Genomic DNA, 461373 nt, shown 5'->3' with positions numbered 1-461373 from the left:
TCACTGTAAGACAGGAATTAGAAATATTGATAAATATAAAAAGGAAAAGCAAGATATTAAAATTGGAGGGTTGGTTAATAATATTGATTTTTCTAAAATTCCTAGAAGACTAAATCATAAAATTGATACATTTATCCGATATGCAATGATAGCTTCAAATGAAGCTATTCAAAATGGGGATTTACAATTAGAAAATGAGAATCCGTATAAAATTGGAGTATTTGTCGGAAATAACTCAGGGGGATGGGATATCTCGGAAAAAGGTTTTAGTGAGTTATACCAAAAAGGTGCAGAATATGTTAATCCTTGGCAAGCAACGGCATGGTTTCCCGCAGCTCCACAAGGGTTTATTTCAATTAAAAACCAAGTCAAAGGATACTCTAAAAGTTTTGTAGCCGGTAAATGTAGTGGCTCATTCGCGTTAAAATTTGCCTTTGAATCATTAGTTAACGGGTTCGATGATGTTGTGCTATGTGGTGGTACAGAAGCGCCAATTACAAAATTAGCCACAAGTTGTTATTCACAACTAGGTACATTTTATTTGGGTAAAAAATATAAGACTGTACATCCGTTTGATCGAAATACACAAGGACAAATTCTTGGAGAGGGTAGTGCATTTGCTATCTTAGAAACTGAAAAACACGCAATTGCGAGAAAAGCCCAAATCTTAGGAGAGTTAGTTGATATAAACTGTACTAAAGATAATTCAATTAATGGGATGGAATACGATTATTGCATTTTTTCACTTTTGGAGAGAAATAACTTATCGATTAAAGATGTAAGTTTATTCTTACCTGAAGGTTCTGGAGATAAAGTTTCAGACCAAATTGAAGCGAATTTTATAAAGCGTCTTTCCCCGCAAACAATTGTTACAGTTCCTAAAATGTTATATGGCGGATTATATGGTGCATCCACTATGACAGACTTAATAAATGGGTTACTATTTTTTTCTAAGAATAGGGTAGTCGGAATCGATTATGATTATAAAACCATAAATAACGTTAGCTTATTAAAACATACAATTAATTTCAATGGAAACTATATTTTGATTGTAAATAGGTCACGTGAAGGCGTAAATACAGCGGTATTAGTAAAAAGAGTTGGAGGAAAATAAGATGAAAGTGTATGAATTTTTAAAGTGTTATTTGCAAGATATGGGATTTGAAGAAAACGAAATTGAAGAAAGTAAAACAGTCGGAGATTTAGCTTTGGATTCAACTGAAAAAGTTGATTTGGCATTAGCTATAAAAGATAATTTTGGGAAAAACGTTAATTTAGATGATGATTCACTAACATTAAACGAATTGGTTCGCGTAATTGAGGAGGATTAACAATGACTAAAGAGATTGAAGAATACTATAAAAAAGTATATTCAGAAAAAAAGGTTTCAGAGCAGGAGTGGATTGCCGGAACAGCTAATCCGGAATTAGTAAATTTAGTTTATACTAATAAAATTAAACCGAATTCTAGGGTATTAGAAATTGGTTGTGGTATTGGGTCTGAATCTGTTTTTTTAGCGGTGAGAGGAATGAATGTAACTGCCTTAGATATATCAGAAAGTGCAATTTCGAAGGCGAGAGAGTTAGCTAATGTCTATGATACTAAAGTAAATTGGAAAGTGGGTAATATATTAACAGATGATAATTTAAATGAAAAGTTTGATGTTATTACAGATCAAGGATGTTTTCATCATTTATCTGATGAAGAAAGAGTACGATATGAAGAAAAAGTTGTTAAATTATTAAAGCCTAAAGGGATGTTCATTCTTCGATGTTTTTCAGATAAGATTCCTGGAGGTCCACAACCTAGACGCATTTCTAGTGATGAATTAATTGATACATTCCATAAAGATTTTAAACTTGAACGATTAGAACATGTTTTATCGTTTTCTACACAAAAAAGGAAATTTCCGTTAGGATGGTTTTCTTTATGGCGTGAAAGATGATGATACAAGGAATAGGTTTAGACATACAAAATATAGGTCGAATCGAGAGAATAATATCTAACCATAGGGCAAGTGTAGTTGATTTTATTTATACAAAGCAAGAATGGAATTTAATTAATTCATACAAGAATGGGATGGAAATAGCAACAGTACTTTTTTCATTAAAAGAGTCTGTGTCAAAATCATTAGGAACGGGAATAAGGGGATTTAAATTTTCGGATATTGAAATATTAGTGAAAGAAAATAAATTAGAAATTAAATTTAGTAATAATATCGGGTATTTAATAGATTCTAAGATGAGATGGTTTGTAACAATTGTTGTTATACCTTCCGTAGTTATAACTAATGTGGTAATGGAGAAATAACGTTGAACTTCTTTATAAAAAAATGTCTTTTTAATAAAGATAGAAAAAGAACAGCAATTATTGATGAACATGATCAATATTCTTATCAGGATGTAGTGGAACACATAAATTATGTAGTAGCTAAGTTCAAATCGATGAAAATTTCTAAACAAGATACAGTAGCTATTATTGCAGAAGATTCTCCGATGTATATTTTTACATTTTGGGCATGTATCCTAAGCCACGTAAAAGTAATGGTGGTAAATATTAAGACAAATGAAAAAGACTTAAGAGAAATATTTGATTTGAAACGTCCCAAAAAGATAATTACAGATAATATAGAAAGGTATGAAAAGTATACTATTCCACTAATCGATATTGCTCGGTTAGAAGGGAAAAAGGCGAAAGAAGATTACTGCTCATTTGATAGTGAAGAAACTGCCTTTTATTTATTTACATCTGGTAGCACGGGAATGCCTAAGTTTGTTCCTCATAGTATTCGTGATATGGAATATTGTGCTAAAGCATTTCAAAAGACAGAGGTAGGTTTTTTACCATCTGATAAAGTGTTTTCAGTATCTAAAATTCCGTTTGCATTTGGATTTGGAAATATAATGTATTTACCTTTCTATGCCAATAGTACAGTAATTATGGGAGAAAAAAACGGCATATTTAGTATAATCAATATAGTTAAAGAGTTGCATCCTTCTGTAATTTTGGCAGTTCCTTCAGTCTATGGAAGTTTATTAAAACTAATGGAAGAAAGGCCTAACGATATTAAATTTAGAGAATCAATTGCTTGTGGTGAAACTTTACCTTCTCAAATTGCTAAGGATTGGGAAAAAAGATTTCGTATACCACTGTTAGAGGGTATGGGTACAACTGAATTTTTATATACTTTTTTTACCAACACCTTTTCGAATAATAAAATTGGGAGTGTAGGAAAAGTAATAAAAGGGTATAAGGCAAAAATATTAAATGAAAACTTAAATGAAGTTTCAGATGGTACAGTTGGAAGACTTTTTGTTGAAGGAAAAAGCCTTACTACTGGTTATTTAGGATCGAACTCTTCTGAAATAAAAGAAGAAGGAATGTTTACAGGCGACTACTTCTATAAGGATGACGAAGATTTCTTTTGGTATTGCGGAAGAAGTAATGATTTATTTAAAGTTAAGGGAATGTGGATTAAAGCAGAAACAGTAGAAAATGAGCTTTTAAAGTTACCCTTTATAAAAGAGGCTGTAGTTTTTCGGTCAGAGGATAAGTTAAATATTTCATCTGTTTGTGCAAGTGTTGTGGTGAATAGCTCACAGAAGATATCAAGATCATTAATAAATTCATTTATGAGAAAAAATCTTGAACCTTATATGATACCTCAACATTATTACGAACTAGAAAAAATTCCTAAAGGGGCCACTGGAAAAATAGATAGAAGGGAGGTTAATAAATATCATGGAAAGGAAATTAGTTAAGAAGATACAAGATAGAGATATTAGTACACCATACGGCAGAGTGATTAGTATTTTAAAAAATTCCAATTTAACTGTGGGAATATCCACATTGGATGTGGGCAAATCTCAACGTTTAGTACATGAATACAGTAATGAGGAGATTTATGTATTAAGTGGAAGTTTTGAATTATATTGTGACAATAATTTGATAACTTTGAATGAGAATGATCATATTTTTATTTCCAGGAATATACCTTATACAATAAAAAATATATCTGATCAGAGAGTGAAAGTGATTTATATTGCATACCCGTTAGCACCATCTAAACAATCAGGCCACACATATTTGGGGGAAGAAAATGAAAGAAATGATTAAATTTAGTCCAGAAATTACAAAGATATTTTTCGAGTTAACGAAAGAAATCACGACGGAAAGTCCTTTTTCAAATAAGCAAAAAGAATTAATTCTAATAGGAATATTTACATCAAATCAAGGCTTTAATGGATTAAAACATCACATCAAAAAGGCAATTGAGCAAGGGGCATCACAAGAAGAAGTTTTATATTCTATATTATTGGCATTGCCAGTGGTAGGAATTACGGTGACAAATAAAGCGTTTAAAATTGCATACTCTATTACAAAGGATTTTATCAATGAATAAAAGTTATAAAATTATAGATTTGAGCTTGCCTGTTATGAAAAATAGTTCTGAACCGATTTCGTTTGAACATATTAAACTTAATGGTAAAAATGGAGTAGAATATATATCTCAAAAGTCAGGTATAAGTAAAGAGGCATTTCCAGATAACCAATTTATTACAATGGATGAGTATCATATCAAAACGCATATGGGAACGCATATAGATTCTCCTAGTCATTATGGCGCTTCGGAGGTTTCAGGGAATGTAAACTATAAAACAGTAAGTGATTTGCCATTGGAATGGTTTTTTGGAGAGGCTGTAAAGCTAGATTTTAGTTCATTCCCACGAAAAAAAAATATAATGTTGTCAGACTTTGTTAACCAAGAGAAAAAACAGAAGTTAAAAATTACTCCGGGCACTATTGTTTTGTTAAGAACAGGGATGGATAGATATTTTGGAAAAAAAGAATACTTTACAGATGGACCAGGTGTTTCAAAAGAAGTTATAGAGTATCTAGTTGAAGAAAAAAAGGTGAAAGTTATAGGAATTGATAGTTATGGTGTAGATAGGTCATTTCCTGTTATGATCGATGAATATAAGAAAACTGGTAATATCGATGTTCTTTGGCCGGCTCATATGATTGGAAGAAAGCATGAATATGTTCAAGTTGAAAGGCTATGTAATTTGAAATTAATACCGGATTCTAATTTCTTTGTAAGTCTTTTCCCAATTAAATTACAAAATGCTGATGCAAGTTGGATTCGAGCTGTTGCAATAGTTAAGGAGAATAAATGATGAAAACCAAATGTGAAATAAATGTAGATCTAGATATGAACGATTTATTTACAATTACTAATAATGTAGAGAATTGGCCAAGATTATTTTCCAATTATTCAAAGGTAGATGTTTTAGATAAATCGAAGAATTATGTGAAGTTCAGATTATATTATAGAGAGAATGATGGATCTATCGTTTCATGGATTTCAGAAAGAACGTGGGAGGCGACAGACAAGGAGATTCGAGTAACAGCAAAAAGATTAGATCCAGTTTTGCCATATAAATATATGAATTTAATTTGGGAGTATCGACATCTAGGAAAAAATAAGACCAAAATGATTTGGAAACAAGAATTTGAAATAAGTGATTTATTACCGAAAGATAAGAAAGATAGGCTTATTAAACATTTAATAAATTCTTCTCAAAATGAAATTAGGTTGGTTAAAAACAATGCAGTCAAAATATTTGGTAAGTAAAGATTTTTCTTTTTATGCTAGTGTTAAAAGTACAACTTCAAAAAATGCAATTTTTTTAATTCATGGTTTAGCCGAAAGCCCGTTATCATGGAAAGGACTATCTGATAACCTAGATCTAAATTCTTTCATATTGTTTAGAAGTTTATACGATGAAGTGAATGATTATAACTGTAGGTCTGTTTCAGACGAAATTAGATATATGGAATATGTGATTAAAAACATCTGTAAAAAATATAATATCGATAAAGTTATAATAGCGGGTCATTCTTTAGGGGCGTATATTACAAATAAAATTGAAATGAAAGATGTAGACATTGTAGGAAAGGTTCTTATTTCACCGTTTTACAAATTGCATTTAAATTTAGAAAGATTTGATATCAAAAATGGGATAGAAAAAGGTTTTTATAACGAGACGGATTCCCAAAAAATATTGGAATTTAAAGAAGAACTATTTAGATTTAGTGATGATATTATTAAGCAAGATTTTCTACTTTGTCAGGATTTATCTGAAAACAATAATGACGAATTAATACCAAAATTGGTAATTAGGCCAATGGATGATAAAACAGTATCAAAAAGACAGATCACGTCGTTAATAAAAAATAACAATAATATTCGGTTGTGTTGTATAGAAAAAGCTGGACATAACGTTTTTTTTGAACGGCCATTTCAAACATCACAAGTAATAACTTCTTTTATTGATCGGATTTTACTTAAATAACCTAAAAAGATTCAGTTTTATTTAAGATGCTTTCGAGGCTTGAACATTCTTTTCCCGAGATGGTTTGAATAAATACTCTTACTAGTTTTTGTTGTAATTTACTTGTATTAAGAATAACTTTTCTTCAAAATTAGTTGATTTTATGTAGTGGTGTTTTCTATCTATTTGATTATTCTTTTCTCCAACGTGCCTTTTTTGAATCATAATTTGATAATTCTACCTAAAATGGGCAAATTTTTGATAAACACGATTGAGGCAATCCGGCGGAAGCCGATTAGCCAGAAGGTGGAAGAGACCCTGACGTTGATTGGGTTTGGGTTTTTGATGGTGCTGATGTTCCTGGTAACGTGGAACGATTTGCGCCGGTACTTCTTTTAGTTAAATAAAGTGTAACGAAAAAAGGTTGGGACAATAACGAAGTCCCAACCTTTTTGTGTTGCATGTGTTCTTATTACCACGCCTTGCATGCCGCCTGCATGAACGTAACCGCATCACCCACGTAGCGGTAGTCCGCGTAATCAAAGATTGGTGCGTGGGGGTCGGTGTTGACTGCCACGATGGTGCCGGTATTCTTAACACCCGCTAGAAACTGGGATGACCCCGAGACACCGAGGGTGATTAGCAGGCGCGGGTGCACGGTTTGCCCCGTTAAACCAATCTGGGCCTGAACGCCAAAGCCCGGAAGGAGGGACACCGGCCGGGTGGTCATAACGGCCGCGTTCAGCTGGTGGGCCAGTTGCTTAGCGAGCCGGATTCCTTCAGACGTTGCCGCGCCCCGTCCTAATGCAATAATGCGTGCGGCGTCCTTTGGTTGGTGCGGGGACGTCGGTGCAGTCGCCGTTGTTTCGCCGGTCAACTGACTCAGCGGCACGGGAAACGGGGTAACCGTGACCGTGGTCGGCGTTGGGGCCGGTGTGGTGGCAGTAGGGAACACGCCCGGCCGAATACTTGCCATGGCCGGGGAAGTGGTGGTCATGATGGTGCAGGCCACGTTGTCCCCGTACGCTGGTTTGGTCTGGACAAGCTGGCCGTCCCTGAACTCAAGGTCCGTACAGTCCGCACTTAATCCGGTGTGGAGGAGCCCCTGAACGTACGGGGCAACGCTGCGGCCAAGCGGGGTGGCGCTAAAGAGGGCAAACGCGGGGTTAACCTCCCGGATGTGGGCGGCTAACACGGCGGCCTGTTGGGCAACGGTGGCGTTGTCCGGTATTGGAATAAGCGTAGCGTGAGCGATTCCTGTGCCCTGAAGCTGCCGTTGGAGGGTGGAATGGTCCTCAGTCGCACCAAGGATTGCCATGTTCAGGGTCACCCCGGCCCACTTCTGGGTGTGGGCGGCTAATTCCAGCACGCCCGGGGCGAAGTGGCCGTTATGATATTCACCATAAAGCCATCCTGTTGTCATTTGATTACCTCCCGTGATTGTTGAATAAGGGTGCTTAGCTGGTCCACGGCAGTCGGGGCATCATTCGCCAGGGCAGTTGCCGTGCGTTTAGTAGGGTGCACCGGCGTCAGCGCAGTAACCGTGGTTGCGGACCCCTTTTGTCCAACCGTTGCTGGGGCACACCCAATCGTAGCGGCGTCCCATGTTTGGAGCTGGTGAGCCGGGTCAACCGCTGCTGCCTGAGCGACTGTCATGGCTGCGGGGGCAAACGTTGCCGCCGGTCCCACCGTCAGGACCGCCTGGGTAGTTAAAGAAAACGTTGTTGCGGTGGTACCGAGTTGGCTGGTAACCATCGCCGGTTCGTCCGGAACAATGCGCGTAATGTTGGGAAGAAGTTCCCAGCCTAACTGGGCGGCGATGTTTCCGCCCACCTGACCGGTATCCGCATCGGTGGACTGGGTACCGGTAATCACCAACCGGACCCCATTACAGTGCCGGATGGCGGCGGTGAGGGCGGTCGCGGTTGCTAGCGTATCCGCCCCCGCAAACGCCTTGTCAGTTAGTAAAACTGCGCGGGTGGCCCCCATGGCCAGGGTTGTCCGCAAGAGGTGCTCGTTATTGGGAGCGCCCATGCACAGTGCGATGATGTCCTCATCCGGCGTGGTGCGCAGCATCTTCGCTGCGGCTAACGCGTACCTATCGGCCGGGTCAAGGTGGGTTGCCGTTGTGGTCCGTTCAAGGCGGTGGGTTTGTGGGTCAATGGCGACGTGGTCACTGACCGGCACTCCCTTTACGCATACAATAATACTCATGTTTTAGGACCTCCTTAATTAACGTTGACGGTGCATCGCGGCAAACGTCACTGTTGCTGCCCGGCGGTCGTCAAGCACCGTCAGGGTTTGCAGCAACTGACTGCCAGCGACCCAGCTAGTCCACTGGTTCTGGTTGCGGATCCCAAACGCCTTGAACGTCGCTGCCATCCGGGTGGTGATGATTCGTTGGTTCGTTCCCGCCGTAATCATGGCAACGGCCAAGGCCTCGTCCTGATCATCATCCTGGTCCGCTGTTGTCAGCGTCAGTGAGTTCAGGAAAGCGGCGTGACGGGATGTGCTGGCCGCCATGGCGGTTAACCGGGCAATCTGGTGCTGCATGGCGGGTTGCATGGCAAGGTTTCCGTTTTGTTGGGGAACGTTTTTTCCGTATTCGACCAGGTACCCCGTCATTGCCTGCTGGAGGGCGGCCGTAATGGTGACCAGCATCCGTTCAAATTCCCGCTGGTTTTGGGGGGCGGCGTCATCCAGTGCAGCCTGAAGCATTGGGGCTGTCACTTGGGGATTGAGGCCCAGCTCCCAGTGCGCTGCGAGGTGGATGCTCCACCGGGGAACCACCGGAGCGGTCCGTTCAAGCAGGGCCGTTTTTACCGCGGCCGGTGGCTGGGCGAGAAACCCGCGTTCTTTTGCTCCCTCCCAGAGGGAAGCTGACTCAGGGAGCGTTGGCGTTGCCGTCAGGTAATCGTCAACGAACTGGGTGATCAGCGGGTTGATTAAGTCGCTTGCAATCATTCTAATTCCTCCTCGTTTATCTTGGTAAATCAATTATCCCATGATTCTTTGGTGACGGAAAATATCTTGCCTGGTAATTCCGGGGTGGCTGGAGGAAGGCGGTAAAATTTGGTATCATAGGAAGCGATTATTGATACGCGGAAGCGGAAGGGGATAGTTATGAAACAATCACGGATGTTAATTCCGACACTTAAAGAAACACCGAAAAAGGCTGAGGCGGTCAGTCACCAGCTCATGTTACGGGCGGGCTACATCAAGCAGATTTCTGCGGGGATGTACGCATACCTGCCCCTCGCTTTTCGGGTAATGGAAAAGATCCAGACCATCATCCGGCAGGAGATGGAGCGGATTGATGCCGTGGAGATGCTGGTCCCCGCCGTTGTTCCCGCTGAACTGTGGGAGGAATCGGGCCGGTACGCAACGTACGGGCCGGAATTGTTTAAGTTTAAGAACCGGCACGAACGGGATTTCATTCTCGGTCCAACCCACGAAGAAACGATGACGACCATCATGCGCGACAGCATCAAGTCGTACAAGAAGTTGCCGTTATCGGTTTACCAGATTCAAATGAAGTATCGGGATGAAGACCGGCCGCGGTACGGGTTACTGCGGGGCCGCGAATTTCTGATGCTTGACGGGTACTCGTTCCACATTGATGACGATAGTTTGGACGACACGTTCCGCGCAATGGACCAGGCCTACCACAACATTTTTGACCGGTGTGGGCTTGATTACCGGGAAATTATTGCGGACTCCGGCGCCATGGGCGGAAAGACCTCTAAGGAATTCATGGCAATCGCCCCAATTGGCGAGGACACGGTGGTGTACTCCGACCAGAGCGACTATGCGGCTAACCTGGAAATGGCTAAGAACCTGCGGGTTGCGAAGAAATCCCACGAGTCAGCCCGGGAGTTAGCCAAGGTGGCAACGCCGGGCAAGAAGACAATTGATGACGTGGCTGAGTTCCTCGGCGAAGAACCAGCTGACTTGGTGAAGACGATGCTGTACATTGTTGACGGGGAACCGGTGATTACCCTGCTGCGGGGGGATGACCAGTTAAACGAAACGAAGTTCACCAACCTCCTTGGAGCCAACGACTTACGGCCCGCAACGCCAGAAGAGGCCCAGCAGTACATGAACGGCGCCTCGTTTGGTTCACTGGGTCCGGTGGGCGTTGATGAGCACATTAAGATCTACGCCGACCAGGACGTTGAGGGCATGATGAACATCAGCGTTGGGGCCAACGAGGATGGCTTCCACTACCAGAACGCCAACATTGGCCGCGACTTTACCGTTGAACAGTTTGCCGACCTGCGGAATGTTGAGGAGGGCGAGTTATCGCCGGACGGGCAGGGAACGCTGCAGTTCACCCGCGGAATTGAAATCGGCCACATCTTCAAGTTGGGGACGCGTTACTCAGAAAGCATGCACGCAACGGTCTTAGACCAGAACGGGCGCGACGTTCCGCTGAAGATGGGGTGCTACGGGATCGGGGTTTCCCGGCTGTTATCCGCCATCATCGAACAGAATAATGATGAACACGGGATTATTTGGCCGCGCCAGATTGCGCCGTTTGATGTTCACGTTGTTCCGGTCAACATTAAGAACGACGAACAGCGGGCGCTCGCCGAAAAGATTACGGCAGAACTTGAAGACCACGGTTACAGCGTCCTGCTTGATGACCGGAAAGAACGGGCGGGCGTTAAGTTCGCTGATTCCGACTTAATCGGGCTCCCAGTCCGGATCACCGTGGGGAAGAAGGCGGCTGATGGCATCGTCGAAGTGAAACTCCGGCGGGCCGCTGAGCCGATTGAAGTAAAGGTTGCGGAGCTCCAAAACTCGCTGGCAATCCTGTTGAAGCAGGCTGAATAGGAATTTAGGATAAACGGTAAGTCTCGGGGTAGGGCCTGTTTTGGTCAGCCCGGGACTTTATGTTTCTGAAGGAGGCAACGTGAATGGCGCTTGATAAGCACGCTCTTTTTGAAAAATTATGTACGCAGGCTGAGTGGAATGCGACGGAGGATCCTACGGGCGCGCTGACGGCCGCAACGGTTAACCAGGTAATCGTCCACGAACATTCCAAGCGGTGGGAAATTGTTTTGGGGGTTCAGCGCGTCATCCCGTTTAAGGTGTTTCTGCGCTTTCACCAGCAGGTTAACGCGGCGTTTCAGGGAATTGCGGATGTTACGCTGCGCATCGAACCCGGTGACCCGGCAGTGACGGAACAGGAAGTGCAAGACTACTGGCCGTTTGTGGTGGCGCACAGTGCTGCCAACGAGCAGGTAGTCAACCAGGTGTGCGGGCATGCGCCCAAGCTGACGGGGAAAACGCTGAGTCTACAGGTGGCCGGGGATAATCAGGCGGCGCTGCTGAGTGCCGCCACGTTGCAGGGCCTTGCAGCTGGATACCAGCAGGTGGGCTTCCCTAAGTACACGATTAAGCCGGTGGTTGTCGCTGGTGAACAGCCAAATCATACCAAGTACCAGGAAAAACGCGCGCAAAGTGACGCGGAGCTTACCAAGAAGGCCATGGCTGCCATTCAGCAGCAAAGCCAGCAGCGCGCTGCCAAGAAGAAAAAGAAGGCGGTGCCGAAAGCCGAAGGGCCAGTCCTGTTAGGACGGAAAATTAAGGATGACATGCCCGTAACGCAGATGGTCGCAATCACCGAAGAGGAGCGTTCCGTTGTTGTTCAGGGGTACGTCTTTAACGCTGAGGTGCGGGACCTGCGTTCCGGGCGGAAGATTATCACGCTCGAAGTGACGGATTACAGTTCATCGTTTGTCATCAAAAAGTTCTCCAATAGTGAGGAGGACGAGGCCCAGTTTGCTAACCTGACGGCCGGCAAGTGGATCAAGGTCCGGGGAAGCGTGCAGGAAGATTCTTACCTGCGTGACCTGGTCATCATGGCCCGTGATATTAACGAGGTTCACCACGAAGAACGGCAGGACACGGCGGAGGGTGATAAGCGCGCGGAGCTGCACCTTCACACGACGATGAGTACGATGGACGCCACCAACTCTATTTCTGATTACGTGGCTCATGCCGCTAAGTGGGGGCACAAGGCGATTGCGGTGACTGATCATGGTGACCTGCAGGCCTTTCCCGAAGCCCACTCTGCCGGGCAAAAGCACGGGGTGAAGGTGCTGTATGGACTGGAAGCCAACGTGGTTGACGGCGGCCAAAACATTGCGTACAACGACGCCCGCGTGAACCTCAAGGATGCCACCTACGTTGTTTTTGATACCGAAACGACGGGGTTATCAGCCCAGTACGATAAGGTGATTGAACTGGCGGCTGTTAAGATGAAGGGTGGCACGGTGATTGACCGGTTTGAAGAATTTATCGATCCGGGTCATCCGCTGTCGCAAACAACGATTAACCTGACAAGCATTACCGATGACATGGTGCGTGGCTCCAAGTCGGAGGGCGAGGTTTTTCGGATGTTTAAGGACTTCTGTGCGGGCTGCGTGATTGTCGGGCATAATGCTACGTTTGACGTGGACTTTATGAACACGGGGTACGCCCGCCACGACCTTGGTCCGATTACCGAACCGTGGATTGATACGCTGCCGCTGGCCCGGTTCCTGTACCCGGAAATGAATGGGTTCCGGCTGAACACGCTGGCGCGGAAACTGAACGTGACCCTGGAGCACCACCACCGGGCGATTTACGATGCGGAAGCTACGGGTTACATTTACTACGCGATGCTGAAGGACGCGGAGGAGCAGTACCAGATTACGTTCCACGATCAGCTCAATGATCATGTGGGTGAAAACGAGGCGTACAAGCACGAGCACCCGTTCCACGTCATTATCATTGCCCAAACGCAGGCCGGAATGAAGAACCTCTTCAAGCTGGCTTCGGCGTCAATGACCGAGTACTTCTACCGCGTGCCGCGGGTGCCGCGCGCACTCTTAGAAAAGTACCGGGAGGGTTTGCTGGTGGGGTCAGCATGTGCGGACGGCGAAGTCTTTACCGCAATGATGCAAAAGGGGTACGCGGTTGCCCGGGAAAAGGCAAAGTTTTACGACTACCTTGAGGTGCAACCAAAGCCCGTGTATGCGCCATTGATTGAGCAGGAGTTGGTCAAGGACGACGCCCGTCTTGAAGAAATTATCGCTAACATGGTAAAGCTGGGCCATGAGTTAGATAAACCCGTGGTCGCAACCGGGGACGTGCACTTTATGAACAAGGAGGACGCCATTTACCGGCGGATTCTAATTCATTCCCAGGGCGGGGCCAACCCGCTAAACCGCCTCAAGGACTGGCCGGACCTGCATTTCCGGACGACGGATGAGATGCTGGATGATTTTGCCTTTCTGGGGGATGAGACGGCGCACGAAATCGTCGTCGCCGCGCCGCAACAGGTTGTTGCCATGGTTGATGATGACGTTTCCCCGGTAACGGATAAGACCTACCCGCCGAAAATGCCGGGGGCCGAAGACGATATTAAACGAATGACGATGGACCGGGCGCACGAGCTGTACGGGGAAGAATTACCGAAAATCATTGCTGACCGGCTTGACCGGGAGCTAGATAGTATTATCGGAAACGGGTTTGCCGTGCACTACCTGATTGCCCAAAAACTGGTGGCGAAGTCCAATAAGGACGGCTACCTGGTCGGATCCCGGGGGTCCGTTGGTTCTAGTTTAGTGGCGACGATGGCGGGAATCACTGAGGTTAACCCGTTACCGCCGCACTACCGTTGCCCGAAGTGCCAGTGGACTGAGTTTTATACCAAGGGAGAATACGGTTCCGGGTACGACCTGGAAGACCGTGATTGTCCGGAATGCGGGACGCCCCTGGTGAAGGACGGCCAGGATATTCCGTTTGAAACCTTCCTGGGCTTTAAGGGAGATAAGGTGCCTGATATCGACCTGAACTTCTCCGGGGACTACCAGCCGATTGCGCACAACTACATGAAGGTCCTCTTCGGGGCGGATAACGTGTACCGGGCCGGAACGATTGGGACGGTAGCTGATAAGACGGCCTACGGGTTCGTGAAGGCGTACGAACGGGATACCGAACAAAACCTGCGGGGGGCTGAGGTGGACCGCCTTGCCAAGGGAGCAACCGGGGTCAAACGGACGACCGGACAGCACCCGGCCGGGATCCTGATTGTGCCGGCGGATAAGGAAATCTACGACTTTACACCGATTCAGTACCCGGCGGATGACCAGAACGCTTCGTGGGAAACGACCCACTTTGATTTCCATTCCATCCACGACACGCTCTTAAAGATGGATATTCTGGGGCACGATGACCCGACGATGATTCGGATGCTGCAGGATTTGTCGGGGGTTGACCCGCAGTCAATTCCGACCGACGATCCGGGCGTGATGCAGCTGTTCCAGGGAACGGAAGTCTTAGGCGTCACCCCAGAACAGATTCACTCCAAGACGGGGACGCTGGGCATTCCTGAATTTGGGACCCGTTTTGTTCGCGGAATGCTGGAGGAAACGAAGCCGAAGACGTTTGCGGAACTGCTGAAGATTTCTGGCCTTTCCCACGGAACCGACGTGTGGTTAGGCAATGCCGAAGACCTAATCAAAAACGGGGTAATTACCATGCCGGAGGTTATCGGGTGTCGGGATGACATCATGATGGACCTGATTCATTGGGGCGTGCCAAACGACGTGGCGTTTAACACGATGGAACACGTGCGGAAGGGGCGCGGCATTCCGGAAGAATGGCAAAAGATTATCCGGGATGCCGGGGTCAAGGAATGGTACCTGGAAGCCTGCTTGAAGATTAAGTACATGTTCCCGAAGGCCCACGCCGCCGCCTACGTCCTGATGGCGCTGCGGATTGCCTACTTCAAGGTTTACTTCCCGCTGGTGTACTACTGCGCCTACTTCTCCGTGCGGGCACGCGACTTTGACATTGTCGCGATGGCCCGGGGAAAGGACGCCGTCAAGGAGCGGATGCAGGCCATTGAAGAGCAGGGCAACGACGCTCCGGCCAAGGATAAGACGCTGCTGGTTGTTCTTGAACTCGCAAACGAAATGCTTGAGCGCGGCTTTAAGTTCCAAATGGTTGATCTGGAACGGTCCGCCGTTTCGGAGTGGTTAATTGACGGCGATACGTTGATTGCGCCGTTCTCGGCAATCCCGGGATTGGGAGAAAACGCCGCCAAGCAAATCGTGGCGGCGCGGGAAGAAAAGCCGTTCCTGTCAAAGGAAGACCTGATGAAACGGGGCCACGTTTCGCAAACGATTATTGACTTTATGACGGAAAACCACGTTTTGGATCAGTTGCCGGACGAAAACCAGCTGAGTTTGTTTGATAATATGTTTTAACAAGGTGCGAAGCCGTTAGTAAGGTGCGGAGCCGGACCACCGGGCAAATAAATTAAGGCGCGACGTAGAGCGGCAAAGCCGGTCAAGGAGGGGCTTATTATTTGCGCATGGGTGGTCCGAGCGAAGCCTGATTAGAGAAAGGTGCGAAGCCACGCTCTTATCTCCATAACGGTAATCAGACGAAGGGCTGACGTAGTCGAACCACTACGCCAGCCCTTTTTACTGTCCTTTCGCCCCTTTCCGCGGCATAATAGAGGGGAGTTTATAACGAGGAGGAACTAGCGATGTTAGGAGCAACGTTACTTGGAACGGGCGGAAGCATCCCGCTCCCTGACCGGTATTTATCATCGGCCGTCTTAAACTACAAGGGCCGGGAGATTTTAATGGATGCCGGTGAGGGAACCGGGGTGTCCATGCGGGCCGCACGAACGGGCTTTAAGAACCTGGATGTAATTTGCATTACCCACCTTCACGGGGACCACGTGATTGGGTTGCAGGGAATTCTGGGAACGACAAGTAATACTGGGCGGACCGAACCAATTACGATTATCGGGCCGAAGGGAATCAAGGATGTGATGAAGGGCTTCCGGGTGATCATGCCGTGGTTAGCCTACGACATTAACATCATCGAGGACCCGGAACCGGGGAAGCCGATTGTGATTAATAACAAATACATTCACGGCGACCTCAGCATTACGCCGCTTCCCGTTAAGCACACACGGCCGTGCTTTGCTTACCGGGTTGACATCAAACGGGCCCCGAAGTTTGATCCGCAGCGGGCGCGGGAAAATGAAGTCCCGCAACAGCTGTGGGGAAAGCTCCAGAAGAGCGGCGCGCCAGTTGAACTTGACGGCCAAACGTACACCCCGGAGATGGTTTTAGGGGCGCCGCGGAAAGGGCTGCGGTTCGTGTGGATTACCGATACCCGGCCGGTTCCGGAACTGCCGGAATTCATGAAGGATGCCGACATGATCTTCAGTTGTGCCAACTTTGGTGCCAACGAGGATGAGGACAAGGCCAAGAAGAAGCTCCACATGACCTTCGCGGACGCGGCCACCAACGCTAAGAACGCCCACGCTAAGGAGCTTGTTTTGACGCACTTCTCCCAGGCAATGCGTCATCCGGAACAGTATAAGGAAAACGCAACGAGCATTTTCCCGAATACCATCATTGGGAAGGACCACATGCACTTCGACCTGAACTTTGACCAGGATTTCGCGGAACCATCGATTATCGAAACCCGGGTTGAAGGGGAAGACGAGGAGTAGTTAAAACATAAATGATTTAACCCCGTTGTTCTTAAAAGGACAGCGGGGTTTTTGTTTTGCAAAAGTGATGGTATGGATAAAAAATTTAAATGAGAAAATGTTGCCTAAAGGATTGCATTTTTGAAAGTACCGTGTAAAATGTGATTAAAATATGATTAGTATTCATATTAAATTCTTATTGAAGGAGTGATGACAAAATGCACAGTGCGGGACAAGCAGTTGATTTTCAATGGGGTGGCCGGCAAAAGCGGAACGTTATTCTGTATCTCTGGATTTATGGCCTTTTGGGTGCGGTAACGGGAATTACGAATAACGCAATGATGTCGTATTATCAGATTGTTGCTCCTAAGTTGGTGACCGGGTATAACCTTTACGGTGCGATTGGCTCCATTTTGTTAACCGGAGTAATCATGTTAATCCACCGGTGGGGATTTAAGAAAATCTTGCTAATTGCCCCGCCAATTACGGTGATTACGTTGGTTGTCTCGATTATGACAACGAATGTTTCGTTAATCATCATTATGAGCATTATTTCTGGAGTTTCGATTGGAATTTATGATTTTCTGTACCCAATTATGTTTGCGGTGTACATTCCGCGGGAACGGCAAACACGGTGGATGACCTACGTGATGATTGATAATTTGTTGTGGCAATCCGTTCTTACCTTCCTAGGAGGGAAGGCCGTTGTATACTTCTTCGGTAAACTTCAGGGAATTTCTTATTCTCAAGCGTCGGTACTTTCGGCCCATCAAGAAACCATGCACGGGACGATGTTAGCTCACTATACAACGGCTTATAAGGACGTGATTTTGATTGCCGTTGTCTTAGCGGCGTTAGCGTTCCTGTTTGCCCTCGCAATTAAGGATCGGCCGGTTGACTACCGGATGACGGCTAGTGCGCAGGCGGCACAGAAAACAAAGTGGAACCTTCAAAATTACCGGGCGCTTGCAAACAAGACAGTTTTTATGTGGCTTTTATACATGGTTCTGGTCGGGTTCGGCGCATCGATTGTAGTTCCATACATTCCAATTTACCTGAATAATTACCTGCACATTGCGCGGGGGATAACGGCAACCATTAATACGATTCAAACGGCAGCAATGTTTGTGGGGTATATGGCGGCGCCGTTCTTAGAACGGAAGTTGGGGACGATTGTTTCTATCGTTGCAACGATGCTGATGTGTACACCTTTAATGATTATTATGGCAAACGGCCGGTTATTGGGATCTGGAATGATGTTGGCTGTCATTGTTTGTATCGTATTGTTCCTACGGTCGGGCATTGCGAACGCTGCTATGCCGGTTCAGCAAACCCTTCAGATGGCGATGGTGGATAAGGACCACCGGCCGGCATTTAGTGCCATTCTTTCACTGGTGAGTGCCATAACGGGGATTTTATCCGGGTTGTTTTGTACGTTTGTTCTCTTTACTTCACTGGAAGGGTACGCCGTTGCGTACTACATTGCAGGCGGATTGTACTTAATTGGTTCAATTTTTATTCTAATTGTGCTCAAGAAAAAATATAACGACTTGACGCGGCCGGTAACTCAACAGGCAACAACCCAAGAAGAGATTGTTGAGAACCAGTCCGTAGTGACGGATGATTAACTGTTATAAGGAATGGGACGGGATCCGAACAATGGTCTCGTTTCTTTTTGCCTGTTTCCTAATAAGTGATTGCTTTTCGGTGATAAAAGAGTACAATAAAATTAAAAGTTGATGAGCAAAAAACGAGTATTTTATAAAGGAATGATGATTATGAACGCTCTCTCAGCGGATAGTGAAGCCGCCTGGTCCGGCCGGGCAAAGCGGAACGTTTGGCTCTACGTTTGGATTTACGGGTTACTTGGAGCCGTCACGGGGATTACGAACTACGCAATGATGTCGTACTACCAGATTGTGGCGCCCCAATTAGTGAAGGGGTTTAACCTGTATAGTTCAATTGGAACGTTAATTCTCTCATTGTTAATTGCCTTGATTCACCGGACAGGGTTTAAGAAGATCATGCTGATTGCACCGCCGATTACGGTTGCAGCGTTGGTAATTACCGTGATTACAAATAACGTTCCCCTAATCATTATCATGTGCATTGCCTCGACCATTACGATTGGAATTTACGACTACCTGTACCCAATCATGTTTGCGGTGTACATTCCACGGAAAAAGCAAACCAAGTGGATGACCTACATATTAGTCGATAACCTGGTATGTCAGACGGTCCTGACGTTCCTTGGTGGAAAGCTGGTTGTGTACTTCTTCGCACTGCTGCAACACGTTTCTTACGGGAAGGCTTCAGCTTTATCGGCACATCAGGAAGCGATGCACGGTGCAATGCTGGCAAACTACACGATGGCGTACCGGTGGGTAATTGTGATTGCGGCTGTTCTTGCAGGGTTAGCGTTTATTTTTGCACTGTTCTTCCGCGAAAAGCCGAGTGACTACCGTGAAACGTCAATTGAACGGGAACGGGACGAAGCGGCTCAGCGGCCAAGCAACTTCAAGCAGTTAATGACCAAGACGGTTCTGATTTGGGTATTATACCTGGTGCTCGTGCGGTTTGGGGCGCTGTTAGTTACGCCGTACTTCCCAATTTATCTGAACAACTACCTGCACATGCCACGGGGCGTGGCCGCAACGGTCAACACGTTCCAGAACGCCGCCATGTTCCTGGGATACCTTGTAGCGCCGTTCCTAGAGAAGAAACTGGGGTCAATTGTTTCGATGGCGGCAGCGGGGATTACCGTTGCGCCGATGATGATTTTGATGGCGAACGGACGTGCTTTAGGAACAGGGACAGTTGCCGTAATTATCGTTGGGGTGGTTCTGTTCTTACGGTCAGGAATTGCGAACGCAACGGCACCAATTCAGCAGTCACTGCAAATGGCGATGGTGTCAAAGGACCTGCGACCAGCCTTTAGTTCGGTCATTTCGCTGGTTAACGCCTTGATGGGGGTTGTTTCCGGATTGTTCTGTACATTCTTCCTCTTCAAGTCATTATCCGGATACGCAACCGCGTACTACATCGCAGGGGCACTGTACGTCGTTGCAGGAGTCTTCATCCTGATTTTCTTCAAGAAGAAGTACAACCGGATTATGGATGTGGTGCCAACGCAGGCTGAAAGTGATGCGGTGGTTGCCGAAAAGGAAAACGGCGAGGAATAATCAGGTAAAGCCGTAAAGATAAGTATCACAAATAAGGGCGTTCTTTTATGAGGGACGCTCTTATTTTTATTACGTAATTGTAATGCGAATGTTGACAGCGATTATAAAAAGTACGTAAAATTAAATTGATTGTTCATTATGTAACAATCCGTCTTACTACTTATTCAGGAGATGATTACAGTGACGGTTGATAAAACGATGCAGGGGCTACTGGACGAAACGGTAACAACTTTTGTTCAGAACGAGATTGCTCCGTACGACATACAGATTGACCGTAAACGGGGATTGCCTGATGGGTTATTTGACCGGATGGCTGACCTTGGTTTCTTAAATGCAATTCTACCGCGTGAATATGGTGGGGCGGAGCTTCCAATGACAAGTGCGGCGCGGTTGATTAACCAACTAGCAGTGGGAAATGCGAGCGTTGCGGTAATGGTGGAGGGCCAGTACAAGACACTGTTTCAGCTGATGAAATACGGTGACGAAGAAATCCAGCGTGAATACCTACCGCGTGCCCAGCATGAAATCCTGGCCTTTTCCAATACCGAACCCAGTGGTGGCTCTAATCCGAGTGGCAATCAGACATGGGCAAAGCAACGGGCTGACGGCAAGTGGGTGATTAACGGGGACAAGGTTATGATTACGAACGGAACGTTGGCCCGCAACTACATTATCACCACCAAGACCGGAGAGGATGAATTTACCTGTTTTATGGTCGATGACCGGATGCCGGGATTTAGCTACGGTGAAGTGGAAAACTTTATTGGTCTCCGGGGGATTCCGTGTGGCGAGATTGTGCTCCAGGACGTTGTTGTTGACGAGCATCATATGATTGGTAAACGGGGACAGGGCCTTGTTGTCTTTAACCAGGCCCACGCCGATGCCCGGGTTCTGATGAGCGCCGTGTTGACGGGGATTATGGAGCATGAATTGGCCATTGCAAAGGAATACGCCAATCAGCGGCGTGCTGGACAGATTTTGCTCCGCGATATGCAGGTAACCCAGGAAAAGATTGCGCGGGTTGCAATGAGTAAGGAAATGACGAGGTTGGCTTACGAACATGCTGCTAGAATGCGGGACGCAGGCGAGCCAACGGACGAGATTGCCGCAATGATTAAGTGTTTTGGGAGTCAAGTTGCGGTTAAGGCGGGCGATGAAGTCCTGCAGCTTCTTGGGGGTTACGGGTACAGCGCTGATTACCCGGTTGAACACCTAATCCGGGACGCCCGGGCAATGGAAATTGCTGAAGGAACGGTTGAGAAGATGCACACTGAAATTAGTACCGCAGAATTTGCAAAGGAGGGGTAAGGGATGCGCGTAATTGTTTGCATTAAACAGATCTTAAAGGTGGGCCGTGTTCACCTTGATGATCACAATAACCTGATGCGGGCTGGGGTTCCCGGGATGATGAATCCAGCTGATAAGCAGGCATTGGAATTGGCGTTAACAATTAAGAATCAGCATCCCGATACCGAAATTGTTGCGCTGAGCATGGGACCCGCTGATTTTAACCAGTCCCTGCACCAGGCCATGGCTCTCGGAGCAGACCGCGCAGTGTTGTTGAGTTCCCGGGCGTTTGGGGGCGCAGATACACTGGCAACTGCGAAGACACTGGTTGCGGGAATTCAGAAACTTGGCGGGGCGGATTTAATCCTCTTCGGATCACAGGCCCAGGACGCTGATACCGGGCAGGTTGGACCGTTAGTCGCAACCAAGTTAAACCTGCCACAGGTGACCTACATGACGGATGGAACGGTGGATCAAGCGCGCCACTTAGTTGCACACCGGTTAGTTGAACAGGCTCAGGAGGAGGTTACGGTGGCTCTTCCCGCTGTCGGAACGGTTTCCGCTCCGGATACTGCGGATGAGTACCACTATCCTAGTTTACATGCCATTCGGGTAAGCATGGATACCCCGGTAACTGTTTGGGATGAAACTGACTTAGAACTTGCCCCTCAGGAAGTTGGGTTGAAGGGATCCCCAACCGTTGTTAAGCGGGTCTTTAGTCCTAAGCAGGTGGAGCGAAAGCATGTCCAGTTACCGGCAGCCCCGCAGCAGGCCGTTAACAGTCTATTAGAGCAGCTTCCAGTGGGAATCGACTTAATGGAAGGAGGGACCCACAATGAGTAAGCAATGTGATAAAACGTGGGTGGTAGTGGAACACCGCGGTGTGGTAATCGAACCGGGAAGCGTTCAACTGCTTAGCAAGGCTAAAACAATTAGTCCGGTGCCGGTGGTTGCGGTGGTCTTAACGACGGCGGCTGATCGGGATAAGCTAGTGGCACAACTCCGCCCGTTTGGTGCCGATCAGATTATGGTCGTTACGGACGACAGTTTGAATGAAAAAATGACCCAGGAAACCGCAGCCGCAACCCTCACTCAAATGATGGTCCAACTTGGCCGGCCAATTGCGTTGCTATTTAGTGCGACGACGTGGGGAAGATCAGTTGCCCCACGCGTTCAGGGAAACGTTGACGCGGGACTAACGGCTGATTGTGTTGATTTGCGGTTTGATAACCAGACACTGATAGGAATTAAACCCTCGTATGGTGACCGGATTATGTGCGAAATTACCAGCGACAGTGTTCTTCCTCAGATGGTAACGGTGCGGCCGAACGTGTTTCAAGCTGTCCAGGAGGGAGAACCGACTCCTGAGGATGCCATTGAGCAATTAGCGGTTACGGTCAAGCCTGATAACCAGGTTGTTCTCAACCAACGGCAAGAAAATCCACTAACAGATGCGGACAATTCGTTGGCCGCAACGGACATTATCCTTGCGCTGGGACGGGGAGCAAACGATCCGGTAACCATTCAGCTTGCTGAGAAGGTAGCGCAGAAGATGGGGGCAAAAATTGGGGTTACCCGGCCGCTTGTGGGCGACCACTTTACCCAGGAGCAGCAGATTGGTCAAAGTGGGACGACGGTTGCCCCAAAGTTGATTATTAATTTAGGAATTTCGGGAGCTGCCCAGTATACGACGGGAATGAGTGGCGCAGGAACGATTGTCGCAGTCAACGTTGATCCTGATGCCCCAATTAAGGAAATTGCTGATTACTACTATCCGGGTGAAGCGCAGGCCTTTTTGCAGGCGTTGGATGAAGCAATCAATTAAGCACATGAAGAAGGTCAAAATTTGCGGCCTTCTTTTGTTTTTGGCTGATTTTGAAAGCGTTTTATTATAAAATGAAATTGAAAGGAGCGGTAGACATGAAAAAAATTATTAATGATCCAGCAAACGTTGTCCCGGAAATGGTCCGGGGGATGGTGGGAGCGTATCCCCAGTACATTAAACAGATTCCGGAAATGATGGCCGTTGTTCGGAGTGATGAACAGTCGATGGCCGGAAAGGTTGGCATCGTAAGTGGGGGTGGCAGCGGTCACGAACCCGCCCATGCCGGTTACGTGGGGAAAGGGATGCTGAGCGCGGCAGTAGCGGGACAGGTTTTCACGTCCCCGACTCCTGATCAAATTTACGCAGCTATCAAAGCGGCCAATCACGGGAAGGGCGTGTTCCTGGTAATTAAGAACTACTCCGGGGATGTCATGAACTTTGAGATGGCGCAGGATATGGCGGCAATGGATGATATTCCGGTTAAGTCCATTGTTATTGATGATGATATCGCCGTTGAAAATAGCCTATACACCCAGGGGCGGCGGGGCGTTGCCGGAACGGTCCTGATGCATAAGATCCTGGGAGCGGCGGCAGATCAGGGCGCCAGCCTCGATGAAATCGAACAGCTTGCCAAGCAGGTTCTTCCGCACATCAATACCATTGCGGTGGCCTTATCCGCAGCAACCGTTCCTGAAGTCGGGAAACCGGGGTTTGAACTTGCCGACGACGAGATTGAGTACGGGGTTGGGATTCACAGTGAACCAGGATACCGGCGCGAAAAGATTAAACCATCCAAGGAACTGGTCGCTGAACTGCTGGGTAAAATTGATGCCAGCTTGCACCTTGATGCGCAGAAGGATTATGCGGTCCTCGTTAACGGGATGGGCGCCACTCCGCTGATGGAGCAATACATTTTTAGTAACGACCTGCTGGCGCAGTTAGCGGACAAGGGAATTAAGCCAGCGTTTATGAAGGTGGGAAATTATATGACGTCAATTGACATGGCAGGGATTTCTTTAACCATCATGGAAGTTGCAGATAAGCAGTGGCTGGATTACCTCAATTATCCGGTTGCAACGATTGCATGGTAGGAGGCTCATTATGGAATTAACGGTTGAAAAGTATGTTCAGTGGATGACGAATTTTGCCCAACTCATTACGACGCATAAACAAGAACTGAATGACCTTGATGATGCGATTGGGGATGGCGACCATGGGAGTAACATGGTGCGGGGAATGGATGCCGTAACGGCTGCGCTTGAACCGGTGCCAGCTACCCTCACTGATGCCTTAAAGAAAACGGCCATGGCGCTAATTAGTAAGGTCGGTGGGGCTTCGGGCCCGTTGTACGGGACGGCCTTTTTGGAAATGGCGAAAAAGAGTGCGGCAACAAGTGATGTGGGCGAGCTGCTTGCTGCTGCGGCTACCGGGGTAATGAAGCGGGGCGGTGCCCAGCCTGGCGATAAAACGATGGTTGACGTCTGGCATGTGGTCGTTCCCCAGATTCAGGATGACACCCTTACGGAAGAAGCCATCCAAACGGCGGTTGACCACACCCGCGATCTTGTTGCGCACAAGGGGCGGGCTTCCTACCTCGGCGAGCGCGCGAAGGGCCACCTTGATCCTGGCGCTGTTTCAACTGGTTACTTGTTTACTTCCTTATTAAACGTGGGGGTGGAATAATGCTTGGAATTACCGTTGTGTCCCACGTGCCGGAAATTGCCGCGGGCGTCGTTCAGTTACTCAAGCAGGTTGCTGGTGATACCCCCATCACGTTTGCCGGGGGAACAGATGATAACCGGATCGGTACCAGCATGGAAAAAATTACTACCGCTTTTACGGATAATAAGGCGGATACAATTCTGGCTTTTTATGACCTGGGCAGTGCTAAGATGAACCTGGAGATGGCCAGTGAACTCACTGATAAGGAAGTTCATATTTATAATGTGCCGTTGATTGAAGGGGCGTACGTGGCGGCGTCGCTTGTTCCGACGGGAGCGACGCGAACCCAGATTGAGGAGCAGTTGGCCCCGTTAACGGTGAAGGAATAAGGGATTAAAGGAACTCAAGTTTACGCTTGGTGGGCTGCTATTAGTAATTACCGGAGCCATCATGATTGGCATTACGAAGTTTTAATTGATAAAAAACGAAAATGAAAGGTGAGGAGTGCAATGCTCCTCCCTTTTTAGAAGGTACTATTAAATGGTAATTTTAGTAGAATAATTATAAAATGAAGCTAATTAGTTCGGTGAAAGGGTGATGAGGAGATGAACCGCGGTAAACATGTGGGCTGGGCTGCGCTCATTCTAGTTCTGTTAATTAGCGGGTGGGGAGGAGTGCATTTAGTACACGCGTCCCAAACACGAACGCAATCTTCGCAAGTGGTGACGTTGTTTGTGCACGGCTACGGGAGTAGTGCGCATGCGGAACAGCACATGGTGAAGGCGGCTGAACGCGCCGGGGTGACCCGGACGGTGGTGCGCGCCGATGTTAGCACCCGGGGGAAAGTCCACTTGTCACGAAAGTTTAGTAAGCAGGCGAAGAATCCAATCGTGGAAGTTCAGTTTGCCGCTAACCGGGAGCCACAGTCGACCAAAAACGCAGCGTGGCTTCATCAGGTAATTGTCCAGCTTCAGCGGGAAGACCACGTGCAACGGATTAACTTCGTGGGGCATTCCAAGGGCAACGTTGATATTATGACCTACCTATTGCGGTATGGGAGTGATCCGAATTTGCCCCGGGTAGAAAAACAGGTGGCGATTGCCGGACCGTTTAACGGGGTACTCCGGATGACCGGAAGTAATTCACCGTTAACCAAGGCGGGCGTACCGACCCAGCCAACCGCGACGTACCAGCGAATTGCACAACTCCGACGGACGTATCCGCAGGGAATCCGGGTGCTGAACATTTACGGCAACGTTAACGGGACAAATGCGGACGGGACGGTTGGAAATAATTCATCCCGCGCAATGCGGTCCCTCACGGTCCGGGCTAAATCATACCGGGCGGTCATGATTTCGGGATGGAAGGCCCAGCACAGTCGGTTGCACGCCAATCACCAGGTTGACCAGTTACTGATTCATTTTCTGTGGCAAAATAGGATTAAGGAGGTGCGGTGATGCCAGAATTAACGGTAATTATGCCCGTTTATAACGTGGCGGCGTACCTTAAGCACACCTTAACAAGCTTGCAGCGGCAAACGATGCCTGAGTTTAAGGTCATCATTGTAAATGACGGTTCAACGGATGAGACTGCCGCAATTGCCCAGGCAGTGTGTGCGCGTGATTCGCGTTTTACGCTGGTAACCACCCCGCATAAGTCGGCTGCGCATGCCAAAAACGTGGGTGTTCAGCGGGCGACGACACCGTACATTACGTTTGTTGATGGGGATGACGTCCTTGACCTGACGGCGTTTGCGGGGTTCGTCCCGCTTTTAAAACAAGCACCGGATTTAATTATCAGTGATATTGCGTTTGACGGCCCGGGTAACCAAAAACGCCAATCGCACTTAAACCTGCCACCGAAGATGAACAGGGCGGCATTCATTGCTGCTTTTCCGCAACTGTACGCGGCTGACGGAATGTTTTATAACTGCAACAAGGTTTACCGCCGGGCGTTGTTCCAGCCCCTCACTTTTCAGGATTTACCGGTAGGTGAGGATACGGTCCTGAATTACCAGTATTTCTACCAGTGCTCGTTGGTCCTCACCAGTTCACGTGTATACTACCACTACCAACAGCGGGTTGGCTCGGCAGTGAACCACTATGATGGTCGCCGGCTGGCCGTACGGGCGACGGAAACAGCGGCACTGTGCCGGTTATTGAAGCGGTGGCACAGTCCGGCAACCGCTTCGTTAATTACTGCGGACTGGTTAAAAACGCTGACACTGTGTCGGAAAAACATATATTTTTCCCGGCCAGACGGGACCCGGCTCACCCAACCGGAACGGCTTACCAAGCTACGGCGAATCTTGACGGAGTGCCTGCAGCATATTGATGAGCAGCAGTGTTCGGCTTCCCAACAACAGCAGATCGAGCAGTACCGGCAATTACTGCAGGATCCAGAAGCATTTCGTCAAGCGGACCAGCAGTGGTTAAACGAAAATAATGACATTATGTTTTAAAAAAGAAGGAGGTCGTGACCTTAGTCGCAACCTCCTTTGGTTTATTTAATTGTCAAAAGCAACGTGCTCAATTTGGCTAGGGCGGATAATCCGCTTAACCTTTTTTCCGGGGACGGTCAGAACCAACGCATCAGTAGTGTTTAGCCAATTAAGAATACCGTGGAGTGGTGCCTCACCGGTTGTGAGGGTCACAGTAACGGGTGTTTGTCCGTCAACCAACTGGCTAAGTGGCGTGGTTTCAGTGGTAACCTGACGCTGAACCGCCGCTTCCGGCGAAAAGAAGTATTCGAACTGCGAGTTTAACTGGTGTAAAAAGGTCGCAATCGACTTACGCGTTAACATGAACTTGTCCCCCTTCTTAACAAGATGATGACTTTATTATACAAACGAGCGTTCGAAATCGCAACAGAAAATTACGATTAAGTTACAAAACATTGACAGTTTGTAACCTAACCCTTGTCAGAATGGGGCGTTCCGCCGTATGATGGTTACAATAAGTTTGATTAAGGGTGAGAAGAGGAAGTATGGCGAAAAGAGGAATGTTGATCGTTCTGTCCGGGCCGTCGGGTGTCGGCAAGGGGACGGTTCGGAAGCGGATTTTCGAACAGGACGATAATAAGTTTGATTATTCTGTTTCAATGACTACCCGGAAGATGCGGCCGGGAGAAGTCAACGGAAAGGACTACTACTTCGTTTCGAAGGAGGAGTTCGAGCAGGAAATCGCAAACGGAGGCATGCTGGAGTATGCCCAGTACGTCGACAACTACTACGGTACGCCGTTGAAGTACGTTAACGAAAAGCTCGACAGTGGCAAGGACGTTTTCCTGGAGATCGAGGTTAAGGGCGCAATGCAGGTGCGGGAGAAGTGTCCGGATGGGCTCTTTATTTTCCTGACACCGCCGGATTTAATGGAACTCCGGCAGCGGATTATTAATCGGGGCACCGATGACATGGCGACGATTGATAAGCGCATGGAAAAAGCTAAAGGCGAAATTGAAATGATGCAGAATTACGACTACGCCGTTGTGAACGATGAAGTTGATAAGGCTGCGGAAAAGATTAAGACCATTATTCGGGCAGAACGGTGGCGTGTAAAGCGCTTCTTACCCGACTACAAGAAACACCTAGGAGATGAACTTAAATGATTTTATACCCATCAGTTGATAAGTTATTAGAAAAAGTTGATTCCCGGTACTCACTGGTGATGCTGGCTGCCAAGCGGGCGCACGAGCTTGATTTGGGTGCTTTACCGCTGTTAAGCAAGTACAATTCAAGTAAAAACGTTGGGCGGGCCCTGGAAGAAATTGCGGCTGGGAAGCTGAAGATTAAGGGTGCCGACCAAGAAAAGTAGGGACTGATGAACCGGGCGACCGGTTCTTTTTTTTACCCGCAAATCTTGCTAAAATGAAAGCATAATTAACGTATTTATTTAGGGAGGGAAGTAGCATGACAAAGCACATTGTAGTCGCGGTCACCGGCGGAATTGCGGCGTACAAGGCAGCCACCGTGGTGCGCGATTTGATGAAGGCTGGTTGGGACGTGCGGGTAATGATGACTGCCCAGGCCACCAAGTTCGTTACGCCCTTAACGTTTGCTACGCTGACGGATCATGCGGTAGCGACCACTCTGGGGCCGGCTGATCAGCCCCTCGTACACGTCGAATTAGCGCGGTGGGCGGATGCAATGGTAGTCGTTCCGGCAACGGCCAATGTTCTCAGTAAGGCTGCTTGGGGAATCGCCGATGATTTAGTGACGACCACCCTGTGTGCGGCGGCGTGCCCGCGCCTCTTCATCCCCGCAATGAATGATCAGATGTACGCCAACCCGGCAGTCCAGCGCAACATTACCCAGTTACGGGCAGACGGCGCGCGCGTGATGGAACCCGCAACGGGGCTGCTTGCTGAGGGGTATGCCGGAAAGGGCCGGCTTCCCGCTCCTGCAGAAATTAGCGCGTGGATTCACCGGCAACTGGTGCATGGCACAGCGCTTGCTGGCAAGCACGTTCTGGTAACCGCCGGCCCGACCCGGGAGTACCTTGATCCGGTGCGCTATCTTACCAACCCTTCAAGTGGGCGGATGGGATATGCGCTCGCAGCGGCTGCGCGTGATCAGGGCGCTGTGGTGACGTTGGTCAGTGGTCCGACGGCGCTTGATCCCGTTCCGGGAGTAACGTTGGTTGCGGTGCAAACAAGTGCGGAGATGGCGCAGGCCGTTTTTGACCGCCAGGAACAGGCGGACGTGATTATTGCGGCAGCGGCGGTTGCAGACTACGGCGTGGAGCATCCTGCCCCCGAAAAAATCAAAAAGAGTGGTGCTGATTTGACCCTCCACCTGCACCAAACGAAGGATATCATCGCAACGGTGGCCAAAAACAAGCGCCCGGATCAGTACGTGGTGGGCTTTGCGGCGGAGACCACAGCGGTGGCAGAGCATGCCCGCACCAAACTCCAGAAGAAACAGCTGGATATGGTGGTGGCAAACGATGTGAGCGAACAGGAAATCGGGTTTGGCAGCCGCGAGAACGCGGTGACCATTTTCACGCCTGACAAGGCTCCCCAGGAGGTTACACGGGCCTCAAAGCACGCCATTGCAACCACCATTATTCAGGCCATTGCGCGCCATCTAGGGCAGGTGAGTGATCATCAGTAAGTACGTTGGGGTAATTGTTGACGTTGCGACCCAGCAAACGAACCGTCCGTATACGTACCGGGTACCGGAAGAACTGACAACGGTGGTTGCACCGGGAATGCGGGTGGAGGTCCCGTTTGGCCGCCGGCAAGTTCAGGGGTTCGTCGTGGAAACAACGGATCAAGCACCGGAAGGGGTCAAACTCCGTTCCCTGACACGCCTGGTTGACGTCAATCCCGTGCTGGGGGAAGAACAGCTCCAGCTTGCCGATTGGCTGGTAGGGCAGACCTTTGCCTTTAAGATTAGCTGTCTTCAGGCCATGTTGCCGGCTGCCATGCGCGCTCAGTATCAGAAAACAGTTGTGCTCGTTGCACCAGAAAAGGTCCCGGCGGACGTGTGCCCCCTCTTTGGGGAGAAAGGGGAAATTGCGTTTGATGACGACCGGCTTACTCCGGCCGTAATGCGAACAATCGCCGAATTACAGCGGAGTGGGGCGGTTAAAATCGTTTATCACGTGACCGAACGTGGGCGCAAGAAGACCGTTCCGCAGGTTGTACCGTGTAAAACAGCCGCGGAGTACCGCGAGTTGGCCACCCACGTCCGGACGAACGCTGTCCGGCAACGGGAGTTACTCGACCGGTTAGCCCAACTCGATGCGCCGGTTCTGCAGGCGGACTTTTTGCGGGGGACACACTTAACAGTGGCGCACCTCCGGACTGCCGAAAAGCAGGGGTGGCTCACCCGCAAACAGGTCGAGCAGTACCGTGATCCGTTCAATGCTCCGGTAAAGAAAACGCAGGCGCCGCCCCTGATGCCGGATCAGGAAAAGGCCGTTACGGCCATCACCGCTGCGGAGAAAGCCAAGACCCCGACGCCGTTTTTGCTCGAAGGGGTAACGGGGAGCGGAAAGACGGAGGTTTACCTCCAAACAATTGCCGCTGCCCTTAAGTATCAGCGCACCGCATTGATGCTTGTTCCGGAAATTGCGCTGACCCCGCAGATGGTTAACCGGGTGCGGGGCCGGTTTGGCCACCAGGTGGCGGTGTTACACAGCGGATTATCGGTGGGCGAAAAGTATGACGAGTGGCGCCGCATTGCCCGTGGCGAGGCCCAGGTTGTGGTTGGCGCACGGTCGGCTGTCTTTGCTCCGCTAAAAAACATCGGCATCATCATCATTGATGAGGAACATGAAGGAAGCTATAAGCAGGATAGTATGCCGCGGTACCATGCCCGGGACGTTGCTTTATGGCGGGCACGGTACCACCAGTGTCCCGTTGTCCTTGGAAGTGCCACGCCGGCGCTGGAATCCCGGGCCCGGGCGCAAAAGGGCGTGTACCAGTGGCTGCGGTTACCGCACCGGATTAACGGTCAGGACTTACCCCGCGTGCAGCTCGTTGACATGCGGCGCGTGATGGGGAAAACGCAGGTGGCGGACTTTTCGCCGCAGCTAGTGACGGCCCTCCGGGAACGGTTGAACCGCAACGAACAGGTGGTACTTATGCTCAACCGGCGGGGGTATGCCGCGTTTGCGATGTGCCGGGAGTGTGGGTTCGTAGTACAGTGCCCCAACTGTGACATTTCGCTAACGTTTCACCGTGACCGTCAACGCATGCAGTGCCATTACTGCGGTCACGAGCAGCCGGTCCCCCAAAAGTGTCCACAGTGCGGGAGCCGTTATATTGGCTTTTACGGAACGGGGACGCAAAAGGTTGCCGAAGAACTTCACCAGTTGGTGCCAGCGGCCCGGGTTTTACGGATGGACGTTGATACGACCCGGCGGAAAGGCGCCCATGAACGAATCCTCGAACAGTTTGGTAACCATGATGCGGACGTTCTTTTGGGAACACAAATGATTGCCAAGGGGCTTGATTTTCCCAACGTTACCCTGGTAGGCGTCCTGAACGCAGATACGGGGCTGAGTTTGCCTGATTTTCGCGCGAGTGAACGAACGTTTCAGCTATTGACCCAGGTCAGTGGCCGCGCCGGACGAGCAGATAAGGCCGGGGAAGTCATTATCCAAACGTTTAACCCGGACCACTACGCAATTCAACTGGCGGGTAAGCAGGATTATGAGGGCTTTTTTGTGCGGGAAATGCAGGTGCGGCATCAAAATGATTATCCACCGTACTTCTACACGATCCAGCTGACGGCAAGCGGGCCGAAGGAAGCACAGGTCCTGCGGGTTCTCGCAAAAGTTCGGGGGGAGTTAACCCGCCTTTTGTCACCGCAAGCCCGCCTGCTCGGACCGACCCCACAGATGGTGACGCGGGTAAATAACCGGTATTATTACCAATTGATCATTAAGTACAAACAAGAACCCCAGTTGCAGGCATACCTTCAGAAGCTTGCCTTACGGACCCAACGGCTTAGTCGGCAGCAGATTCAGCTGACCATCGACCGGGATCCACAGGGGTTTTAGGGGAAGGAGTTCGGAATGACATCAGTAGTATTTATGGGAACGCCGCAGTTTGCCGCTCCGATTTTGACGGCGGTGATTGATGCGGGTTATGACCTTTTAGCGGTTGTTACCCAGCCAGACCGGCGGGTCGGACGGAAGCGACAGTTGACCGCTTCCCCCGTTAAGCAGGTTGCCCTTGAGCACAACATCAAGGTGCTTCAGCCCGAAAAACTCAGTGGCAGTGCGGCCATGGAAGAGATAATTGCTATGCAGCCTGACTTCATTATTACCGCGGCGTACGGACAATTTTTACCAGAAAAGCTGTTGCAATCCGCGCAGGTGGCGGCCATTAACGTGCACGGATCACTCCTCCCGCGGTACCGTGGAGGGGCGCCGGTGCAGTACGCCATCATGAACGGGGACCAGCAAACGGGGGTCACCATCATGTACATGGTAAAGGCCATGGATGCGGGTGACATAATTGCCCAGGAGCCGATTCCAATTGGCCCCAATGATGATACCGGGACGATTTTCGCACGGATGAGTGATGTGGGGGCAACGCTTTTACTGCAGACGCTTCCCCGCTTGATTAAGGGGCAGGTTACCCCGGTTCCGCAGGATGAATCCCAGGTGGTCTTTTCCCCGACAATTAAGCCGGAACAGGAGCAGCTGACCCTTGATATGACTGCCTCCCAGGTTGATTGGCACGTGCGGGCACTCCGGCCACAGCCCGGAGCGTACTTTGCGCACATGAACGAGAAACGCACGAAGTTTTGGCAGGTGACGCCCCTCAGCGAGCCAACAACCGCGCCAAGTGGAACCGTCACCGTGCGGACTAAGCACCGGCTCGTGCTTGCGGCCGCTGAAGGGACCCAGTACGAAGTGAACGAGTTGCAACCGGCAGGGAAGCCCCGGATGGAGATTACGGCTTACCTGAATGGCGGCGGTCAGCAGATTAAGGAAGGAATGCAGGTAATTACCGATGCAGATTAATGAAACGCCGCGCTACCTGGTAGTTGATATGCTTGACCGGGTTATGCGGCAACACGCCTATTCAAACCTCACTTTAAACCAGGTTCTCAGCCACCATGCGCTGACTAGGCGGGACCAGCGGCTTTTAACGCAGCTGTTTAACGGGGTGTTACAGCACCGGTTAACGCTAGAATATTGGCTGGCCCCGTTTATTCGGGAAAAACAGCTGACCCCCTGGGTTCATGAACTTTTGTTAAGTGCCCTGTACCAGATGCACTACCTTGATCGGATTCCCGACCGGGCGGTGTTTAGTGAAACAATTGAAATTGCCAAACAGCGCGGCCACGCTGGGATTCGGCGGTTTGTAACCGGTGTTCTCCACGCCATTCAGCGTCAGGGAGTCCGCCCAATTAGTGCCATTACTGACCCGGAAAAACGGTTAAGCGTAACGGCAAGTGTCCCGCAGTGGTTGGTCCGCCAGCTGGTGGCAGAGCGCGGTTTTCCCCGGACAGAGCGGATGCTGGCAACCATTAATGACCCCCCGGTGCAGAGTGTGCGGCTGGTTCATCCGGATGACCGTGAAAGGGTGATTCGTGACCTGCAACAGGCGAACTTAACGGTCACGCCGAGTCCCATTGCCCCAGATGGGCTGCGGGTAACGGGCGGGTTTGTCCCCGCAACCGCGGCTTTTCAGCGGGGCTTAATTACGGTTCAGGATGAAAGTGCCCAGCTTGCGGTGGATGCCCTCGCGGTGCAACCAGCAGACCAGGTGTTAGACGCGTGCGCGGCCCCGGGCGGAAAAACAACCCAGATTGCCGGAAAGCTTACCACCGGCCAGGTAATGGCGCTTGACCTGCACGCTCATAAGGTCAAGTTAATTAAGCAAAATGCCACCCGGTGCGGGTTAGCCGCCCGGGTCACCGCCCGGCAGCTCGATGCCCGCCAGACAACGGCGACCTTTGCGTCCGGTTATTTTGACCGGATTTTGGTGGATGCGCCGTGTTCAGGAATTGGGCTTCTTCGTCGGAAACCCGAAATTCGGTACATGAAAACAGCGGCTGACTCAGAACAATTGCACGCAATCCAGGGGGCGATTCTTGACGCCGTTGCCCCGACGCTGCGGGTGGGGGGCCGGTTGGTGTACAGTACCTGTACCATTTTGCAGCAGGAAAACGAGGGGACGGTGACGGCTTTTCTCGCCCGGCATCCCGAATATGCCCTTGAGCGCGTGCAAACAACCAAGAACGTTAAGGAACAGCGGGAAACGGATGTGCTCACAATTTATCCGGATGACTTCATGACGGACGGGTTCTTCATTGCAACCCTCCGGCGCATTAAGTAGGAGGTGGTTCTAGTGGATGTTGACTACGAAACGATTATCGGCAAGGTCCGGCAGCATAACGAGGATGCCGTCCAGGTGGTTACCAACCAGGGCGGCGTGGGCGCAGCAATTGTTGCTGACGGGCTGGGCGGCCACCAGGGCGGTGAAATTGCGTCCAAGATGGCGGTTTCCAGCCTCGGGTTTCAGTTTCAGCAAACAACCCTGACCACCCCGAATGCCATTGAACCGTGGCTTCAGCAGGCAATTCCCCAGGAAAACAGCGCCATTATTGAACGGTCGCAGGAGTACCCCGACCTTGCAGGAATGGGGACGACCCTGGTGTGTGCCTTTATTTTCCCGCGCGAATTTGTGGTTGCCCATGTTGGGGATAGCCGGGCGTATGTTTTTCGGGGGGGCCGCTTACAGCAGCTCACCACGGATCATTCCCTGGTAAATGAGTTATTGGCAGCGGGTGAGCTGAAGCCGGAAGACGTGCCGGCGTTTCCCCACAAAAATGTCATTACCCGGACCCTGGGAATTTCAGAACAGGTGAAGGCGGACGTGGCGACATTCCCGTTTCTTCCTGACGACCAGCTGCTTCTGTGCACGGATGGCCTGTACAAGCTCGTAGATCAGTCAGCAATGGAACAGCTACTAACAACGGCCCCCACAGTGACGGCGGCGGTTCACCGGTTGGTCGAAGCGGCCAATGCTGCGGGTGGAACGGACAACATTACGGCCCTTGTGGTTAAGAACGAAGGAGGCGAGTAGGATGAAGGTTGGCTACATTTTAAACGAACGGTATCAAATTAACGCCCTCATTGGTGAAGGCGGCATGGCAAACGTTTACCGGGCGCGGGATTTAATTCTCAACCGGGACGTGAGCGTGAAACTGCTGCGGTTGGATCTCCGGGATAATCCGGATGCAATGCGACGGTTTCAGCGGGAAGCGTACGCCTTAACCGAACTTACGAACCCCCACATTGTGACCATTTATGATTACGGGGAAGAAGGTGGCATGCAGTACCTGGTGACCGAATACGTTGCGGGAACTGACTTACGGACGTACATTAAACAGCACTTCCCGTTCCGGTACACCGAGGTGGTCCGGATTATGGACCAGATTCTGGACGCAATGGCTGCGGCCCACGCGCACAACATTATTCACCGTGACTTGAAGCCGCAAAATATTTTGATTGATAACCAAGGAAACGTGAAGGTGACTGACTTTGGGATTGCGCTGGCTGATTCCATGACGCGGACTAACGCCATGGTGGGATCGGTTCACTATATTTCCCCGGAACAGGCCCGGGGCGGGGCGGTCACGGCCCAGTCTGATATTTACTCTTTGGGAATCATCCTGTTTGTGCTATTAACCAACACGTTGCCGTATAACGGGGATACGCCCGTTGCAATTGCCTTAAAGCATAGCAAGGAGGCCATGCCGTCCGTGCGGAAGTATGACGTGGGAATTCCCCAGTCGCTGGAAAACGTGGTTCTCCACGCCACGGCGAAAAAACGGACGGACCGCTACCAAACGGTGACGGCAATGAAAAAGGACCTTGATTCTGCCCTGTCATTTGAGCGGCAGGGGGAAGTCCGGTGGGAACCCCGCTCCTACGTGGACGAAGAGACAAAGGTTCTTCCAACGCTCAAGGCGGCAACGCCGGCAACACCTTCGGAAGAAGCGCCAGCCAGCATACCAACAGCCCAGCCTGCTTCGGCAACCGAAAAACCAGCGTCGGCTTCCCATAAGGCGGACCACCGGCGCCGGCACCCCCACCGGTGGCGGTGGGTCATGGCAGGAGTTGGGATTATTCTACTTGGCATCTTAGGTGGGGGCGCGGCGTGGGCGCTCATCCCCCAGCAAGTCCCGGCAGTTGCCGGCATGACGGTGGCGACAGCCCGAACGGCGTTACAGGAAAAACATCTCCGTGTTGCCGGGGTGACAAAGCAGTATAACGCCCACTACTTAGCTGGTCAGGTCATTACGACCACGCCTGGTCAGGGGAAGAAGGTGCACCGGAACGAGGCGGTGAAGTTGATCGTTTCCCGCGGGGCGGATCGCAAACGCTTCGGTGATTATCAGGGCCAGTCGTTTACCCAGGTGAAACGCCGGTTGGAGCACCAGGGGATGACGGTTCTCCGGCAAAACGTGTACGTTCCGGGGATGGCAGCCGGCCAAATTGTGGACCAGAGTATTGCCGCCGGGGAGCGCGTTGTTCCCCAGCAGACAACGGTAACGTTAACTGTAAATACCGGCCAGCAACTGTTTCACGTAAAAAACGTCACGGGCTGGTCACTTAAACACTTGAAGCAGTATGCAACGGAAGAGAGTTTACGGCTGGTGATTATTAATAAGCCCACCAGCAACTACCCGAATAATACGGTGATTAGTCAACAACCGGCTCCCCGGGTGTACGTGCGCCACGGGGCCGCACTCCGGGTGGTGGTTGCGGTTAAGCCGGGAAGCACAACCCGGACAACAACGGAAGTCCCAATTAGCAATCCTGGGACTCTAAGGAGGAACTAAATGGAAGGACAGGTGCGGCAATCGTTAAGTGGCTATTACGACGTGGAAAGTGATGGGCACGTATACCGAACCAGGGCGCGGGGAAAGTTGCGGCAAAAACGCCTGGCTCCCCTGGTAGGGGATCGGGTTGAGTTTAAGGTTGATGAGGGGGCCGAGTACGGTTACCTTTTGCGGGTGTTTCCCCGGAAGAACGAACTGGTCCGGCCACCAGTTGCCAATATTGATTGCGCTGTTGTGGTCACTGCGGCAGTGGAACCCGCCTTCAACCAGAACCTCCTGGACCGGCAGCTCATCATGCTGGCAGCCCAGCGGATTACGCCGGTGCTGTACTTTTCAAAGGGAGATTTGACGACCCCTGAGCAGCGAAAACAGCTTGCGGAGAAGGTCGCATATTACCAGCAGTTTTACCGGTGCTTTTTCCCCGAAAAAATGGATGACCAGGAAACGTTAGCGACACTCCGGACGGCCCTTACCAACCAGGTCGCGGTTGTGATGGGGCAAACCGGAGCGGGAAAGTCGACGCTCCTTAACCAGTTAGCCCCCGAATTAGGCTTGGAAACGGGGGTCGTCTCCAAGGCGCTTTCCCGTGGAAAACACACGACGCGACGGGTAACGCTGCTTCCCGTTGGGGCTGCGCTAATTGCTGATACGCCGGGGTTCTCATCGTTTGAACTGCGAAACCTCACCCGGGAAGACGTCCCAGGACTGTTTCCAGAATTTGCCAGCAGGCAGGCAGGGTGTAAGTTCCGGGGGTGTTTGCACCTCAACGAACCCCACTGTGCCGTAAAGGCGGCCGTTGATGAGGGGCAAATCGACCAGCAGCGGTATGCCGATTACGTACAGTTTCAGGACTGGTTGGCTCACCAGCGGCCCCAGTACGGGAAAAAATAGGAGGGTGCATGATGCAGCAGGTAAACGTGTTAGTCGGGGGACCGGGCGAGTTTCTCCCGGAGGATGTCTTTACCCGTGTCGGGCAGTGGCTTGGTGTTGACGGTGGTGCCGTAACCCTTGCGCAGCACCACCGGAAGATGATTGCTGCCATTGGTGATTTTGATACCGCCGGCCGGATGGGGTGGGCGGTTGAGCAGGTCAGCTTGTGGGCTAACCTGCTGGTGCAGGCCCCACCAGAAAAGGATGATACCGATACCGAGTTAGCGTTGCGGTGGCTGGCGACCACCATGCCTGAGGCAGCCATTACGGTGTACGGGGCCACGGGAGGACGGCTGGATCATTTGTTGGCCAACATCCTTTTTCCCTTACGGCCTGAATTCCGGCAACTGGCTTCCCACGTAACGCTGCGGGACCGGCAAAATGTGGTCCGCTTTTATCTTCCGGGAACGCATAAACTGGTACCGGAAGACCAGGCCCGCTATTTAGCGGTGATTCCCCTGATGCCCGTTACGGGATTAACCCTACGTGGATTAAAGTACCCGTTGACGGAGGCGCACTTTTCCACCGCCCGCGCCCTTGTTAGTAACGAGTTTAGCGCCCCAACAGCTCAGTTGAGTTTCACTCAGGGTGTGGTGGGTGTAATTCAAAGCAGGGACCTTTCAAATCATGGATAAAGAAAAAGCATGCATCCCAATTAATCGCAGGGATGCATGCTTTTGCATAATAAAAAAGACTCCTAAGGGAGAGGAGCCTTTCACTAACTATACGCGCTTAACCTTACCTGACTTAAGCGCCCGGGCTGAAACGTAAACCTTCTTCGGCTTACCATCAACCATGATGCGGACCTTCTGCAGGTTCGGCTTCCAGCTCCGGTTTGATGAGTTCAAAGCGTGAGAACGCTTCTTTCCGAAGGTGGTCTTCCGGCCAGTGATGTAATCTTTTGCCATCGTTAACCCTCCCTTAGCACTAGATTGCAAGTAAAACTTGCTCATTCAGTTAATAAAGTTATCATAGGATCCCAGCGATTGCAAGGAAAAGTGTAAAGTAAATTTGCTTGGCAGGATTTATTTCTGGTGCATGGGATGGAGCGTAACTTTTAATCTGGCGGGGGCTGTGCTATCATCGTACTATGATTATTTGACCATTGAAGGAGGCTGGGTGCTCATGGCAGTTAAGATTCAAAACCAGTTTGGGAGCATTGATATTGATAACAACGTAATTGCATCCGTTGTTGGCGGTGCGGCCACTGAGGTTTTTGGCATTGTTGGGATGGCCAGCAAAAACCAGATTCGGGATAACTTAAATGAGATCCTGAAGCGGGATAACTTTGCCAAGGGAGTCGTTGTCCGGCAGGATGGCGATAAGATTGCTGTGGACGTCTACATCATTGTGGGGTACGGCACAAAGATTTCTGAGGTGTGCCGGAACGTCCAGAATAAGGTCAAGTATAACCTGGAATCCATGCTCGGAATTACTGCTGATGCGGTGAACGTAATTGTGCAGGGCGTCCGCGTAATCGACGCCGAAACTGAGCGTAGGTAGGAGGATATGGTCTTGAAGGTTTCCGAAATAACTGAAACTGAATTTCGTAAGATGGTCGCGGTTAGTACCCGGCGGCTGAATGAAAATGCTGATTTTATCAATAAGTTAAACGTCTTTCCCGTTCCGGATGGCGATACGGGCACAAACACCAGCATGTCCCTGGCAAGCGGGGCCAAGTACGTTGCGGAATCGGCAGCAACGAGTGTTGGTGAACTAACGACGGCCCTAGCAAAGGGACTGTTAATGGGCGCCCGGGGAAATTCCGGGGTAATTTTGTCCCAAATTTTCCGCGGCTTTGACCGGTCAGTTGGAAAAAAAGAAGCGCTCACGGCGCAGGACTTAGCCGATGCGATTACGAGTGGGGCTGAGACCGCTTATAAGGCAGTCATGAAGCCCACTGAAGGGACCATTTTAACGGTGGCCCGGAAGGCGGCGGAGGCTGCGCGGCATACCGTTAAGCAAACAGACGATGCGGCACAGGTCATGCAGGCGGCTGCCGATGGCGCGGCTGAGGCATTAGCGACCACCCCTGATTTACTTCCTGTTTTGAAGGAAGTGGGGGTCGTTGATTCTGGTGGTCAGGCGTTGACGTTTGTTTACCAGGCGTTTGCGGATGCCCTAACCGGAAACGTGGCGGCTGATGAGACCCACCAGCCAACCCCAGGTGAAATGGAAGGCATGGTGAGCGCTAAGCACCAGGAGGCTGCCCAAACCCAGCTTAACCCGGAAGACATCAAATACGGTTACTGTACCGAAATCATGGTGCGGTTGGGAGCCGGGAAGCTCGTTGATAAGCAGTTTGACTACGATGAGTTCCGGGGTTACCTGAATAAGCTCGGTGATTCACTGCTGGTAATTGCTGATGACGAGGTTGTTAAGGTCCACGTTCATACGGAACACCCGGGGAAAGTGTTATCCTACGGCCAGCATTTCGGGGCCTTAATTAAGGTGAAGGTAGATAACATGCGCCTTCAGCACGAAACCATCCTGGAAGAAAACGGGGTGGACGATCAGCCAACACCGCAGAAAAACGAAGTTGCGGGTGACTATGGCATCATTGCGATTGCTTCCGGGGACGGAATTGCGAAGATGTTTACCGGATTAGGGGTAACCAACGTTCTCAGCGGCGGACAGACAATGAACCCAAGTACGGCTGATATTGCCGCTGCAATTAAGGCAACTGGGGCTGATAAGGTCATCGTTTTACCGAATAACAAGAACATCTTTATGGCAGCGGAACAGGCCGCCGAGGTGGTTGACGCTGATGTTGCCGTTGTTCCAACCAAGACGATTGCGCAGGGGATGACAGCGTTACTCGACTTTAACAAGGACCTTTCCCTCGCGGAGAATGCGGAAAACATGGCCGCTAATCTTGATGACGTCAAGTCCGGCCAGGTGACGGTTGCTGTGCGGGACACAACGATTGACGGGCGGACAATCCGGAAGGGCGACTACATGGGAATTGTCGACGGTACCATCGTCGTAACAAATGCCGACCAGAAGAAAGCAGCCGTGGAAATGGTTGGACACATGTTGGACGAAGACAGCGAAATTGTAACGATTATTTACGGGAAAGATGGCAATGAGCAGGAAGCACAAGCGATTAAAGCGGCCGTCTTAACCCTGGATGATGAACTTGAAGTTGAAATCCATGCGGGGGATCAACCGGTTTACCCGTACCTGATTTCAGTTGAGTAAAAACTCCTCCGGGTGATTGGTCCGTGTGGCCGGTCACCCTTTTTGTGGTTTAGTGGAGGTGAATGGTATGGACGAACTTGCCCAGCCCGTGACTGTCTTAACAGGGGTCGGGCCTAAAAAGCAGCAGGCCCTCAATAAACTAGGGATTAATACAATTGAGGACTTGTTGGTTGATTACCCGTTCCGGTACGATGATTTCACCACAAAAAAGGTTGATGAAATTGCGGATGAGGAAAAGGTAACCCTCAAGGGCGTGGTCGGTTCCGAACCGGTGCTAACCCGGTTTGGGCGGCGAAAAAGCCGGTTAAATTTCCGGTTGGTACTTGACTCGGCGGTGATTATGGTGACGTTTTTCAACCAGCCATACCTCAAAAAACAACTCACGCTAGGAGCAGAAGTAGGGGTCTACGGAAAATACAACGCGGCCCGGCAACGGTTGACTGGCATGAAGCTGATTAACCTGCAAAAGATTAAGGACCGTGGCTTTCAGGGCGTTTACCGGGCTTCCAATGAAATCAAAGCCAATACTATCGAGCAGCTTGTCCGGCAGGCCTACGACCGCTTTCATCCCTCTATCCGCGATGTGGTCCCGGTAAGCCTGCGCCAAAAGTATCGCCTCGAGCCACGGGAACAGATGATCCATGACATGCATTTTCCGGCAAACATGCAGGCGGCCAAACAGGCGCGGCGGTCGGCCATCTTTGAGGAGTTCTTCCGGTTTCAAGCGGAACTCCAGTATGTCCGCCGGCGCAACCAGCACGAAGCCGGGTTAGCGATTAAGTACGATGTTACGAAACTACGGGACTTTATTCACCGGTTACCCTTTGAGTTGACGACCGCCCAAAAACGGGTGGTAAACGAGATTTGTGCGGACATGCTGCGGCCGGTGCACATGAACCGGCTTCTGCAGGGGGACGTGGGGTCCGGAAAAACGGTTGTTGCTGCAATTGCGATGGATGCCGTGGTTAGTGCGGGGTTTCAGGCGGCGTTAATGGCGCCTACTGAAATTCTGGCCGAACAGCACGCTGCCAAACTAGCGCAGCTATTTGAACCCCTGGGAATTACCGTGGGGTTACTTACTGGGAGTTCCGCGTCCCGGGCAGTCCAGCGGCGGGAGTTGCTGACACACCTGGCCAACGGGGACATCGACATCATTGTGGGGACCCACGCATTAATCCAGGATCCCGTTGAGTTTCACAACCTCGGGTTAATCGTGACCGATGAACAGCACCGCTTTGGGGTGAACCAACGCCGCGCCCTGCGGTTGAAGGGGGAGAATCCCGACGTGCTGGCAATGACCGCCACGCCGATTCCCCGAACCCTTGCGATTACGTCCTACGGTGAAATGGACGTTTCCGTTATTGACGAACTTCCGGCCGGCCGAAAGCCAATTAAGACCACCTGGTTACGGAAAACCCAGTTAAATGACGGTTTAGGGTTTATCGAAACCCGCCTTAAAGCCGGGGAGCAGGCCTACGTTATCTCCCCCCTCATTGAGGAGAGTGACGCGGTCGAACTTCAGAACGCCACGGCCGTTTATGAACGGTTGACGGAACGGTTTGCGAACTACCGGGTGGGCTTACTGCACGGGCAAATGAGTGCCGACGAGAAGAATGCGGTCATGCAGGCGTTCAAGGACCACCAGATTGACGTGTTGGTTTCCACAACGGTAATCGAAGTTGGGGTGGATGTCCCTAACGCCACGACCATGATGATTCTTGATGCTGATCACTTCGGGTTAGCCCAGCTTCACCAGTTACGCGGCCGGGTCGGACGGGGTGCTGCCCAGTCGTACTGTTTACTGGTGGCCGATCCCAAAACGGATTACGGGAAAAAACGGCTTGAGACAATGACCCAGACGACCGATGGGTTTGTGATTGCCCAACGGGACCTGGAACTCCGGGGGCCTGGCGAAGTAATGGGCGAACGCCAATCAGGGTTGCCCGCATTTAAGGTTGGTGATCCGGTCCAGGACCTCACCATCCTTGAAGTTGCCCAGCAGGCCGCCCATGCGGTAGTGTTTGCGGCGGACTTTCCAACCAATCCGGAATACGCAGCGTTGCGTGATTACCTGAAAGGCCGGATTTTACGGGCAGGGAATTTTGATTAGTACCAATTTAGGGTAAAATAGAAAAGAAGTAATTTAAGTATCGTGAAAGGAAGAGAAGCCATGATTAAATTAGCAGTTGATGCGATGGGCGGTGACAACGCACCGGCAAGTGTTGTTGCGGGGGTTGAACGGGCCCGGGACGAGTTTAACGACGTTGAATTTATTCTGTTTGGGGACGAAGCTAAGGTCCGGGCGGTCTTAAAGAATGACGAACGGATTACGCTGAAGCAGGCGGATGAAGTCATTACCATGAACGATGAACCGGTTAAAGCGGTGCGGAAAAAGAAGACGTCCTCAATGGTGATGGCCGCCAACGCAGTTAAGGAGGGCGAAGCGGACGCTTTGTTCTCATGTGGAAATACGGGAGCCCTCTTAGCTTCTGGACTTCTGATTGTTGGCCGGATTCGGGGAATCGTGCGGCCGGGATTGCTGTCAACGCTACCGGTCATTTCACTGAAAGGTGGATCCTTTAACCTACTGGATAGTGGGGCTAACGCTGATAGTAAACCAGAACAGCTGTACCAGTACGCCCTTCTTGGAAAGTACTACGCTGAAACCGTCCGGGGCATTAAGAACCCGCGGATTGGTTTGCTGAATAACGGGGAAGAACCGCATAAGGGAAGCAAACTGACGGTGGCAGCCCACCAATTAATCGCCGCTGATTCAAGCATTAATTTTGTTGGGAACGTTGAGTCCCGGGCAATCGTTAACGGAGTATGCGACGTCGTGGTTGCAGACGGGTTTACCGGGAACGCCGTTCTTAAGTCAATGGAAGGGACCGCTTCGGCCTGCATGCACCTGTTAAAGGACGCCGTTCTTGACGGGGGCATCGCCGGTAAGCTGGGCGCCTTATTGATGGGTAAGAGCCTGAACAAGGTAAAGGCTATGATGGACCAGTCCCAGTACGGCGGCGCTGTGCTTCTGGGAGTTAAGGCGCCGGTTGTTAAGGCGCACGGTTCAAGTGATGCCCGGGCGGTTTACGCCACGATTAAGCAGATCCGGGACATGATTAACGGTGAAATGTTACCGCGGTTTAACCGGTTCTTTGCTGCGCAGCGGGCTGCCCAAAAGGAACAGGAAGAAGCCGCTGACCACGCCGAATAAGGGGGAATGAGACCGTGATTATTGGACTTGAACATCACCTGGCCACCACCTTTGGCATTCATTTTCATAATCCTGCGCTGCTAGATGAAGCCTTTACCCAGGCGTCATACGTCAACGAGCACCCCAAAGAGCACCTCAAATACTACGAACGAATTGAGTTCTTAGGGGATGCCGTTATGCAGCTGTGTGTGTCGGAATACCTGTTTAAACGCTACCCGACAATGCCGGAAGGGAAGCTGTCCCGGTTGCGGGCTGCCATGGTATGTGAAGACAGTTTTAGCAAGTTTGCTAAGGAATGCCACTTTGACGAGTATATTCGGCTGGGAAAGGGTGAAGAGAAGGCGAACGCCCGGCAGCGGCCATCGCTTCTCTGTGACATTTTTGAATCATTTATCGGGGCGCTCTACCTTGATCAGGGTAAGGACGCCGTTGTGCGGTTTATCAGTCGGGTGGTCTTTCCCAAGCTTGACATGGGGTGGTTTGACCACTTACTTGACCATAAGACCGAGCTGCAAGAACGCTTGCAAGAAAACGGTGACTGTCACATTGAGTACCGCTTGGAGGCAGCTAGCGGACCGGATAACGACCGTCAGTACACAATGACTGTGTGGGCAGACGGGCACCAGATTGGGGAAGGAACGGGTCATTCCAAGAAGGCTGCCGAACAAGCAGCTGCAGCGCAAGCATTGCGTGGAATGGCTGACGGACGGAGTGAAGAACGTTAATGAAACTGAAATCACTGACGCTAACCGGCTTTAAGTCGTTTGCGGACAAAACAGTAATTGACTTTCAACCCGGAGTGACCGGAATTGTGGGGCCGAACGGGAGCGGAAAGAGTAACATCACCGAGGCAATTCGGTGGGGCTTAGGTGAACAGTCCGCTAAGAGCCTGCGGGGTGGAAAGATGGCGGACGTCATCTTTGCCGGAACGAGTGCCCGCTCTCCGCTCAACCGGGCTGAGGTCGTTTTAACTTTCGATAACAGCGACCACCTGTTGCCACAACAACCGGCGACCGTTGAGGTTATCCGGCGGTTGTATCGGGACGGGACTAGTGAGTTCTGGCTAAACGGCCGGCAGGTGCGGCTACGGGACATCGTGGATCTCTTTTTGGATACGGGCCTGGGGAAGGAATCGTTTTCGATCATTTCACAGGGGCGCGTCGAAAAAATTTTCAATAGTAAACCAGAAGAACGCCGGGTAATCGTTGAGGAATTAGCCGGTGTTTTGAAGTATAAACAAGAAAAGAAGCGGGCCCAGCAGGAGTTGGCCGGAACCAAAGAACACCTGGAACGGGTCGTTGACATTATTACCGAATTAAAGGCGCAACGGGAGCCGCTCAAGGAGCAGGCTAGCATTGCCCGCGACTACCAGCACCAAAAAAAGCAGTATGACTACCTGTACCAGAGTAAACTGGTGGTCGAACTTGAGGAAAATAAACGGCGGCGTGCTCAGTTGGCGGCCGATGTTGAGCAGGCGCGTGCGCTGGCAGCCAAGACCGGTAATGACCGGCGGAAACGGCAGCAGGCTGCTGCAGAAGTGCGGGCAACCCTGCAGGAAAAGGAACGGGCAGTAGATCAACTGCAAGAAAACGTTGTGCACCTCACCCAGCAGCACGAGCACCTTGTGAGTGAACAGCGGGTGCAGCAACGGGATGCGACTTTCCAGCAGGAGCGCTTAGCAGCCGGGCAAAAGGAATTAGCCCGGTTAACGGCGGAAAAAGAGCAGCAGGAAATGCAGGTTAACCAACTTCAGCAGGTTATTAAGCAACTCCAGCAGGAATACGCTGTGGCAACAAAGCGGGTAGCCGCCCTTGCACCAGCAGCCCAGGCTGATGATCAACTGACTGATGCATTGCAACAAGCCCAGGCCCGGGTGACCGCGCTAACAACCGCCCAGTCCGTTGCGCGGGCCCGGATTGCGGACTTACAAACCCGCCAGCGGCAGGAGACTGACCACCCGGACGTCCAGGACGCTGCTGCCCAGCAGCACCTTGAAGAGGCGCAAGAGCACCTGGCAGCAGCTCAGCAAGCTGTGCACCAGACTACGGAACAGTTAAAGAAGCTAGCAGCTCAACGCCAGGAACAGAATGACCAGTTTCAGGCCGTGGTTGATAAGGAACGACAGCTGCGCCGGCAGGCCCAACAAGCCGACCGAATTTACCAGCAAGCTCTCACCCGGATGGAAACCCTCAAGGGAATGGCTGCCAACTATAACGGTTATTACCAGGGAGTGCAGGCAGTGATGAAGGCCCACCTTGACGGGGTGGTTGGGACGGTTGCCGACGTAGTAACCGTGCCATCCCAGTATGCCGTGGCCATCGAAACGGTCCTCGGTGGGCAGTTACAAAACATCGTTGCTTCTGACCAGACCGCTGCGCACCAAGCAATTGAGTATCTTCGGGCGCACCGGGCGGGCCGGGCAACGTTTTTGCCGCGCCAATCAGTAACCCCCCGTCAGTTAGCCCTTGACCAACGTGCCCGGGCTGCGCAAATTGACGGTTTTCAGGGCGTGGCTGCCGAACTGGTTACTAGTTCCCCCGAGAATGCCCGGGTAGTAGCCCACCTTTTAGGCGCAACGGTTGTGGCTGCTGACTTAGCGGCGGCCACCCGGATTAGTAACGCCTTAAACCGGCGGGTGCGGGTGGTAACGCTTGCCGGCGATTTGATTAGTGCGGGCGGGGCCATGACCGGGGGCGCAACGCGGCACAAACGGCCGGGAATTTTAGCCCAAAAGCAACGCCAGGACGAACTGGCAGCGCAGGTCAAAACAATGGAAATGCGGCTGCAGGCCCTCAACCAGACAATTGAAAAAACGCATGCCCAAGCAGAAACACTGCGCCAGCAGAATGCCGCGGTGAACCAGGATATTGACCACCTGCGGGCAACCCTCGCAACGCAAAACCAGGCGGTCACCACTGCTGAAGGGGCGGTGAATCGGTGGCAGCAGTCCGTTACCGCTGAAAATAAGCACCAGCAGACGGCAGCAGCCACTGCCCGCCAGATTAGGCAATTAGAAGCAGAATTAGCAACCACCACCGCAGCCGTGCACGATGCGACCCAGCAGGTGGAGAACTTGACCGCCAAGCAACGGGAAAATGCGGCTGCTCAGCAAAAGCAGTCCGCCGAATACACGGCCGCCACAACAACGGTGACGGCAAAGCAGGCGGCGTTAAAGGCCCAGCAAGCGCGCCTGGCGGATGCTGAACAACGGGTAAAGGCTACGACCACCCGGATTCGCGAACAAAAAGAAGAACTTGCTAGGATTAACCATCCTGGCTCATCTGATGCGACAGCATCCCTCAAACAGGAGGTTGCCGCGGTCCATGAGCGGCTCGTTGCCGCCATGGAGCAAGTGGCCGAAGCCAAGGAAGCCCGGCAAAAGCTTCACGATCAGGTGACGGCAATTGAACAGCAACTTACCCGGGCCCAGGAATTGGCTGCGGATGCCCGTGATGAGTTGCACCGCCGCCAAACGGCTCTTACAGCGTGCGAAGAACTCATGGATCACCACCTTGAGGCCCTGCGTACCAAATATGGGGTGACGTATGAGGCAGCGGCAGCAGCCAAACATGAAACCGACATTGCGGTTATCAACCGGCAACTCCCGCTCCTTAAACGGGGAATTGATGAATTAGGAACGGTTAACCTGGGAGCCATTGATGAGTTTGACCGGGTTGACCAGCGGTACCAGTTTCTGACCCACCAGCAGGCTGATTTACAGGCAGCGTGTGATCAATTAACTGCCACCATTAACGAAATGGACGGCGAAGTGGTAACTAAGTTTAAAGCGGCGTTTGACCAACTCCGGGGTGCATTCCAGCAGATTTTCCCCCAGGTCTTTGGCGGGGGCCGGGCCGACCTCGAACTGACAGCGCCGGATGATTTACTGGAAACGGGGATTGAGATTACCGCCCAACCACCGGGAAAGAAGCAGCAAAACATGCGCCTTCTTTCAGGCGGTGAACGGGCACTGACGGCAATTGCCCTGCTCTTCGCAACGTTACGGGTCCGGCCGGTGCCGTTTGTGATCCTGGACGAAGCGGAAGCCGCCCTTGATGACGCCAACGTAGCCCGGTACGCGCAGTTTTTACGGCGGTTTGATACCGACACGCAGTTTATCGTAATTACCCACCGGAAGGGGACCATGATGAACGCCAGCGTCCTGTACGGGGTAACGATGCAGGAGGCTGGGGTGTCAAAGATGGTTTCCATTGCCGTTGATGACGCGGTGAATTCAAATCAGGAATAAAGTTTGGTAGAATACTACTCAGGAAAACGCACGAACGGGGAGGATTTTCATGGGACTATTTGACCGCCTAAAACGGGCATTTCGGGGAACCCCGAAGGAAACTGATAAGCAAAAAGAACAGGAAAAACAGCATCTTTCCGCCGCGGAACCGGCACAGGAAACCTCGACTGAAGGGCAATCTGCACAGGGTACCCCGGCAACGACCAAAGCACCAGTTGAGCCAGCGGATGCGCCGGTAGCCGCCCAGGGAACGGATGAATCATCAAGTGAAACGCAGGTTGCGCCAGCGGACACGGCAGTAACGGATGAAGCACCGGCAAACAAGGTGCAGCCGGACCAGGAGCAACCAGCATCCCAGCCAACTGATAAGCAAGAAAGCGCTGAACAGCATGAACCAGTTGAAAACAAGGAAATCGCTACCGGCTCAAGTCGGGATGAGAAAGCACTGTCTCAGCCTGCTACTGCTGATGAACGGGTGACCGCAGAGCCGGCCCAGCAGACGACGACTGAGCCTGAACAGCCCACCACAGAAGAAGCTGGGACAGCTGAAACGGAAGATGAAGTTTCCGAGGAGCCAGGGCCAGTCCCTGAACAAGCCCCAGCGGCAGCAGAGTCCGAGGAAGAGGCGCACTACGACCGGGGGTTAGCCAAGACCCGCCACGGTTTTGGGGCGAAGTTAAGACAACTCCTTGCTAATTTTCACCGGGTAGACGAGGACTTTTTTGATGACCTGGAAGAAACCCTGATTGAGGCCGATGTTGGGTACGAAATGGCCCTGAAAATTAGTGATGCCCTGCGGGACGAAGTTAAGTTTCGGAACGCCAAGAGCAAGGAAGATGTTTCAAATGCCGTAATTGAACGGATGGTTGAGATCTATGACGCAGAGGGGAAGGACGAGGATAACACGCTGCACTTTGCGGCGGCAGGCCCGACAATCTACCTCTTTGTGGGGGTCAACGGGGTTGGCAAAACGACCACCATCGGGAAGTTAGCCCACCGCTTTAAGGACCAAGGCAAAAAGGTGTTGCTTGCGGCCGGGGACACGTTCCGGGCTGGCGCCATTGAGCAGTTGGTGGCGTGGGGCGACCGGGTAGGCGTGCCCGTTGTCCAGAAACCGGCGGGGAGCGACCCAGCGGCGGTGGTGTTTGACGCCGTGAGAAAGGCCAAGGACGAGCACTACGATATCCTGTTGATTGATACGGCCGGGCGGCTTCAAAACAAGGTTAACCTGATGAAGGAACTGGAAAAGATTGGGCGCATCATTAAACGCGAGGTCCCGGAGGCGCCCCACGAAACCTTACTGGCGCTGGATGCCACGACCGGCCAAAACGCCCTGACCCAGGCTAAGCAGTTCCGGGAAGTTACGCCCCTCACGGGAATCATTCTCACGAAGCTGGATGGTACGGCCCGCGGGGGAATCGTCCTAGCAATCCGGAACGAACTGCACCTGCCCGTTAAACTAGTGGGCCTTGGTGAGCAAATGGATGATCTGCGGGACTTTAACCCCGAGGAGTTTGTTTACGGTCTGTTTAAGGGGCTTGTAACCGCCAAGATTATTGAGGATGATTAGATGGCAATCGAAAAAACCAACCGGATAAACGCGCTGCTTGACTTTTACGAGCCCCTCTTAACCGCCAAGCAGGCCGAATACATCGACCTGTACTACCGCGACGATTATTCGTTGGGGGAGATTGCTGCGAACTACTCCGTTTCGCGGCAGGCGGTTTATGATAACATTCGCCGGACCGAGAAACTCCTTGAAAACTACGAGGAGCGGTTACACCTGTACCAGCACTTTGCGAACCAAAGTGCTCAAACCGACCGGCTCCGGCAGTACGTGGCGGCTAATTATCCGGACGATTCCCAGCTTAAGCAGTTAATTGACCAATTAGAACAAATGGAAGAAGCGTAGGTGAACCACATGGCATTTGAAGGATTAACGGAACGAATTCAAAACGCGTTCAAGAAGCTCCGGAAGGGGAAAATTACCGAAAACGACGTCAAGGAGGTTATGCGGGAAGTCCGCATGGCCCTGCTAGAAGCCGACGTCAACTTTAAGGTTGTCAAGGACTTCATCAAGAGTGTCCGGGAACGGGCAGTTGGAACTGAAGTACTCGAAAGTTTACGGCCGGACCAGCAAATCATCAAGATTGTCAACGAAGAACTGGTTAAGGTAATGGGCGAAGAAGCCGTTCCGCTGAACAAGGCCCCAAAGATTCCAACAATTATCATGATGGTTGGGCTTCAGGGGGCCGGGAAAACGACCACGGCCGGTAAATTAGCCCTGAAGTTAAAAAACGAGCGGCACGCCCGTCCACTGATGATTGCGGCTGATGTTTATCGGCCAGCCGCCATTGACCAGCTGCAAGTCATCGGGAAACAGATTGACGTCCCGGTCTTTTCACTGGGAACCGAAGTTGACCCGGTTGAGATTGTCCGGCAGGGGTTGGCCGTCGCCAAGGAAAACAAGAACGACTACGTTTTCATCGATACGGCCGGCCGCTTGCAGATTGACGAAAAGCTAATGCACGAGCTGCAGCAAATTGCCCAGTTAGCCCATCCGAACGAAGTGTTACTAACGGTTGACGCAATGACCGGGCAAAATGCGGTGGAGGTTGCCCAGGGCTTCAACGACCAGCTCGACCTTACCGGGGTTGTTCTTACCAAACTTGACGGCGATACCCGGGGTGGGGCGGCCCTGTCAATCCGGGCCGTCACCGGCAAACCAATTAAGTTTGTTGGGCAAGGGGAAAAGATGACCGACCTGGACGTCTTCTACCCGGACCGGATGGCTTCCCGCATCCTTGGCATGGGGGATATGCTGACGCTGATTGAAAAGGCGCAGCGGGAGTACGACGAGGATCAGGCCGCGCAGCTTGAAGAAAAGATGCGCGCTAACACGTTTGACTTTAACGACTTTCTTGACCAGGTCGAACAGGTCCAAAAGATGGGCTCGATGGACGACCTTGTCAAGATGATTCCGGGAATGGCGAATAACCCAGCCCTTAAAAACATGCAGTTTGACCCGAAGGACATTGAGCACGAAAAGGCGATTGTGTATTCCATGACGCCAGCTGAACGGCAGGATCCGGACCTGTTAACCCCGAGTCGGCGGCGGCGGTTAGCGCGGGGAGCCGGCCGGCCAATCCAGGAAGTTAACCGGATGATTAAGCAGTTCAAGCAGATGCGCGAGATGATGAACAAGGTCTCAAACGGGAACTTTGCGGGAATGGAAAACCTCTTCGGGAACGGGATGACCGGTAAGCTGGCTAAGATGTCAATGAACCGGATGGTCCGTAAGACGAAGAAGAATAAGCTCAAGAAGATTAAGAAGGCGAACCGCAAGGCCAACCGGAAAAACAAGAAAAAGAAGAAAAAGCGGAAATAAATATCGCCTGTCAAGAATTTATCCTTTACAGGCATTCGAATTCTTGGTATATTATTACCCGTTGAGTAATTAAGCAGGAGGTGGACAGAATGTCAGTTAAGATCCGTTTAAAGCGGATGGGTTCCAAGAAGCGGCCGTTCTACCGGATTGTCGTTGCTGATTCCCGGTCACCACGTGATGGGCGGTTCATTGAATCAGTTGGGACGTACAGCCCGTTAACCGAGCCGGAAACGGTTACCCTGAAGGAAGACCAGATTATGAGCTGGTTAAACAACGGTGCTCAGCCGTCTGCAACGGTTAAGAACATCCTTTCCCGGCAAGGGATCATGAAGAAGTTCCACGAAGCTAAGTTTTCAAAGAAGTAGGGTAGAGAATAATGACGGTTGAAGACGTGAAGACATTGGTGGTAACGCTCGTTAAGCCGCTGGTTACCCAGCCGGATGATGTCGGCGTAACCCTTGATGATCAACCCGATTTTCTTAACCTGAACTTAGCGGTTGCACCCGTTGATATTGGGCGGGTGATTGGAAAACACGGGCGGATTGCACAGGCAATTCGGACAATTATTTACAGTATTCGCTTATCCGGTTCAAAGCGGGTACGCTTGAATATTGTTGATGATTAATAAAAGGTTCCTGACCATGTGGTGGGAACCTTTTATCGTACGGAGGAAACCATAAATGGAAGCTTATTACCAGGTTGGACAAATTGTAAATACCCACGGAACCCGCGGAGAGGTCCGGGTGCTGGCGACAACCGATTTCCCGGAAGAACGGTTTGCCCCGGGAGCAACCCTCACCGTCTTTGTTCCGGGACAGGTTCCCCGGCAATTAACGGTTACCGGGCACCGGAAGCACAAGCAATTCGATCTCCTGACGTTTGCGGAAATCACTGACATGAACCTCGCCGAACAGCTTAAGGGCGGCGATCTCAAGGTAACCGCCGCCCAACAGGATGACCTTGCGGAGGGCAATTACTATTATCGCGACATTGTGGGGCTTCAGGTTGAAACCCAGGAAGGGCGCGTACTGGGGAAGATTACGGAAATCATGACGCCTGGGGCTAATGACGTGTGGGTTGTTAAACGCGACGGGCAGGACGACCTTCTTTTACCCGCCATCAAGGACGTTGTTAAACGCGTTGACCTTGAAAACCACCGGGTGATTATTGATTTACTGGAGGGGCTTGAATAATGCGGATTGATATTCTGAGTTTGTTTCCCGAAATGTTTACCGGGCCCCTCACCGAATCAATTGTTGGCAAGGCGGTTGAGAAGGGGATTCTGGACATTGAAGTTACTAATTTCCGGGACTATACAACCGACCGGCAAAACCATGTCGACGATTATTCCTACGGTGGCGGTGCGGGGATGTTGCTGCAGGCGCAGCCAATTTTTGATGCGCTTGATGCGGTCCAACAAAAAGCGCTAACTCCCGGGAAGGTCATCCTTCTGGACCCAGCTGGACGCCGGTTTGACCAGCACGTTGCCGAAGAATTAGCCCATGAACAGCACCTCACCTTTATTTGCGGGCATTACGAGGGCTACGATGAACGGATTCGCACCCGCGTGACGGACGAAATCTCACTGGGGGATTACGTCCTGACTGGGGGGGAGCTCGGTGCCATGGTGATGATTGATGCCACGGTGCGGCTTCTTCCCGATGTTTTGGGAAACGATTCGTCTGCCATGGACGATTCCTTCTCGACCGGACTTTTGGAGTATCCCCAGTACACCCGCCCAGCCGATTTTCGCGGGTTAAAGGTGCCGGACGTTCTGCTTAGTGGCGACCACCAGCGGATTGCCCGCTGGCGGACGAAGGAAGCTTTGCGGCGCACCCTTGAGCGACGGCCCGATTTACTGGAAAACTATGCGCTTTCCTCGGAGGAACGTCATCTTTTACGGGAAATCAAGGAAGAAATGAATTGTCAGGACGAGTAGGACGTGGTATATTAGTTACTGGCTATTGCCACACATTAACGGCATTCCGCTGTCGGCGAATTGGACAAGAATGACGGTGAAAGGAAGATTTTTTATGAATCCATTAATCAAGAAGATTACGGAGTCACAGTTACGTGATGACATCCCAGATTTCCGTGCAGGGGACACGGTGCGGGTTTACGCCCGGATCGTTGAAGGTTCTCGTGAACGGATCCAGGTCTTTGAAGGGGTTGTTATCAAGCGGCACGGTGAAGGCATCAGCGAAACGTACACCGTCCGGAAGATGAGTAGTGGAATCGGGGTTGAACGGACGTTCCCGGTTCACTCACCACGGGTTGACAAGATTGAAGTTGTTCGCCGTGGTCGTGTTCGGCGGGCTAAGCTGTACTACCTGCGTGAACTTCACGGAAAGGCTGCCCGGATTCCAGAACGGCGCCGGAAGTAAGAATAACGATCATGCTACAAAAGAGCTCTTGGCTAGTAATAGTCAGGAGTTTTTTTATAGCGCTATAGTTCGTAAATTACTAACGATATTAACAAAACAGGCTATTATGTTCACGTTATCCCCAACTATTTCATTGAATATAGGGTCTTTATTAAGTGTCATGAAGGCGATTGAATTACTCCCAGGATTATTATTTTGGAGGCATTAATGACAACTGCAATTGAACTGTCACACGTTACCAAGACGTACCCACGCAAACGCCGTTCCCAACATTTCTAGCAAACCCTCATCCATCCCCAATACGAACGGCATGAAGCGCTCCATGACATGAGTTTTACGGTTCCCACTGGGCAAATTATGGGGTATATCGAGCTAAACGGGGCGGGGAAGTCAACCACAATTAAGTTGATGACGGGTATTTTGCAGCCCGATAGTGGGAGTTGCCGCGTTCTTGGAGCCGAACCCCTTGCTTAACCGCGAGCGGTTTGCATTAACTAGGTATTCATCGACTGGTTGTTAATAGTACGAACACAAGGAATAATGGTTTTTATTTGGGAAGAGAGGGCGTATGATTATCGCAGGAAGTTTAAGCGTGGAGGATGGAAAGCGATGACAACAAACGCAAAACTCTTACAGGATACCTGTCTGCTGGCCGGGAAAATCATGATTTCCAGTGGTTCGGAAACGTACCGCGTTGAGGATACCGTCCAACACATCGCCCGAAGTGCTGGGGTAGACGATGAGATTGTGTTTACCTTACCCACCGGAATCTTTGTGAGCAACCAGCATAACCAGGCCATGCAGCAACGGGCCATCTTTGACCGCGTGACTAACCTACGGAAGGTGCACGAAGTCAACCGGCTTTCCCGGCAGTTTGCGGCCCACCGGCTGACCCTCGAAGAGCTTCATTCACGTCTGGAAGAGGTCGACCACGAGGTGCACCGGTATCCGCTAATCTTTCAGCTCCTTGCGGTGGCCGTAATCAGTGCCATGATGATTCCCATCTGCATTCCGGGATACCATGTTAGTACGATGCTGTGCGCAGCGGTAGCGGGTTGTACCGGATACGTGGTTAATTCGACGGTCGACCGGGTGTTACGGATTAGCTTCTTTAGCCAACTGCTCGCAACGTTTGTGATTGGGTTGATTGCGCAGGAAGCACTGGCTCTTCACCTGGTTCCAAGTGCTGGGAACGTTGTAATTGGGGCAGTGATGGCGTTGGTTCCGGGGGTTGCCATTACCAACGCGTTCCGTGATTTACTGGCGGGCCATCTGCTGACAAGCGTTGCGCATGGGCTTGAGGCCCTGTTCTGTGCGGCGGCATTGGGCACGGGCATTGCCCTGGCTTTCCGATTTTTCTAGGAGGTGGTTGCGATGAATAGCAGTTTATGGCTCCAGTTAGTTGCTAGTTTTCTTAGTTGTTGGGGCTTTGGCGTGTGTTTGAACGTTCCTAAAAACGCGTTTATTGCGACGGGGCTTACCGGAATGGCGGGGTGGATGGGATACCTGGCATACTACTGCCACGCCGGTCATAGTGCGGTTGGGGCAAGCCTGGTTGCCACCATCATCATCGGGATCGTTGCGTTGGTTTTTGCCCACCGGCTTCAGATGCCCGTGACCATCTTCACCATTCCGGCACTAATGCCCCTGGTGCCCGGAGAAATTGCCTTAGAAGCACTGCGGGCGCTCATCGCGGGGCGGATCCTGCAAGCACAGGTATTATTTGTGCACATGCTGATGATTGCGGGAGCCATTGCGGTGGGCTTCATGATTGCGGAAATCTTTGCCCAGTACTATTCCAAGGTAGTTCATTGGCGGAAAAAGTAGTTCGTTGATTTTAAAATGAAAATCTAGGCGGCGTTCCTTCTAGTGGGGCGGCGCTTTTTAAATCCTGACCAGTTATCGGGGAAACTACACCACTTATCGCCTGCTGGGTCCATTGAGTTACAAACCATGCGATACTAACGGTGACGAGGAGGTGAAGTCGGTTACTATTAAGAAAAGATTTTTAGAAAGGAACTAGAAAAATGAAGGTTGTTTTTCAACAAGTCCCGGCACTTCGGGAACCCCGGGTAGCGGGATGAACACGTTGCCCAAACCATGCGGGCCGTTTCCCGGGTTGTGGCCGCTGCGCCGCGCTGGTGGCCTGCACGTGGTACACGGTGAACTTTGTGGTGATGTACGTTATTGCGTGGGGAATCGCTCTGCTGGTTAACCATCACGTAGTCACACTGGTAAACAGGAAATTGCAGGAGCGCCGGTAAATTGCACCGTCAGCAGCAATAAAACTAATGGGTTACTTCGAGGAGAGGTAACCCATTTTTATATTTCTAGCTGTCTTCCAATATCATTTTACGGTAAATGATGTTGAAAATATGGTAATGATGTTGATTATTCGGTATCATTTAAGAAGAAATGATACTGAAAGGAGTAGCTGATGAAAGAATTTGACTATCTCAAGTTGAATAATTTAGTAATTACCCCCAAAATGAACGCCCAACTAAATCACCTTTACGAGTTGCGGGGATACGTGGCAAACTATCATCCCCACATGAAGGAGACGTTTGATCGGTTGGTGGCAGTCGCTAAAATTCAGAGTACCGATACCTCTAATCGGATTGAAGGCATTGCAACAACTGCTCCCCGGTTAAGGGCAATTATGGCGGATAAAACCCGGCCGGCTAACCGGAGTGAGGCAGAAATTGCCGGTTACCGGGACGTTCTTGCGTTAATTCACGAGAATGCGGAATTCATTGAAATTAATGCAGCTAATATTTTGACACTTCATAAACGGTTGCTAGGATATACGGGTGCCGAATGGCGGGGGCATTTTAAGGATAGTGATAATCAAATCATCACTACGTATCCTGACGGCACCAGGGAAGTTCGGTTTACTCCGTCGCAAGCAGTAGTAACGCCGCAATTAATTACCCAGCTGTGCGCAACGTATAATGAAGCCCTCACGCAAACTGATTTTTCACCCTTGATCTTAACAGCAGCGTTTATTTTTGATTTCGTTTCGATCCACCCGTTTCGGGATGGAAACGGCCGGATGTCACGGCTACTAATGTTACTTGCGCTTTACCGCACGCACTTCACCGTTGGAAAGTATATTAGCTTAGAAAAACTGCTCGCCGAAACAAAGGACGAATACTACGCCGCGCTTTACCAAAGCTCCCAGCAGTGGCACGAAAACCAGAACGACTATGCGCCCTTTGTTAGTTATTTCCTTGGCATCCTCATTCAGGCGTACCAGCAGTTAATTGACCGCGTTGGCAATAGCCATCAGGATAAGTTACCGGTAACGCAGCTGGTTCTCCAGGTGATGCACCAGCAACTTAAACCCTTCACTCTCCGGGAAATTGATAATCTTATTCCCCAGTACAGTACGGTGACTATTCGACGGGCGGTTCATCAGTTATTAACTGCCGGAAAACTGCGGATGATGGGGCGGGGCCGCGCAACGAGGTATATGGTCGGTTCTAGTGATGATAACTTCTCTAATTGATGATAGAATAAAATAGTTAATTAGATAGAGAGGATGATTTGATGCAACAGCGCACCACGGCCAACGACTCGTGGCTTTTATGGATTGTAATGGAGATTTTGGCAATTGGGATGACGGCTATTTCAGCAGTGGCCATGAATGAGTCCTTCCTGATTTCCATTATCGGGGTTGTTTTCTTTGGACTGGGAGCGGTGCTTTTTCCGTTTATGGGAATTGTTCTTTGCCTAAGGCGACCGATTGTAATGATTGATGAAACTGCCCGCGAAATCGTCATTAACACGTTTATCCCGTTTCATAAAAACGGCCCGATTCGTCTCCGGTTTAACGAGTTAGCCCGGTTATCGCTCACCAACATGATGGGAATTTCCTTCCTGTCCGTGGAAACTAAGCAACCCAAGGAGTTAATTTTAAACACGACTCCGCGGAAAGATAACCAGTACGGTTTATATTATCTGCGACTTCGGGACTACAAGGCCCTCCAAGCGGCCGTAAAACGGGTGCAGGTACAGATCAAAGCACAAGACGATGCAGCTGAATAGCTAAGAAAAGGGGTTGGGACCTTCGTCTCAACCTCTTTCTTACGCCATCAAAGCAGCAACTTCCGCTTGAAGGGCGGTAATATTTAAACTCTTCGTTGGGTTTTCTGACGTACACCACGCAACCAGCACGCCTGCTAATCCCGTAAGAAGAAAGGCCTGCCGGGTTGCGGATTGGGAACCCAGCCACGGAAGGGCGAGGGCGCATGCCGTCATGTTAGCCAGAAACATTCCCTGTAAGTGGTGCTGGACTAATATCGTTAACTCGTCCCGGTAATCGTTCCAGTAGAGGAAAAAGGCGCTGCTAAACGCTTCCCAATCCGTGGGCGCTGCCGCTTGCATGGCCGCTTCAAAGTCCTTCAGCCAGTCAGCAATCGCCTGATTAAGAACGTCATCCTTTGACTTAAACTTCCGGTAAAACGTCTTACGGGAAAGCTCCGCGGTCGTATAAATTTGCTCAACGGTAATTGTCGTGTAATCCTGGTGTTTCATTAACTGAAACAGGGCGTCAATGAGCCACTGGCGGGTGGTACGGGTAATCCGGCTTGCCATAATAAAAACCTCATCTTTCTTTTGAGTACACTAAATAGAATATTTTGATACACTTGTATCATTATGTAACAGGACGCTAATAATTACAAGTATTGTCAAGTGAGGGGTTGGTAAGGAACTATTAGAACCCGCGCAGTTTGACAGGTACCGGTAAAATCAGTACCATATTAGAGTTACGCTAATTAATTGTAAGTAAGGGGTGAGTGCTTAAATGAAACACCGTCAGTTGCCAGAGTGGCAACATAACCTTCATGTTTTGTGGTTGAACAACTTTATTATTGGCATGGGTTTCCAGCTGATTATGCCCTTTATGGCCCTGTACATTCGCCAGCTGGGGAACTTTACGCGCTTCCAGTTAAACATGTGGAGTGGGCTGGTCTTTGCGGCGACGTTCCTTGTTGGGATCTCCGACGCAGCGCTTCTCCCGCAGGTCCAAACCCTGCTCACAAAGTACTCGCCGGCACAATTCTCCGGGCGGATTTTCAGCTTCAATCAGGCCGCGCAGTTTATGGGAAACATCTTCGGGCCAATGATCGGGTCGACGATTTCAGGCACCTTTGGTTATGCGGGCGTCTTCGTTTCCACGGCACTGTTAATCCTGGTTAACCTGGGATGGGTGCGGCGGAGTACGCGGCCACTCTGGCACAGGGAAACACCTGCTGTGAAGTAGTAGGGGATAAAAATAGGGATGCGGTTCTATGGACCACACCCCATATTTTTTGTTCAAATGAGCTGGTGATTACCGGCGAGTAACCTTCATGTTTGTAACGTTCCCGTGAATGGTGCCCGTTGCGTTTAACTTATCAATGGACATCTTAATCTCCATGCTTGACTTTCCTTCAAGTCCCTTCTGGAGACTTCCCTTCATATCAGAGAACGTGAAATCAACCGTCTTTCCCTTGTACTTTAAGCCGTCGCCTTCAAGATCCTTAAGATCTGGGTTTTCTTCCTTTAATTTGCTGAGGCTAAAGTGAAGAATAAGCTTGTCATTTCCTTTAAATTCGTAGGTTCCAAGGGCGTCCTTTCCCTTAATGTAGCTGGCAACGGACTTCTTTGAAGGAACCTTTGCGTCCTTCAGGTCGTAGAACTTCCCGTTTTTAGCAAGAACAAACCCTGTTTTCCCGTTCATGAAGGAAGTCTTGTCGGTCTCCTTTTGGCCGAGCATGTGCATTGTCATCTTTGAATCCTTTTGCTTGAAGGTAACGTAACTATTCGGCATGTAGTCCTTCATTGTGTGAGTGAAGTGGTAGTAGTAACCGCCACCGCACAGCGCCAGCACAACCACAATCACAGCACCGATGATTGTCGGGATAAGCCACTTCTTTGGCTTTTTGTTAGCTGTAGCTTCAGGCGTTGCCGTTTGTTCCGTCTGCTTTTGTTCATCATTCTCCATCTGAACAATTCCTCCCAATAAATAAAGATTATCTTAAATAAGACTTAAAGAAGTTTACCATAAATCCTTCAAAATTGAAAGGAATATCCCACAAAAATGTTTTTATCCAAGGTCATCCTGGGCCATATTATGGGCAAGGTAGCCCTCCGCACACGCCTGAATAGCTGAAATACAATCATCTAACATCGTAGCGATGCGACCACCGTTCTTTTGATTCTGATCGAGCCGCCGGGCGGTGCTTGATTTATGCACGTCCAAATAACCAAAGTTGGACACGGCAATTGAGCCGTACAGCTGGGCAATTCCGTTAATCGCTAACATTTCGTCCACGCCAAAGTAGGAGTTGTCCTCCGCAATAATGGTTTGTAATGGTTCCGGTAGTTTATGCTCGTTTGCTAGGTTGTCCAGGGTGAGGGCAACCAGCAGGGCGTTCAGAACTTCACGCTTCTTTAGGACCTTGCCCACCGCCATCTGCGCTTCATCAATCGTAATGTCCGGGTTAAATTGAACCTGGTGATCGTAGGCGTGCTGGGCAATCATTGCGAGCGAAATGTCGCGCTTCGCAAACTCCTGGTCAACGTACTCCCATATTTCCCGGTCAGGATAAATTTTAGTTGTCATTTTAATTACCTCACTTTCATCGTAGTCTTTTATTCTACTTAGTTCTTAGGAGGAAAGCAATCATTTCGCAAACGAATTTTGTTTAGTAAACATTACACAATGTTGCCTTGATTTTTTAGTAACGTTTAGTATAATAAAAGCGTAAAGAAAGCGTTTACTTACCAATAGGAGGGGTCATCATGAGTAAGATGATTACGTTTGATGAGGAACAGCGGGTTTTCCACCTGCATAACGACAAGATTTCATACCTGTTTCAGATTGAAAAGGGCGATTTACTAAGCCACCTGTACTACGGCCAGCGGATTCAGGCCTACCACGGCCAGCGCCAATACCCGTACGCAGACCGGGGCTTCTCGGGGAACCTCCCAGGATCCCTTGACCGGACGTACTCGCCGGACTCGCTCCTTCAGGAGTACACCCCCAACGGAATCGGCGACTACCGAATTCCGGCGGTGATTATCCGACAGGAAAATGGTTCACGGGCAACGCGCTTTAAGTACTCCGACTACCGAATTGAAGCGGGAAAGCCAGCACTTAAGGGACTGCCGAGCACGTACGTCGAGGACGGCGACGAAGTCGAAACCCTCGTGGTGACCCTTACGGATGACGTTGCCCACCTGGAGCTCGAACTCCGGTACTCCATCTTTATGGAGCGGGCGGTAATTGCCCGGTCAACCCGGATTATTAACCACGCTGAGGCCCCAGTTTACCTGGAAAAAGCAGCGTCATTACAGTTAGACTTTGCCCCACGGGACTTTGAGGTCATCAGTTTGCCAGGAGCCCACGCCCGGGAACGGCAGATGGAGCGGACGCCGCTGAGCCGGGGCGTGCACTCATACGAAAGTCGGCGGGGAACTACCAGTCACCAGATGAGTAACTTCATTGCCCTGATCGACCCGACCACGACGGAAAATACGGGGGACGCGTACGGGATTTCCCTAATTTACTCGGGGAATCACGCCATGCAGGTTGAACGCGACCAGATTCAGCAGACCCGGGTGGTCGCTGGAATCAACGACTACAACTTCACGTGGAAGTTAAACCCTGAGGACGACTTCCAGACTCCCGAAGCGCTGGTAGCGTACTCGCCAAACGGGCTGAACGGAATGAGTAACACCCTCCAGCACATTGCGCGGGAGCGGATTGCCCGCGGGAAGTGGCGCGACCTTGAGCGGCCAATCCTGGTTAACAACTGGGAAGCAACGTTCATGGACTTTAATGAAGAACGGTTGACCCCAATCGTTGACGATGCTAAGAAGCTCGGAATTGAGATGTTCGTGCTGGATGACGGCTGGTTCGGGCACCGGGACGACGATAACAGTTCTTTAGGTGACTGGTTCGTCGACCAAAAGAAGTTCCCGCACGGCATTAAGCACTTCGTGGATTACGTCCACGCACAGGGGTTGAAGTTTGGGCTGTGGTTCGAGCCAGAAATGATTTCGTTTGATTCTAAGCTGTACGAAGATCACCCGGACTACCTGATGCAGGTTCCGGGCCGGCAGCCATCACCTTCGCGGAACCAGTACATCCTGGACATTACGCGGCCAGAAGTACGGGATAACATCGTTGCTCAGGTGGAAAAGATTCTTCGCGAAAACGACGTGGACTACGTGAAGTGGGACATGAACCGGCACCTGGCTGATGTTTACTCGCTCGGGTTGGCATCTGACCAGGAAGGGGAGGTTTACCACCGCTTTGTCCTGGGACTGTACGACATGTTAGAGCGGATTACGACGGATCTACCGGATATCCTGTTTGAAGGTTGTTCCGGTGGTGGTGGCCGGATCGACTACGGAATGCTGGCATACATGCCGCAATCCTGGACGAGTGACTGTACTGACGCATACGAACGGGAGAAGATTCAGTACGCAACGTCCCTATTCTACCCGAACAGTGGCTTTACGGCGCACGTTTCGGTTATTCCAAACCAGCAAACGGGGCGGAGCGTTTCCTTTGCAACGCGGGGCGCCGTAGCCATGAGCGCGACGTTTGGTTACGAGTTGGACCTGACAAAGTTGACGGCCGAAGAACAGGAACAGGTCAAGCAACAGGTCGCCGAGTACAAGGCAATTCGGCCACTTGTTCAATTTGGAGACTTCTACCGCCTGCGGAGCCCGTACACAACAAACGGGTGCGGCTGGATGTTTGTTTCCCCGGATAAGCGGGAAGTGGTTGTCGACACGTTCCATACCCAGTCCAGCGGGCAGCCGTGTGCCCACGTTACCAAGCTGGTTGGCCTCGACCCGCAGAAGCAGTACGAGGATCTGGCAACCCATACGGTATACGGTGGCGATGAGTTGATGCGGATGGGGCTGTATGATCCCCTCGTGCACGAGGACTACACCGCTAAGGCCTACCACTTTAAGGCCAGGGATTAGTAGGTAACGCGTTACCAAGATTAAAAACCAGGACAGTTAAAATTGATGTGCACCCCAAATCTTGGACAGGGTAAATCCAAGATTTGGGGTGTTTTTTATGCGTTTTTAATTTGTCGGTACGGAAGTGCTTTCATTATTAATGAATTACGGGGCAATAACTGGTATACTCACGATAAAGCATTGTTGAAAAAAATAGGTTATACGCCGGCGTACGAGAAAAGGAACTGGAAAATGGCACGAATTTTTGTTGTTGAGGACGATTTAGCAATTACAACCCCGTTAATTGCCATGCTAAAAAAGTGGCAACACACGGTGGCAACGGTCCAGTCGTGGGATAACGTGACCGCCGAAGCCGTTGCGTTTAACCTGGCACTAATTACAATGGACATCACGCTCCCAACGTATGATGGTTTTTATTGGACCACCCAACTTCACCAGGCATTGCCAACCGTCCCCATTATCTTTCTAACAGCAGCAACCACCGCTGAGGCGGGGAGCAGGGCCATTGCTGCCGGCGCAAGCGACTTCATCGAAAAGCCGCTGACCATTGACTACCTGCTCGCCAAGATTAACCTGCTTCTTCAGAACCCAGCGACTAATGAAGTTATTCGGGGAGCCTACACCTTTAACCCGGTTACTAATCAGCTAACGTGCGGCGCCACTTCAATTCGCGTAACGCCCACGGAGGGAATAATTCTGCGGCTCCTGCTCACGGTAGCGCCCGAACCCGTCATGCGGTCAACGCTGGTAAGTGCGCTGTGGAGTGCTGACGTTTTCATTAACGACGATGCGCTGACGACAAACGTTAGTCGGCTCCGGAAAAAAGTTGCGGTTCTCGGCGGGACACGCGCGCCGATTGAGACTGTCCGGGGGGTGGGCTACCGGTGGAACGACTAAAACATCTTATCGGGCAGACCGTTACCGCGCTGTTGCCAATTATTCTTGGGTACGGGGCAGTACTAGGTGTTCTTATAATTCTTACGAAACTGGTTCCTGGAACCCGCCAAATTGCCATCCTGTTTTTCCAGTTTTCCTGGCCAGTGGTTATTGCGTGGGGTGGTGTCCGAGTAGTCCGCCTATCCCAGGTTCGTTCCCGGTTACGGCGGCATGATTATGATTTTGCGGCTCCCTTGTCCGCTCAGCCTTATCTTCAAGAATTAAGACGGTTAAGGCGGGAAAAGCGCGCCCTTGAATTAGAAATCGGGAAGTTGACGGATCAACGTCACGAATACCTTGAATTGTGGGCTCATGAACTTAAAACCCCGCTCACAGCGCTTAAATTAGAGGCCCGCCAGTGTCCGCCACAGCAACGCCAACGGCTAACAACCCAGCTAACGGCGGTTGACCACCAGGTTGAAATGCTGCTTACGGCGGAACGGTTACGCCTTATTCATAACGACCTTGGTTTTACCGAGGTAAACCTCCGAAAATCAATTACCGGGACGGTCCGCCGGTTAGCGCCGGTTCTTACCGGAAAAGATATTGCAGTCAGGCTGGACATTTCCCCGACAATCACGGTCCTCACGGATCCCACCTGGTGGACGTTTGTGGTCCGGCAGTTACTCCTTAACGCGGCCCAGTATAGCTCACCGGGGAAGACCATTACGGTTAGTGTTCAGCACCAAGCGGTTTTGATTAGTGACCAGGGATACGGCATTCCCGCAGCTGACCAGCCGCAGATTTTCAAGGAAGGGTTTACCGGTCACAATGGCCGTGCCCATAATCCCAACGCAACCGGAATGGGCCTGTACCTCGTTCACCAGGTATGCGCCGTTTTAGGAATTAAGGTGACGGTCTCATCGGTTGTTAACCAGGGAACGACCGTCCACCTTACGTTTGCGTCAAACAAACTAAACAATAACAAATTGTAAGGCTACTGGTAGTTTTGTAAGGAAACGGGCCAGTAGTTCTTTATATACTGGGATTATCAAGAATAAGGAGGACTTAGAAGTGGCTTTTCTAGAACTAACCCACGTTAAGGAGACGTTTGGCCGGGGGATGAACCAGGTTCACGCCCTGCGGGATATTAACCTGACCGTTGAGCGGGGGTCGTTTGTGGCCATCATGGGGGAATCCGGGGCGGGAAAATCGACCCTGCTTAACATCATCGCCACCCTCACGCCAGCAACTGCGGGAACGGTGACGCTTGCTGGAAATGACATTACGACCCTAAACGAAGCGGCCCGGGCGAAATTTCGCCGGCAGCACATTGGCTTTATTTTTCAGCACTTTAACCTGTTGCCTGAATTAAATAACAGGGATAACATTCTTTTACCCGTGATTCTTGCGGACAAGACGGATAGACACTCCGCGGAGCAGGTTGATGAGTTGGCCGAATCACTGGGGATTGCTGCGCTCCTATCACGGTATCCGGGCGAAATCTCGGGCGGGCAGCAACAACGAGTGGCAGTGGCCCGGGCGCTCATTACGCACCCTGACCTTATTTTGGCGGACGAACCAACGGGCGCCCTTGATTCGCAAACAACTCAAACGCTGTTAGCCACGTTACAGGGCGTTCACGCTCACCAGCAAACCATCGTAATGGTCACCCACAGTGCTGAGGCTGCAAGTTACGCCGAACGAACCCTCTTCATTAAGGATGGGGTAGTGTTTAATGACGTTTACCGCGGGGATCAACCACGAACGGCGTACGCCGCATCGTTAATCCAAACCCAGTTAGCCCTCAGCACCGCGCAGGAAGGGGGAATGAGCTAATGATTGCCCTTAAACTTGCATTTCGGGGAATGCGCGCCAACCGCCGAATTTACGTTCCGAATTTAATCGCAACGGCACTGCTCGTAGCGGTTAACTACATCATCCTTGCGGTGACCGCTAACCAAAGCATTCACCACCTGCTTTTCGGCAAGCAACTCGTTACCCTGCTTCACCTGACATTTGAACTGACGATAATTATCACGGTTGCTTTTTTGGTGTACGTTAGCTCCACGACAGCGCGCAGTGAGGCCCACGAGTTCCGGGTATACACGCTTCTCGGGTTGGCCCCGCTTAACAAACGGCTGATCATCGTAATTCGGCAAACATGCGTTACGGTGGGGGCACTGGGACTAGGACTTTTACTGGGACTTAACTTTGAACGCTTTGTTTTCATGGCGCTCGCCCGCATCCTCGGGATTCCGCACTTTCACGCGCCGTTCTTGGGTGGTCCGCTAGTAAAGTGTGGGGTAATCTTCATCATTATTTCCGGCGGGTTAATTCTGTTCCGCCTGTTTTATCATCCATCCGGTAAATCAAAGGGACAACCAACGAACCGGCTGCCGTGGCTTGGGGGAATTGCCGGCATTTTGGCAACCGCGACGGGATACTACTTGTCGATGACCAGTAAACCAGGGATGGACACCATCCCCACGTTTATGCTGATTAACGTTCTGGTAATCGCGGGCATGTATGGGTGTTTCATTGCGGGAAGCATTCTCGTGTTAAACCTGTTGCAGCATAACCGGCGACTGTACTATCACCGCCGGCGGTTCATTATCATTTCCGGGCTCCGCCAACGCATGCGCCAAAACGGGGCAAGCCTTGCGGGAATCTGTGTTATGGTCACCAGCGTTCTGCTTTCCATGATTGCGGTCGTTAGTTTAATGGCGGGGGAGCACAGCTTAATTCGGTTGTGGAACCCCGAAGATGTCATTACGGCAACGGCTAAACCGTTTTCCCCAGCACAACGGCAAATAATCAGGCAAACTGCACACCGCCACCACTTAGCGGTGACGGATTACCAGCAAAGCGTCATGACTGCACCAATTATGGGAAACTTAACGAAGAACGGGCAGTTTACCCCAACGAAGCCGCGGTATCAGGTGGCCTTCGTTCCGGTGGACGAGTATAACCGGGTGACCCATACTCATTACCAGCTTCGGGATAACCAAGCGCTCGTTTACTGTCCTGATAACCAGTTACACCTCACCGCACTCACCGTTAACCAACACCACTTTACGGTGACGCACCGGTTAAAAAGGTACCCGCTGTTTTACGACTACCAGCACGCAATTTACCAACCAGTATTTGTAATTTTAAGTAGCCGTAAGCAGTGTGCCCAGACGAGCCGCACCCCGTGGTTGTACACAACGTTCTTTAACACGGACGGGAAAAAACGCGATAAGGTGCGGTTTGCGGATGACCTGCAGGCACGGTTGCACCTTACAAACGAAGAATACACCGCCAAGTACCAGCAGGGACCGCTCCTAGCAACCCTGTTTGGGGGCGCGCTTTTCATCGGGATCATCGTCAGCATCGTCTTCATCACCGTGACGGTCATGCTGATTTACTATAAGCAACTTGCTGAGGGGCTGCAGGACCGGGCCCGGTTCCAAACGCTCTTTCAGCTGGGGCTGAGCGCAAGGGAAACGCAACGAATTGTGCGGACCCAGGTGCTAACGGTTTTCCTTCTGCCACTTGCTGGCGCACTCCTGAACACGTGCTTTGCTTTTCCGGCAATGCGCAGCATGTTAAAGTTGTTTTCGATTTATAACGGAAAAATGATTCTTCTTGTTAGCCTGATAACCGCCGGATTGATTGGAATTGGGTATGCGCTCATCTACCTCTTAACGGCACGGAACTACTACGCAATCATTCACGATCACCGGATTAACGGGACGAGTGATTGGTGAAAGCAGGTGCTCCGTGGACGGATAATAATTATCATTTTTATAAAAAGCATAGTTATTTATTAAAACCCCGGGAATTCCCGCTTTTTAGTGGCCCTTCTGGAACAGCCATGGTATCTTATCATCACAGTCAGTTACCCTTAGGTCTGAATAAGGAGGATGCCATGACAAATCAGGCGACAACTACAGCGTTGAACCAAGTTATTGCCGACATCAGCCAGCTGCGGGTTAACGTGCAGCAATACCACTGGTACATGCGCGGCGAGCAGTTTTTTAAACTTCATCCGTTGATGGATGACTACCTTGCCCAGTTGGGAACCCACCTTGATGAAGTAGCGGAACGGCTTATTATCATCGGCGGGGCGCCACTGTCAACAACCCATGAATTTACGGCGCATACTAAGCTTCCTGATGATAAACTGACGTGGGGGCAAGAACCACTTACGCAGATGGTTGCCGGCTTAGTCCGGCAATTCAAGGTTTTGCGCGATGATTACGCGGCGGCGATTGCCGTGACGGAGGACGCGCACGACCTGACCACCCAGGATATGCTGATTGAGTTTAAGGGTGAGTGTGAGAAAAACATCTGGATGCTTAACGCGTACCTGGGTAAGGACGCAACGGCATAGAATGATAGTAACCTTATGAATAGAGGAGGGTGGGGGAGACTTCCCCCACTTTTTAGTGGCTTCAAGTTATAAAAAGTTATAAAATGAAACTGGAGTTATAAAAAGTTATAAAAAAGAATGAGGAGGGGACCGCGATGAATCCGTTTAACCCTAACTTCGGTCGGATGCCGCAACTTTTTCTGGACCGCGATCAAATTGTTCAGGACTATGTCACTGAAATCAATGAAGGGTTTGACACCCCAGTTCAAACAACCGTAATCTACGGCGTTCGGGGGGCGGGGAAAACAGCGCTTCTCACTGACATCTGCAACCAATTGCAGCAAAATGATTGGCTGGTTATTAACCTCATTGGAAACGACGACATTCTAGCTTCCCTTGTTTCTCAGCTTTACCATGCGGTTACCCCGCCACTTCAAAGGGCGTTTAACCATCTTCAGGGGATGCAAATTGTTCATATTGGGGTGTCATTTACCCAGGAAACGACGGGGACAACCGCCGAGTATCAGACCCTTTTGATGACCATGTTGCGGAAGGTTGCTGACCATCATATGCGTGTAATGCTTGTGATTGATGAAGTGAAGTCCACCCAATCAATGCGGACGTTTGCAAGCTTATACCAATTGCTCATTCGTGAAAATCTCCCTGTCGCCCTCATCATGACTGGACTCCCCGAAAACATCTCCGAGTTGCAGAATAACAGTGTTTTAACGTTTCTTCTGCGGAGCCACCGGATTGAACTGCAGCCCCTTAACCCGACGGTAATGATTCAGTCGTTTGCCCAAAAATTTAAGGAGGGAAAACGGCAGGTGAACATGACAGTGCTAAACAGCATTACAGCGTTGACTCGCGGGTATGCGTATGCCTTCCAGTTAATCGGCTACCTTATTTGGAAACATACCCAACCGGGGGATGTGATTGATGAGCAGTTAATTGAAGAGCTGCTTCCCGAATATCAACTAGGATTAAGCCGCAACGCATATACTAAAATCTACCAAGATCTTTCGGAGCACGACCGCCTGTTTATCCGGGCAATGGCAGCCGAACCAACGGCAAAGGTTAAGATGAAACAAATCCAGGAGCGTACGCACAAACCAGCTAATTATCTGTCGAATTACCGGCAACGACTCCTTGCTAGTCAAATAATTCGAAGTGCAGGGTACGGTTATGTTGCGTTTACACTGCCACAATTCAAGGAGTTCGTGCAGTGGTACGGGGCGTATGATGATGCGGGGTTTTAATGTTATTACTTTAGATATTTTGTGTGTCGCAATTAATTAGTAAACCTGGTATACTCACAGTACAAATAAGGAGGCGATTGAATGGAACGACTCATTTGGATTATTTTCACGGGAGCAGTTATCGGGTTAGCTGCTGAATTATTAGTCAGAAGTTCCCGGCGTTTACGGGGAAAGCTTCTCCTGTGGTGCGGCCTCATTGGAGCTGTGATTGGCGACGTCTTTTTAGGAGAATGGGGAATCCAATACGGGGCGCTCTATCTGTTGCCGGCAATTGTCGGGGCCTTTACGTTTGTGGTAATCGGACTTATTCTGCGGAGCATCTTTATCGAACCAAACGATCCGCGAAATTAGTTTATTTTAAAATATTCGAATAATAGTTTTACGAGGTGGTAATCCTAGTGGTTACAGCCTCTTTTTTATGCTGACACCTTTTTTCGCGCCAATTCCCCTTATTCCAAGTAAAAATGAGTATAATAGAACGCGGTTTATAAACTATCGAAAGGAAGGTTCACATGGGTTCGCATCGTTTTAATGGCCGGTTAGTCTTCTTTTTTATTCTCGGCCTTATTCTGAATGCCGGGGGAAACGCCCTCACAGTCGCCCTTAACTTAGGAAGCCCGGTATGGACCGCAACATGTGTCAACGTCGCCCGCGCCCTGCACGTTTCATTGGGCCTTATTATGGTTTACTGGGGGGCAGCGCTGATAATTGCAACTATTTTGATTACCCGTAAAATTCAAGGCTGGCGCACGGTTAAAAACGTGGTTTTCATGGTCTTATTTGCTGCACTCGTTAACTGGCTGAGTAAGTGGTTTGAGCAAACACCCCTGATGACCCTTCCCATAATTGTGCGGGTTCTCTTGGACTTTGGTGGAATCGGCCTGATTGCTGCTGGTGTTTCGCTGTATCAGCGCGTTAACTGGATGTTGCACCCGTGTGACGACCTAATGCAGATTGTGCGCTTTAGGTTTTTTGGAGGAAGCGCCAACCGGGCAATGCTCGCCGTTTATCTTCCAGCAGTTCTTATTACGGTCCTATGTGTCTGGGACACGCATCATCTGTGGGCGGTTAATATTGGAACCATCTTTGCGCTTGTTTTTCAGGGCTGGTTAATTGGCGTTGCCGACCGGCGGTTATTCCGTCAATTAAAGCATCGTGGTTTTGATGATTAGTAACACAACTTTCCATCTTAATGACCGAACGCAACCGCTCAGCGCGTCTCTCAGCACCCGTTGGTTTTGACTAGTTATGTGTAAAAAGGACATGGACTGTTAAAAAAACATGACTGGTTGGCGGCTTAATAATAATGACATTGAAATCCCGTGAAACCGGCACATTGCGGGATAAAAGTCCCCTGACTGAACTTGACGACTTCTGTCATTAAAACTATAATTTTAATAACAGGTCATTCGGAACAGTCCGAACTCCCCCATAACCAAGACATCGCTTTAAGGAGGATTTTAACCATGGATCACGACCGATACTTACCGCTAATCAAAAAGGAATTGCAACACTTACCAGATTACGTCCGGGATTTTTACCTGCAAACGAATCATTCGGTCACGACGATTTACCAGTACCTGACTGAATTCCGGCGGTTCTTTAACTGGCTACGGGAAGCTGGAATTACGGATGCAACCGAAAACGCCGCCGTTGCCGTTGAAACGTTAGCCAAGCTGCGGCGGACGGATATCATGCTATACATTGATTATTTGAAACATTCAACCAACAAGCAAGGCCGACCAAATTCACCAACGTCGATTAACCGGTCAATTAACGCGCTGCGGTCGCTCTTTAAGTTTTTAACGGTGACGGCCGATACGGTTGACGGGAAACCGTACTTTACCCAAAACGTCATGCTCAAGGTGGATTCCCTGAACGCGACCGAAACCCTGAACTACCGGGCGCACAACCTGGAAACGCACATGTACACCGGCGAACGAAAATATGAATTCATCGAGTACATGCAAAACCAGTACGAGAAGGACTGTGATCCGCGCGCTAAGGCGGCGTTTAAGAAGAACAAGGAACGCGACATTTGTATTGCTGCGCTCATTCTTGGGACCGGCGTCCGGGTGTCGGAAGCGGCCAACATTAACGTGGCGGACCTGCACCTGACGGACGGCATGCTCGACGTCATCCGTAAAGGTGGGATGCGGGATGCCGTCCCGATTGCGCCGTGGGTCATGCCGTACATCCAGGACTACGTGGCAATTCGGAAGGATCGCTACAACCCACCAAAAGACCAGCACGCCTTCTTCCTGACGCAGTACCACGGTACGGTGCGGCGGATTACGTACAACTCAATTGAAAAGCTGATTAAAAAGTACTCAACTGCGTTTGGCCACCCGCTTACCCCCCACAAGCTGCGGCACACCCTCGCTTCTGAGCTTTACGGCATCACCAAGGATCAGGTGCTTGTATCCCAGCAGCTCGGGCAAAAAGGAACCTCAGCAACGGACCTGTACACCCACGTTAACCAGGAAGCGCAGAAGGATGCGTTGAAACAGTTAAAATAAACAAAAGGATCACCCGTAATCGTCTAGATGACGTTCAGGTGGTCCTTGTATTATTTAAAGTAAATGGTCGGCTACTAAACACTCAGCGATTTGCACCGTGTTCCAGGCCGCGCCCTTCAATAAATTATCTGCAACAATCCACATGTTAAAGCATCCGGGATTCTCGCTATCAGGCCGAATCCGCCCAACGTACGTTTCCCGGTGTCCTTCCGCGGTTAGTGGTTGCGGGTAGACCTGGTTACTTGGATCATCCAGCACGACAACTCCTGGTGCCTTGCTTAATACTCGCCGGAGATCGGCTGCCGTAACCGTGGGGTTGCCCGTATCAATATAAACGGATTCCCCGTGACCGATTGCGACCGGAACCCGCACGCAAGTGGCCGTAACCTTAATGGCCGGGTCGTTCATCTCCCCGCACATAATCTTTTTAGTTTCGTGAATCATTTTCCACTCCTCGTGCGAGTAGCCGTCGTCTTCGAACACGTCAATCTGCGGCAAAAGATTAAACGCTAACGGGTAGTGCTGAGCATCCCCCTTAGTGGGGAAAATATTGGCGGTCATTGGTTGCTGATCAAGGTGTTGTTGCGTTTCGGCATATAACTCGTTTAATGCCTGCTGACCCGCTCCTGATGCCGCTTGATAGGTAGAAACAATCACCTGCTTTAATCCAAAAGCCTGCTGAAGTGGCGCTAAAGCAACCACCATTTGGATGGTTGAGCAGTTGGGATTAGCGATAATGCCGTGGTGCTTCTTTAAGCTCGCCCGGTTAACCTCCGGAACAACCAGCGGAACCGTGGGAGCCATCCGAAAGGCACTTGTATTATCCACACAAACTGCCCCTTGCTTAACAGCTGCTGGTAGTAAAGCCTTCGAAACTGCTCCCCCAGCGGATGCTAAAACAAGGTCAACCCCCGCAAAGCTATCCGGGGTAGCTTCTTCGACGGTAACCGGGGTGTTGCTCACCATTAACTGCTTCCCTGCAGACCGGGATGATGCCAGTAACTTAACGTGGTTAACCGGGATTGTCGCTTGTTCTAATTGTTCAATAATGCGGTTACCCACCGCCCCAGTTGCCCCTAAAATTGCAACGTTATAACTCCGTGTCATTAATAAAACCCCTTTTCTAATTTAAATACTCATTTCGTCCTATAAAATCCTTTAACCGCCCCATCGCCTTTTTTATCTGGGAAAGTTGGGTGGCATACGATAACCTGACGTATCCTTCTCCCCCGGGACCAAAAATTTGCCCCGGAATGCACCCGACGCCTGCCTGATATGCTAGTTTCAGGGCAAATTTCCGATCATCCGTACCGTATCGTTCAGGAACACGCATAAACAGGTAGAACGCTCCCCGCGGTTGGATGTATGAAATGCCCATTGCTGTTAGCGCCGCTGTAAGAAACTGCTGTCGTTTGTAATACCGGGAGCGGGCCCCCTTCACCGCCCGTTCATCCCGGTACGCCTGAACAGCCGCGTACTGGGCGGGATTTGACGGCGCGGTGACAAGGTACGAGTGCAACTTGGCAATTTCCCGCATTAAATCCTGCGGACCGACAACCGCCCCAACACGGTAGCCGGTCATCGCGTGTGACTTTGACAAGCCAGTTACCACAATAGTCCGTTCCGGAATAAACCGCGCTAATGAAACGTGCGAATGGTTATACGTCAGTTGCCCGTAAATTTCATCGGCAATGGCAATTAGGTGGTGCGCCCTAATCACCTGAGCAAGTGCCCGCATTTCCTGAGCCGAGTACGTTATTCCGGTTGGATTGTGCGGATAATTAAGGATAATTGCCCGTACATTTGGGTGTTGCCTGAGTTCTTCATCCAGACGCAGTGCAGTTAATTTAAACCGTTCAGGGGCAGTATTAACTGAAACGGGCTGAGCCCCAACAAACTTCAACATGGGAATATATAATGGGTATGCTGGAGTGGGCACGATTACCTGGTCCCCCGGGTTAAACGCCGCCATAATCGCGGCGGCCAATCCCTCAGTCGACCCAACGGTTGTAATAATCTCGGTCGCCGGATCATAATCAACTTGTTGCGTTTTGACCATAAATGCCGCAACTGCTTGGCGTAACGAAAGAATGCCTGCAGCCGCGGAATAATGGGAATGATTCCGCCAAATGCTCATGGTTGCTGCCACCTTAACGCTCAGGGGCGTCTTCAAATCCGGCTCCCCCACCGTCAACTTAATCAGGTGGGGAATTGAGGCAATCTGATTATTAAAGGCCCGAATCCCCGCGGGTTGAAGGTTAGCCAACACCCAGTTGGTTTGGGATGAAACGTCCTTACCTAATAAAACCATTCTCCTTCCCCCCTATAATAGGTTTTCTAGCCCAACAACCATGTGATCGAGGGCAGTGACCTTCTGAAGGGCAATGCGCACTCCAGCCATGAAAGACTCCCGGTCAAAGGAATCCTGCCGAATCGTCAATGCTTCTCCCGGAGCACCAAACAACACCTGCTCGTGGGCCACGTACCCTGGCAACCTAACCGCATGGACCGGGACGCCATCATATGATGCACCCCGCGCTGCCAGGTTCTCCGCCTGCACATTGAGGTGTTGCTTCCGGGCAGCAGCAATCGCTCTGGCCGTTGCAATCGCAGTACCGGACGGCGCATCCCGCTTGTCGGCATGGTGCATCTCCACTACCTCCGCGTCGGGAAAATACTGCGCCGCAATCGCTGCAAACTTCATTAGTAAAACGGCGGAAAGCCCGAAGTTTGGCGCAATAATTCCTCCCCGGTGTAACTGTGCAGCCCGGGTAATTAATTGCTGGCGGGCTGCTTCCGGCATTCCGGTCGTTCCTACCACCGGATACATTCCGTGATTCAGTGCAAACGACACGTTTTCAGTAACCGCCCCTGGAACGGTAAAATCAATCCAAATAGTTGCGTCCGTTTGGATTTCGGTTAATCGGGTAAACACGCGAACGCTCCCAGCTAAACTGTAGTCTGCAGGATTTTCACTGGTAGCAGTCGGGGAATAAACCGCGCTGACTTCAAAATTCGGCATTCGGTCAATCAGGTTGAGGACCTTTTCCCCCATTGCGCCGGTAAACCCGGCAACAAGCACCTTAGTTGTTTTCATTGTGAGGACCTCCTAGGTTGAGTGGTAACGGATGAGTGAACGCATCTTCTGATAAACCCAACGCTTCCGCCAACTGTGCTTGTTCCGCAGCTTTCAGCGGAACTAACGGTAACCGGACATTTGTTGTCGTACTGTTTTGCGCTGCTAATACCGTTTTGACCGGCGTGGGTGACGGAAACATAAACAGTGCCTCCATTCGTGGAGTCAGCCAGCGTTGAAGCTGCCCGGCCCGGGAAATGTTGCCGGCCATTAGTTCGTCATACATCGCACGCATTTGTTCGCCGTAAACATGAGCAGCCACCGAAATAATTCCGTTGGCGCCGATTGTGCGGGCAGAAAGCGCCTGAACATCCTCGCCGCTATATACCAAAAAATCGCTGGGGGTCTGGTCAACAATTTGTTCAAGTTTTTCTAACGAAGAACACTGCTTAATTCCAACAATCCCGGCAACGTTCGCTAACCGGGCAACCGTTGCGGGCTCCATTTCAACCCCGGTTCGTCCAGGAATGTTGTAAATCATTATTGGTAGTTCGCTAACCTGAGCAACGGCCGTAAAGTGGGCAACCATGCCCGCCTGGCTCGGCTTGTTGTAGTAGGGAACAACCACTAGCGCGGCATCAATGCCCGGAATGGCCGCCACTTCCCTGGTAAACGCAACGGTTTGGGCTGTATTATTGCTGCCGGTTCCCGCAATCACAACACCGCGGCCACCAACCATTTGTGCAAACCGTTGGTATAACGTCATTTTTTCGTCGTGGGTTAGCGTTGGCCCCTCACCGGTAGTCCCCCCGATGACAAACCCGCGGGTCCCCGTTGCCAGCAGGCGGTTAGTTAGTTTTTCCAGGGCGGCGTAATCAATTTTACCTTCCGTAGTAAACGGTGTAATAATCGCGGTAATGATATCCGCCGCTTTAAACCGTACTTTTAACTGTGTATTCATTCTAATCGTCCTCCATTCTTGCATTTAAAAAGTTCACCATTGCGCTTACCCCCGCACTTAACGCCGCTTCGTTCGGTGTGAACGTCGCGGAGTGAAGCGCAGCGTCCGTTCCCACTCCCAGCCAAAACATCGTCCCCGGGAACTTACTGAGCAGGAATCCGAAATCCTCCCCCGTCATTGCGGGCGGGGTCGGAATAAAGTTAATTTTAGGATTTTCCTTCATATAATTAATGAACCGGCCAGTCAACTGATTGTTATTAATAACGGGCAGGTATCCTCCCTGACGCATCGCTAGATCTGCCGTACAGTCAAAACTGGTTGCAATTCCGGCGCTAATGGCCTGTAACCGCCGCTTAATCTGAAGAATTGTTTCCTGTGTTAAACCCCGAATCGTCCCCGCAACGTGTGCTGTTCCAGCAATCACGTTCCGGATTGTGCCAGCAGTGGCGCTACCAATCGTTACCACGCCACTCTTAAGCGGATCAATATTCCGCGCAACAATGGTCTGGGCTTGCATAATAAACGCCGCCATTGCAACCGCCATGTCATTTGCCCGGTGGGGAAAGGCTGCGTGCCCCTGCTTCCCGTGAAGCGTTAGGTCAAACTCGGTTGTGCCGGCAAAGAGCGTCCCGCGACGGCAACCGATCGCACCAGCTGGCAGTTCTGGATTAACGTGCAGTCCGTAAAATTCAGTTGGCCGCCACTTTCCCGTAAACACGTCCAGGTCAAACGCCCGCTTCCCACCGAAATCCTGTTCCTCTGCCGGCTGGAAAAAGAACACCAGGTCGTCTTGCGGTTGATGTTCGCTAAAGTAACTCAGGATTCCCAGGGCCACCGTCATGTGAAAATCATGTCCGCATGCGTGCATTCTGCCGGGAAACCGCGAAGCAAATGGCAACCCAGTTTCTTCGGTTACAGGAAGAGCATCGATATCCGCCCGGTAACCGATAATCCGGTGCGGCTCCTTACCTTGCACCCGCACCAGCAGGGCCGTTGGCAGTGCGGGAATTTCCCGTATTGTAAGGTACTGGTGGTTAAACGACTGAATCACCCTGAGCAGTAGTTCGTGCGTTTTTGTTTCATGAAGTGCCAGTTCCGGAATTTGGTGGAACTGACGCCGAATTCGAATCAAATCATTACCCGTAAGTTCCATCGATCTATCCCCTATCCCCTTAATCCATCTTCAAGCGCCGTCTTGTGCGCCGTTTTAGCATCTTTCCTTTTAATCACCCGGGCGGGAACTCCCGCAACCACGGTGTTAGGAGCCACGTCGTGCGTGACTACCGCCCCCGCAGCAATCACTGAATCGTGGCCAACCCGCACACCCTCCAACACCACGGCATTGGCCCCGACCATGACGTTATCTTCAATAACTACTGGCTGGGCACTTGCTGGTTCAATTACCCCGGCTAAAACGCTTCCCGCACCAATATGGCAGTGGCGGCCAACCTGGGCTCGGCCCCCCAGCACTACGCCCATATCAATCATTGTCTCCTCCCCGATTACGGCTCCAATATTAATAATGGCGCCCATCATAATTACCGCCCGGTCTCCGATTTCGACCTGGTCGCGGATAATTACGCCAGGTTCGATTCGGGCATTCGTGTCAATATAATCCAGTAGCGGAACCGCGCTGTTACGGGCAATCAATTCCACGTGGGTTGTTTCAATCACCTTGGTATGCGCCGTAATGAAGGGCTTAATCCTTCCCCAATCGCCGATCAGAATAGCCATGGTGGGCGTATGAAAAGCGGCGATTTCCGGAGGAAATGGAACGGCCGTAAACTTTCCCTGAAGATAAACCCGCACAGGGGTTGTCTTCGGAGCATTCCCAATGTAGTCAATCATTTCCTGCGTACTCATTTGTTTCATCATTCATTACTCCCTTCGTACGATAAATCATTAGTTACGAGCTGCGCATAACTTTCGCGCTGAATTACTAGTTGCGCCCGGCCACGCTGCGCAAAAACAACTGCTGGCCGACAATTCCGGTTGTAGTTGGATGCCATTGAATACCCGTACGCCCCGGTAACGGGGACCGCGACAATATCACCGGCGGCCACCGGCGCAATCCGTAAGTCATCAACTAAAACATCTCCCGATTCGCAGTACTTGCCAACCAGACGAACATGTTGAGTCGCCGGCGCGGTGGGGCAAGCGGCATTTACCGCCGTGTAGCGGGCATTGTATAAGGCAGGGCGAATGTTATCCCCCATTCCCCCGTCGATGGCAACGTACGGCAACCTTCCGGGAACATGTTTTTCGCTCCCCACGGTATATAACGTTGTCCCGGCAGGCCCTACGAGCGCGCGTCCCGGTTCAACCCATAGCGCGGGGAGCGGTAAGTGCGCCTGGTCAAAGGCCCGCTTTACGGTAGTGGTTATTGTTGTAAGCATCGTTTTAAGCGGAACGGGATGATCATCTTCTGTGTACTGAACCCCGAACCCGCCGCCAATATTAAGAATTGCAGGAATGACTGCGAAGTTGCGTTTCCACTGCGTAATGAGGACACATAACCGATTAACCGCCGCTACGAAGCCATCCGGTACGAAAATCTGCGAACCGATATGGGCATGAACGCCAATAAAGTTCATGCGGGAACAGGCTAAAACCCGTTGCAGTGCGGTAGTGGCTTGCCCTGAAGCAAGGTCAAACCCAAACTTACTATCGGTCTGACCGGTCGTAATGTACCGGTGAGTATGGGCTTCCACCCCGGGCGTCACCCGCAGCATCACGTTAACCGTGGCGTTGTTGCCAGTTAGAACCTGCTTTAACAAGTTAATTTCATGGAAATTGTCAATAATGATTGACCCAACATGGCTGGCCACTGCGAATTCCAGCTCTGCTTTCGTTTTATTGTTCCCGTGAAAACTAATGCGTTCCGGCGGGAAATGGGCTTGCAGTGCGGTATAGAGTTCGCCTCCTGATACCACATCAACGTGACACCCTAAACGGGCCATTAACTGGTAAATTGCGATACACGAGAACGCCTTACTTGCGTAACAAACCGCGTGTGCAAGGCCAGAAGCCGTCAGTGTTTGCGTGAATTGAGAAACAGCCGCTTTAATCTGATCAACGTCGTATACGATTAACGGCGTCTCGTATTTGCGAGTAAGTGCCAGGGCATCACATCCCCCAAGCATCAGGTGGCCAGATGGCGTTGTTGTGAATTGATTTGGAAATGGCATCTTAATTCCCCCATACGTTCAAGTACAGGGCGCTAAAAAATCCCCCGTGTGTGCGCCACACAGGGGAATCTACGTAACCTATTAGTCAAAATTAGTGTAGAAATCCGGTGTCGATAGCGCCCCGCAAGCTTTTATTTTCTTGCGACAGTCTGAAGCCTCTTAAACTTCAACCCAGCAAACCAGAAATATTTCCCTTCCTGGCGCTTCGGCGACCGCTCCTTTCACTTGGGATCATTGTTCGGAAATAAACTAACCCAAGATACTAATATTGGTCGCGCCTCTTCGACTTGGCTTTAATTTACACTGTCACCAACCAAATGTCAATCACTAATCTGATTTTAATTTCAATTAATTTATTTCTTCCTTAAATGCCACAATTAATTACCAATTTACCTGTATTTTAGGTGTTGACAGTGGGAAATCGGTTATTAAAATAAAACGTAATCTTTCACAGAATTCTTATTTGGAGGGGAAATTACATGAAAGTAGTTAAGTTTGGGGGAAGCTCCCTCGCAGATGGGCCCCACGTTGAACGGGCAATCGCAATCATCAAAGAAGATCCAGAACGCCGAATAATCGTTACGTCTGCTCCCGGAAAACGTTCAGCTGATGATGTTAAGGTGACCGATTTATTAATTGCGTATGCAACCGCAGTCCTTCATCGTGATGATTATGCCGAAATTCGGGAAAAAATTATTCGGCGATACTTTGAAATTGCGGCGTTCTTTGATTTACCGCAAAAGGCGCTGCAATTTATCCCACAAACAATTACTTCCCTGGCGGAAACCGCCTTCCCCAATGCAGACTACCTAATGGCCGCCTTTAAGGCCACCGGGGAACGGCTGAACGCCTTTCTGCTTGCCGCCCTCCTTAACCACCAGGGAATCACTGCGCAGTTTATTGATCCAAAAGAAGCAGGGATTATTGTTAGTGATCAGCTTGGGCCTAATAACGCAACGGTTCTACCTCAAACCTACAGTCACCTTGCGCGGTTCTGGGAAAGCCGTGAAGTTTTGGTAATTCCTGGCTTTTACGGCTACACCCCTAATGGCGAAGTTGCGACATTTTCCCGCGGCGGGTCGGATATTACTGGCGCCATTATCGCCCGGGGAGTTGCAGCTGAATGCTACGAAAATTTTACGGATGTCGATGCGATTTATGCGGCTAATCCCACGGTTGTTTCTCATCCGCGACCAATTAAAGAGATGACGTACCGGGAAATGCGTGAACTGGCGTATGCGGGATTTTCCGTGTTTCACGACGAGGCACTCATCCCAGCAATTGCGGGGAAGATTCCGGTGATCGTAAAAAACACCAATGCGCCCCAGCGTCCGGGAACCCGCATTATTCCCGCTACGAACTTTAAGCCGCAGACGACGATTACGGGGGTTGCCTGCGCCCGCAATTTTAGTGCGCTCTACCTGCATAAGTACCTACTAAATAAGGAGGTTGGCGTTACCCTCAAGATCTTAAAAATTTTATCGGCGCACGGCATTTCGTACGAGCACATGCCGTCTGGGATCGACGACCTCACGATTATTACGCGTACTAGCCAGCTAACCCCCGCTCTCCGGCAGCAAATTGCTCTTGACATCCAAGCCGCAGTGCAACCCGATCACCTTGAATGGATTGACGACTACGCCATTATCATGGTTGTCGGCGAGGGAATGCACGACCGCATCGGAACAACGAATGGCGTGACCACGGCGCTCGCCCAAGCCAACGTTGCCATTCACATGATTAACCAGGGAGCATCCCGAATTTCTATCATGGTGGGAGTTCGCGCAAGTGACGCTGACCGGGGAACTGCCGCGATTTACAATTACTTTGAAAAGGAGGACGCTTAAAATGAAAATCTTTCGTGTGCACGGTTCGGAAAACCGCTTTGCCCTTATCCCCGCACCGCTTTCGCTCCAGTTACCCGTGGCTGAAAGCCAGTTTCCGGCCTACCTGCGGCAAAGAATTCCCGTTCTCCGGAATATTGACGGCGTATTATTAGTTTGCCCCACGACGCACTCCGGGTGTCAGGGGCGGATGGCGATTATCAATAGCGATGGCACTCACGCTAAAATGTGTGGGAACGGGTTACGCGCGGTCGCCCGGTACTTAGCCTCCACGGCTTCCAGCCCGACCTTTAAGGTTGCGACCGACGAAGCAGCGCTTACCGTGCGGGTTCACACGGATCTCGCCCCTGGGGTACCGGCGATTGGCGTTGAGATTTCACCCGTCCGTTTTCAACCAGCGGCGTTGCCCATGACTAATTTAGGGGGCGCTCCGGTGATAAATGCCGCCATTCCTGCCCTTGATCCCCACCTCCGTTTTACGGCAGTTGCCGTCCCTAACCCCCACCTGATTAGCTTCGTCCCATCCGTTCGGGAAGCCCAAGCAACACTTGAAAAGTTGGGGAAGACGCTCAACGCTCCCAACCCGTATTTCCCGGATGGGGTCAACGTTAGTTTTGCTGAAGTTCGCAACGACCAGACGTTATTTGTGCAGACCTATGAACGCGGCGTGGGTTTTACCAACGCCTGCGGTACCGGAATGGCGGCAACCAGCCTCAGCTACGTTACTGTTCACCACCCGGAGCTGGTTGAACAGCCCCTCACCATTTTCAATCCTGGCGGGATGGTGCAAACCATTGTTCACCAAGAAAAAACCGGGCGGCAATGGATCGAGTTAATCGGTAACGCAACCGTTACCCATGAAATCACCGTTAACGCAGATTTTGCCCCGCTTTCAGTCGTTGAAACCAATGAGGAGCATGCTTATCAACAGTGGGTCCACCAGCTCTCTCAGGCGTAAGCCAACCGAAAACATTTTTTAAGCATAGTTAATCCCCGAAGAACGGATTTTCCGTAAACTTCGGGGATTAGTTTGTTAATGTTGCCGTTTCCAGTAGCACCATGCACCAATAACTGAGACAAGCATCCCTACCGCTGCTAACAGGGCAAAGTTCCACTGAAGGGCTGGCATTACCTGCCCAAAGAGGAAGTTTGCAACGGGGGTAGTAACGGCACTCGAAATGAACAACAGGGAAAAGACCCGGCCCACGACTTCCGACGCTGCGTGGGTTTGAATCATCGTGTATGCGTTAACGTTATACTGGGTTTGCGCGAACCCACTTAAAAAGACCGCCACAACGATTACCGGGTAATTCCGCCCCACAAAGATCAGGAACAACGCCCCCGCGTTAAGAAGCGCATTCCAGAAAAAGGCGGTTGCTTTTGTAGCGGAACGGTGCGGCGGACGGACTGCTAAAACAATCCCGCCAGCGACCCCACCAATGGCCAAGGCAGCGGTGGTTATCCCGTATAACCGCCCGTTTCCGTTTAGCAGAACCTTTACCATGTACGGGAGCCCAATCGCAAAAGCCGTATCAAAAAAGTTAATTGGTGGCGTTAAGATTAACAGGGTTAAAATAAGCCTGTCCGCCAGCACTGCCCGAACGCCCTCCTGTAAATCACGGATGATCCTAAGCGGCTTGTCATCGGGAGCGGTAAAGTGGTAGCCCACAACTGCCGTTAATCCGGTTGACAATAAAAACGATCCCCCGTCAATTAGCAAGAACGTAGTCAGTGAGGCCCCCAGTGAAACGAAAACGCCCCCGACCAGCGGCCCGCCAACCCGGACCACGTTGGCAAGAACGTTTTGCCCGGTGTTGAATGTGGCAATCCGTTTCTTGGGGATAATATGGGCAACAATTGCCTTTGAGGCCGGAGTGTAACACGCAACGCCGGCTTCAAGGACTGCTAACACAGCAATTAGCAGTCCCGCTCCCCGGGTAATCGAATGGAGAAACGGCACGCATCCCCAACACGCGGCCGCACTAACCAAGTCGCACATGATCATAATGTGCTTTTCGTTAAACCGGTCCGCCAGTGAGCCGGCAACCACGTTCACTACCAGGTAAACAAATGCGATGATCCCGTTCACTATCCCTAAAAGGCGCGTGTTATGGGTGGCCACCACTAAAAACCAGTTGGTGGCGTAGATTAGTAGCACGTCCCCCATAAACGAGATACCGTAGCCCGTCAGCATGGCCGTAATATTTTTTCGGGTTTGACTTATCAAAAGTTATCACCTTCAGTCGATTATTCTTTATTTTAATCAGTTTCTCATCTAAAAGCAATAATTATTTGGCTTTTTCTAATCACAATATGAGGACGTTTGCGAAATTATTGGTGGTTTAGTTTAGCCGCCAACCGGTCCCCCACAAACTGCACCACCAGAACCAATACTAGAACCAACACGGTTGCAACCAGCGTAACGTCGTTGTTAAAGCGGTCATACCCATACGTGATGGCGGTATTTCCTAGCTCCCCTGCACCAATTGCCCCGGCCATCGTCGTCAACCCGATTAAACTGATAAGGGTCACCGTCGAAACGCGCACTAGCTCGGCCCGCGCTTCCCACAAATAAACATCAATAATAATGTCCCAGTTAGTCGCTCCCAGGGACTGGGCTGCCTCCACCTTTCCCTGGTCAACCCCTTCAAGGGCACCTGAACCTGGCGGGCATAAAAGGGGAAAACAGCAATCGAGAGCGGCACCATTGCCGCAATCATCCCGATTTGCGTTCCAACAATTAGCTGGGTAACCGGCGCAATCACCGCGAGGAGGATGATAAACGGCAGTGAACGGAAGAACGACACGGTTTATCAAAGAAACTAAACCAACCCCGGTGAGGGAGAATGCCGTCTGGGGCGGTTAATACTAGCCCTAAACCAAACAACAACCCCAATAATCCCCCGATGATTCCAGGAATAACCGTCGTCTGCAAAAGCGCGGTTGCCCACCCCATAAAGCCCCACCAATAAGGAGAACGATAATCCCAACAACAGTAATTAATCCCGTGTAATTTCTTTTCTTCATAAGCTCTCTCCCTTTCCATAAATCCACTAACGCCTTTTACCCGAAATAAACAAAAAAATAGCGTCCTTACAAACAAGGGCGTTATTTTCGTGGTACCACTTTTATTCGCTATCCCTCACAGAAGTAACCTTACCGAGTCACGCCGACAATCATGCCAGAAAGACCCCGCACTGCTAACGGGTGCACCACCGTCACCGATTAATCAACACATTCGCCGGCGCCATTCAAAGCCCATCTTCATTAACCGCCATTCATTATTTCACACCATCCAGGAACTCTCTGGGAACGTAAGCTAGTTACTCTGCTTTTCCTGATGTTTATCTCTTTAATTGCTTTTATTATAATTGAATTGTCATTATTGTCAACGCTAATTTCATTTATTTTTCATTTTTATCCAATGAAGGCTGGTTTGACAGAAACAATATAAAACCATGCCAGGTCCACAAGCTCGCCTGACATGGTTACTAATTATTTTACTTACTCCACGTTGCGAGGTAGTCCAGAATTGTCCGCATCGTTTGCGGATTCTCCGCTGGAATCCCGTGCGCCAGAATTTCAGCTGGCGTTTGTTGAAGGACGGAATCCTTATCATACGCCGCATCATTAACGACGATTTCACGGAGGTTATCCGCCAAGGGTTCAAAGTGGAACTGAAATCCCACAACGGAATGGTGCTTAAACACAAACGCCTGGTTAGCAACCCGCTCACCCTGATAAAGTAGTTCCGCCTCATCCGGGACGGTAAACATGTCCTGGTGCCAGTGGAGCACTTCCGCCGTGGCCGGTAATCCCGGAATCAGGGTGCTGACCCGCCGAACCGGCGCCCATCCAACTTCCTTAACCGGCGCAGCGCTTACTAAATAACCACACGCCTTCGCAATCTGTTGTGCTCCTAAGCATACTCCAAGAACCGGAATATTGCGGACGATTGCCTCCCGAATCAAATCCCGTTCAGCGGCTAACCAGTCAAAATCGTCATTGGGACTCATGGGGCCCCCTAAAATAACCAACATATCCGTATCTTCAAGTGCCGGTAACCGGCCAAACTCTGCCGGATGGTACACCGTCATGGTGTGCTGGTGTTCGTGACACCACGTCGCAATCACACCTGGTCCTTCGTTTACTGCATGCTGTAAAACATTTACTCGCATTCTAATCACCCCTCGTTTTAAACTTATCTTAGCACGCTAATATCCCAGGTAGAATAACGAATCCTGGTTTTGAGTTGCGTTAAGGTAGTCCTCAAAGTTTGGCAGAACAAACCGGACATGCCCGTTGGTTGAAGGTTGAATAATTCCCCGCTCAATCATGCGCCGCCGATACTGTGCAACGTACACGTTACTCCTTTTCATCAGGACAGCCGCCTCACCAAGACTACGATTCTGGCGAACTGCATACAAGTATGCCCGATCCTGTTCAGAGAGGTCACTGAAAATTTTTTGGTACGCCTTTTCAAACAACTCTTGTTGGTACCGGCGCATTACGCTTGCCACCGCATTCTTCGGGGAAGCCTGCTGTTCATTCAACGCTTTATATACAAGGTAGCCTAAAAGTTGAAAAGCATACGAATATCCGGCCGTCATCTGAACCATCCGGGTAATTTCACCATGTGGTAACTGGGGAAGGGCCTCTTCGTACGCCCGCGCCATTTCAAGCTGATTCAACTGGCCCAGCATAATTTTTTCTGAGCGGAGTAAAAACGTTAGCCGGTTATCATTTTGAAGGCTAAGAATAAGATCAGGAACTCCTGTCATTACCACAAAAATCGGGTATTCTTTGCGCTTAAAGGCATTAAACAGCTGAATGAAGTTCCGCATCGGCTTATCGTTTGTCACCTCATCAATTGTAATTAACACGCGTTTTCCCTGAGCCTTGACTTGCTGAAAAAGATGATCAAGCTGGTGATCAACGGTTGCCGCTTCCTCGTCCCGGGTGACGCCCACCGGACCAAGAGTAACTCCCGTAACATGGCCCACCACCCGCTTAAGTGGTGATGCCAACTGCTCTTTAATTTGCTGTGCCAAACTTGTCAGTATTCCTTCCCTGTTTATCAAATCGGCCCAAATAAAAGCGTGGTGCGTTTGAATTTGCTTAACGAGTTGCATCATAAATGCGGTCTTCCCAGCCCCCCGAACACCAGTAATTAGAAAAGAGCGCCCAAAATCGGAAGTCGTAATCACTCTGACCAATTCCTCAACGGTCATGTCCTGTTTATCCGGGAGGAAAAAATGGGGAACATCGCCAAATGTTGGGTTAAACGGATTATGCATCAAAATTCTCCTTTTAAATTCTTTTAAATCATCGTTTTGCTTTTAAATCCTTTTAAATGTTCGATTTCATTTTAAATTCTTTTAAATCAGAGGTCAACCCTTACCAATCACCTTCCGCAATGTCATTTAATCTCCCACAAAGAAAACGAATTCACTATTCTTTTAATAGTATCTGCGGTATAATGAGGGTAATTTTATAGAAAGATTGAGGGGACCTACATGGCTGAAATTACACACCTATACGAGAAATTCCACCCGGAACATTACGACCTCAAGATTACCGTTGACCGGGAACACAAAACAATTGACGGAACGTCCACCATTACGGGGGAAGCGTTAACGCCAGAAATTGCCGTTAACCAAAAGTTCATGACGATTAAGAGCGTTCAGGCAAACGACCAGGATGTGCCTTTTACCTTTGACGACGACTCAGAAGCCATCCACATTACCCTTCCAACAAGCGGAAAGGTAACCCTGGCAATCGCCTACCAAGCGCCCCTCACGGACACGATGATGGGAATTTACCCGTCATACTACGAAGTGGATGGCGAACGGAAGCAATTAATCGGAACGCAGTTTGAAACGACGTTCGCCCGCCAGGCCTTCCCGTGCGTTGACGAACCGGAAGCTAAGGCGACGTTTGACCTGGCCATCAAGTTTGATGAGCATCCTGGGGAAACAATCATCGCTAACATGCCAGAAACCAAGTGCGAAGACGGCTTCCACTACTTTGATACGACCGTTCGGATGTCCACGTACCTGGTTGCCTTTGCCTTCGGGGAAATGCAAAGCAAGATGACCACCACCAAGAGTGGCGTCAAGGTTGGCGTGTTTGCTACCAAGGCGCACCAACCAAAGGAACTCGACTTTGCGCTGGACATCGCTAAGCGCGGCATTGAATTCTATGAGGACTTCTACCAAACGCCATACCCACTGCCGCACTCATGGCAGCTGGCCCTGCCAGACTTCTCAGCCGGAGCCATGGAAAACTGGGGATTGATTACGTACCGGGAAGCAACCTTGATGCTCAATCCGGACAACACTTCCCTTGCCCGGAAGCAGTACGTTGCAACGGTGATTACCCACGAATTAGCCCACCAGTGGTTCGGGGACCTCGTTACGATGAAGTGGTGGGACGACCTGTGGTTAAACGAAAGTTTTGCTAACATGATGGAATACGTTTCAGTGGACGCCCTCGAGCCTGACTGGCATATCTGGGAACTATTCCAGACGTCCGAAGCTCCCCTGGCCCTTCAGCGGGATGCAACTGACGGTGTGCAGCCAATCCACGTCCACGTTCAGGATCCGGCCGAAATCGATGCCATCTTTGATGGTGCCATTGTGTACGCCAAGGGTTCCCGGATGCTGGTCATGGTGCGGGCCCTGATTGGGGACGACGCAATGCGGAAAGGGCTGAAGAACTACTTTGAGGCCCACAAGTACCACAATGCTACCGGAGATGATCTGTGGCAGGCACTGGGGGACGCTGCCGGCATGGATATCGGAAGCATCATGAAGTCCTGGTTGAACCAGCCAGGGTTCCCGGTGGTTACTGCGAAGGTTGAAGACGGCAACCTGGTTCTTGACCAGCAGCAGTTCTTTATCGGTGACGGCAAGGAAGCTGGCCGGACATGGCAGATTCCACTCAACAGTAACTACGCTGCTGCCCCAACAATTATGAAGGACAAACGCATTGTTCTGGGGAACTACCAGGAACTCCGGGAAAAGGAAGGTGTTCCGTTCCGGTTAAACGCGGACAACAACTCACACTTTATTGTGAAGTACGATCAACGGCTACTGGACGACATTCTGGCTCATAAGGATGAACTTGACCACATTACTCAGCGGCAGATTCTCCAGGATCTGCGACTCCTGGCAGAAGGCCGGCAGATTTCATATGCTGAGCTTGTGCCACTGCTGAACAAATTTGCGGACAGCACTTCATCCATTGTTAATGACGCCCTCTACGCAATTGCGGACAAGCTGGACCAGTTTGTTACTCCGGAAACGGACGAAGAAAAGAACTACCAGTTCTTACTTAACAAACTGAGTGCCCACCAGGTTCAGCGGCTTGGCTGGCACCCAGCAACGACCGAATCAAAGGATGACCAGATGACCCGGCCGTACGTTTTAAAGGCTGCCTTGGCTGCTAATAACCAGGATGCTATTACAGCTGCGCACGAGCTCTTTACCGCCAACCTCGAAAACCTTGAAGGGGTGAACGCCGACATCCGGCCGTTAATCCTCAAGAGTGAGGTTCAGCACTACGGTAACGAGGAACTGTTTAACGCCCTGCTCAACCAGTACGTGACGACCTCTGATCCAAACTACAAGACGGACATCTGCAACGCCCTTACAGCAACAAAGGATCACACCTTCATGACTGAGCTGTTAACGAAGTTTGAGGAAGCTGCGGTAATCAAGCCACAGGACCTGCGTTTCTGGTACAACGGGCTGTTAACCAACCCTGCCGGTGAACAAGCAGCCTGGGACTGGCTTCGAGCTGAATGGGACTGGCTGGAAAAAACGGTTGGTGGCGACATGGAATTCAGTCGGTTCATCACGGTAACGGCCAACGCCTTCCATACCGAAGAACGGCTGGATGAATTTAAGGGCTTCTTTGAACCGAAGATTAACACCCCAGGATTAACCCGGGAAATCACGATGGACATCCGGATCATCGAAAGCCACGTTGCTCTGGTTGCCAGTGAACGGCAAGCCGTTAATAAGGCAATTGCAGCAGAATAGCCTGATTAGTAAGGTGTAGGGTCGCTACGCCTAGTAATATAAATACAACCCCGTCCATGAAACAACGAAAGTTCCATGGACGGGGTTTTTATACTAATTAATATCAAAAATATCCTTGACCTGCGTCAATAGCCGGTTTAGCACCGCTGGTGAAACGGAATTAACAACTTCCCCCCGCCGCGCCTCATAGTCAAAATTCTGTAACTGCCATAACACGACGTATCCCCTAACACCGTCGCGTTTTGAACCGTTAATCAATAACGGTAAATAGCGGGCGTTTTCGCTGCGGTTTGTCGTTGTTACCGGCATCCCCACAAACATGTGGGTTGCCGAATTATAAGCGGTACTACTAACTACAACATAGTGCCGGCGAATGTTTCCGGAACGCGGATTGTGACCACCCATTTCGTGTCCAGCATGGGGTTCCGCATCCACCACAACCACATCGCCCTGTTTGGGGAAAATCATTAGTCCTGAAGCTCGCGTCCGACAGGCTTAACGGGCTGAAGTGCTGGATCCTCGGCCACATCCTTTTGATAGTCGTAATCTTGCCATTCCGCGGTTGCAAAAATGTTCGTGTGCTTCTCTACCGGCGCAAAAACAATCTTGTCCCCTTCATTTGAAACCTGATATTCATCTGATGAAACCTTGATCCCCACTGGGACCGTTAACGTAGTTGAATTCCCAACGGTTCTGACCTTTACAACCATCAATATCATCTCCTTCGTATACACCAAGTATATACTGTTGCCATTCGTTTGACAATTTTCTCCGGAAATTCTTATGAGCAGAACATTATCAACCCTGTTCCATCAAGAAACTAACTTTTAATTAGTTACCTGCCCGTGTATAATAGCCTTGATTAATCACCAGAAAGGAGGTTTCACTATGGTTTTAACCCTTAAGCTGGGAATCATCTTAGCCCTCGTAACGTTTGTCTCCGCCCTTGTTCAGAGTACGAGTGGGTTTGGTTTCGGCATTCTTAGCATGGCCATCCTGCCGTTCTTCTTTCCCTACCGGAAATGTACGGTCATCGTTGTGGCAACCGTGCTCATCCTCCAGCTGTACACGATCATTTCGATGCGGAAGCACCTCAAGTGGAAAATGGTCCTCTACCCGGCAGTTGCTTCTTTAATCTGCGGGTTTATCGGTGTCCACATGATGGTCCGCCTAAGCTCCCGCACTATGGGTTTCATTCTGGGATTCTTCATGTGGGTCCTCGCCCTATACTTAATTTTTGGCGCCAAGTACGTCCACCTGAAGCGTAATCCGCTGGTGGGATCCGCAGCCGGCGCCCTGGGTGGTTTCATGGACGGCATGTTTGCCATCGGGGGGCCGCCAATGGTCGCCTACTTTGACTCCGTGATGGATGATCCCCTGGAATACCAGGTTACCCTGCAACTGTACTTTGCGATTACGACGGTTAACGTTTTGATTAACAACATTGCGTGCGGAAACTTTACCGCCCAGATGACCGGTCCGCTGTGCATCACCATCGTTGCGTGCGTGATTGGGACCACCATCGGGATGCGGATTATGCACCACGTTTCAATGAAGTTCGTCCGGCGGATGGCCTACATCGTCATGTTAGCCGCCGGAACCTACCACCTTTTACAGGGGTTCGGGATCATTACGATTCACTAATTACTAAATAAAACGGGGTGATGAAACCAATCGAATCTGACCAACCACTTTGGCGGCTAGTTTGCACTTCACCCGTTATTATGAAATAAGGAGGTTGCGCCCTACAGCACAACCTCCTTTTACTCTTCTAAATTCTCTGTCCAGGTTTCCCTACGCATTCTGCGGGGTCTGATGTAAAATTTCCCGCACACTCCGCCGGACCCAGAAGAAGTTAACGGCCACCAGTCCAGCCGTCGACAGGAAGACGGCGCCGTACCCGCAAAGTCCGGAAACCGTTGATCCTAACAGCGAACCAACAATGTTTCCCGCAAACTGCGCGGACTGGTTATAACTGAAAATCCGGCCGGAGTACCGGGAATTTGAATACTTCGCCAGCATTGTTTGTACCTGTGGCAGTAAGGCGGCGTCCGAAATCCCTACCAAGAAGCGCAGGATTCCCAGCTCCCACACGTTGTGGACGAAGGCCTGCGGAATAAACACAATGAAAGCAAAGATGAAGCCAGCCAATAATATTTTGTGCGTTCCAATCCGATCACCCCACGCCCCAAAGGTCTTTGCCACTAAAAGGGTCGAGATTCCGGGAAGGGCCGCAATAATCCCACTGACAAGGGCCACTCGTCCCTGCCCGTGCATCAGTTGGCGGATGTACAGGCTAATCACCGGTGAAATTGAGTTATTCGCCGCCTGGATAATTAAGGTGGTGACGATCATTCCCACAATAATCCGCGGGTGTTTTAGGCTGTGGAAGAGCTCCCTGGTTGAGAGCATTTCCCTGGCGGAAAGCGGCGTAAAGTGTTTTTCCCACACAAAAAGTAACGTAAAACCACACACGAAGTACAGGGACAGTCCCGTAAGGATAAAGGTAAGTCGGTACCCAAACGCGTTGGCGATTACCCCACCAAAGAACGGGCCAATTAACATTCCTGCCGTCGTCCCGGTTGATAGCAAACTAAGCGCTTGACCACTCCGTTCTCCCGGTACACTGGCAGCAATCAAGGCTGAGGTGTTACTAATATAGCCTGAAAAGAACCCCTGTAACAGCCGACAAAGTGCTAACTCATAAACGTTTGTGACCAGTCCCATGAGGGTGACCATGGTAGCCATTCCGGCGGATGACAGTAACAGTACCTTTTTGCGCCCGTGCTGGTCCGCAAACTTTCCCCAGATCGGCGCCATCCACGAGGAAACACAGTAGGCCGCGCAGAATACGACCCCGCTCCACATGTTTAGCTGGAACCGGTTGAAGGACCCGAGCGTACGGATATAAAGCGGGAAAAAGGGCATAAATAACTGGAACCCCATCGCAACAATAAAGTTCCCGATCCACAAAATATACAAGTTATGCCGCCATTCCGGAACGGCTTTTTGCCCCGTCATGTTAATCCACTTCCTATTTATAAGTTACATCTTCAATACCGATTATTATCGTCTTTTCACCATAAAAAAACAATCCCCATCCCGTGGTACAATGGAGACCGAAAACCTGATGACATTTAAAGAAGAGATGAAAATTAATGGTACACTGGATCCTTACACTTTGCTGGTTGGTGCTTGCAGGAATTGCTGCGGGAACCATTAGTTCAGCTGCGGGGTTAGCCTCGTTGGTTTCATACCCGGCCCTACTCCTAATGGGCATGACGCCGGTCGCTGCCAACGTCACCAACAGCTTAGCGCTCGTGACGTCGGGCTTTAGCGCCGTCCTCTCGTCCCGCCACGAATTAAAGGGCCAGGAACGGCGTCTCCTAATCCTTTTGCCAATGACAATTGTGGGCGCGATTTTGGGAGCGTTACTACTATTTGCCCTTCCGGCGACGGTTTTCAAAATGGTCGTCCCGTTTTTTATCGGCCTTGCCGGGATCATCATGCTGTTCCCGCCGCGCATTCACCAAAAAGAACAGCACACAACACTTTTTCGCCGGCTAGGAGCCTGGGGACTCGCCTTCCTCGTGTGCGTTTACACGGGTTACTTCGGGGCTGGCGGCGGCGTTGTGATGCTTTTGGCCCTCTTTGCGATCATTCCGGGAAACTTTACCCAGGTTAACGCGGTTAAAAACGCCGTGCTTGTCGTCGCAAACTTATTAACGGCGATTGTTTATCTTTTTAAAACAACAATTGCCTGGCAGTTTGTAATTCCCATGGCATGCGGCTTTTTTATCGGCGGCTACTTAGGCCCTGTTCTTGTGCGGCACGTTCCCGATAAGGTGATGCACCTCATTGTGGGGGGTGGAGCCATCATCCTGGCGGTTGTCCTTTTTTGCCGGTACTGCTTGTAGGTTTACGGTTTGATGTAGGCAAACCCAGCTTCCTGTTTGCGGGCAAGCTCAACGACTCCACTTGCCACGATCGTCATGGCCTGAGGAAGTTGGGCGGGATCAACGTTAAACCGGTGCAGTGAATTCTGGCACACCGCAACGGTCACCACCGGCCTGGCTGCAAGGTGGGCGACCGCATCATTTTGGGAAACCAATGCTTGCACCGCTGGCCCGTTCACTAACAGCTCAACAGTTGCTGCTGGAATTTCATCTAATAGATTCTCAATGTTCCGCACTGCCCCAGAGAGCCGCGCAGAATCATCCACATGAAATAAAACTTGCATTCTGTTCACCTCCCCTTTATTCTAACAGCATTCAGTTAAGGGAGTGACCAGAACGCCCCACATAAAAATTCAACTTTACACGGAGGAATAGTATGTTTAATCGTCTTTTTAATGGCCCCCACGGTGACCGGAACAAACACTACGTTTGGTGGCAACTTGGCTTATTTGGCGGCCTCTTTTTGGCCCTAACGTTTACCAACCAGCGCATCTTTCTGTGTGCCCTGATTGGGGCGTTAATCGGTGCGTTTTTCGCCCAGTGGCTGGGAGCGCTTGTCGGGTTAGGACTGGGATTTTTCATTGGAAGTAGTGCCCTCCTGAGCCTCATTGGGCTAGGCGGCGGAATGTTTTATATCCTCCGACACTACCAACACCGGCTTACTCCTGGTGAAGACGGCCAGTGGATGCGCACCTTATTAGCCATTCTAATTGCCCTAGCGTGCCTCTTATACGTCGCCAATCCCGCCAACAGTAACCAGCAAATCGAAACGCACCCGTTCCATACGACCGTAAACAGTCACGTCCGGTAAGCAGTGAGGAGCACAAATGAAACAGTGGACAGATAATATTTACCAAATTACGTTTCCGGCGCCCCGGCCCCATGCCCGGGCGGCAAACAGCTTTTTACTCTCCCACGAACGTCTCCTCATTGACGCGGGCTTTGCGGGGGCAGCAAACTACACCCGGTTGACGGCCGCGTTGGCGCAACTTAACCTGCAGGTCACTGATCTTCAGGGAATTGTGATCACCCACCACCACCCGGACCACGTGGGCCTTCTCGAAGCTCTTCCACCCACAATTCCGGTATACGCTGCTCCAGGGCTCTCCTTTTACGGCACCCCGGCATATCAACGGGCAATTGACCACCTGAAACTTCCTGCCGCGGTTCCCCCAGCAGCGCGTCACAACGTTCAGCAACGCCTGGAAACCCGGCTGGTGCCAGCACTTAGCAAACGAACCATCCGTCCCCTCACCGCACTCACACAGTTTGGGTTGCACGCCCGCACCGTCGCCGGACATAGCGCTCAAGACACGATTATTACTGATGACCACGGTCACTGGTTTACCGGTGACCTCCTCCTTGCCGGGATTGTTTTCAATTCACTGCTCGACATTGATCCGCTTAGCCAGAGCGTTGTTCCCCACCTCCGCGCCCAGTACCGGCAATTTTTACGGCAGGTGGAGACGCTTTTCCCGGCAGATGCCACTCTTTACCCCGGTCACGGAACCCCGTTTACCATGGAAGAAGCCGCCCGAATTGCCCGCCAAAACCAACGTTTTATGGCCCGGATTGCCGCACAAAAGGCCGCCCTTCCCGGCGATACGTCATATGAGGACGTGGTGCAGGCGACCCTTCACCAGTTGCACGTCCCCGCCTACTTTTACGTCTCGGCACTATATTAAACAACGAAACGAGCATGGTAAGGAAAACCACCCGCCCGCATTCACTATCGCGGGTTGTCGCCCCTTTGCCGTGCTCGTTTCGGTTAATTTGTCACATAATTGTCTAAAGGCGGCATCCTCTTGCCACCTCCTTTTTCATCCCTTAGTCCGTAAATAACTCCCGGTACTGGTCCAGGGGAAGGACGTGCTGTAACTGCAGGTCCATCCCCACCGTTCTCTTACCGTTTAGCACCTCTTCCCGGATGCTGGTTGGCACAACTTTCACCTCTCCCAGAAAGGTAAACGCCTTGCAACCATCATCGCGCTTCGCAAACAACAACATCTGCACCTGCTGGTGTCCCGCACTGACTCCTGCCAGCAGTTCCCGCACTTCAGGTGATTTCAGTGTCCGCGGACTCCGGGTATACCACCGTAAACGGTCGCCCGAGCGCAGGTCGTTTTTGTACCGGGCACTCCGCTGGCCGGTAGTCTTCTTCACCGTAATAAAGATGGGACACACCCCATCAACAACGCGGTACCCGTAAAGCGGGGCGCTAATATCCTTCGGCCAGTTGAGTAACCGGCACACGTCCTTTCGGGTATACCCTTTTCCGCGAGTAAACGCGGTCCGCGAATCCAGTTCTTGTGTTAACTGCAGTCCCGTAGTAACCGCGTCGGTAACTAACAGGTTGAACCAAGCGTGTTCCCGCAAGGCGATTACCATGGGCTGCGACCAGGTATACCCGGTTGCCGTTAGGGTTACCACAGCCTGATTACCGTACTGCTTCTTGCGTGTCGTTTTGCCCGCCGCGACGTCAAAGAAATCAAGGCTGAGGACGGCCATCACCGAGGCCAGCGTAGCGGAAGTGCTCGGTGCATGATACTGCTTAAGCGCCGCCTTATACGCTGCTTGAGTCACCTTCCCGTTCTTTTCAAGCAATAACTTCAGTAAAACCAATTCGTGGGGACGCAGCCCGTTGACTAATTCCTGGGTGATAAACGTGAGGACCTGGTCCTCCCACCCGGTTAACGGCCGGTCGTCCTTCACCCGCGCAAGGAACTGGTTGTAGTTTTTTACCCGCGCCTGGTGGGTAAACGCCCGCGGGCTTACCGTTTCCGCGGCAGCAAAGTCGTACATTAAAGGAATCCGCCCGCACCGCTGCTTGAGCGTTCGGTACGCCTGCTTGAGGTGCACCAGTGCATCGACCTTGGTTTGCTCCAGGCTCCGTAAGATCCGCTCCCGGGCAATCCGGGTAAAGTTAATGGTGGTAATGCCCATGGTTGGGGGCGCGACCACGGTGTCCCGGACAGCGGGATTGGCGGCCGGGGCGTGTCCCGTTAGCGCAACTGGAATCATGTAGTTGTTCTTATAGTTGCCGATAAAATCAAGCACGAGGACGCTCGTTTTCCCGGCAGCCCGCCGCAGGCCCCGTCCGAGCTGCTGGGTAAAGACAACCGGCGACTGGGTGCTCCGGAGCATGACCACCTGGTTGACGCACGGAATGTCAATTCCCTCGTTGAACAAATCAACGGTCATGATGTACTCAATCCGGCCAACCTCAAGGTCCCGGACCGCCTTTGCCCGCTTAGTTGGTCCGTCAATATTGGTCAGGGCAACTGCCGGGTGCCCCGCTGCCGTAAACTGGGCAGCAATTTCTTGGGCCTCAGCTTGCCGGCTACAAAACACCAATCCATGAACCGGCCCATGCGTCCCGTAATAGGCCAACTGCTGTAGGACGTACTGGACCCGCTCCGGCGCCGCCAACCGTTTCAACGGGGTTTGTTCGTCAATCACCTGATCATGATACGTATAGTCTGCCACCCCAACGTAATCAAACGGACAGACCAGGTGGTTATCAATTGCGGTCCGCAGCCTGATTTCATAGGCCACGTGATAGTCAAACAGCGCATACACATCCGCGTCGTCCATCCGTTCCGGAGTTGCCGTCATCCCCAACCAGAACTTAGGGGTAAAGAAAGCCATCACCCGCTGATAGCTCGGCGCCGGAGCCCGGTGCGCTTCATCGATGAGGATGAAATCAAACGTCGTGGGCGTAAAGTGCCGTTGCGTTTGTTCTTGCGCCACCGTTTGCACCGTTGCAAAGAGGTACTGGGCGTCCCAGTCGTGCCGGTGACCACTCAAAATTCCAAAGGCACTTGCAGGGCCACCAATCACCCGGTGAAAACTTTCCCGCGCCTTAAGCGCAATTTCTTCCCGGTGCACGATGAACAGGAACCGCCGCGGCCGGAACGCCTGAACGGCAAACGCTCCCAGGTACGTCTTGCCGGTCCCGGTCGCCGACACCACGAGCGCTCGGCGTTCGCCCCGTTTCCAGGACGCCTTCAGGGTGGCCAGGGCTTCTTGCTGCATCTTATTCGGCGTAACCTTCTGGGCGGAAGTTGGGTGTACCGCAGTGGTCACCGGTGGATGATAGGTGGCAGCGTACTCCTCGAGCCACTCCGGGGTAATGGGATGAGCGTGTTTCCATTCCGTTTCAAAGGCCGTCGTAAACTCCTGAAAAACCGTTCCGCGGGCGGTTCCCACTACCCGAAGCGTTAGCTCCCGGTTCGTGAGGAGTGCTTGCTTAGTAAAGTTAGCACTTCCCGTAAAGAGCACCTCTTCCCCCGTTGTGCGGGTGAAGGAGTAACCCTTTGCGTGGAATCCCCGACTGGTTGCCACCCGGGCGGTTACTCCCGGTAGTTTATTGAGCTCATAAAACGCTGCGGGGGGATTAAACCCCGCGTAGGTTCCCGTAATAATCTGGCCCGTCACTCCTGCTGGCCGGTCCGCCAAAACTGCCTTCAAGGGAACCAGCATTGCCGGGGTGACAAACGCAATCATCCACCGGAAACGGGTACAGTGTTCCAGTTCAAACCGGAGATAGTTCCATAATTCTTCCCCCGGTTGGTTAGTAATCACCCGGGGACCCCACACCCCGGTGGTTTCTCCTGATGCGCCGCTAAACCCGGCGAGAAGTGCTGCTGTTAACCCCTGATCCACTACTTTGTCCGCTCCCTTCGTTATTCTGGTCTTATTATACCCAGAACCCTCCTATCAGGCGACCAGTTGCTCCGGGTCGCGTCGCCCTTCCCTTCTGGTATATACTAGAAACGGAAAGAAGGAATTACGGTGGAAATTACCTATAGTAAAAAAGGTTGCAAGAAAGTCTTTAAAACGTATAAGCACCAGGTTGCAACCATCCAAAAGGCCGTTGCCGCCCAGCTTACCCAGCAATTTGCAACGAATTTCGCCAAAACCAAACTCGCAACCCGGATTCCCGTCGCGGGGACCAAGTGTTACGAATGCCGGGTTAACCCTCCTCAGTTACCAGCGATGCGGGTCGCCTTCACCCGGCACGGTGCCGACGCAACCGTGGAGTACCTAACAACTAACATCACGAAGGCAGACTTTACCCAGGAGCTAGAACAGTTTTTAGGGGGCAAATAAAATGAAACTGATTGAACTGAAACAGGCACAAAAAACAGCCCTTACCAACCTCAAAAAACGCCGGAAACAGGAACTGGGATTTTACACGTTTAAAAAGGACCGGTCCGTACGCATTAAGTTGATTGATGACGGCGGCGCCGAACTGATTGAACACGGGTACGCCGAGGAACGCACCCAGCTTGACGGGCAAAACGCCAAGCGGGCCCTGAAACGGGCGTTCAGCCGGGAATTTCCCCGGAGTCATAAGGTGTACGTTCAGGAACACTGATTAACCTAGGTAGCGTAAACAGCCCACCAAAGAAATAAGCGCGGTGATTGGATACCCATCCGCCTGAAGCAATCCCCTTCAAGCGATGCGGCTCTTCACCACGCTTATTTTTTCGCCTAATTTTCCTCATCTTGAATAAAGACGTACCGGGTTGGACTTGAAAATTCCGAGCGGTACCGGTAGCCCCGGGTTTGAAACTGCTGGGCATCTTCGGGATGGGTGACATTATTTTCTGCAAGGTAGCGGACCATCTCACCGCGGGCCATCTTCGCCAACGTTCCCCGCTGGACCACCCGCCCGTCAATTAATTTACCAAAAACACAGTCAATCAGCTGTTCGTCCGGTTGCAGGTACCGCCGCACCGTCCGGGCAAACATCGCCGAAGCAACGTTTAACACAACTTTTCCGTTCCGAAACGCCGCATCGTGCAACTTAGCTCCCCAAAAATCCGGGAGGTTACGGCTGCCATTTACGTGAATCTTGGCCTTCAGCTCTAACCGGTACGGGGCGACCCCGTCAAACGGACGGAGTGCGCCGTAAAAGCCCGACAGGATCGTTATGTGGTCTTGCAGGTAGGCGAGCCCGTGATCAGTAAACAAGTCGGGCGCCATGTACTGGTACGCGAGTCCCTGAAAGGCCATAATTGCCGGCGTAAGGTTATGCTCCAGGTCCATGGTTTGAAGGGCATGGTAGCTTGCCTTAGTAATCCGGTCACTTGCATGCCACATCACTGCCAGTTCGTCATAACTCATTGCCCGTAAATAATCCCGGATGATCCGCGCATCATCCAGGTACAGGGGCCGGGTCACGTCCTGAAAGTCATCCGTATCCCGCATCATCTTCTTGGCGGGCGAAATAATAATTCCAAGTTGTTCCATGTTTATTCCACCCCCGCAACGAGGTCCGCGACGACCTGGTCGTTAACCTTCATCTGCGCATCGTCTCCCAGCAAAAAGATTGGCGTGCGCTGATCGTCCATGAAAAACGGTAGGTTAAGGTTAATGCCATGGGCATGGACGGAATGGAACCCGTTAGCGTACTGGTACGCGAACGACCCGTGCGGCACCACCAGCCGCTCCACTGCCCGGAACGACCGGGCATGCTTTCCTGGTCCCTGCTCAACCGCTAACCAGTTGCGGTGCTGCTTATCCCGGCGGAGCGTCCGCTGGTTCATTACGGGCGTTGCAGCCTGAACCAGGGCATCCGTGAGGCTTGCGATTACGGGAGTGAATGCTTCCTTCTGTTCTTCCCCAACAAACCGCCGCACATCCCGGACAAGCTGCAGCCGGGCTGTCAGCACAAACCGGTCAAAGAGTGCCTGCTGTGCGTCCTCAGTCGGTTGCGCCTTAATCCAGCGGACACTTACCCACTGCTCATTTAGGGTCCGGAAAAGGACACGCGCCGCCTGGTTGCGCCCTTCTTTTCGCAACCAGCGGTAGGCATCCAGGGTTGCTTGGGCTTGGGTCATAAAGGCTGCCCCCGTCCCCTGCGAAATTCGGTCCGGGTGCGCGCTTTCGGGCCACTGCGGCACGGGCTGCGCCTTAAATTGTTCCATCAACTGGTGGTGCAGCTGCTGGAACTGCCGCCGTTCCCTATTGGTAGGATGACCCACCTTAAAAATAGCAGCCACAGTGGCGTCCAGCAGGCCGGCCACCAGCAACGATGTTCCGGTCACATCGTCAGTGAGCACTGCCGGCAAGTAGTACCCGTGAGTAAATAAGGAATTTATTCCGTAAAACACTAGGTGGCAGTAATTGTGCTGATCGGCCAGCACATACCGGGCAACGTCCGCAATGCTACTAATTTTAGGCCCATGGCCCCATACTTCCGGGTCCGTCCGGTACCACGTTTTCCTGCGATCATCGCGCCCAAACGACGCTAAATCACAGTACTGCACCCGCTGTTCGACCGTATTGAACGCCGTCCGTTCATCATCAATTTGTTGGGCTAACCAGCTGGCAAGACTCATATGGTGCTGGCCCCAACACTGCCCGTCCTGAGCAGCAAACGCCGAAGCCAGTGGTTCCCGGTCCATAAACGAATCGGGCTGGGAACAGATTGCCCTTGTCCACAGGTACTGCCGTAGCCGGCTTGAATGGTAAAAGAGTTGCGCCCGGGCAACGCTTTCCCCGTAGTCGTGCAGGATAAATAATAAGAAAACGTCCCGCTCGTAGATGGGCCGTGAAATCACCCGGGCAGCCGCCAGCATGTGGCGGTTAACCAATGCCCGGTAATCATCCGCTAACGTACAGGTCAACCGCACCATCTGCCGCACCGTCTTAGTCGCGGTCTGATCGGAGAGCCGGACCACCTGGTTTTCCGCCGTTAACAGGGCGGTTAGTTGTTTAATTAGGGCCAGCGCATTTGCTGTCATTAAGCCCACCTTCCTTAGTCACTTTCTCTCCCCATCTTACCAAAAAGTACTGGGAATTAGCACGAAAAGGAGGTTATCACGTCAGATAACCTCCTCCGTTATGGTAATGGTCTGTGGGAGACCCACAGATGGGGGATGAAAGTATGCGTTGTTCGGGCAAAACGCTTTTACCCCGCATCGGGGTCGTGGAGAAATTTCACTTTTTACCCGCGCACATTTTCATTCTTAGTATAGAAACGCCCCCCTTTGGCTTCAAATAATATGCTCACGCGATCCTGGCAGCCAGTTTGCCAAACATCACATGTTTATTAAAAAGAGAACATTTTTACTTATAATTAATTGATAATTGGTCGGTTAACTAACAAACGGTTATGGTACACTTAACAACGGTGCATTTTTCATTATTAGGTCACCAAAGGAGGAATTATCACAATGGATGATTTATCTAAGGCCAATAAAAAATCATACATAAGTTGGCCGGTTCTCGCCCTAATGGACTTCGTGACGGTCATTGGTTTTGACGATTTAATTTATAACTTCCAAAACCAGGGACTAAGCGTCATTACGTCGTGGATCATTATGCTCTTTTTCTACGTTATTCCGTATTCTTTAATGGTCGGCCACCTTGGGTCGGCGTTTAGCAACGAAGGGGGCGGTTTAAGTTCATGGGTCCGGGGAACCAGCGGCGAATTTCTCGGCTACTTCACCGCCTGGACGTACTGGGCCGCCTCAATTCCCTACGTGGTTGATACGGCAAACTCCATCGTCGTTGGGTTAGGCTGGGCCTTTAACGGCAACGACCACCTCGAACACGCCCTTTCCAACAGCATGTTTGCCCTCTTAAGCCTGATTGTTTTCGTGGTATTCATCGTCATTCAGTCGCGGTTTAAGCATTCCATGGAAATTCTCAGTACCATCGGGGGGATTGCCATGTTTGGGATGACCGTACTGTTTGTTATCATGACGATTACGGCCATTGCGATGGGCGGCCACATTGCCACCCAACCGATGAACCTGCACGCCATCTTACCGAAGTTTAACTTCAAGTACTTTGCGACGGTCGGCATGCTGATTTATGCCATGAACGGGGCCGAACTAGTTGCGCCGTTTGTGACCCGGATGAAAAAACCAAAGACGGATTTCCCGAAGGCAATGATCATGTTGGCAGTCATGACCGCCTTCTTAACCATCTTCGGGTCCTTCTCCCTGGGAGTCTTCTTTAACGCCCACCACCTGCCAAACGACCTTAAAATGAACGGGTCGTACTACGCCTTCCAGGCCCTCGGACGGCACTATCACATGGGGAACTTCTTCATGTACTGCTTCGCGTGGACCGAGGTCTTTTACCTGGCCGCCCTGCTAGCGGTATTACTTGATGCCATGACCCGGATGTTGATTTCGGATACCGGGACTAAGTACATGCCGAAGTTTTTACGGAAGACAAACGCCGCGGGACTCCCAATCAACGGGTACATCCTTACGTGCGTTCTAAGTGCGTTCATCATTGGTTTGGGAATCTTCTTGCCTGACATGAACGACATCTTCAACTGGCTGCTGAACTTAAACGGGATCGTCTCCCCAGGAGTGACCTGCTGGATCTTCTTCGCCTTCATCATGGTGCGGCTCAAGCAGGACCAGTTCCCGTCCACCTACGTTTACATTAAGAACCGGAAGTTTGCGTTGGTTGTTGGGTGGTGGATGCTGATTGTCACGGCAATTGCCACCATCCTTGGAATTGCCCCACAGGACGTCACCACGTTCTCCAGCACCTGGTGGTATGAACTGGTCATCAACATCATTGCCATTGTCGTCCTCGTCGGTCTGGGAATTATCCTGCCGTACATCACCCGGCGGGAACGGCGCAGCACAACCGGCGTGGCCTTTACCAAACCGCAGTGGATTAGCATGGTCGCCATTTTGCTTGTCGCCCTCATTAGTGCCTTTTACCTGGGTGGAACCCACCTCACCAGTCGGTGGTGGCTAATTGGGATTATCGCCGTACTCACGGCGGTGTTACTGATCATTATCGGCAAGCCGGAACATGACCGACAAAACTCATAAGGACGCTTGTCTTTTATTGGGGAAGTCGCTATAATGGTTGGGTTGTTATTAATTAGGTTATATTCGTCGTTCCGTTTCGGGACGGCGTTTTCTTTTACATCACATTACCTGGAAAAAACAAGGGGGCTGCGCATTCTAGCACAGCCTCCATTATTTTTCATAGAACTGACTTAACCCGCTCTTTAAGCGTGCCGGTGACGCCAGCGCTGAACGGCAGTATCACCGACGTACAGGAGAATCCCCGCTGCCAGTAACAACGCCCCAAAGACAATTACCCGCCATTGCAGGTTAACCAGGATATACCCGCACACAATCAGGGCTAAGACCGGGACGGTGATCCCCCCATGAAGGTGGAATCCAGTGTGGACTGGTTCCTTATGCTGGTGTTGCCGCCACTTTACGCGCAGCATTACCAGCGCGGTGGAGAAGTACTGCACCAGCGACACAATTACCGCACACGGAACCAGGAACAGGTAGTTTCCACTCAGGAAAAGGAGTGCACACACGCCCGCCGTCAGGAGAATTGCCACCCACGGCGCCCCGTTCTTCGTCTTAATGCCAAAGAACGCCGGCAAAAGCTTGTGCTCGTTTGCCAGGGAGGATGCCACAAACGGGGTGCTGTATGACAGGGAAATCGCTACTCCTAGAATCGACCCGATTGTTCCAACCGTAATAATCAGCTTCCCCCAGAACCCAAACCGGGTGGCAAACGCCAGGGCTAACGGGGCGGAACTCGTCGCAATCCGCCGGCCCAGCATTCCAATTACCACAACAAAGACCACCACGTAGAGGGTAACGACCGCCGTAATCACCGCCAAGAGTTCCCGGGGCAGGTTCTTTTGGGGATTCCGCATTTCTGCCGCCGCCACCGGCAGGAACGCAAACCCGGTGTACATGTAAAAGACGTTACTGTACGCGTTGTTGTACGACGCAAACGAGTGCGCTGGACTGTGCAGGAGGTGCGCCCCATGGATAAACCAGATTCCACCAATAATAAACAGGATTAAGACGGCCAACTTTAACAGGGTGGCCGTATCATTGGCTGCGTTTGACACCCGCTGGCCTAAAATTCCAATCACCGAAATCGCAAGGATAACCAGAATCCCAGTTATCCGGTAAGTACCTGAATGGTGGAGCTGGGGAAAGAATACCTGCAGGGCCGTCAAAAACGCCGCAATTTCGGTTGCAATCGTCATCACGCCCTGAAGCCAGGTAAATAACCCCACTTCAAAGCCGGCAAACTGGCCAAACTCGTTGTAAGCGTACAGCCACCCCGCGCCGTTTCCGCTGGTACGGCTTGCCAAACCCGCGTAGCACAGTGCCAGCAACAGCGCGGAAATTCCCGAAAGAATTAGAATCGGAATAATCATGATCCCCGCTTTAGCATACAAGCTTCCTGGCAGCAAAAACGCCGCGGAGCCAATCATACTGTCGACTCCCAGGAGAAACACTGAAAACGGACTCATCTTGTGCTCTGCCTTTGTCATTTAAATCGCCCTCTTAAAATTAAATTGTTTCTTTGCTTAAAAACACGTAGAATGGACAAATGAGAATTATGTAAACGGAGGAATAACGGATGCAAAACCACCTGATTGCCTTAGATTTAGATGGAACCACCCTTACAAGTGCGGGTACGGTGACACCCTACACCAGACGGGTGCTCCAGGCAGCCAGTAATGCCGGTCACATCGTCGCAATTGTCAGTGGTCGCCCATACCGCATGTGCACGACAATTTACGATGAACTTGGCCTGACCAGCCCAATGATTAACTTCAACGGCGCCCTCGGCAGTATTCCCCACCAGCACTGGGAGGGTGAATACACCGAAACAATTGACCCGCAAATCGCCTTAGCCATTGAGGAGGCAAAGGAAGAACTCAACCTCAAGATTGTTTCCATTGAGAGCAAGTTCCGCTGCCTGGTCGACCGGCTTAATTACGAGGTCGATGAGTTCTTCCCCCTGGCAACGCGCCCGGACCAGTTGCTACGGGCGGAAAACATCCAAAACGATCCGCTTTCAATCATGCTGATTACTGATAACCAGAAAACCAAGGACGCAACGGTCGCCGCGCTTGAAACCCGGTTCGGGAATCAGATTCACGTGGGTGTTTGGGGCGGCCCGCGGCCAATCCTCGAACTCTCCCGCCGCGGCGTCAGCAAAACAACCGGCATTAAACACCTCATGGCAACGTACCACATTCCGCGTGGGGCGGTCGTTGCTTTCGGCGACGAACACAACGACACCGAAATGCTCAGCTTTGCCGGCCACGGAGTCGCGATGCACAACGCAACGCCGCAGATTAAGGCGGTGGCAGACGCCATCACTCCCCAGGATAACGACCACGACGGGATGGCGCACTACCTAGCAGATTACCTGCACCTTACCGTTTAGGAAGGAAACCTCCTTCCAGTAAATAATTATACTCTTATTCCGTAAAATTATCGGAAAAGGATAAATAAAATAGACTATGATTTTTCCGTCACAGTCTATTTTATAACCTAAATCCTACTTTTCTTCGTCGCTCTTCATCACACCCGCAACCGAATACCGGTCGTGCTGCATTTCGTTAAGCACGATGTGGATGTGTTCAGCCGGTGCGCCCGTGTTCTTCGAAATCGCAGCGGTAACGTCCTTTACCAGGCTCCGCAGTTGCTCCTCTGAACGGCCAGCTAATAAATCAATATGGACTAATGGCATGTTAACCCCTCCTTACCGCCATTTATCACCCTTATTTTACCGGGCCGCCCTAGCGAATTCAAGCGCATCCCAGCCCCAGTGTGATACAATCGGGGTAACTTTAATCTACCTGGGAGGGATTCGCATGCCCCGGAAAGAAGACTACTTTTCATCATGCACGAGTATTTTAGTTGGTAAAAACGCCATGGCGGCGGGGACCCCGATTATTGGACGCAACGAAGACGCCAACACCGCGTGGCCCAAGCACATGGTGGTTCACGCTCACCAGGAGGCCCCTACGCCCCAGCAATTTAAGTCGCCGGATAACGGCTTTACCATTGATTTACCGACTACCCGGTTAAAGTACACGGCAACCCCCGAATGGACGCCAAAGTACGGTGTCTTTGAGGAAGACGGGATTAACGAAGAAAACGTTGCGATGAGCGCGACCGAAAGTGCCTACGCTAACGAACGGGTGCTGGCCTACGATCCGCTCAACACCACTACGGGGATTGGGGAAGAAGCCATGGTCACGGTAGTGCTGCCGTACATTCATTCAGCCCGGGAAGGCGTTACCCGGCTAGGAAAAATTGTTACGGAGCACGGGGCGGCGGAAACAAACGGTGTCTTGTTTGCCGATGAGAACGAAGTGTGGTACATGGAAATTGCGACGGGCCATTACTGGGTCGCCCAGCGGATTCCGGACGACGCCTATGCGGTCGTTGCCAACCAGCTAGCAATCCAAGAAGTTGATTTAACCGATCCGACAAACTTTATGGCGGCACCGGGAATCGCTGATTTTGTCAATGAGCACCACCTCAACCCGAACCCGACCACCTTTAATTTCCGCAATATTTTTGGCACCCACACTGCCAGCGACGAAACGTACAGCACACCCCGGGTGTGGGTTGGTCATCAATTACTTTCCCCTAAGCAAGCGGAAGCGGAAACGGAAACCCCAACGAGTGAGGAACTGCCGTTTATCATGCGGCCGGACCACCTGTTGCAACGGGAAGATTTAATGACGCTCCTTGCCAACCACTACCAGCAAACCCCCTACGATTTACTGGGGAAAGATGCTGAGAATAAACACCGCTTCCGGCCAATTAGCCTGGCTAAAACGCAGGAATCCCACCTGCTGGAAATTCGGCCCACAATGCCAAAGGAAATGCGGGGCCTTCACTGGTTAGCCATGGGAGTGACCGCCCAAAGCGTGTTTGTTCCCACCTACGCGGGCGCAACCGACGTTCACGCTGCTTACAAGGTCGGCAAACACGAATACAGTCCTGACTCGGCGTACTGGACCTACAAACTGGCGGGCGTGCTCGTTGACGCCCACTACCCGGTTTTAGGCGACAAACTGCACAAGGTGCAGCAGGAACTGACGACTGCATACCGACGGATGATTGCAACAACCGATGAACAGTTGCTGGCAGTTTCGCCGGCACTCCGAACGGAACTGATGACTACCGCATCAATTAAGATGCAGGCAATGGGGTTAGATAAGATGAACGCCCTCATTAGCGCCCTCGTGACGGAAGCAACCGCCCTGTCACCACTTAACTTTAAGACGGACGCTAACCTGTAGCCAGGCCGCCAGAAACAAAGCAGCTATCGTATTAAACCAATAAGGAGGCTGGGATTGTAGTCCCAGCCTCCTTATTTCTTAGAAATACGGTAATTTTATTCAACCGCCGTGATCTTAACCGTCATTTCACCGCCCGGCGTTGTCAGCGTAACTTCTTCGTTCAGTTTGTGACCAATCAACCCCTTGGCAATCGGTGATTCGTTTGAAATTTTGCCGTTAAACGGATCTGCTTCTGCCGCCCCAACAATCTTGTAGGTTTCCGGTTCTTCGTCCGGTAATTCCTGGAACGTGACGGTCTTCCCCACAGCCACTTCGTTCTTATCGATGCTTTCGCTGTCAATAATTACGGCATGGTGCAGCATGTTTTCCAGTTCTTTAATCCGGCTTTCGTTGAAGGACTGCTCGTCCTTCGCTGCCTCGTATTCGGAGTTTTCCGAAAGATCCCCGAATGACCGGGCAATCTTAATGCGCTTAACAATTTCCGGCCGCCGGTTTGTAATCAGGTCGTTTAATTCATCCTCAATCTTTTTCTTTCCTTCAAAGGTCATTGGAAATGACTTTTCATCTGCCATGAATGTTTTCCTCCTGTCCAGTTAGTGCACTGTCGATTATACCACGCTAAACCTGTTCGCGGTTTTTGCGGATAACATCGCGAATCTTTGTTACCAGCAGGTCGATGGCCACGTGGTTTTGGCCCCCTTCCGGCACGATAATATCAGCGTACCGCTTCGTCGGCTCGATGAACTGGTGGTACATCGGCTTAACGGTTGCCATGTACTGGTTAATAATTGAATCAAGGGAGCGACCCCGTTCTTCCATGTCCCGCTGAATCCGGCGAATAATCCGAATATCATCGTCAGTATCAACGAAGATCTTGATGTCCATCAAATCCCGTAACCGCGGGTCATTGAGCACCAGAATTCCCTCAACGATGATGACTTCCTTCGGTTCCTGAATGATGGTTTCCTTACTCCGGGTATGGTTGACGTAGTCGTACACCGGCTTTTCAATCGTTTCCCAGTTCCGCAGTTGCTTTAACTGCTTAATAAAGAGGTCAGTATCAAAGGCATCCGGATGGTCGTAGTTCGTTTTCACCCGTTCTTCAAAGGGCTTATCATCCTGATTCTTGTAGTACGAATCCTCCTGAATCATCAGGATTGAGTGCCCGTTCAGCTGGTGAAAAATTGCCTCACTAACGGTTGTTTTGCCACTTCCGGAGCCGCCAGTCACCCCGATAATAACAGGCCGGCGCCGTGTTTCTTTTTCTGTCATCGCTTCACTTACTCCTTAGTTGTTATCACTATCTACCTTATTGACGTTCTGCTGGTGCGCGCTGTAGGTCCGCGTAAAGTAAACCTTTCCGGTCTTCATGTTGGCCACAAAGTACAGGTAGCCCTGGTCACGGTCCTTGGGGTGTAAGACGGCCTGCACGGCAATGATGCTTGGGTTGTTAACCGGTCCAGGACCGACTCCCGTATGCTGGTACAGGTTGTACGGGGAGTTCACCTGCAAGTCCTTGTAGCTGATGTTCTTATGGTGCTTATTTAAGGCGTACTGGATTGAAACGTCCGACTGAATCTTCATGTTCTTATCCAACCGGTTCTCAAAAACCCCCGCGATCTTTGCCTGAACATCTGCGCTCCCGCCTTCACCCTGAACCAGGGCAGCAAGGGCTAAGGTTTCCTGCACAGTCCATCCCCGGTGCTTAATCTCGTCGTAGTACGGGTTCATTTCCTGGTTTTCCTTAGCAACCATCTGTTCAACCAGCTGCTTTAGCGTCGTGTGCTTTCCTGCATAGTACGTTGCCGGGTACAAGTAACCCTCAAGCCGGTAGCGCACGTGCTTGGCGCTCATTGCTGAACCAAGCAGTTGCGGATACTTCTTTGCAAGGGACTTGATGAAGGCCTTATTTTGCATCAGGTTCAAGAAGTCCTGCTTCGAATAGTGCGTACGGGCTTGAATGACGTTTCCAATTTCGTCAATCGTGGCTCCTTCCCGAACAAGCACGCGGCCGGCAAGCGGATGGCTGTTCCCGCCCCGCTCAAGGCTTTTAGCAATCTGGTTAAGCGTCATTGCGGGAGTAAACTCATAGTAGCCCGCCTTGAAGTTTCCCATATTATGCTTCCGGGTGTACCGGTTAAAGACAAACCCACTCTTAATGACGTGCTTCTTCTCAAGTAACGCCCCAATCTGTTTTGGTGAACTTCCCACGGGGACCTTCACCTCAATCTGCTGGTGCGAATTTGGATTGAGCGGTTGCTCAGCACTCCGAATATAGTGCATCCCAAAGACAACAACTAAAAGAACCAGGACGACAATGCCCCCAACGGTTCCCCAAACGACTTTCCGGCCGTCCTTCTTCATCCGCTGGTGTTGGTGCCGCCGGGTTACCCGTTCGGTATTCCGGTTTTGATTAGCCACAATACCCCTCCTAACAAACTTTATCCTTGCCATTATACAATAGATTTGCCTGAATACCACGCTGAATTCCAGCAAACGCCCCAAAAAACGAGCAATAAAGCAAAAAGAGGAGGTCATCTGACACCTCGTCAAATGACCAGTCCTCTTCTAAAGCATGTTCATTATTCGCTTAAAAGGCCTTTTCCAACGGTGGAACCACCTGCTTCTTCCGGGAGACAACCCCCGGCAAATCCATCTTCCCATCCGTAATCTTCTTACCAAAGGCCTTTTCAACGACGTCCTGTGGTTCACCAACCACCATCAGCCGCGTATCAGAGTTAAGAATGTCCGTTACCATCAGTAAGAACAGGTCGTAACCTTCCGCTGCATTTTGCTTTTCGATGGCAGCCCGGAAAGCATCTTCGCGCTTGAAGACGTCGTTTAAATCAACCGTGTTAATCTGGTCGATCCGGATGGTCTTGCCACCCATGCTAAATGACTTCGCGTCGGCACTAATCAACTGTTCCTCACTCTTGTCATCGAGGTTTGTCCCGGCCTTTAACATTGCCAGTCCGTATTCCTCATAGTCGACCCCCGCAATGGCAGCCAATTCCTTTACCGCCTGCCGGTCTTCATCGGTTGTTGTTGGGGACTTCAGTAACAGCGTATCGGAGATAATTCCGGAAAGCATTAAGCCCGCAATGTTCTTTGGCACGTCAATCCCGTGCTGCTTGTATTCTTTGTAGATAATCGTACTGCAACAGCCAAGCGGTTCTGCGTGGAAGTACAGTGGCCCCTGCGTTTCAAAGTTGGCGATCCGGTGGTGGTCAACCACGTGCGTGACCGTCACGTCTGCCAGGTCATCAACACTCTGCTGGGCCTCGTTGTGGTCAACCAGCATAACCGCGTCAACCTCCGGCGCAGCCTTAGTGATTACCCGCAGGGCTGGTTCGTTAAAGTAGTCCAATACAAACTTGGTCTCATCGTTGGGTTCGCCAAGCGCAACGGCTTCAACGTCGCCCCCAAGCTTGTTTTGTAAGTATGCGTATTCCTTAGCGCATGCAATCGTGTCGGTATCTGGGTTCTTGTGTCCAAAAACTAATTCTTTCATGCCACTGTCTCCTCTTAATTATTCTTCCTTAAAACTACCGCGCCTGGTGAATTGCTGTCAAGCGTTCGGTGTAATCCTTCTCATCAAGGTACTCCTTGAACTTATCCATAAAAAACGCAATCCGCGGAATTGAGCCCTTATCCTTGCGATAGATACAGTCCATGTCAAAGTGAATGGCCGGCGTAAAGCGCTGCACCGTTAAGGGGTTTTCTTGGTCGTGCGCTAACAAGAACGACTTTGGCAGCACCGTGCTAACGCGGTTACTAATCGCAAACCGAAAAATCTGGGATGGTCGGGTAAAGGACGCAACGTAGTTTGGCTCGGTTGCCATCCGCTGTTCGGATGCCGTATTAATCACCTGATGAATATAGTAGTTTCCTGGGTATGAAACCCAATCCATCGTGGTTGCCGTTGCCAACTTGATTGACGCCGCCGTTGCGTGCGGATCCGCGTTTAAAAACATCAACTCATCGGTAATAATCCGCCATTTCTCGTATGCCCGCCAGTCCTTAATCCGGTTATCTGGCAAGTAAAGAATGGCAATGTCTAGGGTATTGTCATCCAAGCCCGCCCAGATTTCCTTCCGCGACATCATGTAACACTGAATCCGAACGTCCGGGTGTTCGTGGGCATACCGCGTTACAAAGTCCGTAATCACGGTATCCTCAATTGAGGACAAAATTCCAACGTTGATTACCCCGTACGTCGCCGAACTAATCTGCTGGATTTCATTTTGTGCCCGGTTCAGGATATCCTTTACCTGCCTGGTTGCATCCAGCATTGTATATCCAGCATCGGATAAGTGAAGTGTTTTTCCCGTCGAATAAAATAGCGGTGCGCCAATCGCCTTTTCCAGCCGCTTAATTTGCTGGGTAAGAGCAGGTTGGGAAATTCCAAGAATTTTCGCCGCCCGGGTATAGCTCATGGTTTCCACTAATTGCAAAAAATACGACAGTGCTTTTGCTGAAAAAATATTCTTCTTCCTCTTCATCGTTGTCCTCACTATTCGTACTTAACGCAGTAACGTTATCTCCCGGTGGTTTCCCACCAACCGTAGATTAACATTATATTAAGGCCCCCGCTGGTAATCAAGTTAAATTTATCCGGTTGCTTAGCTTACTTAAACCGGGCGCCCCACGCCTGCGGGTCCTGCCGCCAATCAGCAAGAACGGCCCGATCTTCAGCGGTAACGTAGTTTTCTTCAACCGCAGCATCTAACAATTCAGTGTAGTTGGTAATGGTTGTATACGGAATCCCAGCTTCTTGGAAGTTAGCGTCCAACTGTGGCAGCTGGTAACTAAAGATTCCGGCCACCCCGATGACCTGAGCACCTTCGTTTTGAGCAGCCGTAACCGCCTTAAGGACACTGCCTCCAGTTGACAGTAAGTCATCAACTACCACTGTCTTTGCTCCGTTTGGCAGGACCCCTTCAACCTGCCGGCCCTGCCCGTGGTCCTTTGGTTTAGAACGAACATAAACGAGCGGGAGGTTTAATTCCGCCGCAACCCACGCCGCGTGGGGAATCCCTGCCGTTGCGGTCCCGGCAATTACCTCGGCATCCGGGTAACGGTCCTTAATCTGCGCAGCAATCCCCTGCGCAATCCGGGTCCGGATTTCCGGGTAACTAATCGTTAACCGGTTATCACAGTAAATCGGGCTCTTTAACCCACTCGCCCACGTAAACGGTTTGGCCGGTGACAATTCAACGGCCTTAATTGACAAAAGGTCCTTTGCAATTTGTTTCATTCGTTATTCCTCCCATAGCTTCTTTACTAACCGGTATGCGGCGACCGGATCATCCGCCTGAGTAATTGCCCGGCCGACCACGATTGCACTCGACTGGTTGGCCGCCGCCTGATCAGGGGTCATGACCCGCTTCTGGTCACCAACGGCACCGCCTGCTAGTCGAATTCCCGGGGTTACCCGCATAAAGTCTGGTGCGGTAGCCGCCGCAATCGCTGCGGCTTCGTGGGCGGAGCATACGACGCCGTCCATGCCGGCCTGCTGGGCAACACGCGCATAGTTAAGTACGCTCTCTTGCAAACTAGCTTGAATCAACTGCTCGCGGTGCATCTGCTCCTCGCTCGTTGACGTCAACTGGGTGATTGCGAGCACCTGAGGAATCCGCTGCCCGGCAGCTCCATCCAGCAGCCCTTCCTTGGCCGCGGCCATCATCTCCTGACCCCCCGCAGCGTGCACGGTCGTCAGTTGCACTCCGAGTTTACCCAGCACCCGGGCGGCCGCGTGGACGGTATGGGGAATATCATGAAGCTTCAGGTCAAGAAAGACATCATGCCCGCGGGCAATGACTTCACGGACAAAATCCTGCCCTTCACCGTAGTACATTTCCATCCCAATTTTTACGAAAAGGTGTTCGTCCTGGGGAAAGCGGTCCAAAAAACGGACTGCGTGTTCCCGGTCAGGAAAATCCAGTGCAATAATTGGCCGGTTAATCTTCATTCGTAAATTTCCTCCTTACATCAGCATACAACTGGGTGAGGCTCTCAATGTGAAGCTCATCCATTAAGGCCGGCAGTGCCGCCGCAATGTGTTCAATGGCATGGGCGTCTTCAAAGTGAGCGCTCCCGACAGCAACGGCACTTGCACCCGCCATCATCATTTCAATCACGTCTTCAGCCGTCGCAACGCCGCCCATCCCGATGATTGGCAGGGTTGTTGCGTGGGCGACCTGATAAATCATCCGCACCGCAACCGGTTTGACCGGCTGACCGGAGTATCCGCCCGTGACGTTGGCGACAACGGGTTGCCCCGTATGCACGTCAATGTGCATTCCCAGTAGCGTGTTAATTAGGCTTAACCCGTCAGCCCCTCCGCATTCGGCGGCAAGGGCAATTGCCACGATATCCGTGACGTTCGGGGTCAGTTTAACGTAAACGGGAAGTGCCCCCACCCGGTCCTTCACGGCGCGGGTAATGGCTTCAACCTGTACAGGATCCGTTCCAAACAACATTCCTTCATCCTTGACATTCGGGCACGAAACGTTGATTTCCAAAGCATTCACCGGCGCAGCCGCCAATTTCGCAGCCACCATGGCGTATTCTTCCACCGATCCCCCCGAAACACTCGCAATAATTGGTAATTCCGGGTACTTTTGCCGGACTGCGGGAATCTTCTCATTAGCGACTGCATCTACGCCGGGTCCCGCTAACCCAACGGCGTTTAGCACACCGTTCTCCAGAACCGCAATCCGGGGTTCGGGATTTCCCACCCGGGGTCGGGGCGTTGCGGTCTTAATAACCATCGCCCCGAACTTGTTAAGGTCGACCTGCTGGGCTAAGGGGGTGTCCCCAAAGCCAAACGTTCCGCTTGCAGGCATCAGCGGGTTTTTCAGTGCTAGTCCCGGAAGTTTAACGGCTAACCGGTTAGTCGTTTCCATCAATCCTTCACCTCATCTTATAGTGCGTCCGTCGCAAACGACCGGTTCTCAAGCGCCTTTAGGAGGGCGTCCGCCGTGTTCAGCGACGTTACCAGCGGAATATTATGCTCGATCGCCGTTTGCCGGATTACGAACCCGTCGGAGGCAACGTCCTGGTCATCACCCATCGTGTTAATGACCAGCTGAACGGCATTCCGCTGGAGCATGCTCAAAATACCCTGGTGCTCCTGGTCGTCCTCACCAATCTTGTTGACCTGGGTAACGTGGAGCCCGTTATTCTCAAGGAAGTGGGCCGTCCCCTTCGTCGCAAAAATCCGGTAACCAATCCGGCTAAAGCGCTTAGCCAGTGGCAGCACGGCTTCCTTGTCCCGTTCGTCAATGGTTAACAGCACGCGGCCAGCTTCTGGCAGTTCCATCTTGGCCCCAACAAAGGCCTTGTAGAGGGCCTTCTCAAACGTCTTGTCGCTTCCCATAACTTCTCCAGTAGACTTCATCTCCGGCCCGAGGTAACTGTCAACGTCGGCCAGTTTACTGAACGAGAAGACCGGCGCCTTGACGTTTACGCGGTCGCTTTCCGGGAAGAGACCGGACTCGTATCCCAGATCTTTCAGTGTGGCGCCAAGAATAACCTTTGTCGCCACCTGTGTCATTTTGATCCCCGTGATCTTACTTAAGAACGGCACTGTCCGGCTGGCCCGCGGGTTGACTTCCAGGACGTACACTTGGTTGTTGTGCACGATAAACTGGATGTTCATAATCCCGATACACTTGAGGGCCACGGCCAGTTTCTTAGTGGCCGCAACGATCTGGTCCTTGATGTCCTGACTAAACGTTTGCGGCGGGTACACGGCCATCGAGTCACCGGAGTGAACGCCGGCATGCTCGATGTGTTCCATGATTCCTGGCAGCAGCACGTCGGTCCCATCACAGATGGCGTCCACTTCACACTCACGACCTTCCAGGTAGGCGTCAATCAAAATCGGGTGGCCAATTGCCGCCGTGGCGTTATCTTTCAGGTAGGCCAGAAGTTCCTCTTCGTCGTTTACGATGGCCATGGCCTTCCCGCCCAGAACATAACTCGGCCGCACCAGAACCGGGTAACCGATTTCCCGGGCACACTTGAGAACGGCCTCCTGGGTCGTCGCCGTCTTCCCAACCGGCTGCTTCAAACCAAGATCGTTAATCACTTCATCAAACAGCTCACGGTCTTCCGCCCGGTCAAGGTCCTTCACCGTAGTCCCGAGAACCTTAACCCCGTGGGCCTCCAGCCCAGCCGCAAGGTTAATGGCGGTTTGGCCCCCGAACTGAACAATCACGCCCTTTGGTTGTTCGAGGTCAACGACATTGAGAACGTCTTCTAGCGTGAGGGGTTCGAAGTACAGTTTGTCTGAAACGGAGAAGTCGGTGGACACCGTTTCTGGGTTAGAGTTCATAATAATGGCTTCGTACCCGGCATCTTGGATGGCCTTTACGGCGTGGACGGTGGCATAGTCAAACTCAACCCCCTGCCCAATCCGGATTGGACCAGACCCAATTACCATCACGGATTCCTTCTTTGAACGAATGCTTTCGTTTTCCTGGTCGTAAGCACTGTAGAAGTACGGTGTGTGGGATTCAAATTCAGCCGCACACGTATCCACCATCTTGTAAACCGGCATAATTTGGTTATCAATCCGGAGCTTGCGGACATCATCTTCTTCAACGTCCCACAACCGCGCAATCGTGTAATCGCTGAAGCCGTAGTACTTTGCCCGCCGTAAAACATCGACGTCGCGCCGGTTGGCCGCTAACTCCTGCTCCAACTCGGTAATGTGCTTAACGATATCCAAGAAGTACGGGCTAATCTTAGTAAACTCGTGAACCTCTTCTAAGGTGTAACCCCGCCGAAAAGCCTCTGCCAGGTAGAACAGCCGGTCATCCTGCGGGTGGACCAGTTTGGCTTCTAATTGATCATCCGTGGCTTCCTGCGCAGCCTGTGAAATCAAGTCTTTTTCGTCAATTTCCAGCGACCGGACAGCCTTTTGGAGCGCTTCTTCAACGTTCCGGCCAATCGCCATTACTTCCCCCGTCGCCTTCATCTGCGTCCCGAGGTTCCGGTCCGCCTTAGTGAACTTATCAAACGGCCACCGCGGAATCTTGGCCACCACGTAGTCGAGGGCTGGTTCAAATTCAGCGTAGGTCGTCCCCGTTACCGGATTAATGATTTCATCAAGCGTCAGCCCGACCGCAATCTTCGCCGCCATCTTGGCAATCGGGTACCCCGTTGCCTTGGAAGCCAGGGCCGATGACCGCGATACCCGCGGGTTGACTTCAATCACGCTGTAGTTAAAGCTGTTCGGGTCAATGGCCAGCTGAACGTTACAACCCCCCTCAATCTTGAGGGCCCGAATCAACTTGAGGGCGCAGTCCCGTAGCATTTGGTATTCGCGGTCCGTTAGCGTTTGCGTTGGCGCCATTACGATTGAGTCTCCGGTGTGAATCCCGACCGGATCGAAGTTTTCCATCGAGCAAACCACCATTGCGTTGTTGGCGGAGTCGCGCATTACTTCAAACTCAATTTCCTTGTATCCCTTAATACTCTTTTCAATCAAACACTGGGTCGCTGGCGAGAGGTCCAACCCGTTGGCAACGATTTCCTCGAGTTCTTCCTTGGTGTCACACATTCCACCACCGGTGCCCCCCATAGTGAAGGCCGGCCGGACAATCACCGGGTACCCAATTTCAGCGGCAAAGTCCGTGGCTTCTTCCACGGTATTAACCGTCTTAGAAGGCGGGACTGGTTCGTCTAAGTCCTTCATCAACTGCTTAAAGCGTTCCCGATCCTCCGCCTGGTCAATCGCATCCAGCTTAGTCCCAAGCAGTTCAATTCCGAGTTCGTCCAGAATCCCTGAATCGTGCAGGGCCACGGCCAGGTTTAACCCAATCTGTCCCCCGATTGTTGGTAAGAGGGCATCCGGGTATTCCTGCCGAAGAATCCGCGAAACGGAATCAACCGTGAGGGGTTCGATGTACACCTTATCGGCGATTTCCGTGTCGGTCATAATCGTGGCCGGGTTGGAATTAACCAAAACTACCTCGTACCCCTCTTCCCGTAATGCCATGCAGGCCTGGGTTCCGGAGTAGTCAAATTCAGCAGCCTGGCCGATAATAATTGGGCCGGAGCCGATTACCATGATCTTGTGAATATCTGTTCGCTTAGGCATTACGGTGCGCTTCCTTTCGTTCGTCAATGAGTTGCATAAAGTCGTCAAACAGGTCAACCGCATCGTGCGGGCCTGGGGCTGCGTCCGGGTGGAACTGGACGGAGAAGGCCGGGTACTTCCGGTGCCGGAGTCCTTCAACGGTGTGGTCGTTGATTTCCTGGTGCGTAATGATCAGTTCGTCCGGGTCAACCGAATCCGGATCAACTGCATACCCGTGGTTCTGAGAGGTAAACATGATCCGGCCCGTTGCGATTTCCCGTACCGGATGGTTAAAGCCCCGGTGACCGAACTTCATCTTGAAGGTCTTCGCCCCATTAGCCAGCGCAAAGACCTGGTGTCCCATACAAATTCCCATCAGCGGAATGTGCTTTTCAACCTCCCGAACCATGGCAGCGGCTGCCGGAATATCCTCCGGGTCACCAGGACCGTTTGACAGCAAGACCCCGTCCGGATTAAGCCGTAAAATCTCCTCGGCAGTGGCGGTTGCGGGCAGCACAATCGTGTTGCACCCGCGCTTGCCCAGTTCGCGTAACATACTGTGCTTGAGGCCGTAGTCTACCAGGACCACGTTGCGCTTGCTTCCCGGGTTCGGGTACGGTTTGCTGGTCGTGACCTGTTCAATGATGCCAGCATTAATCACCGTGGCCTTCAGCTGATCTAAGGTGTGCTTATCCGGCGCAACGTTTGTAATCCGGCCCTTCATCGTTCCGTGGGAGCGGATAATCTTGGTCAGCATCCGCGTATCAATGCCCTTAATCCCCGGAATATCCATCTGCTTTAAGAAGTGGTCGAAGGTGTCCTGCTTTCGCCAGCTACTAGAAACGCGGGCTAACTCCCGGCAAACCACCCCACAACAGCTGGGTTCAATTGATTCGTAGTCATCCAGGTTGACACCGTAATTTCCAATCAAAGGGTTCGTAAACGTCAGAATCTGGTTGGCGTACGACTGGTCCGTGACGGATTCCTGGTATCCCGTCATCCCGGTATTAAACACAACTTCACCGGTACATTCACCGGCCGCCCCAAAGGCTTCGCCGGTAAAGACGGTGCCATCTTCAAGTACTAAGTAACGCTTCACGGTTTAGTCCTCCTTTTGCTCGTAAACAACCTGACCGGCAACCATGGTTAAAACGGTGGTCCCGTATACCCGGTGACCGGTAAACGGCGTGTTGGTTCCCTTGGAGTAGTATTCCCCTGCGCTCAACACGTGCGGGTGTTCCAGGTCAAAAATGGCGATGTCCGCCGGTTGCCCTGGCATCAACGTCCCCGCCTGATCCAAGTGGAACAGTTCTGCTGGCCGGCGACTCAGCCAATTCAGCAACTGCGCCAGTGTAAAGACACCCGTCCGGACATAGCGCGTATACAGTGTGCTAAACGCCGTCTCACTTCCGGTAATTCCAAACGCAGCGTGCCGTAAGTCACCCGTTTTTTCTTCCTTACTATGCGGAGCGTGGTCGGTAGCAATCATGTCAATTGTTCCGTCTAACAAGCCATCGATAACGGCCTGCCGGTCAGCTTCACTCCGCAGCGGCGGGTTCATCTTGAAGTTGGGATTGTCTGCCGTTACGTCGTCTTCCGTAAGCAGCATGTGATGTGGCGCCGCCTCACACGTCACGGGAATACCCTGCTGCTTAGCCCACCGGACCAGTGCCACGCTTTCCTTCGTTGAAACGTGGCAGATGTGGTAGTGAACACCCGTTGCCTGCGCTAGTAATAGGTCGCGGGCAACCTGGGAAGATTCGGCCACTCCTGGAATCCCGGGAAGACCGAGTTTAGCAGCGCGGTCTCCGGCGTTCATCACCCCGTCAAGTTTGAGGGATTCGTCCTCAACGTGCGCTGCCAACGGTAGTCCCGTTGCAGCGATGCCTTCCATGGCCGTCATCATTGCCCCAGCCGTTTGAATTCCGGAACCATCGTTACTAAACCCGATCGCGCCCGCATCCTTCAACGCCTGATAGTCAACCGGTTCCTCACTCGTCCGGTTCTTGGTAATCGTGGCGTACTGGTAAATGTGAACAACCCCGTCCTGGGCATTGAGCTTTTCCATGTTCCGTAATTTCTCCGGTGTATCCGGAGCGGGGTCGACGTTGGGCATCGCACACACGGTCGTAAATCCACCGTGGGCAGCTGCCTGACTCCCCGTTTTAATGGTTTCCTTGTACGTTTGTCCTGGTTCCCGGTAGTGGACGTGAACGTCAACAAGTCCCGGCGCAACCAGCTTACCGGCCGCGTTAATGGTGCGGTCCACCTTTTCCCCTAAAGCGTCCAAATCCCGGCCGATGGCACGAATCCGGCCATCACTTACAAGAATATCCTGCTGGGTAATCTGATTATTATGAAAAACATTGCCGTCCTTAATTAAGATGTTCATTATTCTAGTCCCCCTAACTGCCGGCCCCGTAAGACCGCTTCAAGCATCGCCATCCGGGCAAAGACCCCGTTTTGCATCTGGTTCACAAAGCGTGATTTCGGCGCTTCAACCAGCGCACTTGTAAATTCCACGTCCCGGTTAATCGGACCCGGATGCATGATGATCGTCTGGTCCTTCATCCGGTCATACCGCTCCTGGTTAATCCCGTACTGTTTGTGGTAGGCAGCCGCATCAAACTGGTCATCCTCCCCGGCGGTATGCCGTTCGTGCTGGACCCGCAGGAGCATCACAACGTCAACCATGTCCACAAGGTCGTCAACGTCACAGTATTCGCCGTACGCCTTAAACTCATCACTAAACCAGTTTTCCGGTCCGGCAAAGTACAGCGTTGCACCGAGCGTCTTCAACATCTGCATGTCACTGCGGGCCACCCGGGAATTGGTCAGGTCACCGATAATGGCCACCTTCAACCCGTCGAAATGACCGAACTGCTCGTAAATTGTCAGCATGTCCAGCATGCACTGGGATGGGTGTTGCCCACTTCCGTCACCGGCGTTCAGGATCCCAACGTTCAGGTGCTGATCAGGGCGAAGATTAATCAGCTGGTTGTAGTATTCATTTTCGGAGTGCCGGATGACTGCCAGGTTGCACCCCACTGCTCCTAAGGTGAGCAGGGTATCGTACAACGTCTCCCCCTTTTTCATCGAACTAGCCTGCGGGAAAAACGGAATCGTTTGAATTCCGAGCCGCCGTTCCGCCATTTCAAAACTAGAACGGGTCCGCGTGGAGTTTTCAAAGAACATGTTGACCGCGTATACCGGCTGCCGCAGGTAAAAATCAGCGGTTCCGCGCTTAAAAGCCTGAGCCCGGTGGATAATTTTCATTACCTGATCAACTGTCAGGTCCTTAACGGATACAAAATGTGGTAAACGAACAAATTCGTCAGTCATTTCTGACTCCTTTCTGCCTTCTCGGCTTCCATCCCCGCAAAAATAAAAACCCGGACCGTTTTCCGCCGGTCCGGGCAAAAGAGAGTTTTCGCAAAGAAAACCCAACCGTTTTGCCCTCACGGGGGTCAATTAAATGGTTGAATTAAATCACTTATTTTCAATTGTAACGGCGTCATGGTCATCAACCTCAGTGACGGCCACCTTAACGTCTTCGTCCTGCGCCGTCGGGATGTTTTTCCCGACAAAGTCAGCGCGCAGCGGTAATTCCCGGTGTCCCCGGTCAATTAAGACCGCAAGTGAAATACGGGCAGGACGGCCCTGGTCCATTAGGGCATCTAACGCCGCCCGGATTGTCCGCCCGGTAAACAGCACGTCATCAACCAGAACAACGTTTTGCCCAGTCAGGTCAAGGTCATCGGCCTCCGCTGCGGCTTGCCGCTTAATCGATGATGGCTGATCATCCCGGTACTGGGACACATCCAGTTCCTTAACCGGAACAACCGCGCCTTCAAGCTGTTTTAACCGCGCCGCAATCCGGCGAGCAAGGAAAATCCCCCGGGTCTTAATCCCAACAAGCACTAAGCCCGAAACCCCCTTGTTTTTTTCGATGATCTCGTAGGTCATCCGGGTCAACGCCCGCTTCATCGCCATCGCATCTAAGACTTGTTTGGTCATAAAGCTTCCTCCTGTTCACAAAAAGAACCACTTAGCCGTACAGTAAGGCTAAGTGGTTCTTCCGGCCATAGTAGCCGAACCGTACCCCCTTATTAGCCTCACGGGACTAAATTAAAAGGACAATTGTTATTCTTAATTTACTGAATCCGTCCCCGTTTGTCAAGCCGAGCAAGCGTTTTTTCAAACACCGGCGGAAGCGGGGCCGTAAAAATAAGCTGTTTGCCCGTTACCGGATGAGTAAAGCCCAACTTTCCCGCATGAAGAAACTGGCCGTTGCCCGCCAGCGTTTTCCGGGGGCCATATAGGGGGTCACCCGCCAACGGATGCCCGATGGATTTCATGTGAACCCGAATCTGGTGCGTCCGGCCAGTTTCAAGCTGGCACTTGATTAGCGTGTAATCGCCATACCGGTGCACCACCGTAAAGTGTGTTACCGCCGGGCGTCCGCCAGGAACAACCGCCTGTTGTTTCCGGTTCTTCGGGTTCCGGCCAAGTGGGGCGTTGATTGTCCCGTGGTCCTCCCGGATGTTGCCGTGAACAAGCGCCGTGTATTCGCGGATGTTGGTTTTAGCTTTGAGTTGGGCGGCCAAGGCCCGGTGCGCGCGGTCGGTTTTAGCCACCATCAATAGCCCGGACGTATCCTTATCAATCCGGTGAACAATTCCCGGCCGGTACGTCCCGTTAATGGTTGAAAGTGGGCAATGGTATAACAGAGCGTTGACCAACGTATGGTCGGGGTGGCCCGGTGCGGGATGAACCACCATTCCCTGCGGTTTATTCACCACCAGCACATCGTCGTCCTCATACACAATATCAAGCGGAATGTCCTCCGGCTGCAAATCCAGGTGCACTGGCGCAGGTTCCGTCACCTGAATCAGGTCGCCCTGCCGAACCTGATCCTTAGCGCGGGGAACGTTTCCGTTAACCGTGACCGCACCGGACTTAATCAACCGGTGAAACTGCGACCGGGAATACTGCGGAAACAGCTGGGGCAATACCTTATCAATCCGGCCCTGTTGGGTTGTAATCGTCGCCGTTAGCATGGGTCTACAGGGCATCGTCCTGCATCACGGTCAGCAGAACGATGATTACGCCAAACGTCAGGGCAATGTCAGCAATGTTAAAGATGGGAAACTGGATAAACTTAAACTTAAACATATCGACCACGTAGCCCACCACGAGCCGGTCGATGAAGTTCCCCAGCGTTCCCCCAATCATCAGGGAAATTCCCAAAGCATACCCCCAGTTATGCCACAGGTCACGGAAGAAGTAGATCATGATTGATAACGCGATCACGGTAAAAATCAGGAAGAAAATGCGGTGCCCGAGAAGAAGGCTCCACGCTGCCCCGTAGTTTTGAACGTGCGTCACTGATAAGATGTGCGGAACCAACGTGTAACTAACGTTTACCGGGATCTGGGTCCGCACAAAAAACTTAACGAGCTGGTCTAGTAATACGACCGCAAAAATAATTAACAAGTACATTGGCATAACTGATCACTCCGTGTCTAGCTATTCTTAATAGCCTAAAATAACCGTTCAATATCCTTTTTATTGTACTCTTTTTGCCTATAAGCGCCAACTATTAGCAAAACAAAGAGCCGGATGAGGAATCGCAAGCGATTCATCGTCCGACTTTTCACGTACACGTAAAATCAACGTTTTACAGAGTTCCGCAACATTCAAAGGAGAGTACAGGATTTGAACCTGCGCGCCGGTACTACCGGTTCGCCGGATTTCGAGTCCGGTGCATTACCACTCTGCCAACTCTCCATAACGTCATTTATTATAAAATGTTCGTGAGAAAGTTGCAACAATCATTTGGTTGGTGGTTATTTGTAATTACCTAGACAGAATTCCAAAAAAGACCGAGAAACTAGTTTTTCCCCAATTTCCTTTAATATTTACTTTGACGAACACCTAAAACGACGCATTAATCATCGTCATTATCGTCCTGATCAGCCGGCTGCTGCGAAGAACTACTCTGGGCCGCGGCCTGCTTGGCTAAACTCTGACTCTGCTGCTACTAACATACATGATTTCGTAAATCGATACGGGATGTTCCCCGTTGAATATAAAATTGAGCATGGTTGTCTACAAAAATAATACACTGTATAGTCTAGTTATACAGGAAGGAATATATCTAACATGGAGGTGGCTACTATGCTCACAGGAACAACACGTAAAATAGGCAATTCAGTTGTTGTTTCTATTCCCAGTGAATTCAAAGTACCTGTAGGACAACAGTATATCTTTCATCAAAGTCCCGATGGTTTCATTACAATGGTGCCTAAGGTAAAGAACCCATACACTTCAGATGATCCGTTCGTTCCTGCAGACGACAATAATAGTTTTGAACGAGCATCCATGGAGGAACAAGCGCATAACTAAAAATTACCGTCAGAGCGATATTGTTTGGATCAACTTTTCACCATCACTTGGTGAAGAAATGCGAAGGCCGCACCCCGCTGTTATTATTTTTTCTAACTAGTTACAATCGCAAGACCAACTATATTGTGGTATGTCCGATTACATCGTACGGTAATAATTTTCGTGGTTATCTCCCGCTAACTGATTATGACGTTCATGGACGAATCAACACTACTCAGTTACACAGCTATTCATTAAAACGATTAACCTCAGTTGAACCGGTTGATCATTTACGAATGACCGATTTATTGATGGTTATGCAAATGCTGCATTTCATCTTTAAGATCGAGGAATAAACGTTTGACAGAAGAATGTCAGCAGAAAGGAGTCTTCCCTTTAGATATTGTTACGTACCCGATTATCGTTGAAGAATTTCATGACGACGGTCACTACTACGTTGCTACATCACCAAACATTAAAGGTATGGTCACGCAGGGAAACACAATGTTGGAACTGGCGCAAAACGCACAGGACGCCATTGCCGGGTGGATCAACGCCCAGCACCCCTACCCGCCAGTCCAGGATCCCAGCAACTGGCAGCTAACCGCCCACCAGCAAATCATGTGGATTATGATGGACATGGATGCATGGTGCAAAACGATTGCAAAGAACAACACGCCCCAAGCAATGGATGACGCCGTAAAAGCGATGATTAACACCATCGGAAAAGAAAATGTCCGTGATGCAACAACCGACGAAGAGCTGGCTAAATTCATTGCAGAAGGAGAAGACTAGGAAAAATAAGTATAAACTTGTCCCTATCCAGAGAACTTTTTGCATTTTTACAACAACGTGCTAGAATAAACTCCAACTGGAACACCGAAACACTTAGAAAGGAGTAACGACAATGGATGCATTTAATAACTTTATCAATCAGTTTCCTGAATATAACCCTGCTGATCTCGCTGCCCTTTCTACAAATCCCAGCGAGAATCGTGATACCGAAAAACTCGAAAAAGAAAGCCTTAAAGAAGTTCTGAACAATCCCGCCGTGCAAGGAGCACTCAAGCTACTTGCTGATAAATAACGCGGGTTATTCGAATCGTTTTAAAGCGTCTCTTCTTCGGAAAGGGGCGCTTTTATAAACTATCGTTCTTTCTCTGTGTCCACCGTCACCGCAATAACCTGATCGCCAGAACTAGCGGTGATTTGTCCCCACGGCTTCTTCGGCTCAGAAATTGGACTGTGTGTATCCTCCTGCACCAACAAGTAACCTGCGAGGGCATCGTGCGCTTCCTTCTGCGCATCTGTCATATTCTCACCGTACGTGGCAATGCCTAATTCTGGGAAAGTAACCTCAACCTGACCTTCGGCGTTAGGGTGGAAAACAGCGTAGTACGTGTATTTCATTGCAAATTTCCCTCCTCGTAATACGGATTACTCTTTACTCAAGGAAAAAATCATCTAACTCATAAGTAGTTACAGGATGAACATAAAGCCTATACTTAGCTACTAAATCAACTAATTGCTCCCCATCAATTAACGTAATCACATGCGTCCCCCGTCGCGCCGCTTCGACTGCACTCCGTGTAAACGAAGAAGTGGTTATAAAAATTCCGTACTCTGCCCGGAATTTGTCCATTGCCCCACGGAACTTATCAATCTCAGGAGAAGAAACAGAGTTATTCTTTCCCCATTTCTTGGCTTGTAAAGCAACCCTTGTTGTCCTTAAATCATCACTTGTTAAATAACCATAGCCGTCAATTCCGCCATCCCCAACTGGTGACATTCCTAATTTTTCATCAATCTCAATATTCAGTTGTTGCATCAACGCCCGACAAAAAAGTTCAAATTTCTGTGGGGATAAATTATTTAAAGCATTTAACAGACGTAACCGCCACGATTCCTCCTCTGATGAATTTTCTTCAAACTCATCACTTGAATTATGTTTTTCCTTTTTATCCCAATATGGTCGTGAAACTTCGTAAACTTTCTCAGCAAACCCATTCTTTTCGCCTTGAAAAGTACGCCCTTTTTCCGCAAGCTGAATAAAACCGCGCTGAGGCCGTGTAATATATCCAGCAAGCTCAAGATTCTTGAGTGCAAAATTAAACGGAAAATTAAATGGACAGTATAGATTCCCCTTCTTGGAAACCTTTCTCTCATTCAAAACATCTTCATCAATTGAATCCGTTCGTATTACAACTGCCCGACGTAATGCTTGAGTCGAGGATTTGCCACCTAACTGTTGGAGTACTTTAACAATAGGATACATTAAAAATGCTTCCTGGTCGCTTCGCCTCATTTCGGAAAAATTAATCATTGCTTATCTCCTTGATTACCTTCAATTTAAACCAACTACCATACCTAGTATCATCAATTAAAATCGTTTTTTCAATTCAATCATTCAAGATTACACAAGATATCTTACACTCTCCTTCTACGCTTGGGAGCAGCGTAAGTTAGGAAAGGTAATTGAAAGAAAGACACAAAAGAGAGAATCTAGTGATTTACCTTACATCGAATATGCAGACATTATTCCAAATATAGGAAGATTAAATAAAGATATTTTTTCTAGAAAAAATACTAAACAAGGTATATATTTTCAAAAAAATGATATTCTTTTTGGAAAATTACGTCCATATTTAAATAATTGGTTAAAACCTCAATTTAAAGGGATAGCTGTTGGCGATTTTTGGGTTTTTAATGGTATTAAACTGAATAATGATTTTCTATATTATTATATTCAAACCAAGAAATTTAGTGATGTAGCTAATGCAACTACTGGGACCAAAATGCCTAGATCTGATTGGAAATTAGTATCTAACTTGAAAATTAAATTTCCAAGTTTTGAAGAACAACAAAATATCGGAAAGTTACTTTATTCTTTAGAAAAGCTAATCACTTTATATGAACGAAAATTTAAGCTACTTTCACAAGTAAAAAAGTATTTTTTAAACAATCTATTTACAAAAAAAGAATATCCTAACTTGAGATTCAAAGGATATGAAGATACATGGTTGAAAAGTAAATTTTCTAAATTCCTTAGTATTCCAGAGAAAGTAAAAGTGACTATTGATTCCCCTTCAAGAATTTTGACTGTAAAGTTAAATTTAGGTGGCGTTCAAAAAGGAGCTAATAGAACTACTTTAAAACTAAATTCAACAACCTACTATTTAAGAAAAGCGGGTCAATTAATATATGGAAAGCAAAATTTATTTAATGGTTCTCTAGCAATTATTCCTTCACAATTTGAAGGATATGTTACTTCCGGAGATGTTCCTAGCTTGAATATAAATAACATTAACAAGCAATTTTTATATTATTATATTGCTCGTAGATCCTTTTATAAGAAGACAGAGGCTTATTCTTCAGGAACAGGATCAAAACGGATACATGAAAAAACTTTTTTAAGTTTCAATATTGTTTATCCAGAAAATTTAAAAGAACAAGAAAAGATAAGTAGGCTTATTAGTTCAATTAATAGCAATATTAAATTGTATTGCAGCAAGAAGAATAAATTGACGGCAATCAAAAAGAAGCTCCTAAACACCATGTTCATCTAACAACCTAACCTCCTCATAATAAAAATTGGCTTTTGCCAAAAATTTATTATGGGAGGTTTTTCTTATGCCAAGAAGAACAAAATCACAATACTTACATGAATACTTTAAGTCATGGGTAAAACTTTATAAGGTCGGTGCGATTCGCGATGTAACCCTTCAAAAATATTGGGTAACCTATCGTAAAATCAAAGGACTTGCGCCTACTTTGATGATGAAAGATTTAAATCGTCAAACATATCAAAAACTGCTTAATGACTATGCTGTTAATCATGAACGCCAAACAGTAATGGATTTTCATCATCAGGTTAAAGCTGCAATCTTAGATGCTTATGATGATGGAATTATCAAACATGATCCTACCCGACGTGCAATCATTAAGGGGAAAGATCCAAAGAAAAAGAAAACCAAATTTTTAAGTGAATTTGAATTGAAATTGCTAATCAAAGAGCTTGATTTAGGAGATAAACCATCAATTGATTGGTTGGTTCTGCTGATTGCAAAAACAGGTCTTCGATTTGCCGAAGCCCTTGGCGTAACTCCAAATGACTTTGATTTTGAAGAACAAAACTTATCAGTAACTAAGACTTGGAATTACAAGGATAAGAACGGTGGGTTTCAACCAACTAAAAATAAATCTTCAGTCCGAAAAATTCAACTGGACTGGAAATTATGTATGCAATTTAGTGGTTTGATTAGAAACCTACCTGCGGATAAGCCAATTTTTGTAACTAAAAGAATATACAATTCAACAGTCAACTTCTTTCTTGAAAAGAAATGCAAACATGCGGGAATTCCTGTAATTTCAGTTCATGGATTGCGGCACACGCATGCTTCACTTCTTTTGTATGCCGGAGTTTCAACTGCAAGTGTTGCTAAGCGATTAGGTCATGCAGATATGACAACTACTCAAAGCACATACATTCACATCATTGAGGAGCTTGAAAATCAAGATAACGATAAAATTATGCGTCATTTAGCTGCATTGTAAAAAATAACACCTCGCCATTTTGACGAGGTGTTTGTTAGATGAACATGGTGTTTAGAAGAGTCTTTTTAATTTCAGTAAGGTGTTGTTGTTTGTTTTCATATAAGGTGAGAAGATTATTTAATATATTAAATAATTTTTCAATCTTCTCTTGTTCATTTTCCTCAGGCATTTTAATTTTTTGATTACCAATAATTGAACTGTTTAAATTTATTTGCGCTCCAGGTTGTCCATATTTTAACCATATATTTTGATTCTTATTAAACCATTCGAACATAAAATCTAAATTAAATTTATAATCCAAAAACGCTACGAAACCATCATGGATTGCCGTTGGAATATAGTTTATACAAGGCTTACCAACGGTTGCAGCAATACTAATTATTAAATGAGGACTGGAAATTAAAACTGTCTTTTCTTCGCCAATAGAAGACAAATGCTGATCTATTTGAAAAACTTGTCCGTTTTGAGAAGTAACATCTGAAATTCTTAACCATCCATATTTTCCATTTTCATCAAACCACTTAGGATCAGAAATAGGACGAGGGCTCGCACCTCTCTTAATATTTCCTAATTCCTTTAACTTTCGCTGCTCCCACGCATCAGTGAATCCTTTAAATCTCAGGTTAGGATATTCTTTTTCTGCAAATAAATTGTCTAAAAAATACTTTTTTATCTGTGAAAGTAGTTTAAGTTTTCGTTCATATAAGGCGAGAAGATTTGAAACAAGATTTAGAATAATACCTACTTTATTTTGCTCAGTATTAGTAGGAACTAAAATACTTTGCTTAAAAAAATCAGAATAGACAAGTTCATTCATCATTGTTCCACGCTTGGTAGAATGAATAAGTATATTTCTCATCACTTTTTCTGAATGTATATAATATTTCCAAAAAAATATATTTATTTTATCAATTGGTCTTATCGCAGCGAATCTAGGAGAAATAATACCGTCGTCCAAATCATTTAGTACAAATCTTCCAAATTTAAATTTTTTATTGGAATGTCCTTCAAAAGCAACATCACCTTTTCTTAATACTTTATATCCATCTAATTTCTTTGCACCATTGCCTTGGGGATTATATTTCATTGTGGCAATAGATATAGTTTTAGAATCATTAAATTCAAGATTTTTATTTCTTTCATTTAGTTTTTCAAATATATTTCCTAACTTACGCTGCTCCCAATCATCAGTAAATCCCTTAAAACGAAGGATTGGCGTCTTTCTTTGCCCTTCTTTATCGGCTTTTGTCATTATTTAAACGCCTCCTTAATCGCCTCAATGATGTCTTTTGACTCATCAGTTACTTGCAATTCGTCAACCATTGATAAGAACTCACTTTCAGTTTCTTTAATCTTTTTGTTAATATCTTGAAGTTCTTGAGACACTTTCTTAATATCAACGGGAGGTTCTTCTTCAAACGTATCTACATAACGTGGAATGTTGAGGTTAAAGTCATTTTCCTGAATTTCATCAAAATCTGCATCATGAGCATACTTCTCAGCATCCTTTCGCTCAGAATACGTTTTGACAATCTTATCGATATTTTCGTCTGTTAAGATGTTTTGGTTCTTACCCTTTTCAAATTCTTTTGAAGCGTCAATGAAGAAAATATCCTTATTCGTCCGGTTCTTCTTAAAGACTAAGACAACCGTTGGAATTGATGTTCCATAGAATAAGTTAGCTGGCAACCCAATAACCGCATCCAAAACATTATCTTGCTCAATCATGTACTTCCGGATTACACCTTCTGCTGCTCCCCGGAATAAAACCCCATGAGGCAATACGACTGCCATTGTTCCATCATCTTTTAAGTGATAAAGCATGTGTTCGACAAAGGCAAAATCCGCCTTTGACTTTGGTGATGTCTTTCCGTACTTCTTAAAACGCGGATCGTCTAATTTATCAGTTGTATCCCATTTAGCAGAATATGGTGGGTTAGCAACTACTGCATCTGCCTTTAAATCAGGTAACATATCATGTTCTAACGTGTCGCCTAATCTAAAATCAAAGTTACGATAATTGATTCCGTGCATGATCATGTTCATTCGTGCCAAGTTGTATGTCGTACGGTTTAATTCTTGACCGAAAAAATTCCCAACGTGTTCCTTTCCAACGGCATTCCCAACTTGAAGCAATAATGATCCTGACCCCATTGTTGGGTCGTAAACTTTAGGTAATTCATTCTTCCCAAGAGTAACAATTCGAGCTAACAACTTTGAAACTTGTTGCGGAGTATAGAATTCACCCGCTTTTTTACCAGCGTTAGCAGCGAATTGGCCAATTAAGTATTCGTAGGCATCCCCTAAAACATCAATTTCAAGATCTTCTTGTTCAAACGGAATATCAGAAAGTTGAAGCAAAATCTTTGAGACAAGATTTCCGCGATCTGCAACGGTTAATCCTAAACTTGGTGATTGTAGGTTCAAATCCGCAAATAAACCTACAAAGTCTCCTTCTGATTCCGCACCAACCGTTGAATTTTCAACCGCATTAATTGCCTTTTGAAGCTCTTCAATATCAAATTCACCAGCATTGATTTTCTTAATAAAGTTCGAGAAAAGATATTCGGGTTCAATCAAATATCCAATATCCTTAATTAATGCGTCCTTTAATTCACCTTGAAATTCTTCATCTTCCCAAGCTTCTTCGTATGAGATCCCATCATTTTTCAAAAGTTTATTTACGTAATTTTCAACTTTATTTGAAAGGAAACGATAAAAGATGAATCCTAAAATATAGTTTTTAAATTCGCTTGGATCCATATTTCCCCGAAGGTCATTCGCGATTGCCCATAACCGCTTTTGAATTTCGGCTTGTTGTTGCTTTTGAATATCATGTATTTCTTCCGTCATTTATTGAGTATCCTCTCTAATCTACTTTAAATTTTAAATCGTATACTTTTTACTTGTTTCCTTAACAAAATTAATCGTCCTCCTTACGACTTTTCGGCTCTGTAAAAAGCCATATCCTAAGTCGTTTAATTCAGTCGTTAATTTTTCTGAATCGATTCCGCCACTACGCTTGTACTCGTTAAACATTTCGTCAATCTGGCTCTCGGATAATTTTGTCTCCTTAGAGAAACCATCAACCGCTTTTTCGCGTTCTTTAGCAAGAAACTCATTTAACGAATTGCCAATATTATCATTCGGTCCCAAAATTGGAATAACATCTTCAAGGAACTTCCGGATTAAAGCTGCTTTCAAGCGTAAACCATCCGTATTAGCAGTGTTTTCCATCGCTTTTTTTATCACTTCAACATCTTTGGCTTGTTGCTCTTTTGAAGTTAAGTCAATTGACTGAATAAGATTCAAAATATAGCGAACATCAATTTGATCCACAGCTAACAAAGAAAGTTCAAAGTCGATATCATCGATAATTGATTCTTTATCCCCTTGTTCCCTTTTAAACTCATCTTTTACATCGAGATACTTGCCTTGGAAGCGTTGGAACGTCCCTTCATCAATTACATCGCTAATCTTATTCCAATCAAACTCTTCATAAAACCGCAGTTGATTTTGCTTTCGAAAGACATCCCGTGCTAATTCAATAAACTTCTTGACTGCTTCGTCGCCCTGATCATATAAGCCATCAACATCTTCAGGTTTAGCAACATAGTTCTTCAATGCTAATACCGCCTGCTTAAATCGTTCCAAAACATTTTCGTAAGGTTCAACTAAGAAACTGCCCATATCTCCTGCTGAGAATAATTGAACAGCATTATCCGTTGCCTTCTTCAGATTACGATATGAAATAATGTTTCCGAAAGGTTTAGTATCTTTTTCAACCCGGTTAGTCCGTGAATATGCTTGAACCAAACCATGCCACTGAAGCTTCTTATCAACGTAAAGCATTGAAAGACGCTTTGAGTCAAATCCAGTTAAGAACATGTTAACAACGATCAAAATATCAATATTTTGTTTTGGGGTGTCTTTTTGGTGGTTAACCATCCGATTAGTAACATCGGCAAAATAATCATCAAAATTACTCGTATCAAAATTCGTACCAAATAGTCCATTATAATCTTTAATTACGTTGTCTAAACCATGACGTGAAGTTGAATTTTCAGAATTTTGATTGGCTTCATTTGAGTCTTCGTTTGCTTGCCACGTAAAGATTGTCGTCACGTTAATTGGATCATCCATCTTATCAATATATTCTTTAAATAATGCATAATACTTCAGCGCCATTTCAGTACTCGAAACCGTGAAAATTGCATTATACATTCCATTTCCAGAAAGCTTTCGATGATTCAATAAAATGTGTTCGACAACTCTCCGCATCCGCTCTTCGGTCTCAAAGACTTCTTGGGTGTCAATACCTTCAACCTTTTCATCTCCATAATCAATACCCTTATCCTTAAACGTCGCTATATATTGGACATTAAAAGGCAAAACATTCTTATCTCGAATTGCATCTTTGATTAGATACTTATGCAAACATTCGTCATAAAGATTTTCAGTCGTCCGTTTATTCTGACCCATATTTTCTTCAAAAATCGGGGTCCCCGTAAATCCGAAGTGTTGTGCATTTTTAAACCACTTGTTAACCGCGATCCGCATTTCTCCAAACTGTGTACGGTGACATTCATCTTCAATAAAGACCACATGTTTGTCATGGAATTGCTCAAGTTCCCGACTGTGTTGTTCGTTTTTGATTGCATTGCTCATTTTTTGAATCGTCGTAACAATTAATTTACTATCATTTGAGTTCAACTGCTTAACTAATTTAAATGAGCTATCCGTCATATCAATCTGGTTAGCGTCTGATAAATATGAGTTAAAGTTCTTGATACTTTGGGTATCTAAATCACGCCGATCGATCATAAAGATAACCTTTTCAATGCTTTCCTGTTGTGACATTAATTGGGCAGCCTTAAATGAAGTGATTGTCTTTCCTGAACCAGTCGTATGCCAAACAAACCCGTTCTTTTCTGGGTGATTAAGGGCCTGTTCAAGAATGGCTTCAGTTGCATAAACCTGATATGGCCGCATAACTAACATGCTTTTGTGGGCATTATCAAAGATTGTGTAACGTGCAATCATGCTATGTAAACGCTGCGGATTCAAAAATGACGCTGAAAACTCATCAATCTCATTAATCCATTTATTCTTTTCATTAGTCCAAACAAACATAAAATTCGAGTTAAAATTTCCCACTTCCTGATTTGAGAAGTAACGGGTGTCAACTCCATTTGAAATCACAAAAAGTTGGACATACTTAAATAAATTATTCTTCATCGCCTCTTCACGATAGCGAATAATTTGGTTAAAAGCCTGACTCAATTCAACATTACGCCGCTTCAATTCAATTTGAACTAGCGGTAATCCATTAATTAACAGCGTGACGTCGTATCGATTTTTATATCTCGATTCGTTTTTAATCTGATGAGCAACTTCGAAATCATTATTTTGATAATTTTTAGCGTCAAAAAACGTCAAGTAAACATTTTCACCATTATCACGAGTAATATTGATTTTCCCATAAGGTTGCAATTCAGAGCCACGCAATAGTTTTCCAGTCTCAAAAATAGAACGTGTCCCAATCATTTCATTCTTAACCCGCTCAAATTCCTTATTCGAAAGTTTTTGATCCTTTAGGTTATCTGCGTTAATCTGGTTTAATTTTTGCCGAAAGTGATCTTCTAATGAATCAATATCATCAATTTTAACCTGTTCATAGCCTAACCCAACTAACTGTTGAATCAAATTCTCCTCAAGTTGTGCCTCTGATTCGTAATCCATATTCTCAACCCCGATATAATCGCTTACTATAAACGAAAAGACTTAACTGTTGTCATTGTATCAGAGTTAATAGAGTCAATGAAATACGAAATATTTTATGATTATGGAGTTTGTTATAAAAAATCCTGAAGAAATAGTTCGCATAATTCAGATCTACCATTGGTCTTGTCGATATGAAATATCGAGCCACGTTAACGACGAATAATAACCTTTGAAATTATGATCAACTCATTTACTGAATTATGTTAATTGAGAGTGCTAAAATACAAAAAACGCCGCCTAAAAATAGGCGACGCATTCTCTTCATCAACAGAACAGGACTTGACAAAAAACCGTTTATTTATCAATGAAAAGGTTCTTCCGCTCTTGTTTTAGCCGATATGCTAAATCGTAAAAATCTAATTCCTTTTTTAGTTTATAAAGACATGGAGCAACAAAAAGAGCCATCAAAAATATGAATATAAGTGTTATTAGCGAGTGTTTAGTTATTTGAGTACCTAAACACGCTATAGTCGCGACTATAGCTTCCAACATAAGAACATTAAATCTCCATTTCATACAAACTAATCTAAAATATTGATTTGATGAATCCACATTATTTTTGTTGCTACAACCACAAATTAAATTAAAAAATAAGGATAAGAATGCTGCACAATAAAAAATGTTCATCAATGAAATAGGATTAAATAACCCAGTAGTAATATACCCAATAGCTCCATCGTAACTTGTTACAGGTTTACCATCTAATATGGATATAAGAATAGCGAATGCAACAATAGACAACAACATATTCTTTATAGTTTTAACTAAGCCGATAGAACCCTCACCGCATACAAAATATTCTGGTTTACATATGAGAAAAAAGTCAACAAAACAAAGAAGAAAAATGCTACTCCTACTATATTCCTATTGAAAAAGCGCCAATAGTCAAACAAAACGAACAACGTCAATATGCCTTGGATAATAAATAGCTTATTAATATATTTCTTTTCGCTTTTCATAAGATTACTTCTTTTGAACAATTAAAACCTACACCGGCATCACATGAATCATAATCAAACCGATTACCATCGATACCAGCAACGTAAAGATTCCCGGCACAATAAAGCCGTACTTGGTGGTGCCGCCCGTTTCGTCGATGTCCGCCGCAAACAGCATCGGTGGCTGGGCCGGAATGACGAACACGAAGTTCAGCGCCTGGACCGTTGCCAGCAAGAACAGCGGCGTGATTCCGAGGCTCAGCGCAATCGGGAAGATGACTGCGACCGTGGCCGACTGCGACATGATGAGCATCGATGCCAACATAATCAGCGGCACCACAATCCACGTGTTGTGCGTGACGATTGAGCCGACCAGCTGCTTTAACAGCACCAGGTTGTGCGGATTATCAAAGAGCGTGGAGCCCAACCAGCCTGGTCCAAGGACTGCAAGCAAGCCGCCGAACGCGGAGGACCCGATCTTTGTAGCGAAGACCTTGCCCGGGTTAATCTTGCAGAAGGCCATGTTGATGCCCGCCGTAGCAAACAGCAGCAACATTACCATCAGGTCGTTTGGGACGGCCGTCATCTTGCCGTGCAGGAGCATCCGCGGGGCAATCTCCGGGAAGATCCCAAACAGTAAGACGAGCGCGATTCCCAGAATGAACACCAGCGTTGCCAGCTTGGTCGTCACAGAGAAGTGCTGCTCCCCTTGTTCGGCATCCTTAGCCTGGTACTGCCGCATGAACTTCTTATCGCTTGTCTTGAACTTCTTAAGCGTCATGAACGTGCTCAGTAACAGCGTTGTTAATATGGCCGTTGGGAGCACGATCAGTAAGTATTTCCGCATCGTAATCGCGTGGTTGGCGAACAACGACAGCATGTACGCCACCGCCGCTGCGGCCGGGGAACACAGCAGTGCCGTATTGGCCGTTAGCGCCGTCGCCTTCAAAGGCCGCTCTGGCCGAATGCCAGCCTTTACCGCCGTGTCCGCAATAATTGGTTCCAGTGACAGGGCGATGTTGGACGTCCCCACCCCGAACACGAACAGGAACGTGACGAGCGGAGCCACGTATGTAATCAACTTCGGGTACTTCCGGATTACCCGTGCTGCCAGTGATACGAGGTAATCAATCCCACCGGCGAGCTCCAGTACCCCACCAGCGATCCCGATGGCGAGGATAATGTAGACCGCCGCCAGCGGAACCTTACCTGGTGCCAGGTGAAACAGGAAGACCATTACTAATTCACCGAGTAAGGCGAAGACCCCACAACCGACGGCGCCGCCAACCTTTAACCCGATTACCAGCAGCAGAACCATGATAAAGACCTGCAGCAAAAAGACAACCATTGTTCAAATTCACTCCTATGGGTTAAGCTAAGCAACCCGTTTTTATTTGCACGGAAAATTATACCGCTAAATTCGCCGGGTGACGATCATTTTTGTGAAGCTTTTTCACATGAACGGGCAGCGCGCATTATTTTATCCGAATGTTCGGGCAATGACACCCACCTCCCTCCAAGAATATTTGCCAATGAGAGGTATTTCCCTATTCACCCTAATCTTTCTGCATACCACCCGTTTTCATTTTTGTTGACAAGCAACAAAAATCATTGTATGCTTGCCACAACGCAGATAATTAATTGGAGGAGTTTAATATGACTAAGTTACTTGTTGTTAAGGCCCACCCCCACGTGGAGCCGAGTTTATCATTGAGCGTCGGGGATGCCTTTATTGAAGCCTACCGGGAAAGTCACCCAGATGATGACGTCGTTATTCGCGACCTGTACGACACAACCGTTCCGCCACTCAACGACACCACAATGAGTGCCTGGAAGCACCAGAAGGCCGGACAGGAATTAACCGCTGAGGAAGCCACCCTCCTCTCCCGCCACAATGAATGGCTTGCCGAATTCATGGCGGCTGATAAGTACGTCTTCATCAACCCGATGTACAACCTTTTCCTGCCAGCTGAGTTAAAGCAGTACATTGACGTGATGGCCGTTCCGCACAAGACGTTTAAGTACACGGACCACGGTCCCGTCGGCTTGATTGGCGACCGCAAAGTAGTCCACATTCAAGCAGCTGGGAGCGTATACCACGGACCAGAAGCAAACCCCATGATGACTAAATTAGACTTTGGGGACGCTTACCTCCGGGGAATCTTCATGCTCTTTGGCGTGAAGGATTTCCAGAGCATCTTTGTCGAGGGGGCTGACCAGGACCCAACCAAGCGCGAAGCAATCATTACGGCAGCAAAGGAACAGGCAGCTCAGCTTGCCCGGAAGTTTTAACCATGGCAAATCAAATTGACCGGTTATCGCTGCTGATTGCCCAACTACGGCACACCCCGCATAACGAGCAGTCCACCGCTAAAAAGTGGATGCAAGCCCACGTCACGGATGATGCCCTTAAAGCCCTCATCCCCAAAATTTCGGTGGTGGCCTACCACTTACTGGATGCCCTGCTCCACCACGGGGAAATGCCGGGGAGTGCCATTGCAACCGAATTGGGAGTAACCCGCGGAGCCGTGACCCGCGCGGCCCGCACGCTCAAACAGCTTGCGTTAATCACGGGAACTAAGCACCCTGATAACCAAAAAAACATTTACTACCAGTTGACGGCATCCGGAAGGCAGCTCGCTGCGCTGCACAATACGATGCGGGAGGAACTCTACCAGCAGTTAGCGGATCACATTCAGGCAACGTATACCCCGGACGAAATTAAACTCATTATCCGCTTTCTGGCTGACATTAAGGACAGTAACCTTTAATGCAAACATAGAGGCCGTGACAAAAATCACAGCCTCTATTGTTGTCTCTATTTCATTAGGTAGTTTTTCCTAGCGGACCCGCAACCGCAACAGTGTTCCTAAAATCATCCGGGCGTTTTCCTGGAGCCAGGCAAGCGTTAACGTCCCTCCTGCCAGCGCCCCCGCAATGCTGTCGTAGTCGTCCGGCGTTCCGGGCATAATCAGGTTTGTTCCGGCAGCCACACACGCCGCGGCGTTCGCAGCCGGATGCTGGTGTACCTGACCATCACTAGCCGTACTAAACCAGTCGGTCATCACCATGCCGTCAAAGCCCCATTCGGCCCGCAAAACGGTGGTGACTAGACTGGATGAGGCGGCCGCATGCTGGCCGTTAACGAGGTTATAGGCCGTCATTACCGCTGCGGGTTTCCCCGCTTTAACGGCAACCTCAAACCCCCGCAGGTAAATCTCCCGGAGCGTCCGTTCACTCATGTTGCTGCTGGAGTACATCCGGTTCGTTTCTTGGTTATTCGCCACAAAGTGCTTAAGGGTAACCCCACAGCCCGGATGATCCTGCACACCCGCAGTAATCCCGGCCGCAATCAACCCGCTCAACAGCGGATCCTCCGAATAGTACTCGAAGTTGCGGCCATCCAGTGGCGACCGCTGGATGTTTAAAGCGGGCGCCAGCCATAAATGAACCCCAAGCCGGGTCATTTCATCCCCAACAATATCGCCGTACTGCCGGGCAATTGCCGGGTTCCACGTTTGCGCCACTGCTGTTCCGATTGGCAAAGCGGTCGTCCACTGGTAATACTTTTTCCCCCGACTGGCCGAATGGTGCCGGTGGTCGCCACCAAACGATGGGGTCACCGCCTGGGCATTGCCCTTATTATCAAGCGTATACACCGTGCTCAAACGGAGACCGGCCGGGCCATCCGCCATTACCAACGACGGCACTCCACTGCCACGAAGCTGACTGGTCGTTTGTCCAGCGGCCCCCGCAACCGTTGTCGCTGCGTTCCCCACAAAACCGCTTCCGGCTGGCGAATCATCGTAATTTCCTACTGCTAACTGGCACAGCTGGTCGGCCGATAACCCCGCAATAAAGTCGTCGAGGGTGTGGTTTCCCACCACCACGTCCTCCCAGAACGATTGGGGGGCTGCGGGAAGCTCTTCGGGAGCGACCGGTGGTTCTACCGTTCTGGTCGTAAAGTCCTCCGCCCGCAGGTAGTATTTAGGCAGCCGAATATCATCATGGCGCATGTCGTACTCAAAGGTTTGGTCGGTAACCGTTGCCTGGTGCGCACTACTCAGTGGATGGAGCTGTTCGAGCACCACCATCCGGTCCAGGTAGATGCGGGCGACCGGGTTTGCCGCCGCTGAATTGCCCACGGCCAAAACGTACGGGCCGTTCACCAGCACCTTGGCTGCGCGGGCGCTATCGTACATTGCCAACCGCTCAATCGGCAGGAACAGCGTCACGATGGTCACTTCCCCCGGCGCTAGTTCCGGGGTTTTCATGAAGCCAATGAGGTCTTCGGCCGCCATCTTGTACTCCGTTTCTGGTTTGGTAACGTACGCCTGGATAACCTCTTTTCCGGGGTAAATGCCAATGTTTTTTACGGTCGCCTCCACGGTAATCCCGGCGGGCGCAACGTCCGTTACACGAGCATTAATTTCAAAGTCGGTATAACTTCTTCCATACCCGAACTGGTAGGCCGCTTCTTCCGGGTGCGCCGCAAAGTACCGGTACCCAACGTTAATCCCCTCGGTGTAGTCCGTGTTATCCTGTTCACCAAAATGCTTAACCGGATAGTTCTCCAACGGCGCCCACGTCATTGTCAATTTCCCTGACGGATAACTCTTTCCTAAAAGAACGTCCACTAACGCCGTTCCCGTTGCCATCCCCAACTGACTTGCAAGCAAAATCGTGTGGACATATCCCTGAATCGGGGTCAAATCAACGAACCCCCCAACGTTTAACACCAGGACAAACCGCCGGCTCTGCGCGCTCAGGGTGATAATGTCCCGCACCTCTTCCGGAGTCAGCTGAATGTCCCCCGCAACGTTTTGCCGGTCGTTTGCCTCCCCTGAATTCCGGGTTAAAACGTACACGGTCAAGTCCGCCTCTTCCGGGTAATCCAGCGGAATGTCGTAGTCCTGCGGGGTCGGCATCAACCGCAGCATCACCCCTAAATCGTGCGGTGCCTTCTTTAACGCTGCCTGTTTTTCCGTGCGGAAGGCCGCCTGCCGTTTCCGGTAAACGCGATCATACCGGTCCAACCACTTCTTTGTCAGAACCGTTAGCCCGACCTGCTCACACGCCTCTTCAACGTTCAAAAAATGCCGGACATTCACGTCACCCGAACCGGCACCACCCTTCACGGGATGCCGAACCCCCGCACCGTACAGGGCAATCTTCTTCATAAACTTGACCGGAAGCGTCCCGTCGTGTTCCAACAGCACCATGCTTTCCGGGGCTGCTTGGCGGATCATCGCCGCGTGTTCCCGTTCGTAGTCCTGTTCAACTATGGTCTCGTACCGTTCCATTCCTATTCCCCCGCATTACTCGTAGTTGTACCCAAAGTAAATCTTAAACAGTTTATATCCCAGGGTTTCCATGTGGACAAACGACACGTTAGTGGTAAAAAGCATGAGCGTTTTGTGGTGACGGTAATCGCAATAAAACGTGCAGTCATACCCGTTATTTGCGCCATCTGCGTGAATCAACCCCGGATGGTTGTACACCCCGTCAAAGTACCACGGGCCTCCCTCAATTGCGACCCTCTTGGTAATCATCTTTAAGGGCACCAGCTTGTTGTGTGTCAGGGCCTGAATAAACTGCCAGTAACCCCGGGGCGTACAGTATAATTCCCCCGCTCCAGGGGCTCCTGCCATGGTGCGCTGCAGCCGATTAAAGTTGGCCACCTGGTCAAACCCGTTTAAGCCCGTCGTTGACACGGGAATCGTCGTAACCCGGTGCACGTGGTTATAAAAGGCAAACTGGGTAGATGATAGCCCCGCCCGTTTCAGAACGTTCCGGGTTAAATACTGCTGGTATGGCGTTTTACTAACCTGACTAATAATGCCAGAAAGTAAGCCGTACTCGGCGTTTGAATAGTGCCAAAAGTGGTGCCCGGTAGAATGCAAGTTCCGGAGGGTGAACGCTAACTGCTGATTCTGCGTCGGGAGGACCGCTGCCGGAGCAGGCAGCCGGTCACGAATCCCCGAACTATGGGTGATTAACTGCTGCACCGTAATCTGGTGGGCATACCGCACGTGGGGATAATACCGGCTTAACCGGTCATTGAGGGTAAGTTTGTTTTGCCGAATAAGCTGGGCCAGGGACACCCCCGTCATTACCTTCTGTAAAGAAGCGATCGGGAATAACCGGTCAGCCGTGGCCGCATTCCGCCCCGTCGTGGTTTGAATAACCTTGGGCGCCTGGCCGCGCCCGTTTACAATAACGATTGCCTGCGCATGGCTCTGCTTAAGGGCTCGCCGGATTGACCGAACCTGCGTAGCCGTGGTCTGGGCCTGAATGGCGTTGCTACTCGTCACGATTAACCCAAGGACGAGTAACCCGCCCAGTATCCGTAATCCCCAGTGTCGCCGTGTATGCTGCATTTCATCACCCCGCTACTTTTGATCCGTCCAGTGGTACATCGGAATGGCCGGCTTGGCATGCTTGCCCTGCTTCTTGGCCGGCTGATTTGCTACCTGGTGTGCCCGGCGCTCAGCCCGGTCGCGCTCAACGGCAGCAGGCGTCGTGAGGTTGCGCTTCTCCCAGGCAATCAAAATCCGGTCAATGTATTTCAGGTTGTATACCTGACTCAGGACCGCTTCCTTTAAGGCCAACTCCACCATTGCTGGTGAATAGTGGTCGTTTGTCAGCCACCCGTCAATCATTTCCCCCTCAATCGGCGACAGGGTCCGCCCAAATTCCTTTTCAATCATAGCAAATAAGTCTGCCTTAGTTTGGGTATGGGTAGCCTTGTTTACGGCCTGTTCCTTGTGGGCAAGTAACGTGCTTAACTTCGCGTACAGTGGCGTCATGTCGTACCGCTGCTGACTCCGCCCATCCGCTGCCGGCGCCTCGTCAACCTGGAGAAGCTTCTTTTGAAGGAGCTGGTGCATCAACTCGTACACACGGGAAGATGGTTTGCCCATAATCGTGGCCACCGCATCAATCGACGGAAAATCGTCCCCCTCCTGGTGGTAGCTTAACAACTGGAGAATCAAGACCAGCTCCTCTTCCGTCAGTCCCACTTCATGGTAATGCCGCAAAAGGAGGTTTGAAACACTCATCGTGCCGGCCTGCATGTATTTGACAAAGTTCTGCGTCATCCTGCGCCTCCTGAACGGAACGGGGAGGTCGTGACCAACGTCGCAACCTCCCTCATTCCAATTAATCACGTTCTTAGTTAATTTTACGGGTAAATCCGGTTGAGCATCCGCGGGAACGGAATTGATTCCCGGATGTGACTTTCACCGGTAATCCACGTAATCATCCGCTCTAAGCCGAGCCCAAACCCAGAGTGCGGCACACTCCCGTACCGCCGTAGGTCAAGGTACCACTGGTAATCATCCATGTTTAAGCCCGCCTGCTTAATCTGTTCTTCCAGGTAGTGAACGTCCGTGGCCCGCTCAGACCCCCCGATGATTTCACCGTAACCTTCCGGTGCCAACAGGTCCGCACAAATGACCACGTCATCGCGGGTCGGGTGCGGCTTCATGTAAAACGGCTTGATGGCCTTCGGGTAGTTCAGCACAAAAACCGGCTTGTTGAAGTGCTCTGCCAGGTAGGTTTCTTCCGGTGAACCGAAGTCCACGCCCCACTCTAAGCCGTCAAACTCACCTGATTCCTGCAGTAACTTAATGGCATCGTCGTAGGTGACCCGCGGGTACGGTAACTCGGTGTACCGGCGAAGAACATCCTTGTCCCGCCCAAGAATGGTTAGTGGGTAGTCACAGTGATCAAGCACACTCTGGACCAGGAAGGCAATGTAGCGTTCCTGTAACTCCAGGCTTTCTTCCTGGTGCATAAAGGCCATTTCTGGTTCAACCATCCAGAATTCAATTAGGTGCCGCCGGGTCTTTGATTTCTCGGCCCGGAAAACAGGGCCAAAGGTAAAGACTTTACCGTAAGCCATTGCCCCTGCTTCGGCGTACAGCTGCCCGGACTGGGACAGGTAGGCGTCCCGCCCAAAGTACTCCGTGTGGAACAAATCAGTCGTTCCTTCCGGCGCACTCCCCGTCAGAATTGGGGAGTCCAGCTTCGTAAAGCCTTCCTTGTTAAAGAACTCGTACGTTGCCCGGATAATTTCGTTCCGAATCTTCATGATGGCAAACTGCTTCTGGGACCGCAGCCACAGGTGACGGTGATCCATCAAAAAGTCCGTCCCGTGCTCCTTGGGCGTAATCGGGTAATCCTCACTTTCACCGACAACCTCAATGTCATCGACCGCAATTTCGTAACCAAAGTGGGACCGCTCATCAGCGTGAATTGTCCCCGTAACGTACAGGCTCGTTTCCTGCTTCAAGCCCTTGGCCAGTGCAAACACTTCGGGTGAAACGTTATTCTTCAGCACAACCCCCTGGAAGTATGCTGAACCATCCCGCAACTGCAGGAAGGCAATCTTTCCGCTTGACCGCTTATTAGTTAGCCATGCCCCGATTCGAACCTGTTCATCAACGTGGTCCTTGGCATCAATAATACTAATTGTTTGCACGTAAACTCCTCCATTCTCCGGTTGCTGGCTTGCACCTGCAACCATGTTACTTGTTCCTTAAATTATAGCGTAGACTAGGCACCTTGTCAGTAGCTAAATGCCCTTGTTTTGCTGAATAACCTTTCCCGTCTTAAAGCTTAACAGGACGTAGCACTGCTCGTTCTGTTTATTAAGGTAGGCCACTTCCCACGCTGGTTTGCCCGCGTGCATTCCCAACGTTGTCGCCTGCACCTTCCGCACAGTGTCGTTATTCCGGGCAACCTGGGCAGCCTGCTGAGCAGAAATTCCCGCCCGCTGGGAATAAACGTTCACACTCGCCCCGTTCTTCGGGATAATGACGTACACGTTTTGCCCCTTGTCATTCTGGCCGGCAATGGTGAAGTACGTCTGGTTACGGTTATACCAGTAAAAATGGCTCACCTTATCAACGTGCACGTACTTTTCAGCCATCTGGGTGGCCTCATGCCGCGCCTGAAAATAAGGAAACTGGGCTTTAACAAGGAGCCCAATCCCAGTCAGGCAAACCGCAATGGCCAAGACAACCACCCCGGTGACTAACCGGCGCCAAATAATGTGGTTCTTCCGCGTTAGGTTTCGTTTCATTTTCGTCGTTCCAATCGTTCAAATTCCCTTCGATTATAGCACGCCGTCCGAGCGCCCACCAACCTCATTTTGCTGAGTGTTGCGCATAAAATGATGCCAGTTGGTCGGTAAGTTGCCGCACCGAACACGTTTTAACGGGGAGCGAATCCGGCCAAGCCTTCACGAAGGCCTTCCCGTACCGCTGCGTAACAATCCGACTATCCAGGACAACCAGCGCCCCAATATCGGCCGGTGTCCGGATCAGCCGCCCCAACCCCTGGTTCATCCGCTGTACCGCACGGGGCAGGGATAACGTGACAAACGGGTTATGATGGTTGGCTTGCTCCCGGGCATACCGCACCTGGTTTAACAGGGTGGTCGGTGATTCAAACGGGAGCTGGGCAATAATCAACAGCTCAAGCTGGTCCTTCGGGAGATCAACGCCCTCCCAGAACGTCCCGGTTCCCAGCAGGATCGCCCCTTCGTTTTTCGCCAGTACGAAGCGTTTCTTAAGTTTGGCAACGGTGCCCGTTACGCCCTGCGCCATCACCGGCCGCTCGCTGGTAATCCCCACGACCCCAAGCTGGGCGTACACCGCTTCGATTACGGCCAGTGAGTTAAAGAGAATCAGGGTTTGCCGGTGTTCCTGCCGTAAAACCGGCGCCAGGCTCGCCACCAGTTGCTTGGCATACTCCGCCCGGCCGACATCCCGGACAGCCGGCATATCCTTCACCAGGAACGCAGCCGCCTGGTGGGCGTAATCAAACGGCGCCTTGTAGTGGTAGAACGTCACGGCACCCGGCAGGTCATACGTCTCCTTAGTTTGTTCGCGGTTGCGGAGCGTCAGGTTTGCTCCTATCAGGAGAACCTGCTGGAAAAAGCGGTAGACTTGCTCATTCAGGTAGCCCGTCGTTGACGCAATCCCGACCACGAGCCGCAGGTGGGCGTTCGGATTATCGGCCGCCTGTTGAAGCGAAACCATCGCGGTCGCCTGCAGGTCTTCCAGGTACGTAAGGTCAAACACCCGCCACGGAAGAAGCGCCGTAATCAGGGCGCCCCCGGTTTCAAAAAGCGTATTCAAAAACTGTTGTTCTTCGGGCGTAAACTGGTGCTGCTGGTCAACCACGTTTAACCGGTGGCGTAGCCGGGCCAACCCCGTGTGCACCCGCACCGCCGCTTTGGTAATTTTACTAATCGGCCCAAGGTGCCCCTTTACAAACCCGGTAAAGCGCCCAAAGTTTAGGGTCATTGCCGGGAGTTGCGTGCCGTCATCCCGCAGGGTGAAGTTATCAAGCAGGGCCTCCCGGATTTCTGGCACCTGATGGTCAATCACCCGCACGTCCGCCCGTAAGGCCACGTATTCCGCCCGGCTAATTCCGTTTTCCCCGATAAAATCACGCAGGGCTAACGACTCGTGCGATTCCATCAGGGTCAGGGCGGTGTCCGCCGCAATCTTGATTGCATCAAAGTCCAGCTGGACCGCCGGCTGATTCAGTACCGTATCAGGAAGGTGTTGGGCTTCATCCACGATTAAACGCCGGTCCATCGCGGCAAACTCCGCCGCGTGCTGAACAAGGTACGCGTGGTTGGTGATAATCACCGGAACGTGCTGTTGTTCCTCAGTCTGGCGCACGAGGAAGTCCTCGTTATAGAACGGATCATCCGCCGATAGGCTATCAATTCCGTGGTGGCGGATCTGAGCAAACAGCGGATCCTGCTGCTGCGTTAGGTGCAGCTCGTCAAGGTCCCCGGTCGTTGTTTCACTCAGCCACACCAAAATCTTCATTTGAAGAAGCTGGCTGTGCTCGGAAACGGGCTGACGCAATGTCCGGGCAAACCGGGCAATGTCAATGTAGTGGCTATTTCCCTTCAGCAGCATTACCGGAAGGGGTTGTTCTGTTAGCCGCGCCACCACCGGAAGAGCTTCCTGAAGTAGTTGTCCCTGTAAGGTTGTCGTGGCGGTGCTAATCACAAACTTGGCCCCGGTACTGGCAGCGTACGTCACCGGCAACAGGTACCCCAACGTCTTTCCGACTCCAGTGGGCGCCTCAAAAAGAGCCGTTGTGTCCTGCGTTAACGTCCGAAAAACATCGTTCATCATCCGCGCCTGTTCGTGCCGGTAGTCAAGCTCCCCCTTGAACAAACGCTCCTTCTTCCGTTTTGTTTTGGGGTACTCCAGTGCCGTTAATGCGGCCGGTTGCGGGTGCCGCCGTAAAATTAAGCCTCCCACCGCCTTTTGGTTCCGATGGGGCCTAGTTCCCGCATGCTGCTGATAGTGGGCAGCGGCGGTAAAGCACCGCCCGGTTTCATAAAGCAAACACCGACTCAGGGCCGCTAACCGTTGTACGACGCCCCGGTCAAGGGAGCGCAGCCGCCGTTGCAGTTTAATGAACAGCCGGGCAGTTACGGCCGCATCGCTATCAGCCTGGTGGGGATGCCGGTGCGTAATTCCGAGTGCCCGGGTCAGGTCGCTTAGCCGGTACGACGGCTGGGTCGGAAACAGAATCTGTGCTAGCTGAACCGTATCAATTCCCGACAACGTGAGTGGCGGGTACCCGACACGTTCAAACTCCTGACTCAGGAAGCGGTAGTCAAACTGGATGTTGTGGGCCACGAAGGTTGTCCCCGCCAGTAACTCATAAATCGTCCCCGCAACGTCATCAAACAATGGGGCGTTGTCCAGGTCCCGCTGCTTGAGGTGGGTTAACCGCAGCACCTCCTGGTCAACCCGCTGTTCGGGATTGACTAGCGTGGTAAACGCCCCCGCCAGCCGGTTACCCTTCACAAAGGTACAGCTAAACTGAATAATCCGGTGGTGCCCGTTAAGCTTTGTTCCTGTTGTTTCTAAGTCCACGACCGCGTACGTCGTCATTCCAGCCACTTCCAGTTAAAAGTTCATCTAAATCCGATAATTATTCTGGTGATGATTATACCATGCTCCTTCCCGATTCAGGGAATGGAGGAAAATGTTGTCGTTCCCCGACGGCTCGGGTATAATTTATCTGTATGTCGCTAATTGCGACCAATCAGGAACGTTTAATGAAAGGAAGGGGTACGGTGACACCACAGACGGGCACAAGCAACGCGAAAATTATCCTCGCGGGTGAACACGCAGTTGTGTACGGGGAACCAGCAATTGCCCTTCCCCTGACAACCGTTCAGGCAAAGGCCACCTTCCGGCCACAGACAGGACAAACCACCATTCACAGCTCGTACTACGATGGTCCGGTGGCAACGATGCCCCCGGCAATGAATGGGATTCGCACCCTCCTGGACCAGCTAATGGAAGCGGAAAATTACCGGGACGGGTATGACCTTACCATTGAAAGTGCCCTCCCCGCTGAACGGGGAATGGGCTCGTCCGCTGCCGTTGCGGTCGCCATTGTGCGGGCGGCTTTCCGGTTCTTTGACCGGCCCCTTAACCACCAGCAGCTCCTTACCTGGGCTGCGGTGGCCGAAAAGATTACCCATAAGAATCCGAGCGGACTGGATGCGGCGACCACTGCTAGCACCAACCCGGTGTGGTTAATTCGGGGACATGCTCCCCACCCGCTTCCAATTAACGTCAATGCTACACTACTCATTTGCGATAGTGGTATTAAGGGAAAAACCAGTGCTGCCATCATGCGGGTCAAGGACCACCTTACGAACGATCCCCACACGACCCACCAGCACATCCATGCGATTGGCGCCATCGTGCGAAAAATGAAGGATGCCCTGGCAGCCAACGCCGTCCCGAAACTGGGCCAGCTGATGAACGCCAACCAGGCTGAACTACGCGCACTGGGGGTTAGCACCCCGCAACTTGATAAACTAATCACCCTCGCCCGCCAAAACGGCGCCCTGGGAAGTAAGTTGACTGGCGGCGGGTGTGGCGGCTGTTTCATTAACCTTGTCCCGGATCCGGCGACCGCCCAGCGCCTGGCTACGGTACTTACCGCACACGGCGTTACGGCAACGTGGATTGAACCACTCACCCTCACACAAAAGGAGAATGAAGAATGAAAACGCCCCGGGTAACTGCACGGGCCCACACAAACATCGCCCTTGTAAAGTACTGGGGGAAACGGGACGAAGACCTCATCATCCCGATGAACGGTTCCCTGTCCCTCACCCTCGATGAATTTTATACGGAGACAACCGTCCAGTTTGATTCAAAGCAACAAACGGACCACCTGATTCTTGACGGGGTTACCCAACCAACAACGCGGGTCACCCCCTTCCTTGATATTATCCGGAATCAGGCTGGGATAACGGCGGGAGCAGTGGTAACCTCAACGAATCACGTGCCGACCGCAGCGGGGTTAGCATCATCCGCCTCCGCCTACGCCGCCCTCGCTGCTGCTGCCAGCAAAGCAGCCGGATTAACCTTAAACCGGCAAGATCTTTCGCGGCTAGCACGACGGGGCTCTGGGTCTGCGACGCGGTCAGTTTTTGGCGGCTTTGTCGAATGGCAGGCGGGGACTAACGATGCAACATCGTATGCCGTGCCAATTGACGAGCATCCAACGTGGCCTATCCGCATGGTTACCGTGGTGGTTGACCGGGCTGAAAAAAAGATTGGCTCCCGCGCGGGCATGCAAACCGTGGTCAAGACGTCCCCGTTCTACCAGGAATGGGTGAAAAAAGCGCAGGCAGACCTTGCCGCCATTAAGTCGGCTATTGCCGCACATGATATTCAGCAAACGGGCGCAATTGCCGAAAGCAACGCCATGGCAATGCACGCCCTGAACCTGACGGCCACGCCCCACTTTACATACTTCACGGCGGGCAGCTTGACGGCCATGCACTGCGTGGAGGAACTCCGGGCCAAGGGCATTCCGTGCTACTACACGATGGATGCCGGTCCCAACGTGAAGGTCCTGTGCGAGGAACAACACGTTGCTGCTATTTTGACGGCCCTGCAGGCTCATTTTGATAAAAACGACCTCCTTGTCGCCCATCCGGGACCAGGAGTACAAATTATTCGTGAGAATTAACTATTGGGAGGAGGAACGCCCATGATTACGGCAACTGCGCCGGGAAAACTTTATATTGCCGGTGAATATGCGGTGGTAACGCCAGGTTACCCCGCTATTTTGGTAGCCGTTGATCGCACCGTCACCGTCACGCTGACCCCGCCACAAGCAACGACTGGTACCATCACTTCCGACCAGAACAAACGTGCGCGGGTCACCTGGCAAACTACTCCCAACGGAACAATAACCACAACGCCGGCGGCCCACCCGTTTCCGTACGTCACCGCGGCCCTCGAAATGGTGCTGCGGCTTGCGCAAGAGCGGGGACTGGAAATCCGGCCGGCAAACCTCCACGTGACGAGCACCCTGGACGATGCCGCAGGAAAAAAGTACGGTCTTGGATCATCCGCAGCCGTTACCGTCGCGACCGTTAAGGCGGCGGCCCGCTACTACCACCTTGCGCTCACTAAAACCGCGCTGTTTAAGCTGGCAGCCGTCGCGGCCTACCGGGTTCAGGGCAACGGCTCCCTCGGCGACGTTGCTGCCAGTACCTTCGGCAGCTGGCTTGCCTACCAGACGTGCGACCGGGAATGGTTAATGAAAACGGCCAACCGCGTTTCGGTTAGCCAGTTAATTACGATGGAGTGGCCCCAGCTTAAAATCACGCCTTTGACACCCCCTCCTGCCCTCCAACTCCTCGTTGGCTGGACGGGAACCCCGGCATCGACCGCCAACCTCGTTGCCCAGATGGACCACCACCGGGTAAAGGCGGCGTACCAGCAGTTCCTAACTGCCAGCCGCCAGTGCGTTAATGCGATGATTCGGGCTTTTCAGTCGGGTGACTTACCAGCCATCCAGCACCAGTTAGCGGTGAACCGCACCCTGTTAACTAAACTAGCAGCGGTCAGCGGGATTAACATCGAAACCCCTACCCTCACCCGGTTGGTTGAAATTGCTTGCCGGTTGGGTGCACAGGCCAAGTCGTCGGGGGCTGGCGGCGGGGACTGTGGTATCGCCCTTGCCGACCGCCACGCCCCGGAGACTTCCCGGATTGCTGCGGCATGGCAAGCAACTGGCATCACCCCACTTGCACTACACGTTTACGCCGAGGAGGAGCACCAATGAACCAGCAGGAACACCGCAAAAACGAACACGTGAGCCTCGCTACCAAGCAGTTTCAGGAGGAGACGGCCACCACAACCCGCCTTGCGGAGGTGCGGTTAGTTCCCCAGACCATGCCGGAAATTGGCCTGGACGATGTTGATTTGACCACGACCATTGCGGGACAACCGACCACTGCCCCGTTCTTCATCAACGCAATGACCGGCGGGACACCGGAAACCGGTAAACTAAACCAGCAACTCGCCACTGCCGCTAAGGAAACGGGGATTGCCATGGCAACCGGTTCGGAAAGCGTCGCCCTGCGAAGTGCGGCCGCCCAGCCATCGTTTGCGATTGTGCGCCAAACAAATCCGGGCGGTGTCGTTCTCGGCAACATCAGCGCGACCACTTCCCCGGAGACTGCCCAGAAAGCCGTGGATCTTATTAAGGCCAATGCCCTGGAAATCCACGTAAATGCCGCCCAGGAACTTACCATGCCGGAGGGCGAAACGGATTTCCGGTGGCGGAAAAACATTACGGCCATTGCCCAGCGGGTGAACGTCCCCGTCATCGTCAAGGAAGTCGGCCAGGGCATTGATCCGCGGACACTGCGCATCCTAAACACACTTCCGGTTGCGGGCGTTGATTTAGGCGGCCGCGGTGGGACCAACTTCATTACCATCGAAAACGGACGACGGTCCCACCACGACATGGCCTACCTGGAAGACTGGGGACTGACCACCGCAGAAAGTCTCCTGGTTGCCCGGGAGTTTGCTTCTGGGTTGACCGTTACTGCCACTGGCGGAATCCGGACACCCTTCGACGTTGCGAAGTGCCTGGCCCTCGGCGCGGACAACGTTGGGATTGCTGGCTTCTTCCTGCACGTTCTTATCAAGCACGACCTCACCACCCTGATTCAGACCATCGAGTGGTTTAAGGACCAGCTCAAACGGATTATGGTCCTGTGCGGATGCAAGACAATCGCGGAACTCCAACAGGCGCCGTACTTACTGAGTCCGGCACTGCAACAAACAGTGGAACAACTACTAACAATTAAGTAAGCAAAAAGGTTGGGATTTTACGATCCCAACCTTTTGTAGTCTTTCAATCCAACTATAAATCCTTAAACAAAAAACAGGACGACGGTTCTCCGTCATCCTGTTTACACCACTATTCTACTTATTCACCGTAAACCGGAGGGCCTTCGGGAAGAAGTTCTTCACCGTTCGGCTCACAACCTTGCCAAAAGCGAATGGTTTGCCTTCACACGTCAACAGCGTCCACCCGGCAGGATGCTCCTCATCCAGCGCCAGCACCTGGCCACTGACATAGGCTGCCCACTGATCCGCAGGAACCTCAAGGGTGTGGGCCACTTCCTCCGGACGAATTGCTAGGGCTAACGCGTAGCTTGGCTCAAAGCGGTTCTTCTTAAACGTTCCCAACAGCAGGCCCGGTCGCTGGTACGTTAATCCGCTCAGAACCGGCCACTCGTGCCGGTACAAGTACAGGTACGTTCCGGACACGTACAGGTCAGCGGGAGTAACATTAAAGTCCGGCAGTGTCTCCTGCTGAAATGCCGTCCATAGCCGGAGTTGCTCCTTATTCGGCTGGCCGGAAACCTTGCGCCCCTTCTTTTTCTTCACTCGCCGGGGGCGCTTGGCAACAACCGGTTCAACCGGGCGCGGATCCTGGAGTTTGGCTACAAACTGTCCTTCTCCCGCAAAATGGTGGGTCATCATCCGCACGGTTCCGGTCAGCGCTGCTTCACCACCCGCAAAATCCGGCCGGCCCGCGTCCATTCCCGGATAACGCTTCAACGGTACCACCGTCAGGCCGTATTCATGCATCAGCCACGCAACCACCTGCTCGTCTTCCTCCGGCGCAAAGGTGCACGTTGAATACACGAGCTGGCCGCCCGGGCGTAGGAGTGTCATGGCCGAGCGTAAAATTTCGTGCTGCCGCCGGGCACATTCTGCCGGATAGTCGGCGTGCCAGTACCTTACCGCTGCGGGATCCTTCCGAAACATTCCCTCCCCGGAACACGGGGCGTCAACAACAATTTTATCGAAGTATCCTGGTAACTCCTTCGCCAGGTGGTCCGGCCGTTCATTCAGCACCACCACGTTCCGGGCACCGGTCCGTTCCACGTTTTCCGCCAACACGCGTGCCCGCTTGGCGTTAATTTCGTTACTGACCAGGACTCCCTGGTTGGCCATCATCCCAGCCAACTGGGTTGTCTTGCCCCCCGGAGCAGCACATAAGTCCAGCACCCGCTCACCGGGCTGCGGAGTCGTTGCCGCCGCCACGTACATTGCGCTTGGATCCTGACTATATACGTAGCCGGCCTGGTGTTCCAGGGTGTGGCCGTGCACCTGCCCCGCATACCCGTCAGTAACGTGGTCCAACGGATGCGCTAATGAAACCGCCACGTCCTTGTAATCAGGTTTTAGCGAGTTTAACCGAAAGCCCTTCACCGGCGGGGTGTCAAAGCTTGCAAAGAGGGCGTCCGCCTCGTTTTCCCCGAGTAACCGGCGGTACTTTTCCTTAAAGGCAACTGGTAAATCCATTCCATTCCTCCACTACATCCGCTGCCGGTCCAGCACAAGTGCTCCCAAGGACCGGAAGAAGACCAGGTTAATGCAGTACACCAGGACAATGAAGATCAAAATTCCCGTGTACGTGGTAAACGTGTAGCTCATCGTTCCAATCAACGTTCCGACCAGCGTTCCAATCCCTGAAACCAGAGCAAAGCGGTTGGTTTCATGGAACAATAACCGCGAATGGCTTTCCTTGAGAGCCGTTTTCAGCGTAAGCATCTGCTGCTCGGACCGGAAAATCCGCACAAAGGTGGCGCCAAAGTACGCTACCAGGACTAACATTAACCCCAACAACTGGGCCCAGTGCTGTCCAATCCACGTCGGGCCCGCAACCGTTAGCCGCTTAGAAACAATTGTCCGCACCTTCGTCGCATGCAGGGCCGTTTTCAGGTTGTGCGGATCCAGCTTCTTGCGCCCATCCAAAACAATCCGGTAGTTGCCCGCCTTCATCTTACCGACTGCCCGCTGGGATTCAGAGATAAAAATCTGGTTATCCAACCGGGAATGGTACTTATCCCCCATCACCCCGATAACCGGCATGTACTGGCCGTTAATAAACAGGTACGACTGGTCCTTCGGCGTATACAGCTTCTTCGCTACGTTTTTGCCGACCACGGCCACGCTCACTTCCGACTGCATGTCATTGGGAGAAAAGAACTGGCCGGAAATCATCGGCGGCACGGCGTAGTGCCCCTTCCCGTAGAAGTACGTCACGTTCTTGTGCTGCTTATCCTGGCAGTGAACCTGCACGCTCTTAATGGCGTCATCATCATCTAGCCACTTATTAAACTGCTTCAAGGTCGTCTGCGGCGCCACCGTCACTTCGTACGCATTCTGCGAAAGGTTATGGTTATTTAGCCGAATAATCAAATCCCGTTCCTGAATCTTGTAAAAACAAAAGACCGCCAGGAAAGCAAAAACGGCAAAATACACAATTGAAAGAAAATTCTTTTTAAACACGTCTGTCTCCTCCGCCTACTTTGTTAGGGACGCCGCCACCTGCTTGGCAATTGTTACCGTTGCCTCATACGGTACTTCGTGGCCCACATCCGGCGTTGTTTCCACGGTCACGTTCTTGCCGGCCGAAGTCCGTTGCACCTGTTTGATAAAGTCGAGCGTTGGCTGGGGCGGCACGGTCTCGTCCGCCAGCCCGTGCCAAAAGTGAACGGGCCGGCCCGCTAACCGCTCCGGGTGCTGGGAAAGATCCATTTTTTCAAGCGCCGCCACCTGCGCATTCACGTACTTCTGCGGAACCTGATCCATCCCAGGAACGTGGGCAAGCAGGTAGTGCAGGAACTCCACCGCACGCGGCGTCCCCATGAAGCACCCGGCCGTGGTAATCCAATCGTAGGTTGCTAACAACGCACAGGTCGTAATCCCTCCCATTGACAGGCCGCTCACCGCAATTCGATCATTCTGAATGAGTCCGGCATCCCGGTAAAAGGCAACGACCTGCGGAAACTCCTTGACGGACTGCATGATAATCTGCCAAAACTCCGCCTCGTGAGCGCGGGTTCCCTTTTCATCGGCCCGTTCTCCGTGATAAAGAGCATCGGGCATCACTACCCGCACCCCCTGCCGGGCAAATTCATACCCCTGCGTCAGGTTGTTTTCCTTCCGGCCAGTCCAGCCGTGATAAAACACCACGAGTGGCAGGGCCTTATCCTGTTCATTTGTCCTAGTAAGTTCTAGAACCGGGATTTTCCCGATCCGGCGCCGTTTGATTTCAATCATGGCCGTCGCTTCCTTTGTCATTATTTTTCTCATTGTTAAGCGTACTCCCATTATAGCATTTTCCGGTTTTATCCAGAAAAACGAACGGTTAAGCAAAAACACCACCGCAGTTTCGCTGCGATGGTGTTTTTAATCATCCGGTCCCTTTTAGTAAGTCGTCACCTCAGAAGCCGTCATGTTTGCTTCCGTCAGCTGCGCCGACTTAATCGTAAAGTCGTTTTCGGTGTTGTAGTAGTACGTCTTCGTTGCCTGGGAGTAGCAGCCGGTGTAAACCGTGTACTCGTCCTTGCCGTTCTGGTTCGTAACGGATCCGCGCACCATGGCCACGTTCTTGAGGATGTTGAAGAACTTTGCCACGTTTGCTTTTTCACCAGAAACCGTCGGGTAGTTTGCGTTCAGGTATGCGACCTTAACAAACCGGGAAGCCGGTAAGCTATCGCCCGGTAAGCCGTAACTCCCGGTTCCCACACCCCACGAAGCGATGGCCTGCTTACTCCACGTGCCATCAGCAGCGTCGTTCGGCGTTAAGCCAGCGTAGTTCATCAGGTTCTTAACGTGCCACTCAAAGTCCGGGCTGTTCGTTAAAACCCCAACCTGGTTGTCGTAAACTTGCAATCCCTTATCAGCAGACATTTCCACCGTAATTGCCGCCCTAGCATCACTGATTAACCAGTGCAGCGGAGCAACCGGCATCTGCGGGGCAAACGGCTTATTGACCAGGTTAACGTCCTTTAGTGCATCCTTGACTGCCGCCACCGAATCAAATTCATCGCACACCCACAGCATGAGTTCGTACGGCGTCAGGTTAAGCTTGCCGTCCACCGGTTCGTCACTGAAGTGGGCCAGTTTCGGGAAGTTTAACCCGGCAATGCACAACCCGTCTTCGTTGCAGGCGTCAAAGTACATCGGGTACTTCCCAGCCATAATTCCCATTCCGATGATGGCCCGTTGGGATTGCCGGTCATCCCGGAACTTATACGGTAACGCGTAGTTCCGCGGCGTTACCAGCACCTTTTCACCGTATGATGATTCGACGTCCAGGTTCCGGCCGTAAAACAAGTTTCCCTGATCATCAGTAAAGCGTAATCCTGTACACATAGTAAGTCCTCCTTTAACGGAAAAACCACGTTGGTCTTTCTCCCCGTGGTTTTTCCAATTATTCTATTCCTCTGACTGTGTCTGGGCAGCAATAACCTTCTTCTGTATTGCCTTAATCCGAATAACCGCAATGATTAACAGGATAAAGCCAATCACAACGCAGGCCATCATGACGTACCATGCCATCTTGAAGTTGGCGATGTCCTTGATTGCCCCGAAGAGCGGTGCTCCAATGGCAAACCCGATGGCGTACGCTAACCCAACAAGTCCAAGCATCACTCCCTGTTCCTTCTTCCCAAAGAGGTCCTTGGACATGAAGGCTGGACCGGACATGTAACTGAAGACGGCCAGGCCACAGAAGATGGCATAGGCAAACCCACACAACCGACCAATTCCGGAGTTGTACGGCTGGAAGGCCACGATAATCATCATGGCAATCGAAATGACGTACATTACCCCGGCAAACGTCATGGCCTTGGCAGTCCCGAGTTTGTCAAACAGCACACCCCCGCAGACGTTTCCGATTAAACAGCCGACCCCGTACAGGGAACCAACTAACCCAACCGTGGTAAACGGTAACTGCGTCTTTAGGAAGGCCGCGTAGTCTTCGTTTAATGATGCTAATCCTAATCCAATAATCAGGAAACCGATGCTGAAGACCCAGAACCACTTCATCTTCAGGACTTCCTTCATGGTCCATCCTTCGAAATCGTTGGCTTCCTTCTGGGCAGCGGCGGCCTTCGCCTCGTTTGCTTCGGCAGCAGTCTCAACAATTTCGTTCTGACGAGGCGTCCGGATAAACAGTGTAATGATAAACCCGACGATTAACAGCGTTGCCGCAAAGATAAAGAATGGCTTTTGCGGCGTGCCAAAGAACTTCAGGACCTTCGCCGTAATCGGCTGCAGGAAGATGTTTCCGATTGAACCCCCACAAAAGGCAATCCCAAGGGCCGTTCCCCGTCCCTTGTTCGGGAACCAGTGGTTAATAACCCACGGAACACCCTGGCCAGAGAAGAACGTTGACCCGGCCATGCAGACGATGGCAGCAGCATAAAATTCTGGTAACTTTGAACTCAACCCGAAACACAGGTATGCAAGGGCGGAAAGAACAATCCCAATAAAGTACATTACCTTAAAGTTGAACTTTGCCAACCCCTTCCCGATAAACGGGGAAGCAATGGAAGCGGCAACCGCCCCAAACGTAAAGATCAACGTGTATGACGCCAGCGTAAAGTGGAACGTCTTAACCACGTACGGTACGAATAATGGCTGAATATTCTGCGCAATTCCGTACGGCACAGCCTGGGTGAACATACAAAGGAACACCATGAAGTACTTGAAGCCGTTGCTAACTGGCTTTTGCTCCAAAGTTGTATCCATAATCATCACTCTCTCTTACTAATAATAGTCATGGATTATTACAAGGCCTTTTCAATCCACCCTTAGCGTATAATGCTGCTCCCTAACTGTACAAAATAAACGCCTCCTTCCCAGTAATCTTACGGTTACCGCAACCATCTTTGCGCTTTCGTAATTATCATGACATTTCCTTAACTATTTTCATTCACTGGACATTTACCGACTCCGCCTTGAGTCTTACCCTAATTAACGCTAAACTGAAAACGGTTAAATATAACGAAGGAGTTTATGATGGTTATTTTGAATTTTATGATTATTGCCCTGATTACGTTTGCTGCCGCCCTCGTCCAGTGTACGAGTGGGTTTGGTTTTGGCATGGTCTTTATGGCGGTAATTCCCGCCATTGGGCTGATTGATTACAAGGAATGCGCCGTGATTTCCATTATTGCCAGCATGGTGCTGCAATTTTTTGCGATTATTCGGCTGTGGCGCCACATTAACTGGAAACAGGTGCTGCTCCCAGTGATTCCCGCCTTTATTTGCGGTGCCATCGGCGTTCACGTCATGGTGGGCCTTCCCCAGCACACAATTGATCTGATTTTGGGAATTTTCCTGTGGGTCTTGGCGGCGTACATGATTTTTATTGCCCCCCGAATTGTCCTTCCCCGCAACGCCGCAACGGGCCTGACAGCCGGTGCGGTCAGTGGGATTATGGGCGGTCTCTTCGCCATCAGTGGGGCGCCGATTGCCGCCTACTACGACGCTGTGGTTGATGAACCGCTCGAGTATCAGGGAACCATCCAGACGTTCTTCTTTATCACGTCCATCAACCTGATTGTTAACGACTTTTTGAACGGAAACCTCACGGTCGCAATGGGAACCCCAACCATCATCGCGATTATCGCGTGCCTTTTAGGAACATGGGTGGGATTAAAAATCATGCAGCGGCTTTCCATGACCGGGGTGCGGCGAATCACTTACTGCGTGATGTTAGTTGCGGGATTGTACTACCTTGCAAAGGGCTGGCTTTAATTAATTCTTTCCAAGAAAAGCCGGACGTTCTTCGCTTTTACAATGCGACGAACGTTTTTTATTGCCTATTTTGTGCGATTTGTTCGTATATAACGAACATTAAGCTTGCATCGTTCGCCAAACGGTTCTATAATCATAACCGAACAAATGATATGGAGGTTTCATTATTTATGGATAATAATGCGAACAGTTCTGCTACTTGGCGAACAATCGACCGGATATTCCACCTTACCGATAACAAAACGACGGTTAAGCGGGAAGTTCTTGCCGGGATCACAACGTTCGTCTCGATGGCATACATTCTCTTCGTTAACCCGAGCATTCTTGGCCAGGCAGGCATGAACAAGGGTGCCGTGTTTACGGCAACCGCCCTTTCTGCCATTATTGGCTGCCTTTTAATGGGGGTTCTTGCAAACTACCCGATTGCCATTGCTCCGGGATTAGGTGACAACGCCTTCTTCACCTTCTCCGTGGTTTTAGCAATGGGGATTCCGTGGCAAAAGGCCATGGCCGGCGTCTTCGTGGCGTCAATCATCTTCGTGGTTCTTTCCCTCATGAAAATCCGGGAATTCGTCATTGACGCCATTCCGCGGGACCTCAAATTAGCGATGGCCGCCGGAATCGGAATTTTCATCGCGTTTATTGGCCTGCAGGAAGGTGGCCTGGTGGGCGCTGACAAATCTAACCTCGTCAGCCTTGGATCACTGACCCACCCAGCGGTATGGTTAACCATCTTCGGCATTTTCGTTATTGGGATTCTGATGGCCCGTAAGGTTCCGGGATCAATCTTCATCGGAATGGTTCTGACCACCATCGTGGGACTCTTTACCGGGTTAATTAAGGCCCCGCACCACTTCATTTCAATGGCACCGAGCCTGAAGCCAACCTTTGGCGTAGGGGTAACCCATATCGGCGCCCTGATAACTGATCCCCAGCTATGGGCCGTCGTGATTGTCTTCTTACTGGTGGCCTTCTTTGATACCGCTGGAACGTTAATCGGGCTTGCCCAGCAGGCCGGGATTATGAAGGGCGACAAGATGCCGCGGATGAACCGGGCCCTGATGGCCGACTCCGTTTCAATGTTAGCCGGCTCAATTATGGGGACCACCCCGACGTCCGCTTACGTTGAATCTTCTGCCGGGATTGCCGTCGGTGGGAAGACCGGGTTAACGACCGTTGTTGTTGCCATCCTCTTCGTTGTCAGCATGCTGTTCTCGCCACTTTTGACAATGATTACGGATAACGTAACGGCGCCAGCCCTTATCATTGTTGGGGTGCTCATGGCCTCATCACTGCGGGAAATCAACTGGGATAAGTTTGAAGTTGCCTTCCCGTCCTTCTTGACGTTAATCGGAATTCCGCTGACGTACAACATTTCATACGGGATTGCCTTTGGGTTCTTAACATACCCAGTCATGATGACGGCTGCCGGAAAGATGAAGCAGGTGCGGCCAATCGTCTGGATCCTGATGGTGACGTTCATTGTACTTCTCACTATCATGAACGTTCTTCCGCACTAACGAGTTTAAAAAACGAGCGCAAAGTAAATGAGCTGCGACTTAACCGTCACAGCTCATTTGTTTTTTCAAATTTATTCCCGGGTTAACTGCTGGCGCCGGGCAATTATAACCAGCGCAACTAACAGCCCCAGAATTAACGCTGCCACCGAAATAAAGAGAACCGCGTAATTTCCGTGGTCAACCAGCACGCCCCCATACAAAGGCCCGACAGACCGGCCCACTGACATTGCAATGCTTGGTAGGCCCTGATACTTCCCCCGCTGACTGGCTGGGGTAAGTTGATCAATCCACGCTGGAACGGCTGGCAAACTCAACATATCGCCGACAGTTGCGATAATAAACGCCAAAAGAATCATCCAGAAGTTGTGGGCCCCCACGAGCATTAAAAACGAGACCCCGAAGAGAAGAACCCCGCTCTCAATCTGGTGGTCAATCCGGATTCGCGCCCCCAACACGTTGACGAGTGGCTGACAGCAAATAATCATTAGCCCGTTAAAGGTCCACAAGAAACTGTAAAATACAAAGGGAATCCCAAGGTGCGTCATGTGCGCTGGCATAATGCTTTCCCAGAGCGCATAACCAAGGTAAACACTTGCCAGGCACGCACATGCGACCAACACGACAGATTGGTTCCGCCGATGCTGCGGCGCTGATAACTTCACGCCCCGCTGGTGCCGGGGACGCCGTTGCCGCCGTAAAATAATCGGTCCCCGAAAAGCCACGATACATACCAGCAATAGCAAACCATACGCCCCGGTCGCCACCGCAAATACAAGCGGCGCACTAATCGGTAACAAAACGCCCACTAGGAGGGTTCCAAAAACAATTCCCAGGTTAACCGCAATGTACAGGGTGTTAAACGCGGCCCGCGCTCCCTGCCGGGCGGTTGCTGCAGCGTAGGCATTCACCACCGTTGCGATGATCCCATCAGCAAACGCGTTAACAATTAGTAAAACCGCAAACCACGGCCACGAGTGGTCCCAGATCAAAACTGCCGTTGAAAGCACCGCCAAAATCGCCGCTCCAATTAGAGTCGGGTACGGCTTCCAGTGGTCAAACAGCCGCCCTCCTAACAGGTTACCGGCAACCATCGCAATCGAAACAAGTAACAGGACAATTCCCGCTACCGTAAGCGACCGGTGGAGGTATTCGTTAATGTAGATTGTGATTAACGGCCATAAAAAGGCAGCCCCGAGCTGATCAAGCAGCGTTGCCATAAAGACCGCCCGGAATGATAACTGATGATGATCGTGATCCTGATCTGATGTATCCATTTTTAATCCTCCTAAAACTAATCCTTCCTAATGCGCCTGTTGATCGTAACCCCGCTCGTGATTAATCCGAGCTAACAATTCCTGGTCGTGCGTATGAACGCGGCCCTCAAAGAGTTGTTCCCGGTAAAGGTCGGCGTATGGCACCGCGCACTTTTCAGCCCGTTGTGCCTCAGCCTCATGGTCATAATCAACCCGGCGAAAATCAACGGCCGGCCTGCCCTGCTCATCAACCGTTAAGATAACGTACTGTGCACGTAAATCCCGCTGTAACCGCGGCCAGGCATCAAAGGGTTCACCGACCGACCCCGGATTCACTACAAGTTGTTCGTGATTTGTATAACGGAGGGTGGCGTGATGAACGTGCGCGTACACTGCCATGTCAGCCTGGTCGTCCGGAACGAGTTCGTCAAAATTATCCTGCGGGGCAGTGGGATACAACTTTTGCCCAAAATTATGGTACGGCAGGTTGTGGCTAATATTAACGGTTAACCCGTTAACTTTCTTGGTGGTTGCGAGTGGCCACCCCGCAATTGTATCCAAAATTGCGGGGGTTAACCGGGCCGCCGTATAGTGCGCTAAGACGCTAAAAAAACGCCGGCTCGGTTTATCAATGACGAGCTGATCGCGGGCGCCATTGACCAACAAGTCATCCCAGTTTCCTCGCACCATTACCGTCGGGTGCATAGCCATCACCTGCGCCCACATTTTCTGAGCGCCAGGTCCGGGCATAAACAAGTCCCCCACAAACCAGTACTCGTCGACTCGCTGTGTTTGACTGTCCGCATACATTGCCTGGAAAGCCCCAACGTTACCGTGAACGTCGGAAAACACCGCAATTCGTGTCATTACACCCGTTCCCCCTTAAAAAATTCGTTACTCTTATTATACCAGATTTCGTGAATTCATCAGGCAACCAGCGCCTTTATAAAAAACAACGCCTCACCCCTTGGTAAGTCGTTGTACTAAATTCCTGTTTGTTCTTTATCTTAAGCGCGTAAGTGGTGAATCACCCGGTAAAGGATTATCCCAAACAGCGGAACGGTAATCATCATCGCAATTCCCGTGGCCACGCTGGCTGGCACGGCCGCAACCCCCATTGCCAGGGCAGTATTAAAGTGACTCCCCACCATTAGGGCTTCGATTACGTACCGAAGATAACCACTAATCATCTTAGTGATTCCCGTGGTAATTCCCAAAACAATTAACCGGGAACCCTTCATTGAACGTCCCAGGGCATTAAACGTAAGCGTTGCAACGCCGCCAACCATTAAGACCTCCATCACGGTGAGGTACGCGTGAGCCGCGTACCCGTTGAGGAAATCGAACAATACCAGCCCAATTAAGCCGGCGATTATCCCGTACTTAAATCCCAGGAAAATCATTCCGATAACGACAAAAGTAAACCCTAAATCAATAAAAGGATGTCCCACCGGCGAAGGAATATGAATTTGCATCATCGCCAAAACATAATCAATCGCCGCAAACACCGCCGCAAGCGTAATGTTCCGAACCTGATTAGTACTCCTGAGCATCGTTAAGTGCCTCCCTTTTCATATTTTCTTTCTACATGTTGCTACCACGTGTAGCATACCACGATTTACCGAAAGTCCGCTACGGAGATCACTTAATTTCACCAATAGTTCACAAAAAATACTTTCCAACACTACTCCCGGCAAGTTGAGCTGCCAAATCATCGCGGAAAACAACGCCAGCCCGTTCCTCGTACGCTAACCGTAACCGGTCCTGGTTAGTGTATAACAGGACTTCATCCGCCACCTGCTGGACTGTTTGGAGGTTAGCAATTCCCCGGGTAAACCGGGCCTCAACGTCTACCTGGCTGCCCCCAAAGCCACCCTGTTGAAACCTTGCGGTAACCCGCTGTAAGGCCGTGGTCGCATCCGGAACCAAGACGCCGATTAACCGCACTGTCATTTTATACTTATGGGCCTGCGCAACAAGGCGAAGGGCCGTCCGCGCCGTTCCGCCGAGGGGCGTTTCCCAGGTGACTGCCTGGTGGGCCGCCAGTTGTTCCCCCACCGCACGCCGGGCTGCCATGACCGCGGTCATCCGGTCATTCCCCCGCCGCCAGTTACCATGCGCGTGCCGTAAATAATCATCTGCATCAACAATCACGTCACCCGCAAACAATTGCGCCTGCCGTTGTCGCAGCGTCGTTTTGCCCGCACCATTCACGCCTGCTAAAACCGTTAACCGCACATTCTTCATTCGTTCCTCCAAATAGCAAACAAGCAGTTCCCCGAAGGTCACTGCTCGTTTAAAGCTCTAATTACTGCGCCTCATGCGCAAGCCGCTGCACGTCCCGCGCAATCATTAACTCTTCGTTGGTCTTAACCCGCAGAGCCGTAACCGCTGAATCCGGCGTTGAAATCACGCAATCGCCGTTCGGGTGCTCGTTGGCGGCAGAATCAAGTTTAATACCCATGTAAGCCAACCGGTCAAGCACCAGTTTCCGGATTGGGGCTGAATTTTCCCCGATACCGGCGGTGAAGATAATCGCATCCACCCCGCCCATTTCGGCAACGTACTGGCCAATGTAGCGCACAATGTTCCGCACGAAAATGTCCAGGGCAAGCTGGGCCCGGTCGTTTCCGGCCGCAGCCTGTGCAAGAATATCACGCATATCCGATGAAATTCCGGAAATTCCCTTTAATCCAGCTTCGTGGTTCAGGAGGGTCACCATTTCGTTTCCGGTGGTAATCCCCAGCTTGTCCATGACAAACCCAACCAACGATGGGTCAACATCTCCGGAACGAGTTCCCATCGTCAGCCCAGCCAAGGGGGTAAAGCCCATTGACGTATCAAACGACTGCCCGTTTTGAACGGCACAAATGGATGAACCGTTTCCTAGGTGGCAACTAATCAGCTTTAACTGCTCGTACGGCTTTTCTAAGATTTCCGCCGCCCGCTGGGTAACGTACCGGTGGCTCGTTCCGTGGGCTCCGTACCGCCGCACACCCCATTTTTCGTACCACTCGTACGGTACGCTATAAATGTAGTTCTCTGGTGGCAGGGTCTGGTGGAATGACGTATCAAACACCGCAACGGAAACTGCATGCGGAAGCAATTCCCTAAAGGCCTGAATTCCCGCCCCGTTTGCCGGATTATGCAACGGTGCGTATTCGGCCAGTGCCTTAATCTGCGCCACGTCGTCATCGCCAACAATTACCGATTGCTTATACGCTTCCCCACCAGCAACAACCCGGTGGCCGACCCCGGTAATTTCTTCGGGGTCCGTTACAATTGATAACTGCCGAAGGAGCTTCATCAACAGACCCACCGCCGCCTTATGGTCCGGCACCGGCGTTTCCTCTGTGTACTTTTCACCAGCCTGATTCTTAATCGTCACCCGCGAACCGTCAATCCCAATCCGCTCAATCTGCCCCGCTGCTAATTCTTCTTCGGCGGGCATTGCAAAGAGTTTGAATTTCAGACTTGAACTCCCCGAATTAATTGCCATAATCTTCTCCACGCTAAGTCCTCCTTTTTTGTAACCGTTATCATCACGATACTATGGTATCGCAAAAAACGTTCGCTGAAAACCCACCTTTAGCTTCCACGGGCAATCAGCTTTGCTTCCTGAATATTGGATTGCCGAACAACGATGCTGGCAACCGTATAAAGATCCAGGAAGAAACACAGTTCCGTAAAGGAACCACTAAAAATCATCACCACCGCAATTACAAAAAGCACCTGACTTAACAGAATCCACTTCCGGCGATCATGGCGCAGCTGACTAATAGCAACTTGTTGGCCCGCTGTTAACTCAACGGGGCCCCGCTGACCAAGCTGTTGACGCCAGCTGATTAATTGCCGGTTGAGGCGAAAACTAATTACCCCTAAAACCAGCAATGCCACCACAACAATGGCTGTTCCCATGCAATCCTCCCCTTTAATAAAGCAAGGGTCGTGACTCCTCATCACGACCATCGCTTAACTAATTACATCAAATTAGCCGGTTCTCGTCCTTCTAATGAACGATAATCACATCACAGTTGGCCAACCGGATAACGTAGTCCGTCACCGCTCCGACTAAAACGCGTTCCACGGCATTTAACCCAGTCGGTCCCATTACAATCAAGTCCGTGTTATGGTCCGCCGGAAATTCCTTTGAAATCACCGACCGGGGAGAACCATACCGAATATGTGGCTCAATATCCTCAAAGCCCGCTTCCTTAACCTTTTTGACTAGTCCATTAACGTAGTCCTCAGCATCCTGAAATGTCTGGTAAACAACATCGCCACTAGTATCCACGACCCCACCAAAGTTAACCGTAAACTGCTTTAAATCAATGACGTTCAAAATATCAAGGTGGGCGTTATTCCGCCGGGCAATCTCGACAGCCCGCTTCAATGAATTCTCAGCCGTAGCTGACCCATCGACCGGAACAAGAATGTTCTTGTACTCTTGCATTCTGCTCACTTCCCAATCTTTTTTATGGTTTGATTATATCATAAACACCGCCCAGACTTCCTATTATATTAACGGGAAACTGCTTCTTAAAGCACTCTTTACGTTTCTGGCCATTAAAGACAAAACTGAAAATTGTTCTTGCATTCCAGACAAAATCATGTATACTAATACAGTAAGCTTTTGAGCGATGCCACTGTGGCGGAATTGGCAGACGCGCAGCGTTCAGGTCGCTGTTCGGGTTACCCGAGTACAGGTTCGACTCCTGCCAGTGGCATATTAACGTATTGATATATCAACGTTTATGACGGTTTTGACCGTTATTTGGCTCTATAATATTCAGCACTGATGGAGAAAAATCCACCAGTGCTGTTTTTGCTATCATGGTTTATAAAAAAAGAGATGAAAAAAGGTAGCTCGCTTGGAGCTACCCCACTAAAACCACGGACAGTTTTATCAGAGATTTAGTTGGAATTAAAGACCTAACGCTCAAATTTGATCCACGTTTTTCTAACCCAACGGCGCCAACCGCAGATGGAACCTTGATTATTCATCTAATGCAAACCTATCCCATGACTTGTCCCCTTTGTGGGCGGCCAATGTTGAAAAACGGGTTTCAGACGGTCGATATTAAGGGCTATCCGCAGTGTGGGACGCCGGCGATTCTGCGCATTCGTAAACAAAAATATCTTTGTCGTCCTGATTCGCTATGCCCGCGTACGGTGACTAAGATTGCTGCTGTGATGGGAATTAATCATCGTTACCGCATCGCCAATGCAGTTCGGTATCGCGTCGTTCAAGAATTCCATACCAACCAGTCATGCGGCGCAATCGCGCAGCGTTTATCGATTTCAACGACCACGGTTCTTAGAGTCTTACGCTTAACGCAATCAGATCTGCAGGTTAACCATAATTGGTTACCCCGGGCGATTGCCCCGGATGATTTTAAGGGCGGACCATGGAGTGCCAATGAAATGAGTATGATCTTAGTTAATCCTGAAAATGGTCGCTTGTTAGACGTGCTTCGCTCCCGCAAAAATGATTATTTAACGCATTACTTTAATCAATATCCGTTAGCCGTCCGGCAGCGAGTTCAGGCGGTTGTCGTTGATTTATATGATCCGTACCGGCCACTAATTAAACAATTATTTCCGCACGCCGTTGTGATTGCGGATTGCTTCCATATTGTGGGCGAATGTAACCGCGCTCTCCAAAATGTTCGTCGCCAAGTAATTAAAGCCCGTGGGGCGAAAAGCCATGTTGGGCGGGCGTTAAAACGTTATTGGAAACTGTTGAGTCAAGATTAAACTAAGGTTGATTACCAACACTTCCGGCGCCGCCGGAACTTCCGTTACGCCGCTTTGACTGATAGTGAAGTAATCAATCGGTTATTAAAAATGGATCCAACGCTGGCCGCTACCTACGCTTATTATCAGGAACTTTTATTCTGCGTGCATCATCGTGATGCTGAGCGTTTTAACCAGCTGATTGCGGTGCCACTTCAGCGCCTTCCGGAGGCATTAAAACGGGTTCAGCGTACCTTTCGCAAACATGCCGCTGAGATTATCGCTAGCTTTAAGTGTCAGCTTTCAAACGGCCCGGTTGAAGGCATTAACAATAAAATCAAAGTGATTAAACTGGTTGCGTATGGTTACCGGAACTTTGATCATTTCCGGAGCCGGATCCTCTTATCCTGTCGGAACGAATACATTGATTTTGACCACCTGAATACACAAAAAATAGCGGCTCTACACTAAATCCTGTTGATATGGTTAAATGTTAAACTATATCAACAGGATTTTTGAGTACTATGACCAATAAAAAAGAGCCATAGTACCCAAAATCCACCAATACCCAAACAAAGGACTTGATACTATGAACTCCATTAACGATTATATCCACTTTGCGCTCGATATTGAAGACAATAATATTGTTTTTACTGGTTATAAAACAGAACTACGACATAGCCGACGAGTGAAAGTCTATTATGGCACCCTTAAAGCGACAGCTAAACGTTGTTCATCATGTGGCTTTTCAACGCTCGTTCACAACGGAAGTGCTCGCGTGTCAATGCCATACCTGACGGTGGACGCTTCGCGGCCAGTTTATCTTGATTTACGCAAAGAACGATTACGTTGCCAACAATGTCACGCCACGATGATGGCCACGACACCGCTTGTTGATCGTCATTGTCATATCAGTAATGTCGTTAAACAGAAGGTGCGGATTAAGTTAACCCGTCAATTGGCAATGACAGAGATTGCGGCAGATACAGGGGTCTCCCCCAGTACAGTGGCCCGTGAATTAGCGACCGTCACTGACTTTCCGCAAGTTAAACAAGCCGGTTTACCAGTAAACTTAGCCTTCGATGAGCTTCGCGGCGTTGGCCACCAGCTACATTTTATCTGTTTAGATAACGATACCCATCGGATTTATCAAATTCTGGGTCAACGCGACCAACGGTCACTCTTGAATTACTTTAACGGCTTCTCAGCGGCTGAACGCGCTCGGGTTCAAACGATTACGCTCGACCTCAACTACCATTATCAAACGATTATTAAGCGTCTTTTCCCACATGCGATGATTGTTCTGGATCGTTTTCATCTCTGCCAAATGGTTAACCGGGCTTTTAATCAACTACGTGCGCAGATTACTAAAGACTTTGACCCGCATTCGCAGGCCTACAAGTACCTCAAGTTTGGCTGGAAACAGTATTTGATTGCCAGTGATCAGTTAAGTACGCACAATTACTATGATGTTCATCTTCAACAATGGATGTCGCCCGTAGAACACGTTAATAATGGCCTTCAACTTAATGAACAGCTAAGTAATACTTACGATGTTATGCAGGAGATTAACCATGCTTTACGACAGCGTGACCACCAGCGCCTCGCGGCGTGCTTAAACCAAACGCACCACGTCGGCCCCCAAATGCAGGGTGTTTTACGAAGTCTAAAACATAATTACCAGTATGTCATTAATGGCGCATGTTCGCCGTACTCAAATGGTGCTTTGGAGGGCACGATTCGGAAAATTAAACAGCTCCAACGGGTGGCATACGGTTTCCGCAATTACGATCAGCTTATCCGCCGAATTATGTTGCTTGAGAATGCGAAGATACCAAAAAGAGGCTGGGAAAAAACTCCCAGTTCATTAAAAAGAGCCGGACGAGGAATCAAAAGCGATTCATCGTCCGGCTTTTCATATACACGTAAAAGTGATTCTATAATGGCGGTATCAGTAGGTTTCTTCATCAATACTTCATATTATAGAGCCAAAAAAACGAGCTAAATTTTTTGAAAAGTCATGGAATTTAGCTCGTTTTTCTTTATTCAAAGCTGAGAAAAATTAGTTTTTTCCCAGCCTCAATCTCTTCATCAACAGGATTTGACAAAGAGCCAAAATAGCTTAACGGAAATCCGTTAAACTATTTCGAAAATCACTCATCAGTGTTTGTTGACAAAGAGCCTTGATTTAATATCCTTCTGAAACCCGTGACTGGAGTTTTGCAACGTCTGCATTGTACTCAACCTTATTGATTTAACATCCTTCTGAAACTGTATTCCGGTCAACGCCGGCCATGAGGTTGTACTCAACCTTATTGATTTAACATCCTTCTGAAACAGAAAGAACCACGTATGCTAATAATGGTGCGTACTCAACTTTATTGATTTAACATCCTTCTGAAACGCAAAAGTCGCAATACACCGTTGGGATACCGTACTCAACCTTATTGATTTAACATCCTTCTGAAACTGAGATGTTTGTTAATCTCGTCAATCTCTTGTACTCAACCTTATTGATTTAACATCCTTCTGAAACTGGTCGGCGGTATCATCGGAACAATCGGGAGTACTCAACCTTATTGATTTAACATCCTTCTGAAACGTTCGATCAGCTCGATGCAACGGTGTCGTTGTACTCAACCTTATTGATTTAACATCCTTCTGAAACATTCTATCCGTTGACCTAACTCCGGTCGCGGTACTCAACCTTATTGATTTAACATCCTTCTGAAACATCGTGGCGGGGTTTGTCGCGTTGGCGTTGGTACTCAACCTTATTGATTTAACATCCTTCTGAAACGTGTTTAAATATCTACCCACGACTGATACAGTACTCAACCTTATTGATTTAACATCCTTCTGAAACCTCAACTTTGACACCTTTCTCTGCCCAGGTTGTACTCAACCTTATTGATTTAACATCCTTCTGAAACCGTCATTTTACCACACAAAACCCCAAAATCGTACTCAACCTTATTGATTTAACATCCTTCTGAAACGATAAGAACGGGCAGCCGACTGAGTTAGCGGTACTCAACCTTATTGATTTAACATCCTTCTGAAACAGTAGTGCGCGTGCACTTTAGTAAACTGCAGTACTCAACCTTATTGATTTAACATCCTTCTGAAACAAACAAATCGAAATAAATACCGTTGGTAAAGTACTCAACCTTATTGATTTAACATCCTTCTGAAACTGTTGCCGATGGAATACTTACGCCGCCCGAGTACTCAACCTTATTGATTTAACATCCTTCTGAAACGTGATGAAGTGCGGAAGTTGTTTAATTCCCGTACTCAACCTTATTGATTTAACATCCTTCTGAAACCAAGAATAGCACCGTTTACCAGCTGTGCCGGTACTCAACCTTATTGATTTAACATCCTTCTGAAACGTTAATATTAATGTTAAAACACAACCGGGAGTACTCAACCTTATTGATTTAACATCCTTCTGAAACGGTGATTAATCACGTCCAACGGCACTCCGTGTACTCAACCTTATTGATTTAACATCCTTCTGAAACACTTAATGGCGTCCTCTTCGGACTTACCCGGTACTCAACCTTATTGATTTAACATCCTTCTGAAACCTCATTTTGCGGCGTGTCCGCTGTTCCGGCGGTACTCAACCTTATTGATTTAACATCCTTCTGAAACTATTGAGTTGAACGTTGGTGACAACCGGATGTACTCAACCTTATTGATTTAACATCCTTCTGAAACATTGTCGACACGCAGGATACCATGTACTTTGTACTCAACCTTATTGATTTAACATCCTTCTGAAACTAACCCCATCGAATAACGCAAGGAACCCTTGTACTCAACCTTATTGATTTAACATCCTTCTGAAACAAACAACTGGCATGTTTATGTGTACCGGCAGTACTCAACCTTATTGATTTAACATCCTTCTGAAACCGGCATTTTATAATTATGCTCTCATAATTTCAGGGCCGCCAATCAACAAAGTCCTCGTCAATATAGTAACAAATACAGTTTTTATAGAAATTAAGATCTTCTAATTCTATAAATTCAATAATCAAGGCCGAAGTTTTAAGCTCTGCATTCAATCTAACAATTTCTTGTAGTTGATTCCGAGATAAATAATTAGCAACATTACTTAATCCAATACAAGAAGTGTCATTACATTCTCTATGCAGTTTAAAATCCGCCTCAATTATAACATATGGATTCATACAGATTGAAGGTGACAAATGAATTTTACTGTTTTTGAATACCCTCTTTAAATTTCCGTCATAAGAAACTTCCAGGGGTAAATCCATATAAAGCATCGCATCTTGAATAGCAGTATATAAATCATTCTCACATTTATTGATCTGATTTCGTTGTTCATCAGTTATAGAAGAAACAAGCGCATTTACTAATTCAGTGTTATATTTACTCATTAGGTTTTGACTATCAATGATATCTCCATCCCAATCCATCGCCTTACTTATATCGATTCGTTGATAATCATCATCAAAAAAATTAACTTTGTCGTTAAATCCCTGCAGGCCTAAAATAACATCTGAGTATACCGAACGATTATTTGTTCCCAAAACTGTAATCTCTCCTGATAATAGATCGAATGGCTTATGACCCATATAATTCATTTTCATAATATGATCGTCCTTTCCGATGAATTTCGAACATCATCCCTCTCCTTCCCAACTAAGAAGTGCATATCATTATATTGCTTCTCCGTTAACATTAAAGTCTGAATAATCCCTTCTTTCGGTAAAAATGTACTTATTCTCTTTTCCAAAAAATTAGCAGCCTTTCGATTAACACATACTCTAACATAAACCGAATATTGAATCATCAAGAATCCTTCATTTATCAGCTTCTTTCTAAAAATCCGATACGCTTTACGTTGTTTCCCCGTTTCCATTGGCAAATCAAACATAACCATTAATCGCATTACTCGGTACCTCATTCTTAAATTCCACCTCGATTTGCATTGAGTCACTTTCTTTGTTTAGATAGTTCATACACTTTCTCACATAGACAGGAATAATATTTCTTAATAACATTGTTTTTCCGTTATAGTTTAATTCAATGTTCAGCATATCAACTAGTCCATACTTAATATCGGGGGTTAGTTCATTAAATTTTTGTCCTGACACCCAATAATCAACAATTGGTCGAAAACATTCCATTAAGTCAGAGCCCAAGTTAAATTGATTTTCATTACTATGATGATGAATACCTAACTGGGTTAAATATCCTACCGAAACAATTTCTTTATTGATTATTGACAATAAAATTGAATAACCATAGTCCAACGCTGCATTGATTGCTGATGAATTACGGCGACTAAAATTTTGTTTATTGAATAATCTTGGAAAATATTTCTGAGCAACAACCGCTTCGCGATTAGTCGGATCACCAATCTCTAATTTGTCAATTTCTTGCTCTAAATCTTCGTATTCAATCCCCCTTAATTTTAATATATTTAACTGATTAGTCATTTTTGATCTAATAATCTTCGTCCAAAGTTTTTGCTTTTGATTATCTTCCCAAGAAATCTGTTTTTCTAAAAGACCTAAAGAACGATTATTAGGATAATATCCTACTGTTTCACAAATTGGTTGATTTTTCAAATCCGTAAATATGATTTTTGCATTTTGATGTGTAAGCTCACTTATTAAGGCGCTACTGATAACCGCTTGCGTAGTGGAAATTAATAATAAATCAATATCTTCAATTGGGATTTGGTTAATTCCATCTTTTGTTTGAACTCTCATCATATGTGCAGAATAAGATAACTTAGCATGTTGCGTTATAATTACCGATCGCCAACCCATAAAAACTCCTCCTTGACAAATTAGTTATTCACTTTATACAATTAAGTTGTCGGGTGATTCCCGAGTATTTAAACTTATTGATTTAACATCCTGAGTTGAAATCAAACAAGGCTTTTTGCCAAGTTTAAATTTGTGAGCTGTTCTATGACAGCCATTTAAAAACCGCTCTTTTTAGAGCGGTTTTTCTATGTTCAATTTTATAAATCTTTTAGTTTCACTCTTCTTTCAATTAAACCTGTTGGTGATTGATAAATTAATTCAGCATTGGAAGAAAGTTTAATTCCAGTTGGGATCTGTAGTTTACCAAATGGAGTTAAAATTTTTATTTTCTTTAGGTCACCCAAAGTTGCATTTGCATGAAGACCATCTAACATGTTATCTAAGACATTCTCTTTTTCTCCAATACTCAATTTCTTAAACAAATCAAGCCCACTATTCAATCGCTCTCTAAATTTATTAATATCATACAGTGCGTAATACTTATTCACTTTATCAAGAATATCTACATATACATTCTCTAATTCTTCATCTGTATTTTCTTTTTTCCCAATTCGAGCAAGAATATTAACCGACTTCCTAGAAAGTGTTAACTGACTCGCATTATACTTGTATGTTGAACTTCCTAATGTAAATTTCTGATCGCCATCAACTATTAATTGACCAAAAGAAACTTTTCCAAGTATAATTTCAAATTTATTAATCTTCTTAGTTACCTCACCTGTTTTTCTATCTTTCTTTATTTGAATAAATTGAGGAGTCAATTCTTCCTTCAGTGCTTTAAGATACTCCTGATGTCCTTCTCTTTCTGCTTGCTGTAGTTTGCTTAATGAACGCATCGGAACTCCGACAACCTGATATTTATCTTTCTGCTTTACAATTGCTAAATAAGCATCATTATTTGAAGTGTATCCGCCATAAATATCAACTGGCTTATTATTTTTAATTCGTATTAATTTTTTAGATGATGCTGTCGAAGCTGGAAAAATAGTCTGCTTAAACATGTTATTTTCATTCGTATAAACTTCCCTTGAAACTGGTAAAACTTTAGACATGTAAGCCCGTTCAAGATGCTCAAATACGTCTTGCTTATTCATTACGATTTGTCCATCATACTCAATTACATCTTTGTTCTCAATGTCACTCAGGAAATTAAATGTTTTTAAATTCTTAACCGCATTATCACTTAATTTCTTGAAATCGTTATATACAAAATAACTTCTTAATTTTGGATAACGCTTATATAAATAGAGCCCAATTATATTTACAATATACGCATCAAATCCATGATGGAAATCATTTAAATTACGTAGCTTAGTAAATCTAAATTTATCTCTAAGTTGATGCGTCAATGCTGCTTTGATTTCAATGATTTCAGTATCTTCATTCTGGTACTTTTCAGTTAAAATTGATGAAACTAATTTAACAACTTGTGAAGTTTCAACCAATTGTCGCTTTATAAATCCCTTCTTAGTATATTTCCTGATTTTTTCAGGATCCGTCGTTAAGTTCAGATATTCTTTCCTAGAAATCAAGTTATTTTCACTCAATTTTTGCCAAAATCCACGAATCGTTTTTGCTCCTAATACCTGATCCGGCATTGAATTATTTCCAAATAACTTCAAAGGTACTCTGCTCGACTTATCGTTATTGACTGCACGTGAAACAAGAACTCGATTATCCAATGAATCATCTTTAATAAACGCTTGCGGAAGAATATGATCAATATCGTAATTACTTAAATTATCAATGTCTAACTTTTTACCTGTATAAGCGTCCCGACCTAATTGAGTAAAGTACAAATACAATCGATCTGAATAATCTTTATTGTTATTTTTACTCTTTAATTCTGTTAATAATGAATCATCCGTAATCTCTTTGGCAATATTCTTATATACATTTTGAATATACTGCATCCTTGATTTTGTTCGTTCTGATTTTTCATTACTTCGCGTAAATTCAATTGAAATCGCAGTTGGTGCATAACCCATTACGTTTTCAATATCGTTAACTACCTTAACAACTTTCCAAATTGCCTTTTTATTTTGCGGTGAAGTATATGCATCTTCTAAAACAGCTTTAACATCATTCTTACCTACAAATTTTTCATTATATTTAGCAATTTGCTCTGAAATATTATCGGATGTAACAATTTGCATTAGGTTATCGTTGGTATTCCACATTCGATCGATAATCCGTTGACCATTCTCATCAAAAATTCCAGTTAACAGTTTCTTTGATAACCGGCCCCATCCTTGCAATCTCAATCCTTTTAATCTACGGTATTCATCTTCAGACAACCATGAAATTTTCTGAAGCTTATCCATAAAAATATCGTTATCTTCGAACACAGTTGCCCATTCAATGATTTTTTCTAAATCATCTGTGTAATCAGGATTATCCACCTTTTCTCCAAAAATGTCTTTAAATTTCAAGTACGTAGCTAAATTTGAATTGAATTTAGTCTCATCAGACAATCCTGAAATTCGAGGCGTTGTTAAATATTCCCCAGTACTTTCCAAGTAATCTTGCAACTTCGTTACCGACACTGTTTTATTCCGAGTAAATAAGTTTTCAAAAATTCCTTGTTTTTCAGAAACCGTCAACTTTTTATCGTTAATTCGAAGATTATTTAATTCATCGAGAACTTTGAATTTTTGATATAATAAACTATTATCAGGTAAAACATCTTCTCCTAACAAATACGTATCCTTAGTTGTCATTCGCTTAATGAAATTTTCTGCTGATTGTTTTCGATCAACTTTTTCATCAAAATTCCATGGGGTAATTCTTCCCTGCTCTTTTCTGATCATCCATGCAAATTTAGCATTATTATCCTTGTTGGTATCATTTCTTTCAATCATTGGTCCAACATAATATGGAACACGAAATGCAACTAATTCATCCAATTTATATTTGGCTTCATTGCGTCGCTTTTCATTTGGATTTAGTTCAGCTAACCAAGGATAATATTTTGCTTGGTTTTCAATAATTTTATCAAGTTCTTTTTGATGAAGTTGCCGCGGAATTACACCATTTGCGGACGTCCTTTGCTTGGGCATAAAATTATCTAGTTCAATCGCTCCTTGTAAAGTCGCAGCTTCTTCAAATTCATCATGTTTCTTTAAGATTTTAGAAACTTCACCTACAAAATCATCCTTAGAATATGATCTCAATTTTTCATCTTTACGATTAATATAATTTGAATAAGCCTGCTTCAGTAACCTAGCATCTTTTTTATCAACTCTTTGAATTAGCTTTTTATATAATTTAAGTTGATCTTGATGTGTTTTATATTTTTCAATCATTGATTGCGATAAACTTTGACCATTAGGAACAATCTCATTCAATGTTACCCAATCATGAATTTCCTTAACTAAATTTGTTATTTCAATTTCATTCTTATCCATACTTGCTTCCAAGCTGGCTAACTTATCATCAATTCCTTCATCGTCAAAAGAAAATGTCCAATCACTTTGGTTATCAACGTCTTTTTGTAAGAGAACATTTAGCTTGATTTTATAGCCAATAATTGCTTTCGCAAATTGATCGGTAACCTGTTTATTTACCTTTAATAAAACTTTATTTGAAGTCTTTTCAAGTAATAACTCTTTAACCTGTTTTTGCTTATCAAGTTTACGTAGATCAAAATTTAAAAGTAATTTTTCGACTTCATCAATATTTTCATTATTAATTACTACTTTGTTTTCATCCAAAAGCTGATTAATAGCATCAATATCCGACTTCAAATTAATTTTTGAAATGTTAAAAGAATTAACTGATGTTGATTTAAGGAAATTACCACGATATTTTACAATGTGATGAATTGCAATATAAATCTCACGTAAATCAAATTTCTTGTCTTCGTTCATCAACTTATCTCTTAAATGATAAATTGTTGGATATTCATCGTAAAAATTCGTATCTCTCTTCTCGGGAAACAATAATGAACCTTGAAACTTTTTATTTGAATCTAAAGGTGAAATATTTGAATCCTTTAAACGTGCAAAAAAGGTTGGGTCAACTTCTGCCATATAAGGATCAAAAAATTCCTCCAACAATTTTAACCGCCATTTCCGCCGTGACAGTCTTCTTCGAGTTGTTCTAAATCCCCGTCGATCAGCCGCCGTTTGTCCTTCTTTGAACAAAGTAACGCCCATCGTCTTCTTATGTTTTTTCTTTAACAAATGATAATTTTCATCCATGATTGACCAACCAACCGATGAAGTTCCAATATCTAAACCAACATAATATTTTTTCATACAATATAACCTCTCAAATCAACTTATGATTATTACCAATAACTATTAAAAGAAAGTCACTAAATATGTCTTTCTCGTGAATATATCATTCCAAAATGTCCGTATTATTTACTCTACATCCTATATTGAATCTAAGCATCTACCCCATAAACTGTTATTTATTAAATACCAACTTATCAATAATCCATTTTACTAATAAAGTGGTTATACCATCACATGTACAAGACGTAAATCCCTATTTACTGTATTCCAAATCTCCTTTTCACTCCATTAAGGCTATCTTCATTTTAACCAATACATTATCATAGTAAAGCGTTTTCTCATCATTCTAGTAATATAAACATATCTCTCAAACAGTCCATATTTCCTCATTCTTACTTCGCATCGCACAAGCCTGAACTACACACCTAAAACGGTCCGCTTTAGCCTCACCGCCGTTCCTTCCGCGGCTGATAGCTCAGCCCCATCACCGCCACGATAATAAGGAACGATCCCACTACCAGCGCCGGGGTCAGGTGCAATCCCATGAAGAGGACCGAGCCTGCCGTGGCTGCTAGCGGTTCAAACGCATCCAGCAACCCCGTTACGGTTGGGGACACGTGCCGCAGCGTGGTGGTGTACGCCACAAACGGGAAAATGGTCCCCACAACCACAATTAACGTAAACCAGCCCACGACCGCCCCGGTTACGTGCACGGGTGGAAAATGGGGATGAATGACGGTTAGGACGATTCCCCCAATGAGAAGGCCCCAGCCCGTAATTTCGAGCGAGCCAAAGCGGTCCATCAGTGGCCGCGGGGTGAGCGTATCAGTCATCGCCCCCACCGCGGATAAAAGGCCAAATACCAGCACTGGCACCGTGAGTGCGAGATGGGTAAACCGGCCGTTGGTAGCAACCACCACCACCCCGAAAAAGGCGACCACCGCACTAATCAGCTCCAGCCGACTAGGCCGTTCGTGGTGCACCACTGCCATGTACAGCATGATGAAAAACGGCCCGACAAACTGCAGGATTGTCGCAATCGCCGCGTTGCCGTACTGGACTGCCAGGAAGTAGAAGAGCTGGTTGGGCACCAATCCCACAAGCCCGTACACGAGTGCCTGTCTGATACTCCGGCCGGTCGCCAGCATCCGCAAAAGGTGATGGCCGGTGAATTGTGTCAAAAGAAGCGTCATCACACCACTGGTAACCATTCGCATCTGCGTTAGGGCAAACGCCGTCATTCCGGGAGCGGCCGCAAAGAGCGCCTTCGCAAAGATCCCCGAAATTCCCCAGCACGCGCATGCCACTGCGCCCACCAGAATCCACCCAAGATGCTGTTTTTGTTGCACAATCATTCCTCCTTACCGTTCCCCATTATACCCCTGGTGGTACCGGTTTAGCGGGTTGTATGGTACATTTAGGGTAGATGAAATCAAAGGAGGCCTTTATATGGCAATTAACATTTATGATACGGTCAACCAGCTCGCCAAGGAGCTTCCGCAAACCGAGCAGTACAACAACGTTAAGCTCGCCTTTGCCGCCTTAAAGAACGACCTGATGGCCTACAGCACCTACAAGAAGTTCATGGACTTACAGGCCAAGATGCGGACGAACCAGATGACTGGCCAACAGCCGAGTGAAGACGACCTTAAGCAACTGGAGGACCTCGCCAAGCAGATGCAGGACATGAAGCCAGTTCAAAACTTAATGGAAGCTGAACAGGCCCTCAACCAGCTGTTAAACGACATTAACGGCAGCCTGATGAAGCCGATCGAGGACATCTACAAAGAGCTCGGCCCGAGTGAGCCAAAGCAACCGGAATCTAAGTAAGCTGATTGCATGCATCTTTAACAACACAAAAGAGGTTGTGACATTAAGTCGCAACCTCTTTGCTATCTTTCCATAATCAGGTTTCAAAACAACCGAGCTTTGTGGAAGTACGAAAACCTCCGAATCTATGCTGGCGCGATTCGTTCGCTTTTCTGCTTCCACCACGCTCGGTTTTCTCCGTTTTGGAACCCTTTCTTTTTTAATACATCTGGAAGTACTGCTTCCGCTCCCAGTCACTTACTTGCTGACGGTAAGCGTCCCATTCGATCTTCTTACCTTCCACAAAGTTGTTGTACAGGTGACTGCCAAGCGCGTCCTTGATGACGTCGTCCTGCCGGAGTTCCTTCAAAGCGTTGTGTAACGTTGACGGCAGATCCACGATCCCATTGGCAGCCCGTTCTTCGTCCGTCATCGTGTAGATGTTGCGGTCAACGGCGGCTGCTGGTTCAATCTTGTTCTTTAATCCGTCAAGCCCAGCTGACAGGATAGTGGCGATTGCCAGGTACGGGTTAGCTGACGGGTCAACGCTCCGCAGTTCAAGCCGCGTTCCCACGCCCCGGGCAATCGGCACCCGGACAAGTGGTGACCGGTTTCGGCCAGACCAAGCAACGTAGACCGGAGCTTCGAAGCCTGGTACTAACCGCTTGTATGAATTAACAATCGGGTTGGTAACAGCCGTAAAGTTCCGGGCGTGCTTCAGCAACCCGCCAAGGAACCACCGCGCTTCGTCAGACAGCTGGTCGGCACCCTTTTCGTCAAAGAAGACGTTCTTGTCACCCTTGAACAGTGACATGTTGATGTGCATCCCTGAACCGTTGACCTGGGCCAGTGGCTTTGGCATAAACGTTGCGTGCAGACCGTGCTTACGGGCAACCGTCTTCACAACCAGCTTGAACGTCTGGATGTTGTCGCAGGCGTGGAGGGCGTCGGCGTACTTGAAGTCGACTTCATGCTGGCCAGGAGCGACTTCGTGGTGGGAAGCCTCAACGTCAAACCCGAGCTTTTCGAGTTCGAGCACGATTTCCCGCCGGCAGTTTTCCCCTAAGTCCACCGGAGCCAGATCGAAGTAACTCCCCTGGTCGTTGAGCTTCTTAGTCGGGTTGCCGTTTTCGTCCATCTTGAAGAGGAAAAATTCTGGTTCCGGCCCGATGTTAAAGTCGGTAAAGCCTAATTCCTTCATTTCATCAAGCACCCGCATCAGGTTGTTCCGCGGATCGCCCATGAACGGGGTCCGGTCAGCGTTGTACACCTTGCAAATTACCCGCGCAATCTTGCCGTGCTCGCTGTCCCACGGGAAAATCATCCACGTGGACAGGTCCGGGTACAGCCACATGTCACTTTCTTCAATCCGGGTGTACCCGTCGATTGAAGAACCGTCAAACATCAACTTGTTGTCCAGCAGTTTGTCTAACTGGCTCACCGGAACCTCAACGTTCTTAATCGTTCCGTACAGGTCCGTGAACATGAGGCGGAGGAACTGAACGTTTTCCTCCTTGGCAATGCGCCGAATGTCATCCTTCGTGTAGTTATGCTTTACCATGCGAATATCGCTCCTTTATTTTCAAGGCCGAAGACTGTGGTGGAGAGGTTGCTCAGCGTCGCCGTTCATCCCGCCGATGTTCATAAACTCCTGCCGGAGAATCCGCCGCATCTCATCGTCTGACAACGACTGCTGCAGCTTAGCCTGCTGTTGCTGGCGCTTCCGCTCCTGCTCAGCGTACACCCGCTTAATCCCCGCAATGTTAAACCCGTCGTGCAACAGGTCCTTAATTTCGAGGAGCCGGTCCACGTCGTTCAGCGAATACATCCGGTGGTTCCCCTCCGTTCGCTGCGGCACAACCAGCTGGTGTTCTTCGTAGTAGCGAATCTGCCGGGCAGACAAGTCCGTCAGTTTCATTACAGTTCCAATCGGTAGGACGGCAAGTGAACGCCGTAGTTCCTTCTCACGCATATCCTTCCTCCTCATATGTGCTTATCATAGCAAGCCCTAAAATATAAGTCAACGTTTCGTGTTAGCTTTTCTAACATCAATTACTGTTCTTCCGCAAAAAAGGTCTCGGCCACCGCGTGGGTCACCGCCACCTTGATGTGGGCGTACGCCAATCCGCCCTGGATGTACAGGCAGTACGGCTCCCGCAGCGGACCGTCACACGACAGCTCAATTGTCGAACCCTCGATAAAGCTCCCCGATGCCATGATGACCTTGTCCTCGTAACCGTCCATGTGGCTCGGAATCGGGTCAACAAAGGCATTCAACGCGGAGTGGTGCTGAATGGCCCCGCAGAACTTGATCATCGGCTCTGGTTTCCCAAAAATCACCTTCTGGACGATGTCCGTCCGCGGTTCGTCCCACTTCGGGCTAACATCCAGCCCCATCTTTTCAAGGAGCGCCGCCTCAAAGATGGCCCCCTTGATGGCATCACCGGTCGTGTGTGGCGCCATGAAGAAGCCCTCGAAGTAGTCGCGCATGTACGCGTACGTGGCTCCTTCGGCCTTACCGATTCCAGGGGCCATCAGCCGGGCGCCACACGCATCAATCAGGTCCTGCCGCCCCACGAGGAACGAGCCGGACTTAACAAAGCCCGCCCCCGCATTCTTGAAGAACGACCCTGCCATGAGGTCGGCCCCGTAGAACGTTGGCTCCTCCGTCTCCGAAAATTCGCCGTAACAGTTGTCCACGAAAATGATGACGTTTGGCAAAATCTGCCGGACAAACGCAATCATTTCCTTGATTTCCGCCACGGTGAAGCTGGCCCGGGTGGCGTACCCGCAGGACCGCTGGATGGCAACGACCTTGATGTGATCGTTGGCCCGCAGCTTTGCGGCCACACCGTCGTAGTCCACCTTCCCGTTCGGCAACAGTTCCGTCGTATCGAAGTCAATCCTAAAGTCCTTCATCGTTCCCGGGTTATCGCCGGCAATCCCGATGACTTCCTGGATTGTGTCGTACGGCGTGCCGGTCATGTAGTATAACGTGTCACCTGGCCGTAAGCATGCGAAGAGCCCGGTGGAAATGGCGTGCGTTCCCGTAGCCAGCTGCGGCCGGATTAACGCGTCGTCCGTTTTAAAGTAGTCAGCAAAGATTGATTCGAGCTTATCGCGGCCGATGTCATCCGTCCCGTACCCGGTCGACCCCACGAGGTCTTCTTCGGCCACGTGGTGTTCACGGTACAGGTCAAGCACGCGCTGCTGGTTGTAGAGCACCTGCTCGTCAATTTCCGCCAGCCGCGGTGCAATCTGCTGATCAACTTCCTTTACCATGTTCTGTAACTTTGCCGGTAAGCCGGCCATCCAATTCTTCATCTACTTCACCCCATCTTGTAACCACTGGTTAACGTCTGTCTCAATTTGGTGCTGCTGCTCCGGGTGGGCCACCAGGTCGTACCAGTGCACCGTCATCTGGTTGCGGAACCACGTGAGCTGCCGCTTGGCGTACCGGCGCGAGTTGCGTTTGACCAGTGCCACCGCGTCTTCCAGAGAAATTTGCCCCGCAAAGTACGGGTAAAGCTCCTTGTAGCCAATCCCCTTCCCGGCTGGCAAAGCGGCGCCGCCCTGCTCGTACAGCCACCGCGCTTCGTCTACTAGACCCGCTTCAACCATCGCGTCCACGCGGGCGTTGATCCGCGCGTACAGCACATCGCGCGCCGTCGTCAGCCCGATAATGTACGGGTCAAACGGCGCCGCATTCGCCTGCTGGGCAGAAAACCGTTTGCCGGTGCGCTCATAAACTTCCAGCGCCCGGACCACCCGCCGCTCGTTGTTGGGCGGAATCTTGGCGGCTGCCGGCGGATCCACATCGTTCAACCGGTTCCAGAGCGCCTGCCGCCCGTGCTCCTCCGCGTATGTATGCCACTTCCGCCGGAGCGTATCGTCGGTGTAGTGGTCGTTTCCCAGTGTCAGGTTATCCAACAGCGCCTGCAGGTAAAAACCCGTTCCCCCAACCAGGAGTGGCAGGTGCCCCCGCGCCGTAATTGCGGTGATTTGGCGGGTTGCCTGGTGCATAAAGCCCGCCACGGAGTACCGCTCCGTTACGTCCACGATGTCAATCAGGTGGTGGGGCACCACCTGTTGCTCTTCCGGCGTGGCCTTGGCCGTTCCAATGTCGAGGTGGCGGTACACCTGCATTGAATCGCCGGAAATGACTTCCCCGTTAAACCGCTGGGCCAATTCCAACGACAGTGCCGTTTTCCCCACCGCGGTCGGGCCCACAATTAACAGTACTTTCGGCTTCATCCGCCACCCTCCTTCCGGTTAAATCCTAAACCGCATTATACCATTTTAGGAGAAATTTTAAGCGCATTCCCTAGTATTTTTTCCGCCAATCCGCCATAATAAGGGTAACGGAACGAAGCAAAGTGAGGTGGACTTAATGAAGTCATTTGGTAAAGGTTTTGTTGTTGGTGTTGGCGCAACGCTTGGAGCATTAGCCGGGTGCGTGTACTACTTCAAGAAGACGGTTGTTGACCCAATCGAAGAGCGGGAAGCCGTTTTAGACGAGCACCGGAAGCGGGCCCTGCGGAAGAGCCGTTCAGCACACCAGGGATAAGAAGAATACGTGATTATAGCAAGAAGCGGACTGGGAGTTACCAGTCCGCTTCTTCTATGTTTAATTAAACTTGAACCTGGTACTCAAAGTACCCTAGTTCATTTTCACGGTGAGTGATACAGATGAATGTTTTTGATGGTTGATATTTTTGAAGTAGTTTGAAAAACTTACGCGTTGCCTCCTGATCAAGTCCACTAGTAATTTCATCAAAAAGGATGACATTCGCCGAAGACAAAAGTGCGCGAATAATCAAACATTTCTGCCGTTCACCATCAGATAAAGAATTAATAAGCTCCCCGCTTGTTTGCTCCTTAAATCTGCTAATGATATTGGGCGAAAAGTCAAAATATCGCATCATTTTCACTACCTGTTGCTCATCGACTTCGCTGTTCATGTACGTAATGTTATCGTAAATGCTCCGGTTAAACAGCACAGCATCTTGATTAACATACGTGACCTTTGCTTGCTGGGGGATCAAAATACTTCCTTTAATCGGCGTTAAGATTCCCGCAACTAGTTTAAGGATTGTTGACTTTCCCGCTCCATTAACGCCCACTAACACACTTGACGCATTGAGCGGAAACCGCGCGTTATATCCATCTAAAAGTAGCTCCCCTTTTTTATACTGATAAGAAACATTTTGTAAGCGAATTTCAGCCATTTTCTCCTGTTTTACTGATGAATTCTGATTAAAATCAATTACATTAAAATCCAACTGCCGTAAGGCTTCGACTAAACGGCCGAGAAGCTCCATTCCGGCAAGTAAATCACTCCCAAAATGTGATAAATTCATAATCGAATACACCATTACCAAAATGAGGGTAATTGCCTGGACTGTTCCCCTTGTTACCATACTTCCCCATCCAAATAATAAAATTACACACAATGTTAGTAGGAACTGTTGTGCCATATTTAGCCGATCAATCCGTCCTTGAACTCCACTGTATGCTTGACGTTCATTTTCAAGAACTTGTTGATAGGCATCACCCTCAAATGCAAAGGAACGGTATGAATAAACAGTATTTTTGTTTTTTAAATAATCATCCAATTGCTGATCTGCAACGATTTTACTATTAAGCGCATATTTAATTCCCTTTTTATTTTGACGGGATAATAAAATCGATCCCAACAAGTATAAGATGAAAAGAATAATATATCCGCTTCCTAAAAAAGCATTAATCGTTGCTAACGCAATGGCATAAACGACTAGCGTAATCGTCGACTTTAATAAATTGTTTAATACGTCGTGAACAATTCGTCGCAAGGATAGCGAAACTTCATTCACAATACTTTCGAGGGTTGCGTCCTTATATCCCAGAAAATATTCATACCGTTGGCGGGTTAGAAAGTAAAAAACAGTTAATTTAGAGTACTTCCGCACCATTTGTACCAGAAAACTAGTAATAAAGTTAGCAACCACCGGAAGAAGCAGCGTTACCGCAAATAATAGCAGCATCCTGTAATCAACCGTTTGGTGTCGCATAATCCGCGCTAGAATAAAGGGTTGACTGCAAATACCAATGTCACACAAAGTAATAATTAAGGCTGCTAAGGTTAGCTTTACTAATCCAATTTGATGAAAAAGATAACGGAGAAATTGAAATGCACTGTTTGCTTCTGACGTATGTGGTTTCATTATACTTTCCTCCCTTTTCGCTAACAGTTATTCGCCTAATTGATGTGAATTGTTCTCATTTGTTATTAACCTTATTATAATTATTAGTGCTAGCAATTCAATCCTTAATACAGAAAAAGGACTGATCCCTCAATTAGAATCAGTCCTTCAACCTAATATTCACATGCCCTAGTGCCCGGTCTTAACCTTACCGTCCCAGTCACTAAAGCCGTTCTTCAAAACCGCCAGGTCCGTAAAGCCCGCCTTCTTGAGCTTCTTGGCCACCTTTACGGCCAGCGTCTTCCCGTCCTCGTAGATATAGACGGGCCGGTCCTTCCGCAAAGCACTGATGAAGAGCTTAAACTGGGAATACGGCATGTTCCGTGCTCCCATGATGTGCTTCTTCTTGAAGCTCCGCTCCTCGCGCACATCAATCACCTGCGCGGTGTGAAGGCCCTTCTTAAACTCGTCGTTTTCCAATAACTTTGCGTAGCGCTTGGCGTTTAACGTGCTCAGCCACGGGCCGATAAACATCCACGCCAAGATCGCAACTAAAATAATATCAATCCAAAGCCAAATTGATGATTTCACGTCAATCCCTCTTCCTAATCAACAAACTGGAGTGCCAGTGAGGCTGCCCCAAGAACACCAGCCGTGTTTCCTAACTGGGCAAGCCGCAACTGCGTCGTCTCCCGAATCGTCGGGAAGGCGTAGTGCTCGAAGTAGTGCTCAACCTGGTCCAGCAAGAACTTCCCGGCGGCTGAAACGCCCCCACCAATCACGATGTAGGCCGGGTTGAGGATGCTTGAGATGTTTGCGCAGGCCATTCCCAGGTAGTGGCACACCTTGTCGACCACCATCTTGGCAAGCGGGTCATCCTCCTTGGCCAGATCAAAGACCAGCTTGGAAGTAATCTCTTCCCCCGCGTCACTCAGCTGCTTGAGCTCGGAGTTACCGGCGTACTCTTCGGCCATGTCGTGGGCAATGTGCACCACGCCGGTAGCGGAAGCGTACGTTTCCAAACAACCGTGATTACCGCACGTGCACAGGTAGCCTTCCGGTTCAACGTTGATGTGGCCGATTTCGCCGGCAGCCCGCATCCCGTGAAGGAGGTGACCGTCAGCGATAATTCCGCCCCCAACGCCGGTCCCGAGGGTCACGAAGACCACGTCGTTGGCGTTTTCGCCGGCGCCCATCCAGCGTTCCCCGAGGGCCGCCACGTTTGCGTCGTTATCCAGCACAAACGGAATCCGCGTGCCGGCTTCAATGCTTTCCTTCACGTTCTGGATGGTCCGCCAATTCAGGTTGTACGCACCGACCACCGTACCTGCCTCAATGTCAACCGTTCCGGGCGTCCCCATCCCAATGCCGTAAAAGTCATCCGGGGTCATGTTGTACATGTCCAGGTGGTGGTTAATTGATTCGATAATGTCCGGCACAATGTGGGACCCGTCATCTAAAATGTTGGTCTCAATGCTCCACTTCTGCTGAATCTCACCGTCCTTGGTGACGATCGCAAACTTAATCGTTGTTCCGCCCAGGTCAACCCCAATGAGCTTCTTTTCCATCTTTCGTATGCCTCCTGCCTAATTCTGCTTGGCCTGCTCGCGTTCCTCCTCAACCGCATGCTCCCGGTTTAACACGAGCTTCGCCTTCACGAAGGTCTGCTTATCGACCACGCCCGCCTCGTACAGGTGATCCAGTTCGAGGGCCATTAACTCGATGTCCCATAACCGCTTGCCCACGTAGACAAAAACGTTAAACTGTTTTAATAACTGCTGGACATCATACAGGGTTTTCATCCTGCTCGCCTCCCCACTGCGTTCAATCTGTCAAGGCAACACGATAGCATTATAGCATACCGCCGGCGTTGAATAAACCGCGGATTAGACCGCTTTCATCATTAACCCGTAACCGGCAATCAGAACAAGTCCGACCAGGGCCACGGCCGCTAGCCCGCGCTGCCACCAGGACACCCGGCCAACGCGCGGGGCAGCCAGGACGTACGCCAGCAAGAAGCCTCCGACCAAACCACCAAGGTGGCCTGCCAGATCAATCCCACTGCCAAACATGTCAAACACCACGTTCAACAAAACCAGCGTGAGGAAGGTCCGGGCCGTCTGCCGGATTCCCGGTTGTTCCCGAAACGCCACTCCTAGCATCAGGTACGCACCAAACAGCCCAAAGATGGCCGTGCTAGCCCCCGCCGAAACCGCCGGCGTGAAGAAATAGCTGGCAATGTTGCCGGCTATCCCGCTCCCCAGGTAGATTAGCAAAAAGCGCCAGTGGCCAAAGAGTGGTTCGGTGGCCACCCCCAGGAAATAGAGCGTCACCATGTTTAACACGATGTGCTGTACCCCCAAGTGCAAAAACATCGGCGTTATCAAGCGCCACCACTGGCCCACACTAATTAACTGGTTGATTTTTGCCCCAAAGGTCATCAGGACCTGCGGCTTCGTCGGTCCGCCCGCAAGCACCATCGCAATGAAAACCACCACGTTGATTGCAATCAGCAGGTCAGTCACCAGCGGTTTATTCCGCCACGTTTCGGTCAATCCCATTCACCCCAATCAAAAGTTTTATCCGGACGTCGGTCGGCTCAACGGGCCAATCCGCAACCGCAACTTGCCGGGCAGTATCCATCAACGCCACCGTTACGCCCTGGTAGTCCTGCAGGTAGCGGTCATAGTAGCCCCCGCCAAACCCTAACCGGTCATGCTGCGGGCTGAACGCCAGCCCCGGGACCACGATGAGGTCGATGGCCTCCTTGGCAAGCGCCGGTTGGGACGTATGCGGCTCCCAGATTCCCCCAAAGGGACTTTGCTGCCACGTAATGGCTGGTTGCAGGCAGTCCCAAAACGCCATCTGGCGGTGGGGTAAACAACGCGGCACCGCCACCCGTTTGCCGGCTGCCAACGCATGCTGAATAATGGGCCGGGTTGCCAGTTCCGTGCCGCTACTAATCGTGACGCCAATTGTCTGAGCGGCCTGCCACTCCGGCGATTGATACAGGTGTATCAAAATACTCTTTTCGTCGCAGTCCTGCTGGCCCGCCTGCACCGCCGCAGCGATTGCCGCCAGCTGCCGGTTCCGCGCTTCTTTTTTATCCATCGTTTTCTCCTTAAAAAACCACAAAGGGGGCCGTGATTCATCACGGTCCCCTCGCTGGTTACTTCGTTTCCTTGTGTAACGTAACCTTCCGCTGCTTTGGGCAGTACTTCTTCAGTTCAATCCGGTCCGGATTGTTCCGCTTGTTCTTACTTGAAAGGTACGTCTGTTCACCACATTCTGTGCACTCTAATGTGATATGTTCACGCATGCGTCTAACCTCCAAACTATTCGAATATATTCTACTAGCGCTAGGCTAACAGCAACCATTTTAGCATTTATTTTAGGGAAACGCTAGGGGGCCAACCATTACTTGTTGATCTTGTTCTTAATCCGTTCAAATAATGATTCGCTCGCCACGCTCTCCCCCGAAGCCACCGCAAAGTCCCGCAGTGCTTCCTTCTGCTTCTTGGAAAGCTTCTTTGGCGTTTGAATCTTGACGGTGACCTGCTCGTCACCGTTACCCGTTCCCCGCAGCCGTGGGGCGCCTTTGCCCCGCAGCCGGAAAGTCGTACCGGTCTGCGTTCCTGCTGGAATCCGCAACTCAACGTCCCCGTGAACGGTTGGCACCTTGATTTCATCACCCAGGGCAGCCTGCACGAAGCTGATCGGCTGGTCGAGATAAATTTCCGCCCCGTCCCGCTTAAACTGCTTGCTTGGGGCCACCCGGAACACGATGTACAGGTCACCGTACGGGCCACCGTTTTCACCGGCTTCACCCTGGCCCTGGAGCCGCATCTGGTTGCCGTCCTCAATCCCGGCTGGAACGGTGACTTCAATCGCGTGCTTCTCCCGCACGTGGCCAGTACCACCACACGTCGGGCACTTGTCCTTAATTTCCTTCCCGGTTCCGTGGCACACGTCACATTCCTGCTGGGAAACCATTTGGCCAAGCGGGGTTTGCCGCTGAACCTGGATGAATCCGCGCCCGCCACACCGGGAACACGTGACCGGCGAAGTTCCCGGCTTGGCACCCGTTCCGTGACAGTCCTTACACGTGTCTTCGCGGGTGTATTCGATGTCCGTCTTCTTCCCGAAGATGGCCTCCTTAAAGGTCAGGTGCATTTCATACTGCAGGTCGCGGCCCTGCCGTGGTGCGTTGGCCTGCTGGGCCGCACTCCGGCCACCGCCGAAGAACGAATTAAAGATGTCATCAAAGCCACCGCCAAACCCGCCGTTGAAGTTTGCGCCGCCAAAGCCGCCGGCACCCCCACCGTTAAACTGCTGTCCGGTTGACCCAAACTGATCGTACTGGGCCTTTTTTTGCGGGTCGCCGAGAATATCATAAGCGTCGTTGACTTCCTTAAACTTCTCTTCGGCTCCCGGCTCGTGGTTCAGGTCCGGGTGGTATTTCTTGGAAAGCCGCCGGTACGCCTTCTTAATTTCGGCGTCCGAGGCGTCCCGGTCAACGCCTAGTACCTTATACGGATCACTTTCAGCCATTTTCTTCCTCCATTAAAACCAACCAGGGGCGTGGCCACTGCCACCCCCCTGGAATGTAACCACTCAAATCAGCGTTTACTTCTTGTCGTCCGGGTCAACTTCCTTGAAGTCACCGTCAACGGTGTTGTCGTCGGCACTTCCGTTGGTATTGGTGTTCCCGGCAGCACTGCCGTCAGCTTGATCAGCGGCACCCTGGGCCTGCTGAGCCTGCTGGTACAGCTTGACTGACAGGTCCTGAATGATCTTGGTCAGGTCATCCTTCTTGCTCTTCATGGCGTCAATGTCGTTTGACTCCTGCGCCTTCTTCAGGGCTTCACGCGCATCCTTAGCCTTCTTGACCTCGTCTTCAGAAACCTTTCCGTCCAATTCCTTCAGGGTCTTTTCAGACTGGAAGAGCAGCTGGTCGACTTCGTTCCGGAGATCAACTTCTTCCTTTCGCTTCTTGTCGGCAGCTTCGTTTTCCTTAGCTTCCTTCACCATCCGGTCAATTTCATCGTCGGAAAGCCCTGATGAGCTCTTAATGGTAATCTTCTGTTCCTTGTTAGTCCCGAGGTCCTTCGCTGATACGTTCACGATTCCGTTCTTGTCGATGTCGAACTTAACTTCAATCTGCGGAACGCCACGCGGTGCCGGCGGAATGTCCGTTAACTGGAAGCGGCCAAGCGTCTTGTTGTCCGCTGCCATCGGCCGTTCACCCTGCAGCACGTGAATGTCAACGGCTGGCTGGTTGTCAGCAGCAGTTGAGAAGACCTGACTCTTGCTGGTTGGAATCGTCGTGTTCCGGTCGATTAACTTAGTGAAGACCCCACCCATGGTTTCAATTCCAAGGGACAGTGGCGTAACGTCCAGTAAAACAACGTCCTTCACGTCACCGGTAATCACACCACCCTGGATAGCGGCCCCTAAAGCAACCGCTTCGTCCGGGTTAACTGATTCGTTCGGCTTGTGGCCGGTTTCCTTTTCAACGGCTTCCTTGACGGCCGGAATCCGCGTGGAACCACCAACTAGGATAACCTCGTCAATGTCGCTGTTTGTTAAGCCGGCATCCTTCAGGGCGTTCCGGACAGGAATCTTCGTCCGGTCAATCAGGTCAGCGGTCAGTTCGTTGAACTTAGCCCGCGTTAACGTCATGTCCAGGTGCAGTGGGCCGTTTTCACCAGAAGCGATGAATGGCAGTGAAATCTGCGTCTCAGACATTCCGGATAAGTCCTTCTTGGCCTTTTCAGCGGCTTCCTTCATCCGCTGCAGCGTAACCTTATCTTGGGACAGGTCAACCCCGTGTTCTTCCTTGAAGTTGGCAACCATCCAGTCGATGATCTTGTTATCAAAATCGTCCCCACCAAGATGGGTATCCCCGTTCGTGGAGAGCACTTCAAAGACCCCGTCACCGAGTTCCAGGATGGAAACATCAAACGTTCCCCCACCAAGGTCGAACACAAGAATCTTTTCATCCTTGTCCAGCTTGTCAAGCCCGTAAGCCAAAGCAGCGGCCGTCGGTTCGTTGACAATCCGTTCAACCTTTAAGCCGGCAATCTTTCCGGCATCCTTGGTAGCCTGCCGCTGGGAGTCGTTGAAGTAGGCTGGGACCGTGATAACGGCCTGCGTCACGTCTTCACCCAGGTATGATTCTGCGTAGTCCTTGATGTACTGGAGAATCATGGCTGAGATTTCCTGTGGCGTGTACTTCTTACCATCAATGTCGACCTTGTAGTCGGTTTCGCCCATGTGCCGCTTGATTGATGAAACGGTGTTTGGGTTGGTAATGGCCTGGTTCTTCGCAACCTGACCAACCTGAGTTTCCCCGTTCTTGAAGGAAACAACGGACGGCGTTGTCCGGTTTCCTTCCGGATTGGTGATAATCTTTGCATCCTTACCTTCGAGGACGGCAACGGCTGAGTTCGTCGTCCCAAGGTCAATTCCAATAATCTTTGACATCTACCTTACCTCTTTTTCTTCTTAATTACTGTGCAACAACGACCATGGCTGGCCGCAAAACACGGTCCTTTAACATGTAACCATCCTGGAACACCTCAACGATTGTCTCGGGTTCCTGCCCATCCTCAGCCGGCACACTCTTGACGGCCTGGTGGAGCGTCGGATCGAACTTCTTGCCGAGGGATTCGATCTTGGTGATTTCGTTATCGGTAAAAGCCTTATTTAAGTCCTTAGCCACCATCTCGACCCCCTGCTTAAGGTTCTTAGAAGCTTCGTCATCCACCTCAATCTCAAGCGCCCGGTTCAGGTTATCAATTACCGGTAGCACCGCAGTTGCCAACCGCTGACTCTGATACTTCAACAGCTGCTCCTGCTCCTTCTTGTAGCGCGTTTGCATGTTAGCCATTTCCGCTTCAGCCCGCAGATACTTATCTTCCAGCTCATCCTTTTCCTTGGTAAGCTGGTCAATCTGTTCCTGCGCCGCCTTCAGCTGGTCCTTGACCGTTGGCTTCTTTTTCGCCGCAGCCTTTTTTGATTCCTGCTTCTTAGAATCCTGGGCCTTCTCCTTGGCGGCTACCGCTTCTTGGTTTGCTTTTTCCTTATCCGCTGCCACGTCAACACCCCTTTTCTACTCGTCAAAATTATGGTAGTAGTTCAGCATTTTACGCGTTAATTCCTGCCGGAGTGCCCCCAGAAGCCCAATCACCTTGGAGTACGGCATGTTGGTTGGCCCGAGAATGGCAATCATGCCCTTCCCGTAGTCATCCACGTTGTAGGTCGCTGAAACCACACTATAATTCAGCAATAATTGGTTCGCCATCTCATCACCGATCTTCACGGTAATGTCCTTGTCCTGGGGATCAACAATGTCGGATAACTCCGGTGCCCGTTCCATCAACGCATAGAGCGACTTGGCTTCATCCAAATCACCATCGTTGGCAAAGTTAAAGACGTTCATCTTCCCGCCAACGAAGTACTGCTCGTGCGCAATCTTTTGTAGAATGTCACTCACAACGGCGACCATCCCAGCGGGTTGCTTGAAGTACTTGGCAATTAAGCCAATGTTAGCGGTCAACTTAGCTGGAATTTGCCGGAGCGGCACGCCCACAAGTTGGTCGTTAATCACGCGCATCACGGGTTCAACCTGATCACCCGTCACGCCTTCAGGCAACTGGAACAGCTTACTCTCAACCGTCCCGTCACTAGCCACAAGAATAGCCATCACCTGCTGGTTTCCCAGTGGCACCATCCGGAAGCCTTCCAAGAGGACGTCCTCGACCTCCGGCTTCAGGGTAATTGTTGTGTAGTTTGTCAGGTCCGACAAAATGTTGGCGGACGTCGCCACGATTTCGTCAACCTTCGAAAAATCCCCCTGAAAAGACGAACGAATATCCGCGAGGGCCTGCTGGTCAACCTGGGTCGGCGTCAAAATGTTATCAACATAGTACCGGTAGCCCTTGATTGACGGCACCCGCCCGGAACTAGAATGTTCCTTGCGAATGAGCCCCGCCTTCTCCAACGCCGCCATTTCGTTACGGATCGTTGCTGAACTCACATGGACTGGTAATTGCTCCTGCAACGTTTTTGAACCAATTGGTTGCCCGACATCCGTGTAATCCTTAATGATCGTCTCAAGAATTAACAGTTGACGTTCCGTTAACACCACAATCACCTCTTTTAGCACTTAGCACTCATAATTGCTAAGTGCTAAGTCACCTATAATATACAAAATTGATTGGCATTCGTCAATATTCTGGCTTAATTTTTCTGTTGTTGGGCAAACCACGCTTGAATCGTTTGCCGGTCCTGCTTTAACTGGGCGACCAGCTCATCAGCAGACGCAAACTTTTGCTGCCCACGCACGAAGTCAAACCAGCGGACCTTCACGAACTGGCCGTATACCATCTGGTCAAAGTCAAACAGGTTAATTTCGAGGACCACGTCGTTGTGGTCACCAAACGTTTCGTTCCGGCCCAGCGAAGCCATTCCGTTGTACCAGGTTCCCTGCACGTTGACCTGCACGGCGTACACCCCGATTGCCGGCAAGCGCAGGTTATCCCCATCCGCGATGTTGAGCGTTGGAAAGCCCAGACGCCGCCCCCGGGCAAACCCGTGCACCACGTATCCGTTCGTTTCGTACGGATATCCCAAAAGTCGGTTGGCCAGCTGCACGTCGCCGCCATCAATGGCCTTCCGGATCCGGGTGGAGCTGATTTTATCGTTATCCTGAAGAAGGTGGGTAACCGGTAAAACATCAAACCGGCCCTTGGCGTACTGCGGGAGGGTGTGCATGTTGGCCACGCGGGGATTGCCAAACGTGAAGTCTTCCCCGGCAACCACCGCCACCGTGTTTAACCCTACAATGTAGCGGTCAACAAAGTCCTGGGGCGCCATCTCCGCTAAGGTTTCGTCAAACGTGAGAATGTACTCCACATCAGCCCCCAACGCAGCAAAGTGGGCGGCCTTTTGCGCAGGCGATGTCAGGTACCGGAAGGGTTGCCACCGCATGCCCTGAAACATTAATTTCGGGTACCGGTCAAACGTCATGACGCCTAACCGCGCGTTCCGCCGGGAAGCTTCCTCCTTGGCCGCTTCAATCACCCGCTGGTGGCCCCGATGAACGCCGTCAAAGAAGCCCACCGCGAGGACGACCGGCGCGCCGGCTGCCCGGGTGACGTCTTCCACACTCGTAATCTCCACCGTCTCCATTCCATCACCTACTCACTTAAATCGATCATCCGCTCCGGCTGATACCGGTGCTGCTTTTCATTATAACAGTAGACCGCCCGGACGCGCAGCCCGGTTTGTAAAACAACGCGCGGCACCGGCTGGCCGGCAGTCACCTGCTTTTCCGCAAGAAAGCCACCGTTTTGCACCCGCTGCCACTCACTTGCGGTCAACTGGTGGTGCGGCAACGTCCGCAGGGCGTGGTCCACGGAAACCAGCGTATTTTCGCGCTGCTGGTCGTCCATTTCCTCCAGCTGGGCGAGGGTCACCGTCTCGTCACTGGTGAACCCCCCGCTCTTAATCCGGGTTAGCCGCGCCATCACCGCGGGAACGCCGAGTGCCCGGCCAAGGTCAACCGCCAGCGTCCGGACGTAGGTCCCCTTCCCGCACGCCACCTCAAAGAAGACGTGCTGTTCCTGGGCGGCGGCATCGTAGGTCGCTGACCGGAGCTGCTTAAAGTAGTCCACGTGAATTTGCCGGGCTGGCCGGGCAACCTTTTCGCCTGCCCGGGCATACTCATACAGCCGTTTGCCGTGAACCTTGACTGCCGAATACATTGGCGGCACCTGGGTAATCGTTCCCCGAAACTGCGCCATGGCATCATCGAGTGCGGCCGCGCTAAAGGGCGTGGTAATCGGTTTTTGGGCCACCACGGCCCCCTCTAAGTCCTCGGTTTCCGTCGCCTTGCCCAAGATTAGTTCGCCCTGGTACACCTTACCGGAAGCCATCAGGTAGTTGACTGCCTTGGTCGCGTGGCCAATGCAGATGGGCAACACACCCGCCACCGCCGGATCAAGCGTGCCACTATGCCCAACTTTCCGCGTATGAAACAGATGCCGGCACCGCATTACGCAGTCGTTACTGGTCATCCCCCGGTCCTTGTAAAGGGGTAAGATTCCGTTCATAAATACACCTCATTAATCACAAAAAGAGGTTGGGACCCCCGTCTCAGCCTCTTTGTTTTTTTACTTATCCTGCTGATGAAGCTGGGTCAACAGCTGATCAATCCGGTTACCATAACGCACCGAATCGTCCTGCGCAAACTTCAACTCCGGCGTCACGTAAATGCTCAGCCGGTGCCCAAGTTCACCACGAATCAACCCGGTGGCCTTATCTAAGCCAGCCTGAACCTTCGCGGCAGTCGACGCCTTATCATCCAGAATACTGTAATAGACGGTTGCGTGTTGCAGGTCACCCGTCACGTCGACGCCCGTGACCGTCACTCCCTGAACGCGGGGATCACGCACCTTCTTTTGCAAAATATCAGTGACTTCCCGCTGAATCTCCTGGGAAAGCCGCCCAACGCGAAACTGTTGTGCCATTTTCTCACCACCGTTTTCTAACGCTGGTCAACCGGGACCTCTTCCATGACGTAGGCCTCAATCTGGTCGCCAACCTTAATGTCATTGTAGTTTTCAATCATCAGCCCGCACTCGTAGCCGGCCTTAACTTCCTTCACGTCGTCCTTAAACCGCTTAAGGCTGGACAGCTGGCCGTCGTAGATGACGATGCCGTCCCGGATCAGCCGAACACCACTGTTTCGTTTGATAACCCCGTCCGTGACGTAGGAACCCGCAATCGTTCCCAGCTTGGAAACCTTGATGGTCTTGCGGACTTCGACCTGGCCGGTAACCTTTTCCTTGTAAACCGGCTCCAGCATTCCCTTCATCGCGGTTTCGACCTCATCAATGGCCTTGTAGATGACGTTGTGTAGCCGGATGTCGACGTTGCTACTCTCCGCCTGGGCCTTGGCGAGCGGTGTTGGCCGCACGTTGAACCCAATAATGATTGCGTTGGAAGCCTCCGCCAGCGTTACGTCACTTTCATTGATGGCACCGACGGCCTGGTGAATGATGTTGACCCGTACGCCGTCCACGTCAATCTTCTGGAAACTCTGGGCGAGGGCTTCAACCGACCCCTGAACGTCGGCCTTGATGATCAGGTCGACCTTCTTCATGTCGTTTTCCTTCATCGTGTCAAACAGGTTATCAAGCGTCACGTGGTTAACCTGGCTCCGCTCCTTCATCAGAGCGCGCTTAGCCCGTTCTTCACCGGCAGCCCGCGCCGTCTTTTCGTCGTCAAACGTGATGAAGCGGTCCCCGGATTCCGGCACGTCGTTTAACCCGGTAATCTCGACTGGCATCGCCGGGGTGGCTTCCTTAACCCGCTTGCCGTAAGCGTCCGTCATCGTCCGGATCCGCCCGTAGGTGTTGCCGACAACGATCGGATCCCCGACGTGCAGGGTCCCCTGCTGAACCAGCAAGGTGGCCACTGAACCACGGCCCTTATCCAACCGCGCTTCGATTACGGAACCAGCCCCGTGCTGGTCCGGGTTGGCTTTGAGTTCAAGCATTTCGGACTCAAGCAGGATCATGTCCAGCAAGTCGTCAATGTTCTTGCCAAACTTAGCTGAGATGTTCACGAAGATCGTGTCACCACCCCAGTCTTCCGGAATCAGCTCGTACTCTGTCAGCTGTTCCATCACGTGGTCTGGGTTAGCGCCCGGCTTATCAATCTTATTGACCGCAACGATGATTGGCACCCCGGCAGCCTTGGAGTGGTTGATGGCCTCGATTGTCTGGGGCATCACCCCATCATCCGCAGCAACCACTAATACGGTAATATCCGTTACGTCCGCTCCGCGCGCCCGCATGTTCGTAAAGGCGGCGTGCCCCGGCGTATCAAGGAAGGTAATTGTCTTGCCGTTCCGCTTGATCTGGTAAGCCCCGATGTGCTGCGTAATCCCGCCGGCTTCTCCGGCAGTAATGTTTGAGTGCCGCAGCTTATCCAGCAGCGTCGTCTTCCCGTGGTCAACGTGGCCCATGATCGTGACAACCGGCGGCCGGTTTTCAAGATGGTCCGTGTTCTTCTGTTCTTCCTCAAAAAACTTGTCGATATCAGAAACATCGACCTCGACCTTTTCTTCGGCCTTAATCCCGTATTCGTCGGCCAGAATCTCAATCGTGTCCTTGTCCAGTGACTGGTTCTGGTTAACCATTACCCCGAGCATGAACAGCTTCTTGATAATTTCGGCTGGTTCCCGGTGGATCTTCTTGGCGATGTCCGCCACGTTCATTCCGACCGTGTAAACGAGTGTATCCGGTAACGGCTTATTCTTCCGTGGTGTTGCCGGCTGCTTCTTCTGCTGCTTACGGAACTTTTTGTTCTTCCGGTTCTTCTTGCTAAAACGGTTCTGGTTATTGCCAAAACGACGGTTATTATTCCCCGTCCGCTTCCCGTTCTGCTTAAACTTCCGGTCATTCTGCCGGTCCCGGTTTGAACGGCCGTAACTGCTCTCCTCTTCGCCCTGTTGCCGGCTCTTCCGCGCACTTGCGTTTGCCTGCGGCCGTTTCTTCTGGGCGGCTTGGGGTGCTGACTTGCCGCTTTTGTTACTGGGCTTAGCGGCTGGTTTCTTCTTGGCCGCTTTCGGCTGGGAGTTAGCGGGCTTTTTCGTTGCCTTCTTGGCAGCCGGCTTAACAGCTTTCTTCTTAGCAACCGGGTTAGCTTTCTTCTGCTTAGCAGCGGGCTTCATGGCCGTCCGGATCCGCTGTTCCTCATCTGGGGTCACGGCTGACATGTGGTTGCCCACCTTAATTCCCTGGGCCTTAGCTGCCTGCAAGACTTCCTTACTTGCAACGTTAAGTTCCTTCGCTAGTTCGTAAATCCGTTTCTTACTCATAACTTCACTCTCCCTTTCATCCCGCTTTCAGGTGTGGATAGTCAGATTTACCCACTGCGGTTATTCCCTGTAATTAATAGGAGTAGTCTTAATTCTGGTTTGTGGCCTGTTGGGCGAGAGCCGTAATCTTCTTCGCAAACCCCGCATCGTCAACCGCAACGACGCTACGTTGCTGGCCGATTGCTGCGCTCAGTTCTGCCTGGGTTAGCGGGGTAACCAGCGGAATCCCGAAACTGCGGCACTTATCTGCCACCGTTTTCTTCGTCCGGCTACCGCAATCACTCGCAAGCACAACCAAAAACGTTGCGTGCGCCCGGACCCGGGTTAACACCTGGTTGGTCCCCGTGGTTAACTTCCGGGCACGCCGGGCTAACCCCAAAAGGCCGCTAATCTGATTACTTAGCATCACCAAACAGTTCTTTCCGGGCAACCTGGTGGTCAACGTATGCGACCAGTTCATCGTAAAATTCCGGGGCAATTTTTACCCCAAATGCCCGGTCAAACGTCCGCTCGGCCTGCGCCTTCTTCGCCACATCAACATCCAACGCAATGTATGCTCCCCGGCCGTTTTTCTTGCCGGTCGGATCAATGCTGACCTCGCCTTCCTTGTTGCGGACCACCCGCACAAGTTCCTTCTTCGGCCACATTGTTCCGGTTACAATGTCCTTGCGCATCGGTACCTTCCGTTGTCCCATTGCTAGTCCTCCTGTTCGTCGGCATCAGTGGTGTCCGCAGCAGGTTCGTCTTCAACGGGCGCCTCGTCCTGCACACTAACCTCAGCTTCTTCGTCAAGAGATTCTTCTGGAGCTAAGGCCGCCTGGGCGTCGAGCTCTGCCATTTCTTCTTCGGACTTAATGTCGATCTTGTATCCCGTTAACTGGGCGGCAAGCCGAACGTTTTGCCCGCGCTTCCCAATCGCGAGGGATAATTCGTCTTCCGGAACCACGACCGTGCATGCACGATCATTTTCCGGATCAAACCGCACTTCTAAGACGTCCGCCGGGTTAAGGGCGTTGGCAATGAATTCCGCCGGGTCTTCACTCCACTGCACAATGTCCATGTTTTCACCGTGGAGTTCATTAACGATTCCCTGAACCCGCTGGCCCCGGGGACCAACACACGTTCCAACCGGGTCGATGTTCGGGTCGTTTGACCAAACGGCCACCTTCGCACGGTCACCGGCTTCACGGGAAACGGCCTTGATTTCAACCGTCCCGTCAAAGATTTCCGGGACTTCCTGTTCAAATAGCCGCTTCAGCAGGTCCGGGTGCGCCCGGCTGACAAATACCTGCGGCCCCCGCGTGGCGTTATCAACCTTGTAGATGTACACCTTAATCTTATCGTGGGAGTTGTACTGTTCGCCAGGAATTTGGTCGCGGCGGGACATTACCGCCTCGACGTCGCCCAGGTTAACGTAAATAAACCGGTAATCCTGCCGTTCAATCTCCCCCGTTACGATTTCGTGCTCGTACTGGATGTATTCGTTGTAAATCTTCTCCCGTTCAGCTTCCCGCACACGCTGGAGGATCACCTGCTTGGCGGTCTGTGCGGCAATCCGGCCGAAGTTCCCCGGGGTGACCTCAAACTTAATTGTGTCGCCCAGTTCGTATGCCTTGTTAATGTCTAAGGCATCCTTTAAGCTCACTTCAAGCTGGGGATCAGCCACCTCGTCAACGACCGTTTTCACGGCGTAAACGTGAACGTTCCCCTTCTTTTCGTCAAAGTCGACCGCCACGTTCTGGGCCTGACCATAGTTCCGCTTGTATGCTGAACTTAACGCCGCTTCCAGGGCGTCGATTACGATTTCTCGCTTAACGCCCTTTTCCTTTTCCAGGACGTCGAGCGCGTCTAGTAGTTCTTTACTCACTGCTACTCCTCTTTTCTCGGTATTAAAACTTAATTGCTAGGCGGGCCTGAGCAACCTGGGTCCGCGGAATAACGATTGTCTTAGTGCGCGCCTTATCGGCGTATTCCATGGTTAACTCCGTTGGGGTTACCTTGGTTAGTGTTCCTTCATAAACCTTTTTCCCGTTAAGTTGCTGGTACAAAGATACATGAACGTACTCACCAACCGCCCGTTCATAGTCCCGTTCCTTCTTTAACGGCCGTTCAGCCCCAGGAGACGAAACTTCCAGGTAATATGCCTGCGGAATCGGATCGGGATCACACTCGTCTAGCTGCTCGCTTAACTGGTCACTCACCAGGGCACATTCCTCAATGTTAATTCCCCCCGGCTTATCAATGAAAACCCGGAGATACCAGCCCTTCCCCTCCTTAACGAACTCAACGTCAACGAGTTCGAAGTGGTGGGCGTCCAGGATGGGGGTAACCAGCTCCGTGACCGTTTCAACAACACTCTTGCTCACAATGACCCTCCTTTGCCTAAGATTACTCGCCGCATTAAAAAGAGCGAGCATCGCTGCTCACTCCACTACGAGTCTTAAAAACACCACTAATATATCATAAATTCAGATTACCAGCAACCTTCATGAAACACCACCAGAAAAAAGTCCTTCCTTCTGGTGATAATTATCATTTTAGACTTGGCAGTCAAAAACGACAGGCCGTTCCATTACAATCCCACCGTTTTACTTAATTACTCATCTAATCCTACCCGGGCAAAGATTTCGTCCACGTGGCGGAGGTGCCAGTGATAATCAAACGCATCGTCCAACTCGGCGGTCGAAAGCCGGTCCGTAATCGCCGGATCCGCCTCCAACAACGGCCGGAACGGTACCTTTTCGGCCCATGCCTTCGCCGTCTTCGGTTGAATCGTGTCGTACGCTTCCTCCCGGCTCATGCCCTTTTCAACCAACTTGTTAAGCACGCGCCCACTGTAAATTAATCCCAGCGTCTGGTCCATGTTAGCCTTCATTCGCTCCGGAAAGACGTCCAGGTTAGCCAAGATCTTGCCAAACCGGTGGAGCATGTAATCCAACAGTGCGGTCGTGTCCGGTAAAATCATCCGTTCAGCGGAGGAGTGGGAAATATCACGCTCGTGCCACAAAGCAACGTCCTCGAAGGCCGTCACCATGTGCCCCCGAATGACCCGGGCACACCCACAGATGTTTTCTGACCCAATTGGATTGCGCTTATGCGGCATTGCCGACGACCCCTTCTGGCCCTTCGCAAAGTGTTCTTCCACCTCGTGAATCTCGGTCCGCTGGAGACTCCGAATTTCCGTCGCAAAGTTTTCCAGGCTCGTCGCAATCAGCGCCATGGCTGCCAGGTACTCCGCGTGTAGGTCCCGGGGAAGCACCTGACTCGAAACGTCTTGGGCCCGGATTCCGAGTTTTTCACAGACGTACTGCTCAACCCGCGGGTCAATGTTAGCAAACGTCCCAACGGCCCCGCTAATCTTACCGGCTTCCACCCCGGCAGCGGCGTGCTCGAAACGTTCGATGTCCCGGTTAATTTCCGCGTACCAGCGAGCCAGCTTCAACCCAAACGTCGTTGGTTCGGCGTGGACCCCGTGCGTCCGGCCCATCATAACCGTGTGCTTGTACTTCTTGGCCTGCTGGGCAACAATGTCCCGGAACTCCCGCAGGTCCGCCCGTAACAGGTCATTAACCTGCTTCAACTGGTACCCCTGGGCGGTATCCACAACGTCCGTACTCGTCAGTCCGTAGTGGACCCACTTCTTTTCAGGCCCCAGGGACTCGGAAAGGCACCGGGTAAACGCAATCACGTCATGCTTGGTAACGGCCTCAATCTCCTGAATCCGCTGAACGTCAAACTTAGCGTTCTTCTTCAGTTTTTCCACGTCGGCAGCTGGGATTTTGCCCAACTTAGCCCATGCTTCGTCCGCTGCTAATTCAACGGCCAACCAGCATTCGTACTTCTTTTCATCCGTCCATAACCGCCCCATTTCCGGGCGGGTGTAGCGATCAATCATCCTTGTTCTCCTTTTCTGTTATTGTTCTTCCTACCAAACGCCCGTTGCGTCAATCTCCGCTAACGTCGCCGCAACATCATCCGTCAATACCGTCACGTGCCCCATCTTCCGGTCACGTCGGGCCTCGGCCTTCCCGTAATCGTGAAAGTGCCATTGTGGTTTGGTGGCGATTAGACGCCGCACTCCTTCGACGTGCTGACCCAGCACATTAACCATCACGACCGGTTGCAGGAGGTGCACTTCTGGCATTGGCCAGTCACAGATTGCCCGGTTGTGCACGGCAAACTGTGAGAAATCACACGCCTCAATCGAGTAATGGCCCGAATTATGCGGCCGTGGGGCTAATTCGTTAACGTAGACGTGGCCGTCCTTTCCCATGAACATCTCAACCCCGAGGATGCCGCACAGATTCAACTTTGCGGCAATCTTCTGGGCAACCTGCGTCGCTTCGTCCCGGAGTTTCGGGCTAATCCGGGCAGGCACGATACTTTCGTGCAGAATGTGGTTCCGGTGGATGTTCTCACTTACCGGAAAAACGGCGACTTCCCCGGAAACACTGCGCCCCACCATCACCGAACACTCGCAGGTAAAGGCAACCATCTGTTCTAAAATACACTGCCCTGCCGCGAGGATTTCACGTACGACCGGTGAATCCAGGTCAGCGACCGTCCGCAACGTCACCTGCCCCTTCCCGTCGTAGCCCCCCTCACAAGTCTTGAGGATGGCCGGCAGCCCAATGGTCGCCACTGCTTGGCGCAACTCATCCGCCGAATTGACCGGGGCAAACGCCGCCGTCCGTAAACCGCTATCCCGCAGGAAGGTCTTTTCCCGGATCCGGTCCTTTGTAATCCGGAGCAGTTCAGTTCCCTGCGGAATGCTTACCCGGTCACTCACCGCTTCAAGGGCAGCCAAATCAACGTTTTCAAACTCGTACGTAAGAACATCAGCCTGCGTTGCCAGTCGTTCAATGGCATCCCGATCATCGTACGGGGCGACAATCTGCTCGTCAGCTGCCTGAGCTGCCGGGCAAGCGGGCGTAGGATCTAAAATAACCACCTTAAAGCCCGCCTGCTTGGCCGCAAACGTCAACATTTGCCCCAACTGGCCACCACCAATAATGCCAATTGTCTGTCCAGGGAGAATCCTAGTCAAGGTGCGCCTCACTTTCTACCGCCATGTCGTGCATCTGCTGACGGTAATCCTGCAGCTTCTGAGAAATGTCAGCGTTCGTTGCCCCGAGAATTTCTAGGGCAAGTAACGCCGCGTTCTTGGCCCCCGCCGTCCCAATCGCGGTGGTGGCAACCGGCACGCCCGCAGGCATCTGAACAATTGAAAGGAGGGAATCCATTCCACTTAATGCGTGGGTTTGAACCGGCACCCCAATGACCGGAAGAACGGTATTGGCCGCCAGCATCCCCGGTAAATGGGCAGCGCCCCCAGCCCCCGCAATAATCACCTTTAACCCTTTATCCGCCGCATTCTGCGCAAAGGCGAACATTTCTTGCGGCATCCGGTGGGCGGAAATCACGTGCTTAGTGTACGCGACCCCAAACTCATCTAAAATCGTAGCGGCCTCCTTCATTGTCGGCCAATCTGACGAACTCCCCATGACAATACTAATCTCTGCACTCATGGTAATCCCTCCTTATTTACCATAAGAATAGCAACCAGTCCTGGTAAAGTCAATCAAAAGTCGAACATTATTTGCAATAATTCGGATATTATTTGCGCTTTGTTCGGACTATTGTGAACAATCTTCGCGAATTCCAATTTTCCCTTAAAAGATACAAAAAGACCCCCATCCTAACCGGATAGAGGTCACTATGTTTTTTAAGGGCTGAATTACTTAACAGCGTCCTTAAGCGCCTTTCCTGGCTTGAATGCCGGAACCTTGCTTGCAGGGATCTGGATTTCAGCACCAGTCTGTGGGTTACGCCCCTTCCGTGCGGCCCGCTGCCGAACTTCGAAGTTCCCAAAGCCGATTAACTGAACCTTTTCGCCGTTCTTCAGGAAGTCCTGGATTGAGCTGAATACTGAGTCAACAGCAACAGTTGCATCCTTCTTCGTGAGGCCCGTCTTTTCAGCAACGCTTTCGATTAACTGTGCCTTGTTTGCCATGTGTTTCACCTCCCATGGAACCTTCGTTCCGTGCTAACCCCATGTTGGGATCTGAACTAGCAATTACAAAACCACTGTTCGGGTATAAAGATAGCATACAACCCTTTATATGACAACCTTTTAACGCAGTCTCTTAACAAATTTTACTTTCTTTTTCGTTCAATTAAGTGCAACGGCGTCCCGGTAAAGTCAAATGCTTCACGAATTTGATTTTCAAGGTACCGTTCGTACGAAAAATGCATCAAATCGGGGTCGTTCACAAAAATTACGAACGTCGGTGGTTTGATAGCGACCTGCGTTGCGTAGTACACCCGTAACCGCCGGCCGTTTTCCGTCGGCGTCGGGTTATGCGCAATCGCGTCCATCAAAACATCGTTGAGCACGGCCGACTGAATCCGTTGCGAATGGTTCTGGTCTACCTGCTTGATTAGGGCGGGCAACCGGTTTAACCGTTGGTGGGTCTTCGCGGACACAAACACAATCGGCGCATAACTCAGGTACTGGAACTCTTCGCGGATGGTCTGCTCGAACTGGTGCATCGTGTACCCGTTCTTATCAACGGTATCCCACTTGTTTACCACAATGATGATGCCGCGACCAGCCTCGTGGGCGTAACCAGCCACGTGCTTATCCTGTTCCCGAATTCCGGTTTCAGCGTCCAGAACTACCAAAACCACGTCGGAACGGTCAATCGCCTGCATTGCCCGGAGCACGGAATACTTCTCGGTGTTTTCGTACACCTTGCCCTTCTTCCGGATCCCAGCCGTATCAATCATCGTATACTCGGTTCCGTCAGGCGCAACGAACTTCGTGTCAATCGCATCCCGCGTCGTTCCTTCGACACTTGAAACAATCACCCGGTTCTCCCCGAGAATGGCGTTTACCAGGGACGATTTCCCGACATTCGGCCGCCCAATCAAACTGAACTTGATTGACTGATCGTCAACCTGTTTCTGGTCGTCCGGAAAAGCCTGACAAACCTTATCCAGCAGGTCTCCAATGCCGATGCCGTGGGTTCCAGCCACCGGAATGGGGTCCCCAAATCCCAGCGAATAAAAGTCGTAAATTTCGTTTCGCAGTTCCGGATTGTCAACCTTATTAACAGCCAGGATTACTGGTTTATCAGCCTGATAGAGAATCTTCGCAACGCGTTCGTCAGCGTCAGTGACGCCTTCTTTAATACTCGTCACGAACACAATTACGTCCGCCTCGTCAATCGCAATCTTGGCCTGCTCGGTAATCTGGGTTAAAAACGGTTCGTCGCCGATGTCAATCCCACCGGTATCAATAATATTGAATTTCCGCCCTAACCATTCGCCGTGGGCATAGATCCGGTCCCGGGTAACTCCGGGAGTATCCTCCACAATTGCAATCCGTTCACCGGCAATGCGGTTAAAAATCGTTGACTTTCCAACATTAGGCCGACCAACAATTGCGAGTGTTGGGTTTGCCATTAGAATCCCTCCTTCACTACTTGATATGGTGCAATAAAAAAGCTGGTTCAACAGCAACCGCTCCTGAACCAGCCTAAATTTACGCTGAAATGCGCTTAGTTGTTCTTCTTTAACTCGTCGCCGATTAAGTCACCAAGCGTAAAGCCAGTGCTTTCTTCTGGAAGATCAACGTGTTCGTTCCGGTATGACCGGCGGCTCCCACGGTTGTTGTTACTGTCATCTTCTTCAGAAGCAGGCTTCTCTTGAAGTGCCTTGATTGACAGGGCTAACCGGTGGTCTGCAGCGTTTACGCTGAGAACCTTCACCTTAACCTTCTCACCTGAAGTCAGCACTTCGTTTGGTGTTGCGATGTGCTTGTGAGAAATCTGGGAAATGTGAACTAACCCTTCAACTCCAGGGAAGACTTCAACGAAGGCCCCAAAGCTCGTCAGGCGCTTAACGGTTCCGTCAAGGACGTCGCCCTCAGCAACCTTCTGGTCAATGTCATCCCATGGCTGCGGCAGCGTCTGCTTGATTGACAGTGAAACCCGTTCCTTTTCTGGGTCAACTGAAAGAACCTTAACCTTAACGTCCTGACCAACCTTCAGTACGTCTGACGGCTTGTCAACCCGTTCAAAAGCAATCTCTGAAACGTGGACTAAACCGTCAACCCCACCAAGGTCAATGAAGGCCCCGAAGTTGGTTAACCGGGCAACCTTACCTTCAACGATGTCACCGGCAACTAACTTGCTGAGTGTTTCCTTCTTCTGGGCTTCCCGCTCTTCGTGAGCAATTTCCTTGTGGGAAAGGATCAGCCGGTTTTCGCTCGGCTCAATTTCGATAATCTTCAGTTCGAGTTCCTGACCTTTGAACTGGTTCAGGTCAGCAACGTAGTGGTCTGACACCATTGATGCCGGGATGAAACCACGCACACCAGCATCAACAACTAAACCACCCTTAACAACCTGTGTAACAGGAGCCTTGATGATTTCGCCAGCTTCGAACTTCTTTTCGATTTCGTCCCATACCTTCCGGGCTTCGAGACGCCGCTGTGACAGCAAGTAGCTGCCGCCTTCCTTGTCGGAACCGATCTTGGAGATGACAACGAGGTCGTAAACATCCCCTACCTTGATCTTATCCTGAATCTCATCCGGCTTAAGGTTGAATTCCTTAGCAGGAACAACGCCCTCAACACCGGTGTTTTCGATCCCAACAATTGCTTGGTTTGCATCGTCAAAGGCAAGCACTTCACCCTTAACAACTTCACCAACCTTAACTTCATGTACGCTATTCAAAGCTTCTAACAAATCCTTGTTTGCTTCTGTCTCACTCATGGACTGTGTCCTCCTTAACGACTAACTCTAGACTATATCTTATCTTATTTCACGCCACACTTCAAACATAATTTACAAATTTGTTAAGCGGTCGCTTCCTGAACAATCTCCAATATCCGGGTAACCACCTGCTCAATTCCCATGGAAGTCGTATCCACCGTAATCGCATCCGGCGCCTTGGTTAACGGGGAGATCTTGCGCGTTGAATCCTTCTTATCCCGGGCCGCAATCTCCTGTTCGAGCACTTCAAGCGGCGTATCAATTCCCTTTTCCTGGTTTTCCTTAAACCGCCGCAGCGCCCGCTCGTGAACGCTGGCTTCGAGGAAAATCTTCACCGGAGCATTCGGGAGAACCGTCGTTCCAATATCGCGCCCGTCCATGACGATGCCACCAGCAGCGGCAATGTCTTGCTGCCGCTTGGTGAGGTCGGCCCGCACACTCGGCTGAGCCGCAACCACTGATACGTTATTGGTAATTTCTGGGAGGCGAATTGTGCGCGTCACATCCGTCCCGTTAACGATTACCCGCTGCTCTGGCTCGTCCGGAACAAACTCCAACTTCATCGTAGGAAGCATCGCCTTCAGGGCAGCATCATCATCGAGCGCAATTCCCGCTTGCTGGGCCGCATAGGTCGTTGCCCGGTACATCGCTCCCGTATCACAGTACACGTACCCCAATTTACGAGCAATAATCTTGGCGACCGTACTCTTTCCGGCCGATGCCGGCCCATCAATTGCAATCTGAATCTTTTTCATTGTTTCCTCCGTTCAATAATAAAAGGTTGCGGTGTTCTGGACACCCCAGCCTCAATCCATCGTTGATTTACTTTTAGTTTCCCGGTTATTCCCGGACCCGAACCTGCTGACCAGGGCTCAGGGTCGTTAATCCCGGATTAAGCTGCCTTAACTGAGCAACCGTCAAGCCGTGGTTAACCGCCACCCGGTACAGTCCCTGCCCCGGTTGAACGGTAGCATACTCGCCACCCTGCTGGCTATTTTGCGACTGTTGCTGGGAACTAGCGGCAACTGACTGCGCACTTTCCTTCGTTGCTTTCCGGTGACGTCTTACGCTTTTAGGTTTGCTCGCCGGCTTCTTCACAACGCGAGAACTTGCTGCCACCCGCGGGGCCTGCTTCTGAGCGGCCGCCGAATGCTGCGAAACGAAGTACAGGGCAATGGTCCCGATGATAATCACAACAAAAATCACTAACAGCGACGTCGTAATCATCGTGTTATTCCGTGTATTTCGCCGGCTTGCCGTCCGGGAGTAGTTGCCTTCCTCGTCCCGGTTTTCCTCAAAGTTATTTTCCCACGGTTTTTTCTCGTGCTGGTGTTGATCATTCTGCGCCATCAACAATGCCTCCTCAGCTATGCTAAGTGCTATTTTACCATAGAATTAACGTCTGATTCCTTAAAGATTAAATAACTGTTGCAGGATTGCCGCATAACCTGATTGCGTCCCAGGATCCGTCAATGCCTGCCGGCTGGCCATTCCCAGCTGTTCCGGGGTTAGTGAAGTGTTCACCGCTGCACAACACCGCTCAGTGTGCGTAATCCTAGTTTGTTCCCCGAAATAATCCGTAATGAACTGGTGGCGGCACGCAGTGGTTTGCACGTAATCCATCATTGCCTGGAGCGCGCGCTGCTTTTCCTGCCGCCGGTGGTCAAAGTAACTCGTAATTGCCGCTGGCTTCATCCCGGCATCCACCAGCGTTTGCACCAACGCCGTTCGTTCGTCCTGGAAAAGCCGCTTCTCATGACGGTGTGCAGCTAAGAACTGCACCTCAGCCGCAGGAAGCAGGTTGGCCGTTCCCAACCGGTGCTGAATGGTTTCATCACCCGGCTGGTATAACAGCACCGCCAGGCTTTGTTTCCCATCCCGGCCAGCCCGGCCAATCTCCTGCACGTAGCTTTCAAGGTCAGCGGGCAGATGGTAGTGGATAACGTACCGGATGTCCGCCTTATTCACCCCCATCCCAAACGCACTCGTGGCACACACGACATCAAGCTGGTGGTGTAAAAACTGTTGCTGAATAACCGCCCGGTCAGCGCTCGTCCGGTCGGCATGGTACGCAGCCGCCCGCACCCCGACTTGCTGCTTCAGCATGCGGGCGACCTCGTTTGCCCGTTGCTTACTAGCAAAGTAGACCAAGCCCGGGCCCTGAAACGTCCGCACCAAATCAACCAACCGCTCGTCCTTGAGCCGTTCGTTTTCAACCGCCTCAACCGCAAGAAAAATGTTCGGCCGGTCCACGGAATGAACCTGGATGCTTGGCTGGTTTAACCGGAGGGCCTTCACAATATCCCGCTGCACCCGGGGCGAAGCGGTGGCTGTCAACGCAAGGGTAACCGGGTCTCCCAGTGCATGTCGGACCCGTCCTAACCGCCGGTAATCCGGCCGGAAGTCGGGTCCCCACTGTGAAATACAGTGGGCTTCATCCACCACAAAAAGGGCTGGCCGTAACTCCTTAAGCCGGCTGATAATTGCTGGCTGGACCGCCATTTCCGGCGCAAGATAAATAAACCGGTTCGCCGCAAGCGTCTGCAGTGCCAGCGTCCGTTCCTGGCGGGTAAGCGTCGAAGTCAGGGCCACCACCCGTTTTTCACCGGCAGCACGGAGTTGTTCGACCTGATCCTGCATCAGTGATAGAAGTGGCGAAACGATAATAACTGGCCGTCCCAGAGCCCGGCCGGCGAACTGGTAACACAGCGACTTTCCCGTCCCGGTTGGGAGGACTGCCAGGGTGTCCTTCCCCTGCAACACGGCTTGAATCACCGCTAACTGGCCCGGCCGAAACTTATCAAACCCAAACAGCTGGTGTAACTGCGTCGTTAATGCCGTCTCACTCGTGTTCACGCCGCCACCTCCTAATCTGATAAAGCCGAAACTCCGGAAAGGTAATGGTTGCATCCGCCGTCACTACGTCCCGGTAAGCCCAGTGAACGTAATCGGCGGGCGCTAACTGGTCTAACTGGGCAATCCGTGCTGGGCTTAGTAACCGCGCCACCGGAAATTCTGGTCGATACAACGCAAGCATAACGGCGTGGTCAGCCACCGTACTTAGTTTCAAATGCCGCCGCTGGGCAATTGCCGCAAGGGACATCCCGGCGGCAATCATCTTTCCCGTCGTGACCAGTGACGGGGCTAGTTCTGGCCGCCGAAACGGGGTCATTAACGCTGCTCCCGCCGGCCACCGTTGCCACTTTTGCCATACCGCAAGGGCAACGTTTTGGTCGTTCACCTGCACGTCCTGGACGGTTAACTGCCCCGTCGCCCGCTGAGCCGTCGTGTGCCCGTAGTACCCGTGGCCCACTAATCCCTGCGCATAACAGTCAGCCTGGTTGGCAGGCATGGCCTTTAAAACGGTTGCAAGGGACCCGGATAATGCATCCCGTAACTCTGCAAGGGAATGACCGGCACGGAGCCACTGCTTCAGCGTCACCTTAAACTGCAGCCGATCGGTCGCCACAACGTATTTGGCGTTATGGTAGCTTGCTTCAGAAGCCACCTGTACCAAAAAGCGCACCATCTGAACCCAGTCGGCCACCGCCACCTGACGGAATAACCGCGGCGTTGTTAAGGCAAGCCGGTGGGCAACCATTTCCTGCCGCTGCCGCGCACCTTCCGGGGTCAAGAAGAGTTCACCGTCCTGGGAGCGCACCAAGCCCTCCTGCTGGTCCTGCTGAAGGGCCGCAGTGAACTGAGGCTCATTCAGGTGGGGAATGGTATTTTGCCAGTCAAGCAGCCCGTAAACCATTGCCCAAAACAACGTTGAACTCGTTGCCTGGTTGCGCACCAGTTTTCGGATCACCGCCGGCCGTCTTCCCTGATCAGCACTAAAGAAAAACAACCATGCTGACGCCATCACTTCACCCCCATTCAATTACTGAGCGTTGCTAGTACCACCATACCACCGGTTTCTTCGGGGGAAAAGCGCAAAAAAAGAAGCTTCGATTCGTCAAAGCTTCTTTCCTGTTTATTTCTAAATTAACAATGGTGTTTAGTACTTAACGATAAAGTCAGCCTTTGCCCCGTTGCTTTCGATTAACTGCTTGTTGTTGTTTAAGGCAATCTGAACCATGTTCCGCACAGCCGTCGTTGTGTAGAAGGCGATGTGTGGTGAAACAAGAATCCGGCCGTCTTCAACCATGCCCTTCAGCACGTCGTCCGGAATAGCGTCGAAGCTACCGAAGTCGTTGTTGAACTTGCCAACTTCGTCTTCGTACGTGTCCAAAGCAGCCCCGCTCAGCTTACCGTCGTGAACGGCCTTCAGCAGTGCTTCGGTATCAACCAGCTCACCCCGAGCCGTGTTGATGATGATGGCGCTGTCCTTCATCTTAGCGATGGAGTCAGCGTTAATCATGTGATAGTTGTCCTTGGTAGCCGGAGCGTGCAGGTCGATTACGTCAGCCTGAGCGAATAATTCGTCCAGCGTGTCAACGTATAATCCCTGCTTTTCAATGTCCGGGTTGTGGAACAGATCGTAGGCAATTACCTTGCAGCCAAAGCCCTGGAAGTACTGGATTGCAAACCGCCCAATCCGGCCCGTAGCAACCACCCCAACGGTCTTTTCGTTCAGCTCACCGGCAATTTCCGGAGCCCACATAAAGTTCCCGTTACGCATCTTAGCTTCGTACTGCTTCGTGTTCCGCAGTAACCGCAGCGTCTGTGTAACTGAGAATTCAGCAATGGCTTCCGGTGAGTATCCCGGAACGTTTGTCAGCACGATGTTGTTCCGCTTAACAGCATCAAAGTCGATGTTGTCAATCCCAACGTTCCGTAATGACCAGAACTTGATGCCGTTTGCCCCCATTGCATCAATCAGTTCTGCCGTGTACGGCTTCTGCTGGTATGAAACTAACCCGTCAAAGCCCTTGCACTGGTCAACGGTGTCCATCGTTAATAACTCCTGAACAACCTTAACCTCAACGTCACTGTGTGCCTGCTTCCATTCGTCAACGTACGGCATTTCGTCGTCACGAATACCATAGGCAATAATCTTCATGTGAAATTCCTCCTTAACTTAATCACCCGTATTATACCATTGTTTACACAATCTGAACGGCAATTTTAAAAACTATCCCTTCACCTCAATGGTATAGTGCATTTGCGCTAAATCAACGGTCAGAACTGCCCGGGACGTCTGCTCCCGGTCCGTCCGCGTTACCCGCATCATGTGGTCGTTTAACGCTTCCGCCTTAATCGTCCCTTCCAAATCAAACGCCGGGCAGCTGTTTCGAAATTCCAACAGCTGGAGCACTTTCTGGACAACCGGCCGCTGTAATTCCGCATGTACCTCATCAAGCGTGTAGAAGTGGCGGTTGATGTCCCGGCCTTCGCGGGTCTGCTCAACGAGGGTCGTATCGTTCTTTCCGGCTAATAATCCCACGTAGTACACCTGCGGAATTCCCGGCGCAAACATTTGCAGGGCCCGCGCGCACAGGTACGCCGCGTCGTTGTTCCCCGTTGCCGAGTAGTACGTCGTGTTTAACTGGTAAATATCAAGGTTGTGGTACTTCGCACTCGAATAAGCCCGCTTAACGTTGGCCCCCACCTTGTACAACTGATCCACGGTATAGTCGAGTTCTTCATCAGTTAAGATGTCCTTGCCATCAACAACCCCAATGCCATCGTGCGTGTCCAGGGTCGTAAACTGGTGCATGTCCGCCTGGTTAAACCAGTCAACCATCGTTTTGACCTTGTGTGAATACAAGGCGTGGAGCGTGATGATCGGCAGGACAAAATCGTAGCTAAAGTAACCGTGCGCGTGCATCTTCTCGTTGTACGTGTAGTTCTCATGAATTTCTGGTAATAAGGTGACGTTGGTTCCGGCAAGCATTTCCTTAATCCGGTCTAATAAGTGCCACGTCTCCGGTTCCACGAAGAAGTCGCTGGTTCCCAGTTTCTTAACGGCGTACGCAAAGGCATCAAGCCGAATGATGCTGGCGCCATGCTGGGCAAGGTGCGTTAGGTTCTGCTCAATAAAGCGCATCGTTGTTTCTGTCCGAACATCCAGGTCCATCTGCTGGTCACCAAACGTGTTCCAGATTTTTTCGGTGGTTCCATCCGCAAACTGCACCGGCATAAACGGCGCCTTATCCTTCCGTTTATAAATCAGGTCCACGTCTTCCTTTGTCGGCCGACCCGCTGGCCAGAATTGATCCCAGCTCAAAAATAGGTCCGCAAACTTAGAATCGCGATGATGGGCCACAAAGTCCTGGAACTCGGGTGACTTCGGCGAAAGGTGGTTCACCATGAAATCAAACATCAGGTAGTGCGTCTTTGCTAATTGCTCGATGTCCGCCCAGGAACCGAACTGCGGATCCACTTCATATTGGTACGGCGCAAATCCCGCATCCCCACTTGAATAGTAAAACGGCAGGATATGCACGCCCCCAAACACCTTGGCGAACGGTCCCGTCATCAACTGCCTTAATTCGGCAAGGTTGGTCCCCATCCGGTTCGGATACGTAATTAGCATCGCCTTATTTTCCATTTTCACCGCAACCACTCCTTATTAAACATCTGTTTGCGTTTAGTATAACGCTTTCATTTAAATCTGCAATAACAAAAGAGGAGAACCGTCATTCGTTCCCCTCCGCTCCTTAATGAACCTATGCTTTTTTCGTTGTTTCCCGCATCCTTAACTCCCCCCGCAGCGTAATCTGCTCGGGGGTCACCTGCGCCGTTGTGAGTTGCTGGTAAAGCAGCTGAACCGCCCGCCGGCCCAACTCCTGCGTCGGAAGCTTAGCCGTCGAAAGCCGCGGAATCAGGTACTGGGCGTAATCGAGGTCATCAAAACTTAAGACCTCCAGCTCAGCGGGAATTCGCAGGTTGAGGTCCGCCACCGCCCGCAACGCCCCTAGCGCCAACGGATCAGACGCAATTAGAAGCGCTTGAATTTCAGGGTGGGCGGTCAACAGTTGCCGGGTTGCCCTGTAACCAAACGCGGGATCCCACGCCCCCAAAACGCTGTAGTCGGGCTGGTGGGTTTGCTGACAAAACCGGCGGTACTCCGCCAACCGGCCCCCCGCAACCTCCATATCCAATTTACCCGCAAGCGTCATTCCCCGCACCGTATTACCGATAAAACCGATTGGCGCCACGTTGCGGGTTGTAAACACCATGAGCGCATCCCGGGCCATTGCTGCCAGGTCGACTCCTACGACCGGATACCCCGCTGTCACTACCTGGTTATCAATCAGGACAACGTGGGCATTCCGCGCCGCAATGGATGCGACTGCTTTCGGGGTAATCGACCCAATCATGACAACCCCCGCATATTTTTCAATGTCGGGCATCGCCGGTCCTTCTGGCAAGCGGTAAATGGTCTTAACGTTTAGTCCGTTTTCCCGGGCGGCTGCGGTAATGCCAGTCATAATGACCTTAAAGTAATCATCATAAACCTCATCCTTTTCCGCCACGGCCGTAATCACGCACAGTGAATTGATCCACTTCTTTCCGGGGCCCCGTTTACCGGGGACGTAGTGGTACTGCGCGGCGAGATCCTGAATGCGCTGCCTGGTCGCCGGGGCAACCGCCAGTGTCGGGTCGTGATTCAACACCCGCGAAACAAGTCCCGGGGAAACGCCGGCTAACCGGGCAAGCTGCCGCATACTAACCATCGTTCATCCTCCTATAAGTTCGGGTCCATCTTAAACGTCAACCGCGAAAGCTCCGTTCCCCGTGCGATTAATTCCAAGATAAAGTCCAACGTCCGTTCGTTAAAGTGTGCCGCAATGGCGTGGTTCTGTTTGGTCAGGTACGTTGTTAATTCCGCCCCCGTTAATCCGGCAGCCTCCTTATCAACCTGGCGAATCTTAGCGTGCGCCCACTGCATCAGTTCGTTCTGGTAATCCAAGTCATCCTGAATAAACTCGTCGTAGTGCGCTTCAACCAGCATTGCCAGGGTTTCGTACAACCAGTACGCGCTGTTGAGGTCAATCTTTGCCGGCGTCTCCCGGTACGATGCGTCCGTATCCGCAGCATTGGTAAAGAACGGCACGTGGGGACAAAACGTTGGGATTCCGTAAGCCAGCCACTGAACCCCGTGCGCCTGCGCGGCCGGCCGTACCTGCAAAATATGCGAGTTCGCCGTCCGGGACAGGGAAATTGCCCGGTACCGCTTCCGGTCACGCGCACTGCCACTTCCTAACGGATCATACGGGGTCTCATCAAAATGGGACTTAAGGATAAACTGAACGTCCTCGACGCTAATCTTCCGCGCGGGTTTCCGGATAAACGGCATGTCCGGTGACTCTGGCTCCTGTTCCACCTCAGGATTAAAGTACCGCTGAGCAAACCAAACCCGCGGTGTATTGTAGTGGTGATCCTTAACCGTATTGGTTCCAAAAATATGGCGGAAATTCCACTGGCCATAATCCGGGTTAAGCTGATTATCAGTAACAAAGCGCTGAATCCCTTCGGACCACATAAAATTATCCGGATCGTTGAAGTCAATTTGTTCGATTGCAATCTGGTTCGCTGCCACCGCATAGCAGTCATCCGGAATCCGGACCGCAACCCAGTGGTGACCGGTGGCAATTTCCATGTACCACACCTCATCCTGGTCGTTAAACTGGACCCCGTTGCCCTCGGCCGCACCGTACTTAGCGACCAATTTTCCCAGGTACTGCACTCCCTCACGCGCCGAATGAATGTACGGGAGCACCAAAGTCGTCATGGAATCCTCCGCTAATCCGTTTGGAACGTACGGATCACACGCCAGCACCCGGTCATTGGCATACACGCTTTCGGTAGCACTTTCGCCCACGCGCGCGGCGTTAATCCCATCTTCCTCGTTAATTCCTTCTTTAAGGTCAATATTCGGGGTTGCCGTGTACCGCATTCCCGTTGCCGGAAGCGGAACAGTCAGTCCATTATACGTTGACTTATACGTTGCGTGCCGGTTCCGGACGGCAGGTTGAACCATGAACTTCTTCGGGTAAATCGCCACCAGCCGGTCTTCGTTCCGGGAAATGATTGTTGACCCGTCAAGACTTGCCTTCTTCCCTACCATTACGGAAGTACATGCTGATTTCGCAAAACGATCCATCTTAATCACTCCATCGATTACTATAATTGTTTTTATTTTAGCGCAAATTTCCTAATAACGGCACTCGTTCACAAAAACCGGTGATGGAAACACAGCCATCACCGGTCACAACCTAATATTTCACTATTTTTCTAGCCGCTGGCGTTCCCGCAAAACCCACCGGGCAGTGTAGTGGTATAAAACGACGAAGCAACCGCCCACAATTACTCCCTTAATCAGGTTAAACGGAATGATTCCGAACAACACCAGCTTAGGAAGTGGCAGGGCAAGCCGCATTCCAATCACGTTAATGTACAACGGTGTCAACACCAGCCAATTGGCTAATGACATTACGCCGGTCATTACCACTGTCCCGACTACAAGGGCCATTCCTTCGCGCATCCAGAATGGCTTCCCCCGTTGGGCACACGGCCGCATTATCCAATAAAACGGCAAGCAAAATGCTAGGGCTGCTAACACGTTACTCAAAACCCCGATTAGATGGCCAACGGATGGTCCCGTTAGAACAAAATATACGGCCGCTTGCAGGGCAATTACCCCGCATCCCCACTGCGGTCCCAAAACAAAGAACCCAAATAAAATGGGAATCAATGCCAGGTCAACCTTAAGGTACGGAACAACCGGAATAACCGCAAACGCAAAAAACAACAGCAGATAAGCGATGCACGCTAGGCACGCGGTCAGCGTGAAACGCTGCAAGTAGCGATGATGACGCACTGCGCATCCCTCCATATTAATTATTTAATATTGGAAGTGCTTATCCCCGTTGAATTCGAACTTGTGAATTCTCTCCCATCCAGACTATACTGTCGATACTGGAATTCCACCAGTCTTGTCGTCACCGTGACGGCTTGTGGACTATCACCACCGGTCGGGATTTTCACCCTGTCTCGAGAATAAACATTCTAATATTCTATTCACAATTTACCACATTAAGAAACCGCTGTCAGCACTAACTTGTGAATTACTGGACATTCTTTTTAAGGGCCTGTAATTCGCGGTGGGTTAACGGCCGGTACTGTCCCGGAGCTAATCCCTGGTCAGTAAGGGGACCGTACGCCGTCCGCCGTAGCTTGACAACCGGATGCCCCACCGCCTCAAGCATGCGCTTCACCTGGTGATACCTTCCCTCGTGAATTGTCATGCTAACGACGGCATGTTGCTGGTCGGGATCATAATTGATCACGTGGACCCGGGCCTTGGCAGGATGGCGGTCATCAATCCGGACTCCGTGCCGGAGCCGTTCTAGTTCCGCATTAGTGGGCACCCCTAAAACCTTCGCTACGTACGTTTTATTCACCCCATAACGGGGGTGCATCAACTGATTGGCGAGCGTCCCGTCATTTGTCATAATCAGAATGCCCGTCGTATCGTAATCGAGCCGTCCCACCGGGTACACCCGCTCCTTCACCGCAGTGAAATAGTCGGTCACTACCCGCCGGTTACGGTCATCCTTCGCGGCGGTAATGACCCCCCGCGGTTTATTGAACACGTAGTACACCTTTTTTTCCTGGTCAATTGCCTTCCCGTCAACCGTAATTACGTCAGCGGGGGTAACCTTTGTTCCCAACGTTGTTACCTGGTGGCCATTAACCGTTACCCGGCCCGCCTGAATTAACCGTTCACTCGCCCGCCGGGATGCGACCCCGGCAGCAGCCATTACTTTTTGTAACCGTTCAGGCATCCTGATCATCCTCCTCATCTGTTAGCGCTGCATCAAAGAGGGCCATGTACTGGTTGGAGTCCTCATCGTTCGCCACCTTCTCCTCATCGGGAAGAGGTGGTAAGTCTTTAAGGCTCGTGACCCCCACATAGTTTAAAAACGCGGGTGTTGTCCCGTACTGAGCAGGCCGTCCCGGCGCATCAAGTCGCCCGGTAACCGTGATTAGCCCCCACGCTTGAAGCTTCTGCAACATTGCGCTGGCCCGCACTCCCCGGACCTCCTCAATCTCGACCCGCGTAACGGGCTGGCGGTACGCAATAATTGCCAGGGTTTCGAGGGCTGCCGGCGAAAGGGTCGCCATCGCCGGTGCTTCAAAGTAACGCCGAACAACGCCGGCAACCCCCGGTTTAGTAACCAACCGGTAGCGTTCATCCGCATGTATCAAGGTGAAACTCCCGTTCCGGTCCGCAGCGTACTTCTGTTCCAGGCGCGTTAGCTGTTCCAAAACCGCTGGCTTTAAAATTCCAACCAGCTGGGCCAGTTCCGTGACCGTAATCCCGTCATCACCGCTCACAAAGAGCAGTGCTTCAATCTTTGCTTGGTTTGTTGCCATGCCGTCCCTCACTTATCATAATTGGCCCGTAGTTTTCCGCTTGTTCGGCCACCACGTCCTGCCGTTTCATCAACTCAAGGAGTGCCATGAACGTCGTTACGTACTGTTCCGGGGCCGCCGTTGGGGAAAAGAGCGTCATAAATTCCACTTTATGATGATGCTTAACCCGGTGCCGTAAATAGGTCATCTGGTGCTTAACGGTGTAGTGCTCCCGCTTTACCTGGCGGGGGCGCCGGCTAAGCCGCTGGTTAACCGCCCGCTGCGTCATCTTGAGCATCGCCTGTTGCATTTGAGTAAGGATATTATCCCCTGCCGGTGCCAGTTGTCCTAAGTGGGCATCCGCTGGGAGTGCGGCTTCTGGGTGGCCATACTTCCAACTCCGTTTTTCAGCCAATTCCCCTAATTCAGCCGCTGCCCGCTGAAACTGTTGGTGAACAACTAACTGGTTCACTAACTCTGCCCGCGGATCCTCTACTTCTTCTGGTTCATCCTGCGGCTGTTGCTGGGGAAGAAGCATCCGGCTTTTTATATTAACGAGGGTGGCCGCCATAACTAAATACTCCCCAGCAATATCAAGCCGCAACTCGCGCATCTGGTGCAAGTAAGCGACATACTGGGAAGTAATTTTAGCAACGGGAATATCATATATATCCACTTTATTCTTTTTAATAAGATGAAGCAGCAGGTCAAGCGGCCCCTCAAATTGCTCAAGCTTAAGGGTTAGCGCCGCTGGGGCCTGCTGCGGATTATCATTCTTCTTATTCATTCGTTTGCTTTTCCCATGCGGTAATCAATCCCGACGTTGCAAAGTTTCCCATCACCTTATACTCAGGGAACCGGTTTGCCAACGCCGTTAACATCTGAAACTGAACGCTCTGGGGCTCGTTGGGCGTAACTGCAACCCGGCGCACCATGATTGTCCGGTTATCAGGATTAGTTTCGGTACCAATTACCGCACTAAAATTACCATTGTCATTTTTCCACAAAAACAGGTTCCGGTGTTCATCAGCATCGTACCACGCCAATTCCTTTTTTAAGTGCGGAATCTCCTTTAATTCCGGAATAAATGATAACAGGCCCATCGCAACTTTCCTGTAATCATCCTTATACTTGTACAGCATCCTAGTCTCCCCCTAATCCTCCTAAACACATATGCTAGGGTAGCACACCCGCGCCCTAATCGTCAAAAGGCGCCCGGAGCCGAATCTGGCCGTTGTCCTGTTCAACAATTCCAGCCTTAAGAAGGTGGCCTAAAGCCCGTTTAAACTGGCCCTTACTAATACCAAAGTAGGAACGAATAGCTGCGGGGGAGCTCTTATCAGAGTACGGTAAGGTATGGCTTGGCGTGTGCTCTAGGGCCGCTTTCAGCATCGCCGCATCGGGCGCGATGGCTTCGTATGCCCGGGGTTTGACTGATAAATTAAGAATGCCGTCGGGCCGCACCCCAATCACCCGGGCCTGCATGGTTGCACCGAGGCGGGGTTCTTCATCCCACTCGGAAGGATGGATAAACCCGCGGACATAATCCTGCGTCAACACGTATGAGCCCACTAACTTCGGCTGGTAAACCGTCACGGTAACGTTGTGGTTCATCATCCGCTGATTTCCTAAAACACTCACCTGGCGAATCTGGTCGGCGTTTGCCAAGACCGCCCACATCCGCGCCTTTGCATCAACGCGCAGAGCCACAAGTAACCGGTCCCCCTGGCGCGGCCATAACCGCGAAACCGTTGGTAAGTCGTCAAGGGAAACCACCACGTCCTTATTCGGTAACCCCACATCCACAAAAACACCCAGGTCGTGGCGGCTAACAACCACCGTTCCCCACGCGTACCGATCAATCCCACTTTTAGGGGCCGTCTTCGTTAACTGAAGCTGGTGATCTGCATTTTCATACGCAAACCCCGTAATCAGTGCTCCCATCCGGGGAACTGAACGTAATTCATCCTTAGCAAGCCGAAACGTCTCCCCGTCTGCCTGGGTAAAAACAAAGCGGTCGTTTTCATCCGTCACCTTTGTCTGAATCGTCCGGCCAATTAAATCAGCTAACATCTCATCATCTCCCCGTTAAACTGCAAGGTGGAGCAGTGTGATAATGCAGTAGGTAATTCCACTGGCAATCACTGGTCCGGCGGCAATTCCGCGCATAAACACCACCCCAATAATCGTTCCGAATACCAACGCAACCGTAATTTCCGGTGAGGCAGCTAGTAACCCAACCCCGTGCTTAGACAGAATGGCTACCAGCGCACCACACCCTACAGCAATCCACCCCACCGGGGACTTCATTACCCGGAAGAGGTCCTCAAAGGTAATCCGCCCCGTTGCGATCGGCACCAGAATAGCAATGGAAATCACCGTGACCCCCCAGTTAATTCCCCGGGCATCAATTACCTGCATTAACCGGCCGCTCATTGGAATGGCCTTTAACGCCAAAACAACCAACGCTGCCACCGTTAACGACGTGTTTTTTCCAAAAAAGGCAACTGCCAGAATTACTAGTAAAAATAACCAACTTTCCACGTTACGCCCTCCAATTAATAAATACGTCAGGGATCGTCATATTTAACTAACAATCCCGGAATTATCGTTAATTTTCATGTCGCCTTCCATTATCCATGATTCATTCATAACCAGCAAGCACTCCCGCCGTTCTTTTAACAAACAAATGGTACAATTGATGTTTAGAGAAAACAATTAAGAAACGGAGTAACACCGCAATGGCAATCTATGTTTACCAGGATAACCGGGGAGACATCCCCTTCACTACATGGTACAAGAAAATCAGAGAAAAGGACCCCAGCATCTACCGGAAAGTAAATTCCATGCTTAAGCAAATGGACGCTCAAACACTGCCACTTACCCGGCCAACAGTAAAGCGGATGATCCTCCGGCTTCCCTACCGGCACCTCTACAAAATCCGGCTCGGAAAGTACCGGTTAATGTTTTTAGCACAGGATGGGGATTACACCCTCATGCACGCCTTCCGGAAGACCACGCAAAAAACTCCCGATAAGGAAATTCATAAGGTTGACCGGGAAATTAAGCACCTTCAAAAACTTGCGCTGACCCCTCAACTCCTTGACTAACCGTTAACACAAAAATCCCCGAAGGATGGTCGTCACCACCTCCGGGGATTTCTTTATGCCAGAAAGCGCATTTCACGCACTTTTCTGGTTAATATTCACATTAAAGTGAGCTTGAGGCACCGTCGTAAACAACACCCCGCCGTGAGTCAACCGTAATCAGCTGACCATCGTTCAGAATGTTGGTTGCGTCCTTAGCACCAACAACTACCGGAATCCCCATTGAAATTCCAACAACTGCGGCGTGAGAAGTCAACCCACCGTTTTCAACAACCAGTGCAGATGACTTTTCGATGGCCGGTAAGTAATCCTTGTCCGTGTTCTTCGTAACAAGGATTCCACCTTCAACGGCCTTCTTGTTGGCTTCGTCGGCTGACGTTGCAACAACCGCCTTGCCGATTACGGTTTCTTCACCAACACCCTGGCCGTCAACCAGTTTAGAAGCAATCAACTGAATCTTCATCAGGTTCGTTGTTCCTTCTTCACCGGCACCAGCCGTGATCAGGATCAGGTCGCCATCCTTAGCAAAGCCTTGTTTCTTGGCTTCTTCAGTTGCCAGACGGAAGATGTCATCGGTTGAAGCCGGCGTGTCAGTAACAACCGGGTAAACACCCCAGTTGATCATTAAGCCCCGCTGTGTCCGTTCGTCAAACGTCAGGGCAAGAATGTCAGCGTCCGGACGGTACTTGGAAATCATCCGGGCAGTGTGACCTGAACGAGTTGCGGCAACAATCGTCTTGATGTCCAGGTTCTTAGCAGCTTCGGCAACGGCCCGGCCGATTGTTTCCGTAACGTCCGTCTTGTCGAACTCTTCAAACGTCTGGTTGCGGTGCTGCCGCAGAGCGTTTTCAGCCTTCACGTCAATCCGCGCCATCGTTGCAACGGATTCAACCGGGTAGTCCCCGTTAGCACTTTCACCAGAAAGCATCGTTGCGTCCGTCCCATCAAACACGGCGTTAGCAACGTCAGAAGCTTCGGCCCGCGTCGGACGTGGATGCTCTTCCATGGAGTCAAGCATCTGCGTAGCCGTGATAACCGGCTTGCCCCATGCGTTACACTTCTTGATGAAGTCCTTCTGAACCAACGGCACGTTTTCTGGTGGAATTTCAACCCCCATGTCACCACGGGCAATCATCAGTCCATCAGAAACCTTCATGATGTCATCGAAGTTGTCGATTCCTTCCTGTGATTCGATCTTCGGGAAGATCTGAACGTGTTCCATGTGCTTTTCTTCAAGCAGTTCACGAATGTCCAGCACATCCTGCGGCTTCCGAACGAATGAAGCGGCGATGTAGTTGATTTCGTGTTCAAGACCGAAGCGAATATCACTTGAGTCCTTTTCAGTAATCCCTGGCAGGTTGATTGAAACACCAGGAGCGTTAACACCCTTCCGGGAACCTAAAACCCCTTCGTTGAGGACCTTGCAGACAAGTTCCTTGTTTGCTTCGTCCTTCTTTTCAATTAACATGTCAATCAGACCGTCATCGAACAGCACGTGACCACCCTCGTGAACGTCATCGTACAATCCTGGGTAGGTAACGGCGATCTTTTCCTTGGTTCCTTCAAGGGAATCATCCATTGAGATCCGAACTTCATCTCCGATGTGGAACGGAATCTTGCCGTCCTTCTGAACGGTTGTCCGAATTTCAGCCCCCTTCGTATCCAACAGGATGCCGACCGTCTTGCCGGTCTTCTTTTCAGCTTCGTGCACCAGGTTTAACCGGCCCAGGTGTTCCTCGTGGTCACCGTGAGAGAAGTTAAACCGGAAAACATTAGCACCTGCTTCAATCAGCTTAACGATCGTATCGAGATCATTGCTGGCTGGTCCAAGAGTACTTACGATCTTGGTCTTTTTCATAAGTGAAATCGCTCCTTATTGAAATAATATAACGACTTTTATGTCAGTCATTACCGTTAGTTTAGCGCGTATTATTTAGAAACGAACGCGGTCGTTTAAGTCAAGCAGTGAAACATCCGTCTCATGCTTGTGGTTTTCAAGGGTATCGATAATATCGTGGGCCTCCAACTGGTTGTTGTGAATCCCGATGGCTAAGCCACCCTTGCCCTGCATCAGTAACTGGATTGCGTAATCCCCAAGTTTGTTGGCGAGAACCCGGTCCTTTGCGGTTGGTGTGCCACCCCGCTGAACGTGGGCCAGTGTCACTGCCCGGCTATCGAAGTCGCCATGCTTGTCCAGCTCAGCCTTAAAGTCCTGAGCAGACATCACACCTTCAGCAAGAACAATCAGGAAGTGATCCTTGCCGTTCTTCTCGTTGTCCTTGATGTGCTGGGCAATCTTGGCGATGTCGTAGTCGTGTTCTGGAATGACAATCTCATCAGCACCGGCAGCATTCCCGGCCCATAATGCGATGTCCCCGGCACCCCGGCCCATCACTTCCACGACAAACGTCCGCTGGTGGGACGTTGCCGTGTCGTTGATCCGGTCGAGAGCTTCGGTTGCCACGTTCACCGCCGTGTCAAACCCAATCGTGAAGTCCGTTCCCGGGATGTCGTTATCGATTGTCCCTGGGACGCCGATTGAGTTGAACCCGTGCTTGGTCAGCTTTTCAGCCCCGTGGTAAGAACCGTCACCACCGATTACGACCAACGCATCAATCCCGAACTTCTTTAACTGCTCAATCCCCTTTAACTGGGTTTCTTCCTGAGCAAATTCCGGGAACCGGGCAGAATACAAAATCGTCCCTCCCCGGTTGATAATCCCATCAAGCTCCTTGGTTTCCAGCTTGAAAATGTTTCCTTCAACCAGGCCCTTGTAACCGTAGTTAATCCCATATGCTTCGAGGCCAGCGTTCATTGCTGAACGGGCAATGGCCCGAACTGCGGCGTTCATTCCTGATGAATCGCCACCACTCGTTAAGATCCCAATCCGTTTCATTTCTTCACCTCAAGTAAAAGTTATACATTCTCCATCTGCTATACTATCACTTTTATCCGTAAAAATCTGCCTAATTGTGAAACTTTTCAATTACTCTTTCATTAACTTTCATAATCGCTTAAGTAATTTTCGAGTAAACGTTTACTTAATAACAACGTTCGCTGGACCCAGCACCGTCCTCAGTTCCGGCGGCACCGCCCGTTCATCAAGCCAATATTTTCGTGGTAACAGTTGCCGCGAGTGCCGACTATCATCGACTAAAATCACCGGCATCTTCCCCCGCCGGGCATTCATTAACACCTGATGAAGTTCCTCCCGTGCAGCTGCTCGCGCCGCCGGTAAACGTAAGAAACACTTTTTCATGTCAACCGCTGCAACGGGGGCCAGCTGGTCAACCACAACCTGAACCTGCCCGTTGCGCTCCTCAGGCCGGCCGATAACAACGACCAACTGACCGGGCTTAAGGTGTCCCTTATTTTGGAGATATACCCGTGAAAAGACCGTTAGTTCGATACTCTTCCCCGCATCCTCGCAGGTGACAAACGCCATCGGCAACCCCTTCTTGGTCGTAATTTGGCGGACGGTTTTAACCATCACGATTAACCGGACAATGCGCAGCGCCGGGGTGACCTGCGCCACGGGTGTTGCCCCGATAATCTGGCCTAACAACCGGTACTGGTCCGTCGGATGCCCGGAAACCCGGACACCCAGGTATTCCTGCTCCTTAGCCAACTGGTCGACCAACGTCAACTGCGGGGCCGGTTGCGTTTTATTCGCCAAAACATCCTTGAGCGTTGCACTGGTTCCGCTTAGATTTTCAGCCTCTAACGTCCCCGGAAGCTCCGCCACCAACTGCGCGCGGTTGCTGCCAAACGCATCAAAGGCGCCACTGTAAATCAACGGGGTGATTAACTCGGTTTGCCGGAAACGGGGATCAAGGCGGTCAACAAAGTTCTTAAACGATGTAAACGGCCCGTTCTCCTTCCGCTCGGTTAAGACCGCATCCACTACGTCGCTTCGAAGCCCGCGAATCATCCGCAACCCGAAGACTACCCGGCCATGGTGGAGCGTAAAGAGCCGCCCTGCCCGGTTGATCAGGGGCGGGTCAACGGGGATGTGCTGGTGTTGCAGCTCACTGACATACTGCTGCATCTTCGCCCGGTTGCCCAGAGTGCTATTCAACAGCGCAACGTAAAACGCTGCCGGATAATGGCACTTCAGGTATGCGAGCTGGACCGCTAATTTAGAGTAAGCAACGGCGTGGGATTTATTGAACCCGTAATTACCAAACCGCTCAATGTACTGGAAGACCTGGGTGGCAACCTGTTTGGTCGTTCCCCGGGCCACCGCTCCCTTAATGAAGGCCGCCCGTAAGTTATCAAGCGCCTGCTGGTTCTTTTTGCTAATCGCCCGTCGAAGCAAGTCGGCCTGCGCCATCGAGAAGCCCGCAAGCGTTGCGGCGACCTGCATGACCTGTTCCTGGTAAATAATAATTCCACTGGTTCCCTCCAGAACCGGCCGAACCGCCGGCGCGGGATACGTTACCGGTTTGCGGCCATGACGCCGGGCGGCAAACTCATCGATGTTTGCCATTGGCCCCGGCCGGTAGAGGGCGTTGACCGCAACAATATCAGCAAACGTCGTCGGCGCAACCTGGCGAAGGGCCCGCCTAATTCCCGCGGACTCAAACTGAAACACCCCGGACGTTTGCCCCATGGCCATCATCTTAAGGGTAGCCGGGTCGTTTAACGGAATTGCCTCTTCCCGCAACGGCGTCTTTTTGTGCCGGTTAACGAGCCGTAACGTTGTTTGAAGCACCCCTAAATTCCGCAACCCAAGGAAGTCCATTTTTAACAATCCCACCCGCTCAACGTCTTCCTTCGCGTACTGGGACAGGAGAATTCCGTTATTTCCCATTTGGATAGGAACGACGCTGGTAAGGGGCGCTGCACTAAGGACCACCCCCGCCGCGTGCACAGTCGTTTGCCGCGGCAATCCTTCTAGGGCCCGGGCAATTTTAAAGCAGGCCCGCCCTCCTTCGTCCGCCTCAACTAAATCCCGAAACCGACTGGACTGCTGGTACGCCTCCTGAAGGGAAGAGACCCGCCGGGGAAGCGCCCGACTCCATTCGGCTTGCCGGTACTGCGGTAAACCAAGGGTACGCGTAACGTCCTGAATTACTTGCCGTGGTCCCATCGTCGACAGGGCGATAATCTGAGCAACGCGGTCCGCCCCGTATTTCTGATGTACGTATTGGACCACCTCTTCGCGCCGGGAATCAATAATATCAAGGTCAATATCCGGCATCTGCCGCCGTTCTTCATTTAAGAACCGTTCAAACAGGAGTCCGTAGGCCAGCGGATCAACCGTGGTAATTCCGAGGGCGTAGGCAACTAACGAACCAGCGGCTGACCCCCGACCCGGACCCACCATAATTCCGTGTTCGTGGGCAAACCGAACCACGTCACTAACAATCAAGAAGTAATCGTCAAACCCCATCCGGTGAATCACGGTTAATTCGTGGGTTAACCGGGCAGTGTACGGCGCCCGCTTCTCTGGTGGCACCAGGGAAACTAACCCGGCTTCACACTGCGCTTTCAGGTAGTCAGCAACATTTTGCTTTGCCGGAACCGGGAATGCTGGCAATTCTGGGTGTTTAAACGGAACCGTAACGGTCACCGTTTCCATGATATGGCGGGTATTTTGCCGGGCGATCGCTGGGAGGGCGTTCAACTGATGTTCCAGCTCCTGGGGAGAAACTAGCGCTGCGGGCCCCGTGCGGTGGGTCAACGCAACCCCATCGTCAACCGGGGTTCCCTGCTGAATGGCCCGGGCGACCTGCAAGGCACCGTAATCATGCGCATTGAGGTATTCCACCGTCCAAACGGCGGCGGGCTCAATTCCAAGCTGCCGGCCCTTCGCAATTAACCGTTTGTTTTGATCACTATCCTGTTGTGGACTAACCCCGATAAACACGTGGTCGGGTCCCGCAGCGGTGACCAGCGGCCGTAACCATTCCGGCTCCGTTGTGGGAAGCCGCAGGGAGCTATGCAGCGGGTCAGTCACCACAAAGGTATGGTTTAAGTACGGGGCAAGCTCTTCTACGGTGACCGCGTGGTTCGCGGGCTGATCGCCGTTCACCCCTAACTTTAACGAGGAAAGTTGCAGGAGGTTCTGGTAGCCGGTTGCGTCCTGAGCAAGCACGATCAGCTGGTTCCATGAAGGAGTGGTTGCCGGGTTATTTAATTCCAACGTAATGCCTAAAACAGGCTTTATCCCCGCCTGCTGACACGCCTCGTAAAAAGAAAGCGCCCCGTACATGACATTGCGGTCTGTTAGCGCCAGCGTCGTGTACCCCATCCTTTGAGCCGCTGCTACGTAGTCCTTAATCCGCAGGGTACTCTGCAAGATACTATTACAACTAATTACCTGAAGTGGGCCGTTCACCGGGCTCCCCCCTTTCCGGAAGAATTCTGCGTTTATTATACCAAATCACCAGAATTGCCCCCACCCTTCATAAAAAAGTGTGGTACGATAGTAGTGAATGTGAGGTGCTTGTAATGGCAAAGTTAATTGCAAAGGAATTAACCGTCCTCTTCTGGGGATTTATCTACGGTGAGGTGTTTGGTTACATCGTTGCGCCCTTATCCAACGCAACGTTCTCACCACTCACTAGTGGGATTATTGCGATGATTGGTGCGTTTATCATCATTAACGCCCTCCACTTTATCATTCAAGATCCTGATAAAGCGAAAAAGAACGCATAATACTTAAAAAGTGGACCGAAACGCAATGAACGGGTTGAGTGAAAGCAGCAGTCTTCAAACCGCAAAGGAATGATTTGATAGCCTGCGTACTTTCATTCAGCCCGTTTGTGTTTTGTCCTGGATTATGAAAAAGGGCCGTGAAACGTTACAGCCACCCTTTCTGGTCACCCGCAGTCGGCCCTAATTACACAATATAAATAGTGGGGATGGAATAACGCCATCCCCACTATTTATAGTTAATTACTTGTTTAACTTAATAACTTCGCGATCACCGTAGTACCCACAGTTCGGGCATACGTAGTGTGACTTCCGTAATTCGCCGCAGTTCGGGCAAGCACTCATCCCAGGAATCTGGAGCTTGTAGTGCGTCCGCCGTAACCGTTTCCGCGTCTTAGATGTTTTCCGTGGTGGGACTGCCATCAGTAAACACCTCCTTCGTTAATATCTCATTGCAAATTGCCTAACGTGTTAGATTGTACTTGTTTTTACGGCAAATTGCAACTCCTCCTTAGTTTTTATCACCATTCTCGTCAGCAAAAAAGTCCTTTAACTTCGCCAACCGGGGATCGACCGTTTCCTGCCGTTGGGAGGTAAGCTGTTCTTCACTGACGACCTGCCAGTCGTCCCCCGTCTGAAAATTACCGCCCTGCTCCTCTTCCGGGGACAGGACCTTCAACGGTAAATGCAGGACGATGTTTTCCGCCACGGCTGTTTCCAGGTCAACCACGTCGTGTTCCGGCTGGATGACAACGTCATCATTGGTAAAGCGGGAAAGATCCCGTTCGTGTTCACTAACGTAGTATTCCGCAAAGGTGAAGGCCACCGGAACAGCAACGGCGGTCAAACTTCGACTCGACGGGAGGGTCACCGTTGTTGCCACGTGAATCGTGGCAATAATTCCCCGCTGGTCCTTGGTGATGACCCCGCTAACCTTCACCGGGGCAACGTCCTGCACCTGCGCGTTTCGTTCCTTAACCGCTTTCTTAACATCCAGCACCGCATCAACCGGAAGCTCGTCAATTCCGAGCTGAGCTAGCTCATTCAGTGACCACCGTACTGCCATCGTCATCCTCCTTCATTACGCGGACGGGTGCCCGCTTTAAATCCTGCTCCTGACCACCAGCAGCGAGCCGGTAAAGCACCCCTGCCCGGTAGTCGGAAGCATAAAAACCATTCTTATCATCCTGATTAACCTTGGTTAACACCGGAAAAACATAGTGGTGTTTGGCCTGGCGCAAATACCGCTGTCCTTTGGGAGTAAATCCCAGTAAATGGGTATACGGGTGCGCAGCAAACGCCGCAACTTCATCGGTGGTAATTCCAAGGGCAACGTTCATCGCTAACCGTGCTAGCCGCGTATACGTAAACCGCTTGGATTTAACCGTCTTCAGCCACGTCGCAAACGATGCGTCTGCAGGGAGTTCCTGCGCCAACCGAATTAACCGGTACTCAATCCCCTCGGCCATTCCCACAATTGAACGGAGATGGGCCGGTGAGGTCGTGACAAGGCGTTGCCGTAGTCCCGGCCATAGTTGTTTCCACCCAACAAACCCGTGCTGCTGGAGCGCTGCGGCCGTTTCCCGCGGAACGTACCGAAAAACAGCATTCGTCTTCCCATCCTGCCATGCGCGCCGAATGGCCGTTGCGCTTGCGATGGAACCAGCGGTCAATTCCGCATCCAGGTACGCCGCGTTGTGCCGTTGAATTGGTGCCAGGTGCAGGGAACAACGGAGCTCCTGGTTGGCCTTAGCATACGCCAACCCCAACACGTCGTTGGGTTGATCGATGGGATGGCCGACCGCTGCCGCAATGGCTTGCTGGTACGTTGCGGCGTACGATTGGTCATGGACCGTAAAATCTCCCCGAACCGTCGCCGTTTGGGCAGCAAGGGCGGCGAAATCGTATTCCGCATGTTCCGCCCCGAATGCGAGGGTGGAAACCCCCATGTTAGCGAGAATCCGCACGCCCCACCGGGCAAACACGTCGGCCGGTTGGACACTTGCCCGCACCGGCAATTCGACGACTACGTCCGCTCCGTTACAAAGCGCAGCCCGGGCCCGCGTCCACTTATCCAGGCACGCCGGTTCCCCGCGTTGCAGGTAATTACCACTCATGGCAACCACCACCACACTGTTGGGAAACCGCCGTTTAACCTGGCGAAGCTGATACAGGTGGCCGTTATGAAACGGGTTATATTCCGCAATGATTCCAACTGCTTCCACTACGCTTCACCCACCGTTTCTGGTTTGCGACACGCAAAGTACCACCGTTCTGCCCGTAAACCAGCAGGACTCCCCGCAACATCGGTAACGGTAATTGCCGTAAACCCAGTTGCTTGCAGGAGGCGCTGGTACGCTGCGAACGACTCAGTCCGCTCATGGTGCAGCTCGCTGTACCGCCGGTATCCTTGAAGGGCATCGTCCCACACAAAGAAGCGCAGGTCGTGTTCAACGGTATGAGGCTCCTCCCCCGCATAACTCGTCCACATAAACGCCCGATCATCGTCTTCGTAATTGTACATGTATCCGGGAAAAACGTGGTCAACCTGGTATGGGGTAAGCACATCGAAGAGGAACACCCCACCCGGTTTTAACACCTGATACACCGCCCGCATCGTTTGTTCCAGGGTGGCGTGATCCGGCAGGTAACACAGGGAATCCGCCGCACACACAACGTTTTCTACCGGGGAAAGCCCGGCCAGATCCGCCATATCACCCTGGATTAGGTCAACTTTGACCCCCGCTGTCGCCGCGTGCCCAGCGGCAAGGGTCAGCATGTCTTCCGCTTGGTCCAACCCCGTTACGGGATAACCAGCCTGCGCCAGTGCAACGCTTAGCCGACCACTCCCACACGCCAGGTCAAGCGTGGGTGCTTGGGGAAGAAGCCGTTTACGGGCGTATGCCAACCACTGCGTATAAAAGCTGGGCTCCATAAGTTGGTCATATAACTGGGCAAAGGTGGTATAAATCATTAATCGTTAACCCACGCCGAAACGTCAACGCGCTCCGCATCAGCCCACAGTTTCTCGAGGTTATAAAACTGCCGGGTCTCCTCCTGAAAGACGTGCACTACCACATCACCGAGGTCAAGCAGAATCCAGCTGGCCCCGTTTTTCCCCTCAACGTTTTTAATTGTTCCGCCGGCTTCCGTCACGGCTTCGTCAATACTGTCAGCGATGGCCTTAACCTGCCGCTCAGAGTTCCCCTGCATAATTACAAAGTAGTCCGCCAATAAGCTGACGTTTTGTACGTCAAGCGCAACGATCTGTTCTGCCCGTTTTCCATCCGCCGCCCGAACGACGGTTGCTAATAACTGCTTACTATCCATGATTATCCCTACTTTCTATTTCCAATCCACGCGTTATACGTCGCAATTGCCGCCGGATAAATCGGCCGGTCGTTTGCCATCAAGTACGTCAAGGTATGCTTGGTCTCATACACGACCGCCTGTTCCAGCGATGTCTGCGCCACCGCCCGGGCCGTCGCAACGTCCGGAAAGTCCCGTCCCGGTTCAATAAAATCAGCAACGTACGTCAACTGTTGTAATGGGGTCATGTGCGGGGCCCCCACGGTATGAAACCGCACCGCATCAAGAATTTCCTGATTGGTAATTCCAAGTTCCTGGTTAATAATCCGGGCACCAACCTCACCGTGCCAGATAAAGTTCCCCCAGTTAAGCAGGTCCGGATCCATGTGTTCCCTCTGAATTACCACCTTAAACTGCTCATCGCTACATTCCTTAGCGTAGTCGTGGACCAACCCGGCGACGCTCGCCTTTTCCGCATCAATTCCGTAGCGGGACGCCAGCTTTACCGCAGTGTGTTCCACCCGCACAACGTGTTCAAACCGAAAATCACTCAGCTGTTCCCGCAGCCGGGCAACCAATTCATCCCGGGTCCCGGGATAATAATGCTTCTGGTATTCAACTTCACTCACGGTATAACCCCTTTTCTTCAATGTATTCGCGGACACTTTCCGGAACGAGGTACTTAATTGAACCCCCCGTCTTAACTAAACGCCGGATTAACGTTGAACTAACCGCAAATTCCGGGACGTCCACCCATGTAATCGGATAGGCACTGGTTCGTTCATATCCTGGCCGAACCACCCCGACAAAGGTAACGAGTTTAACGAGCTCGTCAATCTGATACCACTTCGGCAGGTAGGCCACCATGTCACCCCCAATAATGAAGTAGTAGTCGTTTTCCGGGTGCCGCTGGCGGAGTTCCCTAATCGTATCAATCGTGTAACTCCTTCCCCCGCGGACAAGTTCCATATCACTCACGGCAAACTGGGGATGGTTGGCAACCGCCCGCTTGAGCATTGCGAGCCGGTCAGTCCCCGCAATTGCCGTTTTCCGGTCAACGTGAGGTGGTTCGTTATCAGGAACAAAAACCACCTTGTCCAGGTCGAGTTGACTACGCACCTGTTCGGCAATCATTAAATGCCCGTTGTGCACGGGGTTAAACGTCCCCCCCATAATACCAACCCGGTGGCGGGGAGCAGAATACTCAACCTGCGAAAGAACCGCAACGGTTGGGTTATTAACTTTCTTCCGGAAGCTCACCTGATTTACCCCCATTAAATCTTTGCGACATCCTGCGAAATCCGCCGGTTCTCCTTGTGGTTCGCCCGCTTAAACAGCACTAACGTGTGCCCAATCACCTGCACCACCTGAATCTGGCTGTGTTGTTCGATGAAAGCCTGCACGTCCGCCGGCTCTTCCAGTGCATTCTGTAACACTGAAACCTTGATCAGTTCGCGCTTCTCAATCGTTTCTTCGACTTGTGACAACCACTGTTTGTCCAACCCATCCTTACCGACCTGAATTACCGGTCGCATCGGATGCGCTAGGCTCCGTAAATACCGTTTTTGCTTTCCGCGTAGTTTCATGGTTCCTCCCACTATCTTCACTAAATCATTGCCCGTCGCAGCGTTACGGCCATTCCCTTGGGGGCCCACCCCGCAACAACCGTTCCCGGCCGCACCGTTACCCAGCCCAGGCCAGCAAACACCAGGTCACTTTTAGTGGTGACCTTAAATTCGGTGCGCACAAGCGGCGGATAGTTCTTAATATTCTGCGGAAACGGGGGCTGAAGAAGTTCACCCGCATGGCGCTGGTAAAACTGCGTGGCGTTTACCAGTTTTGTCCGGTGAACCTTTAAGTTGTTTTCCAGATACAACGTTACCCCGGTTCGGGGACCCGCCACGTAATCAAACCGGGCCAATGCCCCTAAAAAGAGCGTTTGCTCCGGATTAAGCTGGTAGGTTTTCGGCTTAATTTCACGCTGTGGTAAAGCGTACCGCAGCTCCTTGCCGGTTAAATAGTGCGCCATTTGTTCCCGGTGAATAATTCCCGGGGTATCAATCAAGAAGTGCCCGTCGTCCAGCGGAATTTCAATCTGATCCAGGGTCGTCCCCGGGAAACGGGACGTAGTGATGACGTCCGCCATCCCGGTCGTTTGCTTAATAATCTGGTTAATCAGGGTCGACTTCCCAACGTTGGTCGTTCCCACCACGTAAACGTCCCGGCCGTCCCGGTACTTTTCAATAACCGCAAGTAACTCATCGACGGCGTGATTCTTCGTTGCACTGGTTAAGACCACCTGTTCAGGATGCAACCCCGCCCGGTTCGCCTGTTGCCGCAGCCAATCCTGAATCCGGGAACGGTGCAGTGATTTGGGTAACAGGTCTTCCTTATTTCCCACCAGAATAACGGGATTTTCCCCGGTAAACCGGTGTAGTCCCGGAATAAGCGAACCGTTAAAGTCAAAAATATCAACCACGTTCACAATTAGTGCGTTAGTCGCCCCGATGTGCTGTAAGATTCGGATAAAGTCCTTATCCGTTAATTCAACGTCCGCCACCTCATTGTAGTGCCGTAACCGAAAACACCGCTGACAGTACACCGCCCCGTTTGCCACGGCTTTTTCTAGGGCTGAAGCTGGCGTGTAACCTGATTGCTTGGGGGTGGTCGTTTGAATCAGAGCGCCGCACCCAATGCAGTGTAATTCTTCAGCATCAGTCTTCATCAAGTGAATGCCTCCAGTCAAACACGTATCCCTGCCGGTTAAGGAGCCGCTTAATCTGCCGTTCAACCACCCGGTTTAGCTTCGTATTCCAGTTATCAGACTCAACGAGTGGTTTTACCAGCACACTCCGGATTCCCGCCCGGTTAGCGCCCCAGATATCGGTAATTAACTGATCACCAACAAGAACGACCTCATCGTTGCCGAGCTGATACTTCCGTTGCGCCCGCCGAATCCCGCGGGTTAGTGGTTTCAGGGAGCGGGCAAAGTACGGAATTCCAAGCGGCCGAACCGCCTTTTCGACCCGCCCCGGATTGTTGTTGGAAACAACGACAACGGGAATTTCAGCCTGGTCCATCGTCCGGAGCCATGCCCGGAGTTTTTGATCGCCGTCCGCGTTATTCCACGCCATCAGCGTGTTATCCAGGTCGGTTAAAATCACCCGGATTCCCCGCCGCTTAATCTCCGCCGGGGTAATGTTGAAAATAGACTCAATCGTCCACGTCGGTTTGAACTTTGAAAGCATATTCAGCCGTACTCCTCACTTGTCATATTCTTCCTTATTCTACATTATCGCCTGCCGAAAACCAACCGTCAGCCCACTATCGGCCCTTTCACGACAAAAGATGTCCCTTAAATAGCAAAGAGGCTGCGATTTCCATCGCAGCCTCCAATTACTTTAATCAAGGTTGTTTAGTCAAGAACCTTCTTGGCTTCATCAACGATTGCCTTGAATGAGTCCATGTCGTTAACGGCAAGGTCGGCAAGCATCTTCCGGTTAATGTCAATGTTTGCTAACTTCAGACCATGCATTAACTTGCTGTAGCTGATTCCGTTCATCCGGGCAGCAGCGTTAATCCGGGCAATCCAAAGCTTCCGGAAGTTGGACTTCGTCTTCTTCCGGTCACGGTAAGCGTACTGGTAGGACTTCATAACCTGTTCCTTGGCAGTCTTGAACAGGATATGCTTTGCTCCCCGGTAACCCTTTGCTAGCTTAATCATCTTTTTACGGCGTTGGCGCGTAACTGATCCACCCTTAACACGTGGCATATAAATTCCTCCTTAAAATGTGGCCCTCAAAGCGAGCCCTCGTCTTAATTTTCGTTCTTCCTGGTGCAAAGCCTACTTCATCTGGCTGAGCATCTGCTTGATCCGCTTCATGTCAGAAGCAGAAACCATCCCTGGCTGACGTAATTGCCGCCGCTGCTTCTTTGTCTTCCCGTGGAACCGGTGGGAAGTGTAAGCGTGATGCCGCTTCAAGCCTCCATTTCCAGTCCGCTTAAAACGCTTTGTTGATGCGCGGTGTGTCTTCATCTTTGGCATAATAATCTCTCCTCTTCTAAATCTAATGTTTCCCGGGAATCCCCGGTTCGTTTACGGCTAATCCTTCTTGGGAGCAAGCATTAGGAACATGCTCCGGCCATCCATCTTGGCCTTTGATTCAACCGTTGCAACCTCACTCGTCTCATTGGCAAACCGGTTCAAAACTTCCCGACCAATATCCTTATGGGTAATTGCCCGGCCCCGGAACCGAATTGAGACCTTCACCTTACTTCCTTTTTTCAGGAAACGGAATGCCGCCTTCACCTTCGTGTTGAAGTCGTTTGTGTCAATTGTTGGACTTAACCGCACTTCCTTAACACTCACGGTCTTCTGCTTCTTCCGGGCTTCCCGCTGCTTCTTTTGTAACTCGAAGCGGTACTTCCCGTAATCCATAATCTTAGCAACGGGCGGCTTAGCCTTCGGGGCAACCAATACAAGGTCAAGGTTGGCATCTTCCGCCATTCTTAACGCGTCCTGCTTGGACTTTACCCCGAGCTGTTCACCACCAGCTGAGATTAACCGCACTTCACGAGCGCGAATGCCGCCGTTTACCATCTTATCGAATGCTATAACGTTTCACCTCCATCTATAATCGAGAGAAAACGCAGAAAAAACGGGCACGTTGCTGTTCGCAAGCGCACCCGTTCGTCCGGTTAACCGGAATTAATATCGTAATTCTGCCCGGGAACCCCTGTCCCCTAGGCGAGAAGCGAGTGCCTCTGCTTTTTTCTCAACTCCTACAGGGTACCGAAGTTTTCCCCGGCTGTCAAGGTGGAATTAATCCTCCCGGCTGTATGTTTCAATATCATGCATTAATTCGCCGACAAACTCGTCAACCGTCATGGTGGTTGTTTCCTCTTCACCGTACCGGCGCACGGTTACGTTGCCGTCACTAACTTCCTTATCCCCTAGAACAAGGGTGTACGGTACCTTATTAACCTGGGCCTGCCGGATCTTGTAACCCATCTTTTCGTTCCGGTCATCAATTTCAACCCGGATGTTGTGGGCAACCAACTTTGACCGCAGCTCGTTAGCGTAGTCCATGTGAAGATCGTTCTTCACCGGAATCAATTCAACCTGAACAGGTGACAGCCACGTTGGGAAGGCCCCCTTGTAGATTTCGGTCAGGTAAGCGGTGAACCGCTCCATCGTCCCAACAACGCCCCGGTGGATCATAATCGGCCGGTGTTCTTCGCCATCCTGCCCGACGTATGTCAGGTCAAACTTCTCTGGTAACATGAAGTCTAACTGAATCGTTGACATCGTTTCTTCGTTTCCAAGCGCCGTCTTGGTCTGGATATCCAGCTTCGGACCGTAGAAGGCGGCTTCCCCTTCAGCTTCGTAGTAATCTAAGCCAAGGTCATCCATAGCGCCCTTCAGCATTGACTGGGCCTTTTCCCACATTTCATCGTTAGCGTAGTACTTCTCGGTGTTCTTCGGGTCACGGTAACTCAGCCGGAAGCTGTAGTCCGTGATGTCAAAGTCCCTGTAAACGTCCATGATTAACCGCAAAATCTTGGCAAACTCATCCCGAATTTGGTCAAGGGCAACAAACGTGTGGCCGTCGTTTAATTCCATTTCCCGCACCCGCTGAAGACCGGAAAGAGCCCCAGACTTTTCGTACCGGTGCATCATCCCAATTTCAGCAATCCGCATCGGCAGGTCCCGGTATGACCGGATGTGGTGCTTGTAAATCTGAATATGGGACGGGCAGTTCATTGGCCGCAATTCAAGAAATTCGCCATCACCCATGTCCATTGGCGGGAACATGTCTTCCCGGTAGTGAGCCCAGTGACCAGACGTCTTGTAGGCATCCAGGTTCATCAGCACTGGCGTGTAAACGTGCTGGTAGCCATCCGCAACTTCCTTGTCGATAATGTAGCGCTCAATCGTCCGCCGGATTGTTGCGCCCTTTGGCATCCAGTACGGCAACCCAGCACCCACCTTCGGGTCAACGAAGTATAAGTCAAGCTTGTTTCCAATCACCCGGTGGTCCCGTTCACGGGCTTCCTGTTGCCGTTTCAACTCAGCTTCCAGGTCCTTTTGCTTAAAGAATGCCGTTGCGTATACCCGCTGCAACATTGGGTTACTGGACATTCCCTTCCAGTAAGCCCCGGCAACGGAGAGAATCTTGAACGCCTTGATCAGCTTCGTTGACGGCAGGCAGGCCCCGACGGAAAGGTCAATGTAGTCACCCAGCCGGTGCGCAACAACGACCCCGTCAACCGCCTTTTCAGCCACTAATTCCTTCCGGTACGGGTCGTCGGCAAACTGCGCAAGAAGGTCGTCTTTTGCCAGTTCAACCCGTTCAACCGCAACGTTTTCCTTAATGGATGCGTCCATTTCGGCACTAATTTTTTCAAAGTCCGTTTCCGCAACCTGACCCACAGCGTTATCCGTATCAACGAAGAACCCGTGTTCCGTTACCCCACTGTCACCAAAGTGCATTTCCGGGTATAACTTATTTAAGCATGCACCCAGCACAACGGCCGCCGTGTTCCAAACAACCGGGAGCGCATTTTGCTCGTCATCCTTCGTAATGATTTCAATCTTACCGTCCGTCGTGATCGGCGCGCTTAGATCAAGCGTCTCACCGTTTAACTTACCCGCAACGGCCTTCTTTCCAAGACTCATACTAATGTCCTGGGCAATTTCAAGCGGGGTAACTCCCGCATCAAACTCCTTCACGTTCCCATCTGGGAATTCAAGGTTAACTGTTGCCATAACCTTCTCCTCCTTTATAAAACCTAAGAAAACAACTAGTAGGCACAATTCGAAAATATTAATAAAAAGACGTCCCTAGGATATTAATCCTAGGGACGTCTTTTAACGTGGTTCCACCCATCTTTAAGGCCGTAGCCTCCTCATTTATCCGCATAACGTGCGACAACGTCACGGTTGACTCCGTGAAAACCAAATGGGTGGTAAGAACCATCGTTTGTGGGGCTTTCAGTCACGACCCCGCTCCCTGAATTTAATGTTTCCGTTTGTCCCATTACTAGCTTTTCAGCTAACTTACCGTCATTTTAGCACATCCTGACAAGAGCGCAAGAACTTATGAGGGATTTCGCCAATTTTTCCCCACTAAATCGTATTCAGTTGCCAGGAAGCGAATCCGCTCCATTAGCCGCTTGGCCTTCAACGGTTCAACCTCGTCCTTGGTATTGACTGCCAAATAGTTGTTCTCAAGCTCGTCCATGGTGATGTTCGCACTGAAAAACGTTGGTAGTTCCTGTTGCATCCGGTACTCCAAAATCACCCCAAAGATTTCATCGCGGAACCAACTACTCATCGCCATTGCTCCCAAATCATCGAGCATCAAGACTGGCGTGGCCTTCACCGTCGCTAATAAGTCATTTGTCGCATGCTTATCAATCGCCGCCCGCATCATGGTTGCAAGCGTCGGCACGTGCACCATGGTCGTCTTAAACCCGTGCTTAGCCAGTTCGTTAGCAATCGCCCCCAACAGGTACGTCTTGCCGACACCAAAACTGCCGGCTAAGTATAACCCCCGGTGGAACTGCGCCGGCGTAGCCTCGTAGTCCACCGTGAACTTAATGGCCGCGTTTAGGGCCTCTTCCCGGTTATCAGGCACGTAGGTTGCCAAATCGGCATTCGCAATACTCTTCGGCATTCCGTACAGCGTCACCCGCTCGCGCCGGGCACGTGCTACCCGCTGAGCTTGTAGCTGATCACTTGGAACGTACTGCACTTCAATTTGATGCTTGCTAAGAACAAGTTGCGGGAGGTATCCCGGTAAGGCAACGGGTTTCCCCGCAGCGAGCGCCTTTTTCGTTTGAACAAACTCATACAGTTTGCTCATTCCGCGATCAACCGTTTCCGGGGCAAGCTCGTCCCGGTGCGTCTCTAAGAAATGGCGCACATCCTTGTCCTTTAACGTCGTATCAATCAATTGCTGGTACCGCTGGCGGAATTCGGGATGATTTTTAAAACGCCGGTTTAGTTCATTTGTAATTGGCTCCATTTGAACCCCTCCTTACGAGCGCAACTGGTTGAGTAATTCACGCCGCTGCTTATCCAACGCCGCCTTATCCTTCTTTTTCGCCGGTTGTTTAGAAGCTTGACCGTTATCCTGGCGTGCCCATTCTGGGAGGGTCTCCTTTTGAACCAACCGCCGGGACCGCCGCTTCGGAGCTTGCTTTTTTGCCTGTTTTTGCTGGTTAAAGTGGCGGGCTTGCCAAATAGCCTTCGCCGGCGTATCAATCTGCTTGCTAGCCCAATCAGCCGCAATTGCCTCGAACAACGGGGCTGGTAACGTATCATTCCCCTGATCAACCATAATGTAGTGAATCAGAATGTTAACCACCGCTGGGGGTAATTTCTGGGACTTAACGACCTGCTCAAGGGTTTTCCGTTCTGACCGTGCAACAAAAGAATGCTTTTGTTCCTTTAACGTTGCTAAAAACTCCATCGGCGCATACATTTGAGCAACCTGCGCCAGTTGCTGGTCCGCAGCGGGGAGCTGGTGATCGGCCGTTTCCGTAGCCACTTTTTGCGAAGAAGGTGTACTTACCGGCCGGGGGCCAGCATACTGTTCAGCAGCAAGGGCCCTTACCTGTTCAAAGTTAACCTGATTCGTTTCGAGATTTGTCGCCTGTTCAAGCAACTCCTTTACCTGCAGCTCATCTAGCCCATACAACGTTACTAACGCATCGATTCGCTGTTTGTTTTGCGCAACCTGTTGCCGATCAACGTAGGACCGCGCCAACAATTGGTCAAGCTGCTGGTAATCTAGCGCTGTGGCTGAAAAGTGCGGCTGATTTTCCGTTACAGTCTCCCGGGGAGCATGTAACTGTCCCGGAGCAGGCATATCAAAGACCTCCGCCAACTGAGCGGTAACCTCCGTCCCTGCTGGCAGTGATGGGTTGGGCACCCATTTTTCTAATAACCGGTTGAATTCGTCGGCCCCAATCCAACTTAATAACAATCCGCTAAGAAGATCGTCGGCAAAAAAGTGGGTCGGCGTCACCGGCCGAAGCACCCGGTAAGTCAACACCCGCGTTCCTTGTTCCGGCGTCTGAAATGTGCGGAGCAATCCCAACGCCTCCAACCGACACCGCGCCGCAAACAGTTCTTGTGGTGCAACGTTACCGAGTGCGATCAAAAGCGCACTGTGCCGGTGAAGGACTCCTTCCTGTGCCCCGGCTAGTTGGTGGTACAAGGCACTCGCCACCGCCCCAATTAACGGCAAGTAAAGGTCTCCCACTACCGCTAAATCGTCCGGTTGCAGGCGCGCAGGAATCTGGACGCGGTACGGCGTTCCGGCCGTTACGTCACACTTCTTATTAATCATCCTTCTGCTCCTTTGCGGCCCGTTCCTTCCGCCGGGCTTCCCGCCCTAACAGATCGTTAAGTTCCGCCGCAAACGACTGCATATCCTTAAATTCGTGGTAAACACTGGCAAACCGGATGTACGCAACGTCATCCACGTCAGCGAGGATTTCCATCACGTACTCCCCAATCTGCTGACTTGAAATTTCGTTGCCGTTAACCGCGTGGGCCCGGGCTTCAACCTTATCAACAATCGCAGTAATCTGCTTACTACTAATCTGGCGTTTTTCGGTGGCCCGCATAATTCCGCGCATTACCTTGTCCCGGTTAAACTCCTGACGGGTTCCGTCCTTCTTAACCACCAACAACGGTGTTACTTCAATCCGCTCAAAGGTAGTGAACCGGTAACCACACTTTTCACATTCGCGGCGGCGCCGAATTGCCCGCCCACTATCAGCTGGCCGACTATCCACAACGCGCGAACTTTGTGATTGACAATTAGGGCACTTCATCTGCTTTCACCCCGTTTACTGGTTAGATCTCCCCAACCGTTAATTTGTAACCATTTTATCACCTGCCGCCGCGTCGCTTCAACTTCACCGTTATTGTCAATCACAACGGTCGCAAAGCGCCGCCGCTCATTGGCACTAATCTGGGCGGCAATTCGTTGCTGGGCGGCTTGCGGACTCAGGTGGTCCCGTAAAATCAGCCGCTTTAACTGCGTTGCCGGCGTCACGCTCACTACCATGATGCCGTCACATAACTTATCGTAGTGCTGCTCGATTAGCAGGGGCGCATCAAGCACCACCAGTGGCTCCTGAGACGTTTGCGCCTTACTAAGTTGAGCGGTAATTTGTTGCCGAATAAGGGGGGCCGTAATCGCATCGAGGCGCTGTCGTTCCCGCGGATGAGCAAAAACAAGGCTGCCCAACCGGGAACGGTTCAACCGGCCAGCAGTTGTCACCATTTCCGCCCCAAAGGTCGCTTTAATCCGCCTCAATCCCGGACTTCCGGGAGCCACCACGTCCCGAGCGACCTGATCGGCATCAATCACGGGCACTTCCAGTTGACGAAACAACGCACTCACCGTTGATTTCCCGCTGGCAATTCCGCCAGTTAATCCCAGCACATAGGTCATCTAGTCCACCCTCTTAACCTGGCAGTGCGGGCAGAAATGCGTTCCCCGCTGGCCGACCTTAATCTTCTCAATTGGCGTTTCACACCGGTCACACGGCGTCCCCTGCCGCCCATAAACGTGCAGTTTCAGTTGAAAACCACCCTCATGCTGGAAGGCGTCCGTATACGACCGAATCGTCGTCCCCCCTGCATCAATGGCGTGGTCAATTTCAGTAATGATGTTATCGTGAAGAACCCGGAGCTCATCATCCGTCAGCACCGCACACTGCGTTTCCGGATGAATCTTACTCAACCAGAGGCATTCATCAACGTAAATGTTGCCCAAACCGGTTACAATCGTCTGGTCTAACAACGCTGGTTTAACCATCTTTTTCTTCTTTTTCATCCGGGAAATAAACTGATCCACGGCAAACGTTGCCGGAAACGGCTCCATCCCCAGTTTCTTGATTCCGGGAAGCGTCGTTTCTTCACCGGTAGTAATCAGCTGCATCCGCCCAAACTTGCGGGAATCGTTGTACCGGAGCTGCTGCCCGTCATCCATGTGGAATAAAACGTGCGTGTGTTTCTCAACCGGCGTTCCTTCCGCCTTCACGTAGTACTTTCCTTCCATTCTGAGGTGTGAAACCACCGTTTTGTTCCCACTAAACCGCAAAAGCAGGTACTTCCCCCGCCGATCAACCGTCGTCAATTTTTTCCCTGCCAACTGGCGCTTGAATTCCTCCACGTCGCCAATAATCATCTTCGGGTAAAGCACGTCCACGTGCGTAATTGTCCGCCCGGCCGCCAAGGCATTGATTCCGCGGCGCACCGTTTCAACTTCTGGTAACTCTGGCATCCTGCTTCCTCCTACTTCTTAACGTCGTACCACGTATCGCCCGCGGCACTTTCAACCTTTAACGGCACATCCAGCGCTACGGCCGTGTCCATCACGTGAGGGACTATCTCCTTTAAGCGCGCGATTTCCTGCCCCGGCGCCTCAAACAGCAGCTCATCGTGAACCTGCATCAGCATCCGGGCCTGAAGGTGTTCGTCCTGCAACGCCCCGTGCATCTTAATCATTGCCTTCTTGATAATGTCCGCCGCACTCCCCTGAATCGGGGTGTTCATTGCTGTTCGTTCGGCAAAGGACCGCTGGTTAAAGTTCCGCGCCTTAATATCCGGCAAATACCGCCGCCGGTGCAGCAACGTTTCCACGTATCCGTGTTCCCGGGCAAAGTTCACCGCCTGCTGCATGTACTCGTGCACCCCCGGAAATTCCGCAAAGTACGTTTCGATAAACTGTTTGGCCTGCTTCCGGCTAATCCCGATATTTTGCGCTAGGCCGTAATCACTGATCCCATAGACAATTCCAAAGTTCACCGCCTTGGCCTGCCGCCGCATTTCCGGCGTTACGTCTTCAGGACTATCCAGACCAAAAATCCGCACCGCCGTATTGGCGTGAACGTCTAAGTCCTCCTTAAACGCCTGCTGCATGTTTTTGTCCCCTGAAATGTGAGCTAAGACCCGCAGTTCAATCTGGGAATAATCCGATGAAAAAATCTGCCACCCTTGCTGACTCGGAACGAAGGCCTGCCTAATAATCCGGCCATCCCCCCGTGCCGGGATATTTTGGAGGTTCGGATCAATCGACGATAGCCGCCCAGTGGCCGTCAGGGTCTGGGTGTAAATCGTGTGGGCCTTACTGTCATCCTGAAAAAGGACCTTCAAGAGCCCATCAACGTAGGTTGTTTTCAGCTTGTTCCACTGCCGGTATTCCAAAATATTGTCAACGATGGGTGCCATTCCCCGCAGTTTCTCCAAAACACTCACCGCGGTTGAATACCCCGTCTTTGTTTTCTTGATTACTGGCAAGCCGAGCTTTTCAAACAAAATATGGCCCAGCTGCTTGGGCGAATTAATGTTAAACTCCTCGCCAGCTTCTTGATAGATCTGCTGTTCGAGCGTGGCCACCCGCTCAGTAAACGTGCTCCCCAGTTCCGTCAAGCGCTGCTGGTCAACCCGCACACCATCAATTTCCATCTGGGCCAACACCTGGGCAAGGGGTAACTCAATATCAGTGTAGAGGTTCTCCTGCTCGTGCTCGGCAAGGGCGGACATTAACGGCTCCCGCAATTCCTCAATTGCCTGCACCTTATGGGCAAGGTGCTGGAAGAACTGGTCATCATCATCTGGAACGCGCCGTTTAGTATTCCTTCCGTAAACAACTTCATCAGGTTGAACGGTGTAGTTTCCGTGCTGTTGGGCGATAATTCCCAGATCATTGCTGTTTTGACTCGAATCTAACAGGTACGATACGAGGAGCAGGTCAAACCCAATTGTTGGGAGTTGCCCGCCGAGACGGTGCAGTGCAGCAAGCGTGCGTTTGGCGTCAAAAACATCAACGGTGACCTGCTTCAAATACTCCTGAAACGCTGGACTTGCTAAAACCGTGCAATCCCGGGTGGCATAGTACTTTCCCGCAACGGCCACACAGCAGCCCTCAAAGGCCGCCCGGTGGTAATTAGGCCCATCCAATTCAACGTAAAGGGCAATTCGCTTGGCCGCCGGGAAGTGTGTCACTTCCTCAGGGATGAGGGGCGTAACCGGCACCGCCTTTTCTTGTGGATGTTCTTCTTCCTGCTTATCATCTAAGGATGCTAATTCACGCAGCGCCCGGTTAAATTCCAGCTCCTGGTAAAGTGTCCGTAATGCGACCGTATCCTGCTGGGAGCGGGCCGTCGCCGCAATTGTTACTTCAATTGGCGCATCCCGTTTGATGGTTGCAAGGTCCCGGCATAGGAAGGCCGTTTCCCGGTCTTCTTCGAGGTGCTCCTTCATCTTTGACGCCTTCATCTCGTCAAGGTGGGCGTAAATCCCTGCCACCGAGTCGTACTGCTTTAACAGTTTGATTGCGGTCTTTTCTCCGACCTTAGTTACTCCCGGATAATTATCCGAACTGTCCCCCGCTAACGCCTTCATGTCAATGATTTGCTCCGGGGTGAGCCCGTATTTTTCCGCAACGTGCGCCGGCGTGTAATATTCCACGTCGGTGACGCCCCGCTTGGTAACGGCAACCGTTGTTTGGGCGGTCACCAGCTGGGTTAAATCACGATCGCCGGTTACGATTGTAGTGGTGAACCCCGCAGCGTCCGCCTGCTGAGCAAGGGTGCCGATAATGTCGTCGGCCTCGTAGTTCGCAAGCTCGTAATGGTGGAGCCCATACCCTTCTACCAGCCGCTTAACGTACGGGAACTGTTCGAGGAGTTCCGGCGGGGTCTTTGAACGGCCCCCCTTATATGCTTGATACATCTTCGTCCGAAAGGTTTTTTTGCCGGCATCAAACGCAACCAAAACATGCGTTGGCTGTGTTGCCGCCAACATATGGTCAAGCATGTTCTTAAATCCCAGAACAGCGGCCGTGTTTAACCCACTCTTAGTTGAAAAGCCGTGACCAGAGTGACTCAGCGCAAAAAACGCCCGGAAAGTAATGCTGTTTCCATCAATCAATAAAAGTTTTTTAACTGGTGCCGCCATGCTAATCCCCCGTTTCATAAACTTGTCAGTCCCATTTTAGCAAAGTTTTAAATTACAATAAAACCCGTTGCTACACCGCAACGGGTTTGATGCTTCTTCAGCAGATTAATCACGATTGTTATTAAACAACGTAAAGATGTTAAGCAACTCCAAGAAGAGGTTTAAGAAGTCAAGATACAACTGCAACGCCGCGCTCGTGATAATCCCGCTCGTCTGCGCAACCTCATCACCAAGCTGATAGTAGATCTGCTTAATTCGCTGGGCATCCCATGCCGATAAAACGCCAAAAACCACAACTCCGACAAGCGACAAAATAATCACAATTATCGAGCTGTGTAAGAACAGGTTAACAAGCGAGATAATTACCATCGCAATTAACGCGGCAAACGCCTGGCGTCCCCATCCTGCAAGGTTCTTGGAGGTTGTAGTTCCCAGAAAAGCAAGCGTGCCAAACATCACCGCTGCGGCCACAAACGCCATGGTGACGTTGGTTGCCGCATAAACGGTGAGCAACGAACTGAAGAACAGTCCTTCAAGCGCCGCGAAAATAAACAAACAGCTCACGCTTACAACCGGCGACCGCCGCGGGTTAAACGACAGGGCAAACACCATTCCAAACTGGAGGGCCAGCAATCCAAAGTAAATTACCGGGTGGGCTCCCAGGTACTCGTTTACCCCGCTCCCCCACCGCGTGGCAACCACCCCGGCAACGATGGCGGATACTGCTAGTGCAGCAGCCATGTACGAGTACACCCGGACTAAAAAGCGGTTTAATCCCTGCTGGGTTTGCGTATCAATTATTGGTTCGTTCATTTTTCATACTCCCTTCACTTAAATTCATCTTCGTAGAAAGGAACATAGCACATTTTCCAAATAACCACCTACCAGAAACGCCCCGCATTAGAGAAAATTATGGTTTTAGTTGTTATTTAAGCTTAACGTGCTAAGAAGCTTTTCGTAGGCCAGCTCGTACTTCTGGATGTCACCCGCCCCCATAAAAATCACCACGTCGTTGTGATAATCAAGCAACGGTGACATGTTATCAAGCTGCAGGAGACTGCCGCCCTTAGTAATCTTCTTTCCAAGGTCAACGGCAGAAACGTCCCCGCTCTTTTCCCGAATCGACCCAAAGATTTCGGTCAGGTAGACCTGATCAGCTAAGTTCAAACTAGTTGCAAAGTCGTCGAGCAGCGCAATTGTCCGGCTGAACGTGTGCGGTTGAAAGACCGCAATGATTTTCTTATCAGGGTACTGCTGCCGCGCTGCGTCGATTGTCGCCTTAATCTCAGCGGGATGGTGGGCGTAATCGTCAATGATGACCATGTCCGCCACCTTCTTTTCGGTAAACCGCCGCTTAACCCCCTTAAAGGTCATGAGTTCCTTTTCAATTTCATCGTGCCCGATCTTTTCCATGTATGCCACGGCGATTACGGCCAGACTATTAAGAACGTTGTGTTCACCAAACAGCGGAATGGTGTACGTTCCTAGGAATTCATCCTCCCGGTAAACGTCAAAGGTTGACCCCTTCACCGTCCGCTTAATGTTCTTGGCGTGGAACTCATCCGTGTCGTTTAACCCGTAGTAATGAATTGGAGTAGTCGTCTTCAGTTGCCGGAGGTTCTGGTCATCCCCCCACGCAAAAATGCATTTCTTTGTTTGGTTTGCCAATGTTTCAAAGGCATCCCGCACATCCGCAATTCCCGTAAAGTAATCCGGATGGTCAAAATCAATGTTGGTCATAATCGTGTAATCCGGGTGGTAAGCCACGAAATGCCGCCGGTACTCGTCAGCTTCCACAACAAAGAACCGTGGATCAGGCGTTCCCTTCCCGGTTCCATCACCGATTAAGTAACTGGTTGGGGAAACCCCGCTTAAAACGTGGGCAAGGAGCCCAGTGGTACTGGTTTTCCCGTGTGCCCCAGCAACGGCAATACTCGTTGTTTCAGCAATCACGTCCTGCACCATCTCCGGGTACGTTTTAATTGGAAGCCCCATTTCCTGAGCCCGCGCAATTTCACACTGGTCGTCCCCAAAGGCGTTCCCCCGGATGACCGTCATTCCCGGTTGAATATTCGCAGCATCAAAACTCCGAATTTCAATACCCGCCTGTTCAAGCCCCCGCTGGGTAAAGGTGTACTTATCAATATCCGATCCGAGAACCTTGCACCCCTTATCGTGCAGAATCAATGCAAGGGAGCTCATTCCGGTTCCCTTAATTCCCACAAAAAAATACGTTGTATCCATTTCCATAACTTAGTTGTCCCTCTCTTACTACTTAACTAATCATTGGCCCGTTCGGCCACCGTTTCTTCGGTTACGTACACGTCCCGCGGCTTCGAGCCGTGTGCGGGTGAAACGTACCGTTCCTTTTCAAGGTCATCAACGATGTTCGCAGCCCGATTATACCCAATTGAAAAGACCCGCTGCAACTTCGATGTTGAAATCGTATCTTCATTGACAAGGTACTCAAGCACCCGCGGGAACAGTTCATCGTGCACCGCCGATTCGGTAGCCGCTGACTTCAATCCTTCAGGATCAAACGCATACTGCGGCTTCCCCTGTTGGCGCACAAAGTCCGTAATGGCGTCAATTTCATTCTCCACGAACGTTCCTTGAAGCCGCATTGACTGACTCGCACCGTTTCCAAGGTAGAGCATATCGCCCCGACCAAGAAGCCGTTCAGCCCCGGCAGAATCAAGGATTGTCCGGGAATCAACCTGGCTTGATACCATGAACGCAATCCGGGTCGGAATGTTGTTTTTAATCGTTCCGGTGACCACATCAACACTCGGTCGTTGCGTGGCGATAATTAGATGAATCCCAGCTGCCCGCGCCTTCTGCGTAATCCGGGCAATGTAGTCCTGAACCTCAGATGAAGCGACCATCATCAGGTCGGCTAACTCGTCAATCACAATTACGATGTACGGCATTTTCAGCCCATATTCTCCCTGAGCCTCCGCCTTTGCATTAAAGGCTTCGATGTTCCGCGTCCCGCTTGCAGCTAGGCGCTGATACCGCTCTTCCATTTCATTAACCGCCCACTGCAGCGCCGCAGCAGCCGCCTGCGGGTCAGAAATAACGGGCGCTAACAAGTGCGGAATATCGTGGTATGGTGCCATTTCAACCGCCTTAGGGTCAATGAGAAGAAGCTTAACCTCCGCCGGATTAGCTTTATACAACAGCGAAATCAGCATACTGTTGATGAAAACTGATTTTCCTGAGCCGGTGGCCCCGGCGATTAAGCCGTGGGGCATCTTTTTAAGGTCCGTAATTTGCGGCTGTCCAAACAAGTCCACCCCTAACGCAACCGTTAACGGCGAGTCCGCCTCCTGGAATTTCCGGGAACGAAGAACTTCCGATAAAAGAACCGGCCGGGAATGCTTATTCGGGATTTCCACCCCAACGCTACTCTTTCCCGGAATCGGCGCTTCTATCCGGATATCCTTTGCGGCTAACGCTAACTTCAGGTCATCGGCAAGGTTAGCAATCTTATTAACCCGGACCCCCCGCCCGAGGGTAACCTCAAACTGGGTGACCGTCGGGCCAACCGTCCAGTCGTTTACGTTTGCATCAACGTGAAAGGCCTGGAAAGTTTCATTTAGCACGTCAATCTGGTGCATAACCCATTCATCCATCGAAGGGTCCCCTTCAAGCACTGGATCCGGAAGCAGTTCTGGCCGGGGAAATTCGTATCCCTGAACGGGAACCGTTGTCTTGGCTTGAACAGCGCCATCACTCGCCGAACCGGGCTGGACTTTCGCCGCACTAGTAGAAGGTTCAAACGCCACCGTAGTTTCAGCCGCATCAGCCTTTTCCGCAGCCGGAGCCGGTTCATCTGGGGCCGGCTTAAAGTACGGAATATCATCTGATTCTTCAATGGGCGCTGAATCCTCCTGCAAGCAGGGCCCTTCAACATCTTCCCTTACGTTCTGAGCAGTTGCTTGATCCGCTAACCCGTCACCGAACGACTCCTCCCCATGCTTTTGAACTGGTTCCGGTGAACCATCCGACACGAATTGTTCGTTTTCTGGACTGACTGGTGGCATTTCACTAACAACCTTGGGTGTTGTCTTTTCCACTGGAACTGGCGTTTCATTCCGTTCTTTTTGGCGGGTAATTGCCGGGCCGTCATAATTGTCGTTCATTGACGATGCCTGAGTGGCTTCCTTCCGTTCGATTGCAGGACCATCGTAGTCCACATCACTTGCCGCTCCCCCAATGGTTTGGCTTAACCGCCGCACCTGCTGGGGATGAAGCCGTCCGTGAGCACGGTGCTGTGGCCGCACTTCTTCTGCTTGTGGAGAATGAGCTTCAACGGGCGTCGGTTCTGCCTGCCGGGTTTGCTGGCGAAGATGCTGGTGGGTTAACCGGGCCTGCTCCTGAACTGGTGGCAGTGTTTCCTGCTTCCCTGATTCAGGATGAGCTGGTGTTTCGCTTCCAGTTGACCGGGTTGATTTTCCCGTCAATAACGGTAGCCGGTCATCAGCAGCCTCCCGCTCACCAAATAGGAAGTAATCTTCCTTCTCCGCCATTATCCGTTGGGTAACCTGTTCAGGAGACTCCTCTGCCATTTTTGTTCGTGACTGGGCCGGTGGAATGTACTTCGGCCGGAAAGCATGTTGGTGGTATCCCCGCTCCTGAAGCTGTGTCCGGGACGCCCGACTAAGCTGGCCTGGCCGGGATGTTGACCGGCGTTTCCGCGAATGCGACTGCTTTTCTTGCTTTAAAAAAGCAGGACCATCATAGTGTTCCATCCTCATCGTTTCCTTCCTTAAAAACTAAGCCTGTACCTTTAAAACCGCTGCACCCTTTTCAAAATCAAACGGCTCTCCTGCAGTGAACTGCTCCGCAGGAAGTTCCATAATTCCGCGTTTTTGGGGCGCATTCGGAAGTGCTAGTTCCCGGGCAGAACAAATCATCCCGTCACTGGCAACCCCCCGCAGTTTACCCGGCCAAATAATCGCGCCACTTGGCATCATCGCTCCTACCTTAGCCACCACAACAGTTTGCCCGGCAGCGATGTTAGGCGCACCACAGACAATCTGTAACACGTTTCCGTCATCAACCCGGGTCTTCGTAACGTGTAGGTGGTCAGAATCAGGATGTGCTTCCATTTCTTCAACGTAGCCCACCACAAACTTCGGGGTATCATCATCAACAAGGTCCGCGTCAAATTTAGCTGCCTTCAACGCTTGATTTAACCCCTCCACTTGAGAAGCCGTCAGTTGAACCTGCCCCTGACCGTTTAGTTCCGGAATAATGTTCTTGGCATGCCAAAAATTGTATCCGAGGGTCTTATCGGTTTCCGCATCGCTAATCCGGACAACATCACCGTGCTGGGTCACCCGCTGCTTTCCACGGGTCTGCCCCGTAACCACCATCAAAACGTCCCCTAATTCCTGGGGGTTATAACAAGAAATCAACAATTTAATCGTTCCCTTCGTTCAACCAATTTTGCGTAAAAAACGTTCAACCTGTTCCTTTGTCTTCCGGTTCTTATCGACGAACCGGTCAATCTCAGTTCCATCACGGTAAACTACGAAGCTCGGAATTCCCATAATTCCAAGTTCGGCACACAGATCAATGTTTTCATCCCGGTCAACTAAAATAAACCGGTACTGGGAGAATTCCTGCTCAATTTCCGGCATTGCAGGCTTGATAAACCGGCAATCCGGGCACCAGTCAGCCGTGAAAAAAAGAACGGTTGTCCCGGTTGTTAACTGCTGTTCCAACGTTTGTAAATTCATCTGGGCAAGCTTTTCCATGAGCCTTCCTCCTAAAACTAATTATCTTCCCTTACTCTACCCTGTTCTCCCCTAAATTACAATTTCTCTTTCCGTCCATGATACAATGGAAACAGGTTAATAACATTCCTTTAGGGGGGACTAACATGAAAAAAAGAACATTCTTAATCAGCTGCGGAATTTTAGCGGTTACGGGTTACGGAATCATTAAACATATTCAGCAAAAGCACCACTCTGCCGCTAACCAAGTCTTAGAAACCGTTAAGGCCCAATTAGGAAAAAAAGCGCCAATTGTGGGATCGTGGATTGAGGAAGAAACGGTTGCTTCACCCGCAGCTGCTCCCCGGCACCGCTTTTACGGCGGCATTACCCGTGATGAGCATGGTCAGCTAAAAACCTATTCGTTCGTTGCTGATGCAACTAACGGTCACGTTCTCACCCTCACCCCACTTGATTAATCATCCCAGCCGGCGTCATCACGATGGTGCGCCGGCTGAATTGTAACCACGTACACGTCATTCGTATCACTAATTAAGTCTTCCAATACCTGGAAAAATAAAAGCAGCCATCCCAGGACCATCAAGAATTCAATGATTTCAAACGCAGTAAGGGAAAGGTAGTGAATTCCCTGAAATAAAAACGCCGTTCCAAATAGTCCCACTCCCAAGCCATACGAAAGTAACTGGAAATTCCGGGGACTCTCAGGAAGTAAGACGTGAATCAGGACAATCGCTAACAGTAACGTATAGATGGCGTCAGCCGCGACCCGAATGTGGAGTGCATGCATCACACCACCATTATTCGCAAAAATTCCGATTGCTCCTAAGAAGAGCGCAAAGGCCGTAAGCAGGCAGTGTAAAACCACCGTGCGCCACCGGAACCCTAGTTTTGACTGCAGTGCTGAAAAGAGGTAGTCAAACAAACACACCATCAGCAATGCCACCACAACCAACGTGATGTTAAACTGCCAACTGTCACTCGCGCGGTTAGAACCCAAAAAACTAATGTTATACTGCCACCAGCGTTTATCACTATTCGACACAATCGAGAGGGACGCTCCCGCAAAAAGGACGAGCACTAATAACCGGAAGATCACGGCCGGTGCAATGCCCGCAGCCGCCCGAATCATCAGGTAGTTCACCACCGCTGTCACCAAAAAAACAATGAACGTGGCGGTCCCTACTCCAAAATGAAGCCCCCTAAAAAAGGTGGCTGCAAGCCAAAAGGCGGCCACTAATCCAATTCCTAACAGCATAATAAACGAGGCCATAATTGTAATGATGCTTCGCCAGTAAAGCCCCTTCCCGAGCCACTGCTGGATTTCATGCCGCCGCCGAAGATACGTCCACCCAAAAACCAGGGTTCCGCTTATAACTCCTAACAAAATCGTTCCGCTTGCAATCGACCATTGCCCCGCAAGCGGAACCTGATAAATGTGCCGGTACCCGCCGAAGTACCCCAAAAAGAACAATGCACAAAGCACCGCCGGAATTAAGTAGTACAGCGGCGCTAACCGACTTTCAGCGGAGCGAAGGGGGCGAACCCGCAGTTCAGGCTGCCGGTTCCCATCCACCGTCACCATCACCCGGTCCCCCGGTGAGACACCAATTCGTGATAACACCGTTGCCGGTAAACTAATTGTTCCCCGTTTTTCCTTCATCTGTTATCTGCTCCGTTTCTTCAGCTGGAAACCTAACGATTAATTTATAAATCGGTTGTCCCTTACTGCTAAACCGCTCTTCATACTCCGTCATAACGTTATCCGTTACTTCCGGATCGGCGTGAAGATCGAGCCACACCCGTTCAAAATGCAGGCCAAAATTATTCATGCTGGTAAGTGAGTACTCAAATAACCCCTGATTATCCGTTTTGAACTCAAGGTATCCGCCCGGAACAACAACCTGCTGATACTGTGCTAAAAACGTTTTATACGTTAACCGCCGCTTTTCATGCCGGTTCTTAGGCCACGGGTCAGAAAAATTGAGGTACATTCCCGCTAATTCCGCTGGTGCAAAGATACTTGTCAGGGCAGCCCCGTCGGCAACAACTAGCTGCAGGTTCGGTAACTGAGCTTCCAGCTGCTTTTTTAAGGCAATTCCAACCGCAACCGGCTGCAGGTCAATTCCGATGTAGTTATTTTCTGGATGCCGTTTTGCCGTTTCGATAATAAAGCGGCCCTTTCCCATCCCCAATTCGAGGTAAAGGGGCGCTTGCCGCTCGAAGCGGGTTTGCCAAGCACCACGTAATTTTGCTGGTTCCGTTACAACGTACTGGGGATTGGCCGCGATTAACGGCCGGGCCCAAGGCTTATTTTTTAACCGCATAATTTCTCCTTAAATCTAGTTGTTAAAACACGGAAAGCTCCGGTCCAAACGATATGGAGGGAGCTTTCATTATTCCACTAAACAATCCATTTAACTAACATCCGGTGTGTGATATCCGGAACCCTGCTCCGCTAACAGCGGTGCGACCCGTTTAAGCAGGAGAAGCGCTTGGTTCATTTCGTGATACCGCCCCGCATGGTGAGACGTTGCAATCCGCTGGACAAGCGTTCCGGTAGCGTACCAGAAAACCGCTTGCCGGCAGACCCGATCCGGAAAATGCCCATAATACTTGGTCAGCCAGTCATCCCACTGGCCAAGCGGAACGTAATCAGCCAGGAGCATTCCCAAGTCAATCGCGGGGTCCGCAATAATTGCGTGATCCCAATCAACCAGGTAAAGCTGCCCCACCGCTGATAACAACAGATTCCGGTGATTCAAATCGGTGTGACAGACCCGGTAATCCTGTTTAACCGTCCGCGGAATTTCCGTCTGAAGAAGCGTAACCGTCTGCTGAATCAACGGGTGTTCCTGAAGATCAACCGTTAACTGCGCAAGCACCCTTCTTAAAAAGGCACTTGGCGTCAGTACCTGACCGCCAACCTGGCGGAGCATACTACGCAAAATATCAGAATGATGAACCCGGTATAATAGCCGCCGAACCCGCGAGGTTTTCATTTCTTCTTTGGTAAGGCACCGGCCGTTCAACCACTTCTGGGCAATTAACGTATCCCCGGAAGTCGTTCGCCGGGTCCAAATCAACCGGGGCGTAATTCCTTCAATTGAAAGAGCCGCAAGAAACGGTGACGGATTCCGTTTTAAGAAAATCCGCTGGTCCTGTTTAACTCCCATGTAGGCCGTCCCAGTGTCACCCTCAATCGGAAGGACCTGCCAGCCGTCATCCAATTCAAAGTCCATCCGGCACCGCTCCTTATCAACGTCAAATAACCACAATTAGTCTACAAACTTGTTATGTCCATGTCAAGCGTTTCTTCTGCCATGAAACCGTTGAAACACCGCGCTTAACAGGTAATTCTCGACCGCAATTAACACCCCGCTCAATCCGGCCAATTCTAAACTTCGCGTACCGCACAATACCGCTCCTGTAAAACAGATTACGGGAGCCCATGATAACCGGGAAAGGACACGCCGAACCGCCACTTTTCGCTGGGTCCACAACGACGGCGTGATGCGCACAAAGATTGCATCATCAAAGTGGTGTTCCAGCGGGAATAACTGAAAAATAATCAGGTAATCAATAATGACTGCAAGCGCCACCGCCAGCCATCCGTTATGGACGACCAGTACACCAACCGTTCCAACCAGTAGTAACCGGACAAACATCCCCAAATAATCACCACTCCGAACAAACGCCCTGGCAACTAAACCCTGCATTGCATCCTGCCCCGCAAGTAGCCGAACCATCCCGTCAGCCCACCGCCGGCGATGAGCCCGCACTGTTACCGTTGGCACGGTCACAAACAGATTAATAATGCGATAGAGCCGTTGCATGCGGTGTTGCTCGGTTGTAATGCTCCGCTGCCACTGGACCGTCCCCTGGTGGTGCGCCAGAACCAAGCCCCCAACTAACCAAGCAAAAATTACTACGAGTGCCAGCCACGGACTAACCAACATCACCAAGCCGCTTATTACGGGAAGCACGCCCCTAAAAATAAGCTGCTTTTGCCATCCGGCTTCATCAGGGCGCATACTCTGACAGTATCCCGCAGTAATTACCACTCCACGCATAATGATCAATCCCATAACAAAGAGCAGCACAATTCCCCGGGAAATTGCCAAAACATGGTGTAACAGCGGAATAACAATAATACCGCCAACTAACGGAACGCCCCAACCAACTGCCAGGTTATAGCGCCATGCCGTCTGCAGGTACCGGGTCATCCGGACGGTTTCTGGCCGCAAGAAGACCCAATCTGCGGGTTTCATCAACGTCATCCAGTGACCGAGGTTGGTAGTAATCACTACACAACACACGGTAATCAGGAGCGCTCCCCACTGAAGTTGACGGGTTACGGGTGTTCGGAGTAACTGGGCGTATTCGTAACCGATTCCCCCCAGTAAAAAAAGCACCGCAATGATGAAGTGATCGTTAAAAATATACTTGGCGTACCGCAGTAATTCTTTATGGTAGGCGGTTAAGCGCTGGTGCCATACCTCATTCATGATGAACCGCCTCCTGGTTAAGGTGCAGGTAAATATCCTCTAGACTTGCATCCGGCATCGCAAGCTGCGTTTGAATTTCCGCGAGCGTTCCCGTTACCTGCATGTGCCCCTTTTGAATGAAGACAAACCGATCACACACCTGCTGGGCCGTCGGCAACACGTGCGTTGTCATCAGCACGGCCGTCCCATGCTGCTGCTTTTCCTTAATTAACGCGAGAAAATCGTGAATTGCAACGGGATCAAGCCCCAAAAACGGTTCATCGACGATTAGTAACTTAGCATCAGTAATGAACGCACAAATAATCATTACCTTTTGCCGCATTCCCTTTGAAAAATTAACCGGCAACCAGTCAAGCCGATCAGTTAACCGGAACATCGTCAGTAACCGGTGGGCCCGCTCCCATGCTTGCTTTTCATCAAGACCATACGCCTTGATAGTTGTTTCAATGTGTTCCCGTAACGTTAATTCCGGGTACAATACCGGCGTTTCAGGAAGGTATGCAATCTGCCGGTGGTACGTGGTTGGATCCGCCGTCGCCGTAGTCCCTGAGACCTTAATCGTTCCCGAATGTGGTTGGAGGAGCCCAATAATGTGTTTAATGGTTGTCGATTTACCGGCACCGTTCAATCCAATCAGTCCTACCAGTTCACCAGCAGCCACCTTAAAACTAATCCCGTTAAGCACCGGGATACGGGAATATCCCCCTACAAGATTGTCTACTTCAAGCACCATACCGTCCGACTCCTTCCAATATTGTCGATTGAATTATATCACAGCAGCCCGAGCCACTAGTGTATAATAGGAACAAAACTAATAAGGTGGCGATTAAAATGGCCGATTGCATTTTCTGTCAAATTATTAACGGTGATATCCCAAGCGTAACGATCTATGAAGACGATCAGGTTAAGGCATTCCTTGACATTTCACAGGGGACACCCGGACACACCCTCCTTGTTCCTAAGAAGCATGTTCGCGATATTTTTGAGTATGACGACCAGCTTGCCCAGGACGTCTTTCGGCACGTTCCCCTGATTGCCCGGGCAATCAAGGCTTCAAACCCTGCCATTCAAGGATTAAACATCGTCAACAATAACGGTGAGGTAGCCTACCAATCGGTGTTCCACTCTCACATTCACTTTGTTCCCCGGTATACCGACCATGATGATTTTGCAATGACGTTTAAGGATAATTCAGACAAGTACACAAACGCTGATTTACAGCAAATTGCTGATAACATCAAAGCACACCTGGAGGATTAACCATGAAACATCCCCTTACAACCGGATTAGTTTGGGGCGCCCTATTGTTGGGTAGCTATCACTACCGGAACGAAATCAACCGCGCAGTTACTAAAAACGCCGTTCGCCTCCGTATTATCGGTCGTGATTTTCAACAATTACTGGCTGCCGGCAAGGATGTCATTAACAACGGGCAGGCAGTAAAACAGGCCTGGGACCAACTTAATTCCTCGTCGTCTTTGACGAACGATTGGCAGCCAGAAAACAATCCTAAATATTAATCAAATTTTTCAATCCGTTTGGGTTAACCATACTCAACAGCGAATGATTATGGTACGATAGTGGCGTTACTTATTAACCAAGTTAGGATGTGAATAGTAGGATGACGAAAAAGAAATGGCTGGTCGGCGCAGCGGCTGTCCTCATGTCACTCGGCCTTGCATCGTGTTCAAAGACGGTTGCAACTACTTCCGGCGGAAAGATTACCGAGCAACAGTACTATGACAAAATGAAGCAGACCCCTGCTGGAAAACAGGTGCTTCAACAGATGATTCTTACCAAGGTGCTTGAAAAGGACTACGGCAAGCAGGTTACCCAAAAACAGGTAAACTCCGAGTTCAATGCCTATCAGAAACGCTACGGAAAGAACTTTGACACCGTTTTACAGCGACAAAACCTAACGGAAGCAACCTTCAAGCAGCAAATTCGGTCCAACCTGCTTCTTCGGGCGGCAGTGAAGGCTAACACGACAATTACGCCAAAGATGCTCCGGCAACAATGGAAGGAATACCAACCGAACATTACGGTTGCCCGGATTGTGGTTAAAAACGAAGGCGATGCCAACAACATCATCGACCAGTTAAAGCAAAACGGGACCTACGCTAACTTCTCAAAACTGGCAAAGAAGAATTCCATCGACAATCAAACAAAGAATGACGGTGGAAAGCTACCACCGTTTAATAACGAAACGTCTGGGTTAGACAATACGTTTAAGGATGCCGCCTTCAAGTTAAAACCGGGTAAGTTCACCGACAAACCGGTTAAAACGGACTACGGCTACGTCGTAATTTACTGCATTAAGCACCCAGCAAAGGGAAAGATGGCTAACCACAAGCAGGAATTACGCAACCAAATTATTAACGAACAAATGAATAACCAGGCCACCCTGCAACGGGTTGCCCAGAAGGTTCTCAAGAACGGAAACGTTCAGATTAAGGACAAAGACCTTAAGAATATTCTTTCTAATTACATTAGTGGACAACAAAATCCCCAGTAATCCACTAAGAACATTGGTTAGAAAAGCTCCCCGGTAACATTGTGTTACCGGAGAGCTTTTCTTCATATACCGCTACTTACCATCCGGGGTGGCGTCCTGTTGCGGCCGGTAAAAACGCCGGTTATCTAAGCCAAAGATGCGGGCACTAAACTGCCCCTGCTCTGTTTGGGAAAGCGCCCCGTTCACCATCTGAATGGTTGCATCCAGATCATCAAGGTGGTGAAGAATTTCCGCTTCAAGCAAAGCCGGGCGTTCAGGAGAACCGTATTCCAATAAGCCGTGGTGCGCAATCACCATGTGCCGTAAAAGAAGCGCGTCCTCACTATACTGATCAATTCCAAGGGCGGCACACGTTTCAACAATCCGTTCATCAATCAAAACAATGTGCCCGAGCAGGTTCCCCGCAACCGTGTACTGCGTTGCAACCGGTCCGGTTAGTTCAACCGTTTTTCCCAAATCATGTAAAATCGCCCCTGCATAAAGCAGATCACGGCGAACATCCGGGTACTGTTCCCCAACCGCCTCGGCAAGCCGCAAAATCGACACCGTGTGGTATGCAAGTCCACCTAAAAAGGCATGATGGTTTGTCTTCGCCGCAGGATAGGTGAAGAAGGCATCATGAAACTGCCGTAACATAAACTCCACAATCCGCTGCCAGGTTGGGTTAGTAATCGCCTTAACGTACTGGTTGATTTCCCCTTCAAGCTGCTCTTGCGAACACGGTGCGGCAGGAATGAATGCCGCCGGATCATGGGGTTCATTTGCAGTGGTTAGCCGAAGATGATGCAACTTAATTTGCGGTTTGCCCTGGTACACGTCCCTTTTCCCCGTAACCAGCACAACTTTTCCTGGTTGAAAACGACTAATTTCATCGGGCTGAGCGTCCCAGTACTTTGCCGTAATGTCTCCTGACGGATCACTGAAGGTGAACGCAATGTACTTATTCCCATTTTTAGCAACCCGCACATCAGCTGCCTTAATTACCATAAAAAGGTTAACCTCATCCCCGTCAGCGTAATCGTAAATTTTTCGTTGCATGACCTTACTCTTCCTTCCTTAATCAACAATTCGTTACGGAATATACCGTTGAATATAGCTTTTAGCAGTATTACCCCAGTTGCCAAGTTGCGTCTTTACGTGATCCCACCCGTTTTGGAGTTGGGTTTTAAAATGACTCCAGCCACCTGCTCTGTCAGTTGACTGGGCATGATTACCGGCATCAAGCCGCTGCATCTTCGTTGCCGCATCCGTCACGGTAAACTTGGTGCCAGCAGTGTACGGGAGAATATCCTCCATTGATTGTTTAAAGAGACTCGTCCCGTTACGCATCCCAGTAATTGGGAATGGCGTTCCATTATCAAAACCAACCCACGTCGCGAGTACAACGTCTGGCGTATAACCAATGTACCAACTATCTTTTTGACTCATTGGGGGCGCATCCTTAGTCGTTGCCTGCGCCGTCCCATCCTTCCCGGCAATTTCGTATCCGGTAGGCTTAGCGTCTTTCCCCACACCAACCTTATAGGTATCAATCATCATGCTGGTCATTACGTTGGCATCATGACGGGACATCAGCCGCTTTGCCCGCAGCGGTTTTTTTCGGCGAACAACGTGGCCGTCCGCATCCACAATCTTGGTAATAAAGTGCGGTTGCTCCTTTACCCCACCGTTATCAAACGCACAGTATGCCGCCGCCATCTGGTACGGCGAGACACCCTTTGATAAACCACCAAGGGGTAAGGTGAGGTTTTCGTCCCGCTTAGTGACCGGAATCCCAAACCGTTTGGCCATCGCGTATCCCTTCTGAACACCAATCCTGTTGAGCAGCCATACCGCACTGGTATTTTTACTTTGCGCTAAAGCTGAGTACAGCGGCAACTTCCCAACACACACATTATTCCAGTTATGTGGCGTGTAATGGTTAGATCCATACGATTCGATTCGGTCAGGAATCATCGAATCATAGTGATACCCGCTCTGAATTGCCGGCAAGTAAACAGCAATGGGTTTCATTGTTGATGCTGGTGAACGCGATAACTGCGTTGCCCGGTTATAGCCCCGGAAAACGTGGGACCCCTGCCGGCCACCAACAGCCGCCGTTACCCCACCGGTTTTGGGATTCATCGCAATTGCCGCTCCCTGCGCCCTTACCCCGTTCTGGCTGACCGGGAACAAATCAGGGTTTGCAAAATTGCGTTGCAGTTGCCGCTGGTAGTTTTGGTTCAAACTCGTATAAATCTTATATCCCCGGTTCATAATCTGCTGTTCGGATAAACCATAATCCCGGTGGGCTTCACTAATTACCGCGTCAAAGTAATACGGATAACGGTATCCCGAATGATAGTGGAACGTGTTCCGGGTAATTATCGGCGTTCTCTGGTACCGGCGCATCTGCCGCGCAGTTAGTTTATGGTTTTCATACATAAACTGTAAAACAAGGTTCCGTCGTGCCAAAGCAGCCTTCGGGTGATCAACCGGGTTAAACCCGTTAGGATTCGTTAACATTCCCGCCAATACCGCGGCTTGGGGAACGGTTAGGTCGCGGGCATGCACCCCAAAATAGCGCTTAGCCGCGTCCTCAACCCCCCAAACACCCTTTCCAAAGTAGGCGTTATTCAGGTACATCGTAAATATTTGGCGCTTACTATAATCGTTTTCAACCTGCACGGAAATAAACAGCTCCTTGGCTTTCCGGCTAAAGGTCTGTTCCTGCGATAAAAAGGCATTCTTTACCAGTTGCTGTGTAAGGGTGCTTCCCCCACCGCTGATATAATCACGCCCGAGTAAGCGGTTTTTAACATACGAAAGGGCCGCCCGCCCGATTCCCTTAACCGAAAAGCCGTACTCGTGGTAAAAATTCCGGTCCTCAGTTGATAACACGGCGTTTTGCATGTTCGGTGAAATCCGGTTAAGCGGCTCCCACGTCCCTTTCTGAGAATAGAGCGTCCCCGCCTTATTCCCGTTTTCATCATAAATAACAGTATTCTGCTCAAGCGCATTCTTTAATTCCCGCACGTGCGCCGTTTTCGCAATATATACAAGCCGGACACTCGTAATCAAAAAACAGCTTAAAAAAACAATTAACAGCCACTTTCCTAATTGAAACCGGTGCCACTTCTCCTTGAACCATCGCCAAAATTGCGCACCAAACTGGTCATCATTTTCCCGTTCAGTTTGCCTTTTCATTAATTCTCATCGTCCTCCAACCATCATTAACTAGCCGGCTGTAAGCGTTGAATAAGGTGTGTTGCGGCAGTTCGCGATTGACTAATCACCACAACAGTATCATAACCAGCAAGCGTGCCGATTACCTCTGGAAATGAACTCTCGTCCAGTAAAACACCTAATAAATCAGCATCTTGGGGTGCGGTTTTAATAACGCACAGGAACTCGACCTGCGTAATGGTTAAAATTAAATCCATTATATCCGCACGGGGCTGCCCCTGGCGTCCCTTGGCAGAAACATAGGTACTCGTTCCGTCGGCCAATTTTTCCTTGACTACCCCCATTTCACGTAGGTCGTTTGAGATCGTTCCCTGGGTAACGATTACCCCACGCTTCGTCATTAATTGAAGAAGCTGCTTTTGGGTTCGAACGTGATTTTGCTCAATGAGGTGCCTAATCAATTCTTGCCGCTGATTCTTCTTCATATGATCTCCCCCGCACTAAATATAGGCACATTATAACAATTTTCGGGGTAATTAGCGAAAAAGTTCATCATCATCCATTGCTAAAAAACGAGCGGTCAATACAATTCCATCGCTGGTTCGTTCAACTAAACGTAAGTCCTCTAAGAGCTTAATGTTCTTCGTCAATGTTGCCCGTGAAATACACGCTAACCGGGATAAAACCCCGCCCGTTACCGTCACTGGTAAAACACAGCTTCCATCGGAATTCTGGCCTAGGTGCTTTCCTAAATACTGCAACACTTTTCGAACCCGAAGCCGCACCACGGGGCTTTCCTCGTATTCTACCAGTTGCCGAAACATCCGAAATTGATGGTACAAGTCCCGCGCCAATTCGCGCTGAAAAGCAGAACTATTCTCAAGAAGAACCCTCACAATCTTCTGGGGAAAAACAATCACCTGAACGACCGGTGAATATACCTGAACCTCAACCGGATAATGGGAATGATTCGGTTGATAAACATCGTGTGGAAAGTAATGGTGGGCTGACAAAAGGGTGGTCAGCCGGTTGCCTGCAATGTCAGTCGTTGCCATCCCGACAATTCCCCGAGCAATATAGTATAGGTTATGGTGCTGGGGATGTTCATGACAAATAATTTCACGTCGTCCGTATTCAATAACCTGAACCTCAGGACTGTAAAAAAGAAACGACTGTTCGGTCGGGGTAAAGATTGCTACCCGTTTAAAATATTCGTCCAGGATTTCCCGGCGTTTTGTACTATTAATTATTTTCGCCACCTCCAGTGGGATTTAATACCATTACTGGCACTCGCTAAGAAACAGCTATGTTATGAGCATACAACAGTCCGTCCATTTCGCCCAATATTATTTTTGACGCAAATTGTGAATTTTTTGTGGAAATGATTCATAAGCACTAATTCTTTTCACCCCCGCATTGCAACTTTATTAACCGACCAGTAGAATTAATTAGGAATACTAGTTAATTTGGGAGGTACCTTATGATCACCCTTGCTGGCGTAATTGGGTCGGGGAAATCATCCCTCACCCGCATTCTCGCCGATGAATTACACACAACCCCGTTCTTTGAGCCCGTTGCGGACAACCCCGTCCTCCCCCTCTTTTATAAGGGAAATGAACAGGCCGCTAAGGCGCGGGCAAATGGCAATCCAAATGCATCGAACCCGTACACATACCTACTTCAAACCTTTTTTATCAATCGCCGATTTGCAATGATAAAAAAGGCAATCCAGGGGCGAAATAATATCCTTGACCGGTCGATTCTTGAAGACGAAATGTTCATGAAAATGAATACGGATATGGGAAACGCAACGCACCTTGAGTTCTCGGTGTACGAAGAACTCCTGCACAACATGTTGGCCGAGCTTGATGCTATGAAACCCACTAATACGCATGATCTACTAATTTATATCCGGGTTTCATACGATACCATGATTCACCGGATTGAAAAACGGGGGCGGGATTACGAGCAAATCAGTACGGATCCGTCCCTCGTTGAGTACTACCACACCCTCCTGCAATACTATGCAGACTGGGAAAAGAATTATAACCGGAGTGCAATGATGGTAATCGACGGTGACCAGTATGATTTTGTTGAACGCCCCGCAGACCGCAACCTGTTACTTGACCAAATTGAGCAGCAGCTGGTCGATCTCGGGACTCTGTCCTCACAAGAATCCGCTGACCTTCACCAGCACCGGCAAATTTAAGGGAGTAATTGATTATTATGGCACTTATCATTGGAACGTTTCTTGTCCTGGGATGTATCTATTTCTGGACGCTTTTTCTCGCTGATATCCGCCACCACTGGCACAGCGTCAACCAACCCGGCAAATGGATTACGGCGGGAATCGGTTTTATCGCCAATTTTTTAGATTCTCTCGGGATTGGTAGCTTTGCAGTCGCAACGCTGGGATTAAAGATGACGCGTTCTCTCAAAAATGACCGGCTTCTTCCTGGAACATTAAACGTTAGCTGTACGGCTGCCGTTTTATTGGAAGCGACCCTTTTCGCTAAAACCATCAAGGTCGATGGACTAACCTTAATTAGCATGGTGCTCGCCGCCGTGATTGGTGCGTCAATTGGTTCCCGGATAATCGCCCGCTTTAACGAACGGCACATCCGGATTATTATGGGAATTGCGCTGTTAGCAACTGCAGGCCTAATGACACTCCAAATTACTGGTGTGATGGCAACGCTTGGTCAAGGAAACACCGCTACCGGATTGACTGGGGGGCGTCTCTTACTGGGCATCGGCGGAAACTTTATTCTGGGAGCGTTAATGACTGCGGGAATTGGCTTATACGCTCCGTGCATGGCCCTGACCTACCTCCTTGGGCTGACACCGGCGTGCGCCTTTCCAATTATGATGACGTCCTGTGCCCTGCTTCAACCGGTCGCCAGCCGGGAGTTTATCAAGAACGAAGACTACGACCGAAAGGCCTCTTTCTGGATTGCTCTTGGCGCAATCCCCGGGGTAATCATCGCCGTTACCCTCTTCAAGAATTTAAATACCCGGCTGTTAACCTGGTTAGTTATTGGCATTTTAATCTACACTGCAGGGATGATGCTTTACCGGGGAATACGGCCCGCACCATCACACTAATAATTAGAAAAAAACTAGTTAATAAGCGGTTCATAAAACCTAGAATGATTTTATGAACCGCTTTTACTATCAGGTTTTCAATTAATAGTAACAGAGGCTTCACCTCCCGTGACAGCCTCCGTTTACCCTATTCAACTATTTATTGCGCACCAATTTGATAACCGTTCCGTAGCCGTGTAACATCATATACTTTGGCCCCACTGATACGCGCACAATCTGGGGTTCAAAGCGAACATTGATGACACCGTCACCTTCCTTGGTAACCGCCCGTTCAATTAACTTGGACTTAACTTCGGTATATAGCTCGTCGTACTGGTCCACCGCATCAATTTCTTCTGCAGTAAGCGTTCGTTTAACGGTTGCATTCACAATTCCCTTAATTGCGTACGCATTGTTAATTCCACCAGTTGTTAAAAACATCACAGTTCACCTCACAGATTGATAGCTCTAACTATACGGCTAAATGATTCGGGTGGGACTCGAACCCACGACAACCCGCTTAGAAGGCGGATGCTCTATCCAGCTGAGCTACCGAACCATAAAACTACCGGAACATTATACTTAATCATTCCCGGTAGTGTCAATTAACCAAACATCGTCACATACTTCATTTCAACCGTTACCGGATCTAGCCGCAAGCGGGAAAACCCAAACTTTAAGAAAACGTGCCACGCCCGTACAAACGGTTGATGACGGTGTTCAAAATAACTTTTATTAAGCTGCTGTTGCATAATCAGGTACACTGCGTTATCCGAATCATTTGTCCACTTTCCCTGAAAAGCCGCTAACTGTTGCTCGTCAATAAACAAAAATGACGTCCACTGCTTATCATTAGCAACTGCTAAAAAAGCCCGCAACGCTTTGCAATAGGCAGCCACCAGTTGATCCGCTAATTCTTCTTGCCGACGCACTAGCGGCATAAGGTCTGCTAACGCAACGTTTAGCGCAACCATTCCACTTGCCCACCGTTCATTTTCTGAGGGGTGCTTAACCGGCAGAATAGACTGGACTCCCTTTTGATATGCTAACCGCGCCATCCGTGCAATATCCACCTAAACCACTCCTAATCGCCGAAATAACGAGAATCCGCTGCAATTTCAAGGGTTTCAATGTTCTCCATGTACCAGTCCCGTAAAAACTCGTACTTAAAGAGCAGGTCGAACCACGAAACCTGCTGCTGATCATCCGTGACAATTAACCCCCACTGGACGGCCTCTCTATTAGGATCGACGGTAATCTGGACGCTCGTTCCCATTCCTAAATCCAAAACGGCATCGTTTGCCCCGCTGGTCGTTAGCATTCGGCCTGCATTTGAAGCTAAGATGAAGAGCTTATCAAGCGCCTGTTCCGGCCGTCCGACCTGACGGAAGGGGTGGAAATGGCCGTTTGCCGGGTCAAGAACGCTGAAGTCAACGTCGAAGTTAAAGTCCTGCTGAAGGTACTGGCCAATCGCTAACAGGTACTTTTCAAACCGGTGAATAACTTCGAAGTGATAACGCTTGGTATAGTCTAAAACCATCAGATTCGTTACGGCATGACTATTAATTCGCATCACTTTTTCTTGGAAGTTTAAGTAAAACAAGGCGTTCCCTGTCGTGCGTTCAGTGTAATACGCCCCCTGCTCAGCTTCATCAGCAAAGGTAAATGCAAAGTGCCCATCCGCCGTAATTTCAGGGAATTCATGGTAAAGCTCATCAGCATCCTCGTCAGCCCGAAGCGTAACGGTCTCATTCTGGTGCTGTTGCAGTAACCGATTAAGAAAAATTAGGTAGTAGTCAGCCTTGCTAAACTGCTGAGGATAGACAAGGTAGGCTGAATTCAGCTGAAATGCTGTCAACTTATCAGCAGCCGCAAGTAATTCATGCGGATCCGTGGTTGTAATTAACTGATCCAACTGCCGGGTAAAATCTAATCCCTTATTCAGTTCCCGCTTGAGCTGCTCATTATAATTCATCAGCCGCCCAGTTGTACTGAGTTCATCGCCCTGTTCGCGCGGATTAATTACCCGTTTTTCCTGTTCGTCACTCATTTTGATCACCTACACCCTAGTCCTGAGCCGCAATTAACTGAGCAATGTAGTCCCGGTACAGCGAATTATTCCGCTGTTCAAAACTCTTGAAGCTCCCAAACTGATCAACAATACTCTGCTTTTCGTAGCCGATTAGTGTATCCTCTTTTGATAACGCCAACACTTTCTCATTATTCTGCTTAATCTTGTCATAAGCATTATCAGCTTCTTCATCCAATGCGGTTAGGTGCGATAACTCCGCATTCAGTTGCTGTTTTTCATCGCGTTGCTTAGCTCCGCCAAAAAACATGCCCTTCTCCTGCGAAAGCTGCCGAATCTGTGTCCGAATTTCAGCCTTCCGCTGATCACGCTTATCTTGCTCGTCAATCAGCTGTTGTAAGCGGTCGTTTTCCTGGGAAAGATCATCAATTTGGTCGCTATTATAGCGTTTATGCTCCGCCTCAAGGGCAAAAGCCGTGGCTACCTTTTCATATTCTTCATCATTGAAAACCAACTTAACGTTAAGCACGTCAAGCGTTCCAAATAAACGCCGCCCCCACCAGTTACCAAAGTAGAACTGGTACTGTCCTTCCTGGGTCTCTTCAAAATAGAAGAACGGGTAAACCTTGTGTAAATATTCAACCAGTCTGGTACTTAGGAAAGAGCTTAATTCGGGAAATACGTCGCTGATTAACGTCGTATTATCCGGTTGCCCCTCGTCATCCTTCTTCTGGATTTCGTGGTCATACCGTTGCTGGTCAATCAGCGCATACACCTGCCGGTCGTCATGCGCTTCAATTGCCTGTTGGAGTTGCTGTAAAAAGTCAATTTTGCTTGTTACTTTATTTACTAACGGTTGCGTTTCCGTTGAGTTGATGTCCGCATTACTCATCGAACTTCTCCTTTAAACCTTTGATTTCTCAAAGTTACTACAATCTTTATTTTACAAGATCTAACGCCGTTATCAAACCCGTCATTTCTCAAAAACCTTAATTTTCCCGGTGTTCATATTGTCGAATGTGATTATGAACACCAGTAAAGACAAAGTCAGCCGGATCATCATCCGCATTAAGGACACACTCTGCCGGGCCATGAACGGCAGCATCATATAATTTTTCATATTCCGGAACACTAACCTGTTTCCGACTAGCAAGCGCCTGCCCCGTTGGTTTAGTTGTAAACTGGGCAGCAAATCCCGGCTGAAGAATTCCAGAATAAAATTCACCTTCTGCCCCAGAGCCATAGCTGTACAACCCGATGCGGTCGCCCGCCCGCAGCGTTGTACTATTTTCCAATAATGAAATTAAGCTTAAGTATAATGAACCAGTATACAGATTACCAACCTGGCTTCCGTACTCCCGGGCGGCTTCAAATTGTTGGGCTAGCCGGGCGCCAACCTTTGGATCAGCATCGGCAATTAGCTGACGTAATCCCTTTAATCCCAGTTTGGTAAACGGAAGGTGGAATAGTAACGCGGCAAAATCGTCCAGGGTCCGGCCATTCATTTTCTGATAGTGCGCAAACGTGTCGGCCAAGAAGTCTAAATAAACTTCGGTCGAATATTTGCCGTCTACAAACGCAGCGTCACACCCAAACGGCCGCCAAAAGTCCATAATATCCTTTGTAACCACGGCAGCATCATCCTCAAGGGCTAAAATCCGAGGATTTACCCGGACAGTCATTGCGACTGCACCGCCCCCTTGAGTTGGTTCTCCTGGAGTATCCAAACCGTACCGGGCAATGTCTGCAGCAATGACTAACACAACCTGCTCTGGATGAAGGGCGATCTGCCCCTTTGCTAACTGTAATCCAGCTGTTCCCGTATAACATGCCTGCTTTAATTCAGCAACGCGGACATGCGGATCAAGGTCAAGAAGGCGAATTAATGGTGCCGCCGCTGACTTCGAATTATCGACTGCTGATTCCGTTGCAAACATGATCATTCCTAAATGATCCCGCTCTTCGGGGCCTAACACCTTTTTAGCTGCACTGGCTGCTAACGTTACAATATCCTGTGTTGGGGGAATAACAGCCATTTTCTTTTGCCCAATCCCGATTAAATACTTATTAGGATCCTCGTGCCGTGCGTGAGCTAACTCCGCCATATCAACGAACTGATTACTCGTCGCAAACGCAATTCGATCAATACCAATCTTCATCTCTGAACCCTCCCGAAACTCATGCTGTCAATAATCATAGCACAAATTAATCCCTAACCTATAAATAACCCCTACTGTAAACTACGGTATAATGAGGGTAATCTGACAACGAAAGGACAAATTTATTATGGAAGAAGCTGTTCATCTTAACGTCAGTGGTCTTGTTCAAGGAGTCGGGTTCCGGTACAGTACTAAGGCCCTTGCCGATGAACTTGGAATTACAGGGACCGTTTGCAACCTTCCAGACGGAACGGTTGACATCATTGCACAGGGTGACGCGCAAACCGTCCACCAGTTCATTGAAAAAGTGCGGGCATGCCCGACTCCCGCAGGACACGTTACGCACCTAACAAGCAAAAAAATTGCCCCTGCTTCCTATAATGATTTCCGGGTAACGTACTATTAGCCTGGTTGAAAACCACGCCTTATTCGGAGTACAGTATTAAGCGGTATTAATTAACCCACGAAAGGATAATTTTAATCGTATGAAACACAAAAAAAAGTTGCTAACCGTAGCGACAATCAGTAGTATTGCGCTTCTTCTAGGTGGCTGTGTTCGCCGGGACGCACACGGGCACCCGGTGGGCTGGACGTATACCCACCTTGCAGTTCCAACCCAACACCTTCTGAATTGGTTGGCCCACCTCCTAGGAGGAAGCTACGGGTGGTCCATTATTTTAATCACGTTTGCCGTTCGGCTTATTTTGATGCCAATTATGGTGCAACAGTCGAAAAAAGCAACCGTGCAGCAGGTTAAAATGCAGGCAATTCAGCCATACATGCAGCAAATTCAGGAAAAGATGCAGCACGTTTCATCCCAGGATGAACAGATGGCTCTTAGTCAGCAATTAATGCAACTATACAAGCGGAATGATATTTCGATGACGGGTGGGATGGGCTGCCTGCCACTGTTAATTCAGTTGCCGATTTTCGCCGCCCTATACGCCGCCATCCAGTACTCGCCCGAGTTATCCCGGTCAACCTTTATGGGGGTCAACCTGGGACACCGGTGCTTCTGGCTTGTGATGCTGTCGTTTCTGATTTACGCCCTTCAAGGATGGCTCGCAACGATCGGCGTCCCAAAGGAACAAAAGAAAATGATGAGCGCCATGATGCTTTACTCCCCAATAATGATTGGTTTCATGACCTACATTTCACCGGCGGGATTAGGCCTGTACTTCTTTGTGGGAGGAATTTTCGCCTGCCTGCAAACACTAATCATCGTTTTAATGCGGCCTCGGATTGAAAAACGACTCGCAGCCGAGTTCGAAGTGGTTCCTCCAGAACCAATCACCCTGCCTAAGGAAGAACCGGCTGAACACGAACAACAGCCGACTGGTCCAAGTAACCGGGAACGGAATGCGGGAAAACAACACCGGCAACCATCAAGGGAAAATGAACCCCGGAAGAATGCCACGGCAAACCAACCACACCAGCTGTCAAACCGCGAACGTAATGCCGGCAAACAACACCGAAAAGAATAGTTTAACAAGACGCAAAATAACCGTGGTGGAAGTGATTAACTTCCATCACGGTTATTTAGTTAGGGGCAGATTACTCGATGGAGATAAGAACTAAACTGGTTTCTCATCTTCACCATTAGTTACCCGTTATTCGGTTTAGCAAGTGGAAGGGTAATCCTGAAAAGAGAACCATGGCCTGGAGCACTTTCAACGGTAATTTCGCCGTGATACCCTTCAACAAGCCGCTGAGCAATTGCCAAGCCCAGACCGTTACCGCCCTTATCGCGACTCCGCGCCTTATCCACCCGGTAAAACCGGTTAAATATCTTTTTAATGTTTTCGGGAGCAATTCCTTCCCCAAAATCCTGAACAACAACCTGCACACTTCGTTCGTCTCGGTCCATGGAAACATGAACCTCCTTGCGCTTTTGGGAGTACTTCACGGCGTTATCCAGTAAGATGATTAAAATCTGTTCAAAATGATTCCGGTAAATGTTAACCATCGTTGGCCCGGTTAGCTCGTTGTCCAGCACGAAATCAAAGTCCGGGTGAATCATTTGAATGTTATTAAACGTTTGAATTCCAACTTCCCGGACATCCGTTAGCTCATCCCCAAAGTGAACCTCAATCTGTTCAGCCCGGGTTAGATCAAGCATCTCCTGGACGAGGCTCTTCATCCGGTTGATTTCCTGTAACGACGCGCTAATTGACTCCGTGAGAATCTCAGGGTCGTCTTTTCCCCACCTGTTTAACATGTCCAAGTGGCCTTGAATAATGGCTACCGGTGTTCGGAGCTCATGGGAAACATCCTCAACGAACTGTTGCTGCTGTTCAACGTACCGGTTCATCCTGTTCAGCATATCATTAAACAGCACGGCAAGCTCCGTGAGTTCATCATTTGCTGGCATTACCGGAACGCGAACGTTGGCCAAAGCCTGGCCCTCATCATCAGCGTTAATCTTACCAATTGTCGTATTAATCGCATCGATGGGGCGAATAAACCACGCCGCTAGTCCGTAAGCCAATAAGGCACTCGCAAACGCAGCGGTCACCCCTAAGATTAAAAACGTAATTGCTAGCCGAATGCGCGTTTGATCATACGCCTGTAACTGCCGTTCAACCTGCACGTATCCCCGCAACCGACCGTCCTTTCCCCGAATGGACCGTTTTAACGTCAATACAGTATGGTGTCGAATCATGCTAACCCGTTCTTCGGGAGCCTGCTTGTAAAACGATACTGCCGGTTTATGCGTTGTAAACAATTGCCGCCCCGTTGGCGCGTACACCGTCGCACAAAGATTCCGCTGGGCAAGGGTTGAGTACACATCATGACGATAATTACCCGTTTGGTGTTGGCGCCCAAGAGCCGTCCGCACAGCTGCTGGGGTCATTTCAGTGGTTGTGTCTAGCCGACTGGTGACCGTCTGCATTACGGCCTGCGTTTCTTGGCGCTGTTCCCGCAGCAGTAAACTTGAGAAGCTTTGGAAGAGGAGCAGGGCAAAGACGGCAAAAATCACCAGTACGCCGAGCCCGGTTCCGACCGCCCACTTCGCCTTGATTGATATAAAGCGCCGTTGCGGGGTTTGCTGATTTTCAACGTGTGCCATCATTACGACCGCATTACGTATCCGGTTCCCCGAACAGTCTGAATATAGCTATCCTCTCCCGGGCGGTCAATCTTATTGCGGAGATACCGAATATAAACATCGACAACGTTCGTTTCAATCTGACTTTCGTAGCCCCATACCTTCCGTAGGAGTACATCCCGTGCCAGAACAACGTTGACGTTTTCCATCAAAACGAGCAGCAGTTCGTATTCCCGCTTAGTTAATTCGATGACCTCATCCCCGCGACGCACAATCCGGTTCTCCTTTTCAATCGTGAGGTCCTTAAACTTAACTAACGTCTGCTGGTTTTCGTTTTGAGCACTTTCCAGCTTGACCCGCCGAAGAACCGCCCGCAACCGTGCTAACAGCTCTTCAATCGCAAACGGCTTGACAATGTAGTCATCCGCACCATGGTCCAACCCTGAAACGCGGTCAATGACTGAATCCCGGGCCGTCATCATAATAATCGGGGTCGTCTTTACCTGGCGAATCCGCCGGCAGACTTCCAATCCGTTTAATTCTGGGAGCATTAAGTCAAGTAAAATAGCGTCCCAGTCCTCATTTAGGGCCATCTCCAGTCCTTCCCGCCCGTTCTTACATGCGGCCGTTTCATAACCTTCATGTTGTAGTTCCAGTTCAACAAACCGGGCAAGGTTTTTTTCATCCTCAATAATTAAAATCCGGCTCATTCTATCACTCCTATTAGGTTCTAATGAACCCGTATTATCCATTGTCATCGCCTATTTTACCATTGTTATTAGTAAATTCATAACATCATTAATAAGCAAATCCCCCGCCCGCTATCTCCTATAAGACAGATGAGATAACAAAGCGGAGGATCCTGTATTAGTCTAAGAAAATACCATTACTCTTCGTGGTACCACTTATAATGGAACGTCCCTTCCCGATCGTTCCGCTCGTACGTGTGTGCCCCGAAGTAGTCCCGTTGCGCCTGAATCATGTTGGCTGGGAGAACTGCTGACCGGTACTGGTCATAGTACGTAATTGCAGCTGTGTATCCCGGACACGGCACTCCCGCTTGAACAGCCAGTGTCGCAATCTTCCGGGCCGCCTGCTGGTAATCAGCAGCGATCTTCGTAAAGTACGGATCAAGCAACAGGTTTTTCAACTGAGCATCGCGGGCAAACGCATCGGTAATCTTCTGGAGGAACTGAGCCCGAATAATGCAACCGTTCCGCCAAATCTTCGCTAAATTACCGTAATTAATATTCCAGTCATAGTGCTCCGAAGCAACCCGAATTTGTTCAAAGCCCTGCGCGTAACTCATAATCTTGCTGAAGTAGAGCGCCTGCCGCAACTGATCAATGACCTGCTTCTTATCTAGGCCACTCACATCAAACTTGGCTGGAGCCGCAAGCTGCTTACTTGCCGTTACCCGTTCGTCCTTCATTGCAGAAATGTACCGGGCGTAAACTGATTCAGTGATTAAGGACTGCGGTACCCCTAATTCCAGCGCACTCTGGGAACTCCACTTGCCGGTTCCCTTGTTTCCTGCTCGGTCTAGGATAACGTCAATCACCGGCTTGCCAGTATCTAAGTCATCCGGACAAGTCAAAATCTTTGCCGTAATATCAATCAGGTAACTATTAAGCTCTGAGTCCCGCCAGTCATTAAAGACGTCAGCAATTTCCGCAACACTCATCCCTAACAGGTTCCGCATGATATTGTAGCTTTCAGCGATTAATTCCATATCGCCGTACTCAATTCCGTTGTGCACCATCTTAACATAGTGCCCTGCCCCGTTAGGTCCAATATACGTAACACATGGTTCCCCATCATCCGCCTTAGCAGCAATCTGCTTAAGAATTGGCGCAACCAAGTCGTAGGCTTCCCGCTGCCCACCAGGCATCAGGGAAGGGCCATGAAGGGCGCCCTTTTGGCCACCAGAAGTTCCCATTCCGATAAAATTGATGCCAGAATTGTCCAGTTCCTTGTTCCGCCGGATCGTATCCTTAAAGAAGGTGTTCCCCCCATCAATTAAAATGTCCCCCTTATCCAGGTAAGGTAACAGGTTATGAATGGTGGAATCCGTTGGCGCACCCGCCTTAACCATCATCAAAATCTTGCGTGGCCGTTCGAGTGAGTTAACAAAATCCTCGATTGAGTAACTTGGAACAAACCGTTTATCCGGATGATCCGCCATTGCCTTCTTTGTGTAATTTGAGTCCCAATCATATACGGCAACGGTGTACCCCTTATCTTCAATGTTAAGCGCGAGGTTCTTCCCCATCACTGCCATTCCTACAACACCAATTTGTGGTTTATCCATTAAAACGGCCTCCTAGTCCTTCGTTGTGGTTTTACTTGTTGTTTTTTCTTTCTTCCGCTTAATTGCGGGGCCTTTTTTACCAAGCACAGTGTCCCGCGTAATTGTAACCTGCGTAATGTCATCATGGCTTGGAATATCGTACATCACGTCCCGCATCGTCGCTTCAATGATTGCCCGCAATCCCCGGGCACCGGTATTCCGCTCAATTGCCTGGTGGGCCATCTCCTGCAATGCGTCATCATCAAACTTCAACTTAACCCCGTCAAGTTCAAGCAACCGTTGGTACTGCTTGACTAGCGCATTCTTTGGCTCCTTAAGGATCCGCACTAAGTCATCCTGCGTTAACTTTTCAAGGGCCGTTAAAATTGGCAACCGCCCAATAAATTCAGGAATCAACCCAAATTTCAGGAGATCCTCCGGAATCACCTGCTGCATGATACTCTTGGAATCATCCAGCTGATTCTTAGAGTCCGTTCCAAACCCAATTGTCTTATCTCCTAGCCGGTTTTTGACAATTGTTTCAATGCCATCAAACGCCCCCCCAACAATAAAGAGGATGTTGGTTGTATCTACCTGGATAAATTCCTGCTGCGGGTGTTTCCGGCCTCCCTGCGGCGGAACGTTAGCGATGGTTCCTTCCAGAATTTTTAACAGGGCCTGTTGGACCCCTTCACCCGATACATCCCGCGTAATCGAAACGTTCTCGCTCTTCTTCGCAATCTTATCAATTTCGTCAATGTAGATAATGCCGTGTTGGGCGCGCTCAACGTCGTAATCGGCGTTCTGGAGAAGCTTCAGTAGAATATTTTCAACGTCTTCCCCAACATACCCCGCCTCAGTTAGCGTCGTTGCATCAGCAATTGCAAACGGAACGTTTAACATTCGCGCTAAGTTTTGAGCCATAAAGGTTTTTCCTGAACCCGTTGGTCCTACTAAACAAATATTACTTTTTTGGAGTTCAGTGTCATTATCATCAGCATCCAGAGCCGCATTAATCCGCTTATAGTGATTATAAACAGCAACTGCAAGGGTCTTTTTCGTTTCAGTTTGACCAATGACGTACTGATCAAGGAAAGCAACGATCTCCCGGGGCGTTGGAATCCGCCCTAACTCTTCCTTCGTCTGGGCCTTTCGCTCATCCGTAATAATTGCCTGTGCAAGCGCAACGCATTCATTACAAATGAAAACCCCCGGGCCAGAGATCATGCTTTCAACCTGATCTTCGGTCTTACCACAGAAAGAACAGGTCGCAACTGTCTTTGTATTCTCCTTATCTTCTTGCATCAACAAACCTCTCCCCTGGTTAAACTTCCCTTTTATTCTAGCAAAAAAGGCCTTCAGGTGCTATCCGAACAACCCATCATTCACTGGATTTCTTCGTTCATACACAAAACCCCGTAAAGGCTTAATTCCTCTACGGGGTCAATCGTCAAAGTTCCTCGTAAAGAGTTACTTTGACTTCTTGTCGTCCTTTGATTCCTTCTTGGTCTGCTTAGCAGAGTCCGTGATTTCATCAACAACCTTCCGGATGGCAATATCATGCTTTAACATGTCATCTGAAAGCGCAGAACGAACGGCCTTAACATCCATGTCGTACTGATCTGCAAGGTTCTTCAACTCATCATTGATTTCGTCTTCTGACGGGTCAATCTTTTCTTCAGCAACGATTGCTTCCAGAACAAGGTTGGTCTTAACCCGCTTTTCGGCACCTTCCCGCAGGTTCTTGCGCATTTCTTCTTCGGAAGTGCCCGTCAGCTTGAAGTACATGTCCGGAGTAACACCCTGCTGCTGCATTCCAGCGAAGTACTGGTCCATTTGCCGCTGAACGTCATCCTCAATCATCTGTTCTGGGATGTCACCAATTTTGGCGTTTGCAACTGCTTCATCAATTGCCTCGTCCTGGATAGCTTCCCGTGCAGCCTGAACCTTCTGCTCCTTGAGCTCGTCCTTGATCTTTGCCTTTAATTCTTCAAGAGAATCAACGTCTTCATCAACGTCCTTGGCAAACTCATCGTCAAGTTCTGGTAATTCCTTCTCCTTAACTTCGTGGATTTCCGTTTCAAAGACGGCGTCCTTGCCTTGGAGATCCTTAGCCTGGTAATCGTCCGGGAACGTTACCTTAACTTCAACCTTGTCGCCGGCCTTGTGACCAATTAACTGGTCTTCAAAGCCAGGGATAAAGGTGTTTGAACCTAATTCAAGGGAGTAGTTGTCTGCCTTGCCGCCTTCAAACGATTCGCCGTCAACCTTACCGTCAAAATCAATCACAACGGTGTCACCCTTTTCAGCAGGCTGGTCTTCCTTTAAAACGAGCTCCGCCTGCTGTTGACGCCGCCGCTCTAATTCGGCTTCAACATCTGCTTTAAGAACACGGGTTGGGTGCGGGGTAACTTCCAGGTTCTTGTACTGGCCAAGTTCAACCTCTGGTTCAACGGTCACCTTAGCGCTCAGAACCCACGCTGCGTCCTTTTCCATTGATTCAATGTTTACTTCTGGCTGAGCAACCGGCTTAATTCCGGCTTCCTGAACAGCATCAGCATATGCATTTGGAAGTAAAGCATTGAGCGCATCCTGGTAAAGTGCTTCTTCACCGTACATCCGGTTAAAGATCTGCCGTGGTACCCGGCCCTTCCGGAAACCTGGCACATTCAGATTCTTCTTTACGCGGTTGAACGCGATGTCCAACCCTTCCTTTATTTTTTCCGGTGCAATTTCGAAAGTTAACTTCCCGTTATTTGTACCGTCTTCTTTTTCCCATTTAACAGACATTGTCCTACCTCCGAGCAATTAATTCGCAAATAATAAGCTACTTGCATACTTAATCAGTTTACCGTACCCACGAAAAAAAGTAAATGATTCCTACAATAAAAAAGAGGTCGTAACCGTAGTCACAACCCCTTTTCATAGCCGTTAAGCCAATATTATTCAACGATTTCTGAAACCACACCGGCACCAACAGTCCGGCCACCTTCACGAACCGTGAACTTCGTTCCTTTTTCAAGAGCAACAGGCTTGATCAGTTCAACACTGAACGTAACGTTATCCCCAGGCATAACCATTTCTACCCCTTCTGGCAGTTCGATAACACCCGTAACGTCCGTCGTGTGGAAGTAGAACTGAGGACGGTAGTTTGAGAAGAACGGCGTGTGCCGACCTCCTTCTTCCTTCGTCAGCACGTAAACTTCACCCTTGAACTTGGTGTGCGTCTGGATTGAACCAGGAGCTGCAAGCACCTGTCCACGTTCAACCTGGTCGTGGTCAATCCCACGAAGAAGGGCACCAATGTTGTCTCCGGCTTCCCCAACATCAAGGGTCTTCCGGAACATTTCAACACCCGTAATCGTCGTCTTAAGAACCTTGTCCGTTAAACCGATGATTTCAACCTCGTCACCGACCTTAACGGTCCCACGGTCGATACGGCCTGAAGCAACCGTCCCACGACCAGTAATCGTGAAGACATCTTCAACAGGCATTAAGAATGGCTTGTCCGTTGGACGTTCCGGTGTTGGAATGTACTCGTCAATGGTATCCATTAACTTCATGATCGTTTCCTGTTCCTTCTCGTCACCCTCAAGGGCCTTCAGAGCTGAACCACGGATAACCGGAATGTCGTCACCAGGGAAGTCATATTCGCTAAGAAGGTCACGAACTTCCATTTCAACTAAGTCTAACAGTTCGTCGTCGTCGACTAAGTCAGTCTTGTTGAGGTAAACAACGATGTATTCAACACCAACCTGACGAGCAAGCAGGATGTGTTCACGCGTCTGCGGCATTGGACCATCAGTAGCAGCAACAACCAGGATGGCGCCATCCATCTGAGCGGCACCAGTGATCATGTTCTTAACGTAGTCAGCGTGCCCTGGGGCATCGATGTGGGCGTAGTGCCGCTTTTCCGTCTCGTATTCAACGTGGGCGGTGTTGATCGTGATACCACGTTCCTTTTCTTCAGGAGCTGCATCGATGTCAGCGTAGTCTTCAGCCTGAGCCAGACCCTTTTCTGACAGCACCTTCGTGATCGCAGCCGTCAAAGTCGTCTTCCCATGGTCAACGTGGCCAATCGTACCGATGTTTACATGGGGTTTTGTTCTTTCGTAATGTTCTTTAGCCATTATACGAACCTCCTGTAATTTTACAAGAATTACCCGCGCAAAAGCCGATAATTACTTTAGTATTTATTATACTACTTCCTACTTAGAATGCAACGAAAACTCCGCTCCACTCCTCCGCAAGAAGAATTCCGTAGTTGATTATATAGAGGCATCCTTTATTTGTAAATACTTCCTCACGAATTTTCTATACCCGCCACTGTTGAATGGTTTTTTCCAAGAGGTGGGCCTTCTCCTGTTCTAACGCTGAAAGTTTGTCCTGCTGATTCAGGAGAATTAATTGCCACCGTTCTACGTCGTCAATTACATCATCCTGAAAGGGATATAAAACCATTAGCTTCAACCGCACCTCGGCATACCGTTGTAACCGAAGAGCGAGTGGTTCTTCACTCCTACACTCAACGATTTCTTTCCGATAATGGCGGACAACTGATATATCGTCAAGTGCTTTAAGCTCCCCAGGAACAACTTCCTGAGGGGGACCCATTAACGGTTGCATCATCACTGGATGAGAAACAGCTAACCGCCGTAAATCATCCATTAAGGTTGCCCGCACAAGCGGATGAACCGCCGGATCAATTAACGGAAGCCGGCTAGCCTCCACGAACTGTTGGGGAACAAGCGCGGCGGACGCCTTGACCCGTTGCCGTTGGGTTAGCACCCCTTCTCCACCACAGTGAGCTAATTGATTCATCACCTGGGTTGCCGTCGCAGATTGATCCTTCCAATACTGCGCCGTCGTCTGCTTGATTACACCGCGAAACCGTTCTTTTTCGGTGACAGACAAATATCGGCTAATTCCCGTAAGTAGCATTGCAATTTCAAGCACCGCCCCTGCCCGGCAACCACACTCAATGTACTGGACGAAGTAATCGTCATTTTCCAAGTATTCCTGCGGATAATCCTTAGCAGTTGCATAGGCTGCCACATAATCGTCTGCTTTAGCGAGTGCCTGTGTCAGAAGATAATTCACCCGAAAAGTAGCATTTTTTTGATAACAAGCCGTTAACAGTTCTACCGCCTTTCGGTACCGCCCTTCGGTTAGCGCTTGAATTCCCGCCTTCATGTCATCCACTGGCATTAGTAATCCCCCCATAAAAAAAGGCTCTACACTAAATCCTGTTGATATGGTTAAATGTTAAACTATATCAACAGGATTTTTGAGTATTATGACCAATAAAAAAGAGCCATAGTACCCAAAATCCACCAATACCCAAACAAAGGACTTGATACTATGAACTCCATTAACGATTATATCCACTTTGCGCTCGATATTGAAGACAATAATATTGTTTTTACTGGTTATAAAACAGAACTACGACATAGCCGACGAGTGAAAGTCTATTATGGCACCCTTAAAGCGACAGCTAAACGTTGTTCATCATGTGGCTTTTCAACGCTCGTTCACAACGGAAGTGCTCGCGTGTCAATACCATACCTGACGGTGGACGCTTCGCGGCCAGTTTATCTTGATTTACGCAAAGAACGATTACGTTGCCAACAATGTCACGCCACGATGATGGCCACGACACCGCTTGTTGATCGTCATTGTCATATCAGTAATGTCGTTAAACAGAAGGTGCGGATTAAGTTAACCCGTCAATTGGCAATGACAGAGATTGCGGCAGATACAGGGGTCTCCCCCAGTACAGTGGCCCGTGAATTAGCGACCGTCACTGCCTTTCCGCAAGTCAAACAAGCCGGTTTACCAGTAAACTTAGCCTTCGATGAGTTTCGCGGCGTTGGCCACCAGCTACATTTTATCTGTTTAGATAACGATACCCATCGGATTTATCAAATTCTGGGTCAACGCGACCAACGGTCACTCTTGAATTACTTTAACGGCTTCTCAGCGGCTGAACGCGCTCGGGTTCAAACGATTACGCTCGACCTCAACTACCATTATCAAACGATTATTAAGCGTCTTTTTCCACATGCGATGATTGTTCTGGATCGTTTTCATCTCTGCCAAATGGTTAACCGGGCTTTTAATCAACTACGTGCGCAGATTACTAAAGACTTTGACCCGCATTCGCAGGCCTACAAGTACCTCAAGTTTGGCTGGAAACAGTATTTGATTGCCAGTGATCAGTTAAGTACGCACAATTACTATGATGTCCATCTTCAACAATGGATGTCGCCCGTAGAACACGTTAATAATGGCCTTCAACTTAACGAACAGCTAAGTAATACTTACGATGTTATGCAGGAGATTAACCATGCTTTACGGCAGCGTGACCACCAGCGCCTCGCGGCGTGCTTAAACCAAACGCACCACGTCGGCCCCCAAATGCAGGGTGTTTTACGAAGTCTAAAACATAATTACCAGTATGTCATTAATGGCGCATGTTCGCCGTACTCAAATGGTGCTTTGGAGGGCACGATTCGGAAAATTAAACAGCTCCAACGGGTGGCATACGGTTTCCGCAATTACGATCAGCTTATCCGCCGAATTATGTTGCTTGAGAATGCGAAGATACCAAAAAACGTCGCCTAAAAATAGGCGACGTAATCTCTTCATCAACAGGATTTGACAAAGAGCCTAAAAAAACAGGATAGCCGTTGTCATTTTTCACATCATGGCCTAGCTAACCTGCTAATTGCTTTGTTAATTTTCCTTCTCTGAACGGGAATCTTTCCGTCGACGCCGTCCATGGTGCTGGTTGATCTCCATAATAACCGGTAAAATCACCGGATGACGGTGGGTCTGCTCGTAAAGATAATGCCCTAATTTTTCACGAATATCCTGTTTAAGGTGACTCCAATCAAGGTTCTTATTATCTAAGTTAGCTTGAACAACCTGCCGGACAAGCGCAACGCTCTTATTAATCAACTCTTTGCTTGCCTTAACATAAACGAATCCCCGTGACGTAATCTGGGGAGAATCGATGATTCGCCGGTGTTTTTGATCGATTGTAACCACCGCAATAAAGATTCCGTCCTCCGACAAAACTTTCCGGTCCCGCAAAACAATGTTTCCAATGTCGCCAACGCCACTGCCATCAATCATGGTGTCACCTGCTTCAACCGATGATGCCACCACAAACTTCCCGCGTTCATACTCAGCTACATCGCCGCGAGAAAGAATTGCCACGTGATCCTCTGGAATCCCGATTTCAACCGCACTCCGCGCGTTTTCAGCCAATAACCGGTATTCTCCCTGAACGGGGAAAACATACTTAGGCTTTAACAGGTTCATTAACAACTGTAAATCAGCACGGGTTGCGTGCCCCGCAGTGTTATACTCGTCCGCTAATGCCAACACATCGGCGCCCGCCCGGTAAATCATATCCTTGGTACGGGCCAGCATTGTTTCTACGGCATGTGCCGGGGTTGTTGTAATAAAAACAAGGTCCCCTTCGTGTAACCCAATGCGTTTATTTCTGCCCTGAGCCATTCGTTGAAGCGACTTCAGTGGTTCCCCTGACAAACCAGTTTCTAAAATAACAAGTTGCTGATCATCGTACTTATCGATTTCATTAACATTAATTAATAGGTCATCGTCCGGTAACCGTAACTTACCACACTTAATTACTGTTCGAATAATTTCCTCAACCCGGTGGCCGGTCAACACAACCTTCCGCTCGCTCGCAGCTGCCGCATTAAAAATCTGCTGGATCCGCAGAATATTTGATGAAATTGAGGCAACAATAATCCGCCCCTTATGGTACTCGAACGGTTCCCGTAGACGCTCATAAACCTCCTGCTCATTCAGCGTTGGTTTAGTATTCTCGGCATTTGCTGAATCACTTAAGAGTGCAAGGACCCCCTCGCCCCCGATTTCCGCAATCCGGGCAAAATTTGTCTTGTATCCCGTTCCAGCTGCTTGGTCAAAGCGAAAATCACCAGTGTAAACCACGTTCCCCTGGTCAGTTTTAATGGCAATTCCTAACGACTCTGGAATTGAATGTGTTGTTTGAAAGAACGACACCGTCGCGTTCTTAAAATCAATCTCAGTTTGATCATCAATGACATGAAAATCGTTAAATTTCTTCGCCTTAGCCACGCCCTTGCAGTACAGTTTAGCGAGGGCAATCGTTAACTCTGATCCAAAAACAGGAACGTTAAACTCACTCACAAAGTACGGTAACGCCCCAATTGCGTCAGCATGACCGTGCGTCAAAAAGACCCCTACAATCCGCTGAGCGTTTTCGCGCAAATAACTGAAGTCAGGAATAACACTGTCAATTCCCAACAAATCCCCTTCAGGATACTTTAACCCACAGTCGCAAATGAAGAGCTCATTTCCGACCTCAACAACGTACATGTTTTTAGCGTTTTCGCGAACACCGCCAAGTGGAATGATCTTAACCTTACTCATGGTTCCACCTCATTTTATATCTTACTTTATTTCGTTCATCCAATATCTAATTACCGATTATACCACGTGAATTCTGAAACACGAAGCCTCCAAAAAGCCCGTTCTCACAATCTGCGGCGTTCTCCTTAATAAAAAATGGACCACGACAATTGTCATGGTCCATTCTAACCAGAAAAACTGATTAATTACCGCCGTAAACCAAGGCTCTTGATTAATTCACGGTACCGCTGAATATCAGTCTTCCGCAGGTATGCTAATAAGTTCCGCCGGTGACCAATCTTCTTCATCAGTCCCCGCTGAGAAGCATAATCCTTCTTGTGGTTCCGAATGTGTTCGTTCAGTTCGTTGATGTCTGCAGTTAAGACAGCAATCTGAACCTCAGCAGAACCAGTATCACCCTCATGCCGGGCGTACTTCTTCATAATTTCGTTTTTCTTTTCCTGTGAAATAGCCATAAAGCTGTTCCCACCTTTCTATGTTAATGAAACCCTTAACCGAGTAAAGCGTCGGTGAGTTAGCGGTAAACTAAGTCAGGGTCTGTGCTATCGCACCTCATTAGTCTATCGAAAAAAGCTGGTAATTGCAAATGGTTTTATTAATCCTCGCCGAACAATATCTTCTCGGAATAAACATTGCATTACCATGACGCCTCTTGTATAATAGTTCCTGTTGAATTTTCATGATATTTATTATCGTAATTATCGCGTAAGCGGAGGTGACACCATGCCAATCATTAAGTCAGCTATTAAGCGGGTTAAGGTAAACGAACAGGCGAATGCTCGGAACGCACAGCAGTTAAGCGCTATGCGGACGGCTGTTAAGAAGTTCGACAAGGCCGTTGTAGCAAATGCAGATAACAAAGAGGAACTCTTTAAGGCTGCTGTTTCAGCGGTTGATTCTGCCAAGGCTAAGGGCCTGATTAAGGCTAACAAGGCTGCCCGTGACAAGTCACGGATGGCTGCTCGCCTTGCAAAGTAATGACCATAACTTAAACGGAGATGGTTCGCACGAATCATCTCCGTTGTTTATATGACGTAAGAAAGGCTGGGACACGAGTTCCAGCCTTTCTTACTGTTCTTAAATACCCCATTTTCAAACAATGAGCGCGATAAAAGTACAGAAACCTTCGAATTACGTTATCCAATTCAACGGTTATTACTTTCGTCACGCTCATCTTTTATATCATACTTACTTTGATTGAACAGGAATTACCCGCATTAAAAACATTTGAAATAATAATTCTGGATCCTGTTGTGTTGTTTTAAGACGCTCATCGATTGTTAAGAGTTCATGGTATCCCCGAATCAATCCCTTAAAGGGCAGATGACTAACATGCTGAAGGGCAAGTTTAACCCTGTACGGGTGAACCTTGAGCGTCTTAACGATACTTCCCTGGTCATATCCATTCCGTTTAAGAATTGCAACCTGCAGAAGCAACCGAAACTGTCCGAGTAAAACCGCATTGATGCGCACAGGTTCTTCCCGCTGAGCAATTAGATTTTGGTAAATTTGGAGTGCATTCCCCCCCTGTCCCCGAAGAACCGCATCGGTTAAATCGAAAACGTTCTCTTCGAGGTTGGCTGGAATCATCCCCGTTACGGCGTTTTGGGTAATTACCCCATCATTACTTCGCGCAAGCAAAACCAACTTAGTAAGGCCAGCCATTACCGTTGTTAGCTCATTTCCAACCCGATTCATAAATAACTGTCTAACTTGTTGGTCGGCAAATGTCGCATTGTTTTGCTTGAGAAAACTATCGATTCTCTGACGGAGAGCTCCCGCATTTAACTGCTCAGTTTCCACAACAACAGCCGCCTTCTTCAAAGCCTTAACGACCTTCTTACGCCCATCAAGCTTAGGCGCTGGAACAAAAATGACGAGCACCGATGTTGGTTCGGGGTTAGTAACGTATTCCTTTAATTCAGTTACGTTATGCTCAATCTTTAATTTCGTTCCATTAGCGGCTAGAAAATCTGCCCGGTTAGCAATAATTACCCGCCGTTCACCCATAAAAGGTAAATCCCGGGCAGCGGCAACCGCCTCCTCAATTGGCGTTGTCGCCATATCATACTGTGCAAGGTTAAACCCCTGCTCTTCAGGAGGAATTAGGGAAGCAAACAGCTGATGCAGCTCATCAATCTGATATTGCTCGTTACCAGTAATGAGATACACCGGCGCTACGGTTCCACTTTTAATATTTTTTTGTAATTGTTCGCTATCCACAAATTCCCCTCCTTCGAGTAACTACCGTTTTAAATTCTACCCTGTTTAACCATCGCCATTCAAGCTTTACCATGCCGTCATGACTCGTCATAAAGACTGGCACCCGATACTGCGCTAACGTTTTAAGGGTTGCTGGTGCGGGATGACCGTACCGGTTATTTTTACCAACTGAGATGATTGCTAAGCGCGGATGGGTTTTGGCAACCAATTTAGGACTGGTTGCCGTTTTACTTCCGTGGTGCCCACACTTTAAAACATCAATCCGCAGGGTTGGATAGGTTTGAATGATTTTCCGCTCCTGCGACTGTCCCAAATCACCACTAAACCAACACTTTATTCCATGAAAATCAGTCACTACCGTAATTGATGCTGAATTATCCCCACTACCCTGCGTAGGAGGCCATAAAACCGTCATCCCCCGTAACTGTGTAGCATTATGCGTTGTTAGTGGAATCAAGCGGGTAGAATCAAGCATTGCCTGCCGTTCTTCTGCCCTAAAACGGGATTGGCGTTCCATCCCCGCAGGAACAAAAAGCTTGCGAATTTTAATTCGGTGACTTAGTGCCGGAAAATTACCAATATGATCCGTATCCTTATGCGTTAAAATTAACTGGTCAATCTGATCAATTCCCCGACTTAATAGGTAGTCACCCACCGCCTGAATTTCTGGCGTTCCTTGCCAGTGATGGGATCTAAAAAGCCGGCCGCCAGTATCAATCAGCGTAATGGTATGACTAGTTTCATTCCTGATTAGGCTACAGTCTCCCTGACCAACATCGAAATAAACGATTTCGTCTGATAAGGGCGCTCGGATAACTAACCACTGAATTAATAGGCAACTTCCGAGAAGCACGTACCGTCTCCACCGTTCAGGGGGCCACCGCAAACAACTAACTATCCACCCCACACAAAATATTACTGCTGGCCGTCCAACCGTAATAATGGTCGGGAGCGTGCTGAGAAAACTAATTCCAGCGGCAATCAGTTTCAGGATTGCGTTAAGATCCCCCTGAAAACCAGGAAATACTACCCCGAGGACAGTTACTGGAACAATTATCAGATTAAAAACCACCGTTCCAATAACAGCAAGCGGGACCGTTAATAGGTTGAACTGGAAAGTGTGCCACAGGATTAACGGCAATCCCAAAGCATTAAGAGCCATATTTAGGCGAAAGATCCTCAAATGCGACTCAGCGAAAATAATTAGTCCCAACGTTAACAGGTAACTTAACTGAACTCCCATCTGAAAAATAATCGCTGGTGACCAGAGAATATTTCCGGCTAAAACCACCGCCCAGCTTGTGACTCCATTGAACACCCGTCGTCCTTTCCAATAAACAATGTCCGTCAGAAAAACCATCAGGGCCGCCCGCACTAATCCAGGACTACTACCACCAATTACTACCCAGAGGGGTAATCCGCCAAGAAAAAGCCACCTTTCCCACTGCGGTGTTCCTCCTAATATCCGTACTAACCTGCTAACTAACCACCGAATCAAAAAAACATGGTATCCCGACAAGCAGAACAAATACAGCATTCCTAATTGCCGAACCTGATCCGTTAATTCGGTGTTTTCAAGCTTTCCTGTTAATAACGCTAATGCAAACCATCTAAGTGGTTCATTAAGGTGGCGACAACGCCTAATTAACGTCCCCCGAAACGCCTTAACATAATCTATCCCTGCCTTTAAGGAAGTAGGAATGAAACGGCACCGCTCAATTTTAATGTCGTTCACAATCCCCTGTGCTTGCGCTTCAAGACGCCAGTCCCGTTGGACTTCGTTTGTTGGAGCGGCAACTGCCTGAGCCGTCCCATCAAAAACAACAGTATATTTCTTATCGGAGGCTATATTATGGCCTTGTTGACTAATCCTTCCCTTGATGCGCTGATGTCCTTCCTGCCACCATCCCGTGAAAGTAATCATTTTTCCTCTCTGGGTAATCTCATCGCCTGATACGACGACATGATTTTGCGTTATCCTATGTGGATTCGCTAACCGCATCAGCTGTTGCTGGTGCGTCCGCTGGTTAATGGTAAACCCTCCAATAAGAAGCCATCCCACTGACCAAACTAATATGCTTAACCGCCGCATAAATAGAATCCGGACTTGCCATAATCCCAGAAGAATTAACCCTAACCAGGACCACCGAATTAATATCCAAGCAAGAAGGATAACATCAACACAACCAACAATTATCAGCTGCTGCGCACGATAATTAATCGGTTAATCCCTTATCCGCTAATACAGTTTCTAAATAGTGCATATCTACTTGAACCTGATTAACGGCAACTTTCTTTAAGGATAAAAGCCGCATTGCGTACGGATCGTTATGGTAGTTCCGCAGGTAAAAAATTCGGTTAATTCCCGCCTGCAACAGCATCTTTGTACACTGAAGACACGGAAAATCAGTTACATAAATGTCAGCCCCGTCAGTCCGTACACCGAACTTAGCGCACTGAAGGACAGCGTTCATTTCCGCGTGAATAGTCCGTTGACAGTGCCCATCAACAAGGTAGCAATCGTCATCAATGCAGTGGGTATCCCCCACAACCGAACCATTATAACCACCCGCAATAATCCGATGATCACGGACTAAAATTGCTCCAACTGACAGTCGTTTACACGTGCTTCTAGAAGATAACAAGACAGCCTGCAACATAAAATATTGATCCCACGGAATTCGTTCCGCCATCATTAATCGCCCCTTCATAATCTTCTTGGTGCTAGTATACACCTCATTGAAATTATTTAACCCTCCACCGTAAGGCGCGGCGTTAATGCACTGATTGATTTAGGGCCAAATCCTCCAACCCGCTGAAGATCGCCCACCTTAGTAAACGGGCCGTGTTCTTCCCTGAATTGGATAATTTTTTGGGCCTTTTTCGCCCCGATTCCATCGACTGTCATTAACTGTTCAGCGGTTGCGCTATTCAGGTTAACTGGCGGTGCTTCGCTAGCGGAATTTGCCGTCGTTAAGTCACCAGTAGCCGGACTATTCTTTTCGCCCTTTCGGGGAACGTACACCATCATTTGATCACTAATTTTCTTTGCGAGGTTCACCCGAACGCTATCTGCTTGGTCGTTCATCCCACCAGCACGGGCAATCGCATTGACCACCCGTTGCCCACTCATAAGACGAACAACCCCCGGAGAATTAACCGCCCCCTCAACATCAACTACACAATCCACTCGTTTTTTTAATGCGTGGGAACGACCGGGCGTCTCCTTAGTCGAAACCTGGGTTGTTGCTAATGGTTCGGGGACTGCCTTCTTTGTTTCACTGTTCCATTTAACCACCCCAAACACAACTACCCCAATAACAAGGAAAAGAGTGTAAATAACTAAGCGAAAACGCTCAAAAAAATCAATAAGTCGTTCCCATAATTCCGTCATTGATCATCACCCCCTCACCTTATAACTAGGGATAAAAAGACGGAATCTCATCAACAAAGATGAAATTCCGTCTTTTTTTAATGATGATCCAAATACCGGATCGCATCCCGAACATTTCTAACGGGAACAATCTTCATCGGCGTCCGAATCTTACGCGCCATCGCCCGTGCTTCCTGGTAGTTATTCTGAACATGGGGGTCAAGCCGTTTTACCACTGCTGGTGTTGGGTTATCAGGAACAAAGAAAATCTGTGCCCCTGCACGACTTGCTGCGACAACCTTTTTATCAACGCCACCAATGTCGCCAACTGCACCACTCGCACTAATCGTTCCGGTTCCAGCAATTCGCCGACCCCGCGTGAGGTCTTTCCCCGTTAATTGCTGATACATTTCAAGGGTTAACATCATGCCCGCTGACGGTCCCCCAATACGGCCCATATCGGCCTTAATCTTAATGGGCGTTTGAACCGTTGACCGGTTAGCCAGCTCAATTCCCAGCCCTGTCCTAGAAGTCCCCGGGAGCTTAATGACCGGCCCAGTTACCTGGTGCTTTTTCCCGTTACGCAGGTATGTAATCGTCACCCTCTGGCCAACCCGCTGGTCGCCCAGAGCCCGCTGAAAGGCCGTTGCGTTAGAATAGTGGTGGCCGTTCACAGCGGTAACCGTATCCCCAACGCGCAGCTTACCGTTAAACTTCGACTGCTTCATCACCTGCATGACGTAAATTCCAATGTACCGTTGTCGCACCGGAAGATGGGCAAGCCGCAACGATACGTATTTGGCTTCATTCACCGCATCGCTCATGTAATACTGCTGTACCCGGTTAAACTGCGCATTATTGTTTCCCGCAAGGACACTCTGACTCGTCTCCCGCTCGGTAAACGGTGAAAGGTAACTCAACGTATAGGTCATCGGTGTCGCCCGGAGCATGCTGACGTACACCAGCATTAGCGAACCGTGGGGGTGTTTCTTATGACTATCAACGTGAACGTACTGCGCAACGTTTTGCGCTGCTCCCGGAAACTCAACATACCGGGGAACCGGAACTACTAGAAAAATAATTACCATTACAACGGCACATATCCACGTAAAGATACTGCGCCGTTGTTTAATCTTTTCACTCATTATCCCGCATCCTCTCTAAGGCCGCCGCAACAACCGGTGGAACTAGCTCTTTTGGATCGCCCCCGAACCGAACAATTTCACGCACCGTACTTGACGAAACGAACGCTAATTCTGGTTTACTTGGAAGAAGAACCGTTTCAATTGTGGGATCGAGGTGATAATTAACCGCTGCTAGGTTTCGTTCAAACTCGTCGTCCTGCGTATTCCGGGTCCCCCGTACAATTACCTGTGCACCATTCTCCCGGGCAAACGTCACCGTTAACGCATCCGTTGCGGTCACCGTAACGTTAGGCAGTGCCGCGGTCGCTTTTTTTACCAATGCAATCCGCTGGGTAACGGGCAGCCATCCCGGCTTAGCGGGGTTATCGGCTACCACTACCATTACCGAAGAAAAGAGACGGCTTGCGCGCGTAATCAAATCAACATGTCCCACCGTAATGGGATCAAAGCTCCCTGGAAAAAGCGCCCGCATGACTATCCCTCCTCAAACTGGTAAATCGTCACCTGTGTTATGCCGTAGTTCGCCCGTTTAACACCAGTAAACCCGGCAAACTGAAGCGGTAAATTTGCTTCCTGGTTCGTTTCACATACAACCGTTGCCGCTTGCGAGAGAAGGTGTTCCTCCTGGAGCTGCGTCATCATCTTAACAATCTGTTGTTGCTTGTAGGGCGGGTCAAAAAAGACTAAATCAAACTGCGCCCCTTTCCGCGCCAACACCTGAATTGCACGAGAAGCATCGTTTTTATACACATTAAATCGTTCCGGGTGCTTCGTCACGGCAATGTTGTCCTTAATCGTTTTGATTGCCTGGTACTGGTGATCAATCAACGTTGCCGTCGTTATCCCCCGGGAAACAGCCTCAATACTTAGTCCCCCGCTGCCAGCAAACAAATCCAACGATTGCCCCCCGTCAAAGTACGGGCCAATCATATTAAACATTGCTTCCTTTACCTTATCGGTCGTCGGCCGGGTCTTCATTCCGGGAACAGCCTTCAACCGCCGACCGCCGTATTCGCCCGCAATAATTCGCACTACTGGTTCCTCCCCCGTTGCCCTGTTGGCCAAAACGTTACCGGAACAAGGGGATCTTTTTCCCCATCAACCAACGCAGCACGGAGCTCGTGCTGAACGGATAATTGAATTCGCCGCACAAAGCGCTGCTTTTTTAACCGGTTAACGGTCTGATTAACCTGATCCTGATTGACATACAAAACCGCATAGTGCATTCGCGAAGAAACATAGTGTACGGTTCCAAAGCGCCGTAATTGCCGCACTTGCCGCATATTCCGAAAATACACAATTATCCCCTGTCGTTGTGGAACCGAAAGTGTCATGCAATCGTCCCCTCCATTAACCTTAAATCCTATTTGATATACCGAGCGAGATCGACTTCGTTATCCCGCCGTTCATTTGCAGAAATGTTCATTACCATTCCCAGGGCCATCGACAGAACCAACATACTCGATCCCCCGTACGAAACAAACGGTAACGTCACCCCCGTAATTGGAAGGAGACCGTTTACCGCCCCAACGTTGAACAGAGTTTCGACGAGCATAAACATTCCAACGCCATAGCAGAACAGCGTGTTGTACCTGGTTTTCGAACGAATCCCAATTAAGAAGATCCGGGCAATAATCCATGCAAGTAACCCTAAAACAATCAGCACGCCGACCGCTCCAAGTTCCTCTGCAATTACCGCAAGGATGAAATCAGTGTGCGGTTCAGGAAGGTATCCCCGTTTCTGGATCCCATTTCCGAGCCCCAACCCAAACATTCCACCGTTACTGATCGCATACAGGGAATTAACCAACTGTTTCCCACTACTCTGAATCAGCTTAAACGGCGTAAACTGTGCCTGAAAACGAGCCGCAACGTACCCAATTTTAGGAATCGCCTTAATAATCCGAACAAACCAATCGAACCGGAAGAGCTGCATTCCAACAAACATTAACGCTAACACACTACCTAGCACCTTTAGTCCCTGTTTGGAGTCACTTAAACTGGCACTATAAATTGCGATTACAATCATAAAGTTAATGATTGTTCCCCCGAAATCGGGTTCAATCAAGATGACAAATAAAAGTAACCCAACTTTGAGATACAGCCGCCTCATATTAACTGGTTCTAACCCAAGCTGTAACTTCTTCTGTCGCTTGGTAAACCAATAAGATAGATACATGATGAGGTAGAGCTTACATAACTCTGACGGCTGAATATTAATGATTCCCAGATTAATCCAGCCATTCGCCCCGTTGACCGCCCGTGATAAAAGCTTTGCAAACACCAGCAACCCAAGCACAACCCAGTACCCAATGTTAATCATCTTCTGGTTAACCCAGAAGCGGGGATTGAGGTGCACCATTAATGCAAGTAATAGAACCCCCATTACAACGTAAATTAGCTGCTTATCCATATACGCCGTCGTTGCCATCCCCATATAAGTCAGGTCAACCGAGCTGGCTGAATACACCATGATGACCCCAATCAAACACAAAATGATATAGGGAATAAACAAATAATAATCAAAATACTGAAATTTGGCCCGGATATTGGCCCGCATCGTTTCAAAGTTGTTCATCGATTATTTCAACTCTCTTTGTTGTCCTAGTCCAGCAGTCAAACGACCGCTACTTCTGCTAATTATAGCATACGGAATCGTTAGGAGTAGCACCGGATTATGTTGAAAGAAGAAGGAGGCTGCGACTTTTGTCACAGCCTCCTCTTCCCAGCAAACATGCCGGTTACTTCTTATCGCTCGTCGCTTTTTTAGCCTGCTTAGCGGCCTTTTCCCGCATGTTTGTCTGCAGAATCTTCTTCCGTAACCGAATGCTTTCCGGCGTAATTTCAAGCAACTCATCTTCGTTCAGGAATTCAAGAGATTCTTCCAGTGAAAGGTGGGTCGGCTTCTTAATCGTAGCCGTCTGATCCTTAGCGGCCGCCCGGACATTTGTCAGGTTCTTCCCCTTAGTAATGTTGACGGAAATGTCCCGTTCACGGGAAGACTCGCCCACGATCATCCCTTCGTAAACTTCCGTTCCTGGATCAACAAAGATCGTTCCGCGGCCTTCAACCCCCATAATTGCGTAGGTTGTGGCCTTTCCCTGATTAATTGAAACCAGGGCACCGTTCCGCCGCCCAGGTTCCCAGTTGCGGATAACCGGCTTGTATTCGGAGAATGTATGGTTGTAAATTCCGTAGCCCCGTGTCATTGACAAGAACTGGGAATCGTACCCGATTAATCCCCGAGTTGGTGCAGTAAACTCAATCCGCGTTGTTCCGTTTGCCCCGGTTTCCATGTTGGTCATTTCACCCTTCCGCTGGGCCATTGAATCAATCACGGAACCAGAGTACTCATCCGGCGTGTCAATCGTCACACTTTCGAACGGTTCACATAGCTGGCCATCGATTTCCCGGTAAATAACCTTTGGCCGGGAAACAGCAAGTTCAAATCCTTCACGCCGAAGAGTTTCAATTAAAATTGACAGGTGGAGTTCACCACGTCCAGAAACAACCCATTCGTCAGGTTGCTCCGTATCCTCAACCCGCAAGGAAACGTCCGTTTGCAGTTGCAGCTTTAGCCGGTCTTCCAGCTTCCGGCCCGTCACGTTTTCCCCTTCACGGCCAACAAACGGCGAATCGTTTGTCTTGAAGGTCATCTGCAGTGTTGGCGGGTCAATCCGCAAAACCGGAAGTGCCTCGGGGTGATCAACCGGACAGACCGTTTCCCCAACGAAAATGTCATCCATTCCAGAAACAGCAATTAAGTCGCCGGCCTTTGCTTCGTTAATTTCCAGCCGCTTTAACCCGAAGAACCCGAATAACTTCGTTACCCGGAAGTTCTGCTGGGTACCGTCTAACTTCATAACGGTAACCTGGTCGCCGACCTTAATCTTACCGCGGAAGACCCGGCCAATGCCGACCCGCCCCACGAAGTCGTTGTAGTCCAACATTGCGACCTGGAACTGCAACGGTTCGTCCGAATTATCAACTGGCGCCGGAATCGTGTCCAGAATCGTGTCGAAAATCGGATCCATGGTGTGCTTCTGCGTTGACGGATCCGGATCCATTGAGGTTGTCCCATTAACAGCTGAGGCGTAGATTACCGGGAACTCTAACTGGTCTTCGTCCGCACCCAGTTCAATGAACAAGTCAAGGACTTCATCCACAACCTCTTCTGGCCGGGCACCTTCCCGGTCAATCTTATTAATCACCACAATTGGCGTTAAGTGCTGTTCAAGCGCCTTCTTCAACACAAACCGGGTCTGCGGCATCGTTCCTTCAAAGGCATCAACAACCAGCAAAACCCCATCAACCATCTTCATGATTCGCTCAACTTCACCACCAAAGTCAGCGTGCCCTGGGGTATCAAGGATGTTAATCTGCTTGTCCTTGTACTTAACGGCCGTGTTCTTGGAAAGGATCGTAATCCCCCGCTCCTTTTCAAGGGCGTTCGAATCAAGGGCCCGATCACCGATTTCCGTATGCTCGTCCAAGGTATCGGACTGCTTCAACATTTCATTAACAAGCGTCGTCTTCCCGTGGTCAACGTGGGCAATAATGGCGACGTTCCGAATATCATCACGTAACTTCAAGCTTGCTCTTCCTTTCGTTATTTAATGACGATTGACGTCATAACATCTCAGTATAATTCTACATTGTTCGTTCGCCGGACTCAATACACCGTGAACGTTTTCATCAAAAAACGGGGATTATTCCCCGTCCATTATTTGTTGAATTTCCGGCCATGCTGCTGGTGTCGTTACTGCCAACGAAGTGGCTTCTAGCTTTGTTGGACGGTTAGCGAGCACCCCTACCTGAAGGCCGGCACCCATTGCCAACGCTACTCCCGGCAAAAAGTCCCACGGTTTAAGCTTAGCCATATATAAAACGCACCGCCCCGTTAACAGGTGAATAAAACTAACTCCCGCACTGCCAAACACCCGTAGCCCGGAACTAGCATTAATTATCGCCTTACTGTGTGCATAGTCGTTCAGAATGAACCGATTACTTACCTGCACCAACCCGTCTTTAAGCGCAACGTTTGCTGGGGAAGCAAGCTGCTGTTTATTCCGGTGGACGGCTTCTCCTGGACCACCCCAAAACAATTCATTACGGGGAACATCAAGGATATACCCCCGAACAAGCTGTCCATTAATGAAAAGTGCAATCATCGTTGCAAAGTCCGTTTGTTGCCGGACAAAGTTCATCGTTCCGTCAATGGGGTCAACCACCCACAGCATCCCCTGCTCCGGAACTCGTACTGGGTGGTGCTTGGCCTCCTCGCCGAGAATCACGGATGCCGGAAAGGCCTCTTTAATTTGCTGGTGATAAAACTGCTCCACCTGTCGGTCCATGTTAGTCACCAGGTCGTTGCGGTTTGTCTTAGTCGTAACGGTCAACGTGCACTGCATCCCCGTGAGAATGATCTCCCGTACCCGCTGCATCCACGAACAAACAAGTTTGTCAATTTTTGCCAATTCCATTCTTCGTCAACCCCGATACCTAATCCTTTTTGCTGTTTGCTGCTGGGCGTCCTTAACCGCCCGGTAGATGCTGTACCCCGTTTCCTGTTGAAACGCCCGGTCAAGCTGCTTTTGCGCCATAATCGTTGGCTCAACCCTCCGAAAGGCAGCGTAAGCAACCAAAAAGTCCTCCCGGTTTACTCCCCGTTCATAGTACTGTTCCACTAAGGCGTAGAAATTGGTTACCGTAATTACTTCGGCAGTCGTCCATTCCGGAAAGAGTGGGTAATTTACAACCATTCGCTTACTCATCCGTTCCACCTACCTTTGCGTATATGCCACGATTGCCTGGGTAACCACCGCCTTAATTTGTGCCAACTGCTGTTCCTCGGCAGTCGTCATTGCTGGAATCGTAAACGCCGTAATCCCGTTGTTTCCTAGTAAAACCGGCGTACTGATTGCACTCGGGGTGGGGGTAATCTCTTCAATGTGAGTCACCGGCGCAATAATGGCACGACCAAGCACGAGTGCGTTGAGCATAAGTTGCAATCCCCGAATTTCAGCAATCACGTGGGCAGACTGGGCCAAGCTTTGGGATTGTTGGCTAATTGCCGTTAACTGGTCCGCGTTAAAAACCGCATTATCATCGTCCACAAAGGACTGGAGCGGCACGCCCGAAATCTGGGCTTGGCTCCAGCAAATAAACGGATTAGACGTTATCCCGTACACGTTAACCGTGATACTCCGCGGCTCAATCCGGAACCGCTTGCTAAGAAGCTGCTTAACAATCAGCGACTCCGGGAGGGTCCCAATCCCGATAATGTTTTCCGGCCGTAATCCTGAAAAATGCTGTGCCAAGTAGACGGGGAGGTAGTCGTTATTAAACGCCAGGCACACCTTTCCCTTAAACCCCGCCGCCATCGCCGCGTTAAGAATCTGCTGTAACCAGGCAATGTTGGTTGCATCATCAGCATCATCCGCGGGCGGCGCGATTAATAAGACCTCATAGTCGGCATACGTTGGTGCCGCACTCTTATCAAGCACAAACCGGTTTGCAAAAAGCGTGTCGCTTAACAACGCGTCAACGGTGGCCGCATTAATGGACCCGTCTTCGGGGAGAAACCACGTACAATTGTACCGGAGGTCACTCTGGATACACGACCGAACAAACGCTGTCGTTACCGCATCGCCACCACAAATTAGCACTTTATTTACCATCGCTGTTCCTCCTCCCGTTTAAACTCTCCGCTTCATTATAACATAGCCCGTTTTTCGCTCTTAGGTCCCCGTTTATGGTAAAATGCACGTGAAGAACACTGGAGGGATTACCATGATTACAATGGATACCATTATTCGGGAAGGTAACCCAATACTCCGCGCCCGCGCGGCCCAGCTTACCTTCCCGCTTAAGGATGACGAGCGACAACTCGCTCACGACCTGATGGAATTTTTGGAAAATAGCCAAGATGAAGAGATTGCAAAGAAGTACCGACTTCGTGCCGGAGTCGGACTTGCTGCCCCACAGGTAGCCGTTTCAAAGCGAATGACCGCTGTCCTTGTCCCGGGTGAAGAACCAGATAAACCCATTTTCAAACACGTTCTTATTAACCCCACCATTCTCAGCGAATCCGTTCAGCTCGCGGCCCTTGCCGAAGGGGAAGGATGCCTTTCGGTTGACCGCGACGTCCCGGGCTATGTTCCCCGACATGCACGGATCAAGCTTCGCTGGTTTGATCTTGACGGCGAAGAACACGTTGCCCGTCTCCAGAATTACCCGGCGATTGTTGTGCAACACGAAATTGACCACCTGAACGGAATTTTGTTTTTTGACCATATCAACAAGGATAATCCGTTTACCGCTCCTGAAGGAACCTTATTACTTGAATAGCACACGCCCCCAAATCCTGGACAGCAAGTCTAAGATTTGGGGGTGTTTCACTATTAATACCAATTTCATCTTCACAACCTAATGTTCAACCCGGTTAACGTCATCGAGGTATTCCTTCGTCTGGCGGTTAACCACGTACGCCACATCAAAATGCAGCTGTTTTTCAAGTAACCACATATCAGAAATAACAAACACGGGCATTCCCTGAAAACCTTCAAGTTGCTGCTGTTTAGCATACGAAGCTAAGGCAGAGGTGAGCTGACGCCGCAGTTCCGGAAGAGCGATAGCATCTCCTTCTCGCCATTCAAAAATAAATTCAAATAACATTACGGCACTCCCCCACACCGCAGTCTTTTGGGAGTCAACCTCCTGTAATCCCTGCAGCTGCGGAAAACGAACGCCGACGTTCATAAGTGCTTCGGTTACAATTTGTTGGCTAACGCGTCGTAAATGATGCGCCCGCTGACTCACGCGAAGTTTTTTAATTCCTTCAAGAATCACCACTCCGCCCAAAACAATCACTCCCACCAAAAACCATCCCATACGCTTCACCCCCATTTGCTTTAATTAGTTTCATTATAGTCCTTTCTATACTTATGCGTCCGGGTATGCTAGAATAGAAACCAATAATCATGTTCGGAAACACAATTTAATTACAAGGAGACGATTTGAATGGTTTTTAAGATTTATTACCAGCCAACAAAGACGCAAAATCCAAAGCGGGAAAACACCCGTTCCATGTACGTCGAAGCTGATTCAAAGGTGACCGTAATGAACGCCGTTGAACACCAAACGGATTACAACATTGAACAGGTTGAGGCGCTTGATGACGCAACCCTTGAATACGAAAAGCAGAATCCCGACTTTAAGCTGACGGAGTTTGACAAATAATGCGAAAGCTTAAGGTAAAAAGCGACGAAACCGCCGTCTTTGCGATTGGCGGGCTGGGCGAAATTGGGAAAAACATGTACGTCGTCCAGTACCAGGATGAAATTATCGTGGTTGATGCCGGGATTAAGTTTCCGGAAGATGATTTACTCGGGATCGATTACGTAATCTCAGACTACCAGTATTTAGTCGCTAATAAGGATAAGATTAAGGCCCTGGTTATTACCCACGGGCATGAAGACCACATCGGAGGGATTCCCTACCTCCTGAAGCAGGTAAACGTACCAATTTACGCTGGCCCCCTTCCCCTTGCCCTAATTAAGAGTAAACTCGAAGAGCACGGCTTAACCCGGACAACGGAACTGCACGAAATTGGTGAGGACACGGAATTAAAATTTGGTAAAACCAGCGTTACTTTTTTCCGGACAACCCACTCTATTCCCGATACCTTAGGGGTTGCGGTTCACACTCCTTCCGGAACAATCGTGGTCACGGGGGACTACAAGTTTGACCTGACCCCAATCACCAAACAGCCGCCGAACCTTCAACGGATGGCTAAGCTGGGAGAGGAAGGCGTTTTATGCCTGCTATCTGATAGTACTAACGCCGAAATTCCGAACTTCACCAAGTCAGAACGGTGGGTTGGTAAGTCCATCCGGCATATTTTCGAGACGGTAACCGGGCGGATTATCTTTGCAACGTTTGCGTCAAACATTGCCCGGATTCAACAAGCTGCGGATGCTGCGGTGAATAAGGGCCGGAAGATTGCCGTCTTCGGGCGTAGTATGGAGGCGGCCATCGTAAACGGCCGCGAACTTGGCTACCTGAACATCCCTGATGATGCGCTGGTTGAACCCCAGGAAATCAACCACCTTCCGGCAGAAAAGGTCATGATCCTTTGTACCGGATCACAGGGAGAACCAATGGCCGCACTAAGCCGGATTGCCAACGGAACCCACCGTCAGGTATCGATTCAACCAGATGATACCGTGGTCTTCTCTAGTTCGCCGATTCCAGGAAATACGCTGAGCGTGAACCGGGTAATCAACGAACTTGAAGCTGCGGGGGCAACCGTAATTCACGGTAAGGTAAACAATATCCACGCTTCCGGTCATGGCGGACAGGAAGAACAAAAGTTAATGCTTCGGTTAATGAAGCCAAAGTTCTTCATGCCCGTCCACGGCGAATACCGGATGTTAAAGATTCATACCGAACTTGCACAGCAGTGTGACGTTCCGGAAGAAAACACGTTCATTATGCGTAATGGGGATGTCTTAGCACTAACTGCTGACTCAGCTCGGCGGGCTGGCCACATCAGCGCCGGTGATGTTTACGTTGACGGCTCCGGTGTTGGCGACATCGGAAACGTTGTTTTGCGGGACCGTAAAATCCTCTCAGAAGACGGGTTGGTGGTCGTTGTTGCTACCCTGGATATGAAACACCATCGTGTTCTGGCAGGTCCCGACCTCCTTTCACGGGGCTTTATTTACATGCGCGAGTCCGGCGAACTAATCACGGCTGGGCGGCGCCGGGTCTACCGGACGATTAAGCGCTCCTTTAAGGGCGAGGACGTCACGGTTGGTGCGCTGAAAAACGCCATTACCGCTGACCTGCAGTCGTTCTTATACAACAAGACGGGCCGCCATCCGATGGTATTACCGATGCTTGTTACTATTTAATCATAAGTGAGTGATATGAGGTTGGGATGGATATCCCGGCCTCATTTGCTTTTCCTTAAACCAAACTCAAAACAATATAAGCGTGGTGAAAGTTAATGATCCTTCACCACGCTTATTCTAACTGCTAGTCTGCCCGCTTCATCATCTGGGGAGTAACCCCCTCCATTCCAATCATCGGGTCAATCGTTTCATTCGCAATCAGCGCCGCTGTGAGCGTAAACGTTTCTGTTGGTGGAACCCCCTCTGGTTGTTCTTGCTGACCTGCATCAGGTGATAAATCCTGGTGACCCGCTTCTTCTCCCTGAAGGTACGCCCGGAGCCGATCCGGAAGCGCCGTTAAGCGGTCCAATCCCGGATTAGCCACACTTTCCTGAAACGCCTGGGGTTCACCGAGTAAAATTAGTTTTTGCTTTGCCCGGGTAACTGCGGTGTACAGCAAATTACGTGCAAGCATCCGGTGGAATTGGCGAACCAGGGGAATGATCACTACCGGAAATTCACTCCCCTGCGCCTTATGAATCGACATGCAGTACGCCAGTTGGAGGTGGTACCAGTCCTCCCGGCCAAGTTCGACCTCGCGCCCATCAAAGTTAATTGTCATCGTTGCCGGTTGTTTTTTCTTTGCGTTTGCAGCCGTTAAACTAATGATGGTGCCAATATCACCGTTATAAATCTCCTTGTCCGGATTGTTAACCTGGTATAATACGCGGTCCCCAATTCTCAGCTCCTGGTCGTTTACCACCACACTCTTTTGCCCCGGATGCTGCGGGTTAAGCATTTCCTGGAGGGCATGATTAATGGCGGTAATTCCCGCAGGGCCGCGGTACATCGGCGCTAACACCTGAATATCATCCGCAGCAATTTCCTTTTGGAGGGCAATCTTCACAACCTGCGTGATTAACGGCGTGACCTGATTGGTCGAACACACGGTAAACGACCGATCCTGCTGCTTACTCAATAAATCAGCCGGAAGGTGGCCGCCCTGAATCTCATGGGCGAGCGTTACAATTGCTGAACCCGCCTGCTGCCGGAAAATCTGGTGCAATTCAGCCCGCGGAATCGCCACATTCGCGAGCAGGTCGTTAAAAACCTGCCCTGGACCTACGGACGGTAACTGATCCTTATCACCAACAAAGAGGACCTGCATGTTATTGGGAATACTCTTTACCAGTAACCGCATCAATTCCGTATCAACCATTGACGTCTCATCAATGATTAACAACGCCCCACTTAATTCTTCCACCTCTTCTGGCAGCCGGCTTCCCCGCCCGGTAATTCCCAGCAAATGGTGAATTGTGCATGCATGTAAATGCGTAGCCTCGCTTAACCGTTTCGCTGCCCGGCCGGTGGGCGCCGCAAGCAAAACGGGACTAGGTTTTCCTGGTTTCGCGTCCAACTCGTCCGGGTCAAGGTCATGAACCATTGCAAAAAGGGTGAGATAGCCGTTAATAATCGTGGTTTTCCCGGTTCCAGGACCGCCAGTCAGGATAAAACACTGGTGTTGAATTGCTTCTTTAATTGCCGCCCGCTGATCATCACTGTATTCAATTTCAAGGTGCCGCTCCACCCGGTTGAGCTTCTGGTCGATTGCGGCCACCTTTTGGGGATGCTGGTCAAGCAACCGGCTAAACTGGGCAGCAATCTCAACCTCCGCGTCGTAAAGCTGGCGGATAAAAACGCGCCCCTGCTTATCAAGAACAACGTGCTCCGCCTTAATCAGTTCCTGAAGCTGAGCCACCAACTCTGGCCCTTGAACGGCATTCCCTAACAACTGCTGGGTGGTAGTGATCAACTGCCGATCGTCAACGTAGGTATCGCCACTCGCTGCTGCCAGTCCCAACTGGTTAAATAGCGCCCCCCGCATTCGGGAAGGGTCATCCGGCGCAATCCCCAGCTGGGGCGCTAAAGCATCAATTCGCCGAAAACTAACATCGGGAACCTCAATCGCAATCCGGTACGGGTCATCATGGAGAACATCCAGAGTCGTTTCCCGAAAATGATCGTAAATTTTGCTGGCTAGACGCCCAGAGAATCCGTAGTTATTGAGTTCAATAACGGCTTGTTCGGCACCGTTATTCCGGCGAAGCGTCTTTATCAGGGTTTCCCGCTGCTTTGCTGATAAGCCTAGCCGGTCTGCTTGGTCCGGATCGTCCATTAAGACGTTAACCGCCTCTGCTCCTAAAATCTTTACAATCCGGGCGGCCGTTTTCCGCCCGATTCCCGGAAAATCTTCCCCAGCCAGGTAATCAATCACCCCCGCTTCGCTAGTAGGAGCCGCCACGGTCACCGTTTGTGCCCGAAACTGTTGTCCGTACTTCGGGTGGGCAACCAGCTCACCGCTAAACTGATACGTTGCGCCCTGCTGAACGGTGGGCATGTCCCCAACAACGGTTAACTCATCGTCATCCCAGTCAAAGTCAGTCTCCGTTACTGCCACCGCAATCACCTTATAAAACGAATCCGGGGCCGCAAAAATAACGTGGTTAACCTTACCCGTGAGGACATGTGTCCCTTGATTTTCGCTACTCATCCTTTTTCTCCCGTTGATGAACCGCCTGTTGCATGAATTTTTGCGTATCCGCTAGCCGCGCCTGCATCCGCTTATAAAACGCCGGATCATGCCGCTTGACAAAGTCAAAATCCGCTGCCGGGTCCTTCCCCTGAACCGTTAGGACAACGCCCCGTTGAAACCGTGCCCGGAGATCCTGGCCGTTAACCGTCAACGCCTTTGTATAGTACTCGTGCGCCTGCGTAAAGTTTCCCAGTGCCATAAAAGTATCGCCCATTAGCGTTAGCGGGGCACTATCCCGCTTCAGCTGTTCACTAGCCGTTAGTGCAAACACGAGCGCCTGTTGGTATTTCTTCTGGGCATAGTACGTTTGGGCAATCATCATGTACGCCTGCCCCTTTAAGCGTTTATCCTGAACCCGCTGAAACTCTCCGAGGGCTTCTTGGTATAATCCACTGGCGTAATAGACGTTTCCTAACCCGTAGTGCAATAAATTCTCAGCGTGGTTATCACCATTAAAATGGCTTAACGCCCGTTTTAACAGCTCCTCTGCTTGCGGATAACTCTGTTGTTCTGTGAGGGCTGTTCCTAATTCGTAGTAGCGCTCAACCTCATCTGGATGCGCATCCACTGCAGCCACTAATTGTTTGATTGCCTGTTGGATCTGGGCCTGCTTTTCCTTCCGTTCTCCCATAAAACGACTCCTTATACGGTATCACTTTCGTCAATTTTCCGGTGTAAATAGCTGGTTTCATTAAAGGCGCAACACTTAAAATGCGCTCCCCCATCAACCGTTTCAAAAATCGAGGTACTGGTATTCACTAACCCGCCCCGCCGGCGTAAATCCGCTAGGGAATAGCCTAACAGGTGGCCTAACTCCGCACACAGCACCCCACCATGGGTAACCACCAGAATATTTCCCGCCGGAAACTCGCGGGCAATGGCCTGTAGCCGGGGCGTTACTCGGTTAATTACGTCCGTAAACGATTCGCCCCCAATCCGATCAGTCCGGTACTGATCAGGATGATGATGGAAGGCATCACACTCCTGCGGATACTTCGCCGCTGCCGCCTCAAAAGTCATTCCTTCGAGTTTTCCTAGATTAAACTCCTTAAAGGCATCATCAACCGTCAGGGGAATCGCAGTTCCCATATCATCAATCAAAACGCGTGCAGTTGCCCTTGTCCGGGGAAGCGGACTAACGTATGCGTGGTCAAAATGAACATCCTTTAAGTAGTCTGCTAGTTCATGAATTGCCGCAATACTTTCGGGGAGTAGCGGGGAATCACCGCCCGCTCCCTGGTACCGCCGTTCTAGGTTCCACTGCGTTTTTCCGTGCCGAATAAAATAAAACTTTGTCATGCCCTCTCTTCCTTCCGCTCCCATTATCACACATTGCCGGTACTAAAAAAAGCCGGACTTAATCCGACTTCTCGCTGGCTAATCCTTCACAAACTTCGCCCAGCATTCATCCTGCGATTACCTACACGTACTGGCGTAATTCACCCTTCCAGTATGCGTGGTCAATCGTTCCGCTTCCCAGACATTCCTCGCCATCGTAAAAGACCACTTCCTGTCCGGGAGTGACCGCCCGGGTGGGGTTATCAAACAGAACGTCAACCTTCGTATGGTCCGCATTAAATCGAACGGTGACCCCATCATCTTTTTGCCGGTACCTAATTTTAGCCGTACAGTGGAACTCATCCCCCCGATCATCAATCGGCGCAATAAAGTTTAACTTCGATGCATCTAGTTTATCGGCAAATAATCCTTCGTTATTGTAGCCCTGCCCAACATACAGGATATTCTTGTTGAGGTCCTTTCCGACCACAAACCATGGCTCATTACTTGTACCGTTTCCGCCAATTCCGAGTCCCCGCCGCTGGCCAATCGTGTAATTCATTAGCCCGTGGTGTTCACCCTTTACCTCACCATCAAAGGTCATGATCTTCCCCGGTTGGGCTGGCAAAAACTCACTCAGAAACTTACCGAAGTTTCGTTCGCCAATAAAGCACACTCCGGTTGAATCCTTCTTATGGGCGGTTGCAAGGCCCGCTTCTTCCGCAATTTGCCGCACCTTACTCTTTAACATTCCACCAATTGGAAAGAGTGCCCGCTCAAGGTGGTGCTGCGTTAGCTGACTTAAGAAGTACGTTTGGTCCTTATTCGGATCAGCCCCCCGCAACAGGTGTACTGTTCCGTCCGGGTCACGGCGGGTTTGCGCATAGTGCCCCATTGCAATGTAATCGGCATCGAGTTTCAACGCATAGTCCAAAAAGGCATTAAACTTAATCTCCGGGTTGCACATTACATCCGGATTGGGCGTCCGGCCCCGCTTGTATTCGTCCAGGAAATACGTGAACACGCGGTCCCAGTATTCCTTTTCAAAGTTGACTGAATAGTACGGAATTCCGATTTTATTAGCCACCTTGGCGACGTCTTCATAGTCTTCGGTCACCGTACAGACACCGCTGTCCTTTTTCTCGTCCCAGTTTTTCATAAAGACCCCGACCACGTCGTAGCCTTCCTGCTTCAACAGGTACGCAACGACGGAGGAGTCCACCCCGCCACTCATCCCCACAACTACGCGGGTATGCTGCTTATCCTTCATTTATCATCACCATCACTTCGTTAAATTCTGAATCAACGGATTGAAGGTCACGCAATTCAGTCTTTTTAATCATAGCACGCCTGTATCGAGGTTACTAATTAAAAGTAATTATAATCTTTTTGTCGTTTTGCATAAATCAACGTCAAAACAAACGGGCTGGGCGGAAGTTTACAGCCTGAATCCATCCCACGTAATTCAGTTAGCTTGCCGCCTCCACCACGCCCGTTTTAATCATTTTGGTACACCATGCTACTTAACACTCAGCCAATGCACCCCGATCAATCAATTCCTGGAGCGTAAAGTTTAGCTGTTCAAGTTCGGTTGCATACTTGTCAGGCTGCTTAAAGATATTTACCGCCTGCATTTCATTCGCGGTCACCACCGCCATCTTAAAACCAGTTAGGTCCTGATTAACGGTAATTTTAAGTCGAACGCTCCGGTTATCCGCCTCATCCGGATTAAGTTTCCGGTCAAGTTGAAACCGGCCCGCCTTTGTTGGGATAAACCCCGTATCCCGCAGGGTATACTTTTTAATCGTCGTCGCCAACCCAAACCGGCGAGAATCACCCTTTAACTGAGCCTGTTTTTCATATGCCATTTTATTTATCCCCTTTTCATCCGGTTAATAATCTTCGCCACTTCTTGGACAACCGTGTTGATCTCTGCCTCCGTATTCAACGGGCCAAAACTAAACCGAATCGTTTCGGTTACCCGCGGCGAGTCACCGTACATTGCCCGTAACACATGGGATGGTTCCAGCGAACCTGCCGTACAAGCCGACCCCGCTGCCACCGCAATGCCCGCCAAATCCAGGTTGGTAATCAGGGCGTCGTTCGGAACCCCCTTAAACCAAATGCTTAATACGTGGGGCAAGTAGTCTTCACCGTGCCCCCCATTCACCTCAAAATCAATCCCGGCGTCCGTTAATTTGGTGATTAGCGATTCCTTTAAGGCCTGTTCGTGTTCGCGCCGGGCACGCTTGGTGTCCGGATCAAGCAGCGCAACCGCCTTCGCAAACCCCGCAATGGCAGGAATGTTCTCCGTTCCCGCACGCCGGTCTAGTTCCTGTTCACCGCCCTTAATTAACGGTGGAAAATTTAAACCGGTACGGCGGTATAAGAAGCCCATAAACTTCGGGCCGTTAAGCTTATGCGCCGAAGTTGCCAGCAAGTCAATGTGGTCGCGTTGAACATCAATATCGAGTAACCCGTACGCTTGAACCGCATCCGTGTGGAACCACGCATTAGTTGGGGCCACGAGTTCACCAATTTCATGAATTGGCATCCGGGCACCCACCTCGTTGTTCCCCGTCATCACGGAAACAAGGATCGTGTCGTCCCGCAACGCCGCCCTCAGATCAGCGAGCCGAATCATTCCGCATTCATCAACCGGTAGGTATGTCACTTCAAACCCGTGCTGTTCCAAGTACTGCATCGGCTTTAGCACCGCCTCGTGCTCAACCGCAGTTGTTATGATGTGACGTCCTTCCTGTTGCCGCGCAAGGGCCGTCTGAATAATTGCGGTGTTGTCACTTTCGGTCCCACCACTCGTAAAAACAATTTCATCATCCCGCGCAGCATTAATTGATTGGGCAATAGTATGCCGGCTTTCATCTAGAATTGCCCGAGCCTCCCGCCCAAATGAATTAACGCTGGACGCATTCCCGAAAACCGTCTTCATTACCGCCGTCATCCGGTCAATTACCGCCGGATCCATGGGCGTCGTGGCTGCGTTATCCAGATAAATCCGTTCCATTTTACTAGTCCTCCGCCTGGTCAAGGAGGTTAAGAATCATCTGGGCAGACTGCTTTCCCGCTTGGATAATAAATTCATCGAATGACTGGCTTGCTTCCTCATCACCAGTATCTGACATTGCCCGAATAACCACAAACGGCACGGCAAACTGATGCGCAACCTGGCCCACTGCAGCCCCTTCCATTTCACTACATAAAACATCGGGGTACAGTTCCTTAATGTGGTTAATCTGGGCCGTCGAACTAATAAATTGGTCGCCAGAAACAATCAAGCCACGTTTTACGGGCATCCCAACGTTCTGGGCTGCATTCACAATTTGGTCTGCTAACGCCGCATCTGCCTCAAAGAAACGGGGTTGGTTCGGTAATTGGCCGGGGGCGTAGTTAAAGGCCGTGGAGTTCACGTCATGGTATGCTACCTTGGTTGAAACCACCACGTCACCAACCTTTAAGCCATCGCCAATTCCACCGGCCGAACCAGAATTAATCACGCAATCAACCTTAAAATGGTCAATTAAAACCGCCGTCATCATCCCGGCTTGGACCTTTCCAATCCCCGATTCAACCATTGCGACGGCGTGGCCGTTTAACGTTCCCGTTGAAAACGTTGCCCCCGCAATGACCACATCATCACGGTCCGCTAGCCGCCGCCGTAACTCCTTAATTTCCTCTTCCATTGCACATAAAATTCCGTATCGCATAGTGTTCCTCCTTAAAAGTTTACAAACCGCATAAACAGGTACGTCAAGACAATTAAAATCACAAGCACGAGAATTACCTTGTTCAGCTTGCGGCCTAACCGCCGCGCTTTTTCATCAATAAGAGCTTGCCGTTCCGCCACCCGTTGTTCTTCCCTGGTAGGAAGTGGTTCCTCCTCTTCAGGTTGCTGGGCCCACCTGGGAGTTTCGCGGTGAAGATGTTCGGTTTGTTCGTCTTCGTTTGCAGCCCACTCCTGGTCAAATTCTTCGTGCTGGTGGCGCCTTAACCGTTCATCGCCCATTACTGGTATCCTCCTTCAATTGCCAGTACCACAAAGCCATAATTGTTTTGGCATCACAAATCAACCCGGTTGCGATTTGCCGGTGCATCTCCGTGGGTGTCAGGGAAACCAGTTCGAGAAACTCATCGTCATCCTGGGGAAGCTCGTTGGCCACTGGCGCTAACCCCATAGCGCAAAACAACGTCATCTTTTCATCTGCAAAGCCCGGTGACGTGTAAAATTGGGCGACCTGCTTCAAATGTGTCGCTTCCATCCGCACTTCCTCGTTTAACTCTCGTTTGGCCGTTTGGAGGGGCGCCTCGCCTGGTTCAATTTTTCCCGCCGGAATCTCTAGCGTCACCTGCCGCAGCGGTTCCCGCCACTGTTTTACTAGAATAATCTTTCCGTCATCCGTAAGCGGAATTAACCCCACCGCTCCGTGATGGTGGACAATTTCCCGGTTTGCTGGTTGGCCGTTAGGAAGACGGACCTTCTCTACTGCAAGATCAAGAATTGCCCCGTGGTAAATCGTATGCTCGCTTTCAACGTGCTCTTTGAAGTTAATTTTCACCGCCACCCCTCGATTCAAATTCTCCGTTTAATTGTAGCATACCCCGAAGAAGGGTGCGCCAGGTTGCATGACGAATAAGATCCTGTGGCCTGCCATTTATTTTGTTCACCGTCACCAACTTATCCCACAAACAGTAAGGAGGTCGGGAACTGTAACCCAACCTCCTTTTACTACTAAACTATAAGCTTTCCATGTGTTCGTTATACTTCCGGTAAGCATCTTCATCGAAAACACGATCAATCTCACCGATGTATTCGGTTACGCCGCCGGTAAATCCAGCTTTATAAACGTATAAACCATCCTTCGGATCAGCCTCAAAGATTCCACCAAAGTCATAATATGGTTTGCCGGTCTCAACGGCCCAGTTAATCATGTTCCACTGCATCAGGTAGTTTGGCATAAGATTCCGCTTAACGTTTGTCGAACCACCGTACATATGCCATACCCGATCACCGTAATTAGCCGTAATCGCACCGGCTAGAATGTCATCCTCATGCCGCGCAAGGTAAATTCGAACATGGTCACCTAACTCATCCAGCACCCGTTCAAAGTATTCCTTCGGCCGGTACGTAATATGTTGCCGCTCAGCCATTGCCTTGTGCGTTTCGTAAAACGCGTCCAAGTATTCCTGGCTCTTTCCGTAATCAACCGTTACGCCCTTCCGTTTAGCTAACCGGATATTGTACCGCGTGTTTTTCCGGAATTTCATCATTAATTCATCGACGTTGTCAGGAGTTACGCCGTTTAAATCCAGGACCATGTTCAACCGTGGCATGATTGTCCCGTGGCCAACGACATCCTTATTGCGAACGGTAAAGCCTGCTTCACGCAACGCATGGTCATACTCATCCGTGTACTCAACTTCCGGGTCGGCCCGTAAAACAAACGCACCTTGTTGCTGCAAGTAATCACTTGCTTCATCATAAAGCCGTTTTACAAGCGCTACGTTATGAACATCACACACGGGGCCCTTTGAACAGTACGCCAGCTTTTTTCCGCCAGCTTGCTTATTAGCAATCATCAAAATGGACATTGCCCCTTCAATTTGACCGGCTTCATCCGTAACATACACATAACATGGTTCCCAATTTGACTTTACCCGGCCCCATTCAACAGTTTGGGTTAGTTTTCGGTTAGGACTCGTTGCTAAAAAATCCTTGTATCGCTGAAGTTCAGCCTGGTCGTTCATATCTACAATCGGCATTTCGCTCACCTCATTAAAATTTATCCTACTAGTTGCGGTGCTTTAAAAGTTCCTGCGCTAGGTAATAATCCCCATCATACGGAACGTGTTCCCCGTTTTTATAAATGAACCGTTCCCGGCCCTTAGCTGCCAGTAACACGACGTCATCCGGATGGGCGCCATTAATCGCCGCCGTTACCGCCTGTTTCCGGTCAACAATCTGGTGAACCGTCACGTTCGGGGTAATGTGGGCAACAATCGCCTGCATGATTTCGCGAGGGTCCACGTTAGCACTATCATCTTCGGTAATATATGCGACATCGGCTTCTTCAGAAACAGCCCGGCCAATGTCCGCCCGCCGGGATTCGGCCTTTCCGCCAACCCCGCCAACAACAACCACAACCTGCCCGTGGGGATGCGTTTGGCGAAGGTACTGGAGAGCCCGCTTTAGGCTAATGTAGTTATGCGCGTAGTCAACACAAACCGTAAGGCCATCTTTAGCCTGAAGCATCTCCATTCGTCCAGAAATAGTGGTTTCCGCTATTCCCGCAACGGTCGCTGGAACATCGGCACCACACAGTCGGCTCACGATAATTGCCGGAACCGCGTTTTCGTGGTTAAACGCCCCAACCATTTTCATCCTATACTGCTCATCCACCGCCGGAACGTCAGCACTCACATTTACTAACGAGAAATCCTGTCCATTGGACGGATCGTTCCCGTACCGATAGTCTCCCTGATGTTTTCCATACGTGATTACCCGCGGACACTTTGCCCGTGCCTTAGCCAATAACAAGGAAGCATAGTCTGTTTCTGCATTGATAACCATTGTGTGGCTGTTCTTAAACAACTGGGTTTTACAATACAGGTAATCATCAAAGGACGGGTGCTCAACCGGACTAATGTGGTCAGGAGAAATATTGAGGAACACCCCAATATCAAACGTAATCCCGTATACCCGGTTGGTTTTATACGCCTGACTGGAGACCTCCATCACAAGATACTCCATCCCGTTATCAACGGCCTGCCGCATGGACCGAAACAGATCGAACGACTCCATCGTTGTCAGTCCCGATTCCGTGTAGTGAACCCCGTCAACCGAATTTTCAACGGAGGAAAACTGCGCCACTTTTCCCGGGGCCATGTGCTGAAGAATATGCCGGGTAAAGTATACTGCCGTCGTCTTCCCCTTAGTCCCGGTAAAGCCAATTAAGCGCTTAAATTCCTTATCAGGATACCCGTAAAAGGCCCGGGCAACCACCGCCATTGCCTTTTTAATGTCAGTTACGATGAGCTGCACGACTGATGCCGGGGTTTCAGAAAAAACGTTCTCCGTAACAATTACCGGCACCCCCGCCCGAATTGCCTCATCGAGGTATGCCCGCTTAAAGTTGCGGCCCTTGCAAAAGAAGAGGGTGTGGGCATCACTTTGTTTTGAATTATACGAAATGGTCGTTAATCCCGTTGCTGAATCAGGTTTTGGAAAAGAATAAGTCCACTGCTTATCCTGAACGGCCTCCTTAAAAAGGTGTGCGTGTTTTAATAGCTCAACAACTGCACTTTCCGCTAACATCTTATCCCCCACCTTCGTTATTTTTATGACAAATTCTTATTTTTCTAGCCCTTCAGTTACAGCCTCCGGAAAATCCTGCCGAACAACCGCAGCACACCGGCCACATAACGGGGCCAACTCGCTATCGGTTCCTAAGTCTTCCCGGTACATCCGGCACCGCGGGCATACCTCACCGGCTGCGTGCTCAACCACAACGGCAACACCCTCACCCTGAAGTGCGTCTGCTGGCGCTTCATCAAGGGCGTGCATTTCTAGCTGTGAAACAATCATCGTCTGGCGCACGTCTACTCCAAGCCGCGTAATTAACTCCTGTACAGAAGCATCCACGTAGAGGTTAACCCGCGCTTCAAACGACTTCCCGATTAACTTTGCATCACGGGCTTCTTCCAGCGCCTTAAGGACGGTTGACCGCACCTTCATAAACTGCTCCCAATCAGCAAGGACATGGTCCTCATGATTCCGGTGGTCCACCGCTGGCATCTCGGCTAACTGAGCAAATTCTTCCGGTTCCTTCAGGTATTCCCAAACTTCTTCGGTTGTGTGTGGAATAACTGGCGTTAATAACTTAGCCAGCCGAACCACGATATCGTACATTACCGTTTGCATCGAACGCCGTGCATGGCTGTCCTTTGCCTCAATGTAAATAACATCCTTAGCAATATCCATGTAAAAGGCCGACAGGTCAACGGTTACAAAGTTAAGAATTTGCTTGTAAATATCCATGAAATTATACGTCGCAAAATCATCTAGGATGGTCTTCGTCAGCCGGTTAACCTTCATTTCCATATACTGGTCAAGCGGAGTCAGGTCATCAAAGGCAACGTGGTTTTCCTGGGGGTCAAAGTCCGCCGTATTGGCCAACAAGAAACGGAACGTATTCCGCAACTTCCGGTAACTTTCAGCAATTTGCTGGAAACTCCCCATCGAGACCCGAACGTCTGCTGACGTATCAACACTAAGAACCCATAGCCGGATAATCTCAGCGCCCATTTGCTTAATTACCTTTTCCGGAACAATCGTGTTCCCCAGTGACTTACTCATCTTCCGGCCCTTACCGTCAAGGGTAAAGCCTTGGGAAATGACTTCCTTGTACGGCGCCTTTCCTGTCATGGCAACGCTCGTAATTAAGCTGGAGTTAAACCATCCCCGGTACTGGTCTGAACCTTCCAGAACTAAATCCTCCGGATACGTTAGGTAGTCCCGCTCGACACAAACACCCTGATGGGATGAACCAGAATCGAACCACACGTCCATGATGTCCGTTTCCTTGGTAAATTGACCATTTGGTGAGTGCGGACTCGTAAATCCTTCCGGAAGAAGGTCTTTTGCTTCGCGCTCGAACCATACATTAGAGCCGTGTTCCGCAATTAGGTCAGCAACGTGGTTAACCGTTTCGGGAGTAATGATTGCTTCGCCATCTTCCCCATAGAAAATTGGGAGAGGAACGCCCCAAACCCGTTGCCGGGAAATAACCCAGTCTCCCCGGTCCTTAATCATATTACGCAGCCGTTTCTGGCCCCATTCTGGATGGAACTGAACGTCATCAAGGGCAGTAAGAATCTCATCACGAATCTTATCAACCGATGCAAACCACTGTGGGGTTGCCCGGAAAATAATCGGCTTCTTTGTCCGCCAGTCAAACGGATAACTATGCGTGTATGGCATGGACTTTAATAAGAGACCCTGATCAGCTAACTTCTTAAGCGCAATGTCGTTAGCGTCCTCGTAAAAGACCCCGTCAAAATCGGCCCCTGCTTCGGCAGTCAGGTAACCCTGGTCATTCACCGGAGCAAAAATCGGTAGCCCGTATTTCTTTCCGACCATGTAGTCGTCTTCCCCGTAACCAGGAGCCGTATGAACCAACCCAGTCCCGTCATCAAGGGTTACAAAGTCCCCCAGCATGGTAATTAACTTGCGGGAAGCATCAAACGGGTGCGCCGCAACAACGTTTTCGAGTTCTGCCCCCCGGACCGTCTTGATTACTTTGACGTCATCCCATCCGAAGAGTTCCGCGTTCTTGTTAACTAACTCAGCAGCCATTACGAACTGGCGCTCATCATCATCGTGAGTGACCACCGCATAGTCAAAGTCCGCCGCAATGGTAATCCCCTCAGATGCCGGAATCGTCCATGGGGTCGTCGTCCATACCACCATGTACGTTTGGTCATTGGCTAAAACGCCCTTGCCATCGATAACCCGTTCCGCAAAGAACGCTGATGGTGATGTTACGTCATGATACTCGACTTCGGCTTCTGCCAGCGCAGATTCTGAGGACCATGACCACCGCACGGGCTTTAATCCCTTGTAGATTAATCCCCGCTCAGCCATCTTTCCAAAGACCCGGATTTCAGCCGCTTCGAATTCCGGTTTGAGGGTTAGGTACGGGTTGTCCCACTCAGCGTTAATTCCCAGCCGTTTAAAGTCCGCACGTTGCTTATCAACCTGCTTAAGGGCGTATTCCCGACACTTCTCCCGAAAATCATTAACTGAGAGCGTCTTCCGGTCGATCCCTTCCTTCTTCAGCTGTTGCTCAATTGGCAGTCCATGAGTATCCCATCCAGGAACATATGGGGCATAGTATCCCATCATTGACTTTGAACGAACAATGAAATCCTTGGAAATCTTATTCATGGCATGCCCCATGTGAATGTTACCGTTAGCATATGGAGGGCCATCATGAAGAACAAAACTGGGCTTTCCTTCGTTAAGCTTCAGCCGTTGTTCATAAACCTTATTGTCTCCCCACTGCTTTTGGCGCTCGACTTCCTTTACGGGAAGATTTCCCCGCATCGGGAACTTTGTCTTCCCCATGTTAAGCGTTTTTTTGATCCGCATAAGTTTCTTTCCCTTCTTCTAGAGTACAAAAAAATCCCGTCGCTCGGGACGAGATTTTCGTGGTACCACCCAACTTCAGGAGTGGTAACCACTCCCCTTAGTGTAAAGATAACGGCATTAAGCCGGCAGTTCCTAATTTATTCAGAACCACATCCCAGCAACCGATCGGTAATGAACGGAGGGAGGACTACCTCACACCACCGTAGCTCGCTGAACCTAATCACGTTCATTCCATGCTGCTGTTTGGAAATTAGTATTACTGTTCGTCGTCATCAACGACGTTACCCTGGCTGTAGTGGCGCCCAGCTGGCTCATCATTCGTGTCAGGGAAAATAACAACCGTCTGTTCCTCGTCGTCATCAGCACCGCCGTTTACTTCAGCCTGAGCTTCATCCGAAGCAGGAGTTTCTGGCTCATCATTTGTATCCGGAGCAACCTGCTGCTCTTGCGGGGCGTTTGCCGTGAAGGACTGGACCGTCATGGCATCTTCCTTGTTCATCGCATCATCTTCACGAATAGCATTCTGAATCTCTTCGTAGGTGCTTGTATCACCCTGCTTCAGAATCTCATCCCATTCGCTCCCCTTGACAACTTCAAGCTGTGATTCCAGCATTACCTGTAACTTCTGCCGGAAAATCCGCGCCTGCTTCTTCAGGTCGTCAGTTTCAATGGCAAGTTGCTTAGCCTTTGCAGCCGCTTCATCAATAATGTGACGGGCCTTTTCATTTGCCTGGTCAATAATGTCCTGACCCTGCTTTTGCGCTTCACGGTTGATGATGTCGGCTTCCCGCTGTGAGTTGGCCTTCACCTTATCAGCCGCTTCCTGGGCAACAATAATTGACTGGTTCAGTGAATCCTTTAAATCATTGAAGTACTTTAACTTCTCTTCGTACTGCCGGATTTCTTCGTTTAACCGGTCATTTTCCCGGAGTGAAGCCTCGTAATCCTTTTGAATCTGATCAAGAAAGTCAACAACTTCTTCCTGATCAAACCCACGGAACTTTGTCTGAAATTCCTTATTATGAATATCTCTTGGGGTCAATGCCATCCCCGACACCTCCATTAATTATCTTCTTGTTAATCGTATACCTTTTAGCTAGAAAAGCAAGCTCACCGCCGGCTGTGGATCACCTCACCACTAACCCGGAGTTTTCCTTTTTTAGTTCGCTCCGGGGCCACACGAGTAATACGAAACCGACCCGCTCTTCTTACAGAAATAATATCATATTCGGCCACGGAATAGTCACCCTGATCAACCACACTCCAGTTCACCCGCACATATTGGCGGCTGAGGACTTCCTTGGCCCGTTGGCGGGAAAAGTTAAAAACAGCAGCAATAACCGCATCAAGGCGAACCGAAGCAATGGTTATCTGCATTGGCTGCCAATCATTTTGGGGGCGAATTACTGCAGTTGCAGGAACTAAATTCACCTTAACTGGGCCAATGCGCTCAACCTGCGCTTGTAAGTATGCTGCAATCCCCCGCTCACACATAAACTGCCAGGTGGTTCCATCACTAATGATATCGCCCAACACGTCCCGCTCAATTCCACTATTAACCAGCGTTCCTAAAACCTGACGGTGTGCTAACGTGGCGAATTTAACTGGGTACCGAATTGTAAGCGGGGTAATCGCAAAGTCAGCGTTTTCCGGGGAAAAGTAATCCGGAAAAACAATCGCGCGACAACGTTCCGCCCCCGAATAGCCTCCAGAAAAAGCCACCTTTACGGCACTCCCCCCGACAAGCGTTTGTAAAATATACTGTGCCCGCGGATCAAGAAAGTGTGTCGTTACCGGCCGGTATTCACTTTCCGCTTGTGCAACCACCCCGCTGAGCTGGTCGATTAACGGCCGCTCGGCGGGGCGGAAATGCTGATAAATATTTGCGTTCATGCTCTACTACAATATCCGCAAAATGGCAAATACACCATACTCGATAAATTGTAAGGCAATCAACCCCACCCACGGAGCAAATGAAATCCCGAAAACCGGTGGAATAAACCGCTCAAAAATCTCAAGGTATGGCTGACAAAGACGCACCAATAATTGGCCCAGCTTTGTTTGATAAGCATTCGGGAACCAGGACATAATGCAGTACACCAAGATCAGCGTTGAATACAATTCAAAAAGAACCTGAATAATTTGGCCAATCATCCTCGCTAATTCCCTCCTCCTTCAATTACCGCTTCCGGTGACGGAAGAAAGGTGGCTTACTTAACTCGTCTTCTTCTTTTGCCTTAGCGTCAGCATTATTCTGCTGATCGTTGTAAACATTGAAGTCATCCTTTTGGATGTTCCGGAAGGCATTTTCCCGTTCATTTTGGAACGCCTGCCGGTTATTCCCGTTTTCCCGGTTTAAATTCCAGTTGTTAAACGGGTCGGACTGCTGGTTTGAACCCTGGTTCATTCCACCGTTTCCGTTCTGCCGTGGTTGGGAAATCCCCGGCTGCTGCATGCCGTTTCCGCGGTTTCCACGGTTATGCCGCCCAATCTTTTTCTTACCGTTAGCATCAATTCCGGTAGCAATTACCGTAACGATCACGGTATCCTCGTCAAGGTTCTCGTTAATTGACGTCCCGAAGATGATGTTAACGTCATCGTTAGCAGCCTGAGCAACAATATCGGAAGCCTGCTGTGCTTCGAACAGGCTCAAATCCGGACCACCGGTAATGTTTAACAACACCTGTTGAGCACCCTCAATTGAAACCTCAAGCAACGGTGAATGAATGGCTGCCTTAGTAGCTTCTTCCGTCCGGTTTTCACCGCTTGCAGTCCCGATTCCCATTAAGGCAGAACCCTGATCCTGCATAACCGTCTTAACATCAGCAAAGTCCAGGTTAACGTATCCTGGTGATGTAATCAGGTCAGAAATTCCCTGAACACCCTGCCGAAGAACATTATCAGCTTCCTGGAAAGCCTGAAGCATCGGTGTCTTCTTATCGACAATTTCAAGCAACCGGTTATTAGCAATAATTACCAGCGTGTCGACGTGCTCCTTCAGCTTTGCAATTCCGTCAGCGGCAAAGGTTGCCCGCTTGGGTCCTTCAAAACTAAATGGTCGGGTGACAACCCCCACAGTGAGGGCACCCTGTTCCTTAGCAACCTTGGCAACAACAGGAGCAGCCCCCGTTCCGGTTCCACCACCCATTCCGGCAGTAACAAAAATCATATCTGCGCCGTCAAGCTGTTGTGCAATTGCATCTTCGCTTTCTTCGGCAGCCTTCTCACCAACTTCTGGGTTTGAACCAGCTCCAAGTCCCTTCGTAAGCTTCGGCCCGATTTGAATCTTCGTCTCTGCCTTAGACTTCTTCAGTGCTTGAATATCCGTGTTAGCAACGATAAATTCAACACCCTTAACGTCATCTTCAATCATCCGGTTAACGGCGTTACCACCGGCGCCACCGACACCAATGACCTTAATCTTTGCGCCAACTTCGTTTGAATCCATTGAGAATTCCATCCCTTCATCCTCCATTTTCATTAGTCCATTGCCCGTTCAAAGAACTCAGATAATTTCTGCCACCACCGGTGGAACAGGGCGCCAATCTTTGAGGAGCCTTCTTCCCTCGGTTGCTTTGGCGTTGCCTCACGGACGGGTTTATCCTCCCGTTTCCGTGATTGGAACGGCCGAAACGACCGCGGACGCCGTTCATCAGCAGAAACATCACCTTCCGGTTCACCATCAAGGGGCTGTTCCTGGAAATTATCGCTTGCAAGGGCGTCCTTAACAATCCGGTCAACCCCCCGTTGCCGTGCGATATACTGGGTCAACCCCAGCACCCCGGTAAACTTCGGATCCCGCAGATTCATTTCCTGCGGAACGTAAACGCGCACGTTCACGTCTAAAACATCCTCCGCCAGTTCCTTAATTCCAGGTAATGCTGCCGTTCCTCCGGTTAAGACAACGCCTCCCGGAAGTGATAAAGCGTCAACCTGTTCCAACTCATCCCGAAGTTTTTCAAAGATTTGCTCTAACCGCGCCTCAATAATCTCAGCAAGATATTCCTCCGTAATTTGTTGCGGTTCTTGCTGACCGACAACCTGAACGGGGAAGACATCATCCTTAGAGGCCATTGTGGTGTCTGCATAACCATAATTTTGCTTAAGAAGCTCGGCGTTTTCAATCGAAGTATTTAATACGACCGAAATATCACGGGTAACAAAATCGCCACCTTCTTGATCGACGTATGTATACTTCAACTGATGGTCGTGAATGACAGCGGCTGTTGTTTGGCCACCGCCAATGTCAATCGTTACCGCACCAAAATCACGTTCGTCGTCAGTCAATGCAACATCCGCTACCGCTAACGGCATTACAACCGTTCCGTTAACTTCAAGGCCTGCTCGTTCAATGCACTTTTTAACGTTATGCACAATTGTCTTCGGACCAGTATACATAATACCGTCCATTTCCATCCGGACACCAAGCATCCCCCGCGGATCCTGAATTCCATCAAAGCCATCAACAATGAACTCCTCAGGAATAATATCAATGACTTCACGTTCAGGCGGTAAGTTTTGAACCAAGGCAGCCTGGGTTACACGCCACACATCATTCGAAGTGATTTCTTTTGACGCACTATCACCCGCTAAACTTACGGCAATGACGCCACGACAGCGTTCAATTTGAAGCATATTAGCGGGAATCCCAACCGTAACTTCTGAAATGGTCTTCCCGGAACGCTGCTCAGCTTCTTTAACCGCAGACTGAATAGCACCGACCACCTGATCAATGTCTACAATCACACCACGACTAAGTCCAGCAGATGGAGCATTACCGTAACCGATAATATTAATTTGATTGTTGATATATTCTGCAATTATCACCTTGACGGTTGACGTTCCGATATCAAGGCCTGCAAAAATTCCAGAATCATCCATCAAATTGCCCTCCTATCTTTATAATATCTTGCTAATTAAATGTAAAAACGGACGCTATATCCGGTCTTAAACTTGCATAATTTTAGTATACACAAATCAAGGACGCAAAACCATAGTTCCGCTAGAGTTTTACTTGTTTTTATCACTAAAAGGGTACGAATATGCGCCGACCTCAAAATCAACGACGCCCTTCGCCTTCATTTTAGCGGCAATTGCCGGATAATACTTCATTTTAGTAGCGAAAGTATCAACCCGGGCAATAACTTCATTCCCACTATTCATGTATAAGTGAACCCGTTGCGGATCAACCCTGTTTGGTTGTGCATGAATTTCTGAAATTGCTTGCCGCACCTTTACGGGCAGCCGGTTTACCTGGGCCGCCATTGCACGCAATTCACGTGGCTTAAAACCATAAAAGATGGGATAATTCCCGTTAATTCGCCGAATCTTCGTCAAACCAACGGCACCGCTCGCCAACACCTTATAGTATTGCCCACCTTTTCGCTGATAACCAACAATCGGGTATTCCTGTACCCGCAAAACAACCTGACGACCAACAAGCCGCACCGTTACCCGGCGCACAGAATTAACTTCCCGCTTAATCCGGCGATCACCCGCAAACATTCGCGGATAAACCGTTATCAATGATTGGTGCGGCCGCAGTTGGCTGGCCTGGACAACCGCTTGCCCCGTTGCATTATCAGTCCCCGTTACCCGAACCGAAGATATTCGGCTGACTGGAAGGATGCTGATAACCGTAACCACTACGGCAACCGCAAAACAAAGCACCAGCACCAGTGCCCGCCGCCGGACCCGCGACAACCGATGCGGTTCCTTTGGGGACTTCTGTGTCGTAGTTATCGGTAACTGCTCCTCCGCTTCTTTTACTGGCGCTTGTTCAATGGGCTGGAGTGGTTGTTGGGCTACTGGAGGCTCCTTTTTTGTGGGAGTATCATGCTGCGATTGCAGCTTTAGAAGGCGCTTTGTTTTCGCTTTTGCCTTTAACCACTCCAACGATCCTTTTTCACGCTTTTTTACGGACGGTGATGTTTTATGGGAGGCATCCGGGCCCCCTTCCTTAACTTGATGTTTTTCTGCCCGTTTCTTCCGTCGTTCCGCGCGTTCCCAGGGCGTCAATTCTTCCCGGTGTGGGCGGTGAAAAATGTTTGCCATGCTCATCCCCCCTACTTCTGTGCCGTGGTAATTAGCTCACGAAGGATTGCATACACGCGATCAGCAGCATCCGGCATTCCTGCCTGCCGCGCCCTCACAGTCATCTCCTGCCGTTTTGCCCCGTCAGCCATTAATTTGTTAGCACAAGCAAAGAGTTTTTTGCCGGTTAAACCCTCTTCAGGTAAAAGTTCTGCTGCACCACGGTTAACCAAACTCTTAGCATTTTTGGTTTGGTGGTCATTCGTAACGTACGGACTCGGAATTAAAATTGACGGGATTCCAATCGCCGTAATTTCAGCTAGGCTTGTTGCCCCGGCCCTGCCGACAATGCAGGCAACCTCCGGTAAAATAGCGGGCATATCCGGAATGTATGGTTTCACCACTACGTTACTCGGAACCTTATTTCCAATCCGTTCCATTACCATGTCGTAATGCACTTTCCCCGTCGCAAAAAGGACCTGATATTCCGGGTGCTGACCAAACAACGGTAACGCGTCCGCCACGGCTTCGTTCATATGAAGGGCCCCCCGTGATCCTCCAAAAATTAACAACGTTGGTTTGTCCGCAGTCAACCCATATTCGGTTGCTAAACGTCCGGTCGGGTGCATCTGACTCACCTGTTGTGCGCGTGGATTTCCCGTTAAAACAACCTTCTTCTGGGGAAAAGCTGATGCAGCATCAGGGAAGCAAATTCCAACCTTGTCAACAAAGTGCCCTAAAAACTTATTAGTAACTCCCGCAACACTGTTTTGCTCATGAATCATCGTCGGGATATGTAATCGGCTCGCAGCAAATACCACCGCACTGCAGACGTAACCCCCAGTTCCAACAACAACATCCGGTGCAAATTCCCGAATAATCTTCTTTGCCGTCTGGATACTCCGCAAAAAGAGCGCGACGGTCTTGACGTTTTCGAACGAAAGCGCCCGCTTAAATCCCTGAATTTTAATTGATTTAAAAGCAATCCCAGCATCCCGGACAATCTGGCTCTCAAGCCCCTTTTCGGTCCCAACATAAAGAATTTCCGAATCAGGTTCATGCTGTTTAACCGTTTCAATCAAGGCTAACGCAGGGTAAATATGTCCCCCTGTGCCACCGCCAGAAATAATTAACCGCACTTAGATCACCTCGTTCTTTAATTGCTCAATTGCCTCGATGTACTTATCACCACGAACTTCAAAGGTTGGCCACTGATCCCAACTTGCACACGCTGGTGATAGTAAGATGGTGCTTCCCGGTTGACTATGCTCGTATGCAACCGGAACAGCCGCCACTGCATCCTTAACGTGAATAATTTGTGGAACGTGCGCCTGTTTCCCAGCAACGGCAATCAAATCAGCTGTTTCACCAAAGACAATTAACGTATCAACCTTATTATGCATGGCGGGCGCTAACCGTTCAAACGTGAACCCACGGTCTAATCCCCCTGCAAGTAAAACAACGTGGTCCTTAAAACCGACTAAGGCTTTCAACGTCGCCTCAATATTCGTCGCCTTCGAATCATTATAAAAGACCCGCCCATTAATCGTTGTAACGTACTGCGTCCTGTGCCGAACGCCACTAAACGTAGTTAAAACGTGCTTAATAACAGAATTATCAACGTTCATTAACTTGGCAACAGCGATTGCAGCGAGCGCATTTTCAACGTTGTGACTTCCGGGAACCTTAATGTCGTCTGCCGCCATCACCCGCTCGCCGCGGAAGTATAGCTCTCCATCCTGTTCGTATGCGCCCGTTTGAATTCGGTTTTCCCTGGAAAACGGAACAACCTGTGCCTTAGTATGTGTACTAATCTCCTGCCACTCGGAATCATCCCAGTTGATTACAAGGTAGTCATCCAGCGTTTGGTTCATCATGATCCTCATTTTAGCCCGCACGTAGTTTTCTCTAGAACCATGGTAGTCTGTATGTGCCGTATAAATATTTGTAATTACCGCAATGTGCGGGTGGAGCTGTTGAATCCCCATTAACTGGAAGCTTGATAGTTCAGTTACTAAGTAGTCATTATTCGTTGCCTGCGGTGCCACCTGCGTGACCGGAACGCCAATGTTTCCAACGGCATAGGCGTGACCCGCCAGCGATTCGTCAAGCATTTTTGTAATTAACGTTGTTGTTGTCGTTTTCCCGTTTGTTCCCGTAACGCTAACAAACGGTGCCTCTGACACAACGTATCCTAGTTCCGGCTCAGTAATCACCGGAATAGCCTGCTTGACCGCAGCAGCAACAAGCGGATTATCGTAAGGAATTCCTGGGTTTTTAACCACTAAATTCGTCTCATCGAGGAGGGAAAGGGGATGACTCCCGGTCACCACAGTGGCGCCCGCCTTTTCTAACGCAGTGACCTCTTTTAGATCCTTCGGCGTTTGCCGGTCGTTCACCGTCACGTGCGCGCCGAGACGTAGCAGAAGCTTGGCCGCACTCACCCCACTCTTTCCCAATCCAAGCACCAAAACGTTTTTATCCCGATAATCGCTAACCTTTTTCATTGCTGCTACTTCCTTTATAAATTACCAAATAATAACAACTAGCGTAATTGCCCCAATAACCGCACCGACAAGCCAAAAGACCGTATCGATTTTCCATTCATTCCACCCGTCCATTTCAAACTGATGATGAATCGGCGTCATCTTAAATAGCCGCTTCCCGGTCCGGTGGTAATAGGTCACCTGAATAATGACGGTTGCCGTTTCAATAACAAAGATAATTCCGATAAATAGTAATGAAAACGGATGTTGTAAGAGGAACGCAACTGCCGCAAGCGCCCCTCCTAGTGCCAACGAGCCCATATCACCCATGAAAATTTTTGCTGGGTTATGGTTGAAAATAAGGAAGCCGACTAATGCTCCAACAACCGCAACGCAGAAAAGCATAATGCCAAACTGGTCCTGGTGGTAGGCAAGAATTGCGTACAGTGCAAAGGCAATCGCTGCCTGACCAGCAACCAGCCCGTCAATCCCGTCAGTCAGGTTGACTGCATTGGAGAACCCAACCAGCCAGAAAACAATAAACAGGATGTATAGGATTCCTAGCTGAATTTGCTGGCCAAAAATAGTAATACTTAACGGAAAGCCCGCATGCCAGTATCCGAAGGCAAAGAGAAATGCAAGAATCACTTGAAGTAACGCTTTCTGCCATGCCCACAGTCCCCGATTCTTTTTTTCAAAAAGCTTAATGGCATCATCCCAAAAACCGATAAAGCCATACAAAAGAAGCGTCCCGGCAAGCATTACTGCAGCCCCCGTTAGTTGATGAAAAATTAACGGTACAATTATTCCGGTGATGAAAATCGCAAAGTTAAAAATCAATCCCCCCATTGTGGGCGTTCCTGATTTCTTTGCGTGCCATTCCAATCCTTCTTCCCACGTAACCTGACCAAGCTTCCGTTTGCGATCGTAACGAATTAAAACAGGAACAAAGGCTACGGTTAAAAGTAAACTCACAACAAAAGATGTTATTGTCTGTAAAATCATCTAATTACCTCTTTAAAACTACCGTAATTCAACGGTTAACGATTCATTTTTGTTTAAAGTAGATCCCTTTGCAATACTCTGTTTTGTAACAAAGCCACTACCTTTACACTGAACATCAATTCCAACAAGGTTAGCAAACTTCACAACATCATTTCGTGACCAGCCACTGACATCAGGCATTTTCATTTTCCCGTTCGTTATTAAAAACACCTTCGTCCCACTCGTTGCACTCTTTCCGGCGTCACTCTGCCGAATAACCTTTGAACCAGAACCAATTTGAATAGGATGAAATCCTTTTTGATTTAATACTTGGATGGCATCGTTTACTTTCCAGTTCTTCACGCTTGGAACTTTATTTGTACTGTCGTCAACACTCTTAATTGTCGTACGCTGGGTGCTATTTAAAAGTTTCTTCATAAAGTGAGTATATATATCTGCAATCGTTAAATCACCAGCATTTTTCTTTAATGCCTGTGGTTGTTTAACAACAATATATACTAAAAAGCGGGGATGATTAACTGGCGCAATCCCAGCTACATCAAAAATGTAATCACCAGGTCCTCCGCTTATATACCCACGACCATCTGGGCTAGCAATTTGTGCCTGACCATCTTTAATCCCAGTATCAAAGCCATTTATTTTAAATGGTTTACCAATCGCTTTAGGGTTAACAATATACTGTTGCATCCAGTATCGTACCTGAGATGCTGTCTTTGAAGTTATCGGCTTTCCAACAACTTTAGTTTTCGTTTTATATACTGTTTTCCCAGTGTTAGGATCAACTATTTTCCTAATAAATCGTGGTTGAACCATTTTCCCGTTATTAGCAATTGCCGTATAGACTTGAACCATTTGCATGGAAGTAACATCTATTCCTTGCCCAAAAGCCGTATCTGCCTGCTCAATTGGTAGCTTAAATGAAATGCTCCCAGACCGTTCGATTCCCAATCCGGAATTGGTGCTCTTTAAAAATCCAAACCGTTTAATATACTTAAGCCAAACATTAGGGCCCATTTGTTGCTCCATGTGAGCCATACCAACATTTGACGATTTCAAATATGCTTCATAGTAGGGAATTGAACCCCATCCGTTCTGATCCCAATCGGTTACCAAGCTACCACCAACATCAAATTTACCCGACTGGTAATATGCATTCGGTTGGAAATGTCCACTATTGATAGAAGCAGCCAGTAACATCGTTTTCATCGTTGAACCTGGTTCATATGCTTCTTCAGTTAGTGCGTTACGCCAGATTTGGTCCAATCCAACTTTTGTTTGAGCATTAAACGTAGGACGTTGTGCTGCAGCTAGCACCTCTCCAGTGTGTGGGTTAACTAATATCCCCGCCATTTCTGCCGGCCTGTATCGCTTTTGTGCATACGTCAGCGTCTCCTCTAGGTAATTTTCATACTTAGGGTTCAACGTCGTATAAATATCATCACCATTAACCGGTTTCCGGTACTTCATCCGTGAGCTCGGAAGCTTAATTCCCAGCCGGTCGGCAGCATATTTGCGTACCCCGTTATGACCTGCAAGGTACTTGTTATACTGTTTTTCAATCCCCATCACACCGGATAAATTACCGTTCTTCTGCTGGGCAATTCCAATAATATGGGACGCAAACACACCGTTAGGATACATCCGGGCCTGAGCGGGAGTGAATTTAACCCCGCTTAAATGATATGATTGGATTTTCTTCTTCGTGGCAAGGGAAATATTCTTCCCGGCATTTCCAAATTCAACCTGATAAAGACCACTGTCCTTAGGATTTAAAATCCGGTAAACCTTTTCCGGCTTCATTCCCAGATTTTTTCCCAGAATCCGGGCCGCCCTGCGTTTCTGGTTTTGCGGAAGATACTGCTTTTTCCCGTAGGCCTGCGCCTTCTTAGAAAGCACAACGTAGACCGTATACGTCGTTGCGTTCTCCGCAATCGGCTGCCCCGTTGAATCGTAAATATTTCCACGCTTTGCCTTAATATCAATCGCATTAGAATACATCTCACGTACCCGGGCAGAGAGGTTTTGTCCGTCCGCATGATGGGTAATTCCTACATAAAAAAAGCGACCGATAAAAAGCGCAAAGAGAAGGATTACCGCCCAGAAAAGCACTTGACCGTAAAGCTTATTTGGTTTCTTTTTTACCGATTGCTTTTGATACTTATTCATTTGATTACATTCCTTACGTTCTTTTTATTCATTGTGAGGCCGTTTTGTTTAGCAACCCCCATCAAGTGTGTTCGACTCCCCAACGTGCCAATTTCTTCTTTAAGGTTAGCATTCCGGGTCTGAACCTTCGTTACTTGATCAGTGGTGGTTTGGTAATTAAACTCGGCATGCGTTTGGTTAATGTTTGTCGCCACGACCCCAAGCGTAAGTAAGAACATCCATGCTCCCGCGAGTGCAAAATTGATTTTTTCATGTCTTTGCAACGGTGTTGGCCGTCGGAACGTAATCTGATGTTGATTCGTTACCATCCGTTCCGTATTCTGCGGAGTTACTTTCCGTGCCGTGTTTGTTCGTGCCATTCTTGTCATCCTCACTTTAAATCATTTAATTCGTTCAATTACACGTAACTTAGCTGAATGTGCCCGCCGGTTAGCTGTCACTTCGTCTTCTGACGGAGTAATCGGCTTCCGCACAACTAACCGGTAATGGGGTTTATTTTTCTCCGGAATAACCGGTAATCCTGCAGGTAAATCCGGGACCGTCGTTCGTTCCCGAAACATTCGCTTCACGAGGCGATCTTCCAACGACTGAAAGGTAATCACGCTAATCCGCCCGCCTGGCGCTAGTAAATCAAGCGCCTGCGTCAGTGACTCTTCCAATGCCCCTAGCTCGTCATTGACAGCAATTCGGATTGCCTGAAACGTCCGCTTAGCGGGATGTCCCCCAGTTCGCCGGGCCTTTGCCGGAATTGCTTGCTTAATTAGTTCAACAAGCTGGCCCGTCCTTTCAATTGGGGTTTCTTCCCGTGCCCGTTCAATGTGGCGGGCAATTGACTTCGCGTACTTTTCCTCACCATACCGGAAGAAAATTCTTACCAAATCAGCATACGACCACTCGTTAACAATTGTTCGTGCCGTTAACTGCTGGTGCTGATCCATTCGCATGTCTAACGGCGCATCGTTCCGGTAACTAAACCCCCGGGCAGCGTCATCAAATTGTGGTGATGAAACTCCCAAATCATATAAAACACCATCAACCGCTGTGATTCCCCGCACTTCTAACTGTTTCTGGAGGTTGCGAAAGTTATCCTGAATAAGCGTTAACCTTCCAGTGGCAATCTCCTCCCCATACTGCTCCTCGTTAAAGGTAATTGCAGTCTGATCCTGATCAAACGCAACCACCTTCCCGGTAGCGTCCAACCGGCGTAATAGCTCGCCGGTATGCCCCCCGCCACCAAGCGTACAGTCAACGTACAGTCCTGCTGGTCGTACGTTGAGATAGTCAACCGCTTGACGTTTCAAAACAGTAATGTGGTTAAAGGCGCTCATGAAAGTCTCCTAAAAATCAATGTCCATCATATCTTCGGCAATCTCATCAAAATTCTCTTCAACATCATCTGAGAATTCGTTCCACCGTTCTTCTGACCAAATTTCAAACCGGTTAGAAACGCCGACTACCACGCACTTCTTATCAAGTGCAGCGTGCGTCCGCAACGCCTTAGGGATATTAATTCGTCCCTGTTTGTCAAACTCACACTCCGTGGCTGCCGAATAGAAGAACCGAACAAATGCCCGGGCATTCTTCTTCGTTAATGGAAGCTGACGTAACTTTTTCTCAAGGTTATTCCACTCGGTTAGCGGATACCCAAATAAGCAGCCGTCCATGCCCCGGGTAATTACAAATTCCGGACCCAGTTCGTCCCGAAATTTTGCCGGAATAATTAACCGTCCCTTTGTGTCAACGGTATGCCGGTATTCACCCATGAACATTAGACTTCACCACCCTTCATCACGCCAGTTTTAATGATACTACCACCCTCCCCCACTTTCAACCACACAGTTACCTTAATCCCCCACTTCATTTTTTTAACAAACATGTCCTGGAGCATTAAAACCGTTTTTCCCCTCCCACACTAATAAAGAAACTTTTACAAGGTGTATTTATCCCGAAAAGCGGCGATTTTAAATACAAAAAAGGGGCCACAACCCTTGTTGCAGCCTCTTCCTCAGACTTAAACTATCATTCCTATTTAAATCCACTTGCCAACCAGTACAACCAGTAGACCAACATAGGTGACCACCATCAACAAATCCAGTAGCCGCCAGATGCGGATAAAGAACGTTGTTATTCGAAATGGCTTATTCTTTATAAAAATAACCACTGCCATTAATAACCCCACTACCGCAATAATTGTTGCAATGAATGGGAGTACTGAAATCATGAAAACTTGAACGGATAAAAAGTGTGCTCCGATTAACAACAACACGCATTCCACGTCAAGCATGTGCAGCCGGGCCGGCCAAAAACGGGGGAATAAGCGGCGAATAAACTTCATTATTAGCCATAAGATTACCATTACCGTAATTTGTCCATACCAGTGTGTAATCATGAAATATCCTCCGTTTCGCGTGACCTATTCTTCACTATTATAATGCTCCCCCCTTAGAATGCAACGCTTCCCGCCGTTGACACTTTTATCATTCCCCGGTAAACTACCACGTGAAGTTTAAAATAGGGAATGGTTAGAATGGCACGAGAAAAAAAGAAAAAGTCAACATTTCAGAAAATCACGATGTTTGTTGTCTGGGTGATGTTGATTTTTACCGTTGGTGCTGTGATTATTGGTTCGGTTGGTGCCTTAATCGGGTACTAAAACCTGAAAAAGAGAGGTTGGGATATAAAAATTCCAACCTCTCTTTTCTCACGGTGGCTCCAGGCACTATTTACTTAATTTTCGGTTAGTAATCATCCGTACAGTCTGATCAAACTGCTCGCGGTACTTTTCTTCCATCAGCAGCCGCGTTGAAATGATGTCCATTACGTACATAATCGCCAGCTGCGAATTGATAAAGCGGGTATTATCGATAAATGTGCTGGACTGAACGTGAATCGCTGCATCTGCAAGCTGTGCTAACGGACTTTTCTTAAACGCGGTAATAGCATACACGGGTGTCGTGTTCGCTTGAGCAAGGGTACACGCCGTATTAACGTCGTCAGTACTTCCCGATGAACTGATTGCAATGATGATATCCTTAGCAGTCGTAATTTGACTGTTAATATACATCATATGGCTATCGTGCATTCCAAACGCCGCAATTCCCATCCGGATTAGTCGCTGAACAAATTCCTCTGCCGTGTAGCCTGAACTACCAAGGCCGTAAACGTATATCCGCCGCGCCTTCTTAATCCGTTCAACGACCTGGGTAACCACCTCTTCATCCAGCTTCTGGTACGTATCCTGCATCACCCGTTGATAAAAACGAAAAACCTGGGTTCCGACAGATTCATCCGGGCTAATCGGTTGAGAAGCCCCCTGATTAAGGGTTTCCCGTAATAACGTCATCCGAAACGCCTGGTAATCGGCACATCCCATCCGGTGGACAAACCGCGTCACCGTGGCAATGCTTACCTTTGCTTCATGTGCTAGTGCGGTGATTCCCATTTCCTGAATATCATTCGGTTTCCTAACCACAACCAATGCAACCGCTCTTTCCTGAGTGGGAAGCTGCGGATAATCTTCTTCAATTCTTTGTAATAACCCCAAGTGCCTTTTCTCCAATTCACAAATAATGACTTTACTATACCATTATCCGTCAATGGCATTAATAAACCGGGAAGCAATCTCTAACGGCCGGGTAATCGCGCCGCCAACAACAACTGCGTGTGCGCCCAGGTCCAAAACGCGCCGTGCTTTAGCAGGAGTATCCACCTTCCCCTCAGCAATTACCGGGACAGTCGCAGTGGCCAGTACTTCTTTTAAGTATGCAAAGTCGTCATCGGCAATGTTCATTCCATTGGTCGTCGGGGTATAGCCGTGCATCGTCGTCCCGATAATGTCGAATCCAAGCTCACTTGCCCGGACAACATCGTCTAAGTCCCCCGTATCTGCCATTAACAGTGTCGTTGGGTACTCCTCCCTAAACCGCGGAATAATGTTAGCCAGATCTTCTCCGTTCGGCCGGGATTGCCCGGTTACCTGACACGCAACAACCGCAACCCCGGTTGCTGCTACCTGCCGCATTTCCCGCAAAGTCGGCGTAATATACACGGGGCTATCAACGTAATCCCGTTTAATGATACCGATCACCGGCAAACTCGTCTCGTCCTGAATCGCTTGAATGTCCACGACCGAATTAGCCCGAATTCCCGCAGCACCTGCCTGGGTTGCCGCGCGGGCCATCCGTGCCATGATAAACGAGCTAAAAAGCGGTTCATCCGGAAGAGCCTGACACGAAACAATTAACTTCCCCTTCACGCGCTTTAAAAAATCGTTTTTCATTTTTCTTCACCACTATTCTGGAAGAACCGGGTGTAAATTTCATGAGCACCCGCCTTCATCTGTGGCGTTGGCGCACTCATCGGTTGCTTACAAATTCCAGCATCTACACCCAATTCCTTAAATAGTAATTTAATGGTCGGATAAAGATCGTTATCAAGAATTGCTGCAATCAAGTCATTACTTTCCCGCTGTAATACTAAGGCTTGCTCGTTATCACCTGCTTCAAAGGCAGCAATCTCCCGCTTAGCACGGGGAGCATTAACGTTAAACGTTGAACCAATTGCCCCATCAACGCCAACCGATAACGCCGGCAACAGCATTTCGTCAAATCCCGAAAGAAGAAGCTTGTCAGGGAATCGTTCCCTTACCCGCTCTAACAGGTAGAAATCAGGATTCGTGTACTTAATTCCCACAATTTTCGGGTTTTCAAAGAGTTCCGCAAACTGGTCAAGTGACAACGAAACTCCCGTTAAGGCCGGAATGGAGTACACAACCAATTTGTTATCAACGTCCGCCAAAATTTCGTTATAGTAATTTTTAATCTGCTCAAACGTAAAGTTGTAATAGAACGGCGTTACTGCAGAAATCATCGGGTAGCCCAATGCAGTAACGTAGCGCGCCAATTCCTTCGCTTCGGTAATGTTTAATGAACCCACCTGCGCAATCAGGTCAATGGCCCCATTTGCTTCCTCATAAACCGCCTTAAAAATTGCCTTCTTTTCGTCCATGTTTAGCATGAACGTTTCGCCCGTACTTCCGCCAACGTAAAGCCCATCAATATGGTTAACGTCGATGTTGTACCGAACCATTGCCCGAACACCATCTAAGTTAACACTGCCATCTTCGTTAAAAGCTGTCATTAACGCTGAATATAACTTCTTCATTTCATCCACTCCTTTATTTGACAACGCTTTCTGAATACACACCCACAGTACGCTATGATAATTTTTTTTGCAAGCATTATTCACGATAATTTTTTTCTTAGACCTATCGCTTTTATTCGCCACGTCCGCTATAATGAAATCGCTATCATTATGGAGGTGGAAACTATGAAGCACTATCTTAGCATTGATATTGGGGGGACAACAATTAAATACGCCCTCTTCGATCCCGAACTCACAACCGTTGCAAGTGGTAAATTTCCAACTAACCATAACGAAAATGACCACATTCTAACGACCGTGAGTCAAATCAGCCAACAATTTCACGACCAGGTTTCGCTCGCCGGAATCGGCATCAGCACTGCCGGGATCGTTGCTGCGGATGGATCCATTCAATATGCCGGCCCCACAATCCCCGGATACACCGGCACCCCGTTAAAACAAACGTTAACTGCGATTACCGGCGGTCCGGTTAGTGTCGCCAACGACGTAGTTGCCGCACTCAGGGGGGAAGCGCTCGCCGGAGCAGCCCGCAATTATCAGGATATCTACTATGTTGCTCTCGGCACCGGAATTGGTGGGGCTCACCTGCGGAACCAAACATTAATCACCGGCGCCCACGGTCTAGCAAATTCATTGGGTTACACCCTAACCGGAAACGCACCGACCAACTACGAAACAACCGCGGCTACCCTTGCCCTAGAACACCAGCTTGCCCCCCTCGGAATTAATGTAATTACTGCGTTCAACCAGGCAAAGGAAGAGCCAAATAGTCCAACTGCAACAGTCATTCATGAGTGGGCAGCAGCGGTTGCACAGGGGCTTGCTAACATCATCTACCTAATCGATCCCGAAGTAATTATTATCGGCGGCGCTGTAGCCCAGCAGGGAGCATTTCTCGAAAATCTTCTGACCGACGCACTCACCGCAATAATTCCGCCAACCCTAAATAAAACCCACCTGGCAATTAGTTCGTTAGCCAACAAAGCCCAACTAATCGGTGCAATTGCCCCCCTTCTTAATTAAGCAAAGGACCTCGGCTAACCACTTCAAAATAATCTAGGGAATTACCCGAATAACAACAAACTAACCGTGATGGCAGCAGCAACTTCCCACCACGGTTATTTATTTGGGGTTAAGGAGCGACACCTTCCACGCAGTACCGTAATTTCCTTCACATCAGTTGATAAATATTCCGGCATTGTTAAAACAAGCTTTCCCCCTATTTTGTGCCTCCTTAATTTCAGTTCTTCTCATTCCCTAGAACATACGTACATTGACCGCTTCGATAATTATTTTCGTCAAACGGAATTGCAATAAGTATTTTTGTTTGCTACATTATCAGTGTAGTTGAAAGCGTTTACTTTAGGTCTATTTCTCATGAAAGGATGCTGATGCTTATGAAAGTCGGGTTAAACACCGCCGTGTGTGCTTCCAAAATTGAAGCGGGATCTTCGCAGCTTGAATGTCTGAAAACATGGCAGGAATTCCCCGTTACCGCAGTTGAGGTTCGGGGTGAATACTTTAATCCAGCAACGTTTACCGCTGAGATGACAGCCATTCAGCAACTCGCACAAACGATGCACTGGCAATTATTCATCTCAATCCCTGCAGAACTATTTCCGGCTCAGGGAGTCAACTCCCACCTCCAAGAAGTGCTTACCATGGCCACGAAGTACGGAATCACCGGGGTAAAATACAGTCTCGGCACTCCTACTTCATCAGCGTTAGCGGCGATTAAGCCGGTACTCGCAGAGTTTCCGACCGTAAAGGTGACGGTCGAAAACCAACCAACAGCAGCCGGACAGTTAACCGCTGTTCAGCACGCACTTCAAACAATTAAAGAAGAGCGGGTCCCCTTAGGATTTACGTTTGATGCGGGCAACTGGTACTGGGTTGGTGAAGACCCCGTCAAAGCCTTTGATACCCTTGCCTCATCAATTACGGTGTTTCACCTAAAGGATATTCACAACCGGGAAACGCAAATGTTGGGGATGGGCGATTGCAACTGGCAACCACTGATTCAAAAGCTTTCCACTACTGTTCCTGTATTTTTAGAATACGCAATTGCTCCTAAGGATGTTAAAGCTGAAATTACCAAGGTCACTCTTCTTTCCTAGGTGATTATGAATGTCATACCTGATTCAATTATTTTTAATTTTATTACTCACTAAGATTGGCGCCCACATTGCACAGGCACTTAACCAACCAAGCGTCATCGGTGAACTTCTGGTCGGGGTTCTTGCCGGCCCTGCCGTCCTTCACATCCTTGCCCCGACGACTTTTACTCACTACTTATCAAACTTGGGGGTAATCGTTCTTATGTTCATTGCCGGACTTGAAGGCGATTTTCCCCTGTTAATGAAGTATTGGCGTCCCGCACTGACAATTGCCATCCTCGGGGTAATTTTCCCAACCGGCGCGGCAACGTTATTAGCAGCGTGGGGGTTCGGGTATTCATGGCGGACAGCCCTTTTTATTGGCCTGGTCCTGAGTGCAACTTCCGTTAGCATTACCGTGGCCGTCCTGCAGGAAATGGGGCAACTCAATTCCCGGGCTGGTGCGATGATTCTTGGTGCCGCAGTTGCCGACGATATCATCTGCGTGATTCTATTGGGGCTGTGCATTAGTCTCACTGGCGGTGGCCATACAACGAGTTTCTGGGCCATCGTTCAACTAATTGCCCCGAAGCTCCTGTTTTTCGCCGTTGCGTTTGTTCTGGCAAAGTGGGCGGTACCTCCGTTTATCAGCTTTTTTACCCGGCTAAATGCCAGCGAAAATGATACGGCCATGGCGCTAATCCTTTGCTTCGGCTTTGCTGCACTGGCGGTTTCAATGGGCATGAGTGACGTTTTGGGCGCCTACGTCGCGGGGCTTGCACTGTCAGAAACACCAATTTGTGATCAGCTGGTCGGTAAAATCGAACCCATCGGCTACGGGGTCTTCATTCCAGTTTTCTTTGTTGGAATTGGACTAAACATTAGTTTTCATGGGCTAGCACACGACTGGTTCTTTATTCTGGCACTGATTATCATCGCCATCCTTGGTAAACAAATTGGCTGTGGGCTGGGCGCCCGTTTCTTTGGCCTTCCCTGGCAAGAAGCAAGCGTTGTTGGGGCGGGAATGGTTTCCCGGGGCGAGATGGCGCTTGTCGTAGCAAACGTTGCCCTGCAAGCCCACGTTGTTAACACGAACCATTACACTGCACTAATTCTAGTTACGGTCATCACGACCCTAATCGCACCGCTACTTTTGAAAGCGCTTATCGAACATCAACAACATCAATTTAACGAGGTGAACTAACCATGACAAAAACCGGCTTTGGAGCCCTTAACTGGGTTGTTCTTATCGCCTACCTGCTTGGAATGCTTGGCGTCGGGGCCTACTTTACGAGAAAGGCCAGCAAAAACACCGACTCCTTCTTCACGGCTGAAGGAAAAATTCCGGCATGGGCGGCAGGGTTTAGTATTTACGCAACGACCCTTAGTGCCATTACCTTTATGTCAACCCCAGAAAAGTCGTTCTTAACGGACTGGGGCTATGCCGTCGGAAACATCGCAATTATTGTGCTGATTCCGATTCTTACCCGCTACTACGTTCCGTTTTTCCGGAAGCTAAAGGTTACCACGGCGTACGAATACCTTGAAAAACGGTTTAGTCCGGCAATGCGGGTCCTAGGAAGTCTCCTTTTCATGCTCTACCACATTGGGCGGGTTGCAATCGTAATTTATCTTCCAATCATTGCCATTACCGCCGTTTCTAATATTGATCCAATTCTGATTGCCCTCTTCGTTGGTGGTCTATGTATCGTTTACACGTTCCTTGGCGGAATCGAAGGAGTGATCTGGAGCGATGTTATCCAGGGAATTATTCTTCTGGGGGGCGCCATTCTGGTCAGCATCATGGGCGCTCACTACATTCATGGTGGCTGGGCAACCATCGCAAGCGACGCGGTTCAACACGGCAAACTCTTCTCTCACATGGACTGGCAAATTTCTGACCTTTCGAAGTTCATTCCGCTGATTTTTGCGGGGCAGTTCTTCAACAGCCTCTACCAGTACACCGGAAGTCAGGATGTCGTGCAACGGTACCAGACAACCTCTTCGCTGAAGGAAGCGAACAAGTCACTATGGACTAACGGGTTACTGGCATTCATTACCATTCCAATTTTCTACGGGATGGGAACGGTGCTGTACAGTTTCTACCACCACGTTGCGGTTCTTCCGCACGGCTTTAACACGAGTGCTCTGGTCCCGTACTTTATCGTTAAGGAACTGCCGGCAGGAATCGCTGGCTTAGTGATTGCCGCAATCTTCGCGGCAGCGCAGTCAACCATTGCGTCCAGCCTAAACGCAATTTCCTCGTGTGCCATTGTCGACTTTAAGCAACGGTTCTTTGCGGACAAACTTAAAAACGTTAAGGACGTTACCCTCGCCCGGTGGATCATCTGCATTGCGGGATTATTCAGTCTCGCAATCGCAATTTACCTCCTTGCGGGAAACACATCCGGAACGTGGGACCTCTTCTTAGCGGTTACCGGCCTCTTCGGGGTTCCGATTGCCGGAATCTTTGCCGCGGGGATCTTTACTACCAAGGCGAATAGTTTTAGCGCAATTCTTGGGCTGGTTATTTCTGCAGCCCTTACCTACTACGTTCAGTCCTTGATGGTCTCACCGTTCATCGTTAGTTGCGTATCGTTTATTGTCGCATTCCTGGTTTGCTACCTGGTTGGCTGGATTACCCCGAAGTTCAGCAAGAACATCCGGGGATTAACCGCCAAAACAATTGACGACGACTACGAGGAAGAATAGCCTAACTTCTTTATTACCAAGACACCGTTCTCAGACAAATTCGTCCAAGAACGGTGTCTTTTCTTATGCTCTTAAAGGATGGGTGATAATAACCGCGAGAAATACTGTTTAAACTTAAGCCATGCGGACTGCTTAGCAAAGTCCTCCGCCGTCAGCCGGGTACACTCGGCAAGGTCATCCTCAAACGTTGCCGCCAGTTCTGTCGCCAATTCCCGGTCATAACAGAACGCGTTGCATTCAAAGTTAAGCTTAAAGCTCCGAAAATCAACGTTAGCTGACCCAACCGAACAAATCTCGCCGTCGCTAACAAACGTTTTAGCATGTAAAAAACCATTATTGTACTGGTAAACTTCAACGCCATTTTCGATTAACGCCCGGGCGTAGTACTGGGTAGCCCGGTAAACAAACGCATGATCCGGCATACACGGAATCATAATCCGCACCCGCACACCCGAAGCGGCCGAAACGCACAGGGCTTCAAAGACGGAATCATCCGGAATCAGATAAGGCGTTTGAATGTTAATGTAGTGATCCGAACTGTTAATTAACTTTAAGTATCCGAGCTTAATTGCTTCCGTGTCGCTGTCCGGCCCCGAAGAAACAACCTGAATATTCGTTGCTCCGTGCCCGTAATGAACCGGAAAGTAGTGGTCCGCGTAGTCAACCTGGGCGGCCGTCCCCTTCGTTGTTGCGTTCCAATCCATTAAAAAGCGGGTTTGCATCGCAAGAACCGCAGTTCCTTCAATTCGCATATGGGTGTCCCGCCAATTGCCAAACCGCGGACTTTTCCCGAGATACTGATCACCAATATTAAACCCACCGATGTAACCAACCTTACCGTCAATGATGGCAAGCTTCCGGTGCTCCCGGTAATTTAGCCGGGGACTATGAATTGGTGCACGTTTTGATCCTAAGAACGGCTCGGCCCGACCACCGTGCCGTTCAAACTCCTTAAAGAAGGAATGCCGCTGCCCCCGCGAACCCATGCTATCATAAATTACCCGGACCTCTACTCCCCGGTCAAGGGCAGTAATGAGGGCGTCACGAACGCGGGTACCGATTTCATCACTGAAAAACGTATAGTACTCCAAATGAATGTGATCCTGTGCCCGTGCAATATCGGCCAACAACGCATCAAACTTCGCAGCCCCATCCGTGTAAAGACGAACCGCGTTGTCATGGGACATCACTGCCTGGTCAACGTCAAGAAGCAGTCGGGATAGCTGGCGGGAATCATTATTCGACAGGGCTGCTGGTAACAGCCGCCCCGCTTGCCATTCGTCCTTTTGCGCTGTAACCAGCTTGTCAGTCCCCAGTCGCTCCTGCATTTTCAAATTGAAGATCCGCTCACGCGAAATCTTCTTTCCCGCAAAGAGGTAAATGATAAACCCAAGCCCGGGTAAAAGCAACAACACAAGCAACCACGCCCACGTCGCCGCAATGTCCCGTTTTTCGCGGAAAACCGTAATGACAGCCGCGATGATATTTAGAAAAAGAATTGCAATGATAACTTGCCAGATCACTAATTCGCGCTCCTAACTTCTCACAGTATGACTGTCCTAATTTTACCATACGAATTATGCCATAAAAAAACGACGTCTAGTACGTTAACCCTACTAAACCCCGTCTTACCACACACGATACTCACTTACCAATTATCCGCGCTTAAACCACGCCCGTAATTTGCTAAAGAAGCTACCATGCTGCTTTCCCGGCTTTTTTCCGTTAATCTTCATCAGGGGAACCGTCTCCCCCTCTAGCCGCCGGGCAACGTTCCGGTATCCCTGACCAGCCTGATTTTCTTCGTCAAGAACAACCGGCTCACCCTTATTGGTTGCCGCAATGACACCATCGTCTTCAGCAATCACCCCTACCAACTTAATTGCCAGGTGGTGGGTAATTTCGTCGACATCCATGACTTCACCGTGGTCCATCATATCAGGCCGCACCCGGTTAATTACCAGCATTGGCTCCGTTTCAAGATCCTGCTGTTCTAATAAACCAACTACCCGATCAGCATCCCGAACCGATGAGTTTTCCGGGGTTGTAACGACAATCGCCTGGTCAGCACTTGAAACCGCGTTAATAAACCCCTGTTCAATTCCGGCTGGGCAATCCAGCAGGACATAATCAAAGTCCTTCTTTAGTTGGGTCACAATCTCCTTCGTTTGTTCGGGTTCCAATGCAGACTTGTCCGTGTTTTGGGCCGCTGCCAACACGTACAGCTGATCATCAAACCGCTTATCCTTAATCAGGGCCTGGTGGAGCTTGGCACGTTTCTCAGCAACGTCAACGATATTATAAATAATCCGATTCTCTAGTCCCATCACAACGTCGAGGTTCCGGAGACCAATATCAAGGTCAACGAGACATACCCGCTTCCCTTTTAAGGCGAGAGCCGTCCCGACGTTTGCGGTCGTCGTTGTTTTCCCAACGCCGCCCTTCCCCGAGGTTACAACGATTGTCGTTCCCATTTAAAACACTTCCTTTTCCGCAAAGAACTTTGGCTGCTTCTTTAAAAATTCAGTTAACGGTGTAAACTTAACCGTCTCATCTTCGGCAAAAGCAACGGTGGTTGGAGCGCTTAACTGCGTCTCGTCCTCATCAGCAATAATTGCAACGGCCGTTCCAATCCGTACCTGTTGCACCCTACTTAGATTACCAACAATAACCGCATCCGGTTGCTTGGTTCCGGCACAAATGATTCCTTCAAGTGCGCCCAGTGCGTAAATATTTCCCTCAGCACGAAGGGTGCCACCGTCATGAACCGTTCCCATGAATAACACGTCACCAGTCAACTGTTTGTCCTGCCCGCTCCGTACGATGCTCGTATCAACTCGCGTTTGAACATCCGCAACGGCCTTCGCCGCAGCTGTTCGCAAAACAACCGTTGATTTAAACTCCGCGACCGATAACAACGGATACGGTTCAAACAGCTTCTTAAGCTCATCCTCCTGCGGCGTTGTCAACTGCCGCATCCCAGTCTGAACAATCACGGCCATGTCCTTATCCTTATACTGTTTGTCCTCATGCACCTTCGCTAAAAGATCCGCGAGCTCCTTTTTTATCTGGGCAAAACCCGCCGTATCATGAATTACCAGTTCAAACCGGTCCTTATATCCCTTTAAACTAACTGCTTTCATAATTTCTCCGTTCATTTACGAATACCGCCGCAAAAACCGATCAAGCGGATAATACAATACAACAAACGCCGCTAAATTAAACGCCAGCGTTGGACCCAGCGTCTGCGCAACCATTGCGACTAACGAGCCGTTTGTCATCCAAAACGAATAAATTCCGTACGACAACACCGTCATCACGGTAACATCAATCAAATAGATCATAATCGTCACCAAAAACGATGGCGCAAAGTACTGGGCAATCCAGCGGGTGAAAATCACCATGACGGGGAGAATCAATACGTACACACCGATGATTCCCGTATAGAACATATCAAAAAACAACCCCGCAACTGCCGCCCAAAGCCCAATGTGCTTCACCTTATCACCGCAGGTACAAATCGTCATTACAAGCCACAGCAAAACAAGCCGACTTTCCACCGAAATTGTGGTTGAAAAGAACTGAGCCGAAAAAAGGTGGCTCAAGGAACCGTCCAATATTAATGCCAAAAATAACCCGATTGGGAAAAAATACCTCATCTTTGCGATTCGCATGCTTCTTCACCTACCGCTTAATAACAGTTACAACGCTGAGGTTTGTCATGTCTGCCGCCGGCTGAATGTAGATCTTAGCGGGCATCCCGTAATCTGAATTTTCAACCCGCACAACCTTTCCGACAAGGAGCCCCTTTGGCGTAATGCCGCCAAGGCCCGAGGTCGTCACCTGCGTTCCCACCTTAACGGCATCCTTATTAGTAACCTGCCCCATAATTAACTGGTTTGTTGTACTGTTGTATCCGGTAATCAGCCCGTTGACGGTTGTCCCCTTCTTGTTCTGCACTTCTACCGGGAACCGGTCAACGGCATCGTCCTTCGTCGATAAAAGCTCAACCTTACTGTTATTCTGGTTAACTTCAATAATCCGGCCGATTAATCCCCGTTGCGACATTACCGCCTGATTTTTCTTAATTCCGGCCCGAGAACCCTTATTAATGACAATGATATTCTGCCAACTTGACGGGGCCCGCGTTACCACAGCGGCCGTAATTTTATCGTACGCCGTTAAACTGTGGTTGAGGGATAATTCTTGCTGTAACTGTTTATTTTGCTGCCGGAGTGCCCGGTTTTCAGCCCGCCGCTCCCCTAGCTCCGTTACCTGCTTTTTTAATTGTTCGTTTTGCTGGTACGTATTTTCCAACGCCGCCACCGAATTTCCGATTGTCTTTACCCCGTTTAGGGGAACCGCAACAACACTATCAACAACGGCCGCCGCATCATTTCCAAACTGCTGAATAATGGGCGGGGTCTGGCGGTTATTCCGCACATTAATTGAAAACGCAATTAACAAGAAACTCCCAATAATTGCAACTAACGCCACAACCAGTTTCTTATTTAGCCCAAACTTCCGCATGAATTATCCTCCTACCTGACTACCATTCAAAAAGTTAGAGGCTGGCACAAACCACCCTCTAACTTTCCCACAAGACTACTTCTTTACTGCACCAAATCCTTTAAGGGCCTCACCGGTGCCAACCGCAACGCAGTCAAGCGGGTCTGGCGCAACGAAGACGGGAACCTTCGTTGCCTCTGCAATTACCTCGTCTAGGTTGTGCAACAACGCACCCCCACCGGTCAACACAATTCCCCGGTCAATTACGTCCGCCGAGATCTCCGGCGGTGTTTCTTCCAGAATATCCTTAATTGATGCGATAATCGCCGTTACAACCGGCTGAATGGCCTGCGCAACCGCACTTGCCGGGATATCGACCGTTCGTGGCAACCCACTTTCGAGGTCCCGCCCCCGAACAGGCTGATCATCTAGTTCATCGGCTTTTTCTATTGAGGCCGACGCGGCATCGAACTTCAACCTTTCGGCCGTCCGCATCCCGATCAACAGCTGAAAATGATCCTGTACATAGTTCGCAATTGCTTCATTTAGCTTATCACCAGCCATCCGAATCGACCGGCTGGACACGATTCCCCCTAGCGAAATCGTTGCGATATCAGTCGTTCCCCCACCAATATCGACTACCATACTTCCAGTGGGGTCATTAACTGGAAGATCCGCCCCAATCGCCGCGGCAAAGGGTTCTTCAATTACGCTTGCATCCCGGGCACCAGCAACCTTGGCAGCATCAACTACCGCCCGTTTTTCAACTTCGGTTGCCCCACTCGGAACACAGATCATAATATTCGGCCGGCCAGCGAGCCGCCCGCCAACGGCCTTTTCAATGTAATATTTCACCATCGCAACCGTTGTATCGTAGTCAGCAATCACCCCGTCCTTCATCGGCCGGGTTGCAACGATGCTTTCAGGCGTCCGCCCAATCATATCGCGCGCATCAGAACCAACCGCAATAATTTCCCCGGTCCGGGTATTCTTGGCAACAACTGAGGGTTCACGTAAAACAATCCCCTTGCCTTCAACGTACACAATGGTGTTCGCCGTCCCCAAATCAATTCCAATGTTCTTCGTCCCGAATCCAAACACGCTCTTCATCCCTTTACCTACTCCAGCTAGTAAAAACCGTTATTCGTACCGCAATTATACCACATTCGTTCTAACAATCGTTATCAGATTTAAGGTGACTTTGACCAATTACCCGAACGTTGACCGCTTGAAACCCGCGTTGTCCTTCGACCTCCTGAAAGGTCACCCGTTGGCCAACCGTCAAGCTCCGTAATCCCCGCTCCTTGATTGCGGTAAAATGGACAAAAACATCGTCGTTTCCCCCGTCCGGAGTGATAAAACCGTACCCCTTCTCGTCATTAAAAAAATGAACCGTTCCCGTCATTTCGTTCCTCCATCATTTAGTAACCGCCAACTTCATTTTTCAAAAAAAGGACGCACCGCTGCAACAAAGTACAACGAACCGGCAAAAAGGATCACGTCATCCGCCGCCGCGCTTTGAACAACTTTCATAAACGCATTCCGCCAATCCGCGACGTACTCAACGCCTAACTCCTGCGCAAATTCCTCCCCAACTAGTGGTCGTGGCGGCTGCTCAAAGCCAGTCAGTGTCACCCGCACGTTCTTAATTTGACTTAATTGCCGGACCATCGTTGCTGCATCCTTGTCAGCAAGCACCGCCATAATAACATTGATCTCCCGGCCACGATACCGCTGCTTTAACGTGTCCCCTAAGCCTGCAATTGCCGCGGGGTTATGGGCCCCGTCTAAGAGAACAAGCGGTTCGTCCACCACCCGCTCTAACCGTCCCGGCCACCGCACGTTCGCTAATGCGTGGGCGATTTCTCCCGGTTGCGTGGTAATCTGCGCTTGCTTGCAACATACTTCAAACAGGCGGAGGGCCACCGCCGTATTAATTACTTGGTATTGCCCCTTTAATGCCGTTGTTACCGTTAATGCTGGCCAGTTTTCATCGTGATACGTTAGCCGTTCTCCGGTTGACGTTTGGCGATGGTCCGTCACGGAGAAATCCTCATCATACACTGCAAGCGGTGCCTGCTGCTGGTTTGCTTGTTGCCGAATCACTGTGCGGGCCTCGTCAGGAACCTGCCCCACAACAACCGGACAGTGGGGTTTAATAATGCCGGCTTTTTGGGTGGCAATTGCCTCAATGGAATTGCCTAAAAGCTTCATGTGATCGTATGCAACCGTCACGATTGCACTCGCAACCGGGTGCGCCAGCACGTTCGTTGAATCGTACGTTCCGCCAATGCCCACTTCACAGATAACAAAGTCCACCGGATGTGTCGCAAAGAAGCAAAACATCATTGCGGTAACAACCTCAAACTCGGTTGGGCCTTCACCTGCCGCGTCCATTTGCCTAATGATTGGTTCCACCTTCGTTGCCAGGCTAACAACCTCGTCGTCCGAAATCATCTGCCCGTTAACCGCAATCCGCTCATTAAACTTAACAATGTATGGTGACGTAAACGTCCCCACAGTTAACCCCTGGCCGACTAAAAGATCCCGGAGCATGGCAACGACCGAACCCTTTCCGTTTGTTCCCGTAACATGCACAAACTGCCCGTGTTCTTGCGGATTTCCCAACAGTGCCAGGAAACGCCGCATTCGCCTTAACGTTGGTTTCTTCTTTAACCGCGGCCGGCCATGAATTAACGCCAGCGCTTCATCGTAATTCATCCTTCTTCCCCCGTTAAAAAGGAGGAACTGGTCACCCAGTTCCTCCTACATGGTGTCCGGTTTAAGTTTACACCGAAAGTCGGCCACCTTCAGTAATTAAATTTACTTTGCCGCACTCAATTCGGCAATCCGCGCCTTGGTAGCAGTCAGTTTTTCTTGATAGTCCGCTAACTTTGTCCGCTCCTTATCAACAACCTCTGCTGGTGCGTTCGCAACAAAGCGCTCGTTTCCAAGTTTCTTTTGTGCGCGGGAAACCTCCGCCTCAAGCTTATCAGCGTCCTTCTTTAACCGCGCAATCTCATCATCAAGGTTAATCAATTCGGCAAGTGGTAGTGAAACTTCCCCACCCGAAATTGCCTTGGTAACGGCTAACTGAGGTGCCTGGACGTCTGAGCCAATTGTTAATTCCTTTGCGTGACAGAACGCGGTAATGTAGTTCGCGTTCGCCGTTAAAATTGACTCAACCTGCTTGTCGGTCGTTTTAACCAGGACGTCAACGGCACTCGACATCGGCGCGTTCACCTCCGTCCGGATATTCCGCACCGCCTTAATCAAGCCAATCAGCGCATCCATTTGCCGTTCTGCATCCGCATCAAGCTGGTCTTCATGAACCGTCGGATAAGCGGCCGTCACAATGGACTTCCCGTCATGCGGCATCGTCAACCAGATTTTCTCCGTGACAAACGGCGTAATCGGGTGCATTAACCGTAAGATTTGATCCAGAACGTGGCATAAAATATGCTGCACAACCTGCTTGCGGTGGGCGTCCGTCCCGTTCAAATCCCGCTTTGTAAATTCGATGTACCAGTCACAGAAATCATTCCAAATGAAGTTGTACAGGGCCCGGTCGGCTTCCCCAAATTCATACTCATCAAAGAAATGGAGCACCCGCTTCGTTGTCTGGTTTAACCGGCTGATAATCCACCGGTCGGCTAATTGCCAGTCGGCCTTATCCGGCAGTTCGGCGGTGGTATCGTCATCCAGGTTCATGATGACGTACCGGCTGGCGTTCCAAATCTTGTTGATGAAGTTCCAGGCCGCGTCCATCTTCTGGTAGGAGAACCGGATATCCTGACCAGCAGTTGTCCCAAACGTCAGGAACCACCGCAGCGCATCAGTCCCGTACTTATCAATCACGTCCATCGGGTCGATTCCGTTCCCCAGCGACTTACTCATCTTTCGCCCCTGTTCGTCCCGAATCAGTCCGTGTAAAATAACGTCCTTAAACGGCCGCTTTCCGGTAAATTCGAGGCTTTGGAAGATCATCCGGGAGACCCAGAAGAAGATAATATCGTATCCGGTTACCAGGGTACTCGTTGGGAAGTACCGTTTGTAATCAGGACTGTCCGTATCCGGCCACCCCATCGTCGTGAACGGCCAGAGAGCACTTGAGAACCATGTATCCAAAACATCGGGATCCTGTTCCCAGTTTTCAATATCTTCTGGCGCTTCTTCCCCAACGTACACCTCACCGGTTTCCTTGTGATACCATGCTGGAATCTGATGTCCCCACCACAGCTGCCGGGAAATAACCCAGTCGTGGACGTTTTCCATCCACTGCTTAAACGTGTGCTCAAACCGTTCCGGGACGAAGTTAACCTTATCAGGCCCTTCCTGGTTCTTTAAGGCGGCTTCTGCGAGTGGCTTCATCTTTACAAACCACTGCGTTGACAGCCGCGCTTCCACCTGCACGCCGGTCCGTTCCGAGTGTCCCACGCTGTGGACGATTGGTTCGACCTTTAGGAGATAACCCTGGTCTTCCAGATCCTTCACAATCGCCTTCCGGGCCTCAAAGCGGTCCATGCCTTCATACTTTCCGGCATTGGCGTTCATCGTAGCGTCCTCGTTCATCGTGTTAATCCGCTTGAGGTTGTGCCGGTTTCCAACTTCAAAGTCGTTCGGGTCATGGGCCGGCGTAATCTTCACCATTCCGGTCCCAAACTCAGGATCAACGTACTGGTCCGCAATGATTGGGATATGCCGTCCCTGAAGTGGAAGGACAACTTCCTTACCAACAAGTTCCTTGTAGCGGTCGTCATCCGGGTTAACAGCAACGGCAACGTCCCCCATCATCGTTTCTGGCCGGGTCGTTGCGATTTCGATGTAGTTCTTGCCGTTAAACGTTGTTTCATCAACAAACGGGTACTTAACGTGGTAGAAGGCGCCCTTATCATCCTTATGGATTACTTCGATGTCTGATAACGCCGTCCGCGCCTTCGGATCCCAGTTAATAATGTACTCACCGCGGTAGATGAGCCCCTTCTTGTAAAGGGTGACAAAGACTTTCCGAACTGCCTTTGACAGCCCTTCGTCCAGGGTAAACCGTTCCCGGTCATAGTCCACGGAAATCCCCATCTTGGCCCATTGCCGGTGGATGGTTGCGGCGTACTCGTCCTTCCATTCCCAGACCTTCTTAACAAACTCTTCCCGACCAAGGTCGTACCGGGAGATCCCGTCTTCGGCTAACCGGGCTTCCACCTTCGCCTGAGTAGCAATCCCCGCGTGGTCCATTCCCGGAACCCACAGCGTATCGTACCCCTGCATCCGCTTTAACCGGATTAAAATATCTTGCAGCGTCGTGTCCCAGGCATGCCCCAAATGAAGCTTCCCGGTAACGTTCGGCGGTGGAATTACGATTGAATAAGGTTTTGCATCCGGATCGCCGCTTGGCTTAAAAACCCCGTCCTTAACCCACTGGTCGTACCGCCCTGGTTCGACGTCTTGCGGGTTATACTTGGGTGCCATGTCAATTTCCCGTGTCATTCTCATCATCCTTTCTAAAAAAACAAAGCGCAGTCATCCAACATAGGACGACTGCGCCGTGGTACCACCTAAATTGGGGAACATCCCCCACTTTAATCATTCATTAACGGTTGATTATTCCGGTTGGACCTACTAATTCAGTCCAACAGCTTCCAAGCTACACGGTTGCTTTCCGGGGAACATCACACCAGCCGTTCCTCGCTGAGCCGGAAAACCAGCAACCGCCTCTTGGTCATTGCTTTTCTTTATTACCCTAATATTCTAGCGGAATTCCCCTAATTGTCAAGCTACAATAGGTCGGCAAACTCTTCCTGCTGCTGGTTGAGGAACTGTTCGCCCACGTGAATGGTACTGATTTTTACTCCCGCAAGAGCGCGTTCAATCAGCCCATCCACGTCAAGCCGTTGTTCGTATTCCCGCGCCCGGTCAATCCGGGGCTTGGTCTTCGGGGCTGGCGGAGCAAAGATCGTGCAGCAGTCTTCAAATGGTTGAATTGAGAGGTCAAACGTCCCAATCTTCTGGGCTAATTCGATAATCTCAGTCTTATCCATTGAAACCACCGGCCGAATTACGGGCATCGTCGTTACGTCATTAATCGCCGCCATGCTTTCAAGCGTTTGGGAAGCCACCTGGCCCAGCGCTTCCCCGTTAAAAATGGCTAGCCCGTGCCGCTGTTCGGCAATCCTTTCCGTCAACCGGAGCATAAACCGCCGCTGTACGGTCATCAGGTAACCAGATGGGAGATCGTGCTTAATCGTCTCCTGAATCTCAGTAAACGGGACTTCAATAAACTTAATTGTCCCGGTATACGGCGTTAACTTCGCCGTCAGTTCCTTGGCCTTGTTGAGCGCCTGTTCGCTGGTGTACGGCGGGCTGAAGAAGTGAACCATTTCAACCTCTACGCCCCGTTTCATCGCAAGGTAGGCCGCAACCGGCGAGTCAATCCCGCCAGAAAGCATCATCATGCCCTTCCCGGCAGTCCCCACCGGCATCCCACCGGCAGCCTTCACCTTTCCTAATGAAAGGTAAATTCCGTCAATGCGGACTTCCACCCGGACAAGAATGTCCGGTTCCTTCATCCGCACCTTAATTCCGGGAACTGCTTCAAGGATGGCGCCCCCCAGCAAATCATTCATCTGGTTGGTGTCGTACTTAAACTTATGGTCGGCGCGCCGGGTATTCACCTTAAACGTCATCCCGAGTTCAAACCGTTCCTTGACTAGTTCAATCGCCGCTTTTTTGGCAGCCGCGAGTTCCTTTTCAACCCGCACGGTTGGCGAGTAATTTTGAATCCCAAAAATCCGATCAAGCCGGGCGGTTACGGCCTTTGAATCCGTCCCGTTGAGCTTAATGTGCATCCGATCCCGGTGAGCCTTGATTTCAAGCTGCGGAAAGTCCCGCAGTGCTTGCCGGGTATTATGGGCTAACCGGTCGATAAAACTCTGCCGGTTCTTCCCCTTTGTTGAAAGTTCTCCGTACCGCACCATAATTTCGGTGTACTGCATAGCATCCTCCTATGAATTAATCATCTTAAACTGCTCATAAAGCCGGTCAAAAACCGTGTTAAACTCGTGCGCTTCTTCAAGCGTATTCGCTCCGTCTAAGCTAATCCGCACAACCCCGGTTGCTAGTTCCGGCGCCACCCCCATCGCGCTCAGGGTTCCCGAACCAGCGCCGTCCTTAGAAGAACAAGCACTCGTCGTTGATAGGTAGATTCCTTCATGCTCAAAGGCGTGCACCACGGTTTCGCCGCGCACCCCTTCAATCGCAAACGTGAGGATGTGCGGGGCGAACGCCGGTCCCATCCCGGAAAAGACGTGCACCTTTTCCTTAGAACTAATGTGATCAAAAATAACCTGCCGGACCCGTTGTTCCTGTTGAACATTTTCGTCTTCGTGTTCGAGGAGCAGGCGCATTGCACGGGCCATCCCAACGATTGCCGGCAGGTTTTCGGTGCTACTCCGCTGGTTCTTTTCCTGACCGCCCCCGGTAATCAGGGGTTCCAGCTTGCGGCCACTCTTTTTGTATACAAACCCCACTCCCCGGGGAGCGTGAAACTTATGTCCCGAAAAGCTAACAAAGTCAACCCGGTCATTCATAAAGAGGGATTGGACTCCCTTGCCAAGGGCCTGCACCGCGTCCACATGAAAATGAACTTTTGGGTAAGCCCGCAAAACATCGGCCAGTTCATCAATTGGCTCGATTGCGCCCACCTCATTATTAACGGCCATTACCGAAACAAGAATTGTATCCGGCTGTAACGCCGCTTTCAGGTCGGCCGGGCGCACCCTCCCTTGGTGGTCAACCGGGAGGTACGTCACCTCAAACCCCAGTCGCTCCAGTTGCGCCATCGTACTTAACACGGCAGGATGTTCAACACTGGAAGTAATCAGGTGTTTGCCGTGCATGTATTTTGCCATGGCAGTCCCCTTAATCACCCAGTTATCGCCTTCAGAGCCCCCACTCGTAAAGAAAATCTCGTGGTCGGCAACGCCAAGCAGAGATGCAACCTGGTGCCGGGCTTGTTCGAGCAGGTTATGGGCCTGGGTCCCAAGGGCGTTGAGTGACGAGGGGTTACCCCAGACCTGCTGACTGACCTTGTCGTACGTTGCTAACACTTCCGGTGCAACCTTCGTTGTCGCACTGTTATCAAAATAAATCATGGCTACTCCTTTCGTTGAATTTATTTACGGTAAACCGCTATCTTATAACGTGGAAATCACGCTCTATTCTATCACAGCGAGCGCCGGGTTAACAAAAGAGGCCGGGAGTAATATCCCAACCTCTCTGCTAAGCTGCCATTATCTGCTATTCATGTACTTTCTTTTCGTCCGGTTCATCATCAGTAGCCATCGTTAACTGAACATCCGGGATCTGGTACTCAACCCGGTTTGTCCGCCGGTATTCGTCTAAGAGCTGTTCGTAAATCCCCGGCGCAACGTTGCCGAGCGCCGTTGCAATGGTATCCAATGCCCGTGCGTAATCATACTGCTGTTCAAACTGGGCAGTTGCCTTCTCGTACGCCTGAGCCACGGCCTCGTTTTGGTTCCGGTACCGGTTAGCGTACTGAAGCAGTTGCTCTGTCAGGATTGAACTCTCAATAATCTTCTTAGTTTTATTTCCCAGAACGGTTAAATCAGCCGCAGTGTCCTGAAGCATGTTACTAATCTGGTCCATGTTGATCTGGAGCCGGTTAAGGGAATGATCCAACTGCTCAATCTTGTCGCTTACATTAAAGAAGAAGTTCAGGTACTCGTCCTTTAGTCCCGGAAGATTAAGCCGTTCGACATCGCGCCGCATGTTGTGAATTTGCACGTCAAACGCTGAGACCGCCTGCTGCGCAACCTTCTCTTCATCCCACAGGTGCGTAACCCCGTCACGAATTGCTTTCTGGCGCCGTTCAATTACCGTTAGCTGATCCTTCATCCGTTCCTGCTTCTTTTGAACCGCACTGTATAGCACCGGACCGTTGCTGGACTGTTTCAATGATTCATCATAGTCCTTCTGGATTGCCTTGAGCTTCTTATCAAGCTCCTGGGCGTTTTCCTGCTCGCCGTGCGTTAGTTCGTAGTTTTGCCGGATCCGGTCAAGTTCAATTAACAGGTCATGCTCCTGCTTAACAGCGTGCGCAATAAACTCGCTTAAAGTCTTTTGCTGTTTTTCAACGTGCTGCCGGGCCTGGTATTCCTGTTCAAGAAGATCATAGGCATGGTCAATCGCCTTGCTGAGTTTCTTGTCATACCCCTCAACGTTCGTAATGTTGAGCTTCTTTAAATCGGTTAGACTATCCCGTCGGTTATCCCGAATTTCCTTTAACAACTGTGGAAAATCGCTACTAAACGCGTAGTTGTTTGCAGTAAAGTTACTGAAGTTTTCTTCAATTTCATCCAACTGTTCCGGAAAAGCATGCGCAAGGTTCTCCTGAAGCGGTGGGATCTTTTCCATTAGCTCCTCCAGGGAAGCCATCTTCTTCCGTAGTTCGGCCAAGGTTTTACCGGAAGTAACCAGGTCCCCACTCGTTGAAACGGCGGTAAAATCGTCAAACTCCTTTTCTGCGTCAGCCAGCCGGTCTTCAAGGGGCTTGGCGGCGTCACCATACTCGGCATTGTCAGCAAGCAATACCTTGTGCATTTCCTTAAATTTTGCCCGAAGTTGCTCAATTGCCTTCGCGTGTTCGTCAGCACTTTGCTGAATTTCCGTTAGTTGCTCCTTAATTGCACGAATTTTATTGATGGCAGTATTCGACTGTTGCTCGTAATTATGCATTTCATTCCGGGTTTTGACAAACTGGTACTGTGCATTGTACTGCTTAGCCTGCTCAATACTATCGGTTAACTCAGGAATAACTTTCGTTTTGAGTTCCCTGTAGTCCTGATCGAGCTTTTCAAACTCGGTAAGACTCTCCCCCGTTAGGTTAAGCCGATCAATTGCCGCTAATTCCTTATCGAGATTAACCTCTTCGACCTGCTGCAGGTTTCCCTTGTCCCGCGCAATTCGATCGGCGTAGGATTGCTGGAAATATAAGATTCCCAGGTAAATACCCACGGCGATAATGATAATTGCCACGAAGAATAATGCCATTACGATCCCGTCCTTTTCATCACATTTAATTAATTACCACTAATAATTACAAATTTCCGGTAAAAATCCAGCTTTAATTATACCATATTCACTTCTTTTTTTACGCATAAAGCCCCAATTAATCACCTTGATTTCATCGCCTATTCTTGGTAGACTGGAGTTTGTGTAAAATAATGCAGCAGTGGACGGTAAGCACGTCCCCAGTTCGTTGCTGGAAACAGTATTGCAAGTAACCCGGCTGCAAGGGTGAACGGTCAAAACGAACTGCACGAATACTAAGTCCACATTCGTTATTTTACTCCAAAAAATTTTTATTGGAGGAACTACCTTATGTCACGTTACACAGGTCCAAGTTGGAAAGTTTCACGGCGCCTAGGGATTTCCCTTTCAGGAACCGGGAAAGAATTATCACGGCGGCCATACGCCCCGGGGCAGCACGGTCAAAACAACCGGCGGAAGCTGTCAGAATACGGCATGCAGCTGCAGGAAAAGCAGAAGCTGCGGATGATGTACGGCTTAACCGAGCGGCAGTTCGCTAACCTCTTCAAGAAGGCTGGCAAAATCCGCGAAGGGAAGCACGGTGACAACTTCATGATCCTGCTTGAACGGCGGCTTGACAACGTTGTTTACCGGCTGGGATTAGCAACTACCCGGCGGCAGGCACGGCAGCTCGTAAACCACGGCCACATTACGGTTGATGGCAAGCGGGTTGACATCCCGTCATACGAAGTTCAGCCAGGACAGGTAATCTCCTTACGTGAGCGGTCAAAGAACCTGCAGATCGTTAAGGATGCCCTTGAAGCAGTTGTTGGCCGGGCACCGTTCGTTACGTTCGACGAGAACAAGATGGAAGGTTCCCTGGTACGGCTTCCAGAGCGGGACGAACTTGACATGGACATCGACGAATCACTCGTTGTTGAATACTACAACAAGCTGTAATTCGGATTCGATTACAAAAACAGGAATGCGTTATCTCGCGCATTCCTGTTTTTTTGTAGTCTGAAAGCCCCCTACTTAACTCCGATAAATAGGCGGTGACTCCGGGGAAACTCTACATTCATCTGCTTATCAAGAAGTGCCAGCACCTTTTGCTGGTTTAACCCCTTCTTGTTAAGCTTGGCATAGCCGTTCTCCCGAAAAACAAACGCCCCGTTATTTGCGATAATTTCAATTCGCCGGTCCCGTTTCCACGTTGTCAACGTAATGTGAAAACTCTTACTGGTTCGCACGCGTTTGGTAATCATCATCTTTGCCGTTGTTCGCGTTGTTTCCTTCATTGCTTCTCATCCCTTCTCCCACTAATTGTACGCTTCCACTTCGGGTTAGTGCGACGATTTTGCCTTGTCCAAAATCGTCAACACCCGCCCCGCGATGTCCTGGGGCGTCTGCTGGAGAAGAACCCGTTCGTGCATCCCGTACTGGGGTGTTGCGTGGATCCCCAAAAAGGCAAACTGGCCCGGCTTTTGCGCGTACGGCTGATAAATATTCGGGATAATCACGTCCACCCCACCATCATGCAATCCCACCGCGTTTAACGCTCGCACAATTACCTGCTGGTAGGATTCATCCACACTGGTGCCCGCCTCGAGGGCCTGAAAACCCGTCCCGTTGGTTGCATCAAACCGGAGAAAAACCTGAGTCCCCCGGGACGGAATACTCGTCGGTCCTAGTCCTTGCCGGGTCAACGTCTCCCGTTCAAGCTTCCCTAGGTGCAGCGGTACCCGGTCAGGATACCGTTGATTAGTAACCTTCACCAGTTCCTGAATGGTGCGCCGGCCATCCCCCACCACGTTTGCGGGAATGCGTTCAACTAGGCTACAAATGTGATCGTTGACGACCAACGCCCGGTAACACGAGCCGGGCAAAACCTCTTCAACGTACGCCGCGTGGCCCGTTGTAAGGATCCGGTTGACAGCCGTAATAAATTCATCCTGCCGGGGCGCCAGCCGGAAGACGGTGGTATTCATTACCGTTGTTTCGGCTGCCTTGATGGCCAGTGCCCGCCCCTGAACGTAGGGGTACAATTCCTGCGCAGCATGGCGGTCAGCAACCACCCACCCGTTTAAAACCGGAATGGCTTGGCGAGCCACCAGTCGTTTGATGATCTCCTTATCCGCACTTAAAGTAACGCCCACCGCCTGGTCGTTATGGGTAATCACCCCGTTTTTCACCAGCTGGCCGTTGACCCGCAGGAGCCCAGCGGAGGCGTCAATGACCTGCCAATCCGCACCTTGCCGGAGGGCTGCACCAACCAATGCTTGCGAGTTGCTGTCAAGCGTCACGGCCAAATCGTCCGCCTGTTGTTGCAGCTGGATCCCGACTTCTACGGACCACTCATTATTACCCACGGATTCATCCGTTGCTAATAATTGGTGGCACACCCCCTGCCAGTCAACCAACCCGTACTTGGTAGCAAACTGTTCGATGGCTGACCACAGGCGCATCCCCTGCTCAGAAGAGGCCGGGGTTGCCTGTGCTTTCCGGGCAGCTTTCTCCCATTCATTTGGCGGAACCCCTGGCGTAAGTAAAACGTAACCCGCCACCATCGCCATGGTCCGCAGCATCATCGGGGCCACCATCTCCGGGCGTGCAGGGGTCAGTTTCCATCCTGGTAACTCCAGACAACTGATTCCCTGCTTTTGCGCAGCCCCCCGTAAAATAACCGGCACCTTTCCGGGAACTGCACTCTGAACATACCGCTTAGGCGTACGGTAATCTGGCAACTGCCAGTCTTCCTGTCCCTGACCCCACTGCTGAGCCAGCGCCGTCCGGTGAAGCGCAAAGCCCTGGGCAAGTTTCATATAAATTTGGTCCCGGAACACCGCGTAATCTAGGTCCATGGACTGGAAGCCGCGTTCGTATAGTTCCGTTAAAAAGGCCTCCGGTAGCATTAACCGGACGGTCATTTCGCCGGTTTTTTCTTCGTGATTGGGTAAGAGCAGCAGTTTTTGCTGGGCCAACTCCTGCTGTAAAAGGGCCGTTTGGCGTCTAACCGCAGTAATTCCAGCGTCAATTCCAATTGCCGGGTACGTAACCGCCGTCATCTTGGACCCGTTCACCCGGAGCGTCTCCCCGGAAACAAACGGGTTCCCCTCAACCGGATTACCCGCGCGGTCACAAACAACTAGCTGGCGTTGAACCTGCCACCGTATGTTTTTTAACGCCATTAACAGGCCGTTATCAATTATTTGTTTCCCGATTTCATCCAGTGCCACGTGCCATTCCTCCCGGGGTGTTATTGCAGTTATTATACCATTTACCCTTTGCGGTGAATCGCCAAAAGAATGTGCTATTCTTAAGGGGAAGTTAATCGGATTGGAGGAATCATCCCATGAAACCATTGGCATACCGGATGCGGCCGACTTCGCTTGACCAGGTCGTCGGGCAACAGCACCTCGTTGGCCCCGGGAAAATTCTCAACCGGATGGTCAAGGCAAAGATGCTCTCGTCAATGATCCTGTACGGCCCGCCAGGAACGGGAAAAACAAGCATTGCCAGCGCCCTTGCCGGGACAACAAAGTATGCTTTCCGGAAACTCAATGCCGTAACCGATTCAAAAAAGGCCCTCGAACAGGTTGTCGCCGAGGCTAAAATGAGCGGGACGGTCATTTTAATGCTTGACGAAATTCACCGGCTAACTAAACCCAAGCAGGATTTCCTACTGCCCCACCTCGAAAACGGGCAAATCATCCTTATTGGGGCAACGACGGAGAACCCGTACATCACCATTAACCCCGCCATCCGGAGTCGGGTACAAATTTTTGAGGTCAAACCCCTGACGACCACTGACATTGCTACGGCCCTTGACCGGGCATTGTCTGATAAGGAAAACGGACTCGGCAACTACCAAATTAACCTCGACCCTGCCGCCCGTGAGCTCCTAATCACGGCCACCCACGGGGACCTGCGGAGCGTCTTAAACGCCCTTGAACTCGGGGTTAAATCAACCACCCCGGCGGCTGATGGAACCATCCACCTTACCCTCGCAGTCATGCAGGAATGCCTCCAACATAAGGGCTTAGTGGCTGATAAGGACGGGGATGCCCACTATGACGTGCTTTCCGCCTTTCAAAAATCAATTCGCGGATCGGATCCGGACGCTGCCATCCACTACCTTGCACGGCTGGTTGACGCCGGCGATCTTCCCAGCATCGAACGCCGGCTCGCAGTTATTGCATACGAAGATATCGGGTTGGCCAACCCCGCAGCAGCAGCCCACACCATTGCAGCAATTCAGGCGGCCGAACAGGTCGGTCTCCCCGAAGCCCGCATTCCGCTTGCCGATGCGGTGATTGAACTGGCCCTTTCACCCAAGTCAAATAGCGGCATCACCGCCATTGACGCGGCGCTGAAAGATATTCATGCTGGTCATGCCGGCAACGTTCCGGACCACCTCCGGGACAGCCATTACCAGGGAGCCGAGCAATTAGGCCGCGGGGTAACGTATAAGTATCCGCACGATTACCCGCACGACTGGGTTAACCAGGATTATCTGCCGGCAACCCTGAAAAACCGGGAATACTATCATCCTAAAGAAAACGGGCGGTACGAACAGGCGCTGGCGACCCAACTTCGGCGACTCAGGACTGCCCGTAAACGTTCCCATTAATTGGGTTGTACGGTAAGAATAAACATGGTATTATTACGTTGTTTCTGAGGTGTACGCATTGTCCTTTAATGTAAGGTTGACCGAACACTTTTATCATATGGAACCCGGAGCTCTGGTCGGATGACAAGCCGGTTGTCCGGACGCCAGAAGGCAGATTATGGGTCCATCCTGCTTTAACGCGGGTTCAACTACGTGGACGATTAACGGCACTACCGGATTGGGAGGTTGCGCTTGCGCAGACCTCTCTTCTTTTTACACCATTAATGAATGGAGGGTCTTCATTGACCGGAATAGTTAAGCTCTTATTAGTTCTCCTTGCAATCATCGTTCTGCTTCTTGGAGGGTACGTTCTCACCCACCGCAACCGGCAGCTCCTTGTTCTTCACCCTGAAAATAACCGCGGGCTCCGGATTCTCCTTACGGTGTGGGGTATTCTCCTGGTTATTTTAGCGGGGGCGACCTTCGCAGTTATTTTTACCACTAGTAAACTCCTTGTAGCCGTGATGCTCGTCCTTGATGCCCTCGGAGTAACGGGCCTTTCCGTTATTGGGTGGGCATATACAACGAAATAAATTGATTAACGTGGTGAAACCCTTTCATTTTTGGAACCGATAACGTAGAATAAAGGTGTAAAGATGATGAAAGGGTGATTCCAATGTTACAAAACTACAAGAATATTTTAGTTCCCGTTGACGGATCGTACGAAGCTGAATTGGCCTTTAAGAAGGCGGTCGCGGTTGCCAAGCGGAACGGCGACGGAACGCGGATTCACCTCGTCCATGTCGTTGACACACGGGCATTTCAGAACATCTCTAGTTTCGACACGGCAATGGTTGAGCAGGTTACCGATACCGCTAAACAGACCATGCAGGAATACATTGAAGATGCCAAAAAGAGCGGGTTTAGCAACATCGACTACTCCGTTGAATACGGCGCTCCGAAGGCGGTAATCGCTAAGGAGCTTCCGGAAGACGAAAACATCGACCTCATTATCATCGGGGCTACTGGGTTAAACGCGGTAGAGCGGCTCTTGATTGGGTCGGTAACGGAGCACGTCACCCGGACAGCGCCGTGTGACGTGCTCGTTGTCCGGACGGATACCAACAACCACTTCACCACGGAAGCGGAACGGCGGAAGATCCAACGGGAACGGGAAGCTGCAAATAAGGGTGCATTTTAACCAGTAATTAGCTTATGAATAAGAGTAAAACGTCAGCGTGATGCGCTGGCGTTTTATTATTACTGGACCGTGACGCCTTCATTCGCCACGTTTCCACCCATCTTCAATTTCTTGCAGGACACCCCACCAGGTGATCGTTTACGATGCCCACTGCCTGCATGAACGAATAACAAACGACCGGTCCGACAAACACAAAGCCTGCCCGCTTTAGTCGGTGAGCCAGGGCTTTTGCAGTGGCCGGCGCTTGCGGCACCTCATCACTTGTTTGCCAGTGGTTCACCACCGGGGGCTTATGCTGCCATACGAATTCATCAAACGACACGTTATTTTCATGAAGTTTAACGATGGCCCGCGCATTCTGCACCACTGCCGTGATTTTTCTCCGGTTACGGATAATCCGGGCATCGCCAACTAGCCTGTCAATCGTGTCCTCGTTATACCGGGCGACCTGTGCAACCTTAAACTGCGCAAACGCCTCCCGGAACGCTTCGCGCCGTTGTAAAATTAACGTCCACCGTAACCCAGCCTGAAAAATTTCCAGGCTCAGCATTTCAAATAACCGGTCATCATCATGAACGGGCCGGCCCCATTCGTGGTCGTGGTACTCCCGCACCAGTTCATCAATTCCGGCCCATGAACATTCTGGCATTTCATCACCCCCTACCATGTAACTACGCTATTTTAATCGCATTCTTGCAACAGCACCTGCATCCGGGCAGTAATTCGGGTTGCCGGCGACCGTAAGTTCCGGATTACCCGCCGCACCATTTCGGGCCGATCAGTAATCACCCCATCGCACCCCGCCGCAATCAGTTGGGCAGCAACCCGCGACTGATCCACCGTCCACGCCCATACCGCAACGTGGCGGGCGTGTAAAACCCGCAGCGCAGTCGGCGTTAAGGTGTGATAATCAAGCGAACACTGCTGAATTTTTTCACGGGGAAAGCCGCACAGAGCAAACGGCAGGATTAACGCCCGTTTGATGTGTGGAGCGCGCTGGGCCAGCGCCGTAATCACCCCACCATCAAGTGAGTGAAACTGTGACCCCGCCGGTAACTGGGGCTGATAATCCCGGAGAAAGTCCCGGACAACCGCCCGCGCGTGGGGGGCCGGCTTAATCTCAATTAAAAGGGGCTGGTGCGCTCTGCGGGCCGCTTGAATGTACGCTCCCACGCTATCTAAACGGCTTGTTTTCCCGTTATCGGTTACCCTGATGCGCTGAGCCTGGGCCAGGGAAAGGCTCCGAATCGCAACCCGTTTCCCGTGTACGGTAACGGCCGGATCGTGATTCACGACAAACCGGTGATCACGGGTTTCCTGGACATCGCACTCACTTAGGGCTGGGTGCACCCGCCGGCTCGTCGTTACCAGTGCCTGAAGCGAGTTCGGACGCCCGGCATTCCAACTCATTCCCTTATGCGCAACCACTGTGACGGAGGCTGGCAGTGGTTGCTTCATAATCCGGAAAGTCTGCAAACCAATTTCTCCCCAGCCAACCACCGTGAATGCTAAGCAAAACCAGAGTAAACCATTCCCCGGCGTTGGGGCTTCGGGTGCGCCGGTCAGCCGCTTCCCCCCATAAACCCGGAAAAGCCAACGCATCCACGCCCAAAACATCCCTAAGACAATTAATTGGCTGCAAAGCACCAGTAGCGTTGCCGCCGCGGCGTTTGCCGGAAACACCTGGTGGATTAGCACCGCGCCCTGAAAGACGACCTGCTTGGCAATCAGAAAAACGATCCCGCTTCCCGCCATTGTTCCTAACTGGCGCCAGTACCTCCCCCGGCTTTGCTGCCAGGCCGTCCGAAACGGGTGGTCGGTTCCCCGAACGGCAATGAAAAAGGCGGGAACTAACCGCACCATTCCCAGCCACCAGCAAACATACAACCCGCCGCCAATCAGGCCGACTTCCCGCCGGTGGAGGACTACCCAGGTAACCACTTGCCCGGGCAAAACTAAGTGCGCACACCACGCCAGTAGGAGCCGGACACCCCCAAACGGTAAGAACCACAGTGCAAGGAGCACCCAGGTGCCAATCATGCGCACATAGTCCTGAAAGGAAAGGCGCATTTTGGGCGCCAACATCAGGGCGATAATCATGGGTGTCCCGATAATTACCAGAAGAATCCCCCACCCTGTTTGCTTCATTAAAAATAGCAGTCCCGGAAAGGCGCCCCATCCCAGAACAATCCGCAACAACCCTGTTTTCTGCCGTTCATCCACCTGATTAGTACTCTCCCATCTCAAATTCCAGTCTAATTATAAAAACGGTGACTGTGTCATTCACAATCACCGTTTCATCATCACTTAACTGCTTTTATTTTACTCCCTGTAAATCTTCTTGCCAACGTGCTCCTCACCCAACTTAATGAAGTCGTAGTGGAGCTTAGCATTATCGTTGTACTCATCAATGGCCAGTTGAATTAACCGGTCAATTAAATCGTTGTACTTGATCCCAGAGACTTCCCACAGCTGCGGGTACAGGGAAATGTTCGTAAACCCTGGTAACGTGTTTGGTTCGCCAAGGTACGGGACGTTGTTTTCATCAACCAGGAAGTCCATCCGGGCCATTCCCCGGTTGCCGAGCACCTTAAAGGCCTGCAATGCCATTTCCTGGATTTCCTTTGCCAGGTCAGCGGGCAAATCAACCGGCATGGTAAACGTTACCCCAGAAGCATCAACGAACTTATTATTGTAGTCGTAGAACGCATCGTCCGCCGGAACGGTGACCGCCCCAAGCTTAGAAGCCTGCGGGTGCTGGTTTCCTAGAACGGAACATTCCACTTCCCGCGGGTTCTTAATGCACTCTTCAATCAGCACCTTGTAGTCGTACTGGAGTGCATCCTCAACCGCCGCGTTAAAGTCCGCTTCGTTGTCAATCCGGTGAATTCCCACCGAGGATCCCTGCCGGGCCGGCTTAACAAACAGCATCTTCCCCAGCTTTTGGCTGCACTTAGCATACGTGAGTTCGTCCTTGTTCTCCGGCGTAACCACCACATACTTGGTGTTACGAATCCCGTGGTAGGTTAACATCTGCTTGGTAAGGTCCTTATCAAAGGAAATGGCAGACGATGCAATACCGCTCCCAATCCACGGTTTATCCAGCAGCCGGAAAAGCCCCTGAACCGTTCCGTCTTCACCCATGTTTCCGTGAATTACCGGGTAGAAGACGTCAATATCGTGGACCTCTGATAAGTTTTGAATATTAGCTAACGGATTGCTAAAGTCAACGTCCTTCGTCGCTTCGGCAACCACCGTATCCTCGTCAGCCCCGTTAAAGATTTTCATTGAATCTTCGTTTCCAAGTAAGAACCCGTCCTTGGTAAACATGAAGACCGACACGTCGTACTTATTCCGGTCAAGCGCATCGTAGATGTTATGGGCAGACCGCTTTGAAACGTCGTGCTCCGACGAGTTTCCGCCAAAAAGCAATGCAATGTGTAATTTTTTTGTCATGGCATTTTCCCCTATAAATTTAGTTTAACCGTTCTTTCCAACGACCCATTTTACCATGCGGAAACGACGGGAAACAACTATCTTCCCTCGACAAAAAAGGAACTGCAACTTTCGCCACAGCCCCCCTTATTCTACTAATCAAACGTTGTCCGGCTACTAAACATGTAGCTCTTGTAGTGGTACCGCATTGATAATACCATTCCAATTCCTAACATGTTTCCAATCAGGGACGAGCCTCCCTGACTGACAAACGGGAGTGGAATCCCGGTCAACGGAAGGAGCCCAATGCTCATCCCGATGTTTTCAAACACGTGGAACAGAATCATCATCACAACCCCGGTTGAAATGTAGGCGTAAAACTCGTTCTTAGTGTCAAAAGTCACCTGCAGAATTTGGAAAATCAGCAACAGGTAAATGAAGATCAGGACACATCCGCCGATAAAGCCAAAGTTTTCTCCGATCACCGAGAAAATCATATCTGATTCCCGCACAGGAACATAGACGGTAGAAACGTCAAAGCCCTTTCCAAAAATCTGGCCGGACCCAATCGCCTTCATGCTCTGCCATAGCTGATAACTATTCCCGGTTGACCCGGCTGCCGGGTGCAACCACGCATCAATCCGCTGGAACTGGTAATTCTGGAAGCCCAGGTGCAGGAGAATCCCCCGGCCGTAGGTTACCAACAAAATTGCCGTAATCCCCAGGGCCGCCACCACCGCAACCACCGGAACAATAATACGCCAGCTAATCCCCGAAACAAGCACCATCCCGAAGAAGATAGCGGCAAACACAAGCGTCGTCCCAAAGTCATTTTGCAGGTGGAGTAACACGATAATCGGGAGGGTCCACAGGAACATCTTTCCGATTAGCCGCCAGTCGCTCTCAATCGTATGTTGCGGGTAAACCGAGTTATGCTTGGCAATTACCCGCCCGAGCATCAGAATATAGGCCGGCTTCATCACTTCTGAAGGTTGGAACGTTAACGGTCCTAAGGCAAACCAGCTCTTCGCCCCGGTCTTAAGTGCGTACGCCCGGCTGTAAAAAACTAGCAGAAGAACAAGGAGGGCAATCCCCACCCCGTACGCAATGGGCGCAATTTTCCAAAGCTGCTCGGCATCAAAGCGCATCACAACAATCACGAGCAAAATTCCAATAATATACCATACTGCTTGGGAAACCAGCGCGTGCAACACACTCGTTATACTCGTATCGTGCTTAACCGCCACGTAAAGGGCCGTCATCCCAATCACCGCTAACAGGAGGACGGAAAGGATGATTCCCCAGTCAACCCGGGCTTCGTTTTCCCGCCGTAACTGCTGTTGTTTCACGTTAACCGCCCCCTCACTAATTATGGAGATGGTATTCCCGAATTAGGAAATCAACCGCCTCATCTTCGCTTGGCAACTTAAACTGCCGCCCATCAGGAAGCTCCGCTTGAAACGCCCCACCAACGGGTAAGACCCGGCCAATAACGTTCTTTCCAACAACGTATTCCGTTAATAACGTCCCGTGGTCCATCTTTTCGTTCGCAATAATCTCAATGTTTCTTTCCTTGCGTGCCACTATAATCCTCACTTTCTTCATTCTTAGGTGGTTGCATCATATACTGGTCCAAGTCGGATAAATCCAGGTGGGCGTCCCGGTTCCGCCGAAGCGAAAAATGATCCGGAACGGGATCATACCCGGGACGACAAAGGGGATTGCACCGAAGCAACCGCGCAACCCCCATCAACCCGCCACGGAGAACGCCAAACCGTTCAACCGCATTTATCATATAGGTCGAACACGTCGGATAGTACCGGCATGCTGGCGGTAGAGCGGGCGAAACGTAGCGCTGGTAAAACCGCAACGCTGCTAAGAGAATCCGTTTCATTCCTTGGACTCAACCTCGTTTTCAGGGGCCGCCGTCTTTCTGGCAAGCAACTTACTTGTCCCCACCGCAACATCATCCAACGGCGTTTCCGCAACGGTTACTGGTACCCGCAATTCGGTTGCAAACAACTCGGCAATCCCGTCAAACTGGGCGCCACCACCGGTCAGGGTAATCCCCGATTCAATAATGTCCCCTACAAGTTCAGGGGGAGTGTGCGCAATTACCTTCTTGGCGGCCGCAATGATTTCTCCCATCGTTTCGTGAATGGCAGCCTCAACATCATTTGAAGTTAACGTAATGGTCCGGGGCATTCCATCAACGGTATCGCTTCCCCGCACCTGTAATTCATCGTTCCGGTGGTCCTTAATAACCGTCCCAATTTCGACCTTAGCCTGCTCAGCCGACCGTTCCCCGATTAAGAGGTTATCGTGCTGCTTAACGTACGCGGCAATATCGGCGTTAAACGTATCGCCCGCCTTCCGGAGCGATGCGCTCGTTACAATTCCGCCAAGTGATAACACGGCAATATCACTTGAACCCCCACCAATATCGATAATCATACTACCGTGGGGCTTAAAAATATCCAACCCTGCGCCAATCGCAGCCGCCTTGGGTTCCTTTTCCAAAAAGACCTGGCCACCGCCGGATTTTTCTGCCGCCTGAATCAGTGCCTTCTGCTCAACGTCAGTCGTATCAGTTGGGCAACAAATCATAATATTCGGCCGTGTCAAAAAGCCCTTCACGTTCATTTTTTTAATGAAGTGCGCTAACATCGCTTCGGCCATATCAAAATCGGCGATGACACCGCCCTTTAACGGCCGAATTGCACGAATATTTTCGGGTGTCCGTCCGACCATCGCGGCCGCTTCATTCCCAACCGCAACAACCTTATGCTCATCGTCAGTAACGGCAACGACGGCCGGTTCATCGACAACAATTCCTTCCCCCTGAACGTTAATCAGAACGTTGGCCGTTCCCAAATCAACGCCAATATTCTTCGTAGTTGTTGCCCGTTTCCCAAACAAAAACTTCCGTGTAGCAGCCATGCTACTAACCCCCTCGTCATCTGGTGGTTCCACCACCCATGTCTTCCCGATTATACCATAATCACGGGTGTTTCTCCGGTCATTCACGGGGATTTTCTAATTTCGTTTTTTCAAAATAAAAACAGGAAACCTCGCCCGTAAACATTCACGTAACGGTCCCCGTTTCCTGCTTGTTACTATCCTACTTTGACTCGGCCTTTACCCGGACGCTCCCCGGAGTAATGTCATCAACCCGCTTGATTTCAGCACCGAGCGCCGCTAATTTTTGGTGGAAGTGGTAGTATCCCCGGTCGAGGTATTCCAAGTGCGTCACCTGCGTAATCCCGTCGGCGACAAGGCCAGCAATTACCAGCGCTGCCCCCGCCCGTAAGTCGGTTGCGGCAACCTCAGCCCCACTAAACTTGGTTGGGCCGTACAGCACCACGGTGTCACCCTCCACCTTGAAGTTGGCGTTCATCCGCCGCAGTTCTTCCAGGTGCATAAACCGGTTTTCAAACACCGTTTCCGTCAATACGCTCGTCCCGTGAGCAGCCAACTGCAACACCGTCATCTGCGGTTGCATATCCGTCGGAAAGCCCGGATGCGGTAACGTCTTCACCTCGACAGGTTTAAGCTCTTTAGGCCCAACAACCCGGATTCCCTCTGGGCTAACCGTCACCTGTGCGCCCATTTCCCGGAGCTTTGAAATCAACGGTTTATTATGTTCAGCTACCGCATCCTTAACCAGAACGTCGCCGTGCGTAATCGCCGCCGCCGTCATGAAGGTGCCCGCTTCAATCCGGTCCTGCATTACCTGGTACGTGGTGCCGTGAAGGTGGTCCACCCCAACAATTTTAAGGGTGTCCGTTCCAGCCCCCACAACCCGGGCGCCCATCTTATTAAGAGCGTTTGCTAGGTCAACGATTTCCGGCTCCTGCGCAACGTTTTGGATCACCGTTGTTCCTTCGGCTAAGACCGCAGCCATCATGATGTTCTGCGTCGCCCCCACACTCGGAAAGTCCAGGTAAATCCGCGCACCCTTGAGGTGATCAGCGTGGGCTTCAATGTAGCCATCGTGCTGTTCAATTGTCGCCCCAAGTGCCCGTAATCCCTTCAAGTGAAGGTCAACCGGCCGCGATCCGATTGCACACCCTCCCGGCATCGCAACCTTGGCCCGTCCTAACCGGGCAAGAAGTGGACCCAACACAACAACGGATGCCCGCATCTTTGACACGTACTTAAACGGTGCTTCGTATGATAAATCCCCCGTCGCATCAAGGGTAATCGTGTTTTCCTGTTCCTCGAAACCAACTTGAACGTTAAGGAACCGAATGACGTTGTTCATCGTGTACACGTCTGCCAAAATCGGGACGTTTGTTAACACGGTCCGCCCTTCCGTCGGTAAAATTGCCGCCGCTAAAATTGGTAAAACCGCATTTTTTGCTCCTTCGATGGCAACCGTTCCTTGTAGCCGTTGCCCGCCACGCACAATAATCTTCTCCATTGAAATGGTCCTCTCATAAACTTTTTTTCATTCTATAACAGGTAACCAAGGTTACGAACATTGGTAATAAAGCTAAGGAAAAACTGACTACACGTAAAACCGAGCGCAACCGCCCCTAAAACAACGAGTAGCCGAACCGCCCACTGCTGCTCAGGGGGGAAGAACCGGTCAAGTCGTAATCCCTGAAGCATATAAAACGCCACTGCAATAAACGTAAAGTGACTTACTAGGGTTAAGAGCGCCATCATGCCGTATAGTCTCATCGTTTCCCTCCACAAACAAATTCGTTCTCATCATAGCATAAAAAACGTTACTAAAATGTAATCGCTACGTAATTTTAATTCTTTTACCATTGACGGCTCATAAAAGGAAAACAGCGCAACGCTTTAGTCCGAAAAATAAAAAAACAACACCGGCAGTTTCCACCACCGATGCTGCTTCCCGCTTCCTAATTTCCTTGTTTAGTCATGGCGCTTCCGCCGGTAGCCAGCAGTCCCCATCACTGTCAGCAATGCAGCCCCTAACAGGCCTAGAACACCACTCTCACCAGCATCGCCGGTATCCGGTAATGCCCGCTTATGCTGGTTAGCCTGGCCAGCTTCCTTAGCGCCTGGAACAACGTCCGCCTTAACCGTTGGCATTGCGACTGCTTCCCGGCGACCATTTCCGAGAACGTATGAACCACCAATTTCAAAGGAATTCTTTGCGCGTTGGGCTTGTTCCCGGTTGGCTTCGGCCTGAGCTTCCTTAGCTGCATTCGCCTTGGCGTTGTTCAGGGCTGTTGTATCCTGTGCCAGAGTATCTTCGTCCGTTGCTAACTGGGCCTGGTCAGCAGCTAACTTAGCTTGGTCTGTCGCCAATTGCTGCTTAGCTTGGGCTGACAACTGCGGGGCGTTCTGGTAATCAGAGAGCTGCTGCTGTAACTGCTTTAAGGTGTCCTGGTCATTCTGCAATTTCTGCTGGTCAGCCGTCAACTGCGCCTTAGCCGCATTCAGAATGTTTTGGTCATTTTGCAGCGTTGTTTGGTCGTTCTGCAACTTTGTCTTAGCGGCGTTCAGGTTATTCTGCGCGTTCGTTACCGCCTGCTTGTCCTGAGCTAACTGTGCATTCATCTGTTGCAGCTCCTGCGGGGCGTTCTGAACGTCTTCTTGGGCCTGCTTAAGGGTGGCCTGATCCTGGGATAACTTGTTTTGCGCATTAGTTAATGCCGTCTGGGCATCCTGGTAACCCTGCTTAGCCGCATTAAAGGCGTTCGTTGCACTATTGAGGACGGCGTTTGCATTGTTCAACTTGTTTTGAGCGTTCGTTACCGCCTGCTTATCCTGGGCTAACTGGCCCTGTTCCGTGGATAACTGCTGCTGCAGGTTAGCCTGCTGCTTCTTTAGTGAAGCTAAATCATCGGCCGGAATTGCAACGTTGTCGTTAACGTTAAATTTACTTGGATCCGTAACTAAGTTAGCTGGAATGAACTCAAGGTGGAACTGACCGAGCTTGTCAATTGAGAAGCCCATGTACTCCTGTGGTTCTTTCTCTTTAGTTAACCAATTGTATCCTTCCACGTTTGTTGCGTGCATCATATCAACAAAAAGCAATTCCTTTAACGCGTTGTAGATGCTCTCCCGCAACTGATTCATTGTGCATGTTTGAGTAGGAATAATACTGCTTACCGCATCTTCGTATGCATTTGAACCCTTCTGTGCTGCTAGACCATACTGAACCGCAGCGTTGTAGATTGCATCTGTATCGTGACTGTGAGTGAAAAGATTCCAGTTATCTTTGTCGTATCCTTTAGCCACTGCATCGGCAAATCCCATTGCTGAGTTATTAACTTCCACCGGTGTATTACCTAACTGTGAACGAAGCGGATTAATTAATTGGGCAATCCACGTAGCCAAATCCTTCTTTTGCTGATCAGTTAGGTTCATCGGATCAACGTTGTAATTATATTCTGGACTTGAATGGTACGTGTTTGCCGGGTCATTCATTCCTTGCGATAAAATGCTATTCTGCTGGTCAGTAGAATCTGATGACAGCGAGTTGTCATCACCTGCTGGAAGCGTGAATGAATTCCGTGAGTTAATTTCGGCCGTTACGTTGTTTAGGCTATCCTGCGTGGAGTTAACCTTGTTCTGGTCGGCCTGTTCCTTATTCTGCGCGGCTGTTAGTGCGGACTGGGCTGCTGAAACGAGCTTGCCGGCCTGGTCCTTAGCGTTCTGCGCTGGAATTAAAGCCGACTGTGCCTTCGATACGTTACTCTGGGCATCGGAAACCTGTTGCTGATCGTTAGCCACGTTCTGCTTAGCCTGGTCGGCAATCTGCTGAGCATGGTGGATGTCGTTAATCCGCTGGTTGTCGTGATTAACCGCATCCTGGGCACCGTTAACCTTATCCTGGGCGGCCGTAACGCTTGTTTGATCCGCTGTTACCCGCGACTGGTCAGCATTAACCTTGGACTGGTCTTTGCTAATGGTGTTCTGGTCAGCGCTAATCTTAGACTGGTCGTTCTGAATATCAGTGTTGGTCTTACTAATCTGGTCCTTCACAACCGGTGTCTGAGTCTTGCTGTCCTGGACGTCCTTAGAGTACTTATTAACGTTGTTCTGATCCTTGTTAACGTTGCTCTGGTCCGTTGCAACCTGCTGCTTGTCAGCATTAACTTTAGATTGGTCGCTGTTTACCTTGTTCTGCGCATCAGCGACACTCACCGGCTTAGCGTTCAACTTTTGAACTTCACTGGACTGTGCCTTATTAGCTGAAACTGAATCGGCATGCACCGCGCCCCCAACCAATGTGGTTGAAGCTCCGATTGCTGCTACTGCACCTAATACTTTAGTTGATTTCTTCATTATGTAGCTCTCCTTTAATCTCCGCTATTCAGTGGTACCTTACCCCCCCGCATTTTTTGTCAACTAAATATTTAATGCTATTTCATCTGGCATAACTCACTCCCCTGTCGGCACAAAACACCCCTTCCACTAAGGCCCTGCTGTGAGACCTAAAAGAACACAAAAAGGGGCCTGATCACGGATCAGCCCCCTTTCATTACTAATTTTTCTTGATGTTTAACCGGTTGATTGCCCGCCGGAGAGAAACCTCCGCCCGCCGCATTGCCGCATCATCGTGCTTCTGCTTGGCGGCAACGATTGCCTCTTCGGCACGCTTCTTGGCTTGTTCAGCCCGCGAAACGTCAATGTCCTCTTTCCGTTCCGCAGCTGACGCCAGGACGGTTAGGGTGTTTTCAGAAAATTCACAGAAACCACCACTTACGGCAATTTCGTCGAACCGATCCTCCCCCTTCTTCACCCGAATTTCATCAATTGCAAGCGAAGCAAGGAGCGGAATGTGGTTCGGCATGATTCCAACTTCACCACCAGTTGTTTTGCAAATCACCAGTGCAGACTGGTCGTTGTAGACCGTTCCGTCCGGTGTTACGACGTTAACAGTTAAAACAGGTTCAGCCATTAGACGTTCCCTCCTTAATTGTTAGTCATCTTTTTTGCTTTTTCAACAACTTCCTCAATCCGACCAACTGATAAGAACGCATCTTCCGGAAGGTCATCGTACTTCCCCTTCAGGATTTCATCAAAGCCCTTAACGGTTTCTTCAACCGGAACGTAGGACCCCGGAACCCCCGTAAACTGTTCAGCCACGTGGAAGTTCTGTGATAGGAAGAACTGAATCCGCCGGGCCCGGTTAACAATAACCTTTTCTTCATCGGATAATTCATCCATCCCAAGGATTGAGATGATATCCTGCAGCTCACGGTACCGTTGAAGAATGTGCTGAACTTCCGTAGCAACCCGGTAGTGTTCCTCACCAACAATTTCAGGTGCAAGGGCACTTGAAGTTGAAGCCAACGGGTCCACAGCCGGGTAAATCCCGATCTGCGTTAACGACCGCTCCAGGTTCGTCGTTGCGTCCAGGTGGGCGAACGTCGTGGCTGGGGCCGGGTCGGTATAGTCATCGGCAGGCACGTAAACGGCCTGGATTGACGTAACTGACCCCTTCTTCGTAGAAGTAATCCGTTCCTGCAGCTGTCCCATTTCAGTTGCCAGCGTCGGCTGGTACCCAACGGCTGATGGGATCCGGCCAAGCAGGGCTGATACTTCTGACCCGGCCTGCGTGAACCGGAAAATGTTATCGATGAACAGCAGCACATCCTGACCTTCAACGTCCCGGAAGTACTCAGCGATCGTTAATCCGGTCAAGGCAACCCGCATCCGGGCTCCAGGTGGTTCGTTCATCTGCCCGAAGACCATGGCCGTCTTCTCAAGAACACCAGATTCCTTCATTTCGTAGTACAGGTCGTTCCCTTCACGGGTCCGTTCACCAACACCAGTAAATACGGAAATCCCATCGTGTTCCTGGGCAATGTTGTGGATTAATTCCTGAATCAGCACGGTTTTACCAACACCGGCACCACCGAACAGACCAATCTTGCCTCCCTTAACGTATGGTGCTAAGAGGTCAATCACCTTAATCCCCGTTTCAAGGATTTCGGTTCCCGTACTTAATTGATCATAATCAGGTGCATTCCGGTGGATTGGGTTCCGCTGTGCATCTTCACCAAACTCTGGACCGTTATCAATGGTTTCCCCAAGGACGTTAAACACCCGTCCAAGCGTTTCCTTTCCGACAGGAACGCTAATTGAAGCTCCCGTATCAACAACCTTAGCGCCACGCTTCAAACCGTCCGTTCCATCCATGGCGATTGTCCGCATGATTCCGTCACCCAACTCAAGGGCAACCTCGATAACTAATTCGCTACCGTCTTCACGCTTAACCTTTAAGGCGTTGTCAATTTCCGGTAATGCTTCGTTTAATGGAAACTGAACATCAACAACAGGACCGATAACCTGAACGACTGTTCCAGTACTCATTCGTTATTCCTCCTGTTTTCTTATTCTAAGGCAGCTTGTGCACCCGTAATTTCCGTGATTTCCGTCGTGATGGCACTTTGCCGGGCCCGGTTGTACTGTAATTCCAGGTTGGCAATAATGTCATTCGCGTTATCCGAAGCCGACCGCATTGCGGTTGAACTTGAGGCGTGCTCGGAAGTCTTCGCATCAAGAATCGAACCGTAAACCAGGCTTTCCGCATACTGCGGAAGAACGGCCTCGAGGATTGCCTCCTCCGACGGTTCGGTTTCGTACAGACTACTAATCGTATCCTCGTCCGTTGTTTCCTTATCCGTGAGATCATCGTGTCCCAGGTTTTCTGCTGAAATCGGGAGCATCTTTTCTGCCCGGAAAACGGACGTCAACGTGTTGACAAAGTGACTGTAGCAAACGTACAGTTCGTCGTACTCAGCCTCGTCATACCGCTGAATAATTTCCCGCACGATTGGCCGCACTTCCCGGAACGTCGGCACATCGCTAACACCCCGGTACTCATATCCAATGGTGAACCCGCGCTTCTTAAAGAAGTCCGCCCCGGTGCCACCAATTGCAAGAATCACAACATCATCCTTAGTGTGATTCCCCTTCTGGATAATTTCCATCGTCTGCTTAATGATATTGCTGTTATAACTTCCAACCAGTCCTCGGTCCGAAGTGATTACCATAATCCCCGTCTTGTGGACCGGCCGCTGCGTTAACATTCCGAGACCGCCCTTCTTTTCAGCCGGGGCATCCTCAGAACCAGCCGCAGCAGCATCAAGTAAGTGGGACTTGGCAAGGTGCGTAATTACGCTCCGCACCTTATCGGCATATTCACGGTAACTCGTTGTGTGGTGTTGAATCTGGTTCAACTTGGACGTTGAAACCATCTGCATTGCACTGGTAATCTGCTTCGTCTTTTTGGTTGATGCAATCTTGCGCTTAACTGCTTGCAGTGAACCAGCCATTTATGTCACCACCCCTTCTTATTTGCTGCTCTTGTCACTTGGCTGAAATGTTTCCGCAAATTCCTTGATTGCAGCGTCAAGCTTATCAGTATCTGGCAGGTCACCCGTCTTAGCGATGACGTCCAACAGATCCTTGTGGTTGCTGTCAAAGAAGGCAAACATTTCATCCTGGTACCGTAAAATATCGGCAACCGCAATGCTGTCTAAGAACCCATGTGTCAGGGCGTACAGAATCAGCACCTGCTTCTCAACAGGAAGCGGCTTGTGGAGCGGCTGCTTCAGGACTTCAACCGTCCGCTGCCCACGGTTCAACTTAGCCTGCGTTGCGGCATCCAAGTCTGAACCGAACTGAGCGAATGACTCCAGTTCATGGAATGAAGCAAGGTCCAGCCGAAGCGTTCCGGCAACCTTCTTCATGGCCTTGATCTGGGCAGCTCCCCCAACACGGGAAACGGACGTTCCGGCATCAATCGCTGGCCGAATTCCTGAATAGAAGTTATCACTGTCAAGGAAGATCTGTCCGTCAGTGATTGAGATCACGTTCGTTGGGATGTAGGCGGAAACGTCCCCGGCCTTCGTTTCAATGAATGGGAGGGCCGTCATTGAACCACCACCAAGATCATCGCTTAACTTAGCTGCCCGTTCAAGCAACCGGGAGTGCAGGTAGAAAACATCCCCTGGGTATGCTTCACGACCAGGTGGCCGCCGCAAAATAAGTGACAGTTCACGGTAAGCATCGGCTTGCTTTGAAAGGTCATCGTACACGATCAAAACATGCTTGCCGTTAAACATGAACTCTTCACCCATTGCCGCCCCGGAATACGGGGCTAACCACAGCATCGGCGCCGGTGATGACGGTCCGGCAGTAACGACGATGGTGTAATCCATTGCGCCAAACTTCCGCAGCGTCTCAACCTGGGCCCGGACCGTTGAATCCTTCTGCCCGATGGCAACGTAGATACAAATCATATCCTGGCCCTTCTGGTTGATGATTGTATCAATGGCAACGGACGTCTTCCCGGTCTTCCGGTCACCAATGACTAATTCACGCTGACCCCGACCAATCGGAACCAGGGAGTCAATGGCCTTTAACCCGGTTTGCAGGGGTTCAAAAACAGACTGCCGCTCCATAACACCAGGAGCCTTGTGCTCAACTGGGCGTGTCTTAGTCGTCTTGATTTCCCCTAAACCATCAACCGGCTGCCCAAGGGGGTTAACAACCCGGCCGATTAATTCTTCACCAACTGGCACTTCCATAATCCGGCCAGTCCGCTTAACGGTATCGCCTTCCCGGATTCCCTTGTAGTCTCCCAGGATAACAATCCCGACATCGGACTGTTCTAGGTTCTGTGCCATTCCGTAGGTACCGTCCGCAAACTCTAACAGTTCACCTGATAAGGCGTTATCTAACCCGTTTGCCCGGGCAATTCCGTCCCCAACGTACGTTACGGTACCGACTTCTTCAACAGTAAGCTCATCTTGGTAATTTGCTAATTGCTGTTTGATCAGAGCACTGATTTCCTCAGCTTTAATGCTCATAAAAGTCTCACCTCTTTAAATCATTTTAATAACAGACGCTTGATGTGCTCAATCTTGGACTTGATTGAACCGTCATAGATGTAGCTATTTGAATGGAGAATTACCCCACCAATGATTGATTCGTCGACAACCGTGTCGACCATAACCTTATTTGCACCCACAACATTAGCAAATGAAGAGGCAAGCTTGTCCTTCTGCTCATCATCCAATTCAATGGCGGTCGTTACGGTTGCCCGGACCGTCTTGTGGTACTCATCATTTAATCTGTTAAATTCACTGACAATCCCGTCAAAGTTAACCAAGCGCCGGTAATCATACAGCATGGTTACCAGGTTCTTCGTTACCGGTGACAGGTTGACAGTTATCGTTGTTAACATGGCCTGCTTAGCATCCTCAGTAATCTGCGGACTGGTCATGAACAACATAAATTGTGATTCTTCGTTAAACGCCTGGTTAAGCGCCGTTAATTCGGCCTGCACGTCTTCAAGCACCTGCTTTTCCTGTGCTAGTTCAAACAGCGCCTTCCCATAGCGCCGGGCGATCGTTGCGTTACTTTGTGACATTTTGCTTCCCCAACCCTTCGATGTACGAGTCAACTAAGGCCTTCTGGTCATCAGCAGAAAGCTCCTTCTTGATAACCTTTGAAGCAATTTCAATGGACAGTTCAGCAACGTCGTTCCGCACACCATCGATGGCTTCCTGCCGTTCCTGCTCAATGTCCTTCTTTGCGTTTGCCTTCAGCGTTGCGACTTCTTTGTGGGCGGCATCAACGATGTCAGCCTTCTGTTGCTCACCGTTCTTCTTAGCCCGGTCAACAATCTGGGCAGCCTCAACATGTGAATTCTTCAGCGCCTCTTCACGCTGGGCAGCAAGCTTTTCAGCTTCCTGCCGGGATTTTTCCGCAGAGTCAATGTCATTGGCAATCTTCTCGGCCCGCTTGTCCATCATCTTGGTTACCGGTCCCCAAGCAAAGTGCTTAACGACCAGCGCCATAATGATGAAGAGAATCAGGTAGTAAAGGAAATCGCCCCACTGAACACCAGACGTTGCGCTTAAAAGCATCGAATTCATCGCTTAGCACCTCCTTATTACTATATTTACGCAGTTGATATAAGGAACTACTTAGCGAGTAACATGAAGGCAATAACGATTGAGATAATCGGCACAGCTTCGATCAGCCCAACACCAATGAACATGTTTGTCCGTAACTGACCAGTTAATTCTGGCTGCCGTGACATTCCTTCGAGCATCTTTGAAATAACGAGCCCGTTACCAACACCAGTACCAACAGAAGCTAACCCTGCGGCGAGCCCTGCACCAAGTAAAGCTAAACCTGTAATAATACTAGAAGCCATAATAAAAATTCCTCCTTAATGTAACTATCATGAAGTTGCTTCTCAACCTCACTATTCCTCTTCGACCTTTTGCGAAATATATACCATTGTCAGTGTGACAAAGACATATGCCTGGATCGCTCCAATAAAGACCGAGAATGCTTGCCAAATCATTTCAAGTGGAATCGATGAAACAAAACCAACCGGTCCCGCCTTAACCAGGCCACCAATAACTTCCAACAGCACTTCACCGGCATAAATATTACCGAACAGACGAAGCGCTAACGTCATGAAATTGGTAAACTGTTCCAGCAGGTTAATCGGGAATAGGAAAAAGAACGGCTTTAAGTACGTATTCTTAACGTAACCCTTAAAGCCAAATTTCTGTACCCCTGCAGCATGGGACAGAACCAGCACCATCAGCGCTAACGTCAGCGTCGTTGTTGCTGATGCCGTTGGACTCCGGAAGAAGTTGAAGTCCTGTCCGTGCTTTGCAATATCAAATTGGAAAATCAACCCTGCCTGGTTAGCAATGAAGATAAATGCGAAAAGTACAAAGGCGAATAGCCGGTACTTTTTACCCTCCTCATCGGGAAGAACTCCCTTGATGATTCCGTTCGTGAAATCAATCAGCCATTCCAGCATGTTTTGCCGGCCCGTTGGCTTGAGCTTCAAGTCACGGGAGAACCAGAAAACAAGGGCAAGGAAAACAAGCGCCACCAGGGTCCCAGAGATGATGTTACTTACGTTGAAGGGAATCCCAAAAAGTTTCACAATTTGAAACGATTCATCCACAAGTCTCACCTCTTTTCAAATAAGATCATACGGTTAAACAATAAGGTCGAACCATAAGAGAATTCAGGGGCAAAAAGCCCGTGAATACATGTAAAATCATACCACTTACCCCCCAACTTCACAAAGTTAATTTGTAAATTTCTTAGGCCACTACCGAACGATTCTCCCCCGTTACTCTCCTGATGAGGCGACGTTATTCCCAGAACCGCGAACAATACACCGCATATTAAAAATTCCGGACTTAGCCGGTTCCCCGTCCAAATCCGGAAATTATTACTTTAATTCACATCAACCGTTCCGTATAACCGGTCGCCCGCATCGCCCAGTCCCGGGACAATGTACCCAATTTCGTTAAGGTGGTCGTCAAGCGCCGCCGTGTACAATTCAATGTCAGGATGGGCAGCCATCAGCTTATTAACCCCTTCAGGCGCCGCCACGAGGCTTAAGAACTTGATCCGCTTAGCGCCCCGTTTCTTGAGTGCTTCAACCGCCATCATTGCGGAACCTCCCGTAGCCAGCATTGGATCAATAATGATTACCTGCCGGTCACCAAGCTTTTTGGGAAACTTAGCATAGTACTCTTCAGGAATCAGGGTTTCCTCATCCCGCTGCATTCCGATAAATCCGACCCGGGCAGACGGAAGCATGTCTAACACGCCATCCAGCATTCCCATTCCAGCCCGTAAAATCGGAACCACAACCGGTTTCTTGCCACCAAGCTTCTTTTCCGTTGCCGTTCCCATTGGCGTCGTTACCGAAACGTTCTCCAACGGAAAGTCCCGGGTCGCTTCGTACGTCATCAACCGGGCTATTTCGGTCACGCACTGCCGAAACTGGTTAGTGCTGCAATCCTTATCCCGGATAATCGTCAGTTTGTGCTGAATCAACGGGTGGTCAACCACCGTAAAGTTTTTCATGCTGTCACGCTCCTATCCCGGCATCACGGTACCGGTTTAATCACCATAATCATACCATACTAGGCATTAAAAAATTGGTTCCCCGCTGCTTTTCGTAACCGGTTCATGTACGCCATCCCTAACCCCTCTTCCGGATATGCTGGGGCGAGGATGTAATCAACCGGTTCGTCACTATCAAAATACCGGAGTCCCGCAAAAAGGCGGTGGCTGGCCGTCGTCACGTCCGCTCCTAAGTCAAAGAACGGGTGGGTTGTTTGTTTCCCAATCGAAGCTGAGGCCATTATACCAACCGTTTTCTCCTGCTGGTCGGCCCACCGCAATGCTTCCGGCCACTGATCAGCAGCAACAATCAGCACCTGGGCAGCCGGAGCGTAATGCTTATACTTCATCCCCGGGGCCTTAGGAATTTCAGTCTTACCAACATGGTGGTTATCAGCTAAGACCGGACCACCAAGGACACTTTCAATTTCCTCCGGGGTAACCGCGCCGGGCCGAAGCACCGTTGGCTGGTCCTTGCTTAAGTCAAGGATGGTTGATTCCACCCCCACCTTTGTCGGGCCGTCATCAATAATTCCCGCGATCCGGCCGTTCATGTCGTGGTAAACATGTTGGGCCGTAGTCGGGCTTGGTTTTCCCGAAGTATTGGCAGACGGTCCAACAATTGGCGTGTCTGCTGCCGCAATCATTTTGCGGGTTGTTTCGTTTGCGGGACACCGGAACGCCGCCGTGGTAAGTCCTCCCGTTACCGTCTTTGATAGCTTCCCCGGAGCGACGTTAAAAATCAGTGTCAAAGAACCCGGCCAGAAATGATCAATCAAGCGCTGTGCCCGCGCATCCACCGGACCGGTAAAGCGTTCCATCATCGCCTGCGAACTCACCGTCACGATTAACGGGTTGTCGGATGGCCGCCCCTTTGCCAGGTACACCCGCTTAGCCGCCTGTTCATTGGTGGCGTCCGCGCCAAGGCCGTAGACCGTTTCCGTTGGGAAGGCGATCAGCTCGCCGAGTTGAATCTCCTTGGCCGCCGCTTCGTATTCATCTGGTTGATAAATCCGCGTAATCATCATTAGTACTGCTTCCTTTCACCGTATTCATTTCTACTATAAACACACCCGCACCATGCGGTCATGCCCCGCCTCATCCTGGCGCACCGTTACCTGTGCGGCCGGCAGTTGGGTTTCAAAAAGTTGCCGGACTGCTTCTCCCTGATGCCAACCAATTTCAAGGTAAATCCGCCCGTGGGGGAGTAAAACCCGCGGCGCTTCTACTGCTAACCGCCGGTACACTGCCAACCCGTTTTCCGGAGCAAAGAGGGCCTGAGCAGGTTCGTGTTCCAGCACACTTGCGTCCATCTGCGCTTGCTCGCTCGGTGCAATGTACGGCGGGTTCATCACCAGCACGTCGAACTGCCCGGTTAACGGGGCGATCAAGTCGCCGACCACCACGTTAACGGCTGCGCCTAACCGGTGGGCATTGGTCTCTGCCACCCGCGCAGCCTGCGGTGAAATATCCGTTAACGTTACCTGCCATTTGGGGTGGGCTAGCTTCAACGTAATTCCGATGTTGCCACTCCCCGTTCCAAGGTCAACAACCCGCTTTTCTTCGTTTTCCGGGTAATCTGCAAGAAGCCATTCAACTAGGTCGCCAGTTTCTACCCGGGGAATCAGCGTATTTCCCGTAACGGTAAACCACCGCCCAAAAAAAGGCGCCTTTCCGACAAGTTGCTGGGGCGGCCACCCCGCACACACCCGCTGGACGTTGGTTTGGTACTGCTGCCACTCAGCAAGGGGCATAGAATCCCGCAGGTGTACGAGCAATGCGGTTTCATCCCACTCATGGGGAGCGCGTAACAGCCACGTTGCATCCTCCCGGTAACCGTTATGGGCTTTAACATAAGAAAAAGCCCACTGCTGGGCTTCAAAATACGTCGGCTGGCTAATCATTTTGGAGCTCTTCCAGCGCCTTGGTTTGGTCGTAAAGAACGAGGGCATCGATGATTTCCTCAAGCTCGCCGTTCATAATCCGGTCTAATTTGTTTAGGGACAACCCAATCCGGTGATCCGTCACCCGGTTTTGGGGATAGTTATACGTCCGAATCCGCTCTGAACGGTCCCCGGTTCCCACGGCGGACTTCCGGTTTTCGTCGTACTCGTTTTGTTCCTTCGTTGCGTAGTAGTCGTACACCCGCGCTTTTAGGATCTGCATGGCCTTCGCCCGATTTTGCTGCTGGGAACGCTCATCCTGCATCGCAACGACAATTCCCGTCGGTAAGTGGGTCATCCGGACGGCAGACGACGTCTTGTTAATGTGCTGTCCACCAGCCCCGGAGGACCGGTATACGTCAACCCGGATGTCCTTCGGGTCAATTTCAATCTCAACGTCCTCTTCTTCCGGCATAACGACCACCGTTGCCGTCGAGGTGTGCACCCGCCCAGCTGATTCGGTGACCGGCACCCGCTGAACCCGGTGGGCCCCACTTTCATACTTTAACTTCGAGTAGACCTGGTTACCACTAATCAAAATTGCGACTTCCTTGAAGCCCCCCACTTCGGTTTGGTTCTTATCAATCACCTGGAACTTCCAGCCCTGTCGCTCAGCGTATTTGCTGTACATCGAGAAGAGATCGGCGGCAAAGAGGCTCGCTTCATCCCCACCAGCAGCTCCCCGGATTTCCATGATGATGTTTTTATCATCGTTCGGATCCTTCGGGATCAGCAGGATCTTAATTTCATCTTCAAGCCGCTCCTTTTCTTCCTTAGAGGTTGCCAGCTCTTCCTTAACCATGGCCGTCATTTCATCGTCATCCATGCCCGCGTCAAGCATTTCCTCGTCGTCCTTGATCTGCTGAACAACCTTCTTGTACCGGTCATACTTTTCAACGGTCTCCTTCAGGTCAGCCATTTCCTTGGACAGCTTCGTAAACCGCTTGGTGTCGGCAATAACGTCCGGATCTGACAGCAACCCGCCCAATTCTTCATACCGGTCCGCTAACATTTGTAACCGGTCAAACAACTTATCCATGTTACTCGTGGTCCTCCTTTGCGTTCTGGTGAATTAATTCCTTATTAGGGTGGAAGTAGTGTTCACGACAAACGGGATAGTACGCTTCATTACCCCCAATTTGAATTTGTTCACCGTCGTAAACGGGGTGGCCCTCATTAACCCGAAGATTCATCGTTGCCTTCCGTTCGCAGAACCAGCAAATCGTCTTCATTTCCTCAATCTTGTCGGCATACAAAAGGAGGTACTTGGTTCCCTCAAAGAGCTCGTTGCGGAAGTCGTTTTTTAACCCAAACGTCATGACCGGAATTCCCAGTTCGTCAACGATTTTCGTCAGTTCCATGATGTGGTGCCGCTGGAGAAACTCAGCTTCATCAATCAACACGCATGAAATTTTTCCGGGAGCCGCCTTCACGTATTCGAAGACGTTCGTTTCCGGGTAAATAATCTCCGCCTTCCGCTTTAATCCAATCCGGCTCGCAATTACTCCCTGGCCCGCACGATCATCAACACTACTCGTCATGATGATGACCTGCTTACCTTCTTCTTCGTAGTTATGGGCCACCTTTAGAATCTCAATGGTTTTCCCACTATTCATCGCACCGTACCGGAAAAAAAGCTGTGCCACCCTACTTCACATCCTCTATCAGTCTTTCCGTCTAAGTATAGCTGATTTTACGCTAAAATGCACCAGCTGGTGGTCTGATCCCGCCGGCGCATTCGTTTTATGATAAAATTCAGGGGAAGCTTTTTGATACGAAAGGAACAGAGGCATGACACTTAGAAGTTCACTTGCAGCCTTTGCCGGAAAATCGTCATACCGTTTCCTCCACGATGTTCTTCATCGCGGCGGAACCTCGTTTCCCGGCGGGTTGGCGCTTAAGATTGATCCGGCCGTACTAACAACACTGGCTAAAAACTACGAGGTCATCATTATCACGGGAACAAACGGCAAAACCCTCACCACTAACTTAACGGTGAAGGCGCTCCGCCCGGCCTTCCCACACATCCTAACAAACCCCAGCGGGTCAAACATGATGCAGGGAATTGTTACGGCGTTTTTGACCAACCGCAAAACCAAGAACGGCAAACAACTCGCGGTCATCGAAACCGACGAGGCGAACGTCCCGTTAATTTCGCAGTACGTTAGCCCTAAGGCATACGTCTTCACGAACCTTTTCCGTGACCAGTTAGACCGCTACGGTGAAATTTACACCACGTACAACAAGATTCTTAAGGGCGTTCGCATGCACCCCGATGCGCTCATCATTGCCAACGGGGATGCCCCCATCTTTAATAGCGTTGATTTACCAAATAAAATCGTGTACTACGGGTTTGCGGATCAACCTGACGAAATTCAGGACGCCCCCGCGAACACGGACGGACTACTGTGTCCCCGGTGCCACCATATTCTGCGGTACAAGGAGCTGGTTTACGGCAATCTTGGGAAGTACTTCTGTCCCCACTGCGATTTTCACCGCCCGGTCCTCACCTACCAGGTAACGGCAATTACTAACCAAACACCGCAGTCGTCAACGTTTATGATTAACGATCATGAAATCAACCTTCACATTGGCGGTACGTACAACATCTACAATGCCCTGGCCGCGTACGCCGTTGCCCGGGAGATGGGCGTTTCACCGGAAGAAATCGTTCATCAACTCAGCGCTGACGACAAGAAGGTCTTTGGCCGCCAGGAAGTTATCCACCTTGATGACAAGGACGTTACGCTTATCCTCGTTAAAAACCCGGTGGGATTGGACCAGGTGCTCCAAATGATTAAAACCGATAACGAGCCGTTCTCACTGGCAGTATTATTGAACGCAAACTACGCTGACGGAATTGATACCAGTTGGATTTGGGACGGCCGGTTTGAAGATTTGCCGTTTGAGCGAATCCCATCAGTTCTCACCGGCGGCGAACGGTACCGGGATATTACTTTCCGCCTGCGGGTAGCTGGCGTTCCGGAAGAACACTTCGCCCATAAGGAGAACCTCAAGGACGTGGTTGCGGCAATCAAGCAGATGCCGACCAAGCACGTGTACGTCCTCGCAACGTACACCGCGGTGTTACAGCTCCGCGCCCTGCTTGCTAGTGAAGGATACATTAACGGGGAGATGAAGTAATGAAATACGAGTTACACCTAACCCACCTATACGGGAACCTGCTTAATACGTACAGCGATATTGGCAACATCCTGACGCTTCAATACTACGCTAAGCAAATGGACACCCACATTACGCCCGAAGTTGTTTCCCTCGACCAGCAGTTTGATCCGGACAGCACCGATCTGGTACTTTTCGGTGGTGGTCAGGACCTGGAACAAAAGGTTGTTTCTGATGACATTCAGGCCAAGAAGGATGCCATTATTCGGTACATTGAAGCCGATGGCCCGATGCTCGCCGTTTGTGGCGGTTATCAGCTTCTCGGCGAATACTACGTCGGGGCGGACGGCACTAAGATCAAGGGCATTCACGCCCTCGATCACCGGACTGAAACCCAGGAAAATAACCGCTTTATCGGCGACATTAAGATTAAAAACGCCGAAACCGGACAAATCTACCACGGGTTTGAGAACCATAACGGAATGACCTTCCTCGGAAAAGGTGAACGACCCCTGGGCCAGGTCATTGAAGGCCATGGCAATAACGGGCAGGACGGTACGGAGGGGGCCATCCACAAGAACACCTTCTGTACGTATTTCCACGGGCCGGTGCTTGCCAGGAACGGCGAACTCGCCAAACGCCTGCTCATCACTGCCTTGAAACGGAAGTATCCTGATGCGGATCTGAGTGCGGCGGAAGCATTAGAAATTAAACCGACATACTAAAAATAAACCGGCTGAAAGCTCCTGTGCTTTCAGCCGGTTTTAATATGCACTTTTACGCCCGCACTCCCGGCTCCGACGCAATTACCATCAAGTTTCCTGCCAGCGTCCAGCGCTTTACGTCATTAGGCAGAATAAAGTGTTGTCCTTTTTGCAGGGAATAAGCAGTTCCATCAACCGTGATGCTCCCGGCTCCATCCAGCACCGAAACCAGCGTGTACGGCGCCTCTCCCCGTGCAAAGGTGCCAGCGCCATCGTTAACCTGCCAGCGGTAAACCGCAAAGAATGGCGTCTTAACAAATTGCGTGACCGCAACGTCCCCAACGGTGGTTTCTTCCCGGTTTAACTGCGGGTCACTGTGCGGCACGTTCGCCACCGCAATGGACTGTTCAATATGCAGTGGTCGTTTTTTACCCGTTGTCGGGTCAACGCGGTCAAAGTCGTAAAAACGATACGTCGTGTCACTACTCTGCTGCGTTTCAAGGACCATAATCCCCTTTCCGATGGCGTGGACAGTCCCGCTCGGAACGTACAGAAAGTCGCCCGCCTTGACGGGAACCCGCCGGAAGAGCTGGTCCCACTGCCCCGCTTCAACCATTTCCCGTAATTCCGCGCGGCTCTTAGCATGATGACCGTAAATCATCGTTGCACCCGGATCGGCCTTAATCACGTACCAGCATTCCGTTTTCCCTAGTTCGTGCTCGTGTTCCTCAGCATACGCATCATCCGTGTGGACCTGAACGGAAAGGTCCATTTTCGCATCCAGAATCTTAGTGAGTAACGGAAACACGTCTCCTTGGGCATTTCCAAACACGTCCCGGTGCTTCGCCCATACCTGATCAAGTGTCATTCCCCGGTACGGTCCGTTGGCCACCGTCGCCGGACCATGAGGATGGGCGGAAATAGCCCAGCATTCCCCCGTATGATCACTAGGAAGGTCATACCCGAACTCATCACGGAGCCGGGTGCCACCCCACATTTTCTCCTGAAAAGCCGGCGTTAAAAAATATGGTTCACTCATCGTTCATTCCTCCTGCAGTTATTCTTCCCCATTATATCAGATTTATGAAACCGATTCCTTTTCGGCGAGGTAAACCTGAACCACCTCCGCACGGCGGTCAATAAACGCGTGGTTATCCTGCCGCGGATGCACCCGGTTAGTTAGAAGAATCAGTGCGTCGTGGGCCTGCTTATCAATTAACAACATTGGTCCAGTGTACCCCGTATGGTGAAGGCATCTGCGTCCAGTTGGCGTATACCGCAGGTCCCACCCGAAGGACCGCCCCAGCATTCCGTTCGGCGTCCAATCAGCAAAGAGGCGGTCAATAAGTGCACTGTTAACAACCGGGTGCTGCGGGTCATCCGCCATCAGCCACTGACAAAAGGTAACCAAATCATCCAGCGTTGTAAACAAGCCCGCCGAGCCACACCTCCGCTGCAGTTGCCGGGCCTTCGGATCGTGAACAACGCCGCGTAAAACGGTTCCGTCAGGCATTACCGCGGTCGGAACGCATTCAGCGGGGTTCTTCGGGGTAAACGTACTGTGACGCATCCCTAACGGCCGAAGAACAAGACGCGTAATTGCCTCCTGAACGGGCATTCCCGTCACGGCCTCGACCACCAAACCAGCAAAGATTAACCCTAAATCCGTATAGCGCACCTGCTGGCCAAACCGCGCCCCAATGTGCAGCCCCATCAACGCATTAATTAATTGGGGACCCGTCAACTGATCCCGGTGGGGAATATAGCCACTAATTGCCGCAGTGTGGGTTAAAAGGTGCCGCACCGTAACCCGGGAGTCAAAAAACTCTGGAAGATACGTCACTACTGGCTGGTCCACATCTAGCTGGCCAACTTCCATTAAGTGTAACAGGACCGTAGTCGTTCCCACTACCTTTGTGAGGGAGGCGACGTCGTATAACATTCCCGGGCGAAGCGGTTCATCCTGGGGAACCACGGCCGCCTTTCCTTCAACATGCTTAATTACCGTCTCCCCGTGAATTAGCGCCCATTCCATTCCTGGAACCACGCCAGTCGTAACCATTTGACTTAACAGCGTTGTTGTTTGGGTAAACATCACTTTTCCCCCTTTTACATACAAAAAAAGAGCTCACCTTCGTGAACTCCTAATGATTGGGCATACTGGATTCGAACCAGTACATTACGGATTCAGAGTCCGCTGCCTTACCAGTTTGGCTAATGCCCAATAATCATCAACCGACTTTTATAGTATATTGATTTATTCCCCTATTGTCAACAATATTTCCTCTTTTTTCTTCAAAAAAATGGCGCCCCATTCGGAACGCCATTCAGGTCACTTATTTTTCTACTCAAACATCTTCTTGGTTGCTCGCAACAACGTCTTCGGGTCCTTATCGTACCGCGGCGTCTTAACCAACCGCTTCATCGGCACCCCTGCAAAGTGGAATGCTGCAATTTCCCCGGAACGAACAGCACTCTGCTCAGTGAAAATCATCTGGTACGGCTGTTCAACAAACTCACCCGTAAACGCCAGGTTCGTGGAGTTTGCCGGGATTACCTCCGGCCGGTCACTCTTGGCCCGGTTGTTAAATAACGCAGACGCATACGGCATGTAAACCGGAATGCAGTTAACCACGCTATCCATAATTTCCTTTTCCTTGGACTTAATGTTGACCGGGCCCGGATCAACCTTGGACAACTGCCCGATTAATTCCTCAAGCATTTCCTTCCCGGTCATCTTAATGTACTGCTTGTCCACAAACTCACCGCGCCGCCGTGGGTACAGGAAGTAGCCCCACAAAACGGTTTCGTTTGGCTTCTGGGTCGTAAAGTGCGGCTGGTGGTGCACCACAATCGACATGTTGACGTCTTCCTGACCAAGCGGCGTAATCGGCTCCGTTGAAATAAAGGAGTTCAACGCATTCCCTGGTTCCTGGGTGGTAATCCGTGTGATTTCGTTTAGCAAGAGGTGGTTATTCGTCGTCAACGTGAAGCTCACCCATTCGCTCGCGTCACGGTCCGCAAAGAACTTATCCGGGTTCCCGAGGTTATAGAAGTGCTCGGTGGCCTTCTTCCACAGGCTAGAAGCCGCACCGTAGTCCATGTTTTCCGGCGCAGGCGTGTTGAAGTCCCCAATCGTCGCGGAGTCGGTAATTGACCCGTTGGTAAAGATTACCGCCGTGTCGTCGTCAACGGCAACGTGCTCCTCTTCCCCCGTTTCCGTGTTTTCCATTACCAATCCCGTAACAGTAATCTCATCCTGCATGGAGGTCTCCTTGAACTCCCAGTCCGTAACACGCCGGTTAAGAACAATGTGGCACCCCTGTTCCTGCAAGTATTTAATCAGGGGAAGCATGATGCTTTCGTACTGGTTATACCGCGTCCGGTTAACCCCCACTAGGTGTTCAATTTGGGTGAACTCGTAGATCATCTGGTGCATGTAGCGCCGTAACTCTTGTGCAGAACTCCGCGTCCGGAAAGCAAAGGTCGTTTCCCACATGTACCAGAAGTTTGTTTGGAACATGTGCGGGTCGTCCTTAAAGTACTCGGCAATCGTTACGTTATCGAGCCGCTCTTCCTGGCTGTCCGGCATCATCACGAGCTTCGTTAGCAACAGCCGGTCCTTATTATTTAAACCGAGCTTTCCACCATCGACAATTCCAACGCCGCCCTTCAGCAACCGGGCCTTATCGTACGTCCGATGGTGGGCGTCAAAATCACGCGTATCTTCAGCAGCTGTCATTCCCGGTTCCGTTACTGACGGAACCCGCGCTAACAGGTCCATTAAGTCCACGTATGTCCGGTAGTTTAACATCCGGCCACCCCGGGCAATAAAGCCCTTGGTATTGTTCATCGGGTAGTCCTTGTTCCAGTACTCACCAGCCTGCGCCTTATCGGTCGACCCGTCATTGGAGCCGTGGTCGTCAAGACTGTAAAACGTAATGTTTTCGCCAGCCCACTTTCCTTCCTGAATCAGGTACACGGCCGCCGCCATGTTCGCTAACCCCGCACCGATCATGATTGCCTTATGCTTAACCATTCTTCTCACCCTTTCAACTAAATTCATCAACATCTATCTTTAGTATAGTGAAAACGAATTCGTAAGTCTAGCTAACCGTTGCAATAAATAATATTATTTTAAATTATGGTCATCCTTAACGGAAACACAAAAAACGGTGCTAGGAATCATCCTAGCACCGCTTTTATCCACTCGTGTTATTTACTTTTAGCTGTGCGCATCTCACTCTGCTTTTTTCCGGTATAGCGGTAAGCCTTCCGCTTCAGGTAGCTTAACAGTTGCGCTTCGTTGGCGAACTCCCGCGGGTGCACCTGTTTGTGTAGCCGCAACGAAATCTTATTAATCTTAATCCGCCCAGTAATCGTGTAGTTATAATCAACGATAAACCGGTTATTCAGGTTATCCGGGTCCTTGCCGAACCGGAGGACGTACACCCGCTCAGGTACCATCATTGGATTAACGTGCTCTTTATCATAAGAAACACCGTACGCACGTAAAAGGTTCTTAGTTCTTCTTAGCATGTTGATCTCCTTTCTGATAGTTCCATCCCTATCCCTATTATATCAATCTTATGCTGTAACTAATACTACAAAGAATGGACTGTGACTAACCACAGTCCATCGCACGCGTTCTGCTTATCACCCGTACGGGGATCGAACCCGTAACTCCGCCTTGAGAGGGCGACGTCTTAACCAATTTGACCAACGGGCAATACCAAAAGTACTCTTACTATTATACAGAGCCGGCCACCATTGTCAACTCTTAACTACCATTTTTTTACCAGGGTGAAGAACCATAAAGCCAATAACACCGCGCACCAACCGACGGCCATCAAAACCACCCATGCCAATAACTGGCTTTGAAGCAAAAGATTGGCAGCGAATAAAATCATTGTGGCGAGGCACCAAAAGATTAACCGCCCCCGGATATGCCGTGCTTCCTTCCTCATGGTCGCCGCTCCCGTTAATTCCACCACTCGTCAAACTGCGTCATCAAGTGGCGCATTGCCCGGCCCCGGTGACTGACCTTGTTTTTTTCGGCCACCGTTGTCTCCGCAAACGTTGCGTGCACCTCCGGACAGTAAAAAAGCGAATCATACCCGAAACCGGCAACCCCTTGTTCCTGCAACGTAATGCGCCCGTCGCACCGCCCAGTAGCAATTAACGGTGCACTTTCATCAGGCTTAACCCCCACAATAACCGTTTCAAAGTGGGCTGTCCGCTTTTCTTCCGGCACACCCGCAAGGTTTGCCAGCAACTTTGCCCGGTTGGCCGTATCATCGTGGTCACCAGCATACCGAGCCGTGTACACCCCGGGTTCACCGTTTAACGCATCGACAAACAGCCCCGTGTCATCCGCCAAAACAGGAATCTGAAACGCCCGCGCAATTGTTTGTGCCTTAATCATGGCGTTTTCTTTAAGGGTTGTACCCGTTTCATGAATCACCGGAACGTCATCAAAATCCGCTAACGTCTTAACGGTCAACCCCTTCCCAGCAAAAAGCGCGGCGTATTCCCGGGCCTTGCCGGCATTCCCCGTTGCAACAACAACTGTCTGGTTCACGTAATCACCCTCCAACTAATCTGACTCCATTATGCCAAACAACCCGCACCGTGACAATCACCGCATGGGCCGACACGTGCATTCATACAATAAGCAGGTCAGCGTTTCTCAACACTGACCTGCTTATCACTCGGGTTTAATCCAAGTACTGTTCAATTTCCTTCTTCAGGGCTTCCTTTGGGTGGTAACCCACGATCGTATCGACGACCTTCCCGTCCTTCTTAATTAACATGGTCGGAATACTCATGATCCCAAACTGCTGGGCTAACTCCTGATTTTCGTCCACGTCGACCTTACTAAACTGCACGCGGTCACCCATCTCGTCGTCAAGCTCCTCGACAACCGGTCCCTGCATCCGGCACGGACCACACCACGTTGCCCAGAAGTCGGTAAACGTTACACCATGCGCGGTTTTTTCTTCAAAATTCTTCGTCGTTAACTCTTCCATGTTAACCCCTTCTTTCTTACTTTTCGTAAGTAATTATACCACAGTTCCCATTTTCCGGCACATCAGATGCTTCCGGTGAAACTACTTAAAGTGTACCACCGTTGCACCGTTTCCGCCCGCATTCGGGGCTGCAAAGTTAAAGCTCTTCACCGCCGCATTGTTCTTCAGGTAATTCGTAATTCCCGTCCGCAATGCACCGGTCCCCTTTCCGTGCACAATCGTGACCGACTGGTACCCGGCCAAAAGGGCTGCATCCAGATAGCGGTCAACCTTCGTCATGGCGGCATCGTACCGTTCCCCCCGTAAGTCCAGCGTCGGTGAGACGTGGCTTGCATGGGCCGTCTTGACGGTTGTGTGGGCCCGTTTTCCGGCTGCCTCCTTGCGCGGTGCACTCACCTTTTCCAAATCCGCCTCGTCAATCTTCATCTTCAAGATTCCCAGCTGGACTTCCCACTGGTGACTTCCCGCTTTCCGAAGAAGGACGCCCCGCTGGCCGTACGACTTAACAAGAACGTCATCGTTGGCATGAAAGGCGTGCTGTTGTTTAGCCCGACGCAGTACCCGGTTCTTTCTTAACGTCGGGTTCTGCTCCAAGGCGTTCAGCTTCCCCTGGGCCGCAATTAACTTGTCTTCCTTAACGGTAGCGTGGTGCTCGTTCCGCATCCGCCGTAAGTCACTAATAACGGCGTTGGCCTTCTTCTTCGCGTCGGCAACCAGTTCGTTAGCGGACCGTTTGGCCTGGTTCATCAGTTGCTCGCGTTCGTTGGTAAACTGGGTAAACCGCTTGCTTAAGTCAGCGTGCAGCTCCTCGGCTGCCTTGAGGTTTTTACTGAGTGCCACCTGGTCATTTTCAAGCCGCCGCCGTTTGGCTACCAAATCAGCAATCATATCATTAAGATCCTGGTTATCGTCGGCGGTTAAATTCCGGGCCGCCGCAACCACTGTCGGATCCATCCCAAGCCGTTGAACAATATCAAACGCGTTACTCCGCCCGGGAATTCCAACTAACAAGTGGTACGTCGGCTGAAGCGTTTCACTATCGAATTCCATCGAAGCGTTAATCGTCCCCGGCCGTTCGTACCCGTAGGCCTTTAACTCCGGGTAGTGCGTCGTTGCTACTACAAAACTCCCCCGGGCGCCAATCGCATCCAGGATGGCAATCGCTAACGCCGCCCCTTCCTGGGGGTCCGTTCCGGCCCCAAGTTCATCAAACAGTACCAGGGCACGGTCATCGGCCTGCCGCATAATTGACACGATGTTTGTCATGTGCGCGGAAAACGTACTAAGGCTTTGCTCGATGGACTGTTCATCCCCAATATCAGCGAAGATATCGCTAAAGACGCCAATTCGACTGCCTTCAGCTGCTGGAATAAACAACCCAGACTGTCCCATCAGCTGGATTAACCCAAACGTCTTCAGCGTAATCGTCTTTCCCCCGGTGTTGGGACCGGTAATTACCATTGCCTGGTAATCCGCCCCGATCGCGAGGTCGTTTTTCACCGCCCGCTTAGCATCCAGTAACGGGTGCCAGGCCTGCCGGAGATACACGTTATTTTCGGGAGAAATGGCTGGTTGGGTTGCCCGGAGTTGTTTAGCATACCGGGCCTTGGCGTTAATAAAATCAAGCTTTCCTAAGACCGTTGCGTTTGCCGCCAGTTCGTCCGTATACGGCGCAAGGAGCGCTGACAATTCCGCCATAATCCGCCGCACTTCCTCAGCAGCTGCTAACTGCTGCTGCCGGAGCCGGTTGTTCAGGGCGACAATCCGTTCTGGTTCCACGAAGAGCGTTTGCCCCGATGCACTCTGATCGTGGACAACGCCACCAAACCGACCACGGTTTTCTGCCCGCACCGGAATAACGTACCGGTCGTCCCGCAACGTAATAACCGCATCGCTGAGGTACTTGGCGTTTGCTCCGTGCGTGTAACTGTTTAGTTCCGTCCTGATATTGGCTTCCGTGCTGGTAATCTGGTGCCGCAGCCGCTTTAATTCTGGGGAAGCATCGTCGGTGACGTGCCCGTCAAATTCAACGGAGCGGATCAACCGCTTCCCAATTTGGGGAAGGATGACCAACTGTTTGAGAAGCTGCGAAATAACCGGCAGCTGCGCATCCTGTTCTGCAGTCAACTGCTTAAAAAACACCCGTACTTCGTTTGCCGCACGGAGCACCCGGGCAATTGAGGCCAGTTCCTTCCCGTTAAGGGTAGCGCCCACCTTGAGCCGTTTTAAGGCGGGAGTAATCGTGACTAGCTGGGGAAGGGGAATCCCGCCCTTCAAGCGAAGAACGTCCATTCCGTCCTGAGTCCCAGCCAGTTGCTCCTTCACCCACGCTAAGTCCGCGTGGGGGGTTAACTGGTCGACGAGCTGTGCACCCATTGCCGTGGTCGTCTCTTCCCGAACGGCCTGTTTAATTTTTGCATACTCTAAGGTAACTAGGGTTTTCTTATTCATCAATCTGTCCCCCTACGGCTGTTGTTCGTTGATAACGGGTTGCTGACCAGAATTTCCCTGTTCTGCGGGAGTAACGCTATTCGCTGTCATGGCCGACAACCCCGGGGTCTTCGTCAACATGACGTTTGCAACCGTTGATGCATTCACCGCCTGCCGGACGGATGCCGCCGGCCACACGCTTAACAACAGCAGACCGCCAAAAATAACCACGTAGGCCGTCAAAAATGACAGCACCGCTCCCGCTAACCGGTTAAGTGTTGCGAGAATCGGCAGGTTTGCAATCCGGTTGAGCGCCCGGATGACAAACCGCGCAATAATCCCGCAAATAATCGCTACCACCCAGAACGCAACGAACTTATAAAACATCAAGTTTAAATTAACATGCCAAAAGAGCCAGTTCCCGGTATTTGCAACCGCGGGAAAAATTCCCGCCAGAAAATGACCAACCGTCCCGGATAACCGGATACTGATAATGAACGTAACGATTACACTAATAAAATTCAGGATTCCCCGAATCAATCCCCGGCGATAACCATGCCGCAATGCTAATAATAGTAACAGAACAATAATTACGGAAACCATCCCGTCAACCTCCTAACGGCATTTACTCCTTCTCTTTTTGTTGGAGCGCAAGCTGGTCGGCAACCGCATTAACGGCCGTCAAAATTGCCGCCCGCTCATCCGAAATTCCGGGCATCTGCTCTTTAATCGCTGCCAATTGCTGGTTTACTACCCCCACCACGGCATTCATCCGGGCCGTGCTGGCCTCCCCGATAATGATGTATTCCTTGCCGCCAATCTTCACTTTAAACCGGCGCTTATTTTCCGTCATTTAATTCGCCTCACTAATCCGCAAAATAGTTTGTAATTACCACGTTAACCGCACTAATAATTAACGCCACTACGAGCGCCCACCCAAAGTTGGCAAAGGCAAACGCCCCGCCGACTACCAGGGCGGTTAACTCCAGCATCGCCGCATTAATCACCCACGAGAAAAGGCCCAGCGTTAGGACAGTGATTGGTAATGAAATGACCGTCAACAACGGCTTAACCACCATGTTAAGGACACTCAAAACAACGGCCGCAACCAGGGCAACCCAAATGTTGGCCACGTGAAAGCCTGCCGGGAAAAAGCCTGCGGCCGCCAAGAAAATAATGGCGTTAATAATAATTCGTTTCCAAAAACCCACGTTAATCGTCCTCCCGGTGTTCATGAACATCCCGTTCGTGAACATCAGTAATAATCTTTCTTCCTGATTGACGCTTCTGCCGTGCAGAAGTGGTCGTCCGATTAGCAAACATATCGGTCCACGTTGACTGCGAATGGGACCGCTCCTCGTCTTCCGGCGCCCCCATTAGCAGGTAACATACCAGGTATAGCCCCACCGGTAAAACAACCATCCGGGGGAATAACATGCAGATTACGGTCACCCCGACCCATGCTGCACGCAGGTAGTTTGTCCTAATTCCCCAGTGGGCCGCTAACCCACCACAAACGCCTAATAAAAATTTATCTTGTGCTGACCGGCGAATCCGGGATTCCTTCATTTTAGCTCACCTACCCGTGAATAAACCGCTGCGGGAAACGTTACAATCCCCACTTCATGAGGAACGCCCGCATATAAACTGCTCTCAACTAACTTCATGTCCCCCGTCATTGTCCGGACGCGCAACCGACAGTACGCCGCGCTCCGTTGCAGGGCCGCGTACAGCTCCCGGTGATTGTAAACCGGCACATCGTTGCACGTTACCACAATATCACCCGGCCGGAGTCCCATCCGCGCTGCCGGGGTTGCCGGATGAACGGCAACCACCCGGATTCCATCCGTTGCGGCCGTCACCACCGGGGAATGATGGTGGATTCGCCACCATTGATTGCCAATATCGTAACAGCTCACCACTACCAACGCAATACTTAGCCCCCACTGAAGCCCCCCGCTTCCAGTAAGACTTCCTCCAAGAGCTAACCCGCACTGAACAGCGGTCACCGCTTGAAGGTGGCGTACCACCGGCGTTGGCGTCTTTTCCTGAATCACCCGGTGAATTCCGACCGGCAAAAACAGGATGACGGGAAATGTCCCATGCCGGGTTCCCATCATCACTATCACCGGTAAGACGGTTGTCTCCCGCCACTCGTACCGGGCAAAAAAGTGGTGCCGCCGGTTTCTCACCATCCGGGGGCTCACTTTCCGGCCACCAAATAAGCTCAGGATCAACTGGGTGAAGTAAATAAACACCGCACATACCAAAACCGCATGCAGCACGCCCACGTTCCTAGTAAGTAGTGCTAACCCTACCGGAGCGCAGATTAATAGCGGTGTTAAGTTTTGCCACCAGTTAGTGAGGGCCACGCCTCCCGCAAGCAGGCTAAAGAAAAGCACCCACTTCCAGTTTACGGTCACCCGCACCAGAAGCGTCCCTCCAATTCCGAGGAGGAGCGTCCCACAAAGGGCCACGATAAAGTGCCGCCCCTCAAACCAGTCCCGGTCAACGGCTTGCCGCCATTGACGCCGTTCCTGGTGAATTCGTACCACGTAATTAATTCCGGGCATCAATCCGCCCAACCATAATAATGGATTAAACACGATTGCTCCGAAGAGCCACCCAATCACTTTCATTACTAACTCCTACTGGGGATTTTGCTGCTGCAGTTTCCATTGAAGGTATGCGTTAATGAACGGATCCAAATCACCGTCCATGACCGCCTGACCATTCCCCGTTTCATAGTTGGTCCGGTGGTCCTTAACCATTGTGTACGGGTGAAAGACATACGACCGAATCTGGGAACCCCACCCAATTTCGAGCTGTTCCCCCTGGATGGCAGCCTTTTTCTTAGCTTGCTCTTCCAGCTTCATCTGGTAAAGCTTTGCCCGCATCATCTTTTCTGCGGTTGCCCGGTTTTGGAACTGGGACCGTTCCGCCTGACTAGAAGTGACAATTCCAGTTGGAATGTGGATTAACCGCACGGCGGAGGACGTCTTATTGATGTGCTGGCCCCCCGCACCACTCGAGCGGAAAACTTCCATCTTGATGTCTTCTGGCCGGAGTTCGACCTCAACGGAGTCATCAAGTTCGGGCATCACGTTCACCGATGCAAACGAGGTATGCCGGCGGCCCGCCGCATCAAACGGCGAAATCCGCACCAGCCGGTGAACCCCCTTTTCACCCCGCAGGTAACCATACGCGTTATCGCCCTTAATCAGGAGGGTCACGCTCTTAATGCCGGCTTCATCTCCCACCTGGTAGTCCGCCGTTTCAACGGTCAACCCGTGCTGGTCAGCCCACCGCTGGTACATCCGAAGGAGCATGCTTCCCCAGTCCTGGGACTCGGTCCCCCCAGCCCCCGGATGGATTTCCAAAATAGCATTGTTCTGATCATACGGTTCGTTTAACAGCATCCGCAACTGATAGTCTGCGAGCTGCTTTTTGGCCGCCGTAAAATCTGTGTCCAACTCCGCTTGCACATCCGGATCAGTGGGATCCTCCGCCAACAGCTCACACAAGACGGTCAAATCCTCCAGCGCTGCACTAAGCTGATTGTAATTATCATACTTCGCCTTCAACTGATTGTTGGCGGCAATCACTTTTTGGGCGGCCTGCTGGTCATCCCAGAAACCTGGTGCGGCCATCTGGTGTTCGTTATCGGCAATTTCCTCCGCTAACCGGTCTAAGTCAAAGAGACCTCCCAAAGTCTGCGACTTTTTCGTTCATTGCCTTGATTTCACGCCGGTAATCACTTAATTCCATTCACAATCTCCTCCGTCTAAAAAGGAGGCTGGGATTCTCATCCGCGCCTCCCCGTTATGTCTCGTTTCCTTCGACTACCGCTTAACGTTTTGCCGGATTTCCGCCTTCAGGAACAACCGTGTAACGTCCGCTTCGATGTCAGCAACCATTTGTTCAAACATCGTAAACCCGTCAGACTGGTATTCAACCAGCGGATTTAACTGCCCATAACCCCGTAGTCCGATTGACTGCCGGAGCTGGTCCATCTCATCGATGTGGTCAGTCCACTGCGTATCAACCACCCGCAGAATGCAGACCTTTTCAAACTCAAGCATCTGCTCCGGATCAGGTAACTGGTGCTGTTTCTCGGCATAAACTTCCTCGGCCCGTTCGTCCAGGTAGTCCATGATTTCCTGCGGATCCTTGTCTTCAAGATCATCAAGGGCAATCGTATCCTCCTTCACCATGCTTGACTGGGCAAAGTCGAGGATAGCCTCTAAGTCCCATTCATCCTTATTCCCCTGGGTGTGCACCTCAACAACGTGCTTAACGGTCCGCTTAATCATTGGCATAATTACCGGTTTTAAGCTTTCCTCTTCCATGATGACCTGCTGACGCTGGGCGTAAATTACTTCCCGCTGAGCCCGCATAACGTCATCGTACTGCAGAACCTGTTTCCGCGTGTCGTAGTTGTTCCCTTCAACCCGCTTCTGGGCGGACTCAACCTGCTTGGTAATCATCCGGGACTGGATAACCGCATCGTCGTCAGCCACCTTCATCTTCTCTAACACGGCCTTGATCTTTTCGGAACCAAAACGCAGCATTAAATCATCCTCAAGTGAAAGGTAGAACTGACTCAATCCTGGGTCCCCCTGCCGGCCGGACCGTCCACGGAGCTGGTTATCAATCCGCCGGGACTCGTGCCGTTCCGTTCCGATCACCGCCAGGCCCCCGACTTCCCGGACTCCTGGCCCAAGTTTAATATCAGTTCCCCGGCCGGCCATGTTCGTCGCGATGGTGACAGCGCCCTTTTGCCCCGCATTAGCGACAATTTCGGCTTCCTTAGCGTTATTTTTCGCGTTTAAGACGGCGTGCGGAATGCCTTCCTTGTCAAGTAACCCTGACAGGTACTCGGACGTTTCAACGGCAACGGTCCCAACCAAAATTGGCTGCCCCTTCGCGTGCCGCTTCTTGATATCCTCAACCACCGCCGCAAACTTACTCTTCAGCGTTGGGTACAGGAGGTCCGCCTTGTCCTTCCGGATAACCGGCTTATTAGTTGGAATTGCGATGACTTCCATGTTGTAGATTTCACGGAACTCTTCCTGTTCCGTCTTAGCCGTCCCCGTCATCCCGGAGAGCTTCTTGTACATCCGGAAGAAGTTCTGGTACGTGATGTTGGCCATCGTCTTGGTTTCGTCTTCAATGTTGACGCCTTCCTTGGCTTCAATTGCCTGATGGAGCCCATCAGAGTACCGCCGACCGTCCATAATCCGCCCGGTAAACTGGTCAACAATCAGGACTTCGCCGTCACGGACAACGTAGTCCTTATCCCGTAACATAATGTAGTTGGCCCGCAGTGCGTTATCCAGGTGGTGCGTTAACGCCGTATTATCCGGATCAAACAGGTTCCGGAGGGCAAAGTACTTCTCCGCCTTCTGAATCCCCTGCTCTGTCAGGGAGACGGTCTTTGATTCCAAATCAATCTTAAAGTCGTCTTCCTTGGTTAAGGTTTTCGCAAACCGGTCCGTCCGCTTGTAAAGGGCGGTCTTCCCGGTTGATTGCCCCGAAATAATCAGTGGTGTCCGGGCCTCATCGATCAGGATTGAGTCCACCTCATCGACAATCACAAAGTTTAACGGCCGCTGAACCATGTCTTCCTTGTAGACCACCATGTTGTCCCGCAGGTAGTCAAACCCAAGTTCACTGTTCGTCGAGTACGTAATGTCACAGTTGTACGCCTGCCGTTTTTCTTCAGGAGACTTGTTGGTAGCGTTCAACCCAACGGTTAATCCTAACCACTCGTACAACTCACCCATTTCCGAGGCATCCCGGCCAGCCAGGTATTCGTTAACCGTCACCACGTGGACTCCCTTACCAGCAAGGGCGTTTAAGTAAACCGGCATCGTGGCCGTCAGGGTTTTCCCTTCCCCGGTCTTCATTTCGGCAATGTTTCCTTCATGGAGGACAATCCCCCCGATAATCTGCACCCGGTACGGGTATAACCCAAGAACCCGTTTTGCCCCTTCCCGGCAAACCGCAAAGGCTTCCGGCAACAGTTCATCAAGGGTTGCCCCCTTCGCATACCGTTCCTTTAATGCAGGCGTCTGTGCTTTCAATTCCTCATCGGATAAAGCCGCCATCTTATCAGCAAGTGCCTCAACCTTATCGGCAATTTTTCCGAGGCGCCGCAGTTCACGTTTATCACTTTCGACCCATTTTTTCAGGATATTTGCCATTGATTTAATCCCTTCTCAGTCGTGTATTTTCTCGTCCCGGCACATGGCCGTAATTCAACAGAATATCAATCCTCATTCTAGCATTATTTCCGGATTAGAAGCAAGAAGCGAAAAGAACAACAAGGAGGATGAACTAACGTCACCCTCCCTGATAATAATGCTTTTTTGTTACATTTCGTCTGGTGCTTGAACACCCAAGAGCCGCAGCGCTTCCTTGAGAACCAGGGCAACACATTTAACAAGTGCTAACCGTGCGTCCCGGCCGGCATCCTCCGTCAAAATCCGGGAGTGTGCGTAGTACTTGTTAAACGCCTTCGCCAGGTGGAGGGCGTACTTCGCAACCACGGATGGTTCGTATTCCTCCATTGCCCGCGCGATCACTGTTGGGAAGTCACCTAACAGCCGCAGGGTTTCCCAGGCCTGCGGATCATCAACGGCCAACGCCTGATCAGCAGATAACACAGGGTTCCCTGCTTTCCGCAAAATACTCATTGCCCGAGCATGGGAGTACTGAACGTACGGCCCGGTTTCCCCTTCAAAACGCACAACTTCATCCAGGTTAAAGTCAAAGTTGTTCAGTCGCTCGTTCTTCAGATCGTGGAAGACCACCGCACCAATTCCGACAGCATTCGCAACCGCATCCTTATTCGCCAGCATCGGGTTCTTGGCAGCAATCTGTTCCTTGGCCAACCCAATTGCGTCGTTCAGCACCTGATCAAGGAGCACAACATGCCCCTTTCTGGTTGACATCTTCTTGCCATCCTTGGTGATAAGGCCAAACCCGATGTGGTGAATTTCATCCGCCCAGTCGTACCCCATCTCCGCTAAGACGGCTTTTAATTGATCAAAGTGGTTAGTTTGTTCGTTCCCAGCCACGTACAGGGACTGAACAAAGTTGTACGTCCGCTTCCGGTATAGGGCCGCCGCCAAATCCCGGGTAATGTAAAGGGTGGCGCCATCTGACCGCATAATCAGTGCCGGGTTAAGGTTGTACTTCCCCAGGTCAACAATCTGGGCGCCCTGGCTTTCGTGTAACAGCCCCTTTTGCTTCAGCAGGTCAACAACCTCATCCATCTTGTCGTTGTAGAAGGCTTCCCCGTTGTACGAATCAAAGTCAATTCCTAACTTCTTGTAAATCCGCATGAACGACTTCAATGACTCTGAGCGGAACCACTTCCACAACCGGGTTGCTTCCTCATCACCGTCTTCAAGGCGCTTAAACCAGTTCCGCCCCAGGTCATCAAGTGCCGGATCCTTTTCAGCTTCTTCATGGAACTTCACGTAGTACCGTAACAGGGTGTTAATCGGGTCTTGCTTGACCTCTTCTTCACTCCCCCACAGCGTGTATGCCGCCATGAGCTTTCCAAACTGGGTTCCCCAATCCCCCAGGTGGTTAATCTTAATGGGACTGTAGTTCGTCTTCGCAAGCAACAGTGCAATTGCGTTCCCGATTACGGTTGACCGGAGGTGGCCCATCGAAAACGGCTTGGCAATGTTTGGTGAAGACATATCAACCGTCACGTTCCCGCCATGGCCAAGGTCCTGGTCACCGTAGTGTTCCCGTTCCTTGAGGATCGTTGCTAAAATTTCCCGGCTGTACGCTGCCTTATCCAGGAAAAAGTTAACGTACGGTCCCGCAGCTTCGATCTTCTCAAACCCCGTTTGGTCAAGCTTGGCGACTAAGTCAGCCGCAATCTGCTGCGGAGCTTTGTGGAGGGTTTTGGCTAAAATAAATGCCGGGAAAGCGTAGTCGCCCCGCGCGATTTCCTTAGGAACCTCAATCTTATCCATAATTTCTGCTTCAGCAGGGGCCTCCGCACCAAGCGCAGCGGAAATCCGGGCCGCAATTTGTTGCTTGTAATCTACCATTTTTACTCCTTTCAGCAGAAAACCCCGTCCCTTTTATAAAGAGACGAGGCTTCCCGCGGTACCACTCTAATTGATTTTCAATCCACTTTGATATTTAACTGCACCCTCAAAAGCCCGTTTCCTGCAGGCCGAACACCCGGCTTCCACCATCCCGGACTCGCTTTAGCCCCCTTCTGCAGTACTCTTCTTTCTCGCTGGGTATAAAAAAGGCATCCCACAAGCAATGAGATGTCACTTAAGCGGATGACGAGAATCGAACTCGCGATGCCAGCTTGGGAAGCTGGAGTTTTACCACTAAACTACACCCGCATCGAACGAAAATCAGTATACCATACTCATTTTCGCTTGTCATGTGAATTACGAAATTTTTTTCATGTTCTTCTGGGCAATGATTACCCGCTCATGGTAATCGCTAACGGCAATCCGGTCCTCATCATCGTACTTAGTAATGGAGACCAATCCTGAATTATCGTATAGTTTCTCCAAGGTACCCTCAAAGTCGTGCTTCAAAGACCCCATCTTCTTGCAGGCGACCTTATCACCAACCGCTAACTTTGCTTTTGCCATTACATATCACCCCTCGTAGTACGTCTGATACTATCAAATTTATTGCCACCGTGCAACTTTTTGAAACGCTAAAAGCGGAGCTCCCCAAGAACCCCGCTTTTTCATGTTACCAAAGTTAATGTTAATCAGCAGCTTCAATCATGCCGTACCGCCCATCACGCCGCTTGTAGACAATGTTAACGTCCGACGTTTCGGCATCGCGGTAGATAAAGAAGTTATGCCCTAACATGTTCATCTGCAGGATTGCTTCTTCAGCATCCATCGGCTTTAGGGCAATGTTCTTGTTCCGAACAATCTCAAACTGCTGGTCTGATTGTTCTTCATCCGTCGCAGGCGTCACAAAGGCCATGTTCTTAACGCCCTTTTCCCGTGACTTCCGGTTAACCTTTGTCTTGTACTTCTTGATCTGCCGAACAAGTTTATCAGTAACTAAGTCAATACTTGCGTACATGTCAGAAGAAGTTTCCTCAGCCCGCAGAACCAGGTACGGTAACGGGATTGTCACTTCAACCTTTGCGGTCTTATCAGGATAAACCTTTAAGTTGACGTGGGCAGTTGGCTTCGTCGCATCAGCGAAGTACTTTTCCAACTTAGCTAACCGCTTCTCCACGTATTCCCGAATTGCTGCCGTAACCTCGATATTCTCACCACGAACGTTGTACTTTAACATAGTACCCTCTCCTTTCGCACGTAAACGCATTCGAATGAACGCGCTTACTAACGCGGTGCAAGTGCATCTCGTTTACATCTATATTATATGATAAAGCGCTACCGGAAACAATTATCATCATCAATAATTATTCATTTTCTTACCGGGCAAGGGTAACCGACCGAATATGCTGGACCCCCACAGTAGCCAGTGCTTCCCGCGCGTGGTATAACGTCCGCCCCGTAGTATAAACGTCATCGACTAGCACAACCCGGGAAAAACGCGCCGCCGTTGGCTTGGCCTGAAATGGTTGGGGTGTTTGCAACCGTGCACCGCGGGTCTTAGTGCTTTGCTTTTGGTGGTGTGAATGAATCGTCATCAGGACTTCCTTAACGGAAAGTCCGGTAAGAAACCCGGCCACCTGGTTAAACCCGCGCGTTTGCCACGTCACTTCATCAACTGGCAACGGAACGTATACCCATCCCTGCCAGCGGGGATACCATTTTGCCAGTGCAGCCTGAAGCTCATCACTAAATATCCGGCGGAGCCGATAATCCCCCTGAAACTTATACCGCTGCATGTAAGTCCGCATTGCATTGTTATACACGTACAGTGCCCGGTTACATAGTAGAGCCGCCTGCTTAGCCTGCCATTGGCGACAGTCCGGACACATTCCAGGCCACCTGCGCCCACAACCCGAACACGTTGCCCCGGCAATCCGCACAAACTCCCTGCGGCAGGAAGAACACAGGTAGTTATCCTGGACCTGTTGCCACGATAAAACCCAGCTGAAAGAAAGCGTGACCTTTAAGGAACCGCCACATAATAAACAGTTCACCGGGCCATCCTCCGCGCAGTCCGGTTAAGGGTACAAATTTGCCGGCGGGCAGCGCGCACCACTGGCGTTATTCGGGCACAGCCAAATAAAACTGTTCCCGTTGGTGCAGTGGGCGAACGTCCCACCCGGCCAGCAATTTGAACAAGGGCTGCAACGGTAAACACCGGATCATCCGCTCCCAAAATAACGACCTGGACTCCCGGAAAAGTTACTCCCCGTTCAAGAATCGTTGTCGTCACTAGATACTGCACCTGCCGCTTCCGCATCGCTGTCACCTTTTCCTGGCGGCGGGGGTCGGCCGCGTAAACACTCGTTCCCCGCCAGGTTGGAAATTGGCGCTGGATTGCCCGTAGAACCGGTTTTAGCCACCGAATCCGGGGAACAAAAATTAATACTGGAAAATGCCCGCGCCACTCCGCTAACGTCGCCTGAATTTTTGTGGGCAACATCCGCCGGTAAATTAACCGTTCCCACCGTCCCAAACGAACGAGGTGGGGTTCCGGAAGGGGGTGACCGTGGTAGCGGGCAGGAAGGACCCCAACTTGGAAGTGATGCCGCCGGACAATTCTCAGTAACCGGGCTGACGGGGTTGCGGTAAGGAGCAGGATTGCCGCGTTCTTCTTAATGGCCCGGGCAGCTGCGTAGTGTAACCCCTTATCCGTGATAAACGGAAAAGCATCCACCTCATCAATCACTAAAAGGTCAAATGCCCGGTAAAACCGCAAGAGTTGGTGGGTAGTTGCGACCACTAGTTGCGTGTACCGGTACGGACCAGGTTCATCCCCAGTAAGGAGAATAGCAGTCACCGCCGGAAACGCTGCCCGTAACCGGGGGAAAAGTTCCCGACAAACGTCAATTCTGGGCGTAACTATTCCAACCCGCCAGCCAGCAGTGAGGCCTGCTGCCAGACCAGGAAAAAGCATTTCTGTTTTCCCAGCACCCGTTACCGCCCAGACCAAAACGCGTTGGCGGCGTTCAACGGCCTGCTTAATCTTCGCTGCTAAGCTGGCCTGCGCGGGTGACAACCGCCCCCGCCACGTACACTGACCGCCCCCGGGACGAAATTTATTGGGCTCAGGAATAGTGTATAATGAGGCCAGCGTACTGACCCGCCCAAGTTGTATACATTGGGGACAGTAGGCGTGGTGGCGGGGGAGCTGCCCCCGCCACCACGTTACTTGGCCGCACCGCAGGCACCACACTAGTGGCCCCCACCGCCGAATTACCGGAAGCTGCTGAACGTGCGGGTCACCACTTAACCCAGCGGGTAGCGGGCCCGGAACCAGCCGCCCGAATAGTTCGCTTTTTTCCATCCCAATTCCCCCTTCACCTTATAACTACGCTAAAAGGGGGATAATCAATCGGAGGAATTTACTTTGACAACGTATTACACGATTACAACTCCCGGCAAAGCCACCCTCACAATCAAAAAATCAACGTTTATTTGTCGGATTACCCGGACCACTTCCCAGGAAGAAGCTGCCGCCTTTATTGAAAAGGTTAGTGCGACTGAACACAAGGCCCGCCATAACTGCTTTGCCACCGTCATCGGTGACAACGATCAGTTTCAACGAATGAGTGATAACGGTGAACCTTCCGGAACGGCCGGCGTCCCTATTTTAAGTACCCTCCAGCAGCACCATCTCCATGACATTACGGCGGTCGTAACCCGCTATTTTGGGGGAATTAAGCTCGGAACCGGAGGACTAATCCGGGCTTACCGGAGAGCCACGAGTGCCGCAATCGACGCAACGACCATCATGACCCGCCGCTCCCAACAAACCGTCACCATTACGACTGACTATGCGCGGTTCCAGGTTCTCCAAAATTACCTGCAAGCGCACCACATTCAACTGTTAAAGAACGACTACACGACGACCGTCACCACAACAGTGACCCTCCCGGCGGACCAGGTTTCAGCCTTCAGTCAAACAATTACGAACCTTCTTTCCGGTCAGGTAACGCTTCAAGCTGGCGAGATCCATCCGACGTATGTTCCGGCAAATCTTACCCATTAAAAATGAGGTTAGAACCCTGGTAAGTTCTAACCTCATTTTTCATCATGCTTTTAGTGCTTCTAGGCAATTCCAAGCACTACTGCATGTTTTCGTCGTTCAGGAACGTGTCAAGTACGCCTTCAACCATGTCCCATTCATCATCGTCATCAATTTCAAACAGGTCTGCGTCCTTTGCTTCCCCGTTTTCACCCGGCTTGAACGAAAAGGCCAACACGTCCACCTGCTCGTCTGGTGCGGCATCGGCCGGAACCAGCAGGATGTACGACTTCCCGTAGTCCTCCGAATCAAACGTAAACAGAATACGGTAAAGGCTCTCGTTGCCCTGATCATCAACCAACGTAATTAAGTCGTCCTGTTCCTGTGCCATTTAATCTCCTCATTTCTAATTTAGTTTCGTCGTCAACGGCCCCTTCCGGTCAAGGTATCCTTGTAAAATCAAGCTCGCCGCCAACTTATCAATGACCTTCTTGCGCTTTGCCCGGGAGGTATCCGCCTGCTCAACCAGCATCCGTTCGGCCGCAACGGTCGTGAGGCGTTCATCCTGGTAATCAACCGGCAGGCCAAACCGTTTCTTGAGTAGTTCACCGTAATGCCGGGCTGCTTCTACCCGGGGACCCTCCGTATTATTCATGTTTTTGGGTAACCCCACGACAAAAGCACTCACATCATGGTCGGTAACAAGGGTGGCAATTCGATCAAGGCCGAACTGCTCCTCTTCTTCATTAATGGGAACAATTTCAACCCCCTGAGCAGTCCAGCCCAGAAGATCACTCACTGCTACGCCAACGGTCCGTGAACCGACATCTAATCCCATCAACCGCCCCACGGACTATCCCTCCTTGTTCAGGTATGACCGCACAAGCTCCTCAATGATTTCATCTCGTTCGTGCTTCCGGATCAGGTTACGGGCATTGTTTAGCCGCGGAATGTACGCTGGGTCACCCGACAAAAGGTAACCAACAATCTGGTTAATCGGGTTGTACCCCTTCTCCTCCAGCGCACGGTAAACGGTCACGAGCGTATCATGAACGCTTTGCGGGTTATCAGCATCAATGTTAAAGAATACCGTTTTATCAGTTGGTTTCATCATGCCACCTCCGAATCCGATTTCCAATGATTAGCCTTAGTATACCATATGTCTATCATTGCTTTCACAACCGAATTCCAAAGTACCCCCTCTTGAAATTATCTGCTTGAAATGTAGATTGAACATCAATAAAGGAGATGGAACCAATCACCCATCTCCTTTAACACTAGTCAATCACTTAATTACCCCTCGTCGGTTAATGGTTGTCCATTAACGTCTTGATTATCCTTCTTCAAGAAAATCAGGGCATAAATTCCAGCAACTACCACAATCCCAGCAATAACAATAAACGTACTCTGGTAACCGATTTTATCATGAAGCATTCCTAACGGCGTTGAAAAGACAATCTGACCAATCTGCCCAGCGATATTAGACCCCACCATATAAACCGTTGCAGAGATTCGTGTATCGAAATGCAGCGTAATGTAACGGAACATTGCCAGCGCAAAAATTGCTGTTTCAGGTGCGTGTAATAACTTAATGCAAGAAATTCCTAATGGATTAGTAACCAGGCCACAGCCCCCAATCCGAACGACCATAACACAAACACCAATTAATAATGTTTTGCGAACCCCAATCTTTTTCATTAACAATGGAATCAACGCCATCATAATTGATTCCAAAAAGACCTCAATTGAGTTCAACACACCATACGCCTGTTCTCCCAATGCGGGAGTTGCAAAAAACTTCGTAAAGAATTGTGGAAACATTTGCTGATCAAACACGGTATAAAATGATCCACTCAAAATAATAAAAATGATAATCTCCCAAAGGGCAGGAAGCTTAAATACCTTGAAAATATCACGCAACGACGGAATAGTTTCCTCATCATCAATTACCTTCCCAGAGTATTTATATTCCTGGACGTATTTCTGGTTATTCTCAGGATGAACAAATAACAGAACTAAAAGTAAAACAAACGCAAAAGCGGAACTTAGCCAAAAAACAATATACGGACTAATTGTAAAGAGATAGCCTGCAGCCAAAGCAGCAATTGCGTATCCAAATGAGCCCCAAGCCCGCGCTTGACCGTATAGAAAGTCATAACGACGACTCATCCGTTCAACAAGTGCTTCAAATGTTGGTGATGCTGCCAAAAAGGCTAGTGATAAGTACAATGAACCTACTACCGCTCCAACCATAAAGTGATGATGTAACATCGGGGCATAAATCCACGTAAAAAACGGTCCTAAACACATTTCAAGCACAGCACAGAATATTAATAACTTCCGCTTAATACCAAGTTTGTCCTGAATCATTCCATAAATGAGCATTAAAATTAAGGTAATCGCAGAGTCAAATGAATAGATTGTCCCAACCTGCGCACCACTAAATCCTAATTTATTAGTTAGCCAAATTTGGAAAAACGACCACCAGATGCCCCATCCCATAAAGAACATCAGCATTATAAATGAATTGCTCAAATAAAAAGGATTTCGTAAATTCTTACCGATTTTCCCCTTCATTAAAATCTCCCCCTAGTATAAATTAGCCTGTGCATCAAGCCGGTAACCAACAGCATTTACCCCACCAGGTAATCTTAGTGTCGGCTGCTCATCCCAATAAACCCGTTCGGTGAAGGTTGCTTCACCATCATTAATAAATATTTCAATAGAGCTTGTATCCAAAAGAACGTGCATTCTCAACAGTTCGTCGTCAACAATCACCGCCCGTTCGTCCCTTTGTGCATTATGAATAACAATTCGCCCATGTTCGTTCACAACGCTAAAACGTTGATCCTTACTTTCTAACGCGAATAGCTCGCCATTTCGATGACGACCGTAATTCAGTACCAATTCACTTTGATTTGGAACTTTGACTGTCGTAACATCAGTGGTTTGCTTGTTAATAACCTGTTCTTTTCTAAGTGCCTTAATTTCACGGACTGGCTGCTGATATATTTTGTTCCCAATAAGGGTTAATTCTCTCGGGAACGTAATTGCTCCGCACCATCCATCTGCCTGCTCCTTAAACGACGAGTCCCAAGCATTTAACCATGCCACCATAATCCGGCGGCCATCCGGTGTAAGAGTTGTTTGGGTTGCATAGAAATCATGCCCATGGTCAATTTCAACAAACCGATTCCGCTCAAACTCCCCTGATAACTCATCATAATTTCCTACAAAATATCCCGTTTGATTTTCATTTAGGAACCGATCACCTACAGGCTGGAGACCCTGTGGCGAACACAGCAACACATCTTCACCATTTAACGGGAAGAAATCAGGGCATTCCCACATAAATCCTTCCTGCTTACTATCCAGCGCCCGGGATAAAGCGGTAACAAATTGCCACGAAAGAAGGTCGTTTGACCGGTATAACAGAACTCTTCCACACTTATTCTTATCCTGACTCCCAACCACCATATTAAAGTGGTCGTTTTCACGCCACACCTTTGGGTCGCGAAAATGCTTAGTATTATCAGCCGGCGGGTGCGCAATTACTGGGTTGTTCTGATACTTTACAAAATGAATACCGTCCTCACTATAAGCAACATTTTGGGTTTCATAAAAATCGTCATTTTGCTTATCAATATAATGATGTCCGGTATAAATCAGCCATAACTTGTTATCGTGAACGATTGCGCTCCCCGAAAAACAACCGTCCTCCTGATCGCCCGGAACCAAGGCAACGGGAAGGGTTTCCCAGTGAACTAAATCCTTACTCCGTGCGTGGCCCCAATGCATTGGTCCCCATTCCGCAGCATCAGGATAGAATTGATAAAACAAATGATAATAACCCTTAAAGAAAGTAAAGCCATTGGGGTCGTTAATCCAACCACCAGCAGGCATTAAATGATATCCTAGGCGGTAACGATTATTTGTAACGTTTATCATCAAATCACTTCTTTTCACGAATATGATAACCGGTTGACATATTAGCGCTAAATTTTAGGCGACATTCGCCACGTCTTTAAGATAGCGCTTTCAAAAATGTATGTCAACCGGTCGCCATAATATTTTTCAATTCATTTCTACGCTGTCGTTCCCCGCACTAAATCTACGGGCAAAACTATTGAGTCAGCTTTTTGCCCTTTTAGCCGTTGCTTAAGAAGCCGTACAGCTGTCGCTGCCATTTGGTTTATCGGCTGTTGAATAGTCGTTAAATCCGGGTATAACAACCGTGTCATATCAGCACCATCGTAACCAACAATCTTTAAATCCTGCGGAACTCTCTTCCCACATTTTGCGGCTACAGCAACCAACATTGCCGCATCGGTATCATTTCCCGCAAAAATTCCATCAACTTGCGGGTACGTTTCAAATAGCTGCTCAAACTCGTCACTTTTTTCATCAGCACTAAGAGAAAAATCAAACCGCATAATATGAGGCGTCATCCCTGCTTCGGTCATTGCCTGTTTATAACCGATTTCACGGTTATGTGCGGGCGTTTCTAATTTCTCTGGACCATTAGTATGAACGATAAACCGGCAACCATCATCAATCAAAAGCTCTGTCGCAAGCCGCCCGCCCTGGAGATTATCAGACGATACAACCGGAACATCAGTGTTCACGATCCGGTCAATCGCCACCACTGGGAGATTAGTGTGTTGGTATTCTTCAATCCCAATATTATGGGCCCCAACAATCAATCCATCAATCTGGTGTGATAACAATTGTTCCAAGTAGTCAGCTTCCTTTTGCGGATTATTTTGACTGTTTCCCACTAACACTTTGTATCCATGCTCGTAAAGTTCGTTCTCTAGCCGCGCTTCCAACTGCGCAAAAAATGGATTATTAACCGTTGGAAAAATTAGTCCGATAAGCCCCGTGTTTTGGTTGTAAAGCTGGCGGGCGACAGCATTAGGACGATAATGCAGCTTCTCCATTGCTTCATGAACGCGAGCAATTGTTTGTTCACTAAGATAGCCCCGCTTGTTTAATACACGCGACACTGTTGTTTTGGAAACCCCTGCTACCCTGGCGACGTCATCTAATTTCGCTTTTTTATTGTTTTTATTAACCATTTCGTTATTCTCCATTCACTACCATTCATTATAACGTACGTCAGCGGCCGTACTACTACCAGGAATAACAAAATACCCTAGAGTATTACTCACCCCTAGGGTACCTAAACCACATATTATTACAGTTATCCGTTACTGCTGTGCAACCCATTCAGCTGCCTGCTTGAGGGCATCCTGAATACCAGCCGGCTTCTTTCCCCCAGCCTGAGCGAGGTTCGGCCGGCCACCGCCACCGCCGCCAACGAGCGGGGCAATCGCCTTAATCAGGTCACCGGCCTTCAAGCCAGCCTTAACCTGGGCGTCACTCATCGCGGTGATGAGGTTCACCTTCCCGTCTTCCGTGGCCGTTGCCAGTATCAAAATATCTGAGTAGCCGTTGGCCTTCCACTGGTCAGCAAGTTGCCGGAGCTGGCCCATCCCAGAAACATTTACCTGAGCGGCAATCAACGTCTTCCCGTTGATTTCTTGAACATCCTTAAAGACGTCCCCCGCCTGCTGGGAAGCAAACTTATCTTCTAGGGCCTGCTTCTCCCGCTCAAGTTGCTTGATGGTTCCTTGCAACTGATCAACACGTTCTGGTAAGTCCTTGACCTGAACGACCTTTGCCTTTGCGGCAGCCGTCGTCAGCAAGTCATCGTGCTGTTTCAGGTACTCGTACGCTTCCTTGGACGTCACCGCCTCAATCCGGCGGGTGCCGGCCCCTACCCCGGATTCAGAAACAATCTTGAAGAGTCCCAGTTCACTCGTGTTATCAACGTGGTTTCCCCCACAGAATTCCATCGAGTAATCGCCGGCTTTTACCACCCGCACGGTGTCGCCGTATTTCTCCGAGAAGAGGGCGATGGCGCCCATTTTCTTAGCGGATTCAATGTCCGTCACAACTGTTTCTACCGGAAGAGCGGCCCAAATCTTTTCGTTGACAATCTGTTCAACCCGTTCAAGGTCCTCCGGCGTAACGGCTCCCAGGTTAGTGAAGTCAAACCGCAGGTATGTTGGTTCAACCAGTGAACCCGCCTGGTGCGTGTGGGCACCTAAAACGTCCCGGAGTGCCTGATCCAGCAGGTGCGTTGCGGTATGGTTCTTCTTCACCTTGTTATGGAACTCCCGGTCGACTTCAAGGCTGTAGGTATGCTCCCTTACCAGTGGGCCAAGCACCTTCACCGTATGCATGTTTTGCCCGTTTGGTGCATGTTGTACGTCCGTAACACGGGCAACAACCTCACCGTCTTCGTCCTTAATGACCCCCTGGTCAGCGACCTGGCCACCCATCTCGGCGTAGAACGGGGTCTTGTCAAAGATTAACTGGGCCTCGCCCCGGGTGGTTTGGTCAACCAGTTCGTTGTTAACGATGATGTCCTTTAACGTCCCGTCAATGCTTAACTGGTGGTAGCCTACGTATTCACTCGGCGTCTTAATGTCGGTCAGCAAGCCGTTCTGTACGCCCATTGACTTGGCGTCACTCCGGGCAGCCCGGGCCCGGTCTTTTTGCTCCTTCATGGCAGCGTCAAACCCAGCCTGGTCAACCGCCATCCCCGCATCCTGAGCGTACTCCTGGGTTAACTCAAACGGGAAGCCGTACGTGTCATACATCTTGAACGCCCCGTCGCCCGGGATTTCCGTCTTTCCGGCCTCTTTGGTTTCTGCAATCAGGTCATCCAGCAGCTGCATTCCCGCCGTCAGGGTTTCGTTAAATCGTTCTTCTTCCATCCGGATAACCTTCTGGATGTAATCTGCCTGTTCAAGCACTTCTGGGTATGCAGACTTCATAATTTCCCCAACAACCGGAACCAGTTTGTAAAGGAATGCGCCCTTGATTCCAAGCTTTTGTCCGTGCATGACCGCCCGCCGGATTAACCGCCGAATAACGTAGCCCCGCCCTTCATTGGAAGGTAAGGCGCCGTCACCAATCGCAAAGGTTACCGCCCGAATATGGTCAGCAATGACCTTAAACGAAACGTCGGTCTCCGGGGCATCCCCGTACTTTACGCCGGTACCCATTGCTGCCGTGGCGTCCATGATTGGTAAGAACAGGTCCGTTTCAAAGTTGGTCGGAGCGTTTTGGAAAATGGAAACAATCCGTTCCAACCCCATCCCGGTATCAATGTTCTTATGCGGAAGTGGCTCGTAGCTGTCATCCGGTTTGTGGTTAAATTCGGAGAACACGATGTTCCAAATTTCCAGGTACCGTTCGTTTTCGCCGCCCGGGTAATTTTCCGGATCATCCTCGGCAACGTTGTTCATTTCCTGGCCACGATCATAAAAAATCTCGGAGTCCGGGCCACTTGGTCCCTGGCCAATGTCCCAGAAATTGTCCTCAGCTTCGTAGATATGGCCCGGAAGAACCCCGACTTCCTGCCAATACCGCTTAGCATCCGTATCCTTCGGGTAAACCGTCACGTACAATTTTTCCGGGGCGAACGCAAACCAGTCAGGACTAGTAAGTAATTCCCACGCCCACGTGATGGCTTCCTCCTTGAAGTAGTCCCCCACGGAGAAGTTCCCCAGCATTTCAAATAACGTGTGGTGCCGGGCAGTGTGACCCACGTTTTCGATATCATTTGTCCGAATTGACTTCTGAGAACTGGTAATCCGATGATTCTTCGGCACAACCGTCCCGTCAAAGTACTTCTTCATCGTCGCCACCCCAGAGTTAATCCACAAAAGGGTTGGGTCATCGTGCGGAATTAACGGCGCACTCTTCTTAACGTCGTGTCCCTTACTCTTAAAGAAGTCCAGGTACATCTGGCGGACCTGCGCACTTGTCAACTTTTTCATGGTAACAATTCCTTTCTGACGATAAAAAACACCGTTACAACGTAAGGACGCCTTTGCGCGGTACCACCTTACTTGCAACGATGCTCATCGTCTACCTCTTAATGGTTAATTCATTCAGTTTTAAGCCAGGGAGCACGGCCTGCCTAATTCTAGATTCGTCGCACCACCAGAATCCTCGCTGCAGAACACCGGCAGACCGCATATCCTGTCGCGTTTAAGAATAGCAAACGTCCCCTCGGTTGTCAATTACCAGTTATCCCTGCGCTGTTTACGCTGGGCCCGCATCTTCTGGCGCCGTTCAATCCGCCGTTTTTGCTGGGCGTCCTTGGCAATTGCCCGCTTAATCTTCTTCTTATAGCCCGGCTTATGCTTTTTCTTGGCCTTCTTAACCATTCCTCGTAGTTGCGGATCCATGTGATCCTGCCGTTTTCCCCGCTGCTGGCGCCGGCGCCGATCGTACGTATCCACTAACCGGTCGTTCTTTAATTCCTTCGGTTTGAAATGGATTCCCATTCCTTCAAGTTCCTGGATTTTACTGTCATCACCCGGCCCATACAGGGTAATTGCCGTCCCGGAAAGTCCGTTCCGGCCAGTCCGCCCAACCCGGTGAACGAAGAATTCCAGGTCCTGGGGTAAGTCGTCGTTGATTACCAGGGAAACCCCTTCAATATCAATTCCGCGGGCTGCAAGGTCCGTCGCCACCACGTACTGGTATTCCATGTTGTGGATTGCCCGCATCACCCGCTTCCGTTCGCGGGGCTGAATCCCCCCGTGAACGGTGGCAATACGCAATCCCTGGTGCCGCAGGTAGGTGCTGAGTTCATCAGCCCGTTCCTTGGTATTAGTAAATACCAACGCCAGGTACGGCTCACCCATGGTAAGCAACTTCAAGATCAGTTGGTTCCGATCCCGGCCCTTCGTTGACAACAAGAAATTATCAATCGTTGGGCTAATGACTTGCTGGTTTTCCACAACTTCGACGACCGGGTTTTCCATGTATTTCCGTAAAAACGGGCGGAGTTTTTCAGGAATCGTGGCAGAGAAGACCATCATTTGCAGGTCACGCGGCATTGCACCGGCAATGGCATCTGTTTCTGCCAAAAAACCCAGGTCAAGGGTCATGTCCGCCTCGTCAACCACCAGCATTTGCGCCCGGTGAACGTCAAGCGCCCCGCGGCGAATCAGGTCGTTAATCCGCCCAGGAGTTCCGATCACAATGTGGGGCTGCGTCCGCTGGAGTTTACTGATTTGCCGCTGCTTATCGGTCCCCCCGACGTAGTTTTGTACCACGATTGCCGGATTAAACCGCACAATCTGCTTAGCGGCATCATAAATCTGGTAGGCAAGCTCCCGGCTAGGCGTCGTAATCACAGCCTGAACCACCTGGGTATGGGGGTCAACCGCATTAAAAATCGGAAGAAGAAACGTGTGCGTCTTCCCGCTCCCGGTCTGGGATTGACCCACCACGCTCTTCCCCGCCATAATCGTTGGGATTAGGCGTTGCTGCACCTCCGTTGGGTGGGTGAAATTAATCGCCGCTAACGCCTTGTTGATAAACGGCTGAAAATTAAAATCTGCAAAGGTCGCCATTACTGGTGTTCCTCCTCGTACTTTGCTGCTAAGGCATCTAACTCAGCGACGTAGTCCGGAATTTGCTCCTCATCGTGCAAAACGGCCCCACTTGCCAGGGGATGCCCCCCACCATCGTGCTTCTTTGCCAGTTCGTTGATCACTGGGGCCTTCGACCGAATCCGGAGCCGGTACGTCCCGTCCCGCTGTTCAACAATCACGGTCCAGCATAATACATCCGCAATCATCCCTGGCAGGGAAACGGCGCTTGACGTGCCAGCATCCTTGATTCCTAACCGTTCAATATCCTCCAGCTTAATTACAACAAAGGCGGCATGGTGCTCCGTAATCTCCATGTTCTGGTATACAAACGCAGCTAAGCGCGCCTCGGGCAGGGAAATATCGCTTAACTTCCGGTTAACCGCCGGCGCGTCAATCCCCTGCCGGAAAAGTTCAGCAACAACCTCCAGCGTGTGCGGGGTCGTGTTATCGTACATGAACCGGCCAGTGTCCCCCACAATCCCGGCGTACAGCATCCGGGCTGCTTCGGGCGTCAGATGCAGTTTCCCGTGGCTTGCAGTCACGAGATCCACCACCAGTTCGGACGTACTTGATGCTTCCGGAACCACCCAGTTTAACGGCGCGTACTGGTCCTCTGCCGGGTGGTGGTCAATTTTAATGAGATCAGCCCCCGTCGTATACCGGGCATCATCAACCCGCGGGGCGTTTGCCGTATCCAGAACAATCACCAACGCATGCTGGTAAACTGCATCGTCAACCGTTTGTTCCTTCGCAATCCAATCTAGGCTGTGGACGTCCTGGCCAACCTGATAGACCTGTTTGTCCGAAAAACTTGCCCGCAAAATGGTCGCTAACCCTGCCTGGGAGCCGACCGCATCCGGATCCGGCCGCTGGTGGCGGTGAATAATAATCATTGGTGCCGCTTCAATCTTGCTAATAATTTCGTCCTGTACTGTCATCCTTATCGGTCCCTTCTTCAAAACCTTCCTGTTATCCAGTATAGCAAATTCCCCACCTAAAGCGGGAGACGGATGTTTTCAAAGGCAACGTCATCCAGGTTAGTCATTGTTAGCCCTAACAAGCGCACGTTAATGGCATCCGGTTGGACCATGTCAAAGAGCTGCTGCCCGTACCGCTGAATTTCCTGAACATCGTTTTCAAAGTAGTCATCCAGGGTAATCCGCCGCGTAACCGTTTCGAACGCCGCGTTCCGCACCTTGATAACAAGCGTCTTCCCGTGTTTTTGTTTCCGGTGAAGTTCACCAACAAGCCGTTCCGCCGTCGCGTGCATCACCCGCTCAACCTCAACGCTACTCATCAACGGCTGATCGAACGTCCGCTCGCTCCCAATCGACTTACGCTCCCGTTGCCATTCCACCGGGCGGGGATCAATTCCGCGAATCCGTTCGTAAAACAGGTGCCCGGCCTTACCAAAGTGGCGGATTAATTCGGCATCACTGGTTGCATACAGGTCTGCGCCCGTCTCAATTCCCATGGCGTGCATTTTAACAACGGTCTTCTTGCCCACGCCCCGGATGGTTTCGATGGGCAGGGGATCAAGGAAGGCCCGGACGTCCTCCTGACGCACGACCGCCACGCCGACCGGTTTGCGGTACTCCGACCCCAGTTTTGCCAAAAACTTATTCGGTGCCACCCCCACCGAGCAGGTCAGGTGGGTTTGCTCAAAGATGGCGCGCTGGATTTGGCGGGCAACGACGATTGCTGAGCGGATTCCCTTTTTGTTGTGCGTCACGTCCAGGTACGCTTCGTCCAAAGCAACCGGCTCAATCATGTCGGTATACTCGTGAAAAAGCGCGTGAATTTGGTCAGAAACCCGGTGATACTTGGGGAAGTCCGGCCGCTTAAAATGGGCTTGCGGACACCGCCGAAGAGCCTCCTGCGCACTCATGGCTGAATGAATCCCGTACTGGCGCGCAATGTAGTTAGCGGTTGCGACTACGCCGTGACCACCGGAATGCCGGGGATTCCGGCTGACCACCAGGGGAACATTTTGCAGTTCAGGGTGATCCCGCATCTCGATTGATGCGTAAAAGGCATCCATATCGACGTGAATAATTTTTCGTTGGTCAGCCACAAAACCACCCCCACAATCGTTCTTCTCTTTATTAAAACGCCGCACACGTGTTCGTGCAACCCACCGGTCATTTTATCCGCAAAAAGGGGTCAGGGCATCTGCCCCAACCCCTCGTATTTTCAAGTTCTTCCCGGTGAAGGACTTGTTTTAATTTAACACCTATGCCTGCTGCCCATGCCTAACCACGAGAAACACAATGGTGGTAATCAGTGCGGTAATGATAAAGATATTAGCCGTCGCAAGGTCGCACAGAAGACTAATTACGAAGAATATCTTATCCGAACCCTGGAGTATCGCCGCAGTCATCCACTGAGTTAATGCATTAATGGCTACATATTGCGTAATCCACCCTAAGATAACAGTTACCGCCATGACTCCCAGGGAGGTAAAGCCGCTCCGGCGAAACGGCAAAACATCGCGGAGCGTCCACCACGCTACTAACCACGCAATTAACACGTAAACACACCACGTAATGCGCGAAATAGCCACTTGTTCGTGAAGCAAGGCGCGCCCCAGGAGTGCTCCCTCGGTGCAATCGACTATCACCGCAATAACGGTCAGTGCGACAGCAACCATCCATAGGCGGGCAAGCACCCGCTTAGAAGGACGGTGCTTTCCTGATTGCTTAGGAGTCTTTTGGACACCATAACTAAACTGTTCTTGTCCCATTAGGTATTCTCTCCACGTTAGTTCTGCTCGTTAGTTGCATCCTGCTTTTTATTAGCGGCGTCATCCGTAACGCTGGCCTTAAAGACGGATCCAAGGCTAGCAATGTTTTGCAACTCACTCGGAATGACCAGTTTTGTGGCCTGCCCGTCAGCCAACTGCTTAACGGCCTCTAAGCCCTTCACGGTCAACGTCTGGTCCGTGACGTCTGCCTGACTGATTGCGCTTAACCCGTCAGCAGTAGCCTGTTGAACCTGCCGGATTGCTTCGGCCTGACCCTCAGCTTCCAGAATCCGGGACTGCTTTTGCCCCTCAGCAACCTGGATTGCTGATTCCTTGTCGGCCTGGGCCTGCAGAATCTGGGATTCCTTTTGTCCTTCCGCCTGCAGAATTGCGGCCTTCTTGTTTCCTTCGGCAGCCAACACCTGGGCCCGCCGTTCCCGTTCAGCCTTCATCTGCTTTTCCATGGCATTTTGAATTTCAGCCGGCGGCGTAATATCCTTTACTTCCACCCGGTTAACCTTAATTCCCCACTTATCGGTGGCGCCATCCAGAATGGTCCGCATCTTGGTGTTAATGATGTCCCGGCTCGTTAACGTTTCGTCAAGGTCCAAATCACCAATGATGTTCCGGAGGGTCGTTGCCGTCAGGTTTTCAAGGGCAGCAACCGGATTTTCAATCCCGTAGGTCGTCAACTTAGAATCCGTTACCTGGGAGTAAACCACGGTATTAATCTTAATCGTAACGTTATCCTTCGTAATTACCGGCTGAGGCGGAAAATCCATTACCTGTTCCTTAAGGGAATTCTTCGCCACCACGTTATCAACAAACGGAACCAGGAAGTGCACCCCGTTAGTCCAAGTAGCGTAGTAACTTCCTAACCGCTCAACAACCCAGCTTTGGCTCTGGCTAACAACCCGAATGTGGCCGAGTACGTATACGACCACCGCAACTAAAATCAGTAATAAGATTAAAAAGATCATTTGTTATCCTCCTGCTTAAATTTTTTCACCGTCACCGTCACGCCGTTTAGCGCGGTGACCGTTACCTGACAACCAACGGGTAAATCCTGGTCAGCCGTGGCCTTCCAGTCATCCCCCGCAACCATTACCCGGCCAGTACCATCCTTAATCGCGGTCGTTACCCGACCGTGCTTTCCAATCACGGTTTCCGCGGTATTGAGCGGTTGATAACCACGCCGTTGCAGTAAGTGCTTCGCGAGCGGGTGAAAGATTATTCCCAGAATAATCCCGGTTACTAAAAACTGAATTAACTGAACCGTGAGGCTAACGTGGCACACCTGTAAGCCCAAACTTACAACCGAACTAACAGCAAACCAGATTGCCACTAACTGGGTCGTAAACAATTCGATAACCAGGAAAAGCGCTGCTAACCCGGCCCAGATCCAGAGCAACATCGTTGGGGTTAATCCCAATCCATTCATTTCCCTCACCCCCTAGCTTCCAACGTAGGTCAGCGAAACAACGTTGGGGTTAATCTCAATTCTGGTTCCCTTCTTCAGGGTGACCGTGGTCGTTCCGTGCTTTTTGAGGTGGGCAAGCGTTGCAAGGCTATCCGCCTTTCCAATGTCACCCGAACCACTCAAGACCCGGACCTTGTACCGGCCAGCGGGCAGATCCTGTCCCACCGTGTACACGGCCGAACCAAGAATGAGGTTCTGCGGTTTTTGGGGAATCTGAACCCGCTGAAGGTGAACCGCGCCACTATCCACTTCAATCTTCTGGTCCTTTTGGATGGCCACCACGACACTCGTGTAGTGGTGCTTCTTCATGTTCGGACGATCATACAACGTGAAGTAGTCATAGCAATCGTTGCCGTCAAGTGATACGCCGGACTGATCGTCATCCCCAGTTGTGTCACAGTACGTCAGTTGGTAAACCCCCGGTTGAACATCATCGGTTGACCGCACAGAACTCCCGTTGTAAATAAACTGGTCGGCTCGCTGCTGGTTCTTAAGCGGAATCAAGGTAACAGTGTCACCCTTACTTCCCTTCAGCTTCACTTCGCGCCCGGCAGGCAAGTTAGCTGTCCCTTGAACAATGTCGTCCGTCTTGGCATCATCCACCGAGTAGACGTTATAGTGCGCCTCGAACGATAATTCATGAAAATCATCATCAAAATTCTTATTCGCCCGCGTCAACTTAACGGCGTACCGCCCGGGTTTAATCTGCCCGTTGTTATCAACCGTCGTCTTGATGGTTTGGTCGTCCCGGTCAAAGTGGATTACCTGGGGCTGCCCCGCCGTAACCGCCTGAAGGTCTGCGCCGTTCTTGGCCTGACTAACAAGCTGATCCCGCTGATGCTTGTTAGGTGCGGCAATCGCGCGGGGCGCCTTTTCTTGGGCTTGCCCCGCCTTCTTATCCCTTTGGACTACTTGATGATGTTTCTTAGCCGTGCGCCGTTCGGTTCGAGCTGTCTGGTGCACGTAATGCACCGCTGTTCCGGTCAGCCCAGCGCCCACAAGAATCACCACAAGTATCAGCCAGAACCACCACCGGCGATACAGTGGCTTTTTGTCATCCTTAATGGTAAACATTGGTGAAACTACTCCTTATCAAATTCTTAATAAACAAACTTCTCACAATATACCGTATTTTGAATAAAAAGTAAATAATTAACCCCGAATCTCCCCGTCACTTTCTCACTGGAACTAACTGGAAAACATAACGCTCATCACTCACCTTTGACCGAATAAATTCACTTTCTCCTTTACAAATAGGACCGTGACAACCGCCACGGTCCTGCATTTCACTTTCTTATTCTGGATCATATACCCAGAACTTTCCGTCCCGGGCCAATAATTCCATCGCACTCCGGGGTCCCATCGTTCCACAATCATAGTTCGGGAAGTCAGCCGGCGTTCCTTCGTCATCCCAAACCCGCTCAATGGCATCCACGAACTGCCACGAATAGAGCAGTTCTTCCAGATGGGTAAAGTTCATTGCGTTCCCGTAGAGGACATCCAAAAGAAGCTTCTCGTATGCGCCAGGAATCTCGTTTTCGTTGGCCTTAAACTCAAGGTTAATTGGCCGGATCGCAAATCCCTGCCCCTCCTTCTTGGTATTGAGTTGCAGTGACATCCGGGAATGCGGGTCCGCCTCAATCGATAACACGTTTTGGCGAATTTCACCGTACTTAAAAATCCGGGCTGGCAAGTTCTTAAACACAACGTCCACCCGGGACTGCTTGCACCGCATCCGCTTCCCTGTCCGGAAGTAAATTGGCACCCCGGCAAAGCTCATGTTGTCAACAATCAGCTTGCCCGCCACAAACGTTTCGGTCCCGGAATACTCGTCTACCCCGTTTTCTTCACGGTACCCCTTCATTCCGTTGGCCGCATCGTATTGCCCGCGGACAATGTTTTGCTTAATCTCATCAGCGCTGTAGAATTTGAGCGCTTTGAGGGCACTCATCTTTTCCCGCCGGATATCCTCGTCGGTAAACGATGCCGGGGAATTCATCGTTAGTAGGGAAACGATTTGTAAAACGTGGTTCTGGAACATGTCCCGCAAGGCCCCGGCTCCTTCATAGTAACCGGCCCGGGTTCCCACCCCCAGCGGTTCACAGAGGGTAATCTGAATATTATCAATGTAGCGGTTATTCCACAAAGCGTTAAACAGGTTGTTCCCAAAACGCAAGGCAGAAATATTCTGAATCATTTCCTTTCCCAGATAGTGGTCAATCCGGAAAATGGATTCCTCCGGGAAGTACTTCCGCAGGTCATCATTGAGTTTCCGGGCACTTTCCAGGTCGTTCCCGAACGGCTTTTCAATTACTAACCGGTTGTATCCTTCCGGCGTCACCAATCCCTGGGTCTTGAGGTGCTTAGCAATCACGCTGAAAAACTTCGGTGACATTGCCATGTAAAAAATCCGGTTGCCGCCGAGCTGGTACTGCTCGTCAAGACGCTCAGCCAACTGCCGGAGGGTTACGTAGTGCTGCGTATCGTTCACGTTATGGGCCTGGTAGTAAAAGTGGCTCGTAAACTCATCCGGGTCAATTGTTGCTGGAACCAGCTTCCGAATTGAGTCCAAAACAACCTCACGGTAATGGTCATCAGTCCATTCCCGCCGGGCCGTTCCAATCACTGCAAAGTCATCATCAAGAAATCCCTTCCGGTATAACTTAAAAAGGGACGGATATAATTTCCGCCGTGCAAGGTCACCAGTTCCGCCGAAGATTACGAACAACGCCTTCTGCTTTTTTGTCATTATTATTCTCGCACCACTTTCCAGAGTATTCACCACCATTTTAGCGGGAAACCCGTTAATTAACAACAGGGCGACCTGAATTCCCATAATTTTTACCATAAAAGAAGGTTGCGGCGTCTACCGCAACCTTCACGAAAAATATAATAATACAATTATTGCTTTGTTCGGGTTTCAAACACCTGACGCTTAAATCAGGTGAACCCCCTTATCAGCGTAGATCACGTCCCCGACAACCCCGGTTGATAGGTCACTCATCAGGAAGGCACATAATCCCCCAATTTCCTTGGTCGTTACGGACTGGCCATCAACCGTCCGTTCCTCGGAAATCTTCAGCAGGTCTGAATGACCGTGAATTCCCGTAACAGCTAACGTCCGAACGGCCCCCGCGGAAATAGCGTTTACCCGCACGCCGTACTCACCCATGTCCCGGGCAAGGTAGCGCATGCTTGCTTCCAGCGAAGCCTTGGCAATCCCCATTACGTTGTAGCTTGGGATGGCCCGTTCTGACCCAAAGTAAGTGAGGGTAACGATACTTGCCGGATTATTCAGGATATCCTTTCCGTACTTGGCAACGGCAATCAGGGAGTATGCTGATACGTCATGTGCCAGCGCAAACCCGTCACGGCTCGTATTCAAAATACTTCCCCCGAGCTCTTCCTTCTTAGCAAACGCAATCGCGTGAACGATGCCATCAACTTTGCCAAACCGTTCCTTCACGGTTTTAAACGCCTGCTGAATGCTTTCGTCATTAGCGGCATCACATTCTACGAGCCGGTGGTCGTCTTCGACAAGCCGACTCACCCCACGCTTCATTCGTTCATTTTGGTACGTGTAAATAACCTCCGCACCCTGTTCTTCCATTACCTGCGCACATCCCCAGGCAATGGACCGCTTATTGGCAACCCCCATAACGAGGATCTTCTTTCCTGACAATAATCCCACTTTCCATTACTCCTTTACTTAAAACTTCCGGTAGCGCTGTTTCCGCTGCTCAAGCAGTTCAGTTGTTGTCATCCGTTGTAACCGGGGTAACTCGCGTTTAAGGACATCAGCAATATTCCGCACAACCTTCTTGTGCGAACCAGGCTCGGGGATAATCCCCTCAATCACCTGCTGCTTTAATAGCGCCTGGGGAGTTAATTGGAGAAGTTCAGCGGCTTCTGCTGAACGCGTACTATCCTTCCACAGGATTGACGCAAACCCTTCTGGTGATAGGACCGAGTACATTGAATTTTCAAGCATCCACACCTCATCACCGCAGGCCAAAGCAAGTGCTCCTCCGCTTCCCCCTTCACCAAAGATAATGGTAATCATGGGAACCGGCACGGTACTTAACTCAAGCAAGTTCCGTGCAATCGCCTCACCCTGACCATTCTCCTCGGCTGTTTGTCCCGGGTACGCACCGGACGTATTAACAAGCGTAATCACCGGTCGGTGGAACTTGGCCGCCTGCATAATCAACCGCCGGGCTTTCCGGTAACCAGCTGGTAACGGACTTCCAAAGTTTTTAACAATCCGTTCCTCAGCACTCGTCCCCTTGTCGGTTGCAATTAGGGTCACCGGCTGCTGGTTAAACACACCGATTCCCCCAATAACGGCCTGGTCATCGCCATTTCCGCGATCGCCATGAAGTTCCATAAACTCACTGCATAAGCCATGAATCAGCTCTGGGGTCGTAATCTTTTTTGGTTCCCGGGCGGCAGCAACAATGGCCGCCGCTGTCTGTTCGTCACCCTTAGCCATTGCTTCTGCCTCCCATCACATTATACTTCAAAAGCCAGGCAACCGCAGAACGCATTTTGTCCCGCGGAACAATCGCATCGATAAACCCGTTCTTTAGGACCGTCTCAGCATCCTGCAAATCAGCCGGAACCTTCTGGTGCATCGTCTGTTCAATCACGCGTTTCCCAGCAAAGCCCACTAGTGAACGCGGTTCAGCAAGAATGATATCACCCTGCATTGCATAACTAGCCGTTACCCCCCCGGTCGTTGGGTCACACAGGACCGTCAGGTAAAAGAGCCCCGCATCACTGTGATCCTTTACCGCCCGGGAAACCTTCGCCATCTGCATCAGGGAAACAATTCCCTCCTGCATCCGCGCACCACCAGACGACGTAAATAAAACAACGGGCAGCTGTTCTCGGGTTGCCCGTTCAAAGAGCCGCGTGATCTTTTCGCCGGTGACGCGGCCGAGCGAACCCATGATAAACTGGGGATCCATGATTCCCAGCGCACACCGCTGCTTTTTAATCATTGCTACCCCGGTTAACACCGAATCATTCAGGTTTGTTTTGGCCTGGCAAGCGGCAATTTTATCGCGGTATCCCGGAAAGGATAACGGGTCGTCCGTCTGCAGGTCCGCATCGTATTCAGTAAACTGGTTCTTATCGACCAGCCAGCTTAACCGCTCCCGGGCGCCAATCCGGAACCCGTACCCACATTGCGGGCAAACCTTATACTTTCCTAGTTCCTTATGGTAAACCGTCTGATGACACTTCGGACAGGCCTGCCATAATCCCTCCGGCACCTTATCCATGGCCTCTTTATCAGCCTTAACGTGCCGGCTACGGAGGGTTTTCAAGTCAAACAGTCGCATTATTCCTCACCCATTTTCTCTTTCCAACGCGGCAAAACCTGCGTTTCAACGTAATCCGTCGTAAACGTTCCGGCCCGAAAGACTGGATCTTTTAGTATCTCTAGGTGGAACTGTTGGTTAGTAGTGACCCCTTCAACGCGCATTTCCTTGAGTAACCGGATCATTTTAGCGATTGCTTCGTCCCGGTCATGCCCCCAAGCCACGACCTTCGCAATCATCGCATCATAGTACGGCGAAATGGTTGCTCCCGAATACAACTCGGAATCAATCCGCACACCGAGATTTCCGACTGGTAGGTACAGCTTAGTAACCTTTCCAACAGCCGGCATAAAGTTCCGCTGAGGGTCTTCGGCGTTAATCCGGCACTCAATTGCATGTCCGGAAATCCGCACGTCGTTCTGCGTAAATGGCAGGTCACCGCCGGCAGCGACAATGATTTGCGCCTTCACGAGGTCAATTCCGGTAATCATTTCCGAAATCGTGTGCTCAACCTGAATCCGGGTATTCATTTCCATGAAGTAGAAGTGGTGCTCCTGGTCCATCAAAAACTCAATCGTTCCGGTATTCAGGTAATCAATTGCTTCGGTCGCACGCAGGGCAATTTCACCGAGGTGCGCCCGCTCAGCTGCCGTTAATTGGCTACACGGGCTTTCCTCAATCATCTTTTGCTTATTCCGCTGGACGGAACAGTCCCGCTCCGGGAAGTACGCCATGTGACCAGCCCGGTCCCGAAAGACCTGCACCTCAATGTGCTTGACGTTGGTCATGATCTTTTCGAGGTACATCCGCCCGTCGCCAAACGCACTCTGGGCTTCGCGCTGCGCATTGTCAAACGCCGCTACTAGGTCCTCTTCGTGGTCAACCCGGCGGATTCCCTTACCGCCACCACCAGCGGCGGCCTTGAGCATTACTGGGTAACCAACCTTGGCTGCGACCTTGAGAGCCTCTTCAGCGTCAGCGATAAAGCCTTCACTTCCCGGGATTACGGGAACCGCGCTCTGCTGCATCCGCACCCGGGCGTTCGCCTTATTCCCCATCAGTTCGATGGTTTCCGAATGCGGCCCAATGAACGTGATTCCACACGCCTCACACATTTCAACAAATTCGCTGTTCTCTGAAAGAAAACCGAACCCCGGGTGAATTGCTTCTGCCCCGGTGCCAACAGCCGCTGCAAGGATGTTTTTCATATTTAAGTATGAATCCTGTGGCCGGTTTCCCCCAACACAGACAGCCTCATCAGCCAGCTGAACGTGCAGGCTATGTTGATCAGCAACCGAGTAAATCGCGACCGTCTTAATTCCCATTTCCTTTAAGGAACGAATAATCCGGACAGCAATCTCACCCCGATTAGCAACCAATACTTTCTTGAACATGCACTTACCGCCCCGTCTCTTCGTCATCACCAATAAAGAACGTCAACGTTGCTGAGCAAGCCTTCTTGCCGTTCACCGTTGCAATTCCCTTTCCAGTGCCAATATTATGCTTTAACTTCTCAAGCGTTACTTCCAACCGTAACTGATCGCCCGGGCGAACAATCCGGCGAAACTTTGCGTTTTTAATGCCACCAAAGAACGCCGTCTTCCCCTTGAATTCGGGCTGTGACAGGAGCGCTACTGCTCCCGTTTGTGCCAGCGACTCAACAATCAGTACCCCCGGAAGGACCGGGTTATCCGGAAAATGGCCGTTAAAAACTTCTTCGTGCGCCGTTACGTTCCGGATGGCAACCGCCTTTTCACCAGGCACGATTTCCTCAACCCGATCAATCAGTAGGAACGGGTAACGGTGCGGAATAATTTTTTTGATTTCGTTAATATCCATTGCCATTGTTATCCCTCCGTTACGCGGAAGAGGGGCTGATCAAACTCAACGAGGTCTTCGTTATCAACAAGAACCTCCGCAATCACCCCGTCAACGTCACTCTTAATCTCCGTCATCATCTTCATTGCCTCGATGATGCAGACAACGTCTCCCTTATGAACCGGCTGGCCAACCGTTACGTAGGCGGGACTATCCGGCTTAGCTTGTAGGTAAACCGTTCCCACCATTGGCGCCTTAATTACGGGCCCTTCCGGCTCAGCCGACTTAGTCTGGGCCGGTTCTTCCTTGGGTTGGGAAGCTTCAACCGGTTGGGCTGGTTGGGCCGGTGCCGTGGTTGGCTGACTAGCTGAAGGTGTGACCGGCTGCTGGGCTTCACCCCGTTGCGGCGCATCATTCTTACTTAGCCGAAGCCGAAACCCGTTTTCCTCAGTAATTTCCAGCTCCCGGGTTGGGGAGGCATTAAATTCCGCCATTAAATCCTTAATTTCGTTAAAGTTCACGCTTAGTCACTCCATTTTTTAAATGCTAATACCGCATCATGGCCCCCAAAGCCAAGGGAGTCACTCATTGCATACTCTAAATCAGGCGCCTTGGTGCCAGGCTCAGTTACCACGTTAATCTGGCATTCCGGATCCTGCTTGGTTAACCCCATGTTCGGCGGGAGTTCTCCCCGCTGAAGGGCGGCAACCGTTGCAACGGCCTCAACCGCTCCGGCCGCCCCTAACAGGTGCCCAGTCATTGACTTAGTACTTGAAACCTGCAGGTCACTATCAGTCCCAAAAGCAAGGTTGATTGCTTTTGCTTCCCCAACATCATTGGCGTGCGTGGCCGTTCCGTGCGCGTTCAAGTAGCCGACCTGATCAGGGGTAATGCCTGCTTCGTCCATGGCCTGCTTGAGCGCCCGGGCCGCACCGTCACCAGTTGGATCCGGCGCAGTAATATGGTAAGCATCACACGTGCTCCCATAACCGACCACTTCCGCGAGAATCTTTGCGCCCCGCGCCTTTGCGTGGTCGTAGCTTTCAAGTACAAGGGCAGCCGCCCCTTCACCAAGCACAAACCCACTCCGGTTTTCGTCAAACGGCGTTGACGCCTTCAGTGGGTCACTTTCCTTGGAAAGAGCCGTAAGGGAAGCAAAGCCCGCGATCCCGATCGTATCGATTGGTGCTTCGGCGCCACCGGTAATCATGACTTCAGCCCGGCCTTCCTTGATTTGCCGGAAAGCCTCACCGATTGAATTCGTTGCCGTCGAGCACGCCGTAACAATCGTCATGCACGTGTTCTTAGCGCCAAGCCGAATCGCGATGTTGCCGGCTCCCATGTTCGGAATAATTTCCGGAACAAAGAGCGGGGAAACCGCCCGCGGACCCCGTTTTCCCATTTTCAGAATCTGCTTCTGAATGGTTGAAAGGCCCCCAATCCCGGTTCCAAAAATCACGCCCATATCCTCACCCCGGGTGTTTTCCGGGGTAATGCCGGCCTGTTCGACCGCTTCCAGAGCCGTATGAACCGAGTACTGCGCAAAGAGGTCCATCCGCCGGCCTTCCCGACCAACGCGTTCCTTGTAGTCAAAGCCATCGACCTGGCCAGCCACACTAATTCCGGTATCCGTGGCATCAAACTTGGTAATCGGTTTAATGCCCACCTTTCCTGCAAACGTGTTTTCAATAAATTCGTCCCGGGTAATTCCGTTAGGCGCAACAACGCCCATTCCCGTTACAACGACTCTCGCCATGTTATCCCTCCAACTAAATTGTCATCCCGCCGTCCACGGAAATTACCTGACCAGTGACGTAATCACTCTTAGCCAGGAACAGGGCAACGTCCGCCACGTCATCGGGCGTCCCGAACCGTTTCAACGGAATTTGTTCCATAATCTGCTTCTTAACCTTATCGCTTAGGGCATCGGTCATATCAGACTTAATCATTCCCGGCGCAATGCAGTTGCACCGAATCCCCCGTAAGGCTCCTTCGCGGGCGGTTGTCTTCATTAAGCCAATCACCCCGGCCTTACTTGCGGCGTAACTTGCCTGACCCACATTCCCATGCAAGCCAACAACGCTTGCCATGTTAATGATGCACCCGGACCGTTGCTTGTTCATCCGCTTCATGAACAGTTTAGTCATCAAAAACGTCCCCTTCAGGTTGACGTTAATCACCTGTTCAAAGTCCGCTTCCTTCATCCCCACAAGCAGGGTGTCCTTAGTAATCCCGGCATTGTTGACCAGAATATCAATCCGCCCAAACGCATCAAAGGCCTCCTTCGTCATTCGCTTAACGTCTTCCGCCTTTGAAATGTCGCCCAGCACCGTTGCGTACTGTACTCCATATTCGTTGATTTGGTCAATTAATTCGTCTGGAATCCCCTTCCGGCCGTTTAAAATTACCTTACAGCCTTCAGCGGCAAACCGTACGGCCATCCGTGCGCCCAATCCCCGGGACGAGCCCGAGATAAATACAACCTGATCCTTTAATTTCATCATTCTTCCCCCCGTAACGTTGCCAGCAGTTGCTGGTACCCGTCCATACTATCAACGTGGTACCGCACTACCTGCCGGTCAATCTGCTTAGTAAACTTGCTGAGTGTTTGTCCTGGCCCCACCTCGAGAGTGGCTGTCACCTGTTCGGCGTTAATCATATAGCGAACACAATCAGCAAAGTGCGTCGGCGTGCTGACTTGTTTGGTGAGCACGGCCGCAATTTCGTCCTTTTCAAATGGTCTTCCCGTGGTGTTGCTAATTACCGGATAATCAGGCTCATGATACGTAAGCTTAGGCAGAGCCGTTGCTAACTGCTGCTGTGTATTCACAAAAAGCGGGGTGTGAAACGCCCCGCTTACCTTTAATGGAACCACGCGCCGCACACCAGCATCCTTTAACTGTTTGCTTGCTGCGGCTACTGCAGCCTGATCACCACCAATAACAACTTGTTTCGGGGAATTATAATTAGCAATCACGACCTGATGATCCTGATCAGAGCATGCCGCGCAGACCTGCTTGACCTGCTCAACGTCAGGATTTAAGACTGCTGCCATTGCTCCTGGCCGGGCATCGGCGTCTGCTTGCATTGCTGCCGCCCGGAGCCGTAAGACGTCCATTCCAGCGTCAAACGGCATCGCACCACTCGCGATTAACGCAGCATACTCACCAAGCGAGAGCCCCACCATGCCTCCAATGGCGAGGGTGGAAACATCGCGTTTGAGCATCGCAACTAACCCGAGTTCGACAGCAACAATGGCTGGTTGAACATACTTCGTTTCGTTTAGCCGGTCCTCATCATTGAGAACTGCAGCAACGTCGTAACCTACATGCGGACTCGCCGCATCAACAACCTTTCGGAATAAGTCATCATTTGCGTACAGATCACAACCCATTCCTGCATACTGGGCCCCCTGACCACTAAATAAAATCCCGAATTTCATGGTGTTCAGTTCCTATCTAAATCAAATTAAATTAGTCCTTAGCGTCAAGTTCCTTCTTAACGTACTTAACAACGTCTTCAACCGTCGTGATGTCCTCGTCGGCCTCCAGTTCAATTTCGAACTCGTCTTCAAGTTCGCTCATGATTTCGAAGAGGTCTAAGCTATCAGCATCCAGGTCATCCTTGATGTTTGTCGTCAGCGTAATCTTCGCCTTATCAACATCTAATTCTTCGGCTGCAATTTCCTGTACCTTAGCAAAAATTTCTTCTTCAGTCATTGATATAAAACTCCTTTACCATGATTTAGAATCGAATAATTTGTGTTCCCACAGTCAGACCGCCGCCAAAACCACTCAGCGCAACCACTGCTCCACGGTGGAGCGTCCCGTGGGTTACTAGTTCATCCAGTAAAAGCGGAATACTTGCTGCAGATGTGTTTCCATACTTCGCAATGTTCACTGGGAACTTAGCAACCGGCTGACCAATTTTTTTAGCAATCACATCTATGATACGATAATTTGCTTGATGTAGCAAAAAATAGTCAACATCATCAGCGGTCATCCCTGCTGCATCCAACGTTGTTGTCAACGACCGGGCAACTTCGTTTGTGGCAAACCGATAAACGGCATGGCCATCCATCGTAAACGGGGCGTATTCCCAGCGTTGGTGCTGCGGCGGAAACGACTGCAAAGGGGCTGTCTGCCCTGCTTGTAGTTTATCATATGCCGTTCCATCCGCCCACATCTGACCAGCCAGAAATGCGGCTGCGTCGTCATCAGACTGCTTTTCCAAAAGAACCCCGGCAGCGCCGTCACCAAACAGCACCGCGGTCCGCCGATCCTGCCAGTCGACCAGCTTGGATAATACCTCGCCCCCAATGACGAGGGCCCGGTGCATTCCCGTTGCTAAAAATCGCTGAGCGACCTGGAGACCGTATACAAAGCCAGAACACGCGGCGGAAAGATCAAAGCACGCGGCGTTTACCGCCCCAATCCGTCCCTGAACAATCGCTGCAGTCGCTGGCGTACATGAATCGGGCGACATAGTGCCCACGACGATCAAATCGAGACTCGCAGGATCCCATCCGCTCCGCGTCAACATCTGCTGGGCTGCCCGGGTACACAAATCGGCGGTATTCTCGCCGGTGCTAATATGGCGGGATTCAATTCCCGTCCGGGGGCGAATCCACTCATCTGACGTATCTAAGAACGTACTTAAATCGTCGTTTGTTACGACCCGCTCCGGAACTGCCGCTCCCGTCGCCACAATTTTAATTCCCGTTTTCATTCTCCTACTCCCATTTATAATCACCTACTGCCGCCGTTCTTGGTCATCAACAATGAAAACCAATTCCCCGCTGCAGGCTTTCTTACCATCATCAAGCGTCGCAATAAAGCGCACAGTCCCCATGTTGCGCCGTTGCTTAATAATTTCAACGGTAAAGTGAAGGATCGCTCCAGGGCGCACCATTTGCCGAAACTTGACCTTATTAGCAGCGCCTAAGTATGCGGTCTTATTCCTAAACGCTGGTGATTTTAAAATCAGAATGGAGGCGACCTGTGCCGCGGTTTCAACGATTAATACTCCAGGCATCACCGGGTTTCCCGGAAAGTGCCCCCGGAAGTAATCTTCATTAATGGTGACGTTCTTCGTTGCCCGAATCATCTTATCAGGAACGAGTTCATCAACGTAATCAACGTAGCAAATCGGACTCCGATTAGGAATTAAGTCCATAATCTCCTGCGCGTTCATTACTGGCATCACACGCACCTTCCTTTCGTAGAACTATTACTTAGCTCCACGAAGTACTCTACTCTATTATCGTAAGCGTGTCAAATCATATCATTAAAAATATTTTTCTGTGAGATACCAATAGTAAAAGAAACCATCTAGAAAGCATAGTAAAAGCGTCCCTCCATCAAAGGAACGCTTTTATTCCATAATTACTTCGCGTCGTAGGAATTATCCTCCGCAGAATCGTCATCTGCATCCTGTTGCTTATCCTTATCCTTTTCAGCAAGCTCCTCGTCAACGGAAATTTCGTCACCCGCCGTTGCCGGAATCACGTTCATTACGGCGTTCACGTCAAAGGTCAGGTAAATCCCGTCACAATCAACGGAAACCGTACCGTCCGCCTTGTTGATCTTGTCAATCTTTCCGTGTAACCGGCTAATCATAACAACGTGATCCCCAACGTGGAGGCTGTTAATCATTTCCTGGTGCTGCTGTTGCTGCTTCTTTTGTGGCCGAATCATGATGAAGTACATCAAAACAAACAAAACCACAAACATTATGATGGTCGTAACCGAGCCCATTAATAACACTCCTTCGTTATAGTCTAAACATAACCATACCAAAAACAATCGTCCTTGCCAACCGCTCTTAGTTCTGGTTATACGGAATTCCTAAATGCTCGTAGGCCGCCGGCGTCACTACCCGCCCCCGGGCCGTCCGTTTCAAAAAACCAATTTGCATGAGATACGGTTCAATCATATCCGCGACCGTCTCCGCCTCTTCACCCGTATTGGCTGCAATCGTGGTTAACCCAACGGGACCGCCACCATACAGTTCAATCATCGTGGTCAGCACCCGCCGGTCATTCTCATCCAGTCCCCGCTCATCAATTCGCAGTAGTTGGAGAGCATAATCCACGATTTCCGGATCAACCGTCTCCTTTCCGGCAACTTCCGCAAAGTCTCGCACCCGCTTAAGCAGCCGGTTTGCAATCCGCGGGGTCCCCCGGGAACGCCGCGCAATCGCATGGGCTCCTTCCCGGCTGATAGCCGTGTGTAACACCTGAGCGGAGCGGTGAATAATCGCCACCAGGTCATTCTCGGTATAATACTGCATGTGGCCGTTTATCCCAAACCGGTCCCGCAACGGTGCCGCTAACATTCCCGCCCGGGTAGTCGCCCCAATGAGGGTAAACGGAGGTAGCGGGAAATGAACGGCGTGAGCGCCGGCATCCTGCCCAACAACGATGTCGATGTAATAGTCTTCCATCGCTGAATACAAAATTTCTTCGACGTTCTTGGGAAGACGGTGGATTTCATCAATAAATAGCACGTCTCCCGGTGTCAATTCGTTCAAGAGCGCCACCAAGTCACCGGGCCGTTCGATTGCTGGGCCACTCGCCTGCTTAAGGTTCACCCCCAACTCGTTAGCGATAATCACGGCCATCGTGGTTTTCCCTAATCCTGGTGGACCGTACAGTAAAACATGGTCCAACGCTTCTTCCCGTTGTTTAGCAGCCTTGATGTAAACCCCAATTTCTTGTTTGAGCTTTTCCTGCCCAATGTAATCATTCAGCGTCTGGGGGCGTAACGATCCCTCAACCTGTTCTTCGGCCGCATCGTTACTTGCAGCTGAGACGATCCGTTCTTCATCGTCCATTCGACCCCTCCTCTCGCTAATTCATCATCAACCGGAGCGCTTCCCGCAGGTACTCGTCAGTCGACTGCCCCTCAAAATCACGGAGCTTCTTGGTCACCCGCTTGACCTCCGTCTTAGTGTATCCCAAAGCACTCAAAGCAGCGACCGCCTCTTGCAGGGCTGGATCATCAGTCGGTGGCTGGGCAACTTCCTTGTTCGGGGCTTCAGCAGCAACCGGCGCGAGCTTTCCTTTAAGGTCCAGAATAATCTGCTTAGCAGTCTTCTTCCCAATTCCCGGGTACTTCACCAGGTAGTTCACGTCGTCCGCCTCAACGGCCGCAACAAAGCCGGCATGGTCGTCATTAGCTAAAATTGCCAGCGCACTCTTGGGACCGATTCCCGCTACACTAATCAACCGCAAGAAAAGCTCCTTCTCTTCTAATGAGCTAAAGCCGTATAGCGTAACGGCCGTATCCCGAACAGCCTGGTACACGTACACCCGCTGCTTTTCGTTTTCATGGAAACGAAACGGGTTCGCCACCTGGACCTGGTAACCAACCCCTGCCACATCAACAACGATGTAACCGGGCGTCACCGCAGTAACCAACCCCGTTAAATACTCATACATGGTTTTCCTCCTTAATTACTGGTTCCACGACCGCTTGCTGTGATGCGGATCCTGAATCCGCTTGAACATCCGCTGTAACTCGCTGGCCGTAAAGTGGATTGTGGTGGGCCGTCCGTGGGGACAATTGTACGGGTTAGTACACTCCGCCAAGTGGTCCAAAAGGGCTTGCCCCTGCGCTGGTTCGAGGTGATGATTAGCCTTAATCGCCTGCTTACAGCTCGCCATCGCTAACGCCGCTTCCCGGAGCCGGGCCGTAGTAATATTGCGATGGGCAATTACGGTATCCACAATCGTCCGGATTTGTTCAGCCACATCGGTTTCCCCCATCCACGCCGGATGCTCCCGCACAATAAACGTGTTCTGCCCGAAATCGGCCAACGTAAGCCCCAGCTGGTTTAAATCATCCATCCGTTCACTCACAATCAACGCGTCACTTGCAGGATAGTTCAAAACGACCGGCACAAGCAGTTCCTGCATTGCAACGTGTTCGTTAGCCGCAGCAGTAGTGATTTTCTCAAACTTCACCCGTTCATGGGCCGCGTGCTGATCAATCAGGTATAACCCATCATCACCTTCAGCTAATAAATACGTCCCGTGAGCCTGGCCTAAGTACCGTAACCGGGGAAAATGCACGCTAGCGGCAGCCTCGTTAGCTCCAGTGACGTTTGTCTGATAGTGCCGGTCCCACGCCTGCATGGCAGGACTGGTAAGATCAGTCCGATGCTTAACGGTAATGACTGCTGGTTGTTCATCCGTGGCTACCGCCCGCTCTTCTTGCGGAGAAGCCGGCACCGGAGAAGAATTCCCCATTACCGCGGCATGCACCCGGTTACGCACCGTCTGGGCATGAACACTGGTCTGAAAGTCCAGTTGTTCACTGCGCTTTACCCGTGGCGCCTCTTTAGGGGACACGGTAGCGGCAGGAATTAAATCAGCGCCTGCCAGTCCCTGACGAACCGCGGTGGCAATCAGTGCCTCCAGCTGATCCTCCTTGCTTAACCGCACTTCCTGCTTCGTTGGATGAACGTTCACGTCCACCAAAAGCGGGTCAAGCTGAATATTAATTGCCGCAATGGGAAACCGCCCCACCATTAACTTCGTTCCGTACCCCTCCTGAATTGCCGCCCGTAACACTGGGTTAACCACCGTCCGGCCGTTAATCAGGGTTGTCATGTATTTCTTAGAAGCACGGGTGGTTGTTGGTTTAGCGACGTATCCCGTAACGTGAAAATCAAGGTCCTGCTGGTCAACAGCCAGCATCTCCCGGGCAACCCGGACGCCGTAGACCGCACTAATGGCCTGTTGCATTTTACCATTTCCGGCTGTTTGCAGCAGGGTGCGCCCGTTATTAACTAACCGAAACGCAATCTCTGGGTGACCGAGTGCCATTCGACTGAGAAGGTCACTGGTATGGGCGAGTTCGGTGGCGGGGGACTTGAGGTACTTTAGCCGGGCAGGAGTGTTATAAAACAACCCCGCAACGGTTACTACGGTCCCCGGGCGGTGCGCCGTTGGTTCAAGGGCCACCTGCTCCCCACCCTTGATGTGGATCGTGGTTGCCGCCTGCGCGTCCTTAGTTGCCGTCGTGAGCGTTACGTCTGCGACCGAAGCAATACTTGGCAACGCCTCACCCCGAAACCCGAGGGTGTGCACCCGAAACAGATCGGTCCGGTCCGTAATTTTACTCGTCGCGTGTCGCCGAAACGCCACCGGAACGTCCTCTTCGGCAATTCCCGCCCCGTTATCGGTCACCGTAATGGTTTTCAATCCGGCATCCGTCAACTCAACCGTGATCCGCTGGGCGTGCGCATCAATTGCGTTTTCAACCAGTTCCTTGACCACCGAGGCCGGTCGTTCAATGACTTCCCCCGCGGCAATTTGGTTCGCCAGGTTTTCTGGAAGCTCATGAATTCTTGTCATCAACGCCACCTCCCTGGAGTTGCTGCTGCCACTTATAAAGAAGGTTCATCGCATCCAGCGGCGTCATCCCCATTAAGTTTAACTGCCGTAACTCATCCACAATCGGCGCGGTTACCGGGTCCTTTTGGGGACGGGGAGCAGGAGGTGTTTCCGGAACGAACAACGAGAGCTGTTCATCCGTCGCCGCTACCGGATCCGCTGGCTTAGAATCAGCCGTGGCCTCCAGTTGCTGCAGGATCACGTTTGCCCGTTTGATCAGGGGCGCCGGCATTCCCGCTAACTTGGCAACGTGGATTCCGTAAGACTTATCAGCCGGCCCTGGGGCAACCTTGTGCAGAAAGATTAACTTGCCGTCCCGTTCAACCGCCCCAACGTGAACGTTTTTAAGGTGCGGGAGTTGGGCCGTTAATTGGGTCAGCTCGTGATAATGGGTTGAAAAGAGCGTCTTGGCATGCACGTGCTCATGGACATACTCAATAATTGCCTGGGCAAGCGCCATCCCATCGTACGTCGCCGTTCCCCGCCCGAGTTCATCAAAGAGCAACAAACTGTTAGCAGTAGCGTTACTCAACGCTGCGTTAGCCTCCTGCATTTCAACCATAAACGTCGAATTTCCCGCGATCAAATCATCCGCAGCCCCAATTCGGGTAAAGATCTGGTCAAACAACGGCAACTGTGCCTTTTTAGCTGGGACGTAACACCCCATCTGCGCCATGATTACCGTCAGGGCAACCTGCCGCATGTAGGTACTCTTCCCGGACATGTTCGGCCCGGTAATCAGTAAAATCTGCGCGTCCCGCGTTAACTGCACGTCGTTGGGAACGTACTCCTCCGTTCCGATTACCTTCGCAATCACGGGATGCCAGCCCTGCTCAATCACCATCTCCTGGTGTTGCGTGTCAAACGTCGGCCGGACAAACTGACCCTCCTCGCTCACCGTCGCAAAGCTTTGGAGAACGTCGAGTTGGGCAACGGCGGCCGCTAACCGCTGCAGGCGCGGAATTGCCCGTTTAATTTGCTCGCGAATTTCCATGAAGAGCTGGTGCTCAAGGGCAACGTCGTGGTCCTCCGCCCCAAGGATTAACTGTTCCTTTTCCTTCAATTCCGGGGTGATAAACCGCTCTGCATTCACCAGCGTTTGCTTCCGGTGGTATCGGTCCTGCGGCACCTTATCAAGGTGGGCCCGGGAAACCTCAATGTAGTACCCAAAAACGCGGTTAAACCCGATTTTCAACTTATTAATTCCGGTTGCTTCCCGCTCCTGCTGCTCCAAGTCAGCAATCCACTGCTTCCCGTTCGTCATCGCTTCCGTGTATTCATCAAGTTGTTTACTGTATCCCGGACGAATGAGTCCCCCGTCAGTAATGGTTACGGGGGGATCATCAACGATTGCCCGGTGGATCAAGTCCGTAACGTCACTGACCGGATCCAGGTCCTTCAACAGTGTTGTAAACGCCCCGGTATCAAGTTCGGTAACAACGTGACGAAGTTGTGGAATGTGTTCCAGGGACGTGCGCAGTTGGACCAGGTCCCGGCCGTTTACGTTTCCCAGGGCTACCCGCCCAACAAGGCGTTCAAGGTCGTACACGTGGGTTAATTCTTCCTGGAGGGCCGAACGCTCCATGAAGTTTTCCAATAATATGGTGACCCGTTCCTGCCGGTCACGAATTGCCGCAGCATCAAGCAACGGGCGGCGAATCCACTGGTGAAGCACTCGCCCGCCCATGGCCGTTTTAGTCTTATCCAGTAACCACAGTAGCGTTCCCGCCTTTTTTCCCGTCCGTGAATTTTTTACCAGGTCAAGGTTCGTGACAGCGGAATGGTCGAGTTTCAAAAACGCCGTTGGGGTGTAGCTCACCGCCCGTTTAAGGTGGGTAAGCGCCCGCTTTTGGGTCACGATGAGGTAGGAAACAAGGTGCTTAACTGCCGCCAACTCATTCTGGTCGGTTAATCCCTGAATAGCAAAGCCCACCTCGGCATGGTCACTGACCTGCAATTGCGATGATTGCAATACGTGGAGCTTTTTTAGCTGTTTCTTAGTTGCGGCCGTAACGCTTTCGTCCAGAACGACTTCCTTGGTTTGCAAGCTAATTAGTTCGTTGACCACCGCAGAGAGGTCCGACAGGTGGGTCACCTGCAATTCCCCGGTGGAAAGGTCAACGTAGGCCAGCCCAAACGCCTCCTGTGATTCGTGAAGTGCCGTGAGGTAGTTATTATCCTTAGCATTGGTTTCAGTCTGATCAACCAACGTTCCTGGAGTAATAAGCTGAACGACTTCGCGCTTAACCATTCCCTTGGCGAGCTTGGGATCCTCCATCTGCTCACAAATAGCAACCTTGTATCCCTGGTCAACCAAAATGTCGATGTAATTTTGCACCGCGTGGTGGGGCACCCCACACATCGGCACCTTTTCCTTTGATTGCTTATTCCGGGCGGTGAGGGTCAATTCAAGCAGTTGCGCGCCCTTCACCGCATCGTCATAAAACATTTCATAAAAATCACCCAGCCGGTAAAACAAAAACGCATCCGGATACTGCTTTTTTATCGCTAAGTACTGCTCCATCATCGGCGTTGTCTTTTTTGCCATTGCTTCTCTCACCTCCACACCAAACGGACCTATTCAAAAAAGGGTTGATCCGGACTAATTTGAACCGGAATAATCCGCCGGGCAACAAACGGATCGGCGTCCTTCGTCTCCACCACGCAGCCACACAGCATTGCGCGGTCTTCTTCGGCGACGGTGAACCGTACGGGCATCTGGGTGAGAAACCGGTCAATTACCGCAGTCCGTTCCATTCCTAAAATTCCGTCGTACGGACCAGTCATTCCCGCGTCACTCATAAACGCGGTCCCCCGCGGCAATACCCGGGCATCGTTTGTTTGCACGTGCGTGTGCGTTCCGACAACTGCGGTCACCTGGCCGTCAAAGTACCAGGCAAACGCCTCCTTCTCGCTCGTTGTTTCCGCATGAAAATCAACAAAAATTGCATCAACGTGCCCGTGTTTTTTTAGTCGCTCAATAATCCGGTGCGCCGTTGCAAACGGATCATCACACGGATTCATGAATACCCGACCCTGCAGGTTAATGATGCCAACCTTATGCTGGTTCACCTTAACGGTACAGTACCCCTTCCCCGGAACTGAGGGTGCGAAGTTAGCTGGCCGAATCAGCTTATCTGCGTGGTCGATAAAATCCTGAATTTGCGGATTATCCCACGTATGATTCCCCATCGTGATTACGTCTGCTCCGGCTGCCAAAAGCTTTTTATAAACTTTTTCGTTGATTCCCCGCCCCCGGGTGGCATTTTCCCCGTTAACAATGGTTAGCTGGGGGTGATACTTCTTCTTTAATTTGGGCAAGTATTCCGCGACCATGTGTTGGCCTGCTGTGCCCATTACGTCACCGATAAATAAAAACTGCATGGTTCAGGCGTCCTTCTTACTAATTTCGTTATTATTCTATCATAATCATCCTGCCGGAGTTCCTTCACCAGGGAGTTGTAAGACAAACGTGACGGTCATAACCAGTGTCATGACCGTCACGTTTTCCGGGACGCTACTTAGCGTAGTCAATTGCCCGGGTCTCCCGAATTACCGTCACCTTAATCTGGCCCGGATATTCGAGCTCGTCTTCAATTTTTGCCTTAATGTCGTGGGCAAGCGTTGTTGCCTGCAGGTCATTTACCCGCTTTGGTTCAACAATTACCCGCACTTCACGACCAGCTTGGATTGCGTAACTCTTGTGAACGCCCTTAAAGCTCTTAGCAATCTCCTCCAGCTTCTTCAGCCGGTGAAGGTAACTTTCAAGTGATTCGCTCCGAGCTCCTGGCCGGGCAGCAGACATTGCGTCCGCCGCAGCAACCAGTACCGCAATCACTGACTGGGGCTCTACATCACCATGGTGGGAAGCAATTGTGTTAACCACAACCTTACTTTCGTGGTACTTCTTCGCCAGTTCAACCCCAATTTCAACGTGTGAACCATCAACCTCGTAATCGATGGCCTTACCAATATCATGTAACAATCCTGCGCGCTTCGCCATTGTAACATCTTCGCCTAACTCAGCTGCCAGCACCCCTGCTAGCTTTGCAACCTCAATCGAATGGTTGAGGACGTTTTGCCCGTAACTGGTCCGGTAATTCATCCGCCCCACCGTTTTGATTAAATCAGGGTGCATCGAATGTAACCCAAGGTCAAAAATAGCCTGTTCCCCGGTTTCCCGGATCTTGCTATTCATTTCCTTGGTAGCCTTTTCGACCATTTCTTCAATCCGCGCCGGGTGAATTCGCCCGTCCTGGATTAACTTTTCAAGGGCAATTTTAGCAATTTCACGCCGCACAGGATCAAACCCGCTCAGCACAACTGCTTCGGGAGTATCATCGATAATTAAGTCAATTCCCGTTAATGTTTCGAGGGTCCGAATGTTTCGGCCTTCACGCCCAATAATCCGGCCCTTCATATCATCGTTTGGAAGGTTGACTACCGATACCGTCGATTCAGAGACAGTGTCCGCAGCAGATCGTTGAATCGCCTGGGTAATCAGGTTTTTAGCCCGCCGATCAGCTTCAGCCTTTGCCTCTGCTTCGGAATCCTTAATCATGATTGCCCGTTCCCGACTCAACTTATCCTTCATTTTGGCAAGAATTTGACCCCTTGCCTGGTCCTCAGTTAGCGAAGCGATTTCCTCAAGTCGTTCCTGCTGTTGCGCAACGAGTGAGTCAATCTTCTTGTTTTTGTTTTCGAGCGCTTTTCGATCATTAGCCAGCCGATTTTCCTTGTGTTCAAGCGACTGTTCCCGCTTCTCGAGGGACTCATCCTTGTGATCAAGGGTAGCTTCCCGTTGAATTAACCGGTCTTCCTGTCGCTGAACCTCAGCTCGCCGATCCTTTAATTCGCGTTCAACCTCTTTCCGGTAACGGTGACTTTCGTCCTTGGCCTCTAAAAGCGCTTCTTTCTTAGCGGCCTGCGCATCCTTATTGGCCTGCTGAATAATCCCATCAGCAGTCTGCGTAGCCTGATCAAGGTGCGCTTCATAGGTCCGTTTCCGAAAAACCGTTCCCAAAACAAAACCAACTACTAACGTTATAACGGCGACGGCGAGGATAGCAAAAATCATCATAATGCTACACCCCCACATCGTCTAATTAGCAAATCGAGTTTTAGATGTTAATTGATTAATTGCACACAGCATTATTCTAATCGTCCGGCGCGAGCAGTGTCAACACTCAGATAACCAATCGACCAAATTTATCATAAAATAAAATCGTTGGTCAAAACCAACCAACGATCACCAATTTTACTTCTGATCATCTAACGGCAACTCATCAGGATGGGCCTCCTGTTCCTCATCCGGTGAAGCAATCCCGTAAGCAGCCCGCACCTTCGCGGTAACCTCCTTCATCATATCAGGATGTTCTTTCAGGTAAGTCTTCGCGTTTTCACGGCCCTGACCAATCCGGTCATCACCATACGAGAACCACGAGCCGCTCTTCTTAATAATGTCCTTTTCAACGGCCATATCAAGAAGTTCACCGGTCTTGGAAACCCCCTCACCGTACATGATGTCAACCTCGGCAACCTTAAACGGCGGGGCAACCTTATTCTTTACGACCTTGATCTTAACTCGGTTACCGATAATATCGCTTCCGCTCTTAATTTGCTCAGCCCGCCGTACTTCCAGCCGGATTGTTGAGTAGAACTTAAGTGCGCGTCCACCAGGGGTCGTCTCAGGATTTCCAAACATCACGCCGACCTTTTCCCGGATCTGGTTGATAAAGATTGCAATCGTCCGGGTTTTATTAATTGAACCGGAAAGTTTCCGGAGCGCCTGGGACATCAACCGGGCCTGCAGCCCAACGTGAGCGTCCCCCATCTCGCCTTCAATTTCTGCCCGTGGAACTAATGCAGCAACCGAATCAACAACGATAATGTCAATGGCTCCCGATGTAACCAGCATGTCCGCAATCTGAAGCCCTTCTTCCCCAGTGTCAGGTTGGGAAAGAATCAAATCACTCGTGTCAACCCCAAGTGCCTTGGCGTACGAAAGGTCCATCGCGTTTTCAGCATCGATGTAAACAGCCTTCCCGCCCATCTTCTGGACTTCAGCCACAGCATGGAGAGCCACCGTTGTTTTCCCTGAACTTTCAGGACCGTAAATTTCAATAATCCGGCCCCGCGGATACCCACCAACACCAAGCGCCTCGTCAAGGGCAATCGATCCGCTTGAAACGGTTTCGATTTCTGTATTAACCTGTTCGTCCATCTTCATGATGGAGCCCTTTCCGAAACTCTTTTCAATTTTCTTTAGCGCGTTATCAAGCGCTGTTTGTCGTTCATCTGCCAAGAATCATTCCTACTTTCCGTCCAAGTTTCTCTGCCAAATCCGGCTTACCTTCCTTAGAATACCGAACTCAATCACAAAAATCAAGAAAAATACGAACTAATGTTTGCCCAACTCTGAAGAAACCAACTGGAATGCCGTCAACACACACTGCTGGCGCACGGTGTCGCGGTCGCCATCAAAACGGTACTTCTGAGCGGTCGTCCCCTGTTCACTGGCTAACCCAATCCACGCTGTCCCGGCCGGATTCCCTTCCAGCTCAGCCGGACCAGCTACCCCGGTGAAGGAAAGTGCGATGTCAGTTCGCATAATTTCACGGGCACGGCGAGCCATCCACAGGGCCACTTCTTCGCTAACAACCCCGAACTGGTTAATTACCGGCGCCGGAATCCCCAACAACACGCTTTTCGCTTCGTTTGAGTAGGTTACAAATCCCCCCGGAAAAACAGCAGAAATTCCAGGAACCGCCGTTAACGTGGACTGAAAGAGCCCACCGGTTAAGCTCTCCGCCGCAGTAATTGTTTTATCCTGTTCAATTAAATCCGCCCCAACTTGATGAGCCATCCGTTGCAATTCTTCCATTCCATGAACCCCTCACTTATTAATTACGCTCTTTCCGTATCAATTTTGCACTTGTCTTCCTGTTTTTCACCGGTTTAAAAATGCAGGCCCGGGCAATCACCACCGTGGTGCTTACCAAGCCCGCAATTTTAACTGTTTTCTTATTTCTTCCCGAACGAATCGGCAAATACCGCCCGGCTGTGGTAAAAGTAATCACACCCCGAGTAAACCGTAAAGAACAGGCAAATGTAAAGCAACACCGTTCCAATTGGAAAGTTAAAGGACACAAAGAAGACGTTATTCAACAACAGAAAAATAATGGCAAACATCTGCGTGAACGTCTTAATTTTTCCCGGCATTGCTGCCGCCATGACCTGCCCGTTGTTTTCAACAACGATTAAGCGCAACCCCGTTACTGCCAATTCCCGGCAAACGATAATTGCTGCCACCCACGCCGGAACCTTTCCCATCTGAACAAGGAAAATAAACGCAGTCATCACCAACATTTTATCCGCCAGGGGGTCCGCAAATTTACCAAAATTGGTGATAAGGTGCTGCCGGCGCGCAATTTGCCCGTCAATAAAGTCCGTCACACACGCTCCTGCAAATACAAGTGCCGCAATTAAGTGCGTCCACCCGATCGTTGTTCCGGCAATGGTTACCGTTCCCCAGTGCCAGGGAACCACCAGCAAAAGCATAAAAACGGGGATTAATATAATCCGGCCGACCGTCAACTTGTTCGGTAAGTTCATTTCTTATAGTTCCTTCCTAAGTACTAATAATCGCGGTTCACCGTTTGCAGCGTTCCGTTCGTTACAGTTCCAGTAGTCTGCGCAGGGACCGTTCCCATATTAATGACGATACTCCGCACGGTTAACTTGTGGTTGGCCTTCAGGAAATTAAATTTCCGGCCATTAAACTTAATCAGTGTTTCCTTGGAGTTCCCTAGGCTAATTTGAACGTTAGTTGCCGCTGCCGGAATCCGAATTTGCCGGCTCATTCCGGCCATTAACGTTCCCTGCCAGAGGGTTTCCCCGTTAACGGCAACGGAACACCATGATTCATCAGCCTTCCCCGTTAACTGAATCACGTTGTTTCCATCGTTATTCTTCATCTTGTAAACAAAGGTCTTCCCGCTCTTCCGGGTTAACTTAAATGATTGTTTCTTATGGTGCTTAGCCTTCGAAGACTGGGCAGATGACGATCGACTCGTCATCATTGAACTAGTTGAACTGCTTGCAACCGTTGCACTAGAAATCTTACTATTGGTAGAACTAGTTACCGCAGACGAATGATGGTGGTGAACGTTATTATTAACCGTCACCTTCCGGCTCGTTTGGGCAATTTGCCGCTCGTGTTGCGTCGCCCGCCGATTCTGAACCGATGCGTACACCACCCCACCAATAATCAAAACGACAACCCCGATAATGGTGATTAACGGCAACTGTTGTTTTAACCGCTCAAGCATTCCCGGCTTTGTTGCTGGTGCAGGACCATTTTGCCGCCGGCGAGAAAGGGACTGCCCGGCCGCACCGCCTGCATTATCAGTAACACTTCCCTTTGTTAGCTGGGCCACAACCGCATCCCCGTCAAGACCAACGGTGTTCGCATACTGCCGCACAAAGGCCCGCACGTAAAACTGCCCGGGAAGTGCTTCGAAATTATTTTCTTCGATTGCAATCAGGTACCGTTTTTGAATCTTAGTAATCTGCTGCAAATCATCAAGGGTGTACCCCTTCTTTTCCCGTGCAGCTTTTAATGTTTGTCCAATATTGTCCATTAGGAATCTCTCCAATAAACCATGATTTCCTCTTCGAGTTCTTCACCAGTATAGCACATTCCGCCCTCGTGAAACCGCAGTTTCTACTTAAGCCAGCCCCCGGTGACGTAAAGTGTTTGCCCCGTCATGTACTGGGCCTCTGGTTGAAGCAATCCCGTTACCCAGTAAGCAATTTCCTGGGGCGTCGCAAAGCGGCCAGCGGGAACATCGGCAGCCACCGCCGCACGCGTTTCATCGTCAAACATCGCGTTCATCCGCGTATCGACCGCTCCGGGAGCAACAACGTTGACGGTGATCCCCGTTGCCGCCACTTCCTGACTATAAGCGCGGGCAAATGCGCTTAATGCGCCCTTAATGGTACTGTACGTCACTTCCATGGCACTGCCAGCACCACCATACACCGAACCCACAAATACAATCCGGCCATGTTGACGCTGAGCTAACTTCTCTTCAACTAGTTGCACTAACCGAAGGGGGGTCTGCAACTGAACCCTTAACATGGAAGCAAACCGCTCTGGATCACTGTCATGAAATAACCCGTACTCGGTGGTTCCCTGGGCAAAAATAACGGCATCCAGGCCAAACAATTGATTGGCAATTGTCGCAGCAGCATCTATTTCACTTAGATCAGCCGCAACGGGAAGAAAATCCTGGCGGGAATACTGTTCCTGTAATTCAGTTGTTAACGCCGTAATCCGGTCCTTTCCCGTATGATAGTGCAAGTATAACGACCAGCCCTGCGCCGCCAACCGCCGGGCAACGGCCGTTCCGATGTCACCGGACGCACCACAAATTAACGCCCACTTCATCACTAATCATCTCCCGGTAAAAGTGTTACTTCGCATGGTTCCTGACTTACCATGCACTTCATGTGTTCACAAACATCCGCCAACGTTAACCGCTGCAGCTCACCAAGCGCCTCAAACAACGTTACGTCACCCGGAAACGCCGCCGCGGAATCAGCCACCGTTTCAAGCGAATTAATTGCCTGGAGATACCGCCCCGTATACTCCCGCTTAGCACGTTCAAACGCCGATTGTGCGGTTACCAGTTGATCCGTTGCCCGTGCGAGCTGCTGGCGAACAACCTGGATTAATTCTTCCGGTCGGGGTGTTTCTCCCGTAATCGTCATAAAGTGGTAGCCCCGTTCATACTCGTAGGTGGCACTAAAGCTATCATCGAGCAATCCCGAATCATAGTGCCACTGGTAAAATGCCGTATCTTCACCAAAGAGCAGGTACAGCCCAATCTGACCAGCAAGGCGCGCCCGAAGCCCCGGAAGTCCTGAAACAGGCACCGTTATCCCCCGTAATCCCACCGCAATCCGTGGCCGGTTAACCGCCAAGTGTAGCGTTGTCCTTTTTACCGGAGAAGCCAAAGCAACGGGCTGGCGCACAAACGCTGGCGCGGGCCGGGATAGCAACGGAAGCTGCTGAAGAAACGCGGCAATCCGCTGAGCATCAAATCCACCCGTAACAAACAGTGTCATGTTTGCCGGCTGGTAAAACGTTGCCCAGCACGCGTACAACATCGCCGGGGTAATTGTTGCAATTGATTCCTGGGTGCCCGCAACGTCGGCGGCCAACGCTGTTTTGGGGTACATACTTTGCCCTAACTGCGCTAAGAGCCGCCAATCCGGATCATCCTGGTACATTTGAATCTCCTGCCCGATAATCCCCTGTTCCTTCGCCACTCCTCTGGCCGAAAAATACGGATCAAATACAAAATCAAGTAAAATTTGTAAGCACTCCGTCAAGTGCGTGGTTGTATTGAACAGGTAACTTGTTTGGGTGTAACTCGTAAAGGCGTTGGCATCCGCCCCGTATTTTCCGAAGAGGTCAAACGCATCGTGATCCCGCTTCTCAAACATCTTGTGTTCCAGAAAATGAGCAATCCCTTCGGGGTACGTCACCCGCTTCCCCGAACGGTACGTCACGGCAGTATCAATCCCACCGTAGTTGACTGTCAGGAGCGCATAGCTCTTTTGGTAACCGGCACGGGGCATCAGGTTAACCCGTAACCCGTTCGCTAACGTTAGCTGATACCGGGTTTCGTGCAGCTGATTATACTTAATCTGACGCATTCCCGGTCGCTCCTTTCAATAACATCGTTGCCTGCAACTGACATTTCCGGGCAACGCGCATCACCGCCTGCTTCGTAACGGCTTCCGTCCGCCGCATTGTTTTTGCCATACTAACCGGCTGGCCCGTTAATTGGCGGGTTAACTCCCGACTAAGAGGGGTTCCCTGCGAATCAAGATTCGCCCGGTAACCGTTAACCAACGTTGCCTTCACCTGGTCCAACCGTGCGGAGGAAAATTCCCCCGTTTGTAGCCGGTGTAACTGGGCAATCACTTTGTCCCGAACCACCGGCGTGTTTTGGGCTTCGATGCCCGTCTCAACGACTACGGTTTGACGGAAAGCATCGTACGTACTGTTGGCATAGTACGCCAGGCTCTCCTGTTCCCGCACAGTCGTAAACAGGTACGATAACGCCGTTCCCCCAAAGAGACCGTTCATTACTACGGCAGCGTAATAGTCAGGCGTTCCATACGTTACTGGCAGTCGAAAAGCAAGGTCAAACTTTGCCTGGTTAACAGGCAATGCTAACACCTGATCGGTAACGGTTGCCCGTTCTGGCTGGTGGTACGTGATTTCACGTTCAAGGGGCTGCCGGGGGGTAAACGGCAACCGGTCTGCGACCGCGGCAATCACGGGTGCTTCATCCACAGCCCCCGTAACGCCGATCAAAACCTCGTCTGCCGTGAGCATTTGCTGGTAAGCGACCGCTAACGTCATCGCGTTTTGTGCGCGCACGTCAGCCACCGTTCCCAGGGGACTGACCTGCTGGGCCGGATCATCGAAGTATTCGCCGGCTAAGCGGTGGGCCGCGAGTGTTTGCTTATCATCCGCCATTCCCGTCAGATAATCAACCAGTATCCGGCGCTGCTGGGCAACCACCTCATCATCAAAGTGTCCCTGGTGCAACAACGGATTAAAAATCATTTCCCGCAAAAAATCAAGGCCAGCGGTCAGCAAAGCCGGCTGGCCCGGGATAAACTGGGGAGCCGGAATGGTTAAAATAAAATTAATCACGTGCCGGGTGCCCTTCCGCACTACGGTCGTCCCAAAATTTGCCCCGTACAAATCCGCCAGCGCCCGGGCAACCGCCCGCTGGGTTGGATACTGGGTGCTACTAACCTCCAGAATATTTGCCAGGAGCGTCCGCTGGGCAAGCTGCTCCGGGCTGATAATCTTCGTCGCAAACGAAACCATCACCCGAATGGTCTTAAACTGACTGGTGGGGAGCACCATTAAGTGGGCCCCCGTCGTTAACTTTCGGCGCATACCTGCGCCTCCTTCCGTACTAATTCGCGGGATAATTATACACCGAACACCCCAGAACTAAAACGGGGGCTTCCTTGTTTCCTACTGGTGCGCCTCAAGGTACCAGTAAAGGCCGACGACCAACCACTCGTGGATAATCATCATTCCAAGAACCGCAACCACAACAACCGGGAGCGGAACCATAACTGGGTGCGCCGCATTCATTAGGGCAAGGCCAAATACAAAAACGATTGTCAACACAACGACTGTTTGCCCCGCAATATAGCCCGCACTTAAAACCAGGTGCTGTTCCCGTTCATCGCCCGCAGGATACGACGGCCGTGCCCGCAACGCCCATACTCGCGGTTTCATTCCGTTAACTGATTCGCGAACTAACCGTAGTCGGATAATTGCCACCACCGCCATTGCCAGGCAACAAACGCCCGATAATAACCGGTTATCAATAAACATTACTAATCCGCTAAAACAAACCAACATCAGCGTCATCGTTACCGCTCGTACTAATAACTGTTTTTTAATCCACGTCATCCTAATCACCATCCTCCATCGTAAAGAGTTCATCAACCGTCACGCCCAGCACCCGCGCCAGGGTAAATGCTAATTCCAGCGACGGGGAATACTTGGCGTTTTCAATCGCATTAATTGTTTGCCGCGTCACCCCGGTCAAATCAGCCAGCCGTGCCTGGGAATACCCCTGTGCCTTGCGCAACTGTAAAATTCGGTTTTGCACTTCTGCACCCCCTAAATGTAAAATATATTTTACACCTACAGTATATTAATTCGGCGGTTAGTTGTCAAACATCTTTTACATCAATGCCATCAAAAAAGCTGGAACTAATCATCCCAGCTTGCCGTTAATATCCTATTTTTCAAGCTGACCCAAACCTACCTGGCGCCGCCCCCGCTCAAACCACGGTGACTTCCAAAAGGCAATTAGGTCATTCACAACGTATATACTCGAGTTAACGGCCATTGCCAGCGTTGCGTCCCCCTGACTGAACGTCACGGCCCACAGAACCAACTGGGCAACTCCACTAAACAACCACCAGTAGTACTGGTTATTGTACCGGAGAAAACACATGATCCCCGCAGTAAGACTAACCGCAAAGCTCAGCCCGTCAATCCACGGCCGCGGATCATTCGTATACCGGCCAATAGCCCACGCAGAAACGATCCATACCGCTGCCGTTGCGATCAAAGCGACCATCCACTTGCCGGCAGTAAACTTGCGCAAATGATGAACGGTTTCATCATTCCAGCTCTTCACCGCAAAAATTACCGGGAAATCAAGCGTAAGCATGTACGCAACCTGTTCAAAACATGAAAGATAGTTCTTTGCCTGTAAACCAACATAAATTAAACAAAGTGCGCTGATTACCCCTAAAATTCCGTTGACCGACTTTGCGGCGTTGATCGAAAGGATACACAATACCCCAATCATCGTCCCTGCAAACGTGACCAGGGTAAGCGTTGTAATCTTACCCGTCACTAAAAGCATCAGCTGACTTCCTAAGGCAAACCACCATAAGTAATAGTTTGCCTGCGGCCATCCGCTGATCTGGTGCAAAAACCACCCTAGGGGATGCCGCCACATGTTTAACTCGTCTTTCATTCCACTCAATCCTTATTTAATAATTTCTGTCATGCACAACACCACCATTAAACAACAACATGTAGTGGTTGTCAAATATATAACCACTACATGTTGTGAAAGCTATTCGTCTTTTGGTAAGAAGACTTGCCGCGGTTTACTCCCATCCTGGGGGCCGACAATCCCCTTCTCCTCTAACTCATCGACAATCCGCGCCGCCCGGTTATACCCGATCTTAAAGCGGCGCTGCAACATTGATACGCTGCACCGTTGTTCGTGGCGTAAGAGGTCAATCACCTGGTCAAACAGGGCGTCTTCCCCTGATTCGGCCGGCTGGGAGTCCGCAATGTCCTCGTCTGAAATATTTAGCGCCTCGTCATACTCCGCTTCCTGTTGCTGCTTCACAAAGTTAACGACGTTTTCAACGTCCTGGCTCGAGATAAACGCGCCCTGAACCCGCACTGGTTTATTTGCATCAATTGGCTTAAACAGCATGTCACCCCGGCCCAAAAGCTTTTCTGCTCCCGTTACATCCAGAATGGTCCGCGAATCCGTGCCCGATGCAACCGCAAAGGCCATCCGGGACGGGACGTTAGCCTTGATTAACCCGGTAATAACATCAACGGACGGCCGCTGCGTTGCCAAAATCATGTGAATCCCAGCAGCCCGCGCTTTTTGAGCAAGCCGAATAATCGCCCCTTCAACCGCATCCGAAGCGACCATCATCAAATCAGAAAGCTCATCAACGATGACAACAACGTACGGTAAGGTTGGCTCTGCGGTCCCCTGGTCGGCGTTTTGCCGCGTAACCATTGCGTTATAGTCGGCAATGTTGCGCTGGCCAGTGTCCTCAAATAAATCATACCGCCGCTCCATTTCCTCAACCATCTTATTAAGGGCCATTGCCGCCTTTTTCGGGTTAGTGACCACGGGCGTCAGCAGGTGCGGAATCCCGTTGTACACCGCCAGTTCAACCTTTTTGGGGTCAACAAGCATTAACTTGACCTGATCCGGTGGGCACTTCATCAGGAGGCTCGTAATAATGCCGTTAATCGCCACCGATTTCCCACTCCCCGTTGAACCAGAAATTAACAGGTGAGGCATCTTTGCGAGGTCGGCTGTTACCAGGTTTCCCGATACGTCCCGTCCTAGCGGAACCTCCAGGGGTTTCTTCGGATCCTTATGCTGGGCAGAAATAATGTCCTTAAACGCAACGGTTGCGACCTGCTGGTTAGGGACCTCGATTCCAATCAGGGCCTTCCCGGGAATCGGCGCCTCAATCCGAATATCCTTGGCTGCAAGGGCAAGGGCAAGGTCATCCGCCAGATTGACAATCTTACTAACCTTGACCCCAATTGCGGGGTGCAACTCATACTTCGTTACCGCTGGGCCCAGAATGGTGTTCTTAATCTCCGCGTCCACCCCAAAGCTTGTGAGGGTCTGCTGGAGGACCTGCTGGTTCTTAGCAATGATCTCCTTATCCTTGCTCTGGTCAGTTGGTGGGACGTCCTGCAATAGACCAACTGGCGGCAGCTGGTAGTTCGGATTTGCCTTAGTTGCCGAAATCTCGACCGGCTGCTCCGCCGGTTTTTCTGGCGCGGGTGACTGGTCACTCCAGTTTGCCACCTGCGTATTAAGGGCGCTTTCCTTAACACTATCCTCCGTCCGGTCGGCCACCGATTGAGGAAGCTGCTCATCATCCTGCTCTTGAGGAGGTTCCGGAGCCGTGCTAGTGGACGGTTGCTTCTCGGCTGTCCGTTGCTTTGGCCGGTGCTCCTGCATCGTTGCCATCAACTGGCGGCCCCACGCACCACAATGTTGCAAACTAACTTGCATAACGCGTCCAACAACGTCAATCATTTCCTGAACGGTTACCCCCGCAAGGACGCACAGCCCAACAATCGCTGCAAGCCCCGCTACCAGATAGCTCCCCGGTTTGGCAACCAGGAAAAACGTCATGGTGTATAACACCGCGCCGACTAGTCCGCCACCAACCGAACTGGCGACGCTCCCCCCAACCATGTCGTTGACAATCGTATTCCACGTAATTCCAATAAAATGACTATGAGCACCCAGGGTCCCAATGGTGTGGATGGTTAAAAAGAGCATTACTCCAAGGTAGACAAGCGCACCCCCACCCTCATACCGGGCGGTTATCCGGGGCCACTTGGCAGTAACTAACAAAAACCCTCCCAAGATAATTCCCAGAATAATCCCTATCTGGTAGGCATCCCCCCAGAAAATGCGGACAACATTACCAATCATTGCCCCAACAAAGCCGAGTTTAAAGAGGCCAAGGGTGGCGATTAATATCATTAATGCGCCGCTAACCCGTAAGGAACGGGCGCTCACTTGTTGAGAAGCCTTTGTTGTCCGTTTTTTCCGGGAAGTTGTCTTCTTCCGGGAAGTTGCTTGCTTCCGTGCCATGGTGTCCCTCCTATTTTAGTTTATCGTTTTCGTACTGGTGAACCCGCTCAAGTTGCGGGAAGGATTGCTGCCGGAGCGCCTCATAAATAATAATTGCCGCGGTGTTGGACAGGTTTAATGCCCGGATATGCTCATCGTTTTGCGGAATCCGGATACATTCATCGGGATGTTGCCGCATAAACGGTTCCGGCAACCCCGTTGTTTCCTTTCCAAACAGGAAATACTGGTCCCGTTCCGGTTGGTTATAATCAATGCTGGCGTAATCACGCAGTGCAAACTTAGAAACGATGTGCAGGTCATCATTTGCCGTTAACGTTGCCATGAAAGCAGGCAGGTTATCGTGATAAACAATCTTAACCTTATCCCAGTAATCTAGCCCCGCCCGTTTAAGGTGCTTATCGTCCGTTGAAAATCCTAACGGCTTAATGAGGTGCAGCACCGTATTCGTTCCTGCACAGGTCCGGGCAATGTTCCCGGTATTCGCCGGCATCAGTGGTTCAAATAACACAATGTGGTTAGTCATAATCCATTCCTCTTTCATCCATAAAAAAAGCGTAACCATTCGGTGTGGGCACGGCGAACGGCTACGTTAATAATTAGCAACAACCCAATAAATAATTGCTAAATGTATCTTCAATCTAACACGTTAACTTCTAGAACACAACCCTTATCCGCGAACAACGTGGATATACTGGCCTTCAACCAGGGTGACTAATGCTTCCCGGTTCACCCGAACGGACCGACCAAGCTTCCCAGCCGATACAGAAATTTCTGAAAATTCCTGAATGCGTTCGTCAAAGTAGATTGGGAACCCCTTGTTCGCATGAATTCCAATTGGTGTATTGGCACCATGAACGTACCCCGTAATGTTAACTAGCCGCTTAGCGTCGGCTAAATGGAGCTGTTTCTTTCCTAATTCCCGGGCAACGGTCTTCAGGTCAATTTCATCCTCGACCGGCAAACAAACAACCAGGTAATCGTGCGGGTCATTGTTGGCTTGCAGCACAATTGTTTTTAAAATGCTCTTGGCAGCCACTCCCACGGCAGCTGCATCCTCCAAGGCCACCTGGCCCCGACCAACCCAGTCGAAGTTTTTTTCGGTGTACGCAACTCCATGCTGGTCTAAATACCGTTCCTCGTTTGTCTTTTTCAGTTTCTTCTGCTTAGCCACTGCTAATCCTCCCCGTAAATGATGGTCATTCCCGGTTTAATTTGGGGAACTTGCTCGGGCGTCAGGTAAACCCCGTTATGCCGCGGCTCTGCCGGTACATCATCAAAAACCAGGACGGTATGCCCAATCGTTGCCAGGTTTTCGTTTACCACCGGGCCAACAAAGGCTATCGTGTACTCCTGGTCACCGATTTTAATCTGCTGTCCTGCCTGTAAGGTTACCGGCGTTCGGTCAGTAAACTGCTGCAGAACCGCCACCTGCCGGAGCATGGGCGCCGCATCCTCCTCAAACAAAATTAAAAACGGATCACCCTTCTGGAGAGCAGCAGGGCCAACTTCTTTAATTACAGCTTTCATCATCCGTCACTCCCATTACTATCGTTCCCATTTTACCACACCACGCCTTCGCTTCTCCGGGTGAAATGATATACTAAAATGGAGTAATTATGCGGAGGATAATGGAATGAAAGAGCACTTTTTACTTGGAACATACACTAAAAAAACCAGTCAGGGAATCTACGCCGGTACCCTTGATACTGTTACGGGACAGGTGGACGAACCGCAGCTATACCTCGAAGTTGAAAATCCCACTTACCTACAGCAAACCCCCGATGGGCAGTTAATCAGTATTGCCTCCCAGTGGGGCCAAGGGGGCGTGTTAAGTTACGCAATGAACCGGCACCGGCTGAATAACCGGGTCCTGGATGATGGCCCTAACCCGTGCCACGTGTGTGTTGATAACGAACGACAACTGGTCTTTGCCGCCAACTACCATAAGGGAACAATCACAAGCTACCGGCTCAATCCTGACCACACGCTAAGCCGGGCGGTAACCATCCAACACACGGGAAACGGTCCCCGGCCAGAACAGGAAAGCGCCCACGTTCACATGTGTGGCCTGACTCCGGACAAGCGTCTCTTTGCGGTTGACCTTGGGAACGATACGCTAACAACGTATAACGTTACTGACCAGGGCGGGCTTTTCGCCCAAGCAATTGTGCATTTCCCAGCTGGTTATGGCCCCCGGCACCTTGCATTTGTCCCCCACTCAAACACAGCATACATTGTCGGTGAACTCAGTAGCCAGGTTTCCCGGCTCAAGTACGAACCGCTCACCGGACTGTTCCGGATTGAACAAACCGTTCCCACAATCCCAGCTGACTGGTCCGAATATAACGGATGTGCGGCTGTTCGGGTAAGCGCAGACGGCCGGTTTGTATACGTTTCAAACCGGGGATACAACACCATTGCCGTTTTTGCTACCCAAAACGACACCCTCACCCTCATCCAGCAGATTAGTACAGCGGGCGATTTCCCCCGCGACTTCGCCCTCGATCCGACCGAACACTTTGTTCTTGCGGTTAACCAAAAGAGTGACAGCGGGACCCTCTATGCGCGGGACCAACGGACCGGCAAACTCACCATTATCCAACAGGGAATTGCCACCCCGGAAGCCATTTGCGTTTCCTTTGCGCATCCCGTTAACCATTAACAAACTAGAAACGGAGAGACAACTATGATTATTAAGGAAGCATGTGTTGAAAACTTTACGACCGTTCCGACCGTTATTCAAAACGGTGCACGGCGTATTGAACTCTGCGACAACCTCGCTGTCGGCGGGACCACCCCAAGTAAGGGGGTTATGGCAGAAACCCATAAGTACGCCGCCGAGTTTCATATCCCGGTAACGGCGATGATTCGTCCGCGTGGGGGAAACTTTGTTTATACTGACACCGAAGTCAAAATCATGGAGGCGGATATTTTTGAGGCTCAGGCGCTTGGAATCGATGCCGTTGCGTTTGGCGCCCTCACCCCGGAAAAAACACTCGATATTGAAGTAATGGATCAATTAAGTGCGGCTGCAGGGGGAATGCAGCTGGTCATGCATATGGCCTTCGATGAACTGGACTGGGCACAGCAACAGCAAACAATCGATTACCTGGTCGACCGGGGATTTGAACGGATTTTGACTCACGGCGGGCCCGCATCAAACCCGATTACGGCAAACACCGATCATCTTCGGCAACTAATCGATTACGCCGCCGGACGAATTGCCATTATGCCTGGCGGGGGCGTTACCCGTGATAACTATGAAGAACTCGCCTCCACCCTCAAAGTAAACCAGGTTCACGGCACAAAAATTGTTTAGTATTGCACAGTCAATAAGTGCATAAACAAAAGCTGGGACATAGATACGTCCCAGCTTTTTGCGTTACTTAGTGGCGCCGCCCATCCTGCGGTTCTTCGCGCAAAACAATAATTCGAATTAAGTCCAACAATGGCTGGCGGTGACTCCCAACAAGGCCAATTGCCTCAACGAACAGCTCTACCCCCAGTAAGACGGCAACCGTTAGGATTAACGCTCCCCAGAAACTGGACAGCGCATATAACAATGAAATTAACGAGAAGATTAATGCAATCCCGTAAATCACCAGCACGGTTTGCCGGTGGGATAACCCCATTGCCATTAGCCGGTGGTGAAGGTGGTGCTTATCTGCTTGCATAATAGGTTTTTTATTAAGAGCGCGGCGTAGAATTGCCGATACCGTATCAGTAATGGGGACCCCTAAAATAATTACAGGGATAATCACGGAAATAATCGTTGCATTCTTCAACCCATAAAGTGAAAAAACGGCAATCATAAACCCAATAAACAGCGATCCGGTATCCCCCAGATAAATCTTCGCGGGGTGAAAATTATACGGTAAAAAGCCCAGCATTGCCGCAACTAAAACGAGCATCATGATTGACACAAAAATGTTAGCTGTCCCCAGGAAGAAGTACCCGATTAACGCACTTGTCGTCAGCGCAATACAGGCAACCCCGGTAGCTAGGCCATCGAGCCCATCAATCAGGTTAAGGGCGTTGGTGATTGCAATAATCCAAATTAAGGTTGCGGGTAAACTTAACCAATGCAGGTGGACCTCCCCAACAAACGGCAAGGTCACCATTGCCATTCGAATGCCCGCACAAAACGTTATTCCTGCCGCAACCGTTATTCCAATTAATTTTTGAAACGGGCGAAGCTCAAAAAGGTCATCAAGCATTCCCGTAATAATAATTACGCACTCCGCAACGAATAACCAGATTAGTTGGCGGCCGGGATACTGATCCCGTAATGGGCCAAAATTAGCAACCGTGAATGCAATAAAAATTGCTAACCCGCCCATTGTTGGCATGGAAACCTGGTTAACCCGCCGGGCATTCGGCCGGTCCAACGCACCAATCCGCTGCGCAATTTTTCGAACTATGGGTGTTAAGAGCGCCGCTATTAACGCTGTTATCAAAAGTGTCACAATAATCCTTGGCATATCGTCATTCCTCTTTGCCGTGAATTTTCTCCGGCGCAGATTAATGGCTAGCTACAAAGCCGAACCATTTTTCTTCAATATCATACCATATCACTGGTTAGTTGCCCGCATTTTTCCGGATACTACTTTAATTCTTCCGGTTCTTCGTCCACCAGCTCGCGCCGACAACTTCGCCATATCACAGCAATTCCGATCCCAACCAAGCCGGTTACCAGCCCAAAGCTTGCGGCGAAAAACGATTCCGGAAGAAGCTTAATAACGGGAGCCGTTCGCGGGTTAAAAAGCCAATCACTGTTTCGAAAGAGAACCTGGTGAAAGGTAATAAAAAAAGAATTAAAGTCCAGACACATCCACCCGACTACCATAACTAGCCCTAAAGTGGTCCACGCTAACGGGCGTAATAATAACCAACGCTCCCGCCGAACTCCAAGACGATGCCAGCTAAACCAAGCCGCCGGAATTAGCCCGCAGGTAAGACAATTATTAGTAACCATCAAGACCTTCACCTGGTGAAAATGAACCACCGCCTTCGTCGTCATGGGAAGGGTGTGGCTCAGCTGGACTCCCGGAATTTGGAGGTATCCCAGCAATCGCAAATAGTACGCTATTACCTGCTTAGCAGACCACCCAACCTGCGCTCCCAAACGGTGGCTATGGACAAACCATCCATACAGCGGAACACAGTCAATCGTTAAGGTCACTGCGCCACATACCAGTGCAGCAAAAATAACGCTCCACCAGCCCCAACTTGTTAGTCGAATCTTAAGCATGAGAATTAACGGGAACCTCATCAAGTGACTGAACTTCCCACGTTGGTGCAACGGGCTGGGCCGCAACCAGTTCTGGGGTGGAAAGGCCAGTATAAACAAGAATCTGGTCGACCTGCGCGTTAATTCCCGCCTTAATATCAGTCATGTAATTATCACCAATGATGGCAAGTGATTCCCGCGGACACCCCAGCCGCTTTACTGCTACGTCCATAATTTGTGGTTCAGGTTTCCCAATGTACTGGGCCTTTGTCTGCGTCGCGTATTCCATAAAGGTCACCAGGGAACCGGCACTCGGAATCATTCCCCACTCACTCGGTAAATTACTGTCAGCGTTTGTCCCAATTAACTGGGCTCCCCGCCGAACAGCAAGGGTTGCAACCGCAAATTTATGGTAAGTAACATCGCGGTCCAACCCAACAACAACGTAATCCGGGTGAACGTCATCGTACTTAAACCCCCGTTGGAAAAGCGCTTCTTTTAACCCCCGCTCACCGATTGGATACACCGTTAATGGCCCACTGGCCTGCTGGCCTGCTAGGTAATCAGCCGTTGCCATTGCGGACGTGTACACGTTGTCCGGAGTAACGTGAATTCCAAAATTATGTTCCAGGTGATCAACCACCATCTGTGGTGTGCGGGTACTATTATTGGTCAAGAGTAAAAACGGAACACGGTTATCCTGAAGGCGCTTAATAAACCGCTTTCCCGCTGGAATTGGCTCCGCTCCCCGGTAAATCGTTCCGTCTAAGTCAATTAAAAAACCACGATACTGTTTCATCCTTAACTCCTAACCTTGCTTCTGCTTTTTTTGCTGAATAGTAAAGTGCCGCCGCCCATTTCCCGGACGAGAATTGTTTCGGCGAGATGATGACGTTGCCTTTTCCCTGCGATGAATTGCATAACCCTTTGATGGTTGTTGCTTGTTTGAATGAGGGGTTCCCGAACGCCGGGAGGGATTCCCACGCCGGTGACGGTGCCGGGGTGCCCTTGGAACCTGAACATCCAAGTTATGCAAAACAAAGTACGCACACCCGAAATTACAATATTCCGTTAGGTAATCATCTAACAAATCAATGCTCTGCATGGGGGTTCCCCACTTACTCCCGTGGCGGTAAAATCCCCGCAGCCGGAGTTGATCGTATCCCCAATCACCAACAATGTAATCGTACTTTGTTAGAACATGACTAAACCGTTCCTGGAGCTTTTCTGTCTGAAATCCATCCCGGTAATTCTTAACTAACTCATAGGGGCGCCCATCAATCAGCATCCGCGTATCACTCTGCATAATAAGCTCACTGGCCTGTTCCTTAATCCGCTCATTCTTTTTGGCAATCTGAGCAGCCCGCCGTTCCTTTTTTTCAGTGTTTTTCACTTTAAATCTCCTTTTTTAAGTCACTTCGTAAAGGATTTACGCTCCCACTGCGTAATGCTGTTCAAGAATTTATGAAACTCTTCCTTATCTTTAAAGGATGGAAAATCGCCTAAAAGAACCTGTGGTGCCTGCTTGGCATTTTCTCCCCGCTTTTGAACAATCAGAATTGCCTTCCGGGCAGCCTCTGTTCGGAACAAATCAGCGGGTAACCCCAACATGCCTTGAAGATACCCAACCTTCTTGATGTACTTTAAAAGGCGCTGTGAATGCTCGTCACTAAACAAATTAGCCGGAACAACAAAAACACCTAATCCACCCGGAACGAGGGTGCGAAACGCCTGCTCAATCATTAGGTAGTGAACATACGAATGCCCCTCAGATTCCTTCGTCTCATACGTGGCCGCCCGTTCATCAACGGGATAATACCCAACCGGAAGATCACCGATTACCAAGTCAGCCTGAGGCACCATCAACTGACTAATTGCGTCCTGATGAATCAGTTCAACGGATGCCTGTTCCCATTCTGCCATCACATCAGCAAGTGCTAACTGCGTGTCGTCATTATCGACTCCGTACGCGGCAATCTGATGATCACTGCCAGCCTGAAGACAGTTGACGATGGTCATCAACAGGTTCCCCGTTCCAGCCGCAATATCAAGAACCCGTAAATCTTTGTGGGGAATAATTTTTTCAATCACGTACTCTACTAAAATTCCGACCGTATCAGGCGTCATCTGGTGGTTAGCCTGAACCCGTTCCTCACGGTATGCATTTAAGATTAATAGTTGCAGTAACTGCCGGGCCTCATCCCGCGAAAAAAGGTCTAAGTGAATTTCCTGATACTGCTCAAGTAATTGATGTTGAATCTTTTCATCCGGTTGGCCATCCTCAACGTGTACCTCACCTGCTGCCAGGTTATCAGCCGTTTCAATTAGGGCGTCAAAGTACGAAACATCCAGCGCATCCTGTAACGTTTTTACTGCCGCAACAATCTTCGCATATTCTTTTTTTACGTCTTCAAGCGCCACTTAATCACAACTCCATTTCAAGTAAGATACCATCGCCTATTCTATCACACCCTTTCCTACCGCTTAAACCGAATTACCGGTCCTTCTCGAAGCCGAACGGTAACACCGTCATCCTGAACCTCAACCGTTCCTTTATTCGTCACTAACTTACCGTTTTCTTTCCGCCGAACAGCAAGCGTTGCTAATGCCCGCGCAGTGTAGTAGTTAGTCTGCTCTTTCATCCCCATAATTATTCCCCGGTCAATTACCGTTAATCCTAGTAAAATTCCCGTCACGGTAATAATCGCGACCATGCTAAAGTAAAACGTAAATCCCCGCATTTCCTACTCCTTCATATACAATGTTGCTTGATAATGGTGGTGGTCAACCGTTGCGTCCAATTGGATAACTGGCGAACGGGCAACGGCTCTAAACGCCGTAACGTTTCGTAAAATTGGCATATAACCATGCCCGGAGCGGTACATTCGAACTTCATCCCGGTGCCATTCAAAATCATAATGCTGGTGATCCTCTAAACTGATTAAGTGTAGTTCATGAGCCGCAACCCGATCGACCTTAAAACGGAACCGATCATCAGTCAGTAACCGGCAAAAAGAATGCCACGTAAGGACTGTCGGTTGTAAAAAGCGTTCCTGGGTCCCCAACCATCGAATGGTTGCGCCTGCACTTACCCCGATAATCGCGACAATCAACAAGGTAATCACCGTTTCTACCAGCGTAAATGCCGCACTACCACGTAATTTCATTTTTCCCGCTCCGATCCGTTACCACTACCCGTCGTTCTTGGTGAACATCTACGTGGTGAACCCGCTCATCCATCAATTGGGCGCGATGCAACTCTCCGGATGCTTGCCGGGTTTCGCGCAAAAGGGCGCCCCCAAAGAACGCGGTAATCTCAAGCGTTACCCCCAGCAATACCAGTCCAGTAACGGCCTCAGCTAATAAAAAACCACCACTTCGCCTACCACCGAATCTCCTCATACTTATACTGCCCCCCATATCCTAATTGAAAAACAAGCACCTTATTACATCCACTCAGTGGGCTTTGATAGCACACCGTTGCTGGCGTTACGCTTCCACTCGGTGCAACCTTCACCACCTGATACCGGAGGAGGTGAAGTGATGCCGGAACGGCAATCACATGGCGTTCACGCCGCTCAACAATAAACCGCACTTGTTTTTTCGTAAAAACGATTGTTCTATCGGTCTGCAGCAACCGGGGATTAGTAAGGGTTTCAACCCAGGTAGCATTAAACCGTTTAAAAAACCACCGCTCCTGCCAGGCAACCTGCCACCGTTTCCCCGGTCCGCCGGTTACCATCCCCGCAAGGATGATGACAATTAAAAGAACGACGGTCGTTTCAATTAACGTAAATCCCGGCTTATTCCGTCGTCCCGTCAATCTTCAACCCCTCCGCGTTAATCTTTTTTACCTGCGCCGCTGATAAATAGTGCTCGTCCTGCAGTTCCTTTAAGTGAACGTTCTTAGGATTATCAATATTATGGGCCTGCATATAAAGCTGTGCCTGGGTATTGAGTTCCGTTTGAAGGGCATGATTATTTACCTTATTAGCTCCCTTTCGTTGTGCACTTAAATTAGGCAAAACGATTAAAATCAATAGACTAATAATAAAGAGCACAACCGTCATTTCAATCAGCGTAAATGCTGGCATTCGTTTCTTAAACATTAATTTATCCTCCCGATACTTGAATACAGTGGAACTAAAATTACCACGTAGGTCCCGATAATTAACACCGCAATCACAATAAAGAAGAGCGGCTGAATCCACGTTAATAACCGGTCAAGTGCCCGAATAAACCGCCGATAACTTACATCAGCAAACATCAAAAGTGATTGCCCCGTCGTTTTCGTCGCCTGTCCCCGTTCAAAAAAAGCTGCAACTTCATCCGGAATAAAGGGGATTTGGCCGGTAAAATTTTTAATCGCATTTCCCGTCATCATTGCCCCGATGAACTTCACCCCAAGTTGGTGAAGAACACTGCTAGAAGGAAACCGTAACAATAACTCGCCGACCTGAGCAAGTTCAAGTCCACTTACCAACAACTGTCCTAAATTAAAACTAATAATATACGCACAGTAGTACCGATAAAAGCGACCGATTACCGGTAACTGGCTATACCATATATGCCGGTTTAATGCACGCTGCCGCCACCACCAAACGACCACCCGAGCACAGTAGATTCCCCCACCGCACAAAAGAATTCCCGTGATTATTCGAACTACCAGAGTCCAGTTAGGTGCTGTTTCTGGCTGCGGTGGGACAAATTGCCGAATCATTGGCATTAGCCACCAATGCACCGCGCCGATAATCCCTAACAGCATTACTAATAAACCACACGGATACGCTAACAAACCGCGAATCCGCCGCCGGTATTCATAGCGCCGGGAAAGCTCCCGCGCAAGAACAGCAACCGTTGCTTTCAAACAGCCATGTTCTTCGGCTAATGCTAAGTGAAGGTACGATGCAACGCTAATTCGCGGGCGAACGGCGGCACTAAAAAAACTTCCGTCATCAAGTTGGCGTTCAAAGTTATCAATATCCTGTGTTAACCGGAGGATTACCTGCCGGGTCCCCCTAAGTGCCTGACGCAGAGTAAATCCCTCCTGCAAAAAATCGTTCAGCACCGTGAAAAACTGAACCTGCTGTTTAAGGGGCCACTGTTTACCCGTAGCGGAATTCCGCTGCCACTTCCGGTGAAATCCATTTCTTTGTAACGCAGTGCGCCAGCTCCGCTTGCCACTTCGCCGAAACATTTTCATGGTGTTCTCCTTCCCCTGCTCCATCATAAAAGTCGAAAAGAATCTTTAACTGGTGCGTCGTCGTGGGAATTAACCGCTGATAACACGCCAACCGCAAAGCCAACATAATATCCGCATCCCGTAATCCCAGATTACGTAACCGCGCAGGCGTCCCCGCTGCCGAGCGAACGTGCAGCGTACTTAGTACCAGATGACCGCTTAACGCCGCATTAAGTGCCCCCCTGGCAGTCTCCTCATCACGAATTTCCCCAATAATGAAAACTTCCGGATGATGACGTAAAGCAAGCTTAAGCAGCTGGGCGTATGTCATTCCCGCCGCTTCGTTCACCTGAACCTGAACAAACCGGGGTTCATAAATCTCAACCGGATCTTCGATACAAAAAACCTGGCGGGTCGCAAACTCACGGGCAAAATCATACATTGCGCTCGTTTTCCCCGCCCCCATCGGTCCCGCAAACAACACTAACCCCCGTTGCCGGCAGGCCTGCCGAATCCGGGTTAACTGGTGCGGCAAAAAATAACGACTTTCAAGTTCACCCCGCAGGCGGGTAATTACCCGGATTACCAGCGTTTCCCGGTCACGGAAATCACCAACCGTTGATAGCCGGCAAAAAACTGGTTCCCCATCGACCCGCAACGTCAACGCACCTAACTGGGGGCGCCGCCGCTCACCCAGGGCCATGTTTGCCCTGTACTTTAACAGGTTAATCAATCGGCGCGCATCGGCTAGTCCAACTGACTGTTGCCCTACGATTCGGCCGCATACGTTAAACCGCAAGCCGTACTCGTTTCCAACGGGTGTTAGGTAAATATCAGTTGCCTGTTGCCGTAACGCTTCCCGAACAATTTCATCAATATCCATTTTCGTTTTGTTCACCCCCTCACCATATAACTAAGAAAAAAAGTGGGGGTGTTCGCACACTCCCACTTAATTTTCGCGCCTAATTCTTTAATTCTAATTAATTCAAAAAAGGTTGCGCCATAAACAGCGCAACCTTCGTTTCTTAATATCTCAAATTAATCTTCATCCGGGAATTCAGCGGACGTGTATACGTCAGAAACATCGTCCTCATCTTCTAACCGGTCGATTAACCGCTGAACCTGCTCTACCTTTTCGGCCGGAACAGCCACCGTGTTTTGCGGGACCATCGTAATCTCAGCCGTTGCAAGGTCGTACTTCTTCTGCAGTGCATCCCGTACTTCAGGAAACGCCTTAGGATCAGTGTAAATTTCAAAGACATCGTCAGACGTCTGCAGATCTTCTGCCCCGGCGTCAATTACGTCTTCAAACATGGTGTCTTCGTCAACGTCAAGGTCCTCCCGGGCGACAGCAATGTAACCTTTCCGGTCAAACATGAAGCTTACGGAACCACTTTCACCAAGGTTCCCACCGTTCCGGTTGAAGTCCGCCCGAACAGCTGACGCCGTCCGGTTCCGGTTATCGGTCAATGCGTGCACAAGAATGGCAACCCCTGCCGGACCATACCCTTCGTAGGTAATTTCCTCGTAGTTCTCGCCACCAGCACCCGTTGACTTATCAATTGCCCGCTTAATGTTGTCCTTCGGCATGTTAGCTGCCCGGGCCTTATCAATCACCATCCGCAGCTGTGGGTTTGAATCTGGGTCAGGACCACCAGCCTTAGCGGCAACGTAAATTTCACGAGTAATTTTTTGGAAAATCTTTCCACGCTTAGCATCCTGAGCGTTCTTCCGCCCCTGAATGTTATGCCATTTTGAATGTCCTGACATGACTAAAACCTCTTTCCGAATAGTATCATTAGCACGTAGCTAACCCTAATTTTAACAAAAGCAGTCTAAATCCGCAATATCACCCTTACTTCGTCGTATCGCGCTTAACGTAGCCAAACGGGAGGAGAACGGTTTTATCCTCAACTTCCTCGTCGTTCATCATCTTGGTTAATAAGCGCATTGACACGGCGCCGATATCATAAAGCGGTTGCGTTAACGATGACATCTTTGGCCGGACAATCTGCGTCAGCTTAGTATCCTGGCCCGTAACCAACTCAAACTCATCAGGAACCCGCACGCCAGCATCACGGGCACCGTTCAAAACACCCGCCGCCAGTTCATCGTCACCAACAATGGCTGCCGTGGCGTGGGCTGCGGCTAAGGCTGGCCACAGCTTCTCTCCTGCTTCGTAACTGTTCGTTGTTTCAAATACCAGTTCCGGATTAAATTCAATGCCGTTTGCTTCAAGGGCCTGCTTATACCCCGGAAGCCGGTAATCCTTATTAATCGGCTGATCCGCCGCTCCCGTCACCAGGGCAATCCGCTTGTTCCCCCGGCTAATCAGGTTTGTGGTGATTTCTGCAAACGCCGCCTTAAAGTCAACGTGGACACTCTCAATTGCATTATCTGCGTCAACCGAACCAGCAATTACAACGGGGGTCTTACTCCGGTCAAACTGACTCCGTAATTCCGGGGTAATGTTGTTTCCCATGAAGATGATCCCATCCACCTGCTTAGCCAACAGGGTGTTAAATACCTGGATTTCCTTTTCAGCGCCCCCGTCAGAGTTCGCTAAAATAATGTTGTACTTGTACATCGTTGCCACGTCGTCGATTCCCCGCGCAAGTGATGCAAAGTAAACATTCGCAACATCCGGAATGATTACCCCCACCGTCGTGGTTCGCTTACTTGCTAACCCCCGGGCGACGGCATTTGGCCGGTAATCAAGCTTATCAATTACGTCTAAAACCCGTTTCCGGGTTGACGGCTTAACGTTGGGGTTCCCGTTAACCACCCGGGAAACCGTTGCCATTGAAACACTTGCTTCACGGGCAACATCGTAAATTGTAACGGTTTGTTTTTCCATAAAAACAAGCTCCCTTCATTATTAAGTATTTGGATTCAGTGGCGTCTTTCTGCCAGTTTTCAATTGCTTTCATCCTAACGTCTTCTAATCTAGCAGTTTCATTCGTAAAATGCAAACGTTTTATTTTCACTCTTTTCATTTCACTCCGGTCACCGCCTAACATGCTATACTAAGAACAATCATAGGGAGGAGTGGTTGCATGACACACATTGAAGCAATTCAACAATGGTTAACTAAAAACCAACTAGACGTTGCGTACGTCAGCGCATTTCCAGACATAAAGTACCTTACGGGGTTTGGTAGTGATCCTATCGAACGGGTCCTCGCCCTCTTCATCTTTCCGGAGCACGAACCGTTCATCTTTGCACCGGCACTCGAAGTTGAAGCGGTCAAAGAGACGGGCTGGCGGTTCCCTGTATACGGGTACCTGGATCATGAGGACGCCTTCGCCCTCATCACCGAGTACCTGAATCAGTGCACCACCCATCCAGTTAAGTGGGCCGTTCAAAAGGATAACTTAACGCTAACCCGGTTTGCGACCCTTAAGGAACACTTCCCAACAATGGAAGTGGCAGCCGATTTAACCCCGGTAATTGAGCACGAACGTTTATACAAAACACCAGAGGAAATCGCCAAGCTTGAGGTCGCCGGCAAATGGGCTGATAAGGCGTTTGAAATTGGCTTTTCAGCCTTGGCCAATAACCGAACCGAACAGGACGTTGCGGCTGAAATTGAATACGAACTCAAGAAACAGGGTATCATGCAGATGAGTTTCGATACGATTGTTCAAAGTGGCGCTAATGCCGCTGACCCCCACGGTGCCCCTAAAAAGGATCTTATTCAACCGAATAGTCTGTGCCTCTTTGACCTTGGGGTTGTCAGCGATGGTTACATCTCCGACGCTTCCCGCACCGTTGCGTACGGCCCGGTTAACGACCACCTGAAGGAAATCTACGAGATCTGTCTCGAAGCCCAGCTTACTGCTCAGGATGCCGCTAAACCGGGGATGACGGCCGCCGAATTAGACCACATCGGACGGCAAGTGATTGAAAAAGCCGGTTACGGTGAATACTTCATTCACCGGCTAGGCCACGGGATGGGTCAGAGCGAACACGAATTCCCATCAATCATGGAAGGCAACGATATGGTCCTTGAACCAGGGATGTGCTTCTCCATTGAACCGGGAATCTACATTCCGGGCGATGCCGGGGTTCGGATTGAGGACTGCGTGCACATCACGGCTGACGGGTGCGCACCGTTTACCCACACGCCGAAGGAGTTGCAAACCATTCCGCTTCGTTAAAAGACAAACAACACTTCACGCTGTTCCCCTTTTTCGACAGATCAACGTGGGGTAACCATAGCAAAGGAGGTTGGGACATTTCAGTCCCAACCTCCTTTATTACTTGGTACTTCAACTAATCAGCAACCTGACCGTTCGGATAGAATGTTTCCGTTGGTTGCCCGTTTTCAGTTGGCATGGTCTTTAAAATAATGTCATCCTGGAGCTGATCGTCACTATCTGACAGGGTCATCGATTCGGAGAGGTCCTCCCGGGCAATGGCCGGAGTTGTTTCCGGCTTGCTTCCCGTAGCAACCTGTTCCCGAATTGTCTCTGCAGCCGTCCGTGCAGCCTGCTTTGCCTGCATGAACCGGGCCTCCCAATCCTGGCGCTGCTGCTGGTACTCGGCTGATGCCAGGTATTCATGCAAATACCGGTCATACTTTAAGGCCGTTTCCTTTACGTTGGTAGCAGCCTGCGCAACCCGGTCCCGCACCATCTTCTTTTCGGCCGGTGTCATGTTCTTAGCCACCACGTACGCTGCCGCTGAAATCATTCCTAAACCAAACGCTAACTTCTTACCCATTCTAAGGACCTCCTACTTCCGCTTTGACTGCTCCTTAGCAGCCTTCTTCTGCCGGTGCCGGTCAACCGCGCTGTAAACGTTATACACCGTCTTACCAAACTTTACCGCTGAATTAAGCTTACTTCCCTCTTCCCGGGCGCTCGCAACGTGGTGAACCATCTTCCGGCTTGCCGTATTTAAATCGTCAACACTTTTACTTAACGCCACTGCCGTATCAACAAGTGGCTCAAGCTTTTGGGACTTGGCATTAATATCGGCCATCAAATCATCCGTCTTTTTTAAAATGCGGTCAGCATCAGCTGATAATGTCGTTGCCTCGTGTGCAACGTCCGTAAGTGTATCTGATAACTGGTTAATTGTTTTTCCAAGCTTATGTAGTACCAAACACATAAATACTACTAAAACAACAAATGCAAGTGCTGCAATCAAACCAGCTAACTGGCCAAAGGTTAATACCATCGCCTTTTCCTCCATCCTTTTTACTCACCCTTAGGCTATCATTTATTCCCCAAAACTGCAATTCAGCCTAACTGTCGCCCTTCCTAAATAAAACTGGTATGATTACCCGTGAAAGAATTATGAAAGGACTATCCTAATGAAGTGGAATAACCTATTACTGACAACGACCGTCACGAAAACGGTTGACCGGCAAGTTCATCACCAAACCAACATTTTTACTAACTTTATCCAGAGTATTAACTGGAACAAA

The 461373-nt window shown here is 50.2% G+C and carries 453 protein-coding genes, 6 tRNA genes, 1 other RNA gene, 3 pseudogenes, 1 CRISPR repeat array, 2 riboswitches and 2 other annotated features (2 of these 468 running past the window's edge); of the genes and pseudogenes, 127 read left to right on the top strand and 336 right to left on the bottom strand.

Annotated features, from left to right (window positions below; translation table 11 throughout):
• The 11 genes and pseudogenes from QOR60_RS02600 to QOR60_RS02550 all read left to right on the top strand — a co-directional run.
• On the top strand, window positions 1-1114 hold the 3' portion of the coding sequence (locus QOR60_RS02600; protein ID WP_283581798.1) for a beta-ketoacyl synthase N-terminal-like domain-containing protein. 83 nt of this gene lie to the left of the window's left edge; only the last 1114 of its 1197 coding nucleotides appear in the window; its start codon lies beyond the left edge, outside the window; it ends in the stop codon at window positions 1112-1114.
• Window position 1115: 1 nt separating this feature from the next.
• Window positions 1116-1331: an acyl carrier protein gene (locus tag QOR60_RS02595; protein WP_283581797.1), complete on the top strand. Its 216-nt coding sequence runs from the start codon at window positions 1116-1118 to the stop codon at window positions 1329-1331.
• A 2-nt stretch (window positions 1332-1333) separates the two neighbouring features.
• Window positions 1334-1945: a class I SAM-dependent methyltransferase gene (locus QOR60_RS02590; protein WP_283581796.1), complete on the top strand. Its 612-nt coding sequence runs from the start codon at window positions 1334-1336 to the stop codon at window positions 1943-1945.
• Window positions 1945-2310, top strand: a complete 366-nt coding sequence (locus QOR60_RS02585; RefSeq protein ID WP_283581795.1) for a holo-ACP synthase — start codon at window positions 1945-1947, stop codon at window positions 2308-2310. The genes QOR60_RS02590 and QOR60_RS02585 overlap by 1 nt, the downstream gene beginning before the upstream one ends.
• Window positions 2311-2312: 2 nt before the next feature.
• Complete coding sequence (locus QOR60_RS02580) at window positions 2313-3761, top strand: AMP-binding protein (RefSeq protein WP_283581794.1); 1449 nt, start codon at window positions 2313-2315, stop codon at window positions 3759-3761.
• Window positions 3742-4116: a cupin domain-containing protein gene (locus QOR60_RS02575; RefSeq protein WP_283581793.1), complete on the top strand. Its 375-nt coding sequence runs from the start codon at window positions 3742-3744 to the stop codon at window positions 4114-4116. Before QOR60_RS02580 ends, QOR60_RS02575 begins: the two co-directional genes overlap by 20 nt.
• A complete protein-coding gene (locus QOR60_RS02570; protein WP_283581792.1) occupies window positions 4100-4402 on the top strand; it encodes a carboxymuconolactone decarboxylase family protein in 303 nt (100 codons plus the stop codon). The genes QOR60_RS02575 and QOR60_RS02570 overlap by 17 nt, the downstream gene beginning before the upstream one ends.
• Window positions 4395-5177: a cyclase family protein gene (locus tag QOR60_RS02565; protein WP_283581791.1), complete on the top strand. Its 783-nt coding sequence runs from the start codon at window positions 4395-4397 to the stop codon at window positions 5175-5177. The genes QOR60_RS02570 and QOR60_RS02565 overlap by 8 nt, the downstream gene beginning before the upstream one ends.
• On the top strand, window positions 5177-5635 hold the full coding sequence (locus QOR60_RS02560) for an SRPBCC family protein (RefSeq protein ID WP_283581790.1): 459 nt from the start codon (window positions 5177-5179) through the stop codon (window positions 5633-5635). The genes QOR60_RS02565 and QOR60_RS02560 overlap by 1 nt, the downstream gene beginning before the upstream one ends.
• Complete coding sequence (locus QOR60_RS02555) at window positions 5610-6356, top strand: alpha/beta fold hydrolase (protein ID WP_283581789.1); 747 nt, start codon at window positions 5610-5612, stop codon at window positions 6354-6356. The genes QOR60_RS02560 and QOR60_RS02555 overlap by 26 nt, the downstream gene beginning before the upstream one ends.
• Before the next feature lie 204 nt (window positions 6357-6560).
• Window positions 6561-6734: pseudogene (locus tag QOR60_RS02550) on the top strand (metalloprotease RseP); the annotation flags it as partial.
• 73 nt (window positions 6735-6807) lie between these two features.
• Here QOR60_RS02550 and QOR60_RS02545 read toward each other — a convergent pair.
• From QOR60_RS02545 to QOR60_RS02535, 3 genes are read right to left on the bottom strand one after another with little or no spacing between them, the layout of a single operon-like run.
• On the bottom strand, window positions 6808-7758 hold the full coding sequence (locus tag QOR60_RS02545; protein ID WP_283581788.1) for an electron transfer flavoprotein subunit alpha/FixB family protein: 951 nt from the start codon (window positions 7756-7758) through the stop codon (window positions 6808-6810).
• Entirely contained in the window at window positions 7755-8549 is a 795-nt protein-coding gene (locus QOR60_RS02540) for an electron transfer flavoprotein subunit beta/FixA family protein (RefSeq protein ID WP_283581787.1), read from the bottom strand. The genes QOR60_RS02545 and QOR60_RS02540 overlap by 4 nt, the downstream gene beginning before the upstream one ends.
• An 18-nt stretch (window positions 8550-8567) precedes the next feature.
• On the bottom strand, window positions 8568-9299 hold the full coding sequence (locus QOR60_RS02535) for a hypothetical protein (RefSeq protein ID WP_283581786.1): 732 nt from the start codon (window positions 9297-9299) through the stop codon (window positions 8568-8570).
• 159 nt (window positions 9300-9458) lie between these two features.
• On the opposite strand from QOR60_RS02535, the gene QOR60_RS02530 reads away from it, so the two are divergent.
• The 13 genes from QOR60_RS02530 (at window position 9459) to QOR60_RS02470 (ending at window position 27262) form a co-directional block, all read left to right on the top strand.
• Complete coding sequence (locus tag QOR60_RS02530; protein WP_283581785.1) at window positions 9459-11171, top strand: proline--tRNA ligase; 1713 nt, start codon at window positions 9459-9461, stop codon at window positions 11169-11171.
• An 83-nt stretch (window positions 11172-11254) separates the two neighbouring features.
• Complete coding sequence (locus QOR60_RS02525) at window positions 11255-15598, top strand: PolC-type DNA polymerase III (RefSeq protein WP_283581784.1); 4344 nt, start codon at window positions 11255-11257, stop codon at window positions 15596-15598.
• A 284-nt stretch (window positions 15599-15882) separates the two neighbouring features.
• Window positions 15883-16866: a ribonuclease Z gene (locus QOR60_RS02520; RefSeq protein WP_283581783.1), complete on the top strand. Its 984-nt coding sequence runs from the start codon at window positions 15883-15885 to the stop codon at window positions 16864-16866.
• Window positions 16867-17063: 197 nt separating this feature from the next.
• Window positions 17064-18473 (top strand): MFS transporter, encoded by a 1410-nt coding sequence (locus tag QOR60_RS02515; protein WP_283581782.1) that lies wholly within the window; start codon window positions 17064-17066, stop codon window positions 18471-18473.
• A 150-nt stretch (window positions 18474-18623) separates the two neighbouring features.
• Window positions 18624-20027, top strand: a complete 1404-nt coding sequence (locus tag QOR60_RS02510) for an MFS transporter (protein WP_283581781.1) — start codon at window positions 18624-18626, stop codon at window positions 20025-20027.
• A 171-nt stretch (window positions 20028-20198) separates the two neighbouring features.
• Window positions 20199-21335 (top strand): acyl-CoA dehydrogenase family protein, encoded by a 1137-nt coding sequence (locus QOR60_RS02505; protein WP_283581780.1) that lies wholly within the window; start codon window positions 20199-20201, stop codon window positions 21333-21335.
• Window positions 21336-21338: 3 nt separating this feature from the next.
• A complete protein-coding gene (locus QOR60_RS02500) occupies window positions 21339-22157 on the top strand; it encodes an electron transfer flavoprotein subunit beta/FixA family protein (RefSeq protein WP_283581779.1) in 819 nt (272 codons plus the stop codon).
• The gene (locus QOR60_RS02495; RefSeq protein ID WP_283581778.1) at window positions 22150-23139 is read left to right on the top strand and encodes an electron transfer flavoprotein subunit alpha/FixB family protein; all 990 of its coding nucleotides are present in this window, start codon (window positions 22150-22152) and stop codon (window positions 23137-23139) included. Before QOR60_RS02500 ends, QOR60_RS02495 begins: the two co-directional genes overlap by 8 nt.
• A gap of 95 nt (window positions 23140-23234) precedes the next feature.
• A complete protein-coding gene (gene dhaK / locus QOR60_RS02490; protein WP_283581777.1) occupies window positions 23235-24230 on the top strand; it encodes a dihydroxyacetone kinase subunit DhaK in 996 nt (331 codons plus the stop codon).
• Window positions 24231-24240: 10 nt separating this feature from the next.
• Window positions 24241-24822: a dihydroxyacetone kinase subunit DhaL gene (gene dhaL / locus QOR60_RS02485; RefSeq protein ID WP_283581776.1), complete on the top strand. Its 582-nt coding sequence runs from the start codon at window positions 24241-24243 to the stop codon at window positions 24820-24822.
• Window positions 24819-25190, top strand: coding sequence for a dihydroxyacetone kinase phosphoryl donor subunit DhaM (dhaM, locus tag QOR60_RS02480; protein ID WP_283582009.1), 372 nt, complete (start codon window positions 24819-24821; stop codon window positions 25188-25190). The genes dhaL and dhaM overlap by 4 nt, the downstream gene beginning before the upstream one ends.
• A gap of 285 nt (window positions 25191-25475) precedes the next feature.
• A complete protein-coding gene (locus QOR60_RS02475) occupies window positions 25476-26258 on the top strand; it encodes an alpha/beta hydrolase (RefSeq protein ID WP_283581775.1) in 783 nt (260 codons plus the stop codon).
• Window positions 26258-27262, top strand: a complete 1005-nt coding sequence (locus QOR60_RS02470; RefSeq protein ID WP_283581774.1) for a glycosyltransferase family 2 protein — start codon at window positions 26258-26260, stop codon at window positions 27260-27262. The genes QOR60_RS02475 and QOR60_RS02470 overlap by 1 nt, the downstream gene beginning before the upstream one ends.
• A 45-nt stretch (window positions 27263-27307) precedes the next feature.
• On the opposite strand, the gene QOR60_RS02465 is transcribed toward QOR60_RS02470, so the two are convergent.
• Window positions 27308-27604 carry a hypothetical protein gene (locus tag QOR60_RS02465; RefSeq protein ID WP_283581773.1) on the bottom strand — a complete coding sequence of 99 codons (297 nt, stop codon included), beginning with the start codon at window positions 27602-27604 and terminating at the stop codon, window positions 27308-27310.
• A gap of 182 nt (window positions 27605-27786) precedes the next feature.
• Between QOR60_RS02465 and gmk the strand changes: the two genes are divergently transcribed.
• The 10 genes from gmk (at window position 27787) to QOR60_RS02415 (ending at window position 38679) form a co-directional block, all read left to right on the top strand.
• Window positions 27787-28407, top strand: coding sequence for a guanylate kinase (gmk, locus tag QOR60_RS02460; RefSeq protein ID WP_283581772.1), 621 nt, complete (start codon window positions 27787-27789; stop codon window positions 28405-28407).
• Window positions 28404-28613, top strand: a complete 210-nt coding sequence (gene rpoZ, locus QOR60_RS02455; protein WP_283581771.1) for a DNA-directed RNA polymerase subunit omega — start codon at window positions 28404-28406, stop codon at window positions 28611-28613. The genes gmk and rpoZ overlap by 4 nt, the downstream gene beginning before the upstream one ends.
• A 95-nt stretch (window positions 28614-28708) precedes the next feature.
• Window positions 28709-29911 (top strand): bifunctional phosphopantothenoylcysteine decarboxylase/phosphopantothenate--cysteine ligase CoaBC, encoded by a 1203-nt coding sequence (gene coaBC / locus QOR60_RS02450; protein ID WP_283581770.1) that lies wholly within the window; start codon window positions 28709-28711, stop codon window positions 29909-29911.
• Window positions 29904-32309 carry a primosomal protein N' gene (gene priA / locus QOR60_RS02445; RefSeq protein ID WP_283582008.1) on the top strand — a complete coding sequence of 802 codons (2406 nt, stop codon included), beginning with the start codon at window positions 29904-29906 and terminating at the stop codon, window positions 32307-32309. Before coaBC ends, priA begins: the two co-directional genes overlap by 8 nt.
• Before the next feature lie 15 nt (window positions 32310-32324).
• Window positions 32325-33281 (top strand): methionyl-tRNA formyltransferase, encoded by a 957-nt coding sequence (gene fmt, locus QOR60_RS02440; protein WP_283581769.1) that lies wholly within the window; start codon window positions 32325-32327, stop codon window positions 33279-33281.
• The gene (rsmB, locus tag QOR60_RS02435) at window positions 33271-34602 is read left to right on the top strand and encodes a 16S rRNA (cytosine(967)-C(5))-methyltransferase RsmB (protein WP_283581768.1); all 1332 of its coding nucleotides are present in this window, start codon (window positions 33271-33273) and stop codon (window positions 34600-34602) included. The genes fmt and rsmB overlap by 11 nt, the downstream gene beginning before the upstream one ends.
• A gap of 12 nt (window positions 34603-34614) precedes the next feature.
• On the top strand, window positions 34615-35352 hold the full coding sequence (locus QOR60_RS02430) for a Stp1/IreP family PP2C-type Ser/Thr phosphatase (RefSeq protein ID WP_283581767.1): 738 nt from the start codon (window positions 34615-34617) through the stop codon (window positions 35350-35352).
• Between the two features lies 1 nt (window position 35353).
• Window positions 35354-37114 (top strand): Stk1 family PASTA domain-containing Ser/Thr kinase, encoded by a 1761-nt coding sequence (gene pknB, locus QOR60_RS02425; RefSeq protein WP_283581766.1) that lies wholly within the window; start codon window positions 35354-35356, stop codon window positions 37112-37114.
• The gene (gene rsgA, locus QOR60_RS02420; RefSeq protein WP_283581765.1) at window positions 37115-38005 is read left to right on the top strand and encodes a ribosome small subunit-dependent GTPase A; all 891 of its coding nucleotides are present in this window, start codon (window positions 37115-37117) and stop codon (window positions 38003-38005) included. It abuts the gene before it with no gap.
• 11 nt (window positions 38006-38016) lie between these two features.
• Window positions 38017-38679, top strand: a complete 663-nt coding sequence (locus QOR60_RS02415) for a thiamine diphosphokinase (RefSeq protein WP_283581764.1) — start codon at window positions 38017-38019, stop codon at window positions 38677-38679.
• A gap of 87 nt (window positions 38680-38766) precedes the next feature.
• Here the strand turns inward: QOR60_RS02415 and rpmB are convergent, their stop codons facing one another.
• Window positions 38767-38952, bottom strand: a complete 186-nt coding sequence (gene rpmB / locus QOR60_RS02410; protein WP_283581763.1) for a 50S ribosomal protein L28 — start codon at window positions 38950-38952, stop codon at window positions 38767-38769.
• Between the two features lie 217 nt (window positions 38953-39169).
• On the opposite strand from rpmB, the gene QOR60_RS02405 reads away from it, so the two are divergent.
• From QOR60_RS02405 to QOR60_RS02315, 19 genes are all read left to right on the top strand, one after another.
• Window positions 39170-39547 (top strand): Asp23/Gls24 family envelope stress response protein, encoded by a 378-nt coding sequence (locus tag QOR60_RS02405; protein ID WP_283581762.1) that lies wholly within the window; start codon window positions 39170-39172, stop codon window positions 39545-39547.
• A 12-nt stretch (window positions 39548-39559) separates the two neighbouring features.
• On the top strand, window positions 39560-41245 hold the full coding sequence (locus QOR60_RS02400) for a DAK2 domain-containing protein (RefSeq protein WP_283581761.1): 1686 nt from the start codon (window positions 39560-39562) through the stop codon (window positions 41243-41245).
• Window positions 41246-41312: 67 nt separating this feature from the next.
• Window positions 41313-43355 carry an ATP-dependent DNA helicase RecG gene (gene recG, locus QOR60_RS02395; protein WP_283581760.1) on the top strand — a complete coding sequence of 681 codons (2043 nt, stop codon included), beginning with the start codon at window positions 41313-41315 and terminating at the stop codon, window positions 43353-43355.
• Between the two features lie 60 nt (window positions 43356-43415).
• Entirely contained in the window at window positions 43416-44459 is a 1044-nt protein-coding gene (gene plsX, locus QOR60_RS02390) for a phosphate acyltransferase PlsX (protein ID WP_283581759.1), read from the top strand.
• Between the two features lie 14 nt (window positions 44460-44473).
• Entirely contained in the window at window positions 44474-45184 is a 711-nt protein-coding gene (gene rnc / locus QOR60_RS02385; protein ID WP_408612534.1) for a ribonuclease III, read from the top strand.
• Entirely contained in the window at window positions 45184-48708 is a 3525-nt protein-coding gene (smc, locus tag QOR60_RS02380; RefSeq protein ID WP_283581758.1) for a chromosome segregation protein SMC, read from the top strand. The genes rnc and smc overlap by 1 nt, the downstream gene beginning before the upstream one ends.
• A gap of 49 nt (window positions 48709-48757) precedes the next feature.
• Window positions 48758-50278, top strand: coding sequence for a signal recognition particle-docking protein FtsY (gene ftsY, locus QOR60_RS02375; protein ID WP_283581757.1), 1521 nt, complete (start codon window positions 48758-48760; stop codon window positions 50276-50278).
• Complete coding sequence (locus QOR60_RS02370; RefSeq protein ID WP_283581756.1) at window positions 50279-50620, top strand: putative DNA-binding protein; 342 nt, start codon at window positions 50279-50281, stop codon at window positions 50618-50620. It abuts the gene before it with no gap.
• Window positions 50621-50629: 9 nt separating this feature from the next.
• Complete coding sequence (gene ffh, locus QOR60_RS02365; RefSeq protein ID WP_283582006.1) at window positions 50630-52096, top strand: signal recognition particle protein; 1467 nt, start codon at window positions 50630-50632, stop codon at window positions 52094-52096.
• A gap of 89 nt (window positions 52097-52185) precedes the next feature.
• Window positions 52186-52461, top strand: a complete 276-nt coding sequence (gene rpsP / locus QOR60_RS02360; protein WP_283581755.1) for a 30S ribosomal protein S16 — start codon at window positions 52186-52188, stop codon at window positions 52459-52461.
• Between the two features lie 11 nt (window positions 52462-52472).
• Window positions 52473-52721 carry a KH domain-containing protein gene (locus QOR60_RS02355; protein ID WP_283581754.1) on the top strand — a complete coding sequence of 83 codons (249 nt, stop codon included), beginning with the start codon at window positions 52473-52475 and terminating at the stop codon, window positions 52719-52721.
• A gap of 55 nt (window positions 52722-52776) precedes the next feature.
• Window positions 52777-53289: a ribosome maturation factor RimM gene (rimM, locus tag QOR60_RS02350; RefSeq protein WP_283581753.1), complete on the top strand. Its 513-nt coding sequence runs from the start codon at window positions 52777-52779 to the stop codon at window positions 53287-53289.
• Window positions 53289-54035, top strand: coding sequence for a tRNA (guanosine(37)-N1)-methyltransferase TrmD (gene trmD / locus QOR60_RS02345; protein WP_283581752.1), 747 nt, complete (start codon window positions 53289-53291; stop codon window positions 54033-54035). The genes rimM and trmD overlap by 1 nt, the downstream gene beginning before the upstream one ends.
• A 94-nt stretch (window positions 54036-54129) precedes the next feature.
• Window positions 54130-54480 carry a 50S ribosomal protein L19 gene (rplS, locus tag QOR60_RS02340; protein WP_283581751.1) on the top strand — a complete coding sequence of 117 codons (351 nt, stop codon included), beginning with the start codon at window positions 54130-54132 and terminating at the stop codon, window positions 54478-54480.
• Window positions 54481-54807: 327 nt separating this feature from the next.
• Window positions 54808-54954, top strand: a complete 147-nt coding sequence (locus QOR60_RS02335) for an ATP-binding cassette domain-containing protein (RefSeq protein WP_283581750.1) — start codon at window positions 54808-54810, stop codon at window positions 54952-54954.
• A 135-nt stretch (window positions 54955-55089) separates the two neighbouring features.
• Complete coding sequence (locus tag QOR60_RS02330) at window positions 55090-55842, top strand: threonine/serine exporter family protein (protein ID WP_283581749.1); 753 nt, start codon at window positions 55090-55092, stop codon at window positions 55840-55842.
• A gap of 12 nt (window positions 55843-55854) precedes the next feature.
• Window positions 55855-56307, top strand: a complete 453-nt coding sequence (locus QOR60_RS02325) for a threonine/serine exporter family protein (protein ID WP_283581748.1) — start codon at window positions 55855-55857, stop codon at window positions 56305-56307.
• A gap of 610 nt (window positions 56308-56917) precedes the next feature.
• On the top strand, window positions 56918-57988 hold the full coding sequence (locus tag QOR60_RS02320; protein ID WP_283581747.1) for a Fic family protein: 1071 nt from the start codon (window positions 56918-56920) through the stop codon (window positions 57986-57988).
• A 41-nt stretch (window positions 57989-58029) separates the two neighbouring features.
• The gene (locus tag QOR60_RS02315) at window positions 58030-58527 is read left to right on the top strand and encodes a hypothetical protein (RefSeq protein WP_283581746.1); all 498 of its coding nucleotides are present in this window, start codon (window positions 58030-58032) and stop codon (window positions 58525-58527) included.
• A 39-nt stretch (window positions 58528-58566) separates the two neighbouring features.
• On the opposite strand, the gene QOR60_RS02310 is transcribed toward QOR60_RS02315, so the two are convergent.
• Window positions 58567-59076 (bottom strand): TetR/AcrR family transcriptional regulator, encoded by a 510-nt coding sequence (locus QOR60_RS02310; RefSeq protein ID WP_283581745.1) that lies wholly within the window; start codon window positions 59074-59076, stop codon window positions 58567-58569.
• 211 nt (window positions 59077-59287) lie between these two features.
• Between QOR60_RS02310 and QOR60_RS02305 the strand changes: the two genes are divergently transcribed.
• Window positions 59288-59746, top strand: a complete 459-nt coding sequence (locus QOR60_RS02305; RefSeq protein ID WP_326520556.1) for an MFS transporter — start codon at window positions 59288-59290, stop codon at window positions 59744-59746.
• A gap of 69 nt (window positions 59747-59815) precedes the next feature.
• Here QOR60_RS02305 and QOR60_RS02300 read toward each other — a convergent pair whose 3' ends face one another.
• Complete coding sequence (locus tag QOR60_RS02300) at window positions 59816-60469, bottom strand: hypothetical protein (protein WP_283581744.1); 654 nt, start codon at window positions 60467-60469, stop codon at window positions 59816-59818.
• A 102-nt stretch (window positions 60470-60571) separates the two neighbouring features.
• On the bottom strand, window positions 60572-61090 hold the full coding sequence (locus tag QOR60_RS02295; protein WP_283581743.1) for a phosphatidylglycerophosphatase A family protein: 519 nt from the start codon (window positions 61088-61090) through the stop codon (window positions 60572-60574).
• 179 nt (window positions 61091-61269) lie between these two features.
• On the opposite strand from QOR60_RS02295, the gene QOR60_RS02290 reads away from it, so the two are divergent.
• The 10 genes from QOR60_RS02290 to xerS all read left to right on the top strand — a co-directional run bounded on the left by QOR60_RS02290 (window position 61270) and on the right by xerS (window position 72479).
• On the top strand, window positions 61270-63468 hold the full coding sequence (locus QOR60_RS02290; protein ID WP_283581742.1) for an alpha-galactosidase: 2199 nt from the start codon (window positions 61270-61272) through the stop codon (window positions 63466-63468).
• A 231-nt stretch (window positions 63469-63699) separates the two neighbouring features.
• Entirely contained in the window at window positions 63700-64365 is a 666-nt protein-coding gene (locus tag QOR60_RS02285; protein WP_283581741.1) for a response regulator transcription factor, read from the top strand.
• On the top strand, window positions 64353-65339 hold the full coding sequence (locus QOR60_RS02280) for a sensor histidine kinase (protein WP_283581740.1): 987 nt from the start codon (window positions 64353-64355) through the stop codon (window positions 65337-65339). The genes QOR60_RS02285 and QOR60_RS02280 overlap by 13 nt, the downstream gene beginning before the upstream one ends.
• A 79-nt stretch (window positions 65340-65418) precedes the next feature.
• Window positions 65419-66183 carry an ABC transporter ATP-binding protein gene (locus tag QOR60_RS02275; RefSeq protein WP_283581739.1) on the top strand — a complete coding sequence of 255 codons (765 nt, stop codon included), beginning with the start codon at window positions 65419-65421 and terminating at the stop codon, window positions 66181-66183.
• Complete coding sequence (locus tag QOR60_RS02270; protein ID WP_283581738.1) at window positions 66183-68096, top strand: hypothetical protein; 1914 nt, start codon at window positions 66183-66185, stop codon at window positions 68094-68096. The genes QOR60_RS02275 and QOR60_RS02270 overlap by 1 nt, the downstream gene beginning before the upstream one ends.
• A 161-nt stretch (window positions 68097-68257) precedes the next feature.
• Complete coding sequence (locus tag QOR60_RS02265; RefSeq protein WP_283581737.1) at window positions 68258-68722, top strand: Dps family protein; 465 nt, start codon at window positions 68258-68260, stop codon at window positions 68720-68722.
• A gap of 134 nt (window positions 68723-68856) precedes the next feature.
• Window positions 68857-69960 (top strand): AAA family ATPase, encoded by a 1104-nt coding sequence (locus tag QOR60_RS02260; RefSeq protein WP_283581736.1) that lies wholly within the window; start codon window positions 68857-68859, stop codon window positions 69958-69960.
• Between the two features lie 81 nt (window positions 69961-70041).
• A complete protein-coding gene (locus QOR60_RS02255) occupies window positions 70042-70311 on the top strand; it encodes a GlsB/YeaQ/YmgE family stress response membrane protein (protein ID WP_283581735.1) in 270 nt (89 codons plus the stop codon).
• A gap of 161 nt (window positions 70312-70472) precedes the next feature.
• A complete protein-coding gene (locus tag QOR60_RS02250) occupies window positions 70473-71132 on the top strand; it encodes a hypothetical protein (RefSeq protein WP_283581734.1) in 660 nt (219 codons plus the stop codon).
• Between the two features lie 294 nt (window positions 71133-71426).
• Window positions 71427-72479, top strand: coding sequence for a tyrosine recombinase XerS (gene xerS / locus QOR60_RS02245; protein WP_283581733.1), 1053 nt, complete (start codon window positions 71427-71429; stop codon window positions 72477-72479).
• Between the two features lie 54 nt (window positions 72480-72533).
• Here the strand turns inward: xerS and QOR60_RS02240 are convergent, their stop codons facing one another.
• The 7 genes from QOR60_RS02240 to lysA are packed head-to-tail and all read right to left on the bottom strand — an operon-like array spanning window position 72534 to window position 79704.
• Window positions 72534-73586, bottom strand: a complete 1053-nt coding sequence (locus QOR60_RS02240; RefSeq protein WP_283581732.1) for an aspartate-semialdehyde dehydrogenase — start codon at window positions 73584-73586, stop codon at window positions 72534-72536.
• Between the two features lie 16 nt (window positions 73587-73602).
• The gene (locus QOR60_RS02235) at window positions 73603-74790 is read right to left on the bottom strand and encodes an aminotransferase class I/II-fold pyridoxal phosphate-dependent enzyme (protein ID WP_283581731.1); all 1188 of its coding nucleotides are present in this window, start codon (window positions 74788-74790) and stop codon (window positions 73603-73605) included.
• Between the two features lie 12 nt (window positions 74791-74802).
• Window positions 74803-75576, bottom strand: a complete 774-nt coding sequence (dapB, locus tag QOR60_RS02230; RefSeq protein WP_283581730.1) for a 4-hydroxy-tetrahydrodipicolinate reductase — start codon at window positions 75574-75576, stop codon at window positions 74803-74805.
• A complete protein-coding gene (gene dapA / locus QOR60_RS02225) occupies window positions 75563-76516 on the bottom strand; it encodes a 4-hydroxy-tetrahydrodipicolinate synthase (protein WP_283581729.1) in 954 nt (317 codons plus the stop codon). Before dapA ends, dapB begins: the two co-directional genes overlap by 14 nt.
• A gap of 1 nt (window position 76517) precedes the next feature.
• A complete protein-coding gene (locus QOR60_RS02220; RefSeq protein WP_283581728.1) occupies window positions 76518-77669 on the bottom strand; it encodes an N-acetyldiaminopimelate deacetylase in 1152 nt (383 codons plus the stop codon).
• A gap of 11 nt (window positions 77670-77680) precedes the next feature.
• Complete coding sequence (gene dapD, locus QOR60_RS02215; protein WP_283581727.1) at window positions 77681-78388, bottom strand: 2,3,4,5-tetrahydropyridine-2,6-dicarboxylate N-acetyltransferase; 708 nt, start codon at window positions 78386-78388, stop codon at window positions 77681-77683.
• Window positions 78388-79704 carry a diaminopimelate decarboxylase gene (lysA, locus tag QOR60_RS02210; RefSeq protein WP_283581726.1) on the bottom strand — a complete coding sequence of 439 codons (1317 nt, stop codon included), beginning with the start codon at window positions 79702-79704 and terminating at the stop codon, window positions 78388-78390. Before lysA ends, dapD begins: the two co-directional genes overlap by 1 nt.
• 105 nt (window positions 79705-79809) lie before the next feature.
• Window positions 79810-79995: riboswitch (Lysine riboswitch) on the bottom strand.
• Window positions 79996-80183: 188 nt separating this feature from the next.
• On the opposite strand from lysA, the gene QOR60_RS02205 reads away from it, so the two are divergent.
• Both QOR60_RS02205 and dapF read left to right on the top strand, forming a co-directional pair.
• On the top strand, window positions 80184-81551 hold the full coding sequence (locus tag QOR60_RS02205; protein ID WP_283581725.1) for an aspartate kinase: 1368 nt from the start codon (window positions 80184-80186) through the stop codon (window positions 81549-81551).
• Window position 81552: 1 nt separating this feature from the next.
• Window positions 81553-82506, top strand: coding sequence for a diaminopimelate epimerase (gene dapF, locus QOR60_RS02200; protein WP_283581724.1), 954 nt, complete (start codon window positions 81553-81555; stop codon window positions 82504-82506).
• Window positions 82507-82581: 75 nt separating this feature from the next.
• Here the strand turns inward: dapF and QOR60_RS02195 are convergent, their stop codons facing one another.
• The 4 genes and pseudogenes from QOR60_RS02195 to QOR60_RS02180 form a co-directional block, all read right to left on the bottom strand.
• Complete coding sequence (locus QOR60_RS02195) at window positions 82582-83775, bottom strand: MFS transporter (protein WP_283581723.1); 1194 nt, start codon at window positions 83773-83775, stop codon at window positions 82582-82584.
• Window positions 83776-83879: 104 nt separating this feature from the next.
• Window positions 83880-84504, bottom strand: a pseudogene (locus tag QOR60_RS02190) (methionine ABC transporter permease).
• 544 nt (window positions 84505-85048) lie between these two features.
• On the bottom strand, window positions 85049-85726 hold the full coding sequence (locus tag QOR60_RS02185; RefSeq protein WP_283581722.1) for a type 1 glutamine amidotransferase: 678 nt from the start codon (window positions 85724-85726) through the stop codon (window positions 85049-85051).
• Between the two features lie 36 nt (window positions 85727-85762).
• Window positions 85763-86845, bottom strand: a complete 1083-nt coding sequence (locus QOR60_RS02180; RefSeq protein ID WP_283581721.1) for an ATP-binding protein — start codon at window positions 86843-86845, stop codon at window positions 85763-85765.
• A 219-nt stretch (window positions 86846-87064) separates the two neighbouring features.
• Here QOR60_RS02180 and QOR60_RS02175 point away from each other — a divergent pair, with 219 nt between their 5' ends.
• Window positions 87065-89593, top strand: a complete 2529-nt coding sequence (locus tag QOR60_RS02175; protein WP_283581720.1) for a M1 family metallopeptidase — start codon at window positions 87065-87067, stop codon at window positions 89591-89593.
• Between the two features lie 93 nt (window positions 89594-89686).
• On the opposite strand, the gene QOR60_RS02170 is transcribed toward QOR60_RS02175, so the two are convergent.
• Together QOR60_RS02170 and QOR60_RS02165 are read right to left on the bottom strand one after the other, a co-directional pair.
• Window positions 89687-90061, bottom strand: a complete 375-nt coding sequence (locus QOR60_RS02170; protein ID WP_283581719.1) for a type II toxin-antitoxin system PemK/MazF family toxin — start codon at window positions 90059-90061, stop codon at window positions 89687-89689.
• Window positions 90061-90303, bottom strand: a complete 243-nt coding sequence (locus QOR60_RS02165) for a hypothetical protein (RefSeq protein ID WP_283581718.1) — start codon at window positions 90301-90303, stop codon at window positions 90061-90063. The genes QOR60_RS02170 and QOR60_RS02165 overlap by 1 nt, the downstream gene beginning before the upstream one ends.
• A gap of 178 nt (window positions 90304-90481) precedes the next feature.
• On the opposite strand from QOR60_RS02165, the gene QOR60_RS02160 reads away from it, so the two are divergent.
• Entirely contained in the window at window positions 90482-91237 is a 756-nt protein-coding gene (locus QOR60_RS02160; protein WP_283581717.1) for a sulfite exporter TauE/SafE family protein, read from the top strand.
• 150 nt (window positions 91238-91387) lie between these two features.
• Here the strand turns inward: QOR60_RS02160 and QOR60_RS02155 are convergent, their stop codons facing one another.
• Window positions 91388-92614, bottom strand: a complete 1227-nt coding sequence (locus QOR60_RS02155) for an MFS transporter (protein ID WP_283581716.1) — start codon at window positions 92612-92614, stop codon at window positions 91388-91390.
• 137 nt (window positions 92615-92751) lie between these two features.
• Between QOR60_RS02155 and QOR60_RS02150 the strand changes: the two genes are divergently transcribed.
• A complete protein-coding gene (locus QOR60_RS02150; protein WP_283581715.1) occupies window positions 92752-93510 on the top strand; it encodes a sulfite exporter TauE/SafE family protein in 759 nt (252 codons plus the stop codon).
• A 2-nt stretch (window positions 93511-93512) separates the two neighbouring features.
• On the opposite strand, the gene QOR60_RS02145 is transcribed toward QOR60_RS02150, so the two are convergent.
• A complete protein-coding gene (locus QOR60_RS02145; RefSeq protein WP_283581714.1) occupies window positions 93513-93833 on the bottom strand; it encodes a DsrE family protein in 321 nt (106 codons plus the stop codon).
• Window positions 93834-93925: 92 nt separating this feature from the next.
• Between QOR60_RS02145 and QOR60_RS02140 the strand changes: the two genes are divergently transcribed.
• Window positions 93926-94360, top strand: a complete 435-nt coding sequence (locus tag QOR60_RS02140; protein ID WP_283581713.1) for a hypothetical protein — start codon at window positions 93926-93928, stop codon at window positions 94358-94360.
• A 16-nt stretch (window positions 94361-94376) separates the two neighbouring features.
• Window positions 94377-95234 carry an MBL fold metallo-hydrolase gene (locus QOR60_RS02135; RefSeq protein ID WP_283581712.1) on the top strand — a complete coding sequence of 286 codons (858 nt, stop codon included), beginning with the start codon at window positions 94377-94379 and terminating at the stop codon, window positions 95232-95234.
• 142 nt (window positions 95235-95376) lie between these two features.
• On the opposite strand, the gene QOR60_RS02130 is transcribed toward QOR60_RS02135, so the two are convergent.
• Window positions 95377-98214, bottom strand: a complete 2838-nt coding sequence (locus QOR60_RS02130; RefSeq protein ID WP_283581711.1) for a DUF3427 domain-containing protein — start codon at window positions 98212-98214, stop codon at window positions 95377-95379.
• Between the two features lie 129 nt (window positions 98215-98343).
• Here QOR60_RS02130 and QOR60_RS02125 point away from each other — a divergent pair, with 129 nt between their 5' ends.
• Together QOR60_RS02125 and QOR60_RS02120 are read left to right on the top strand one after the other, a co-directional pair.
• Window positions 98344-98661 (top strand): hypothetical protein, encoded by a 318-nt coding sequence (locus QOR60_RS02125; RefSeq protein ID WP_283581710.1) that lies wholly within the window; start codon window positions 98344-98346, stop codon window positions 98659-98661.
• A 1-nt stretch (window position 98662) separates the two neighbouring features.
• Entirely contained in the window at window positions 98663-98929 is a 267-nt protein-coding gene (locus tag QOR60_RS02120; RefSeq protein WP_283581709.1) for a hypothetical protein, read from the top strand.
• 116 nt (window positions 98930-99045) lie between these two features.
• On the opposite strand, the gene yaaA is transcribed toward QOR60_RS02120, so the two are convergent.
• Complete coding sequence (yaaA, locus tag QOR60_RS02115; RefSeq protein ID WP_283581708.1) at window positions 99046-99807, bottom strand: peroxide stress protein YaaA; 762 nt, start codon at window positions 99805-99807, stop codon at window positions 99046-99048.
• 2 nt (window positions 99808-99809) lie between these two features.
• The gene (locus QOR60_RS02110) at window positions 99810-101303 is read right to left on the bottom strand and encodes a type 1 periplasmic-binding domain-containing protein (RefSeq protein WP_283581707.1); all 1494 of its coding nucleotides are present in this window, start codon (window positions 101301-101303) and stop codon (window positions 99810-99812) included.
• Between the two features lie 432 nt (window positions 101304-101735).
• Between QOR60_RS02110 and QOR60_RS02105 the strand changes: the two genes are divergently transcribed.
• A complete protein-coding gene (locus QOR60_RS02105; protein WP_283581706.1) occupies window positions 101736-103364 on the top strand; it encodes an APC family permease in 1629 nt (542 codons plus the stop codon).
• 182 nt (window positions 103365-103546) lie between these two features.
• On the opposite strand, the gene QOR60_RS02100 is transcribed toward QOR60_RS02105, so the two are convergent.
• Complete coding sequence (locus QOR60_RS02100; protein WP_283581705.1) at window positions 103547-104851, bottom strand: APC family permease; 1305 nt, start codon at window positions 104849-104851, stop codon at window positions 103547-103549.
• An 89-nt stretch (window positions 104852-104940) separates the two neighbouring features.
• Here QOR60_RS02100 and QOR60_RS02095 point away from each other — a divergent pair, with 89 nt between their 5' ends.
• Window positions 104941-105756, top strand: a complete 816-nt coding sequence (locus QOR60_RS02095; RefSeq protein ID WP_283581704.1) for a Cof-type HAD-IIB family hydrolase — start codon at window positions 104941-104943, stop codon at window positions 105754-105756.
• Window positions 105757-105870: 114 nt separating this feature from the next.
• On the opposite strand, the gene QOR60_RS02090 is transcribed toward QOR60_RS02095, so the two are convergent.
• Entirely contained in the window at window positions 105871-106062 is a 192-nt protein-coding gene (locus QOR60_RS02090) for a 2-hydroxymuconate tautomerase (RefSeq protein ID WP_283581703.1), read from the bottom strand.
• 124 nt (window positions 106063-106186) lie between these two features.
• On the opposite strand from QOR60_RS02090, the gene QOR60_RS02085 reads away from it, so the two are divergent.
• Window positions 106187-107629 (top strand): C69 family dipeptidase, encoded by a 1443-nt coding sequence (locus tag QOR60_RS02085; RefSeq protein WP_283581702.1) that lies wholly within the window; start codon window positions 106187-106189, stop codon window positions 107627-107629.
• Window positions 107630-107724: 95 nt separating this feature from the next.
• On the opposite strand, the gene greA is transcribed toward QOR60_RS02085, so the two are convergent.
• The 16 genes from greA to QOR60_RS02005 form a co-directional block, all read right to left on the bottom strand.
• Window positions 107725-108201, bottom strand: coding sequence for a transcription elongation factor GreA (gene greA, locus QOR60_RS02080; protein ID WP_283581701.1), 477 nt, complete (start codon window positions 108199-108201; stop codon window positions 107725-107727).
• 46 nt (window positions 108202-108247) lie between these two features.
• On the bottom strand, window positions 108248-108901 hold the full coding sequence (udk, locus tag QOR60_RS02075; protein ID WP_283581700.1) for a uridine kinase: 654 nt from the start codon (window positions 108899-108901) through the stop codon (window positions 108248-108250).
• Window positions 108902-108916: 15 nt separating this feature from the next.
• Complete coding sequence (gene mltG / locus QOR60_RS02070) at window positions 108917-109993, bottom strand: endolytic transglycosylase MltG (protein ID WP_408612547.1); 1077 nt, start codon at window positions 109991-109993, stop codon at window positions 108917-108919.
• Between the two features lie 226 nt (window positions 109994-110219).
• Window positions 110220-111140, bottom strand: a complete 921-nt coding sequence (locus QOR60_RS02065) for a manganese-dependent inorganic pyrophosphatase (protein ID WP_283581698.1) — start codon at window positions 111138-111140, stop codon at window positions 110220-110222.
• Between the two features lie 34 nt (window positions 111141-111174).
• On the bottom strand, window positions 111175-112131 hold the full coding sequence (locus QOR60_RS02060) for a LysR family transcriptional regulator (RefSeq protein WP_283581697.1): 957 nt from the start codon (window positions 112129-112131) through the stop codon (window positions 111175-111177).
• Window positions 112132-112256: 125 nt separating this feature from the next.
• Entirely contained in the window at window positions 112257-112886 is a 630-nt protein-coding gene (gene pyrE / locus QOR60_RS02055) for an orotate phosphoribosyltransferase (RefSeq protein WP_283581696.1), read from the bottom strand.
• A 3-nt stretch (window positions 112887-112889) separates the two neighbouring features.
• The gene (gene pyrF, locus QOR60_RS02050; RefSeq protein WP_283581695.1) at window positions 112890-113600 is read right to left on the bottom strand and encodes an orotidine-5'-phosphate decarboxylase; all 711 of its coding nucleotides are present in this window, start codon (window positions 113598-113600) and stop codon (window positions 112890-112892) included.
• Window positions 113590-114537 carry a dihydroorotate dehydrogenase gene (locus QOR60_RS02045; protein ID WP_283581694.1) on the bottom strand — a complete coding sequence of 316 codons (948 nt, stop codon included), beginning with the start codon at window positions 114535-114537 and terminating at the stop codon, window positions 113590-113592. The genes pyrF and QOR60_RS02045 overlap by 11 nt, the downstream gene beginning before the upstream one ends.
• A 17-nt stretch (window positions 114538-114554) precedes the next feature.
• Window positions 114555-117740, bottom strand: a complete 3186-nt coding sequence (gene carB, locus QOR60_RS02040) for a carbamoyl-phosphate synthase large subunit (protein WP_283581693.1) — start codon at window positions 117738-117740, stop codon at window positions 114555-114557.
• Entirely contained in the window at window positions 117733-118818 is a 1086-nt protein-coding gene (locus tag QOR60_RS02035; RefSeq protein ID WP_283581692.1) for a carbamoyl phosphate synthase small subunit, read from the bottom strand. The genes carB and QOR60_RS02035 overlap by 8 nt, the downstream gene beginning before the upstream one ends.
• A 3-nt stretch (window positions 118819-118821) precedes the next feature.
• Entirely contained in the window at window positions 118822-120111 is a 1290-nt protein-coding gene (locus QOR60_RS02030) for a dihydroorotase (RefSeq protein ID WP_283581691.1), read from the bottom strand.
• A complete protein-coding gene (locus tag QOR60_RS02025) occupies window positions 120111-121061 on the bottom strand; it encodes an aspartate carbamoyltransferase catalytic subunit (protein WP_283581690.1) in 951 nt (316 codons plus the stop codon). The genes QOR60_RS02030 and QOR60_RS02025 overlap by 1 nt, the downstream gene beginning before the upstream one ends.
• A gap of 147 nt (window positions 121062-121208) precedes the next feature.
• The gene (gene pyrR, locus QOR60_RS02020) at window positions 121209-121736 is read right to left on the bottom strand and encodes a bifunctional pyr operon transcriptional regulator/uracil phosphoribosyltransferase PyrR (protein WP_283581689.1); all 528 of its coding nucleotides are present in this window, start codon (window positions 121734-121736) and stop codon (window positions 121209-121211) included.
• 137 nt (window positions 121737-121873) lie between these two features.
• Window positions 121874-122794 (bottom strand): RluA family pseudouridine synthase, encoded by a 921-nt coding sequence (locus QOR60_RS02015; RefSeq protein WP_283581688.1) that lies wholly within the window; start codon window positions 122792-122794, stop codon window positions 121874-121876.
• Window positions 122784-123227 carry a signal peptidase II gene (gene lspA / locus QOR60_RS02010; protein ID WP_283581687.1) on the bottom strand — a complete coding sequence of 148 codons (444 nt, stop codon included), beginning with the start codon at window positions 123225-123227 and terminating at the stop codon, window positions 122784-122786. The genes QOR60_RS02015 and lspA overlap by 11 nt, the downstream gene beginning before the upstream one ends.
• Window positions 123228-123422: 195 nt before the next feature.
• Window positions 123423-123509: transfer RNA gene (locus QOR60_RS02005), tRNA-Ser, on the bottom strand.
• Between the two features lie 390 nt (window positions 123510-123899).
• Between QOR60_RS02005 and mazE the strand changes: the two genes are divergently transcribed.
• The 4 genes from mazE to QOR60_RS01990 all read left to right on the top strand — a co-directional run bounded on the left by mazE (window position 123900) and on the right by QOR60_RS01990 (window position 125193).
• A complete protein-coding gene (gene mazE, locus QOR60_RS02000; protein ID WP_283581686.1) occupies window positions 123900-124127 on the top strand; it encodes a type II toxin-antitoxin system PemI/MazE family antitoxin in 228 nt (75 codons plus the stop codon).
• Window positions 124054-124227, top strand: coding sequence for a type II toxin-antitoxin system PemK/MazF family toxin (locus QOR60_RS06915; RefSeq protein WP_408612528.1), 174 nt, complete (start codon window positions 124054-124056; stop codon window positions 124225-124227). Before mazE ends, QOR60_RS06915 begins: the two co-directional genes overlap by 74 nt.
• 239 nt (window positions 124228-124466) lie before the next feature.
• Entirely contained in the window at window positions 124467-124901 is a 435-nt protein-coding gene (locus tag QOR60_RS01995; RefSeq protein ID WP_283581685.1) for a type II toxin-antitoxin system HicB family antitoxin, read from the top strand.
• A 112-nt stretch (window positions 124902-125013) separates the two neighbouring features.
• The gene (locus tag QOR60_RS01990) at window positions 125014-125193 is read left to right on the top strand and encodes a hypothetical protein (protein WP_283581684.1); all 180 of its coding nucleotides are present in this window, start codon (window positions 125014-125016) and stop codon (window positions 125191-125193) included.
• Between the two features lie 59 nt (window positions 125194-125252).
• Here the strand turns inward: QOR60_RS01990 and QOR60_RS01985 are convergent, their stop codons facing one another.
• Window positions 125253-125516 carry a hypothetical protein gene (locus QOR60_RS01985; RefSeq protein WP_283581683.1) on the bottom strand — a complete coding sequence of 88 codons (264 nt, stop codon included), beginning with the start codon at window positions 125514-125516 and terminating at the stop codon, window positions 125253-125255.
• Window positions 125517-125550: 34 nt separating this feature from the next.
• Window positions 125551-126429, bottom strand: a complete 879-nt coding sequence (locus QOR60_RS01980; RefSeq protein ID WP_283581682.1) for a restriction endonuclease — start codon at window positions 126427-126429, stop codon at window positions 125551-125553.
• Window positions 126430-126508: 79 nt separating this feature from the next.
• On the opposite strand from QOR60_RS01980, the gene QOR60_RS01975 reads away from it, so the two are divergent.
• Entirely contained in the window at window positions 126509-127672 is a 1164-nt protein-coding gene (locus tag QOR60_RS01975) for a restriction endonuclease subunit S (RefSeq protein ID WP_326520557.1), read from the top strand.
• A gap of 64 nt (window positions 127673-127736) precedes the next feature.
• A complete protein-coding gene (locus QOR60_RS01970; protein WP_283581681.1) occupies window positions 127737-128660 on the top strand; it encodes a site-specific integrase in 924 nt (307 codons plus the stop codon).
• Window positions 128661-128694: 34 nt separating this feature from the next.
• Here QOR60_RS01970 and QOR60_RS01965 read toward each other — a convergent pair whose 3' ends face one another.
• The 4 genes from QOR60_RS01965 to QOR60_RS01950 all read right to left on the bottom strand — a co-directional run bounded on the left by QOR60_RS01965 (window position 128695) and on the right by QOR60_RS01950 (window position 136730).
• A complete protein-coding gene (locus QOR60_RS01965) occupies window positions 128695-129912 on the bottom strand; it encodes a restriction endonuclease subunit S (RefSeq protein ID WP_283581680.1) in 1218 nt (405 codons plus the stop codon).
• Window positions 129912-131513 carry a type I restriction-modification system subunit M gene (locus QOR60_RS01960; protein ID WP_283581679.1) on the bottom strand — a complete coding sequence of 534 codons (1602 nt, stop codon included), beginning with the start codon at window positions 131511-131513 and terminating at the stop codon, window positions 129912-129914. Before QOR60_RS01960 ends, QOR60_RS01965 begins: the two co-directional genes overlap by 1 nt.
• Window positions 131514-131546: 33 nt before the next feature.
• Window positions 131547-134402, bottom strand: coding sequence for a type I restriction endonuclease subunit R (locus tag QOR60_RS01955; protein WP_283581678.1), 2856 nt, complete (start codon window positions 134400-134402; stop codon window positions 131547-131549).
• 1029 nt (window positions 134403-135431) lie between these two features.
• Window positions 135432-136730 (bottom strand): anaerobic C4-dicarboxylate transporter family protein, encoded by a 1299-nt coding sequence (locus QOR60_RS01950; protein ID WP_283581677.1) that lies wholly within the window; start codon window positions 136728-136730, stop codon window positions 135432-135434.
• A 308-nt stretch (window positions 136731-137038) separates the two neighbouring features.
• On the opposite strand from QOR60_RS01950, the gene QOR60_RS01945 reads away from it, so the two are divergent.
• Both QOR60_RS01945 and QOR60_RS01940 read left to right on the top strand, forming a co-directional pair.
• Complete coding sequence (locus QOR60_RS01945; protein WP_283581676.1) at window positions 137039-137674, top strand: FMN-dependent NADH-azoreductase; 636 nt, start codon at window positions 137039-137041, stop codon at window positions 137672-137674.
• 2 nt (window positions 137675-137676) lie between these two features.
• Complete coding sequence (locus QOR60_RS01940) at window positions 137677-138153, top strand: MarR family winged helix-turn-helix transcriptional regulator (protein ID WP_283581675.1); 477 nt, start codon at window positions 137677-137679, stop codon at window positions 138151-138153.
• Between the two features lie 69 nt (window positions 138154-138222).
• Here QOR60_RS01940 and QOR60_RS01935 read toward each other — a convergent pair whose 3' ends face one another.
• The 6 genes from QOR60_RS01935 to QOR60_RS01910 form a co-directional block, all read right to left on the bottom strand.
• Entirely contained in the window at window positions 138223-140685 is a 2463-nt protein-coding gene (locus QOR60_RS01935; protein ID WP_283581674.1) for a glycoside hydrolase family 3 protein, read from the bottom strand.
• A 15-nt stretch (window positions 140686-140700) separates the two neighbouring features.
• Window positions 140701-141762, bottom strand: a complete 1062-nt coding sequence (locus QOR60_RS01930; RefSeq protein ID WP_283581673.1) for a serine hydrolase domain-containing protein — start codon at window positions 141760-141762, stop codon at window positions 140701-140703.
• A 12-nt stretch (window positions 141763-141774) separates the two neighbouring features.
• Window positions 141775-142482 (bottom strand): DnaD domain protein, encoded by a 708-nt coding sequence (locus tag QOR60_RS01925; protein WP_283581672.1) that lies wholly within the window; start codon window positions 142480-142482, stop codon window positions 141775-141777.
• A gap of 83 nt (window positions 142483-142565) precedes the next feature.
• A complete protein-coding gene (gene asnS, locus QOR60_RS01920) occupies window positions 142566-143867 on the bottom strand; it encodes an asparagine--tRNA ligase (protein ID WP_283581671.1) in 1302 nt (433 codons plus the stop codon).
• 93 nt (window positions 143868-143960) lie between these two features.
• Window positions 143961-144470 (bottom strand): cell wall elongation regulator TseB-like domain-containing protein, encoded by a 510-nt coding sequence (locus QOR60_RS01915; RefSeq protein WP_283581670.1) that lies wholly within the window; start codon window positions 144468-144470, stop codon window positions 143961-143963.
• A gap of 64 nt (window positions 144471-144534) precedes the next feature.
• Window positions 144535-147321, bottom strand: coding sequence for a helicase C-terminal domain-containing protein (locus tag QOR60_RS01910; RefSeq protein WP_283581669.1), 2787 nt, complete (start codon window positions 147319-147321; stop codon window positions 144535-144537).
• Window positions 147322-147506: 185 nt separating this feature from the next.
• On the opposite strand from QOR60_RS01910, the gene mvk reads away from it, so the two are divergent.
• The 4 genes from mvk to fni are packed head-to-tail and all read left to right on the top strand — an operon-like array spanning window position 147507 to window position 151569.
• The gene (gene mvk, locus QOR60_RS01905; protein ID WP_283581668.1) at window positions 147507-148454 is read left to right on the top strand and encodes a mevalonate kinase; all 948 of its coding nucleotides are present in this window, start codon (window positions 147507-147509) and stop codon (window positions 148452-148454) included.
• Window positions 148451-149428 (top strand): diphosphomevalonate decarboxylase, encoded by a 978-nt coding sequence (gene mvaD, locus QOR60_RS01900; RefSeq protein ID WP_283581667.1) that lies wholly within the window; start codon window positions 148451-148453, stop codon window positions 149426-149428. The genes mvk and mvaD overlap by 4 nt, the downstream gene beginning before the upstream one ends.
• A 21-nt stretch (window positions 149429-149449) precedes the next feature.
• Window positions 149450-150532, top strand: coding sequence for a phosphomevalonate kinase (locus QOR60_RS01895; RefSeq protein WP_283581666.1), 1083 nt, complete (start codon window positions 149450-149452; stop codon window positions 150530-150532).
• Window positions 150529-151569: a type 2 isopentenyl-diphosphate Delta-isomerase gene (gene fni / locus QOR60_RS01890; RefSeq protein ID WP_283581665.1), complete on the top strand. Its 1041-nt coding sequence runs from the start codon at window positions 150529-150531 to the stop codon at window positions 151567-151569. Before QOR60_RS01895 ends, fni begins: the two co-directional genes overlap by 4 nt.
• 114 nt (window positions 151570-151683) lie before the next feature.
• Here fni and QOR60_RS01885 read toward each other — a convergent pair whose 3' ends face one another.
• The 5 genes from QOR60_RS01885 to QOR60_RS01865 form a co-directional block, all read right to left on the bottom strand.
• Window positions 151684-153075 (bottom strand): RsmB/NOP family class I SAM-dependent RNA methyltransferase, encoded by a 1392-nt coding sequence (locus QOR60_RS01885; protein ID WP_283581664.1) that lies wholly within the window; start codon window positions 153073-153075, stop codon window positions 151684-151686.
• A gap of 12 nt (window positions 153076-153087) precedes the next feature.
• Entirely contained in the window at window positions 153088-154065 is a 978-nt protein-coding gene (locus QOR60_RS01880) for an ABC transporter permease (protein WP_283581663.1), read from the bottom strand.
• Between the two features lie 15 nt (window positions 154066-154080).
• Window positions 154081-154860 carry an alpha/beta fold hydrolase gene (locus QOR60_RS01875; RefSeq protein WP_283581662.1) on the bottom strand — a complete coding sequence of 260 codons (780 nt, stop codon included), beginning with the start codon at window positions 154858-154860 and terminating at the stop codon, window positions 154081-154083.
• Window positions 154861-154986: 126 nt separating this feature from the next.
• A complete protein-coding gene (gene bsh, locus QOR60_RS01870; protein WP_283581661.1) occupies window positions 154987-155937 on the bottom strand; it encodes a choloylglycine hydrolase in 951 nt (316 codons plus the stop codon).
• A 63-nt stretch (window positions 155938-156000) separates the two neighbouring features.
• Window positions 156001-157323, bottom strand: a complete 1323-nt coding sequence (locus tag QOR60_RS01865) for a conjugated bile salt MFS transporter (protein WP_408612527.1) — start codon at window positions 157321-157323, stop codon at window positions 156001-156003.
• A gap of 264 nt (window positions 157324-157587) precedes the next feature.
• Here QOR60_RS01865 and QOR60_RS01860 point away from each other — a divergent pair, with 264 nt between their 5' ends.
• Both QOR60_RS01860 and QOR60_RS01855 read left to right on the top strand, forming a co-directional pair.
• On the top strand, window positions 157588-158328 hold the full coding sequence (locus QOR60_RS01860) for a sulfite exporter TauE/SafE family protein (RefSeq protein ID WP_283581659.1): 741 nt from the start codon (window positions 157588-157590) through the stop codon (window positions 158326-158328).
• Between the two features lie 170 nt (window positions 158329-158498).
• Window positions 158499-159848, top strand: a complete 1350-nt coding sequence (locus tag QOR60_RS01855; protein ID WP_283581658.1) for an NCS2 family permease — start codon at window positions 158499-158501, stop codon at window positions 159846-159848.
• A gap of 71 nt (window positions 159849-159919) precedes the next feature.
• On the opposite strand, the gene QOR60_RS01850 is transcribed toward QOR60_RS01855, so the two are convergent.
• From QOR60_RS01850 to QOR60_RS01820, 7 genes are all read right to left on the bottom strand, one after another.
• Window positions 159920-161122 (bottom strand): MDR family MFS transporter, encoded by a 1203-nt coding sequence (locus tag QOR60_RS01850; protein WP_283581657.1) that lies wholly within the window; start codon window positions 161120-161122, stop codon window positions 159920-159922.
• 27 nt (window positions 161123-161149) lie between these two features.
• Entirely contained in the window at window positions 161150-161968 is an 819-nt protein-coding gene (locus QOR60_RS01845; protein WP_283581656.1) for a metallophosphoesterase family protein, read from the bottom strand.
• A 140-nt stretch (window positions 161969-162108) separates the two neighbouring features.
• Window positions 162109-162654 carry an ECF transporter S component gene (locus QOR60_RS01840; RefSeq protein ID WP_283581655.1) on the bottom strand — a complete coding sequence of 182 codons (546 nt, stop codon included), beginning with the start codon at window positions 162652-162654 and terminating at the stop codon, window positions 162109-162111.
• A gap of 109 nt (window positions 162655-162763) precedes the next feature.
• Window positions 162764-163348, bottom strand: coding sequence for an AAA family ATPase (locus QOR60_RS01835; protein WP_283581654.1), 585 nt, complete (start codon window positions 163346-163348; stop codon window positions 162764-162766).
• A 61-nt stretch (window positions 163349-163409) separates the two neighbouring features.
• Complete coding sequence (locus QOR60_RS01830; protein ID WP_283581653.1) at window positions 163410-164612, bottom strand: acetate/propionate family kinase; 1203 nt, start codon at window positions 164610-164612, stop codon at window positions 163410-163412.
• Between the two features lie 77 nt (window positions 164613-164689).
• On the bottom strand, window positions 164690-165019 hold the full coding sequence (locus tag QOR60_RS01825) for a hypothetical protein (RefSeq protein WP_283581652.1): 330 nt from the start codon (window positions 165017-165019) through the stop codon (window positions 164690-164692).
• 91 nt (window positions 165020-165110) lie between these two features.
• Window positions 165111-165554 (bottom strand): universal stress protein, encoded by a 444-nt coding sequence (locus QOR60_RS01820; protein WP_283581651.1) that lies wholly within the window; start codon window positions 165552-165554, stop codon window positions 165111-165113.
• Between the two features lie 189 nt (window positions 165555-165743).
• Between QOR60_RS01820 and QOR60_RS01815 the strand changes: the two genes are divergently transcribed.
• The 3 genes and pseudogenes from QOR60_RS01815 to QOR60_RS01805 all read left to right on the top strand — a co-directional run bounded on the left by QOR60_RS01815 (window position 165744) and on the right by QOR60_RS01805 (window position 168842).
• Window positions 165744-165828 (top strand) — tRNA-Leu (locus tag QOR60_RS01815).
• Window positions 165829-166108: 280 nt separating this feature from the next.
• Window positions 166109-167308: pseudogene (locus QOR60_RS01810) on the top strand (ISL3 family transposase).
• 118 nt (window positions 167309-167426) lie between these two features.
• Window positions 167427-168842, top strand: a complete 1416-nt coding sequence (locus tag QOR60_RS01805) for an ISL3 family transposase (RefSeq protein ID WP_283581650.1) — start codon at window positions 167427-167429, stop codon at window positions 168840-168842.
• Window positions 168843-169073: 231 nt separating this feature from the next.
• Window positions 169074-170761: direct repeats of the CRISPR family, unit length 36 nt; unit sequence GTACTCAACCTTATTGATTTAACATCCTTCTGAAAC.
• 29 nt (window positions 170762-170790) lie between these two features.
• On the opposite strand, the gene csn2 is transcribed toward QOR60_RS01805, so the two are convergent.
• The 5 genes from csn2 to QOR60_RS01780 all read right to left on the bottom strand — a co-directional run bounded on the left by csn2 (window position 170791) and on the right by QOR60_RS01780 (window position 178240).
• Window positions 170791-171462: a type II-A CRISPR-associated protein Csn2 gene (gene csn2 / locus QOR60_RS01800; protein ID WP_283581649.1), complete on the bottom strand. Its 672-nt coding sequence runs from the start codon at window positions 171460-171462 to the stop codon at window positions 170791-170793.
• A complete protein-coding gene (cas2, locus tag QOR60_RS01795; protein WP_283581648.1) occupies window positions 171459-171764 on the bottom strand; it encodes a CRISPR-associated endonuclease Cas2 in 306 nt (101 codons plus the stop codon). Before cas2 ends, csn2 begins: the two co-directional genes overlap by 4 nt.
• Window positions 171742-172650 carry a type II CRISPR-associated endonuclease Cas1 gene (gene cas1 / locus QOR60_RS01790; protein WP_283581647.1) on the bottom strand — a complete coding sequence of 303 codons (909 nt, stop codon included), beginning with the start codon at window positions 172648-172650 and terminating at the stop codon, window positions 171742-171744. Before cas1 ends, cas2 begins: the two co-directional genes overlap by 23 nt.
• A 197-nt stretch (window positions 172651-172847) precedes the next feature.
• Window positions 172848-176909, bottom strand: coding sequence for a type II CRISPR RNA-guided endonuclease Cas9 (gene cas9 / locus QOR60_RS01785; RefSeq protein WP_283581646.1), 4062 nt, complete (start codon window positions 176907-176909; stop codon window positions 172848-172850).
• Between the two features lie 428 nt (window positions 176910-177337).
• The gene (locus QOR60_RS01780) at window positions 177338-178240 is read right to left on the bottom strand and encodes a DMT family transporter (RefSeq protein ID WP_283581645.1); all 903 of its coding nucleotides are present in this window, start codon (window positions 178238-178240) and stop codon (window positions 177338-177340) included.
• Between the two features lie 100 nt (window positions 178241-178340).
• Here QOR60_RS01780 and QOR60_RS01775 point away from each other — a divergent pair, with 100 nt between their 5' ends.
• The gene (locus QOR60_RS01775) at window positions 178341-178721 is read left to right on the top strand and encodes a YlbF family regulator (RefSeq protein WP_283581644.1); all 381 of its coding nucleotides are present in this window, start codon (window positions 178341-178343) and stop codon (window positions 178719-178721) included.
• A 199-nt stretch (window positions 178722-178920) separates the two neighbouring features.
• Here the strand turns inward: QOR60_RS01775 and glnA are convergent, their stop codons facing one another.
• From glnA to miaA, 4 genes are all read right to left on the bottom strand, one after another.
• Entirely contained in the window at window positions 178921-180261 is a 1341-nt protein-coding gene (gene glnA, locus QOR60_RS01770; protein ID WP_283581643.1) for a type I glutamate--ammonia ligase, read from the bottom strand.
• A gap of 21 nt (window positions 180262-180282) precedes the next feature.
• The gene (locus tag QOR60_RS01765; protein ID WP_283581642.1) at window positions 180283-180672 is read right to left on the bottom strand and encodes a MerR family transcriptional regulator; all 390 of its coding nucleotides are present in this window, start codon (window positions 180670-180672) and stop codon (window positions 180283-180285) included.
• Between the two features lie 80 nt (window positions 180673-180752).
• On the bottom strand, window positions 180753-182012 hold the full coding sequence (locus tag QOR60_RS01760; RefSeq protein WP_408612546.1) for a methionine gamma-lyase family protein: 1260 nt from the start codon (window positions 182010-182012) through the stop codon (window positions 180753-180755).
• A gap of 12 nt (window positions 182013-182024) precedes the next feature.
• A complete protein-coding gene (gene miaA / locus QOR60_RS01755; protein ID WP_283581640.1) occupies window positions 182025-182954 on the bottom strand; it encodes a tRNA (adenosine(37)-N6)-dimethylallyltransferase MiaA in 930 nt (309 codons plus the stop codon).
• A gap of 136 nt (window positions 182955-183090) precedes the next feature.
• Here miaA and QOR60_RS01750 point away from each other — a divergent pair, with 136 nt between their 5' ends.
• Window positions 183091-183267 (top strand): DUF3042 family protein, encoded by a 177-nt coding sequence (locus QOR60_RS01750; RefSeq protein WP_283581639.1) that lies wholly within the window; start codon window positions 183091-183093, stop codon window positions 183265-183267.
• Between the two features lie 64 nt (window positions 183268-183331).
• Here the strand turns inward: QOR60_RS01750 and QOR60_RS01745 are convergent, their stop codons facing one another.
• The 40 genes from QOR60_RS01745 to QOR60_RS01550 all read right to left on the bottom strand — a co-directional run bounded on the left by QOR60_RS01745 (window position 183332) and on the right by QOR60_RS01550 (window position 220408).
• Entirely contained in the window at window positions 183332-184903 is a 1572-nt protein-coding gene (locus tag QOR60_RS01745) for an ATP-binding cassette domain-containing protein (RefSeq protein WP_283581638.1), read from the bottom strand.
• A 168-nt stretch (window positions 184904-185071) separates the two neighbouring features.
• The gene (locus QOR60_RS01740; protein ID WP_326520555.1) at window positions 185072-185473 is read right to left on the bottom strand and encodes a rhodanese-like domain-containing protein; all 402 of its coding nucleotides are present in this window, start codon (window positions 185471-185473) and stop codon (window positions 185072-185074) included.
• Window positions 185474-185487: 14 nt separating this feature from the next.
• Complete coding sequence (locus tag QOR60_RS01735; protein WP_283581637.1) at window positions 185488-186450, bottom strand: ROK family glucokinase; 963 nt, start codon at window positions 186448-186450, stop codon at window positions 185488-185490.
• A gap of 18 nt (window positions 186451-186468) precedes the next feature.
• Entirely contained in the window at window positions 186469-186684 is a 216-nt protein-coding gene (locus tag QOR60_RS01730) for a YqgQ family protein (RefSeq protein ID WP_283581636.1), read from the bottom strand.
• Between the two features lie 84 nt (window positions 186685-186768).
• Window positions 186769-187443 (bottom strand): rhomboid family intramembrane serine protease, encoded by a 675-nt coding sequence (locus tag QOR60_RS01725; protein WP_283581635.1) that lies wholly within the window; start codon window positions 187441-187443, stop codon window positions 186769-186771.
• Window positions 187415-187993 carry a 5-formyltetrahydrofolate cyclo-ligase gene (locus QOR60_RS01720; RefSeq protein ID WP_283581634.1) on the bottom strand — a complete coding sequence of 193 codons (579 nt, stop codon included), beginning with the start codon at window positions 187991-187993 and terminating at the stop codon, window positions 187415-187417. Before QOR60_RS01720 ends, QOR60_RS01725 begins: the two co-directional genes overlap by 29 nt.
• Window positions 187994-188051: 58 nt before the next feature.
• Window positions 188052-188201 carry a 50S ribosomal protein L33 gene (gene rpmG, locus QOR60_RS01715; protein WP_283581633.1) on the bottom strand — a complete coding sequence of 50 codons (150 nt, stop codon included), beginning with the start codon at window positions 188199-188201 and terminating at the stop codon, window positions 188052-188054.
• Window positions 188202-188299: 98 nt separating this feature from the next.
• Window positions 188300-189433 (bottom strand): molecular chaperone DnaJ, encoded by a 1134-nt coding sequence (dnaJ, locus tag QOR60_RS01710; protein ID WP_283581632.1) that lies wholly within the window; start codon window positions 189431-189433, stop codon window positions 188300-188302.
• A 75-nt stretch (window positions 189434-189508) separates the two neighbouring features.
• The gene (gene dnaK, locus QOR60_RS01705) at window positions 189509-191368 is read right to left on the bottom strand and encodes a molecular chaperone DnaK (RefSeq protein ID WP_283581631.1); all 1860 of its coding nucleotides are present in this window, start codon (window positions 191366-191368) and stop codon (window positions 189509-189511) included.
• 25 nt (window positions 191369-191393) lie between these two features.
• On the bottom strand, window positions 191394-191981 hold the full coding sequence (gene grpE, locus QOR60_RS01700) for a nucleotide exchange factor GrpE (protein WP_283581630.1): 588 nt from the start codon (window positions 191979-191981) through the stop codon (window positions 191394-191396).
• A 15-nt stretch (window positions 191982-191996) separates the two neighbouring features.
• Complete coding sequence (hrcA, locus tag QOR60_RS01695) at window positions 191997-193031, bottom strand: heat-inducible transcriptional repressor HrcA (protein WP_283581629.1); 1035 nt, start codon at window positions 193029-193031, stop codon at window positions 191997-191999.
• Between the two features lie 95 nt (window positions 193032-193126).
• A complete protein-coding gene (gene ribF, locus QOR60_RS01690) occupies window positions 193127-194077 on the bottom strand; it encodes a riboflavin biosynthesis protein RibF (RefSeq protein WP_283581628.1) in 951 nt (316 codons plus the stop codon).
• A gap of 8 nt (window positions 194078-194085) precedes the next feature.
• The gene (gene truB, locus QOR60_RS01685; RefSeq protein ID WP_283581627.1) at window positions 194086-195000 is read right to left on the bottom strand and encodes a tRNA pseudouridine(55) synthase TruB; all 915 of its coding nucleotides are present in this window, start codon (window positions 194998-195000) and stop codon (window positions 194086-194088) included.
• A 60-nt stretch (window positions 195001-195060) separates the two neighbouring features.
• A complete protein-coding gene (gene rbfA, locus QOR60_RS01680) occupies window positions 195061-195417 on the bottom strand; it encodes a 30S ribosome-binding factor RbfA (RefSeq protein WP_283581626.1) in 357 nt (118 codons plus the stop codon).
• Between the two features lie 17 nt (window positions 195418-195434).
• Window positions 195435-197774, bottom strand: coding sequence for a translation initiation factor IF-2 (infB, locus tag QOR60_RS01675; protein WP_283581625.1), 2340 nt, complete (start codon window positions 197772-197774; stop codon window positions 195435-195437).
• Between the two features lie 88 nt (window positions 197775-197862).
• Complete coding sequence (locus QOR60_RS01670) at window positions 197863-198180, bottom strand: L7Ae/L30e/S12e/Gadd45 family ribosomal protein (protein WP_283582002.1); 318 nt, start codon at window positions 198178-198180, stop codon at window positions 197863-197865.
• Window positions 198170-198469 (bottom strand): RNase P modulator RnpM, encoded by a 300-nt coding sequence (gene rnpM, locus QOR60_RS01665; protein WP_283581624.1) that lies wholly within the window; start codon window positions 198467-198469, stop codon window positions 198170-198172. The genes QOR60_RS01670 and rnpM overlap by 11 nt, the downstream gene beginning before the upstream one ends.
• Window positions 198470-198471: 2 nt before the next feature.
• A complete protein-coding gene (gene nusA / locus QOR60_RS01660) occupies window positions 198472-199641 on the bottom strand; it encodes a transcription termination factor NusA (RefSeq protein WP_283581623.1) in 1170 nt (389 codons plus the stop codon).
• 22 nt (window positions 199642-199663) lie between these two features.
• Window positions 199664-200191: a ribosome maturation factor RimP gene (rimP, locus tag QOR60_RS01655; RefSeq protein ID WP_283581622.1), complete on the bottom strand. Its 528-nt coding sequence runs from the start codon at window positions 200189-200191 to the stop codon at window positions 199664-199666.
• Between the two features lie 179 nt (window positions 200192-200370).
• Entirely contained in the window at window positions 200371-201669 is a 1299-nt protein-coding gene (gene purB, locus QOR60_RS01650; RefSeq protein WP_283581621.1) for an adenylosuccinate lyase, read from the bottom strand.
• A gap of 30 nt (window positions 201670-201699) precedes the next feature.
• Complete coding sequence (gene purK / locus QOR60_RS01645; protein WP_283581620.1) at window positions 201700-202821, bottom strand: 5-(carboxyamino)imidazole ribonucleotide synthase; 1122 nt, start codon at window positions 202819-202821, stop codon at window positions 201700-201702.
• Window positions 202814-203302, bottom strand: coding sequence for a 5-(carboxyamino)imidazole ribonucleotide mutase (gene purE, locus QOR60_RS01640; protein ID WP_283581619.1), 489 nt, complete (start codon window positions 203300-203302; stop codon window positions 202814-202816). Before purE ends, purK begins: the two co-directional genes overlap by 8 nt.
• 209 nt (window positions 203303-203511) lie before the next feature.
• Window positions 203512-203787, bottom strand: a complete 276-nt coding sequence (locus QOR60_RS01635; RefSeq protein ID WP_283581618.1) for an HU family DNA-binding protein — start codon at window positions 203785-203787, stop codon at window positions 203512-203514.
• A gap of 143 nt (window positions 203788-203930) precedes the next feature.
• On the bottom strand, window positions 203931-205241 hold the full coding sequence (gene der, locus QOR60_RS01630; protein ID WP_283581617.1) for a ribosome biogenesis GTPase Der: 1311 nt from the start codon (window positions 205239-205241) through the stop codon (window positions 203931-203933).
• A 95-nt stretch (window positions 205242-205336) separates the two neighbouring features.
• Window positions 205337-206554: a 30S ribosomal protein S1 gene (gene rpsA, locus QOR60_RS01625; protein WP_283581616.1), complete on the bottom strand. Its 1218-nt coding sequence runs from the start codon at window positions 206552-206554 to the stop codon at window positions 205337-205339.
• An 83-nt stretch (window positions 206555-206637) separates the two neighbouring features.
• Entirely contained in the window at window positions 206638-207309 is a 672-nt protein-coding gene (gene cmk, locus QOR60_RS01620) for a (d)CMP kinase (RefSeq protein WP_283581615.1), read from the bottom strand.
• An 85-nt stretch (window positions 207310-207394) separates the two neighbouring features.
• Window positions 207395-207904 carry an SAG1386/EF1546 family surface-associated protein gene (locus tag QOR60_RS01615; RefSeq protein ID WP_283581614.1) on the bottom strand — a complete coding sequence of 170 codons (510 nt, stop codon included), beginning with the start codon at window positions 207902-207904 and terminating at the stop codon, window positions 207395-207397.
• 60 nt (window positions 207905-207964) lie between these two features.
• Window positions 207965-209410 (bottom strand): RecQ family ATP-dependent DNA helicase, encoded by a 1446-nt coding sequence (locus QOR60_RS01610; protein WP_283581613.1) that lies wholly within the window; start codon window positions 209408-209410, stop codon window positions 207965-207967.
• On the bottom strand, window positions 209397-210419 hold the full coding sequence (locus tag QOR60_RS01605; protein WP_283581612.1) for a helix-turn-helix domain-containing protein: 1023 nt from the start codon (window positions 210417-210419) through the stop codon (window positions 209397-209399). The genes QOR60_RS01610 and QOR60_RS01605 overlap by 14 nt, the downstream gene beginning before the upstream one ends.
• Window positions 210420-210554: 135 nt before the next feature.
• On the bottom strand, window positions 210555-211559 hold the full coding sequence (locus QOR60_RS01600) for a D-2-hydroxyacid dehydrogenase (protein WP_283581611.1): 1005 nt from the start codon (window positions 211557-211559) through the stop codon (window positions 210555-210557).
• A gap of 72 nt (window positions 211560-211631) precedes the next feature.
• On the bottom strand, window positions 211632-213056 hold the full coding sequence (gene gtfA / locus QOR60_RS01595) for a sucrose phosphorylase (RefSeq protein ID WP_283581610.1): 1425 nt from the start codon (window positions 213054-213056) through the stop codon (window positions 211632-211634).
• A gap of 112 nt (window positions 213057-213168) precedes the next feature.
• Window positions 213169-214179, bottom strand: coding sequence for a LacI family DNA-binding transcriptional regulator (locus QOR60_RS01590; protein ID WP_283581609.1), 1011 nt, complete (start codon window positions 214177-214179; stop codon window positions 213169-213171).
• 11 nt (window positions 214180-214190) lie between these two features.
• Complete coding sequence (locus QOR60_RS01585) at window positions 214191-215609, bottom strand: C69 family dipeptidase (protein ID WP_283581608.1); 1419 nt, start codon at window positions 215607-215609, stop codon at window positions 214191-214193.
• A 123-nt stretch (window positions 215610-215732) separates the two neighbouring features.
• Window positions 215733-216326, bottom strand: a complete 594-nt coding sequence (locus tag QOR60_RS01580) for an ECF transporter S component (protein WP_283581607.1) — start codon at window positions 216324-216326, stop codon at window positions 215733-215735.
• A 63-nt stretch (window positions 216327-216389) separates the two neighbouring features.
• Window positions 216390-216511, bottom strand: a riboswitch (FMN riboswitch).
• Between the two features lie 62 nt (window positions 216512-216573).
• A complete protein-coding gene (locus QOR60_RS01575) occupies window positions 216574-217293 on the bottom strand; it encodes a pseudouridine synthase (RefSeq protein WP_283581606.1) in 720 nt (239 codons plus the stop codon).
• A complete protein-coding gene (gene scpB / locus QOR60_RS01570; protein WP_283581605.1) occupies window positions 217286-217885 on the bottom strand; it encodes an SMC-Scp complex subunit ScpB in 600 nt (199 codons plus the stop codon). Before scpB ends, QOR60_RS01575 begins: the two co-directional genes overlap by 8 nt.
• Entirely contained in the window at window positions 217860-218651 is a 792-nt protein-coding gene (locus tag QOR60_RS01565; protein WP_283581604.1) for a segregation and condensation protein A, read from the bottom strand. The genes scpB and QOR60_RS01565 overlap by 26 nt, the downstream gene beginning before the upstream one ends.
• Window positions 218644-219006: an N-acetyltransferase gene (locus QOR60_RS01560; RefSeq protein WP_283581603.1), complete on the bottom strand. Its 363-nt coding sequence runs from the start codon at window positions 219004-219006 to the stop codon at window positions 218644-218646. Before QOR60_RS01560 ends, QOR60_RS01565 begins: the two co-directional genes overlap by 8 nt.
• A 55-nt stretch (window positions 219007-219061) precedes the next feature.
• Entirely contained in the window at window positions 219062-219937 is an 876-nt protein-coding gene (locus QOR60_RS01555; protein ID WP_283581602.1) for a CvfB family protein, read from the bottom strand.
• 15 nt (window positions 219938-219952) lie between these two features.
• Window positions 219953-220408, bottom strand: a complete 456-nt coding sequence (locus tag QOR60_RS01550; RefSeq protein WP_283581601.1) for a DUF441 domain-containing protein — start codon at window positions 220406-220408, stop codon at window positions 219953-219955.
• Between the two features lie 197 nt (window positions 220409-220605).
• Between QOR60_RS01550 and QOR60_RS01545 the strand changes: the two genes are divergently transcribed.
• Complete coding sequence (locus QOR60_RS01545; RefSeq protein ID WP_283581600.1) at window positions 220606-220974, top strand: type II toxin-antitoxin system RelE/ParE family toxin; 369 nt, start codon at window positions 220606-220608, stop codon at window positions 220972-220974.
• A 100-nt stretch (window positions 220975-221074) separates the two neighbouring features.
• On the opposite strand, the gene pyk is transcribed toward QOR60_RS01545, so the two are convergent.
• The 3 genes from pyk to QOR60_RS01530 all read right to left on the bottom strand — a co-directional run bounded on the left by pyk (window position 221075) and on the right by QOR60_RS01530 (window position 227314).
• A complete protein-coding gene (gene pyk, locus QOR60_RS01540; RefSeq protein WP_283581599.1) occupies window positions 221075-222829 on the bottom strand; it encodes a pyruvate kinase in 1755 nt (584 codons plus the stop codon).
• A 75-nt stretch (window positions 222830-222904) separates the two neighbouring features.
• Entirely contained in the window at window positions 222905-223867 is a 963-nt protein-coding gene (pfkA, locus tag QOR60_RS01535; RefSeq protein ID WP_283581598.1) for a 6-phosphofructokinase, read from the bottom strand.
• Between the two features lie 141 nt (window positions 223868-224008).
• Window positions 224009-227314, bottom strand: coding sequence for a DNA polymerase III subunit alpha (locus tag QOR60_RS01530; RefSeq protein WP_283581597.1), 3306 nt, complete (start codon window positions 227312-227314; stop codon window positions 224009-224011).
• Between the two features lie 113 nt (window positions 227315-227427).
• On the opposite strand from QOR60_RS01530, the gene QOR60_RS01525 reads away from it, so the two are divergent.
• Complete coding sequence (locus tag QOR60_RS01525; RefSeq protein ID WP_283581596.1) at window positions 227428-227634, top strand: YjzD family protein; 207 nt, start codon at window positions 227428-227430, stop codon at window positions 227632-227634.
• 240 nt (window positions 227635-227874) lie between these two features.
• Here the strand turns inward: QOR60_RS01525 and rpmF are convergent, their stop codons facing one another.
• The 25 genes from rpmF to QOR60_RS01400 form a co-directional block, all read right to left on the bottom strand.
• Window positions 227875-228054 (bottom strand): 50S ribosomal protein L32, encoded by a 180-nt coding sequence (rpmF, locus tag QOR60_RS01520; RefSeq protein WP_283581595.1) that lies wholly within the window; start codon window positions 228052-228054, stop codon window positions 227875-227877.
• An 88-nt stretch (window positions 228055-228142) separates the two neighbouring features.
• Entirely contained in the window at window positions 228143-228697 is a 555-nt protein-coding gene (locus QOR60_RS01515) for a YceD family protein (protein WP_283581594.1), read from the bottom strand.
• The gene (locus QOR60_RS01510; protein ID WP_283581593.1) at window positions 228672-229856 is read right to left on the bottom strand and encodes a nucleotidyltransferase; all 1185 of its coding nucleotides are present in this window, start codon (window positions 229854-229856) and stop codon (window positions 228672-228674) included. The genes QOR60_RS01515 and QOR60_RS01510 overlap by 26 nt, the downstream gene beginning before the upstream one ends.
• Window positions 229856-230605 (bottom strand): class I SAM-dependent DNA methyltransferase, encoded by a 750-nt coding sequence (locus QOR60_RS01505; RefSeq protein WP_283581592.1) that lies wholly within the window; start codon window positions 230603-230605, stop codon window positions 229856-229858. The genes QOR60_RS01510 and QOR60_RS01505 overlap by 1 nt, the downstream gene beginning before the upstream one ends.
• Window positions 230605-230961 (bottom strand): ribosome silencing factor, encoded by a 357-nt coding sequence (gene rsfS, locus QOR60_RS01500; protein WP_283581591.1) that lies wholly within the window; start codon window positions 230959-230961, stop codon window positions 230605-230607. Before rsfS ends, QOR60_RS01505 begins: the two co-directional genes overlap by 1 nt.
• Before the next feature lie 8 nt (window positions 230962-230969).
• Window positions 230970-231569 (bottom strand): bis(5'-nucleosyl)-tetraphosphatase (symmetrical) YqeK, encoded by a 600-nt coding sequence (gene yqeK / locus QOR60_RS01495; RefSeq protein ID WP_283581590.1) that lies wholly within the window; start codon window positions 231567-231569, stop codon window positions 230970-230972.
• On the bottom strand, window positions 231562-232215 hold the full coding sequence (locus QOR60_RS01490; RefSeq protein WP_283617837.1) for a nicotinate-nucleotide adenylyltransferase: 654 nt from the start codon (window positions 232213-232215) through the stop codon (window positions 231562-231564). The genes yqeK and QOR60_RS01490 overlap by 8 nt, the downstream gene beginning before the upstream one ends.
• Window positions 232215-232526, bottom strand: coding sequence for a ribosome assembly RNA-binding protein YhbY (gene yhbY / locus QOR60_RS01485; protein WP_283581588.1), 312 nt, complete (start codon window positions 232524-232526; stop codon window positions 232215-232217). Before yhbY ends, QOR60_RS01490 begins: the two co-directional genes overlap by 1 nt.
• 20 nt (window positions 232527-232546) lie before the next feature.
• A complete protein-coding gene (gene yqeH / locus QOR60_RS01480) occupies window positions 232547-233665 on the bottom strand; it encodes a ribosome biogenesis GTPase YqeH (protein ID WP_283581587.1) in 1119 nt (372 codons plus the stop codon).
• On the bottom strand, window positions 233655-234188 hold the full coding sequence (locus QOR60_RS01475) for a YqeG family HAD IIIA-type phosphatase (protein WP_283581586.1): 534 nt from the start codon (window positions 234186-234188) through the stop codon (window positions 233655-233657). The genes yqeH and QOR60_RS01475 overlap by 11 nt, the downstream gene beginning before the upstream one ends.
• Window positions 234189-234355: 167 nt before the next feature.
• Window positions 234356-234712: a 50S ribosomal protein L20 gene (gene rplT / locus QOR60_RS01470; protein WP_283581585.1), complete on the bottom strand. Its 357-nt coding sequence runs from the start codon at window positions 234710-234712 to the stop codon at window positions 234356-234358.
• Window positions 234713-234784: 72 nt separating this feature from the next.
• Window positions 234785-234985 carry a 50S ribosomal protein L35 gene (gene rpmI / locus QOR60_RS01465; RefSeq protein ID WP_283581584.1) on the bottom strand — a complete coding sequence of 67 codons (201 nt, stop codon included), beginning with the start codon at window positions 234983-234985 and terminating at the stop codon, window positions 234785-234787.
• Window positions 234986-235042: 57 nt separating this feature from the next.
• Complete coding sequence (gene infC, locus QOR60_RS01460) at window positions 235043-235540, bottom strand: translation initiation factor IF-3 (protein ID WP_283581583.1); 498 nt, start codon at window positions 235538-235540, stop codon at window positions 235043-235045.
• A gap of 44 nt (window positions 235541-235584) precedes the next feature.
• Window positions 235585-235716: a sequence feature (ribosomal protein L20 leader region), on the bottom strand.
• 46 nt (window positions 235717-235762) lie between these two features.
• Entirely contained in the window at window positions 235763-237709 is a 1947-nt protein-coding gene (thrS, locus tag QOR60_RS01455) for a threonine--tRNA ligase (RefSeq protein ID WP_283581582.1), read from the bottom strand.
• 331 nt (window positions 237710-238040) lie between these two features.
• Window positions 238041-238970, bottom strand: coding sequence for a primosomal protein DnaI (gene dnaI, locus QOR60_RS01450; RefSeq protein WP_283581581.1), 930 nt, complete (start codon window positions 238968-238970; stop codon window positions 238041-238043).
• A 12-nt stretch (window positions 238971-238982) separates the two neighbouring features.
• Window positions 238983-240299 carry a DnaD domain protein gene (locus tag QOR60_RS01445; RefSeq protein WP_283581580.1) on the bottom strand — a complete coding sequence of 439 codons (1317 nt, stop codon included), beginning with the start codon at window positions 240297-240299 and terminating at the stop codon, window positions 238983-238985.
• Complete coding sequence (gene nrdR, locus QOR60_RS01440; RefSeq protein WP_283581579.1) at window positions 240292-240789, bottom strand: transcriptional regulator NrdR; 498 nt, start codon at window positions 240787-240789, stop codon at window positions 240292-240294. Before nrdR ends, QOR60_RS01445 begins: the two co-directional genes overlap by 8 nt.
• Window positions 240786-241415, bottom strand: a complete 630-nt coding sequence (gene coaE / locus QOR60_RS01435) for a dephospho-CoA kinase (protein ID WP_283581578.1) — start codon at window positions 241413-241415, stop codon at window positions 240786-240788. The genes nrdR and coaE overlap by 4 nt, the downstream gene beginning before the upstream one ends.
• Entirely contained in the window at window positions 241416-242249 is an 834-nt protein-coding gene (gene mutM / locus QOR60_RS01430) for a DNA-formamidopyrimidine glycosylase (protein WP_283581577.1), read from the bottom strand.
• Window positions 242250-242260: 11 nt separating this feature from the next.
• Complete coding sequence (gene polA / locus QOR60_RS01425) at window positions 242261-244927, bottom strand: DNA polymerase I (protein ID WP_283581576.1); 2667 nt, start codon at window positions 244925-244927, stop codon at window positions 242261-242263.
• A gap of 105 nt (window positions 244928-245032) precedes the next feature.
• Window positions 245033-245740: a Bax inhibitor-1/YccA family protein gene (locus QOR60_RS01420; protein ID WP_283581575.1), complete on the bottom strand. Its 708-nt coding sequence runs from the start codon at window positions 245738-245740 to the stop codon at window positions 245033-245035.
• Window positions 245741-245845: 105 nt separating this feature from the next.
• Window positions 245846-247177, bottom strand: coding sequence for a UDP-N-acetylmuramate--L-alanine ligase (gene murC / locus QOR60_RS01415; RefSeq protein ID WP_283581574.1), 1332 nt, complete (start codon window positions 247175-247177; stop codon window positions 245846-245848).
• A gap of 29 nt (window positions 247178-247206) precedes the next feature.
• Window positions 247207-249681, bottom strand: a complete 2475-nt coding sequence (locus QOR60_RS01410) for a DNA translocase FtsK (protein WP_283581573.1) — start codon at window positions 249679-249681, stop codon at window positions 247207-247209.
• A 24-nt stretch (window positions 249682-249705) separates the two neighbouring features.
• On the bottom strand, window positions 249706-250353 hold the full coding sequence (gene ytpR, locus QOR60_RS01405) for a YtpR family tRNA-binding protein (protein ID WP_283581572.1): 648 nt from the start codon (window positions 250351-250353) through the stop codon (window positions 249706-249708).
• 18 nt (window positions 250354-250371) lie between these two features.
• Window positions 250372-250692, bottom strand: coding sequence for a thioredoxin family protein (locus QOR60_RS01400; RefSeq protein WP_283581571.1), 321 nt, complete (start codon window positions 250690-250692; stop codon window positions 250372-250374).
• 125 nt (window positions 250693-250817) lie between these two features.
• Here QOR60_RS01400 and QOR60_RS01395 point away from each other — a divergent pair, with 125 nt between their 5' ends.
• The gene (locus QOR60_RS01395; RefSeq protein WP_283581570.1) at window positions 250818-251129 is read left to right on the top strand and encodes a hypothetical protein; all 312 of its coding nucleotides are present in this window, start codon (window positions 250818-250820) and stop codon (window positions 251127-251129) included.
• Here QOR60_RS01395 and QOR60_RS01390 read toward each other — a convergent pair.
• The 5 genes from QOR60_RS01390 to QOR60_RS01370 form a co-directional block, all read right to left on the bottom strand.
• Window positions 251126-252331 carry an AbrB/MazE/SpoVT family DNA-binding domain-containing protein gene (locus tag QOR60_RS01390; RefSeq protein WP_283581569.1) on the bottom strand — a complete coding sequence of 402 codons (1206 nt, stop codon included), beginning with the start codon at window positions 252329-252331 and terminating at the stop codon, window positions 251126-251128. The genes QOR60_RS01395 and QOR60_RS01390 overlap by 4 nt on opposite strands.
• Window positions 252306-252995, bottom strand: coding sequence for a tRNA (guanosine(46)-N7)-methyltransferase TrmB (gene trmB / locus QOR60_RS01385; protein WP_283581568.1), 690 nt, complete (start codon window positions 252993-252995; stop codon window positions 252306-252308). The genes QOR60_RS01390 and trmB overlap by 26 nt, the downstream gene beginning before the upstream one ends.
• A 90-nt stretch (window positions 252996-253085) precedes the next feature.
• The gene (locus QOR60_RS01380; RefSeq protein ID WP_408612526.1) at window positions 253086-253946 is read right to left on the bottom strand and encodes a phosphotransferase family protein; all 861 of its coding nucleotides are present in this window, start codon (window positions 253944-253946) and stop codon (window positions 253086-253088) included.
• 27 nt (window positions 253947-253973) lie between these two features.
• Entirely contained in the window at window positions 253974-255176 is a 1203-nt protein-coding gene (locus tag QOR60_RS01375) for an ABC transporter permease (protein WP_283581567.1), read from the bottom strand.
• Window positions 255169-255909 (bottom strand): ABC transporter ATP-binding protein, encoded by a 741-nt coding sequence (locus QOR60_RS01370; RefSeq protein ID WP_283581566.1) that lies wholly within the window; start codon window positions 255907-255909, stop codon window positions 255169-255171. The genes QOR60_RS01375 and QOR60_RS01370 overlap by 8 nt, the downstream gene beginning before the upstream one ends.
• A 98-nt stretch (window positions 255910-256007) precedes the next feature.
• Here QOR60_RS01370 and QOR60_RS01365 point away from each other — a divergent pair, with 98 nt between their 5' ends.
• The 3 genes from QOR60_RS01365 (at window position 256008) to QOR60_RS01355 (ending at window position 257691) form a co-directional block, all read left to right on the top strand.
• Complete coding sequence (locus QOR60_RS01365; protein ID WP_283581565.1) at window positions 256008-256436, top strand: HIT family protein; 429 nt, start codon at window positions 256008-256010, stop codon at window positions 256434-256436.
• Between the two features lie 2 nt (window positions 256437-256438).
• On the top strand, window positions 256439-256696 hold the full coding sequence (locus QOR60_RS01360; protein ID WP_283581564.1) for a hypothetical protein: 258 nt from the start codon (window positions 256439-256441) through the stop codon (window positions 256694-256696).
• Window positions 256697-256797: 101 nt separating this feature from the next.
• Window positions 256798-257691, top strand: a complete 894-nt coding sequence (locus tag QOR60_RS01355) for a peptidylprolyl isomerase (RefSeq protein WP_283581563.1) — start codon at window positions 256798-256800, stop codon at window positions 257689-257691.
• Window positions 257692-257763: 72 nt separating this feature from the next.
• Here the strand turns inward: QOR60_RS01355 and QOR60_RS01350 are convergent, their stop codons facing one another.
• The 4 genes from QOR60_RS01350 to QOR60_RS01335 are packed head-to-tail and all read right to left on the bottom strand — an operon-like array spanning window position 257764 to window position 262115.
• Window positions 257764-258729, bottom strand: a complete 966-nt coding sequence (locus QOR60_RS01350; RefSeq protein WP_283581562.1) for a 3'-5' exoribonuclease YhaM family protein — start codon at window positions 258727-258729, stop codon at window positions 257764-257766.
• A gap of 33 nt (window positions 258730-258762) precedes the next feature.
• Window positions 258763-260877: a PBP1A family penicillin-binding protein gene (locus tag QOR60_RS01345; protein WP_283581561.1), complete on the bottom strand. Its 2115-nt coding sequence runs from the start codon at window positions 260875-260877 to the stop codon at window positions 258763-258765.
• A 26-nt stretch (window positions 260878-260903) separates the two neighbouring features.
• Complete coding sequence (locus QOR60_RS01340; protein WP_283581560.1) at window positions 260904-261341, bottom strand: arginine repressor; 438 nt, start codon at window positions 261339-261341, stop codon at window positions 260904-260906.
• Between the two features lie 51 nt (window positions 261342-261392).
• Window positions 261393-262115, bottom strand: coding sequence for a Crp/Fnr family transcriptional regulator (locus QOR60_RS01335; protein ID WP_283581559.1), 723 nt, complete (start codon window positions 262113-262115; stop codon window positions 261393-261395).
• 221 nt (window positions 262116-262336) lie between these two features.
• On the opposite strand from QOR60_RS01335, the gene QOR60_RS01330 reads away from it, so the two are divergent.
• Together QOR60_RS01330 and QOR60_RS01325 are read left to right on the top strand one after the other, a co-directional pair.
• On the top strand, window positions 262337-263065 hold the full coding sequence (locus QOR60_RS01330; RefSeq protein ID WP_283581558.1) for a deoxynucleoside kinase: 729 nt from the start codon (window positions 262337-262339) through the stop codon (window positions 263063-263065).
• A 17-nt stretch (window positions 263066-263082) separates the two neighbouring features.
• Complete coding sequence (locus QOR60_RS01325; RefSeq protein ID WP_283581557.1) at window positions 263083-263961, top strand: sulfite exporter TauE/SafE family protein; 879 nt, start codon at window positions 263083-263085, stop codon at window positions 263959-263961.
• A gap of 135 nt (window positions 263962-264096) precedes the next feature.
• Here the strand turns inward: QOR60_RS01325 and QOR60_RS01320 are convergent, their stop codons facing one another.
• The 6 genes from QOR60_RS01320 to QOR60_RS01295 all read right to left on the bottom strand — a co-directional run bounded on the left by QOR60_RS01320 (window position 264097) and on the right by QOR60_RS01295 (window position 268128).
• Window positions 264097-264381, bottom strand: a complete 285-nt coding sequence (locus tag QOR60_RS01320) for a hypothetical protein (protein ID WP_283582000.1) — start codon at window positions 264379-264381, stop codon at window positions 264097-264099.
• A gap of 44 nt (window positions 264382-264425) precedes the next feature.
• Window positions 264426-264499, bottom strand: a tRNA-Arg gene (locus QOR60_RS01315).
• 46 nt (window positions 264500-264545) lie between these two features.
• Window positions 264546-265013: a hypothetical protein gene (locus QOR60_RS01310; RefSeq protein WP_283581556.1), complete on the bottom strand. Its 468-nt coding sequence runs from the start codon at window positions 265011-265013 to the stop codon at window positions 264546-264548.
• 11 nt (window positions 265014-265024) lie between these two features.
• A complete protein-coding gene (locus QOR60_RS01305) occupies window positions 265025-265990 on the bottom strand; it encodes a hypothetical protein (RefSeq protein WP_283581555.1) in 966 nt (321 codons plus the stop codon).
• Between the two features lie 16 nt (window positions 265991-266006).
• A complete protein-coding gene (locus tag QOR60_RS01300) occupies window positions 266007-266861 on the bottom strand; it encodes an exonuclease SbcC (protein ID WP_283581554.1) in 855 nt (284 codons plus the stop codon).
• 97 nt (window positions 266862-266958) lie between these two features.
• Window positions 266959-268128, bottom strand: a complete 1170-nt coding sequence (locus QOR60_RS01295; RefSeq protein WP_283581553.1) for a hydroxymethylglutaryl-CoA synthase — start codon at window positions 268126-268128, stop codon at window positions 266959-266961.
• Window positions 268129-268255: 127 nt separating this feature from the next.
• Between QOR60_RS01295 and QOR60_RS01290 the strand changes: the two genes are divergently transcribed.
• Together QOR60_RS01290 and yidC are read left to right on the top strand one after the other, a co-directional pair.
• Window positions 268256-268534 (top strand): acylphosphatase, encoded by a 279-nt coding sequence (locus QOR60_RS01290; protein ID WP_283581552.1) that lies wholly within the window; start codon window positions 268256-268258, stop codon window positions 268532-268534.
• A gap of 79 nt (window positions 268535-268613) precedes the next feature.
• Window positions 268614-269612: a membrane protein insertase YidC gene (gene yidC, locus QOR60_RS01285; RefSeq protein WP_283581551.1), complete on the top strand. Its 999-nt coding sequence runs from the start codon at window positions 268614-268616 to the stop codon at window positions 269610-269612.
• A gap of 119 nt (window positions 269613-269731) precedes the next feature.
• Here the strand turns inward: yidC and QOR60_RS01280 are convergent, their stop codons facing one another.
• From QOR60_RS01280 to QOR60_RS01250, 7 genes are all read right to left on the bottom strand, one after another.
• Complete coding sequence (locus tag QOR60_RS01280; RefSeq protein WP_283581550.1) at window positions 269732-271198, bottom strand: HAMP domain-containing sensor histidine kinase; 1467 nt, start codon at window positions 271196-271198, stop codon at window positions 269732-269734.
• A 2-nt stretch (window positions 271199-271200) separates the two neighbouring features.
• Window positions 271201-271887 (bottom strand): response regulator transcription factor, encoded by a 687-nt coding sequence (locus QOR60_RS01275; protein ID WP_283581549.1) that lies wholly within the window; start codon window positions 271885-271887, stop codon window positions 271201-271203.
• Window positions 271888-272063: 176 nt separating this feature from the next.
• Complete coding sequence (gene gndA, locus QOR60_RS01270) at window positions 272064-273488, bottom strand: NADP-dependent phosphogluconate dehydrogenase (protein WP_283581548.1); 1425 nt, start codon at window positions 273486-273488, stop codon at window positions 272064-272066.
• A 12-nt stretch (window positions 273489-273500) separates the two neighbouring features.
• Complete coding sequence (clpX, locus tag QOR60_RS01265; protein ID WP_283581547.1) at window positions 273501-274772, bottom strand: ATP-dependent Clp protease ATP-binding subunit ClpX; 1272 nt, start codon at window positions 274770-274772, stop codon at window positions 273501-273503.
• A gap of 165 nt (window positions 274773-274937) precedes the next feature.
• Complete coding sequence (gene tig, locus QOR60_RS01260; RefSeq protein ID WP_283581546.1) at window positions 274938-276257, bottom strand: trigger factor; 1320 nt, start codon at window positions 276255-276257, stop codon at window positions 274938-274940.
• Window positions 276258-276409: 152 nt separating this feature from the next.
• Complete coding sequence (gene tuf / locus QOR60_RS01255; RefSeq protein ID WP_283581545.1) at window positions 276410-277597, bottom strand: elongation factor Tu; 1188 nt, start codon at window positions 277595-277597, stop codon at window positions 276410-276412.
• 184 nt (window positions 277598-277781) lie between these two features.
• Window positions 277782-278675: a hypothetical protein gene (locus QOR60_RS01250; protein WP_283581544.1), complete on the bottom strand. Its 894-nt coding sequence runs from the start codon at window positions 278673-278675 to the stop codon at window positions 277782-277784.
• 153 nt (window positions 278676-278828) lie between these two features.
• Between QOR60_RS01250 and QOR60_RS01245 the strand changes: the two genes are divergently transcribed.
• On the top strand, window positions 278829-280091 hold the full coding sequence (locus QOR60_RS01245; RefSeq protein ID WP_283581543.1) for an ISL3 family transposase: 1263 nt from the start codon (window positions 278829-278831) through the stop codon (window positions 280089-280091).
• A gap of 111 nt (window positions 280092-280202) precedes the next feature.
• Here QOR60_RS01245 and QOR60_RS01240 read toward each other — a convergent pair whose 3' ends face one another.
• Both QOR60_RS01240 and rpsO read right to left on the bottom strand, forming a co-directional pair.
• The gene (locus QOR60_RS01240) at window positions 280203-281915 is read right to left on the bottom strand and encodes a ribonuclease J (RefSeq protein ID WP_283581542.1); all 1713 of its coding nucleotides are present in this window, start codon (window positions 281913-281915) and stop codon (window positions 280203-280205) included.
• 185 nt (window positions 281916-282100) lie between these two features.
• The gene (gene rpsO / locus QOR60_RS01235; protein WP_283581541.1) at window positions 282101-282370 is read right to left on the bottom strand and encodes a 30S ribosomal protein S15; all 270 of its coding nucleotides are present in this window, start codon (window positions 282368-282370) and stop codon (window positions 282101-282103) included.
• Window positions 282371-282638: 268 nt separating this feature from the next.
• Between rpsO and rpsT the strand changes: the two genes are divergently transcribed.
• The gene (gene rpsT / locus QOR60_RS01230; protein ID WP_283581540.1) at window positions 282639-282893 is read left to right on the top strand and encodes a 30S ribosomal protein S20; all 255 of its coding nucleotides are present in this window, start codon (window positions 282639-282641) and stop codon (window positions 282891-282893) included.
• A gap of 210 nt (window positions 282894-283103) precedes the next feature.
• Here rpsT and holA read toward each other — a convergent pair whose 3' ends face one another.
• From holA to QOR60_RS01165, 13 genes are all read right to left on the bottom strand, one after another.
• The gene (holA, locus tag QOR60_RS01225; RefSeq protein WP_283581539.1) at window positions 283104-284138 is read right to left on the bottom strand and encodes a DNA polymerase III subunit delta; all 1035 of its coding nucleotides are present in this window, start codon (window positions 284136-284138) and stop codon (window positions 283104-283106) included.
• The gene (locus tag QOR60_RS01220) at window positions 284131-286200 is read right to left on the bottom strand and encodes a ComEC/Rec2 family competence protein (RefSeq protein WP_283581538.1); all 2070 of its coding nucleotides are present in this window, start codon (window positions 286198-286200) and stop codon (window positions 284131-284133) included. Before QOR60_RS01220 ends, holA begins: the two co-directional genes overlap by 8 nt.
• 154 nt (window positions 286201-286354) lie before the next feature.
• Window positions 286355-286834, bottom strand: a complete 480-nt coding sequence (locus QOR60_RS01215; RefSeq protein ID WP_283581537.1) for a ComE operon protein 2 — start codon at window positions 286832-286834, stop codon at window positions 286355-286357.
• 53 nt (window positions 286835-286887) lie between these two features.
• Window positions 286888-287532 carry a helix-hairpin-helix domain-containing protein gene (locus tag QOR60_RS01210; RefSeq protein ID WP_283581536.1) on the bottom strand — a complete coding sequence of 215 codons (645 nt, stop codon included), beginning with the start codon at window positions 287530-287532 and terminating at the stop codon, window positions 286888-286890.
• 77 nt (window positions 287533-287609) lie between these two features.
• Complete coding sequence (locus QOR60_RS01205; protein ID WP_283581535.1) at window positions 287610-288656, bottom strand: SepM family pheromone-processing serine protease; 1047 nt, start codon at window positions 288654-288656, stop codon at window positions 287610-287612.
• Complete coding sequence (coaD, locus tag QOR60_RS01200; RefSeq protein WP_283581534.1) at window positions 288649-289128, bottom strand: pantetheine-phosphate adenylyltransferase; 480 nt, start codon at window positions 289126-289128, stop codon at window positions 288649-288651. The genes QOR60_RS01205 and coaD overlap by 8 nt, the downstream gene beginning before the upstream one ends.
• A gap of 2 nt (window positions 289129-289130) precedes the next feature.
• Window positions 289131-289688, bottom strand: a complete 558-nt coding sequence (gene rsmD, locus QOR60_RS01195) for a 16S rRNA (guanine(966)-N(2))-methyltransferase RsmD (RefSeq protein ID WP_283581533.1) — start codon at window positions 289686-289688, stop codon at window positions 289131-289133.
• Window positions 289688-289990, bottom strand: a complete 303-nt coding sequence (locus QOR60_RS01190) for a YlbG family protein (protein ID WP_283581532.1) — start codon at window positions 289988-289990, stop codon at window positions 289688-289690. The genes rsmD and QOR60_RS01190 overlap by 1 nt, the downstream gene beginning before the upstream one ends.
• A gap of 29 nt (window positions 289991-290019) precedes the next feature.
• Window positions 290020-291216: an FtsW/RodA/SpoVE family cell cycle protein gene (locus QOR60_RS01185; RefSeq protein WP_283581999.1), complete on the bottom strand. Its 1197-nt coding sequence runs from the start codon at window positions 291214-291216 to the stop codon at window positions 290020-290022.
• Between the two features lie 181 nt (window positions 291217-291397).
• The gene (gene typA, locus QOR60_RS01180; protein ID WP_283581531.1) at window positions 291398-293248 is read right to left on the bottom strand and encodes a translational GTPase TypA; all 1851 of its coding nucleotides are present in this window, start codon (window positions 293246-293248) and stop codon (window positions 291398-291400) included.
• Between the two features lie 117 nt (window positions 293249-293365).
• Window positions 293366-294139: an inositol monophosphatase family protein gene (locus QOR60_RS01175; RefSeq protein ID WP_283581530.1), complete on the bottom strand. Its 774-nt coding sequence runs from the start codon at window positions 294137-294139 to the stop codon at window positions 293366-293368.
• Between the two features lie 6 nt (window positions 294140-294145).
• Window positions 294146-294430, bottom strand: coding sequence for a UPF0223 family protein (locus tag QOR60_RS01170; protein WP_283581529.1), 285 nt, complete (start codon window positions 294428-294430; stop codon window positions 294146-294148).
• A gap of 9 nt (window positions 294431-294439) precedes the next feature.
• The gene (locus QOR60_RS01165; RefSeq protein ID WP_283581528.1) at window positions 294440-295336 is read right to left on the bottom strand and encodes a Rossmann-fold NAD(P)-binding domain-containing protein; all 897 of its coding nucleotides are present in this window, start codon (window positions 295334-295336) and stop codon (window positions 294440-294442) included.
• A gap of 112 nt (window positions 295337-295448) precedes the next feature.
• On the opposite strand from QOR60_RS01165, the gene def reads away from it, so the two are divergent.
• Window positions 295449-296006 carry a peptide deformylase gene (gene def / locus QOR60_RS01160; RefSeq protein ID WP_283581527.1) on the top strand — a complete coding sequence of 186 codons (558 nt, stop codon included), beginning with the start codon at window positions 295449-295451 and terminating at the stop codon, window positions 296004-296006.
• A 78-nt stretch (window positions 296007-296084) separates the two neighbouring features.
• Here the strand turns inward: def and QOR60_RS01155 are convergent, their stop codons facing one another.
• Entirely contained in the window at window positions 296085-296549 is a 465-nt protein-coding gene (locus QOR60_RS01155) for a hypothetical protein (protein ID WP_283581526.1), read from the bottom strand.
• 129 nt (window positions 296550-296678) lie between these two features.
• Here QOR60_RS01155 and QOR60_RS01150 point away from each other — a divergent pair, with 129 nt between their 5' ends.
• On the top strand, window positions 296679-296897 hold the full coding sequence (locus tag QOR60_RS01150) for a DNA-directed RNA polymerase subunit epsilon (protein WP_283581525.1): 219 nt from the start codon (window positions 296679-296681) through the stop codon (window positions 296895-296897).
• Window positions 296897-298573, top strand: a complete 1677-nt coding sequence (gene rnjA / locus QOR60_RS01145; RefSeq protein ID WP_283581524.1) for a ribonuclease J1 — start codon at window positions 296897-296899, stop codon at window positions 298571-298573. The genes QOR60_RS01150 and rnjA overlap by 1 nt, the downstream gene beginning before the upstream one ends.
• Window positions 298574-298697: 124 nt before the next feature.
• Here the strand turns inward: rnjA and recD2 are convergent, their stop codons facing one another.
• The 26 genes from recD2 to QOR60_RS01015 form a co-directional block, all read right to left on the bottom strand.
• Window positions 298698-301103, bottom strand: coding sequence for an SF1B family DNA helicase RecD2 (gene recD2 / locus QOR60_RS01140; RefSeq protein WP_283581523.1), 2406 nt, complete (start codon window positions 301101-301103; stop codon window positions 298698-298700).
• Window positions 301096-301776, bottom strand: a complete 681-nt coding sequence (locus QOR60_RS01135; protein WP_283581522.1) for a tetratricopeptide repeat protein — start codon at window positions 301774-301776, stop codon at window positions 301096-301098. The genes recD2 and QOR60_RS01135 overlap by 8 nt, the downstream gene beginning before the upstream one ends.
• A gap of 11 nt (window positions 301777-301787) precedes the next feature.
• Window positions 301788-302444 (bottom strand): histidine phosphatase family protein, encoded by a 657-nt coding sequence (locus QOR60_RS01130; protein ID WP_283581521.1) that lies wholly within the window; start codon window positions 302442-302444, stop codon window positions 301788-301790.
• Between the two features lie 121 nt (window positions 302445-302565).
• Window positions 302566-303693, bottom strand: coding sequence for a tRNA 2-thiouridine(34) synthase MnmA (gene mnmA, locus QOR60_RS01125; protein WP_283581520.1), 1128 nt, complete (start codon window positions 303691-303693; stop codon window positions 302566-302568).
• A gap of 253 nt (window positions 303694-303946) precedes the next feature.
• Window positions 303947-304291 carry a cysteine desulfurase gene (locus QOR60_RS01120; RefSeq protein WP_283581519.1) on the bottom strand — a complete coding sequence of 115 codons (345 nt, stop codon included), beginning with the start codon at window positions 304289-304291 and terminating at the stop codon, window positions 303947-303949.
• 5 nt (window positions 304292-304296) lie between these two features.
• Window positions 304297-305448: a cysteine desulfurase family protein gene (locus QOR60_RS01115; protein WP_283581518.1), complete on the bottom strand. Its 1152-nt coding sequence runs from the start codon at window positions 305446-305448 to the stop codon at window positions 304297-304299.
• A 4-nt stretch (window positions 305449-305452) separates the two neighbouring features.
• Complete coding sequence (locus QOR60_RS01110; protein WP_283581517.1) at window positions 305453-306148, bottom strand: 5'-methylthioadenosine/adenosylhomocysteine nucleosidase; 696 nt, start codon at window positions 306146-306148, stop codon at window positions 305453-305455.
• Window positions 306149-306159: 11 nt separating this feature from the next.
• Entirely contained in the window at window positions 306160-306447 is a 288-nt protein-coding gene (locus QOR60_RS01105; RefSeq protein WP_283581516.1) for a hypothetical protein, read from the bottom strand.
• Window positions 306437-306991 carry an NUDIX hydrolase gene (locus tag QOR60_RS01100; RefSeq protein ID WP_283581998.1) on the bottom strand — a complete coding sequence of 185 codons (555 nt, stop codon included), beginning with the start codon at window positions 306989-306991 and terminating at the stop codon, window positions 306437-306439. The genes QOR60_RS01105 and QOR60_RS01100 overlap by 11 nt, the downstream gene beginning before the upstream one ends.
• A 184-nt stretch (window positions 306992-307175) precedes the next feature.
• On the bottom strand, window positions 307176-308201 hold the full coding sequence (locus tag QOR60_RS01095) for a lipid II:glycine glycyltransferase FemX (RefSeq protein WP_283581515.1): 1026 nt from the start codon (window positions 308199-308201) through the stop codon (window positions 307176-307178).
• Between the two features lie 28 nt (window positions 308202-308229).
• A complete protein-coding gene (gene murE / locus QOR60_RS01090; protein WP_283581514.1) occupies window positions 308230-309753 on the bottom strand; it encodes a UDP-N-acetylmuramyl-tripeptide synthetase in 1524 nt (507 codons plus the stop codon).
• A gap of 36 nt (window positions 309754-309789) precedes the next feature.
• Window positions 309790-312588, bottom strand: coding sequence for an isoleucine--tRNA ligase (gene ileS / locus QOR60_RS01085; protein ID WP_283581513.1), 2799 nt, complete (start codon window positions 312586-312588; stop codon window positions 309790-309792).
• Window positions 312589-312844: 256 nt separating this feature from the next.
• Window positions 312845-313636 (bottom strand): DivIVA domain-containing protein, encoded by a 792-nt coding sequence (locus tag QOR60_RS01080; protein ID WP_283581512.1) that lies wholly within the window; start codon window positions 313634-313636, stop codon window positions 312845-312847.
• Between the two features lie 62 nt (window positions 313637-313698).
• Window positions 313699-314481: a YlmH family RNA-binding protein gene (locus tag QOR60_RS01075; protein ID WP_283581511.1), complete on the bottom strand. Its 783-nt coding sequence runs from the start codon at window positions 314479-314481 to the stop codon at window positions 313699-313701.
• A 6-nt stretch (window positions 314482-314487) separates the two neighbouring features.
• Entirely contained in the window at window positions 314488-314742 is a 255-nt protein-coding gene (locus QOR60_RS01070) for a YggT family protein (protein ID WP_283581510.1), read from the bottom strand.
• A gap of 25 nt (window positions 314743-314767) precedes the next feature.
• A complete protein-coding gene (gene ftsZ / locus QOR60_RS01065; protein ID WP_283581509.1) occupies window positions 314768-316048 on the bottom strand; it encodes a cell division protein FtsZ in 1281 nt (426 codons plus the stop codon).
• Window positions 316049-316068: 20 nt separating this feature from the next.
• Window positions 316069-317469 carry a cell division protein FtsA gene (ftsA, locus tag QOR60_RS01060; protein ID WP_283581508.1) on the bottom strand — a complete coding sequence of 467 codons (1401 nt, stop codon included), beginning with the start codon at window positions 317467-317469 and terminating at the stop codon, window positions 316069-316071.
• A gap of 129 nt (window positions 317470-317598) precedes the next feature.
• On the bottom strand, window positions 317599-318642 hold the full coding sequence (locus tag QOR60_RS01055) for a cell division protein FtsQ/DivIB (protein WP_283581507.1): 1044 nt from the start codon (window positions 318640-318642) through the stop codon (window positions 317599-317601).
• Between the two features lie 11 nt (window positions 318643-318653).
• Window positions 318654-319760, bottom strand: a complete 1107-nt coding sequence (gene murG / locus QOR60_RS01050; protein WP_283581506.1) for an undecaprenyldiphospho-muramoylpentapeptide beta-N-acetylglucosaminyltransferase — start codon at window positions 319758-319760, stop codon at window positions 318654-318656.
• Complete coding sequence (gene murD, locus QOR60_RS01045; protein ID WP_283581505.1) at window positions 319761-321128, bottom strand: UDP-N-acetylmuramoyl-L-alanine--D-glutamate ligase; 1368 nt, start codon at window positions 321126-321128, stop codon at window positions 319761-319763.
• A gap of 21 nt (window positions 321129-321149) precedes the next feature.
• Window positions 321150-322112, bottom strand: coding sequence for a phospho-N-acetylmuramoyl-pentapeptide-transferase (mraY, locus tag QOR60_RS01040; RefSeq protein ID WP_283581504.1), 963 nt, complete (start codon window positions 322110-322112; stop codon window positions 321150-321152).
• A gap of 18 nt (window positions 322113-322130) precedes the next feature.
• A complete protein-coding gene (locus tag QOR60_RS01035; RefSeq protein ID WP_283581503.1) occupies window positions 322131-324278 on the bottom strand; it encodes a penicillin-binding transpeptidase domain-containing protein in 2148 nt (715 codons plus the stop codon).
• Window positions 324275-324637 (bottom strand): hypothetical protein, encoded by a 363-nt coding sequence (locus QOR60_RS01030; protein WP_283581502.1) that lies wholly within the window; start codon window positions 324635-324637, stop codon window positions 324275-324277. Before QOR60_RS01030 ends, QOR60_RS01035 begins: the two co-directional genes overlap by 4 nt.
• A gap of 21 nt (window positions 324638-324658) precedes the next feature.
• Window positions 324659-325606 (bottom strand): 16S rRNA (cytosine(1402)-N(4))-methyltransferase RsmH, encoded by a 948-nt coding sequence (rsmH, locus tag QOR60_RS01025; RefSeq protein WP_283581501.1) that lies wholly within the window; start codon window positions 325604-325606, stop codon window positions 324659-324661.
• A 9-nt stretch (window positions 325607-325615) separates the two neighbouring features.
• Window positions 325616-326047: a division/cell wall cluster transcriptional repressor MraZ gene (gene mraZ, locus QOR60_RS01020; protein ID WP_283581500.1), complete on the bottom strand. Its 432-nt coding sequence runs from the start codon at window positions 326045-326047 to the stop codon at window positions 325616-325618.
• A 260-nt stretch (window positions 326048-326307) separates the two neighbouring features.
• A complete protein-coding gene (locus QOR60_RS01015) occupies window positions 326308-326667 on the bottom strand; it encodes a DUF3397 family protein (RefSeq protein ID WP_283581499.1) in 360 nt (119 codons plus the stop codon).
• Between the two features lie 138 nt (window positions 326668-326805).
• On the opposite strand from QOR60_RS01015, the gene QOR60_RS01010 reads away from it, so the two are divergent.
• A complete protein-coding gene (locus QOR60_RS01010) occupies window positions 326806-326931 on the top strand; it encodes a DUF4044 domain-containing protein (RefSeq protein ID WP_283581498.1) in 126 nt (41 codons plus the stop codon).
• 66 nt (window positions 326932-326997) lie between these two features.
• Here the strand turns inward: QOR60_RS01010 and QOR60_RS01005 are convergent, their stop codons facing one another.
• Genes QOR60_RS01005 through QOR60_RS00995 form a run of 3 tightly spaced genes read right to left on the bottom strand, consistent with a single transcriptional unit; the run spans window position 326998 to window position 329441 of the window.
• On the bottom strand, window positions 326998-327822 hold the full coding sequence (locus QOR60_RS01005; RefSeq protein WP_283581497.1) for a MurR/RpiR family transcriptional regulator: 825 nt from the start codon (window positions 327820-327822) through the stop codon (window positions 326998-327000).
• Between the two features lie 42 nt (window positions 327823-327864).
• Entirely contained in the window at window positions 327865-328557 is a 693-nt protein-coding gene (locus QOR60_RS01000) for an N-acetylmannosamine-6-phosphate 2-epimerase (protein WP_283581496.1), read from the bottom strand.
• On the bottom strand, window positions 328554-329441 hold the full coding sequence (locus QOR60_RS00995; protein ID WP_283581495.1) for an N-acetylneuraminate lyase: 888 nt from the start codon (window positions 329439-329441) through the stop codon (window positions 328554-328556). Before QOR60_RS00995 ends, QOR60_RS01000 begins: the two co-directional genes overlap by 4 nt.
• Window positions 329442-329606: 165 nt before the next feature.
• Here QOR60_RS00995 and QOR60_RS00990 point away from each other — a divergent pair, with 165 nt between their 5' ends.
• The 4 genes from QOR60_RS00990 (at window position 329607) to QOR60_RS00975 (ending at window position 334249) form a co-directional block, all read left to right on the top strand.
• Window positions 329607-330464, top strand: a complete 858-nt coding sequence (locus tag QOR60_RS00990) for an ROK family protein (RefSeq protein WP_283581494.1) — start codon at window positions 329607-329609, stop codon at window positions 330462-330464.
• 374 nt (window positions 330465-330838) lie between these two features.
• Window positions 330839-331558, top strand: coding sequence for a sugar phosphate isomerase/epimerase family protein (locus QOR60_RS00985; RefSeq protein WP_283581493.1), 720 nt, complete (start codon window positions 330839-330841; stop codon window positions 331556-331558).
• Between the two features lie 10 nt (window positions 331559-331568).
• Entirely contained in the window at window positions 331569-332741 is a 1173-nt protein-coding gene (locus QOR60_RS00980) for a cation:proton antiporter (RefSeq protein ID WP_283581492.1), read from the top strand.
• 2 nt (window positions 332742-332743) lie between these two features.
• Window positions 332744-334249 carry a sodium:solute symporter gene (locus QOR60_RS00975; RefSeq protein ID WP_283581491.1) on the top strand — a complete coding sequence of 502 codons (1506 nt, stop codon included), beginning with the start codon at window positions 332744-332746 and terminating at the stop codon, window positions 334247-334249.
• 71 nt (window positions 334250-334320) lie between these two features.
• Here the strand turns inward: QOR60_RS00975 and cls are convergent, their stop codons facing one another.
• The 12 genes from cls to QOR60_RS00915 all read right to left on the bottom strand — a co-directional run bounded on the left by cls (window position 334321) and on the right by QOR60_RS00915 (window position 348823).
• A complete protein-coding gene (cls, locus tag QOR60_RS00970; protein WP_283581490.1) occupies window positions 334321-335772 on the bottom strand; it encodes a cardiolipin synthase in 1452 nt (483 codons plus the stop codon).
• A 132-nt stretch (window positions 335773-335904) separates the two neighbouring features.
• Window positions 335905-336723 carry a septum site-determining protein MinD gene (gene minD, locus QOR60_RS00965; protein WP_283581489.1) on the bottom strand — a complete coding sequence of 273 codons (819 nt, stop codon included), beginning with the start codon at window positions 336721-336723 and terminating at the stop codon, window positions 335905-335907.
• Window positions 336724-337392 (bottom strand): septum site-determining protein MinC, encoded by a 669-nt coding sequence (locus QOR60_RS00960; protein WP_283581488.1) that lies wholly within the window; start codon window positions 337390-337392, stop codon window positions 336724-336726.
• A 15-nt stretch (window positions 337393-337407) separates the two neighbouring features.
• The gene (mreD, locus tag QOR60_RS00955) at window positions 337408-337908 is read right to left on the bottom strand and encodes a rod shape-determining protein MreD (protein ID WP_283581997.1); all 501 of its coding nucleotides are present in this window, start codon (window positions 337906-337908) and stop codon (window positions 337408-337410) included.
• A gap of 25 nt (window positions 337909-337933) precedes the next feature.
• Complete coding sequence (mreC, locus tag QOR60_RS00950) at window positions 337934-338779, bottom strand: rod shape-determining protein MreC (RefSeq protein ID WP_283581487.1); 846 nt, start codon at window positions 338777-338779, stop codon at window positions 337934-337936.
• 75 nt (window positions 338780-338854) lie between these two features.
• On the bottom strand, window positions 338855-339859 hold the full coding sequence (gene mreB / locus QOR60_RS00945; RefSeq protein ID WP_283581996.1) for a rod shape-determining protein: 1005 nt from the start codon (window positions 339857-339859) through the stop codon (window positions 338855-338857).
• Between the two features lie 70 nt (window positions 339860-339929).
• Window positions 339930-340163, bottom strand: coding sequence for a cold-shock protein (locus QOR60_RS00940; protein ID WP_283581486.1), 234 nt, complete (start codon window positions 340161-340163; stop codon window positions 339930-339932).
• Window positions 340164-340195: 32 nt separating this feature from the next.
• Window positions 340196-341479: a bifunctional folylpolyglutamate synthase/dihydrofolate synthase gene (locus QOR60_RS00935; RefSeq protein ID WP_283581485.1), complete on the bottom strand. Its 1284-nt coding sequence runs from the start codon at window positions 341477-341479 to the stop codon at window positions 340196-340198.
• A gap of 102 nt (window positions 341480-341581) precedes the next feature.
• Window positions 341582-344242 (bottom strand): valine--tRNA ligase, encoded by a 2661-nt coding sequence (locus tag QOR60_RS00930; protein WP_283581484.1) that lies wholly within the window; start codon window positions 344240-344242, stop codon window positions 341582-341584.
• A 40-nt stretch (window positions 344243-344282) separates the two neighbouring features.
• Window positions 344283-344487: a binding site (T-box leader), on the bottom strand.
• 42 nt (window positions 344488-344529) lie between these two features.
• The gene (gene thiI, locus QOR60_RS00925; protein WP_283581483.1) at window positions 344530-345747 is read right to left on the bottom strand and encodes a tRNA uracil 4-sulfurtransferase ThiI; all 1218 of its coding nucleotides are present in this window, start codon (window positions 345745-345747) and stop codon (window positions 344530-344532) included.
• Between the two features lie 9 nt (window positions 345748-345756).
• Complete coding sequence (locus tag QOR60_RS00920; protein ID WP_283581482.1) at window positions 345757-346905, bottom strand: cysteine desulfurase family protein; 1149 nt, start codon at window positions 346903-346905, stop codon at window positions 345757-345759.
• 145 nt (window positions 346906-347050) lie between these two features.
• Window positions 347051-348823: a septation ring formation regulator EzrA gene (locus QOR60_RS00915; RefSeq protein WP_283581481.1), complete on the bottom strand. Its 1773-nt coding sequence runs from the start codon at window positions 348821-348823 to the stop codon at window positions 347051-347053.
• A gap of 330 nt (window positions 348824-349153) precedes the next feature.
• Between QOR60_RS00915 and rpsD the strand changes: the two genes are divergently transcribed.
• The gene (gene rpsD, locus QOR60_RS00910) at window positions 349154-349762 is read left to right on the top strand and encodes a 30S ribosomal protein S4 (RefSeq protein WP_283581480.1); all 609 of its coding nucleotides are present in this window, start codon (window positions 349154-349156) and stop codon (window positions 349760-349762) included.
• A gap of 71 nt (window positions 349763-349833) precedes the next feature.
• Here rpsD and QOR60_RS00905 read toward each other — a convergent pair whose 3' ends face one another.
• Entirely contained in the window at window positions 349834-350100 is a 267-nt protein-coding gene (locus QOR60_RS00905; protein WP_283581479.1) for a hypothetical protein, read from the bottom strand.
• 45 nt (window positions 350101-350145) lie between these two features.
• A complete protein-coding gene (locus tag QOR60_RS00900; RefSeq protein WP_283581478.1) occupies window positions 350146-352038 on the bottom strand; it encodes a hypothetical protein in 1893 nt (630 codons plus the stop codon).
• A gap of 116 nt (window positions 352039-352154) precedes the next feature.
• On the opposite strand from QOR60_RS00900, the gene QOR60_RS00895 reads away from it, so the two are divergent.
• The 4 genes from QOR60_RS00895 (at window position 352155) to QOR60_RS00880 (ending at window position 354612) form a co-directional block, all read left to right on the top strand.
• The gene (locus QOR60_RS00895; RefSeq protein ID WP_283581477.1) at window positions 352155-353432 is read left to right on the top strand and encodes a replication-associated recombination protein A; all 1278 of its coding nucleotides are present in this window, start codon (window positions 352155-352157) and stop codon (window positions 353430-353432) included.
• A gap of 38 nt (window positions 353433-353470) precedes the next feature.
• A non-coding RNA gene (gene ssrS, locus QOR60_RS00890) (6S RNA) lies at window positions 353471-353655 on the top strand.
• A gap of 58 nt (window positions 353656-353713) precedes the next feature.
• Window positions 353714-354004: a hypothetical protein gene (locus tag QOR60_RS00885; protein WP_283581476.1), complete on the top strand. Its 291-nt coding sequence runs from the start codon at window positions 353714-353716 to the stop codon at window positions 354002-354004.
• 83 nt (window positions 354005-354087) lie between these two features.
• A complete protein-coding gene (locus QOR60_RS00880) occupies window positions 354088-354612 on the top strand; it encodes a universal stress protein (protein ID WP_283581995.1) in 525 nt (174 codons plus the stop codon).
• A gap of 103 nt (window positions 354613-354715) precedes the next feature.
• On the opposite strand, the gene QOR60_RS00875 is transcribed toward QOR60_RS00880, so the two are convergent.
• The 23 genes from QOR60_RS00875 to QOR60_RS00765 all read right to left on the bottom strand — a co-directional run bounded on the left by QOR60_RS00875 (window position 354716) and on the right by QOR60_RS00765 (window position 376528).
• A complete protein-coding gene (locus tag QOR60_RS00875; RefSeq protein ID WP_283581475.1) occupies window positions 354716-355261 on the bottom strand; it encodes a DNA-3-methyladenine glycosylase I in 546 nt (181 codons plus the stop codon).
• A gap of 32 nt (window positions 355262-355293) precedes the next feature.
• Window positions 355294-356835, bottom strand: a complete 1542-nt coding sequence (locus QOR60_RS00870) for a glycerophosphodiester phosphodiesterase family protein (protein ID WP_283581474.1) — start codon at window positions 356833-356835, stop codon at window positions 355294-355296.
• 99 nt (window positions 356836-356934) lie between these two features.
• Window positions 356935-358068, bottom strand: coding sequence for a D-alanine--D-alanine ligase family protein (locus QOR60_RS00865; RefSeq protein ID WP_283581473.1), 1134 nt, complete (start codon window positions 358066-358068; stop codon window positions 356935-356937).
• A 134-nt stretch (window positions 358069-358202) separates the two neighbouring features.
• Window positions 358203-359396 carry an FtsW/RodA/SpoVE family cell cycle protein gene (locus QOR60_RS00860; protein ID WP_283581472.1) on the bottom strand — a complete coding sequence of 398 codons (1194 nt, stop codon included), beginning with the start codon at window positions 359394-359396 and terminating at the stop codon, window positions 358203-358205.
• Window positions 359397-359412: 16 nt separating this feature from the next.
• A complete protein-coding gene (locus QOR60_RS00855; RefSeq protein ID WP_283581471.1) occupies window positions 359413-359631 on the bottom strand; it encodes a DUF2969 domain-containing protein in 219 nt (72 codons plus the stop codon).
• On the bottom strand, window positions 359606-359941 hold the full coding sequence (gene yidD / locus QOR60_RS00850) for a membrane protein insertion efficiency factor YidD (RefSeq protein ID WP_283581470.1): 336 nt from the start codon (window positions 359939-359941) through the stop codon (window positions 359606-359608). Before yidD ends, QOR60_RS00855 begins: the two co-directional genes overlap by 26 nt.
• On the bottom strand, window positions 359938-360987 hold the full coding sequence (gene mreB, locus QOR60_RS00845; RefSeq protein WP_283581469.1) for a rod shape-determining protein: 1050 nt from the start codon (window positions 360985-360987) through the stop codon (window positions 359938-359940). The genes yidD and mreB (QOR60_RS00845) overlap by 4 nt, the downstream gene beginning before the upstream one ends.
• Before the next feature lie 181 nt (window positions 360988-361168).
• Window positions 361169-362470 carry a UDP-N-acetylglucosamine 1-carboxyvinyltransferase gene (gene murA / locus QOR60_RS00840; RefSeq protein ID WP_283581468.1) on the bottom strand — a complete coding sequence of 434 codons (1302 nt, stop codon included), beginning with the start codon at window positions 362468-362470 and terminating at the stop codon, window positions 361169-361171.
• A gap of 32 nt (window positions 362471-362502) precedes the next feature.
• Complete coding sequence (locus QOR60_RS00835) at window positions 362503-362733, bottom strand: DUF1146 family protein (protein ID WP_283581467.1); 231 nt, start codon at window positions 362731-362733, stop codon at window positions 362503-362505.
• A 198-nt stretch (window positions 362734-362931) separates the two neighbouring features.
• Window positions 362932-365316 (bottom strand): SEC10/PgrA surface exclusion domain-containing protein, encoded by a 2385-nt coding sequence (locus tag QOR60_RS00830; RefSeq protein ID WP_283581466.1) that lies wholly within the window; start codon window positions 365314-365316, stop codon window positions 362932-362934.
• 199 nt (window positions 365317-365515) lie between these two features.
• The gene (locus QOR60_RS00825) at window positions 365516-365932 is read right to left on the bottom strand and encodes a F0F1 ATP synthase subunit epsilon (protein ID WP_283581465.1); all 417 of its coding nucleotides are present in this window, start codon (window positions 365930-365932) and stop codon (window positions 365516-365518) included.
• Between the two features lie 14 nt (window positions 365933-365946).
• Entirely contained in the window at window positions 365947-367350 is a 1404-nt protein-coding gene (gene atpD / locus QOR60_RS00820; RefSeq protein ID WP_283581464.1) for a F0F1 ATP synthase subunit beta, read from the bottom strand.
• 20 nt (window positions 367351-367370) lie between these two features.
• Window positions 367371-368315 (bottom strand): F0F1 ATP synthase subunit gamma, encoded by a 945-nt coding sequence (locus QOR60_RS00815; protein WP_283581463.1) that lies wholly within the window; start codon window positions 368313-368315, stop codon window positions 367371-367373.
• 18 nt (window positions 368316-368333) lie between these two features.
• Window positions 368334-369854 carry a F0F1 ATP synthase subunit alpha gene (atpA, locus tag QOR60_RS00810; protein WP_283581462.1) on the bottom strand — a complete coding sequence of 507 codons (1521 nt, stop codon included), beginning with the start codon at window positions 369852-369854 and terminating at the stop codon, window positions 368334-368336.
• A gap of 20 nt (window positions 369855-369874) precedes the next feature.
• A complete protein-coding gene (gene atpH, locus QOR60_RS00805) occupies window positions 369875-370417 on the bottom strand; it encodes an ATP synthase F1 subunit delta (protein WP_283581461.1) in 543 nt (180 codons plus the stop codon).
• The gene (gene atpF / locus QOR60_RS00800; protein ID WP_283581460.1) at window positions 370404-370925 is read right to left on the bottom strand and encodes a F0F1 ATP synthase subunit B; all 522 of its coding nucleotides are present in this window, start codon (window positions 370923-370925) and stop codon (window positions 370404-370406) included. The genes atpH and atpF overlap by 14 nt, the downstream gene beginning before the upstream one ends.
• A 47-nt stretch (window positions 370926-370972) precedes the next feature.
• Window positions 370973-371209: a F0F1 ATP synthase subunit C gene (gene atpE, locus QOR60_RS00795; protein ID WP_283581459.1), complete on the bottom strand. Its 237-nt coding sequence runs from the start codon at window positions 371207-371209 to the stop codon at window positions 370973-370975.
• A gap of 51 nt (window positions 371210-371260) precedes the next feature.
• Window positions 371261-371983, bottom strand: a complete 723-nt coding sequence (atpB, locus tag QOR60_RS00790) for a F0F1 ATP synthase subunit A (RefSeq protein ID WP_283581458.1) — start codon at window positions 371981-371983, stop codon at window positions 371261-371263.
• A gap of 278 nt (window positions 371984-372261) precedes the next feature.
• Window positions 372262-372900 (bottom strand): uracil phosphoribosyltransferase, encoded by a 639-nt coding sequence (gene upp / locus QOR60_RS00785; protein WP_283581457.1) that lies wholly within the window; start codon window positions 372898-372900, stop codon window positions 372262-372264.
• A 59-nt stretch (window positions 372901-372959) separates the two neighbouring features.
• Complete coding sequence (locus QOR60_RS00780; protein WP_283581456.1) at window positions 372960-373967, bottom strand: L-threonylcarbamoyladenylate synthase; 1008 nt, start codon at window positions 373965-373967, stop codon at window positions 372960-372962.
• A 33-nt stretch (window positions 373968-374000) separates the two neighbouring features.
• Window positions 374001-374843, bottom strand: coding sequence for a peptide chain release factor N(5)-glutamine methyltransferase (gene prmC, locus QOR60_RS00775; protein WP_283581455.1), 843 nt, complete (start codon window positions 374841-374843; stop codon window positions 374001-374003).
• Entirely contained in the window at window positions 374836-375921 is a 1086-nt protein-coding gene (prfA, locus tag QOR60_RS00770; protein ID WP_283581454.1) for a peptide chain release factor 1, read from the bottom strand. Before prfA ends, prmC begins: the two co-directional genes overlap by 8 nt.
• Window position 375922: 1 nt before the next feature.
• Complete coding sequence (locus tag QOR60_RS00765; RefSeq protein ID WP_283581453.1) at window positions 375923-376528, bottom strand: thymidine kinase; 606 nt, start codon at window positions 376526-376528, stop codon at window positions 375923-375925.
• Window positions 376529-376673: 145 nt separating this feature from the next.
• Between QOR60_RS00765 and QOR60_RS00760 the strand changes: the two genes are divergently transcribed.
• Window positions 376674-378026 (top strand): Mur ligase family protein, encoded by a 1353-nt coding sequence (locus QOR60_RS00760; protein ID WP_283581452.1) that lies wholly within the window; start codon window positions 376674-376676, stop codon window positions 378024-378026.
• Window positions 378026-378730: a type 1 glutamine amidotransferase gene (locus QOR60_RS00755; protein WP_283581451.1), complete on the top strand. Its 705-nt coding sequence runs from the start codon at window positions 378026-378028 to the stop codon at window positions 378728-378730. The genes QOR60_RS00760 and QOR60_RS00755 overlap by 1 nt, the downstream gene beginning before the upstream one ends.
• A gap of 52 nt (window positions 378731-378782) precedes the next feature.
• Here QOR60_RS00755 and manA read toward each other — a convergent pair whose 3' ends face one another.
• The 23 genes from manA to QOR60_RS00640 all read right to left on the bottom strand — a co-directional run bounded on the left by manA (window position 378783) and on the right by QOR60_RS00640 (window position 398610).
• Window positions 378783-379748: a mannose-6-phosphate isomerase, class I gene (gene manA, locus QOR60_RS00750; protein WP_283581450.1), complete on the bottom strand. Its 966-nt coding sequence runs from the start codon at window positions 379746-379748 to the stop codon at window positions 378783-378785.
• Window positions 379749-379790: 42 nt separating this feature from the next.
• A complete protein-coding gene (locus QOR60_RS00745) occupies window positions 379791-380804 on the bottom strand; it encodes a serine hydrolase domain-containing protein (RefSeq protein ID WP_283581449.1) in 1014 nt (337 codons plus the stop codon).
• Between the two features lie 56 nt (window positions 380805-380860).
• Window positions 380861-380933 (bottom strand) — tRNA-Gln (locus QOR60_RS00740).
• A 120-nt stretch (window positions 380934-381053) separates the two neighbouring features.
• The gene (locus QOR60_RS00735) at window positions 381054-382748 is read right to left on the bottom strand and encodes an oleate hydratase (protein WP_283581448.1); all 1695 of its coding nucleotides are present in this window, start codon (window positions 382746-382748) and stop codon (window positions 381054-381056) included.
• A 176-nt stretch (window positions 382749-382924) separates the two neighbouring features.
• Window positions 382925-383248, bottom strand: coding sequence for a hypothetical protein (locus QOR60_RS00730; RefSeq protein ID WP_283581447.1), 324 nt, complete (start codon window positions 383246-383248; stop codon window positions 382925-382927).
• 117 nt (window positions 383249-383365) lie between these two features.
• Window positions 383366-383438, bottom strand: a tRNA-Glu gene (locus QOR60_RS00725).
• Between the two features lie 55 nt (window positions 383439-383493).
• Window positions 383494-383676 (bottom strand): hypothetical protein, encoded by a 183-nt coding sequence (locus QOR60_RS00720; RefSeq protein WP_283581446.1) that lies wholly within the window; start codon window positions 383674-383676, stop codon window positions 383494-383496.
• Between the two features lie 14 nt (window positions 383677-383690).
• Complete coding sequence (locus tag QOR60_RS00715) at window positions 383691-384290, bottom strand: XTP/dITP diphosphatase (protein ID WP_283581445.1); 600 nt, start codon at window positions 384288-384290, stop codon at window positions 383691-383693.
• 136 nt (window positions 384291-384426) lie between these two features.
• Window positions 384427-384738 (bottom strand): thioredoxin, encoded by a 312-nt coding sequence (gene trxA / locus QOR60_RS00710; RefSeq protein ID WP_283581444.1) that lies wholly within the window; start codon window positions 384736-384738, stop codon window positions 384427-384429.
• Window positions 384739-384819: 81 nt separating this feature from the next.
• Window positions 384820-387189 carry an endonuclease MutS2 gene (locus QOR60_RS00705; protein WP_283581443.1) on the bottom strand — a complete coding sequence of 790 codons (2370 nt, stop codon included), beginning with the start codon at window positions 387187-387189 and terminating at the stop codon, window positions 384820-384822.
• 12 nt (window positions 387190-387201) lie between these two features.
• Window positions 387202-387771 carry a CvpA family protein gene (locus QOR60_RS00700; RefSeq protein ID WP_283581442.1) on the bottom strand — a complete coding sequence of 190 codons (570 nt, stop codon included), beginning with the start codon at window positions 387769-387771 and terminating at the stop codon, window positions 387202-387204.
• Between the two features lie 22 nt (window positions 387772-387793).
• Window positions 387794-388021 (bottom strand): cell division protein ZapA, encoded by a 228-nt coding sequence (locus QOR60_RS00695; protein ID WP_283581441.1) that lies wholly within the window; start codon window positions 388019-388021, stop codon window positions 387794-387796.
• A 13-nt stretch (window positions 388022-388034) separates the two neighbouring features.
• On the bottom strand, window positions 388035-388379 hold the full coding sequence (locus QOR60_RS00690; RefSeq protein WP_283581440.1) for a phage holin family protein: 345 nt from the start codon (window positions 388377-388379) through the stop codon (window positions 388035-388037).
• Window position 388380: 1 nt separating this feature from the next.
• The gene (locus tag QOR60_RS00685; protein ID WP_283581439.1) at window positions 388381-388737 is read right to left on the bottom strand and encodes a PspC domain-containing protein; all 357 of its coding nucleotides are present in this window, start codon (window positions 388735-388737) and stop codon (window positions 388381-388383) included.
• Window positions 388734-389807 carry a PDZ domain-containing protein gene (locus QOR60_RS00680; protein ID WP_283581438.1) on the bottom strand — a complete coding sequence of 358 codons (1074 nt, stop codon included), beginning with the start codon at window positions 389805-389807 and terminating at the stop codon, window positions 388734-388736. Before QOR60_RS00680 ends, QOR60_RS00685 begins: the two co-directional genes overlap by 4 nt.
• Window positions 389808-389816: 9 nt before the next feature.
• A protein-coding gene (prfB, locus tag QOR60_RS00675) for a peptide chain release factor 2 (protein ID WP_283581437.1) occupies window positions 389817-390936 on the bottom strand; the annotation gives its coding sequence in 2 pieces (ribosomal slippage) (window positions 389817-390863 and window positions 390865-390936; 1119 coding nt in all).
• A gap of 74 nt (window positions 390937-391010) precedes the next feature.
• Window positions 391011-393374 (bottom strand): preprotein translocase subunit SecA, encoded by a 2364-nt coding sequence (secA, locus tag QOR60_RS00670; RefSeq protein ID WP_283581436.1) that lies wholly within the window; start codon window positions 393372-393374, stop codon window positions 391011-391013.
• Window positions 393375-393542: 168 nt separating this feature from the next.
• Window positions 393543-395243, bottom strand: coding sequence for an arginine--tRNA ligase (gene argS, locus QOR60_RS00665; RefSeq protein WP_283581435.1), 1701 nt, complete (start codon window positions 395241-395243; stop codon window positions 393543-393545).
• Window positions 395244-395481: 238 nt separating this feature from the next.
• Window positions 395482-395552 (bottom strand) — tRNA-Gly (locus QOR60_RS00660).
• A 48-nt stretch (window positions 395553-395600) separates the two neighbouring features.
• Window positions 395601-395810 (bottom strand): DUF2187 domain-containing protein, encoded by a 210-nt coding sequence (locus tag QOR60_RS00655; RefSeq protein ID WP_283581434.1) that lies wholly within the window; start codon window positions 395808-395810, stop codon window positions 395601-395603.
• A gap of 121 nt (window positions 395811-395931) precedes the next feature.
• Complete coding sequence (gene hpf / locus QOR60_RS00650) at window positions 395932-396480, bottom strand: ribosome hibernation-promoting factor, HPF/YfiA family (RefSeq protein ID WP_283581433.1); 549 nt, start codon at window positions 396478-396480, stop codon at window positions 395932-395934.
• Between the two features lie 139 nt (window positions 396481-396619).
• The gene (locus QOR60_RS00645) at window positions 396620-397297 is read right to left on the bottom strand and encodes a ComF family protein (RefSeq protein WP_283581432.1); all 678 of its coding nucleotides are present in this window, start codon (window positions 397295-397297) and stop codon (window positions 396620-396622) included.
• Window positions 397294-398610 carry a DEAD/DEAH box helicase gene (locus tag QOR60_RS00640; protein WP_283581431.1) on the bottom strand — a complete coding sequence of 439 codons (1317 nt, stop codon included), beginning with the start codon at window positions 398608-398610 and terminating at the stop codon, window positions 397294-397296. The genes QOR60_RS00645 and QOR60_RS00640 overlap by 4 nt, the downstream gene beginning before the upstream one ends.
• Window positions 398611-398673: 63 nt before the next feature.
• Here QOR60_RS00640 and QOR60_RS00635 point away from each other — a divergent pair, with 63 nt between their 5' ends.
• On the top strand, window positions 398674-399315 hold the full coding sequence (locus tag QOR60_RS00635; protein ID WP_283581430.1) for a YigZ family protein: 642 nt from the start codon (window positions 398674-398676) through the stop codon (window positions 399313-399315).
• Window positions 399316-399391: 76 nt separating this feature from the next.
• On the opposite strand, the gene QOR60_RS00630 is transcribed toward QOR60_RS00635, so the two are convergent.
• The 48 genes from QOR60_RS00630 to QOR60_RS00395 all read right to left on the bottom strand — a co-directional run bounded on the left by QOR60_RS00630 (window position 399392) and on the right by QOR60_RS00395 (window position 447054).
• On the bottom strand, window positions 399392-399682 hold the full coding sequence (locus QOR60_RS00630; RefSeq protein ID WP_283581429.1) for a DUF1292 domain-containing protein: 291 nt from the start codon (window positions 399680-399682) through the stop codon (window positions 399392-399394).
• 15 nt (window positions 399683-399697) lie between these two features.
• The gene (gene ruvX / locus QOR60_RS00625; protein WP_326520554.1) at window positions 399698-400141 is read right to left on the bottom strand and encodes a Holliday junction resolvase RuvX; all 444 of its coding nucleotides are present in this window, start codon (window positions 400139-400141) and stop codon (window positions 399698-399700) included.
• A 3-nt stretch (window positions 400142-400144) separates the two neighbouring features.
• Window positions 400145-400402: an IreB family regulatory phosphoprotein gene (locus QOR60_RS00620; protein ID WP_283581428.1), complete on the bottom strand. Its 258-nt coding sequence runs from the start codon at window positions 400400-400402 to the stop codon at window positions 400145-400147.
• Between the two features lie 182 nt (window positions 400403-400584).
• Window positions 400585-401868 (bottom strand): oligosaccharide MFS transporter, encoded by a 1284-nt coding sequence (locus tag QOR60_RS00615; protein WP_283581427.1) that lies wholly within the window; start codon window positions 401866-401868, stop codon window positions 400585-400587.
• 12 nt (window positions 401869-401880) lie between these two features.
• Window positions 401881-403257, bottom strand: coding sequence for a glycoside hydrolase family 32 protein (locus QOR60_RS00610; RefSeq protein WP_283581426.1), 1377 nt, complete (start codon window positions 403255-403257; stop codon window positions 401881-401883).
• 119 nt (window positions 403258-403376) lie between these two features.
• Entirely contained in the window at window positions 403377-404369 is a 993-nt protein-coding gene (locus QOR60_RS00605; protein WP_283581425.1) for a LacI family DNA-binding transcriptional regulator, read from the bottom strand.
• Window positions 404370-404501: 132 nt separating this feature from the next.
• Entirely contained in the window at window positions 404502-407144 is a 2643-nt protein-coding gene (alaS, locus tag QOR60_RS00600; protein WP_283581424.1) for an alanine--tRNA ligase, read from the bottom strand.
• Window positions 407145-407390: 246 nt separating this feature from the next.
• The gene (locus tag QOR60_RS00595; protein ID WP_283581423.1) at window positions 407391-408734 is read right to left on the bottom strand and encodes a DEAD/DEAH box helicase; all 1344 of its coding nucleotides are present in this window, start codon (window positions 408732-408734) and stop codon (window positions 407391-407393) included.
• Window positions 408734-409693, bottom strand: a complete 960-nt coding sequence (locus QOR60_RS00590; protein WP_283581422.1) for a DHH family phosphoesterase — start codon at window positions 409691-409693, stop codon at window positions 408734-408736. Before QOR60_RS00590 ends, QOR60_RS00595 begins: the two co-directional genes overlap by 1 nt.
• A 56-nt stretch (window positions 409694-409749) precedes the next feature.
• Window positions 409750-410829, bottom strand: a complete 1080-nt coding sequence (gene dinB / locus QOR60_RS00585) for a DNA polymerase IV (RefSeq protein ID WP_283581421.1) — start codon at window positions 410827-410829, stop codon at window positions 409750-409752.
• A gap of 159 nt (window positions 410830-410988) precedes the next feature.
• Window positions 410989-411498, bottom strand: coding sequence for a hypothetical protein (locus QOR60_RS00580; protein WP_283581420.1), 510 nt, complete (start codon window positions 411496-411498; stop codon window positions 410989-410991).
• A 17-nt stretch (window positions 411499-411515) separates the two neighbouring features.
• A complete protein-coding gene (locus tag QOR60_RS00575) occupies window positions 411516-412478 on the bottom strand; it encodes an SPFH domain-containing protein (RefSeq protein WP_283581419.1) in 963 nt (320 codons plus the stop codon).
• A complete protein-coding gene (locus QOR60_RS00570) occupies window positions 412475-412939 on the bottom strand; it encodes an NfeD family protein (protein ID WP_283581418.1) in 465 nt (154 codons plus the stop codon). Before QOR60_RS00570 ends, QOR60_RS00575 begins: the two co-directional genes overlap by 4 nt.
• 12 nt (window positions 412940-412951) lie before the next feature.
• Window positions 412952-414052, bottom strand: coding sequence for a hypothetical protein (locus QOR60_RS00565; protein WP_283581417.1), 1101 nt, complete (start codon window positions 414050-414052; stop codon window positions 412952-412954).
• Window positions 414053-414272: 220 nt separating this feature from the next.
• Window positions 414273-415727, bottom strand: coding sequence for a glucose-6-phosphate dehydrogenase (gene zwf / locus QOR60_RS00560; RefSeq protein ID WP_283581993.1), 1455 nt, complete (start codon window positions 415725-415727; stop codon window positions 414273-414275).
• Window positions 415728-415913: 186 nt separating this feature from the next.
• Entirely contained in the window at window positions 415914-416669 is a 756-nt protein-coding gene (fabI, locus tag QOR60_RS00555; RefSeq protein ID WP_283581416.1) for an enoyl-ACP reductase FabI, read from the bottom strand.
• An 18-nt stretch (window positions 416670-416687) separates the two neighbouring features.
• Window positions 416688-417470, bottom strand: a complete 783-nt coding sequence (accA, locus tag QOR60_RS00550) for an acetyl-CoA carboxylase carboxyltransferase subunit alpha (protein WP_283581415.1) — start codon at window positions 417468-417470, stop codon at window positions 416688-416690.
• Window positions 417463-418323 carry an acetyl-CoA carboxylase, carboxyltransferase subunit beta gene (accD, locus tag QOR60_RS00545; protein ID WP_283581414.1) on the bottom strand — a complete coding sequence of 287 codons (861 nt, stop codon included), beginning with the start codon at window positions 418321-418323 and terminating at the stop codon, window positions 417463-417465. Before accD ends, accA begins: the two co-directional genes overlap by 8 nt.
• On the bottom strand, window positions 418323-419696 hold the full coding sequence (accC, locus tag QOR60_RS00540) for an acetyl-CoA carboxylase biotin carboxylase subunit (RefSeq protein ID WP_283581413.1): 1374 nt from the start codon (window positions 419694-419696) through the stop codon (window positions 418323-418325). The genes accD and accC overlap by 1 nt, the downstream gene beginning before the upstream one ends.
• A 4-nt stretch (window positions 419697-419700) precedes the next feature.
• Window positions 419701-420147 (bottom strand): 3-hydroxyacyl-ACP dehydratase FabZ, encoded by a 447-nt coding sequence (fabZ, locus tag QOR60_RS00535; protein WP_283581412.1) that lies wholly within the window; start codon window positions 420145-420147, stop codon window positions 419701-419703.
• 2 nt (window positions 420148-420149) lie between these two features.
• Window positions 420150-420641, bottom strand: coding sequence for an acetyl-CoA carboxylase biotin carboxyl carrier protein (accB, locus tag QOR60_RS00530; RefSeq protein WP_283581411.1), 492 nt, complete (start codon window positions 420639-420641; stop codon window positions 420150-420152).
• A 2-nt stretch (window positions 420642-420643) separates the two neighbouring features.
• A complete protein-coding gene (gene fabF, locus QOR60_RS00525; protein WP_283581410.1) occupies window positions 420644-421876 on the bottom strand; it encodes a beta-ketoacyl-ACP synthase II in 1233 nt (410 codons plus the stop codon).
• Between the two features lie 13 nt (window positions 421877-421889).
• Window positions 421890-422621, bottom strand: a complete 732-nt coding sequence (fabG, locus tag QOR60_RS00520) for a 3-oxoacyl-[acyl-carrier-protein] reductase (protein WP_283581409.1) — start codon at window positions 422619-422621, stop codon at window positions 421890-421892.
• Window positions 422621-423562 carry an ACP S-malonyltransferase gene (locus QOR60_RS00515; RefSeq protein WP_283581408.1) on the bottom strand — a complete coding sequence of 314 codons (942 nt, stop codon included), beginning with the start codon at window positions 423560-423562 and terminating at the stop codon, window positions 422621-422623. The genes fabG and QOR60_RS00515 overlap by 1 nt, the downstream gene beginning before the upstream one ends.
• A 31-nt stretch (window positions 423563-423593) precedes the next feature.
• Window positions 423594-423839 carry an acyl carrier protein gene (locus QOR60_RS00510; protein WP_283581407.1) on the bottom strand — a complete coding sequence of 82 codons (246 nt, stop codon included), beginning with the start codon at window positions 423837-423839 and terminating at the stop codon, window positions 423594-423596.
• Window positions 423840-423864: 25 nt separating this feature from the next.
• Window positions 423865-424848: a beta-ketoacyl-ACP synthase III gene (locus QOR60_RS00505; RefSeq protein WP_283581406.1), complete on the bottom strand. Its 984-nt coding sequence runs from the start codon at window positions 424846-424848 to the stop codon at window positions 423865-423867.
• Between the two features lie 24 nt (window positions 424849-424872).
• Window positions 424873-425322 carry a 3-hydroxyacyl-ACP dehydratase FabZ gene (gene fabZ, locus QOR60_RS00500; RefSeq protein WP_283581405.1) on the bottom strand — a complete coding sequence of 150 codons (450 nt, stop codon included), beginning with the start codon at window positions 425320-425322 and terminating at the stop codon, window positions 424873-424875.
• A 182-nt stretch (window positions 425323-425504) separates the two neighbouring features.
• Window positions 425505-425876 carry a preprotein translocase subunit YajC gene (gene yajC / locus QOR60_RS00495; protein WP_283581404.1) on the bottom strand — a complete coding sequence of 124 codons (372 nt, stop codon included), beginning with the start codon at window positions 425874-425876 and terminating at the stop codon, window positions 425505-425507.
• A 67-nt stretch (window positions 425877-425943) separates the two neighbouring features.
• On the bottom strand, window positions 425944-426954 hold the full coding sequence (gene ruvB / locus QOR60_RS00490) for a Holliday junction branch migration DNA helicase RuvB (RefSeq protein ID WP_283581403.1): 1011 nt from the start codon (window positions 426952-426954) through the stop codon (window positions 425944-425946).
• Window positions 426955-426970: 16 nt separating this feature from the next.
• On the bottom strand, window positions 426971-427561 hold the full coding sequence (gene ruvA / locus QOR60_RS00485; RefSeq protein WP_283581402.1) for a Holliday junction branch migration protein RuvA: 591 nt from the start codon (window positions 427559-427561) through the stop codon (window positions 426971-426973).
• Between the two features lie 15 nt (window positions 427562-427576).
• Entirely contained in the window at window positions 427577-429481 is a 1905-nt protein-coding gene (mutL, locus tag QOR60_RS00480; protein WP_283581401.1) for a DNA mismatch repair endonuclease MutL, read from the bottom strand.
• Window positions 429465-432068: a DNA mismatch repair protein MutS gene (mutS, locus tag QOR60_RS00475; protein ID WP_283581400.1), complete on the bottom strand. Its 2604-nt coding sequence runs from the start codon at window positions 432066-432068 to the stop codon at window positions 429465-429467. The genes mutL and mutS overlap by 17 nt, the downstream gene beginning before the upstream one ends.
• Before the next feature lie 29 nt (window positions 432069-432097).
• Entirely contained in the window at window positions 432098-432904 is an 807-nt protein-coding gene (locus tag QOR60_RS00470; RefSeq protein WP_283581399.1) for a TIGR00282 family metallophosphoesterase, read from the bottom strand.
• Between the two features lie 133 nt (window positions 432905-433037).
• Window positions 433038-434603, bottom strand: a complete 1566-nt coding sequence (rny, locus tag QOR60_RS00465; protein ID WP_283581992.1) for a ribonuclease Y — start codon at window positions 434601-434603, stop codon at window positions 433038-433040.
• 174 nt (window positions 434604-434777) lie between these two features.
• On the bottom strand, window positions 434778-435824 hold the full coding sequence (recA, locus tag QOR60_RS00460) for a recombinase RecA (protein ID WP_283581398.1): 1047 nt from the start codon (window positions 435822-435824) through the stop codon (window positions 434778-434780).
• Window positions 435825-435920: 96 nt separating this feature from the next.
• Entirely contained in the window at window positions 435921-436403 is a 483-nt protein-coding gene (locus tag QOR60_RS00455; protein WP_283581397.1) for a CinA family protein, read from the bottom strand.
• 140 nt (window positions 436404-436543) lie between these two features.
• Complete coding sequence (gene pgsA, locus QOR60_RS00450; RefSeq protein WP_283581396.1) at window positions 436544-437134, bottom strand: CDP-diacylglycerol--glycerol-3-phosphate 3-phosphatidyltransferase; 591 nt, start codon at window positions 437132-437134, stop codon at window positions 436544-436546.
• Between the two features lie 23 nt (window positions 437135-437157).
• Window positions 437158-438162, bottom strand: a complete 1005-nt coding sequence (locus QOR60_RS00445; protein WP_283581395.1) for a helix-turn-helix domain-containing protein — start codon at window positions 438160-438162, stop codon at window positions 437158-437160.
• Window positions 438163-438245: 83 nt separating this feature from the next.
• Entirely contained in the window at window positions 438246-438971 is a 726-nt protein-coding gene (gene ymfI, locus QOR60_RS00440) for an elongation factor P 5-aminopentanone reductase (RefSeq protein ID WP_283581394.1), read from the bottom strand.
• Between the two features lie 2 nt (window positions 438972-438973).
• The gene (yfmH, locus tag QOR60_RS00435; RefSeq protein WP_283581393.1) at window positions 438974-440245 is read right to left on the bottom strand and encodes an EF-P 5-aminopentanol modification-associated protein YfmH; all 1272 of its coding nucleotides are present in this window, start codon (window positions 440243-440245) and stop codon (window positions 438974-438976) included.
• Window positions 440232-441509 carry an EF-P 5-aminopentanol modification-associated protein YfmF gene (yfmF, locus tag QOR60_RS00430; RefSeq protein ID WP_283581392.1) on the bottom strand — a complete coding sequence of 426 codons (1278 nt, stop codon included), beginning with the start codon at window positions 441507-441509 and terminating at the stop codon, window positions 440232-440234. Before yfmF ends, yfmH begins: the two co-directional genes overlap by 14 nt.
• A gap of 81 nt (window positions 441510-441590) precedes the next feature.
• Window positions 441591-442037: a hypothetical protein gene (locus QOR60_RS00425; protein ID WP_283581391.1), complete on the bottom strand. Its 447-nt coding sequence runs from the start codon at window positions 442035-442037 to the stop codon at window positions 441591-441593.
• Window position 442038: 1 nt separating this feature from the next.
• The gene (locus QOR60_RS00420; RefSeq protein WP_283581390.1) at window positions 442039-442239 is read right to left on the bottom strand and encodes a helix-turn-helix transcriptional regulator; all 201 of its coding nucleotides are present in this window, start codon (window positions 442237-442239) and stop codon (window positions 442039-442041) included.
• A 132-nt stretch (window positions 442240-442371) separates the two neighbouring features.
• Complete coding sequence (pnuC, locus tag QOR60_RS00415; protein ID WP_283581389.1) at window positions 442372-443121, bottom strand: nicotinamide riboside transporter PnuC; 750 nt, start codon at window positions 443119-443121, stop codon at window positions 442372-442374.
• 102 nt (window positions 443122-443223) lie between these two features.
• Window positions 443224-445527 (bottom strand): DNA translocase FtsK, encoded by a 2304-nt coding sequence (locus tag QOR60_RS00410; protein WP_283581388.1) that lies wholly within the window; start codon window positions 445525-445527, stop codon window positions 443224-443226.
• 10 nt (window positions 445528-445537) lie between these two features.
• Window positions 445538-446050, bottom strand: a complete 513-nt coding sequence (locus tag QOR60_RS00405; protein WP_283581387.1) for a tRNA (cytidine(34)-2'-O)-methyltransferase — start codon at window positions 446048-446050, stop codon at window positions 445538-445540.
• Between the two features lie 144 nt (window positions 446051-446194).
• Window positions 446195-446698 carry a YbaK/EbsC family protein gene (locus tag QOR60_RS00400; protein ID WP_283581386.1) on the bottom strand — a complete coding sequence of 168 codons (504 nt, stop codon included), beginning with the start codon at window positions 446696-446698 and terminating at the stop codon, window positions 446195-446197.
• A 2-nt stretch (window positions 446699-446700) separates the two neighbouring features.
• On the bottom strand, window positions 446701-447054 hold the full coding sequence (locus QOR60_RS00395) for a PTS glucitol/sorbitol transporter subunit IIA (protein WP_283581385.1): 354 nt from the start codon (window positions 447052-447054) through the stop codon (window positions 446701-446703).
• A 106-nt stretch (window positions 447055-447160) separates the two neighbouring features.
• Here QOR60_RS00395 and QOR60_RS00390 point away from each other — a divergent pair, with 106 nt between their 5' ends.
• Both QOR60_RS00390 and QOR60_RS00385 read left to right on the top strand, forming a co-directional pair.
• Complete coding sequence (locus tag QOR60_RS00390) at window positions 447161-448189, top strand: lactonase family protein (protein WP_283581384.1); 1029 nt, start codon at window positions 447161-447163, stop codon at window positions 448187-448189.
• A gap of 24 nt (window positions 448190-448213) precedes the next feature.
• Complete coding sequence (locus QOR60_RS00385) at window positions 448214-448846, top strand: copper homeostasis protein CutC (RefSeq protein ID WP_283581383.1); 633 nt, start codon at window positions 448214-448216, stop codon at window positions 448844-448846.
• Between the two features lie 67 nt (window positions 448847-448913).
• On the opposite strand, the gene QOR60_RS00380 is transcribed toward QOR60_RS00385, so the two are convergent.
• The 14 genes from QOR60_RS00380 to ccpA form a co-directional block, all read right to left on the bottom strand.
• Entirely contained in the window at window positions 448914-450008 is a 1095-nt protein-coding gene (locus QOR60_RS00380; protein WP_283581382.1) for a glycosyltransferase family 4 protein, read from the bottom strand.
• Window positions 450009-450130: 122 nt separating this feature from the next.
• The gene (locus tag QOR60_RS00375; RefSeq protein WP_283581381.1) at window positions 450131-450778 is read right to left on the bottom strand and encodes a TIGR01906 family membrane protein; all 648 of its coding nucleotides are present in this window, start codon (window positions 450776-450778) and stop codon (window positions 450131-450133) included.
• Window positions 450771-451556, bottom strand: coding sequence for a TIGR01457 family HAD-type hydrolase (locus tag QOR60_RS00370; protein WP_283581380.1), 786 nt, complete (start codon window positions 451554-451556; stop codon window positions 450771-450773). Before QOR60_RS00370 ends, QOR60_RS00375 begins: the two co-directional genes overlap by 8 nt.
• A 9-nt stretch (window positions 451557-451565) precedes the next feature.
• The gene (locus QOR60_RS00365; protein ID WP_283581379.1) at window positions 451566-452150 is read right to left on the bottom strand and encodes a YutD family protein; all 585 of its coding nucleotides are present in this window, start codon (window positions 452148-452150) and stop codon (window positions 451566-451568) included.
• 20 nt (window positions 452151-452170) lie between these two features.
• A complete protein-coding gene (locus QOR60_RS00360; protein WP_283581378.1) occupies window positions 452171-453178 on the bottom strand; it encodes a class I SAM-dependent methyltransferase in 1008 nt (335 codons plus the stop codon).
• Between the two features lie 56 nt (window positions 453179-453234).
• Window positions 453235-453498, bottom strand: a complete 264-nt coding sequence (locus QOR60_RS00355; protein ID WP_283581377.1) for a hypothetical protein — start codon at window positions 453496-453498, stop codon at window positions 453235-453237.
• A 3-nt stretch (window positions 453499-453501) separates the two neighbouring features.
• Window positions 453502-453924, bottom strand: coding sequence for a hypothetical protein (locus QOR60_RS00350; protein ID WP_283581376.1), 423 nt, complete (start codon window positions 453922-453924; stop codon window positions 453502-453504).
• The gene (locus tag QOR60_RS00345; RefSeq protein ID WP_283581375.1) at window positions 453908-454159 is read right to left on the bottom strand and encodes a hypothetical protein; all 252 of its coding nucleotides are present in this window, start codon (window positions 454157-454159) and stop codon (window positions 453908-453910) included. The genes QOR60_RS00350 and QOR60_RS00345 overlap by 17 nt, the downstream gene beginning before the upstream one ends.
• A complete protein-coding gene (locus QOR60_RS00340; RefSeq protein WP_283581374.1) occupies window positions 454140-454580 on the bottom strand; it encodes a type II secretion system protein in 441 nt (146 codons plus the stop codon). The genes QOR60_RS00345 and QOR60_RS00340 overlap by 20 nt, the downstream gene beginning before the upstream one ends.
• Window positions 454561-454866, bottom strand: coding sequence for a prepilin-type N-terminal cleavage/methylation domain-containing protein (locus tag QOR60_RS00335; RefSeq protein WP_283581373.1), 306 nt, complete (start codon window positions 454864-454866; stop codon window positions 454561-454563). The genes QOR60_RS00340 and QOR60_RS00335 overlap by 20 nt, the downstream gene beginning before the upstream one ends.
• The gene (locus tag QOR60_RS00330) at window positions 454866-455960 is read right to left on the bottom strand and encodes a type II secretion system F family protein (RefSeq protein WP_283581372.1); all 1095 of its coding nucleotides are present in this window, start codon (window positions 455958-455960) and stop codon (window positions 454866-454868) included. Before QOR60_RS00330 ends, QOR60_RS00335 begins: the two co-directional genes overlap by 1 nt.
• Complete coding sequence (comGA, locus tag QOR60_RS00325; protein WP_283581371.1) at window positions 455863-456822, bottom strand: competence type IV pilus ATPase ComGA; 960 nt, start codon at window positions 456820-456822, stop codon at window positions 455863-455865. The genes QOR60_RS00330 and comGA overlap by 98 nt, the downstream gene beginning before the upstream one ends.
• Before the next feature lie 155 nt (window positions 456823-456977).
• Window positions 456978-457709: a YebC/PmpR family DNA-binding transcriptional regulator gene (locus QOR60_RS00320; protein WP_283581370.1), complete on the bottom strand. Its 732-nt coding sequence runs from the start codon at window positions 457707-457709 to the stop codon at window positions 456978-456980.
• Window positions 457710-457794: 85 nt separating this feature from the next.
• Window positions 457795-458796 (bottom strand): catabolite control protein A, encoded by a 1002-nt coding sequence (gene ccpA, locus QOR60_RS00315; protein WP_283581369.1) that lies wholly within the window; start codon window positions 458794-458796, stop codon window positions 457795-457797.
• 199 nt (window positions 458797-458995) lie between these two features.
• Here ccpA and QOR60_RS00310 point away from each other — a divergent pair, with 199 nt between their 5' ends.
• A complete protein-coding gene (locus QOR60_RS00310) occupies window positions 458996-460099 on the top strand; it encodes an aminopeptidase P family protein (protein ID WP_283581368.1) in 1104 nt (367 codons plus the stop codon).
• 115 nt (window positions 460100-460214) lie between these two features.
• Here QOR60_RS00310 and QOR60_RS00305 read toward each other — a convergent pair whose 3' ends face one another.
• Both QOR60_RS00305 and QOR60_RS00300 read right to left on the bottom strand, forming a co-directional pair.
• A complete protein-coding gene (locus QOR60_RS00305; RefSeq protein ID WP_283581367.1) occupies window positions 460215-460664 on the bottom strand; it encodes a hypothetical protein in 450 nt (149 codons plus the stop codon).
• 12 nt (window positions 460665-460676) lie between these two features.
• Window positions 460677-461123 carry a DUF948 domain-containing protein gene (locus tag QOR60_RS00300; RefSeq protein WP_283581366.1) on the bottom strand — a complete coding sequence of 149 codons (447 nt, stop codon included), beginning with the start codon at window positions 461121-461123 and terminating at the stop codon, window positions 460677-460679.
• 136 nt (window positions 461124-461259) lie between these two features.
• On the opposite strand from QOR60_RS00300, the gene QOR60_RS00295 reads away from it, so the two are divergent.
• A protein-coding gene (locus QOR60_RS00295; protein ID WP_283581365.1) for a mechanosensitive ion channel family protein crosses the window boundary here: on the top strand, window positions 461260-461373 show its 5' portion. Its footprint extends 840 nt past the window's final position; the window shows 114 of its 954 coding nt (coding positions 1-114); it begins with the start codon at window positions 461260-461262; its stop codon lies beyond the right edge, outside the window.

This window comes from Ligilactobacillus hohenheimensis, from assembly GCF_947381805.1.
In the GTDB taxonomy this organism is placed as follows: Bacteria; Bacillota; Bacilli; order Lactobacillales; family Lactobacillaceae; genus Ligilactobacillus; species Ligilactobacillus hohenheimensis.
Note: the sequence above shows the minus strand (reverse complement) of the source record. Positions and strands in the feature narration are given on the sequence as shown.

Excerpts from the sequence above, each read along its gene's own strand:
- QOR60_RS02595 (WP_283581797.1), top strand. The coding sequence starts at position 1,116 with ATGAAAGTGTATGAATTTTTAAAGTGTTATTTGCAAGATATGGGATTT.
- QOR60_RS02590 (WP_283581796.1), top strand. The coding sequence starts at position 1,334 with ATGACTAAAGAGATTGAAGAATACTATAAAAAAGTATATTCAGAAAAA.
- QOR60_RS02585 (WP_283581795.1), top strand. The coding sequence starts at position 1,945 with ATGATACAAGGAATAGGTTTAGACATACAAAATATAGGTCGAATCGAG.
- QOR60_RS02575 (WP_283581793.1), top strand. The coding sequence starts at position 3,742 with ATGGAAAGGAAATTAGTTAAGAAGATACAAGATAGAGATATTAGTACA.
- QOR60_RS02570 (WP_283581792.1), top strand. The coding sequence starts at position 4,100 with ATGAAAGAAATGATTAAATTTAGTCCAGAAATTACAAAGATATTTTTC.
- QOR60_RS02565 (WP_283581791.1), top strand. The coding sequence starts at position 4,395 with ATGAATAAAAGTTATAAAATTATAGATTTGAGCTTGCCTGTTATGAAA.
- QOR60_RS02560 (WP_283581790.1), top strand. The coding sequence starts at position 5,177 with ATGAAAACCAAATGTGAAATAAATGTAGATCTAGATATGAACGATTTA.
- QOR60_RS02555 (WP_283581789.1), top strand. The coding sequence starts at position 5,610 with ATGCAGTCAAAATATTTGGTAAGTAAAGATTTTTCTTTTTATGCTAGT.
- QOR60_RS02545 (WP_283581788.1), bottom strand. The coding sequence starts at position 7,758 with ATGACAACAGGATGGCTTTATGGTGAATATCATAACGGCCACTTCGCC.
- QOR60_RS02540 (WP_283581787.1), bottom strand. The coding sequence starts at position 8,549 with ATGAGTATTATTGTATGCGTAAAGGGAGTGCCGGTCAGTGACCACGTC.
- QOR60_RS02535 (WP_283581786.1), bottom strand. The coding sequence starts at position 9,299 with ATGATTGCAAGCGACTTAATCAACCCGCTGATCACCCAGTTCGTTGAC.
- QOR60_RS02530 (WP_283581785.1), top strand. The coding sequence starts at position 9,459 with ATGAAACAATCACGGATGTTAATTCCGACACTTAAAGAAACACCGAAA.
- QOR60_RS02525 (WP_283581784.1), top strand. The coding sequence starts at position 11,255 with ATGGCGCTTGATAAGCACGCTCTTTTTGAAAAATTATGTACGCAGGCT.
- QOR60_RS02520 (WP_283581783.1), top strand. The coding sequence starts at position 15,883 with ATGTTAGGAGCAACGTTACTTGGAACGGGCGGAAGCATCCCGCTCCCT.
- QOR60_RS02515 (WP_283581782.1), top strand. The coding sequence starts at position 17,064 with ATGCACAGTGCGGGACAAGCAGTTGATTTTCAATGGGGTGGCCGGCAA.
- QOR60_RS02510 (WP_283581781.1), top strand. The coding sequence starts at position 18,624 with ATGAACGCTCTCTCAGCGGATAGTGAAGCCGCCTGGTCCGGCCGGGCA.
- QOR60_RS02505 (WP_283581780.1), top strand. The coding sequence starts at position 20,199 with ATGATTACAGTGACGGTTGATAAAACGATGCAGGGGCTACTGGACGAA.
- QOR60_RS02500 (WP_283581779.1), top strand. The coding sequence starts at position 21,339 with ATGCGCGTAATTGTTTGCATTAAACAGATCTTAAAGGTGGGCCGTGTT.
- QOR60_RS02495 (WP_283581778.1), top strand. The coding sequence starts at position 22,150 with ATGAGTAAGCAATGTGATAAAACGTGGGTGGTAGTGGAACACCGCGGT.
- dhaK (WP_283581777.1), top strand. The coding sequence starts at position 23,235 with ATGAAAAAAATTATTAATGATCCAGCAAACGTTGTCCCGGAAATGGTC.
- dhaL (WP_283581776.1), top strand. The coding sequence starts at position 24,241 with ATGGAATTAACGGTTGAAAAGTATGTTCAGTGGATGACGAATTTTGCC.
- QOR60_RS02470 (WP_283581774.1), top strand. The coding sequence starts at position 26,258 with ATGCCAGAATTAACGGTAATTATGCCCGTTTATAACGTGGCGGCGTAC.
- QOR60_RS02465 (WP_283581773.1), bottom strand. The coding sequence starts at position 27,604 with ATGTTAACGCGTAAGTCGATTGCGACCTTTTTACACCAGTTAAACTCG.
- gmk (WP_283581772.1), top strand. The coding sequence starts at position 27,787 with ATGGCGAAAAGAGGAATGTTGATCGTTCTGTCCGGGCCGTCGGGTGTC.
- rpoZ (WP_283581771.1), top strand. The coding sequence starts at position 28,404 with ATGATTTTATACCCATCAGTTGATAAGTTATTAGAAAAAGTTGATTCC.
- coaBC (WP_283581770.1), top strand. The coding sequence starts at position 28,709 with ATGACAAAGCACATTGTAGTCGCGGTCACCGGCGGAATTGCGGCGTAC.
- fmt (WP_283581769.1), top strand. The coding sequence starts at position 32,325 with ATGACATCAGTAGTATTTATGGGAACGCCGCAGTTTGCCGCTCCGATT.
- rsmB (WP_283581768.1), top strand. The coding sequence starts at position 33,271 with ATGCAGATTAATGAAACGCCGCGCTACCTGGTAGTTGATATGCTTGAC.
- pknB (WP_283581766.1), top strand. The coding sequence starts at position 35,354 with ATGAAGGTTGGCTACATTTTAAACGAACGGTATCAAATTAACGCCCTC.
- rsgA (WP_283581765.1), top strand. The coding sequence starts at position 37,115 with ATGGAAGGACAGGTGCGGCAATCGTTAAGTGGCTATTACGACGTGGAA.
- QOR60_RS02415 (WP_283581764.1), top strand. The coding sequence starts at position 38,017 with ATGCAGCAGGTAAACGTGTTAGTCGGGGGACCGGGCGAGTTTCTCCCG.
- rpmB (WP_283581763.1), bottom strand. The coding sequence starts at position 38,952 with ATGGCAAAAGATTACATCACTGGCCGGAAGACCACCTTCGGAAAGAAG.
- QOR60_RS02405 (WP_283581762.1), top strand. The coding sequence starts at position 39,170 with ATGGCAGTTAAGATTCAAAACCAGTTTGGGAGCATTGATATTGATAAC.
- recG (WP_283581760.1), top strand. The coding sequence starts at position 41,313 with ATGGACGAACTTGCCCAGCCCGTGACTGTCTTAACAGGGGTCGGGCCT.
- plsX (WP_283581759.1), top strand. The coding sequence starts at position 43,416 with ATGATTAAATTAGCAGTTGATGCGATGGGCGGTGACAACGCACCGGCA.
- smc (WP_283581758.1), top strand. The coding sequence starts at position 45,184 with ATGAAACTGAAATCACTGACGCTAACCGGCTTTAAGTCGTTTGCGGAC.
- ftsY (WP_283581757.1), top strand. The coding sequence starts at position 48,758 with ATGGGACTATTTGACCGCCTAAAACGGGCATTTCGGGGAACCCCGAAG.
- QOR60_RS02370 (WP_283581756.1), top strand. The coding sequence starts at position 50,279 with ATGGCAATCGAAAAAACCAACCGGATAAACGCGCTGCTTGACTTTTAC.
- ffh (WP_283582006.1), top strand. The coding sequence starts at position 50,630 with ATGGCATTTGAAGGATTAACGGAACGAATTCAAAACGCGTTCAAGAAG.
- rpsP (WP_283581755.1), top strand. The coding sequence starts at position 52,186 with ATGTCAGTTAAGATCCGTTTAAAGCGGATGGGTTCCAAGAAGCGGCCG.
- QOR60_RS02355 (WP_283581754.1), top strand. The coding sequence starts at position 52,473 with ATGACGGTTGAAGACGTGAAGACATTGGTGGTAACGCTCGTTAAGCCG.
- rimM (WP_283581753.1), top strand. The coding sequence starts at position 52,777 with ATGGAAGCTTATTACCAGGTTGGACAAATTGTAAATACCCACGGAACC.
- trmD (WP_283581752.1), top strand. The coding sequence starts at position 53,289 with ATGCGGATTGATATTCTGAGTTTGTTTCCCGAAATGTTTACCGGGCCC.
- rplS (WP_283581751.1), top strand. The coding sequence starts at position 54,130 with ATGAATCCATTAATCAAGAAGATTACGGAGTCACAGTTACGTGATGAC.
- QOR60_RS02335 (WP_283581750.1), top strand. The coding sequence starts at position 54,808 with ATGAGTTTTACGGTTCCCACTGGGCAAATTATGGGGTATATCGAGCTA.
- QOR60_RS02330 (WP_283581749.1), top strand. The coding sequence starts at position 55,090 with ATGACAACAAACGCAAAACTCTTACAGGATACCTGTCTGCTGGCCGGG.
- QOR60_RS02325 (WP_283581748.1), top strand. The coding sequence starts at position 55,855 with ATGAATAGCAGTTTATGGCTCCAGTTAGTTGCTAGTTTTCTTAGTTGT.
- QOR60_RS02320 (WP_283581747.1), top strand. The coding sequence starts at position 56,918 with ATGAAAGAATTTGACTATCTCAAGTTGAATAATTTAGTAATTACCCCC.
- QOR60_RS02315 (WP_283581746.1), top strand. The coding sequence starts at position 58,030 with ATGCAACAGCGCACCACGGCCAACGACTCGTGGCTTTTATGGATTGTA.
- QOR60_RS02310 (WP_283581745.1), bottom strand. The coding sequence starts at position 59,076 with ATGGCAAGCCGGATTACCCGTACCACCCGCCAGTGGCTCATTGACGCC.
- QOR60_RS02305 (WP_326520556.1), top strand. The coding sequence starts at position 59,288 with ATGAAACACCGTCAGTTGCCAGAGTGGCAACATAACCTTCATGTTTTG.
- QOR60_RS02300 (WP_283581744.1), bottom strand. The coding sequence starts at position 60,469 with ATGGAGAATGATGAACAAAAGCAGACGGAACAAACGGCAACGCCTGAA.
- QOR60_RS02295 (WP_283581743.1), bottom strand. The coding sequence starts at position 61,090 with ATGACAACTAAAATTTATCCTGACCGGGAAATATGGGAGTACGTTGAC.
- QOR60_RS02290 (WP_283581742.1), top strand. The coding sequence starts at position 61,270 with ATGAGTAAGATGATTACGTTTGATGAGGAACAGCGGGTTTTCCACCTG.
- QOR60_RS02285 (WP_283581741.1), top strand. The coding sequence starts at position 63,700 with ATGGCACGAATTTTTGTTGTTGAGGACGATTTAGCAATTACAACCCCG.
- QOR60_RS02270 (WP_283581738.1), top strand. The coding sequence starts at position 66,183 with ATGATTGCCCTTAAACTTGCATTTCGGGGAATGCGCGCCAACCGCCGA.
- QOR60_RS02265 (WP_283581737.1), top strand. The coding sequence starts at position 68,258 with ATGACAAATCAGGCGACAACTACAGCGTTGAACCAAGTTATTGCCGAC.
- QOR60_RS02260 (WP_283581736.1), top strand. The coding sequence starts at position 68,857 with ATGAATCCGTTTAACCCTAACTTCGGTCGGATGCCGCAACTTTTTCTG.
- QOR60_RS02255 (WP_283581735.1), top strand. The coding sequence starts at position 70,042 with ATGGAACGACTCATTTGGATTATTTTCACGGGAGCAGTTATCGGGTTA.
- QOR60_RS02250 (WP_283581734.1), top strand. The coding sequence starts at position 70,473 with ATGGGTTCGCATCGTTTTAATGGCCGGTTAGTCTTCTTTTTTATTCTC.
- xerS (WP_283581733.1), top strand. The coding sequence starts at position 71,427 with ATGGATCACGACCGATACTTACCGCTAATCAAAAAGGAATTGCAACAC.
- QOR60_RS02240 (WP_283581732.1), bottom strand. The coding sequence starts at position 73,586 with ATGACACGGAGTTATAACGTTGCAATTTTAGGGGCAACTGGGGCGGTG.
- QOR60_RS02235 (WP_283581731.1), bottom strand. The coding sequence starts at position 74,790 with ATGGTTTTATTAGGTAAGGACGTTTCATCCCAAACCAACTGGGTGTTG.
- dapB (WP_283581730.1), bottom strand. The coding sequence starts at position 75,576 with ATGAAAACAACTAAGGTGCTTGTTGCCGGGTTTACCGGCGCAATGGGG.
- dapA (WP_283581729.1), bottom strand. The coding sequence starts at position 76,516 with ATGAATACACAGTTAAAAGTACGGTTTAAAGCGGCGGATATCATTACC.
- QOR60_RS02220 (WP_283581728.1), bottom strand. The coding sequence starts at position 77,669 with ATGGAACTTACGGGTAATGATTTGATTCGAATTCGGCGTCAGTTCCAC.
- dapD (WP_283581727.1), bottom strand. The coding sequence starts at position 78,388 with ATGAAACAAATGAGTACGCAGGAAATGATTGACTACATTGGGAATGCT.
- lysA (WP_283581726.1), bottom strand. The coding sequence starts at position 79,704 with ATGCCATTTCCAAATCAATTCACAACAACGCCATCTGGCCACCTGATG.
- QOR60_RS02205 (WP_283581725.1), top strand. The coding sequence starts at position 80,184 with ATGAAAGTAGTTAAGTTTGGGGGAAGCTCCCTCGCAGATGGGCCCCAC.
- dapF (WP_283581724.1), top strand. The coding sequence starts at position 81,553 with ATGAAAATCTTTCGTGTGCACGGTTCGGAAAACCGCTTTGCCCTTATC.
- QOR60_RS02185 (WP_283581722.1), bottom strand. The coding sequence starts at position 85,726 with ATGCGAGTAAATGTTTTACAGCATGCAGTAAACGAAGGACCAGGTGTG.
- QOR60_RS02180 (WP_283581721.1), bottom strand. The coding sequence starts at position 86,845 with ATGCATAATCCGTTTAACCCAACATTTGGCGATGTTCCCCATTTTTTC.
- QOR60_RS02175 (WP_283581720.1), top strand. The coding sequence starts at position 87,065 with ATGGCTGAAATTACACACCTATACGAGAAATTCCACCCGGAACATTAC.
- QOR60_RS02170 (WP_283581719.1), bottom strand. The coding sequence starts at position 90,061 with ATGATTTTCCCCAAACAGGGCGATGTGGTTGTGGTGGATGCGGAACCC.
- QOR60_RS02165 (WP_283581718.1), bottom strand. The coding sequence starts at position 90,303 with ATGGTTGTAAAGGTCAGAACCGTTGGGAATTCAACTACGTTAACGGTC.
- QOR60_RS02160 (WP_283581717.1), top strand. The coding sequence starts at position 90,482 with ATGGTTTTAACCCTTAAGCTGGGAATCATCTTAGCCCTCGTAACGTTT.
- QOR60_RS02155 (WP_283581716.1), bottom strand. The coding sequence starts at position 92,614 with ATGACGGGGCAAAAAGCCGTTCCGGAATGGCGGCATAACTTGTATATT.
- QOR60_RS02150 (WP_283581715.1), top strand. The coding sequence starts at position 92,752 with ATGGTACACTGGATCCTTACACTTTGCTGGTTGGTGCTTGCAGGAATT.
- QOR60_RS02145 (WP_283581714.1), bottom strand. The coding sequence starts at position 93,833 with ATGCAAGTTTTATTTCATGTGGATGATTCTGCGCGGCTCTCTGGGGCA.
- QOR60_RS02140 (WP_283581713.1), top strand. The coding sequence starts at position 93,926 with ATGTTTAATCGTCTTTTTAATGGCCCCCACGGTGACCGGAACAAACAC.
- QOR60_RS02135 (WP_283581712.1), top strand. The coding sequence starts at position 94,377 with ATGAAACAGTGGACAGATAATATTTACCAAATTACGTTTCCGGCGCCC.
- QOR60_RS02120 (WP_283581709.1), top strand. The coding sequence starts at position 98,663 with ATGAAACTGATTGAACTGAAACAGGCACAAAAAACAGCCCTTACCAAC.
- yaaA (WP_283581708.1), bottom strand. The coding sequence starts at position 99,807 with ATGGAACAACTTGGAATTATTATTTCGCCCGCCAAGAAGATGATGCGG.
- QOR60_RS02110 (WP_283581707.1), bottom strand. The coding sequence starts at position 101,303 with ATGACAGCAAATGCGCTGGCCCTAATTAAACAACTAACCGCCCTGTTA.
- QOR60_RS02105 (WP_283581706.1), top strand. The coding sequence starts at position 101,736 with ATGGATGATTTATCTAAGGCCAATAAAAAATCATACATAAGTTGGCCG.
- QOR60_RS02100 (WP_283581705.1), bottom strand. The coding sequence starts at position 104,851 with ATGACAAAGGCAGAGCACAAGATGAGTCCGTTTTCAGTGTTTCTCCTG.
- QOR60_RS02095 (WP_283581704.1), top strand. The coding sequence starts at position 104,941 with ATGCAAAACCACCTGATTGCCTTAGATTTAGATGGAACCACCCTTACA.
- QOR60_RS02090 (WP_283581703.1), bottom strand. The coding sequence starts at position 106,062 with ATGCCATTAGTCCATATTGATTTATTAGCTGGCCGTTCAGAGGAGCAA.
- QOR60_RS02085 (WP_283581702.1), top strand. The coding sequence starts at position 106,187 with ATGCCCCGGAAAGAAGACTACTTTTCATCATGCACGAGTATTTTAGTT.
- greA (WP_283581701.1), bottom strand. The coding sequence starts at position 108,201 with ATGGCAGATGAAAAGTCATTTCCAATGACCTTTGAAGGAAAGAAAAAG.
- udk (WP_283581700.1), bottom strand. The coding sequence starts at position 108,901 with ATGACAGAAAAAGAAACACGGCGCCGGCCTGTTATTATCGGGGTGACT.
- mltG (WP_408612547.1), bottom strand. The coding sequence starts at position 109,993 with ATGAAGAAGGACGGCCGGAAAGTCGTTTGGGGAACCGTTGGGGGCATT.
- QOR60_RS02065 (WP_283581698.1), bottom strand. The coding sequence starts at position 111,140 with ATGAAAGAATTAGTTTTTGGACACAAGAACCCAGATACCGACACGATT.
- QOR60_RS02060 (WP_283581697.1), bottom strand. The coding sequence starts at position 112,131 with ATGAAGAGGAAGAAGAATATTTTTTCAGCAAAAGCACTGTCGTATTTT.
- pyrE (WP_283581696.1), bottom strand. The coding sequence starts at position 112,886 with ATGAAACAAATTGCAAAGGACCTTTTGTCAATTAAGGCCGTTGAATTG.
- pyrF (WP_283581695.1), bottom strand. The coding sequence starts at position 113,600 with ATGAAGATTAACCGGCCAATTATTGCACTGGATTTTCCTGACCGGGAA.
- QOR60_RS02045 (WP_283581694.1), bottom strand. The coding sequence starts at position 114,537 with ATGGAAACGACTAACCGGTTAGCCGTTAAACTTCCGGGACTAGCACTG.
- carB (WP_283581693.1), bottom strand. The coding sequence starts at position 117,740 with ATGCCTAAGCGAACAGATATTCACAAGATCATGGTAATCGGCTCCGGC.
- QOR60_RS02030 (WP_283581691.1), bottom strand. The coding sequence starts at position 120,111 with ATGAACATCTTAATTAAGGACGGCAATGTTTTTCATAATAATCAGATT.
- QOR60_RS02025 (WP_283581690.1), bottom strand. The coding sequence starts at position 121,061 with ATGACTGACGAATTTGTTCGTTTACCACATTTTGTATCCGTTAAGGAC.
- pyrR (WP_283581689.1), bottom strand. The coding sequence starts at position 121,736 with ATGACCAAACAAGTCTTAGATGCGATGGCGATGAAGCGGGCGTTGACC.
- QOR60_RS02015 (WP_283581688.1), bottom strand. The coding sequence starts at position 122,794 with ATGCCCTGTAGACCCATGCTAACGGCGACGATTACAACCCAACAGGGC.
- lspA (WP_283581687.1), bottom strand. The coding sequence starts at position 123,227 with ATGCCAATGTACTTGTTAATTATTTTTGCGGTCGTATTACTAGACCAG.
- mazE (WP_283581686.1), top strand. The coding sequence starts at position 123,900 with ATGCTCACAGGAACAACACGTAAAATAGGCAATTCAGTTGTTGTTTCT.
- QOR60_RS06915 (WP_408612528.1), top strand. The coding sequence starts at position 124,054 with ATGATCCGTTCGTTCCTGCAGACGACAATAATAGTTTTGAACGAGCAT.
- QOR60_RS01990 (WP_283581684.1), top strand. The coding sequence starts at position 125,014 with ATGGATGCATTTAATAACTTTATCAATCAGTTTCCTGAATATAACCCT.
- QOR60_RS01985 (WP_283581683.1), bottom strand. The coding sequence starts at position 125,516 with ATGAAATACACGTACTACGCTGTTTTCCACCCTAACGCCGAAGGTCAG.
- QOR60_RS01980 (WP_283581682.1), bottom strand. The coding sequence starts at position 126,429 with ATGATTAATTTTTCCGAAATGAGGCGAAGCGACCAGGAAGCATTTTTA.
- QOR60_RS01970 (WP_283581681.1), top strand. The coding sequence starts at position 127,737 with ATGCCAAGAAGAACAAAATCACAATACTTACATGAATACTTTAAGTCA.
- QOR60_RS01965 (WP_283581680.1), bottom strand. The coding sequence starts at position 129,912 with ATGACAAAAGCCGATAAAGAAGGGCAAAGAAAGACGCCAATCCTTCGT.
- QOR60_RS01960 (WP_283581679.1), bottom strand. The coding sequence starts at position 131,513 with ATGACGGAAGAAATACATGATATTCAAAAGCAACAACAAGCCGAAATT.
- QOR60_RS01955 (WP_283581678.1), bottom strand. The coding sequence starts at position 134,402 with ATGGATTACGAATCAGAGGCACAACTTGAGGAGAATTTGATTCAACAG.
- QOR60_RS01950 (WP_283581677.1), bottom strand. The coding sequence starts at position 136,730 with ATGGTTGTCTTTTTGCTGCAGGTCTTTATCATGGTTCTGCTGCTGGTA.
- QOR60_RS01945 (WP_283581676.1), top strand. The coding sequence starts at position 137,039 with ATGACTAAGTTACTTGTTGTTAAGGCCCACCCCCACGTGGAGCCGAGT.
- QOR60_RS01940 (WP_283581675.1), top strand. The coding sequence starts at position 137,677 with ATGGCAAATCAAATTGACCGGTTATCGCTGCTGATTGCCCAACTACGG.
- QOR60_RS01935 (WP_283581674.1), bottom strand. The coding sequence starts at position 140,685 with ATGGAACGGTACGAGACCATAGTTGAACAGGACTACGAACGGGAACAC.
- QOR60_RS01930 (WP_283581673.1), bottom strand. The coding sequence starts at position 141,762 with ATGCAGCATACACGGCGACACTGGGGATTACGGATACTGGGCGGGTTA.
- QOR60_RS01925 (WP_283581672.1), bottom strand. The coding sequence starts at position 142,482 with ATGACGCAGAACTTTGTCAAATACATGCAGGCCGGCACGATGAGTGTT.
- QOR60_RS01915 (WP_283581670.1), bottom strand. The coding sequence starts at position 144,470 with ATGAAACGAAACCTAACGCGGAAGAACCACATTATTTGGCGCCGGTTA.
- QOR60_RS01910 (WP_283581669.1), bottom strand. The coding sequence starts at position 147,321 with ATGACGACGTACGCGGTCGTGGACTTAGAAACAACAGGAACAAAGCTT.
- mvaD (WP_283581667.1), top strand. The coding sequence starts at position 148,451 with ATGAAAACGCCCCGGGTAACTGCACGGGCCCACACAAACATCGCCCTT.
- QOR60_RS01895 (WP_283581666.1), top strand. The coding sequence starts at position 149,450 with ATGATTACGGCAACTGCGCCGGGAAAACTTTATATTGCCGGTGAATAT.
- fni (WP_283581665.1), top strand. The coding sequence starts at position 150,529 with ATGAACCAGCAGGAACACCGCAAAAACGAACACGTGAGCCTCGCTACC.
- QOR60_RS01885 (WP_283581664.1), bottom strand. The coding sequence starts at position 153,075 with ATGGATTTACCAGTTGCCTTTAAGGAAAAGTACCGCCGGTTACTCGGG.
- QOR60_RS01875 (WP_283581662.1), bottom strand. The coding sequence starts at position 154,860 with ATGACAAAGGAAGCGACGGCCATGATTGAAATCAAACGGCGCCGGATC.
- bsh (WP_283581661.1), bottom strand. The coding sequence starts at position 155,937 with ATGTGTACAGGATTACGCTTTACTGATGATCAGGGAAACTTGTTTTAC.
- QOR60_RS01865 (WP_408612527.1), bottom strand. The coding sequence starts at position 157,323 with ATGATTATGGATACAACTTTGGAGCAAAAGCCAGTTAGCAACGGCTTC.
- QOR60_RS01860 (WP_283581659.1), top strand. The coding sequence starts at position 157,588 with ATGGTTATTTTGAATTTTATGATTATTGCCCTGATTACGTTTGCTGCC.
- QOR60_RS01855 (WP_283581658.1), top strand. The coding sequence starts at position 158,499 with ATGGATAATAATGCGAACAGTTCTGCTACTTGGCGAACAATCGACCGG.
- QOR60_RS01850 (WP_283581657.1), bottom strand. The coding sequence starts at position 161,122 with ATGGATACATCAGATCAGGATCACGATCATCATCAGTTATCATTCCGG.
- QOR60_RS01845 (WP_283581656.1), bottom strand. The coding sequence starts at position 161,968 with ATGACACGAATTGCGGTGTTTTCCGACGTTCACGGTAACGTTGGGGCT.
- QOR60_RS01840 (WP_283581655.1), bottom strand. The coding sequence starts at position 162,654 with ATGCTCAGGAGTACTAATCAGGTTCGGAACATTACGCTTGCGGCGGTG.
- QOR60_RS01835 (WP_283581654.1), bottom strand. The coding sequence starts at position 163,348 with ATGAAGAATGTGCGGTTAACGGTTTTAGCAGGCGTGAATGGTGCGGGC.
- QOR60_RS01825 (WP_283581652.1), bottom strand. The coding sequence starts at position 165,019 with ATGGGAACAGCCATTGTTGTGGTGGCATTGCTGGTTTTAGGGGTAATT.
- QOR60_RS01820 (WP_283581651.1), bottom strand. The coding sequence starts at position 165,554 with ATGCAAGAGTACAAGAACATTCTTGTTCCGGTCGATGGGTCAGCTACG.
- QOR60_RS01805 (WP_283581650.1), top strand. The coding sequence starts at position 167,427 with ATGAACTCCATTAACGATTATATCCACTTTGCGCTCGATATTGAAGAC.
- csn2 (WP_283581649.1), bottom strand. The coding sequence starts at position 171,462 with ATGAAAATGAATTATATGGGTCATAAGCCATTCGATCTATTATCAGGA.
- cas2 (WP_283581648.1), bottom strand. The coding sequence starts at position 171,764 with ATGCGATTAATGGTTATGTTTGATTTGCCAATGGAAACGGGGAAACAA.
- cas1 (WP_283581647.1), bottom strand. The coding sequence starts at position 172,650 with ATGGGTTGGCGATCGGTAATTATAACGCAACATGCTAAGTTATCTTAT.
- cas9 (WP_283581646.1), bottom strand. The coding sequence starts at position 176,909 with ATGAAAAAATATTATGTTGGTTTAGATATTGGAACTTCATCGGTTGGT.
- QOR60_RS01775 (WP_283581644.1), top strand. The coding sequence starts at position 178,341 with ATGGCAATTAACATTTATGATACGGTCAACCAGCTCGCCAAGGAGCTT.
- glnA (WP_283581643.1), bottom strand. The coding sequence starts at position 180,261 with ATGGTAAAGCATAACTACACGAAGGATGACATTCGGCGCATTGCCAAG.
- QOR60_RS01765 (WP_283581642.1), bottom strand. The coding sequence starts at position 180,672 with ATGCGTGAGAAGGAACTACGGCGTTCACTTGCCGTCCTACCGATTGGA.
- QOR60_RS01760 (WP_408612546.1), bottom strand. The coding sequence starts at position 182,012 with ATGGCCGGCTTACCGGCAAAGTTACAGAACATGGTAAAGGAAGTTGAT.
- miaA (WP_283581640.1), bottom strand. The coding sequence starts at position 182,954 with ATGAAGCCGAAAGTACTGTTAATTGTGGGCCCGACCGCGGTGGGGAAA.
- QOR60_RS01750 (WP_283581639.1), top strand. The coding sequence starts at position 183,091 with ATGAAGTCATTTGGTAAAGGTTTTGTTGTTGGTGTTGGCGCAACGCTT.
- QOR60_RS01745 (WP_283581638.1), bottom strand. The coding sequence starts at position 184,903 with ATGAAACCACATACGTCAGAAGCAAACAGTGCATTTCAATTTCTCCGT.
- QOR60_RS01735 (WP_283581637.1), bottom strand. The coding sequence starts at position 186,450 with ATGGAAAAGAAGCTCATTGGGGTTGACCTGGGCGGAACAACGATTAAG.
- QOR60_RS01730 (WP_283581636.1), bottom strand. The coding sequence starts at position 186,684 with ATGAAAACCCTGTATGATGTCCAGCAGTTATTAAAACAGTTTAACGTT.
- QOR60_RS01725 (WP_283581635.1), bottom strand. The coding sequence starts at position 187,443 with ATGGGATTGACCGAAACGTGGCGGAATAAACCGCTGGTGACTGACCTG.
- QOR60_RS01720 (WP_283581634.1), bottom strand. The coding sequence starts at position 187,993 with ATGGATAAAAAAGAAGCGCGGAACCGGCAGCTGGCGGCAATCGCTGCG.
- rpmG (WP_283581633.1), bottom strand. The coding sequence starts at position 188,201 with ATGCGTGAACATATCACATTAGAGTGCACAGAATGTGGTGAACAGACG.
- dnaJ (WP_283581632.1), bottom strand. The coding sequence starts at position 189,433 with ATGGCTGAAAGTGATCCGTATAAGGTACTAGGCGTTGACCGGGACGCC.
- dnaK (WP_283581631.1), bottom strand. The coding sequence starts at position 191,368 with ATGTCAAAGATTATTGGAATTGACCTTGGGACGACGAACTCAGCCGTT.
- ribF (WP_283581628.1), bottom strand. The coding sequence starts at position 194,077 with ATGGAGACGGTGGAGATTACGAGTGTGGAAGACGTCACCCGGGCAGCC.
- truB (WP_283581627.1), bottom strand. The coding sequence starts at position 195,000 with ATGAACGGAATCTTACCCCTTTACAAGGACCGGGGGATGACCAGTAAC.
- rbfA (WP_283581626.1), bottom strand. The coding sequence starts at position 195,417 with ATGGCACAACAGTTTCGCGTTGGGCGGCTTTCCCAGGAGATTCAGCGG.
- infB (WP_283581625.1), bottom strand. The coding sequence starts at position 197,774 with ATGAGTAAGAAACGGATTTACGAACTAGCGAAGGAACTTAACGTTGCA.
- QOR60_RS01670 (WP_283582002.1), bottom strand. The coding sequence starts at position 198,180 with ATGCTAAGTAATCAGATTAGCGGCCTTTTGGGGTTAGCCCGGCGTGCC.
- rnpM (WP_283581624.1), bottom strand. The coding sequence starts at position 198,469 with ATGGGACAACGGAAGGTACCGATGCGCAAGGACATTGTAACCGGAACA.
- rimP (WP_283581622.1), bottom strand. The coding sequence starts at position 200,191 with ATGCTCGCTCTTTTTAATGCGGCGAGTAATCTTAGGCAAAGGAGGGTC.
- purB (WP_283581621.1), bottom strand. The coding sequence starts at position 201,669 with ATGATTGATCGCTACACCCGCCCGGAAATGGGGCGGTTATGGACGGAT.
- purE (WP_283581619.1), bottom strand. The coding sequence starts at position 203,302 with ATGAGTGCAGAGATTAGTATTGTCATGGGGAGTTCGTCAGATTGGCCG.
- QOR60_RS01635 (WP_283581618.1), bottom strand. The coding sequence starts at position 203,787 with ATGGCAAACAAGGCACAGTTAATCGAAAGCGTTGCTGAAAAGACGGGC.
- der (WP_283581617.1), bottom strand. The coding sequence starts at position 205,241 with ATGGCAAACCCAACACTCGCAATTGTTGGTCGGCCTAATGTTGGAAAG.
- rpsA (WP_283581616.1), bottom strand. The coding sequence starts at position 206,554 with ATGAGTGAGACAGAAGCAAACAAGGATTTGTTAGAAGCTTTGAATAGC.
- cmk (WP_283581615.1), bottom strand. The coding sequence starts at position 207,309 with ATGAAAAAGATTCAGATTGCAATTGATGGGCCGGCATCGGCCGGAAAG.
- QOR60_RS01615 (WP_283581614.1), bottom strand. The coding sequence starts at position 207,904 with ATGGCGCAGAATGATCAACACCAGCACGAGAAAAAACCGTGGGAAAAT.
- QOR60_RS01605 (WP_283581612.1), bottom strand. The coding sequence starts at position 210,419 with ATGGCGTCAGCATGGTTGTTTTTCTTTAGTGCTGATCAGGGAAGACGG.
- QOR60_RS01600 (WP_283581611.1), bottom strand. The coding sequence starts at position 211,559 with ATGAAGATTATTGCCTATGGTATTCGTGACGACGAAATGCCGTACGTT.
- QOR60_RS01590 (WP_283581609.1), bottom strand. The coding sequence starts at position 214,179 with ATGGTTAGTATGCGGCAGCTTGCCCGGTTAGCCGGCGTTTCCCCGGGA.
- QOR60_RS01585 (WP_283581608.1), bottom strand. The coding sequence starts at position 215,609 with ATGGATCGTTTTGCGAAATCAGCATGTACTTCCGTAATGGTAGGGAAG.
- QOR60_RS01575 (WP_283581606.1), bottom strand. The coding sequence starts at position 217,293 with ATGCCTGAACGGTTACAAAAAGTAATGGCTGCTGCCGGGGTCGCATCC.
- scpB (WP_283581605.1), bottom strand. The coding sequence starts at position 217,885 with ATGGCAACAAACCAAGCAAAGATTGAAGCACTGCTCTTTGTGAGCGGT.
- QOR60_RS01565 (WP_283581604.1), bottom strand. The coding sequence starts at position 218,651 with ATGAATAAGAAGAATGATAATCCGCAGCAGGCCCCAGCGGCGCTAACC.
- QOR60_RS01560 (WP_283581603.1), bottom strand. The coding sequence starts at position 219,006 with ATGCTGTACAAGTATAAGGATGATTACAGGAAAGTTGCGATGGGCCTG.
- QOR60_RS01555 (WP_283581602.1), bottom strand. The coding sequence starts at position 219,937 with ATGTTAGCTGATTTAATTGGCCGGACGATTCAGACAAAGGTGACGGAT.
- QOR60_RS01545 (WP_283581600.1), top strand. The coding sequence starts at position 220,606 with ATGGCAATCTATGTTTACCAGGATAACCGGGGAGACATCCCCTTCACT.
- pyk (WP_283581599.1), bottom strand. The coding sequence starts at position 222,829 with ATGAAAAAGACCAAGATCGTAAGTACTCTTGGACCAGCCAGCAATGAT.
- pfkA (WP_283581598.1), bottom strand. The coding sequence starts at position 223,867 with ATGAAACGGATTGGGATCTTAACGAGTGGTGGCGATTCATCAGGAATG.
- QOR60_RS01525 (WP_283581596.1), top strand. The coding sequence starts at position 227,428 with ATGGCAAAGTTAATTGCAAAGGAATTAACCGTCCTCTTCTGGGGATTT.
- rpmF (WP_283581595.1), bottom strand. The coding sequence starts at position 228,054 with ATGGCAGTCCCACCACGGAAAACATCTAAGACGCGGAAACGGTTACGG.
- QOR60_RS01515 (WP_283581594.1), bottom strand. The coding sequence starts at position 228,697 with ATGGCAGTACGGTGGTCACTGAATGAGCTAGCTCAGCTCGGAATTGAC.
- QOR60_RS01505 (WP_283581592.1), bottom strand. The coding sequence starts at position 230,605 with ATGATTTATACCACCTTTGCCCAGTTATATGACCAACTTATGGAGCCC.
- rsfS (WP_283581591.1), bottom strand. The coding sequence starts at position 230,961 with ATGGATAGTAAGCAGTTATTAGCAACCGTCGTTCGGGCGGCGGATGGA.
- QOR60_RS01490 (WP_283617837.1), bottom strand. The coding sequence starts at position 232,215 with ATGGGGGTAAATCAGGTGAGCTTCCGGAAGAAAGTTAATAACCCAACC.
- yhbY (WP_283581588.1), bottom strand. The coding sequence starts at position 232,526 with ATGAAACTACGCGGAAAGCAAAAACGGTATTTACGGAGCCTAGCGCAT.
- yqeH (WP_283581587.1), bottom strand. The coding sequence starts at position 233,665 with ATGAAGACTGATGCTGAAGAATTACACTGCATTGGGTGCGGCGCTCTG.
- QOR60_RS01475 (WP_283581586.1), bottom strand. The coding sequence starts at position 234,188 with ATGCTTTCAAAGTTCAAACCGACGTGGACGATTGAGTCTATTTTCAAC.
- rplT (WP_283581585.1), bottom strand. The coding sequence starts at position 234,712 with ATGCCACGTGTTAAGGGTGGATCAGTTACGCGCCAACGCCGTAAAAAG.
- rpmI (WP_283581584.1), bottom strand. The coding sequence starts at position 234,985 with ATGCCAAAGATGAAGACACACCGCGCATCAACAAAGCGTTTTAAGCGG.
- infC (WP_283581583.1), bottom strand. The coding sequence starts at position 235,540 with ATGGTAAACGGCGGCATTCGCGCTCGTGAAGTGCGGTTAATCTCAGCT.
- thrS (WP_283581582.1), bottom strand. The coding sequence starts at position 237,709 with ATGGCAACAGTTAACCTTGAATTCCCAGATGGGAACGTGAAGGAGTTT.
- dnaI (WP_283581581.1), bottom strand. The coding sequence starts at position 238,970 with ATGGAGCCAATTACAAATGAACTAAACCGGCGTTTTAAAAATCATCCC.
- QOR60_RS01445 (WP_283581580.1), bottom strand. The coding sequence starts at position 240,299 with ATGATTAATAAGAAGTGTGACGTAACGGCCGGAACGCCGTACCGCGTC.
- nrdR (WP_283581579.1), bottom strand. The coding sequence starts at position 240,789 with ATGAAGTGCCCTAATTGTCAATCACAAAGTTCGCGCGTTGTGGATAGT.
- coaE (WP_283581578.1), bottom strand. The coding sequence starts at position 241,415 with ATGACCTATGTGCTGGGATTAACTGGCGGAATTGCCAGCGGGAAATCA.
- mutM (WP_283581577.1), bottom strand. The coding sequence starts at position 242,249 with ATGCCAGAGTTACCAGAAGTTGAAACGGTGCGCCGCGGAATCAATGCC.
- polA (WP_283581576.1), bottom strand. The coding sequence starts at position 244,927 with ATGGCGGCACCAGTTAAAAAACTTTTATTGATTGATGGAAACAGCATT.
- QOR60_RS01420 (WP_283581575.1), bottom strand. The coding sequence starts at position 245,740 with ATGAACGAACCAATAATTGATACGCAAACCCAGCAGGGATTAAACCGC.
- murC (WP_283581574.1), bottom strand. The coding sequence starts at position 247,177 with ATGGAAATGGATACAACGTATTTTTTTGTGGGAATTAAGGGAACCGGA.
- QOR60_RS01410 (WP_283581573.1), bottom strand. The coding sequence starts at position 249,681 with ATGGAACACTATGATGGTCCTGCTTTTTTAAAGCAAGAAAAGCAGTCG.
- QOR60_RS01400 (WP_283581571.1), bottom strand. The coding sequence starts at position 250,692 with ATGGAAAAGCTTGCCCAGATGAATTTACAAACGTTGGAACAGCAGTTA.
- QOR60_RS01395 (WP_283581570.1), top strand. The coding sequence starts at position 250,818 with ATGAAAAAAAGAACATTCTTAATCAGCTGCGGAATTTTAGCGGTTACG.
- QOR60_RS01390 (WP_283581569.1), bottom strand. The coding sequence starts at position 252,331 with ATGAAGGAAAAACGGGGAACAATTAGTTTACCGGCAACGGTGTTATCA.
- trmB (WP_283581568.1), bottom strand. The coding sequence starts at position 252,995 with ATGCGGTTAAAAAATAAGCCTTGGGCCCGGCCGTTAATCGCGGCCAAT.
- QOR60_RS01375 (WP_283581567.1), bottom strand. The coding sequence starts at position 255,176 with ATGAATGAGGTATGGCACCAGCGCTTAACCGCCTACCATAAAGAATTA.
- QOR60_RS01370 (WP_283581566.1), bottom strand. The coding sequence starts at position 255,909 with ATGGTGCTTGAAGTAGACAATCTTGTAGGGGGATATTCCCGTATCCCG.
- QOR60_RS01365 (WP_283581565.1), top strand. The coding sequence starts at position 256,008 with ATGGCCGATTGCATTTTCTGTCAAATTATTAACGGTGATATCCCAAGC.
- QOR60_RS01360 (WP_283581564.1), top strand. The coding sequence starts at position 256,439 with ATGAAACATCCCCTTACAACCGGATTAGTTTGGGGCGCCCTATTGTTG.
- QOR60_RS01355 (WP_283581563.1), top strand. The coding sequence starts at position 256,798 with ATGACGAAAAAGAAATGGCTGGTCGGCGCAGCGGCTGTCCTCATGTCA.
- QOR60_RS01350 (WP_283581562.1), bottom strand. The coding sequence starts at position 258,729 with ATGCAACGAAAAATTTACGATTACGCTGACGGGGATGAGGTTAACCTT.
- QOR60_RS01345 (WP_283581561.1), bottom strand. The coding sequence starts at position 260,877 with ATGAAAAGGCAAACTGAACGGGAAAATGATGACCAGTTTGGTGCGCAA.
- QOR60_RS01340 (WP_283581560.1), bottom strand. The coding sequence starts at position 261,341 with ATGAAGAAGAATCAGCGGCAAGAATTGATTAGGCACCTCATTGAGCAA.
- QOR60_RS01330 (WP_283581558.1), top strand. The coding sequence starts at position 262,337 with ATGATCACCCTTGCTGGCGTAATTGGGTCGGGGAAATCATCCCTCACC.
- QOR60_RS01325 (WP_283581557.1), top strand. The coding sequence starts at position 263,083 with ATGGCACTTATCATTGGAACGTTTCTTGTCCTGGGATGTATCTATTTC.
- QOR60_RS01320 (WP_283582000.1), bottom strand. The coding sequence starts at position 264,381 with ATGTTTTTAACAACTGGTGGAATTAACAATGCGTACGCAATTAAGGGA.
- QOR60_RS01305 (WP_283581555.1), bottom strand. The coding sequence starts at position 265,990 with ATGAGTGACGAACAGGAAAAACGGGTAATTAATCCGCGCGAACAGGGC.
- QOR60_RS01300 (WP_283581554.1), bottom strand. The coding sequence starts at position 266,861 with ATGAGTAATGCGGACATCAACTCAACGGAAACGCAACCGTTAGTAAAT.
- QOR60_RS01295 (WP_283581553.1), bottom strand. The coding sequence starts at position 268,128 with ATGAAGATTGGTATTGATCGAATTGCGTTTGCGACGAGTAATCAGTTC.
- QOR60_RS01290 (WP_283581552.1), top strand. The coding sequence starts at position 268,256 with ATGGAAGAAGCTGTTCATCTTAACGTCAGTGGTCTTGTTCAAGGAGTC.
- yidC (WP_283581551.1), top strand. The coding sequence starts at position 268,614 with ATGAAACACAAAAAAAAGTTGCTAACCGTAGCGACAATCAGTAGTATT.
- QOR60_RS01280 (WP_283581550.1), bottom strand. The coding sequence starts at position 271,198 with ATGGCACACGTTGAAAATCAGCAAACCCCGCAACGGCGCTTTATATCA.
- QOR60_RS01275 (WP_283581549.1), bottom strand. The coding sequence starts at position 271,887 with ATGAGCCGGATTTTAATTATTGAGGATGAAAAAAACCTTGCCCGGTTT.
- gndA (WP_283581548.1), bottom strand. The coding sequence starts at position 273,488 with ATGGATAAACCACAAATTGGTGTTGTAGGAATGGCAGTGATGGGGAAG.
- clpX (WP_283581547.1), bottom strand. The coding sequence starts at position 274,772 with ATGCAAGAAGATAAGGAGAATACAAAGACAGTTGCGACCTGTTCTTTC.
- tig (WP_283581546.1), bottom strand. The coding sequence starts at position 276,257 with ATGTCTGTTAAATGGGAAAAAGAAGACGGTACAAATAACGGGAAGTTA.
- tuf (WP_283581545.1), bottom strand. The coding sequence starts at position 277,597 with ATGGCTAAAGAACATTACGAAAGAACAAAACCCCATGTAAACATCGGT.
- QOR60_RS01250 (WP_283581544.1), bottom strand. The coding sequence starts at position 278,675 with ATGCCAGTGGATGACATGAAGGCGGGAATTCAAGCGCTAACCGAAGGG.
- QOR60_RS01245 (WP_283581543.1), top strand. The coding sequence starts at position 278,829 with ATGAACTCCATTAACGATTATATCCACTTTGCGCTCGATATTGAAGAC.
- QOR60_RS01240 (WP_283581542.1), bottom strand. The coding sequence starts at position 281,915 with ATGAGTAAGGTTAAGATCATTCCACTTGGCGGTGTTCGCGAAAACGCT.
- rpsO (WP_283581541.1), bottom strand. The coding sequence starts at position 282,370 with ATGGCTATTTCACAGGAAAAGAAAAACGAAATTATGAAGAAGTACGCC.
- rpsT (WP_283581540.1), top strand. The coding sequence starts at position 282,639 with ATGCCAATCATTAAGTCAGCTATTAAGCGGGTTAAGGTAAACGAACAG.
- QOR60_RS01215 (WP_283581537.1), bottom strand. The coding sequence starts at position 286,834 with ATGATGGCGGAACGAATTCCGTGGGATCAATATTTTATGTTGCAGGCT.
- QOR60_RS01210 (WP_283581536.1), bottom strand. The coding sequence starts at position 287,532 with ATGACGGAATTATGGGAACGACTTATTGATTTTTTTGAGCGTTTTCGC.
- QOR60_RS01205 (WP_283581535.1), bottom strand. The coding sequence starts at position 288,656 with ATGAGTGAAAAGATTAAACAACGGCGCAGTATCTTTACGTGGATATGT.
- coaD (WP_283581534.1), bottom strand. The coding sequence starts at position 289,128 with ATGCGGGCGCTTTTTCCAGGGAGCTTTGATCCCATTACGGTGGGACAT.
- QOR60_RS01190 (WP_283581532.1), bottom strand. The coding sequence starts at position 289,990 with ATGACACTTTCGGTTCCACAACGACAGGGGATAATTGTGTATTTTCGG.
- QOR60_RS01185 (WP_283581999.1), bottom strand. The coding sequence starts at position 291,216 with ATGCGGGCCAATATCCGGGCCAAATTTCAGTATTTTGATTATTATTTG.
- QOR60_RS01175 (WP_283581530.1), bottom strand. The coding sequence starts at position 294,139 with ATGGAATTGGCAAAAATTGACAAACTTGTTTGTTCGTGGATGCAGCGG.
- QOR60_RS01170 (WP_283581529.1), bottom strand. The coding sequence starts at position 294,430 with ATGAGTAAGCGAATGGTTGTAAATTACCCACTCTTTCCGGAATGGACG.
- QOR60_RS01165 (WP_283581528.1), bottom strand. The coding sequence starts at position 295,336 with ATGGTAAATAAAGTGCTAATTTGTGGTGGCGATGCGGTAACGACAGCG.
- def (WP_283581527.1), top strand. The coding sequence starts at position 295,449 with ATGATTACAATGGATACCATTATTCGGGAAGGTAACCCAATACTCCGC.
- QOR60_RS01155 (WP_283581526.1), bottom strand. The coding sequence starts at position 296,549 with ATGGGATGGTTTTTGGTGGGAGTGATTGTTTTGGGCGGAGTGGTGATT.
- QOR60_RS01150 (WP_283581525.1), top strand. The coding sequence starts at position 296,679 with ATGGTTTTTAAGATTTATTACCAGCCAACAAAGACGCAAAATCCAAAG.
- rnjA (WP_283581524.1), top strand. The coding sequence starts at position 296,897 with ATGCGAAAGCTTAAGGTAAAAAGCGACGAAACCGCCGTCTTTGCGATT.
- recD2 (WP_283581523.1), bottom strand. The coding sequence starts at position 301,103 with ATGAGTAGCGAAAATCAAGGGACACATGTCCTCACGGGTAAGGTTAAC.
- QOR60_RS01135 (WP_283581522.1), bottom strand. The coding sequence starts at position 301,776 with ATGGGAGAACGGAAGGAAAAGCAGGCCCAGATCCAACAGGCAATCAAA.
- QOR60_RS01130 (WP_283581521.1), bottom strand. The coding sequence starts at position 302,444 with ATGACAAAGTTTTATTTTATTCGGCACGGAAAAACGCAGTGGAACCTA.
- mnmA (WP_283581520.1), bottom strand. The coding sequence starts at position 303,693 with ATGAAGGATAAGCAGCATACCCGCGTAGTTGTGGGGATGAGTGGCGGG.
- QOR60_RS01120 (WP_283581519.1), bottom strand. The coding sequence starts at position 304,291 with ATGGCATATGAAAAACAGGCTCAGTTAAAGGGTGATTCTCGCCGGTTT.
- QOR60_RS01115 (WP_283581518.1), bottom strand. The coding sequence starts at position 305,448 with ATGGAACGGATTTATCTGGATAACGCAGCCACGACGCCCATGGATCCG.
- QOR60_RS01110 (WP_283581517.1), bottom strand. The coding sequence starts at position 306,148 with ATGCGATACGGAATTTTATGTGCAATGGAAGAGGAAATTAAGGAGTTA.
- QOR60_RS01105 (WP_283581516.1), bottom strand. The coding sequence starts at position 306,447 with ATGGGCGATGAACGGTTAAGGCGCCACCAGCACGAAGAATTTGACCAG.
- QOR60_RS01095 (WP_283581515.1), bottom strand. The coding sequence starts at position 308,201 with ATGCCGATTGTAGATATGAACGACCAGGCTGAACTTCAGCGATACAAG.
- murE (WP_283581514.1), bottom strand. The coding sequence starts at position 309,753 with ATGTTAGCGGAAAGTGCAGTTGTTGAGCTATTAAAACACGCACACCTT.
- ileS (WP_283581513.1), bottom strand. The coding sequence starts at position 312,588 with ATGCGGATCAAAAAAACGCTTAACATGGGGAAGACAAAGTTCCCGATG.
- QOR60_RS01080 (WP_283581512.1), bottom strand. The coding sequence starts at position 313,636 with ATGGCATTGACCCCAAGAGATATTCATAATAAGGAATTTCAGACAAAG.
- QOR60_RS01075 (WP_283581511.1), bottom strand. The coding sequence starts at position 314,481 with ATGAACGCAAATATTTATCAGCATTTCCGCCCCGCCGAGCGGCCGTTA.
- QOR60_RS01070 (WP_283581510.1), bottom strand. The coding sequence starts at position 314,742 with ATGATTGGCCAAATTATTCAGGTTCTTTTTGAATTGTATTCAACGCTG.
- ftsZ (WP_283581509.1), bottom strand. The coding sequence starts at position 316,048 with ATGGAATTCTCAATGGATTCAAACGAAGTTGGCGCAAAGATTAAGGTC.
- ftsA (WP_283581508.1), bottom strand. The coding sequence starts at position 317,469 with ATGGATGATTCTGGAATTTTTGCAGGCCTTGATATCGGAACGTCAACC.
- QOR60_RS01055 (WP_283581507.1), bottom strand. The coding sequence starts at position 318,642 with ATGGCAAACATTTTTCACCGCCCACACCGGGAAGAATTGACGCCCTGG.
- murD (WP_283581505.1), bottom strand. The coding sequence starts at position 321,128 with ATGAAAAAGGTTAGCGATTATCGGGATAAAAACGTTTTGGTGCTTGGA.
- mraY (WP_283581504.1), bottom strand. The coding sequence starts at position 322,112 with ATGATTTTACAGACAATAACATCTTTTGTTGTGAGTTTACTTTTAACC.
- QOR60_RS01035 (WP_283581503.1), bottom strand. The coding sequence starts at position 324,278 with ATGAATAAGTATCAAAAGCAATCGGTAAAAAAGAAACCAAATAAGCTT.
- QOR60_RS01030 (WP_283581502.1), bottom strand. The coding sequence starts at position 324,637 with ATGGCACGAACAAACACGGCACGGAAAGTAACTCCGCAGAATACGGAA.
- rsmH (WP_283581501.1), bottom strand. The coding sequence starts at position 325,606 with ATGAGCGCCTTTAACCACATTACTGTTTTGAAACGTCAAGCGGTTGAC.
- mraZ (WP_283581500.1), bottom strand. The coding sequence starts at position 326,047 with ATGTTCATGGGTGAATACCGGCATACCGTTGACACAAAGGGACGGTTA.
- QOR60_RS01015 (WP_283581499.1), bottom strand. The coding sequence starts at position 326,667 with ATGATTACACACTGGTATGGACAAATTACGGTAATGGTAATCTTATGG.
- QOR60_RS01010 (WP_283581498.1), top strand. The coding sequence starts at position 326,806 with ATGGCACGAGAAAAAAAGAAAAAGTCAACATTTCAGAAAATCACGATG.
- QOR60_RS01000 (WP_283581496.1), bottom strand. The coding sequence starts at position 328,557 with ATGAAAAACGATTTTTTAAAGCGCGTGAAGGGGAAGTTAATTGTTTCG.
- QOR60_RS00995 (WP_283581495.1), bottom strand. The coding sequence starts at position 329,441 with ATGAAGAAGTTATATTCAGCGTTAATGACAGCTTTTAACGAAGATGGC.
- QOR60_RS00990 (WP_283581494.1), top strand. The coding sequence starts at position 329,607 with ATGAAGCACTATCTTAGCATTGATATTGGGGGGACAACAATTAAATAC.
- QOR60_RS00985 (WP_283581493.1), top strand. The coding sequence starts at position 330,839 with ATGAAAGTCGGGTTAAACACCGCCGTGTGTGCTTCCAAAATTGAAGCG.
- QOR60_RS00980 (WP_283581492.1), top strand. The coding sequence starts at position 331,569 with ATGTCATACCTGATTCAATTATTTTTAATTTTATTACTCACTAAGATT.
- QOR60_RS00975 (WP_283581491.1), top strand. The coding sequence starts at position 332,744 with ATGACAAAAACCGGCTTTGGAGCCCTTAACTGGGTTGTTCTTATCGCC.
- minD (WP_283581489.1), bottom strand. The coding sequence starts at position 336,723 with ATGGGAACGACAATCGTTGTAACCTCGGGGAAGGGCGGCGTTGGGAAA.
- QOR60_RS00960 (WP_283581488.1), bottom strand. The coding sequence starts at position 337,392 with ATGAAAGCAGTTAGTTTAAAGGGATATAAGGACCGGTTTGAACTGGTA.
- mreD (WP_283581997.1), bottom strand. The coding sequence starts at position 337,908 with ATGAGGTATTTTTTCCCAATCGGGTTATTTTTGGCATTAATATTGGAC.
- mreC (WP_283581487.1), bottom strand. The coding sequence starts at position 338,779 with ATGCGGAAGTTTGGGCTAAATAAGAAACTGGTTGTGGCGTTAGTTGCA.
- QOR60_RS00940 (WP_283581486.1), bottom strand. The coding sequence starts at position 340,163 with ATGACGGGAACGGTTCATTTTTTTAATGACGAGAAGGGGTACGGTTTT.
- QOR60_RS00935 (WP_283581485.1), bottom strand. The coding sequence starts at position 341,479 with ATGAATTACGATGAAGCGCTGGCGTTAATTCATGGCCGGCCGCGGTTA.
- QOR60_RS00930 (WP_283581484.1), bottom strand. The coding sequence starts at position 344,242 with ATGACACGGGAAATTGACATGGCACCCAAGTATAACCCGCAAGACGTC.
- thiI (WP_283581483.1), bottom strand. The coding sequence starts at position 345,747 with ATGCAGTACACCGAAATTATGGTGCGGTACGGAGAACTTTCAACAAAG.
- QOR60_RS00920 (WP_283581482.1), bottom strand. The coding sequence starts at position 346,905 with ATGATTTATTTTGATAACAGTGCGACAACGAAGGTTGCACCGGAAGTG.
- QOR60_RS00915 (WP_283581481.1), bottom strand. The coding sequence starts at position 348,823 with ATGGCATTATTCTTCGTGGCAATTATCATTATCGCCGTGGGTATTTAC.
- rpsD (WP_283581480.1), top strand. The coding sequence starts at position 349,154 with ATGTCACGTTACACAGGTCCAAGTTGGAAAGTTTCACGGCGCCTAGGG.
- QOR60_RS00905 (WP_283581479.1), bottom strand. The coding sequence starts at position 350,100 with ATGAAGGAAACAACGCGAACAACGGCAAAGATGATGATTACCAAACGC.
- QOR60_RS00895 (WP_283581477.1), top strand. The coding sequence starts at position 352,155 with ATGAAACCATTGGCATACCGGATGCGGCCGACTTCGCTTGACCAGGTC.
- QOR60_RS00880 (WP_283581995.1), top strand. The coding sequence starts at position 354,088 with ATGTTACAAAACTACAAGAATATTTTAGTTCCCGTTGACGGATCGTAC.
- QOR60_RS00875 (WP_283581475.1), bottom strand. The coding sequence starts at position 355,261 with ATGCCAGAATGTTCATGGGCCGGAATTGATGAACTGGTGCGGGAGTAC.
- QOR60_RS00865 (WP_283581473.1), bottom strand. The coding sequence starts at position 358,068 with ATGACAAAAAAATTACACATTGCATTGCTTTTTGGCGGAAACTCGTCG.
- yidD (WP_283581470.1), bottom strand. The coding sequence starts at position 359,941 with ATGAAACGGATTCTCTTAGCAGCGTTGCGGTTTTACCAGCGCTACGTT.
- mreB (WP_283581469.1), bottom strand. The coding sequence starts at position 360,987 with ATGGCTGCTACACGGAAGTTTTTGTTTGGGAAACGGGCAACAACTACG.
- murA (WP_283581468.1), bottom strand. The coding sequence starts at position 362,470 with ATGGAGAAGATTATTGTGCGTGGCGGGCAACGGCTACAAGGAACGGTT.
- QOR60_RS00835 (WP_283581467.1), bottom strand. The coding sequence starts at position 362,733 with ATGAGACTATACGGCATGATGGCGCTCTTAACCCTAGTAAGTCACTTT.
- QOR60_RS00830 (WP_283581466.1), bottom strand. The coding sequence starts at position 365,316 with ATGAAGAAATCAACTAAAGTATTAGGTGCAGTAGCAGCAATCGGAGCT.
- QOR60_RS00825 (WP_283581465.1), bottom strand. The coding sequence starts at position 365,932 with ATGGCTGAACCTGTTTTAACTGTTAACGTCGTAACACCGGACGGAACG.
- atpD (WP_283581464.1), bottom strand. The coding sequence starts at position 367,350 with ATGAGTACTGGAACAGTCGTTCAGGTTATCGGTCCTGTTGTTGATGTT.
- QOR60_RS00815 (WP_283581463.1), bottom strand. The coding sequence starts at position 368,315 with ATGGCTGGTTCACTGCAAGCAGTTAAGCGCAAGATTGCATCAACCAAA.
- atpA (WP_283581462.1), bottom strand. The coding sequence starts at position 369,854 with ATGAGCATTAAAGCTGAGGAAATCAGTGCTCTGATCAAACAGCAATTA.
- atpH (WP_283581461.1), bottom strand. The coding sequence starts at position 370,417 with ATGTCACAAAGTAACGCAACGATCGCCCGGCGCTATGGGAAGGCGCTG.
- atpF (WP_283581460.1), bottom strand. The coding sequence starts at position 370,925 with ATGAATTCGATGCTTTTAAGCGCAACGTCTGGTGTTCAGTGGGGCGAT.
- atpE (WP_283581459.1), bottom strand. The coding sequence starts at position 371,209 with ATGGCTTCTAGTATTATTACAGGTTTAGCTTTACTTGGTGCAGGGCTC.
- upp (WP_283581457.1), bottom strand. The coding sequence starts at position 372,900 with ATGAAAAACTTTACGGTGGTTGACCACCCGTTGATTCAGCACAAACTG.
- QOR60_RS00780 (WP_283581456.1), bottom strand. The coding sequence starts at position 373,967 with ATGATGATTACGCGGATTTATCAACCAGATGAATACGAAGCGGCGGCC.
- prmC (WP_283581455.1), bottom strand. The coding sequence starts at position 374,843 with ATGATTAGCCAGCCGACGTATTTTGAAGCCCAGCAGTGGGCTTTTTCT.
- prfA (WP_283581454.1), bottom strand. The coding sequence starts at position 375,921 with ATGGATAAGTTGTTTGACCGGTTACAAATGTTAGCGGACCGGTATGAA.
- QOR60_RS00760 (WP_283581452.1), top strand. The coding sequence starts at position 376,674 with ATGACACTTAGAAGTTCACTTGCAGCCTTTGCCGGAAAATCGTCATAC.
- QOR60_RS00755 (WP_283581451.1), top strand. The coding sequence starts at position 378,026 with ATGAAATACGAGTTACACCTAACCCACCTATACGGGAACCTGCTTAAT.
- manA (WP_283581450.1), bottom strand. The coding sequence starts at position 379,748 with ATGAGTGAACCATATTTTTTAACGCCGGCTTTTCAGGAGAAAATGTGG.
- QOR60_RS00745 (WP_283581449.1), bottom strand. The coding sequence starts at position 380,804 with ATGTTTACCCAAACAACAACGCTGTTAAGTCAAATGGTTACGACTGGC.
- QOR60_RS00735 (WP_283581448.1), bottom strand. The coding sequence starts at position 382,748 with ATGGTTAAGCATAAGGCAATCATGATCGGTGCGGGGTTAGCGAACATG.
- QOR60_RS00730 (WP_283581447.1), bottom strand. The coding sequence starts at position 383,248 with ATGCTAAGAAGAACTAAGAACCTTTTACGTGCGTACGGTGTTTCTTAT.
- QOR60_RS00720 (WP_283581446.1), bottom strand. The coding sequence starts at position 383,676 with ATGAGGAAGGAAGCACGGCATATCCGGGGGCGGTTAATCTTTTGGTGC.
- trxA (WP_283581444.1), bottom strand. The coding sequence starts at position 384,738 with ATGGAAGAGTTAACGACGAAGAATTTTGAAGAAAAAACCGCGCATGGT.
- QOR60_RS00705 (WP_283581443.1), bottom strand. The coding sequence starts at position 387,189 with ATGAATAAGAAAACCCTAGTTACCTTAGAGTATGCAAAAATTAAACAG.
- QOR60_RS00700 (WP_283581442.1), bottom strand. The coding sequence starts at position 387,771 with ATGGTTTCCGTAATTATTGTTCTGTTACTATTATTAGCATTGCGGCAT.
- QOR60_RS00695 (WP_283581441.1), bottom strand. The coding sequence starts at position 388,021 with ATGACGGAAAATAAGCGCCGGTTTAAAGTGAAGATTGGCGGCAAGGAA.
- QOR60_RS00685 (WP_283581439.1), bottom strand. The coding sequence starts at position 388,737 with ATGAAGGAATCCCGGATTCGCCGGTCAGCACAAGATAAATTTTTATTA.
- QOR60_RS00680 (WP_283581438.1), bottom strand. The coding sequence starts at position 389,807 with ATGAAAGTGATTGGGTGGCTCTTCGGAGCAATCGTGTTTAATCCATTA.
- secA (WP_283581436.1), bottom strand. The coding sequence starts at position 393,374 with ATGGCAAATATCCTGAAAAAATGGGTCGAAAGTGATAAACGTGAACTG.
- argS (WP_283581435.1), bottom strand. The coding sequence starts at position 395,243 with ATGGTAGATTACAAGCAACAAATTGCGGCCCGGATTTCCGCTGCGCTT.
- QOR60_RS00655 (WP_283581434.1), bottom strand. The coding sequence starts at position 395,810 with ATGGCAAAAGCAAAGTTAGCGGTTGGTGATAAGGTCGCCTGCAAGAAG.
- hpf (WP_283581433.1), bottom strand. The coding sequence starts at position 396,480 with ATGTTAAAGTACAACGTTCGTGGTGAGAATATCGAGGTTACGGCAGCA.
- QOR60_RS00640 (WP_283581431.1), bottom strand. The coding sequence starts at position 398,610 with ATGGAAAAAAGCGAACTATTCGGGCGGCTGGTTCCGGGCCCGCTACCC.
- QOR60_RS00630 (WP_283581429.1), bottom strand. The coding sequence starts at position 399,682 with ATGGCACAGGAACAGGACGACTTAATTACGTTGGTTGATGATCAGGGC.
- QOR60_RS00620 (WP_283581428.1), bottom strand. The coding sequence starts at position 400,402 with ATGAAACCAACTGATAAAACGGTATTCTTTAACATTGATGCTGATAAC.
- QOR60_RS00615 (WP_283581427.1), bottom strand. The coding sequence starts at position 401,868 with ATGAAGGGGAAAATCGGTAAGAATTTACGAAATCCTTTTTATTTGAGC.
- QOR60_RS00605 (WP_283581425.1), bottom strand. The coding sequence starts at position 404,369 with ATGGTTAATAAAAACAATAAAAAAGCGAAATTAGATGACGTCGCCAGG.
- alaS (WP_283581424.1), bottom strand. The coding sequence starts at position 407,144 with ATGAAAAAGTTGACAAGTGCGCAGGTCCGCCAGATGTACCTGGACTTC.
- QOR60_RS00595 (WP_283581423.1), bottom strand. The coding sequence starts at position 408,734 with ATGGCGACCTTTGCAGATTTTAATTTTCAGCCGTTTATCAACAAGGCG.
- QOR60_RS00590 (WP_283581422.1), bottom strand. The coding sequence starts at position 409,693 with ATGACAGTACAGGACGAAATTATTAGCAAGATTGAAGCGGCACCAATG.
- QOR60_RS00580 (WP_283581420.1), bottom strand. The coding sequence starts at position 411,498 with ATGGGACAAGAACAGTTTAGTTATGGTGTCCAAAAGACTCCTAAGCAA.
- QOR60_RS00575 (WP_283581419.1), bottom strand. The coding sequence starts at position 412,478 with ATGATCTTTTTAATCTTATTACTGATTTTAGTTGCGGTGGTCGTATAC.
- QOR60_RS00570 (WP_283581418.1), bottom strand. The coding sequence starts at position 412,939 with ATGAATGGATTGGGATTAACCCCAACGATGTTGCTCTGGATCTGGGCC.
- QOR60_RS00565 (WP_283581417.1), bottom strand. The coding sequence starts at position 414,052 with ATGTTTACCATTAAGGATGACAAAAAGCCACTGTATCGCCGGTGGTGG.
- zwf (WP_283581993.1), bottom strand. The coding sequence starts at position 415,727 with ATGACAAAAAAGCAGAAGGCGTTGTTCGTAATCTTCGGCGGAACTGGT.
- accA (WP_283581415.1), bottom strand. The coding sequence starts at position 417,470 with ATGGCTAAGGGTGACGAACAGACAGCGGCGGCCATTGTTGCTGCCGCC.
- accD (WP_283581414.1), bottom strand. The coding sequence starts at position 418,323 with ATGCGACTGTTTGACTTGAAAACCCTCCGTAGCCGGCACGTTAAGGCT.
- accC (WP_283581413.1), bottom strand. The coding sequence starts at position 419,696 with ATGTTCAAGAAAGTATTGGTTGCTAATCGGGGTGAGATTGCTGTCCGG.
- fabZ (WP_283581412.1), bottom strand. The coding sequence starts at position 420,147 with ATGGCAATGGATATTAACGAAATCAAAAAAATTATTCCGCACCGTTAC.
- fabF (WP_283581410.1), bottom strand. The coding sequence starts at position 421,876 with ATGGCGAGAGTCGTTGTAACGGGAATGGGCGTTGTTGCGCCTAACGGA.
- fabG (WP_283581409.1), bottom strand. The coding sequence starts at position 422,621 with ATGAAATTAAAGGATCAGGTTGTATTTATCTCGGGCTCGTCCCGGGGA.
- QOR60_RS00515 (WP_283581408.1), bottom strand. The coding sequence starts at position 423,562 with ATGAAATTCGGGATTTTATTTAGTGGTCAGGGGGCCCAGTATGCAGGA.
- QOR60_RS00510 (WP_283581407.1), bottom strand. The coding sequence starts at position 423,839 with ATGACTGAAGAAGAAATTTTTGCTAAGGTACAGGAAATTGCAGCCGAA.
- QOR60_RS00505 (WP_283581406.1), bottom strand. The coding sequence starts at position 424,848 with ATGAAAACGGGAATTAAAATTGTGGCGACGGGAGCGGCAGTTCCGGAG.
- fabZ (WP_283581405.1), bottom strand. The coding sequence starts at position 425,322 with ATGCCAGTAATGAACGCGCAGGAGATTATGGACTTAATTCCTAATCGG.
- yajC (WP_283581404.1), bottom strand. The coding sequence starts at position 425,876 with ATGGGCTCGGTTACGACCATCATAATGTTTGTGGTTTTGTTTGTTTTG.
- ruvB (WP_283581403.1), bottom strand. The coding sequence starts at position 426,954 with ATGGACGATGAAGAACGGATCGTCTCAGCTGCAAGTAACGATGCGGCC.
- ruvA (WP_283581402.1), bottom strand. The coding sequence starts at position 427,561 with ATGTATGAGTATTTAACGGGGTTGGTTACTGCGGTGACGCCCGGTTAC.
- mutL (WP_283581401.1), bottom strand. The coding sequence starts at position 429,481 with ATGACAAGAATTCATGAGCTTCCAGAAAACCTGGCGAACCAAATTGCC.
- mutS (WP_283581400.1), bottom strand. The coding sequence starts at position 432,068 with ATGGCAAAAAAGACAACGCCGATGATGGAGCAGTACTTAGCGATAAAA.
- QOR60_RS00470 (WP_283581399.1), bottom strand. The coding sequence starts at position 432,904 with ATGCAGTTTTTATTTATCGGTGACGTAATGGGCACAGCAGGCCAACAC.
- QOR60_RS00455 (WP_283581397.1), bottom strand. The coding sequence starts at position 436,403 with ATGGAAGAATTGCAACGGATGGCTCATCAAGTTGGGGCGGATTTAATT.
- pgsA (WP_283581396.1), bottom strand. The coding sequence starts at position 437,134 with ATGAACTTACCGAACAAGTTGACGGTCGGCCGGATTATATTAATCCCC.
- QOR60_RS00445 (WP_283581395.1), bottom strand. The coding sequence starts at position 438,162 with ATGGACAATATTGGACAAACATTAAAAGCTGCACGGGAAAAGAAGGGG.
- ymfI (WP_283581394.1), bottom strand. The coding sequence starts at position 438,971 with ATGAAGTGGGCGTTAATTTGTGGTGCGTCCGGTGACATCGGAACGGCC.
- yfmH (WP_283581393.1), bottom strand. The coding sequence starts at position 440,245 with ATGCGTCAGATTAAGTATAATCAGCTGCACGAAACCCGGTATCAGCTA.
- yfmF (WP_283581392.1), bottom strand. The coding sequence starts at position 441,509 with ATGCGCCGAAAGTTAACGACGGGGGCCCACTTAATGGTGCTCCCCACC.
- QOR60_RS00425 (WP_283581391.1), bottom strand. The coding sequence starts at position 442,037 with ATGACGTGGATTAAAAAACAGTTATTAGTACGAGCGGTAACGATGACG.
- pnuC (WP_283581389.1), bottom strand. The coding sequence starts at position 443,121 with ATGAAAGACGAGTTAAACATGTGGCGGCATCCCCTAGGGTGGTTTTTG.
- QOR60_RS00410 (WP_283581388.1), bottom strand. The coding sequence starts at position 445,527 with ATGGCACGGAAGCAAGCAACTTCCCGGAAGAAGACAACTTCCCGGAAA.
- QOR60_RS00405 (WP_283581387.1), bottom strand. The coding sequence starts at position 446,050 with ATGACTAACCACATTGTGTTATTTGAACCACTGATGCCGGCGAATACC.
- QOR60_RS00395 (WP_283581385.1), bottom strand. The coding sequence starts at position 447,054 with ATGAAAGCTGTAATTAAAGAAGTTGGCCCTGCTGCTCTCCAGAAGGGT.
- QOR60_RS00390 (WP_283581384.1), top strand. The coding sequence starts at position 447,161 with ATGAAAGAGCACTTTTTACTTGGAACATACACTAAAAAAACCAGTCAG.
- QOR60_RS00385 (WP_283581383.1), top strand. The coding sequence starts at position 448,214 with ATGATTATTAAGGAAGCATGTGTTGAAAACTTTACGACCGTTCCGACC.
- QOR60_RS00380 (WP_283581382.1), bottom strand. The coding sequence starts at position 450,008 with ATGCCAAGGATTATTGTGACACTTTTGATAACAGCGTTAATAGCGGCG.
- QOR60_RS00375 (WP_283581381.1), bottom strand. The coding sequence starts at position 450,778 with ATGCTTAAGATTCGACTAACAAGTTGGGGCTGGTGGAGCGTTATTTTT.
- QOR60_RS00370 (WP_283581380.1), bottom strand. The coding sequence starts at position 451,556 with ATGAAACAGTATCGTGGTTTTTTAATTGACTTAGACGGAACGATTTAC.
- QOR60_RS00355 (WP_283581377.1), bottom strand. The coding sequence starts at position 453,498 with ATGCGGGGATTTACGTTTTACTTTAGCATGGTCGCGATTATTACCGTG.
- QOR60_RS00350 (WP_283581376.1), bottom strand. The coding sequence starts at position 453,924 with ATGAAATTACGTGGTAGTGCGGCATTTACGCTGGTAGAAACGGTGATT.
- QOR60_RS00345 (WP_283581375.1), bottom strand. The coding sequence starts at position 454,159 with ATGAGGAGATTCGGTGGTAGGCGAAGTGGTGGTTTTTTATTAGCTGAG.
- QOR60_RS00335 (WP_283581373.1), bottom strand. The coding sequence starts at position 454,866 with ATGTTTAAGAAACGAATGCCAGCATTTACGCTGATTGAAATGACGGTT.
- QOR60_RS00330 (WP_283581372.1), bottom strand. The coding sequence starts at position 455,960 with ATGAAAATGTTTCGGCGAAGTGGCAAGCGGAGCTGGCGCACTGCGTTA.
- comGA (WP_283581371.1), bottom strand. The coding sequence starts at position 456,822 with ATGGATATTGATGAAATTGTTCGGGAAGCGTTACGGCAACAGGCAACT.
- QOR60_RS00320 (WP_283581370.1), bottom strand. The coding sequence starts at position 457,709 with ATGTCAGGACATTCAAAATGGCATAACATTCAGGGGCGGAAGAACGCT.
- ccpA (WP_283581369.1), bottom strand. The coding sequence starts at position 458,796 with ATGGAAAAACAAACCGTTACAATTTACGATGTTGCCCGTGAAGCAAGT.
- QOR60_RS00310 (WP_283581368.1), top strand. The coding sequence starts at position 458,996 with ATGACACACATTGAAGCAATTCAACAATGGTTAACTAAAAACCAACTA.
- QOR60_RS00305 (WP_283581367.1), bottom strand. The coding sequence starts at position 460,664 with ATGGGTAAGAAGTTAGCGTTTGGTTTAGGAATGATTTCAGCGGCAGCG.
- QOR60_RS00300 (WP_283581366.1), bottom strand. The coding sequence starts at position 461,123 with ATGGTATTAACCTTTGGCCAGTTAGCTGGTTTGATTGCAGCACTTGCA.